The organism is Mammaliicoccus sciuri, assembly GCF_002901825.1.
Classification (GTDB): domain Bacteria; phylum Bacillota; class Bacilli; order Staphylococcales; family Staphylococcaceae; genus Mammaliicoccus; species Mammaliicoccus sciuri.
On sequence record NZ_PPQD01000017.1, the window covers coordinates 1 to 397,718 of the forward strand.

Annotated in this window: 403 protein-coding genes, 3 tRNA genes, 3 pseudogenes and 2 riboswitches; of the genes and pseudogenes, 310 read left to right on the forward strand and 99 right to left on the reverse strand. The window is 31.7% G+C overall.

Features of this window, described 5'->3' with window-relative positions; genetic code table 11:
• Positions 1-190 precede the first annotated feature (190 nt).
• Entirely contained in the window at positions 191-1,591 is a 1,401-nt protein-coding gene (locus tag CD035_RS02450; protein WP_048540231.1) for an MFS transporter, read from the forward strand.
• Positions 1,592-1,650: 59 nt separating this feature from the next.
• Here CD035_RS02450 and CD035_RS02455 read toward each other — a convergent pair whose 3' ends face one another.
• Positions 1,651-2,067, reverse strand: a complete 417-nt coding sequence (locus CD035_RS02455; RefSeq protein WP_025904358.1) for an organic hydroperoxide resistance protein — start codon at positions 2,065-2,067, stop codon at positions 1,651-1,653.
• Between the two features lie 139 nt (positions 2,068-2,206).
• Between CD035_RS02455 and CD035_RS02460 the strand changes: the two genes are divergently transcribed.
• On the forward strand, positions 2,207-3,169 hold the full coding sequence (locus CD035_RS02460) for a DMT family transporter (RefSeq protein ID WP_048540229.1): 963 nt from the start codon (positions 2,207-2,209) through the stop codon (positions 3,167-3,169).
• 86 nt (positions 3,170-3,255) lie between these two features.
• Positions 3,256-3,438: a CsbD family protein gene (locus tag CD035_RS02465; protein WP_048540227.1), complete on the forward strand. Its 183-nt coding sequence runs from the start codon at positions 3,256-3,258 to the stop codon at positions 3,436-3,438.
• Positions 3,439-3,495: 57 nt separating this feature from the next.
• Here the strand turns inward: CD035_RS02465 and CD035_RS02470 are convergent, their stop codons facing one another.
• Entirely contained in the window at positions 3,496-4,290 is a 795-nt protein-coding gene (locus tag CD035_RS02470; RefSeq protein ID WP_048540225.1) for a DUF4352 domain-containing protein, read from the reverse strand.
• Positions 4,291-4,561: 271 nt separating this feature from the next.
• On the opposite strand from CD035_RS02470, the gene CD035_RS02475 reads away from it, so the two are divergent.
• The 3 genes from CD035_RS02475 (at position 4,562) to CD035_RS02485 (ending at position 6,494) form a co-directional block, all read left to right on the forward strand.
• Positions 4,562-4,975, forward strand: a complete 414-nt coding sequence (locus CD035_RS02475) for a universal stress protein (protein ID WP_048540223.1) — start codon at positions 4,562-4,564, stop codon at positions 4,973-4,975.
• A 112-nt stretch (positions 4,976-5,087) separates the two neighbouring features.
• Positions 5,088-5,825 (forward strand): type I 3-dehydroquinate dehydratase, encoded by a 738-nt coding sequence (gene aroD, locus CD035_RS02480; protein WP_048540221.1) that lies wholly within the window; start codon positions 5,088-5,090, stop codon positions 5,823-5,825.
• Between the two features lie 129 nt (positions 5,826-5,954).
• Positions 5,955-6,494 carry a nitroreductase family protein gene (locus CD035_RS02485; RefSeq protein WP_048540219.1) on the forward strand — a complete coding sequence of 180 codons (540 nt, stop codon included), beginning with the start codon at positions 5,955-5,957 and terminating at the stop codon, positions 6,492-6,494.
• 51 nt (positions 6,495-6,545) lie between these two features.
• Here CD035_RS02485 and CD035_RS02490 read toward each other — a convergent pair whose 3' ends face one another.
• A complete protein-coding gene (locus CD035_RS02490) occupies positions 6,546-6,866 on the reverse strand; it encodes a thioredoxin family protein (protein WP_037588811.1) in 321 nt (106 codons plus the stop codon).
• A gap of 141 nt (positions 6,867-7,007) precedes the next feature.
• Here CD035_RS02490 and CD035_RS02495 point away from each other — a divergent pair, with 141 nt between their 5' ends.
• From CD035_RS02495 to CD035_RS02530, 8 genes are all read left to right on the forward strand, one after another.
• Entirely contained in the window at positions 7,008-7,361 is a 354-nt protein-coding gene (locus CD035_RS02495; protein ID WP_048540217.1) for an arsenate reductase family protein, read from the forward strand.
• 67 nt (positions 7,362-7,428) lie between these two features.
• Positions 7,429-7,809: a glycine cleavage system protein GcvH gene (gcvH, locus tag CD035_RS02500; protein WP_025904367.1), complete on the forward strand. Its 381-nt coding sequence runs from the start codon at positions 7,429-7,431 to the stop codon at positions 7,807-7,809.
• Positions 7,810-7,912: 103 nt separating this feature from the next.
• Positions 7,913-8,317: a toprim domain-containing protein gene (locus CD035_RS02505; protein WP_048540215.1), complete on the forward strand. Its 405-nt coding sequence runs from the start codon at positions 7,913-7,915 to the stop codon at positions 8,315-8,317.
• Positions 8,274-8,597 carry a thioredoxin family protein gene (locus tag CD035_RS02510; RefSeq protein ID WP_048540213.1) on the forward strand — a complete coding sequence of 108 codons (324 nt, stop codon included), beginning with the start codon at positions 8,274-8,276 and terminating at the stop codon, positions 8,595-8,597. Before CD035_RS02505 ends, CD035_RS02510 begins: the two co-directional genes overlap by 44 nt.
• Positions 8,598-8,626: 29 nt before the next feature.
• Positions 8,627-8,733: riboswitch (SAM riboswitch) on the forward strand.
• 76 nt (positions 8,734-8,809) lie between these two features.
• Positions 8,810-9,835, forward strand: coding sequence for a methionine ABC transporter ATP-binding protein (locus CD035_RS02515; protein ID WP_048540211.1), 1,026 nt, complete (start codon positions 8,810-8,812; stop codon positions 9,833-9,835).
• On the forward strand, positions 9,828-10,523 hold the full coding sequence (locus CD035_RS02520) for a methionine ABC transporter permease (protein ID WP_025904371.1): 696 nt from the start codon (positions 9,828-9,830) through the stop codon (positions 10,521-10,523). Before CD035_RS02515 ends, CD035_RS02520 begins: the two co-directional genes overlap by 8 nt.
• Before the next feature lie 12 nt (positions 10,524-10,535).
• Positions 10,536-11,357, forward strand: coding sequence for a MetQ/NlpA family ABC transporter substrate-binding protein (locus CD035_RS02525; RefSeq protein WP_048540210.1), 822 nt, complete (start codon positions 10,536-10,538; stop codon positions 11,355-11,357).
• Between the two features lie 130 nt (positions 11,358-11,487).
• Positions 11,488-12,093 carry a short chain dehydrogenase gene (locus CD035_RS02530; protein WP_048540207.1) on the forward strand — a complete coding sequence of 202 codons (606 nt, stop codon included), beginning with the start codon at positions 11,488-11,490 and terminating at the stop codon, positions 12,091-12,093.
• A 277-nt stretch (positions 12,094-12,370) separates the two neighbouring features.
• Here CD035_RS02530 and CD035_RS02535 read toward each other — a convergent pair whose 3' ends face one another.
• Complete coding sequence (locus CD035_RS02535; protein ID WP_048540205.1) at positions 12,371-12,604, reverse strand: hypothetical protein; 234 nt, start codon at positions 12,602-12,604, stop codon at positions 12,371-12,373.
• 339 nt (positions 12,605-12,943) lie between these two features.
• Here CD035_RS02535 and sufC point away from each other — a divergent pair, with 339 nt between their 5' ends.
• The 7 genes from sufC to CD035_RS02570 all read left to right on the forward strand — a co-directional run bounded on the left by sufC (position 12,944) and on the right by CD035_RS02570 (position 19,071).
• Positions 12,944-13,723, forward strand: a complete 780-nt coding sequence (sufC, locus tag CD035_RS02540; protein WP_048540204.1) for a Fe-S cluster assembly ATPase SufC — start codon at positions 12,944-12,946, stop codon at positions 13,721-13,723.
• Between the two features lie 35 nt (positions 13,724-13,758).
• The gene (gene sufD, locus CD035_RS02545; RefSeq protein ID WP_048540203.1) at positions 13,759-15,075 is read left to right on the forward strand and encodes a Fe-S cluster assembly protein SufD; all 1,317 of its coding nucleotides are present in this window, start codon (positions 13,759-13,761) and stop codon (positions 15,073-15,075) included.
• 25 nt (positions 15,076-15,100) lie between these two features.
• Positions 15,101-16,342, forward strand: coding sequence for a cysteine desulfurase (locus CD035_RS02550; RefSeq protein ID WP_048540201.1), 1,242 nt, complete (start codon positions 15,101-15,103; stop codon positions 16,340-16,342).
• Entirely contained in the window at positions 16,332-16,772 is a 441-nt protein-coding gene (gene sufU, locus CD035_RS02555; RefSeq protein ID WP_048540200.1) for a Fe-S cluster assembly sulfur transfer protein SufU, read from the forward strand. The genes CD035_RS02550 and sufU overlap by 11 nt, the downstream gene beginning before the upstream one ends.
• Before the next feature lie 46 nt (positions 16,773-16,818).
• The gene (gene sufB, locus CD035_RS02560; protein WP_025904379.1) at positions 16,819-18,216 is read left to right on the forward strand and encodes a Fe-S cluster assembly protein SufB; all 1,398 of its coding nucleotides are present in this window, start codon (positions 16,819-16,821) and stop codon (positions 18,214-18,216) included.
• A gap of 320 nt (positions 18,217-18,536) precedes the next feature.
• Entirely contained in the window at positions 18,537-18,758 is a 222-nt protein-coding gene (locus CD035_RS14015) for a DUF6007 family protein (protein ID WP_088592470.1), read from the forward strand.
• A gap of 13 nt (positions 18,759-18,771) precedes the next feature.
• On the forward strand, positions 18,772-19,071 hold the full coding sequence (locus CD035_RS02570) for a hypothetical protein (RefSeq protein WP_048540198.1): 300 nt from the start codon (positions 18,772-18,774) through the stop codon (positions 19,069-19,071).
• Positions 19,072-19,138: 67 nt separating this feature from the next.
• Here the strand turns inward: CD035_RS02570 and glcP are convergent, their stop codons facing one another.
• Positions 19,139-20,506 carry a glucose transporter GlcP gene (gene glcP, locus CD035_RS02575; protein WP_048540197.1) on the reverse strand — a complete coding sequence of 456 codons (1,368 nt, stop codon included), beginning with the start codon at positions 20,504-20,506 and terminating at the stop codon, positions 19,139-19,141.
• A 230-nt stretch (positions 20,507-20,736) separates the two neighbouring features.
• Here glcP and CD035_RS02580 point away from each other — a divergent pair, with 230 nt between their 5' ends.
• Genes CD035_RS02580 through dgoD form a run of 5 tightly spaced genes read left to right on the forward strand, consistent with a single transcriptional unit; the run spans position 20,737 to position 25,540 of the window.
• Entirely contained in the window at positions 20,737-21,957 is a 1,221-nt protein-coding gene (locus CD035_RS02580; protein WP_048540193.1) for an ROK family transcriptional regulator, read from the forward strand.
• 19 nt (positions 21,958-21,976) lie between these two features.
• Entirely contained in the window at positions 21,977-22,762 is a 786-nt protein-coding gene (locus CD035_RS02585; protein ID WP_048540191.1) for an SDR family NAD(P)-dependent oxidoreductase, read from the forward strand.
• 21 nt (positions 22,763-22,783) lie between these two features.
• Positions 22,784-23,737 carry a sugar kinase gene (locus CD035_RS02590; protein ID WP_048540189.1) on the forward strand — a complete coding sequence of 318 codons (954 nt, stop codon included), beginning with the start codon at positions 22,784-22,786 and terminating at the stop codon, positions 23,735-23,737.
• A 31-nt stretch (positions 23,738-23,768) separates the two neighbouring features.
• Entirely contained in the window at positions 23,769-24,377 is a 609-nt protein-coding gene (locus tag CD035_RS02595) for a bifunctional 4-hydroxy-2-oxoglutarate aldolase/2-dehydro-3-deoxy-phosphogluconate aldolase (protein WP_317044468.1), read from the forward strand.
• Between the two features lie 14 nt (positions 24,378-24,391).
• Positions 24,392-25,540, forward strand: coding sequence for a galactonate dehydratase (dgoD, locus tag CD035_RS02600; protein WP_048540185.1), 1,149 nt, complete (start codon positions 24,392-24,394; stop codon positions 25,538-25,540).
• A gap of 54 nt (positions 25,541-25,594) precedes the next feature.
• Here the strand turns inward: dgoD and CD035_RS02605 are convergent, their stop codons facing one another.
• Together CD035_RS02605 and CD035_RS02610 are read right to left on the reverse strand one after the other, a co-directional pair.
• Positions 25,595-26,059, reverse strand: a complete 465-nt coding sequence (locus CD035_RS02605; protein ID WP_048540184.1) for a toxin — start codon at positions 26,057-26,059, stop codon at positions 25,595-25,597.
• A gap of 31 nt (positions 26,060-26,090) precedes the next feature.
• Positions 26,091-26,420 (reverse strand): helix-turn-helix transcriptional regulator, encoded by a 330-nt coding sequence (locus CD035_RS02610; protein WP_025904388.1) that lies wholly within the window; start codon positions 26,418-26,420, stop codon positions 26,091-26,093.
• 142 nt (positions 26,421-26,562) lie between these two features.
• Between CD035_RS02610 and CD035_RS02615 the strand changes: the two genes are divergently transcribed.
• The 11 genes and pseudogenes from CD035_RS02615 to CD035_RS02665 all read left to right on the forward strand — a co-directional run.
• Positions 26,563-26,883: a phage holin gene (locus CD035_RS02615; protein ID WP_025904389.1), complete on the forward strand. Its 321-nt coding sequence runs from the start codon at positions 26,563-26,565 to the stop codon at positions 26,881-26,883.
• 20 nt (positions 26,884-26,903) lie between these two features.
• A complete protein-coding gene (locus CD035_RS02620; RefSeq protein WP_048540182.1) occupies positions 26,904-28,157 on the forward strand; it encodes an N-acetylmuramoyl-L-alanine amidase in 1,254 nt (417 codons plus the stop codon).
• Positions 28,158-28,411: 254 nt separating this feature from the next.
• Complete coding sequence (locus tag CD035_RS02625) at positions 28,412-28,705, forward strand: lactococcin 972 family bacteriocin (protein WP_048540181.1); 294 nt, start codon at positions 28,412-28,414, stop codon at positions 28,703-28,705.
• A 25-nt stretch (positions 28,706-28,730) separates the two neighbouring features.
• Positions 28,731-30,734, forward strand: a complete 2,004-nt coding sequence (locus CD035_RS02630) for a hypothetical protein (protein WP_048540179.1) — start codon at positions 28,731-28,733, stop codon at positions 30,732-30,734.
• A complete protein-coding gene (locus CD035_RS02635; protein WP_048540177.1) occupies positions 30,734-31,096 on the forward strand; it encodes a YxeA family protein in 363 nt (120 codons plus the stop codon). Before CD035_RS02630 ends, CD035_RS02635 begins: the two co-directional genes overlap by 1 nt.
• Positions 31,093-31,725 (forward strand): ATP-binding cassette domain-containing protein, encoded by a 633-nt coding sequence (locus CD035_RS02640; RefSeq protein ID WP_048540175.1) that lies wholly within the window; start codon positions 31,093-31,095, stop codon positions 31,723-31,725. Before CD035_RS02635 ends, CD035_RS02640 begins: the two co-directional genes overlap by 4 nt.
• Before the next feature lie 379 nt (positions 31,726-32,104).
• Entirely contained in the window at positions 32,105-32,953 is an 849-nt protein-coding gene (locus CD035_RS02645; RefSeq protein WP_048540173.1) for a DUF72 domain-containing protein, read from the forward strand.
• Between the two features lie 11 nt (positions 32,954-32,964).
• Positions 32,965-33,786 carry a sulfite exporter TauE/SafE family protein gene (locus tag CD035_RS02650; protein ID WP_048540171.1) on the forward strand — a complete coding sequence of 274 codons (822 nt, stop codon included), beginning with the start codon at positions 32,965-32,967 and terminating at the stop codon, positions 33,784-33,786.
• A 12-nt stretch (positions 33,787-33,798) separates the two neighbouring features.
• The gene (locus CD035_RS02655; protein WP_048540169.1) at positions 33,799-35,130 is read left to right on the forward strand and encodes a bifunctional metallophosphatase/5'-nucleotidase; all 1,332 of its coding nucleotides are present in this window, start codon (positions 33,799-33,801) and stop codon (positions 35,128-35,130) included.
• A 76-nt stretch (positions 35,131-35,206) separates the two neighbouring features.
• Complete coding sequence (lipA, locus tag CD035_RS02660) at positions 35,207-36,124, forward strand: lipoyl synthase (protein WP_048540168.1); 918 nt, start codon at positions 35,207-35,209, stop codon at positions 36,122-36,124.
• 12 nt (positions 36,125-36,136) lie between these two features.
• A pseudogene (locus CD035_RS02665) lies at positions 36,137-36,514 on the forward strand (YutD family protein); the annotation flags it as partial.
• Positions 36,515-36,983: 469 nt separating this feature from the next.
• Here CD035_RS02665 and CD035_RS02670 read toward each other — a convergent pair.
• Complete coding sequence (locus tag CD035_RS02670; RefSeq protein WP_048540166.1) at positions 36,984-37,253, reverse strand: DUF3055 domain-containing protein; 270 nt, start codon at positions 37,251-37,253, stop codon at positions 36,984-36,986.
• A 108-nt stretch (positions 37,254-37,361) separates the two neighbouring features.
• On the opposite strand from CD035_RS02670, the gene CD035_RS02675 reads away from it, so the two are divergent.
• From CD035_RS02675 to dltD, 8 genes are all read left to right on the forward strand, one after another.
• On the forward strand, positions 37,362-37,805 hold the full coding sequence (locus CD035_RS02675; RefSeq protein WP_048540164.1) for a DUF86 domain-containing protein: 444 nt from the start codon (positions 37,362-37,364) through the stop codon (positions 37,803-37,805).
• Positions 37,792-38,559 carry a TIGR01457 family HAD-type hydrolase gene (locus tag CD035_RS02680; protein ID WP_048540162.1) on the forward strand — a complete coding sequence of 256 codons (768 nt, stop codon included), beginning with the start codon at positions 37,792-37,794 and terminating at the stop codon, positions 38,557-38,559. Before CD035_RS02675 ends, CD035_RS02680 begins: the two co-directional genes overlap by 14 nt.
• A 22-nt stretch (positions 38,560-38,581) precedes the next feature.
• Positions 38,582-39,550 (forward strand): 2-hydroxyacid dehydrogenase, encoded by a 969-nt coding sequence (locus tag CD035_RS02685; RefSeq protein WP_048540161.1) that lies wholly within the window; start codon positions 38,582-38,584, stop codon positions 39,548-39,550.
• A gap of 171 nt (positions 39,551-39,721) precedes the next feature.
• Entirely contained in the window at positions 39,722-39,865 is a 144-nt protein-coding gene (locus CD035_RS02690; protein ID WP_075577785.1) for a teichoic acid D-Ala incorporation-associated protein DltX, read from the forward strand.
• A gap of 15 nt (positions 39,866-39,880) precedes the next feature.
• Positions 39,881-41,341 carry a D-alanine--poly(phosphoribitol) ligase subunit DltA gene (gene dltA / locus CD035_RS02695; protein ID WP_048540159.1) on the forward strand — a complete coding sequence of 487 codons (1,461 nt, stop codon included), beginning with the start codon at positions 39,881-39,883 and terminating at the stop codon, positions 41,339-41,341.
• Positions 41,338-42,558, forward strand: coding sequence for a D-alanyl-lipoteichoic acid biosynthesis protein DltB (gene dltB / locus CD035_RS02700; RefSeq protein ID WP_048540158.1), 1,221 nt, complete (start codon positions 41,338-41,340; stop codon positions 42,556-42,558). The genes dltA and dltB overlap by 4 nt, the downstream gene beginning before the upstream one ends.
• 16 nt (positions 42,559-42,574) lie before the next feature.
• The gene (dltC, locus tag CD035_RS02705) at positions 42,575-42,811 is read left to right on the forward strand and encodes a D-alanine--poly(phosphoribitol) ligase subunit 2 (protein ID WP_048540156.1); all 237 of its coding nucleotides are present in this window, start codon (positions 42,575-42,577) and stop codon (positions 42,809-42,811) included.
• Entirely contained in the window at positions 42,808-43,989 is a 1,182-nt protein-coding gene (gene dltD, locus CD035_RS02710; RefSeq protein WP_048540154.1) for a D-alanyl-lipoteichoic acid biosynthesis protein DltD, read from the forward strand. The genes dltC and dltD overlap by 4 nt, the downstream gene beginning before the upstream one ends.
• 68 nt (positions 43,990-44,057) lie before the next feature.
• Here the strand turns inward: dltD and CD035_RS02715 are convergent, their stop codons facing one another.
• Positions 44,058-44,300 (reverse strand): NifU family protein, encoded by a 243-nt coding sequence (locus CD035_RS02715; protein WP_025904405.1) that lies wholly within the window; start codon positions 44,298-44,300, stop codon positions 44,058-44,060.
• Between the two features lie 109 nt (positions 44,301-44,409).
• Here CD035_RS02715 and CD035_RS02720 point away from each other — a divergent pair, with 109 nt between their 5' ends.
• Positions 44,410-44,736, forward strand: coding sequence for a YuzD family protein (locus tag CD035_RS02720; RefSeq protein WP_048540152.1), 327 nt, complete (start codon positions 44,410-44,412; stop codon positions 44,734-44,736).
• 373 nt (positions 44,737-45,109) lie between these two features.
• Here the strand turns inward: CD035_RS02720 and CD035_RS02725 are convergent, their stop codons facing one another.
• Positions 45,110-46,174, reverse strand: a complete 1,065-nt coding sequence (locus CD035_RS02725) for an NAD(P)/FAD-dependent oxidoreductase (RefSeq protein WP_048540150.1) — start codon at positions 46,172-46,174, stop codon at positions 45,110-45,112.
• A gap of 153 nt (positions 46,175-46,327) precedes the next feature.
• On the opposite strand from CD035_RS02725, the gene CD035_RS02730 reads away from it, so the two are divergent.
• The 7 genes from CD035_RS02730 (at position 46,328) to CD035_RS02760 (ending at position 52,093) form a co-directional block, all read left to right on the forward strand.
• Positions 46,328-46,564: a YuzB family protein gene (locus CD035_RS02730; protein WP_025904683.1), complete on the forward strand. Its 237-nt coding sequence runs from the start codon at positions 46,328-46,330 to the stop codon at positions 46,562-46,564.
• Positions 46,565-46,575: 11 nt separating this feature from the next.
• The gene (locus CD035_RS02735; RefSeq protein ID WP_048540148.1) at positions 46,576-46,935 is read left to right on the forward strand and encodes a HesB/IscA family protein; all 360 of its coding nucleotides are present in this window, start codon (positions 46,576-46,578) and stop codon (positions 46,933-46,935) included.
• Between the two features lie 153 nt (positions 46,936-47,088).
• Positions 47,089-48,303 carry an NAD(P)/FAD-dependent oxidoreductase gene (locus CD035_RS02740; protein ID WP_048540146.1) on the forward strand — a complete coding sequence of 405 codons (1,215 nt, stop codon included), beginning with the start codon at positions 47,089-47,091 and terminating at the stop codon, positions 48,301-48,303.
• A 65-nt stretch (positions 48,304-48,368) separates the two neighbouring features.
• Entirely contained in the window at positions 48,369-48,689 is a 321-nt protein-coding gene (locus CD035_RS02745; RefSeq protein ID WP_048540144.1) for a YuiB family protein, read from the forward strand.
• Positions 48,690-48,706: 17 nt separating this feature from the next.
• The gene (locus CD035_RS02750; RefSeq protein ID WP_048540143.1) at positions 48,707-50,182 is read left to right on the forward strand and encodes a M17 family metallopeptidase; all 1,476 of its coding nucleotides are present in this window, start codon (positions 48,707-48,709) and stop codon (positions 50,180-50,182) included.
• Positions 50,183-50,366: 184 nt separating this feature from the next.
• Positions 50,367-51,701, forward strand: a complete 1,335-nt coding sequence (locus tag CD035_RS02755; RefSeq protein WP_048540141.1) for a Na+/H+ antiporter family protein — start codon at positions 50,367-50,369, stop codon at positions 51,699-51,701.
• A 23-nt stretch (positions 51,702-51,724) separates the two neighbouring features.
• Positions 51,725-52,093, forward strand: a complete 369-nt coding sequence (locus CD035_RS02760) for a PaaI family thioesterase (RefSeq protein WP_048540140.1) — start codon at positions 51,725-51,727, stop codon at positions 52,091-52,093.
• Positions 52,094-52,570: 477 nt separating this feature from the next.
• On the opposite strand, the gene mnhG is transcribed toward CD035_RS02760, so the two are convergent.
• The 8 genes from mnhG to kapB form a co-directional block, all read right to left on the reverse strand.
• Positions 52,571-52,912, reverse strand: coding sequence for a monovalent cation/H(+) antiporter subunit G (mnhG, locus tag CD035_RS02765; protein ID WP_025904690.1), 342 nt, complete (start codon positions 52,910-52,912; stop codon positions 52,571-52,573).
• On the reverse strand, positions 52,890-53,180 hold the full coding sequence (locus CD035_RS02770; protein WP_048540139.1) for a Na(+)/H(+) antiporter subunit F1: 291 nt from the start codon (positions 53,178-53,180) through the stop codon (positions 52,890-52,892). Before CD035_RS02770 ends, mnhG begins: the two co-directional genes overlap by 23 nt.
• Positions 53,177-53,659, reverse strand: coding sequence for a Na+/H+ antiporter subunit E (locus CD035_RS02775; protein ID WP_025904692.1), 483 nt, complete (start codon positions 53,657-53,659; stop codon positions 53,177-53,179). The genes CD035_RS02770 and CD035_RS02775 overlap by 4 nt, the downstream gene beginning before the upstream one ends.
• On the reverse strand, positions 53,659-55,149 hold the full coding sequence (locus CD035_RS02780; RefSeq protein ID WP_048540137.1) for a Na+/H+ antiporter subunit D: 1,491 nt from the start codon (positions 55,147-55,149) through the stop codon (positions 53,659-53,661). Before CD035_RS02780 ends, CD035_RS02775 begins: the two co-directional genes overlap by 1 nt.
• Positions 55,142-55,483 (reverse strand): Na(+)/H(+) antiporter subunit C, encoded by a 342-nt coding sequence (locus CD035_RS02785; RefSeq protein ID WP_025904694.1) that lies wholly within the window; start codon positions 55,481-55,483, stop codon positions 55,142-55,144. The genes CD035_RS02780 and CD035_RS02785 overlap by 8 nt, the downstream gene beginning before the upstream one ends.
• On the reverse strand, positions 55,483-55,911 hold the full coding sequence (locus CD035_RS02790) for a Na(+)/H(+) antiporter subunit B (protein WP_025904695.1): 429 nt from the start codon (positions 55,909-55,911) through the stop codon (positions 55,483-55,485). Before CD035_RS02790 ends, CD035_RS02785 begins: the two co-directional genes overlap by 1 nt.
• Positions 55,892-58,303 carry a Na+/H+ antiporter subunit A gene (locus tag CD035_RS02795; protein ID WP_048540135.1) on the reverse strand — a complete coding sequence of 804 codons (2,412 nt, stop codon included), beginning with the start codon at positions 58,301-58,303 and terminating at the stop codon, positions 55,892-55,894. Before CD035_RS02795 ends, CD035_RS02790 begins: the two co-directional genes overlap by 20 nt.
• 152 nt (positions 58,304-58,455) lie before the next feature.
• Complete coding sequence (gene kapB / locus CD035_RS02800) at positions 58,456-58,833, reverse strand: sporulation phosphorelay system protein KapB (protein ID WP_037588851.1); 378 nt, start codon at positions 58,831-58,833, stop codon at positions 58,456-58,458.
• A 76-nt stretch (positions 58,834-58,909) separates the two neighbouring features.
• Here kapB and CD035_RS02805 point away from each other — a divergent pair, with 76 nt between their 5' ends.
• The 6 genes from CD035_RS02805 to CD035_RS02830 all read left to right on the forward strand — a co-directional run bounded on the left by CD035_RS02805 (position 58,910) and on the right by CD035_RS02830 (position 64,941).
• The gene (locus CD035_RS02805; protein WP_048540134.1) at positions 58,910-59,503 is read left to right on the forward strand and encodes a peptidylprolyl isomerase; all 594 of its coding nucleotides are present in this window, start codon (positions 58,910-58,912) and stop codon (positions 59,501-59,503) included.
• A gap of 83 nt (positions 59,504-59,586) precedes the next feature.
• Entirely contained in the window at positions 59,587-59,790 is a 204-nt protein-coding gene (locus CD035_RS02810; RefSeq protein WP_025904699.1) for a hypothetical protein, read from the forward strand.
• Between the two features lie 367 nt (positions 59,791-60,157).
• Positions 60,158-60,538 (forward strand): S1 domain-containing post-transcriptional regulator Ygs, encoded by a 381-nt coding sequence (ygs, locus tag CD035_RS02815; RefSeq protein WP_048540132.1) that lies wholly within the window; start codon positions 60,158-60,160, stop codon positions 60,536-60,538.
• 244 nt (positions 60,539-60,782) lie between these two features.
• Positions 60,783-62,327 carry an L-glutamate gamma-semialdehyde dehydrogenase gene (pruA, locus tag CD035_RS02820; protein ID WP_048540130.1) on the forward strand — a complete coding sequence of 515 codons (1,545 nt, stop codon included), beginning with the start codon at positions 60,783-60,785 and terminating at the stop codon, positions 62,325-62,327.
• A gap of 70 nt (positions 62,328-62,397) precedes the next feature.
• Entirely contained in the window at positions 62,398-63,588 is a 1,191-nt protein-coding gene (locus CD035_RS02825; RefSeq protein WP_025904702.1) for an ornithine--oxo-acid transaminase, read from the forward strand.
• A gap of 108 nt (positions 63,589-63,696) precedes the next feature.
• The gene (locus CD035_RS02830; RefSeq protein WP_048540128.1) at positions 63,697-64,941 is read left to right on the forward strand and encodes a Glu/Leu/Phe/Val family dehydrogenase; all 1,245 of its coding nucleotides are present in this window, start codon (positions 63,697-63,699) and stop codon (positions 64,939-64,941) included.
• Positions 64,942-64,986: 45 nt separating this feature from the next.
• Here CD035_RS02830 and argH read toward each other — a convergent pair whose 3' ends face one another.
• Together argH and CD035_RS02840 are read right to left on the reverse strand one after the other, a co-directional pair.
• On the reverse strand, positions 64,987-66,360 hold the full coding sequence (gene argH / locus CD035_RS02835) for an argininosuccinate lyase (RefSeq protein WP_048540127.1): 1,374 nt from the start codon (positions 66,358-66,360) through the stop codon (positions 64,987-64,989).
• Complete coding sequence (locus CD035_RS02840; RefSeq protein ID WP_025904705.1) at positions 66,357-67,559, reverse strand: argininosuccinate synthase; 1,203 nt, start codon at positions 67,557-67,559, stop codon at positions 66,357-66,359. The genes argH and CD035_RS02840 overlap by 4 nt, the downstream gene beginning before the upstream one ends.
• Before the next feature lie 210 nt (positions 67,560-67,769).
• Here CD035_RS02840 and CD035_RS02845 point away from each other — a divergent pair, with 210 nt between their 5' ends.
• The 11 genes from CD035_RS02845 to CD035_RS02895 all read left to right on the forward strand — a co-directional run bounded on the left by CD035_RS02845 (position 67,770) and on the right by CD035_RS02895 (position 83,665).
• Positions 67,770-69,107, forward strand: a complete 1,338-nt coding sequence (locus CD035_RS02845; protein ID WP_037588854.1) for a glucose-6-phosphate isomerase — start codon at positions 67,770-67,772, stop codon at positions 69,105-69,107.
• A 94-nt stretch (positions 69,108-69,201) separates the two neighbouring features.
• Complete coding sequence (locus CD035_RS02850; protein WP_048540125.1) at positions 69,202-70,146, forward strand: nuclease-related domain-containing protein; 945 nt, start codon at positions 69,202-69,204, stop codon at positions 70,144-70,146.
• 354 nt (positions 70,147-70,500) lie between these two features.
• Complete coding sequence (locus tag CD035_RS02855) at positions 70,501-71,115, forward strand: TVP38/TMEM64 family protein (protein WP_048540123.1); 615 nt, start codon at positions 70,501-70,503, stop codon at positions 71,113-71,115.
• Positions 71,112-71,642, forward strand: coding sequence for a signal peptidase I (gene lepB / locus CD035_RS02860; RefSeq protein ID WP_048540121.1), 531 nt, complete (start codon positions 71,112-71,114; stop codon positions 71,640-71,642). The genes CD035_RS02855 and lepB (CD035_RS02860) overlap by 4 nt, the downstream gene beginning before the upstream one ends.
• Before the next feature lie 19 nt (positions 71,643-71,661).
• Positions 71,662-72,228 carry a signal peptidase I gene (gene lepB, locus CD035_RS02865; protein ID WP_048540120.1) on the forward strand — a complete coding sequence of 189 codons (567 nt, stop codon included), beginning with the start codon at positions 71,662-71,664 and terminating at the stop codon, positions 72,226-72,228.
• 96 nt (positions 72,229-72,324) lie between these two features.
• Positions 72,325-75,795 (forward strand): helicase-exonuclease AddAB subunit AddB, encoded by a 3,471-nt coding sequence (gene addB, locus CD035_RS02870; RefSeq protein WP_048540118.1) that lies wholly within the window; start codon positions 72,325-72,327, stop codon positions 75,793-75,795.
• Complete coding sequence (addA, locus tag CD035_RS02875) at positions 75,792-79,430, forward strand: helicase-exonuclease AddAB subunit AddA (protein WP_048540117.1); 3,639 nt, start codon at positions 75,792-75,794, stop codon at positions 79,428-79,430. The genes addB and addA overlap by 4 nt, the downstream gene beginning before the upstream one ends.
• Entirely contained in the window at positions 79,430-80,557 is a 1,128-nt protein-coding gene (locus tag CD035_RS02880) for a DUF418 domain-containing protein (RefSeq protein WP_048540115.1), read from the forward strand. The genes addA and CD035_RS02880 overlap by 1 nt, the downstream gene beginning before the upstream one ends.
• A gap of 76 nt (positions 80,558-80,633) precedes the next feature.
• Positions 80,634-81,539 (forward strand): fumarylacetoacetate hydrolase family protein, encoded by a 906-nt coding sequence (locus CD035_RS02885; RefSeq protein WP_037588862.1) that lies wholly within the window; start codon positions 80,634-80,636, stop codon positions 81,537-81,539.
• Positions 81,540-81,745: 206 nt separating this feature from the next.
• Complete coding sequence (locus CD035_RS02890; RefSeq protein WP_037588863.1) at positions 81,746-82,090, forward strand: YisL family protein; 345 nt, start codon at positions 81,746-81,748, stop codon at positions 82,088-82,090.
• Between the two features lie 153 nt (positions 82,091-82,243).
• Positions 82,244-83,665 (forward strand): alpha-amylase family protein, encoded by a 1,422-nt coding sequence (locus CD035_RS02895; protein WP_048540113.1) that lies wholly within the window; start codon positions 82,244-82,246, stop codon positions 83,663-83,665.
• A gap of 341 nt (positions 83,666-84,006) precedes the next feature.
• On the opposite strand, the gene CD035_RS02900 is transcribed toward CD035_RS02895, so the two are convergent.
• Genes CD035_RS02900 through CD035_RS02910 form a run of 3 tightly spaced genes read right to left on the reverse strand, consistent with a single transcriptional unit; the run spans position 84,007 to position 87,015 of the window.
• Entirely contained in the window at positions 84,007-85,338 is a 1,332-nt protein-coding gene (locus CD035_RS02900) for a CoA-disulfide reductase (RefSeq protein ID WP_048541974.1), read from the reverse strand.
• A gap of 6 nt (positions 85,339-85,344) precedes the next feature.
• Complete coding sequence (locus CD035_RS02905; RefSeq protein ID WP_048541976.1) at positions 85,345-86,190, reverse strand: DegV family protein; 846 nt, start codon at positions 86,188-86,190, stop codon at positions 85,345-85,347.
• Positions 86,191-86,202: 12 nt separating this feature from the next.
• Positions 86,203-87,015, reverse strand: a complete 813-nt coding sequence (locus tag CD035_RS02910; RefSeq protein ID WP_048541978.1) for a Cof-type HAD-IIB family hydrolase — start codon at positions 87,013-87,015, stop codon at positions 86,203-86,205.
• Between the two features lie 120 nt (positions 87,016-87,135).
• Between CD035_RS02910 and CD035_RS02915 the strand changes: the two genes are divergently transcribed.
• Positions 87,136-87,444: a metal-sulfur cluster assembly factor gene (locus tag CD035_RS02915; RefSeq protein ID WP_037588867.1), complete on the forward strand. Its 309-nt coding sequence runs from the start codon at positions 87,136-87,138 to the stop codon at positions 87,442-87,444.
• Between the two features lie 315 nt (positions 87,445-87,759).
• Here CD035_RS02915 and CD035_RS02925 read toward each other — a convergent pair whose 3' ends face one another.
• On the reverse strand, positions 87,760-88,452 hold the full coding sequence (locus CD035_RS02925; RefSeq protein ID WP_048541982.1) for a Crp/Fnr family transcriptional regulator: 693 nt from the start codon (positions 88,450-88,452) through the stop codon (positions 87,760-87,762).
• Positions 88,453-88,622: 170 nt separating this feature from the next.
• On the opposite strand from CD035_RS02925, the gene clpB reads away from it, so the two are divergent.
• The gene (clpB, locus tag CD035_RS02930) at positions 88,623-91,220 is read left to right on the forward strand and encodes an ATP-dependent chaperone ClpB (protein ID WP_048541987.1); all 2,598 of its coding nucleotides are present in this window, start codon (positions 88,623-88,625) and stop codon (positions 91,218-91,220) included.
• Positions 91,221-92,003: 783 nt separating this feature from the next.
• On the opposite strand, the gene CD035_RS02935 is transcribed toward clpB, so the two are convergent.
• Positions 92,004-92,207, reverse strand: coding sequence for a YjzD family protein (locus CD035_RS02935; RefSeq protein WP_048541988.1), 204 nt, complete (start codon positions 92,205-92,207; stop codon positions 92,004-92,006).
• A gap of 186 nt (positions 92,208-92,393) precedes the next feature.
• Between CD035_RS02935 and CD035_RS02940 the strand changes: the two genes are divergently transcribed.
• Positions 92,394-93,335, forward strand: a complete 942-nt coding sequence (locus CD035_RS02940) for a beta-ketoacyl-ACP synthase III (RefSeq protein ID WP_048541989.1) — start codon at positions 92,394-92,396, stop codon at positions 93,333-93,335.
• A gap of 14 nt (positions 93,336-93,349) precedes the next feature.
• A complete protein-coding gene (gene fabF / locus CD035_RS02945; protein ID WP_048541990.1) occupies positions 93,350-94,594 on the forward strand; it encodes a beta-ketoacyl-ACP synthase II in 1,245 nt (414 codons plus the stop codon).
• Between the two features lie 63 nt (positions 94,595-94,657).
• On the opposite strand, the gene CD035_RS02950 is transcribed toward fabF, so the two are convergent.
• Positions 94,658-95,029, reverse strand: a complete 372-nt coding sequence (locus CD035_RS02950) for a DUF3899 domain-containing protein (RefSeq protein WP_025905685.1) — start codon at positions 95,027-95,029, stop codon at positions 94,658-94,660.
• Positions 95,030-95,410: 381 nt separating this feature from the next.
• Between CD035_RS02950 and opp3b the strand changes: the two genes are divergently transcribed.
• The 8 genes from opp3b (at position 95,411) to CD035_RS02990 (ending at position 106,563) form a co-directional block, all read left to right on the forward strand.
• Positions 95,411-96,337 (forward strand): oligopeptide ABC transporter permease, encoded by a 927-nt coding sequence (gene opp3b, locus CD035_RS02955; RefSeq protein WP_025905684.1) that lies wholly within the window; start codon positions 95,411-95,413, stop codon positions 96,335-96,337.
• Positions 96,337-97,407, forward strand: coding sequence for an oligopeptide ABC transporter permease (gene opp3C, locus CD035_RS02960; RefSeq protein WP_048541991.1), 1,071 nt, complete (start codon positions 96,337-96,339; stop codon positions 97,405-97,407). The genes opp3b and opp3C overlap by 1 nt, the downstream gene beginning before the upstream one ends.
• A gap of 14 nt (positions 97,408-97,421) precedes the next feature.
• Positions 97,422-98,495: an ABC transporter ATP-binding protein gene (locus tag CD035_RS02965; protein ID WP_048541992.1), complete on the forward strand. Its 1,074-nt coding sequence runs from the start codon at positions 97,422-97,424 to the stop codon at positions 98,493-98,495.
• Entirely contained in the window at positions 98,495-99,460 is a 966-nt protein-coding gene (locus CD035_RS02970) for an ABC transporter ATP-binding protein (protein ID WP_048541993.1), read from the forward strand. The genes CD035_RS02965 and CD035_RS02970 overlap by 1 nt, the downstream gene beginning before the upstream one ends.
• Before the next feature lie 187 nt (positions 99,461-99,647).
• Complete coding sequence (locus tag CD035_RS02975; protein WP_048541996.1) at positions 99,648-101,318, forward strand: peptide ABC transporter substrate-binding protein; 1,671 nt, start codon at positions 99,648-99,650, stop codon at positions 101,316-101,318.
• An 89-nt stretch (positions 101,319-101,407) separates the two neighbouring features.
• Positions 101,408-103,063: a peptide ABC transporter substrate-binding protein gene (locus CD035_RS02980; protein ID WP_048541997.1), complete on the forward strand. Its 1,656-nt coding sequence runs from the start codon at positions 101,408-101,410 to the stop codon at positions 103,061-103,063.
• Positions 103,064-103,255: 192 nt separating this feature from the next.
• Positions 103,256-104,896 (forward strand): peptide ABC transporter substrate-binding protein, encoded by a 1,641-nt coding sequence (locus CD035_RS02985; protein ID WP_048541998.1) that lies wholly within the window; start codon positions 103,256-103,258, stop codon positions 104,894-104,896.
• Between the two features lie 44 nt (positions 104,897-104,940).
• Complete coding sequence (locus CD035_RS02990) at positions 104,941-106,563, forward strand: peptide ABC transporter substrate-binding protein (RefSeq protein WP_048542000.1); 1,623 nt, start codon at positions 104,941-104,943, stop codon at positions 106,561-106,563.
• Between the two features lie 223 nt (positions 106,564-106,786).
• On the opposite strand, the gene trpS is transcribed toward CD035_RS02990, so the two are convergent.
• Positions 106,787-107,782, reverse strand: a complete 996-nt coding sequence (trpS, locus tag CD035_RS02995) for a tryptophan--tRNA ligase (RefSeq protein WP_048542003.1) — start codon at positions 107,780-107,782, stop codon at positions 106,787-106,789.
• Between the two features lie 334 nt (positions 107,783-108,116).
• Between trpS and spxA the strand changes: the two genes are divergently transcribed.
• The 4 genes from spxA to pepF all read left to right on the forward strand — a co-directional run bounded on the left by spxA (position 108,117) and on the right by pepF (position 112,242).
• Positions 108,117-108,512 carry a transcriptional regulator SpxA gene (gene spxA / locus CD035_RS03000; protein ID WP_025905673.1) on the forward strand — a complete coding sequence of 132 codons (396 nt, stop codon included), beginning with the start codon at positions 108,117-108,119 and terminating at the stop codon, positions 108,510-108,512.
• Between the two features lie 151 nt (positions 108,513-108,663).
• Positions 108,664-109,353 carry an adaptor protein MecA gene (gene mecA, locus CD035_RS03005; protein WP_048542004.1) on the forward strand — a complete coding sequence of 230 codons (690 nt, stop codon included), beginning with the start codon at positions 108,664-108,666 and terminating at the stop codon, positions 109,351-109,353.
• 52 nt (positions 109,354-109,405) lie between these two features.
• Entirely contained in the window at positions 109,406-110,395 is a 990-nt protein-coding gene (locus CD035_RS03010; protein WP_048542005.1) for a competence protein CoiA, read from the forward strand.
• Positions 110,396-110,436: 41 nt separating this feature from the next.
• Positions 110,437-112,242 (forward strand): oligoendopeptidase F, encoded by a 1,806-nt coding sequence (pepF, locus tag CD035_RS03015; protein ID WP_048542008.1) that lies wholly within the window; start codon positions 110,437-110,439, stop codon positions 112,240-112,242.
• A 488-nt stretch (positions 112,243-112,730) separates the two neighbouring features.
• On the opposite strand, the gene CD035_RS03020 is transcribed toward pepF, so the two are convergent.
• From CD035_RS03020 to CD035_RS03030, 3 genes are all read right to left on the reverse strand, one after another.
• A complete protein-coding gene (locus tag CD035_RS03020) occupies positions 112,731-113,543 on the reverse strand; it encodes a DsbA family protein (protein WP_048542009.1) in 813 nt (270 codons plus the stop codon).
• A gap of 20 nt (positions 113,544-113,563) precedes the next feature.
• A complete protein-coding gene (locus tag CD035_RS03025) occupies positions 113,564-113,923 on the reverse strand; it encodes a globin domain-containing protein (protein ID WP_048542010.1) in 360 nt (119 codons plus the stop codon).
• A 95-nt stretch (positions 113,924-114,018) separates the two neighbouring features.
• Entirely contained in the window at positions 114,019-114,597 is a 579-nt protein-coding gene (locus CD035_RS03030; RefSeq protein ID WP_048542012.1) for a CYTH domain-containing protein, read from the reverse strand.
• Positions 114,598-114,732: 135 nt separating this feature from the next.
• Here CD035_RS03030 and CD035_RS03035 point away from each other — a divergent pair, with 135 nt between their 5' ends.
• The 7 genes from CD035_RS03035 to fabI all read left to right on the forward strand — a co-directional run bounded on the left by CD035_RS03035 (position 114,733) and on the right by fabI (position 121,600).
• Positions 114,733-115,089, forward strand: coding sequence for a UPF0738 family protein (locus tag CD035_RS03035; protein ID WP_025905666.1), 357 nt, complete (start codon positions 114,733-114,735; stop codon positions 115,087-115,089).
• Positions 115,090-115,094: 5 nt separating this feature from the next.
• On the forward strand, positions 115,095-115,730 hold the full coding sequence (locus tag CD035_RS03040) for a GTP pyrophosphokinase (RefSeq protein WP_048542741.1): 636 nt from the start codon (positions 115,095-115,097) through the stop codon (positions 115,728-115,730).
• 11 nt (positions 115,731-115,741) lie between these two features.
• Complete coding sequence (locus CD035_RS03045; RefSeq protein WP_048542013.1) at positions 115,742-116,545, forward strand: NAD kinase; 804 nt, start codon at positions 115,742-115,744, stop codon at positions 116,543-116,545.
• 2 nt (positions 116,546-116,547) lie between these two features.
• Complete coding sequence (locus tag CD035_RS03050) at positions 116,548-117,408, forward strand: RluA family pseudouridine synthase (RefSeq protein ID WP_048542015.1); 861 nt, start codon at positions 116,548-116,550, stop codon at positions 117,406-117,408.
• A 31-nt stretch (positions 117,409-117,439) separates the two neighbouring features.
• Complete coding sequence (gene mgtE, locus CD035_RS03055; RefSeq protein WP_025905662.1) at positions 117,440-118,822, forward strand: magnesium transporter; 1,383 nt, start codon at positions 117,440-117,442, stop codon at positions 118,820-118,822.
• A 10-nt stretch (positions 118,823-118,832) separates the two neighbouring features.
• Complete coding sequence (locus CD035_RS03060) at positions 118,833-120,674, forward strand: cation:proton antiporter family protein (protein WP_048542016.1); 1,842 nt, start codon at positions 118,833-118,835, stop codon at positions 120,672-120,674.
• A gap of 152 nt (positions 120,675-120,826) precedes the next feature.
• The gene (gene fabI, locus CD035_RS03065; RefSeq protein WP_048542017.1) at positions 120,827-121,600 is read left to right on the forward strand and encodes an enoyl-ACP reductase FabI; all 774 of its coding nucleotides are present in this window, start codon (positions 120,827-120,829) and stop codon (positions 121,598-121,600) included.
• A gap of 477 nt (positions 121,601-122,077) precedes the next feature.
• On the opposite strand, the gene CD035_RS03070 is transcribed toward fabI, so the two are convergent.
• Positions 122,078-123,190 (reverse strand): AI-2E family transporter, encoded by a 1,113-nt coding sequence (locus CD035_RS03070; protein ID WP_048542020.1) that lies wholly within the window; start codon positions 123,188-123,190, stop codon positions 122,078-122,080.
• Between the two features lie 367 nt (positions 123,191-123,557).
• Here CD035_RS03070 and CD035_RS03075 point away from each other — a divergent pair, with 367 nt between their 5' ends.
• The 3 genes from CD035_RS03075 to CD035_RS03085 all read left to right on the forward strand — a co-directional run bounded on the left by CD035_RS03075 (position 123,558) and on the right by CD035_RS03085 (position 126,494).
• The gene (locus CD035_RS03075) at positions 123,558-125,123 is read left to right on the forward strand and encodes an alanine/glycine:cation symporter family protein (protein ID WP_048542742.1); all 1,566 of its coding nucleotides are present in this window, start codon (positions 123,558-123,560) and stop codon (positions 125,121-125,123) included.
• 79 nt (positions 125,124-125,202) lie between these two features.
• Complete coding sequence (locus CD035_RS03080) at positions 125,203-125,952, forward strand: esterase family protein (RefSeq protein ID WP_048542022.1); 750 nt, start codon at positions 125,203-125,205, stop codon at positions 125,950-125,952.
• Positions 125,953-125,987: 35 nt separating this feature from the next.
• Positions 125,988-126,494, forward strand: a complete 507-nt coding sequence (locus CD035_RS03085) for a YjcG family protein (RefSeq protein WP_048542024.1) — start codon at positions 125,988-125,990, stop codon at positions 126,492-126,494.
• A gap of 69 nt (positions 126,495-126,563) precedes the next feature.
• Here the strand turns inward: CD035_RS03085 and ltaA are convergent, their stop codons facing one another.
• The 4 genes from ltaA to CD035_RS03105 form a co-directional block, all read right to left on the reverse strand.
• A complete protein-coding gene (gene ltaA, locus CD035_RS03090) occupies positions 126,564-127,760 on the reverse strand; it encodes a lipoteichoic acid biosynthesis MFS flippase LtaA (RefSeq protein ID WP_048542027.1) in 1,197 nt (398 codons plus the stop codon).
• Positions 127,738-128,913: a diglucosyl diacylglycerol synthase gene (locus CD035_RS03095; RefSeq protein ID WP_048542028.1), complete on the reverse strand. Its 1,176-nt coding sequence runs from the start codon at positions 128,911-128,913 to the stop codon at positions 127,738-127,740. Before CD035_RS03095 ends, ltaA begins: the two co-directional genes overlap by 23 nt.
• Positions 128,914-129,083: 170 nt before the next feature.
• Entirely contained in the window at positions 129,084-130,217 is a 1,134-nt protein-coding gene (locus CD035_RS03100; RefSeq protein ID WP_048542030.1) for an ABC transporter permease, read from the reverse strand.
• Entirely contained in the window at positions 130,210-130,932 is a 723-nt protein-coding gene (locus tag CD035_RS03105) for an ABC transporter ATP-binding protein (protein WP_048542031.1), read from the reverse strand. Before CD035_RS03105 ends, CD035_RS03100 begins: the two co-directional genes overlap by 8 nt.
• A gap of 127 nt (positions 130,933-131,059) precedes the next feature.
• Here CD035_RS03105 and CD035_RS03110 point away from each other — a divergent pair, with 127 nt between their 5' ends.
• The 6 genes from CD035_RS03110 to CD035_RS03135 all read left to right on the forward strand — a co-directional run bounded on the left by CD035_RS03110 (position 131,060) and on the right by CD035_RS03135 (position 138,658).
• On the forward strand, positions 131,060-132,544 hold the full coding sequence (locus CD035_RS03110; protein ID WP_048542033.1) for a UDP-N-acetylmuramoyl-L-alanyl-D-glutamate--L-lysine ligase: 1,485 nt from the start codon (positions 131,060-131,062) through the stop codon (positions 132,542-132,544).
• Entirely contained in the window at positions 132,534-132,773 is a 240-nt protein-coding gene (locus CD035_RS03115) for a YueH family protein (RefSeq protein ID WP_025905650.1), read from the forward strand. Before CD035_RS03110 ends, CD035_RS03115 begins: the two co-directional genes overlap by 11 nt.
• A 13-nt stretch (positions 132,774-132,786) precedes the next feature.
• Positions 132,787-134,349: a peptide chain release factor 3 gene (locus tag CD035_RS03120; protein WP_048542034.1), complete on the forward strand. Its 1,563-nt coding sequence runs from the start codon at positions 132,787-132,789 to the stop codon at positions 134,347-134,349.
• Positions 134,350-134,568: 219 nt separating this feature from the next.
• On the forward strand, positions 134,569-135,390 hold the full coding sequence (locus CD035_RS03125; RefSeq protein ID WP_048542036.1) for a TerC family protein: 822 nt from the start codon (positions 134,569-134,571) through the stop codon (positions 135,388-135,390).
• A 212-nt stretch (positions 135,391-135,602) separates the two neighbouring features.
• Complete coding sequence (locus CD035_RS03130; protein WP_048542038.1) at positions 135,603-137,288, forward strand: S1C family serine protease; 1,686 nt, start codon at positions 135,603-135,605, stop codon at positions 137,286-137,288.
• Positions 137,289-137,305: 17 nt separating this feature from the next.
• Positions 137,306-138,658 (forward strand): TrkH family potassium uptake protein, encoded by a 1,353-nt coding sequence (locus tag CD035_RS03135; RefSeq protein ID WP_048542040.1) that lies wholly within the window; start codon positions 137,306-137,308, stop codon positions 138,656-138,658.
• A gap of 36 nt (positions 138,659-138,694) precedes the next feature.
• On the opposite strand, the gene CD035_RS03140 is transcribed toward CD035_RS03135, so the two are convergent.
• Positions 138,695-140,167, reverse strand: a complete 1,473-nt coding sequence (locus CD035_RS03140; protein WP_048542043.1) for an ATP-binding protein — start codon at positions 140,165-140,167, stop codon at positions 138,695-138,697.
• Positions 140,168-140,318: 151 nt separating this feature from the next.
• Between CD035_RS03140 and CD035_RS03145 the strand changes: the two genes are divergently transcribed.
• Positions 140,319-141,830, forward strand: a complete 1,512-nt coding sequence (locus CD035_RS03145; RefSeq protein WP_048542044.1) for a bifunctional metallophosphatase/5'-nucleotidase — start codon at positions 140,319-140,321, stop codon at positions 141,828-141,830.
• A gap of 68 nt (positions 141,831-141,898) precedes the next feature.
• On the opposite strand, the gene CD035_RS03150 is transcribed toward CD035_RS03145, so the two are convergent.
• Together CD035_RS03150 and CD035_RS03155 are read right to left on the reverse strand one after the other, a co-directional pair.
• Positions 141,899-142,504: a CPBP family glutamic-type intramembrane protease gene (locus CD035_RS03150; RefSeq protein WP_025905643.1), complete on the reverse strand. Its 606-nt coding sequence runs from the start codon at positions 142,502-142,504 to the stop codon at positions 141,899-141,901.
• A gap of 2 nt (positions 142,505-142,506) precedes the next feature.
• Positions 142,507-142,692 carry a YkvS family protein gene (locus CD035_RS03155; protein WP_025905642.1) on the reverse strand — a complete coding sequence of 62 codons (186 nt, stop codon included), beginning with the start codon at positions 142,690-142,692 and terminating at the stop codon, positions 142,507-142,509.
• A gap of 169 nt (positions 142,693-142,861) precedes the next feature.
• Between CD035_RS03155 and CD035_RS03160 the strand changes: the two genes are divergently transcribed.
• The gene (locus CD035_RS03160) at positions 142,862-143,857 is read left to right on the forward strand and encodes a lipoate--protein ligase (protein ID WP_048542047.1); all 996 of its coding nucleotides are present in this window, start codon (positions 142,862-142,864) and stop codon (positions 143,855-143,857) included.
• A 73-nt stretch (positions 143,858-143,930) separates the two neighbouring features.
• On the opposite strand, the gene CD035_RS03165 is transcribed toward CD035_RS03160, so the two are convergent.
• Complete coding sequence (locus CD035_RS03165) at positions 143,931-144,146, reverse strand: IDEAL domain-containing protein (protein WP_016911637.1); 216 nt, start codon at positions 144,144-144,146, stop codon at positions 143,931-143,933.
• Positions 144,147-144,389: 243 nt separating this feature from the next.
• Here CD035_RS03165 and CD035_RS03170 point away from each other — a divergent pair, with 243 nt between their 5' ends.
• From CD035_RS03170 to CD035_RS03230, 16 genes are all read left to right on the forward strand, one after another.
• Positions 144,390-144,755, forward strand: coding sequence for a VOC family protein (locus CD035_RS03170; protein ID WP_048542048.1), 366 nt, complete (start codon positions 144,390-144,392; stop codon positions 144,753-144,755).
• A gap of 113 nt (positions 144,756-144,868) precedes the next feature.
• Positions 144,869-145,423, forward strand: coding sequence for a competence protein ComK (locus CD035_RS03175; protein WP_048542052.1), 555 nt, complete (start codon positions 144,869-144,871; stop codon positions 145,421-145,423).
• A 132-nt stretch (positions 145,424-145,555) separates the two neighbouring features.
• Positions 145,556-145,630: transfer RNA gene (locus CD035_RS03180), tRNA-Asn, on the forward strand.
• A gap of 1 nt (position 145,631) precedes the next feature.
• Positions 145,632-145,716: transfer RNA gene (locus CD035_RS03185), tRNA-Ser, on the forward strand.
• A 201-nt stretch (positions 145,717-145,917) separates the two neighbouring features.
• Positions 145,918-146,082, forward strand: coding sequence for a hypothetical protein (locus CD035_RS13875; RefSeq protein WP_155403651.1), 165 nt, complete (start codon positions 145,918-145,920; stop codon positions 146,080-146,082).
• A 97-nt stretch (positions 146,083-146,179) separates the two neighbouring features.
• The gene (locus CD035_RS03190) at positions 146,180-146,284 is read left to right on the forward strand and encodes a hypothetical protein (protein WP_088592438.1); all 105 of its coding nucleotides are present in this window, start codon (positions 146,180-146,182) and stop codon (positions 146,282-146,284) included.
• Positions 146,285-146,459: 175 nt separating this feature from the next.
• Positions 146,460-146,714: a DUF2951 family protein gene (locus CD035_RS03195; protein ID WP_048542053.1), complete on the forward strand. Its 255-nt coding sequence runs from the start codon at positions 146,460-146,462 to the stop codon at positions 146,712-146,714.
• Positions 146,715-146,733: 19 nt separating this feature from the next.
• On the forward strand, positions 146,734-148,440 hold the full coding sequence (locus CD035_RS03200; protein ID WP_407943080.1) for a glucosaminidase domain-containing protein: 1,707 nt from the start codon (positions 146,734-146,736) through the stop codon (positions 148,438-148,440).
• Entirely contained in the window at positions 148,437-148,580 is a 144-nt protein-coding gene (locus tag CD035_RS14255; RefSeq protein WP_407943079.1) for a hypothetical protein, read from the forward strand. Before CD035_RS03200 ends, CD035_RS14255 begins: the two co-directional genes overlap by 4 nt.
• A gap of 18 nt (positions 148,581-148,598) precedes the next feature.
• Positions 148,599-148,874 carry a phage holin gene (locus CD035_RS03205; protein WP_174435714.1) on the forward strand — a complete coding sequence of 92 codons (276 nt, stop codon included), beginning with the start codon at positions 148,599-148,601 and terminating at the stop codon, positions 148,872-148,874.
• A 57-nt stretch (positions 148,875-148,931) separates the two neighbouring features.
• Positions 148,932-149,786 carry an N-acetylmuramoyl-L-alanine amidase gene (locus CD035_RS14075; RefSeq protein WP_080964685.1) on the forward strand — a complete coding sequence of 285 codons (855 nt, stop codon included), beginning with the start codon at positions 148,932-148,934 and terminating at the stop codon, positions 149,784-149,786.
• A 339-nt stretch (positions 149,787-150,125) separates the two neighbouring features.
• Positions 150,126-150,545, forward strand: coding sequence for a FosB/FosD family fosfomycin resistance bacillithiol transferase (gene fosB, locus CD035_RS03215; RefSeq protein WP_048542057.1), 420 nt, complete (start codon positions 150,126-150,128; stop codon positions 150,543-150,545).
• An 11-nt stretch (positions 150,546-150,556) separates the two neighbouring features.
• The gene (locus CD035_RS03220) at positions 150,557-151,003 is read left to right on the forward strand and encodes a GNAT family N-acetyltransferase (RefSeq protein WP_048542059.1); all 447 of its coding nucleotides are present in this window, start codon (positions 150,557-150,559) and stop codon (positions 151,001-151,003) included.
• 291 nt (positions 151,004-151,294) lie between these two features.
• Entirely contained in the window at positions 151,295-151,420 is a 126-nt protein-coding gene (locus CD035_RS14205) for a hypothetical protein (RefSeq protein ID WP_255209538.1), read from the forward strand.
• Between the two features lie 158 nt (positions 151,421-151,578).
• Positions 151,579-151,776, forward strand: coding sequence for a hypothetical protein (locus CD035_RS03225; RefSeq protein ID WP_048542061.1), 198 nt, complete (start codon positions 151,579-151,581; stop codon positions 151,774-151,776).
• Positions 151,766-152,497 carry a phospholipase D-like domain-containing protein gene (locus CD035_RS03230; protein ID WP_048542063.1) on the forward strand — a complete coding sequence of 244 codons (732 nt, stop codon included), beginning with the start codon at positions 151,766-151,768 and terminating at the stop codon, positions 152,495-152,497. Before CD035_RS03225 ends, CD035_RS03230 begins: the two co-directional genes overlap by 11 nt.
• 137 nt (positions 152,498-152,634) lie before the next feature.
• Here the strand turns inward: CD035_RS03230 and CD035_RS03235 are convergent, their stop codons facing one another.
• From CD035_RS03235 to CD035_RS14230, 4 genes are all read right to left on the reverse strand, one after another.
• Entirely contained in the window at positions 152,635-153,420 is a 786-nt protein-coding gene (locus tag CD035_RS03235) for a hypothetical protein (protein WP_048542064.1), read from the reverse strand.
• 89 nt (positions 153,421-153,509) lie between these two features.
• Entirely contained in the window at positions 153,510-153,920 is a 411-nt protein-coding gene (locus tag CD035_RS03240; RefSeq protein ID WP_048542066.1) for a YolD-like family protein, read from the reverse strand.
• Positions 153,921-154,963: 1,043 nt separating this feature from the next.
• Entirely contained in the window at positions 154,964-155,164 is a 201-nt protein-coding gene (locus tag CD035_RS03245) for a hypothetical protein (protein WP_048542069.1), read from the reverse strand.
• A gap of 47 nt (positions 155,165-155,211) precedes the next feature.
• Positions 155,212-155,904: an excalibur calcium-binding domain-containing protein gene (locus CD035_RS14230; RefSeq protein ID WP_048542070.1), complete on the reverse strand. Its 693-nt coding sequence runs from the start codon at positions 155,902-155,904 to the stop codon at positions 155,212-155,214.
• A gap of 307 nt (positions 155,905-156,211) precedes the next feature.
• Here CD035_RS14230 and CD035_RS13805 point away from each other — a divergent pair, with 307 nt between their 5' ends.
• Positions 156,212-156,343 carry a putative holin-like toxin gene (locus CD035_RS13805; protein ID WP_080964686.1) on the forward strand — a complete coding sequence of 44 codons (132 nt, stop codon included), beginning with the start codon at positions 156,212-156,214 and terminating at the stop codon, positions 156,341-156,343.
• 160 nt (positions 156,344-156,503) lie between these two features.
• Here CD035_RS13805 and CD035_RS03255 read toward each other — a convergent pair whose 3' ends face one another.
• Positions 156,504-156,989, reverse strand: a complete 486-nt coding sequence (locus CD035_RS03255; protein WP_048542072.1) for a tetratricopeptide repeat protein — start codon at positions 156,987-156,989, stop codon at positions 156,504-156,506.
• Positions 156,990-157,145: 156 nt separating this feature from the next.
• On the opposite strand from CD035_RS03255, the gene CD035_RS14025 reads away from it, so the two are divergent.
• The 5 genes from CD035_RS14025 to CD035_RS03280 all read left to right on the forward strand — a co-directional run bounded on the left by CD035_RS14025 (position 157,146) and on the right by CD035_RS03280 (position 160,428).
• Positions 157,146-157,352: a hypothetical protein gene (locus CD035_RS14025; RefSeq protein WP_048542074.1), complete on the forward strand. Its 207-nt coding sequence runs from the start codon at positions 157,146-157,148 to the stop codon at positions 157,350-157,352.
• A gap of 375 nt (positions 157,353-157,727) precedes the next feature.
• Positions 157,728-158,195, forward strand: coding sequence for a GNAT family N-acetyltransferase (locus CD035_RS03265; protein WP_048542076.1), 468 nt, complete (start codon positions 157,728-157,730; stop codon positions 158,193-158,195).
• A gap of 34 nt (positions 158,196-158,229) precedes the next feature.
• Positions 158,230-158,958 carry an alpha/beta hydrolase gene (locus CD035_RS03270; protein WP_048542078.1) on the forward strand — a complete coding sequence of 243 codons (729 nt, stop codon included), beginning with the start codon at positions 158,230-158,232 and terminating at the stop codon, positions 158,956-158,958.
• A 108-nt stretch (positions 158,959-159,066) separates the two neighbouring features.
• The gene (locus CD035_RS03275; RefSeq protein WP_048542079.1) at positions 159,067-159,639 is read left to right on the forward strand and encodes a LysE family translocator; all 573 of its coding nucleotides are present in this window, start codon (positions 159,067-159,069) and stop codon (positions 159,637-159,639) included.
• A gap of 15 nt (positions 159,640-159,654) precedes the next feature.
• Entirely contained in the window at positions 159,655-160,428 is a 774-nt protein-coding gene (locus CD035_RS03280) for an AraC family transcriptional regulator (protein WP_048542081.1), read from the forward strand.
• A gap of 48 nt (positions 160,429-160,476) precedes the next feature.
• Here the strand turns inward: CD035_RS03280 and CD035_RS03285 are convergent, their stop codons facing one another.
• Positions 160,477-161,415, reverse strand: a complete 939-nt coding sequence (locus CD035_RS03285; protein ID WP_048542084.1) for a 1,4-dihydroxy-2-naphthoate polyprenyltransferase — start codon at positions 161,413-161,415, stop codon at positions 160,477-160,479.
• 205 nt (positions 161,416-161,620) lie between these two features.
• On the opposite strand from CD035_RS03285, the gene CD035_RS03290 reads away from it, so the two are divergent.
• The 4 genes from CD035_RS03290 to menB are packed head-to-tail and all read left to right on the forward strand — an operon-like array spanning position 161,621 to position 166,233.
• A complete protein-coding gene (locus CD035_RS03290) occupies positions 161,621-162,955 on the forward strand; it encodes an isochorismate synthase (protein WP_229412500.1) in 1,335 nt (444 codons plus the stop codon).
• A 2-nt stretch (positions 162,956-162,957) separates the two neighbouring features.
• Positions 162,958-164,637 carry a 2-succinyl-5-enolpyruvyl-6-hydroxy-3-cyclohexene-1-carboxylic-acid synthase gene (gene menD, locus CD035_RS03295; protein WP_048542089.1) on the forward strand — a complete coding sequence of 560 codons (1,680 nt, stop codon included), beginning with the start codon at positions 162,958-162,960 and terminating at the stop codon, positions 164,635-164,637.
• Positions 164,618-165,439 (forward strand): 2-succinyl-6-hydroxy-2,4-cyclohexadiene-1-carboxylate synthase, encoded by an 822-nt coding sequence (gene menH, locus CD035_RS03300; protein WP_048542090.1) that lies wholly within the window; start codon positions 164,618-164,620, stop codon positions 165,437-165,439. The genes menD and menH overlap by 20 nt, the downstream gene beginning before the upstream one ends.
• Complete coding sequence (menB, locus tag CD035_RS03305) at positions 165,412-166,233, forward strand: 1,4-dihydroxy-2-naphthoyl-CoA synthase (RefSeq protein ID WP_171992079.1); 822 nt, start codon at positions 165,412-165,414, stop codon at positions 166,231-166,233. Before menH ends, menB begins: the two co-directional genes overlap by 28 nt.
• 64 nt (positions 166,234-166,297) lie before the next feature.
• On the opposite strand, the gene CD035_RS03310 is transcribed toward menB, so the two are convergent.
• Both CD035_RS03310 and CD035_RS03315 read right to left on the reverse strand, forming a co-directional pair.
• Positions 166,298-167,896 carry a M20/M25/M40 family metallo-hydrolase gene (locus CD035_RS03310; RefSeq protein ID WP_048542094.1) on the reverse strand — a complete coding sequence of 533 codons (1,599 nt, stop codon included), beginning with the start codon at positions 167,894-167,896 and terminating at the stop codon, positions 166,298-166,300.
• A 15-nt stretch (positions 167,897-167,911) separates the two neighbouring features.
• On the reverse strand, positions 167,912-169,069 hold the full coding sequence (locus CD035_RS03315) for an aminotransferase class I/II-fold pyridoxal phosphate-dependent enzyme (protein WP_048542096.1): 1,158 nt from the start codon (positions 169,067-169,069) through the stop codon (positions 167,912-167,914).
• Between the two features lie 126 nt (positions 169,070-169,195).
• Between CD035_RS03315 and CD035_RS03320 the strand changes: the two genes are divergently transcribed.
• Complete coding sequence (locus tag CD035_RS03320; RefSeq protein ID WP_048542098.1) at positions 169,196-169,732, forward strand: hypothetical protein; 537 nt, start codon at positions 169,196-169,198, stop codon at positions 169,730-169,732.
• Positions 169,733-169,785: 53 nt separating this feature from the next.
• Here CD035_RS03320 and CD035_RS03325 read toward each other — a convergent pair whose 3' ends face one another.
• The 5 genes from CD035_RS03325 to CD035_RS03345 all read right to left on the reverse strand — a co-directional run bounded on the left by CD035_RS03325 (position 169,786) and on the right by CD035_RS03345 (position 177,390).
• On the reverse strand, positions 169,786-170,787 hold the full coding sequence (locus tag CD035_RS03325; protein WP_048542100.1) for an acyltransferase family protein: 1,002 nt from the start codon (positions 170,785-170,787) through the stop codon (positions 169,786-169,788).
• A 148-nt stretch (positions 170,788-170,935) separates the two neighbouring features.
• On the reverse strand, positions 170,936-174,637 hold the full coding sequence (locus tag CD035_RS03330) for a glucosaminidase domain-containing protein (RefSeq protein ID WP_103354175.1): 3,702 nt from the start codon (positions 174,635-174,637) through the stop codon (positions 170,936-170,938).
• 119 nt (positions 174,638-174,756) lie between these two features.
• Positions 174,757-175,179 (reverse strand): GNAT family N-acetyltransferase, encoded by a 423-nt coding sequence (locus tag CD035_RS03335; protein ID WP_048542103.1) that lies wholly within the window; start codon positions 175,177-175,179, stop codon positions 174,757-174,759.
• Between the two features lie 471 nt (positions 175,180-175,650).
• Entirely contained in the window at positions 175,651-176,130 is a 480-nt protein-coding gene (locus CD035_RS03340; protein WP_025905460.1) for a DUF2538 family protein, read from the reverse strand.
• An 18-nt stretch (positions 176,131-176,148) separates the two neighbouring features.
• Positions 176,149-177,390, reverse strand: a complete 1,242-nt coding sequence (locus CD035_RS03345; RefSeq protein ID WP_229412501.1) for an LCP family glycopolymer transferase — start codon at positions 177,388-177,390, stop codon at positions 176,149-176,151.
• A gap of 230 nt (positions 177,391-177,620) precedes the next feature.
• Between CD035_RS03345 and CD035_RS03350 the strand changes: the two genes are divergently transcribed.
• The 6 genes from CD035_RS03350 (at position 177,621) to CD035_RS03375 (ending at position 182,863) form a co-directional block, all read left to right on the forward strand.
• The gene (locus CD035_RS03350) at positions 177,621-178,469 is read left to right on the forward strand and encodes a WecB/TagA/CpsF family glycosyltransferase (RefSeq protein ID WP_229412502.1); all 849 of its coding nucleotides are present in this window, start codon (positions 177,621-177,623) and stop codon (positions 178,467-178,469) included.
• Between the two features lie 121 nt (positions 178,470-178,590).
• Complete coding sequence (locus CD035_RS03355; protein WP_048542108.1) at positions 178,591-179,964, forward strand: AMP-binding protein; 1,374 nt, start codon at positions 178,591-178,593, stop codon at positions 179,962-179,964.
• The gene (locus CD035_RS03360; protein ID WP_048542112.1) at positions 179,946-181,088 is read left to right on the forward strand and encodes a thiolase family protein; all 1,143 of its coding nucleotides are present in this window, start codon (positions 179,946-179,948) and stop codon (positions 181,086-181,088) included. Before CD035_RS03355 ends, CD035_RS03360 begins: the two co-directional genes overlap by 19 nt.
• Positions 181,051-181,413: a hypothetical protein gene (locus CD035_RS03365; protein WP_075577821.1), complete on the forward strand. Its 363-nt coding sequence runs from the start codon at positions 181,051-181,053 to the stop codon at positions 181,411-181,413. Before CD035_RS03360 ends, CD035_RS03365 begins: the two co-directional genes overlap by 38 nt.
• 8 nt (positions 181,414-181,421) lie before the next feature.
• Positions 181,422-181,673, forward strand: coding sequence for a hypothetical protein (locus CD035_RS03370; protein ID WP_048542113.1), 252 nt, complete (start codon positions 181,422-181,424; stop codon positions 181,671-181,673).
• A 122-nt stretch (positions 181,674-181,795) separates the two neighbouring features.
• Positions 181,796-182,863: an acyltransferase family protein gene (locus CD035_RS03375; protein WP_048542115.1), complete on the forward strand. Its 1,068-nt coding sequence runs from the start codon at positions 181,796-181,798 to the stop codon at positions 182,861-182,863.
• Positions 182,864-182,906: 43 nt separating this feature from the next.
• Here the strand turns inward: CD035_RS03375 and tagH are convergent, their stop codons facing one another.
• Entirely contained in the window at positions 182,907-183,701 is a 795-nt protein-coding gene (gene tagH, locus CD035_RS03380; protein ID WP_048542117.1) for a teichoic acids export ABC transporter ATP-binding subunit TagH, read from the reverse strand.
• Positions 183,702-183,908: 207 nt separating this feature from the next.
• On the opposite strand from tagH, the gene CD035_RS03385 reads away from it, so the two are divergent.
• The 4 genes from CD035_RS03385 to CD035_RS03400 all read left to right on the forward strand — a co-directional run bounded on the left by CD035_RS03385 (position 183,909) and on the right by CD035_RS03400 (position 189,120).
• Positions 183,909-184,712 carry an ABC transporter permease gene (locus CD035_RS03385; RefSeq protein ID WP_048542119.1) on the forward strand — a complete coding sequence of 268 codons (804 nt, stop codon included), beginning with the start codon at positions 183,909-183,911 and terminating at the stop codon, positions 184,710-184,712.
• A gap of 118 nt (positions 184,713-184,830) precedes the next feature.
• Positions 184,831-185,886: a CDP-glycerol glycerophosphotransferase family protein gene (locus tag CD035_RS03390; protein WP_048542122.1), complete on the forward strand. Its 1,056-nt coding sequence runs from the start codon at positions 184,831-184,833 to the stop codon at positions 185,884-185,886.
• Between the two features lie 4 nt (positions 185,887-185,890).
• Positions 185,891-186,943 carry a glycosyltransferase family 2 protein gene (locus CD035_RS03395; RefSeq protein ID WP_048542124.1) on the forward strand — a complete coding sequence of 351 codons (1,053 nt, stop codon included), beginning with the start codon at positions 185,891-185,893 and terminating at the stop codon, positions 186,941-186,943.
• A gap of 191 nt (positions 186,944-187,134) precedes the next feature.
• Positions 187,135-189,120, forward strand: a complete 1,986-nt coding sequence (locus CD035_RS03400) for an acyltransferase family protein (RefSeq protein ID WP_048542125.1) — start codon at positions 187,135-187,137, stop codon at positions 189,118-189,120.
• A gap of 27 nt (positions 189,121-189,147) precedes the next feature.
• Here the strand turns inward: CD035_RS03400 and CD035_RS03405 are convergent, their stop codons facing one another.
• The gene (locus CD035_RS03405; protein WP_048542126.1) at positions 189,148-190,281 is read right to left on the reverse strand and encodes a serine hydrolase domain-containing protein; all 1,134 of its coding nucleotides are present in this window, start codon (positions 190,279-190,281) and stop codon (positions 189,148-189,150) included.
• Positions 190,282-190,370: 89 nt separating this feature from the next.
• Complete coding sequence (tagD, locus tag CD035_RS03410; protein WP_048542127.1) at positions 190,371-190,763, reverse strand: glycerol-3-phosphate cytidylyltransferase; 393 nt, start codon at positions 190,761-190,763, stop codon at positions 190,371-190,373.
• A 476-nt stretch (positions 190,764-191,239) separates the two neighbouring features.
• Between tagD and CD035_RS03415 the strand changes: the two genes are divergently transcribed.
• Positions 191,240-192,478, forward strand: a complete 1,239-nt coding sequence (locus CD035_RS03415; RefSeq protein ID WP_158259773.1) for a CDP-glycerol glycerophosphotransferase family protein — start codon at positions 191,240-191,242, stop codon at positions 192,476-192,478.
• A complete protein-coding gene (locus tag CD035_RS03420; RefSeq protein WP_048542129.1) occupies positions 192,475-195,666 on the forward strand; it encodes a CDP-glycerol--glycerophosphate glycerophosphotransferase in 3,192 nt (1,063 codons plus the stop codon). The genes CD035_RS03415 and CD035_RS03420 overlap by 4 nt, the downstream gene beginning before the upstream one ends.
• Before the next feature lie 51 nt (positions 195,667-195,717).
• Here the strand turns inward: CD035_RS03420 and CD035_RS03425 are convergent, their stop codons facing one another.
• Positions 195,718-197,145 (reverse strand): glycosyltransferase family 2 protein, encoded by a 1,428-nt coding sequence (locus tag CD035_RS03425; protein WP_048542130.1) that lies wholly within the window; start codon positions 197,143-197,145, stop codon positions 195,718-195,720.
• A gap of 135 nt (positions 197,146-197,280) precedes the next feature.
• Here CD035_RS03425 and CD035_RS03430 point away from each other — a divergent pair, with 135 nt between their 5' ends.
• From CD035_RS03430 to CD035_RS03495, 14 genes are all read left to right on the forward strand, one after another.
• A complete protein-coding gene (locus tag CD035_RS03430; RefSeq protein ID WP_048542132.1) occupies positions 197,281-198,954 on the forward strand; it encodes a CDP-glycerol glycerophosphotransferase family protein in 1,674 nt (557 codons plus the stop codon).
• Between the two features lie 14 nt (positions 198,955-198,968).
• Positions 198,969-200,135 (forward strand): glycosyltransferase, encoded by a 1,167-nt coding sequence (locus CD035_RS03435; protein WP_048542133.1) that lies wholly within the window; start codon positions 198,969-198,971, stop codon positions 200,133-200,135.
• A 145-nt stretch (positions 200,136-200,280) separates the two neighbouring features.
• Complete coding sequence (locus tag CD035_RS03440; RefSeq protein ID WP_048542135.1) at positions 200,281-202,269, forward strand: acyltransferase family protein; 1,989 nt, start codon at positions 200,281-200,283, stop codon at positions 202,267-202,269.
• A gap of 209 nt (positions 202,270-202,478) precedes the next feature.
• Positions 202,479-203,762 (forward strand): nucleotide sugar dehydrogenase, encoded by a 1,284-nt coding sequence (locus CD035_RS03445; protein ID WP_048542137.1) that lies wholly within the window; start codon positions 202,479-202,481, stop codon positions 203,760-203,762.
• An 18-nt stretch (positions 203,763-203,780) separates the two neighbouring features.
• Positions 203,781-204,725 (forward strand): hypothetical protein, encoded by a 945-nt coding sequence (locus tag CD035_RS03450; RefSeq protein WP_048542139.1) that lies wholly within the window; start codon positions 203,781-203,783, stop codon positions 204,723-204,725.
• Complete coding sequence (locus tag CD035_RS03455; protein ID WP_080964689.1) at positions 204,725-207,358, forward strand: glycosyltransferase; 2,634 nt, start codon at positions 204,725-204,727, stop codon at positions 207,356-207,358. The genes CD035_RS03450 and CD035_RS03455 overlap by 1 nt, the downstream gene beginning before the upstream one ends.
• A 30-nt stretch (positions 207,359-207,388) precedes the next feature.
• On the forward strand, positions 207,389-209,215 hold the full coding sequence (locus CD035_RS03460) for a hypothetical protein (protein WP_048542141.1): 1,827 nt from the start codon (positions 207,389-207,391) through the stop codon (positions 209,213-209,215).
• 21 nt (positions 209,216-209,236) lie between these two features.
• Entirely contained in the window at positions 209,237-210,049 is an 813-nt protein-coding gene (locus tag CD035_RS03465; protein WP_048542142.1) for an ABC transporter permease, read from the forward strand.
• A 12-nt stretch (positions 210,050-210,061) separates the two neighbouring features.
• Positions 210,062-211,273, forward strand: coding sequence for a glycosyltransferase family 4 protein (locus CD035_RS03470; protein ID WP_048542143.1), 1,212 nt, complete (start codon positions 210,062-210,064; stop codon positions 211,271-211,273).
• Positions 211,274-211,331: 58 nt separating this feature from the next.
• Positions 211,332-212,174: an ABC transporter ATP-binding protein gene (locus CD035_RS03475; protein WP_407943162.1), complete on the forward strand. Its 843-nt coding sequence runs from the start codon at positions 211,332-211,334 to the stop codon at positions 212,172-212,174.
• A 23-nt stretch (positions 212,175-212,197) separates the two neighbouring features.
• The gene (locus tag CD035_RS03480; RefSeq protein ID WP_048542146.1) at positions 212,198-213,523 is read left to right on the forward strand and encodes a glycosyltransferase; all 1,326 of its coding nucleotides are present in this window, start codon (positions 212,198-212,200) and stop codon (positions 213,521-213,523) included.
• 145 nt (positions 213,524-213,668) lie between these two features.
• Complete coding sequence (locus CD035_RS03485; protein WP_048542148.1) at positions 213,669-213,950, forward strand: hypothetical protein; 282 nt, start codon at positions 213,669-213,671, stop codon at positions 213,948-213,950.
• A gap of 56 nt (positions 213,951-214,006) precedes the next feature.
• A complete protein-coding gene (locus tag CD035_RS03490; RefSeq protein ID WP_048542150.1) occupies positions 214,007-214,768 on the forward strand; it encodes an alpha/beta fold hydrolase in 762 nt (253 codons plus the stop codon).
• Between the two features lie 13 nt (positions 214,769-214,781).
• On the forward strand, positions 214,782-215,537 hold the full coding sequence (locus CD035_RS03495) for a nucleoside phosphorylase (protein WP_048542153.1): 756 nt from the start codon (positions 214,782-214,784) through the stop codon (positions 215,535-215,537).
• A 492-nt stretch (positions 215,538-216,029) separates the two neighbouring features.
• On the opposite strand, the gene qoxD is transcribed toward CD035_RS03495, so the two are convergent.
• The 7 genes and pseudogenes from qoxD to CD035_RS03525 all read right to left on the reverse strand — a co-directional run bounded on the left by qoxD (position 216,030) and on the right by CD035_RS03525 (position 221,847).
• Complete coding sequence (gene qoxD / locus CD035_RS03500; protein WP_025905215.1) at positions 216,030-216,323, reverse strand: cytochrome aa3 quinol oxidase subunit IV; 294 nt, start codon at positions 216,321-216,323, stop codon at positions 216,030-216,032.
• Positions 216,320-216,928 (reverse strand): cytochrome aa3 quinol oxidase subunit III, encoded by a 609-nt coding sequence (gene qoxC, locus CD035_RS03505; protein ID WP_048542156.1) that lies wholly within the window; start codon positions 216,926-216,928, stop codon positions 216,320-216,322. The genes qoxD and qoxC overlap by 4 nt, the downstream gene beginning before the upstream one ends.
• Entirely contained in the window at positions 216,921-218,915 is a 1,995-nt protein-coding gene (gene qoxB / locus CD035_RS03510; RefSeq protein ID WP_048542158.1) for a cytochrome aa3 quinol oxidase subunit I, read from the reverse strand. The genes qoxC and qoxB overlap by 8 nt, the downstream gene beginning before the upstream one ends.
• Positions 218,915-220,018: a cytochrome aa3 quinol oxidase subunit II gene (gene qoxA / locus CD035_RS03515; RefSeq protein ID WP_048542159.1), complete on the reverse strand. Its 1,104-nt coding sequence runs from the start codon at positions 220,016-220,018 to the stop codon at positions 218,915-218,917. Before qoxA ends, qoxB begins: the two co-directional genes overlap by 1 nt.
• Positions 220,019-220,390: 372 nt before the next feature.
• On the reverse strand, positions 220,391-220,861 hold the full coding sequence (locus CD035_RS14085) for an immunoglobulin-like domain-containing protein (RefSeq protein ID WP_255209539.1): 471 nt from the start codon (positions 220,859-220,861) through the stop codon (positions 220,391-220,393).
• Between the two features lie 114 nt (positions 220,862-220,975).
• Positions 220,976-221,287 (reverse strand): annotated as a pseudogene (locus CD035_RS14090) (immunoglobulin-like domain-containing protein); the annotation flags it as partial.
• Positions 221,288-221,418: 131 nt separating this feature from the next.
• A complete protein-coding gene (locus CD035_RS03525) occupies positions 221,419-221,847 on the reverse strand; it encodes an RrF2 family transcriptional regulator (protein ID WP_048542161.1) in 429 nt (142 codons plus the stop codon).
• A gap of 187 nt (positions 221,848-222,034) precedes the next feature.
• Between CD035_RS03525 and CD035_RS03530 the strand changes: the two genes are divergently transcribed.
• From CD035_RS03530 to CD035_RS03560, 7 genes are all read left to right on the forward strand, one after another.
• On the forward strand, positions 222,035-223,192 hold the full coding sequence (locus CD035_RS03530; protein WP_048542162.1) for a globin domain-containing protein: 1,158 nt from the start codon (positions 222,035-222,037) through the stop codon (positions 223,190-223,192).
• A gap of 112 nt (positions 223,193-223,304) precedes the next feature.
• On the forward strand, positions 223,305-224,429 hold the full coding sequence (locus tag CD035_RS03535; protein WP_048542164.1) for an amidohydrolase/deacetylase family metallohydrolase: 1,125 nt from the start codon (positions 223,305-223,307) through the stop codon (positions 224,427-224,429).
• Positions 224,407-225,513, forward strand: a complete 1,107-nt coding sequence (locus tag CD035_RS03540) for a DgaE family pyridoxal phosphate-dependent ammonia lyase (protein WP_048542166.1) — start codon at positions 224,407-224,409, stop codon at positions 225,511-225,513. The genes CD035_RS03535 and CD035_RS03540 overlap by 23 nt, the downstream gene beginning before the upstream one ends.
• A complete protein-coding gene (dagF, locus tag CD035_RS03545) occupies positions 225,510-226,262 on the forward strand; it encodes a 2-dehydro-3-deoxy-phosphogluconate aldolase (RefSeq protein ID WP_370622758.1) in 753 nt (250 codons plus the stop codon). The genes CD035_RS03540 and dagF overlap by 4 nt, the downstream gene beginning before the upstream one ends.
• Complete coding sequence (locus CD035_RS03550) at positions 226,255-227,271, forward strand: sugar kinase (protein ID WP_048542171.1); 1,017 nt, start codon at positions 226,255-226,257, stop codon at positions 227,269-227,271. The genes dagF and CD035_RS03550 overlap by 8 nt, the downstream gene beginning before the upstream one ends.
• A gap of 6 nt (positions 227,272-227,277) precedes the next feature.
• Positions 227,278-228,003 carry a GntR family transcriptional regulator gene (locus CD035_RS03555; RefSeq protein ID WP_048542172.1) on the forward strand — a complete coding sequence of 242 codons (726 nt, stop codon included), beginning with the start codon at positions 227,278-227,280 and terminating at the stop codon, positions 228,001-228,003.
• A 52-nt stretch (positions 228,004-228,055) separates the two neighbouring features.
• Positions 228,056-229,390: a GntT/GntP/DsdX family permease gene (locus CD035_RS03560; RefSeq protein ID WP_048542173.1), complete on the forward strand. Its 1,335-nt coding sequence runs from the start codon at positions 228,056-228,058 to the stop codon at positions 229,388-229,390.
• Positions 229,391-229,574: 184 nt separating this feature from the next.
• Here the strand turns inward: CD035_RS03560 and folD are convergent, their stop codons facing one another.
• Entirely contained in the window at positions 229,575-230,432 is an 858-nt protein-coding gene (gene folD, locus CD035_RS03565; protein ID WP_048542174.1) for a bifunctional methylenetetrahydrofolate dehydrogenase/methenyltetrahydrofolate cyclohydrolase FolD, read from the reverse strand.
• A gap of 206 nt (positions 230,433-230,638) precedes the next feature.
• On the opposite strand from folD, the gene purE reads away from it, so the two are divergent.
• The 11 genes from purE to purD are packed head-to-tail and all read left to right on the forward strand — an operon-like array spanning position 230,639 to position 241,866.
• Entirely contained in the window at positions 230,639-231,121 is a 483-nt protein-coding gene (gene purE / locus CD035_RS03570) for a 5-(carboxyamino)imidazole ribonucleotide mutase (RefSeq protein WP_025905207.1), read from the forward strand.
• Positions 231,108-232,235 (forward strand): 5-(carboxyamino)imidazole ribonucleotide synthase, encoded by a 1,128-nt coding sequence (purK, locus tag CD035_RS03575; RefSeq protein ID WP_048542176.1) that lies wholly within the window; start codon positions 231,108-231,110, stop codon positions 232,233-232,235. The genes purE and purK overlap by 14 nt, the downstream gene beginning before the upstream one ends.
• 1 nt (position 232,236) lies before the next feature.
• Positions 232,237-232,938: a phosphoribosylaminoimidazolesuccinocarboxamide synthase gene (purC, locus tag CD035_RS03580; protein ID WP_048542178.1), complete on the forward strand. Its 702-nt coding sequence runs from the start codon at positions 232,237-232,239 to the stop codon at positions 232,936-232,938.
• 1 nt (position 232,939) lies between these two features.
• Positions 232,940-233,200 (forward strand): phosphoribosylformylglycinamidine synthase subunit PurS, encoded by a 261-nt coding sequence (purS, locus tag CD035_RS03585; RefSeq protein ID WP_048542179.1) that lies wholly within the window; start codon positions 232,940-232,942, stop codon positions 233,198-233,200.
• On the forward strand, positions 233,200-233,871 hold the full coding sequence (purQ, locus tag CD035_RS03590) for a phosphoribosylformylglycinamidine synthase subunit PurQ (protein ID WP_048542181.1): 672 nt from the start codon (positions 233,200-233,202) through the stop codon (positions 233,869-233,871). Before purS ends, purQ begins: the two co-directional genes overlap by 1 nt.
• Positions 233,864-236,053: a phosphoribosylformylglycinamidine synthase subunit PurL gene (purL, locus tag CD035_RS03595; RefSeq protein WP_048542183.1), complete on the forward strand. Its 2,190-nt coding sequence runs from the start codon at positions 233,864-233,866 to the stop codon at positions 236,051-236,053. Before purQ ends, purL begins: the two co-directional genes overlap by 8 nt.
• The gene (gene purF, locus CD035_RS03600; protein WP_048542184.1) at positions 236,032-237,528 is read left to right on the forward strand and encodes an amidophosphoribosyltransferase; all 1,497 of its coding nucleotides are present in this window, start codon (positions 236,032-236,034) and stop codon (positions 237,526-237,528) included. The genes purL and purF overlap by 22 nt, the downstream gene beginning before the upstream one ends.
• Positions 237,512-238,546, forward strand: a complete 1,035-nt coding sequence (gene purM, locus CD035_RS03605; protein ID WP_048542188.1) for a phosphoribosylformylglycinamidine cyclo-ligase — start codon at positions 237,512-237,514, stop codon at positions 238,544-238,546. Before purF ends, purM begins: the two co-directional genes overlap by 17 nt.
• Positions 238,543-239,109 carry a phosphoribosylglycinamide formyltransferase gene (gene purN / locus CD035_RS03610; RefSeq protein WP_048542190.1) on the forward strand — a complete coding sequence of 189 codons (567 nt, stop codon included), beginning with the start codon at positions 238,543-238,545 and terminating at the stop codon, positions 239,107-239,109. Before purM ends, purN begins: the two co-directional genes overlap by 4 nt.
• A 15-nt stretch (positions 239,110-239,124) precedes the next feature.
• Positions 239,125-240,603, forward strand: coding sequence for a bifunctional phosphoribosylaminoimidazolecarboxamide formyltransferase/IMP cyclohydrolase (gene purH / locus CD035_RS03615; protein WP_048542192.1), 1,479 nt, complete (start codon positions 239,125-239,127; stop codon positions 240,601-240,603).
• Between the two features lie 9 nt (positions 240,604-240,612).
• Positions 240,613-241,866: a phosphoribosylamine--glycine ligase gene (gene purD, locus CD035_RS03620; protein WP_048542194.1), complete on the forward strand. Its 1,254-nt coding sequence runs from the start codon at positions 240,613-240,615 to the stop codon at positions 241,864-241,866.
• A 92-nt stretch (positions 241,867-241,958) separates the two neighbouring features.
• Here the strand turns inward: purD and CD035_RS03625 are convergent, their stop codons facing one another.
• From CD035_RS03625 to CD035_RS14210, 4 genes are all read right to left on the reverse strand, one after another.
• On the reverse strand, positions 241,959-242,750 hold the full coding sequence (locus CD035_RS03625) for an energy-coupling factor transporter transmembrane component T family protein (protein WP_048542195.1): 792 nt from the start codon (positions 242,748-242,750) through the stop codon (positions 241,959-241,961).
• Complete coding sequence (locus tag CD035_RS03630) at positions 242,740-244,143, reverse strand: ABC transporter ATP-binding protein (protein WP_048542196.1); 1,404 nt, start codon at positions 244,141-244,143, stop codon at positions 242,740-242,742. The genes CD035_RS03625 and CD035_RS03630 overlap by 11 nt, the downstream gene beginning before the upstream one ends.
• An 11-nt stretch (positions 244,144-244,154) precedes the next feature.
• Positions 244,155-244,730 (reverse strand): ECF transporter S component, encoded by a 576-nt coding sequence (locus CD035_RS03635; protein WP_048542198.1) that lies wholly within the window; start codon positions 244,728-244,730, stop codon positions 244,155-244,157.
• A gap of 91 nt (positions 244,731-244,821) precedes the next feature.
• A riboswitch (TPP riboswitch) is annotated at positions 244,822-244,926 on the reverse strand.
• A gap of 179 nt (positions 244,927-245,105) precedes the next feature.
• The gene (locus tag CD035_RS14210) at positions 245,106-245,231 is read right to left on the reverse strand and encodes a hypothetical protein (protein WP_255201038.1); all 126 of its coding nucleotides are present in this window, start codon (positions 245,229-245,231) and stop codon (positions 245,106-245,108) included.
• A 147-nt stretch (positions 245,232-245,378) separates the two neighbouring features.
• Here CD035_RS14210 and auxA point away from each other — a divergent pair, with 147 nt between their 5' ends.
• The 7 genes from auxA to ptsP all read left to right on the forward strand — a co-directional run bounded on the left by auxA (position 245,379) and on the right by ptsP (position 253,083).
• Positions 245,379-246,677 carry a lipoteichoic acid stability factor AuxA gene (auxA, locus tag CD035_RS03640; RefSeq protein WP_048542200.1) on the forward strand — a complete coding sequence of 433 codons (1,299 nt, stop codon included), beginning with the start codon at positions 245,379-245,381 and terminating at the stop codon, positions 246,675-246,677.
• 347 nt (positions 246,678-247,024) lie between these two features.
• On the forward strand, positions 247,025-248,197 hold the full coding sequence (locus CD035_RS03645; protein ID WP_048542203.1) for a class I SAM-dependent rRNA methyltransferase: 1,173 nt from the start codon (positions 247,025-247,027) through the stop codon (positions 248,195-248,197).
• A gap of 72 nt (positions 248,198-248,269) precedes the next feature.
• The gene (locus CD035_RS03650) at positions 248,270-248,806 is read left to right on the forward strand and encodes a hypothetical protein (RefSeq protein ID WP_048542205.1); all 537 of its coding nucleotides are present in this window, start codon (positions 248,270-248,272) and stop codon (positions 248,804-248,806) included.
• Between the two features lie 153 nt (positions 248,807-248,959).
• Positions 248,960-250,051 carry a carbohydrate kinase gene (locus tag CD035_RS03655; protein WP_048542207.1) on the forward strand — a complete coding sequence of 364 codons (1,092 nt, stop codon included), beginning with the start codon at positions 248,960-248,962 and terminating at the stop codon, positions 250,049-250,051.
• On the forward strand, positions 250,051-250,968 hold the full coding sequence (locus tag CD035_RS03660; RefSeq protein ID WP_048542209.1) for a pseudouridine-5'-phosphate glycosidase: 918 nt from the start codon (positions 250,051-250,053) through the stop codon (positions 250,966-250,968). Before CD035_RS03655 ends, CD035_RS03660 begins: the two co-directional genes overlap by 1 nt.
• Positions 250,969-251,104: 136 nt before the next feature.
• Positions 251,105-251,371, forward strand: a complete 267-nt coding sequence (locus CD035_RS03665; RefSeq protein ID WP_016912884.1) for a phosphocarrier protein HPr — start codon at positions 251,105-251,107, stop codon at positions 251,369-251,371.
• Positions 251,371-253,083: a phosphoenolpyruvate--protein phosphotransferase gene (ptsP, locus tag CD035_RS03670; RefSeq protein ID WP_048542211.1), complete on the forward strand. Its 1,713-nt coding sequence runs from the start codon at positions 251,371-251,373 to the stop codon at positions 253,081-253,083. The genes CD035_RS03665 and ptsP overlap by 1 nt, the downstream gene beginning before the upstream one ends.
• A gap of 79 nt (positions 253,084-253,162) precedes the next feature.
• Here the strand turns inward: ptsP and CD035_RS03675 are convergent, their stop codons facing one another.
• Together CD035_RS03675 and CD035_RS03680 are read right to left on the reverse strand one after the other, a co-directional pair.
• Positions 253,163-253,924 (reverse strand): metallophosphoesterase, encoded by a 762-nt coding sequence (locus tag CD035_RS03675; protein ID WP_048542214.1) that lies wholly within the window; start codon positions 253,922-253,924, stop codon positions 253,163-253,165.
• Positions 253,924-254,154, reverse strand: a complete 231-nt coding sequence (locus CD035_RS03680; protein ID WP_048542216.1) for a glutaredoxin family protein — start codon at positions 254,152-254,154, stop codon at positions 253,924-253,926. The genes CD035_RS03675 and CD035_RS03680 overlap by 1 nt, the downstream gene beginning before the upstream one ends.
• Before the next feature lie 185 nt (positions 254,155-254,339).
• Here CD035_RS03680 and CD035_RS03685 point away from each other — a divergent pair, with 185 nt between their 5' ends.
• Genes CD035_RS03685 through CD035_RS03695 form a run of 3 tightly spaced genes read left to right on the forward strand, consistent with a single transcriptional unit; the run spans position 254,340 to position 257,392 of the window.
• On the forward strand, positions 254,340-255,686 hold the full coding sequence (locus tag CD035_RS03685; protein ID WP_048542217.1) for a cytochrome ubiquinol oxidase subunit I: 1,347 nt from the start codon (positions 254,340-254,342) through the stop codon (positions 255,684-255,686).
• On the forward strand, positions 255,686-256,702 hold the full coding sequence (locus CD035_RS03690) for a cytochrome d ubiquinol oxidase subunit II (protein WP_048542219.1): 1,017 nt from the start codon (positions 255,686-255,688) through the stop codon (positions 256,700-256,702). Before CD035_RS03685 ends, CD035_RS03690 begins: the two co-directional genes overlap by 1 nt.
• Positions 256,703-256,729: 27 nt before the next feature.
• Positions 256,730-257,392 carry a potassium channel family protein gene (locus CD035_RS03695; RefSeq protein WP_025905183.1) on the forward strand — a complete coding sequence of 221 codons (663 nt, stop codon included), beginning with the start codon at positions 256,730-256,732 and terminating at the stop codon, positions 257,390-257,392.
• A 43-nt stretch (positions 257,393-257,435) separates the two neighbouring features.
• Here CD035_RS03695 and rnjA read toward each other — a convergent pair whose 3' ends face one another.
• Together rnjA and CD035_RS03705 are read right to left on the reverse strand one after the other, a co-directional pair.
• On the reverse strand, positions 257,436-259,109 hold the full coding sequence (gene rnjA / locus CD035_RS03700; RefSeq protein WP_025905182.1) for a ribonuclease J1: 1,674 nt from the start codon (positions 259,107-259,109) through the stop codon (positions 257,436-257,438).
• Complete coding sequence (locus CD035_RS03705) at positions 259,110-259,322, reverse strand: DNA-dependent RNA polymerase subunit epsilon (protein ID WP_048542221.1); 213 nt, start codon at positions 259,320-259,322, stop codon at positions 259,110-259,112.
• A 236-nt stretch (positions 259,323-259,558) separates the two neighbouring features.
• On the opposite strand from CD035_RS03705, the gene CD035_RS03710 reads away from it, so the two are divergent.
• Both CD035_RS03710 and CD035_RS03715 read left to right on the forward strand, forming a co-directional pair.
• Positions 259,559-260,338 (forward strand): Cof-type HAD-IIB family hydrolase, encoded by a 780-nt coding sequence (locus CD035_RS03710; RefSeq protein WP_048542223.1) that lies wholly within the window; start codon positions 259,559-259,561, stop codon positions 260,336-260,338.
• 12 nt (positions 260,339-260,350) lie between these two features.
• On the forward strand, positions 260,351-260,623 hold the full coding sequence (locus CD035_RS03715) for a hypothetical protein (protein WP_025905179.1): 273 nt from the start codon (positions 260,351-260,353) through the stop codon (positions 260,621-260,623).
• A gap of 333 nt (positions 260,624-260,956) precedes the next feature.
• Here the strand turns inward: CD035_RS03715 and def are convergent, their stop codons facing one another.
• Positions 260,957-261,511, reverse strand: a complete 555-nt coding sequence (gene def / locus CD035_RS03720) for a peptide deformylase (RefSeq protein WP_048542225.1) — start codon at positions 261,509-261,511, stop codon at positions 260,957-260,959.
• A 121-nt stretch (positions 261,512-261,632) separates the two neighbouring features.
• Between def and CD035_RS03725 the strand changes: the two genes are divergently transcribed.
• The 13 genes from CD035_RS03725 (at position 261,633) to CD035_RS03785 (ending at position 273,692) form a co-directional block, all read left to right on the forward strand.
• Complete coding sequence (locus CD035_RS03725; protein WP_048542228.1) at positions 261,633-262,265, forward strand: YkyA family protein; 633 nt, start codon at positions 261,633-261,635, stop codon at positions 262,263-262,265.
• 164 nt (positions 262,266-262,429) lie between these two features.
• Complete coding sequence (gene pdhA, locus CD035_RS03730) at positions 262,430-263,542, forward strand: pyruvate dehydrogenase (acetyl-transferring) E1 component subunit alpha (RefSeq protein ID WP_048542229.1); 1,113 nt, start codon at positions 262,430-262,432, stop codon at positions 263,540-263,542.
• Between the two features lie 3 nt (positions 263,543-263,545).
• Positions 263,546-264,523 (forward strand): alpha-ketoacid dehydrogenase subunit beta, encoded by a 978-nt coding sequence (locus CD035_RS03735; protein ID WP_048542233.1) that lies wholly within the window; start codon positions 263,546-263,548, stop codon positions 264,521-264,523.
• Between the two features lie 42 nt (positions 264,524-264,565).
• Positions 264,566-265,864: a dihydrolipoamide acetyltransferase family protein gene (locus CD035_RS03740; RefSeq protein WP_048542235.1), complete on the forward strand. Its 1,299-nt coding sequence runs from the start codon at positions 264,566-264,568 to the stop codon at positions 265,862-265,864.
• A gap of 2 nt (positions 265,865-265,866) precedes the next feature.
• On the forward strand, positions 265,867-267,273 hold the full coding sequence (lpdA, locus tag CD035_RS03745) for a dihydrolipoyl dehydrogenase (protein WP_048542237.1): 1,407 nt from the start codon (positions 265,867-265,869) through the stop codon (positions 267,271-267,273).
• A 64-nt stretch (positions 267,274-267,337) separates the two neighbouring features.
• Entirely contained in the window at positions 267,338-267,610 is a 273-nt protein-coding gene (locus tag CD035_RS03750; protein WP_048542241.1) for a UPF0223 family protein, read from the forward strand.
• Positions 267,611-267,724: 114 nt separating this feature from the next.
• Positions 267,725-268,267, forward strand: a complete 543-nt coding sequence (locus CD035_RS03755) for a helix-turn-helix domain-containing protein (protein WP_048542242.1) — start codon at positions 267,725-267,727, stop codon at positions 268,265-268,267.
• A 10-nt stretch (positions 268,268-268,277) separates the two neighbouring features.
• Positions 268,278-269,375, forward strand: coding sequence for an ABC transporter ATP-binding protein (locus CD035_RS03760; protein ID WP_048542244.1), 1,098 nt, complete (start codon positions 268,278-268,280; stop codon positions 269,373-269,375).
• The gene (locus tag CD035_RS03765; protein WP_088592420.1) at positions 269,368-270,171 is read left to right on the forward strand and encodes an ABC transporter permease; all 804 of its coding nucleotides are present in this window, start codon (positions 269,368-269,370) and stop codon (positions 270,169-270,171) included. The genes CD035_RS03760 and CD035_RS03765 overlap by 8 nt, the downstream gene beginning before the upstream one ends.
• A 1-nt stretch (position 270,172) precedes the next feature.
• The gene (locus tag CD035_RS03770) at positions 270,173-270,985 is read left to right on the forward strand and encodes an ABC transporter permease (RefSeq protein ID WP_048542248.1); all 813 of its coding nucleotides are present in this window, start codon (positions 270,173-270,175) and stop codon (positions 270,983-270,985) included.
• A complete protein-coding gene (locus CD035_RS03775) occupies positions 270,982-272,055 on the forward strand; it encodes an ABC transporter substrate-binding protein (protein WP_048542251.1) in 1,074 nt (357 codons plus the stop codon). The genes CD035_RS03770 and CD035_RS03775 overlap by 4 nt, the downstream gene beginning before the upstream one ends.
• A gap of 78 nt (positions 272,056-272,133) precedes the next feature.
• Positions 272,134-273,126 carry a DUF4064 domain-containing protein gene (locus tag CD035_RS03780; RefSeq protein ID WP_080964690.1) on the forward strand — a complete coding sequence of 331 codons (993 nt, stop codon included), beginning with the start codon at positions 272,134-272,136 and terminating at the stop codon, positions 273,124-273,126.
• 47 nt (positions 273,127-273,173) lie between these two features.
• Positions 273,174-273,692, forward strand: coding sequence for a DUF4064 domain-containing protein (locus CD035_RS03785; RefSeq protein WP_048542255.1), 519 nt, complete (start codon positions 273,174-273,176; stop codon positions 273,690-273,692).
• A 56-nt stretch (positions 273,693-273,748) separates the two neighbouring features.
• Here CD035_RS03785 and CD035_RS03790 read toward each other — a convergent pair whose 3' ends face one another.
• The gene (locus tag CD035_RS03790; protein WP_037587436.1) at positions 273,749-274,360 is read right to left on the reverse strand and encodes a YktB family protein; all 612 of its coding nucleotides are present in this window, start codon (positions 274,358-274,360) and stop codon (positions 273,749-273,751) included.
• Positions 274,361-274,464: 104 nt separating this feature from the next.
• On the opposite strand from CD035_RS03790, the gene CD035_RS03795 reads away from it, so the two are divergent.
• Positions 274,465-275,286, forward strand: coding sequence for an inositol monophosphatase family protein (locus tag CD035_RS03795; RefSeq protein ID WP_048542257.1), 822 nt, complete (start codon positions 274,465-274,467; stop codon positions 275,284-275,286).
• A 221-nt stretch (positions 275,287-275,507) separates the two neighbouring features.
• Here CD035_RS03795 and CD035_RS03800 read toward each other — a convergent pair whose 3' ends face one another.
• On the reverse strand, positions 275,508-275,693 hold the full coding sequence (locus CD035_RS03800) for a DUF5325 family protein (RefSeq protein WP_048542258.1): 186 nt from the start codon (positions 275,691-275,693) through the stop codon (positions 275,508-275,510).
• A 220-nt stretch (positions 275,694-275,913) separates the two neighbouring features.
• Here CD035_RS03800 and typA point away from each other — a divergent pair, with 220 nt between their 5' ends.
• A complete protein-coding gene (typA, locus tag CD035_RS03805) occupies positions 275,914-277,761 on the forward strand; it encodes a translational GTPase TypA (RefSeq protein WP_048542260.1) in 1,848 nt (615 codons plus the stop codon).
• Positions 277,762-277,766: 5 nt separating this feature from the next.
• A complete protein-coding gene (locus CD035_RS03810; protein ID WP_037587446.1) occupies positions 277,767-278,105 on the forward strand; it encodes a YlaH-like family protein in 339 nt (112 codons plus the stop codon).
• 33 nt (positions 278,106-278,138) lie between these two features.
• On the opposite strand, the gene CD035_RS03815 is transcribed toward CD035_RS03810, so the two are convergent.
• A complete protein-coding gene (locus CD035_RS03815) occupies positions 278,139-278,285 on the reverse strand; it encodes a DUF2197 domain-containing protein (protein WP_075578086.1) in 147 nt (48 codons plus the stop codon).
• 5 nt (positions 278,286-278,290) lie between these two features.
• Positions 278,291-278,773, reverse strand: a complete 483-nt coding sequence (locus CD035_RS03820) for a hypothetical protein (protein ID WP_048542262.1) — start codon at positions 278,771-278,773, stop codon at positions 278,291-278,293.
• A gap of 141 nt (positions 278,774-278,914) precedes the next feature.
• Between CD035_RS03820 and CD035_RS03825 the strand changes: the two genes are divergently transcribed.
• The 3 genes from CD035_RS03825 (at position 278,915) to CD035_RS03835 (ending at position 284,039) form a co-directional block, all read left to right on the forward strand.
• Positions 278,915-279,190: an Fpa/YlaN family protein gene (locus tag CD035_RS03825; protein ID WP_025904660.1), complete on the forward strand. Its 276-nt coding sequence runs from the start codon at positions 278,915-278,917 to the stop codon at positions 279,188-279,190.
• 66 nt (positions 279,191-279,256) lie between these two features.
• Entirely contained in the window at positions 279,257-280,456 is a 1,200-nt protein-coding gene (locus tag CD035_RS03830; RefSeq protein ID WP_048542264.1) for an FtsW/RodA/SpoVE family cell cycle protein, read from the forward strand.
• Positions 280,457-280,592: 136 nt separating this feature from the next.
• Positions 280,593-284,039, forward strand: a complete 3,447-nt coding sequence (locus tag CD035_RS03835; RefSeq protein WP_048542268.1) for a pyruvate carboxylase — start codon at positions 280,593-280,595, stop codon at positions 284,037-284,039.
• A 51-nt stretch (positions 284,040-284,090) separates the two neighbouring features.
• Here CD035_RS03835 and CD035_RS03840 read toward each other — a convergent pair whose 3' ends face one another.
• Entirely contained in the window at positions 284,091-285,002 is a 912-nt protein-coding gene (locus CD035_RS03840; protein ID WP_048542269.1) for a COX15/CtaA family protein, read from the reverse strand.
• A 336-nt stretch (positions 285,003-285,338) separates the two neighbouring features.
• Here CD035_RS03840 and cyoE point away from each other — a divergent pair, with 336 nt between their 5' ends.
• The 7 genes from cyoE to CD035_RS03875 all read left to right on the forward strand — a co-directional run bounded on the left by cyoE (position 285,339) and on the right by CD035_RS03875 (position 291,866).
• Complete coding sequence (gene cyoE / locus CD035_RS03845; protein WP_078104452.1) at positions 285,339-286,265, forward strand: heme o synthase; 927 nt, start codon at positions 285,339-285,341, stop codon at positions 286,263-286,265.
• A 38-nt stretch (positions 286,266-286,303) separates the two neighbouring features.
• Positions 286,304-287,371, forward strand: coding sequence for a cytochrome c oxidase subunit II (gene coxB / locus CD035_RS03850; protein ID WP_037587457.1), 1,068 nt, complete (start codon positions 286,304-286,306; stop codon positions 287,369-287,371).
• 23 nt (positions 287,372-287,394) lie between these two features.
• Complete coding sequence (ctaD, locus tag CD035_RS03855; protein WP_048542273.1) at positions 287,395-289,296, forward strand: cytochrome c oxidase subunit I; 1,902 nt, start codon at positions 287,395-287,397, stop codon at positions 289,294-289,296.
• On the forward strand, positions 289,296-289,925 hold the full coding sequence (locus tag CD035_RS03860; protein ID WP_048542275.1) for a cytochrome c oxidase subunit 3: 630 nt from the start codon (positions 289,296-289,298) through the stop codon (positions 289,923-289,925). Before ctaD ends, CD035_RS03860 begins: the two co-directional genes overlap by 1 nt.
• Before the next feature lies 1 nt (position 289,926).
• Positions 289,927-290,280 carry a cytochrome C oxidase subunit IV family protein gene (locus CD035_RS03865; protein ID WP_048542277.1) on the forward strand — a complete coding sequence of 118 codons (354 nt, stop codon included), beginning with the start codon at positions 289,927-289,929 and terminating at the stop codon, positions 290,278-290,280.
• Between the two features lie 159 nt (positions 290,281-290,439).
• Positions 290,440-291,393, forward strand: coding sequence for a cytochrome c oxidase assembly factor CtaG (gene ctaG / locus CD035_RS03870; protein ID WP_048542279.1), 954 nt, complete (start codon positions 290,440-290,442; stop codon positions 291,391-291,393).
• An 11-nt stretch (positions 291,394-291,404) separates the two neighbouring features.
• Positions 291,405-291,866: a DUF420 domain-containing protein gene (locus CD035_RS03875; protein WP_037587463.1), complete on the forward strand. Its 462-nt coding sequence runs from the start codon at positions 291,405-291,407 to the stop codon at positions 291,864-291,866.
• Between the two features lie 51 nt (positions 291,867-291,917).
• Here CD035_RS03875 and ytvI read toward each other — a convergent pair whose 3' ends face one another.
• Complete coding sequence (ytvI, locus tag CD035_RS03880; RefSeq protein ID WP_048542280.1) at positions 291,918-292,964, reverse strand: sporulation integral membrane protein YtvI; 1,047 nt, start codon at positions 292,962-292,964, stop codon at positions 291,918-291,920.
• Between the two features lie 80 nt (positions 292,965-293,044).
• Positions 293,045-293,416 carry a YugN family protein gene (locus CD035_RS03885; RefSeq protein WP_048542283.1) on the reverse strand — a complete coding sequence of 124 codons (372 nt, stop codon included), beginning with the start codon at positions 293,414-293,416 and terminating at the stop codon, positions 293,045-293,047.
• 168 nt (positions 293,417-293,584) lie between these two features.
• On the opposite strand from CD035_RS03885, the gene CD035_RS03890 reads away from it, so the two are divergent.
• Together CD035_RS03890 and CD035_RS03895 are read left to right on the forward strand one after the other, a co-directional pair.
• Positions 293,585-294,652, forward strand: coding sequence for a CAP-associated domain-containing protein (locus CD035_RS03890; protein WP_048542285.1), 1,068 nt, complete (start codon positions 293,585-293,587; stop codon positions 294,650-294,652).
• Between the two features lie 14 nt (positions 294,653-294,666).
• Positions 294,667-295,107 (forward strand): YlbF/YmcA family competence regulator, encoded by a 441-nt coding sequence (locus tag CD035_RS03895; protein WP_048542287.1) that lies wholly within the window; start codon positions 294,667-294,669, stop codon positions 295,105-295,107.
• 50 nt (positions 295,108-295,157) lie between these two features.
• On the opposite strand, the gene CD035_RS03900 is transcribed toward CD035_RS03895, so the two are convergent.
• Entirely contained in the window at positions 295,158-296,072 is a 915-nt protein-coding gene (locus tag CD035_RS03900; RefSeq protein WP_048542289.1) for a glycerophosphodiester phosphodiesterase, read from the reverse strand.
• 158 nt (positions 296,073-296,230) lie between these two features.
• Here CD035_RS03900 and CD035_RS03905 point away from each other — a divergent pair, with 158 nt between their 5' ends.
• The gene (locus tag CD035_RS03905; RefSeq protein WP_037587474.1) at positions 296,231-296,497 is read left to right on the forward strand and encodes a DUF2129 domain-containing protein; all 267 of its coding nucleotides are present in this window, start codon (positions 296,231-296,233) and stop codon (positions 296,495-296,497) included.
• On the opposite strand, the gene CD035_RS03910 is transcribed toward CD035_RS03905, so the two are convergent.
• Entirely contained in the window at positions 296,498-296,887 is a 390-nt protein-coding gene (locus tag CD035_RS03910; protein WP_025904643.1) for a DUF7147 family protein, read from the reverse strand.
• Between the two features lie 81 nt (positions 296,888-296,968).
• On the opposite strand from CD035_RS03910, the gene rsmD reads away from it, so the two are divergent.
• Both rsmD and coaD read left to right on the forward strand, forming a co-directional pair.
• Positions 296,969-297,523 carry a 16S rRNA (guanine(966)-N(2))-methyltransferase RsmD gene (gene rsmD / locus CD035_RS03915; protein WP_048542292.1) on the forward strand — a complete coding sequence of 185 codons (555 nt, stop codon included), beginning with the start codon at positions 296,969-296,971 and terminating at the stop codon, positions 297,521-297,523.
• Positions 297,516-298,010: a pantetheine-phosphate adenylyltransferase gene (gene coaD, locus CD035_RS03920; protein ID WP_037587476.1), complete on the forward strand. Its 495-nt coding sequence runs from the start codon at positions 297,516-297,518 to the stop codon at positions 298,008-298,010. Before rsmD ends, coaD begins: the two co-directional genes overlap by 8 nt.
• Positions 298,011-298,029: 19 nt before the next feature.
• Here the strand turns inward: coaD and CD035_RS03925 are convergent, their stop codons facing one another.
• Positions 298,030-299,175, reverse strand: coding sequence for a nucleotidyltransferase (locus CD035_RS03925; RefSeq protein ID WP_048542294.1), 1,146 nt, complete (start codon positions 299,173-299,175; stop codon positions 298,030-298,032).
• A gap of 125 nt (positions 299,176-299,300) precedes the next feature.
• Here CD035_RS03925 and CD035_RS03930 point away from each other — a divergent pair, with 125 nt between their 5' ends.
• The 5 genes from CD035_RS03930 to pheT all read left to right on the forward strand — a co-directional run bounded on the left by CD035_RS03930 (position 299,301) and on the right by pheT (position 304,680).
• Positions 299,301-299,843, forward strand: coding sequence for a YceD family protein (locus tag CD035_RS03930; protein WP_025904639.1), 543 nt, complete (start codon positions 299,301-299,303; stop codon positions 299,841-299,843).
• Between the two features lie 38 nt (positions 299,844-299,881).
• A complete protein-coding gene (gene rpmF, locus CD035_RS03935; protein ID WP_025904638.1) occupies positions 299,882-300,055 on the forward strand; it encodes a 50S ribosomal protein L32 in 174 nt (57 codons plus the stop codon).
• Between the two features lie 122 nt (positions 300,056-300,177).
• Positions 300,178-300,918, forward strand: coding sequence for a TrmH family RNA methyltransferase (locus CD035_RS03940; RefSeq protein ID WP_048542295.1), 741 nt, complete (start codon positions 300,178-300,180; stop codon positions 300,916-300,918).
• 298 nt (positions 300,919-301,216) lie between these two features.
• Positions 301,217-302,275, forward strand: coding sequence for a phenylalanine--tRNA ligase subunit alpha (gene pheS / locus CD035_RS03945; RefSeq protein ID WP_048542297.1), 1,059 nt, complete (start codon positions 301,217-301,219; stop codon positions 302,273-302,275).
• The gene (pheT, locus tag CD035_RS03950; protein ID WP_048542298.1) at positions 302,275-304,680 is read left to right on the forward strand and encodes a phenylalanine--tRNA ligase subunit beta; all 2,406 of its coding nucleotides are present in this window, start codon (positions 302,275-302,277) and stop codon (positions 304,678-304,680) included. Before pheS ends, pheT begins: the two co-directional genes overlap by 1 nt.
• 175 nt (positions 304,681-304,855) lie before the next feature.
• Here pheT and rnhC read toward each other — a convergent pair whose 3' ends face one another.
• Positions 304,856-305,782, reverse strand: coding sequence for a ribonuclease HIII (gene rnhC / locus CD035_RS03955; RefSeq protein ID WP_048542300.1), 927 nt, complete (start codon positions 305,780-305,782; stop codon positions 304,856-304,858).
• Positions 305,783-305,959: 177 nt separating this feature from the next.
• Between rnhC and zapA the strand changes: the two genes are divergently transcribed.
• From zapA to CD035_RS04035, 16 genes are all read left to right on the forward strand, one after another.
• Positions 305,960-306,232, forward strand: coding sequence for a cell division protein ZapA (gene zapA, locus CD035_RS03960; RefSeq protein ID WP_025904633.1), 273 nt, complete (start codon positions 305,960-305,962; stop codon positions 306,230-306,232).
• Complete coding sequence (locus CD035_RS03965; protein WP_048542302.1) at positions 306,229-306,756, forward strand: CvpA family protein; 528 nt, start codon at positions 306,229-306,231, stop codon at positions 306,754-306,756. Before zapA ends, CD035_RS03965 begins: the two co-directional genes overlap by 4 nt.
• Before the next feature lie 61 nt (positions 306,757-306,817).
• The gene (polX, locus tag CD035_RS03970; protein ID WP_048542304.1) at positions 306,818-308,521 is read left to right on the forward strand and encodes a DNA polymerase/3'-5' exonuclease PolX; all 1,704 of its coding nucleotides are present in this window, start codon (positions 306,818-306,820) and stop codon (positions 308,519-308,521) included.
• A 26-nt stretch (positions 308,522-308,547) separates the two neighbouring features.
• Positions 308,548-310,896, forward strand: a complete 2,349-nt coding sequence (locus CD035_RS03975; protein WP_048542305.1) for an endonuclease MutS2 — start codon at positions 308,548-308,550, stop codon at positions 310,894-310,896.
• A 120-nt stretch (positions 310,897-311,016) separates the two neighbouring features.
• A complete protein-coding gene (locus CD035_RS03980; protein WP_048542307.1) occupies positions 311,017-311,763 on the forward strand; it encodes an enoyl-CoA hydratase/isomerase family protein in 747 nt (248 codons plus the stop codon).
• Between the two features lie 111 nt (positions 311,764-311,874).
• Positions 311,875-312,189 carry a thioredoxin gene (trxA, locus tag CD035_RS03985; protein WP_025904628.1) on the forward strand — a complete coding sequence of 105 codons (315 nt, stop codon included), beginning with the start codon at positions 311,875-311,877 and terminating at the stop codon, positions 312,187-312,189.
• A gap of 150 nt (positions 312,190-312,339) precedes the next feature.
• Complete coding sequence (gene uvrC / locus CD035_RS03990; RefSeq protein WP_048542309.1) at positions 312,340-314,121, forward strand: excinuclease ABC subunit UvrC; 1,782 nt, start codon at positions 312,340-312,342, stop codon at positions 314,119-314,121.
• A gap of 195 nt (positions 314,122-314,316) precedes the next feature.
• Positions 314,317-314,928, forward strand: coding sequence for a succinate dehydrogenase cytochrome b558 subunit (locus CD035_RS03995; protein ID WP_048542311.1), 612 nt, complete (start codon positions 314,317-314,319; stop codon positions 314,926-314,928).
• 32 nt (positions 314,929-314,960) lie between these two features.
• Positions 314,961-316,724 carry a succinate dehydrogenase flavoprotein subunit gene (sdhA, locus tag CD035_RS04000; protein WP_048542313.1) on the forward strand — a complete coding sequence of 588 codons (1,764 nt, stop codon included), beginning with the start codon at positions 314,961-314,963 and terminating at the stop codon, positions 316,722-316,724.
• A gap of 2 nt (positions 316,725-316,726) precedes the next feature.
• The gene (sdhB, locus tag CD035_RS04005) at positions 316,727-317,536 is read left to right on the forward strand and encodes a succinate dehydrogenase iron-sulfur subunit (RefSeq protein WP_037587502.1); all 810 of its coding nucleotides are present in this window, start codon (positions 316,727-316,729) and stop codon (positions 317,534-317,536) included.
• 151 nt (positions 317,537-317,687) lie between these two features.
• Positions 317,688-318,122 (forward strand): MarR family winged helix-turn-helix transcriptional regulator, encoded by a 435-nt coding sequence (locus CD035_RS04010; RefSeq protein ID WP_048542315.1) that lies wholly within the window; start codon positions 317,688-317,690, stop codon positions 318,120-318,122.
• The gene (gene racE, locus CD035_RS04015) at positions 318,119-318,916 is read left to right on the forward strand and encodes a glutamate racemase (RefSeq protein ID WP_048542317.1); all 798 of its coding nucleotides are present in this window, start codon (positions 318,119-318,121) and stop codon (positions 318,914-318,916) included. Before CD035_RS04010 ends, racE begins: the two co-directional genes overlap by 4 nt.
• Positions 318,917-318,928: 12 nt before the next feature.
• Positions 318,929-319,513, forward strand: a complete 585-nt coding sequence (locus tag CD035_RS04020) for an XTP/dITP diphosphatase (protein WP_048542319.1) — start codon at positions 318,929-318,931, stop codon at positions 319,511-319,513.
• Positions 319,510-320,016: a metallophosphoesterase family protein gene (locus CD035_RS04025; RefSeq protein ID WP_048542321.1), complete on the forward strand. Its 507-nt coding sequence runs from the start codon at positions 319,510-319,512 to the stop codon at positions 320,014-320,016. Before CD035_RS04020 ends, CD035_RS04025 begins: the two co-directional genes overlap by 4 nt.
• A 182-nt stretch (positions 320,017-320,198) precedes the next feature.
• Entirely contained in the window at positions 320,199-320,414 is a 216-nt protein-coding gene (locus CD035_RS04030) for a hypothetical protein (RefSeq protein ID WP_037587508.1), read from the forward strand.
• Positions 320,415-320,536: 122 nt separating this feature from the next.
• Positions 320,537-320,610, forward strand: a tRNA-Arg gene (locus tag CD035_RS04035).
• 125 nt (positions 320,611-320,735) lie between these two features.
• Here CD035_RS04035 and CD035_RS04040 read toward each other — a convergent pair.
• On the reverse strand, positions 320,736-321,764 hold the full coding sequence (locus CD035_RS04040; protein WP_048542323.1) for a tyrosine-type recombinase/integrase: 1,029 nt from the start codon (positions 321,762-321,764) through the stop codon (positions 320,736-320,738).
• Between the two features lie 171 nt (positions 321,765-321,935).
• On the opposite strand from CD035_RS04040, the gene CD035_RS04045 reads away from it, so the two are divergent.
• A complete protein-coding gene (locus CD035_RS04045) occupies positions 321,936-322,124 on the forward strand; it encodes a hypothetical protein (protein ID WP_048542325.1) in 189 nt (62 codons plus the stop codon).
• On the opposite strand, the gene CD035_RS04050 is transcribed toward CD035_RS04045, so the two are convergent.
• A complete protein-coding gene (locus tag CD035_RS04050) occupies positions 322,098-323,069 on the reverse strand; it encodes a DUF6414 family protein (protein ID WP_048542327.1) in 972 nt (323 codons plus the stop codon). The genes CD035_RS04045 and CD035_RS04050 overlap by 27 nt on opposite strands.
• A gap of 58 nt (positions 323,070-323,127) precedes the next feature.
• Positions 323,128-323,748: a LexA family protein gene (locus tag CD035_RS04055; RefSeq protein WP_048542328.1), complete on the reverse strand. Its 621-nt coding sequence runs from the start codon at positions 323,746-323,748 to the stop codon at positions 323,128-323,130.
• Positions 323,749-323,892: 144 nt separating this feature from the next.
• On the opposite strand from CD035_RS04055, the gene CD035_RS04060 reads away from it, so the two are divergent.
• Together CD035_RS04060 and CD035_RS04065 are read left to right on the forward strand one after the other, a co-directional pair.
• Positions 323,893-324,132, forward strand: a complete 240-nt coding sequence (locus CD035_RS04060; protein WP_048542330.1) for a helix-turn-helix transcriptional regulator — start codon at positions 323,893-323,895, stop codon at positions 324,130-324,132.
• A gap of 33 nt (positions 324,133-324,165) precedes the next feature.
• On the forward strand, positions 324,166-324,948 hold the full coding sequence (locus CD035_RS04065; protein ID WP_048542332.1) for a phage antirepressor: 783 nt from the start codon (positions 324,166-324,168) through the stop codon (positions 324,946-324,948).
• Between the two features lie 111 nt (positions 324,949-325,059).
• Here the strand turns inward: CD035_RS04065 and CD035_RS04070 are convergent, their stop codons facing one another.
• Positions 325,060-325,269, reverse strand: a complete 210-nt coding sequence (locus CD035_RS04070; RefSeq protein ID WP_048542334.1) for a hypothetical protein — start codon at positions 325,267-325,269, stop codon at positions 325,060-325,062.
• 39 nt (positions 325,270-325,308) lie between these two features.
• Here CD035_RS04070 and CD035_RS04075 point away from each other — a divergent pair, with 39 nt between their 5' ends.
• The 6 genes from CD035_RS04075 (at position 325,309) to CD035_RS04100 (ending at position 328,712) form a co-directional block, all read left to right on the forward strand.
• Positions 325,309-325,530, forward strand: coding sequence for a BRO-N domain-containing protein (locus tag CD035_RS04075; RefSeq protein ID WP_229412503.1), 222 nt, complete (start codon positions 325,309-325,311; stop codon positions 325,528-325,530).
• Positions 325,531-325,630: 100 nt separating this feature from the next.
• The gene (locus CD035_RS04080) at positions 325,631-325,858 is read left to right on the forward strand and encodes a DUF771 domain-containing protein (RefSeq protein ID WP_048542338.1); all 228 of its coding nucleotides are present in this window, start codon (positions 325,631-325,633) and stop codon (positions 325,856-325,858) included.
• Entirely contained in the window at positions 325,855-326,034 is a 180-nt protein-coding gene (locus CD035_RS04085) for a hypothetical protein (RefSeq protein WP_048542340.1), read from the forward strand. The genes CD035_RS04080 and CD035_RS04085 overlap by 4 nt, the downstream gene beginning before the upstream one ends.
• Complete coding sequence (locus CD035_RS04090) at positions 326,035-326,340, forward strand: DUF1108 family protein (protein ID WP_048542342.1); 306 nt, start codon at positions 326,035-326,037, stop codon at positions 326,338-326,340.
• A gap of 87 nt (positions 326,341-326,427) precedes the next feature.
• Positions 326,428-328,380 (forward strand): AAA family ATPase, encoded by a 1,953-nt coding sequence (locus CD035_RS04095; protein ID WP_048542343.1) that lies wholly within the window; start codon positions 326,428-326,430, stop codon positions 328,378-328,380.
• On the forward strand, positions 328,377-328,712 hold the full coding sequence (locus CD035_RS04100) for a hypothetical protein (protein ID WP_048542345.1): 336 nt from the start codon (positions 328,377-328,379) through the stop codon (positions 328,710-328,712). The genes CD035_RS04095 and CD035_RS04100 overlap by 4 nt, the downstream gene beginning before the upstream one ends.
• A gap of 162 nt (positions 328,713-328,874) precedes the next feature.
• On the opposite strand, the gene CD035_RS04105 is transcribed toward CD035_RS04100, so the two are convergent.
• Positions 328,875-329,345 (reverse strand): DUF2321 domain-containing protein, encoded by a 471-nt coding sequence (locus tag CD035_RS04105; RefSeq protein ID WP_048542347.1) that lies wholly within the window; start codon positions 329,343-329,345, stop codon positions 328,875-328,877.
• Positions 329,346-329,408: 63 nt separating this feature from the next.
• Between CD035_RS04105 and CD035_RS04110 the strand changes: the two genes are divergently transcribed.
• From CD035_RS04110 to CD035_RS04280, 37 genes and pseudogenes are all read left to right on the forward strand, one after another.
• Positions 329,409-330,317 carry a recombinase RecT gene (locus tag CD035_RS04110; protein ID WP_048542348.1) on the forward strand — a complete coding sequence of 303 codons (909 nt, stop codon included), beginning with the start codon at positions 329,409-329,411 and terminating at the stop codon, positions 330,315-330,317.
• 80 nt (positions 330,318-330,397) lie between these two features.
• The gene (locus tag CD035_RS04115) at positions 330,398-331,015 is read left to right on the forward strand and encodes an MBL fold metallo-hydrolase (RefSeq protein WP_229412505.1); all 618 of its coding nucleotides are present in this window, start codon (positions 330,398-330,400) and stop codon (positions 331,013-331,015) included.
• Entirely contained in the window at positions 331,016-331,498 is a 483-nt protein-coding gene (ssb, locus tag CD035_RS04120) for a single-stranded DNA-binding protein (protein WP_048542350.1), read from the forward strand. It abuts the gene before it with no gap.
• Between the two features lie 32 nt (positions 331,499-331,530).
• A complete protein-coding gene (locus CD035_RS04125; RefSeq protein WP_048542352.1) occupies positions 331,531-332,460 on the forward strand; it encodes a DnaD domain-containing protein in 930 nt (309 codons plus the stop codon).
• Positions 332,444-333,151 (forward strand): hypothetical protein, encoded by a 708-nt coding sequence (locus CD035_RS04130; protein ID WP_048542353.1) that lies wholly within the window; start codon positions 332,444-332,446, stop codon positions 333,149-333,151. The genes CD035_RS04125 and CD035_RS04130 overlap by 17 nt, the downstream gene beginning before the upstream one ends.
• Positions 333,148-333,570, forward strand: a complete 423-nt coding sequence (locus CD035_RS04135; RefSeq protein WP_048542355.1) for a RusA family crossover junction endodeoxyribonuclease — start codon at positions 333,148-333,150, stop codon at positions 333,568-333,570. Before CD035_RS04130 ends, CD035_RS04135 begins: the two co-directional genes overlap by 4 nt.
• Positions 333,570-333,968, forward strand: a complete 399-nt coding sequence (locus tag CD035_RS04140; RefSeq protein ID WP_048542357.1) for a hypothetical protein — start codon at positions 333,570-333,572, stop codon at positions 333,966-333,968. The genes CD035_RS04135 and CD035_RS04140 overlap by 1 nt, the downstream gene beginning before the upstream one ends.
• 60 nt (positions 333,969-334,028) lie before the next feature.
• Positions 334,029-334,244: a YopX family protein gene (locus CD035_RS04145; protein WP_053076879.1), complete on the forward strand. Its 216-nt coding sequence runs from the start codon at positions 334,029-334,031 to the stop codon at positions 334,242-334,244.
• Positions 334,238-334,447 (forward strand): hypothetical protein, encoded by a 210-nt coding sequence (locus CD035_RS04150; protein WP_048542359.1) that lies wholly within the window; start codon positions 334,238-334,240, stop codon positions 334,445-334,447. The genes CD035_RS04145 and CD035_RS04150 overlap by 7 nt, the downstream gene beginning before the upstream one ends.
• The gene (locus tag CD035_RS04155; RefSeq protein WP_070373048.1) at positions 334,434-334,892 is read left to right on the forward strand and encodes a nucleoside triphosphate pyrophosphohydrolase family protein; all 459 of its coding nucleotides are present in this window, start codon (positions 334,434-334,436) and stop codon (positions 334,890-334,892) included. The genes CD035_RS04150 and CD035_RS04155 overlap by 14 nt, the downstream gene beginning before the upstream one ends.
• Before the next feature lie 225 nt (positions 334,893-335,117).
• The gene (locus tag CD035_RS14095) at positions 335,118-335,327 is read left to right on the forward strand and encodes a sigma factor-like helix-turn-helix DNA-binding protein (protein ID WP_229412506.1); all 210 of its coding nucleotides are present in this window, start codon (positions 335,118-335,120) and stop codon (positions 335,325-335,327) included.
• 132 nt (positions 335,328-335,459) lie between these two features.
• Complete coding sequence (locus tag CD035_RS04165; RefSeq protein WP_048542761.1) at positions 335,460-335,816, forward strand: HNH endonuclease; 357 nt, start codon at positions 335,460-335,462, stop codon at positions 335,814-335,816.
• A 169-nt stretch (positions 335,817-335,985) separates the two neighbouring features.
• Positions 335,986-336,468, forward strand: a complete 483-nt coding sequence (locus tag CD035_RS04170) for a phage terminase small subunit P27 family (protein ID WP_048542363.1) — start codon at positions 335,986-335,988, stop codon at positions 336,466-336,468.
• A complete protein-coding gene (locus CD035_RS04175; RefSeq protein WP_048542365.1) occupies positions 336,452-338,179 on the forward strand; it encodes a terminase large subunit in 1,728 nt (575 codons plus the stop codon). The genes CD035_RS04170 and CD035_RS04175 overlap by 17 nt, the downstream gene beginning before the upstream one ends.
• An 11-nt stretch (positions 338,180-338,190) precedes the next feature.
• On the forward strand, positions 338,191-338,391 hold the full coding sequence (locus CD035_RS04180) for a hypothetical protein (RefSeq protein ID WP_048542367.1): 201 nt from the start codon (positions 338,191-338,193) through the stop codon (positions 338,389-338,391).
• A 62-nt stretch (positions 338,392-338,453) separates the two neighbouring features.
• Positions 338,454-339,662 (forward strand): phage portal protein, encoded by a 1,209-nt coding sequence (locus CD035_RS04185; RefSeq protein WP_376751187.1) that lies wholly within the window; start codon positions 338,454-338,456, stop codon positions 339,660-339,662.
• A complete protein-coding gene (locus tag CD035_RS04190; RefSeq protein WP_048542371.1) occupies positions 339,643-340,251 on the forward strand; it encodes an HK97 family phage prohead protease in 609 nt (202 codons plus the stop codon). The genes CD035_RS04185 and CD035_RS04190 overlap by 20 nt, the downstream gene beginning before the upstream one ends.
• A 109-nt stretch (positions 340,252-340,360) precedes the next feature.
• Positions 340,361-341,587: a phage major capsid protein gene (locus tag CD035_RS04195; RefSeq protein WP_048542373.1), complete on the forward strand. Its 1,227-nt coding sequence runs from the start codon at positions 340,361-340,363 to the stop codon at positions 341,585-341,587.
• Between the two features lie 42 nt (positions 341,588-341,629).
• Positions 341,630-341,824: a hypothetical protein gene (locus CD035_RS04200; protein WP_048542375.1), complete on the forward strand. Its 195-nt coding sequence runs from the start codon at positions 341,630-341,632 to the stop codon at positions 341,822-341,824.
• Positions 341,825-341,835: 11 nt separating this feature from the next.
• Positions 341,836-342,168, forward strand: coding sequence for a head-tail connector protein (locus tag CD035_RS04205; RefSeq protein WP_048542377.1), 333 nt, complete (start codon positions 341,836-341,838; stop codon positions 342,166-342,168).
• The gene (locus tag CD035_RS04210; RefSeq protein WP_048542379.1) at positions 342,158-342,490 is read left to right on the forward strand and encodes a head-tail adaptor protein; all 333 of its coding nucleotides are present in this window, start codon (positions 342,158-342,160) and stop codon (positions 342,488-342,490) included. Before CD035_RS04205 ends, CD035_RS04210 begins: the two co-directional genes overlap by 11 nt.
• Positions 342,490-342,867 carry an HK97-gp10 family putative phage morphogenesis protein gene (locus tag CD035_RS04215; RefSeq protein WP_048542381.1) on the forward strand — a complete coding sequence of 126 codons (378 nt, stop codon included), beginning with the start codon at positions 342,490-342,492 and terminating at the stop codon, positions 342,865-342,867. Before CD035_RS04210 ends, CD035_RS04215 begins: the two co-directional genes overlap by 1 nt.
• Positions 342,864-343,244: a DUF806 family protein gene (locus CD035_RS04220; protein ID WP_229412507.1), complete on the forward strand. Its 381-nt coding sequence runs from the start codon at positions 342,864-342,866 to the stop codon at positions 343,242-343,244. Before CD035_RS04215 ends, CD035_RS04220 begins: the two co-directional genes overlap by 4 nt.
• A 12-nt stretch (positions 343,245-343,256) precedes the next feature.
• A pseudogene (locus CD035_RS04225) lies at positions 343,257-343,937 on the forward strand (major tail protein); the annotation flags it as partial.
• A gap of 111 nt (positions 343,938-344,048) precedes the next feature.
• Positions 344,049-344,498 carry a phage tail assembly chaperone G gene (gene gpG / locus CD035_RS04230; protein ID WP_048542385.1) on the forward strand — a complete coding sequence of 150 codons (450 nt, stop codon included), beginning with the start codon at positions 344,049-344,051 and terminating at the stop codon, positions 344,496-344,498.
• A gap of 250 nt (positions 344,499-344,748) precedes the next feature.
• Positions 344,749-349,746, forward strand: a complete 4,998-nt coding sequence (locus CD035_RS04235) for a phage tail tape measure protein (RefSeq protein WP_048542387.1) — start codon at positions 344,749-344,751, stop codon at positions 349,744-349,746.
• 14 nt (positions 349,747-349,760) lie between these two features.
• On the forward strand, positions 349,761-351,281 hold the full coding sequence (locus CD035_RS04240; protein WP_048542388.1) for a phage distal tail protein: 1,521 nt from the start codon (positions 349,761-349,763) through the stop codon (positions 351,279-351,281).
• A 15-nt stretch (positions 351,282-351,296) separates the two neighbouring features.
• On the forward strand, positions 351,297-355,100 hold the full coding sequence (locus tag CD035_RS04245; protein ID WP_053076880.1) for a phage tail spike protein: 3,804 nt from the start codon (positions 351,297-351,299) through the stop codon (positions 355,098-355,100).
• Positions 355,100-355,261 carry a hypothetical protein gene (locus CD035_RS13880; RefSeq protein ID WP_048542389.1) on the forward strand — a complete coding sequence of 54 codons (162 nt, stop codon included), beginning with the start codon at positions 355,100-355,102 and terminating at the stop codon, positions 355,259-355,261. Before CD035_RS04245 ends, CD035_RS13880 begins: the two co-directional genes overlap by 1 nt.
• Before the next feature lie 40 nt (positions 355,262-355,301).
• Positions 355,302-355,589, forward strand: coding sequence for a hypothetical protein (locus tag CD035_RS04250; RefSeq protein WP_048542390.1), 288 nt, complete (start codon positions 355,302-355,304; stop codon positions 355,587-355,589).
• A gap of 40 nt (positions 355,590-355,629) precedes the next feature.
• On the forward strand, positions 355,630-356,091 hold the full coding sequence (locus CD035_RS04255; RefSeq protein WP_229412508.1) for a hypothetical protein: 462 nt from the start codon (positions 355,630-355,632) through the stop codon (positions 356,089-356,091).
• Positions 356,091-356,477 (forward strand): hypothetical protein, encoded by a 387-nt coding sequence (locus tag CD035_RS04260; protein WP_048542392.1) that lies wholly within the window; start codon positions 356,091-356,093, stop codon positions 356,475-356,477. Before CD035_RS04255 ends, CD035_RS04260 begins: the two co-directional genes overlap by 1 nt.
• Positions 356,478-356,489: 12 nt before the next feature.
• On the forward strand, positions 356,490-356,750 hold the full coding sequence (locus tag CD035_RS04265; RefSeq protein ID WP_048542394.1) for a phage holin: 261 nt from the start codon (positions 356,490-356,492) through the stop codon (positions 356,748-356,750).
• A gap of 75 nt (positions 356,751-356,825) precedes the next feature.
• Positions 356,826-357,695 carry a peptidoglycan recognition protein family protein gene (locus tag CD035_RS14100; RefSeq protein ID WP_053076881.1) on the forward strand — a complete coding sequence of 290 codons (870 nt, stop codon included), beginning with the start codon at positions 356,826-356,828 and terminating at the stop codon, positions 357,693-357,695.
• 179 nt (positions 357,696-357,874) lie between these two features.
• Positions 357,875-358,051, forward strand: coding sequence for a hypothetical protein (locus tag CD035_RS13885; RefSeq protein ID WP_155403652.1), 177 nt, complete (start codon positions 357,875-357,877; stop codon positions 358,049-358,051).
• A gap of 690 nt (positions 358,052-358,741) precedes the next feature.
• The gene (locus CD035_RS04275; protein WP_048542396.1) at positions 358,742-359,692 is read left to right on the forward strand and encodes a Kiwa anti-phage protein KwaB-like domain-containing protein; all 951 of its coding nucleotides are present in this window, start codon (positions 358,742-358,744) and stop codon (positions 359,690-359,692) included.
• An 11-nt stretch (positions 359,693-359,703) separates the two neighbouring features.
• Positions 359,704-360,261, forward strand: a complete 558-nt coding sequence (locus CD035_RS04280) for a hypothetical protein (protein ID WP_048542398.1) — start codon at positions 359,704-359,706, stop codon at positions 360,259-360,261.
• Between the two features lie 58 nt (positions 360,262-360,319).
• Here CD035_RS04280 and CD035_RS04285 read toward each other — a convergent pair whose 3' ends face one another.
• The 5 genes from CD035_RS04285 to CD035_RS04305 all read right to left on the reverse strand — a co-directional run bounded on the left by CD035_RS04285 (position 360,320) and on the right by CD035_RS04305 (position 363,272).
• A complete protein-coding gene (locus CD035_RS04285) occupies positions 360,320-360,820 on the reverse strand; it encodes a P-loop nucleotide/nucleoside kinase family protein (RefSeq protein ID WP_048542400.1) in 501 nt (166 codons plus the stop codon).
• A 154-nt stretch (positions 360,821-360,974) separates the two neighbouring features.
• Positions 360,975-361,442, reverse strand: coding sequence for a hypothetical protein (locus tag CD035_RS04290; protein WP_142383034.1), 468 nt, complete (start codon positions 361,440-361,442; stop codon positions 360,975-360,977).
• 43 nt (positions 361,443-361,485) lie between these two features.
• A complete protein-coding gene (locus CD035_RS04295) occupies positions 361,486-361,905 on the reverse strand; it encodes a YolD-like family protein (protein ID WP_239772099.1) in 420 nt (139 codons plus the stop codon).
• Positions 361,906-362,234: 329 nt separating this feature from the next.
• Complete coding sequence (locus tag CD035_RS04300; RefSeq protein ID WP_048542406.1) at positions 362,235-362,672, reverse strand: GNAT family N-acetyltransferase; 438 nt, start codon at positions 362,670-362,672, stop codon at positions 362,235-362,237.
• Between the two features lie 27 nt (positions 362,673-362,699).
• Entirely contained in the window at positions 362,700-363,272 is a 573-nt protein-coding gene (locus CD035_RS04305) for a GrpB family protein (protein ID WP_048542407.1), read from the reverse strand.
• Between the two features lie 926 nt (positions 363,273-364,198).
• On the opposite strand from CD035_RS04305, the gene CD035_RS04310 reads away from it, so the two are divergent.
• Positions 364,199-365,365 carry an FtsW/RodA/SpoVE family cell cycle protein gene (locus CD035_RS04310; protein ID WP_048542409.1) on the forward strand — a complete coding sequence of 389 codons (1,167 nt, stop codon included), beginning with the start codon at positions 364,199-364,201 and terminating at the stop codon, positions 365,363-365,365.
• A gap of 262 nt (positions 365,366-365,627) precedes the next feature.
• On the opposite strand, the gene CD035_RS13890 is transcribed toward CD035_RS04310, so the two are convergent.
• The 3 genes from CD035_RS13890 to CD035_RS04320 form a co-directional block, all read right to left on the reverse strand.
• Positions 365,628-365,798 carry a hypothetical protein gene (locus CD035_RS13890; RefSeq protein ID WP_155403653.1) on the reverse strand — a complete coding sequence of 57 codons (171 nt, stop codon included), beginning with the start codon at positions 365,796-365,798 and terminating at the stop codon, positions 365,628-365,630.
• A 127-nt stretch (positions 365,799-365,925) separates the two neighbouring features.
• Entirely contained in the window at positions 365,926-366,255 is a 330-nt protein-coding gene (locus CD035_RS04315) for a helix-turn-helix domain-containing protein (RefSeq protein ID WP_053076882.1), read from the reverse strand.
• A gap of 131 nt (positions 366,256-366,386) precedes the next feature.
• Entirely contained in the window at positions 366,387-366,803 is a 417-nt protein-coding gene (locus CD035_RS04320; RefSeq protein WP_229412509.1) for a GNAT family N-acetyltransferase, read from the reverse strand.
• Positions 366,804-366,981: 178 nt separating this feature from the next.
• Between CD035_RS04320 and CD035_RS04325 the strand changes: the two genes are divergently transcribed.
• Both CD035_RS04325 and CD035_RS04330 read left to right on the forward strand, forming a co-directional pair.
• A complete protein-coding gene (locus CD035_RS04325) occupies positions 366,982-367,218 on the forward strand; it encodes a hypothetical protein (RefSeq protein ID WP_037559882.1) in 237 nt (78 codons plus the stop codon).
• Positions 367,219-367,387: 169 nt separating this feature from the next.
• Positions 367,388-370,735 (forward strand): endo-alpha-N-acetylgalactosaminidase family protein, encoded by a 3,348-nt coding sequence (locus tag CD035_RS04330; RefSeq protein WP_053076883.1) that lies wholly within the window; start codon positions 367,388-367,390, stop codon positions 370,733-370,735.
• A 335-nt stretch (positions 370,736-371,070) separates the two neighbouring features.
• Here CD035_RS04330 and CD035_RS04335 read toward each other — a convergent pair whose 3' ends face one another.
• Complete coding sequence (locus CD035_RS04335; RefSeq protein WP_048542411.1) at positions 371,071-372,129, reverse strand: aminotransferase class IV; 1,059 nt, start codon at positions 372,127-372,129, stop codon at positions 371,071-371,073.
• Between the two features lie 162 nt (positions 372,130-372,291).
• On the opposite strand from CD035_RS04335, the gene CD035_RS04340 reads away from it, so the two are divergent.
• Positions 372,292-373,287, forward strand: a complete 996-nt coding sequence (locus CD035_RS04340; RefSeq protein WP_229412510.1) for a YdcF family protein — start codon at positions 372,292-372,294, stop codon at positions 373,285-373,287.
• A gap of 48 nt (positions 373,288-373,335) precedes the next feature.
• Here the strand turns inward: CD035_RS04340 and CD035_RS04345 are convergent, their stop codons facing one another.
• Positions 373,336-373,782: an N-acetyltransferase gene (locus tag CD035_RS04345; RefSeq protein WP_048542415.1), complete on the reverse strand. Its 447-nt coding sequence runs from the start codon at positions 373,780-373,782 to the stop codon at positions 373,336-373,338.
• A 134-nt stretch (positions 373,783-373,916) separates the two neighbouring features.
• Between CD035_RS04345 and bshC the strand changes: the two genes are divergently transcribed.
• The 21 genes from bshC to CD035_RS04450 all read left to right on the forward strand — a co-directional run.
• Positions 373,917-375,533 (forward strand): bacillithiol biosynthesis cysteine-adding enzyme BshC, encoded by a 1,617-nt coding sequence (bshC, locus tag CD035_RS04350; protein ID WP_048542418.1) that lies wholly within the window; start codon positions 373,917-373,919, stop codon positions 375,531-375,533.
• Positions 375,534-375,678: 145 nt separating this feature from the next.
• Complete coding sequence (gene mraZ / locus CD035_RS04355) at positions 375,679-376,110, forward strand: division/cell wall cluster transcriptional repressor MraZ (RefSeq protein ID WP_048542420.1); 432 nt, start codon at positions 375,679-375,681, stop codon at positions 376,108-376,110.
• Positions 376,111-376,121: 11 nt separating this feature from the next.
• The gene (gene rsmH / locus CD035_RS04360) at positions 376,122-377,057 is read left to right on the forward strand and encodes a 16S rRNA (cytosine(1402)-N(4))-methyltransferase RsmH (RefSeq protein ID WP_048542422.1); all 936 of its coding nucleotides are present in this window, start codon (positions 376,122-376,124) and stop codon (positions 377,055-377,057) included.
• Positions 377,058-377,076: 19 nt separating this feature from the next.
• Positions 377,077-377,457: a cell division protein FtsL gene (gene ftsL / locus CD035_RS04365; protein WP_048542424.1), complete on the forward strand. Its 381-nt coding sequence runs from the start codon at positions 377,077-377,079 to the stop codon at positions 377,455-377,457.
• Positions 377,444-379,699, forward strand: a complete 2,256-nt coding sequence (locus CD035_RS04370) for a penicillin-binding protein (RefSeq protein ID WP_048542426.1) — start codon at positions 377,444-377,446, stop codon at positions 379,697-379,699. Before ftsL ends, CD035_RS04370 begins: the two co-directional genes overlap by 14 nt.
• A 44-nt stretch (positions 379,700-379,743) precedes the next feature.
• Positions 379,744-380,709, forward strand: a complete 966-nt coding sequence (gene mraY, locus CD035_RS04375; protein WP_048542428.1) for a phospho-N-acetylmuramoyl-pentapeptide-transferase — start codon at positions 379,744-379,746, stop codon at positions 380,707-380,709.
• A gap of 1 nt (position 380,710) precedes the next feature.
• Entirely contained in the window at positions 380,711-382,060 is a 1,350-nt protein-coding gene (gene murD, locus CD035_RS04380) for a UDP-N-acetylmuramoyl-L-alanine--D-glutamate ligase (protein WP_048542430.1), read from the forward strand.
• Positions 382,061-382,086: 26 nt separating this feature from the next.
• Positions 382,087-383,031 (forward strand): cell division protein FtsQ/DivIB, encoded by a 945-nt coding sequence (locus CD035_RS04385; RefSeq protein ID WP_075577847.1) that lies wholly within the window; start codon positions 382,087-382,089, stop codon positions 383,029-383,031.
• Between the two features lie 109 nt (positions 383,032-383,140).
• Positions 383,141-384,514: a cell division protein FtsA gene (gene ftsA / locus CD035_RS04390; protein WP_048542432.1), complete on the forward strand. Its 1,374-nt coding sequence runs from the start codon at positions 383,141-383,143 to the stop codon at positions 384,512-384,514.
• A 28-nt stretch (positions 384,515-384,542) separates the two neighbouring features.
• Entirely contained in the window at positions 384,543-385,700 is a 1,158-nt protein-coding gene (ftsZ, locus tag CD035_RS04395; protein WP_025904600.1) for a cell division protein FtsZ, read from the forward strand.
• Positions 385,701-385,759: 59 nt separating this feature from the next.
• Positions 385,760-386,551: a peptidoglycan editing factor PgeF gene (gene pgeF / locus CD035_RS04400; RefSeq protein ID WP_048542433.1), complete on the forward strand. Its 792-nt coding sequence runs from the start codon at positions 385,760-385,762 to the stop codon at positions 386,549-386,551.
• 8 nt (positions 386,552-386,559) lie between these two features.
• Positions 386,560-387,231, forward strand: a complete 672-nt coding sequence (locus tag CD035_RS04405; protein WP_048542436.1) for a YggS family pyridoxal phosphate-dependent enzyme — start codon at positions 386,560-386,562, stop codon at positions 387,229-387,231.
• A gap of 11 nt (positions 387,232-387,242) precedes the next feature.
• On the forward strand, positions 387,243-387,818 hold the full coding sequence (locus tag CD035_RS04410) for a cell division protein SepF (RefSeq protein WP_025904597.1): 576 nt from the start codon (positions 387,243-387,245) through the stop codon (positions 387,816-387,818).
• A gap of 13 nt (positions 387,819-387,831) precedes the next feature.
• The gene (locus CD035_RS04415) at positions 387,832-388,128 is read left to right on the forward strand and encodes a YggT family protein (protein ID WP_048542438.1); all 297 of its coding nucleotides are present in this window, start codon (positions 387,832-387,834) and stop codon (positions 388,126-388,128) included.
• Positions 388,129-388,199: 71 nt separating this feature from the next.
• Positions 388,200-388,973: a YlmH family RNA-binding protein gene (locus tag CD035_RS04420; protein WP_048542439.1), complete on the forward strand. Its 774-nt coding sequence runs from the start codon at positions 388,200-388,202 to the stop codon at positions 388,971-388,973.
• A gap of 18 nt (positions 388,974-388,991) precedes the next feature.
• On the forward strand, positions 388,992-389,576 hold the full coding sequence (locus CD035_RS04425; protein WP_025904594.1) for a DivIVA domain-containing protein: 585 nt from the start codon (positions 388,992-388,994) through the stop codon (positions 389,574-389,576).
• A gap of 201 nt (positions 389,577-389,777) precedes the next feature.
• The gene (ileS, locus tag CD035_RS04430; RefSeq protein ID WP_048542441.1) at positions 389,778-392,528 is read left to right on the forward strand and encodes an isoleucine--tRNA ligase; all 2,751 of its coding nucleotides are present in this window, start codon (positions 389,778-389,780) and stop codon (positions 392,526-392,528) included.
• A gap of 288 nt (positions 392,529-392,816) precedes the next feature.
• Positions 392,817-393,746, forward strand: coding sequence for an LPXTG cell wall anchor domain-containing protein (locus tag CD035_RS04435; RefSeq protein WP_103354183.1), 930 nt, complete (start codon positions 392,817-392,819; stop codon positions 393,744-393,746).
• 412 nt (positions 393,747-394,158) lie between these two features.
• Positions 394,159-396,213: a trypsin-like serine peptidase gene (locus tag CD035_RS04440; protein WP_048542444.1), complete on the forward strand. Its 2,055-nt coding sequence runs from the start codon at positions 394,159-394,161 to the stop codon at positions 396,211-396,213.
• Between the two features lie 24 nt (positions 396,214-396,237).
• Positions 396,238-397,158 carry an LPXTG cell wall anchor domain-containing protein gene (locus CD035_RS04445; RefSeq protein ID WP_048542446.1) on the forward strand — a complete coding sequence of 307 codons (921 nt, stop codon included), beginning with the start codon at positions 396,238-396,240 and terminating at the stop codon, positions 397,156-397,158.
• Between the two features lie 35 nt (positions 397,159-397,193).
• The coding region (locus tag CD035_RS04450; protein WP_219728644.1) for a hypothetical protein at positions 397,194-397,718 on the forward strand (525 nt) is incomplete at its 3' end.

The following is a 397,718-nucleotide window of genomic DNA, read 5'->3' on the forward strand; positions in this document are numbered from 1 at the left end:
AATAGAGGCTTATAGCCGCAGAACAAACCACCCGTTAAACGGGTGGTTTTGATTATGAAAAAATTAAAATTTTAAATTGCATAATGATAGGGCTCAACACTGTTCAACTAATAAAATATTGAATTTTCTGATTAAAACCATTTTATTAGGTTATATGATTATATAGACAAAATGGGGAGTGTTTATAATTATGAAGTTTAAAAGAAAGAACGTTAATGTTGTCGACGCCAGTAAAACGAAAAAAACGGTCGTTGCAACAGGTATTGGTAATGCGATAGAGTGGTTTGACTTCGGTCTATACGCTCAGCTAGCCGTCATTATCAGTATGAATTTCTTTGGTAATATGCCGAAAGAAATTCAACTTGCATCAACATTTGCGGTATTTGCTTTTGCATTTATAGTAAGACCGATTGGTGGTATATTCTTTAGTCATTTAGGAGATAAACATGGTCGTAAAGTCGTCCTTTCAACTACAATAATTATGATGGCTTTATCTACACTTGCTCTAGGATTATTACCGACACAACACCAAATTGGTATTTGGGCACCAATTTTATTATTAATTATTAGAATGATTCAATCGTTCTCTACTGGTGGTGAGTATGCCGGTGCGATGACATATATTGCAGAAATATCACCTGATAAGACGAGAGGTAGACTCGGTAGTGGACTTGAAATTGGTACTTTATCCGGTAGTATTTTAGCCGCTGCTTTAGTAGGAATTATGTATGCACTATTGAGTGATGATCAAATGGCAGCTTGGGGTTGGAGAATCCCATTCATTATAGCTGCACCACTTGGTATTATAGGTGTGTATTTAAGAAATAATTTAGATGAAAGTCCAGCTTATGAAACAACACTTGAGGAACAAGAAGAACTTGAGTACTCTTATAAAGATATTTTCAGAAAATATTGGAGAGATATCATCGTATGTTTCGCTGGTGTAGCTTTTTTAAACGTTGCTAATTACATGGTATTATCATATATGCCGTCATTCTTAAATGGCACTTTAGATTTAGGTGGTACGATGAGTAGTTTATTAAGTACGTTAACGATGGCAGCAATGATCCCAGCAGTATTCTTCTTTGGTTGGTACAGTGATAAAGTAGGGAATAAAAATACCATTTTATTTGGATTAATAGGATTTAGTTTATTCTCAGTATTAGCCTTCTGGTTAATGAGTATTCCTTCAATACCAATTGTTATTTTAGGACTGTTTATCATTGCACTGTTTATGTCTACATTTGAAGGCGTTATGCCATCTGTATTACCAAGTATTTTCTATACAAAAGTGAGACTAAGAACATTATCACTTGTTTACAATATTGGTGCAGCGATATTTGGCGGTTTAACACCATTTATTTTAACAACTTTAGTCGAAACAACTGGTCAAAAAATTGCACCATCCTATTATTTAACATTGATTAATGTCGTTGGACTTGTTATCTTCTTATTTATGTTTAAGACAACGTCTAATAAGTCATTAAGAGGATCTTATCCAAATGTTGATAATAAAGAAGACTTACAAGAAGTATATGAAAATCCGAAAGATGCACTTTGGTGGAATCACGAAGAAACAAATAAATCATAAAAAAGTAAGGACTGAGACAAAATTTTGTCTCAGTCTTTATTTATGTGACTTATATTCAATTAAACAGCTTCTACTTCTAAATTCACGTCAATATTTCCACGTGTTGCTTTAGAGTATGGGCAGAAATCGTGCGCTGCTTTTAAATATTTTTCTGCGTCTTCTTGAGATACGTTTTTTACTTTTGCGGCAATATCTACTTCTAATTTAGGACTTTCAGCATTTTCGTCATCTACTAAACGAACTGTTAACGTAACTTCTGGTTCAGCATCACGAACTTTGTTTTGTTTTAAAATTAAATCAAAAGCACCGTTGAAGCATGAAGCGTAGCCTGCTGCGAAAAGTTGTTCTGGATTAGTGGCATTACCATCTGCTTGTTGTGGGGGTAATACATCTACATCGATTGCTTTATCGTCAGTGTAAACATGACCTTTACGTCCACCTGTGTTTGTAGCTTTTGTTTCATAATGAGTTGCCATAAAAAAATACCTCCTTTAAAGTATATTATCTATTTACCCGTATATTATTTTTTAAATCATCTATAAATTATAAATTAGCATATATAAATTGTCGGAAATATGAAATAATATACAATATCAAAATAAGAGAGGTCACAACATGAAAGCAATCTTAATAGGTGTCTTGGCAGCTTTATTTTTTGCAGTTACATTTGTCGTTAATCATATGATGGCTAATGATGGCGGAAGTTGGTATTTTAGTTCCTCTTTACGTTTTATTTTTATGCTGCCATTTTTATATTTGTTTGTACTCATTAAGGGAAGAACAAAATTTGTTTTAAAGCATATTCAACAAGAGAAGAAGGCTTGGTTCATATGGAGTGCAGTAGGTTTTGTATTATTTTATGTACCTATAACCTTTTCAGCAGAGTATAGCCCGGGGTGGTTGATTTCAGGTACTTGGCAAATAACAATTATTTGTGGCATGATATTGGCGCCATTATTTGTAGAGACAGTTGTGATAAATGGTAAAGAAACAATCGTTAGACATAAAATCCCATGGCGATCATTATTGATTTCAAGCATTATGTTTATCGGTATTATCATTATCCAAATTCCTCAAGCAAGTCAGATTAAACTGAACTTATTTTTATTAGGTTTTTTACCGATATTAATTGCAGCATTTAGTTATCCTTTGGGAAATAGAAAAATGATGCAAGTTGTGAACGGTGAGCTCGGTACAATTGAACGTGTATTTGGTATGACTTTAGTCACATTGCCTATTTGGATTGTTATATTTGTTGTTGGCGTACTTAAAGAAGGATTACCTTCTTCTAGTCAAGTTGTACAAGCATTTATCGTCGCACTATTTTCAGGCATTATCGCAACAATTCTATTTTTCTATGCTACAAATATTGTAAAGGATAACCAAGAACAATTAGCAGCAGTTGAAGCAACGCAGTCATTAGAAGTTGTATTTGCCATTATTGGTGAAATGATACTACTAGGCTTACCGTTACCAAATGGTTTAAGTATGATAGGTGTAGCGCTCATTATAATAGGTATGTGTATATATAGTTTTATCGATCATATTTCTTTTGGGAAATTTTTCAAAAAAATATGACGTGAGGTGTTTAAAAGTCCTTTCACAGGGTAAAATATAAATGAATGGTCAATCATTCAATAAAGTTTAATGAAGGGTGATATAAAATGGCAGACGAAAACAAATTCGAACAAGCAAAAGGTAACATTAAAGAAACAGTTGGTAATGCAACAGATAACAAAGACTTAGAAACTGAAGGTAAAAAAGATAAAGCTTCAGGTAAAGCTAAAGAAGCAGTAGAAAATGTTAAAGATAAAGCAAACGAAGTTATCGATAAATTTAAGAAATAAAACATTTTTAACATAAGAAAAGCCATTAGACACGTTGACTGTCTAATGGCTTTTTATTTACTTTACATCGTCTTTATCGATTTCCCATTTCATTTTGTAACGTTTATCTGATGAACGTAATTGTAATTGTACGTCATATTGATCTGCTTCAGGAACATCGTAGTATACATACCCAGTGTCAGATTCTCCAGGTTTAAGACTGAATGAGAATCCGTCATTTTTGTCATTCATACCATAGTATTTTGAAACTCTGCTTCCATCAGCTGTAACACCGAAGTTAGCATCTCCAACGATTAAGCTAGAGTTATTAATATTTTCAAGTTTGTAGTTAACTTTTAATATTTTATCTTTTAATGGTTTAGTACCATCAGATGGTGGGTTAACATATTCGGCTCTTTCAACTGTAATCTTAGTACCGATTGCACTAATCCCGTTACCAACTGATGTTTGTCTATCGACGATAGATGAATCGTTATCATCTTCATCTGTATTTTCTTCTGTTGTAGATTCTTCAGTAGTAGACTCTTCAGTCGTTTCTTCCTCAGTAGACTCCTCAGTTGTTTCTTCTTCTGTTGAGTTCTCTTCAGTTGATTTTTCTTCTGTTTTGTTCGTAAACTCATCGATTTGGTCTTTGATTGGACCAGCAGCACATGCGCCTAAAATAACAGCTAAAATAATGAATATAACTAAACATCCACCACAGCCGAATAACCAAGGTTTCATACTAGAGCCATTACCGTCTCCCGATTGTTGTTGCTGATTATTACCATTTGTTTCGTTAAATGGATTATTTTGTTGTTCTGAGGTGTTTTGATTAAAAGGATTCTGATCTGATTGATTAGAATTAGCCATAATATTTCCCCCTTATTCATTACTTTATTTTAATAAAAAATTATTGTTTTCATATAATCGAAATTCTTGTGCGAAAGTTTTCAACTATTGATAAACAATTGTGTTAATTATTAATTGTTTTTAGTTTATAGTAAACTGGGAAATAAATCTAGACTTACTATTAAATTTATAAAAATTTAATAGTACTTTAATATTTAATGATTTTGTAGAATATGAATATTTGTAAATTTTATGCAAAAAGGGGTAATATAGTTATAAAGGAGTGATAAATATGTATAAAAATATTTTGTTTGGCATTGATACAGAAATGAAAAATCAAAAGGTTTTAGAACAAATTAATCACCTTGTCGGAGAAGGTTCTGAAGTTACATTACTTAATGTGGTCGCTGATAAAGACCTACAAGCTTCAGTTAGAATGGGTGTTCATTTAGATGAAATACAAGAAAAACGTCAAGAATCGATGAAGCATATCTTAGACTATTTTCATGAACACAACATTCAATATAAAATTGAATTTGCGAAAGGAAATCCTAAAACAGAATTAGTGCATAGAGCAAATAGTGGTGATTTTGATATTATTGTGTTAAGTAATAGAAAAGCAGAAGACACAGATAAAATGGTATTAGGTAGTGTCAGCCATAAAGTAGCTAAAAGAGCTAAAATTCCTGTATTAATTGTTAAATAGTAAGAGTATATTGATTTAAGTAATAGATTTCTTGAATCATCATGCATCGTTTCATAGAAAAAAGTCCTCGACTCATGTAAAATGAAAATAGAAGCATATTGGAGGAATGACTATGACTGATGGACAAAAGAAAGCGTTTCCGTATATCGTTGCAACGATTTCATTAGAAACTCAAGATGATATTGAAAAAACAGTGCAAGAACTCAATGCTCACAAAGATTCAATAGATATTGTTGAATTTAGAGCAGATACTTTAAAAAATACTTCAATTGAAAACATTAACGAAACATTAGAGCAATTTAAAAGTGCATATCATGATGCGCCAATTTTGTTCACTTATCGTTCAGTAGGACAAGGCGGTCATGGTGACTTTGATCATGAAACATATTACAAGATTATGCAAGATATTATATGTAACAAAAAAGCTGAATACGTCGATATTCAACTCGATACGTATGAAGATAATCTTATGAATTGTATTACAAAAGCTCAGCATAATGATGTTAAAATTATTATTTCACATCATGACTTTAAGTCGACGCCAGATGTTGAAGAAATGTTTGTCACATATGAGAAAATGGCAGAGTTAGGTGCGAATATTGGCAAGTTAGCCGTGATGCCACAAAATGAACGTCATTTATTATCGATGTTAAATGCTATGAACAGAGCTTATCATAAGTTGGATATTGATGTGATCGGTATCTCGATGGGTGAATTAGGTAAGATGACAAGAATTACTGGTGGTATGTTTGGATCTAAATTTACTTACGGATTTGTTGGTAAAGAAGCAGCACCAGGTCAAATTCATGTTAAAGATATTAAAGAGCAGTTAGCTTTATATCAAAATTAATCACTGCATTATGCATAATAATGATGAAGCGAGTGTAGAAATCTTTTGAGACAATTTTAGATTTCTATCTCGCTTCTTTATTTTATGATACAATTGATAATAATTATCAATGAATTAGGAGTGTAAATAATGGAATTAAAGAAAGCGATTAAAGAAAGAAGAAGCGTCAAAAATTATGATTATGAAATGTATATAGACGAAGAAAAAGTATTTTCTTTAGTTGATTTAGCAACATACGCGCCGAACCATGGTATGAGAGAACCTTGGAGACTTGTGTATATTAATAAAAAACAAATTCCTGAATTTGCTGAAGAAGTTGCACAAACGGCATTTGTTAATGATCAAGCTAAACAAGAAAAATATATCAATAAAGTGACTAAAGTTGGTGGCATGTTTGTCATCTTGTCAAAAAGAGATTCAAGACAAAAAGAAAATCTTGAAAATCAAATGGCAATCGGCGCATTTGTACAAAACTTAATGTTACTAATGCATGATGAGGGAATGGGCTCATGTTGGAAAACACCTGCATTTATCTTTAATCCATCATTTAGAAAAACAGTCGGCGCTCATGATGATGAAGATGTATGTGGATTTTTATATTTAACTGAAAAAGATTCAAGTGTGAAAGTGATGGAAAGAAAAAATAAATCATTAATTACTGAATGGTAAAAACAAAACCCGCAAATGAGTTCGTAAGCTCAGTTGTGGGTTTTAATATGATTATTTTAAGTTCTCAGCTAAGAATGCTTTAACATCTTCTGGTGTTTTTGCATTTGCTGAATGTAAGTGTGCAAGTTTTTCGTTGTTTTTAAATACTAATAAACTTGGAATACCCATTACATCATTTTCAGTTGCTGCTTCAGGAACTTGGTCACGATTAATTTGATACCAATTGTATTGATTGTATTCATCAATAATTGGATCGATCCATTGATTCATTCTAGTGCAATCTGGGCACCAATCTGCGAAGAATTTAACGACAACTGGTTCATCACTTTGTGTAATCTCTTCAAATTCAGCATATTGACTTATTGTTCTCATATTTATTCTGCTCCTTAGAAATAATGATTATAAGGTAAGTATATCTTATTTCTAATATTTAAAAAAATATTTAACTCATTACTACATGTTCTGTACTAATATTGTTATAATGAAATTAAATAGACATATGGAGGTAAAGACATGATAAAATTTTATCAATATCCTAATTGTACAACTTGTAAAAAAGCAGCAAAGTTCTTAGAAATGAACGGTGCCAGTTTTGAACCGATTGATATTACTCAATTAACACCAACAGCTAAAGAATTAAAAGATATCATTGATGGGACAGACATCAATGTAAATCAATTATTTAATACTCGAGGCGCTAAATATCGCGAATTGGGATTAAAAGATAAAATGGATGATTTATCAGACAACGAAAAGTTTGATTTATTAGCATCTGATGGCATGTTAATTAAAAGACCTTTAGCCGTTTTAGGAAATAAAGTGACACTTGGTTTTAATGAAGACGAATATCGTCAAACTTGGTTATAAAAATAGTTGCTTGAATAATGGCTTTATGTCATGATTATAATTGAATTACATATAGGAGGGGATTACTTTGACAGTGCCTAGTGAGTTAAAATATTCAAAAGAACATGAATGGGTAAAAGTAGATGGAGATATCGTAACAATCGGTATTACTGATTTTGCTCAATCAGAATTAGGGGACATTGTGTTTGTTGAGTTGCCAGAAGAAGGTGACGAATTAACTAGTGGAGATTCATTCGGTAGTGTAGAATCTGTTAAAACAGTTTCTGAACTATATGCACCATTATCTGGTAAAGTCGTTGAAGTAAACGAAGAACTAGAAGACAGCCCTGAGTTTGTTAATGAATCATCATATGATAAAGCTTGGATGGTCAAAGTTGAACTATCTGATAAAGCTCAATTAGATGAATTATTAGATGCAGACGCTTATAGTGAAATGATAGGTGAATAACATAACATTAAACTCCACGATACTGATGTGTCATGGAGTTTTTTTGAAATATTTATTATGAAACTGAACAGCAATACTATCTCATTTGTAGAAGGTGATATTCGTGGCGATGATTAAAAAGGTTATAATCGTAGAAGGTATTTCTGATAAAAAACGAGTGGAAGAAGTATTAAATGATCATGTTCATATCATTTGTACCCATGGAACGATGGGTGTCGAAAAAATGGATGAGCTACTTGAAGAGATATACGGTTCTCAAGTATATGTCTTAGTAGATCAAGATAAAGAAGGCAAGAAAATTAGAAAATGGTTTAAGAAATATGCAAGTGAAAGTCAGCATATTTATATAGATTCTACATTTTCTGAAGTAGCGCGCTGTCCAAGACAATATTTAGCGAATGTGTTAAACTATCATGGATTTATTGTTAAGAATGATTTTGTATTGAAAGGGAAGTATCGTTACCATGAAACACACAGAAATATTGAACGATATATACAAGCATTTTGATAAAGATATCCATTTATTATTTGGATATACGCCAACATGTGGAACGTGCAAAATATCAGAACGCATGTTAGATATTGCAAACCAAGTGACACAATTACCTATTAATAAGTGTGACTTGAATTTTTACCCAGAATTCTGTAAAGAATTTGAAATCATGTCAGTACCCGTACTTTTTATCATGCATAAAGATCAAGTTATCCGTCGCATTTATGCCTTTCAGTCTGTTCCGTATATTGTAGAGAATATTCAAAAAGTTATTGACGATAAAAACTTATCATGATAGTATGAATTTAATTAAATACGTAATAACTCTTATCAAGAGTGGTGGAGGGATGTGCCCTTTGAAGCCCGGCAACCGTCATATAAATATGAAATGGTGCCAATTCACAAAAAGTGTTAACTTTTGGAGATGAGAGAAAGACAATTTTTGACGCCTTTCTCTTATTTTAAAGAGTGAGGCGTTTTTAATTTAGAGATTAGGAGGCAGCAGATTTGATCGAATTAAATAAAGTTGTTAAAACTTTCAAAACAAAAAAAGGTGACATAACAGCTGTTGACCATGTTGACTTAAACATAGATAAAGGAAGTATATATGGTGTAATTGGTTTTTCTGGTGCAGGTAAAAGTACGCTTATACGTATGTTTAATGGCCTAGAAACACCAACTGAGGGAGAAGTAATTGTAGACGGTGCGAATATCGGTCAATTATCAAAGCAAGACCTCAGATTAAAAAGACAAAAAGTAAGCATGATTTTCCAACATTTCAACTTACTTTGGTCTAGAACAGTTAAAGATAACATCGCATTTCCATTAGAAATCGCTGGTGTATCTAAAAGTGAAATTAATGAGAGAACAAAAGAACTCATTAAAAGAGTTGGATTAGAAGGACGCGAGAATGCATATCCTTCACAATTATCAGGAGGGCAAAAACAAAGAGTTGGTATTGCCCGTGCACTAGCTAATGATCCACATGTCTTATTATGTGACGAAGCAACAAGTGCACTCGATCCGCAAACTACTGATGAAATATTAGATTTATTAGTAGATATTAATAAAGAACTGGATTTAACTATCATATTAATCACACATGAAATGCATGTCATTAGAAAAATTTGTGACCACGTAGCAGTCATGGAGAACGGTAAGTTTGTTGAAGAGGGAGAAGTTATTAACGTATTTAATAACCCTCAAACTTATGTTACACAACGATTCGTTAAAGATGATCTTAAAGCAGATGATTTACAAAGAACTTTACAAGACTTTAAGAAAGAACAATCAAATGGTGAAATTTGGAAATTAAACTTCGTTGGTGGAACAAGTTCTGATCCAGTGTTAGCGAAAATTATAAAAACTTATAATATCGATATTAACGTTATCGAAGGTGACGTTAAATTAACTCAAAATGGTACATTTGGACATATGATCGTTCATTTACCTCAAGGAGATTATTCTAAAGAAGCAATTAAGCAAGAATTGAATAATCTAGGCGTGAAAGTAGAGGTGAACGTAGGTGAATAAATCATTTGGAGATATCATAACAGAAATGGTCACGATGCCTAACGTACGATGGGATGCTGTATGGGAAGCATTGTATGAAACGTTATATATGACGATTATTTCTACAGTATTTACTTTAGTATTTGGATTAATCTTAGGAACTTTACTATTTTTAACATCAAGAGGAACATCTAAAAGTTCACGTGTATTCTATTCAATCGTTTCATTTGTTGTGAACCTATTTAGAGCTATTCCATTTATCATTTTAATATTATTATTACTACCTTTTACGGACATCTTACTAGGTACAATTAGTGGACCTAAAGGCGCTTTACCAGCATTGATTATTGGTGCATCACCATTTTATGCGCGACTTGTTGAAATCGGCATGAAAGAAATTGATAAAGGTGTTATTGAAGCGGCAGTTTCAATGGGTGCTACTACTTGGACAGTCGTTCGAAAAGTATTAATAAAAGAATCATTACCTGCTTTAGTATCGGGAATCACAGTTACAGCTATTGCTTTAGTAGGATCAACTGCTATAGCCGGTGTAATTGGTGCAGGGGGGTTAGGTAACTTAGCTTACCTAACTGGATTTACACGAAATCAAAATGACGTCATTTTAATTTCAACAATCTTTATTTTAATTATTGTTTTTGTCATCCAATTTATTGGAGATTTAATTGTAAAAAGAATTGATAAACGTTAAGGAGTGTTTTTAATGAAAAAAGTATTTGGGTTATTATTTATTTCAATTTTAACAGTCGTACTAGTAGCATGTGGTGGCGGTAGTGGCGACAAGAAAGAAAAGAACGAAACAATTAAAATTGGTGCATCACCAGCACCTCATGCTGAAATTTTAGAAGAAGCTAAACCACTTCTAAAAAAAGAAGGTTATGACTTAGAAATCAAGACAATCAATGATTACACAACACCTAACAAATTATTAGATAAAGGTGAACTTGATGCTAACTTCTTCCAACATACACCATACTTAAAAACTGAATCAAAAGAAAAAGGATATAAAATTGAATCAGCAGGTAACGTACATTTAGAGCCAATGGCAGTTTACTCTAAGAAATATAAAAAATTATCTGACTTACCAAAAAATGCAACAGTTTATGTTTCAAACAATCCAGCTGAAGAAGGTAGATTCTTATCATTCTTCGTTAAAGAAGGACTAATCAAAATTAAAGATGGCGTTAAACCAGTTGACGCAACATTTGATGATATTGTAGAAAACAAGAAAAATATTAAATTCAACAATAAACAATCAGCAGAATTTTTACCTAAATCTTATCAAGCAGACGAAGGTGACGCTACAATCATCAACTCTAACTTTGCAATCGAACAAGGATTAAATCCACTTAAAGATTCAATTGCAGTAGAAGGAAAAGATTCACCATATGCAAACTTAATTGCAGTTCAAAAAGGTCATAAAGACGACAAACAAATTAAAGCTTTAATGAAAGTCTTACAATCTAAAGAAATTAAAGACTTCATCAACAAGAAATACGACGGAGCTGTAATCGCAGCTAAGTAATAAGTTTGAAAAAACATCTAGCCATAAGGTTAGATGTTTTTTGTATAATTACTCATCTTTGAACATTATGTTTGTGTATGCTTTCATTTATAGATAAAATTTATTTAATTAAATGAAAAGGTGGTAAATTATGAAGATTATATTAGTTGGTGCTAATGGTACTATTGGTTCAGCAGTGGCAGAAGAACTTGCGTCAAATGGACATGAAGTTGTGAAAGTTGGACGTCATTCAGGTGACTATCAAATGGATATGTCGAATGTAGAAGATATTAAGTTAATGTTTGAACAAATTCAAAATGTAGATGCAGTTGTTTCTACTGCAGGTGCAGCGAATTTTGATGATTTATCTGACTTAACACCTGAATCAAATGAAGTTGCAGTTACAAGTAAATTACTTGGACAAATCAACTTAGTACTGATCGGACAACATTATATTAATGATGGTGGAAGTTTCACATTAACAACTGGTGTTATTATGGACGAACCAATCAAAGGTGGCGTTTCATCAGCAATGGCTGGTGGTGGTATTCAAGCATTTGTGAAATCAGCTGCATATGAATTAAAACGTGATTTAAGAATTAATAATGTAAGTCCAAATGTAATTGAAGAAGCACTCGAAGATTATGGTGATTTCTTTAAAGGTTATCAAGCAGTCCCAGCTAAAAAAGCCGCTAAAGCATACTTGAAAAGTGTAGAAGGTATTCATTCCGGTCAAACATACCGAGTTTATGAATAATATTTTATAAAAAGCAGTCGTTCTCCCTTGGTAAATGGAGAGTCGACCGCTTTTTGTTTTGATAAGGATGAAAATATGGGGGAAGCTGCACGAAGATTGGTAGATATCGTGCGCAAGGGTATAAAATTAGGACCAACTGCACGAAGACTGGTAGATATCGTGCGCAAGGGTACGAAAATAGGGCAAAACGCACGAAGACTGAGAGATATCGTGCGAAAGGGGTAAAAATAAAGCCGAACTGCACGAAGACTGGTAAATATCGTGAGATAATCAAAACTTAAATATATCCGTTAAAGAAATAAATAATCAGCATAAATACCGCAATGGCATATAATATGATACCGACAAATCTGTAATTCCTAACGTTGAATGTAGCGATTGTAATAATAGTAGCAGCAGTTAATAATGTGTTTAAGAGACTACTCAAATTAATAACATTGACTAAATTTAATAAAAGTATAAATGCGCATATTGCACTTATAACGAATGCAAATTGTTCATAGCGTTTCATGTAATTTTCCTTTCATAAACTGCATATTTATTTATCATCATTATAGTATATATTGGATAGAAAGGCATTCGGAAGACGTTGAAATAGAATATTTATAAATTGAGAATTAATTGAAATGATTATCATTTGAAAAACATTTCAGAAAAATACTTTATATGAACAGTTTCTTCTATATAAATAAAGCGAAAATGTTTATTTGCCCGTGTAACTACGTTATAATATTAAGGGTAAAGATTCACAGCAAACTTTGACGTTACATTAAAATTATTATAAACTAGAAAAGATAATGTAGGGTTATCTTTTTTAAATGTGAATAAATTCTCTGGAGGGAAAAATAATATGGCATCAATATTAGAAATCAAAGATTTACACGTAGAAATCGAAGGTAAGAAAATTCTTAAAGGTGTAGATTTAACTATCAAACAAGGTGAAATCCACGCAATCATGGGACCTAACGGTACTGGTAAATCAACTTTATCATCAGCAATCATGGGCCATCCTAGTTATGAAGTAACACAAGGTGAAGTTCTTCTTGATGGTGAAAATGTATTAGAAATGGAAGTTGACGAGCGTGCACAAGCTGGTTTATTCCTAGCTATGCAATACCCATCAGAAATTTCTGGTGTAACAAATGCTGATTTCTTACGTTCTGCAATTAACGCTAAACGTGAAGAAGGCGACGAAATTAACTTAATGCAATTCATTAAGCAATTAGATAAACAAATGGATCTATTAGAAATGGACCAAGATATGGCTCAAAGATACCTAAATGAAGGTTTCTCTGGCGGTGAGAAGAAACGTAACGAAATTCTTCAATTAATGATGTTAGAACCTAAATTTGCAATTTTAGATGAAATTGACTCAGGTTTAGATATTGACGCATTAAAAGTTGTATCAAAAGGTATTAACAAAATGCGTGGAGAAGACTTTGGTTGTTTAATTATTACTCACTATCAAAGATTATTAAACTATATTACGCCTGACTTTGTGCACGTTATGATGCAAGGTAGAGTTGTTAAATCAGGTGGCGAAGAATTAGCAAAACGTCTTGAAGAAGAAGGTTACGAGTGGATTAAAGAAGAACTTAATATTGAAGACGAAACAATTAACGCTGAATAATATATGATCATGATAGTCAAGTAGGAGGAGTATAAATGGCAACTGAAACAAAGTTAAATATTAACGTTGAAGACTTAGTTAATTATTCAGCATCTCAAAATGAACCACAATGGATGACTGATTTAAGAAAAGAAAGTTTTCAAAAATTAGATACATTAGAAATGCCTAAACCAGACAAAACAAAAATTGACAGATGGGATTTTGATTCATTCAAAACACATGCTGTTACAAGTGAAACATTTGATACTATCGACAATTTACCAGAATCAGTTCGTAAAATTATCGATACTGAAAATGCTACAAACTTAATTGTTCAACATAATAATACACCTGCTTTTACTAAAGTAGATGAAAAATTAGTCGAACAAGGCGTTGTTATTAAAGATTTAAAAACAGCTTTAATTGAAAATAGTGAATTAGTACAAAAATACTTCATGACTGACGCAGTTAAAGTTGATGAACATAGATTAACAGCTTTACACGCAGCATTAGTTAACGGTGGTGTATTTGTATACGTACCTAAAAATGTTGTTGTAGAAGATCCTGTTCAATACGTTGTATTACATGATGATAGTGATGCAAGTTTCTTCAACCATGCGATTATCGTAACTGAAGAAAGTGCAGAATTAACATACGTTGAAAACTATTTATCTACAGTATCTTCAAACGAAGGTCAATTAAACGTCGTTTCTGAAGTAATTGCTGGTGCAAACTCAAACATTACTTACGGTACAGTTGATTTCATGGATAAAGGCTTTACTGGTCACATTATCCGTCGTGGTACAGCAGCAGCTGATGCTACAATTGATTGGGCTTTAGGTTTAATGAATGACGGTAGTACAATTAACGACAACACGACTTATTTAATGGGTGACCGTTCAAACTGTAACTTAAAAACAGTCGTAGTTGGTCGTGGAGAACAAAAACAAAACTTTACAACACAAATTATTCAATATGGTAAAGAATCTAATGGCCATATATTGAAACATGGTGTTATGAAAGATAGTTCTTCTTCAATCTTTAATGGTATTGGTTATATCAAACACGGTGGTACGAAAGCAGATGCTCAACAAGAATCTCGTGTTCTTATGTTATCTGAAAAAGCACGTGGAGATGCAAACCCAATCTTATTAATTGATGAAGATGATGTAACAGCAGGACACGCAGCTTCAGTAGGTAGAGTAGATCCAACTCAACTTTATTACTTAATGAGTAGAGGTATTTCTCGTGAAGAAGCAGAACGTTTAGTTATTCACGGTTTCCTTGATCCAGTTGTATCTGCATTGCCAATCGAAGACGTTAAACGTCAATTACGTGAAGTTATTGAATTAAAAGTAACAACACAAATATAAAAAAGGCACAGAAAGGTCTGATAATGTGGCCGAATCAACATTTAATGTAGAAAAAATTATAAAAGATTTTCCGATATTAGAACAACAAGTTAACGGTAGTAGACTCGTGTATTTAGATTCATCAGCCACAAGTCAAACACCTACTCAAGTCACTGATAGCATTGTAGATTACTACAACCGTTATAATTCTAATGTTCACCGAGGTGTGCATACACTTGGTACACTTGCTACGGATGCTTATGAAAAAGCACGAGAAACTGTTAGAAGATTTATAAATGCACAATATTTTGAAGAAGTTGTGTTCACAAGAGGAACTACAACTGCAATCAACTTAGTGGCGCATAGTTACGGTGATGCAAATGTTTCTGAAGGTGATGAAATTGTCGTCACACAAATGGAACATCATGCGAATATCGTGCCATGGCAACAACTTGCTAAAAGAACAGGTGCTAAACTTAAATTTATTCCAATGTCAGAAAGTGGCGAACTTGAAAGAGACGCAATCGAAAGTACGATAAATGATCGAACTAAAATTGTCGCAGTCGCTCATGTGTCTAACGTATTAGGTACAATCAATGATGTTAAATATATTGCAGAAGTCGCACATCGTCATAATGCTGTTATTGCAGTAGATGGTGCGCAGTCAGCACCACATATGAAAGTGGATGTTCAAGATTTAGATGTAGACTTCTTTAGCTTTAGTGGTCATAAAATGTTAGGCCCTACTGGTATAGGTGTCTTATATGGTAAACGTGATTTATTAGATAAGATGGAACCAATCGAATTTGGTGGAGATATGATTGATTTTGTTGGTTTAGAAGATGCAACATGGACAGACTTACCAACGAAATTCGAAGCTGGTACACCGCTTATTGCAGAAGCAATTGCTTTAGCTGAAGCGATTAAATATATTGATGCTATCGGTTTAGATAACATTCATCAACATGAGTATGATCTTGTGAATTATGCTTACAATGAAATGTCTAAAATTGATGGACTTGAAATATATGGACCTACACCTGAAAAAAGAGCTGGATTAATTACATTTAATGTAGAAGGTGTTCACCCACATGATTTAGCAACAGCATTAGATTCTGAAGGCGTAGCTGTAAGAGCAGGTCACCATTGTGCACAACCATTAATGAAATGGTTAAACCAATCTTCAACAGCAAGAGCAAGTTTCTATATTTATAATACTACTGAAGATGTTGACCAACTCATTCAGGCACTAAATGGCGCGAAGGAGTTTTTCTCTTATGAATTTTAACAATTTAGATCAACTATACCGTTCTGTCATTATGGACCACTATAAGAATCCTCGTAATAAAGGCGTTCTTGAAGATGGCTCTCTAACAATAGATATGAACAATCCTACATGTGGAGATCGCATCCGCTTAACATTAGATGTAGAAGATAATGTTATTAAAGATGCTAAGTTTGAAGGTGAAGGTTGCTCTATTTCAATGTCTAGCGCATCTATGATGACTGAAGCGGTTAAAGGTCATACAATTGAAGAAGCATTAGAAATGAGTCAAGAATTCTCAAACATGATGCTTGGTGAATCCTACGAAATTACAGAAGAAATGGGAGATATAGAAGCACTATCAGGTGTATCTAAATTCCCAGCAAGAATCAAATGCGCTACTTTAGCATGGAAAGCATTTGAAAAAGGAACAAAAGAGCAAAATAACGCGTAACTTTTGAAAAATGGGCGAACGCTATTATAAAAGAGGAGTGAAGAAAATGGCTAAAAAATCACCAGAAGTTGGAGATTATAAATATGGCTTCCATGATGAAGACGTTTCTATTTTCCGTTCAGGTAGAGGTTTAACAGAAGAAATCGTTAAAAAAATATCTGAAATGAAAGACGAACCACAATGGATGCTTGATTTTCGTTTGAAATCATTAAAACAATTTTACAAAATGCCAATGCCAATGTGGGGTGGCGATTTAACAGAGTTAAACTTTGATGAAATCACATACTACGTTAAACCATCAGAACGTTCAGAGCGTTCATGGGATGAAGTACCAGAAGAAATCAAAAATACTTTCGATAAATTAGGTATTCCTGAAGCAGAACAAAAGTATCTTGCAGGTGTATCTGCGCAATATGAATCAGAAGTTGTTTACCATAACATGGAACAAGACTTAGAAGAACAAGGTATTATCTTCAAAGATACTGATTCAGCATTACGTGAAAACGAAGAATTATTCAAAGAATATTTCGCAAGTGTTATTCCAGCTGCAGATAATAAATTCTCAGCATTAAACTCAGCAGTTTGGTCTGGTGGATCATTCATTTACGTACCAAAAGGCGTAAAATTAGAAACACCACTTCAAGCTTACTTCAGAATTAACTCTGAAAACATGGGTCAATTTGAAAGAACATTAATTATTGCTGATGAAGGTTCTTCAGTACACTATGTAGAAGGTTGTACAGCACCTGTTTATACGACTAATTCATTACACTCAGCTGTAGTTGAAATTATCGTTAAGAAAGATGCATACTGCCGTTATACAACAATCCAAAACTGGGCTAACAATGTTTATAACTTAGTTACAAAACGTACTTTCGTATATGAGAATGGTACGATGGAATGGATTGATGGTAACTTAGGATCTAAATTAACAATGAAATACCCATCTTGTTTCTTACTTGAAGAAGGCGCTAGAGGTATGACTTTATCTATCGCACTTGCAGGTAAAGGACAAGTTCAAGATGCTGGTGCAAAAATGATTCATAAAGCACCAAATACGTCATCAACAATTGTTTCTAAATCAATTTCTAAAAATGGCGGTAAAGTTGTTTACCGTGGTCAAGTACACTTCGGACGTAAAGCAACTGGCGCACGTTCAAACATTGAATGTGACACATTAATTATGGATAACGAATCTACATCAGATACAATTCCTTACAATGAAATCATGAACGATAACATTTCATTAGAACACGAAGCGAAAGTTTCTAAAGTATCTGAAGAACAATTATTCTACCTAATGAGCCGTGGTATTTCAGAAGAAGAAGCAACTGAAATGATCGTAATGGGCTTCATCGAACCATTTACAAAAGAATTACCAATGGAATACGCAGTAGAAATGAACCGTCTAATCAAATTCGAAATGGAAGGTTCAATTGGATAATACCGATTAGACTGTGTAAGACAATATTTATAGATAAAATAACCCTGTATAAGTTCTTGGTCATAAGAACTTATACAGGTTTTTTCTATTTCTTAATCTATTTTAGATAATGTGTTTATAAAGTAATCTACGATTTTGTTCGTGCATGCTTGCCTAGGGTATGGTTCGAGCCTGTAGTCTCTCACGCATACTATTCCCTCAGGCGTCAGCACTTAACAAAATCGATGCGAGATATTTAGATATAGAAAATATATACCTATTTATGGTATTATTTTTACAAATTAAGGAAATATAAAATAAAGTCTAACTAGGTTATCATAATGAGGTGGTCAACGTTGAATAACTTAAAAGAAATTTTTAAAAATATAACAATGTTAGAAATTATATGCTTTATACCATTTATGTTTTTGTTTTCGTATTTACCTAATTCGAATATGATATGTATAATTGTTAATATAGTTATAGTCATTTTTTGTTGCTTAGGTGCTTCACATTTATTTTGTTTAATCAATGATTATAAAAAGAATAAAGCTAACAAGTAAATGGAGGTAGACAGTGTTTAATATTGTACTAGATATATGTATATTAGTAGTTTCTTTAACCATTTCTATATACGTTGCAATATCTAAAAATATAAATATTATTGCTTCTATAGAACATGATAAAGTAAATCCAGAAAATATAGCTAAAATCTCATACATATTTTCTACTTGTTTATTTTTGGGAACAGTATTGATTGTTGCTGGAGATTTAGTTTATGATTTTAATTTTATATTATCAATCTTTTTTATTATATTAGGTTTTTCAGTTCTCTTATTGTTTTATGTCTTATTTATGATGATAGAAAAGAAGTGAATTTTGGATTTATAATACTACCAGATAAAGAAAGCCCCGTAGAATTTCTACGGGGTTTTCCTATTCCTTAATCTATTTTAGATAATGTAACGGATGATGTTCTATTTCTTAAGTCTACTTCGATTTCTTCAAGGCTTCTGCCTCTTGTTTCTGGTAAGTATTTGATGACAAATATCATTGCGAGTATACCGATGACTGCAAAGATTAGAAATACTTGTTCGATTCCCATCACTGATGTGAGTAGTGGGAAGAATTGTGCGACTAATAAACTGCCTATTGATAAGGATAATGTCGCGATACCTGTTGCTGCGCCTCTTGCTCTCATTGGGAATAGTTCTGGTAACATGATCCATAAGATTGGTCCCCAAGTGAATGCGAAGAAGACAATGAATAATGTTAAACATGCGACAATAATCCATGCACCGACTGTTGAGTGTAATCCGATTGTCCATACGAGTGTTGCCATAATAAGTAATGAGCAAACCATGCCGATATTACCTGTAATAAGTAGTTTTTTACGGTCAATTTTATCCATTATATATATTGCAAATATCGTTACAATTACATTGACTGATCCGATGCCGACTGTTCCAAGAATAGCTGTTGCATCTCCTAAACCTGCTTTACTAAAGATTGTTGGTGCATAGTAAATGATGGCATTAATACCGATGATTTGTTGGAGTAGTGCAAATATACAGCCTATAACAAGTACGGGTCTTAGCCAAACAGATTTTAAGACTGTCCATGTACTTTCTGATATATGAATGATTTCTTTCATTTCGTCAATTTCTTTATCAATTTCTGATTGTTTTCTTGTAATTGCCATAACTTTTCTAGCGGCTTTTTCACTTTTATGTTCAAGTAACCATCTAGGGCTCTCTGGCATAAAGTAAACACCGATCATTAAGATGACAGAAGGTACAACTGCTAATCCAACCATCCATCTCCAAGCCTCCATATCTGCGAAAGCATAGTTAACTAAATATGAAGCGAGAATCCCGATAGTAATCATCAGTTGGTTTAATGAACTTAAAGAACCTCTTGTGTCAGTAGGTGCCATTTCTGATAAATAGACAGGCACGATTGCAGTAGAGCCTCCGACTGCTAATCCGATTATAAATCTACCTATGACTAGGATAACCATTGATTGTGCTAATGATAGAATTAATGCGCCCACGATAAAGACAATCGCAATAACAAATACGAGCTTTCTTCGTCCAAGTTTATCCGATAGTGGTCCACTGAATCCTGAACCAAATATTGCACCGACTAACATTGAACTCACGACTAAACCTTCAGTGAAACTTGTGAGTGGTATATCATTTTTTATAAAAAGCAACGCGCCAGATATAACACCCGTGTCATACCCGTAAAGCAATCCTCCTAGAGCACCTAGGAAGAAAATTAACTTCGTTCTATAATTGCTTGCTTCCATTTTATTACCCCCATGTAATTTGAATAATGCCATCAGAAACTTTAGTTAAAATAAAATTTTGAGGTTCGTTGATGATATTTAATTATTTAAGATAACTAAAAAGTTGTAATTACTCTTTGAATCTGATTTAATTATTAATGTAAGCCTTTTCAAATAGAAAATCAAGTAAAATACGAATAAAAATATTTATTTTAGTTATTATAAATTACTTAAAGTTAAGGAGGGTTGTCGTGAAGCAATCATCTCGGATCAATATTAATTTAATGAAAGATTATAATAAGCAACTTGTATTAAGGACGATTCAAAAGTATGGACCAATCTCTAGAGTAGAAATTGCGAATAGAATTGACTTATCAAGACCTTCAGTTTCAGAAATTGTTTCAATATTAATTGATGAACAATGGATAGAAGAGAAGGCAATGGAAAGAAAAGTTAGAGGCAGACAACCGATACCACTTGATATTAATAAAGAGAAAAAAGTGATGATTGGTTTAGAAATTGGTGCATATAGAACGAGTATAATTGTCAGCAATTTGAGAGCAGAAATCTTATTTGAGAAACAAATAGAAATGGATTTACAAAAAGGTCCGAATGACATGATTGTTTATTTAGGACAAGAAATTCGTTTAATTGCAGAAGAATATTCAGCACTACAAATTGAAGTACTTGGTATTGGAGTAGGTATGCACGGGTTGGTCGATACTCAAAATGGTACAAATATCTTTGCGCCAAACTTAGGATGGAGAAATATCGAAATTAAATCGATATTAGAATCTGAAACAGACTTGATGGTCGTAATTGATAATGATTGTAATAGTGCAGCACTTGCGGAAATGTGGTTTGGCCAAGGTAAAGAAGAAACAAACTTTATATCGGTCATCGTGGACTATGGTGTAGGTGCAAGTATTATCAATAATGGATCGATTTTAAAAGGCAATCACCACATTACAGGTCAAATTGGACATGTCACGATAGATCCAGATGGTCCATTATGTTCTTGCGGTAATTATGGCTGTTTAGAAACATTGTCTTCAGAAACAGCAATTTTAAAAATGATTAAGCGTCAATTAAAAATTGGTCGTAAAAGTCAAATATTAAATATGCAGTCTGAAATTGATGATTTAAGTATTGAAGATTTTTATGAGGCAGTGAATCAAGGTGATGAATTATGTGTCCAAATTGCTGGAGAAGTTGGTAGAAACCTTGGTTTAGGCTTTGCAATATTAATCAATTTATTTGGACCAAAATTTATTGTATTAGGTGGTAGTTTAACAAAAATTAGTCATCTCTTACTACCAGAAATTAAAGCAATCATTCGGTTAAAAGTAATGGGTGAAGATGCGAAAGAGACGCCAATCGTAACTTCTGCTTTAGGGGACGATTTATATACGATTGGCGCAGCATCTTTAATAGTAGAAGAAATATTCTCATTACCAAAACCAAATAAATGAATATAAGGAGGAATTATAAATGAGTGAATTAAATGAACAAGTCATTATTGTAACTGGCGCAGGAAAAGGTATCGGTAAAGGTATTGCAAAACAACTTGGCAGTAAAGGTGCAAAGATTGTTGTTGCTACAATTGATCCAGAGTTTGGTAAAGAAACAGTAGCAGAAATAATCGATAATGGTGGCGACGCATACTTTGTTGAAACAGATGTATCTATAGAAGAAAGTATTATTAATATGGTTAATGAAACAGTGAATCATTATGGGAAAATCAACACACTTGTTAATAATGCAGGTATCACAGTGTTTAAATCTATTGAAGAAGCAACAGTGGAAGATTGGGATTCTATTATCAATATTGATTTAAGAGGAACATTCTTATGTTCGAAACATGTCATCCCTGAAATGAAGAAACAAGGTGGCGGTTCAATTATCAATATTTCTTCAAACCATTCAATCGCGACTTTACCAGACACTGATATATATGCTGCTGCTAAAGGTGGCGTTAATGCGATGACACGAGGTATGGCATTAAGTTTAGGTAAATACAATATTCGTGTAAATGCGATATGTCCAGGATTTACAAACACATCACATTTAAAAAATTGGTTTGATTCAATGGAAAACGAAGATGAAGTGAGACAAGGCGTCTTAGATTTACACGCGACATCAAGAATTAATGAACCAGAAGATATTGGTAAATTAGCGCAATATTTAGCATCTGATGATTCTGAAATGATGACAGGTGAACACTTAGTCATTGATGGTGGTTTATCTGCACGTTTATACAACGCAGACGGCTATTAAGTTATAAGGAGGGTCATGAAGATGGATGTATTGTCTATTGGAGAAACGATGGTTGTGTTTGCACCTAAAGAAGTAGGACCAATGAGATATGCTCAAGACTTTTCAACGCATATAGCTGGGGCTGAAACAAATACGCTTATTGGGTTAGAAAAGCTTGGTGTTAAAACTGGCTGGATTAGTCAATTAGGTAATGATGAATTAGGGCAGAAGATTTTAAATTTTGTTCGTGGTGAAGGTATTAATGTAGATTCTGTAAAATTAATATCTGAAGCACCGACTGGCATTTTTCTTAAAGAGAAATTTCGACAAGATCAAACACGCGTCCATTATTATAGAAAAGGTTCAGCAGCCAGTCTAATGTCTGAAGCAAATATAGATGAAAGTTATGTCGCTCAATTTAAATATTTATATGTCACAGGTATTACACCTGCTTTAAGTGCATCTTGTAAACAAACAATATTTAAACTCATTTCGACAGCAAAATCATTAGGCTTACAAATTGTTTTCGATCCAAACTTAAGACTCAAATTATGGTCTGAAGATGAAGCGAAAGAAACATTAAAACAATTAATTGCTTTAAGCGATATTGTGTTACCAGGAACGAGTGAAGGGGCATTTTTATTCAATACACAATCTGAAGAAGAAATCGCTCAAGAAATTATTAATTTAGGTGCATCAACAGTAGTTGTTAAATTAGGAAGTAAAGGTGCTTACTATGTACATAAAGATATTTCAGGTTATGCAAAAGCTTCAAAAGAAATAGAAGTCGTTGATCCTGTTGGTGCTGGAGATGGCTTTGCGGCAGGTTTAATCGCAGGTATTATCGAAGGGTTATCCATTCATGAAGCAACAGAACAGGCTTGTAATGCAGGTGCACTCGTGACAACGGTTAAAGGTGATGTTGAAGGATTACCAACTAAAGAAGAAATTGAACAAATGAAACATACAGGTCATGTAGATGATGTGATTAGATAAGGAGGCGTCTAAAATAGATACATTACAAACAATCAAAGAAACTAAATTAATCGCAATTTTACGAAATGCAAATCCCAATGATATTTTACCAATCGTAGAAACATTATATAAAGCAGGTATTCGTGCGATAGAGGTTACGATGAATTCACCTAAAGCGTTAGAATCTATTGAACTGATCTCTAATGAAATGAAGGGAAAAGTTGTAGTTGGAGCAGGTACAGTCTTAGATGCAGAATCGGCAAGGTTAGCTATTTTAAGCGGTGCAACGTTTATACTGTCGCCAACGGTAGATAAAGATACGATTCGCATGAGTAAAAAATATGGTGCGGTAAGTATACCAGGTGCTTTAACACCAACAGAAATTCTAGAAGCTTATGAATACGGTGGAGATATTATTAAAGTCTTTCCAACAACAAGTTTAGGTCCTGAATATATTAAAGATTTACAAGGACCATTACCGCATATACCACTTTTACCAACAGGTGGTGTAAGTATAGACAATGTTACTGATTTTATAGAAGCGGGAGCAGTTGGTGTCGGTTTAGGAAGTGCATTAGTTAATACGAAAGTAGAAACGAATAAAGCGTATTTTGAGGAACTAGAACAAAAAGCACAAGCATTTTATAACAAAGTACATTAAAGAGGAGTGCTAACATGAAGATTGTAGACTATGAGTTGTTTCAAGTACCACCACGTTGGTTGTTTCTAAAAATTACGACGGACGAAGGAATCGTAGGGTGGGGTGAACCTGTAATTGAAGGTAAAGCTCAGACTGTCGGTGCAGCGGTTGATGAATTTATGCAACAGTTGATTGGTAAGAATCCTTTAAATATTGAAGATCACTGGAATATGATGTATAGAAGTAGCTTTTATAGAGGTGGTCCAATTTTAATGAGTGCCATTTCAGGTATAGACCAAGCATTGTGGGATATTAAAGGTAAATATTATAACGCGCCTGTTCATGAATTATTAGGTGGGGCATGTAGAGAATCTATGAAAGTATATTCATGGGTTGGTGGTGATAGACCTCAAGATACTGCAAACGCTGCTAAAAAAGCTTTTGAAAATGGTTTTGAAGCAATCAAAATGAATGCAACTGAAGAATTACAGTATATAGATAGTTATGACAAGATAGAAAGTGTTGTTCAACGTGTTGCTGGTATTAGAGAAGCAGTTGGCAATCAGTTAGGTATTGGAATTGATTTTCACGGGCGTGTTCATAAACCAATGGCTAAAGTATTAGCTAAAGAATTAGAGCCATACAATCCAATGTTTATAGAAGAACCTGTATTAAGTGAAAATATAGAAGCGGTTAGAGAAATTAGTCAAACGACAACTATACCAATAGCGCTTGGTGAAAGGCTATTTTCTAGATGGGATTTCAAACCTATTTTAGAAAGTGGATTTGTCGATATCATTCAACCTGATTTATCACATGCTGGTGGTATAACAGAATGTAAAAAAATTATTTCTATGGCAGAAGCTTATGATGTAGGTGCTGCACCTCATTGTCCACTTGGACCTATCGCTTTAGCGTCATGTCTACAAGTAGATGCAACTTGTCACAATGCTTTTATTCAAGAACAAAGCCTAGGCATTCATTACAATAAAGACAGTGATATTCTAGATTATATTACGAACAAAGAAGTATTTGAGTTTAAAGATGGATATGTAGATATTCCTAAAAAGCCTGGCCTTGGTGTAGAAATAGATGAAGCACATGTTAAAAAAATGGCGGAAGTCGGGCATGATTGGCATAACCCAGTTTGGAGACACAAAGATGGAAGCATTGCAGAATGGTAAATATAACGTATGTTCATAACATCATTAAAGGCTGAGACGTTATTGTCTCAGCCTTTAATTGATTTCTTTATATTCATAAACTTGAAGTGGGTTGAACTTTATTAAATAATGATCATACCATGTGCTTAATCCATATTTTTGTTTGTAATGTTCTAAAACTTCATCTATATACCCTTCAGATACGTCTAAATAATTACTCAGTTCAAATTTATTATGGACGCCTGATTGGTACGCTTGCACAATACTTTTTAGAGGTATAATTTTTTCAAATCCTAATCTTCTTGCTTTATGCTCAAATTTCCATTTCCATAATTCACTTGTATCGAGAATATCTCCATAAGATATATCATGATGGGCTAACTCTTCTCCTAGCACTTCTAACTTTTCTTTGTTAGATAAATCATCTTTCAATAAAATTAATCCATCTACATATAAACCTTTCAGTTGATTCGGAAGGTTACTTGTTTCTTTAATCACGATGTGTTCATTATTGATAAGTGTTTTTTCATATCTATTCAAATTATCCCCACCATATTTTCCGTTTAATAAATCATTTGTTTTGATGCTTTAGAAAATCAACATATTCTAATACTTTCTTCAATTCTTCTTCTGTTAATTCTCCATCTAAATGTGCGGCAATCGTTTCTGCAGTAGAGTTATAAGTTTGTTTAGCTTCCCCGTCTAAAATATAACTGACACTTACATCAAATAACTTTGCCATTTCTTCTATTTTCTTCATCTTTGGTGCTTTTCTTCCTGTTTCCCAATATGAAATGGATTGTTTTGAAACTTGTAACGCATCTGCTAATTTTTGTTGCGTCCATCCATTTTTCGTTCTTAATAAACTTATTTGTTCAGAGAGTTTATTTTGAGACACCATAAGTTTCCCGCTCCTTATATGATTGATACTATTATTATAACCTATAGTTATATTTTATCAATAATTTTGCATAAAAATATAACTAAAAGTTATTGACGTCAACCGAAAGTTATATTATAGTGTAACCAAGGAGGTGATACACATGGTTAAAATGAACTTCAAAACAGATAAAGTAAATTTGAATTATTCCGAAGAAGATAACAGAATCCCAATTGATCCAGACAAAGTTAAACAATTTATCGCAATGATAGGTGGGTTCTTAGGTGCACTATATTTAGCATTGAATGCATCTGGAATTTCGGTAGAATGGTTGAACCCTCAAAAGTTAAATGCATGGATGAACGTATTAAACACAGGGATACCTATTGTATTTGTGCTTTATGGTATTTGGAAAAACACATTCATTTTTACAAATCAATCACGTGAACAAGAAAAGTTCTTAAAACAATCTGGTAAAAAATAAAAATAAGAAAGGATGATTGAATGTTAACAGCTATAACATATTTAACTAAAAAAGGATGGGAAATTTCATCAGACCCAAGAACGTACGATCAATATCCAAAAAACTATGGATATAGAAATTACACAGAAGATGGCATAAATTATGATGCCTATTGTAGTGGTTATCATAGAGCATTTGATGTCTATAGTAATGAAACGAATCAAATTCCAGCAGTTACTAGTGGAACAGTTATATTAAGTGAACCATTTGGTAATTTCGGAGGCACAATTGAAATTAGAGATAATAATGGCAATGATTGGATTTACGGGCATATGCAAAGAGATACATTGCAATTTTCTAAAGGTGATAAAGTCATTCAAGGTGACATTATTGGATTACAAGGCAATAGTAATTATGACAATAATCCGATGAGTGAACATTTGCATATCCAATTACGTCAAAAAGGTGAAGACATTTCTAAAGAAGTAACAAGAGTGTGTAGTGGTATGCCAATTGAAAATTATGACATATCCAAACTCAATCAAAAATTAGATCAATCTAACAATAAAGGAGCCGTTAAAATGAGTAGAAAAATTATGATTGTAGCAGGGCACGGGTATAATGATCCAGGCGCAGTAGGAAATGGAACAAATGAAAGAGATTTTATTAGAACGAATATCGTAGACAGAGTAGCAAATTATTTAAAACAAGCTGGCCATACAGTTGCAGTATACGGCAAAGACCAAGATATGTATCAAGATACAGCATACGGTGATCAGGTCGGAAATAAAAAAGATTACGGATTATACTGGGTTAAATCACAAGGTTATGAAATTGTAGTAGAATTTCATTTAGATTCAGCAGCCGCATCAGCTACAGGAGGTCATGTTATTATTCCAAGTGGATTAGCAGCAGACAGTATTGATAAAGCATTACAAGCAGCCGTGAAAAAACATGTAGGTACTATTAGAGGCATTACAGAAATAAGTGACCTATTACATTGCAACGTAGCTAAAGCAGAATATATCAATTATCGATTAGTAGAGTTAGGATTTATTACCTCAACAAAAGATATGAATTACATTAAAAATAATTTAAATGCATATACAAAATCACTAGCAGAAGCCATCAATGGAGGAGCCATCAATACGAATCCAACAACCTATACAGTCGTAGCCGGAGATACACTATGGAGTATCAGTCAAAAAATTGGCGTTACCGTAGCAACATTAAAGAAATTGAACGGATTAACATCAGATGTCATACAAATCGGACAAGTATTGAAATTAAAATAGGAGACAAAACGATGAATAAAAAAGCAGAAAAAAATACCTTAACCATAAAATTTATACAATGACGGCCATCATTAAATAAAATTATGTAAGGTATCCTAATAAGTTAAATATACCACAAAACCCTCGCTATCAACAAACAAATAGCGAGGGTTTTAAATGTAAAAAATTGTATAAAAAGTAATTGACAGAATATTATGAATTAAATATATTATTCTTAAGACGTCTTGAATTTTGAAAAATGGGAGTGTTTATTAATGAAAAAATTTTTTATAACTTTATTATTAACAATTATAATTGCTTCTGGTGCAGGGATTGTTAAAGCATACCAAGTTAATGTTGATGGTGGTAGTTGGAACTATGGTGTATCTGATACGTATGTATGGTCTAATTATTATCATGGAAAGAAAGCGCATTATTCAACTGTTATTGGTGCTAATAAGTTTTCTTCAGGTTATACACCTAAAGGAAGATGGTCTAAGGCATCATCTGTAAGAAGACCAGGTTGGCAAATTTGGAAAGCAAATAAAGCATATTACGGCTTCTATTAATGAATTTTATCAATGAGGCTGATAAATGAAAAAAATTACAAAGACTACTATATTTCTTATATTCGGTATTATAACTTTTATATTCTTAAATTTTTATAATTATATAGATGATATTAAATTGCCAGGATACAACAAAGCATTAGTCATAGCAAAGTGGGACAAGAAACATAATAAAGAAGAAATAAATAGGTTATTAGTTAAACTTTCTACTGAACATAATATTTCGATGATTCGAGTAAATGGGAATTATGATGATAATGGTAAAACTAAATATTTATCTCAATATAATTTGAACGAGAAACTTAATTTTAATGAAAAAGCATTTAATCGTAACAAGAAATATCAAATTATAAAACCAGATAATAAAATTTTGGGTAAATTAAATTTGGTTGGAACAACTTTTTTTATAAAAGAGAATCCCAAAAGTGATTTTTATGAAACATTAGAAGAAAAAGGTTTAACAATTGAAGATTATGAATTTCCATTACATTTAATAATATTGGAATATATAAGTACCCATCAATTACCTTCTACTTTCATAATTTTATTAGTAATAATTTTCATAGCTATTTTATATGATCAACTTGCTTCAGTGAAAGAAATGTCTATTAAACGAATACATGGATTCACATCGTCAAAAAATATAGCTTTACAATTATTAAAAATTACAAAAATCTTTGTTTCACATTTCATAATAATAACTTTAATAGCAACTATTGGATTATATTTATATAATCAATTGGCACAAATCAGATATATCTTTTGGTCATATTTAATTTGTGTAGTAATTTTTTATATTATTTTGATTATGGTATCGCTAATGTCTTACTGGCTAGTATCTAAACAAACTTTTAATATTCAAAAATATATAAAATTTGAAGGTGTCGGCAATAGGTTCCAATACTTGCCAAATATAATTAAGTTAATAGTGACTTTAACTTTACTCAATGTTATATCGATTTCAATACATAACTACATAGAAGCGGTTGACATTGTTAACAGTGAAAAGCATTGGTTTAAGAATAAAGATTTATATATTGCTGAATTGACAACAAATGAAATAGAAACAAGTAAGAAACAGTTTAAATATTCAGATCAAGAAGTGATAAATTTATTAAACAAAATTCCTGAAAAGAATTGGATGCTTACATTTCATAGACATTATAATTGGAAAAAATCTGGGGAGAAATATGATTTAGATAATGCTATCTATGTAAATAAGACTTTTATTGATAGAAATAAAATTAGTATAGAAAACAAAGAATCAGTAGATTTTTCAAAAATTACAGCACTAATTCCTGATAAAGGATTTTCCAAAGAGAATATAAATAAAATAAAAAAAGATTTACAAGAAGAGATTGAATTTTATGATGAAATTGAGAAAGTTCCTAATAAACAAAGGTATCTAGATATCAAAGTTCATAAAATAAAAAATAATTATAATTTATTTAACTATAGTACAGGTGTATATAGTAAAGAGGTTATATCTTATAATCCAGTAATAATAATATTACCTAAAGGTTATTATCCAATTTCTTTCTATAGTTCTGCTACATCACAAGGGTTATTGCTCTTTAATGATTATGATCTAATTAAAAGTAAACTAGATAATAATAAGTTTGATACAGAAATTCAAGGTTTGACTAATGCTTATAGTAGTGTATTGACTGAATATAATAAAATAAAACGTAATCTATTTGTTTCTGTTACTACCTCTATACTAGGAATCATAATATTAATTTCAGTATATCTATTTATTATTAATATTTATTGTGATAGAGAGAAAAAAGTGATATTTGTAAGAACTATTCATGGAGATTCTTTTTTTAAAAAGCATATAAGTTTTGTGATAAATAGTTTAGTTTCTACATTTATAGCATTATTTATTGTGAATTTTTTTGATATTGTAGAAATTTCATTCAAATTAATGATTTCAATTATTCTATTCGAATTACTTACTGTCATGATTTTTATTAATCGATATGAATATCATTTGTTGAAAGATGCAAGAAGAGGTGAGACTCAATAATGAAAAAGTTAATTTATACATTAATAGCAAGCATTATGATAATTTGTGTAATTTTATTTACGATGAAAAATATTGATGAAAAATTAGATGTAGTAAATCCCTTTGTTAAAAGAGGTTGGAGTTATGCTAAGGTTCCATATAGTAGCGATGCTGAACATTTAAGTAAACAAGAAATTATAAATATCCAAGATTATAAAGATATTGAATCTTATGATGAAAATGGTCATAAAAACAACTATTTATTGGACTTTAAAGGTTATAGCCCTTCTGAACAATATGTCAAAATTGATCACAAAGGTAAATGGGTTTATTTTATAGAATATATCAGTAAATCTGAGTATGAGAAGATGATTAATCAATGATCCGTGTAAATAATTTAAGAAAACAATTTAATGGTGTTAATTTATTTAGTGATTTGAGTTTGAATATTAGCAAAGGTGAAATGGTCGCCATAACTGGGAGAAGTGGTTCGGGAAAATCCACTTTATTGGGTTGTATGTGTGGCTTAGAAAAAATTGATGGTGGTACTATTTATATTGATGGTGATGACATAACTAAGATGAAACGTAAACATAAGATGCTTTTATATCGAAATAAGTTAGGCTATTTGTTTCAAAACTACGCACTTATTACACATGAAACGATTGAATATAATTTGGACATCGTACTAACTTATAAAAAATTGAGTAAATCACAGAAAAAAGTATTGAAAAATGAGGTCATGAAAAAAGTAGGATTAAATAAACCACTTAATACTAAGATTTATACGTTAAGTGGAGGAGAACAACAGAGAGTCGCGATTGCTAGGTTACTATTAAAAGAACCTCTAATAATTTTTGCAGATGAGCCAACAGGTGCTTTAGACAATGATAATAAATATAAAATACTTGAACTTTTATCAGAATTTAAAGGTAAATCTACTATATTAATTGTTACGCATGACGAGGAAGTTATGAAATATTGTGATAGAAATATACAACTTGCTACATGAATGAGTTGATACACATATAAAACGGCTAGGACATTATTATTTGTCATAGCCGTTATTTTTTATGAGTTGAAAAGAATGGTGGATTTAGTAACAAAAGTCTGTGGAACTGTAACTAAGGGCGTCCATAGTAACAAAAGTCTGTGGAACTGTAACTAAGGGCGTCCATAGTAACAAAAGTCGTAGGAAGTGTAACTAAGGAGGTCCATAGTAACTAAAATCGTACGAAGTGTAACTAAGGAGGCCTATAATTACAAAACGTATTAGAAGTGTAACGAACGACATAAAATTCTTTACTGCTCATTCATAGTTTTACATAATTTTAATCAAACAAACTGAACTATAAATACTCTGTGTGGTATGATGAGTATGGTGATGAAATATGATAAAAATTGGCCTAACTGGATGGGGAGATCATGATTCTTTATATGAGGACCTGTCTAATAAAAAAGATAAGTTAAAAGCATATGCTGCTCATTTCCCTATTGTGGAATTAGATGCAACTTATTATGCGATTCAACCGCAACGAAATATTGAAAAATGGATTCGGGAAACGCCTAATAATTTTAAGTTTGTTGTTAAGATTCATCAGGCGTTAACAGGTCATGCTGAGGTTACTGATTTTGCTGAGGACAAAATGACATTATTTAATTTATTTAAAGATTCGATGGCACCGTTGAAAGCATCAGGAAAGTTAGCGATGATTCTCGTACAGTTCCCACCTTGGTTTGATTTACAACCTCAAAATATTAATTATTTACGTTATGTACGTGAGCAATTAAAAGATTTTGATGTTTGTATCGAATTCCGTAATCGTACTTGGTTTAAAGAAGATGTTAAAGAGTATACGTTGGAATTTTTAACCGAAATGAAATTTATTCATAGCGTTTGTGATGAACCGCAGAGTGGGGAAGGGTCTATACCACTAATAAATCGTATTACGCATGATGTTGCTTTCGTCCGTTACCATGGTAGAAATGTAAACGGATGGACGAAGAAAGATATGACAGATCAAGAGTGGCGTGATGTCAGATATTTATATGATTATAATGAAGCAGAACTTAAAGAGTTAGCTGATAAAGTTAAAATTTTAGAGCATAAAGCGAAAGATGTTTATGTAGTATTTAATAATAATTCTGGTGGACATGCTGCACAAAATGCCAAAACTTACCAAAAGTTATTAGATATAGAATACGAAGGTTTAGCGCCTAAGCAACTTAAATTATTTTAGAGGTGACAGGTATGGCATATTTAGTGTTAATTATTATAGGTGTATCGTCTGCAATATTAGGGGCGCTAGTTGGAATTGGTGGCGGAATTATTATTGTTCCTTCACTCGTATACTTTGGTATAGACCATCAATTATTGTCTGGTATGACACCACAAAGAGCGATTGGTACATCATCAGTTATTTTAATTACAACGGGTTTAACAGCAACATTAGGTTATTTGAAAACGAAGCAAGTTGATGTAAAAAATGGATTAATATTCTTGATTGGTATCATTCCAGGTGCTTTACTTGGTGCATATTTAAGTAAGTATTTTACTTTAGATTCATTTAATTTATACTTTGGTATTTTCTTAATCTTTATTTCTATCGTATTAATGATACGTAATCATATGAAACCAATAAAGTACTTCCAACGAGAAAAGTATTTAAAATCATTTACAGATAGATATGGTGAACATCATAAATACGGTGTACCACCGTTTGTCGCTATTGTTTCATCATTTATTGTTGGTATAACGACTGGTTTATTCGGTATCGGTGGTGGTGCATTGATGACACCATTGATGATTATTGTATTTAGATTCCCTCCACATGTTGCTGTTGGTACAAGTATGATGATGATATTTTTCTCAAGTTTATCAAGTTCTGTCAGCCACATTGTGCAAGGTAATGTACTTTGGGTACATGCGATTGTATTGATTATTTCAAGTTACTTTGGTGCAAAAATTGGTGTAAGAATAAATAGTAGAATGAAGTCAGACACTGTCGTTTTAATTTTAAGATTTACAATGTTAATCTTAGGTATATATTTGATTATAAAAAGTGTTTTATAAGGAGTTGGATTTGTGAAGCTCACGATATTTCATACAAATGATATACACAGTCATTTAAATACATATGCCAAAATATCTCAGTATATTAAAGATGAAAGAAGTCGTTATCAGCATGATACACTTTATATTGATATAGGTGATCATATAGATTTATTTCATCCTTTAACAGAAGCATCACAAGGTAGAGAAAATGTTAATATTTTAAATGACAGTCACGTAGATGTTGTAACAATAGGTAACAATGAAGGTATGACAATATCTCATGATGCCTTGAACCACTTATATGATGAAGCTCAGTTCGATGTAACTTGCTGTAATTTATTTGATTTAGAAGGTAATTTACCGAATCATATAACTTCTCATGTTGTTAAAGATATTAATGGTATTAAAGTATGCATGATTGGTTTGACAGCACCTTTTAATCATATTTATGAAAGACTTGATTGGAAAGTGACGTCACCATTACTTGCGCTAAAGAATGAAATTGAACAAGTGGAAGAATCATATGACGTACTGCTCGTATTAAGTCATGTTGGTATCTTCTTTGATGAGCAAATTTGCAAAGAATGTCCGGAAGTAGACATTATTTTCGGCGCACATACACATCATTATTTTGAAAATGGTGAAGAACAAAATGGTGTGTTGATGGCTGCAGCTGGTAAATATGGGCATTATGTTGGTAAAGTAGATTTAGTTATTGAAAATCAAAAAGTTATTCATAAAGAAGCGGAAATTATTAATTCTGACTTAATTGAAGAAGTACCAAATGATTATGAAGAAAAAGGTAAGGCATTATTAAATAAACCGATACTTAAAGGTAATTTTTCATTACCACGTCGTCTTAACAGTGCAAGTTATACAACGGACTTATTATGCGAAAGTGTATTAGAATTTACAGGAGCAGACTGTGCAATTATTAATGCAGGTCTTATTGTTAAAGGTAAGACGGGTAATGAGTTAACAGAATACGATATTCATCAAATGTTACCGCATCCTATAAACACTGTTTCAGTAGTTTTAAGAGGCGCGGAACTTAAACAAATTATATATAAACCGATGGAACAGTCCTATATGGATGAAGTAGCATTTGGATTTGGCTTTAGAGGAGATATTTTTGGAGGATATGTATTTAAAAATATCGGCTATATTGAGTCTACAGGTCAATGTTTTGTGAATGGAAAAGAAATAGAAGATCACGAACAATATAAGCTCGGTACAATTGATATGTACACATTCGGAAGATACTTCCCAATATTGAAAGATATGAATGTAAATTATATTATGCCAGAGTTTTTAAGAAATATTTTTGAACAAAAGTTATTACAACATAAAAAGAAAGTGTAATGAGCATTTAAATTTATATGTATATTCGTTATAATATATAAAGATGAAAATTAATAATAGAAGGGTGTTCACGTATATGGCTACTAAAAATGAAGAAATATTACGTAAACCAGACTGGTTAAAAATAAAATTAAACACGAATAAGAATTACACAGGCTTGAAGAAAATGATGCGTGAGAAGAATCTTCATACAGTTTGTGAAGAAGCTAAATGTCCAAATATTCACGAATGTTGGGGAGAAAGACGTACAGCTACATTTATGATTTTAGGTGCAGTTTGTACGAGAGCATGTCGTTTCTGTGCAGTTAAAACAGGTCTTCCAAATGAGTTAGATCTAGATGAACCACAACGTGTAGCAGAATCAGTTCAACTTATGAACTTAAAACACGTTGTTATTACAGCAGTAGCAAGAGATGACTTGAAAGATGCTGGTTCTAACGTTTATGCAGAAACAGTACGTAAAGTAAGAGAGTTAAATCCATATACAACGATTGAAATTTTACCATCAGATATGGGTGGTAGTTATGAAGCATTAGAAACATTAATGGCTTCTAAACCAGATATTTTAAACCACAATATCGAAACAGTTAGACGCTTAACACCAAGAGTTAGAGCACGTGCAAAATACGATCGTACATTAGAATTCTTAAGAAGATCTAAAGAAATGTACCCAGATATTCCTACAAAATCTAGCTTAATGGTTGGACTTGGTGAAACAGTTGAAGAAATTTATGAAACAATGGATGATTTACGTGCAAACGACGTAGATATTATGACAATCGGTCAATATTTACAACCATCACGTAAACATTTAAATGTGCAAAAATACTACACACCTTTAGAATTTGGTAAATTAAGAAAAGTAGCTATGGAAAAAGGCTTTAAACATTGCCAAGCTGGTCCAATGGTACGTAGTTCTTATCACGCAGATGAACAAGTTAATGAAGCTGCTAAACAAAAACATATTCTAGGTGAACAAGCACTTAATAACTAATAAGGTGATTGAATGTTAACTAAAATAGAAAATAACTATTTTGAAGTGATTAAAGATGATCAGAAATCTTTCAATGAAGAACAATTTACATCACGTTATTCTGAAATTCTAGATAAATATGATTTTATTGTTGGTGACTTTGGTTACGAGCAACTTCGTTTAAAAGGCTTTTATCATGATTCTAATAAAAAAAGTGATGCAAATAAGCGATTCTCTGCTATTCAAGATTATATATTAGAGTATTGTAATTTTGGATGTAAATATTTTGTGTTGAGACGATTATCTAAATCTGAGATATCTAAATTAACAGCAGAAGAAGCAACTTTCATAGATGAAGAACATAAATTAGAAGATGTTAAAATAGAGCCAACAATTCAGCAAAACACTAAACAAGAGCAACAAAACAAACAACAAGAAGCTGAAACAGTAGAAATAGAAGAAGACGTAATTGAAGAACAACCTACATCTAAAAATACTTTAAAAGATTATTTATAAACGAAAGAGCCCGGAATTTTTCCGGGCTCTTTTGTATTGAGCTATAGCGAGATTGTGAATATTTTTGTATGAAGTTGTTTATATGATATAGGTGCGTTAGTAACAAAAATCGGTCGAAGTGTAACTAAGGGTGTCTATAGTAACAAAAATCGGTCGAAGTGTAACTAAGGGTGTCTATAGTAACAAAAGTCAGTCGAAATGTTACTATGGAGTGTCTTATTTACAAAACTACTGAGAATTGTAATTACTGGACTTCTTATTTGCACTTTCGACCAGAACTGCAAATAACGGCATCAGTATTTGCACTTTCGACCAGAACTGCAAATAACGCTCACACTATATTAATTACAAACGCAATTCAATTTTATATATCTATAACATCATGTAAATATTCTGTTACTTCTTCGCCTTCTTCTTTTGTTAAACCGAGGATGTGACTTATATAGCCATCTTCTTCTAAGTCATCCTTACCGATAATACCAAATGTATTGTTTTGGGTATTAAGTACCATTGTTTTTCCATAATGTCTATCTGTATAAATCAGTGTCAAGTCATAGCGACTGTGTTCACCGACAAATCCTACAAATTGTATTTTCGCTTCATCTTGCTCGTCATATAAGAACATATCTATCATGTTTAGCGACTCCTTTTTAAAAATCTTTCTTTACTTGTATAGTATACAGAGCAATGCCCTACAATTCAAAATTATGATATGATGATATATGGATAGGAGGTCTTCTACATGTATTTCGTAGATAGCAAAACTTTAACTTTAAAACTAAATTATTTAGAAAAATTAACGGTAGATTTTGAAACCGAGAAAAATTCTCCATACGCTTTAGAAAGAATCGCACATATGATGATTGAATCTGTAGTTGATATTGGGAATTTGATTATTGATGCATTTATTTTAAGAGATCCTGGTAATTATAAAGATGTGATTGATATTATGGAACTTGAAAAAGTCTTCCAACCTTCATCTGCTGAAGCGATTAGAACATCTATTGATTACAGAAAAGAACTTATTAGAAATTATGAAAATCTTGATCATGATCAATTAAGAAAAGCTTTTGAAATAGCGACGCCATTTTATAAACAAGCAATTGAAGATACAAAACATTTTTTAGAAAATGAAAATGTTCCCGTAACAGCTTTTGGTGAAGGAGATAAAAATGAAAGATTATAAAGGTTATTTTATTGATATAGACGGTACAATGTATAAAGGTACGGAAGTTATTGAAGGTGCAATCGAATTTATAAATTATTTAAATGAAAATAATAAAGATTATTTATTCGTTACGAATAACTCTTCAAAAACACCTGCTGAAGTAGCAGAAAAATTAAATAATATGGGTTTTCATACTTCAAGTGAACATGTGATTACTTCTGCAATAGCAACTGCTGGATATATAAGTGAAGCTTCTCCTGGCGCATCAGTATATATGGTAGGCGGAAGTGGATTAGAAACTTCTTTAAAAGATGCTGGCTTAGTTGTGAAAGAAGATGAACATGTTGATTATGTCGTAATGGGCTTAGATGTGAATATTTCTTATGAAAAGCTTTCAGTAGCATGTTTAGCCGTTAGAAATGGTGCGAAATTCATATCTACAAATAAAGATGTTTCGATTCCAAATGAAAGAGGATTTTTACCTGGAAATGGTTCGTTGACAAGCGTTGTAAGTGTATCGACTGGACAGACGCCAGTATTCATCGGTAAACCAGAAACAATAATTATGGAACAAGCAATTGAAAAAATTGGTCATGCTAAAGAAGATTGTGTCATGATTGGTGACTTATATGACACTGATATTTTAGCTGGAATCAATAGTGGCATTGATACATTACATGTACAAACTGGTGTAACTTCTTTAGAAGAAATTAATAAAAAAGAAGTATTACCAACATATAGCGTTAAGAATTTATTTGAAGTTATTAAGTAAATTCACATAAGGAGCTGAGAACATGAATGAGAAAGTACTTGTTGCAAGACAATTACCAGAAAAGTTTATCAATCAGATTAAAGAATATGCAGAAGTAGATGTTTGGAACAGCGAATTAGAACCAATGCCTCGAGAAGCATTTTTAGAACGTTCTCAAGAAGCTACAATTGTCATTACGACATTAAGCGAGCAAATTGATGAGGAATTTTTTAACAATGCAACGCACATAAAGGGTGTCGTCAATTTAGCTGTTGGTTTTGATAATATTGATGTGAAACTTGCTGAAGAAAAAGGTGTTGTTGTTACAAATACACCAGAAGTTTTAACAGAAACGACTGCCGAATTAGGCTTTACGTTAATGTTAACAGCAGCAAGAAGAATTGTTGAAGCGGTTCAATATGTACATAATGGTGAATGGAAAAGTTGGGGTCCATATCTTTTAGCAGGAAAAGATGTCCACGGCTCAACAGTTGGTATTTATGGTATGGGCTCGATTGGAGAAGCTTTTGCTAGAAGATTGAAAGGCTTTAATTGTAAAGTACTTTATCATAATCGCTCTAGAAAAGAAGAAGCTGAACAGCAATTAAATGTTGAATATCGTACAATGGATGAATTGCTTAATGAGAGTGATTTCGTAGTTTGTACGGCGCCATTAACACCTGAAACAAAAGGTATATTCAATCGAGAAACTTTTAAAAAAATGAAAAACTCAGCAATTTTAATTAATATTGGACGTGGTGGTCACATCGTAGAATCTGATTTAATTGAAGCAATTGAACAACAAGAAATTTTAGGTGCAGCATTAGACGTTGTTGAAAGTGAACCCATTTCAGATGACCATACATTTTTAAAAATGGATCAAGTTATCGTTGTGCCACACATCGGCAGTAGTTCAATTGCAACACGAGATAAAATGGTGCAGCTATGCGTTGATAATGCTAAACAAATTATGTTTAACGAAGAACCAATTACACCGGTTAAGTTAAAATAATCAAACGAAATTAATAAATAAAAAGACAAACCAAAAGAATTAAATTTTTGGTTTGTCTTTTTATTGCCATATATTGCTAATTTTTTACATATAATTCTTGATATTCGATTATGTATAGAATATAATGATGAAATAGAATAATTACAAAATTAAAACACAAGGAGATTAACAATGGAAAAAATTAGGGATATTATAAACTCTGAAAACTTTAAATTGATTGGTTTGACGATTTTCTATTTACTAATCATGATTGTGTTATTTTGGATTTATGCTGGTGGAAGCGCAAGTAATGATTTTATATATAATGAATTTTAATAAAGGAGAAAGTTTATGAGGGACATCTTAGAAAAAGTAACATTTATGAATAAGTGGCATGCTGATAAGGTTGCTATAAACTATAGAGATGAAGTAATAACTTATGGTGAATTAGATCTTTATTCTAATAAATTAGCTACTTTAATTAAAGGTTCTGGAAAGCCTATAGTACTTTATGGTCATATGTCACCTTATATGATTGTGGGAATGATTGCGAGTATGAAAGCAGGCATTGGTTACGTTCCAATTGATACTTCTATTCCATTAGAAAGAATAGAGCATATCATTGATAAGGTTGAGCCTGTTTTTATTTTGAATACAACTGGAAATTTATTGAATAATTTACATGTAAAGCAAATAATGATAGAAGAAATACTTGCTGTTGAATCAGTGGATCAAGACTTCAAGAGAATAACTGATAAAGACATTGTTTATACAATATTTACATCTGGATCTACAGGATTTCCAAAAGGTGTACAAATAAGATATGAAAGTCTTGTTGATTTTACAGAATGGATGCTGGAATTAAATCAAATAGGCGAGCATAGAATGTGGTTAAATCAAGCGCCGTTTTCTTTTGACTTGTCTGTCATGGCCATTTATCCATGTTTAATGACTGGCGGTACACTTCAACTTGTCGATAAGAAGATGATTGAAAAGCCTAAACAATTATATGAATTGCTCGAACATAAAGCAGTAGAAAGCTGGGTATCTACACCTTCATTTTTAGAAATGTGTCTGTTATTGCCTAATTTTAATGAAACACATTATCCGAAATTAAAGCAGTTCTTCTTCTGTGGAGAGATATTGAGTCATAAAACAGCACAGAAATTACATGATTTGTTTACGACATCAACTATTTATAATACATATGGACCAACTGAAGCTACAGTTGCTGTAACGAGTATACAAATCACGCAAGAAATACTGGATCAATTTAAACCTTTACCAATAGGCAAAGTACGCCCAAATAGTGAATTGAAGTTAACAGATGAAGGTGAATTAATTATTATTGGTAAAAGTGTGAGCCAAGGTTACTTAAAAGATGAAGAAAAACATAATAAAGTGTTTAAAATCATTGATGGCCAATTAAATTATCATACAGGTGACAAAGCAACCTATCGAGATGGTTATTGGTTCATTAACGGAAGAATTGATTTTCAAATTAAGATCAATGGTTATCGTATGGAACTTGAAGAAATTGAAAGCGTACTTGAACACTTACCAGATGTTAAACAAGCTGTCATTTCACCAATCAAACAGGGTGAGAAAATCCAATATTTACATGCAACAATTGTGCCAATAGCTGATGTGCTAGCAAGTGAAAATGATATGACAATGCATTTGAAACATGAATTGAAATTACATTTACCTGAATACATGATTCCTAGAAAATTCAGCTATGCTAAACAGCTACCTTTAACGGCTAACGGTAAATTAGATCGCAACAAAGTATTAGAGAGGTTAAATTCATGACACCATATGGAGAATTTACTTATTTCTACATCTGTTTAATCTTAATGTTACCCGTTATTATTTTAGGATTAATCGGTAAGAAAAGTCTTATATACAATAGGCTAATAACCTTAATTATGCTTGTTTTAATATTTTCGGATGACAGTAAAAATTTATTCGATAATCAATATTTAAGTTATCAACTCATTTTCTTTGCACTGTATGTATGTTATCAAGTTGTTTTGATTAGAACTTATAACACGCTCGTAAAGAAAACAAACAACTTTAAGTTATATGTGAGTGCAATATTTTTATCTATATTACCGTTAATTATTGTCAAAGTATTACAAAGTAGTTGGCTTGGAACACATCAACTTACAATACATGGTAATAGAGTCATTGAATTTATTGGATTCTTAGGAATTTCTTATATTGCATTTAAGAGCATTCAACTCATTATGGAAATTCGTGATAGTCGAATTAAGTCTATTGATACGATGAAATTAATCGATTTTATTACATTCTTTCCAACAATCTCATCTGGTCCAATAGATCGATATAAACGCTTTATTAAAGATGAAGAGAAGACAATAGAACCTGAAAAGTACTATGACATGCTTATCAAAGCGATACATATGGTGTTTATGGGATTCTTGTATAAATATATCATTGCTTATTACATAAATGAGTATGTGATAAAAGTTGTACCAATAGACACGGATCCAACATTTTTAAATTACTTATATTATATGTATGGTTATAGTTTCTATTTATTCTTTGATTTTGCAGGATACAGTTTATTTGCAATTGCATTTAGTTATTTATTTGGTGTGCAAACACCTGTTAACTTTAACCAACCATTTAAAGCTAAAAATATTAAAGATTTCTGGAATAGATGGCATATGAGTTTATCATTTTGGTTTAGAGATTGCGTATATATGCGATTTGTATTTTGGGTATCTAAAGAAAAATTATTAAAAGATAAATTATTAATATCTAATTTAGGATTTTTCTTGAATTTCTTTATTATGGGTATTTGGCATGGTATTGAATTGCATTATATTTTGTATGGTTTATATCATGCATTGCTATTTATTGGGTATGGCTATTACGAACAATGGCGTAAAAAACATCCTATAAAGATGAATCCAAGCATTATGAACATAGTAGCAATTTTAATTACATTCCATTGTATAGCATTTGGATTTTTACTTTTCTCAGGCAAGTTAATACATTAAATAAGGGAGTTATATTATGAATTTTGAAGAGAGTGTTTTAAATATTTTAGCAGAAGTTGCAGAAAATGATATCGTTAAAGAAAATCCTGATATTGAAATATTTGAAGAAGGCATTATCGATTCATTTGCGACAGTAGGGTTATTATTAGAAATTCAAAATAATTTAGGCATTGATGTAACAATTACTGATTTTGATAGAGATGAGTGGGCAACACCAAATAAAATTATAGCAGTACTTAAGGAATTACAATGAAATTAAAGTTATTGTTACCATTATTAATAAGTGGTTTATTATTCGGTTTATTTTTACTCGTACCAGTAGAATGGATTAAATCATTTTCAAAGTATGACAGTATTAATAACGAAGCGATATCTTTAGATGATACAGTACTAAAAGGTGTGCACTCACAAGAAGAAATGTTATTAAGTAAAAATTTCTATCCAATCTTTGGGTCAAGTGAATTGGAAAAACAAGACATCTTCCATCCAGCGTATATCTTGAATGACAAAAAAGCGAAATTGCAACCATATCTAATAGGTACGGGTGGATCAACTGATTTAATTCATGCAATTAATATGGGAAGCCAAGCACATAATCTAAAAGGTAAAAAAATAGCGATTATTATTTCGCCACAATGGTTTACAGATCATGGACTGACAAATGATAACTTTAGTGCTCGCTTTTCACCATTGCAAGCTGATCACTTATTTAAAAATAAAGTGTTAAGTCCAGAAATTAAAGATCGTTTTGCTAAAAGATTAGCGCAATTTAAACAATTAAAATCAGACCCATACTTGAAATCAGTCATAGAAAAAGAAAATCATCATTATAATGAAGGTACATTTATGAATGATTTTGAAAAAAATATCTATGAAAAACACGACGCTTTGAAATCAATTTTTGGACAAGAAAAAGCAAAGTTACATAGAAAAGAACGCCATCATTTTAATCATATGAATTGGAATGACTTGAAGTTATACGCTTCAGAATATGGCGCACAACATTCAAGAACAAACAAATTTGGTATGAATGATAAATATTGGCATTTATTAAAACAGCAACGTAAAAGATATAATCGTAATTACGAGTTTAATATGCATTCGAAAGAATTTGATGATTTACAATTATTAATCGATACTTTAAAAGAAGCTAAAGCAGACCCATTGTTTATTGTGATTCCAGCAAATGGAAAATGGTATGATCATATTCATGTGGATAAAGAAAAACGTGAAGCGGTATATGAGAAAATCAATCACATGATTCAAAAGAATGATATGAAAGTATACGATTTAACCGATAAAGAATATGAACCGTATGTAATAACAGACGCCGTTCATATAGGATGGAAAGGCTGGGTATATATTAATGAACAAATGATACAACACATCAATGGAACATATGATGGAAAAGTGAGTAGACAGTATCATTAATATTACCTAGGAAATAAAAAACAGGACATCGTTTATAAACGATGTCCTGTTTTTTATTAATTATGAAGTTAGAATACTTGTTCTACTTCCACTACGCCAGGTACTTCTTCTAATAAAGCACGTTCTATGCCAGCTTTTAGCGTAATAGTAGAACTTGGGCAAGTACCACAAGCACCAAGTAGACGTAATTTAACAATCCCGTCATCAACATCTACTAATTCACAGTCGCCACCATCACGTAATAAGAATGGTCTTAACTTTTCGAGTACATCACTAACTTGATCAAACATTGTTTGTTGTTCGGTAGCCATATATATTAATACTCCTCTCATCAAGTGTTATTAGATACATTAATCTTATTTATCTATTATAATAGAAATAAGGTAAAAAATCTATTCATGAAACTAGGGGGATGCTAAAATGTCCAAGGCAAGTATAGTAATTTATGGGGCTGATGTTGTATGTGCAAGTTGTGTAAATGCACCATCATCAAAAGACACATTTGAATGGTTACAAGCAATTTTAGGAAGAAAATATCCAGAGTTAAACCTTGAATACACATATATTGATATTATGAAACAAACAGAAAATTTAACAGATCACGACCAACAATTTATCGAAAGAATAAACGAAGACGAACTTTTCTATCCACTTGTAACAATCAATGATGAATACGTAGCAGATGGTTATGTTCAATTAAAGCCAGTAACAAAATTTATAGATGAACACGTAGCAGTAGAACAATAAAAAAATGAATAAAGTTGGGGAGATTATTTGGGACAGCTGAGTTGGGTAGAGTATAGATGTGAGAAAAGTCAAGTCGTGGCTTAACTCCTGAATAAAGCCAAGAGATAGTCGAAGTCATGGCTTAACTCCTGAATAAAGCCAAGAGATAGTCGAAGTCATGGCTTAATGTCCGAGTAAAGCCAAGAGATAGTCGAAGTCGTGGCTTAACTCCTGAATAAAGCCAAGAGATAGTCGAAGTCGTGGCTTAATGAGTAAGTATAGCCAAGAGATAGCCAAAGATGTGAGTTAAAGAGGCAGTAAACTCACATCTTCACTTCCAACCACCCCCACATACAACAGAAAAAAAGTAGCAGAGTAATCTGCTACTTTTTTCTTATCCGTTATGATATTTATATAACCATAGAACACCTGATTTAATGACTCTTGCTAAACGACCTGTTACGGTTTGTTCCATTAAATAAGCGAAGCCTTGTTTTTCACCAAGTGAACCTACAAATCCTTGTGGTTTTAATTCTGGCATCTTTTCAGGTAATGGTTTGTTTGCCCATTGTAATTTCATGACTTCAGCGATTTGATCAGCTTGTATTTCTGCTAAATATGCGCTTGGTGCATGAGGTAATGCTGCACAATCACCTACAATATATACATTTGGATATGTTGGAATTTGATGATATTGATTTACGATAACCCTTCTACCGTCGTTTGTATCAACTGGAAGATTTCTAACGATTTCAACTGGTTGTATACCGGCAGTCCATACAACTAAATCAACGTTATGAATATCTTCATTGTTATACAGTTGTCCGGGTTCAACTTTAGTGATATTTGAATTTGGTACAACTTCTACACTATGTTTATCAAACCATTTTTTTACGTATTTACTTAATTTCTCTGGGAATGCAGGTAAAATTCGTGAACCTCTATCAAAAAGTTTAATTTTAATATCTTGTCTACTTTCACGTAATTCACTTGCAAGTTCTATACCACTTAATCCTGCACCGACGATACCAACAGTTGCATCACTTGGTAAGTCACATATTGCTTGGTATGTTTTGCGTGCGTTTTGTACAGTTTGAATACTATAGGTATATTCTTTTGCGCCAGGTACGTTGTGATATTTGTCTTCACAACCTAGACCTATTACAAGTTCATCATAATCAACTCGTGTATCTCCAACTGAAACAATTTGATTGTCTAAATCAATATCAGTAATTTCCCCGTATACTGTATTAATTTTTTTATCTTTTGGAAATTGAACACGAATATCTTTATCTGGTTTTGTGCCTGCTGCTAATGCGTAGAACTCTGTTTTTAAACCGTGAAATGGCATACGATCAATCAGCGTAATTGAATAATCGGAAGGTAATGTGCTAGGAAGTATTTCTTTCATTAAGCGCATATTACCGTATCCGCCCCCTAATAATACTAAGCTTTTCATCGTTATTCTCCTTTGTCCATAAATCAAATTTCTACAAATTTGTATGTATATATTTTATAATATATAAGTATACTTTTAGTATAATCGTTTTTGGCATAAACTACAATGAATGTTAAAATAGTTTAATGAATAAAAAGTGAGTAGGTGAACACATTGAACCCAATTGTCGAATTTTGTATTTCAAACTTGGCCAAAGGTGCTGATGTAGTGTTTAACAAGCTCGACAATGATCCAGAAGTAGATGTATTGGAATACGGTTGTCTACAAAATTGTGGACCATGTGCTAGAGGGTTATATGCATTAGTCAACGGAGATATGGTCAAGGGAGAAACACCAGAAGAATTACTTGAAAATATATATAGTCATATAGAAGAAAATTGGATTTTTTAGGAGGAATAAATATGTCAACTGTTATATTAACTGAAGCAGCAGCTTATGAAGTTAAAGATATGATGAAAAATAACGATATGCCAAATGGTTATTTGAAAGTATCTGTTAAAGGTGGCGGTTGTACAGGACTTTCTTACGGAATGTCAGCAGAAGAAGAACCGGCTGAGAATGATGAAGTTCTAGAGTTTTATGGTGTGAAAGTGTTAGTAGATAAAAACGATGCACCAATTTTAAATGGTACAACAATTGACTTTAAGACATCTTTAATGGGTGGCGGATTTGCGATTGAAAACCCTAATGCTATTGCAGCTTGTGGTTGCGGAAGTTCATTTAAGACAAGAGATGTTTCAGGTACGCCAGAACAATGCTAAGGAATTGATATGTCACACTTGAATTTATCTTTATAAAAATATACAATAAAACTTGTATGTAAATAGTATTATCTTTATTTGTGAGGAAAAACACAAAGTGACACAACTTTCCTATAAGTGTCAAACAAAATTTAGAAAGTATAGGTGAAAATAATGGGATTTGAACGTAAAAAAGTTCTAGTATTAGGGGCAGGTTACGCTGGCTTACAAACAGTAACTAAATTGCAAAAATTAGTTTCAAACCAAGACGTTGATGTTACATTAATCAACAAAAACGATTATCACTACGAAGCTACATGGTTACACGAAGCTTCTGCAGGTACTTTAAACTATGAGGATGCTTTATACCCAATTACAAATGTAATCGACAGAAATAAAGTAAACTTCGTTAAAGCAGAAGTAACAAAAATCAACAAAGATGCTAAAACAGTTGAAACATCTAACGGTGTATTCGAATATGATATTCTTGTTGTTGCATTAGGATTTGAAAGTGAAACATTCGGTATTGAAGGTATGAAAGAACATGCTTTACAAATCGAAAACATTAACACTTCTCGTCGTATTGCTAAACATATCGAAGATAAATTTGCTAATTATGCTGCATCTAAAGAAAAAGATGAAAATGATTTAGCAATCTTAGTAGGTGGCGCTGGATTCACTGGTGTTGAATTATTAGGTGAATTAACAGAACGTATTCCTGAATTATGTAAAAAATACGGTGTAGATCAATCTAAAGTTAAAATCACTTGTGTTGAAGCTGCTCCAAAAATGTTACCTATGTTCTCTGAAAACTTAGTGAACTACGTTGTTAAATATTTAGAAGAACGTGGCGTTGAATTCAAAATTTCTACTCCAATCGTTGCTTGTAATGAAAAAGGTTTCGTAGTTAAAGTTAATGACGAAGAACAAACTTTAGAAGCTAACACAGCTATTTGGGCTGCAGGTGTTAGAGGTAGTAAATTAATGGAAGAATCATTTGACGGCGTTAAACGTGGTCGTATCGTAGTTAAAGATGATTTATCAATCGACAACTATGATGATATCTTCGTAATTGGTGACTGTTCAGCTGTTATGGCTGGTGAAGGAGACAACAAGCGTCCACTTCCAACAACAGCACAAATCGCTATGCAACAAGGTGAACACCTTGCTAAAAACATTAAAAACATCTTCAATGGTGAGAAAACAGAGCCATTCGCATACGATGACAAAGGTACTGTATGTTCATTAGGTAGCCATGATGGTGTTGGTGTTGTTATGGGTCGTGAAATTACTGGTAAAAAAGCAGCATTCATGAAAAAAGTTATCGATACTCGTGCAATTTTCAAAATTGGTGGTATCGGATTAGCCTATAAAAAAGGTAAATTCTAATTGATTCATTATTAAGTGTAGAGACCTGCTATTAGGCGGGTCTCTTTTTTTAAAGGAGGTTAGCTATGATATCTTTACCGCAAGTTATTATATCAATGGCATTATTTTTTGTTCTGTTTTTTGGAATCGCTTTTATATTAAATATGCTATTAAAAGGTACTTGGTTAATGGTCGTACTTTATCCATTTGTTATTTTTGCAATTGTAGATAAAATTTCCACTGCTATGTACTTTACAGATCCAGCAACTGCATTTTCAAAACTTATTACAGGTTTAATACATATACATACTGCGGATATATTAATGCTTGGTTCAGGATGGATTGGCGCTATTGTCGCAGGATTTGTTATAAGGAATTTACGAAGAAGCGGTTATTCAATGTTTTAACAAAGGGGATAATAATGATGAATATAAAAATTAAAGAAACATATTCTTATAATGAACTTCCGATTGTAATCGGTTGTCCAAGTCACTTAAATCAAATGCACAATTTTGATGAAATTAATCAAATTTTAGACGGACAACTTGAAAATTTAAAAAAACAACAAATTATTAGTAGTGAGCTTGGTAAAATCACAAGTACAGCGATTATCGTAAATGGACAAGTCGTTAAATTAATTGCAGTAGGGTTAAGTAACTTAAAAGAAATTAAAGAAAATGACTATCAAGTTGTGTACGGAAATTTAAGCAGATATTTACAAAGTAATAAAATTGAAGAAGTATATCTATTAGATGATACGTTTGTATCACAAAATGTATCTAATCAAGAACGTGCTTATCGTTTTGGTTGGTTATTCACACAAGCTACATTTGTATTTGATACGTATAAATCAAACAAATCAGCAAATGTTAACACAGTTATTAACTATGTTACAATGACAACTGAAGATGTCACGACATTTATTAATCAAGGTGAAATTTTAGGAGAGAGTGTTAATTTAGCGAGAACATATTCACAAACACCACCGAATATTTTAACACCAGATTATTTCGCAAACGAAATTGAACAACACTTTAAAGATTCACAAGTAAATGTCACGATTAAAAATGAAGATGAAATTAGAGAAGAAGGTATTGGTTTATTAGATGCAGTTGGTAAAGGATCTATAAATCCACCTCGTTTAGTCGTGCTTGAATATAAAGGTTCAACACAAGATCCAATTGCGCTTGTAGGTAAAGGTGTAACATACGATTCAGGTGGTTACCAAATTAAATCTAAAACAGGTATGCCAACGATGAAATATGACATGAGTGGTGCAAGTAACGTAGTAGGTATGATGCATGCTATCAACAAATTACAATTACCAATTCATGTAGTAGCAGTATTACCATTAGCTGAAAATATGATTTCAAGCAATGCAATGAAACCAGATGATGTATATACTGCATTAAGTGGAGAAACAGTTGAAATAACAAATACGGATGCTGAAGGAAGATTAGTATTAGGTGATGCCGTTTCATTCGTTAAACAATATAAGCCAGAACTTATTATGAACTTTGCGACATTAACAGGAGCTGTCGTTGCAGCATTAGGTTTAGGAAAAACGGGGATATTCTCAAGCGATGCTGATCAATACATTGATGATGTGAAACAAGCTGCAAAATATTCAAATGAAGTAAGTTTTGAATTACCAATAACAGATGAAGAGAAACAAGATATTAAATCTTCAGAAGTTGCAGATTTAACTAACTGTATTTTAAATAAAAACGGTAAAGCTTTATTTGCAGCAGCATTTGTAACACATTTTAGTGATGAAATACCACACTTACACTTTGATATTGCCGGTTCAGGGGAAACAGAGACTGATTCATTCAAAGGTCCAAAGGGTGCGACAGGTGCTATGATACCAACAGTACTTCATTTCTTAAAAAATAAATAAAATCAGTTAATCATATATAAAGCGGGATAAAAAATCTATGGACTATGATAGGTTTGGATCCCGCTTTAATTATGACTAAATCTGATTCTGAATATTCGGACTAATTATTGAGATGTTGACATGCTATTTCTCAACTGATATGATAAATTCATTATTTCACTTTATCGTGGTAGAGAACTAAAGAATGGAGAGGGTCTTTTTGGAAATAAATGCAGTATTAGTAGCTGTTATTGTGATGATTATACTTTGTTTAATGCGTTTAAATGTTGTACTAAGTATATTCATAGGTGCATTAACAGGTGGTTTATTAAGTGGAATGTCTGTTGATAAAGTCATTTCCACATTTGGTAAAACAATCGTTGATGGTTCAGAAGTTGCATTGTCTTATGCATTATTAGGTGGATTTGCAGCACTGATTTCTTATAGTGGTATAACTGACTACATCGTAGGAAAAATCATTACATCAATGAAAAAAGAAAATTCACAGAAAAGTAGATTAAAAATAAAAATATTATTAGTAGCTGTATTACTTGTAATTTCAGTACTCAGTCAAAATATTATACCTGTCCATATCGCATTTATACCTATTCTTATACCACCATTACTAAGCTTATTTAATGAACTACAAATGGATAGAAGATTAATTGCTACAGTTATTGGTTTCGGACTATGTTTCCCTTATATTTTATTCCCTTATGGTTATGGTCATATATTCCAATCTATTATCTTTGATGCATTTGGAAAAGCAAATGTAGATATAGAATTCAATAGTATTTGGAAAGCGATGTTAATTCCTTCAATGGGCTATGTATTTGGATTAATCGTTGCGATTATTATGTATTGGAAACCTAGAACATATAAAACAATTAAAGTAGAAGAAGACGAAGAAACGAAGACATTAAAGCCATATCCATTAATTGTGACGGGCTTAGCAATTTTAGGAACATTCGTTGTTCAAACATTAACGGAATCTATGATTTTTGGTGCATTAGCAGGGATCTTAATATTCTTCTTCTCAGGATTATATAACTGGAGAGATTTAGATGCTAAATTAGTTGAAGGTATTCAAATCATGGCATACATTGGTGTTGTGATTTTAACAGCAAACGGATTTGCAGGTGTGATGAGCGCTACAAATGAAGTAGGTTCACTAGTTGAAAGTCTAGCATCAATTACAGGAGATAATAAAGCATTCAGTATTATAATGATGTACGTTATTGGTCTTGTTGTAACACTAGGCATAGGATCATCATTTGCGACAATCCCGATTATTGCTAGTTTATTTATTCCATTTGGACAAGAAATTGGACTTAGCACTATGGCATTAATCGCAGTTATCGGAACAGCAGGCGCGTTAGGTGATTCAGGAAGCCCTGCAAGTGATTCAACTTTAGGACCAACAGCTGGTTTAAATGTTGACGGTGAACACGATCATATTAGAGATACATGTATACCGAACTTCTTAATATATAATATCCCGCTAATTATTTTTGGATTTATTGCAGCAATGGTATTATAGTATGATTAAGGGGGATTAATCATATGGATTTAATAGAGAACTTTGGAATAAAAACAATCGAATCAAGACATGGTTATATCGAAATGACGATGCCAGTAACGGATAAAGTTAAACAACCATTCGGATTCTTACATGGCGGTGCAACAATAGCATTAGCAGAAACAGCTGCATCAATGGGAGCTCATTACGCTTCAAGTGAAGACGAAATTCCGTTAGGATTAGAAATCAACGCAAATCATATAAAGTCAACTCGATCAGGTACAGTTCGAGCAATAGGTCAAGCACTTCATATTGGCAGTACAACTCAAGTATGGGACGTCAAAGTAACGAACGAACAAGACGAACTCATATCCGTTATACGCGCAACAATTGCTATTAAAAAGAAAAGATAAACAAAAAAGAGCATGGGATTAACTGTCCCATGCTCTTTTTTTATCTATATTAAGCTCAAGTGTTAAAACTAAGGTGATGTTAATTACAAATTAGAGGATTTTTGTAATTAAGGGTGCTGTTAGTAACAAAACTCTGTACATTTGTAATTAAGGGTGCTGTTAGTAACAAAACTCCGTACATTTGTAATTAAGGGTGCTGTTAGTAATAAAACTTGGTACTTTTGTAATTAAGGATGCTGTTAGTAACAAAACTCCGTACATTTGTAATTAAGGGTGCTGTTAGTAACAAAACTCCGTATATTTGTAATTAAGGGTGCTGTTAGTAACAAAACTCCGTACATTTGTAATTAAGGGTACTGTTAGTAACAAAATTCAGCACTTTTGTAACTGAGGTGACAGTATAATCTCTCCTTACCAAAATTTTGTGAATTCAAACAAAAAAAGAGCATGGAATTAACTGTCCCATGCTCTTTTTATTTATTTTGCATCTTTTAAATCATCGCGAATTGTTCTTTCACTAGGTCTAACGCCCATATAGTAAGCACTTCTTGAAACTAAGTGACCTGCTAACGGACCTGTTATGAATATAAAGATAATACCTAGTAGTAGTTGAACATTGAAATGTCCTTCTTTAGCGATAAAGTATATCAATACACCTAACAAGATAAGCATAACGCCTAATGTAGAAGCTTTTCCTGAGGCGTGTGCACGAGAAAAGACATCTGGTAATCTTAGAATACCTAACGCTGCGAAAAAGCTAAAGCAAGCACCTATGACCATCATAAAAATTGAGATACTAATAAGAATCGTTTCTATCATTTTCAATGATCTCTCCTTTATCCATAAATTTCGCAAATGCTGCAGTACCTAAGAATGCTAATATACCTATTAATAAAAGTATAACGAATAAATATCTAGTATGAGTTAATACTGAGAATAAAGCTATTATGGCCATTAATGTAATACCTAATGCATCGAGCGCAATGACTCTATCAGCTAGAGTAGGACCAATAATGACACGAATCAGCATACCAATCATAGAGAGTGCAACGATGATAATCGCAATAATAACGAATATATTTGTCATCGTATGCTCACCTCCTTGATAGCTTTTTCAAATGAATCTTTAATCGCACTAACTTCAGAATCAATATCTGAAAAATCAATTGAATGAATATAAAGTGTTTTTTTGTCATCTGAAATTGCTACGACGATTGTTCCTGGTGTTAAAGTGATTAATTGTGATAATAAACTAATTTCCCAATCCTTATCTAAATCTGTAGGATAAGCGAAAAATGCCGGCTTATTATGGATTTCTTTTTGTATAACTATTCGAATAACATCTATATTCGCTAAAATTAATTCTTTCATAAATATAACTGCTAAAATAAGTGATTTCCAAACAGGACGTAAGTATAAATGTTTGCCTGGAAGAAGCGGTAAGGCTACTAAGACGAACAATATACCAAATAGATAACCAAATACAAATGCACCAAATGTATAAGTATCTGAAAGCATCATCCATAATGCAGCTAAAAGAACATTTATGAGTACTTGTATCGCCATTAATAATCGCCTCCTAACGCATTAACATAAGTTTCTGGGTTATAGAATGGTAATGCAGCTTTTTCCACTAATGGATATAAGTAGTCTGCTCCAAGTCCAAATAGAATGGCTACTATTGTAATGGCTACTGATGCAATCATTAATTTATTGATTGGTAGTTTAGGGTTATAAATATAACCTTTTTCTTCACCCCAAAATGCCATTAAGAAAATGCGCATTACAGAATAGAGTACACATAAACTTGATAAAAGAACGATAATACCACTTATGTAATAACCATTTTCAAATGTAGACATTACGATGATATATTTACCATAGAATCCACTTAATGGTGGTATACCAGCTAACGACAGGGCAGCTATAAAATAAATCCAACCAAGAACTGGATAGTGATTGATTAATCCACTGAACTTTCTTAAATCAGGCGTACCAGTTATTTTAATAATGACCCCAATTAATAAGAATAAAGCAGCTTTGATAATCATGTCATGTAGCAAGTAATAGATACTTCCCATCATGCCGTTTTTATCCATCATTGCAGCGCCAATTAGGATAACACCAATCGCGATCATAATATTATAAATGATAATCTTTTTAACATCGTAATAGGCAATAGCACCAATACAACCCATGATGATTGTTAGGATTGACAGAACAATTAACGTTTGCGTAATAAATTCACTATTCGTTGAATAGAATAAGCTAAACGTACGCATAATTGCATATACACCAACTTTAGTTAATAAAGCACCAAATAGTGCGATAATCGGAATTGGTGGTGCATAATATGCTCCAGGTAACCAGAAATACAGTGGGAACATACCTGCTTTAGTCGCAAATACGAATAGAAACATGATAAATGTAATAACAACGATATTTAAATTTGTTCCTGAAAGTTCTGCGAATTTAACATGTAGATCTCCCATATTTAATGTGCCAGTAATTGAGTAAAGCATACCGACACCTAATACAAAGAATGCAGATGTTAATACATTAACGAGTATATATTTAATACTTTCTTGTAGTTGGATTTTAGTACCACCAATAACAAGTAATAAATATGATGACATTAAAAACACTTCGAAAAATACGAATAAGTTAAATAAGTCACCAGTCATAAATGCGCCGTTAACACCTGTAACCATCATTGAAACACCAAAGTAATAAAAATATCTTTCACGATGGAGACCAATTGATTGGTGAGAGTAAATGAGTACGATAAGCGTAATCAGTAAACTCACAGTTACGAGTAGTGCACTTAACATATCCACATATATAACAATGCTGTATGGAACGGGCCAGCTACCTAAGTTTAAAGTTTGTGTTCCATTCATATATATGTGGTAGAGGTTGTATAAACTCACTAATAATGCTAACGAGAACCCTGTTAATACCACTTTACGTTTAACATAAGGTCTGTGACCGACAAAAATTAACGTAACGGCAGTTAAAAATGTAATGACAAGAGGTACAATAATCAAATTACTCATCTTTCGGTACCTCCTTCATCTCTTCTAAATTATCAGTTCCCAATTCCTTATAACTTCTAAAAGCTAATACTAAGAAGAATGCTGTAACAGCGAAAGCTATTACGATGGCAGTTAAGATCAATGCTTGTGGTAATGGGTCAACATAGTTCTTAATACCTTCTTCTTCAATAGGTAAGGCACCTTTTTTCAATCCGCCCATTGTCAGTAACATTAAATGTACGCCATGGGATAGTAATGTAGTACCAATAATAATCCTAATTAAACTTTTAGAGAGAACAAGGTACACTGATACGGATATAATAATACCTGCAACGAAAATCATTAATATTTCCATTATTCATTCTCTCCAATCGCTAATATGATAGTAATGGCAGTACCCACAACAGCTAGTAATACACCTAAATCAAATAGCATTGCTGTATGCCAATGAACTTCACCAAAGATAGGAAGATGAAATTCTCCAAATTTATGTGTGAAAAATGTTTTGTTATATGTCCAACTTAAGATTGGTGTTAGAACACAGAAGAACAAACCAGTTGCTGTTACTAATTTAAAGTCAAATGGGAACATTTTCTTTAAAGTTTTAGTATCAAAGGCTATACCGATAATAATGACTGCAGATGAAAGTAATAATCCACCTACGAAACCGCCGCCTGGTGTATAATGTCCCCCAAAGAAGATAGAAACAGCATACATCATAATAATTAGGAAAATGATAATGGCATTAAACTGAAAGAATACATCATTTGATTGTTTCTTCATGTTCTTCACCTCCATCTTTATCCTTGTCTCTTAATTTAACTAATGTGTAAATACCTAATCCGGCAATACCTAAAACAGCTGACTCGAATAATGTATCGAATCCACGGAAGTCAACAAGAATAACGTTTACCATGTTTTTCCCAGCGGCTAGATCGTATACATTATCTATATAATATTGAGAAATAGAATCAAAATGTCTATTTCCATATGAAATTAATCCGATTGTAATAACTCCAATTCCAACACAAATCGCAATGATAAAGTTACCGATTTTAAAGTTTCTATTTTCATCATGTCTACTCATTTTAGGTAAATGGTAGAAACATAGTAAGAATAGGGCAGTTGAAATTGTTTCAATTGATAACTGCGTCAGTGCTAAGTCTGGCGCACCAAAGAATACGAAGAATAAAGCAACTGAATAACCAACTGCAGCTAGCATTATGATGCTAAATAGTCTTGATTTAGCTAATACGATACAGAATGTACTCACTAAAATTAAGCCCATTAAAATGACTTCATATGGTCTAATTTCGCTTATATTATCGAATGCAACACTTACAGGATGTGTAAATAACGTGAGTGCAGTCATAATGATAAAGAATGCGAAAATATACATTAAATATGATCTGATAAATCCAGTCATATAGCTTTGCGTTATTTTGTTTGAAATATAAGAACTTAATTGAATACCTCTGTCGTAATAATAATTAAAAGTTAAGTATTCAGGTTGAATACTGTAAATATTGAACCATTTTTCTACTGATTTAAATAATATAAAACCAATAATAAATACGATTAACGTACCTATTAAAGCTGGTGTTATACCGTGCCAATGAGATATATGAACATCTGGCGCATCAGCGAATGGTGCAATTGCTCTTACTGCTGGTGCAATAATACTGTTGCTCAATATATTTGGGAATAAACCGAATAACACGACTAAGAATGTCAAAATACCTGTCGGCAATAACATAAGTAACGGTGCTTCGTGTGGTTTCTTAGGTAAAGCTTCAGGTTTATAGTCTCCAAAGAATATTTCATGTACATATTTAAATGAATATACAAACGTAAAGATACTACCAACAATCGCAACGATAGGTAGTAAGTAACCAAGTGTTGATAAACCAAATATATCAGCTTGATGACTATCAAACATTGCTGTTAAGAACATTTCCTTAGATAAGAAACCATTAAATGGTGGAACACCCGCCATGCTTAAAGCAGTAATAATTGTGAACGTACAAGAAATTGGCATGATGGTCATTAAACCGCCTAATTTTTTAATGTCTCTTGTACCAACTTCATGATCGATTGTTCCCGTAATCATGAATAATGCACCTTTAAATGTTGCGTGGTTAATTAAATGGAATACTGCAGCGATAATACTAGCTAAGAATAATTGACTTTCTTCACCAGAATAATGATAGCTGACAGCACCGATTCCAAGCATGGACATAATCATACCGAGCTGTGAAACTGTTGAGAATGCTAAAATACCTTTTAAATCTTGTTGTTTAACAGCGTTAAATGATGCCCAGAATAATGTGATTAATCCGACAGCAGTTACCGCCCAAACAAATCCAGCACTTGCTGCAAAAATTGGTGTTGTACGAGCAACTAAATATATACCAGCTTTAACCATTGTTGCTGAGTGCAAATAGGCACTGACTGGTGTAGGTGCTTCCATTGCATCTGGTAACCAAATGTGAAATGGAAATTGTGCAGATTTAGTCATAGCACCAATTAAAATTAATATCATCGCAAAAATAAATAAAGGTGAACTTTGAATTTCAGCGGCATTTTGTACTAAAGAGGTAATGCTCCATGAATTACCTGCAATTGCAATACAAATAAATCCACCTAGTAACATTAAGCCACCGAACACAGTTATTAATAATGATTTTTGCGCGCCATATATTGACGATTGTTTATGGCGCCAATAAGCGATTAGTAAGAAACTTGAAATAGATGTTAATTCCCAGAATAGGTAAAGCATTAATAGATTATCTGATAATACAACACCTAACATAGCCCCCATAAACATAAGTAAATAACAATAAAAATTACCGAGTGATTCATTTTTACTTAAATATGTAATGGAATATAATACAACGAGCGCACCAATTCCTGTAATTAATGATGCGAATAATAAACTTAGTCCGTCTAAATGAACGGAGAAGTTCATACCTAATCTAGGCATGAAATCCCATATTACAATGAATGGTTTATCCGAATCTGGAACATTTATGTATGACATAAAATAACTAAAAATAATAATCGGAATAGGTAGTACAAACCATCCTAGATGTATACCTTTATAAAATCTGTATAAAATTGGTATTATGATTGCAAAAATTAAAGGTAACAAAATCATAATATGTATCAAACTCATTTAATAACCTCCTTCCAAAAATCTTATAAATATTATTATACACAATAAAGTTAATGCTTGAAAATACTATCAAGTCAATCTTTCAGAATTTTTAGGCTATTTTTAAATATGAAGAAACACGTTATAAATTTTTATAATTTTTTTTAAGTTTGCTAAAAATTTGCCTTGTATTGACGTGAATAATCTATTTTTAATTGTTCAATACACTTCAAAGCTTGTTCACTATATGCATTATTTCTTTTAATCATTTTTTCTTCAAGTTCAGCTAATGATGTTTTTAATGAATCAATATAGTTCGGAACATCGTGCGGATAGTCTTTTAAAAACTGTGCAGTTGTATATCTTTTTTCGAATTGGCTTAAAGCTTTTCTTTCATGGAAAAAGACATTTTCAACTTCATTTGGACTATGTAAATCTCCTTGTCTAGGATGTTTGAGAACAGCTAATACTTTAACAAGAAACTGGTCTCCTTTTTCTTCAACTATTTCTACGACATATTGACCTGTTTTGTGTGGAAATTGATAATACATGTTGATATCCCCTTTCTAAAAAATTATGTTATGATATCACTATTGTAATTATTTTAACATGAATGGAGAATATTAAATGACAAACTATCCTCAATTAACAAATGAAATATTAGAAGGTGAAAGAGTTGTAGAAATTAAAACAACTAAAGGAAACATGACATTCAAGTTATTTCCTGAATTAGCACCTAAAACTGTTGAAAACTTCATCGGTTTAGCTGAGAAAAAATATTATGATGGCATCATTTTCCATAGAGTTATCAATGACTTCATGGTACAAGGTGGAGACCCAACTGGTACAGGTATGGGTGGCGAAAGTATTTATGGAAGTGCTTTTGAAGATGAATTCTCATTACAAGCATTTAACTTATACGGTGCGTTATCTATGGCTAATGCTGGACCAAACACAAACGGTTCACAATTTTTCATTGTACAAATGAAAGAAGTACCAGCAAATATGTTATCTCAACTTAAAGATGGTGGTTGGCCTGAAGAAATCGTTGATCGTTATGCAGAAAAAGGCGGTACACCTTGGTTAGACCAAAAACACTCTGTATTTGGTCAAATTGTTGAAGGTGAATCAGTTCTTGAAGAAATCGCAAACGTTAAAGTTGGCGCTAACGATAAACCAGTTGAAGACGTAGTAATTGAAACAATTGAAATTATAAAATAAACCGACATTCAATTGTCATAAAAAAATCAATGCATTCGACTCAATCTTTGGTATAATTTAGTTGCTAAGGGAGTGGTCGGCTTATGATGGAATTTCTTTATTTTCCAGATAATAAATTAGAATATATTCCTGCTGTTGCTACGTTGATATTATTTATGATTTTGGCGTATATCGTATTTATGATGTTCCGTAAAAAATCTAAAAAAGACGAAGAAAAAATGAAATCATTTGAAAAACAAGTAATGGATCATTTAGAGCAAGAGGAGAAAAAGAACAATAAGAAGTAAATAAAGCATTCCAAACGAATACTATATATAGGAAGAGACTGAGGCATATGTATGTCGAAGTCTCTTTTTTATATGTAATGTTGAGTTGAGGGGTGGGCGCTAACGATCAAGACTCAAAAACAATATCGTTAGCGCCCAACATATCTCACAAAATCCCCATACAAATCCTACAACAAATAAAGAATCTTTAATCTATTTTCGCCATAGAATACTTATTTCTTAATCTAATAATAAATTCATGAATTTATAGATGATTTATATTTATGCATAATATTTTCAGAATTATATATCAAATTAATGGTTTAATAAAAATAACTATGCTATGATGAAATAGTTAATAACTTCAAGTACAAGGGGTTTTCTAAAAGTGAGAAAACAATATAAAGTTGGTCAGTTTGTAAAGGTAAAAGTGACTGGCATTCAGCCATATGGCGCCTTTGTTGAAACCCCTGATCATGTGGAAGGTCTCATTCATATTTCTGAAGTGATGAATGATTACGTGCACAACCTTAATCAATTTGTTAGTGTTGGCCAGATAGTAAAAGCTAAAATAATTAAAGTTGAAGCGGATGGCAAGTTGAATTTATCACTTAAAGATAATGAATATTTCAAAAGACAAGAACGTAAGAAAGAAAAGCGCTCAGTTCTAGATGAAATTAGAGAGACAGAAAAATACGGGTTTCAACCTTTAGAAGAAAGGTTGCCTAAGTGGATTAAACAATCAAATAAACATTTTGAAGACGAATAAATGATCTATCGTCTTTATAAGCTGGATATCTTACATGATAATCCGGCTTTTTTTATACGAAAAATCACTTCATTGAATGAACATTTAAACGGCTTTTTGAATAATTATTTGAAGTAAATTTACAACTTATTTTTATTGTAAAAATTCAGAAAAAAATAGCTTGAAGTAATCTATAAAAGTGTGTCATTATAGGAATGTAAGGGGTTTCTTAATACCCCGTATAAACATAGGGAGGTTTACTTTAATGATTCCATACAAACACGAACCATTTACTGATTTTACGAAAGAGGAGAATAAGGCTGCTTATTTAGAAGGTCTTAAAACAGTTGAAGGATATTTAGGAAAAGAGTATCCAATTATTGTTGGAGGAGAACGTATATTTACAGAAGATAAAACACGTTCATATAATCCATCAAACATTGAAGAAACAGTAGGATTAGTTTCTAAAGCAAGCAAAGAACATGCTGAAAAAGCAATGGAAGCTGCTAAAGAAGCCTTTAAAACATGGAGAGATACTGATCCAAGTGTCCGTGCTGACGTTTTATTCAGAGCAGCAGCAATTACGAGACGTCGTAAACACGAATTCTCAGCTTTACTTTCTAAAGAAGGTGGTAAACCATGGAAAGAAGCAGATGCAGATACTGCTGAAGCAATCGACTTTATGGAATACTATGCGCGTCAAATGCTTGAATTAAAAGACGGTAAAAAAGTAGAAAGTCGTCCAGGAGAATATAATAAATATAATTATTTGCCAGTTGGTGTAAGTGTTGTTATTTCACCTTGGAACTTCGCATTTGCAATCATGGCTGGTACAACTGTAGCACCAGTCGTAACAGGAAACACTGTGTTATTAAAACCATCATCTAAAACGCCAGTTATCGCTTATAAATTTATGAAAGTTTTAGAAGAAGCAGGTTTACCAAAAGGGGTGGTAAACTACATTCCAGGTTCATCAAGTGAAATCGGTGATTATTTAATTGATCATAAAGATACAAGTCTTATTTCATTCACTGGTTCTCGTGATGTAGGTGTTTCTATTTATGAAAGAGCTGCAAAAGTTCAAAAAGGCCAAACACACCTTAAACGCGTTATTGCTGAAATGGGTGGTAAAGATACAATTATTGTTGATTCAGAAGGTGACTTAGATTTAGCAGCTGATTCAATTGTACAATCAGCATTTGGATTCTCAGGTCAAAAATGTTCAGCATGTTCACGTGTCATTGCAGTTGAAGATATTTATGATGAATTATTAGATAAAGTAGTTGAACGTACAGAAAAATTAACTGTCGGTGATTCAACTGATCAAGCTAATTATATGGGTCCAGTAATTGACGAAAACTCATTAAACAAAATTAAAAAATATATCGAAATCGGTAAAAAAGAAGGCCGTATAGTAGCAGGTGGTACAACTGACGAAGAAAAAGGACATTTCGTTAACCCAACTGTTATTGCTGATTTAAAACATGACGACAGAGTCATGCAAGAAGAAATCTTCGGACCAGTTGTTGGTTTCAGCAAAGCAAAAGATTTTGATCAAGCAATTGAATTTGCGAATGATACAGAATACGGTTTAACAGGTGGCGTTATTACAAATAACCGCTCTAAATTAGAACAAGCACGTAGAGACTTTATGGTAGGTAACTTATACTTCAATAGAGGATGTACAGGTGCTATTGTAGGTTACCAACCATTTGGTGGCTTTAAAATGTCAGGTACAGATTCTAAAGCAGGTGGACCAGACTACTTAGTACTTCACTTACAAGGACGTACGACATCAGAAATGTTATAATATTGTTGAAATAATAAAAATACAGTAGGGCGTTTACATGCTCTACTGTTTTAATGGGAGGAGATTTAATATGACAAAGTCACAAGAAATCATTGAACAAACAAATACATTTGGTGCGCCGAACTATTTGCCATTACCAATTGTAATTTCAGAAGCGGAAGGTATTTGGGTTAAAGATCCAGAGGGCAATCGCTATTTAGATATGTTATCTGCTTATTCTGCAGTTAACCAAGGTCATCGTCATCCGAAAATTATCCAAGCATTAAAAGATCAAGCAGATCGTGTAACACTTACTTCACGCGCATTCCATAGTGATCAATTAGGTCCTTGGTATGAAAAAATTTGTAAACTAGCAAACAAAGAAATGGTATTACCAATGAACACAGGTGCAGAAGCTGTTGAAACAGCGATTAAAGCTGCAAGACGTTGGGCTTATGATGTGAAAGGTGTAGAAGATAACAAAGCAGAAATCATTGCGATGAATGGTAACTTCCATGGTCGTACAATGGCTGCAGTTTCACTTTCTTCAGAAAAAGAATACCAAAGAGGTTATGGTCCATTATTAGGTGGATTCAAACTTGTTGATTTCGGTGATATTGAACAAATTAAATCTGCTATTACACCAAATACAGCAGCCGTATTAATTGAACCTATTCAAGGTGAAGCGGGTATTAATGTACCTGAAGACGGTTATTTAAAACAAATTAGAGAAGTTTGTGATGAAAACAATGTGTTATTCATTGCAGATGAAATTCAAGCTGGTCTTGGTAGAACAGGTAAATTATTCGCAACAGATTGGGATAATGTACAACCAGATATGTATATCTTAGGTAAAGCTTTAGGTGGAGGCGTATTCCCAATTTCATGTATTGTTGGTAATAAAGAAATTCTAGAAGTATTTAACCCAGGTTCACATGGTTCTACTTTTGGTGGTAACCCTCTAGCATGTGCGGTATCTGTTGCAGCATTAGACGTACTAATTGATGAAAAATTATCTGAGCGTTCTTTAGAATTAGGAACTTATTTCAAAGAAGAATTACAAAAAATTGATCATCCATCAATTAAAGAAGTAAGAGGTAAAGGTTTATTCATCGGTATCGAATTAACTGAAGATGCAAGACCATATTGTGAAAAATTAAAAGAATTAGGTCTGTTATGTAAAGAAACTCATGATACAGTTATTCGTTTTGCACCACCACTTATTATCGAAAAAGAAGATTTAGATTGGGCACTTGATCAAGTTAAGTCTGTTTTTAAATAAAAAATCTGATAACGTTTACAAAAAAACGTTTAAGACCTTTTAAAAATAATCAATTATGTTACAATTATTTAGAGATTAAAAGTATTTAAAAAAGAGGCGAAGAGGATCATGAGCGAAAATTTAAATTTAGTTTCATCGACACAAGAAATTATTGGTGAAGCCCTTAATAAATTAGGTTTTGACGAGGGAATGTACGATTTAATTAAAGAACCAATGAGATTATTAACAGTGCGTATACCTGTTAGAATGGATGACGGTTCTGTTAAGACATTTACTGGTTATCGTGCACAACATAATGATGCAGTTGGACCAACTAAAGGTGGGGTTCGTTTCCATCCAGATGTTGATGTCGAAGAAGTAACTGCATTATCTATGTGGATGACGTTAAAATGTGGAATTGTAGATTTACCTTATGGTGGTGGTAAAGGTGGTATTGTCTGTGACCCAAGACAAATGAGTATTCATGAAGTAGAAAGATTATCTCGTGGATATGTTCGTGCTATTTCTCAAATAGTAGGTCCTACAAAAGACATTCCAGCACCAGACGTATTTACAAACTCACAAATTATGGCTTGGATGATGGATGAATATAGTCAAATGGATGAATTTAATTCTCCAGGATTTATTACTGGTAAACCTATTGTTTTAGGTGGTTCTCAAGGTAGAGATCGTTCTACTGCATTAGGTGTTGTTATTGCAATTGAAGAAGCAGCTAAGAGACGTGGAAAAACAATCGAAGGTTCAAGAGTCGTTATTCAAGGATTTGGTAACGCAGGAAGCTTTTTAGCGAAATTCTTATATGATCAAGGCGCTAAAATAGTAGGTATTTCAGATGCTTATGGTGCACTTCATGATCCTGAAGGTTTAGATATCGATTATTTATTAGATCGTCGTGATAGCTTCGGAACAGTTACAAATTTATTTGATGATACAATTTCTAATAAAGAATTATTTGAAATTGATTGTGATATCCTTGTTCCAGCAGCGATTTCAAATCAAATTACAGAAGATAATGCTAATGATATTAAAGCTGAAATTGTAGTAGAAGCAGCTAATGGTCCAACTACAATGGCAGCAACTAAAATATTAAGTGAGCGTGGCGTTCTTCTTGTGCCAGACGTATTAGCAAGTGCTGGTGGCGTAACAGTATCATACTTCGAGTGGGTACAAAATAACCAAGGTTATTACTGGACTGAAGAAGAAGTTAACGAAAAACTACGTGAAAAATTAGTTAAAGCTTTTGATACAATTTATAACTTAGCAGAAAATAGAAAAATAGATATGAGATTAGCAGCTTATATTGTAGGTATTAAACGTACAGCTGAAGCGGCTAGATATAGAGGTTGGGCATAAGCCTTAACCAATAAAACACACCATTTTGCATGGTGTGTTTTTTGATTATATGAGTTTTTTAGCGACATTAATTTGATGTTGGACGGACTCTTGACCTGTTGAACCATAACTTTTTCTACGGTTTAAACAGTTTTCAGGTTTTAAGTAATCAAATACATTTTCTTGTATACGTTCGTTGTAAGATTGATATTGTTCTAATGGTACATCTAATAAATATTTTCCATTTTGAATGCACCATAATACAATTTTACCTACAATCTCATGTGCTTCTCTAAAAGGTATATTTTGTTCTACTAAATAATCAGCTAGCTCAGTAGCATTAGAAAAATCTTTATGCACTGTTTCATTTAAACGCTCTTTATTCACTTGCATAGTAGATATCATACCTTCGAAAATACGCAATGAGCCTTTAACAGTATGAATAGCATCAAACAGACCTTCTTTATCTTCTTGCATATCTTTATTATATGCTAATGGTAAGCCTTTTAAAGTAACGAGCATACTCATTAAATGACCTGTTGTTCTGCCAACTTTTCCTCTAATCAATTCTGCCATATCAGGGTTTTTCTTCTGCGGCATAATCGATGATCCAGTAGAAAAACTATCTGATAATGTAACAAATTTAGCTTCATCAGTAGACCAGAAAATAATTTCTTCAGCAAATCTTGATAGGTGAACCATCGTTAATGAAATATTATGCACTGTTTCAACGATATAATCACGGTCACTAACTGCATCAAGACTATTTTCATATAAACTGCTAAAGTTTAAAAGTTCTTGTGTACGATGTCTATCAATAGGATGGGTTGTACCACTTAAAGCTGCAGCACCTAGTGGACTGATGTCGATTCTTTTTAAACTATCATTAAATCTCGATTTATCACGCTCTAACATCCAGAAATAAGTCATGATATGATGCGCGAAAGATATAGGTTGCGCTCTTTGTAAGTGCGTGTAACCGGGCATGATGGTATGCACATGTTCATCAGCAATACGAAGAATTGATTTTTGAAGAGATTCTATAAGTGTGAGAATCTCTTGAACATGTTGTTTCGTATAAAGGTGCATATCCGTTGCAACTTGATCATTTCTACTTCTACCAGTATGCAATTTACCGCCTACTTGACCAATTTTCTGAATTAAAGCATGTTCAATATTTAAATGAATATCTTCTAGTGATTCAGAAAGCTCAAGATTACCGTTATAATAGTCGGTTTGGATATCTTTTAGACCTTGAATAATTTGATTTGATTCTTCAGTTTTGATAATATTTTGTTCCGCTAACATTGTTGCATGTGCAATACTACCTTGAATATCTTGATCAATTAAATTTTTATCAAAATGGATAGATGCATTAAATGCATCTACCCATGATTCAGGGTTAGACTCGAATCTTCCACCCCATGCTTTTTTTGTCATTTTAAAACACCCTCTGTTTCTAATAATGCTTTAACCTTAGTAGGTAAACCGAAGATTTCAATGAATCCTACAGCTGCTTCTTGGTTAAATGCGTCTTCTTTAGTGTACGTTGCAAGTGCTTCATTGTATAAACTAAATGGAGATTTACGTCCATTAACGATTACATTTCCTTTAAATAGTTTAACACGTACTGTACCTGTTACTTGAGTTTGTGTAGAATCGATAAATTGTTTTAAGCTATCTGTTAATGGAGAGAACCATAATCCATTATAGATTTGTTCAGCTAATTGTTTTTCGATTACAGGTTTAAAGTGTGCAACGTCTTTAGTTAAAGTAATCGTTTCTAATGCTTTATGTGCTTCCATTATAACCTTTGCACCTGGTGTTTCATAGACTTCACGTGATTTAATACCAACTAAACGGTTTTCTACGTGATCGATTCTGCCGATACCATGTAAACCAGCAATTTCATTAAGTTGTAAGATTAATTCATCTAACGGATATGATTTATTATTGATTGAAATAGGTAAACCTTTTTCAAATACAATTTCAAGTTCTTCTGGTGTATCAGGTGTTTCTTCAATTGGTTTCGTTAAATCATAAGCATCTTCTGGTGGTGTCGCAAATGGATCTTCAAGAATACCACACTCATTACTACGACCCCATAAATTTTGGTCAATTGAATATGGAGAATCTAAATTGATAGGAATTGGAATGTTATGTTTTTTAGCATAATCAATTTCTTCCTCACGACTCCAAGACCATTCACGTACTGGCGCTAATACTTCAATATGAGGCGCTAATGCTTTAATAGCTACTTCAAAACGTACTTGGTCATTCCCCTTACCAGTACATCCGTGTGCTATTGCAATCGCATCTTCTTCTTGAGCGATTTCAACTAATTTCTTAGATATAAGTGGTCTACTCAATGCAGAAACAAGTGGATAACTACCTTCATACATTGTATTACCTTTAATTGCATAACCAACAAAATCTTCACTGAATTCTTTTGTTGCGTCTATTACATATGATTTTTCTGCACCCATATCATAAGCTTTTTGTTTAACTAGTTCTAAATCTTTACCTTCACCAACATCTAAACAACATGCAATTACTGTATATCCTTTTTCAATTAGCCATTTTACTGCAACACTCGTATCCAATCCGCCTGAGTATGCCAATACAACTTTGTTAGTCATTAAAAAAACCTCGCTTTTGTATTAATATTTAATATTTTGTATATTTAATCGATAAACATACAATATCATATTAAAAATGAATGTTCAATAGTTATTTTAAATATTTATGCATGTAAAAGTATATCGCTGCATTTCAATTGAAAGCCTATGAAAACTAGAGTAAAATAAAGACGTTGTTGAAATTAAATATAGATTACATAGGAGGATATTATGTCACATATTCAATTTGATTATAAAAAAGCTTTAACATTTTTTGGTGAACATGAGTTAGAACAATCACGTGATCTAGTAAAAAATATACATCATGTTATACATGAAAAGACTGGAGCAGGTAGCGACTTTTTAGGATGGGTTGACCTTCCTGTAGATTATGACAAAGAAGAGTTCGATAGAATTCTAGCTGCTTCTAAACGTATCAAAGAACAATCTGAAGTATTACTTGTTATTGGTATTGGTGGTTCATATTTAGGTGCACGTGCAGCAGTTGAAATGTTAAATTCTACATTTGCTAATTATGAAAAAGGTGAGAATCCTCAAATTATATTTGTAGGGCATCATTTATCTTCATCTTATGTACATGATTTAATTGAGTATATAGATGGTAAAGATTTCTCTATTAACGTTATTTCTAAATCAGGTACAACGACTGAACCTGCAGTAGCATTTAGAATCTTTAAGAAAATTTTAGAAGAAAAATACGGTAAAGAAGAAGCTAAAAACCGTATCTTTGCTACAACTGATAAAGAAAAAGGCGCTTTAAAAGATTTAGCTACTGGTGAAGGTTATGAAACATTTGTCGTACCAGATGATGTTGGTGGTAGATATTCAGTATTAACAGCAGTTGGTTTATTACCAATCGCAGCAAGTGGTATTGATATTCAAGATATGATGAAAGGTGCTGCAGCTGCGCGTGAAGATTTATCATCTTCAGAACTTGATGACAATATTGCATATCAATATGCAGCAATTCGTAATATCTTATATGCAAAAGGGTATTCAACAGAAATGTTAATCAACTACGAACCAGCTTTACAATACTTCAGTGAATGGTGGAAACAATTATTCGGTGAATCTGAAGGTAAAGATTTCAAAGGTATTTATCCATCAAGTGCTAATTTCACTTCTGACTTACATTCACTTGGTCAATATGTACAAGAAGGCCGTCGTTTCTTATTTGAAACAGTTGTAAAAGTTGAAAATCCTAAACATGATATTACAATTGAAGAAGACAAAGATGATTTAGACGGTTTAAACTTCTTAGCAGGTGAAACAGTTGACTTCGTTAATACGAAAGCATTCCAAGGAACATTATTAGCACATACAGATGGTGGCGTACCAAACTTAGTTGTTAAAGTTCCTCAATTAGATGCATATACATTCGGTTATGTTGTATACTTCTTCGAATTAGCATGTGCTATGAGTGGTTATATGTTAGGCGTGAATCCATTTAACCAACCAGGTGTTGAAGCATACAAGCAAAATATGTTCGCATTACTTGGTAAACCAGGATTCGAAGACTTGAAAAAAGAATTAGAAGATAGACTATAATATGAAACGTATTTTAGAAAAAAGTCCCCAAATTTAATTTGGAGGACTTTTTTTATTTTGAATTTGAATTTTTTGAAGAAATGAGTGATATTTTATGAAAATACGTAAAAATTTATTTTTAGCTTATATTGATGCATTCCAAAATAGGGTGGATGAGTTACCTGAAAATATAGATGAACAATACCAAGTCACAAAGCAAGGGTACGAAGGCGAAAAAGCATTCGCTCAAATACTTGAAAGCTATGGGGCAGAATGGTGGCTATATGATTTACAGATTAAAAATTATAATCACATTCAATTTGATTTTGTAGTCATAACAGACGATGCCATCATCCAATTTGAAATTAAAAATTATACAGGTGACTATTATTTTGAAAATCACAAACTATATAGAAGTACAGGTTTTGTATCTAAAGATCTTATTAATCAATATGAAGTCGCTCAAGAAGGTTTAAAAAGAATCGTTGAGAAATATAAATTAAAACGCAAAGTAGAAAGCTATGTTGTTTTTATACATCCAACTTTCACGTTACATGGTGATTTACGATCACGAATGAATATTATTTTAAAAAGTGAGGTACATAAAATAAAAGATATGGTATCACAAAACTTTAAATATGAAGAGAATAAATGGATATACTGTAAACTAAAAAGCCTACACGAAGCATTTTTAAATACAAATCAAATACCAAATTTGAATATAGAATATAAAGATTTAAAAAGAGGCGTACGATGTACAAACTGTCGAAAGTTGATTCGAGTAGATGAATTATTTAATAAACGAAAATATTTAAAATGTCATCATTGTAAGAGAGAATTGAATAGAACGAATATTATTATTCAATCATTAGAAGAATTATATTTATTAAAAGGCGCACCATTTTCAGTAAAAGAAGCAGAAATGTGGACAGGGGTCTACAGAAGTTCCATAAAGAGAATCCTATATAAGTACTTTATAAGAAGCGGTAATAGAAAAAGTACTAGATATGGACCGATAAAAAAATATACCGGTCCAGAAACGAGAAATACGGACCGATAAAAAAATATACCGGTCCAGAAATGAGAAATAAGGACCGATAAAAAAATATACCGGTCCAGAAACGAGAAATAAGGACCGATAAAAAAATATACCGGTCCAGAAACGAGAAATACGGACCGATAAAAAAATATACCGGTCCAGAAATGAGAAATAAGGACCGATAAAAAAATTTACTAGCTCAAAACTAGTAGATTCCCATACCAACAAACCAACTTCCTTCAAATATTACCCCCTACAAACCAATGAATTCCTTCTCATTCCTAAAGATACGACTTTTGTATGATGTCAATTTACTTTTCTATTTACACATTTATCGGTATAATTAATCTAAATTTAAGAAGGAAGTTGCGTTACATGTTAATACAAGATTTAATGAATTGGTTCAGTGAAGAGAACATTACTGAATTAATTGAAACGTTTAGATCGTTCGGGATATTCATAGCATTTTTATTACCATTTATTGAGGCATTCTTACCGTTTTTGCCAATCATTCTATTTGTAATTGCTAATGTAAATGCTTATGGATTATTGTTAGGTTTTATCATTACATGGGCTGGTACTGTATCGGGAAGTTATATAGTCTTTATAATCTTTAGAGTAATTTCTAAAAAGCCTTTTATGAAAAGGGTTATTGAACAGCCTAGAGTTGTAAGGTTTATTCAGTGGATTGATGAACATGGATTCGGACCACTGTTTATTTTGTTGTGCTTTCCATTTACGCCAGGTGCTTTAGTTAATATGGTTAGTGCCTTTTCAAACATTAGTAAACAAGTCTATTTAATCGCGTTAATTTTATCAAAAGCCATTATGATATTTACATTAAGTTTCATTGGTGCCGATATAAATTCCTTTTTTGCAAGTCCTAAAAAGAGTATAATAGTAGTCGTGATTATATTTGTGCTCTGGCTAGTTGGAAAAGGCTTAGAAAAATATTTTGATAAACGCTTAAAAAATAGGAGTCAAAAATGAAAAAAATATTCGAATGGATAATTGCAATTATAATTGCGTTAGTATTATTATTTATTGTAAGAACATTTTTATTCATCGGTTATGTTGTAGACGGAGACTCAATGAAACCAACTTTTCATGATAATGATAGAGTAATTGTTAATAAGCTTGTTAAGAATTTTGGACAAATTAATAACGGTGATGTTATCGTTTTTCATGCGAATAAAAATGCTGATTATATTAAAAGAGTTATCGGGTTGCCAGGCGACACAGTTGAAATGAAAAACAACAAACTGTATATTAATGGTACCCATGTAAATGAGCGTTATTTAAATGATAATATAAAGACTGATGATTTTAGTACAAGAACCATTCAAGGCTCTAAAAGTGATGTTATTCCTAATGGTGAATATCTAGTATTAGGTGACAATCGTAGCAATAGCAGAGACTCAAGAGAAATTGGTTTTGTACATGAAGATGATATCGTTGGTACTGTGAATTTAAGATATTATCCATTTAATCAAATAGATGTGAATTTTGATAAATAATAATAATGAGGTGGCATTTTTGAAAAAAGAAATATTTGAATGGGTTGTGGCGATTGCAGTAGCAGTTGTATGTGTATTACTGATACAGAAATTTTTATTTGTAACATATACAGTTTCTGGAGATTCTATGTACCCAACTTTAAAAAATAGTGAAAAAGTAATCGTTAACAAAATTGGATATAAAGTGGGAGATATTGATAACGGAGATGTTATTGTATTCCACGCAAACAAGAATGATGATTATGTGAAACGTGTTATCGGTAAACCTGGTGATACAGTGAAATATGAAAATGATCAATTATATGTAAATGATAAAAAAGTACCTGAAGAATACTTAAAAGCAAACAAAGCGAATAAGTCACGTGATTTATTGACAGAGAATTTTGAAGTGAAAGATTTAGTGAATTCAAATGGTGCCAATAAAATTCCTAAAGATGAATATTTAGTCTTAGGAGATAATCGTGAAGTAAGTAAAGATGGTCGTTCATTTGGTTTGATTGATAAAGATGTCATTGTTGGTGAAGTTGCATTAAGATTCTGGCCAATTAACCAATTCCATTATAATTTTGATCCATCTACAAACTAATATAAAAGATCTTAAACACCTTGCTTTGAAATTAAGTGAGGTGTTCTTTTTATGTTAAAATAAATGAATAAGAGAACGTAAGGGAGGTAGAAATAAATGCAATTAAATGTATGGATTGGACGAAGTGGGACCGGGAAAACGAATCAAATGCTTAACCAAATGACTAAAGCGATGATTGATGATCCATTAGGAGACCCAATTATATTTTTGACACCAACTCAAAATACCTTCCAATATGAACAAGCATTTGTTAAAAATCCTAATTTAAAAGGAAGTATACGTACTTCAGTATTCGGATTTGAAAGATTAAGTTGGAGAGTTTTAAGTGATGAAGGTGGTCTTGTTGAACAACAAATTTCAGATGAAGCATTAGAAATGCTGACATATCACTTATTACATACACATAAAAAACAATTAAATTTATATCAGTCTACTATTCAACATTATGGATTTAGTCATAAAATGATGAACGAAATTAAAGACTTTAAAAAATATAATGTAAGTCCTGATGATTTAACACATTATATAGAACATAACGAAGCCATTCCTAAAAGAATGAAAGATAAACTTAGTGATATCGAAACAATATATAAAGCGTTAGAGGATCAATTAAACGGCCGCTATGTACAAGCTGAAGATGTCTTGTATAAATTAATTGAGAAAATACCAAATTCAGACTACATCAAACAAGCAGATATTTATATAGATGGTTTTCATAACTTTTCAACACTCGAATATCGCGTTATTGAAGCCTTAGTTAAATATAGTAAGTCGGTTACAATCGGTTTAACGACAGATGGAGACAAAGATCCATTTAGCTTATTTAGAAAAACATCCGAATCTCTCAATCACGTTGAAGACATTGCGGATGCATTACAAATTAAGATTAATTATATGCACTTTAAGACAACGGATCGATTCAATAATCAAAAAGTATTAAAGCATTTGGAAAGTCAATTTGATGCATTGCTACCGAATACCATTGATAGTGAAGATTTGAAAATTATTGAAACATCCAATATGAGAGACGAAGTGCAATACGTTGCGAGAGAGATATTAAGACGTTCGAGAGAAGAACATTTATCTTACAAAGACATAGCGATACTTTATCGTGATCCAGGTTATGAGCAGTTGATTGAAACGGTATTACCACATTTTAATATTGCTTATAATCATGACGCGAAAAAGAAAATGGCATATCATCCGTTCATTGAATGTTTAAGATCAATGTTAGAAGTTATTCAAACTGGATGGAGATTTGAACCTGTCATGCGCATGTTGAAGACAGGTATCTTAACAAGCCATATCCCAAATGCGTCATACTTAATTGATATATTAGAAAACTATGCATTTGAAAGAGGGATATCTGGTAAGAGATGGACGAATCCAGAATTTTTCACAGTTGAATCTTTTGAAAAACTCGGAAAAAAATCATTAAGAAAAGAAGAAGATACATTTATAGAAGAAGATAGAAAAACAATTCAGAGTGTTATCGACTTGAAAGATTATGTTGTGAATCGAATTGAAAAGTTGAACGAAGCTTTAGCTGATAGTCAAACAGTGGAAGATTTCACGAGTCGATTATATGGCGTTATCGAACAGTTTGATTTACCTACGCACTTAATGACGATGCGCGACGAATTAGAAATAAAGCATCAGTTTGAAGAAGCAGAGGAAATTGACCAAGTATGGGAAGGTACAATACGCATATTTGATGACATCGTAGAAGTGTTAGGTGATGTAACACTTTCTTTAAATGAATACATTGAAATATTGGATAGAGGACTAGATGAATTAGAATTCTCAATGATTCCGCAAACATTAGATGAAGTAACAGTCGGTAATATGGATTTAGCCAAAGTGGATAATAAAGAAATTGTATTCTTGCTTGGTATGAATGACGGTGTCTTACCGAAAGTATCTAATCAAATGTTGTTATTAACAGACGATGAGAAAAAAGAATTAGCAACTTCAAGCGGTTTAGAATTAAGCCCGACGAGTGATATTTTACAGATGGATGAAGCGTTTGTATGTTATATTGCGATGACACGAGCTAAGAAAGAAGTTGTATTCACATATAGTTTAATGTCCGATGGTGGAGAAATTAGAGAAAAGAGTCCATTTATCAATACGATTCAATCATTATTTACAAATCTTGAAGTTCAATCTCTAAAATCAAATATAGAGCACAATCCTATCCAACTATTAGAACATGAACATCAAAGTCAAATGCATATATTTGAACATTTAAATGATTGGATGAATGATGAGATTGTTAATGATATATGGCTAGATGCGTATCATGCTTCATTAGATATTCATCATTTAGACCATACTGTTCAATTTTTAACATCAGCTTTAACGTATAAAAATGATACAGTCCAATTAAATACAGATGTATCAGAATCTCTTTACGGTCAGAAAATAAATGCCAGTGTATCAAGGTTTGAAACGTATAATCAATGTCCGTTTAAACATTATGTTTCACATGGTTTAAAATTAAACGAACGTACGAAATATCAAATTCAAAGTGTCGATATCGGTAATATATTCCATCAAACATTGAAATATATTTCAGATGAAGTAAATGGTGACTTTAGTAAGTTATCAGCACAATCCATGGCCAAATTAATAAACGAAGCTATCGATGAAAGCTTGCCTAAAATTCAATTTGATGTACTACATCGTACTGCTCATTATAGATATTTAAAATTACGCATCCAAAATATTTTGAAATCTACATTAGAAGCAATGAAGTATCAAACAAGTCATTCAAAATTCAAAGCCTATCAATTTGAATTAAACTTTGGTGCAACATCTAAACATCAATTAAAAACGACGCCTTTATCAACGAAACGAAAAATTCCAATTAATATTAGAGGTCAAATTGATAGATTGGATGTATATAAAGGTAAAGATAAAGATTATGTGTCCATTATTGACTATAAGTCATCGGAGACAAGTTTAGATTTAACTAAAGTAATGTATGGTATGCAAATGCAAATGTTTACGTATTTAGATGTCGTACTCCAAAATAAAGCTTTGTTAAATCTACAAGATAACGTATCACCTGGTGCATTATTGTATTTCCATGTACATGAACCTGAAATTAAAGCGACAAGTTGGGGAGAAATTCCAGAAGTAGATGATATTTATCAACAAACTATTGAAAAATTCAAAATGGATGGATATGTGAATAGAAATCCTGAAGTAGTCGATGCGCTTGATGATAAATTGATAGACCAATTAAAATCTGACATGATCCCTGTTACGAAAAAGAAAAATGGTGAATTAAATAGTTATAGTAAAGCTTTAGATGAAGAACTATTTTTCAAATTAATGAATAAAAATAGAGAAAACTTTGTTGAAACAGCTACACAAATTATGGATGGGCATACAGAAGTTTCGCCTATGCGATATCAAAAGAGGTTACCATGCCAATTTTGTGAATTTAAATCAGTTTGTCACATCGATCCTATAACTGATACGGAGCAATATAGAGAAATCGAACATTCATTAACGAAAGATGAAATCATCGAAATGTTGAGAGAGGAGGCGGAAGAATGACATTGCCAGAAAAACCGATAGATGCACAGTGGACGGATGATCAATGGAAAGCGATATATAGCGAAGGGAAAGATATCCTTGTTGCAGCAGCAGCGGGAAGCGGTAAGACAGCTGTGCTCGTTGAACGTATAATTCAAAAAATTATGCGTAACAAACAAGACGTTAATAGGCTGCTTGTTGTAACCTTCACTAACGCAAGTGCGAGAGAAATGAAAGCAAGAGTCAATGCTGCGATTCAAAAAGAAAGTATTAAATATCCTGAAGATGAACATTTGAAGTCACAAAGAATTAAAATTCATCAAGCTCAAATTTCTACACTTCATAGCTTTTGTTTAACATTAATTAAATCACATTATGACACGATTGATATTGACCCAAACTTTAGAACTGCAAATGAAGTTGAGAGTATTGTCTTATTAGAACAGGCAATAGATGATGTGTTAGAAAGCTATTATGAAAAGAATGAACAGACATTTTTAGAAATCGTTGAGCATCTATCAAATGACCGTTCTGACGAGCCTTTAAGAGCATTATTGAACCGTCTGTATCGATTTAGTATTGCACATGCAGATCCTTTCGTGTGGTTAAATGAATTGGCTCAACCATATGATCAAATTGATGAAAATCACGCTTATTTTAAAATGTTTGACCAACTTATTTATCGTAAATTAGATAGTGCTAAAAATGCTTTGTATCAGTCAATAGATTGCTATCAACACTTGAATGAAGTCGATAAACATGTGACGTATCTTGAAGGTGAACGCATTTGGTTAGAGCGCGTATTTGAAGGTAGTAAGCTACTTGATCAAATACATTTAGATATGGCAGCAAAGAAATTACCGACAAATAGTGCGAAGATTAAGTCTGAAAATGAAGGATCAGAGCAATTACTGGAACTAGGTAAAGACTATCATAAATCCTATCTTGACCACTTAAAAGAACTGACTGAAGGTTATCTCAGCAGAAGTAGAGAAGATTTAATTCAAGATATGAAAGATATGGGACCAAGAGTGAAAGTGATTGCGGATATCACTAAAGATGTCATTAAATATTTCCAATCACTTAAACAACAAAAAAGGATTATTGATTTCTCTGATTATGAACATTTAGCTTTAGATATTTTGACAGATGATGATGGCAACCCTTCAGAAATTGCTTTGCAATATCGAGATTACTTTGATGAAATTTTAGTAGATGAATATCAAGATACCAATAGAGTACAAGAGGCTATTATCAGTTGTATTAAACGCGGAGAAGAGCATAATGGTAACTTATTTATGGTTGGTGATGTGAAGCAATCCATTTATAAATTTAGGCAAGCTGAGCCAGAATTATTTATAGAAAAATATAAACGATTTAATAATCAGGAAATATCATCAGGTGAAGTGATCGATTTATCTAAGAACTTTAGATCTAGAAAAGAAGTGCTCGATAATACGAATTATATTTTTTCTCATATGATGGATGAAGTTGTAGGTGAAATTGAATATAACGATGAAGCTAAATTGTATTACGGTGCAGATTATGATTCACAACATACGCCACTAGAAATGGATATTATCGTCCAAGATTCTTTTAAAGTAGAAGATAATAATCTGATTGAAGCAAAGGCTATTGTAGATAAAGTGCAATATATATTAGATAACAAACGCGTATATGATCGAAAAACGCAAAGTTATCGACCAGCAACATTCAAAGATATTGTAATTCTTGAGAGAAGTTATAGTAATGCGATGCACTTGCAACAACAATTTAAAGAAGTGAATATTCCGTTTTATGTAGAATCGAAAAAAGGCTACTTCGAACAAAATGAAATTAGATTGATGCTTTCATTTTTACGTGTGATAGATAATCCGTTGCAAGATAAATATTTAGTCGGTGTTATGCGGTCGATAGCTTTTCAGTTTAAAGAAGATGAGCTTGCTGAAATTAGAAATAAAGCGCCACAAGAAATTTATTATATTGATTCTATTTATAAATATATTTCAAATGCAGAAGCGGATGCAGCACTAGTAGAAAAGCTTAATCAATTTTTAACGCAATTGAAAAACTATCAAGCATACAGTAAATCTGTTCCGGTATGGCAACTGTTGGATAAATTATATAATGACTATTATTTAATTTCTTACTTTAGTGGCCTTACTGGTGGTGTTCAAAGAAGACAGAACTTATACGGCTTATTAAATAAAGCAATACAATTTGAAGCATCTAGTTTAAGAGGTATCTTCCAATTTATTAGATTTATCGATGAATTAATCGATCGTGGCCAAGATTTCGGACAAGAAAGTGTGATAGGTCCTAATGATGATGTTGTACGTATGATGACGATTCATAGTAGTAAAGGGCTAGAATTTCCATTTGTTATTTATTCAGGTATTACACGTGAATTTAACCGTACTGAGTTAAGAGAGCATGTTATCTTAAATAATCGATATGGATTAGCTTTATCATATTTCAATATTGAAAAAGAAGTCTCATTCCCAACACTAGCATCTATTATATTTAAAAATATCAATGAAACAGAAATGATTTCTGAAGAAATGAGATTGATTTATGTCGCATTAACAAGAGCCAAAGAAGGATTATATCTTATTGGTCGTGTTAAAAGTGATAAAGCACTTGAAAAAATAGGGCTTGTGAGTGCAGATCAAGATGAAATGATTGAATCTGAATATAGAGTGAAGGCGAAATCACCATTTGATCTTATCTCCTCAGTTCTTGCTAAATCGAAAGATAATGGTCTATCACACTCAATGCCATTTAAATCTGAACGAAGTGAATCTTTTAATATCAATATCATACGTGACGAAGAACAAGATGAAGAACAAGATATCTCATTCGAAAAGCCAACAATAGATACACTCATGAATTACAAACCTTCTGAGAAAAAGGATGAAATTTATAATCAGATGGTGTACAAATATCCTGATGAACAATTGTTAAATATTGCAGCAAAACAATCTGTTTCTGAAATTAAACGTCAACGCGAAACTGAAGAAGCAGGAACGGATTATCAAATTGTAAGACAATATCAGCTTGGTACTAAATCATATGACAGACCTAAGTTTATGACAAAACAAAAAAGACAAAGTGCCGAAATTGGTACTTTGATGCATGCAGTTATGCAACATCTTCCTTTAAAACAAGAAGGTTTAACTGTAGAAGATTTACAAAATCTTGTACACGAGTTGATGGATAAAGAAATACTACCTGATGACGCTATGCAAGATTTAGATTTATCATTAATAGAAGTGTTTACAAAGTCTGATTTATACAAAAGGTTAGTCAATGCGGATAAAGTTATGAGAGAGGTACCTTTTGTAGTTGGTCAAGATGATATCGATCAAGGTTTATCTTTCGATGTTTCTGAAAAAGATAATAAACCGATTATCCAAGGGATGATAGATTGTATTTTTATTGAAGGAGATAAAGTATCATTTATAGATTATAAAACAGATGCATTTATCGTTCGTAGAGGTAAAACAAAAGAAGAAGTAGCAGAAACGATGAAACAAAAATATGACGTTCAAATGCGTTATTATCAAAATACTTTAGAAACAATATTGAAGAAACCAGTTGAAGGTTATTTATACTTCTTTCAATATGGAACGAAACACATCAAGGAGAATCATTAATGGCAAAACAAAGAATATTTAGTATTGATGCATTAAGAGGGTTTAGTTTACTAGGTATATTACTTATGAATATTTTAACCTTTGCATATCCATATCAAATCATCAATCCGTTCGAATTTTTTCAACATCAAGATGGTGCATGGTTTAAAATCAGTTCATTATTTATAATCGCTTCATTTTATCCAATATTTGCATTTCTATTTGGTTACGGTTTATCCATCATGTATCAAAATAGTTTGGATAAGGGATTAAACTACTATCCAATGATTACAAGAAGATTATTATTTTTATTACTGCTAGGTATCATTCATGGCGTGTTCATTTTTTATGGTGATATTTTATCAACATATGCATTGTTAGGTTTAATTGCAATCATATTTGTGCGCTTAAAACCACAATATACATTAGTTGCACTATCAATAGGAATCGGCATATTTGTACTGTTATATTTACTGCCAATGATTTTATTAAAAGATGTCACGCAAATAGAAAGCTTCGTAGGATTACAAGAATTAGAAAGAGTTAATAATATATTATCAAGTGCTGATTATGTATCGATTATTGGCTTTAATTTGAAATATTTTGGTATGAATATTGCGAACGCCATTCTAGTAGGACCATTTTCTATTTTACCGATTATGCTATTCGGCATTTATGCACATCAAATTAATTGGTTTAACAAAATTAAACAACATAAAAATCTATATATGGTGATAGGGGTTGTTGTATTAATTTTAGGTTTAGCAATTAAAATGATTCAAATCGTGTTAGAAGGTTCTGTAACATCACAATTAATGAGTCAGATGATTGGTGGTCCAATTGTTGCATTGAGCTATATTATGTTCTTTGTCATCTTATGTGAAGATCAAACAGTTCGAAAAATTTTAACGCCATTACAATCTATCGGAAAACTAAGCTTAACGACTTATATTTCACAAAGCATAATATGTATTATCATATTCTATGGTGTTGGTTTAAATTACTACGGTAAGTTACCTGTCTTAACCATTTATATCATAGGTATTGTTATTTATTGCGTGCAACTTATCTTAAGCTATCTGTATTTATTGAAATTTAAACAGGGACCATTGGAAAAATTATGGAGAAAAGTAACATATTTAAAATAATCGATTGAAAAGCATGCGATTTATCTAAAAATTCGGTATAATCGAAATTAAGAATAAGAAGGAGTTGACAGAGTGAATGAAATTTTTAACTTTTAAACATAAAGATATCACTTCATACGGTGTGAAAGTAAAACGCGAAGAAGCGGTTTGGGATTTACGCAAAGTATTTGCAGACTTTGGAGAAGAAGGTTTTAATCCTAAGACATTATTAGAAGGTTTACAATTAAATATAAATGTTGATTTCCAAGAAGCAGTTCGTAAAGCAGTCGTTAAAGTAGAAGAATCTGCTGAGAAAGACGATTATAAATATAGCTTTGAGGATATCGAGTTTTTACCACCTGTAACACCTACAAATAATGTAATTGCTTTCGGACGTAATTACAAAAAACACGCTGAAGAATTAAATAATAAAGTTAATAGATTATATGTATTCACTAAAGCAGCATCATCTTTAACTGGTGATAACGCAGAAATTCCGAATCATAAAGATGTAACAGACAAGTTAGATTATGAAGGTGAATTAGGCGTTGTAATCGGTAAACATGGAGAAAAAATCCCACGTGGATTAGCTTTAGATTATGTATATGGTTATACAATCATCAATGACATTACAGATAGAAATGCTCAAAAGGAACATGATCAAGCATTCCTTTCTAAATCATTAACAGGTGGATGCCCAATGGGTCCATATATCGTAACTAAAGACGAGTTACCATTACCTGAAGACGTTAATATTGTCACTAAAGTAAACAATGAAATTCGTCAAGATGGTAATACAAATGAAATGATCTTAAAAATCGACGAATTAATTGCTGAAATTTCTAAATATGTAGCATTGCATCCTGGTGATATCATTGCTACAGGTACACCAGCTGGAGTTGGTGCTGGTATGAACCCACCACAATTTTTACAACCAGGTGATGAAATTAAAGTTACAATCGATGGTATCGGAACTTTAACAACATTCATTAGTGAAAAATAATTAAAGTGATATATAAGAGTACCTTCTAAACCGAGTGTTAGAAACTTGGAATAGGGGGTATTCTTTTTAGTAGGACGAACATTTGAATAAATTGTGAATTATGCGGTAACTTTAATATTTGCTTTTAAAAAAATGAGCTTATTCTAATAGTTCCTATGTTATAATGCTATTGGAAAAGAAATATGAATATTTGGGGGGAACTAAATATGATACATTTCCATATTTTTAGCTGGTTAGTTACGATTATCTTATTCTTCGTTGTATACATGAAAGTTACAAATAAACCAGTGCATATGGTCTTAAGATTATTCATGGTATTTACTTTAATTTCTGGTTTTGTTATTTTCATGCAAGCTATGGGAATTAACGGTATGCTTTATGGTATTAAATTTATTCTTGGACTTGCAGTTCTTGGTTTAATTGAAGTGACAATTGCTAAGAAGAAAAAGAATAAAAACAGCCAAGGATTATTCATTGCAACAATTGTTGTAATGGTATTAACGATTTTATTAGGTAGTTATTTACCAATGGGCGTATTACACTTTGGTTAATAGCCACTTTACAATCCATTCATGATTTTGTATATACAAGACATGAGTGGATTTTTTTATTGAATTTATTTATGACAATTTCATGTAGTTCTATCAGTTAAGTAAACGTTTTAGTATAATAGAATTAATTGGGTAATAAAGAGGGTTGAATAAATGAATAAATGGACAAAGATAATCATATCGATTATATTAATCGCACCACTTTTTAGTAGCTATGTTTTTGCGAAAGAGAAAGAATACGAGGATGTTAAATACCCTAGAATTTATAGTTTAGTGGTTGATCGTTTTATGAATGGAAATAACGACAACAATAAGATGATTAAAAATAATAATCAATCGAATGATTTACCACTTGGAGGGGATTTCCAAGGGATTGAATCAAAGCTAGACTATATTCATGATATGGGATTTAATACGATACATATTTCACCAGTCTTTTCACATGATCAGAAAGATTTTTTAGGATATAAAGTGAAAAACTATGATGATATCGACAAAGTTCTAGGTGGAGAAAAAGCATTTAAATCATTAGTTGATAAAGTACATAATAAAGATATGAAAATCATCGTTGATATGCCAGTTACATATACAGATGAATTTAAGCAATTTACAGATGGTGATTTAAATCAAATTCAAAAATCATATTTCAAGAATGATCAGTTCATAGATTTAAAGAATAGTGAGAATCAAAGTATTTACAAAGCGAAAGTTAAAAATTTTGTTGATAAATATCATATCGATGGTGTTTCGATGAATATCGTTCAAGATGGTATAGATGCTGAAGCGTTCCTACCAGAAGGATTGGATACATACGGCATCATAAATAAAGACGGTATAAACGTAAAGAACTTTAAACATTTATCGACAAATGCAACTCGTACCGCTATTCAAAATGCATTTAAAACTGAAAATACTGAAATTCCTACTTATAATCAGAAAGGTGAAGTACTCATTGCAGATACTTGGTTTACAGAACGTTTCACAAAACATGCTGCAGATGAGAACAAATTCCCTGGAACACGTATTAAACAATTAATGACATATATGTGGGGATATAAAGGTCCAGTTATGATGAACTATGGTACAGAAATAGCTGTAAACGGTTCGAAAATCGAAACAATCAATCAGCTACAGAACTTTAGAACGGATAAAGAAGTTATCAAATATTTAGAAAAAATTGCTGATACCTTTAAACAATATCAAGAATTGTATGAAGGTAAAGTGAAAGTATTGCCGCATGACAAAGGCACAAACTTGTTTTATTATGACACAAATACAATTGATTATATCTTGAATATTAACGATAGCAGTAAGTCTAAAAAAGTTACATTAGATGATAAGCTTATTGAAAAAAATAAAATGTTATCGGGTCTTATATTAGGAGATAATATTAAAGGTAAAGATAATCGATATGACTTAATTACGGATAGAGAAGAAAGTGAACTATATGCAATAATTAATGAAAGAGGACTGAATAATAGTTATTTAGTAGCAGCAGTACTTGTAATCCTATTATTTGGATTATTTATCTTCTTAGTATCAAGAAGAAGTAAAAGACATAAGAATAATCAATAATTTGTAAAGCTGGGACATCCGTGTCCCAGCTTTTTTCATTGTTAGAAGTAGTAAGGGGTGTGTTTCTGTACCGATAAAATAAATTACCGGTCCAGAAATCAGAAATATGGACCGATAAAAATAATTATCGACCCGAAAACGGGATTACCAGGCCGATAAAAATAATTATCGACCCGAAAACGGGATTACCAGGCCGATAATAAAATTTATCGACCCGAAAACGGGATTACCAGGCCGATAAAATAAATTAGCGACCCGAAAACAGGATTACCAGGCCGATAAAATAAATTAGCGACCTGAAAACATCATTTTCAGGTCGCTCTACTAATATTTACATGCTTTTATTTTGATTGTGCTTTATAACCAATCATATTTACAATATCTTTTGGACTAGAGAATGGTGGTGCATAAGCGATCTCGATATCACGTAGTTCGTCTACTGTTAGGTTTCCTATTATTGCTGTAGATATGATATCGATTCGTTTGTCAGCACCATCTTTACCGACTGCACATGCACGTAATATTTTGCGTGTTGCTTTATCAAAATAAACACGTAATGTAAGTGGTTCGGCACTTGGATAATAGCCAGCATGTTGTTTTTGAGTTTGTTCAACTACCTCATAATCATAATTTGAGAGTTCACTTTCTGAAACGCCAACACTGCCTAATGCATAATCAAACATTTTTACAATATTTGTACCAAGTAAACCTTTGAAAGTGGCTTTAGAACTTGATGATTTTGATGTAATGTTTTCGGCGATTAATGCTGCTGCTCTATGGGCACCCCAAGCTAAAGTAACACTAGTTGGTTTCTTTGTATGTCTATAGAATGTTTCGATTACATCACCTAATGCATATACATCTTCTAAATTCGTTTCGAAATATTCATTTACTGAGATATAGCCTTTTTCATTTAATTTAAGTGAAGATGATTTTAACCAATCACTATTCGGTTCAATTCCGACTCCAGTTATGACTAAATCATATGATTCTGTTTTCCCAGATTTAAAAGTTACTTCTCGTCCTGAAATATCTGCAATTTCTTCATTTAATCTATATGGAATATGTCTTTTTTCTAACTCATCAAATATGACTTTATTTAAATCTTTATCCATACTCTTATTAATGTGGTCGCTACGATGAATCAAAGTTGTCTGGATATTTCTATTATATAAATTCTCCAAAATTTCTAGACTCACATAACCAGCACCGACAATTAATGCTGATTGGACATTTTCTTTTTGAATAAAGTCTTCTATTTTGTCAGTATCTACTAAGTTTCTTAATGTAAATACACGGTCAGATTGAAAACCTAAATGTCTTGCACGACAACCCGGACTTAAAATAAGTTTGTCATATGCATCTTCAAAAATTTCGCCAGTTTCATGATTTTTAATCGCGATTGTTTTTTTAGTATCATTTAATTCAATGGCTTCGTGATACGTTTTGACTGTAATATGTTTTTTGTCTTTAAATTGTTCAGGTGTCGCTGATAACATCATATTTCTATCTTCTACAACTTCTCCTAAATAATAGGGAAGGCCACAGTTTGCAAAGCTCATATCTCTATCTTTTTCATAAACTGTAATGTCACTATCCGGATCAAGTCGTCGAATTTGCGATGCAACTGTTGCGCCTCCAGCAACTGCACCGATTACGATAATTTTAGCCACTTACCATCACTCCTTATAATAGAATATAGCGACTGTGCCACTACCAGTATGTGAACATATAACTGGGCCAATATTTGAAATGACAACATCTTGAGGTGAAAGTGATGATTGTATCAGTGCTTTAATTTTTTCAGCTTCTTCAATATCATCAGCATGTGTCATATAAATAATATCATCAGAGTAATCACTATTTTCGTTTTGCATTTTATCTATAATGGCATGCCATAATTTTTTAGAACCACGATATTTCTCAATCGGAACAAGTTTGCCTTCTTCAACATGAAGAAGTGGCTTGATATTTAATAAGTTACCTAAAAATGCTTGTCCTTTAGAAAGTCTGCCACCACTTGCTAAATAGTTTAAATCTTTAACTGTAAATAGGTGTCTAATTTTATCAATGCGTTCTTTAATATAAGCATCAAGCTCTTCAAAAGTGTATGACTGTTCAATTTTATCTTGTACATCGAGAATTAATTTACCGCATCCCATTGATGCACTTAGTGTGTCGTATATTGTTAAATCAAGGTCTGGGTATGTTTCTTTCACTTGTTCTTTAACTAAACAAGCCGTTTGATATGTCCCGCTTAAAGCACTACTAAAAGCTAAGTAAATGGCTTTTTCTTTCTTTTCAGCAACTTCAGTAAATACTTTTGTCATTTGTTCCATAGTAGCTTGATTCGTTTTTGGATGTTTATTGTTTTTGATTGCTGCTAATACTTCTTCGTTTGAGATTTCATATTGATCAACTTTATTTTGATCATCAATGACAATTCCGAAAGGTAAGAAGTAAAATCCTTTTTCTTCAATTTGAGATAACGTTATATCTGAACCACTATCTACTATCATTTTCATGTAAAAACCCCCTTACATATTTAAGTCAAAATGTTTGTTTAAGTATTTTCCGATACCATCATTATTATTAGTGTCTGTAACTTCTGTTGCAATTTCTTTAAGTTCTGGAATAGCATTTCCCATTGCGATACCATAATTGGCAAATTGAATCATTTCAAAATCATTATCTTCATCACCAAAAGCAATAATATTATCAAAATCTATATCTAAATATTCAGCGACATATTTTACCGCTTTACCTTTGTTAATACCCTTTTTAACAATTTCAATAACAGGAAATGGAGCACCCCAACGACGATGTTCTATAAATTCAGCATAGTGCTTATTTAAATGTCTTTTAATACGTGGAATCTCACTTTCTTCTGCTTGAATTAATAGACTCGTAGGAGATTCAGGAAGTAATTGATCAAGTTCTCCATATTTTATTTCAGAATTACCCATGCTAAATCCTTCAAATAGTGATTGATCATAGTTGTTGATATACACTTGGTCTTTAACTTCAGCAATAATATTTTTAATATCAAGTTGACTAATATCTTTATAAATTTTGTATGCGATACGAGTATCAAATTGCTCATGTTTCGTTGGGAACCTATTATCTGTTGGATGATGAATATAAGCACCATTAAAATTAATGATAGGGGTATTCATATTCATTGCATTGTAATAATCCACACTTGCTCGATATGGTCTACCAGTTGAAATCATAATTTCATGACCGGATTTTTTTAAATACTGTAATACTCTTTTAGTAAAAGGTGAGATGCGCTTTTCATCGTTTAACAATGTGCCATCTAAATCTAAACAAATTAAATGTTTTTCCATATCGATAACTCCTTACCATTTTTTCTTTATGATACATACAATAATATCATATCATTTTCTTTAACCCATGCTTTAAATTTGATATATTATATATAGTAACTTTTAGAATGAGGTGAAAATATGGAAGAAGCAATGAAAGATAGTATTATCGGTGCACTTGAAAATGTAATTGACCCTGAACTAGGAATTGACATAGTTAACTTAGGTCTTGTATATAACGTTGACTTAGACGACGAAGGATTATGCACAGTAGAAATGACTTTAACTTCTATGGGTTGTCCAATGGGGCCACAAATTATAGATCAGGTTAAAACTGCATTAGCAGAATTACCTGAAATTAAAGAAACAGAAGTTAACATTGTCTGGAATCCACCATGGGGCAAAGACAAAATGTCACGTTACGCTAAAATTGCATTAGGTGTAAGCTAAAAGTAATCAAAAAGCAGTAGAGCATCATGTTTAGAACATGCATCTCTACTGCTTTTGTTGTTTATAGTTACTTGAATGAAATTAATTATTAGTAGACTTTGTTTTCTTATACTTATCTGAAATCAAAGCATAAATGATATAAAATATAACGAATATCAATATGATAGTAGTAACAGGATTCAAAGGCTTGTTATTAAAAATGGCATTATAAAATAAATCTATAGAATAGGCTAAACAACATAAACCTAGAATAATCCAGATTAAGTTTTTCATTGATATCCTCCTTATTGAATAAAGGTTTTAAAATCTTAATACTTATTCTATCCTACATATAGATAAAGGACAATTTTCGCAATTGATGGCTCTCTTTAAATAATCTAAGTCGTGTATGGTGATTTTTTTATGATTGATGGAGACGATTTTCTCTTTCTTTAAATTACTCAACATACGGTTAACACTTTCTCTTGTTACATTACAAAAATTGGCTAATTCATGATTTGTTAAATCTACATTGATCAAAATGCTATTACCACCTTGTATGCCATAGGTATTTGCTAATTTAATCAATATCGAATAGAACGCACCCGTTTTCCCAAGTGTATAGACATCTCTAATTTGATATTCATTTTTTTCGTTTTCATTCTGTACCCATAGTAACCATTCATATTTAAGCACTTCATCGTTTAAAATGGCTTCTTCGAATTGTACTTTAGGAATACTAAATACGACAGCTGCTTCTTTTACTCTTGCTGAAAGGCTATGTGTCTTTCTTCCACAAAATAATGTTGTCGACCCGAAAATACTATGCCTGCCTAATAGTTTAGTATTAAATTCTTTCCCGTCTTCCATTACGCGATGTGTAATGACTTTTCCCTCTACAATTACATAAATATGATTACATAAGTCTCCAGTATGGTATATATAATGGTGGGCATCAAAATGGTGTCGTTGACCATGTTGAATTATATACTCAATAATTGAAGTTGCTTCTGTATATGTAGTTTGCAAAAGATCACTTCCCCTTATGATTTCACTTATAGTTTACCATAAAATGTCATAAAAAAGGTTTGTAATTTTGGTGCTTTATATTTGTCAAAGAAGGTCAAAAGGTATATAATCAAATTAAGGTCAAAGATAGTCAAACTATTGACCGTTGAAAATTTAAAGAGGTGATACATTTGGATATTAATCAGATGACATATTCCGTACAAAGTGCAATTGAACAAGCACAACAATTATCACAATCATATCAACTACAAAATATTGAAATAGAAGCTGTATTACTAGCAGCATTAAATGAAGATGAAAGTATTTATAAAAGAACGCTTGAAAGAGCAAATATTGATACAGAAATTTTAAAAGATAAATATGAACAAAAGCTAAAACAATATTCTGTAGTTAAAGGTGATAACGTCCAATATGGACAATATATTTCGCCAAAGCTTAATGAATTATTTAATAAAGCAGATAAAATTAAAGAAGAAATGCAAGACGACTATATGTCTATGGAGCATATTTTAAAAGCAGCCATCGAAGTTGACCAAACAACAATCGATATGGTAGGCAATAAAAAAGAAGTCGTTAATGAAATTATTAATAAAATAAGAGGAGGGAATCGTGTGACATCACAAAATCCTGAAGTACAATACGAAGCACTATCTAAATATGGTAGAGATTTAGTCGAAGAAGTTCGAAAAGGGAAAATGGATCCTGTAATCGGTAGAGATGAGGAAATTCGTAATACGATTCGTATATTAAGTAGAAAAACTAAAAATAACCCAGTATTAATAGGTGAGCCTGGTGTTGGTAAAACAGCCATTGTAGAAGGACTTGCTCAACGAATTGTTAAAAGAGATGTTCCTGAATCACTATTAGATAAAACAATTTTTGAATTAGATTTATCAGCACTAGTAGCTGGTGCCAAATTCCGTGGTGAATTTGAAGAAAGATTAAAAGCAGTCTTAAAAGAAGTTAAAGAATCTGAAGGAAGAATTTTATTATTCATTGATGAAATTCACATGTTAGTTGGCGCAGGTAAAACAGAAGGTGCAATGGATGCAGGTAACATGCTTAAACCAATGTTAGCAAGAGGTGAGTTACATTGTATCGGTGCAACAACTTTAAATGAATATCGTCAATACATTGAAAAAGACTCAGCATTAGAAAGACGTTTCCAAAAAGTAAGCGTTAAAGAACCTGACTTAGAAGATACTATATCAATTTTAAGAGGTTTGAAAGAAAGATATGAAGTACACCATGGTGTTCGTATTCAAGATAGAGCGTTAGTAGCAGCAACGGAATTATCAGATAGATATATTACAGATAGATTCTTACCAGACAAAGCGATAGATTTAGTAGACCAAGCTTGTGCAACAATACGTACAGAAATGGGTTCTAATCCAACTGAATTAGATGCTGTAAATAGACGTGTCATGCAGTTAGAAATTGAAGAAAATGCACTTAAATCAGAATCTGATCAAAGCAGTCAAATTCGTCTAGAAGAATTACAAAAAGAATTAGCCGATGAAAAAGAAAAACAACAACAATTACAAAGTAAAGTTGAACAAGAGAAAGAACAAATCAAATCATTACAAGATAAAAGAGCAGAATTAGATGAAAGTAAACAAGCGCTCGAAAATGCAGAAAATCAATATGATTTAGCTAAAGCAGCAGAACTTAAACACGGAAAAATTCCACAAATAGAAGCAGAATTAAAAGAATTAGAAGAAGCATTTGCTGAAGAAACAGGTTCAGACCATGACCGACTTATTAGAGAAGTTGTAACAGATGAAGAAATTGGTTATATCGTCAGTCAATGGACAGGTATTCCAGTATCAAGACTTGTTGAAACTGAAAGAGAAAAATTACTTAAACTTTCAGACATTCTACATGAAAGAGTTGTCGGTCAAGATGAAGCAGTAGATTTAGTGTCAGATGCTGTTGTAAGAGCAAGAGCAGGTATTAAAGATCCGAATAGACCAATTGGTAGTTTCTTATTCTTAGGTCCTACTGGTGTCGGTAAAACTGAATTAGCTAAGACATTAGCAGCAACATTATTCGATTCTGAAAAACATATGATCAGAATAGATATGAGTGAATATATGGAAAAACACTCTGTAGCACGTTTGATTGGTGCTCCTCCAGGTTATGTAGGTTATGAAGAAGGTGGCCAATTAACAGAAGCGGTTAGAAGACAACCATATTCAGTTATTTTATTAGATGAAATTGAAAAAGCACACAATGATGTGTTTAATGTACTACTTCAATTATTAGATGAAGGCAGATTGACAGATGCAAAAGGTCGCAGTGTTGATTTTAAAAATACAATTATCATTATGACGAGTAACATTGGATCACAATATTTATTAGATGGTGTTACTGAAAATGGTGAAATTGAAGAATCAGCTAAAAAACAAGTGAACGACAGCTTACATGCTTACTTTAAACCAGAAATATTAAACAGAATGGACGATATTGTATTATTCAAACCACTTTCTATTAAAGATATGAGTCATATCGTAGATCATATAATTACAAACTTAAACATTCGATTAGTAGACCAACACATCAAAGTGAGTGTAGATCAAGATGTGAAAGAGTGGATAGCTGAAGAAGCATATGAACCACAATTCGGTGCAAGACCATTGAAACGATTTGTACAAAGACAAATTGAAACTCCTTTAGCAAGATTAATGATCGGTCAAGAATTAAAAGAAGGTACAATAGTAAACGTACACTTAGTAGATGGTGAAGTTAAATTTGAAGTAAATGCATAATAATGAATCCCGTCATGTAATTGGCGGGATTTTTTTGGTGATGTGTATAAGATAGTTAAGAAGTAATTAGCAAGTTAGGAGAGAAGTGCAAATAATGAGTGTGTTATTAGCAAGTTTGGTTAGAAGTGCAAATACTGAGGACGTTATTAGCAAGTTTGGATAGAAGTGCAAATACTGAGGACGTTATTAGCAAGTTTGGTTAGAAGTGCAAATAACGAGTGTCTTAGTAACACTTCGGCTGAGTTTTGTAACTATGGATATCCTTAGTAACACTTCGACCGATTTTTGTAAATATAGCCGCTCTTAGTAACACTTCGGCCGAGTTTTGTAAATATAGCGGTCTGTAGTAACACTTCGGCTGAGTTTTGTAACTATGGGTATCCTTAGTAACACTTCGACCGAGTTTTGTAAATATAGCCGCTCTTAGTAACACTTCGGCCGAGTTTTGTAAATATAGCGGTCTGTAGTAACACTTCGACCGAGTTTTGTAAATATAGCCGCTCTTAGTAACACTTCGACCGAGTTCTGTAATTATAGCCGCCCATAGTAACACTTCGACCGAGTTTTGTAAATATAGCCGCCCTTAGTAACAGTTCAGCCAAGTTTTGTAAATAACTCCCTCGTTGTGAAGAAGTTTGGTAAGAAGTGTTCACAACGCCCCCGTTATGAACGAGTTTGGTAAGAAGTGTTCACAACGCCCACGTTCACACGTTGAATATCAGCTAAAAATTATATAGTTGATGACAAACAAAAAATCCCGTCATATAATTGACGGGAAATTTTTTATGAATGTTGTGTACTTTGTTTGTCCGAAGTAGATTTACCAACTAAAGCATCTAAAAGAATAATAACAACTGTAAAAATGATTGCATAAATAGTTGGACTAACAAAATTTAGCGCTTCATCTGAACCGCCTAAACTATGTAAAACAAAGTTTATCATTTGTGATAATAAGAATGCCCATATAAAAGTTAAGATGTATTGCATTTTTTATCCTCCGTAACTGTTAATGTCATATCATTTATTATAATTAACTTTTTATAAATTGTATACCTTATATGATGAAAACGATTTAAATATTTTTAAAAGTGAGTCTGTGCTTGTGTATAATGGTACAAGTATGTTAAATTAGTACCTGATAATAACAACAGATTATAAGAAGGTGTCAATATAATGGATATTGGTATAAAAGGTTTTGGTGCATATGCGCCTAAACAAGTGGTAAAAAATGGATATTTTGAAAGTTATTTAGATACTTCAGATGAATGGATTACAAAAATGACAGGAATAAAAGAAAGACGTTTTGCTGATGATACTGAAGATACTAGTGATTTGGCATATGAAGCTGCGGTTAGAGCGATTGAAGATTCAGGTATAGATAAAGAAGAAATCGAAATGATCATCGTAGCAACTTCAACAGGGGATAAACCATTTCCAACTGTAGCAACAACGTTACAGAAGAGATTAGGTTTAAATAAAGTACCTTCTATGGATCAACTTGCTGCATGTACTGGTTTTATTTATGGTATAGTAACTGCACAACAATTTGTACAATCTGGTCTTTATAAAAATGTATTAGTAGTTGGTGCTGATAAACTAACGAAAATTACAGATATGAATGACAGAAGTACAGCTATATTATTTGGTGATGGTGCTGGCGCAGCAATCATTGGCGAAGTATCAGAAGGTAAAGGTATACTAAGTGTCGAGCTTGGTTCAGATGGTAATGGTGGACCATACCTATATCAAGATATGGATGCTAATACAATCCAAATGAATGGACGAGAAGTCTTTAAGTTTGCAGTTAGAATTATGGGTGAAGCTTCAACTAAAGCAGTAGAAAAAGCAGGTCTACAATCAGATGACATCGATATGTTTGTGCCACATCAAGCTAATATCAGAATTATGGAATCTGCTCGTGAAAGATTAGGTATTGCTAAAGAGAAGATGAGTGTAACTGTAGATAGATACGGGAATACATCTGCAGCTTCAATACCCTTAAGTATTGCATATGAATTAGAACAAGGTAAAATAAAAGATAACGATACAATAGTCCTAGTTGGATTTGGTGGCGGCCTGACTTGGGGTGCCATAACGTTACGCTGGGGTAAATAGGAGGAAATTGGATAATGACAGAGAAAAAACGTGTTGTAATGACTGGTTTAGGTACATTAAATCCTTTAGGAAATGACGTGCCTACTACTTGGGAAAATGCAATTAACGGTAAAAACGGCATAGACGAAGTAACAAGGATTGATGTTTCTGAATTTCCAGCTAAATTAGCGGGTGAATTGAAAGATTTCAATATTGATGATCATATTCCGAAAAAAGATGCTCGTAAAATGGATAGATTTACGCAATATGCAATTGTTGCTGCGCGTGAAGCGCTAAAAGATTCTAAATATGAAATTACAGTTGAAAATAGTCATCGTGTAGGTGTTTGGATTGGTTCAGGTATTGGTGGTATGGAAACATTCGAATACTCACACAATATGCTTTTAAAACGTGGTCCAAAACGTGTAAGTCCTTTCTTCGTACCAATGATGATTCCAGATATGGCAACTGGTCAAGTATCTATAGATTTAGGTGCTAAAGGACCAAACGGTTGTACAGTTACAGCTTGTGCAACAGGTACAAACTCTATTGGTGATGCATTTAAAATCATCCAACGTGGTGATGCTGATGTTATGTTAGCTGGTGGTACAGAGGCACCTATAACAGAAATGGCTATGGCAGGTTTCAGTGCGAATAAAGCATTATCTACAAATCCTGATAAAAATACAGCGTGTCGTCCTTTCCAAGAAGGAAGAGATGGCTTCATCATGGGTGAAGGTGCTGGTGTAGTCGTATTAGAATCATTAGAATCAGCTGAAGCACGTGGTGCACATATTTATGCTGAGGTTGTAGGTTATGGATCAACTGGGGATGCATTCCATATAACAGCACCATCTCCAAATGGAGAAGGCGGTGCTCGTGCAATGCAAGAAGCCATTAAAGATGCTGGTATTAAACCAGAAGATATCCAATATTTAAATGCACACGGAACAAGTACGCCAATTGGTGATTTATATGAAGTATTAGCTATTAAATCAACTTTCGGTGATGCAGCTAAGAACTTAAAAGTAAGTTCAACTAAATCAATGATGGGTCATTTACTTGGTGCAACTGGTGCAGTTGAATCAATCTTAACGGCTTTATCAATTGAAAATAGTATTGTTGCTCCGACAATTAATGCAAATACACCAGATCCAGAAATCGATTTAGACTATACGCCTAATGAAGCGGCTAAGTTAGATATAGAGTACGCTATGAGTAACAGTCTAGGCTTTGGTGGACATAATGCAGTATTAGTATTCAAGAAATATCAAAAATAGACTATAAAAAAAGCAGAAATACCAATAAAAGTTGGTGTTTCTGCTTTTTATTTATGAAAATTATTAAACGATAAACCCTAGAAAGATTGAGATAATAAAAAATAATGTACTTAATACGACAAAAGGTAATACCCAGTTATGTATTGTTCTTTCTTTTAAATGTAGTTCTTTCATATTTGGATTCATGATTTCATCGTCTTTCAAATAATCTTGTGACGCTTTAGACTTCATATGAAAATTAAACTTCCGGACTGCTTGTCTAGAAACTTCTCCAACGCCATCTTGTTTCATCGCAACAATCCAACTCGCTGCAAAAGCAATTGTCATGATGTAAAAGTATATATTAGCTGCTTGATCTAGATCTTTTAAAAAGATAAGACAAAGGACAGCGAATAGGCCAATATAACCAATAGTAAAAATACCCCAAAATTTCATTATTACCTACCTCTTATTATTAGATTTAAGTGTATTATAACAGATTAGAAAAAAATATTTATGTTTTGTGGAACTTAATAAAAAAATAAGTGTAATTTTACTTATGTATAATTATTGTATGTTACTACATAGTAAATGACTGAAAATTAGAAAAAATAGGTAATAAGTAATAATATACTGTATATTTATTCCTTATAAGTGAATATTACTGTCGCGTTGTCGCTTTATCGTAATAAAATAATCTATTAATTTGAACACTTTCATATTCAAAATTCTGAATATTCGTGTTGATTTACATTGTATAAATTCTGTATAATGTATATAAATATTTCTGAATATTAAAAGAAATATGAATTCGATAAGGGGATTGGAGGCAAAACAATGGTTAGGTATACTTTGAAACGTATTATTTATATGTTCATATCATTGTTTTTAATTATGACGATAACATTTTTCTTAATGAAATTGTTACCGGGTTCACCGTACAACGATGAGAAATTATCAGAAGAGCAGAAGGTTATTATAAATGAAAAGTATGGTCTGAATGATCCTGTACCAGTACAATACGCGAACTATTTAAAAAATGTCGCGAAAGGTGATTTTGGTATTTCATTCCAATACGATAACAGAGAGGTTTGGAGTTTAATTAAACCTAGACTTGGACCATCTGTAGAAATGGGTACATATGCGATGATTTTAGGAACTATTACTGGTTTATTATTAGGTATAGTTGCTGCAATCAGGCAAAATACAATAGTAGACTATGGGGCCACCTTCCTATCGGTAATATTTATTTCAGTTCCATCATTCGTTCTAGCTGTATTACTACAATATGTATTTGCTGTTGAATGGCAAATATTCCCTGTAGCAGGTTGGAGTGGATTTATGACTGCTGTATTACCATCAATTGCATTAGCAGCAGGTGTAACAGCAACAATTGCACGTTATATTCGTTCTGAAATGATTGAGGTCCTAAGTTCTGATTACATAGAATTAGCAAGAGCTAAGGGGATGTCAAGTGCACGTGTTATCTTTGGACATGCAGTACGTAATGGATTAATTCCTATTATTACAATTATCGTGCCAATGCTAGCCGGTATCTTAACAGGTACTTTGACAATTGAAAATATATTCGGCGTTCCTGGTCTAGGTGACCAATTCGTTCGATCAATACAAACAAATGACTATCCAGTCATTATGGCTTTAACGCTACTATTCAGTTTCTTATTTATTATTTCAATCTTTTTAGTTGATGTACTTTACGGATTAGTAGATCCAAGAATCCGTGTTGAAGGAGGTAAAAAATAATGGCTAATAATGATGATAACAAGTTAAACAATAGCGGTTATGATAACGCCTCTGTTACACACTCAACACAAGGTATGCCAGCAGAAAGCTTCGTATTACATGGAAGAGATAAAGTAGTAGAAGAGAAATTTGAAAGAAAAAGTCGTACATTTTGGCAAGATGCTTGGAAACAACTTGTAGGGAACAGACTAGCGATTATTGGTTTAATATTCCTTATCTTACTGACAGTTATTTCTTTAGTAGGTCCTTTAATGAATGATCATAAGTTTAGTGATCAAAACGTTTCACATGCGAACTTACCACCGAAAATACCAGTATTAGATAAAGTACCGTTCTTACCATTTGATGGTACAGATAGAGATGGCTTTGACTTATATGAAAGTCAAAACGTTCAAGAAAATTACTGGTTCGGTACGGATGAACTTGGACGTGACTTATGGACACGTACTTGGAGAGGTACACAAGTATCCTTATTCATAGGTGTTGTAGCGGCAGCTTTAGATATCTTTATCGGTGTTATTTATGGTGCTGTATCAGGTTACTTCGGTGGAAGAATAGATGATATTTTACAACGTATTGTAGAAATACTTTCTTCTATTCCAAACTTAATTGTCGTAATTTTGTTCGTATTACTATTTGATCCATCTATTTGGACAATTATTTTAGCCATGTCTGTAACAGGTTGGCTCGGTATGAGTCGTATTGTACGTGGACAATTCTTGAAAATTAAAGAACAAGAATTCGTAATGGCATCTAGAACATTAGGGGTTTCTAACTTTAAATTAATCTTTAAACATATTTTACCGAATACACTTGGCCCAATTATTGTAACATCTATGTTTACTGTTCCAAGTGCCATTTTCTTCGAAGCATTCTTAAGCTTCATTGGATTAGGTATTCCTGCACCACAAGCATCACTAGGTTCATTAGTTGATACAGGTAGAAAAATGTTGCTGATTTACCCACATGAATTATTCGTACCAGCAACAGTATTAAGTTTATTAATCTTATTCTTCTACTTATTCAGTGATGGTTTAAGAGATGCGTTTGACCCTAAAATGCGTAAATAAGGAGGAAATTAATTATGGCTAAGAGAATATTAGAAGTAAATAACTTACATGTTTCCTTCGACATTGACGCGGGGGAAGTACAAGCAGTAAGAGGTGTAGACTTTTATTTAGATAAAGGGGAAACACTAGCAATAGTTGGAGAATCAGGTTCTGGTAAATCTGTTACGACTAAAGCATTAACACGCTTATTGCCGAAAAAAGTAGGTAGAATTAAAGACGGTTCCATTTTGTTTGACGGGAAAGATATTGCAAAATTAAGCGAAAAAGAAATGCAGAAGATACGTGGTAAAGAGATTGGTATGATATTCCAAGATCCTATGACTTCACTCAACCCAACAATGAAAATTGGTAAGCAAGTCATGGAACCACTTATTAAGCATCAAAAATTATCTAAACAAGATGCGAAAAAACGTGCATTAGATATTTTAAATTTAGTAGGTTTACCGAAAGCAAAAGAAAGATTTAATAACTATCCTCACCAATTTTCAGGTGGTCAAAGACAAAGGATTGTTATTGCAACAGCATTAGCTTGTGACCCTAAAATCTTAATTGCAGATGAACCTACAACAGCATTAGACGTAACCATTCAAGCACAAATTTTAGAATTGATGAAAGAATTACAACATAAAATAGATACTTCTATTATCTTTATTACACATGACTTAGGTGTAGTAGCAAACGTGGCAGATAGAGTAGCAGTTATGTATGGTGGACAAATTGTAGAAACAGGTTCAGTTGATGAAATTTTCTATAATCCTAAACATCCATACACATGGGGTTTACTATCATCAATGCCAAGTTTAGAAACATCTCATGATACAGAACTTTTGGCTATTCCTGGAACACCACCAGATTTAATCAAGCCACCTGTTGGAGATGCATTTGCTAGACGTAGTGAATATGCCTTAGATATTGACTTTAAGGAAGAGCCACCTTGGTTCCAAATTTCACCTACACACTTTGTGAAGTCATGGTTGTTAGATGAAAGAGCACCTGAAGTAGAATTACCAGAAGCTGTAAAATTAAAACAAAAAGCAACACCAGATCAATTTGACAAGCCAAAACGTGTAGAAAGGGTGACGTTCTAATGGCTGATAAAAAAGAAGTACTGATTGATGTTCAAAATTTAAAGCAATATTTCAACGTAGGGAAGAAAAATGAGGTAAAAGCAGTAGATGATATCTCATTTCAAATATTTAAAGGTGAAACATTAGGTTTAGTTGGTGAGTCTGGTTGTGGTAAATCCACAACGGGACGCACACTTATTAAACTATATGATGCAACTGACGGGAAAGTCATCTTTGATAACGTTGATATACAAAATATCAAAAAGCGTAAAGACTTATTAAGATTTAATCGTCGTATGCAAATGATTTTCCAAGATCCATATGCATCATTAAATCCACGTCTTAAAGTTATGGATATTATTGCTGAAGGATTAGATGTTCACAAACTAGTTTCAAGTAAAGAAGAAAGAAAAAAACGTGTTTACGAGTTGCTTGAAACAGTTGGTTTAAATAAAGAGCATGCTAATAGATATCCACATGAATTCTCTGGTGGACAAAGACAAAGGTTAGGAATTGCCCGTGCATTAGCTGTAGAACCGGAATTCATTATTGCAGATGAACCTATCTCTGCACTTGATGTTTCAATACAAGCACAAGTTGTTAATTTAATGCAAAAACTACAAGATGAAAAAGGTATTACGTTCTTATTCATCGCGCATGATTTATCAATGGTTAAATATATTTCAGATAGAATTGGCGTGATGTACTTTGGTAAGTTGGTTGAACTTGGCCCATCTGACCAAATATATAAGCATCCTCAACATGAATATACAAAATCATTATTATCAGCAATTCCATTACCAGATCCTGATTCTGAACGAACAAGAACAAGATCTTCATATAATCCAGATATACATAAATATGAAGACGACGACAAACTAGAATTAAGAGAAGTAGGTCCGGATCACTTTGTATATTGTTCTGAAAAAGAATTCGCTGAGAAGAAGGCCAACTATAATAAAGACTTCGATTTAACAGAAGCATAATTTTATATTAAAAATAATATTATATTCATTATTTGCAATTATAAAGTTTCTGAAGGTTTTATTTTGCATTATTTCAATTGTTTGAAAATTGTATGGATTACTATTGTTTTTCATACATTTTTAAAATATAATAAAATTACAAATCTTCTGATAATTCGGGAGAGAGAAAACAAGGGGGAAAAGCTATATGAGGAAGAAGATTTCGGTTTTATTGTCAATACTTGTTGCAGCTGTTTTAACGTTAGCAGCATGTAGTGGTGGCGGTTCTAAAAGTGACGAAGGTGGTAAAGGCGGCGTTAAGAGCGAAAAATCTGAAAACGTCTTAAACTTAGCTTCAACATCAGATATTCCAACTATGGATTCATCTTTAGCAACAGACCAAGTATCATTCTTTACGTTTAACCAAACTTTAGAAGGATTATATGTATTAGATAAAGATGATAATCCTGCACCAGGTGTTGCAGAAGCAGATCCTGAAAAATCTGCAGACGGCAAAACATGGACAATCAAATTAAGAGACAATGCAAAATGGTCAAATGGTGATCCAGTAACAGCACATGACTTCGTTTATGCTTGGCAAAGAACTGTAAATCCAGACACAGCTGCAGAATATGCATATATGTTTGAAAACATCGAAAATGCTAAAGACATTACTGCAGGTAAGAAAAAACCTGAAGAATTAGGTGTTAAAGCAATTGATGATCAAACTTTAGAAATTAAATTAATTAAAGACGTTCCTTGGATGCAAAGTCTATTTGCTTTCGGTTCATTCATGCCTCAAAATGAAAAATTCGTTGAGAAGCAAGGTAAGAAATTCGGGACTACAGCTGATGCTACATTATCAAACGGTCCGTTCATTATGAAAGAATGGAAAACTGAAGATAACTGGAAGCTTGTACCAAACAAAGAATATTGGGATAAAGACAAAGTTAAACTTAAAGAAGTTAACTATAAAGTTGTAAAAGAAGTACAAACAGCAGTTAATATGTACCAAACTGGTAAATTAGATACTGTGTCATTAGATTCATCTAATGTAAACAAATATAAAGATAGAGAAGACTTCTCTACTCAATTAAACTCATCTAATTTCTTCTTTAGAATTAACAAAACTAAAAACAAAGATTTAGAAAATCAAGATTTAAGAAAAGCATTCGCAAAATCTATTGATAAAGAACAATATGTTAAATCATTATTAAACAATGGTTCTGTTCCTTCAGATAAATTAATGGTTAAAGATTTCGTTAAAGATGAAGATGGTAAAGACTACATCGATGGCGTTAAATCTCCATTAGGTTACGACAAAGAAGAAGCTAAGAAATTATTAGAAAAAGCTAAAAAAGCAACTGGTAAAGATAAATTCAACATCGAATTATTAACTTATGATGCTGATGAATCTAAAAAAGCAGCTGAATTCGTTAAAGAGCAAGTTGAGAAAAACTTACCAGGTGTAACATTAAAAATTAAACAACAACCGTTCAAACAAAAATTAGCATTAGAATCTAAAGGCGATTATGACATTTCATTCGCTGGTTGGGGTCCTGACTACCCAGACTCAACTACGTTCTTAGATTTATTTAAGAAAAATAGTCCACATAACCAAACAGGATATGCAAATGCTGAGTACGATAAAGCATTAGAAGAAGCTAATTCTGATGAAATGTTAAAAGATGAAAATAGTGAAAAACGTACTAAATTATTACAAGATGCAGAAACTAAATTCTTAGACTCAGCTTCAATTGGACCACTTTACCAACAAGGTGTCGCACGTTTACGTCAACCTTACGTTAAAAACTGGCAACCACATAAATTCGGTGGAGACTACTCACTTAAAGAAGTAGAAATCGCTGGAGCTAAATAAAAGTGAATGAAAGCAATCAATGGAAACATTGGTTGCTTTTCTTTATATTTTCACGATGTTTGACACAATAATGAGGAGGCGCATTAAAAATGAAAAAGTATAAAGTCATATTTATGATAGTTGTCTCACTAATGCTTATTTTGTCAGCGTGTAGTAATGATAAAGATGAAAAAGGTAGCAATATTAAACAATCCAAATCTAAAAATGAGCTGAATTTATCATCAGGTGATGATATACCAACTATGGATCCATCATTAGCGGCTGACCAAGTATCATTTACAACTTTTGCTCAAACATTAGAAGGCTTATACGTATTAGATAAAAATGATAAACCTATACCAGGTGTTGCAAAAGATAAACCTAAAAAGTCTAGCGATGGGAAAACATGGACGATTCAATTAAGAGATAATGCTAAATGGTCTAACGGAGATCCAGTAACTGCACATGATTTTGTATATGCATGGCAAAGGTCAGTGGACCCAGATACAGCTGCAGAATTTGCATATATGTTTGAAAATATAGAGAATGCAAAAGAGATTACACAAGGTGATAAAAAGCCTGAAGAATTAGGTGTTAAAGCGATTGATGATCACACACTTCAAATTAAACTCATTAAAGATGTGCCTTGGATGGAAAGTTTATTAGCATTCGGTTCATATATGCCTCAAAATGAAAAATTTGTTGAAAAGCAAGGTGACAAATTTGGAACAACAGCTAAGACGACATTATCTAATGGACCATATAAATTAACAGAGTGGAAACCAGAAGATAAATGGAAGCTTGAAAAGAATGACGAATATTGGGATAAAGATAAAGTAAAAGTTAAAGACGTGAACGTTAAAGTTGTTAAAAATACGCAAACGGCCATTAATATGTATCAAACAGGTAAGTTAGACATGGTTGGGTTAGATGCACAAAACATTAAAAAATATAAAGACAGAGAAGATTTTTCTACTGAAGCAACATCAGGTAGTTACTTCTTCAGAATTAATAAAGAGAAAAATGAGAACTTAAAAAATGAAGATTTAAGAAAAGCAATCGCGAAATCAATAGATAAGAAATCTTATGTGAATTCGTTGTTGAATAATGGTTCTAAACCGTTAGATACATTAATGATTAAAGACTTCGTGAAAGATAGCGACGATAAAGATTATACAGAAGGTGTGAAGTCGTCTCTAAGCTATAACAAAAAAGATGCAAAAGACCATCTTGAAAAAGCGAAAAAAGACTTAGGTAAAGATAAATTTACAATTGAATTGCTAACGTATGATGAAGACGAATCTAAAAAAGCAGGAGAATTTGTAAAAGAACAAGTTGAGAAAAATTTACCTGGTGTAACGTTAAAAATTAAACAACAACCATTTAAACAAAAACTCGCACTTGAGTCTAAAAAAGACTTTGATATTTCATTTGCAGGTTGGTTCCCAGATTATCCAGATCCAACAACATTCTTAGATTTATTTACATCAGATTCACCGCATAACCAAACAGGGTATGCTAACAAAGCATATGATAAAGCGTTAGAAGAAGCCAATTCAGATGAAATGTTGAAACCAGAAAATAGCGATAAACGTATTAAAGCATTACAAGATGCAGAATCAGAATTTTTAGATTCAGCATCTATATCTCCATTATTCCAAACAGGTTCTGCAAGATTAAGACAGCCATATATTAAAAATTGGCAAAATCATAAATACGGTGGAGATTACACATTAAAAGGCGTTGAAATAGAAGGCGCAAAATAAACACTAGGAATAAACCTTACAAATACACAATATTTGTAAGGTTTATTTTATAATATTATTTCATAATCTTTATTAAATCCTAAAAATTGTATTTCTTGATAACTTATGTTGCGACACAAACAAATTAACATTATAATTGAAGAAAGTTCAGAAATGACTGAATTTTCAAAAAATGAATAAGGGGAAATGTTTATGAAAAACAAACATGCAAGGTGGGGCTTTTTAGTATTTCTGTCGATAATTTTACTTTTATCGGCATGTAGTGGTGGAAACGGAAAGGATAAAAGTGACAGTTCTGCAGGGGATGGCAAAAAGTTACGATTAATTTCTATTTCGGATATTCCATCAATGGATTCATCTTTAGCAACTGATGCTGTGTCTTTTGATGCATTAAATAATACGATGGAAGGGTTGTATAAGTTAGACAAAAATGACAAAGCGATTCCGGGTATTGCAAAGGGTGATCCTAAAAAGTCTAAAGACGGTTTGACATGGACGATTGAATTAAGAGATGCAAAGTGGTCGAATGGCGATAAAGTTACTGCAGATGATTTCGTATATGCTTGGCGTAAATTAGTTGATCCAAAGACTGCTTCTGAGTATGCATTTATTATGTTTGATATTGAAAATGCCGAAGATATTAACAAAGGTGATAAGAAGCCTGAAGAATTAGGTGTTAAAGCGATTGATGACAAAACATTAGAAATTAAACTTAATCGTGAATTACCTTATTACCAAGAATTATTGTCATTCGGTTCATTTTTACCGCAAAATGAAAAATTCGTAAAAGAAAAAGGCGATAAATACGGTACAACTGCTGAAGATACTCTATACAATGGACCGTTTACGTTATCTGACTGGAAGACAGAAGATAATTATACTTTAACTAAGAACAAAGAATATTGGGATAAAGGTAATGTGAAATTAGATAGTGTGAATTTTAAAGTTGTTAAAGAGCCTCAAACAGCTCTAAATATGTATAACGCAGGGGATGTAGATGAAGCACTTATCCCAGCAGAAAATGTTAAGAAATATAAAAACGATAAAGCTTATAATACAGAACTTGAATCAAGAGTTTACTTTATGAGAATGAATCAAAAAGATGTACCTGAATTCAAAAATCAAGATTTAAGAATGGCAATCGCACAATCAATTGATAGAGAACAATATGTTAAGAGTAATTTAAACAATGGTTCTAAAGCAGCAAACTCATTAGTACCTACAGAATTTGTAAAGGATACTAAAGGAGAAGACTATACAAAAGGTGTTAAAACAGATAATAAATTCAATAAAGCAGAAGCTAAGAAACATTTAGAAGCTGCTAAGAAAGAACTTGGTAAAGATGAATTTACTTTTGAATTATTAACATATGACCAAGATAACGCTAAAAAAGATGCTGAATACTTTAAAGAGCAAATTGAGCAAAACTTACCAGGTGTAACAATCAAAGTTAAACAACAGCCTTATAAGCAAAAATTAAAATTAGAAGCAAACATGGATTATCAAATTTCATTCGGTAGATGGGGGCCAGATTACCCAGATGCTATGACGTTCTTAGAATTATTTACAAGTGATAATGTGATGAATGAAACTGGTTGGAAGAATAAAGAATATGATAGCAAAATTAACGATGCGGGAGATAAATTGTTAGATAAAGAACAAGAACGTGTTGAAGCTATGCAAGATGCTGAATCATTATTGTTAGATGAAGCGGTTATTGTACCTATTTATCAACAAGGGAATGCAAGATTAACGCAAAGTTATGTGAAAGATATTGAAAGACATAAGTTTGGTGGAGATACAGATTTAAAACATGCCTATGTTCAAAAGTAACAAATCAGTAGTTTAACTAAATATAAACTTAGGGGATGAGTTACATGTCTAAAATATTAAAAGTTTTAACAATGATGTTAGTAGCGGTACTCATATTGAGTGCATGTTCGTCGGGTGGCGGTAGTAAGGGTAAGAGTGATGAAACGCTAGACTTACAAATTAATGGTGATGTACCCACGATGGATTCAGCTATGGCAACAGATGGTTTATCATTTGATATGTTCTTCCAAACAATGGAAGGTCTCTACACATTAGATAAAGATGACAAAGCAATACCAGCAGTAGCAAAAGGTGACCCGAAAATTACGAACGATGGTAAGAAGTGGACGATTAAATTAAGAGATGATGCAAAATGGTCAAATGGCGATCCAGTAACGGCACATGATTTTGTCTTTGCTTGGAGAAAAGTTGTAGATCCAGATACTGCATCTGAATATGCATATATCTTATACGATATTAAAAATGCAGAAGAAATTAATTCAGGAGATAAAAAGCCTGAAGAACTTGGTGTTAAAGCAGTAGATGATCATACATTAGAATTTGAACTAACGAAATCATTACCATACTATAAAGAATTATTGTCATTCGGTACATTTATGCCACAAAATGAAAAATTCGTTAAAAAACAAGGTGACAAGTATGGTACAACAGTCAAAACAACATTATATAATGGACCATTCAAAATGACTGACTGGAAAACAGATGATAAAGTTACGTTAGAAAAAAATGATGATTACTGGGATAAAGATAAAGTTAAATTAAATAAAGTTAACTACAAAGTCGTTAAAGAAGCTTCAACAGCTGTAAATTTATATGAAACTAATAAATTGGATATTGTAGATTTACCAGCAGAGCAAGTTAAGAAATATAAAGATGACAAAGCATTTAATACAGAATTAGATACCGTAACGTATTACTTCAAATTAAATGAAGATACAGTACCTGAATTCAAGAATGAAGACTTTAGACTAGCATTTGCTAAAGCAATTGATAAAGAAGCATACGTAAAAAATAACTTGAACAACGGTTCTATTCCAACAGATAACTTTGTACCAAAAGATTTTGTTAAAGATAGTAAAGGTGAGGAATATCAAGATGGCGTGAAAAATACGAACCAATATAATGTTAAAGAAGCAAAAGAACATTATGAAAAAGCTAAAAAAGCATTAGGTAAAGATAAATTTACAATTGAGCTTATGACTTATGATAAAGATACAGCTAAACGAGATGCTGAATACTTTAAAGAACAATTAGAGAAGAATTTAGATGGTGTTACGATTAAAATTAAACAACAACCATTTAAACAAAAACTTGATCTCGTGTCAAAAGGTGAATATGAAATGTCACTAGAAAACTGGATTCCAGATTATCCAGATCCAATGACATTCTTAGAACTTTATGTTACAGACGGTTCTCATAATAATACTGGCTGGTCTAATAAAGAATATGACAGTATTATTAAAGCAGCAGACTCATCATTAGCAAGCAATCCTGACAAACGACTTTCAGAATTACAAAGAGCTGAAGGTATGTTATTAAATGAAGCGGGTATTGTACCACTTTATCAAGTCGGAGTAGCACAACTTCAAAAACCTAACGTTAAAAATGTAGTGAATCACCAATTCGGAGGCGTTTCTACATTAAAAGAAGCTTATATTGAAAAATAGGACATTAAAAAAGCAGTAGAAATTCACTTAAATGTGAGTTTCTACTGCTTTTTATATTGGAGATGAATTTGGTAGTCGGGCACGCACGAAGACTGAGAGATATCGTGCGCTATAGGGTGAAAAAGGGGTGTAACGCACGAAGACTGAGAAATATCGTGCGTTATAATAATCAAATATAATCTAGCATAAAAAAAGAGATGGTCACGACCATCTCTTTTTTTAATTATTTTCTTTTTCTACCTAATCCTATAGCGTTTTCCATCTTTTTCAATGTTTTATTGGCTACGAAACTTGCTTTATCTCTACCTTTATCAAGTATTTCATCTAATACTTCTTTGTTTTCATAATAATAATTGAATTTTTCTTGGAATTCTACAAGGAATTTCTTAACTTCTTCAGCTAAGTCTCCTTTGAAATCGCCATATCCTTTATCAGCATATTGTGCTTCTAATTCTTCAATTGATTGACCTGATAGGCTAGAGTATATCACGAGTAAATTACTGATACCTGGTTTGTTTTCTTTATCATATTTAACGATGCCATCAGAATCTGTAACAGCACTTTTAATTTTCTTAGCTGCAACGTTTGGCTCATCTAATAATGAGATGAAGTTTTTTTGATTGTCATCACTTTTACTCATTTTCTTAGTTGGGTCCTGTAAGCTCATAATTCTAGCACCAAACTTAGGCATGTGAATTTCTGGCTTAATTAAAACATCATTATATTTCGTATTAAAGCGATCAACAACATTACGTGTTAATTCAATATGTTGTTTTTGGTCATCACCGACAGGTACGATATTCGTATTATATAGTACAATATCTGCTGCCATTAATGGTGGATAAGTTAATAGACCTGCTGGAATACCTTGAGATTGTTTTTGTGCTTTATCTTTATATTGCGTCATTCTTTCAAGTTCACCAATTGAACTGATTGTTGTTAAAATCCAACCTGCTTGAATGTGTGCTGGTACTTCTGATTGGATGAATAGCGTTACTTTTTCTGGGTCTAGTCCAGATGCTAAGTAAATCGCAGCTAATTTACGAGTGTTTTCTCTTAATTTAAGTCTATCTTGAGGTACTGTAATTGCATGCTGATCTACGATGCAAAAAAAGCAGTCATAGTCGTGTTGAATCTCATTAAATTGTTTTAATGCGCCAATGTAGTTGCCTAAAGTAGGGATACCACTTGGTTGGATACCTGAAAATAAAGTTTCCATTAAACTTGCCTCTTTTCTACAAAATTTCTTTATATCATTATAACAGTATTTTATTCATTTGTAAGTTGTGTTATTCTAGTAATTAGATAAATATGTCGTCATAAACATATTCATCTATAATTTATGTGCTTTTTAATGAATTATTAGCAGTTTCTCATTTAATTTTAATCTTTGAGTTATATAATATATTTATAGCAATTAGATAAAGATTAAACCAAGTGAGCAATATATGTTTAACCTAGTAATATATGGGGTATATATAATTAAGTGTATTTTATCTTATAAGTTCACTGACGTTTAACATAAATAATATTCAATTAGGAGAGTGAGATGTATGGTAACATTATTTACTTCACCAAGTTGCACATCTTGCCGTAAAGCGAAAGCATGGTTACAAGAACATGACATTCCGTATACGGAGCGTAATATTTTTTCAGAACACTTAACATTAGATGAAATTAAATCAATCTTAAAGATGACAGAAGATGGAACAGACGAAATTATTTCAACTCGTTCTAAAACATATCAAAAATTAAATGTAGATATCGATGCATTACCTCTACAAGAATTATATACAATTATACAAGACAACCCAGGTTTATTACGTCGACCTATTATTTTAGATGATAAACGTTTACAAGTTGGTTATAACGAAGATGAAATTCGTCGTTTCTTACCAAGAAAAGTGCGTACATTCCAATTAATGGAAGCACAACGTATGGTTGACTAATTTAGTCTAATATTAACATTATAGCTCCTGTTTACAGGGGCTATTTTTGTACAATAAATTAATTGTGAATAGTTCGAACAAATTACTGTTAAAATGTACTTGTTTATAATACAATGAATGTACTATTCCTAGAGTAAGGGAGTGTGACATTATGAGAATAGAACGAATTGATGAAACAACGGTAAAATTATTTATAACTTATCAAGATATCGAAGCAAGAGGTTTCAAACGTGAAGATTTATGGACAAATCGTAAACGTGGCGAAGAATTTTTCTGGTCTATGATGGATGAAATCAATGATGAGGAAGAATTTGTCGTTGAAGGACCTTTGTGGATCCAAGTGCATGCATTTGAAAAGGGTGTTGAAGTAACAGTTTCTAAATCTAAAGGTGACGAACTGTTAAATATGACTGACGAGGAATCTAATGATCAATTAGAGTATCAAGTCAATGATTTCTTATCTCAAGCACTCGATTCTGATCAGAATATTGGAGATCTCTTGAATGATGAGAAAGAAGCTGAAAAACAATTTGTCCCTAAAGACATAGGCTTACTTGTAAGATTCGAAGAGTTAGAAGATATTATTGAATATGCACATTATAATGAACATAAAGATATTGTATTTACAGACTTATTATACATGTTAGATAACAAATATTATTATTATGTACAATTTGATCAAATAGATAGTGAAGACATTATTAATGACTTCTACGGACAATTACTTGAATATGCAAATCCAACTCAAGTATCTAAATTATATCTAGATGATTATGCGAAAGTTGTCATGAGTTATAATGTTACGGGTCAAGTGAGAAGATATTTTGAACCTAAAAATTAAATAAGTAATTTTAGTACCTCTTTACGTTTTATATAGTAAAGAGGTGTTTTTTATGTTAATGGGACTTAATCAACATAATCAGTTAATATATGCACAACACGCTAAGACCAATGAAATTTATAGGTGCCCGGATTGTTTATCTGAACTCGTTATCAAGAAAGGAAAACATACTGTAGCGCACTTTGCTCATAAAGTAGATAGTTATTGTTTAAGAAATAGTTATAAGAAAGAATCTCTTGATCACATATCATCTAAACATCATATTTATGCATGCTTAAATGGGAAAGTTAACATAGATATGGAATATTATATATCTGAAATTGAACAAATTCCCGACATTATAATTAATAAAAATATTGTTGTCGAATTTCAATATTCTCCTATTAGCTTTGATTTATTAATGTATAGGAGTGAAGGATTTCGTTTAATGAATATAAAAGTGATTTGGATTGGTAAAAATATTAAATATCTGAATGGTATATTAACCCTCAGTTATTTTGAAGCAGCACTCATTAATCATAAAGAAAGAACACTTATAACTTATAATCCTGAAGAGCGTTTATTAATAAGATATGAATGTTTACAATCAATTGATAAACATAGATTTATCGGTTATAGACGGGAAATTCAATGGGACCATTTATTAGAAGATTACCCGTTAAAGAAAATACCAAATTTAGCATTAACGGATATGGCTTACCAAGAATATTTAACTAAATGTAGGAAACAGAAGAATGTATTAGAACCGACGCTATCGTTATTATATAATGCTCGCTTAATACATAAGAAGAGACGCCCGATTATTGGCATTATTGTACCTGAACAAATATATTTTTTAACACATTGTATTACATGGCAATCATACTTATTTTTAGAAATGAAAAATAAGACATTTACTTTTGAAAAATTTTATCAGTTCATAGAATTTAGATCATTTTATGATTGTCATTATTCTAAGAAAGAAATCCTATTGAGCGCCTTTTACTCATATATTTCAATTGTAAAACGAAAGGCTATTTCACGTGCAAAATGGACTAATTAATGAGAAAATTATAAATATGAAATATTAAGGAGGCTATTAAGATGGCGAAGTTAATTACAAGGGAAGAACAACAAGAACAATATACATGGGACTTAACAACTATCTTTTCTTCTGACGAAGCATATGAAGAAGCTTTTAAAGAGTTAGAAGGCTATTTAGGTAAAGAAGAACAATTCAAAGGTCACTTGAAAGATAGTGCAGAAACATTGTATAAAGCGTTATTACTTGATAGTGAAATAGATGAGAAACTAGGTAAGGTTTATGTTTATGCTCATTTGAAACATGATCAAGACACAGCAAATGATAAATACGCTGGATATGAAGCGAAGGCAGCAACACTTGCTAATAAATTTGCGAGTGCATGGAGCTTCATTTTGCCTGAATTAATGTCTATTGATGAAGCAACATTAAATGAATTTGTTGAATCAAACGATGATTTAAAAAGATATCAATTTGATATTGAGAAACTTAATAAGAAAAGACCTCACATTTTAAGCGATAAAGAAGAAAAGATTTTAGCTGAAGCAGGGGAAGCATTACAAACACCTAGTAATGTATTTGGTATGTTTAATAATGCTGACTTAACATTTAAACCAGCTGTCGATAAAGATGGTAATGAACATGAACTGACACAAGGCACATATACTAAATTGTTAGAATCTGAAGATCGCGTTTTAAGAAAATCTGCTTATGATAATGTTTATGAAGCATATGGAAGTCATAACAATACATTAACTGCAACGTTAAGTGGGAAAGTTAAGACTGCTATATTTAGTTCAAAAGTTCGCAAGTATAACTCAGCTCGTGAACAAGCGCTATCAAATAACTTTATTCCAGAAGAAGTATACGATAACTTAATTGCGACTGTACATAAGCATTTACCATTGTTACATCGTTATACTGATTTAAGAAAAGAGTTACTTGGTTTAGATGAAATGCATATGTATGATATGTATACACCACTAGTTAAAAACTCTTCATTTGAGATGCCATATGAAGAAGCTAAAGACTGGATGGTTAAAGCGTTACAACCTATGGGTCAAACGTACATAGATGTAGTTGAAGAAGGTTTAAATAATAGATGGGTAGATGTTTATGAGAATAAAGGTAAACGCTCTGGTGGCTATTCTTCAGGCGCTCACTTAACAAATCCATTTATTTTACTTAACTGGACAGATTCTATTTCTGATTTATTTACGTTAATTCATGAATTTGGACATTCTGCACACAGTTATTTCAGTAGAAAACATCAACAATCAAATGAAAGTGATTATTCAATCTTTGTGGCAGAAGTTGCTTCAACAACTAACGAAGCGTTGTTAAGTGAATATATGGATAAGAACTTAGAAGATCCTGAAAAGCGTAAATATTTACTAAACCAAGAGTTAGAAAGATTTAGAGCAACATTATTTAGACAAACAATGTTCGCTGAGTTTGAATATCTTATTCATAAAATTGTAGAAGATGGTGAACCATTAACTGCAGATCGTTTAAACTCTGAGTATGCAGAACTTAATAAAAAATATTTCGGCGATGCTGTTGTGACAGATGAGAATATTGCCAAAGAATGGTCACGTATTCCTCATTTCTATTATAATTTCTATGTTTATCAATATGCTACAGGTTATAGTGCAGCACAAGCATTAAGTAAACAAATATTAGAAGAAGGCGAACCAGCAGTTGAGAGATATATTAATGAATTCTTAAAAGCAGGTAGCTCAGATTATCCGATAGAAGTATTGAAAAAAGCTGGTGTCGATATGACATCTAAACAACCAATAGAAGAGGCAATGGAAGTCTTTGAACAGAAACTAAATGCCTTTGAAAAGCTTGTAAAAGAGAAATAAATGTATGTAGACGTTTCCAATATGACAACTGTGTGACAAATTAAAAAAACCGATGTTTTTTGTTGAATTTAGTGTACAGAGCATGTTATATTACATACATGAAATTAATCACATAACAAACATACCCCTTTGTTTGAAGTGAAAAATTTCTCCCATCCCCTTTGTTTAAGCACCGTGTAATCAGACACGGTGTTTTTTATTTATTTATTTGTTCATTCATAGTTAACATCCCAAAAGTTATCTATTAAATGGTGAGTATAAGTTATAAGGACGTATATTTAACCATAAAGTATGAAACTTAATTTTCATGCTAAAAATTGAGTAGGGCATAAAAGTCCAAAAAAACAGCAGTTATTCATCTTTAATGATGGATGACTGCTGTTTTTTTATTTTACGACTTTATTCTAAAACATAAAAATAGCATCTCATTTTTAACTGGATGAACCAGTGAAATGAGATGCTATTTAATTTAAGTAAGGATACAGATCCTAATACTTATCATTATTTACTTTTCTTTTCTTAAATTTCCAAAAATCTCCGTGTACAGAATCTTGTTGTTCTATATAATTTTGGAGTTGTAATTTTTTTAATTCGCGTTTGACAATTTTCTCTGGCCATTCATATATTGTCGCAATTTCTTGTTCAGAAATAATTGATTGCGATTGTATATAGTCGAGTAATTTTGGAGGAAGTTGCTTCTCAACTTCTGTTCCAATAAGTTCTTGAATGATATACGTATAAATATGATATGGGTATAAACCTTCTACTTTAAGTCCTTCAGAATGTACATCTTCATTAAAGAACACAAGTGATGGTGTCATATTGATATCCATCTCACGCGCAATATGCAAATCTGTTTGTAAACTATCAGTCAATGACTGCTCTTTCAAGTCTTTAATAAATACAGATAAATCAATTCCAGATTTGTACGCACACTTTCTAATCAGCTCAGTTGTAATGATTTTTTCATGAGGTATAATTTCATTCTGAATTAAGTTTAGAAATCTGCTCGCTCTATTATGTCCTTGTAATTCTGCTGCTTTAAATGCTAAAGCTACATTATCAAATTCACATGTGCTTTGAGCCTGACATTTAGTCAAAACTTTTAGAGAGGGATTCAAAATCTGACGAATTTTAACATATTTTTGATATTCAATTTTTAACTTTGCTAATGTAGCTGATAGATTAAAACAATCTTCGCAAAATGGATCAAAAAATGAATAAATTTCGATTTTGCTTACAGGTGTTAAATCTATATTATTTTGTTCATTAGCATGGATTAGTCTTAATTCTTCGGCCATATTATCCACCTTCAACTATATTAAGCGTTAACCATGTGGTTTGCAGTTAGCTTGAGTCTTTCATATAAATATTCTTGTATATCTTTATTTAATCGAGAATGGGTAATGGCTTCAAGCATATTCTCTAGCCAGGCATCTCTTTCTTTATTCGTAATTCTGAAAGGTAAATGACGTTGTCGTAACATCGGATGACCGTGTTCTTCTGTATATAATGCTGGACCACCCAAAAACTGCGTTAAAAACTGTTTCTGTTTACGACTCGTTTCTGCAAAGTCACCAGGGAAAAGATGATTAATACGATTATCGCGTTCTACGAGATAATAAAAGTGATCAATCATGTCGTACAAATCTTGGGGGTCGATTACTTCATATGGGGTCATAATTTCACCTTTTCTTGCTTATTTCATTATCGATAATATTAATATAACATGTTCTTAAATTTTTAAAAGTATTTCGACTTGTAACGAAAGTAAATTCATGTTCTTTTGCGATCTGCATTGAAAAAGCGTACCACTTTATTATTTGGAATATTTCTTTCTATATTCAAGTCATTCAAAATTTTATTAAAAGCTATTTCGCCTTTATCATAGTCCTTAACTTCGAATTCTAATTCATAATCTTCAATACCTAAATAAATACTATGATCCAATACTAAAAGTCCTGTGCCAATATCTTTTTCTAACCTATAAGTCGTTAAATCACCAAGTTGTCTCAGGTCATTTAGTGGAATATTAAACTTATTTAATATTTCAGTAATGTTTTCTGGAAGATATTGTTTGTTTAAACGTTCACCTTGTTTAGGAATATCCTCAACTATTTCGTTATATTCTAGAAGACCAACTTCTTGTGGGACTTTTAAAGTCATTTCATAATTATGATTCTTTTCACGTATTCGTAGTGCCATTTTTTGTGACATAATATCATGATTATTTGTATCTATATAGTAATTTGTTTGTTTAAAAGGCTCACTTTGTTTAAAATAATATTGTTTGATTAATTCATAATCTTCAAGCGTGAGCATATTCTTGAATTCAATTTCGAGTTCTTGTCCCATTTTGATATACACTTCCTTTTACACTATTATTATGGAAGATTTACGGATAAACAAGTAATTATACAAAATTGACTTGATGATATGAATGTTTAAATTAAAATGTGTTAAAATAGATTGGAATAAGGAGGAACAACAATGCGTATTTATGTAAATGAAATTAAAATAAATGACAATCAAATCAAATGTTATACAGACCAACCAACTGAGGGATTAGAACCAGCAGAGCATATGATTGTAGATAGCGATAATCATGCATTTGTATATATGCTTGATAGCGGTGAACAATACCATTATTTATTATTTGTAGAGGAAACATGGTCAATGATTCATGAACACTTCGACAAAGAGGTCATCGTCAACGATCATTTAGTATTAACTTCATTTAAAGAAGAAATGGAATTTTTATTAGATAACATCGCAGATAATCACAACTATGGTAAAGCGTTTGTAGCTTCGGTAGAGGAAGCATTTGAATTAAACAAAGCGGAGTGATGGTTATGAATCAATGGGAAGAATTTTTGGCACCATATAAACAAGCAATTGACGAATTAAAGATTAAATTGAAGGGGTTACGTAAACAATATGAATCTTCAGATAAACCTTCGCCAATTGAGTTTGTTACAGGTCGTGTTAAACCCATCTCAAGTATAATAGATAAAGCAAATCAACGTGATATTCCTTTTGATCGATTAAGAGAGGAAATGTATGATATTGCGGGTTTAAGAATGATGTGTCAGTTTGTTGATGATATAGATATCGTTGTAGAACTTTTAAGACAACGACAAGATTTTGAAGTTGTAGAAGAACGAAATTATATCGAATATACAAAAGAAAGTGGATATCGTTCGTATCATGTAATTATCAGTTATCCAATTGAAACGTTACATGGTCAAACGAATATTTTGGCAGAAATTCAAATTAGAACATTAGCGATGAATTTCTGGGCGACGATTGAACATACCTTAAGATATAAGTACGATGGTGATTATCCTCCTGAAATAAGAAATAGACTTGAGAGAGCAGCTGAGGCAGCATTTTTATTAGATGAAGAAATGTCTGAAATACGTGAAGAAATTCAAGAAGCACAGAAATATTATTCCAGACAGAAAAGTAATAAACACAAACACGATTAGGGGTGAATGCTTTGAAATATAATATATTATCAAAAGGTGATTCAAAATCGAATGCTTTAATGTATAAAATGAAAAATCATATGAATGACTTTAATATGGTTGAAGACAAAGAATCACCCGATATCGTAATTTCTGTTGGTGGAGATGGTACTTTATTACAAGCATTTCACCAATATAGTCATATGTTAGGAGATGTCAGTTTCGTAGGTGTACATACTGGACATTTAGGTTTCTATGCTGATTGGTTGCCACACGAAGTTGAAAAACTCATTATTGAAATTAACAATTCAACTTATCAAGTTATAGAATATCCATTATTAGAAGTTATAATTCGCTACAAAAAAGGCGGATATGAAACGAGATATTTAGCTTTAAATGAAGCAACTATTAAAACTGATAATGGCGCAACACTAGTTGTAGATTTAGTATTAAGAGGCGAGCAGTTTGAAAGGTTTAGAGGTGATGGTTTATGTGTTTCAACACCATCTGGTTCAACGGCTTATAATAAAGCTTTAGGTGGGGCACTTATACATCCATCACTAGAAGCTATGCAAATAGCTGAAATAGCTTCTATTAATAACCGTGTCTTTAGAACGGTTGGTTCTCCGCTTGTATTACCTAAACATCACGTTTGTCATATACATCCAGTAAATCACGATACATTACAAGTTACGATTGATCATGTAAATGTTAAACATAAAAATATTGAATCTATTCAATATAGAGTAGCAAATGAAAAAGTCCGCTTTGCGAGATTTAGACCATTTCCTTTCTGGAAAAGAGTACATGATTCATTTATTTCAAATGAGGATTAAACATGAAAGTATTACAATATCGAGCAGCTTCTTCAATGATTTTGAAGACATTCTTATATGATAAAGGCATTTCTAAAAAGAGTTTAAGCGCCATTAAGCAGAATGGCGCTTTATTAGTGAATAAAGAACACGCTACCGTTAGAAAAGAAATTCATGAAGGTGACGAAATTGAGATTCACTTACCAAATGAATCTCCTAGTCATAATTTAGAACCATTTACGTTTGATTTAAATATTTTGTTTGAAGATGAATGGTTTATCATCGTTTCTAAACCTGCCATGATGAATACAGCGCCTTCTAGAGAACATCCTCATAATAGTTTAGTTGAAGCGGTGTTAAGCTATATGCTAATGAATGGTGAACGAACAATTCCACATATAGTGACACGTTTAGATCGCGGTACAAGTGGTATAGTTATATTTGCGAAGCATCAATTATTACATCACATGGTTTCAAATACGACAATAAGTAAATACTATGTTGCACTTGTACATGGTGTTGTTGCACCGAAGAAAGGTGTTATTAAAGCACCAATTGCACGTGCTAAACATTCTATTATAGAAAGAGAAGTTTCTGAAGAAGGTAAGTTTGCACATACAGAATATGAATATTTAGATGGTGATTCTGAAAATAGCATGCTTAAATTACAACTTTTTACAGGTAGAACACATCAAATAAGAGTACATCTTGCACATATTGGTTATCCAATTATAGGTGATAGTTTATATGGATATGAAGATGGTCAATATGATCATCAATTACTGCAGTGCAATCATATAGAATTTATACATCCAATCACTTTGAAACAATTGCATATTGTTGATGAAATGCACTATAACCTAAGCGGTGTAGGTATGATATAATAAATTGTATTTTTATGAGGAGGTGGCAAAGTTGGTTAATGAAAATAATGAAAATTACATCGAAGACGAAGCTTTTGATAAAGAAAAGTTAGACGAACTATTAGCAAATGATGAAATAGACCAATTTAGAGAAGAATTTTTAAATATGCATACATATGACCAAGGTGAATACTTTGAAATATGTGATAATGAGCTCAAACAAAAAATATATCAATTCCTTTCACCGTTAGAAGTAGCTGACTTCTTTGAAACGACTGAGTTAGATGATGAAGAATACGAAGAAATTTTTCAAAATATGAATGCTAATTATGCAAGTCAAATGTTAAGTGACATGTCATACGATAACGCAGTTGATATTTTGAATGTATTATCTAAAAGTAAAATAGCCACTTTACTCACACTCATGAATCGTGAAGATGCTAGAGAAATTAAAGCATTACTTCATTATGAAGAAGATACTGCCGGTGGTATTATGACCACTGAGTTTATTTCAGTATATTCAACAATGTCTGTTAAAGAAGCGATGTTCTATGTTAAAGAACAAGCACCTGAAGCGGAAACAATATATGTTATTTTCGTTGTAGACGAAAATAAAAAATTAGCAGGCGTTATCTCATTAAGAGACTTAATTGTCGCTGAAAATGATGCATATATTGAAGAAATTATGAGTGAACGTGTTATCAGTTCTAATGTAGCTGATGACCAAGAAGACGTCGCACAAACAATGCGAGATTATGACTTGATTGCGTTACCTGTAATCGACTATCAAGATCATTTATTAGGTATCATTACAATTGATGATATCTTGGACGTTATGGATGAAGAAGCAAGTGAAGACTACTCTAAATTAGCGGGTGTATCTGACATCGACTCTACAAATGATTCAGTCTTCCAAACAGCTATGAAACGTTTACCTTGGTTATTAATATTAACGGTTTTAGGCATGATCACAGCATCCATACTAGGACAATTTGAAGATACACTTTCACAAGTTGCCCTTCTTGCAGCATTTATACCTATCATTAGTGGTATGAGTGGTAACTCAGGTACACAATCTCTTGCCGTATCTGTACGTAATATATCAACAGGTGAAATAAATGAACAAAGCAAATTTAAGCTCGCACTTCGTGAATCTGGTTCAGGACTACTAACTGGTTTCTTCTGTGCAATAAGTTTATTCATTATAATTGTCTTATTATATCGTGAACCTGTATTGGCGCTTATCGTTTCAGTTAGTTTAACAATAGCGATGACTGTAGGTACTTTAATGGGTGCAATTATACCGATGTTTATGAATAAAATGAATATTGACCCTGCAGTTGCAAGTGGACCATTCATTACGACAATAAACGACATTGTCAGTATGTTAATCTACTTTGGTTTAGCAACAGCATTTATGTCTTATCTAATATAAGGAGAATAATATGGAGCATTCTAGTTTTACATCTCTAGTTATTGTTGTTATTGCTGCATTTTTAACACCTATACTTGTAAATAGGTTGAAAATTTCTTTCTTACCTGTTGTCGTTGCTGAAATCATAATGGGGATAATCATAGGTGACTCTTTATTTGGATTAGTAAAAGAAGATGCATGGTTATCTATCTTATCGACGTTAGGTTTTATATTTTTAATGTTCTTAAGTGGTTTAGAAATTGATTTTAACGCGTTTAAGACGAAACAAACTTCTGATGAACAAGAAGGAAATAATATTCCAAGTAATTTATATTTAACGGCCGTCGTATTTTCTTTAATTATGGTTTTATCTATTTTATTAGCCTTTATATTCAAATGGACTGGTTTAATAGACGACGTATTATTGATGGTTATCATCATCTCGACAATTAGTTTGGGCGTAGTTGTACCAACATTAAAAGAAATGAATATTATGCATACAAGCATCGGACAGTTTATCTTGTTAGTTGCAGTTGTAGCAGATTTAGCAACAATGTTACTATTAACAGTTTACGGTACAATAAATGCTAAAGGTGATTCACCGTTATGGCTTATAGGTATTCTAATCGTCTTTAGTTTTATCTTTTATATTATGGGTGGTTTATTTAAAAAATCACCATTCTTAAAAAAATTAACTTCAGGTACAACTCAAATAGGTATTCGTGCAGTGTTTGCACTCATTATTCTACTCGTTGGTTTAGCTGAAGGAGTAGGCGCTGAAAATATATTAGGTGCCTTCCTAGCAGGTGTTATCGTATCGTTATTAGGACCTGACCAAGATATGGTAGAGAAATTAGACTCATTTGGATATGGTTTCTTTATTCCAATATTCTTCATTATGGTAGGTGTGAATTTAAACATTCCATCACTTGTGCAAGAGCCAGGTTTATTAATTATCATACCTTTACTGTTTATTGCCTTTTTAATTTCTAAGCTGATTCCAGTAGCATTTATAGGTAAATGGTATGACCGTAAAACGACAATTTCTTCGGCATTCCTATTAACTTCAACATTGTCACTTGTAATCGCAGCAGCAAAAATCGCTGAACAACTTGGAACAATTAGTTCAGAAATATCTGGCATACTTATTCTAAGTGCGGTTATCACATGTGTCTTTGTACCGATTGTATTTAAGAAGATGTTCCCAATGCCTGAAGAAACTAAGAAAATTGTTAAAGTGAGCTTTATTGGTAAAAACCAATTATCGATCCCAGTTGCTCAAAGTATACATTCTCACATTTATCAAACTTCAATGTTCTTTAGAAAAGATCTTTCAGATAATAGAAAGTTAGATGAAAGTATTAAAACATTTGAGTTAGATGATTATATTGAAGAGGAACTATTAGAATTAGGCTTATTTGATTCAGATATCATTGTATGTTCAGCAAATGATGATCAAATCAACAAACAAGTTGCTTTAATGGCGCATAATCATGGCGTTAAAAGAATTATTTGTAAACAAGAAAATGGTAGTGAAGATGAAGCATTTGAAGGTAAAAATATTGAATTCTTTAGTAGTTTCTTAAGTAATAAAATCTTACTTAAAGGATTAATTGAATCTCCAAATATGCTGAACTTATTAAGTAACGTAGAAACTTCTCTATATGAGATAGAGATGAAGAACCATAGTTATCATAATGTATTGTTAAGATCATTCCCATTTGCTGGGGACGTAATCTTTGTACGTATTATTAGAGGCAAAGATTCAATCGTACCTCATGGTGATACTGAATTACAATATGGAGATAAGTTAATTGTGACAGGATCAAAAGAATATGTTTCACAATTAAAACAAGATATGGAATTTATTTAATAAACTTTGTAAAAATGAGGTTGTACTATAGACCTCATTTTTACTTTTTATTCAATATAAAATAAAAGTATAATGCTTGTCAGGTGGTCTGACCAGTGTTATTATAACGAGTGAATGTTTAGTATAATATACATATTAAAGGAGTATAGTGAATGTTTAATTTAGAAGGTAAAACATATGTAATCATGGGTATTGCGAACAAAAGAAGTATTGGCTTTGGTGTAGCTAAAGTGTTAGACGAACTAGGTGCTAACTTAGTATTCACATACAGAAAAGAACGTAGTAAAGATCAACTTGTTAAATTATTTGAAGAATTAAAAAATCAAAAAGGACAACATATTTTTGAATGTGATGTTCAAAAAGACGATCACGTTGTAAATGCTTTTGAACAAATTGGAGAAAAATTTGGTCATATCGATGGTGTTTACCATTCAATCGCTTTTGCTAATATGGAAGACTTAAGAGGAAGATTTACTGATACATCTCGTGAAGGTTTCTTATTAGCACAAGATATTAGTTCTTATTCATTAACAATCGTTGCAAGAGAAGCTAAAAAATTAATGCCAGAAGGTGGCAGCATCGTTGCAACTACTTATTTAGGCGGAGAATATGCAGTACCTAACTACAATGTGATGGGTGTAGCTAAAGCAAGTTTAGAAGCAAACGTTAAATATTTAGCACGTGACTTAGGAGAAGATAACATTCGAGTAAATGCTATCTCTGCAGGTCCCATCCGTACATTAAGTGCAAAAGGTGTAGGTGGATTCAATGCGATCCTTAAAGAAATTGAAGAACGTTCACCATTAAAACGTAATGTAGATATTATAGAAGTAGGTAAAACAGCAGCTTATCTATTAAGTGACTACTCAAGCGGTGTAACAGGTGAGAATATTCATGTAGACTCAGGTTACCATGTTGTAAGATAATTTAGAGAACCAACAAAATCTATGATTTTGTTGGTTTTTTGTATATGTAGTGACAAAAAGGTGGGGAATTTTAACTAAGGACGTCTATATTAACAAAACTTGGCGGAATTGTAACTAAGGGCACCCATAGTAACAAAAGTCGGGCGAATTGTAATTAAGGATGCCCATAATAACAAAAGTCGGCAGAAGTGTAACTAAGAGCGGTCATAGTAACAAAACTTGGCCGAAGTGTAACTAAGAGCGGCCATAGTAACAAAACTGGGCGGAAGTGTAACTAAGGGCACCCATAGTAACATAAGTCGGCGGAAGTGTAACTAAGGGCACCCATAGTAACATAAGTCGGCGGAAGTGTAACTAAGGGCACCCATAGTAACAAAACTTGGCCGAAGTGTAACTAAGAGCGGCCATAATTACATACACCGCATATCTTCCACACCAAACAAAAAAACTGAAACCGCATTGGTTTCAGTTTTTTGTTTATTTTAAGTTGTTATCATGTATTGGATCGTCTTCAACTGTACGGTTCGCACTTGAACTAATAGATTGTCTATGTGTGTATACATTTCGAACGATTGTCTTAAGTACTGCGTATGTTGGTACGGCTATTAAGATAGCTACGAAACCGCCTAAATTACCTGCAGCTAATATAACAGTAATGATTGTAAGTGGGTGAATGTTTAATGATTTACCCATAATGTTTGGTGTAATCACGTTACCTTCAAGTTGCTGACAAATTAATGTGATAATACTTACCCAAACGAGCATCATAGGATCTTGTATGAGTGCGATTGTTGCTGCTGGTATAAATGCTAACCATGGTCCTAGGAATGGAATCATGTTTGTGATGAGTGCCAATAAAGCTAAAAGTAATGCATAATCCAAACCTACAAATGTATAACCTAAGTACAATAGTACACCTAATATAACACTAACTGTAACTTGACCTTGTATATATGATTGCAATGTTTGATTAATGTCTTTACTTAAATTAACGACAAACCATTTTGTACGACCTTTGAAAGGTCTAGCTATAAATGGAATAAATCTTTCGTGATCTTTTAACATATATATTAAGAAGAAAGGCACTAAGATTAATAAGAACATTGTTGAAACAAATGATGATATATAACTAAATAGGTTTGTTAACATATCTGTTACGATACCGCTTATACTTTCGATTGAATCATTAATTTTTTGTGATATATTTTCTGGTAATCGATCTCTTTGTTGTAATGCATAATCTACAACATGCTGAATTTCACGTTGTATATAGGGAATATTCTTGATTAAATTATTAATTTGATTTGTTAGAACTGGTGCAATGATTGAGATAAATAGTACAACAATCAGTATTAATGCAACGATGATGATCGAAATACTTCCCCATCTGGGTACTTTTCTTTTCTCTAACATTTTTTGAAAAGGTAAACAAATATAGAATAAGAATCCACCTAATAATAATGGTAGTAATATGGATTTTACGATAATGATGATTGGATAAAATATTTCATTTATTTCCATAAAGATTTTTATAATTAGAAACGTAAGGAGAATAGCTATTCCTGTACGAAACCATGCTTTATTTAACAATAGAAGTCCTCCTTATCAAACTTTCTCATACTTTTATATTATAAGCGAAATTACAGAATTAACAATGATAAATAAAATAGTTTCTAGAATTCGTGTAATGTTTAAAAGTTTATATTTTTATATATTATTTTAAGTTGTACGGATTAGAATAATTATAACGTATTTGTGAATATATGAATTTGTGTGCATTTATACTTACTATTTCTAAAAAGCTTTTTTAACAATATAGTAAGCGCTTACAATTTGTGTTAAGAGCATTTCAAAAAAATATTGATTGTGTATTTATACATGGTATAATCATAACAAGGTAATTTCAAAATTTTCTGAACATGAAGTTATCTTAAGGCTTACAACAAAGGGGAGATTAATTATGGAATCTATTGTTAGCTTTGCGAATGAGATTGTATGGAGTAAAGCGTTAGTATATGGTCTTTTACTGACTGGTGTTTTATTTTCATTTATGATGAGGTTCTTCCAAGTCAGGCACTTTAAAGAAATGATTCGTTTAATGTTTCAAGGGGAAAAGTCACCAACTGGTATTTCTTCTTTCCAAGCAATTGCAGTATCATTAGCAGGTCGTGTTGGTACAGGTAATATTGTTGGTGTTTCAACAGCAATCTTTATCGGTGGTCCTGGTGCAGTATTCTGGATGTGGGCTACAGCATTTCTAGGTGCGAGTTCGGCATTTATCGAATCAACACTTGGTCAAATTTATAAAAGAGAAATAAATGGTCAATATCGTGGTGGACCAGCATACTACATAGAATCAGGTATAAAAGGTAAAGCTGGTAAAATATATGCAATTATATTTGCACTTGTTACAGTACTATCTGTAGGTCTATTGCTTCCGGGTGTTCAATCAAATGCCATTGCCTCTTCAATGAAAAATGCATTTGGATTAAATCCTTGGGTTATTGCTATAGTATTAGCTGTATTATTAGCACTTATCATTTTCGGTGGTATCAAAGCAATTGCAAATGTTGCGACAGCCGTTGTACCTTTTATGGCTATTGTTTACATAGGTTTAGCAATTGTTATCATTATATTAAATATTCAAGAAGTTCCAGGTTTAATTGCATTAATTTTCAAATCTGCATTTGGTGTTGAAGCTGCTTTTGGTGGTATATTCGGTGCGATGATTGAAATTGGTGTTAAACGAGGACTTTATTCAAACGAAGCAGGTCAAGGTACTGGACCACATGCTGCTGCAGCTGCAGAAGTATCACATCCAGCTAAACAAGGACTTGTACAAGCATTCTCAGTTTATGTAGATACTTTATTAGTATGTACAGCTACAGCATTAATGATTTTAATGTCAGGTACATTTAATACAACAGACGGTGGAACAAATAAAGATGGTTCACCACATTTAATTCATGACAATGGAATTTATGTACAAGGCCCAGATGGTAGTAAAGACGTATCAGGTACAGCGATGTATGCTCAAGCAGGGATTGATAAAGCATTCTCTGGAGATAACTACACGTTTGATCCAGCGTACTCAGGTTTCGGTTCTTACTTTATTGCGTTAGCATTGTTCTTCTTCGCATTTACAACGATACTGGCATATTACTATATCGCAGAGACTAACGTAAGTTATATCATACCGTCCGATAAACAGAAGATATGGATTATATTAGTACGGTTAGTTCTCATAGGTGCTACAATATACGGATGTGTTAAAACAGCTGATGTTGCGTGGGCAATGGGTGACTTAGGTGTAGGTATGATGGCATGGTTAAATATCATTGCAATTTGGATACTCCATAAACCAGCCTTAAGAGCATTACGTGACTTTGAAATTCAGAAAAAACAAAAAGGGTCAGGTTATTATGCGATATATAGACCAGAACCAGATGAAGTGCCAACTGCAAAATTCTGGCATGAAGATTATCCTAAACGTTTAAAAGAATATAACTTAGATGATAAATAATTAAACAATATCAAACGCTTTCAAATATACGCTCTCTACTGTACAATAAAATTATATGTACAGTTGGGAGCGTTCTTTTATGGATAAAAAAATAGGTCTTGTTGACCAAATTAAACTCGAGAGTAAATTTTTAAAAAGGGAAGTGACAATCTCAATTTACTTACCTAAAGACTATACAGATCTATATAAACATCATGTGATTATTACATTTGACGGTAGGGACTTTTTCCAATTTGGTCAAATTCATCGCGCATATGAGAAATTAAGAACAAATGATGAGATAGAAAGGGCAATCATTGTAGGTGTTCACTATGAAGATGTAGATAAGAGAAGAACAGAATTTCATCCCGATGGAGAATACCGAAAAGAAACGTCACAATTTGTGGTGAAAGAGCTATGTCCTTATATTGATAAAACATTCTCAACTTTGAAAGTAGGTAATGCAAGAATGTTACTAGGCGATAGTCTAGCAGCAAGTATCGCTTTAATGACATGTTTAGAATACCCTCATCATTTTAGTCAAGCAGGGCTTTTCAGTCCAATGATCAATGATACAGTAATAGAAGTATTTAACAATTGTTCATCTAAACATCTATTAACAATCAAACATTATATAGGTAAAGAAGAAGATTCTTTCAAACTTATTAGTGGAGATATGGCAGACTTTTTAACACCGAATCGATCATTCAGTGAACGAGTTAAACAGGAAGATTTAACATATGAATACACTGAATTAGATGGTGGACATACATGGAAAACATGGAAGCCTGAATTACCAAATATGTTAAGTTACTTTTTAAGTCATCAAAATCAAAAAAATTTGATATAATAATAATGTAGAAAAACAAAGGAGGAAGTATCATTATGAAATTAGGCATCGTACTTATTCCGTCTAAACCATTCCAAGAAAAAGTGAATGCATATCGTAAGAGATATGACAAACACTATGCGTTAATTGCACCACATATTACAATTAAAGAGAAATTTGAAATTGAAGATAGTAAACTAAATGAAGTGAAATCACAATTAGAAACAACAGCTAAGGAATTTGAACCATTAAATATCCAAGTGTCTAAAGCCTCTAGCTTTGCACCTACTAAAAACGTTATTTATTTTAAAGTGACTAAAACGGATGAATTAGAATCTTTATTTAGTAAATTTAATAATGAAGCATTCTATGGTGAGAGTACACATCCATTCGTACCACACTTCACAATTGCACAAGGTCTTTCAAGCCAAGAATTTGAAGATATTTATGGCCAAGTAAGAATGGCTGGTATAGATCATTCAGAAACAATTGATACAATTAAACTTATGAAGCAAAATGAAGACGAAACATGGTCTGAAGAAGCTTCATATACACTAGGATAAATCAAAATTTATCTCATATAAAAAAGGAAGCAGAAGGTATTGATTAAATCTCTTCTGCTTCCTTTTATTTTATGCTGATTTTCTTTTTCTATAATTTATAATAAAGAATGTGCCATAGAATAATGCTAAGAATAAGAACATAATACTTGAAGCATAAATTGTATAATATACATCTTTAAATACTTCAGATATTAACCCACCTAATACGGGGCCAATCATTGTTCCAAATCCTTGAACACTATTGAAGACACCCCATGTTTCTTCTTGCACTTTATTATGAATTTGACCAGCCATAAATGTGTTCCATGCTGGTAAGAGTAGCCCATAAATCGTACCAATGAGTAAAGCAATCAATAGAACGATAAATAATTGTGTTAATACGGTTAATCCAAATATAAATGAGCTATATGCTAAAAATCCTACAAAAATAACAAGGTGTGTAAATGCTTTAGAATGTTTGTCCATCAATTTAGAAAAGAATAACATCGAAATGGTACATCCAATACCGCCAACAATGAGTAAAAGTGTATATTCTAGTGTTGTAACACCCATATGTTTTGTTGCGTATGTTGGCAATATAGGGACAAGCATGCCTATTGCAGATCCTTGTAAAAAGATACCTGGAAATAGCAATAAATGTCTTCTTGTCACTTGTACGATTTCACGTAGTTGTTTTTTAACAGATTTACTTTCGTAATTTGTGAGCTGTACTTTAACAAAATAGAATAATATCCATGCAACAAGTACACATAAAGCCATCATAAATGTAAATCTCGTAGGATGTAGTTTAAATAGTAAATTCATGAAAATCATACCTGATAATAATCCAACTAACCAACTGAAATAAACATATCCCATTTGTTTACCTCTAGATGCTTCGTCAACACTGGATAACATAATGACCCAAATTGGACTAACTGCGATACCTAATAATATGGCACTTAAAATAAATACGATAGGTGATGGTATGAAAATAATGAGTGCTAAACTCGTAAATGCTAATATAAATCCACACGTTAATATAACTGTTGGACCAAATCGTTTTAGAAGAAAACCTATTACGAAATTCGTTAATGCATCACTAATAAAGTGTAAAGAAATAGCTAAAGAAGTAATACCAACAGTCACTTTAGCAGTGGTTGTTGGTAGAATTGGTAAATAACTTAAAATGTACATTCCTCTCGCAAATTCCATCATAAATAATATGATGAGCATTAACCGAAAATCTTTTTTGTGAAATGTTTTATCTGATGAAGTATTTGGCATACATAGGAACCTTTCCATAAACTTCATTATAAGAAAGTGAATCACTTAATAATGAAAGTAAGTCTTTGCAAATATTTTCTGTTGATTTTTCAATATAATTTTCTTCTAGTAGTTTTGTCATTTCCTTTAGTCTAGATGGTTGATTCATGAGTGAAATAACGAGTTTAGTCGCTTCTTCTGGTGTGTGTGCTATTTTACCGTATCCTTTTTGTGTAAAATACTCAGCGTTTTCTAACTCTTGTCCAGGTGCTGGATTTAAGAATATAAGAGGTAAATGTCTAGAGAATGCCTCTGAAATAGTGATGCCACCTGGCTTAGTAATCATAAGTTGGCTAGATGCCATCCATTCATTCATATGTTTCGTATAGCCGAGTATCAGCACATTATCATTATCTTTAAAATGATGTCTAAGTTCATTTTTCAAGCTTTTACTATTACCACATATCATGACAACTTGAGTGTCTTTAGCATACATATCTATTTTACTAATCATAGTTGAGAAACCTGTTGATACACCGAAAGCACCAGCAGACATTAAAATAACTTTCTTGTCTGGATCTAGTTTGTGTTTCGTTAACCAATGATATCGATCGATTGGTTGCTCAAATTGTTTAGAAATAGGTATGCCTGTTACTTTAATTGCATCGCTTTCTACACCGATAGATTCAATTTCATTTTTCAAATCTTTCGTTGCTACATAGTATCTATTTGAGTGTGGTGTTACCCAGTTCTTGTGTAAACGGTAGTCCGTCATTACTGTAGCGATAGGTATATTCAAATTGAATTGTTCCGTTAAAACTGATACGACTGGTGTCGGAAAAGTTAACAAAATCAAATCAGGCTTTTCTTTTATAAGTAAATTCAATAATTTATTTAATCCATAGTATTTATAGAAACATTTATCAATTTGTTCAGGTCTACTATAGTAGAAGAACTTATACATATTTCTGAAATACTTAAAGCTGTTTATATACCATTGTTTCGCAATTGAAGTCATAATAGGGTGTGCTTCCAAAAATAAATCATGCTCAATAACAGTTAAATGATTTAAATTCATTTCACCAAATTGTTTCACAATACTATTCGTAACTTGTAGATGACCATTACCGAAAGAACCTGTAATAATCAATAATTTTTTGTTTTGAGAAACCATTAGCCACACTCCGTATTTGTATTTAATTTCTATGATAGTTTAACGCATTTTAGCTATTTTGTGAAAAGATATTGCATATAATTACAAAATTAATATAAAAACTTTATACTATATCAATGTTTTAGTTGGAGATATTTAACAAATTATACGTGATTATGCATGTGATTTGGTTAAACTTTTCTGTATCGATTCATACCAATCATATTTAATACTAACAGTAAGAAGAATATACCTAATAGTATTATCCAATTCATATAAATATCTGATAAGTGATAGCCTCTTAACATAACATTTTGAATGGTATCACCTGCATAATATAACGGCATGATATGTGCGATATATACGAGCACTTTATGCATGCTTTCCACTGGTATGATTCCTGCGAAAAAGACTTGAGGAATCACAACTAAAGGAATAAATTGAATCATTTGAAATTCTGATGATGCGAATGTCGATAACAATAAACCAAGTGTAAGTGCTATAAATGACACGAGTACATTCGTAATAAATACTAATAATATGTTGCCTTCAGTAACCATTTGTAATACATAAATAGCATATAAAACAATCAAAGTTGTTTGTATGATGGCAAATGTACCATAACCTATTATATAACCTAAAATAATTTCATGTTTTTTAATAGGTGATGATAATGTTCTTTCTAAAGTTCCAGATGTTCTTTCTTTGAGTAATGAAATACCTGAAATTAAGAATGTAAAGAAGAATACGAAAAATGCGATTAAAATAGGACTTATAGTATCAAAATAATTTGTATCTTTATCACCATGTAAATAATACTCTTTGGCATCTAACTTTGTTATATGATTTGGGTATTTAGCCGAAACTTGAGACTTTTCGGCTTTTGGTAATTGTTGAGTTATAGACTGAATGATTTTCCCTTGTTGATTAACGACAGATGACAATTGTTTTGTGCTTTGCATGATGATTAATTTATTGATGGTTAACTTTAATTGACTCGTTTTGCTTGGATCAGTATTTTCGTAAGTAATATTTAGTTTGTTATCGTCTAATGATAGAAAACCGTCTAAATGATCAGCTTTAAATTTATGTTTTAAATCTAGTTGATTTGAATAAGTCTGAATGTTAATATCTTGGTTTTTGAGGGTTGAAATGATTTGAGCGTTTACTTGATATGTACCCACTTTTAGATCAGTTGACTCATCTGAATAGTTAAATAAAAAATAAATCAACGTCATTATTAATAACGGTGCAACGAGTAAGAGCATAAGGGTACGTTTATCTCTTATGACTTGTTTGAAAATTCGCGTGGCAATATTAATCATGTGCACCATCTCCTAACGCTAGGAAGACATCTTCAATCGTATTTACGTTATATGATGATTTAATTTCATTTGGCGTACCATAAGAAATAATTTTGCCTTCTCTCATTAGTAATAAACGATCACATTTATCAGCCTCATCTAATACATGTGTTGTAATAAGAATTGTCTTGCCTTCATCTCTAAAATGAAACAAATCATTCCATATTGATTTTCTTAATCTAGGGTCGATGCCAACTGTTGGCTCATCTAAAATCAATATGTCTGGATTTTGAATCATACTAATTGCAAGAGATAATCTGCGTTTCATACCTCCAGAAAATGCTTTAACTTTTTTATGTTTTTCGTGTGTTAAGTTGACAATTTTCAGAGTGAGTTCGATTTGTTCGTTGATATCTAATTTAAGTGCTTTATGAATATATAATTTCGCAAAGAATTTCAAATTTTCAACAGCTGTTAAATCATCAAATAAAGCATCACTTTGAGACATGTAACCAATAGACCTTAAAATTTCTCTGTTAGGAATACGATTGCCATTGATCGTAATTGTACCAGAATCCATAGTTGTCATGCCTAAAATACATTTAATTAAAGTCGTCTTGCCTGCACCTGATGGGCCAATTAAACCTGTTATTAAACCAGGTTCAAATTGAGTTGTTACATCTTTTAAAATAACTGTTTTTCCATAAGATTTGGATACGGATTGAATATTAATCATAAAAGCACCCCTTTATTTAAAAGTAAACGCTCACTCATTTTATAATTGTTTATAGTTATAGTCTAAGCTATAAAATCAACATAAGAAAGTGTATAATAAACCTATTGAAAATAAAGGAGCAATAACGATGAATGTTAAAACGTTATTAAATAAAATAAAAATTAAACAAACTTACGGTCAAATTGACCAAGAAGTTCATGATATTACGACAGATTCAAGAAATGCTCAAGAAGGCTCTATATTTGTGGCATCAAAAGGTTATACAGTAGATAGTCATAAATTTATACCGAATGTAATAGAGCAAGGATGTAGCGTCATTGTGAGTGACCGTTATGTAGAATTAAATGATGAGGTATTATTAATTGTGGTTAAGGATACATTGAAAGTGGCAAGTATCTTTAGTCATGTCTTATTTGATTTTCCAAGTCAAAAATTAACGACAATTGGCGTGACTGGTACAAATGGTAAGACGACAATTGCGACAATGATTCATCATTTAACAAGAGGTTTAGGAAAAAATAGTGCTTATTTAGGAACAAACGGTTTTCAAATTAATGAAACAGTTACTAAAGGTGTTAATACGACTCCAGAAACCGTTACTTTAACGAAACATATCGTTGAAGCGGTTGATAAAGAATGTGCAAGTATGACATTTGAAGTCTCAAGTCACGGGTTAGTTATCGGAAGACTTCGAGGTTTAGAATTTGATATCGCTATTTTTTCAAATTTAACACAAGATCATTTAGATTTTCATGGTACGATGGAAGCTTACGGACATGCTAAGTCATTATTATTTAGTCAATTAGGTCAAGACTACAGAAAAGACAAATATGTCATATTGAATGCAGATGATCCATATACAAAAGAATTAATACCTGTATCACCATTTGAAATATTTACATATGGTATAGATAACGAAGCAGACTTTATGGCTAAAGATATAGAAGAATCTATAAGGGGTGTGCGCTTTACACTTGTAACACCATTTGGTTCTTACAAGGTACAGTCACCTTATTTAGGTAAATTTAATGTCCTTAATTTATTAGCGAGCATTATAGGTTTGTGGGCGCAAGGTTATGAATTAAACGATATTACTAAAGCAGTTGGAAATATGCCTGCAGTTGAAGGGCGTTTAGAAGTATTAGATAGAAACTTACCAATAGATTTAATTATTGATTATGCACATACACCGGACGGAATGGATAAATTAATAGATGCTGTGAAACCATTTGTAAAACAAAAATTAATATTCTTAGTTGGTATGGCAGGAGAAAGAGACTTAACAAAAACACCAGAAATGGGTAAAATAAGTTGTCGAGCAGATTATGTGATATTTACGCCAGATAATCCTGCAAATGATGATCCTAAAATGTTAACAGCAGAATTAGCTAAAGGAGCGACACATAATAATTATGTAGAATTTGAAGATAGAGCAGAAGGCATTAAACATGCAATAGAAATTTCTGAGCCAGGTGATACAGTTGTACTCGCATCTAAAGGGAGAGAACCATATCAAATCATGCCTGGACATATTAAAGTGCCTCATAGAGATGATTTAATCGGTTTAGAGGCAGCATATGAAAAATATGGAGGAAAGCCAAGTGAAGATTAGAGAAAGTCATTCGCAAAACTTAAATTGTAAAGTTTATATATATGAAAATAAAAAAGAAGAATATTTTGTGATTTCGATTCCGGATTTATTTTGGTCTATTGAAGTAGATTACGATTTATACGGAGAATCTTTAATTGAGCATTTGTACTTGCATTTGTTTAATGTACTTGATGAAGATGAAGCAAATGAATTAGCAAATAGAATTAGCCAATGGACATCCGAATTATAAGGAGAAATGAATTGTGACGATTAAACAAGAAGTAGAAAGTAGAAAGACATTTGCGATAATATCCCATCCAGATGCTGGTAAAACAACATTAACTGAAAAATTATTACTTTTTGGTGGTGCGATTAGACAAGCAGGTACCGTTAAAGGTAAAAAGACAGGTAAATTTGCGACAAGTGACTGGATGAAAGTAGAACAAGAACGTGGTATTTCTGTTACAAGTTCAGTTATGCAATTTGATTATGATCATTACAACATAAATATATTAGATACACCAGGACATGAAGACTTTTCTGAAGATACGTATAGAACATTAATGGCTGTAGATAGTGCTGTAATGGTTATTGACTGTGCGAAAGGTATCGAACCGCAAACGTTGAAATTGTTTAAAGTATGTAAAATGAGAGGTATTCCTATTTTTACATTTATTAACAAATTAGACAGAATGGGTAAAGAGCCTTTTGAACTTTTAGAAGAAATTGAGAAAACATTAGAAATTGAAACTTATCCTATGAACTGGCCAATTGGAATGGGACAGAATTTCTTTGGAATTATTGATAGATCTGATAAAACAATTGAGCCATTTAGAGATGAAGAGAATGTTTTACATTTAAATGACGACTATGAATTAGAAGAAGAGCATCCAATCAAAAATGATTCACAATTTGCACAAGCAATTGATGAGTTAATGCTTGTAGATGAAGTCGGTGAACAATTTGATGAAGAATTATTGTTAGCTGGAGAGTTAACACCGGTATTTTTCGGCTCAGCATTAGCGAATTTCGGTGTTCAAAATTTCCTTAATGCGTATGTTGATTATGCGCCAATGCCAAGTGGCCGCAAGACTGAAGAAGGAGATGTTGTTGATCCGTTCGATCCAGACTTCTCAGGATTTATCTTTAAGATACAAGCTAACATGGATCCAAGACATAGAGATAGAATCGCATTTATGAGAGTCGTGAGTGGTGCATTCGAAAGAGGCATGGATGTTACACTTCAACGTAATAAGAAAAAACAAAAAATCACACGTTCAACTTCATTTATGGCAGATGATACACAAACTGTAAACCATGCTGTTAGTGGTGATATTATAGGGTTATATGACACTGGAAATTATCAAATTGGTGACACGCTTGTAGGCGGAAATCAAAAATTCCATTTTGAATCATTACCACAATTTACGCCTGAAATATTTATGAAAGTTAGCGCTAAAAATGTTATGAAACAAAAGCATTTCCATAAAGGGATTGAACAATTAGTTCAAGAAGGTGCAATTCAACTTTATAAAACGTTGCACACGAATCAAATCATATTGGGTGCAGTTGGACAATTACAATTTGAAGTATTCGAGCATCGTATGAAAAATGAATATAATGTTGATGTTGTTATGGAACAAGTCGGTAAGAAAATAGCAAGATGGATTGAAAATGAAAAAGATATTACAGACAATATGAATTCAAGTCGATCTATTTTAGTTAAAGACCGCTATGATCAATATGTATTCTTATTTGAAAATGAATTTGCAACAAGATGGTTTGAAGATAAATTCCCAGAAATTAAATTATTTAGTTTGTTATAATGAACAAAACATTGTATAATAATTAAGTAAAACTAAATAGACCTACGACTTTGTCGAAGGGGAGTAACTTTAGAACTTAAAAATTCTAGCATATTATCGTCATTACGAAACATAAGTTTCCGGTAATATGGACATCATATAAATGTTAAGTGAGACCTTTGCCTTTTATTAGGCATGGTCTCTTTTGTTTTTTACAAAAAAAGAATGGAGTGTGAATAGATGGATCCGAGTTTGTTAATTAGTTATGGCTGGGTATTAGTTGTATTAATATTTCTTGAAGGATTATTAGCTGCAGATAATGCTGTTGTTATGGCCGTAATGGTCAAACATTTACCAGAAGATTTAAGGAAAAAAGCATTGTTCTATGGCTTATTAGGAGCGTTTGTGTTTAGATTTTTATCATTATTCTTAATTAGTTTCTTAGCTAACTTCTGGCCAATTCAAGCGGCAGGGGCATTATATTTAATTTATATGTCCATTAAGAATTTGATAGATTTTAAAAAGCATAAAGGTGAAGAGCTCAAGACGCCAGACGACGTAGAAGCTAAAGATGATTTCTCTGAATCAGAATTTCCTTCAGATGGACACGGTCATCATAAATTGAAAAAGAACTTCTGGATGACGGTATTAAAAGTAGAATTTGCAGATATCGCATTTGCGATTGATTCAATGTTAGCTGCATTTGCTATCGCAGTAACATTACCAGCATTGGGTATCCACTTTGGTGGTATGGATGCTGGTCAGTTTGGTGTTATGTTTGTTGGTGGTATTATTGGTGTTGTTATTATGAGATTTGCAGCAACATACTTTGTTGAATTATTAAATAAATATCCAAATTTAGAAGCGGCAGCATTTGCTATTGTAGGTTGGGTAGGTATTAAACTGTTTGTGATTGTATTGGCACATGATGAAATTGGTGTATTACCTCATGATTTCCCACATGGCATATTATGGCAATCAATATTCTGGTCAGTATTATTATTACTCGTTATTATTGGCTGGATCACTTCAGTACGTAATAATAAAAAGACAACAAATTAATATTTATTAGACAAAACACCAACAAAGTTTATAGTTGACTTTGTTGGTGTTTTTTATGTTTTTTTAAAATGAATAATTCATATTGAATGAATTTGCAAATATATGTAAAAATAGGTGTGTAATATTGAGAATTACAATGGTTTTATGTTAATAAATTTAGTATTATATGGCATAATAGATACATTAAGTGTTTAGATTGAGGAGGGCAATAAATGTCACGAAAAAAGCATGTCATTCCTAGAAATGAATATAAGAGACAGCGACGTGAATTTTTTCATAATGAAGAACGTGAAAAAAGAATCGAACAAGAGAAAAAAGAAAATGAAATAAAAAAAGCGAATGAACGAGAACTTCAAAAGAAAAATGAATTACGTGTTAAGGAAAATATGCAAAAAGCACGTATTGAAAAATTAACAAAAGAAGAAATCAAAAAACAAGAAGAAGAATCTAAATCGCATCCAACAATTGATTTAGATGATGACCGACTTGCTGAATCACATCAAGAATATAGTGAACAAGATGAAGTATTACATAAAGATGAAGTTCAAACAGATGATGAACACCACGGAATAGACTCTGAAGAAGAACCTGAAGAGATTAGATATGAAAAAGTAAGTGAACAAAAACAGGCAGAGACGGGTAAAACTTTTTCTAAAGATAATGACTTTGAAATAAATAAACAGCTCGGTGCTAAACATGATGAAAAAGTAGAACAAAAATCTCAAAATAAAAATAGTTTTCTCAATACATTTTTAACTAAAATAGAAAAACATTGGCCAATCATTGCGATCATTTTAGCAATCATATTAATTTTTATTTTAGTGTGGAGTATATTCCAAAATGTAAATCCTCCTAACGAAAGTAGAAAAACAATTGAAGAAAAGCAATCTCAAAAAGGATTCCAAAAACCAATTACGAATGTTATGGAAGCTGTAGAGAAATCTAAAAACTCAGTCGTGGGTGTATCTCATGAAGATTCAGATGTATCTAGTAAGAAAGAATCTTCAGCTAAGGAAAAAGAAGAAAATAGCGGCGTCGGTTCAGGCGTCGTTTATAAAGTTGAAAATAAAAAAGCATACATAGTAACAAACGCACATGTTGTATCAACTGATAAGAAACCAATTATTACAACAGCAAATGGTAAAAAGTATGACGGTAAAGTATTAGGTTCAGATCAATGGTCTGATATTGCAGTCTTAACGATTCCAATCGAAAAAACTGAAGATTTTAAACCAATTAAATTTGAGGACTCAGACAATTTAATTTTAGGTGAAACAGCTATTGTAATAGGTAGTCCGTTAGGTTCTGAATTCCAAAATAGTATCTCTACAGGCGTTGTTTCAGGTCTAGACAGAAAAGTTCCTGTTGATTTTAATGGTGATGACGAGTATGATTGGGAAATTAAAGCTATCCAAACAGATGCTGCAGTCAATCCTGGTAACTCAGGTGGACCTATATTAGACTCACAAGGTAATTTAATAGGTATCGTATCGTTGAAAATCGATATGCCTAATGTAGAAGGTATGGCTTTTGCAATTCCTTCTAATGACACTACTGACTACATTAATAAATTAGAGAAAAACGGTAAAATTGAACGTCCAGAATTAGGTATCATGGCTCAAAACTATTCTAAAATGAGTGATAGTGAAAAGTCACAAATATCTTTACCCGATAAATATAAATCAGGAATGGCCATTACTGGTGTTACAAAAGACGGTAATGCTGACAAAGCCGGCGTTAAATTTAATGATGTAATCGTTGGTATTAACGATACAAAAATTGAAAATAATCTTGAATTTAGAAAAGAATTATATAATAATCATAAAAAAGGCGACAGTGTTAACTTGAAGCTTATCCGAGATGGAAAAGAAATAACGAAAAAATTAACATTGAAATAAAATAGAGGTGACAATTTGTGTCCATTATAAAATACTTTTTTCAAAAAATGACTCCACAACAAGGTATTGTATTATATTATTTGGGCGCAATTATTGTCGCCTTTTTATTATTAAATTTACCGTATGTTGTTAAACCTGGTGTTAAAATAGCACCAGTCGATACATTATTTGTCGCTGTATCAGGTGTCAGTGTAACGGGGTTAACACCTGTTACAATTGAAGATACATTTACCATATTTGGACAAGCTATCATCTTGATTATACTTAATATCGGTGGCATAGGTGTAATGGCTATTGGTACATTACTTTGGGTTATTTTAGGTAAACATATCGGCTTACGTGAACGTCAATTAATCATGTTAGATAGTAATTCAAATGCTATGAATGGTGTTGTTAAGTTAATATTAGATATTGTGAGAACAATTTTAATGATTGAAGTCATTGGAGCGATATTGTTATCATTTTATTTCTATAAAGATATTGGATCGGTGAAAGAAGCGATACATCATGGTATCTTTGCATCTGTTTCTGCAACTACAAATGGTGGACTTGATATTACGGGTGAATCATTAGCGCCTTATGCGAATGATTATTTCGTTCAAACAATCATTATGTTACTTATTATGTTAGGTGCAATAGGTTTCCCAGTATTGATTGAAGTCAAAACATACATGAAAAATACAATTCCAAACTTTAGATTCTCGTTATTCACTAAAATAGCGAGTGCCACTTATTTGTTTTTATTTTTACTAGGCACAATCGTGATTTATTTATTTGAGTTTTCAAATGCATTTAAAGATGTTTCGTGGCATAAAGCTTTATTCTATGCAATGTTCCAATCTTCATCTACAAGAAGTGCTGGACTTTCAACTATAGATTTAAGTCATTTTACTGAAGCAACAAACTTCTTTTTAGGAGGGCTAATGTTTATAGGGTCTTCACCAAGTTCAGTAGGTGGCGGTATAAGAACGACAACATTTACGATACTGATATTATATTTAGTGAACTTTAGTAATGGTCGAACAACGATAAAAGCTTTCAATAGAGAAATACATCCAATTGATATACAAAGATCATTTGCAGTTATTTCACTTGCATTAGCGATAACGTTTGTTGGTGTACTATCCGTCGTTCGGTTTGAAGATGGTAAACATGATTTGTTATCTATATTCTTTGAAACGATGTCAGCATTTGGGACATGTGGTTTATCAATGGGCATTACAGATGGCTTACAATTAGGATCTAAAATCGTTATCATGATGTTGATGTTTATAGGTCGGGTAGGACTATTATGTTTCGTCGTCATGTTAGGTGGAAAATCAACACCTGATAAATTCCATTATCCTAAAGAACGTATACAAATAGGTTAAATATAAAAAGCAAGCGACTATGCCGCTTGCTTTTTATTATGGATTAATAGTAGGTATGGTGATTATAAACGTAGTACCTTTAGTCATATTCGTAAATACGCTAATTTCGCCTTCCCAATCTTCAATGAGTTTCTTACTTAAGTATAAACCGAGGCCACTACCAGATTCTTTCGTTGTAAAGAAAGGATCAAATATCTTTTGTTGTGTTTCTTTAGACATACCGGCACCGTTATCTTTAAATATGATAGTAGCTTGGTTTGCATGTGTACGTTGTAATTGAATTTCAATTTCTGGTTGTTTTATATCTAATAAGGCATCTTTAGCATTTTGAATAAGATTGATGAGAATTTGTTTTAATTGATCTTCTGAAATAAATGCAAATATTGGGGTATCTGGCAATGTTAAAGCAATATTAATGTTATGTTGTTCAAGCTCATACTTCAAAAATTGTGAAACTTCTTTGATAGATTGATTAATGTCGACATTTGAATAGGCAAGGTTAGTTGGCTTTCCTAAAAATAAAAACTGTGTAACGATATTGTTAATTCTATCTAGTTCTTCTGAAATAATATTAAAGTGATGGTCTTGTTTATCTTTATCGTATTTCATTCTAGTAAGTTCAATAAATCCATTAATGCTTGTAAGTGGATTTTTAATTTCATGTGCTGTGTTGGCAGCGAGTGTACCAATTAGTCTAAGCTTTTCATTATTTGCTTGTTCAATTATTTTTTCATGTTCTAATCGTTCGGATCTATTTTTAAATATAAGTGTAACAATAGATAATAATAAAAATACAACTAAAAATATAAAAATGCTCGGTAAAATAATGCGTGTCATAAAATTATATTGTCCGCTAATTGTTAATGAGATAGGTAATTGATCATATAAATAATTTATGGATTTAGAATGCTTATATTTTTTTCCAACTTGATAAATTTCAGTACCATCGATACCATTGACTTGAATATGATATCTTTTAGAGATTAAATTAATTTCATTTTTAAATGATGACATATTTATTTCTGAAGCAACAGTGTAGTCTTTGTTTTGTACTTTTAAATGATTGGTTAATAATAATGTATTGGCATTTTTTAATGAAATTTTTTCACTACTTAAACTTGAATTAGCTGTAAAAGGAAAATGAAATTTATATTTGTTAAAATCTTTAAGAGAGGTATGATCAGTTCCTTTAGAATCATAAACGATTTGTTTTTTATCATTCAAAATATAAATATGGTCAATCCAAGTATACCTTGTGTGATTATCCTCTAAAAACTGATTAATAAATTTTTCGTTTCGGCTGTTAGATAAAATGGTTGTTAAAGATTCAGAAATGCTATTTGATTCATTTATAAAGGTATTAATTTTTAAGTTTACAATTTCTTTTGTCGTTTCTAATCTTTGATTAACTCTATTTGTATAATTTTTACTTATAATAATACCAATCATTAATGAAATGACTAAAGCGATAGCAAAATTAATGATGATTAATTTATTAAATGATTTCATTATTGCCTCCAAGTTTATTGATTACTAATAGAGTATATTATGATTAACAATTATTGCCAACACATATTAAATAAATTTTCCATCCAAATGTTCTTATACTGCCCTAACAGTATTTAAAAATGGTAAAATAAATAAAAAGGTGGGGATAGCATTGAATACGAATGAAACCATAACAATTGATTTACTAGCTACTTCTGACTTACATGGACAAATAGGAAAAACTGGTATTAGTGGTAACATTCTAAAGATGGCCACTTACGTTAAACATAAACGCAAAACAAATCACCATGTCTTATTGTTAGATAATGGTGGCATGTTGTCGGGTTCAATGTTTGCTTTTTATTATGCCCAAATTGCCCCATATAAAAGAAATCCAATGATTAAAGTGATGAATGAAATGCAATTTGATGCAAGTGGTGTTAGCCCTGACGAATTCAACTTTGGCTTAGACTTCTTAAATAAGTCTATTGCATTAAGCAGATTTCCTTGGTTAGCAGCAAATATTGAACATAGTAAAACACGTGAACCATATTTTACAACACCTTATACGATTAAATATGTAGAGGGTATAAAAATAGGTATTATAGGATTTACATCAAGTGGCCTTATGGAAAATAAAAATGTTGAGTTTGAAGATGAAGTACTTGTTGGTGAGTCCATGACCACAGCTAAAAAATGGGTGAGATATTTACATGAAAAAGAAAGTCCTGACTTCTTAATTATGTTATACCATGGTGGTTTGCACACTTATACAGATAAAAATAATTATAGATCATATTATAGTAATAATGCAGAAAGTATGACGAAAAGTACGGAAGGCGTAAATGTTATTATTACAGGACATCAAGAACATATCGTCGATCTAAAAGTCGAAGAAACACAGTTTATACAACCAGGTAAAGATGCTACAAATATTGTAGACATGTCAATTCAATTCAAGAAAAGAGCCAATTCAGTAGAAATTATCGATACGTCTATTAAGCACGTAGAAATCTCAAGTTATCCTGAAGATAGAGATTTATTAGAGTTAACGTATTTCGACCAAAAAGCTGTCCAACATTGGTCTGAACAAAGCGTCGTTGACGTACCTGTTGTGCTAGATTATAAACATTTAACGGACTTATTTATTAAACCGCATAAGTTCATGGAATGTATTCAACAGAGTATGACGAGAGCATTTAAAGAATCTGATTTTGTTTGTGCACAAATTGGGAATCCGACAGGTAACGGTTTACGTGGCGAGTTACAAGTTAAAGATGTCTATCAATCATATGTACATACTGATAAACCGGTCAAAATTAATTTATCTGGTGCTGAAATAAAGCGCATTATAGAAAGAACAGCTACAGCACTGTATAAAGAAGGGGACACGGTTAAATATAATGGCCATATTTTAGAACCGACACTTATGACTGTATGGAAAGGCTTTGAATATACGATTGATTTGAGTAAACCTGTAGGCAGTAGAGTTAACATAGATAATATTGATTTAGAAGATTCATATTCAGTTATTATGACAGATTATTTATTTAGACACGTAAATAAAATTATTTCTGAATCCTCGTATGAGAGAGCGAAGAAGACAGTCATTGAATATATGATTGAAGAACTAACAGAATCAAAGGGTAAATATGATTTAGAACATCATTTTAAAGTTATCTAGTATAAAATAACCCCAAAAAATTTAGCATAATTGCTAAACTTTTTTGGGGTTATTTTTTAGTAAATGTATTAACTAAAAATTATAACGAGTATGATGATTGCTGCAATTTGAGCAACATAAGATGTTACGATTCTTTTCGTATAGAAATACAGTGTAGATAATATGAGTTGTGCTAAAAATATAAACATAAATATAGCTAAATTATCTAAATATAAAAATAGTGAACTAGATGCAAGGGCACTCACAACGATTGCAATAATAGGTTGTGAGAATTTCAGTTGCAACTGATTTTGTAATATTGTTCTAATATATAACTCATGACAAGGTATTGCAATTACAATTGTTACTAGCATTTGCCACTTATAAAATACGCCAGCATGCATTAATTCTTTTAATAAGGATGCATATGACAAGCCATTATAAATTTGTGATAATAATAGCTGAAGTAGAACTAATATAATGGCACCAATGAGACCATATCCAATTGATTGAAGTAATCGTTTAGATTTGATGTCACGTTGATAAAAGACATAGCTAATGCCCGCAATCAGCATAATACCAGTATATAAGTACCAGAATACTTCTTTTTCCCCTTGCATAATGAATAAAATAATGTGAAAAATAATGAAACTAGATATGAACCATATTAATTGAGGATTAATTTGTCTCTTCACTATTATCCCTCTTCAGAAATTATTGTATAACGCTTATGATTCACTACAGTTTTTTCAGGTAACTCTAAACTTTCAAAGTTATCCATAATTGTGATATCTACGATAACTGAGTTTTCATTAATTTTTTCAACTCTACCTCTTAATCCATCTTGAAACTCTATGATATTTCCAACTTCTGCGATTGTCATCTTATTCCTCCTAAATAATACTATGAAACATTATACTAAATAATGCTCAGTTTATAAAGTATTAACAAATATACTTTATATTAACATAAACATATCATACATATGATTAATCAAACATATGGTACTATATACTTGAGGCTATTTGGGGAGAAAAGAAGGAGGAAATATAATGAAATTTGTAAGTAATAATGGTATTAATGATCCTATGATTAATTTAGCTATGGAGGAATATGTCTTAACTTCTCTTCCTAAAGATGATAGTTATTTCCTATTCTATATTAATCAACCATCCATTATTGTAGGAAAAAATCAAAATACAATCGAAGAAGTTAACCAAGAGTATGTTGAGAAAAATAATATCAAAGTTGTAAGAAGAATTTCTGGTGGTGGAGCTGTATATCATGATTTAGGTAATTTAAACTTTAGCTTTGTTACAAAAGATGACGAAGACAGTTTCCATAACTTTGCAAAATTTACGCAACCAATTGTTGATGCTTTAAATGAAATGGGTGTTAAAGCAGAATTATCTGGTAGAAATGATATACAAGTCGGGGAAAGAAAAATATCAGGTAATGCAATGGTTAAACAAAAAGATCGTATGTTCTCACATGGAACATTGATGTTAAATAGTGAAATCGAAGAGGTTGTAAATGCACTTCGCGTTAGCGAAGCGAAAATAAAATCTAAAGGTATCAAATCTATAAGGTCACGTGTCGCAAACATACAAGAGTTCTTAGAAGAACCAATGGATATTGAAACATTTAAACAACGTATACTTACATCTATCTTTAAACAACAGGGTAGTGAAGATGTTGAAGAATATCACTTAACTGATGAAGATTGGGATAACATTAATGAATTAAGTAAAAATAAATACCAAAAATGGGAATGGAATTATGGTAAGAATCCTAAATACAATTTTGAAAGAAGTCATAAATTTGATAGAGGACTTGTCCAAATTAAATTAGACGTTAAAAAAGGTAAAATAGAACACGCAGCAATATTCGGTGATTTCTTTGGTGTCGGAGACGTAAAAGATATTGAAGAAGCATTAATAGGTGTTCAACATCAAAAATCATCAATTCAAGAAGCATTAAAAGATATTGATTTTTATCACTATTTTGGAGATATTGCTAAAGAAGAAATTATTAATTTAATGCTATAAACAAATAAAAGAGACTATTTTTGAATGTTTTCAAAAGTAGTCTCTTATTATGTGTTAAATTTTAAATGACAACTCACGATTGCAAATCCTCCAACTGAATTAATTCTTCACTGTATTGTTCAAATAAAGTATTATTACGATTCGCAAGTGCTTCATCAATTAAAACCATTAATTCTCTTTTACGATTTTCACGTAAAGCAGAGTCAATCACAAGCTCAACTGATAAATCATTTAAGTTATTAACAAAAGTTTCTAAACTCTGGTGCTTAACTTGAGAATATTGTTTCATTTTAAACAACCCCTTGACTTTATTTGTTAAAATTATAGCGTATTTATTTTCTAAATGCAATGAATATTCAGAAATTTTAAAAAGTAAATTTATAATTCGAAATCAGTGATAAACTTACTCTATAAATTCATTATATGTTACTATAATCTAATTTTAAATTATTTTGCTCACAATTCAGAATACGGTTGTGAAAGATTTGAGTAACCGAATCATATTTAATAAAAATACTAAAGGAGAATCATAATGTATCAATTAAAAATGTGGGACCATGTACAATTATCAGCACCTAAAGGGTCAGAAGATAAAGCACGATATTTTTACTGTAATCAATTGGGATTCAATGAAGTAGAAAAGCCTGAATCACTGAGAGGTAACGGAGGCGTTTGGTTTAATATTAATCAAATTGATTTACACATTGGTATTGAAGAAGAGTTCGAACCATTAAAAAAAGCACATCCTGCTATTAATGTTGAAAATCTAGAAGATTTAAAAGAACATTTAACGAATGAAAAAATAGAGTACAAAGCAGATAAACGTTTTCCTGGCGCAAATAGAATCCATTTATTAGATCCTTTTGGAAATCGATTAGAATTTATAGAAAAACAATAGAATTTATTTTGAAAAGTATTGACTTATATTTAAATAGGTATTATATTTTATGTAATTACAATAAATATAAATATATTCGTTGTAATTACATAAAAATTTGAAAGGAGCATGCTATGAGTAAGTATGTTATTAAACAAAACACTATGTATATTAGAGGAGTCAAAGTAGATGATCACACTATTCATACTGAGGTGTCTGAAGCGGGTAAAGAACCGTTCATCGTTAAGCAGAAACCTCAAGAAATTATGAATCAGTCATGTCGCTTTTATAGCGAACACTTCAATGAAAGAAAGCTTTTTACAAAAAGGCTAACCAGAATCACGAGCAAACCCCCGATTTTAGTATCCGCAGTAACTTCTACTTATTTTTTCTGCACAGGTTCCGAAAGGTCAATAGACAACACTTGGATAAATATACTCTACGTTAAAGATTTTAAAGAATATAATGGCAATAAGACCAAGATATTTTTAGAACAAGATCAAATCCTCGTTTTTCCAATCTCATACCACGTAATTAATCACCAATACTTAAATTGTTTATGTTTGTACTATAGAAATCACCGTAATAATATCTTTATTAAACAGCTAAATACACCAAATATAGATTTAACTCAAGATGGATATAGTGTACTTGATGTTATAAAGATGTATTTGAAAAATCAACATTAGCATACTAAATTAAATATTAGCGGAACAAGTGCAACTAAAGTGTAAATGTTCCGTTAATTTTTTTAGGTTTTCTCTTGAAAATATTAAGATGCTTGATATAATAGTATTTGTGCTTGATAAAAATTTAATTATTCCACAGTAGCTCAGTGGTAGAGCTATCGGCTGTTAACCGATCGGTCGTAGGTTCGAGTCCTACCTGTGGAGCCATAAAGATGTACTCAAGTTGGCTGAAGAGGCGCCCCTGCTAAGGGTGTAGGTCGTTCTGCGGCGCGAGGGTTCGAATCCCTCCATCTCCGCTCAACTTATAAATATCAATTGAGCGAAACCATTGATATTACTGGCTTTCTACCTATATGGTGGAAAGCTTTTTCTTTGCAAGTGTCAAAAAAGTGTCAAGAGAATAATTCTCTCACTTTTTGACCTTGCTCTTTTTTATGTTCATCTAAAAGATGCGAATAAATTTCTAAAGTAATTGCTATATTTGAATGACCTAATTGAAAGTGTCTGGAAATGGTTTTAAAAATGGTCATTTAAAAGAGATTGGCATTCTTATTAAAGACGAAACACATCTAGTTGTCTCTAAAACATTAATCGCAACAGGAGATGCCGATGCGGTCGATTCTGATGCTTATATTGCAGTAGGATATGGTATTTACTAATGGACAATAAGGTGTAATGTTTATAAAATAAGAAAGTGAGCAAGTTGGATAGATGGTGGCTAATCTCTTAATAAAGGGGTGATGCCTATGGTTATAGTTGTTACTCCTAGAAAGGAATAGCATGTCTGATTTTGAAATGTTAATGGTTGTATTGACAATCATCGGTTTACTATTAATCAGTAATCAAGACCATAAAAAATAACCTTCTCCAACTTTGACGAGTAATAGAAGGTTATTTTTATAATTTTTCTATGAAAGGCCACCGTCTTTTTAACGGGCTCGCTTGGGCGATACACATAAGTGTATCGCCCTTTTTCTATTTATAAATTAACACAACTTGTATAGATTGTCTAATTAAAATGATTGGAGGGATGTAAATGCCAGAAAATAACAGAGGCGTTAGTTATGAAATTTACAAGCGCCTTGGACGAATAGAAGGGAAGCTGGATAGTGTTAAAGACATCAATGACAAAACAAATAAGGCTTATGATGTTGCGCATGAAGCTAAAAGTATGGCCGAGAACAATAAGGATGATTTAAGAGATTATAAAACAAATATGAAGTGGGTTATTGGCTTATTAACATCTGTAGTCGTCCCACTTGTTATTTTTGTGTTAAATCAATTTTTCTAAAAAGAAATAAGGTGAAATTATGGGATTACCTTCATCAGGAAAGCCTACAGCCAATCAAGTTGCAGATTGGTCGATTTCTATAATTGGTAAACGTTTCGATGTACCTGGCTCTGGTTATGGTTCTCAATGTTGGGACTTACCAAACTACATTCTTGAGCGCTACTGGCATTTTAGAACGCCAGGTAACGCAAGAGACATGGCTTGGTATAAATATTATCCTGCTGGTTTTAAAGTGTTAAAAAACACGCGTGATTTTGTGCCTCAGAGAGGCGATTTTGCAGTCTGGACAGAAGGTAATTATAACTGGAGTAGATGGGGACATACTGCGATTGTAGTTGGTCCTTCTACTACCAGTTATTTTTATAGTGTTGACCAGAATTGGTATAACGCAAACAGTTATAATGGTAGTCCTGCAGCGAAAGTTAAACATAGTTATACAGGTGTAACACATTTTATTCGACCAGCTTATAAAGAAGAGCCGAAACCTGTTGAAAAACCTGAAAAGCCTGAAAAACCAAAACCTACAACACCAGTGATTGATCCAAATCCAAAAAAACAGGCAGAAGACACAAAACCAGTATCCAAAATCGTAACACGTATTAAATACACTGTCGTTCATAAAGATGATAAAGATAGTAAAGAGATATTTGGAAATGTTGTTTATGGTGAAAAAAGAACGAATACACCTCAAAAGATACTTATTAAAAATGCGGTAAATATGGATTCTGTTCATACCTTATATCAAGATAGAAACTCGATTTATAAAGAGGATGATTATCCACATTATTTTGTAGATCGGTATAATATTTGGTCGCCAAGACCTATTAATTATAAGGTACCTGGACATGATGACTATATTGTAGTTGTAATTTGTGAAGATTTAAATACATCTGATGATACCTTTAAAAGAAATGAATTAGCAGCAATGACACTTATCAAAAAGGTGTGTTCAAAATATAATATTACTTTTGAAAGTCGTAATATTTTAATAGATAAAAAGGCTTGGAGAACTTTATCGCTTCATCAAAATGTTTCTCAAGATTTAATAAAACTGTACGAGAATAAACATAAGATTTTGAATGAAGTGCCAAAAGATATTATCGAAAAAATCAGGATTAAAACTTTTGTGAAAGTTAATAAGCGTGAATTAAATAATTTGAATAAATCCAAACCAACAAGCTTAAACCAAACACCATCTTATATTACAAAAGAACGTAGTAACTATACGTTAGATGAAGCTGTTAATATTCAAATGAGACATGCGCCACAAATGAGTAATAGTGTTACTTGGTTTAATGCGAGTAAACAACAAGTTAAAAATGCGATGAATACAAGTAATATATTTAAAAGTTCTACACAAGTTTACCAGTTTTTGAAATTAGACAGATATCAAGGTTTGTCAGTTGATAAGTTAAATGAAATCTTAAAAGGTAAAGGCACGTTGAACGGTAAAGGACAAGCATTTCAAGATGCATGTAAAAAATATGAAATTAATGAAATTTATTTAATCGCTCATGCCATTTTAGAAAGTGGTGCCGGGACAAGCCATTTTGCGAGTGGTAATAGTGGCTATTATAACTATTTTGGAATAGGTGCATTTGATAGTAATCCTAATGATGCGATTACTTTTGCGCGTAATCATGGTTGGACGACGCCAGAAAAAGCGATTATTGGTGGTGCAGAATTTGTGAGGAAAGGTTATATCGGGCAAGGACAAACCGTATGAGGTGGAACCCTAAAAGACCAGGTACGCATCAATACGCAACCGATATAAGATGGGCAAGCCATCAAGCAACAACAATTTCAAACTACTATTCAAAAATTAATTTGAAAGGTAAGTATTTTATTTATGATCAGTATAAATAATTATGAGGAGATGAAAATATGAATATTAATTTTAAAGTGAGAAAAAACAATCCGTACTTTTGGATACAAATCGCATTATCAGTGTTAGTACCAATTGGTGCATATTTTGGTATTCAAGCGCAAGATATTACAACATGGTCAATGGTTGGGTATGTCATAGTCAAAACCGTATCTAATCCATATGTAATATTTACAGTACTAGTATCTGTATTTAATGCATTGATTGACCCGACAACAGACGGCTTTACGGATAGTAAAAAAGCCATGACCTATACAAACCCTAAGAAGGATTAACAAATACGTTAGTCCTTTTTATTTTGAGTTACTTTATTTAGAAAAGGAGAATTTAGGATGAAAGATATATATTCAAGACACATTGAAGGTAGTAAATTAACAGGTAAAAAAGCGAGTATAGCAGGTATTGTTATTCACAATGATTATGGTTCGATGACACCTTCTCAATATTTAGCGTGGTTATATTCAAGAGAAAGTAACGGCACATATGTGAATGGATGGGCGAGTGTTTATGTCAATAGGCATGAAGTGTTATGGTATCACCCGACAAATTATGTAGAGTGGCATTGTGGTCATGGATGGGCTAATAGTAATTTGATTGGTTTTGAAGTGTGTGAAAGTTATCAAGGTCATATTTCTGATCAAACATTTTTAGAAAATGAAGAAGCTACTTTGAAGGTAGCAGCGGCTGTAATGAAATCTTATGATCTACCTGTTAATCGTAGTACAGTTCGTTTACACAATGAATTCTTTAGTACATCGTGCCCTCATCGTTCATGGGAATTACATGTTGGTAAAGGAGCTCCTTATACGGCTGATAATCAAAATAAATTGAAAGATTATTTCATTTCTCGCATTAAACATTATTATAACGGTGGTAAAGTAGTAAAAACGACTTGGCAATGTTCTGGTATAGCAACAGCTAAAAAAGGTGTATCACCAATTGGTGCAAAGAGAAAGCCAGGACTAAATGAACCGGTATTAGCACCTTCAAATAATATTTTGGCAGGTCAATATATCGATGTCTTCTCTGTAACTAAAAAGGATGGTTATTGGTGGGCAGAATTTGAATATCCAACGAATCCAAAAGCAGGGCGTTTTTACTGTGCATTGGGTCCTATCACTGATAAGGAAGGAAAGTTACTTAAAGAAAAGAAATTGTGGTTTGACTTGAAAATCGCGATTAAATAAATATATAATCATGATTAGTGAAACGTAACTAACCAAGCCCTACAGAGTATTGTTTATTTACATAACTTTGTAGGGCTATTTTTTATTTTCTACTTTAAGCACTTTATTTTTTACTAAAACCGAAATTTGGAATATTACTTAAAGACATCGTGTTAGAATTAGAATAGTAAAAGGTAGTCTCAACAGCTATTTTTACTATTCCGATATATCATTATCCCATGACCCTATCTAGCGGAAACTAGGTAGGGTGTTTTTTGTGTTATAATATTTAATAAGATTCAAAGTAAATCGTGGATTTAAATCAACTATTTCAAAGTTCTAAAATACAGGAGGACTATAATGATAAAATCTATCAATCATATATGTTATTCCGTTAGTAATTTAAATGATTCCATATATTTTTATAAAGACATTTTATGCGGTGACTTATTGCTAAGTGGGGAAACAACTGCATATTTTGATATTGGAGGTTTATGGGTGGCTTTAAATGAAGAAAAAGACATTCCTCGAAATGAAATTCAGTATTCATACACACATACAGCGTTTACTATAGATGAAAGTGAATATAATAGTTGGTATCAATGGCTCAAGAAAAATAACGTGAATATATTAGAAGGACGTACTAGAGATGTAAGAGATAAGCAATCAATTTACTTTATTGATCCTGACGGACATAAGTTAGAGTTACACACTGGAACACTAGAAAATAGAATGAATTATTATAAAGATACGAAACCACATATGTTATTTTACAAATAAGTAGGTGCTTTATGACAATATATACAAGATTATTTGAAGAAAGAGATTTTAAACAAATCGATGATTTATTGCAATTATATAATGAGTTGGGGTATCCAACGACACGTAAAGAACTTATTCATCGATTAACTAAGATTAATAATCACAAAGATTATTATATAATATTACTGTTTGAAGATGAGAATATTATTGGTTTTAGTGGTTTGTGTAAGATGATGTTCTATGAAAATAGTGGAGAATACATGCGTATATTGGCTTTTGTTATCAATTCAAATTTTAGAAATAATGGGTTGGGTTCATTATTGTTAAAAGAATCCGAAAGATTGGCTGATAAGTTAAACTGTAAATCAATGACATTGAATAGTGGAATTAGATCAGATAGAGAAAATGCACATAAGTTTTATATATCTAATGGCTTTGAATGTAAGTCTTATGGATTTTCAAAAAATATTCTATAATCAATTCAGATTTGGTTATTTCTCCCGATTTAATCGAATTGTAAAGAAAGTTTCTATCACGCCTCACATTAGTCGGGTGTTTTTATTCGTTTTAATATCAATAGTGTAGTCTTACTATATACAAGCACTTTTTAGTGCTAGTGTTTCTTAATATAACTTCCAATGCTTGCCCTGTCACTTTGTGTGATGGGGTTATTTTTTATGAAAAAATTTAAAAATAATTTGATTATTCACTTGTAAAAAGGACAATTGTCCTTTATAATAAGAAGTGTAGTAAGGAGGTGGCAAAAAGTGAACCGTTTAGAACGGAAAGAAAAAGAAGCAACGATTGCAGAAACCAAAAGCAGAACCTTCCGAAATTACTGCTTAGGCGTAGCATCCATTGCTTCACTACTAAAATATTGGTTGGGGATTTAATCCCCTTCCACCTTATTATATATCGAGGTGATAAAAATGACAAATCTAACAAAAATAAGAATTAGAACATTTTTAAATTATGCAATTGGTTTAAGTGCTATAGCTATAGCTATATATTTATTGTTCAAATAAACTAATAAACGGTTCACTGCAAAATTATGATTATAGAATCAGTTAAAAAACTAATGGAATCAGAAATAAGTGCAACAGAAATAGAAAAGGCTACTGGTGTAGATGCTTCTTCTATTAGACGCATACGCAGAGGAGAAAGAAAGATAGAGAATTTAAGCTTTGAAAAAGGTGTTAAGTTATATGAATACGCTACTAAAAAAGGAGATAAGATAGTTGAATATTGAAGAAAGAATAATTGAAACAGCGAGAAAATATTGTGAGAAATCATTAGAATTTTCTGAGAAAGAAAAGGCGGAGATAGTTCAAGTTTTACGCTACTCCTCTTTGATTCTAAAGAATAGAAAAGGGAATTATAAAACAGAACAATATGATTTAACTTTTAAATATCCTATTTTCCTTTTAGAACTTTTTGAAATGCATGAGGAAGAAATAAAACAATTAATAAGACATGTGTGTAATGGAGAGTTTGATGGTAATTTAAATTTATATTGCGCTCCAAAACTTATCACAGAAAGATATTTTAGAGAAGAAAGTGTACACGATATATACTATGATAATATACAAAAGAACATAATTCAGGCTATTAGAGAAAGTAAGTATTGCATTTGGTGTATGGTTGCCTGGATTAATAATGATGAAATAAAAAAAGAAATTATTAGGAAATCAAAAGACGGAATAGATGTAAAAATATTAGTTAGCGATAAAAGTACCAATAATTTAAATGATTTGAAAGAACATTGTGATGTAAAAATTGTTAAAAATCATAAAGGGGAGTATGCAATGCTTCATAATAAAATTTCTATAATTGATTTTTCATTAATTGTAGGAGGATCTGCGAATTATACAAATAATGCTAATTTAAATGATGAAAATATAAGAGTTGACGTTGATAAAAAACTTGTATCTAAGTCAGCGAATGAGTTTTTAGAAATATGGTCAAGATAATTATATCACTTTCATGTTAAAGAATTAAAAAGCCACCCGTATTTTTGGGGTGGCAATTTTTATGTTATCTTCACAATAAATAGATTATATGAGTAGTAGTTAAACATTCAAAGTCATTCAGGCAATTGGAATAAACACTAATCTTCAAGATTATCCTTAGCCGTTTTCAATTCTGTTATTAATGATTTAATTTCTTCTTTTTGGGTTTTTATTACTTTGTTTAGCCATTCTTCATTTACTTTTTTCGTAGGTTCTTTTGGTTTTTGACCAAGAGTGCTTGCTTCTAATCTGGCGTTAGACACCATTGTTATTAATTTTACATCAAACATTTTAATACTTTTTATTAATTTATTTAAAGTCCTCAATTTTTTATTAATTTTTTCTAGTGAATTTAAGTCTAAATTTTGGTGTTGGCTACTTAAATTTTGTTTAATTTCTTTTATGTAATTTTCTATTGTTTCTTGAATAAATGGATCATTTAGATATTTATATGTTTCTATGATTGTAAAGACGTCTTCAAATTCTGTTTCTATTGTTTCAACACCAGGGAATGGAGGTTTTATATCTTTAAAAATTATTTGATATTTGAATTCTGTATTATCAAAATTGACTTGTATTTTCTCGCTGTATTCTATTTCATATATGTTGTTTATTATTTCTGATATATCCTCTCGATATTTTTCTGTTATGAGATCAATTAAATATAAAGTTTTCTTGTTTTTAATTATTTGATCATTTTTTTCTTTTACCGAGTTGTCTCTTATGCTTTTGAAAGTGTATAAGAATGCTCCTACTGTGGCAGCTGCAGCCATAAAGTCGATAAAAATTTTTATAATTTCGATAAAATTAGCAGTTATGAAGTTAAAAAATATGTTGCATAGATTATATTTAGATATAAAAAAATAGATAATTAATTTATTCATTTTATCTCCTTTTTTGTTAAACGAGCGAAACAAGTTTATTCTTGTTTTGATAGTATATTCCTCACCGTCAATAAGTGTTTATCATCATATTACTCTATCTCCACAATACAATCCATACTTAGTAACACTTTCTCACCATTCTCCAATACCTCTAACTTGTTACGTTCACTATCAAACTTATTAATCTCACATTCAATCGTTTTATAATAACCATTATCCCAATACTTAATAGTTGCTGGTGGATCATAAAATAATTTCTGCGCCAACACATCGTTCAAATCACGTAAGGCTAATTCATCTAAGATAGGCTTATCTACTTTGTTTTGATCTTCGATAAAACCATTAATAGTCTCATATTGTTGTGGCATAGTTGCAAATGGCGCCCACTTAATCATCTTACGTCCTTCTGGAATATAACTGTTTAAATATTTTTTAGGTATCTTGCGATAATCTGTTTCATACTTATAAGGCTCAGGAATACCAGGGTTAATGATTTTCAACTTAAACACCTCTCGTATAATTAGTAGTTTTACTATACGAACAAGTGTTCCTTTTTGTAAAGAGAAGATAAAATATGATGTGTCAAATGTGTGTCAAAATAATCCAGTTTATTATGTTTTTATCTGAAAGTATAAGCGCCAAAAACCTTATAATATTAGGCTTTCTGGTATCATCAGAAAGTATATTAAAGGACTCCATCTCCGCTCAGATTAATTAGTCACGTATAGTGAAAAGAAAAAACCTTGATAACTCAAGGTTTTTTCTTTTTTTATAGGCGAATTTAATATTTTGGTCACAATGTGACTATATATGAATATCCAAAAGCTCACCTAAATGAAATAGGTGGGCTTTTTTAGTTTGTGATCGTGATTGATGTTCATCGTAAAGTTTAACCTAATATTTGATATTTTTCTGCATTGTTGTATGTAAATCATTAGCGGAAGTTCAGTAGGTCAAAATCTGTTGGTACGATTGCTAGAGAAGTAATAGTAGGTAAGTGGTGAAACGGTCAAACACGTATTGATAAACTTAAAAAGACTAGTTACAATCCTAGTGCCGTTAAGAAAGAAGTAAATAGGTTATTAAGTTAAACTAAAAGTAATATAAATACTTTAACTATAACTTGGTTACCAAACCAACGTACATTATAAAATCCTATCTAGTATTTTTACTAGGTAGGAATATTTTTCATATCATTAGATAGTATCTAGTATTAGTAGTAAGTATTACTACATGCATATTTTTGTTTTTTTTATTGCTTGTTCAATTTTTTAAATTCATTTTCATAATTTTTAAAGGTATTTTTCATAGACTTATCTCCTTATGTCAGTTACTAAATGATGTAATAGCAAAAATATATTTTTCATTCATTCTAATTGAGCTTTATGTATATAAGTATGTTTATTTAATCTTTGTAATGTTCAAAAGTTAACAAAATGGATAAAATATAACCCCACATGCGTGGGGCTAAATAATGATTAAATTTTAATAATAGTTTTATCAAGTATTCGATGAAATTTAAGTGGAGAGTATTATTGATATTCTATTTAAAGAAACTCCAAAAACTCTTAGTAGATTTTTTATATATTTTATTATTTATAGCTTTCTTAGGAGACATAACATATCCAGAACCCTTAGTTCCATATGTGGGATTAATAGAACTTTTGACTTTTCTTTTAACTGATCCAGTAGTTTTTGATTTAAAAACTTTTTTAACACTTGGTTTTCGAACACCGAATTTCATTCTTATACCTCCCTGTATTTAGCATTTTAAATTAATACGTCAATAAGTTAATCTCTTTCGCATGCGAATCCATCATGATCTCTATCTAAATTACCATTATATGCTGGATGACCGGCAGGTACACCATTTGGATATACTTGTCTTAGGCTGCTACAATTTCCGAAATGCTGTGTTTGTGGAGCTGTATTATTACTTTGAACTTCTGGCTGTGACTCTGTTTGTTGAGGTGCTTCAATAGTATTAGATTGCTCACTAGAGACATTTTTTTCCTTTTCATTTGTACTATCTTTATTTTCTTCAGTAGATGCTCCTGCTACAATATTATCTTTATTTTGTTCATTTTTGTTTGAAGTTTTTGATGAATCTATTTCTTGAGATTTTTCATCATTTTTATTAGTTTTAGTTTCTTTTTTGTCTTTAGCAATTTTTTCATTTAGCTCATCGATTTTCTTCTTTAGTTTTTTATTTTCTGATTTAACATCTTTAAGTTGCTCTTTTAATTCTTTATCCACAGGATTAGTTTTATAAACTGTTTTAGGTTCATTATCTGATATTAAGTGAGTAAAAAAGAAAATCAAACAGAGTGAAGTAATAACGACTCTTACCCAAAAATTCCATTTTTTTAATCCCCACATTAAAGCTAATCCCAACGGATTAATTATAATTAATGTTAATACTATAAACCAACTTCGTTCATACCAAGTACCATTGTTATTAAGATTATTTAAAGTGTTTTTCAAATTACATATCTCCAATCTTTAGATGTAGTTTTCATAGGCGTTAGAATTAAATAAAGATAAATAAAAACTAATGATTTAAGTAATCTTCTTTAGAGAAAATTTTTAAAGAATGTGATAGAGCAATATTTAATTGTATGTATATATAATAGTACGACTTGGCATATTTTGTCTATAATGTATATAACAAATACTGGGAATTTGGTATAATATAACAGAGCAAGTTGGATAGATGGTGGCCAATCTTAGTATAAAGTGAGGTGATGCTTATGAAAGTATCAACAAAATCTTTAGAAAGGAGTTGGCCGTAGTGGTCCCGATTAGCGAAGCGCTAAACTTAATGTTTAGTTTCGGTAGTTTTATCGTACTATTATTAGATTTAGTAATCGCAATGGTTAAATTAAGCCAAAAAAATAAACCATCTCTTACAACTTTAGACTAGTTTGAGAAGGTTTATTTGCATTAAATTAGTCACCGTCTTTAAAACGGGCTCATAGGACAACGTGTTACAGCACGTTGTCCTTTTTTCAATTGGATTATAACATAATTTGGTAGAATTTGTCTATTTTGTAGTCGGATTATTACGTGTGACTTTCTCTATTTCAGTTGAATATTTTATCTAGATTTTCATTGTAAAATTTCAAAGCATTTTTATATTCGTGAATCTCAGTATTTTCAACATTTGTTAGCAATGTATCAATTAATAGAGAAACAGACTTCTGATTATTATTCATATTATATTGTGTAATAGCAAGGAATATTTTTAATACAGGGCTGTCATCAAATTTCGTTAATCCTTCATTTAAAATATGCTCAGCTTCTTTGTATTTGCCAATACTTCTATAAGTGCTTCCTAAACCTATATAAGCATCTTTTAGATATATTAGCTCTAAATTGTTATTAATAGATTTATGATAATAATGAATAGCCTCGTGTTCTAATCCTAAATTATCAAGACACCATGCCATTTGATAGTTGTAATATGCATTGTTAGGATCTTTACTTAATATATCTTCCATTTTTTCTTTTGCTTTTATATATTCTTTCTTTGATCTTAATTCGATAACTTCGTCTATCGTATTCTTCATCATAACCCCTCCAATAAGATAATAACACACTATATATTTAAGCTTAGCCATATACCTTATTATATCCAATTTATGTAAAATGTATTTACAAATTACAACTAAAAATTATAATGAATAAAAGAGCTAATTTTCGTTTTATAGAAAGGGGAAGAAAAGTTGAAAAGAAAAATAAATAAAACGGGAATTGTAGTATGTCTTATTTACTGTTTTGTTATGTATTTTATATTAAGTATGTATGATCAGCACATTGGCAACCATGACAATAATACACGCTATGTATTATTACCAATAGGTGTAGTAATAATAAAAATTATTTTTGAATATATCATTAAGAAAGATATTTTTGATAAAGAACAAAAGTAAAAAAATAAACCATCTCTTACAACTTTAGACTAAAGAGAGATGATTTATTAAATCATTAAAACTTGGTCACCGTCTTTAAAACGGGCTCATCGGACAACGTGCAGCAACACGTTGTCCTTTTTCAAAGAATTTATAACACAATTTGTCAATATTTGTCTATTGTGAAAAATTAATGATTAAGGGGGGTGTTTGATATGAAAGCAAGTATAAGTATTCGTAAGACTACGAAGAAGGAGAAGATTGAATCACTTGTTGCTGTGAGTATTTTAATTTTGGGGATTACGTTTATTAAGTGGTTAAACAAATAATTGCATTTTTGTTTCTAATTTTTAGAAGTGTATAATGAACCTAAATATAGAGATTGGTGGGGATTATATGACTGTTGAATTAAAATTAATGGAAATGCAGGACTTTAATGATTTTTATGAGGTTTCTTTGAAAGAATTTGCTGATGAACAAGTGAAAAGTGGTTCTTGGTCTGTTGAAGAAGCGGATGATAGAGGTAGAGCATATTTTAAGAAACTTCTACCTGATGGTTTACATACGGAAGGTCATAAAATTTTTAATATCTTTAATGAAGGGGATAAGGTTGGTATTTTATGGCTACATGTGTTCGAGAAAGATCATGTATTAAAAAGTTTTATTTATGATATTAAAATTAACGAATTTGATAGAGGTAAAGGTTTAGGTAAAATGACGATGCAAGCTTTAGATGAGTATTGCAAGGAACATGACATTAAAAGTATTCGACTCCATGTTTTCGGTCATAATCAAATTGCATATGAGTTATATAAAAAAATGGGATTTGAAACGACAAACTATTATATGGAAAAAGCGTTATAATAGTGATATCGAAATTGAAATCGGAGTGATTTGATTGTTGAAATTGAAAGAATCTCAAAATGTATTTTTTAAAGGTGGAGATGAAGCGGTTATATTATTGCATTCATTTACAGGTACAGTAAGAGATGTAAAAGCTTTAGCAGAGTTTCTAAACGAAGCGGGATACACTTGCTATATTCCAGCTTATAAAGGGCATGGATTAAGTTTAGAAGGTTTATTAGCCTATACAACAAATGATTGGTGGAAGCAAGTACAAGAGAGTTATCACTATTTAAAGGATAGTGGATATGAAAGCATTCATGTGCTCGGTGTTTCATTAGGTGCTCTTATGTCTTTAAAACTTGTCGAAACATTTGATGTGAAGAAATGTATAGCAATGTCTACACCTCATAATAGAACAAATAAAGATATTAAAAGAAGACTCTATCATTATGGAGAAAGAATTAATCAGATCCAAGGTTTAGATGAAGAAGAAAGCAAACGCCAACTTGCACTCATTGATGATTATGATGAAGGTGCACATATATTTACATCATTTATAGAGGATATTATGAATCATTTAGACGCAGTAAAAATACCTATCTCTATAAAGTATGGAGAATTAGATCAAACATTTTATCAAGATAGTGCGGAAAGAATATATCATGATATAGCATCAGAACATAAAGAATTAACAGCTTATAAAAATGCAACACATTTAATGACAAGAAGTGAAGATAAAGAACAAATTGAAAAAGATATACTTGAGTTCTTAAAAAAATAAGATCATGCCAACAAAATGTTGGCGTGGTCTTATTTTTATGTGAATGCAATTTTGTACTATATCAATTTTGACATTATTGAGAGAATACAAAGATACTGGAGGGATTCGATGAGTACATTATCATTTTTATTTTACTGTTTTATAATTACTTTCACACCTGGACCTACAAATATCGTAATATTAACAACAACTCAAAATTACGGTACTAAAAAAGCTTTGCAGTATACGTACGGTTCAACGGTAGCATTCTTTTTAATTTTGTTGTTATCTGCAATATTTAATACAGTACTCGTAAACATAATGCCGAATATTATATTTACGATGAAAATAATTGGAACGATTTATATGTTATATTTGTCATATCAGATTTTAAATGCTTCTAAATCACATAATGATACAAATTACGGTAACTTTACTTCTGGGTTTGTCATGCAATTTCTAAATCCTAAAGTTGTCTTATTCTGTTTAACGGTCTTACCAAGCTTTGTTTTAAAAGCAGACTCTACTTTTAACGATGTGTTTCTTAATGTAACTATAATAACGATTATTGGGTTTTTAGCATTTGCGTCTTGGCTTTTATTCGGCACAGTTCTGAAAAAATTTATAGATCAACATTTGAAAGTTTTTAATGTCATTATGTCAATGGCACTTGTTATGGCGACATTATTAATTTGGTTATAGATAAGGAGGGATTATATGGATAATTTTTTGTATAAAAAGCGTATAGGTGTTACAGCATTATTAGCTCAAATGAGCGAGTTTAAATATAAAAAACATGCGCATAAAGAATATGCACTTGGTGTTACGTTAGATGGTATACAACACTATACTTTAGATGGTGACCAATATTTATCATATCCTAATAATGTTATGTTCTTTAATCCAGAACAAATTCATGATGGTAGTTCTTTTGACAAGAAAGACCTTAAATACACAATGATTTATTTAGAGAGAGAACATATTCTTGGAAATGATAACATACCGCAAAATGTAATTTTCAATAAACCTATATCAAATGATCAAAATTTAAAAAACAAAATTATCCATCTCTCTAATGCCATTTTAACGAATCAAGAAGATGCTTATGTATTAGAACAATTGCTGCAAGTTAATGATGCTTTGTTGAATAATGATATAAATGTAGCGCCTAAAGATAACAGGCTCATAAACATGGCGAAGAATATTATAGAGAGCCACTTGTTTGATACATTAAATGTAGAAATGATCAGTCTAGAATTAAATATGACTCAATATCAATTTATTCGCTATTTTAAAAAGTATACTGGTTTTACACCTTATCAATATTATTTGAATAGAAAGGTAGAGCAAGCTAAATTAAATTTAGAAATAACTAAAGATATTTATGCTGCTGTAACAAATTGTGGATTTGTAGATTTATCGCATTTAAATAAAAATTTCAAGAAAATATATGGAATTACAGCTTTTGAATATTTAAACCAACTTATATAAATCAAAAAAGAGGCTGGACATTGTCCAAGCCTCTTTTTTGATGGTGTTTTATAATCCACCTAATAAACCACTAATATATACACCAAGTGCTAATAACAATCCGAAGATCGTGTTCGCTTTACCTGTAGCTGCCATTGCTGGCATCATAGTTTGTGGTGTGTCATTTTTATTGAATCGACGTACGGCTTTGATTGGGAATGGTGCAGATATTAAGACAAGCAACCATAATAGAGAGCCGTATGGTTTAAATAATGCTAAGTAAATAACAAAGACATATGCGAAAATATAAAGAATTGCCATAGTCATGATAGATAGTCTTTTACCGACTAAAATCGCGTAAGTCTTTCTACCACTTTGTTTGTCTTTTTCGCGGTCTCTAATGTTATTTGCCAAGTTGATAAGTCCGATTGTAATAGAAACAGGGATACTTAATAATGCTGGATAAAAACTTAAAGTACCTGTTTGTATATAGAATGAAATCATGACAATTACAAATCCCATGAAGAATCCAGCGAATATTTCACCGAATGGCGTCCATGAAATAGGGATTGGTCCACCTGTATAAAAATAACCGATTGCCATACAAACTAATCCTATTGGTATTAATAGCCATGTACTTTGTATGCATATGTAAATACCTAATATGACAGCTATAACATAGAATGCTATTGCTAAATTATAAACGGATTTAGGAGACATACCATTTCTTACAATTGCGCCTCCGATACCGACAGAAGTATGGTCATCTAATCCTCTCTTATAATCAAAGTATTCATTAAACATATTAGTTGCTGCTTGTATTAAAATACTTGCGAGTAACATTGCTAATACGACTGAAATTTTAATGGATGCTTCAGCGCCTGTTAAAAAAATCTTTGATGAAGCGGTACCCAATAGGACAGGAACAAATGATGCTGTAAGTGTATGTGGTCTCATCAAATGATAATATTTTTTCAAGCCTGAATGCTGTGATAAATTTTGTGACATGTATTTACCTCTTAAATTTATATTTTTGACAGTATTAGTATATGCTTTCGCTATCAATTGGTCAATCACTGTAATTGTGTAAAATTTTAATTTATATTCTGTATTTAAAGTACAATATTAACGCATGTTGACTTAAAAAATGATAAAATGAGTAGATAGATATTTTTCGGAAAGAAGTGGAAGTGAAATGGCCTTGAGGACGGATTTGAAGCAACAGATAATTTCTGAAATCGATGGAAATAAAAATTATATTTCAGTTGAAATTGAGCTTCAATATCAACCAGATTTAATCCATTTATTAAGGGAAGAAATCAATTATACAGGACAACATTTTTATTACAAATCTAAGGATTCTAAATTAGAAATGTGTGGAATTGGATATTTATTAGAAGCTAGGTATTCACATCTAGAACATGATGATATATATGAATACTGGCAAAATATTAAAGAACAATTAAATACAATTAAGTTACATGAAGAAAAGCACCATCTAAAGTTCTTTGGTGGCTTTCAATTTTCAGAGCATTCATTAACGAATGAATGGAAAGATTACGGGATGAGTCATTTTGTATTGCCTAAATATTTGGTGACAAAAGAAAATGGTCATTATTATCTTACTTATACGGATCATGGTAACAAATTCGATATCGATAATATTCACGAAGTTATAAGTATTTTAGAAACAGAAAATGAAAAAATCGAATCGAGTGAACCTGTAGTAGTGGATAATAAAGATATTCAAAGTGAAGAATGGAAAGCATTAGTTACTAAAGTTGTTTCACAAATGAATGAATCTGTAGCCCTACAAAAAGTCGTACTATCTCGAAGAAGACAAATCGAATTTGAAAATCATGTTAATGTTGAAGATGCATTACAAAGATCATTAGATTCTAATGAATCAAGCTATTTATTGCTATTTGAATCAGGTAATTCCCAATTTATTTCACAAACACCTGAACAACTTTGCCAAATAGAAGATGGTAAACTATATACAAATGCAATTGCTGGTACGATTTTAAGAACAGAAGATGAATCAAAGAATGATGAATTAAAAGATGAACTTCTAAATGATTCTAAAAATCAATTTGAACATCGTTATGTAGTGGATAGTATCATTCATGACATTCAATCATTTACGAAACACATTGAATACGATAAAAAGCCAACCATACTCACAAACAAACATTTATATCATTTATATACGAAAATACAAGCAGATTTACTATCTGAAAATGTATTAGAAATTGTTAATCAATTGCATCCGACGCCAGCATTAGGAGGATTTCCTAAAGTTGAAGCTATAAAATTTATAGAACATGAAGAGTTCGGAACAAGAGGGTTTTACGGTGCACCATTAGGTTATATAGATTTAGAAAATAATGGTGAATTTGTTGTATCTATTCGTTCTATGTTAGTGAATAATCATACTGCAACATTATATTCAGGTTGTGGTATTGTAAAAGATTCTGAAGCAATATCTGAGTTTGAAGAAACAGACTTAAAATTTAAACCAATGTTGAAAGCACTAGGAGTGATGTAGAATTGAGTACACATATTGAAAGTCTCACTAAACAAGTATTTACATTTGTTTCTAAATTATATGAATATGGTGTCGATGATGTTGTTATTAGTCCTGGATCAAGATCTACACCATTAGCGATAGCTTGTGAACGACATCCACATTTAAAAACATGGGTTCATCCAGATGAAAGAAGCGCAGCATTTTTTGCACTTGGCATAATCAAAGCAAGTCAAAAGCCTGTCGCAATTATCTGTACTTCAGGAACAGCAGCATCTAATTATATGCCAGCTGTATCTGAAGCATTTATTAGTCGATTACCACTTGTCGTTGTTACAAGTGATAGACCACATGAATTACGTAATGTTGGTGCACCTCAAGCAATCAATCAAGTGAATATGTTCCAAAACTTCACGAAGTTTCAATTTGATATGCCTATAGCTGATGACTCAGAAGGTACATTAAATGCAATTAATATGAATATGATTAAAGCTGAGAAACATTTTGTTGGTCCACAAAGAGGACCTGTACATTTTAATTTTCCATTTAGAGAACCATTAATCCCTAATGTGAAATTAAGAAGATATTTGTCCTCTAAAAGAAAATTAGAAACAAAATATCAAAAATCGATTGATTTTACGAGTATTCAAACATATATCGAAAAACCAAGAGGTGTCGTTATTGTAGGAGATACACAAGGTCAGGATTTATCTCAAATATTAACTTATTCAGCTATTCATAATATTCCTATATTAGCTGATCCATTAAGTAATTTGAGAAAATTAAATCATCCAAATGTGATTTCTACTTATGATGCACTTTTCAAAGGCGGATTAAGTATAGAACCGCAATTTATCATCAGAGTGGGGCAACCAGTCGTTTCTAAACATTTAAACAATTGGTTAAAAGAAGTTAAATGTCCACAAATTCTTGTGCAAAATAATGATACACCTGATGCCTATCCTAAAGTACCAACGATTTCAGTGGAACTAAGTCCAAATGATTTCTTCAGACAAGCTCAAGATGTAACACCCACACAAAACAAGAATTGGTTAGAAAAATGGATAACAATGGATAAAGAAGCGAGTGCATTGATTGAAAAATATATCGATGAAGAAACAGATGAAGGTGCTGCAGTAGGTAGTTTATTGAAAAAAATGACTTCTAAAGATACTGTATTTGTTGGTAATAGTATGCCGATAAGAGATGTCGATACATTTAATTTAAACTCAAAAGCTGAAATAGCAGCTAATAGAGGTGCGAATGGTATTGATGGTGTCGTGTCGACTGCACTTGGCATGTCTGTATATAAAAAAGTTACACTTATCATAGGTGATGTTTCATTCTTTCATGATATGAATGGCTTGATTATGAGTAAACTTCATGATTTAGATATTACAATTGTATGCTTAAACAATAATGGTGGTGGCATCTTCAATTACTTAGCACCTAAAGAAGAAGCACCTGAACATTTTGAGAAATTATTCGGTACACCACTTGATTTAGATTTTCAACATGTTGCGCATCTATATGAGTTAGGTTACGAAAAATTCGAAAGTGTTTCTGATTATAAAAAACAAACATTACCGCAATTCGGTTCTTATTTATACGAAATTCTAACGAATAGAGAAGAAAATACCGCAACACATAGACAACTCTTTGAACAAATGAAAGGTATTCAATATGTTAAATCACCACGTTAAGTCATATGATGAACAAAAACCGTCTATTATTTTGTTACATGGCTTCATCAGTGATCATACATCATTTCATATAGTTGAGAGTACCTTGAGAAACAAAGGCTTAAATGTAATAACCATTGATTTACCTGGACATGGACATGATAAATCAAGTTATGATGAAATATGGTCAATGGATTTTATTGTCTCAAAGATTAAAGAAGTCATTGATTATTTAGAACTTGATAAGATTTATTTGCATGGATATTCTATGGGTGGACGTGTTGCGTTAAGCTTTGCAGTGCAATACTCAGAGTTATTAAGCGGCTTGATCTTAGAAAGTGCTAGTCCTGGACTTAAAGATTCATCAGATAAACAGAATAGAATTGAAGTCGATTATAACAGAGCAACGCGCATTCAAGAAATTGGATTACAACAGTTTGTCGAGGAATGGTCTAAACTACCATTATTTAATAGTCAGTCTATACTTTCTACTGGAGAAAGAGAACGTATTAAACAGATGAGACTTTCTCAAAATCCTAATGGGTTAAGTAAAGCACTTAAAGATTATGGTACAGGTTCACAACCATCCAATTGGCATCATTTGAATACAATGAATGTACCAACTTGTATTATCGTCGGTCAAAAAGATGAAAAGTTTATTCAAATAGGTAAACAAATGAACGAAAGTATAAAAAATAGTAAATTTTATATTGTTAATGATGCTGGGCACACAATTCATGTGGAACAACCCTCAAAATTTGATACAATAATAATAGAATTTATTTTAGGAGGCAAATTATGTCAAGACAATGGGAAACTATAAAAGAATATAAAGAAATTAAATATGAATTTTTCGAAGGTATTGCTAAAATTACAATCAACCGTCCAGAAGTACGTAATGCATTCACACCTTTAACAGTTCAAGAAATGATCGATGCTTTCTCTAGAGCTAGAGATGATGAGAGAGTAGGTTCTATCATCTTAACTGGTGAAGGCGACTTAGCATTCTGTTCAGGTGGAGACCAATCTGTTCGTGGACATGGTGGTTACGTTGGCGATGACCAAATTCCAAGATTAAATGTACTAGATTTACAACGTCTTATCCGTGTTATTCCTAAACCCGTAGTAGCTATGGTTAGAGGATATGCTATTGGTGGTGGACACGTACTACATATCGTATGTGACTTAACAATTGCCGCTGAAAATGCAAGATTCGGTCAAACTGGACCTAAAGTAGGTTCATTCGATGCTGGTTATGGTTCAGGATATTTAGCAAGAATTGTTGGACATAAAAAAGCACGTGAAATTTGGTTCTTATGTCGCCAATACGATGCAAAAGAAGCTATTGATATGGGTCTTGTAAATACAGTTGTACCATTAGATAAAATAGAAGATGAAACTGTTCAATGGTGTAAAGAAATGATGCAACATTCACCAACTGCATTACGTTTCTTAAAAGCTGCTATGAACGCTGACACTGATGGATTAGCTGGTTTACAACAATTCGCTGGTGATGCAACATTATTATATTACACTTCAGACGAAGCAAAAGAAGGAAGAGACGCTTTCAAAGAAAAACGTCAACCAGACTTCGATCAATTTCCTAAGTTTCCTTAATATTGATACAAATAAAAACAAGAGGTTGAGACATTTCATAATGTCTCAACCTCTCTTTTTTTCGTTATAATAAATGCTTTCTTATGACTTGCTCAATAATTGCAGGTATTTCTTCAAACGCACTTTTCATATTGATGCGTTCTGTTACTTGATGAGCATCTTTACCGATAGGTCCAATATTAATAACTGGTGCACTTATTTCTTGTATATCTTTAAATGGTATAAAGTATGATTGATTAAACACAGGTGTTTGTTCAATATAACTTTCAAATCCTAAATCGTCTTGTCTATATTTTGCGTAACTCAGATCACTAATGCCATTAAAGAAATATTGTCTTTTTGAAACTCTATCAAACTGACTTAAAGATGTATCACTAACAGTTTGAACAATTTCATCAATAAATGCATCTTCAGAAGAGTGCGCAGCTGGATAATAAGGTGGCGCAAAAAATGTTACGACACTTGGTCCTAAACCTTTCAACATATGCATAAAACGATCTGTAATTTCTATAGATTGTGCTCTTTCATCATGAATTTCATGAACCGTTTGTTCAATAATTTGATTGATTTTACTTTTACCATATTCTTCTATTGCGCGTGCTTTTAATTCTTTGAAGGTTAAGAGGTTAATTGATAATGTTTTATGAAAACCCTCGGATTTTAATGTTTCTTGATATGCTTTTTCACAATTGTGAATGGCATCTTTAACTACATCGTTAAAAATTTTAAAAGCTTGTTCTGCATTTCTGTTAAATAAAAATACATTATATAATGAAACAGTTCTAAATGGTGTTTGAACGTCATAATGATCTTTAATATCTCTACTCATGAGAGAAACTGGAAGCGGCGTCGTTTCATCTTTGTATGTTTCCTTAAACAAAGTACAGTATTCCATTTTGCTATTAATAAAACTTTGTATGAAATTCGAACTAATACCATTCAATGGTTGTCCAACATGTGTTTCTTTACCATAGCATAATACTGAAGGCATAATTTTGCCTATTGTCCCTGAATATACATAATGATTTGGGTCATTTTCTGCTTGTGAAAAAGTAGGTTCACTGTTTAAATGTAAAGCTATATCTAAATGATCTTCCTTACGAATTTGATTGAGCTTTTGAACGGCTACATGCATACCTTTAGACTCAACTTCTTCATCAGGTACTGAAACAACGATTATGTTAATATCCCATGATTCTTGGATTGCTTTTTCTATCATAGACATATGTATCATAAGACCTGGTTTCATATCCATTGAACCACGTCCAAATAAATAATTGTGCGTTTGGATATCTTTTTTAGCATCAGGCGTTAAGTATTTCATATCTTGTCTAAATATTTCTGTGATTTTATCCATATCGAAAGCATCATCTTTATATTCGCTATAATCATCGATACCAACAGTATCAAAATGACTTATACAAACGAGCGTTTTTTTAGATTGTGGTGCTTTGTAATATGCAAGAACTGCATGGCGACCATCCCCGGTCGGTTGCAGCATAACTTGATGAGCATTACGCTTAAAATAATCTAACTTTAAGTATTGATCTCTTAAAAAGTAAGGAAAAGTCTTTTCTCCTTCTGAATGTGTTATAGATTGATGTCTGACTAAACTTTTAAGTAAATGACTTCTATCTTCAAACGTTTGCCATAATAAATCCATTGTGTTCCAGCCCCTTTAAAATAGTTCTTGAATCATTCTTTCTAATCTATTCAGTCCTTCTTCGAGTGCTTCTAAATTATAAGCATATGAAATTCTAATATAGCCCTTACCAATATGGGTGAAAGCTGAACCTGGTACAATCGCGACATGGTAATCTTCAAGTGCCTTCATACAGAATTCATAATCATCCATTCCGAAATGTGAAATTTGTGGAAAGATGTAAAATGCACCTTGAGGTTTTTCATTTAATTTAAAGCCTATGTCAATCAATCGCTTGTATACATAATCTCTACGTTCTATATATGCTTTATTCATTTCCATAGGCGAATCAATTGCATTTGTTAGTGCTTCAATTGCAGCGTATTGGCTCGGCACATTCGCACAAATACAATTATAAGCATGTACAAAGGTTAATTGTTTCATAACATATTGTGGTCCTAATAAGAATCCGATTCTTAGACCAGTCATTGAATGTGATTTACTCAAACCACCTAGTAAAATACATTGATCTTTGATTGCGTCATACGAAGCGAAAGATGTATGAGTCTGATTAAATGTATTCTCTGCATATATCTCATCGCTGACAACATAAATAGGGTAGTCTTTAAATGTATCAACAAGTGCTTCTACTTCATGTTGATTCAACGTAATTCCAGTAGGGTTATTAGGATAATTCAGCAAGATAGCTTTTGTTTTATCAGTTATATGAGATTTAACTAATTTAGGCGTTATTTTGAGGCCAGTTTGGGTAGTATCTATGTATATAGGTTTAGCACCTAACAATTCAATAAGTGGGACATACCCAGCATATACTGGTGAAGGAATTAATACTTCATCGCCATGTTCAAGAATACCTCTTAATGTTGTGTCTAACGCTTCGCTTGCACCATTTGTGATAAGGATTTCATCTGTTTCAAATGAAGCATTAAAGCGATTTTTATAATATTGTGCAACGATTTTTCTCAATTCTGGTAACCCAGCATTATGAGAATAAGATGTAAAGTTATGATCAATTGCTTGTTTCATTGCATCTTTAACACTTGTTGGTACAGGAAAATCGGGTTGACCAACTGTTAAGTTAATCACATCATCAATTTCAGGTATACGGTTAGATATCGCTCTAATTCCAGACACTTGAAGTTGAGATGCAAATTTATTTAATGGTAATTGCATTTTTTTCACCTCTTCAAAACGATAGTTTAATTATAACTTTAAAAAGCATACAAATAAATGAATATAGCAAAAATTTAGAAAACGTATTACAATAAGGGAAACATTACAATAATAGGGGATGTTTATATGGTGAATTTAGCTAATATGAATCAACGATTAAAGTTACTACTATCTTTAAATATTTTTGATTGGTTACCACATCCAACGTTTGTATTAATACAAAATAATGACGAACAGTGGATGGTTTCATTTGAAGAAGATTCAATACATATTTGTAGAGCAGAAGCTCAATTACCACATTTTCATCGATATTATTTCGGGCAAGATAATCGACTTATTAAGAATGCGCAATTTCATATCAAATTTAAAATGAAAGAAGAACTATCATTAGACGAAAGAAAATTTGTTTCAGACTTTATGCAACCAACATCTAAAAAAGAAAATCCAATATTATTTATTCAGTCAGATACACCTTATACGCAAGAGTGGGTAGATTATTTAACATATTTATTAAGCGCGAGTTATGAAGTATTAGAAAATCTTTATAATAATAATCATAAGCTAGCACCTATTACACATAAACATGTACAAATACCAGCATATTTATTAAATAGTGAAGATAAATTTATAGGTACGATATCGTATGAAACATTAATTAGATAAACAAAAAAAGCCAATCCTTAAGTTAAGTACTCAAAGGATTGGCTTTTAAATGCTTATTTTTTCTTTTTTGGTGGCTTTTTAATGTTAACAACAGGATTTGCATAATGTCTTACAATGTCGCTACTAAAGAAGTACACAATAGCAATTGTTATAAGAATAATAGCAATCCAAACATAGGGTTGGTCTAATAACATTTGATCCCATTCTTTTGAACGAAATAGACCTACGAAAAGACCATGTAGTAAATAAATAAACATTGTTCGAGAGCCAATATAAGTTAATGGTAACTTACGCTCTGGTATTAAATTTAAGAAACTAAATGTTGAAACGAAAATGACAACATATATGAATAATCTTTTAAATGCACTATAAACATCTACATCGCCTTCAAGTGCTGAATATGGTTTGCTACCAAATAACCATTCAAAGTTATAGTCAGTTAGTAAATAAGCGATAAAGATAACGATTAAACTAATGGAAGATAACCACATATGTTTTTTATTTCTTAAAATAAATGACTGTTCTTTATTAATGTAATAGCCTAATAAGAAAATTGGGAAGAATACAAATGTTCTTGATAGACTAAGTTTTGCATTAATAAAGTCAAAATAACCGACAACTAAACCTAATAATATTGCTACTGTGAATGTGATATATGGATTGAAGTTTCTCACAAAATGCAAAATAATATGCCATGAGAATAAACTTACTAAGAACCACATTGCCCATTGTGGATCGAAGGGACTAATATTTAATGTATCATCTCTATCAATATAGTAGTAATATAAACCATAAAATAATTGGAATATTAAATAAGGTAATAAGAGTTTGATTGTAATTTTTTTTATGTAACCTGGTTTTCCTACACCTTTAGCAAAGAATCCTGATATCAGTACAAATGCTGGCATATGGAAACTGTAAATAAACATATATAGTGCTTTGAAAATATGACTTTCATTAACATAAGATCTTGTTAAATGACCGAATACAACTAACACAATTAAGAAAAATCGCGCGTTATCAAAATAATGGTCTCTTTCTTTTTCGTTTGCCATGAAAAGTGCTCCCCTAAAACGATAATCTACAATTTGCTTGAAATGTAGATTATAAATTAAATTTTTCAAAAGTACAAATAATTTTATTTCGTTAATACTATAAAATCAAACGAATGCCTTATGAAAGGCATTCGTTTTAACTTTAGTATTATGCTTTATATTGATCAACATCGTAATATTGACCATCTGTTTGAATCTGTTGATAGAAGTCGCTAATTCGTTTTGCATTAGACTTAGCAAAGTCTATGCCTGTAGCATATTGATGAACGCCAGGATTTTGCGGATTAAATCTCATTTTATAGAGTGTGTTTTGTCCAGATTTAATGTAATTATTAGCTATAAATTGAGCACCACCTAAGATTGCTTTTTCAGGTGTGTTCCATCCTGCTTGTTGTGCATATTTAATACCACCATATAATGCATTTTTATCAATAGCGCCAACCCCAAACATATTATAATATTTTGTTTGAGCATTTAAATCAACATTACCATTTTGGTCGATTGATCCGCCATTAGCTAAATCACTTGTACCATTACCAGTTTCTAATAACGCATGTGAAATTAAATATATTTCATTAATGCCTACTGCTTTTGCTGCTTGGCTAAAGGCATTACCTTGATTTTCAAGAATCCCTTTACCACGTAACAATTCATTTAATTTAGTTGCTGAAATATTTTGAGACTTGTTTAGGTCTAAAAATTGATATTTTTGAACTGGGTCATTTACATATTTACTTGTATCCATAGCATCTTTAACTTCAGCTCTCGTAGCATTTCTAATACCACTTGCTAATACTTTTTTAGGTTCAGAACCATTTCTTAATGCCATTTGAATATCGACAGCTTGATCTAACGTATATGGGCTAGTTGAAACATTTGTTGATTCTGTAGCGAGTTGTAAATACTTAGCATTAATCCATACAGTTTTACCATTTAATAAACCTTTATACCATAATTCATTACCAACTTTTTGAGATGAAATAACTTTAAAGTATGAATATTGGTAGTTTTGTAATGAACCTAGTAATGTTTTTTTAGATACTGAAGGTTCACTATAGAAATATCCACTGTTATCAAAAATTAAGTAGTTTTGATAGTTTTCTTTTAAAGCAATAGGCTGATTGTTAACAGCACTTGATTTTATAGCATTTGTCTTTTTAGGTTGAGCGACAGTTGCTTTATTAACAACTTTTGGTTGTGTTGTTACTTTTTGTAATTGAATGTCTTTAGCATTCACCCATCCTAATGGAATGGCATTATTATCTTGAAGTAGATAATATGTTTGATTATTATAAGTAGATTGTTTACCAATCTTGAATGTTTTTCCTGCTTTGTTGATTGCAGGTACAGTTTTTTGGTCATATACAGAAGTATATACACCAGAGATATTTTTATTAACTTTACCTAAATAGTTAACACGAACCGTTTTAGCAACTGCATTTGTTTTTGTTGTGTTAGAAGCAACAGGTTTCGGCGTTACCTTAGGTTTCACAGTGTTAGAAGCAACAGGTTTCGGAGTTGCTTTAGGTTTCGCTGTGTTAGAAGCAACAGGTTTCGGAGTTGCCTTAGGTTTCACAGTGTTAGAAGCAGCAGGTTTCGGCGATGCTTTAGGTTTCGCTGTGTTAGAAGCAGCAGGTTTCGGCGTTGCTTTAGGTTTCGCTGTGTTAGAAGCAGCAGGTTTCGGCGTTACTTTAGTATTGTTTTGCAGTTGAATGTCACTAGATTTCACCCAACCTAAAGGAGTGCCGTTATTATCTTGTAATAAATAATATACTTGGTTGTTATAGTTAGATTGTTTACCAATATTAAATGTTTTACCAACTTTGTTAGCAGCTGATTTAGTTTTAGTATCATAAACTGAACTATAAACACCTGATGCGTTTGTATTAACTTTACCTTTATAGTTAACAACTACTGTTTTTGCAGGACTCGCTACAGGCGTAGTAGGTTTAGGCTTAGACACAACAGGTGTAGACGGTTTAGGTTTAGAAACTACTGGTGCAGTCGGTTTAGGTTTAGAGACTACAGGTGTAGTAGGTTTAGGTTTAGAGACTACAGGTGTAGTAGGTTTAGGTTTTGACACAACAGGTGTAGTCGGCTTAGGCTTAGAAACTACAGGTGTAGTGGGTTGAGTTACACTACCTGTTTTGTATAAATATTTCTCTCGCACTAAATCTATAAGTTCATTAAAAGTATAATTATTTTCAGCAAACCAACCATATGGGTCACTATGATCCGTACCACCTAAATATCTAGAAACAGCATCATGAGACCATAAAGTACCAGTACCATCATTTTCAGCACTATCAAATGGTAAGCCGTAATATGATAAATTAGTTGCGATATAATCTGCATAATTGTTAATAGAGCGAGCAAAACGATCTCCGCCATAAACACGAACTAATTCTACATGTATGAATCGTTCATTTGCGACGCCACCAGCACCCCAAGCTAAGTAATCAGTTGGCGCAACTTCAATAATATTATTATCATCTACAAAGGCATGTACAAATGCACTTTCATAGTTGTTTTTCATATATGCAATTTCGCCTTGAATTGTTGAATTAGGATTTGCAGTTTCATGTGCAATAATACCTTCAGGTTTACCAACACCATTACGATATGGAATTTTTGGAATATGACTTGAAAAATCTTCAACATATGTCGGAACTGCATAATTATTATTTCTAATTTGATTATTTATTGACGAACTTACTGTAGGACTATAAGAACTAGATGTAGTAGCGACAGCTTTTTTAACAACAGGCGCACTACTTACAGATCTAAATGCAAAAGTGCTGACTTGTGGTTGAACACTAGCAGTTTCTAATTGAACTTTGGCATTTTGCGTACTATTAGCCGCTTCAGTATCTTGAGCATCATTAGTAGAAGTAGGCTGAGCTAAGTCATCAGAAACCTGTTCATTGTTTATTTCTTCAGTATTGTCTTCTGTAGTAGTTACATCAGTATCTTGATCTACTTCATTAGAAGTAGATTGAGTAGTATCTTCAGAAACTTCTTGGTTGTTATTAACTTCCGTATTATCTTCAGAAGAAGCTACATCAGAGTTTTGGTTTTCTTCTTTAGAAGTAGGTTGAGTAGTATCTTCAGAAACCTCGTCGTTATTTGTAACTTCAGAGTTATCATCAGTAGAAGTTACATCTGTGTTTTGGTCTTCTTCGTTAGAAGTAGATTGAGTAGTATCTTCAGAAACCTCGTCGTTATTTGTAACTTCAGAGTTATCATCAGTAGAAGCTACATCAGAGTTTTGATTTTCTTCGTTAGAAGTAGTTTGAGTAGTATCTTCAGAAACCTCGTCGTTATTTGTAACTTCAGAATTATCATCAGTAGAAGCTACATCAGAGTTTTGATTTTCTTCGTTAGAAGTAGTTTGAGTAGTATCTTCAGAAACCTCGTCGTTATTCTTAACTTCAGAGTTATCATCAGTAGAAGTTACATCTGTGTTTTGGTCTTCTTCTTTAGAAGTAGGTTGAGTAGTATCTTCAGAAACCTCAGTATTATCCTCAGCAGAAGTTATATCTGTGTCTTGTTCTACTTCATTAGAAGTAGGCTGTACTGATTCATTAGTTGTATTTTCTACTTTTTGGTTAGGCTCATCAATTATAGATGGATCTTTATATTCTTTAGTACCTGAAACGTTTAAAGATTGGCTTTTTAATTCTTTTTGTTCATCTTGAATCTGACTAGCATTATCATGTTGTTCAATGATGTTTTTATTTTCTTTGTTTGTGGTTTGTTCTTCTGCATTTACTTGATGTGATACAAGCGTAGTACCTGCTAAAGTCATTGCTACAAGTGCGGGTGTTTTGTAATAGAATTTTTTATCCATAAACAATCTCCTTTTGTATAGGTATTTATTTATAATCAGTATAAGGCTTTTTAATATTAAAAGATGAACTTTTTAAGAAATGTAATGTAACTTTAATATTTGAGATATTAATAATTTATCTAAAAAGTTAATTTCATAAAATAGTGAGGAATCTTTTCTTCTAAGAATTCTTCACCTTCAGTTTTGTAACCTAATTTTTCATAGAAACCTTTAGCGTGTGATTGTCCATTAAGTACTGTACCTTTATATCCATCTTCACTAGCTTTTTGATTAATAAAATTCATCACATCTTTACCGTAACCAAATTTTCTATAAGGTTTTAAAACGGCAACTCTCTCTACTTTCGCATAACCATTTTTATAATTTCTAAAACGACCTACCGCAGCTGGTTTATCATTGTGATATAGAACAACATGCTTAGAAACATTTTCAAATTCATCTATCTCTGCGTCTATAGAAACACCTTGTTCTTCAACAAATACAATTTTTCTAATATTTAACCCATCTTGTATATCTTTTTGGCTTTCTGCAATTTTGATCATTATGATACCTCCATTGTTTTGATTCAATTTATTATACATTATGATTATTCTAATTGATGTAGTAAATTAAAAACTCAAGAAATAATAAATAGTTGGTAAATATAGGGGTGTATTTATCAAGACAGGGCAAACAAGATAAATAGAGGCGTTGTATTTATCAAGATAGACGAAACAAGATAAATAGGGACGCTTTATTTATCAAGACTGATCAAACAAGATAAATAAGGACGCTTTATTTATCAAGACAGACGAAACAAGATAAATAAGGACGCTGTATTTATCAAGACTAGTGAAACAAGATAAATAGACATTGCCAAAATTGCAAGACGATGCTGACTAGCAACATAGAAGCTCCGTATGTTGCAAGTCATCCCAATTTAGCAACATTCACGTTACATATTCTCAATGAGTTCCATATTATTTCTGTTCACACAAAAAAGCTGAACCATTTTATATGGATCAGCTTTTAATTTATATTGTTTGAACTGCTTGTCTTCTAACGATTGCGGTATATTGCCAGAATAATCTTAATTGGTGAATACTCCAATTTGTCATACCCATTGTATATCCGCTCGGTGTAAATATTTGAATTTGGCTTGTTTCTAGTGCTGCTGCTACTAGATATTGTAAATGAACACTTAATGATTTCATTTCTTCTGTTAAACCTGTTTCTGTATATACCCATGAAAAAGGTAAGGGGTTATCAAAGATATTGATAACATTAAATATTTCTGGGATGGCAATGATATAACAAGCGCCATCTACAATTGGATCGTTGTTTGCTTGATTATAGTATAGTAATAACGCTTCATAATTCTCATGATGTTCGTGATTAACATAGTACAAATTTTGTCTAAAGTGAGACAAATCTCCAGAATGAATTATTTGATTTTCAAGTGCATCAAACATTGTATTGATTTGTTCATATTTTTCATATGTTTTACGTTGAATCATAATTTGCCTCCTTTCCTAGTAAACTTCTGGACCAGGTTGTTGAGCGCTTTGATCCGGTGCTTGACCACTTTGATCTGGTGTTGTTTGTTGAGGTACTTCTTGTTGAGGTACTTCTTGTGATGGTGCTTGTTCTATAGGTTGTTCTACAGGCTGCTCAGACGGTTGTTCAGTTTGCTGCTGAGTTGATTCTTCAGTATCAGGCTCTATAGCAGGTTCGACTGTTTCAGCTGAATCGCTATTAATAGATGTGTTTCCACTCTTTAGACTTTTCTTAGATACTTCAATATAAGGTGTTAGATCTCCATATGCTTGAATCATCAAATAATTCATTAATTCTGTTTTCTTAGTCTTAGGCAAGTTTAAGTCTTTTCTAAGTTTATTAGACAGTTCTAATAAATTATCTAAGTCAGGATTGAAGAAGTAAACACCATTAAAATTAGCATCAGTTCCTGTAACTTGTTCGGTTTTAATTTTTACTTTACTTGATGAATAAGTCGTTGCTAAGTTTTGGATATCTTCAAATGAGAAATTGTGTTTCGCATTTTTACCAACGATTTTAACTAAGTCATCTAATTTATTAATTGAATTTGTTTCTTGAGCTTTTTTGATAATGGCTTTAATCATTTCCATTTGACGTTTACCACGTTCTAAATCTGAATCTTGTTTTCTTGAACGAACAACGGCAAGCGCTTCGTCACCAGATAAATTACGTTTACCTTTTTTGACTTTAATTCGACCTTTATCTTCAGTGTTTGGCTCATTTAAATCAAACGGTACGTTATATTCAATACCACCAAGTTCATCAACAACTTCAACAAAAGCTTCCATATTAATTCTTGCATAGTAATCTACTGGAACATTTAATGTACTTTCAACACTTTCCATTGAACCTTCTGGCCCATCTATTGCATGAGCATGCGTGATTTTATCATAATATTTTACGGCTGGTATATAACTTAATGTATCACGTGGAATACTAACCATACGTATTTGTTTTTTATCTCTATTAAAAGTTGTATAAATCATAGCATCAGTGCGAGATTGGTTAGCCTTTTGACCACCTTCACGTCTTGATGTACTATCATCGACACCTAAAAATAATACCGATACATGATCTAAACTAGGATCTACTGGTTTATCTCTTAAAGATGATTTGCTTTTTTTAGAATCAAGAAATGAATCATTAATTGCACCTTTAGTTTCAAGATAAAGCATGAGTCCAAATACTACGGGTAGAATCATGAGTACTATTGACATCAAAAGTAAACCTATTTTTGCGAATCTTTTCATATTATATATTTACCCTTCTATTCGTATTGTGTTTTGAAATATCTATTTTTGCATATTATACATCATATATGATTATACAAGTAAAATTCAACAATTTAAATGAATTATGTGTACTACTTATCAAATATAGAATGTAAATTTGTTGTAAAATTTATGGAAATGGTGTAAATTATAGTGAAGAATGAGAGGTGAGACAAATGGCAAAAGTACTAGAAAAAGATTTAAATAGTATTAGTGAACAAATAGAATTAAATAGAGAGAATTCGTATGATGTGATTAAGCCTCCAACCGTTAATGTTCTAGGTTTGCCATTTGCAAACCTGACGGCAAATGAAATGGTAGAACGTATTAAATATTTTGTAAATCAGGAAACGAATGATAATTTATTTATTGTAACAGCTAATCCTGAAATTGCACATTATGCTTATAGTAATAATCACTATCAACGACGTATTAAACATGCAGATTACATTGTACCAGATGGAATTGGTATAGTTAAAGCAGCTAAATATTTAAATACGCCATTAAAAGAACGTGTTCCGGGAATAGAGTTAATGGAAGAAATGTTGAATATTGCAAACGCAAGTAGCAAGAGAGTATTCTTATTAGGATCTTCTAAAGAAGGCGTTAAAGCGACTCGTAAAATTCTAGAAGAACAATACCCTAATATTACGTTTGATCATAAACATGGATATAAACATGTACTAGATTATAAAGTAACTAAGAAAATTAAGAAATTTAATCCAGACTTTATTTTTGCGGCAATGGGTTTTCCTAAACAAGAAGATTGGATTTATTATAACGGTCATCATTTTGAACACACGGTAATGATGGGTGTGGGTGGCTCGTTTGATGTTATAAGTGGAAATGTTAAGCGTGCACCAAAAATGTTTATTAAACTTAATTTAGAATGGTTATATAGAATTATAACTGATTTGAAACGTGTGAATAGAGCACTTAAAATCCCACTGTTTTTAAAAGAAGTTCAATTTCAAAAATCATGTACACCTAAAAAGAATAAATATGATTATATGAAGAATAGATAAATAGTAACACCTTAATGTTGAAATTTAACATTAAGGTGTTTTATTTTATGAGGATTTTTAGCTATTTAATTGTTAACTAAATGTTATGATGTAGGTAACAATAAAAGTAGGTGACTTTGTAATGCGAGTACTGGAACTCATAAATCAACAATTAATAACAAATGAAGATAAAATTGCCATGTATATTGATGAGATGCATATATCTTATAACGATTTAATGATAGAATCTGAAAAAATTGCCACAGCGTTAATACAATATCCAAAGAATATTATGATTGGTATTACGATGAAAAACCCCATTCAGTTTATAAAATGGTATATTGCAGCTTTAAAGTGTGAACTAATACCATGTGTCCTTGATCCTTATATATCTGAAGAGAAAACGAATGAATTGTTAACGCTATATCATATTCCATTATTAGTAGATGACAGTAGTAAAGTTACGTATCGAAAAATAGAAAATAATACATCATTACCGCGAGATATTTTACATATTGGATTTACTTCTGGGACGACAGGCATACCTAAAGCTTATATGAGAAATCATCAATCTTGGATTCAGTCATTTAAATATAATGAAGACTTACTTAAGGGTTATACAAACATTATTATAGCTCCTGGTCCACATGCACATTCTTTAACACTATACGCTATGATTTATACATTATATACAGGTAGAACGTTTATTGGGCAAAAGAAATTTAATACTCAAATACTTAATAAATTAATCAATAAATTTAGTGAAAATCAAACGATGTTTATAGTACCTACAATGCTATATAGTTTATTGAATCATAACGTTCATTTAATGAATGTTACAAGTATTTTTTCATCAGGTGCAAAATTATCTACTCAAATATTTGAAAAATTTAAGCATAAGTATCCTTATATTGATTTAATTGAATTCTTTGGTAGCTCTGAAGCGAGTTTTATAAGCTACAATATCAATGGACAAGCTGATTCAGAATCTGTAGGTAAACTATTTCCATCTGTTCAAGTTCAAATTAAAGACAAAGATGAAAATGATATAGGTAAATTATATGTCAAAAGTGACATGACATTTAGTGGTTATTTGAATGAAGAAGTTCATGATGAGTGGATTAAAATAGGTGATTGGGCATCAATTTCTGCAGACCAAGAACTACGATTATTTGGACGAGAAAGTGACCGTTTAATAATTGGTGGTAAAAACGTGTATCCAGAGATTATTGAGCAAAAACTATTAAATCTAGATATTATTGATGAAGCAATTATTATAAGTAAGAAACATAATAAATTCGGAGAAATAGCAATTTTATTATATAAAGGTAAGGATCATTTGCAATATTTAAGCATGAAAAAGTATTTATTAGCATGTGGATTAAGTCGTTATGAAATACCATCTCAGATGATACGGGTTAAAAAGATGAAATATACATTTAGTGGGAAGATAGCGAGATATAAGATGAAATCTATTTATGAATTAGGAGGAGAAGCATGGAACCAGTTATTGTAGCTGCAAAACGAACGCCATTTGGTAAATATGGTGGGGTATTTAAACACTTAGAACCTGAAATGCTCTTGAAACCTTTATATGAATATTTATTTGCTGATCATGCTGAAGCACTTGAACATTTAAGTGATGTTGTTTTAGGAAACATAGTAGGTAATGGAGGGAACATTGCTAGAAAGTCATTGCTAGAAGCTGGTGTATCAATTGATATTCCTGGTGTCACAATAGATAGGCAATGTGGTGCAGGACTAGAAGCGGTAACGTATGCTTGTAGAATGATCCAAGCAGGTGCTGGTGAAGTTTATATTGCTGGTGGTGTTGAAAGTACAAGTAGAGCACCTTGGAAAATCAAGAGACCACAATCAGTTTATGACGCACCTGAATTTTTTGAGCGCGCTTCATTTGCACCTGATGGAGAAGATCCTTCAATGATTGAAGCGGCTGAAAATGTTGCACAAGTCTATCAAATCTCTAGAGAAAGTCAGGACGAATTTGCATACAATAGCCATCAAAAGACAATAAAAGCTATGGAAAAAGGTTATTTATCAAATGAAATTTATCCGATTAAAGTAGGGAATGAATGGATCCAACATGACGAAGGCGTTAAACCTAAATTAACTTTAAGAACGTTATCACGTTTAAAACCACTTATTAAAGATGGAACTGTAACAGTAGGTAATAGTTGTATGAAAAATGACGGTGCGGTTTTACTTTTAATTATGAGTAAAGAAAAAGCGACTGCTTTAGGTTATCATGAAGGATTGGAATTTATCGATAGTTCTGTAAAAGGTGTTGATCCAAGATTACTAGGTATAGGACCAGTACCTGCTGTAGAAAGAGTATTGAAAAATTCACAATTAACAATGAAAGAAATTGATTGTGTTGAATTTAATGAAGCATTTAGTTCTCAAGTGCTTGCTTCAAAAGATATGTTAAATATTCCCGACGATAAATTTAATTTGTATGGTGGCGCATTAGCTATTGGACATCCATATGGAGCTAGTGGTGCAAGCCTCGTTACACGTTTATATCATATGAAAGATATTGAGACATCGATAGCAACAATGGGAATAGGAGGAGGCATGGGACATGCAACATTATTTAGAAGATGGCATCGAAATAATTGAGGTTATTTTCAACAAAGAAGAGGTTGAAGCATATATACAGACACTTACTATAAAAAAGAATGCATCTTCTGTACCAGTATTGTATTTAGCAAGTATATGGCCAAAATTTTCATTGTTTGAACGTTTTTTAGAAAAAGAGATTTACTTAAAAGAAACCTCAGTTGAACAGTTTAAAGCATTAGATGTTGATACAATTTATAAAGCAAAATTAAAAAATGAGAAAATAAAAAAAGTGAAGTCGTTTACGATTTACGAATTTAGTTTAACGATTAAAAGCGGAGATGACATATACACTAGGCTCAACCAAACATTCGTTGGAAAGTGAGGTATAGTATGAAATTTGATATTAGTCTTGTTAATCAATATTTATCTATTATTCATGATTCAAATCCGATTCATCAAGAAATTGTACCAGGGCAACTTGTATGTGAATGGTTGTTAGAAGATGTTGAGTGGCAACATTTTACTGTAAGATACAAAAATCCAATTTATATAGATGAAACATTAGAAAAATCTTTGCAGGATAATAAGATTAAATGTATCAATGCACAAGGGATGGTAAAGATTATGATTGAAAAGCAATAAAGTACGTACTTAATTTATCTCTAACAAAAGTATAATTATAAACAGATTATATAATTATTTTACAATTAATTTAAAATCATGTAATCTTCATAAGTGACAAAAAATTGTGAGTTGGAGTACTTATGAATAGAAAACATGAAATTACTTATGCAAGGGCAATATTTTGCTTAATTATAGTAGCAGTGCATATATTATCAAATTACTTGAGAGACGTAGAATTACAAGATCATAATCGCATGGTTGTATTAACATTTCAAATATTAATTTTGTTTGCGACGCCGTGCTTTATTATTTTGTCAGAATCGTTGATATCTATGGTTTATAAAGATAAATTACCGAAAAATTTTCTAGTCAAACGCTTTAAATATATTATGATTCCATATTTTTCAATTGGAACATTTTATGTGTATACAAAGTATAAAGTTGATGGAAATGAAGAAACATTTTGGCAGTTGTTTAAAGAAAATTTATTAATTGGGAATTGGTATGGTTGGTTTGTCGTTGTCATATTCCAATTTTATATTCTACATTTAATCTTCCATAAAGCATTAAGCAAAGCAAATCCAGTTGTTATGCTGGTCATCAGCTTTGCAATCAGTCTGGCGCACTCATATTTAATGTATGATAATGATGCGTATACGAATTGGTGGAATGAATTTTACCCGTTATTCCATAGAACGAATATTCTTTATTGGTTATTCTATTTTGTATTTGGTTATTACTTAGGTAGGTACTACAATGAAGTTCTAACGTTTGTGGAGAAGAAGTTTATGTGGTTAGTAGGAAGTTTAGCTGCCGTAACACTTTTAGTTATTTATTCAATTTATCAAAATGATGTAACAGTCGTTCAATCTAATCGCTATGACATTTTATTATATTCTTCATTAGCGTTTATATTTATATTAGTCATTTCTAAAAAGCTGTCTAAATTTAATATTAGCTTTTTATATTTTATTGGAGAAATATCATTCTTTATATACTTAACACATAAAATTATGGTCTATTACATGGCAAAATATACATTTCATTTTATAGATCAATTCTTTATGTATAATATTGCAACGTATATCTTTGCATTATCGTTAAGTGTCGGTTTAGCAGTTGTTCTTTCATTTTTACCACTTTCTAGATTTATAATTGGAAGAAATTCTATTAACTCAATGATTAGAGGAAACTATAGAGTAGAATAAAAAAAGCACGTCACCTTCATTATAGGAGGTGACGTGCTTTTGGTTATTTAAAATAAAAACGTGTAGCATCTAACTCGTCTTTAAAAGCTTTTTTATCGTTTGCTGACTTTTTGTTGAACTCTTTTAAGAATGCTTGGTATTTTGGAAGTACATCTTCAGTAGAACCAAAATCTTTTAGTATGCCGCCTTCAATCCAAGCTATTTTTGTACAAAAATCTTTAACTTGACCTATATTGTGACTGACAAAGAAAATAGTCTTGCCAGCTTCTTTAAATTGATTCATTTTATCTAAACTTTTCTTAGTGAATGTTTGGTCACCAACAGATAATGCTTCATCAATAACAAGAATATCAGGATCAACGGTTACATTGATTGCGAAACCTAATTTAGATTTCATACCGCTTGAATATTTCTTAACAGGTTGATATATAAATTCACCTAATTCAGAGAATTCTATAATTTGAGGTGTAAGTTCTTTAATTTGTTTTTTAGAGAAACCAAGTAATAACATTTTGTATTCGATATTATCTATACCGTTTAATTGAGTGTTTAAACCTGAGTTAATTGCAATAACGTTAACATCACCGTGGCGTTCGATTACACCGTCTGTTGGTTGTAGTGAACCACCAATAATATTGCTTAATGTTGATTTTCCTGATCCGTTAATACCTACTAAACCGATAATATCGCCTTCGTAAGCAGTGAATGATATATCATTCAGCGCTAAAAATCTTTGTGATTGATGCTTTGGTAAAAACACATCTTTTAATCTATCTTTATTACTACGGAAAATTTTATATTCTTTTGTTAGATTATTAATGATAACTGATTCTTTCATATGTACTTCATTCCTTATAATTATTAACAGTTCTATTATGCATTATTTTATGAGTTTAGTAAATTTATTGTAAATTCTGTTAGAATCATGTAAATTATATATGTTCTATAATTACGAGATTAACCTAAAGTTTAATATATCATCTATGCTCATTTGATGCTATATTAAAGATTAAGTTATAAATGTCTTAGCGAGAGAGTGATATTCATGCATGCTGTTTTTACAGTAATAAAAGAGCACGTCAAAAACTTTTATTTGATTCAAAGATTAGCACAATTCCAATTGAAAATTTCGAATCATGATAATTATTTAGGATTAGCTTGGGAGCTTATTAATCCTATACTACAAATATTTGTATATTGGTTTGCATTTGGTTTTGGTATACGTCAGAATGCTCCGATAAATGGTGTACCGTTTATCTTATATTTATTAGTCGGTATTAGTATGTGGTTCTTTGTAAACCAAGGTATACTTGAAGGGACTAAGTCAATAGGCACTAAGTTTAATCAAGTTGCAAAGATGAATTTTCCGTTGTCAGCAATACCTGCTTATGTTTTAACAAGTAGATTTTATGGTCATATTATTTTAGTTTTAGTTATTATTTTATTATGTATACCAACTGGTATTATACCTTCGATTTATATTTTACAATTATTTATATATTTACCTTTAGTGTATTTATTTGCATTTTCAGTTTCATTATTAACTTCAACTTTAGGTGTTATTATTCGAGATACACAAATGGCAATGCAAGCTATTTTGAGAATGCTATTTTACATGTCGCCAATTCTTTGGGTACCTGATAAAGGTTCAGTGATTGAAATGATAATGAAATTAAATCCAGTTTTCTTTTTTGCAGAAGGTTACAGAGCGGCAATATTATATGATAATTGGTACTTCATAGATCATTGGCAATTATTACTTTATAATATATGTGTGACAGTGTTATTCTTTGTAGTAGGTGCAATATTGCATGTTAGATTTAGACAAAGATTTGCTGACTTTATTTAAAATGATTAATAAATGATAAGGCTGAGACATCGATGATTGTCTCAGCCTTTATCTCAATTTAGAGCTTCTCATGGTCAATTTTTTAACTTTAGTAAATTTTACGTAAGGAAGTGTCAATGTGGTAAGAAACATAATTAAACAAGTCTATCTTTCAATTATTTTTGTATTTAATAAATTATTTACAAGTAATGTGAAACGTAAAAATGTTGTAATATTTATGACTTTTAAAGAAGATGTATTACCTATTATTGAAGCATTAAAGAAGGAACAATATCATATTACAGTTATTGCACATCCAAAGTGGATTAATTTTTTGAATGATTTAGAAGTAGATAAAGTAATCAATTTAAGTAATAAATATGTCTTGCAACAGTTAAAAGCAATTAAAAGTAGTAAAATAATCATTATCGATACATATTATTTATTATTAGGAAGTATCAGTAAAACACCAGAACAAAAAGTTATACAAACTTGGCATGCTGCCGGTGCCTTGAAGAAATTTGGATTAGAAGATAAAAGTATTAATCTTGAGCATAAACAACTGATAAAAAATTATTTATCAGTTTATCATTTTACTGATTATTATTTAGTAAGTTCAGATATTATGGAAGATGTCTTTATTAAAAGTTTAGATGCCAAGCCCAATCAAATATTACCTTTTGGATTACCAAGATTAGACCAATATAAACATAAACATGAGTATCCTAATAAAACTAAAAAAATAGCTTTATATGTTCCTACTTATCGAGACTATACAAATGAAATTCATACGATAGATAAACAGAAATTTGAAAAAATGTGCCCTGAATACGAACTTGTGACTAAATTACATCCAAGCATTACTTCACATGATTCAGATCCGAGAGATATACAAGATCTAGTTGAAATGGCAGAAATCATCATTACAGATTATAGTTCATTAAGTATTGAAGCCGCACTATTAAATAAGACGATTATTTTCTATAGTTATGATGAAGCAAAGTATGATGAAATGAGAGGACTCAATCAATACTATTATGAAATGACGAAAGAGAACAAAGCTTATGATTTAGCAACACTTTATAAACTTGTGAATCTGAATAAAATGAATAATAAAATTAAACCAATGTGGCATCAGTATACAAACTTTGATGCAACTCAAAAGTTAGTTGATTTTATAAACAAAGGAGCTTAACAATATGGAAGTAAGTGTTATCATCCCTATTTATAATGCAGAAAAAACAATAGAGCAAACCATTGAATCAATTAAAAGTCATTATGAGCATGAAATCATTTGTATCAATGATGGATCTAAAGATAATAGTGCAGATGTAATTAGCAAAATTAATAATCCTAATATTGTACTTGTAAATCGAGAAAATAAAGGTGCTGCGGCAACGAGAAATGAAGGCATTAGTATCGCAAAAGGTAAATATATTATGTTTTGTGATGCAGATGATAAATTAGGTGAAGGTATTATCGACAAGATGATTGATGCGATAAAAAGAAATGATACAGATATCGTTGTCGGTAAAGTTTCTCATTTAATTGGTGATCAGATTAGGCCGATTCAAACTTACAATGATTTAAAAGCTGTGGATCATACGACATTAAACTTAACACCAGAAGTTACGCAGTCTATAGGTCCTTATGGTAAATTGTATAAACGTGAGATATTAGAAAATATTAGATTTGATGAAGATATTACTTTTTGTGAAGAGCATACCTTTAATTTAAAAGCTTGGTCAAAGAGTCGTATTACAATATTAGATAATCCAGCTTACTTATATAACATAGGCATTGAAGATTCTATAGTAGCGACAAGTTACAAAAATATTGAAAAATATTTAAATGATGCCATTGAAGTTAGAAAAAGAACAATGGACATTTTAAATGGTTTAAAAGAAAAAGTGAGTAACTACTATAGTTATAGAATGGATTATCTCATCATATACTTTTTAATTCGAAATAATTTTATGAAAGTAGAGAACTTAAATCATGTTATTGATCCAGCGATAAAGTATTTAAAAGTCGTTCAACAACTTCAAACGAATAGTGTGATAGACTTGAAAGAGCTCGTATTAACAATTGCTGCGAATTACAATTATGAAAGATTTAAAGAAGTGGCAAGTAATTTAGATATGCAAATTGATAAAAAAGCTTATCGTTCTTATAAATTTAAGCTACTGAAACTAAAGACAAAAATGAACTTAAGAAATATCAGAAATAAAAGTAAAAAAATATCTCATTAAATATTATAAAATTTCAAAAACTACTAACAACTGTAAAATGTTGTTAGTAGTTTTTTGTATTATGTAGATGAATTTATAATTAAAATCAATATTTACACTAATTAAATATTTATTACACATACTTTACATCGGTTAATTGTTTGATATAATTTATAATTGCATATCAAACTAATATAAGATGGAGTTTAAAAATGAATAAAAATATGATTGATATAGAAAGAAAATTTAGACCTGAAATTGAAGGTTTAAGAATTATTGCGGCTTTATTAGTCGCTATTTACCACATTTGGTTTGGTAAAGTATCTGGTGGGGTAGATGTTTTCTTTGTTGTATCTGGCTTCTTGATTACAACATCTATTATATCTACAATCAATAAAACTGGAGAATTTAAGTTTTGGCCATACATATCTAAATTAATGAAGCGGTTATTTCCACTAGCATTTATCATTATATTAGTCATATTGGTATTAAGCATATTCTTCTTACCATCAACCATTTTTGATAAGACAATGAAAGAAGTCGTTTCATCTATGTTCTATTATCAAAACTGGCAATTGGCATTGAGTAATACTGATTATTTAGATGCACAGCAAATGAAAAGTCCACTTGAACATTATTGGGCAATGTCTATTCAAGGGCAGTTCTATATCATTTGGTTCTTATTATTTACAGGTGTATTGTTCCTAATAAAAAGATATGATTTATCAAATGGCAAAAAGTTAGTCAATTACTTACTTGGTTTTATATTTGTTGTGTCATTTGCATACTCAGTTTATTTAACTGCTGTAAATCAACCTTTAGCATATTTTATTACGTTTACAAGAGTGTGGGAATTTGCATTAGGTGGTTTACTTTGTATTAACTTAAGCAGAATTAAAATTAGTAATTTAACAGCTGAAATTATTGGATGGATTGGTCTTATAGGGTTAATTTTAACAGGAGCAATATTTGATGTATCAACGATGTTTCCTGGTTATATCGCTTTATGGCCAATGACTTGTGCATTACTGATTATTTTATCAGGTAATAAAGATACTAAATACGGTGTTAAGAACTTCTTATCTATGCCGATCATGATTAAACTTGGTGGGGTTTCATTCGGAATTTACTTATGGCACTGGGTATTACTATCATTCTACAAATACAATATTTCAGAAACACCAGGTATTATTTCAGGGGTGCTCATTATTGCATTATCTATTGCACTTTCATTCATTACAACAAAATATATTGAAACACCAATTAGAAGTGCAAAATTAAATAAAGTAGCATTCAAGAGAATTGGTATCATTGCACTAGCTAATATTATTTTAATCGCTGGTTTAGTTTCTCATAATGCCTATGTAAAAATGTCTGACGACAAAGCGCTAGCATCGAAAGATTATCCAGGAGCATTAGCTGCAACTTCAAAACAAAAAATTAAAGAAAATGATCCTAAGCCTGAATTCGCCAATGTGTTTGATGATTTGCCACAATCACACATAGACGATTCTAATCAAGGTTTAAAAAAATCAGATTTAAAAATTGGTACTTATGGTAAGAAAAAGGACTATAAAGCAACAATCGCTTTAGTAGGTAGTTCACATTCTGAACATTGGTTAGGAGCAGTTATTGAAGCGGCTAAAGAGCATGATTACAGAGTGATTAATATCACGAGATCAGGTACAAGATTCTCTACTGGTTATGATGATAATTCATTAAAAGGACAATGGGTTAAAAATGTGGAAAACTATTTAAAGAAATCTGATGATATTGATTTAGTGTTGTCACATGTTACAGCAGCTGACTCAAATAGCGATAAGATTCAACAACAAATGGTAGATGAATTATTAAAAGTTAAAAATGATTATAATATTGAAGTAATGGCAATAAGAGATATTCCAAGATATGAGTTTAATGTTTCAGAAGAACTAGAAAAATCTGGTGAAAAAGAAACAATTAAACTTATGAATAAAGGAAATAATCAACAAGACTCTTCATATTGGAAAAAACTATCAGAAACAAACAAAGATTTACCAAAATTCGATCCATCTGAATACTTTAAAATGAACGGTGAATATAGACCAATTATAGGTAATATTGTCGTGTATCGAGATATGGACCATATGACAAATACCTATTCAGAAACTTTTGGACCTATTTTAGGTAAAGAAATTAAATCTGTCGTTAAAAAATAGAGAGTGGAGAAAGTCCACTCTCTATTTTTACATTTTTTGTTTAAGTATATCTTTAAAAATATGCTTTAACATGTTCTCCGTATCACTTTGATAATGATCTTTTAATACATTACTTGCAATTGAAACGATATATTGATCGTTAGAGTATGTCACAAAATCATTTTGAAAGAATATACCCCTATATCTTTGATGATTAGGATATCTGTAAAATCCATATCTATAAGAACTTGGGTATATATGTGTATCAATTTGTGAAAGTAAAATATCAGTAGATGATTCATTTAATATTTGTTTCATTTTGAATTGATTAACAAGCTTTGCCATATCATTTGTAGATATGTATATATTTCCAGCACCATCGTATTTATCGAGAGTTGCTGGATAGAAATATTTGTACTGATTATTTTTTAATTTATAACCTTTTACCATGTACTGTTGGTGGTTATTAGAGTCATAACGAGCTGTATATTTTAAATGAACTTTCTTAATAATGAGTTCATTAAGGTTTTGCTTAAATGATTTATGCGTAGCATTTTCTATAACTTTAGCAATCGTGATATAGTTTGCATCGTTATAAAAATATTTATGATAATTTTGAGGTACAACACCATTAAACTTAATACGCTCTATAGCACCATTTAAACCTTTAACATTAGGTGGAAAGTTTGCTTTAGCTAAACCACTTCTATGTAACATTAAGTCTTTAATAGTGATAGGATATACATTCTGGAAATTAGGTATATATTTATTTACATTGTCATTTATATTAATAACGCCTTGTTCTTCTAACTCTCTCAACATTAAGCCTGTTACAAATTTGTTAGCTGATCCAAGAAGATACATTGATTTATCATCATTTTCCACACCATTTTCAATATCTCTAAAACCATATGCTTTACTCATAATGGGGCGGTTATTTTTATAAATGGTTATATTTCCATTGAATCCTTTAGATTTTAAGTATTTATCTATCTCATCGAATTCGTTAAAATCATTAGTTAATGTTTGTTTCTCATGATTTTCTTTATTCTGAATTTGCTTTTTATGGATATGAGTCTCTGTATGTTCTTTTTTATAGTGTCGTATTTGATATAAATCTTTAAATATGACTAAAAGTAAAGCAACGATTATGCATAATATAAGTTTATATATGTTCTTCATGATCTTCTCCTGATGTTTTTTACATTATATTACCATGAATGCAAAAAAATTACATTTAATGTCATAAAAATAGAACACATATTTGTGTCCTATTCATTACCGTAAAGCTCTTTTTTAATTTGAGTTGTTGAAATACCCTCAGTTCTCTTAAGATATATCACTTCACAATGATCTTTTAGGAAGTCAAATTCACCTTCCCAATCGTGACCCATTAAAAATGTGTCTACTTTAAAGTTCTTTACATCATCTGTTTTTTGTTCCCAATTATTCTCTGGAATAACTAAGTCAACATATCTAATAGATTCTAACATCATTTTTCTTTGTTCATAATTATAATATGACTTTTTGTTTTTTAACTTATTGAATTCATCTGTTGATAAAGCAACAATTAGATAATCTCCATATTGTTTAGCTCTTCTTAAAAGCTCAATATGACCATAATGCAGTAAATCATATGTTCCATAAGTAAGTACTCTACGCATTTCTTCACCTCATTATTTTATATGTTTAATCTTAATATATATAGGACCTATTGTAAATAGTTTGAAAAGTTTGTAAATTCAACTTAAAGGATGATGGTATAAAAATTAATTTTAAAAGCTATTTTACAACATGTTGTATAGTCATTAGTTTAAATTTATAAATCAGTAGTGTATTATAATAGAATATGTTAATTTAGTGTAAATTATGAATTAGAGGAGTATTTATGGAAGATAAATTATTTCTGATGACAGAAAACTCATTTAAAAGTACGATTACATATTTTAATAATAAGGAAGAAATTGATAATACAAATAAAGAGAAACTACTTTTTTATTTTAACAAAGTTTTCAATCCTCTATTTCCTTATAAATTTGACTTTATACTAAAAAATAGAAATGGTTTGTCAATTTTGTTAAGAAAAATTAATTATAATACATCTAAAAAAAGTGTATTTCAATATATGGAGATTAAAGCTATGAAGCGTGGGGAATATAAATATAGTTATATGATTTCCCAATTTCGTAAACATTTATCTACAATTCGTTCTAAACATTATACTTCAGATATATTCTCAAGCAAAATAGAAAAAACAATTGTATATGAATCGTTTAATGGTAAATCATTTACAGATTCTCCGAGAATGCTTTATTTATACTTAAGTGAAAATCTACCTAATTATGAGCATATTGTAGTAACTGACAATCAGCAATTAGACAAAGAACTAAGAGCTTTAAATATTGCTACTGTTGAGAAAAATTCAAAGCAATATTTCAAAATCTATCAAAAAGCTAAAGTGTGGATTGCCAATACGAGATTGTCATCACAGATAGAAAAGAAAGATAATCAACTATATATTCAAACATGGCATGGTACACCTTTAAAGAAATTAGCTAATGATCAAACGGTTATTTCAATACCAGATGTCACGCTAGAAGAGTATCTTTATGGCTTTAATAAAGAAACAAGTAGATGGGATTTCCTCATATCACCAAGTGAAACTGCAACTGAACGATTTAAATCTGCATTTAATTTAAAAGAAGAACAGATGTTGACTTTAGGTTATCCAAGAAATGATGATTTAGTTCAGTTAAATGATGAAAAATATATTAAGCAGCTCAAACAAAAATATGATATTCCCTCTAATAAAAAAGTAATACTGTATGCGCCAACATGGAGAGATAATGATCGTACAGATGTTGGTAAATACAATTTTAAACTGAAGCTTGATTTAGATGCTTTTAGTAAAGAGCTATCGAATGAATATGTATTACTCATTAGAGCGCATTATTTAGTATCAGAACATCTAAACCTAGAAGATTATAAAAATGTGTATGATTTATCAGATGCTAATGACATTAATGAATTATTCTTAATGAGTGATGTATTAATCACAGATTATTCGTCTGTTTATTTTGATTATGCGAATCTACGAAGACCAATCTTATTTTTTGCATATGATAAAGATGAATATGCAAATGATATTAGAGGATTCTATTTACCATATGAATCAGACTTACCAGGACCTGTCTTTGAAACAAGTGAAGCACTAATTGATTATATTAAATCAATGCAATATGAAGACATACCTCAATCAGATACTTATAAAACATTTAATCATAAATATAATCATCTTGATGATGGAGAAGCAACTAAAAGAGTAAGTGAAAAAATCATTCGTACTCTAGGTAAAGAAAAGGAGTTTCATGAACTATGAAAATATTAAATATTTATCAAGAAAGTGAATTATTAATCTTCGAGTTTGATCAAACATTAGATAATATTAAAAATGTTTATATAAAAAATGAATTTGATGAAATAATGGTTCCACAATCAAATATCAAAAATCAATTTAAAATTAATTTAAATGAAGTCTTGGAGAAATTTTCACAATATGATAGAGAAACAATCTTTATTCTACTTGAGCAATCTGATGGTATTACGCAATCCATTCAAAAAATAAATATAAAAAAATATGAATATTATATTCAAAACTTCGAAACAATCATTAATGATGAAACGACTATTACCCCGTATATTACTAAAAATGGCATTATTCAATTTACATTAAAGCCAGAATTGCCAGTTTCTACTTATTTTGCTAGAAGACATATAGATAAAATTGTCATAAATAATAAACAAGCCTTTTTAAAAGGAAAGTTCTCGATTCAAAATTCAACACTCGAATATGCTCATTTAAGAATCACTTCAAGGTTAAGTGAAAATGAAATTGAAATACCATTAGAACCTACTGTATTTAATGTATATAAGAAGCTAAACTCTACAAGTTATGATTTTGAAATTGATATTTTAAATGAACTTAAGCAGTATTTAGCAAATGACTTTGACTCAGAAGATATTATCGATATCTTCCTAAGTATAAAAGTAAAAGAATTTAAAAATGTAATTGATGTAAAATTAGGTAATCCTAGAATTATGGTAGAAAGATTTGCTAAAGGCGAAGTATCAATTGATCTTGGTCAAACAGTAAAAACAGCTATACCATATTTCACGATGAAAGGTAGAAACTTATCGTTTAGAATTAATGAATATGCAAAAGAAGACTATGCAGCGTATAAAAAATTAATGCATGACTATCCAACGTTAATCAAAAATAATTTGAATAAAAATAAAGTTTGGGTAATTGGTGAAAAATCATATAAAGCTCAAGATAACGGTTATCACTTCTTTAAATACATGAGAACTGAGCATCCTAACGAAGAAGTATATTATGTTATTGATAAAAATTCTGAAGAACGAAAAAATGTAGAACCATACGGAAATGTTATTGATTTTAAATCAAAAGAACATTTCGAAGTTATGATCAAAGCAGATGTGATTTGCAGTACACATCACACAGAATTATTATTCCCAAGTCATGAAGCAAGTTATGTAAAAAAAATTAGAGCTAAACGTGTCTTCTTACAACATGGCGTGTTAGGTGCTAAAAACCTAACGCAGATTAATGGTAAACAACTGAAAGATTTTAACGTTGATATGTTTATAACAAGTTCTAATCGAGAAAAACAAATCGTCAATAGAGATTTATTATTTGATTCATATCAAGCAAAAGTTACGGGTCTATCAAGATTTGATGAATTATTTAAGGAAAACGTAGAAGTTAAAAATCAAATCTTAATTATACCTACATGGCGTGACTGGATAACAAATATTAATAGTCTTCTAGAATCAGATTATCTACAAAATTATAATGACTTATTGAATAGACCAGAGTGGAAAACAATTTCTCAATCAAAAAATGTAGACATCATATTCTGTTTACATCCAAATATGCAAGCATTTGTTGAATATTTTGATATACCTGATTACATTAAAGTCATTAGACAAGGTGAAGTAGATGTTCAATTACTTATTAAAGAAAGTAAATTGATGATTACAGACTATTCAAGTGTTGCATTTGACTTTAGTTTCTTAGAAAAACCAGTTATTTACTATCAATTTGATAGAGATAGATTTATCGGTAAATTACCATCACATTTAGATCTTGATAAAGAACTGCCTGGTAGAATTGTTGATAATGTAGAAGCTGTAATAGAAGCTGCAAGCCATTATGTTGATAACGGCTTCAAGAACGAACAACAAATTATCAATAAAGCTAATAACTTTGTAGCATATAAAGATACAAACAATTCACAGCGTATATATGAAGAAGCTAAATCATTTAAACGCAGAAATATCATTAAAGATGCATTGAAATATGATATTCTTTCACAGCATGTATTTAAACGATTCAGAAGACATAAAAATTACTTTGATATTATGTCTTATATGAATAAATTCCTTGTAAGATTCGGAAAGATGGATGAAAAATTAATCGTGATAGAAAGTAATTTAGGTAAACAAGTTACAGATAGTCCTAAAATGATTTATGATCAAATTAAAGCGCTCGATAAAGGTTATAAAATTGTTTGGGTATCTAATAAAATTTACCCATTCGATGATGAAAATGTTATAACAGTGAAACGGTTAAGCCCTAGTTATTATAAATATTTATCAATCGCTAAATATTGGATTAATAATCAAAACTTCCCTCATTATATTGAGAAAAAGAAGAACACAACATATATTCAAACATGGCATGGTACGCCATTGAAAAAAATGTTAAATGATGTCGATGACTTTAAAGGTAGAGATGAAGGCTATATTGACAGAATTAATCGCTCAGTTTCACAATGGGACTATTTAGTTTCACCAAGTCCATACGCAACAAGTTGTTTTAAATCTGCATTTAATTTTAAAAAAGAAATGCTAGAAGTGGGCTATCCACGTAATGATATCTTCTATGAAAATGATATTGAAGAAAAACAACATATTATTAAACGTAAACTTTCAATTCCTAAAGATAAAAAAGTGATATTGTACGCGCCAACGTTCAGAGATGATGAAGTATCATCTGCGAAAAAACATTTAATTAATTTAAAATTAGATTTACATCAAATGAAAGAAAAACTTGGAGACGAGTATGTACTTCTCTTAAGACCTCATATCATTATTAGTAATAATATTATTATCGATAAATCATTAGAAGGTTTTATTTATAATGTTGCGAGCTATGAAGATATTAGTGACTTATATTTAATTAGTGATATTTGTATTACAGACTATTCATCTGTAATGTTTGATTATGCTAATACTCAAAAACCATTACTCTTCTTCACATATGATTTAGAGCATTATAAAGATAATTTAAGAGGATTCTATATGAACTTCGAAGACGAAGCACCAGGACCATTATTAAAAGACAATGAAAGTTTAATTGATGCTATTCAGAATATAGAAACGGTTAATGAATCATATAAAGATAAGTATGATAAATTCTATGAAAAATTCTGCTCATTTGAAAAAGGAACAGCAACGAAACAAATAGTCGATAAATTATTTTAAATAAACAAAAAGCAGAACTGACGCTGTAATTGTGTATCAGTTCTGCTTTTTTTATTTATTTGTTAACTTTAAAGAAAGGTTTCCATTTATAGTAGGGTAGAAAATACCATTTTTATCTGTTAAATTGATTTTTTTGTCATAACCAAATTTAATATTTAAATGCTTAAATCCATCATATACGATGATACAGTTGTAAATTGCTGCTGGTTTATTATTGATTTCAATTTTAGGTATTGAGATGGTTAAGAGGTTATCTTGTACATCTATATTCTCAATAACGATATCATCTTTGTAAACTTTTCGAGACATAAGAGACAAGTTACATATTTTGTCAGTATCAACACCGTCTATTTCAATTTGTATTTTAATGGATTTGTCTAATTCAGCTATATTTAATAACGTTGACTGTTGAAATGGTATTGTGAATCTTTCATTAGCATCAGTTAATAATGTCTGTTTTTGTTGCTTTTGAATGATTTTAGGTTGTTTTTTCAGCCAAGTAAAGAAATTCATAAATGACTCATAATCATTATTTTGAATAAACTTAATTGCGTCTGTATATTCTTGACTGATTGTTTGAATGATATCAGCTTTTATATATGATTGATTGAAAAGTTCGTTCAGTTGTTTAAAATAATTAACTTGTTGCTTTTTATCACTATTTAGGAATACATGACTATTACAACTTTTCAGTAGATCATATTCTAAAAAACGATTTAACAATCGAATGTTTTTAGAGTTTGATTCTTGTTCTAGTAAATGATGAATAATTTCTAAATCTGAAGCACGTTTTTCATAGAAATCTACACCTCTTGTAAGTGATTCATTAGATGTTGTTCTGTCAATGATTGAACAATTATCTGTCACTGTAGATACATTATTAATATAAGGACTTAAATATGTGAAAAACATTTTGTCTTCCCCAAAATGTAAGTTTTCTGGGAACTTTATATTGTGTCTTTTAATATGACTCAGTTTAATAAATTTTGATGGCGGACCAAAGTGATTATATATATATGGGATGTCATTGATGTTATAATTATAACGATTATTATTACTCATAAATCTGGCATGTACTGTTAAAGAATGGTCATTTTGGCGTAATGTTCTACCAACAATCATGTCTGATTTAAGTAGTTTATCGTCATTAGCAATTCTTGCTAATATATCTGTTGCTAAATAATCATCTGCATCTAGAAAATAAATATATTGACCTGTTGCTTCTTCAATACCGATATTACGAGGTTTTGAAGGGCCACCTGAATTTTCATCTAAAATGATAAATTTGATATTTTTAGCTTCATAGTTTTGAATTAAGTTTTGAGTATTATCTGTAGAATGATCGTCTACAATGATGATTTCGTAATATTTTTTATCTAGTGATTGATTTAATATTGAATCAATTGCACGTTCTATTTTATCTTCATTATTATATGATGTGACAATAATAGAAAAAAGCTTTTTACTTTTGAATAACATAAGTTAACTCCATTCGTTAAAAAATCAAATTGTATAAGCAATGTGGCATATTTGTCTCACATTGTTTATATAATGTAATATGAATAAATAGAGAAGTCAATTTATTGTATTAACTTAAAATATATGAGGTGTAAAATGATTAAAATTATAAATATTCATGACCAGCATAATTTGGAAAAATATATAATTGCAGAATGTCGTGAAGAAAATCATATTATTTTAATAGATAGATATACGCAAGTTAGGGAAGAAGTGTTGAACAATTTAGAGTTGGATAACCAATCTTATATGGTTGATTATACAAACAATGGTTATTATACAAACGATAGTAGATATATGGGGAAGGCATTTATTACTGTTGCTGATTGGTTTAATAATATTACGCTTCAACCAAATATTATTTTTAAGAAAGATGAGCTATTATGGCTAATTTCTAATTATAAGTGGGAAACAATATTTGATATTACATTGAACGCGATTTTCCACTTGGATGAAATTAAGATTGATTCTCACGTTATTTTTGATTATGTTCATCAAAGTAAACCAAGTGCAAACTGTTTAGCAGCATTTAAAAATGAAAGTCTCAGTTATGAAGAAAAATTCTATTTAAACAAATTTGCACTTTTAAATGGTATAACGCCATTATTTAAGGCGAAAGAGACAAGGCTTCCTTCTATCGCAAGAACAATTGATAAAGTCATGTTAAAATCACAATTTCAATTACCTAAAATTGCGTATCAAAAATTAAATCATACGGCACTACAAAAACAAATGAAGGCAATTAATATTTATGACAAAGATCAATCGAAAATAAAGCCACATATTGTATTTTTAGGTTTCGATTATGGTTACAGAGGTAATTCAAAATATTTATTTGAGTATTTAGTAAAACAACACCCTAAATATACTGTTTACTTTATTACGGACCAAGAAAAGGGTGATCACTTTGTGTCACCATCTCATTCTGATACGAAACAAATTATAGAAGAAGCTAATGTAGTGATACTTGAAAGCTACTTGCCAGATGATTTTAAGCCTAATGGTACGATCATTCAGTTATGGCACGGTACACCTTTAAAACGACTATTTTTAGATAGCAAAGAACCTAAACAAAATATTGATATTTATAATTATAGAGCACGTAAATATAATAAGTTAATTAAACAAGATTATTTTATAACAGATGTAGAATCTATAAATAATGTATTTAAATCTGCATTTCCATTGGAAGAAACAGAAATTGTTGCATGTGGTTATCCTAGAAATGAATATTTATTAGAGCAACACACAAATTCAAATGAAATAAATAAAATCAAACAACAGTTAAATTTAAATACTGAAAAGGAAACAATTCTGTATACGCCGACATGGAGAGATAATCAAGAAGAAGAATTTTTATTAGAATTTACAGATGAGATGAAAGCGAAATATAACATCATTTATAAATATCACGAAGAAGATCATGCTAATAAACAGCATAATTATATCGATACAAGACAGTTTGAAACACAACAATTACTACTTGTTTCTGACATTGTAATCAGTGATTATTCTTCAATAGTATTTGATGCATTAACTATTGATAAAAAAGTGTACTTATATACACCAGATTTTAATAATTATGATTATAACCGTGGTTTATATAAAGAAGTTTATGAAACTATCAATGATAATCAATATTTTGAACAGTCATTATTGTTTAATGCAATTATGAATGACGATTATCATACGATTAGTGATCAATTTATCAACAAAAATAATCAGTCATACGAAACTATCACGCAATTGATAGAACAAGCTATGGACTGAAAAGGGGTATTTATATGAAATCTTTTACATTTTTAGTGCACAATATTTATCATATGGGTGGGACGACGAAATCGATTTCTAATCTGGCAAATAAATTAAGTGAAAAAGGTCACTCTGTTAAAATATTGTCAGTATTTAAAGCGAGTGATGAACCTTATTTTAAGTTGCATGAAAATATTGAAATTCAACCCATTATTGAATATAACAAAACTATCAAAGGTTTAAAAAATATATTTGTAAATAGAATCAATAAGTATACACCTTTTTTGAGTCCTAAAATTATTCATCCGTCTGAACCTGGACTTCATCAATTTTCAAGTTATATTGAGCAACAAATTGTTAAAGCCATTCAGAATGTGAATGCAGATATTATTGTAGGTACACGTGCAAGTTACAATATACTTGTTAGTAAATATGCAAGTCAGTCGGTATTTAAAATTGGTATGGAACATATGTATTTACATGCACATGATGAGCATTATCAAAAAGATATACTTAAAAGTTATGAACAACTTGATTTAGTTACGACATTAACTAAAGAAGACCAACAAGATTATCAACAAGGTTTAACTCACACTAAAGTAATCATTGTTCCAAATATACTAAAAGAAACTCAATATAACGTAGATAAGCAAAATACAATTGTTGCTGCAGGTAGATTTGAGCATGAAAAAGGGTTTGATTTGTTACTGAATAGTATCAATTTAATTCAAGACACAATGCGAAAATACCAATTTCAATTAGAATTATATGGAGATGGACAAGAAAAAGAACAATACCACCAATTGATCAATCAATATAATATTCAAGATATTGTGAAACTTAAGCCTACTACAAACGCATTATCACAAGTATTAGCTGAAAGTAAGATTACGGCTGTTCCATCTAGAGTTGAAGGATTTGGACTTGTTATATTAGAGGCTATGTATCAACGAAATGTAGTTATCAGTTATAAAGGATGTTATGGTCCTGAATTTCTAATTGAAAATCAGAAAAACGGTTATTTAGTAGACTATCAAGATGCTAAACAATATGGAGAGCAACTTGCAAATGTCATTGAAAATTATCATCATCATGATGTTCAAAATGTCATTCAAAAAGGTATAGAAAGAAGTAACGATTTCGACGGTGATGTCATTTATGAGCAATTCATGAAAGATTTATACAAGCACTTTAAATAAGATGAAATCTCAATCCCTAACAAGCTAATTGTTAGGGATTTTTTAATAGGGTGTTAAGATATTGTAAATATTAATTAATTGCCTTTCTTATAAATATCCTTATATATATACTTACAACTGTATAATACTTAAAGGAGATTTTAATATGCAGACAAATCCTATTAATCTAGACAAAAAATTTAGACCTGAAATTGAAGGGCTAAGAGTTATTGCAGCATTATTAGTTGCAATATATCATATTTGGTTTGGGAAAGTGTCTGGAGGCATCGATGTATTTTTCGTTGTTTCAGGATTCTTAATTACCACTTCCATTATTTCAAAATACAATAAAACAGGATCATTTAAATTTATACCTTACATAACAGGATTAATTAAACGATTATTTCCTTCTGTTATAACAGTTTTACTTGTAACAGTTATCTTAAGCTTTTTCTTATTACCAGAGTCAATACTAGGCAAAACGATAAAAGAAATCATTGCTTCATTATTTTATTATCAAAATTGGCAACTCGCTTTATCGAGTACAGATTATTTAAATAAAGATCAAATGAAGACACCAGTTGAACATTTTTGGGCAATGTCGATTCAAGGTCAATTCTATATTATTTGGTTTGTCATCTTTAGTTTGATTTTTATGTTATATAAAAAATACACCAACTTAAAAATTATTAATGTAATTAACCTTTGTTTAGGTACATTATTTATCGTTTCGTTGTCGTATTCCATTTATTTAACGCACGTCAATCAACCTTGGGCATATTTCCATACATTTACAAGAGTTTGGGAATTCTCACTCGGCGGATTATTAGCAATCAATCTTAATAAAATTAAAATTAACCGTGTAGTAGCAAGTTTGATTGGATGGTTAGGTTTAATAGGCTTGATCTTAACAGGTATTATTTTTAATGTATCAACAATGTTTCCCGGGTTTATTGCATTATGGCCAATGTTATGTGCCGTATTTATACTTGTTTCCGGTAACTATGAAACTAAATATGGTGTTAAGGAATTCTTAGGCTCGTCTATCATGGTAAAGGTTGGAGGATTGTCATTTGGTTTATATTTATGGCATTGGGTGATTTTATCATTTTATCAATATCATAATAATGAACGACCTGGAATTGTATTAGGTATTTGTATGATTTTACTATCATGGTTATTATCATATTTAATGACACGTTATATTGAAAAACCAATCAGATCAGTATCTTCTAATAAAATTGCATTCAAAAAATTAGGCATTGGATTAGTGATACAGTTATTGGCAATCGCATCTTTATATTTCGTTATTTTTAATAATCCTTTTGAAAAAGAAAAGGTAGCATTGAGTGAAAATTATCCCGGTGCAATGGCAGTAGAAAAGCATGTGAAAGTTAAAGAAGATGTAGAAGCGATACCAGAGTTTTCAAAAATCAGAAATGAATCACCTGATTCTACAAGAGACAAAGTTCATCAAAAAATAGGTGAATCAAAAGTTCTAGTAGGAGAGTACGGTAAAAAAGAAAACTATGATAAGACAATTGCCTTAGTAGGGAGTTCTCATGCACAACATTGGTTAGGCGCACTACAAAAAGCAGCTGAAGAAGGAAATTATAGAGTATTAAGCATGACGAAAAGTGGCTGTGTATTAACAACGAAAGACAGTGACCAAGATTGTACCGATTGGAATAAAAATTTAATTAAAGAACTTGATAAGCAAGACGTTGATTTAGTTGTAACAACTGCAGATTCAAGTACAGATGTAAATGGACAAATCGATCCATTACAATTAAAACAATATCAAAACATTACAAATACAAAAACACCGATTATGGCAATAAGGGATAATCCAAGATATGAGTTTAATGTCCCAGAAACTTTAGATAAATTTGGAGAACAAGAAACGATTCAGAAGATGAATGCTAAACAACACTTACCAAAAGTATCTAAATGGGAACAACTTGATCAAAAGCCAGAAGATACTAAATATGTAGACTATACATCGTATTTCAAAGTAAATGGAAAGTTTGCGCCAGTTATAGGTAATGTTATTGTATATATGGATAAAGGACATATATCAAATAGTTACTCCAAAACGTTTGGTCCTAAAATAAAGAAAGATATCGAACAATACTTTAAAGAACTCAATCATTAATAAAAAAAGTACCTTAATCATATGATTTTATATGATTGAGGTACTTTTTTTACACGAAATATTGAGCAATTGTAAATAATGATAAAAGAGTGTAAACCCTTCCTTAAGTATCTGTTAAACGACTGTTTATTGTTTTCATAGAAGTTACAATATATTTAACATTACGAAAGTAATAGCTTAACAATTAATTATTAAAGGATGGATATAATATGAAATTAACTACTATTGGTTTAGGATACATTGGATTACCAACATCAATTATGTTTGCGAAACATGGTGTAGATGTTGTAGGTGTCGATATTAATAAAGAAGCAGTAGATAAATTAAATAATGGTCAAATTCATATTGAAGAACCTGGTTTACAAGAAGCTTATGAAGAAGTGTTAGCTAAAAATAAATTTAAAGCAAGTATGCAACCTGAAAAAGCCGATGCATTTATCATTGCAGTTCCAACACCAAATAATGATGATCAATACGAATCATGTGATATTTCATTAGTAATGGGTGCTGTTGAATCCATTGTACCATTTTTAGAAAAAGGTAATACTGTCATTGTAGAATCTACGATAGCACCAAGAACAACGGATGACCATGTTAAACCATATCTTGAAAGCCAAGGATTTGAAATTGGTAAAGATATATTCTTAGTACATTGTCCTGAAAGAGTGTTACCAGGAAAAATATTACATGAACTTATTCATAACAATCGAATTATTGGTGGTATAACGCCAGCATGTGTTGAAGCAGGTAAACGTGTATATGGAACATTCGTACAAGGTGAAATGATTGAAACAAATGCTAAGACAGCAGAAATGAGTAAGTTAATGGAAAATACTTACCGTGACTTGAATATTGCGCTAGCAAATGAACTTGCGATGGTATGTAATCATTTAGATATTAACGTATTAGATGTTATTAAGATGGCGAATAAACATCCACGTGTGAATATTCACTTACCAGGTCCAGGTGTTGGTGGTCACTGTTTAGCAGTTGATCCATACTTTATTATCGCTAAAGATCCAGAAACAACGAGTCTCATTCAAGAAGGTAGACGTATTAATCGTTCAATGCCTCAATATGTGATTAATGAGTCTAAGAAAATTTTAGAAACTTTAAATGGTCATAAGATTGTTGTATTTGGATTAACTTATAAAGGTGATGTAGACGATGTCAGAGAATCACCAGCATTTGATATTTATAATGATTTGAGAAAAGAAAATGATATTCAAGTAGAAGCATATGATCCACATGTTGAGCTAGGATTTGTCCAAAAAGATATTCAAAAAGCAGTTAAAGATGCGTCTCTTGTATTGATTTTAAGTGACCATTCAGAATTCAAAACTTTAGTAGATCAAGATTTTGAAGGTATGAAAGACAAAGTCATTTTCGATACGAAAAATGTTGTTCAATCACAATTTGAGCAAGTTAAATATTACAACTACGGTAATTTATATACTTTCGGAAAAGATATTGCACTTTCATTTAATAAGTAAAGATTGAGGGGTCTTCATATGATAGACGTTAAAAGTCCAATTATTCAAAGCGGATTGAGCTTTCAAATTATTTTAAGAGAACCAGAAAATCAAGAAATATTTGATGTAGATGATGATGAACTTACAGTCGGCTATGCGTCTGACTATTTAAATAAAGCATTAAAAGTTATTTCTGTAAAAGTGATAGAAAGTGAACTTTACGGATTAATTGTGAGAGGTACGAATATTATAGGATGGACAAGATTAAATCATTCTATCAAATTAATTTCGAAACCTATTGATACGATAAGAGTGGATTTACGTCATTTCTCTACACCACAAATTAATAGAGAACTAGGATTTAAAGTTGATTATAACTTGTTGTTTAAAGAAAAGAACTTTTCATCTAGAGCGTTGTATTTAATTGAAGGTGAAGTGTTAGAAGCTGTATTTAATAAAGGAACATTTACAGGGTTTGTGCCTACGAAAGATATAGATAGAGCAATTCCTATTAATAAAAAAGTATCAATAGAAGAATCTACAGTCTTTTATCAAGATAGTGCATTGCACAAATCAATCGATTTATCATTGGATGAAGAACAATTTGATTTCAATAACGTCTCGATTGATATGGTGTTCTTAAAGGCAGAATCGGTAAGGATCATTATTAAAAAGAAAAAATATTGGATTAGCTTAAATGATTTAGAAGATAAAAGTATTATTAAAGATTTAGAAGCTAAGCAATATGAAAATTATAACGAGTTAACACTAGAACAGCTGGATATGATTACAAACTTTCAAGAAGAAAGAAAAGAGTCAAAATCTGCAATTGTTCGTTTGATAAACGAAAATATCTCATTACAAAAAACAAATAAAAAAGAAGAAAAAGCGCAGTATGAAAGACTATATATGAATTTGAAAAATTCTAAATTAGGAAAGATTCAAACGAAATACTGGAGTTGGAGAAATAGGAGGAAATCATAATGTCTTCAAATATGCCAACAAATATCAATCAAAAAAGTAATATCGAATCCACTAAAGAGGCGTTAGTTAATTTTGATGATAAAACAAAAGTTGAACAATTAGAAGAAGTATTAGATATTGTTGAACAAGATTATATGTATGGACTATATAAATTAAAAAAGGTTAAAGATCATACAAATCATCATAATTACTATAAAAAAGTAGCAGAAGAATCCAAATTAGATTTCCTTGAAAATCACCAACAACATTTATCAAAACTTGTGAATTCTGATACGTCACGTGTATTTATTAAAAATAAATACAAAGTTGGTCTCATTGCTGATGAATTTTTATATAACTCATTTAAAGATATAGGGAATATCGTTTATTTAGATAGTGAATTTACGGATTTAAGTCGAGATATGGATGTTGTGATTGTTGCGACAGCATGGAGAGGTATAGACGGAAGTTGGACAGGTTTAGCTTCAGTAAATAGTGAGAAGCGAAGAATGCTTATTGAAGGCATTCAAAAGTCTAGAAAGTTCAATATACCAATCGTCTTTTATTCTAAAGAAGACCCTGTCAATTTCCATTTATACAAAGATATCGCGACAGAATGCGATATTATCCTGACATCTGCTGCTGAAGTGGTAGAAGATTATAAAGAATATTGTCAAAATGATAAAGTACATGTACTTCAATTTGGTATTAATCCTCATTACCATAATCCAGTAGGTACGAGAAGTCCATATAATAAATCATTTAAAAACGATGTTATTTTTGCAGGAAGTTGGACTGAGAAATATCCTGTTAGAAACCAAGAATCTGCAAGAATCTTTGATGAATTGATTAATAATGAAAATGACTTAACAATTGTCGATAGAAACTTACCGTTAAGAAGAAGACGTTATCAATTCCCAATGAAATATATCCCATACTTAACAATGCCAATTGATCATGAAGAACTAATGAAATTGCATAAAGTATATAGATGGGCTGTAAATGTCAATTCAGTAAAATATTCAGAAACGATGTTTGCGAATAGAATATTTGAATTGCAGGCTTTTGGGAATTTAATCTTATCTAACTATTCAGTAGGTGTTAATAATCAATTTCCAAATGTATTTATGATTAATCATAAAACAGATGTGGCACCAATCATGAACCAATATCAAGAATATGAAATAGAAGATATGCAGGCTAAAAGTATACGTAGTGTGATGAGAAATTGTACGACGTATCATCGTTTAGATGAAGTCCTATCATATATTGGCATTGAACCGACTCAAAAAGCATCACAAATTCTCGTAATTGTTGATGCATTAACGGATAAAATGAAAGACATTCTATATCGACAATTACATGTTCAGTTTGATGTTATAGAAGCTCAAGATACAGTAGAAGATGTATCACAATATGATTTTATAACTTACATGAAAGATTCAATTGAATATGAGGAGTACTATTTAGAAGATTTATTAACAGCATTTAAATATGTAGATGTTGATTTTGTTACAAAAGATAAACAGCATGAAGCACATCAATTTATTGAAAATGCACAAGATAAATATGTAACATTGTATCATAAAAATATATTCGATTATCAATTGAATATCACACAGTCTCAAAATGGCTATAATTTAGATCAATCAGAAATTTATGATGCATCTTTATATGGTCAAAATAACCGCAAGAAAAAATTAAGTGTTATTATCCCAATTCATAATAATGGTACTTATTTAGAAGATAAGTGTATGAGAAGTTTAAGAAGATCTTCAATATTTAAAGAAATGGAAATTATATTCGTAAATGATGGTAGTACGGATTCTGAAACGATATCTATTATTAATCGATTAAGAAGACGATACCCAGATATCGTTTACTATGCATATGAAGAAGGGTCAGGCAGTGCTTCAAGACCAAGAAATAAAGGTGCTGAACTTGCCTCTACAGATTATATTACTTATTTAGACCCTGATAACGAAGCTACTGGTGATGGATATGCAACTTTATTAGAAGAAATCGAATCGAATAAGGATGTCGATATGGTTGTCGGTAATATTATTAAAGAAGATAATAAGCGCAGAGCATTGTTTAATTATGCTGGTACAGTGATGAAGTATAACGACGGAAAATTATTAATTGAAGATCCTAAAAAATATATGAAAAAATGTGGTTTACGTGCTCAAAGTATTCAAGCTTTAATTATTAAATCACAAATTATTAAAGATAATCATATTCGAATGATTGAAGGTGCTGCTGGCCAAGATACTTTATTCTTCCAAGAATTAATGATTCATTCTAATAAAGTACAAGCTGTAACAGATGTTATTCATATGTATTATGCTGCTGTGTCTGGATCAGTTACAAATTCGATTTCTAAGAAGCTATTTGATAAATATTACACGTTAGAAATTGAAAGAATTCCATTTTACGAAAAACATGGATTACTAACATCCTACTTAGAACATAGATTTAATTTTTACGTTAAAGGCTGGTATTTACCAAGATTAGAAAAAGTAAAACCGGAAGAAAGAAAAGAAGCGGTAGAACGATTTTTAGAAATATATAGTTTGTATGATCAATATAAACGTCCAGAAGACCATGATTTAAATCAATATGTTGAACACCTAAAGCAAGAGGTTCAGCAATAATTACGTGATTGATATAAGGGGGTGTGTATGATGGATAATATATTCATAAATTTTAACAAAGCATATATGATCGTTCCTCGACAAATTTCAATTGAAGATAAAAACTATCGTCAATATGTTCAATTCACTGACTTTACGATTTATTTTTCAAATGATTTAAGTTCTTATGAGTATACAAAGAATGACATCAAAGTAGTCATATTAGGTCATTTTGTGCATACGAAACATGTCGACTTGAAATATCCTGAAATATGCGCCCAATTATTATCTCACGAAATAGATTCTTATGATTTTCTTGAAGAGATGAGTTTTTATAATGGCAGGTATGTTATGTTGATAGAGTATAATGGACGTTTGCTACTATATAATGATGCAACGTCATTTTTATCATTGTATTATCATGCGTCTCATGATTTATATGCTAGTCATTCTGAATTAGTGAATCAACTCGTAAAATTATGTTTTGATATGACTTGTGAAAGAATCGCACATAAGTCATATGGATTTTTAGACTATAGTAAATATAAAGATGTTTATAAATTCAATGCCAATACAAGATTTAATATAACAGACCATTCAATTAAAAGAATTTATCCAATCAACCCATGTGTTAAGAAATCAGCAGAAGAAGTATATAGAATCGTTAACCATGAAATTGAAGCAGCGGTTGATTATTTATTTCGATTTAATCAAAAAGTGATTTGTTCTATCACTGCTGGTCATGATTCTAAAGTATCATTATCTTATATTAAAGAACATATCAATGATGTGAATTTCTTTACTTATACAAAAAATATAGATGAATTAGAACATGAACAAGCTGCACATATTTATCGTATAGATGAATATATTTCTCAAAAAATGGCATATAATTTAAATTTAAAGCATACGCTATTTAATATGGATCAACTAGCAGTCAATTCAAATTTGATTGATAGATATCATTTATATGAAACAGATCATAGTATTCATTTAATCAATTATTATCATGAGAACAGGTCGTTTAATCATTGTATACATTTAAAATCTACTATCTTTGAACTTGCTAAAAGTATTATTCCGAAGCGGATACAAAGAGCAGACTCATTTTTACCGTATGAAAATGCAATCAAAAAATGGGCTAAAGATTTTCCAGTGGATCAATTATCTCACGATTATTTATTAGAATTTGTTAAAAGAAATGAGCTCTATAAGACCATTGAATTAGGTTATCATCCTTATGAAACGTTGTATTATGAATCTAGAATGAACGGTTGGCATAGCTGTATTGTTCAAGAAAGTGATGATTATTTAGATGTGTTTAGCTTAATCAACACGAGGCATATCTTATTTGAATTTATGAGTATTAATCAGGAAGATAAGCAAAATCAAATGTTACATAAGTTGATGATTAAACATCATTGGCCAATTTTAAATTATTTTCAAATCAATGAAATTAACACTTTAGAGGATCGATTAATTCAATTAGAAGAAGATACAAATAGGGATGTTGAGAGTTTGACTCATGTTATGATTCAAACTGAAGATTTCTATCAAATTATACAAAATGAAAAAAAGTTATTTCGTGCATTAACACCTAAATTTAGTAATGAAAATCAAAAGAAAATGATTTTGACGAATACTGAGGATTACAAGATTAAACTTGAATTGAGAACATTTTATCATAATAAAAATGGCAGAGATACAGTGTATTTTGATATAGAAAGTGAGTCAATCGACTTAGTAGATTTGAGTAAAAACAATTTAGAATTGACGATAGAACCACAAGCATCTATTACAATTTCTGTCTATGCAAGTAAAAAAATTGAGAAAACATCATGGATCAGCGCTTCACAATTTGAACTTATTGAAAAATAAAAATCAAGTAGGTCGTTATATATGAAGATAGTTACTGAAATCTTTAAAGAACAATTTAATAATTTACCTAAAATTTTTAAACTTGCAATTTATAATATGAAAAGTCAATATGCCAATCATTATCTTGGTGTATTTTGGAATATATTACAACCCATCTTACAAGTTGCTGTATATTATCTTGTGTTTGGTTTAGGGTTAAGAGGAGATGCGAGTGCACAAGTAGTAGGTGTACCATTTTTAGTACATCTTATTTCAGGTTTGTTTCCTTGGTTGTTCATATCACAAGGGATCAATACAGGTGCATCTGCTATTCAAGGCAATGTAGGACTCTTATCAAAAATGAAGTTTCCATCTTCAATATTTATATCTATAGCTTTAACTAATAATATGATTAATTTAATGATTACATCGGCCATTTTATTTGTCATATCTGTCATTAATGGATATGTACCTTGGTGGCATTACTTTTGGTTTATATACTTTTTAGTCGCATCTTATGCAATTATTTTTGGTATTTCATTAATTATGAGTACATTAATTATTGTTATTCGCGATACTAAAAATTTACTACAAAATGTTATAAGAATGCTATTCTTTATGACACCTATCTTTTGGGCGATGGAAGAAGCACACGGTATTTTACAAAGGTTAGCAAGCTTAAATCCATTTGCATATTTAGTAGGTGTTTATCGTACAGCGTTTGTGCATGGTAATGTTTCCGTGTACGGACAATGGCATGATCATTTATATTTTTGGCTTTTAACAATTATATTATTATTAATAGGTTCATTGGTTCATTCAAGGTTTAAACGGAAATTACTAGACTACTTATAGGGTGTTCATAATATGACAAAGAAATTATTAATGATTTCACAAAATTTTTATCCAGAACTTGGGTCTGCCGCAAATCGAATGAAAATGATGTTCAAAGCTTTTCGTTCAAGTGGTTCAGACCCGACAATGTTAACGACCGAGCCAACATATCCTAACCAAAGTCTATTTGAAGATCAATCTTATTTTACAGATCCATCTTTAAATAAATTAGAAAAGAAGAAAATTATTCGAATGAAAATGCATGGTAATAAGCAAAATAGTAATTTTATCATGAGGTTAGTATATTATATAGAACAATATGTCAGATTAAGAGTCTTCTTGAAAATGCACAATGACGATTATGATATTGTGTATGTTTCTAGTCCAAATATATTTCTAGCTTGGGCGACGTTATTTTTTAAAAGTGCGAAACATCCGACATATGTGTTAGAAATTAGAGATTTATGGCCAGATAGCGTAAATGGATTAAAGCATATTAACATAAGTTTATTTATGCCACTATTAAAATATTTAGAGAAGAAAATGTATAATTCTGCAGATAAAATTGTCATTAATAATGAAGCATTTAGGTCACATATTCAGAAGCGATTACAGCGAAAAGTACCCATATTTTATTTGCCAAATGGCATTTCAAGAAATGAACTGATAACTGAAGAAAAATATAATGATTTTAGTGTTATTTATACAGGAAATATTGGATATGCTCAAGATGTAGATAAACTTATTTCAATATGCTTAGCTTTAAATGATAAACAAATCAATGTTACAGCGATTGTTTATGGTGTGCAAGCTGACAAGTTTAGAAAAGCTGTAAGAGATTGTAAGTATATTCAAGTGAAAAAACCGATGGATCGAACAGCTTGTTTAACTGAAATATCTAAACATCATATTTCACTTTCAATTTTAGAATCTTCTGATGTGTTTATGAATGTGATGCCTGGAAAAATTGTAGATGCAATTGGAGTTGGAACACCTCCTATATCTAATATTAGTGGTCCAACTGAAGCTATTATTCAAAAATATAATCTAGGATTTGCAAGAAAACAAGCTTCAATAGATACAATCGTAAACGAAATTGAATCATTAAAATATGATGAACAAGCTTTATCCATTAAAGCAAGGAATGCACGTGAATATCGTGATGAACACCTTATATGGGAAGATAATATTGAAAAGCTTATGACATTTTTAAGAAAAGGTGATAGAGATGACAAATACTTATAAAATAAAATGTGAAAATGTCTCGAAAGTTTACGACTTAAATGTAAACAGAAAAGATAAGCTGCTATCTTTATTTACTTTTGGATTAAGTTATAAATCTAAACCTTACTATGCATTACATGACATATCATTTGAAGTAGAAGAAGGGACATCTGTTGGCATAATCGGACTGAATGGGTCAGGTAAATCAACTTTATCTAATATTCTAGGTGGAGTCGTTGAACCTTCTTCCGGAACAGTTTATACAAATGGTAAGCCGTCGCTGATTGCTATTGGCGCAGGGTTAAATCCTGAATTTACGGGTGAAGAAAATATTCATTATAAATGTTTAATGCACGGTATGTCACAACGAGAAATTAATGAAAAATTTGATGATATTGTTCAGTTTAGTGAACTTGATGAATTTATTTATCAACCTTTAAAATCATATTCTAGTGGTATGAAATCAAGATTAGGCTTTGCAATTGCAATTCATACAGATCCAGATATTCTTATTGTCGATGAAGCATTGTCAGTAGGTGATGAAACTTTTTCTAATAAATGTATAGATAAAATGCACGATTTACAAGAACAAGGTAAAACAATATTTTTTGTATCCCATTCAGCAGGACAAATTAAAAAAATGTGTAAAAAAGCGATTTGGATACATTACGGTGAGATGGTTGCGTATGGTGAAGTCAATGATATCGTGGCGAGGTACGTTAATCTCATTCAGAAAGTTAAGAAGAAATCGAAACAAGAACAATTAGAATATAAACGTATTAAAATCCAACAACAACGTAATAAAGAGGTAGATGATTCAGTCATACAAAAAGAAAAAAGACCAACAAGTTTATTAGCGATGATTGGAATAATGAGTGTGGCTTGGATATATATACTGTTATTCCAAGTAGGGATACTATAAATTGCATGGAATGAGGTTATCAAATGAAAAAGGTCACAATGTTTGTATGGAATCATTTTACGAATGATGCAAGAGTCAATAGAGAGTGTACAACTTTAGCGGATAATGGTTATGACGTAAATTTAATTGCGATAAATGACCCAAAAAATACTGCTATTTCAGCTTATGAAGAAATATCTAACACATTTAAAGTTCATAGAGTGAAGAGATATCCATGGTTATTGCAAGCTTATCAAGATCATGGCAAGAAATTCTTATTAGTAGTAGCTGGTGTCCAAATTGTTATTATACCAAGTCTTTTCTATATAAGTTTCACATTAATGGCAGCTTATCTGTTATCACTCGTGGTTGCTGCAGGTATGATAAAGTTTAAAAAAATAAGAAAATGGTTTATAAATGGTGCAATTATTACGAGAATGATTGTAAAAGGTTATATACAAAATGCTGATATATATCATGCAAATGATTTAAACACATTACCTCAAGCTATCGTATGTTCTAAATTACGCTTAAAACCAAAACCTTTAATTTATGATAGCCATGAAGTTCAATCAGACAGAACGGGTTACAATCCAAAGACAATTAAGCGTATTGAGTCGTTCATGTTAAAATTTGTAGATCAAATGATTGTAGAAAATCATACAAGAGCAAAATACAATGAAGATATATATGGATTCTATCCAAAAACATTGTATAACTACTCAGAGAAATACAATATTGAAGAAAAGCCACAAATCAATTTACATAAGAAAATAAGCATCAATGAAGATGAGAAAATTTTACTTTATCAAGGCGGACTCCAACAAGGAAGAGGTCTTGAATTACTTATTGAAGCAATGGATGAAATTGAAGAAGGACATTTACTATTTATCGGAGGAGGCAAGTTAACACAGACTTTAAAAGAACAAGCCGAAGCTTCCAAACAAGCTGATAGAATTCATTTCTTAGATAAAGTACCATTTCAAGAATTACCATCATATACTCGTGAAGCATACCTTGGATTCCAAGTGTTGCAGAACATTTGCTTCAATCACTATTCAGCAAGTTCAAATAAATTGTTTGAATATATGATGGCTCACGTACCTGTTATTAGTTGTGACTTTCCAGAAATTAAGAAAGTAGTAGAAGAAACCAATACCGGTTTAGTTGTGGATTCACATAAAGCTTCAGAAATAGCTAATGCTGTGAATCAACTTGTAAAAGATACAAGCTTAAGAAATCAATTAAGCGAAAACACTAAACAAGCAAAAGAAATCTATAATTGGAATAATGAAAAATCAAAATTACTCGAAGTTTATAATCAATTTGTTCCAATAGAGCATCCAATAACTCAAGTTCATACAAAATAAAGAACGGTCTACCATGCCACGGCATCGTAGACCTTTTTACGTTGTTTGAAGTAGTTACCATTTATATTTAGTAACTTGTGTTTTGTAAATATTGGGATTACAATAATATAATTAAGATAGTAACGGTAAAAGGAGTAATTCTAAGATGTACATTAAAAAGAGTATAGAGCGGGTAAGCAATTTTATTGAAGTAGGTAATGAACGAGAAGCAATGATGTTACTAAGAGATTTAGAAGCAAATGTCGTGAGATATGACTTTGAAATTATGGGAGACGGATTCAACAAATTTGCTGAATTATACGTATCACAAAAAAATAGGAAAAAAGCAATCGAAATGTACCAAAAAGCAATCCTATATTATAGAGAAGTCGGAAACCAAGAAAAAGTATCCCAAGTCAGTCGTAACTTTGAAAACCTGATCTTGTAGTGTTGGTTGAGGTAAGTAAGGAAAAAACTACATATATCTTTAATGAAGGAGCTTATATGGAAAAGCAAATATTATTTCTTTCTGGTTTAGGCAGTCATAGATTATTTTTGAAAGATTTAAATAACCAATTAGATAATATGAATTTAGTTCAAATTGATCTGCCAGGTCATGGTTTGAATCTAGATGTTATCGTTAATGATTTAAATGAATTAGTAGAGTGGTTTAAAACAGAGATAAAAATTTATGATAATGAAGAACTGACAATAGTTGGGCATTCATTAGGGGCGGATTTATTATCATATATAAGTATCAAGGTTCCACAAATTAAAAATCTTATATTATTAGACGGTGGATTATTTAATCTTGAAGACCTAGAATACAGTAGTGAGATTGAAATTAAAGATACTAAAAATCATTTAGAAAACTTTCAATTCAAGAACTTGGACGACTTTATAGAATCAGAAAAAGATGCATATAAAACATGGAATCAATATTTATTAGAAGCATCAACTACAAGGATGACTTTCAATTTAAATAAACAAGTTTATGAACTTAATATTAATGAACATTCAATCCTAAAATTATTGAAAATAAGAAGACAAATCAACTTACCGACCTTCAATCAATTACTAGACAGAAATATATTGGTTTTATTACCACAAGAACAGGAACAATTCATATTAGACATGAAAATTAAGAATATACCTTCACATATACACTGTAAAACAATCTCTGACAGTGGCCACGATATTTATATAGATAACCCTGTAAAAGTAGGAAAAGAAATAAAAAGTTGGCTAAGTACTATAAATGTATGAGGTAGGTAATTAAATGATAACCGATTCATTTGATATACAAGGGAAACCAATTGTAAATTTGAGTGACTTCTATGGTGAACAACAATTCAAAGTTGAAGTATGCTTAATTACATATTCTAAAGAAATATACGATGCTATTTTAAGAGAAAATAAATGTGAAAAAATCGGTGAAATCAATGCCTCTAATGGAGCATTTCCTATATATCAGTTCATTTATAAAGGTAAAGCAGTAGCATTTTATCTATCTGCAATTGGTTCAACGCTTGCTTCTCAATATTGCATGATATGTAATTGGGTAACTGGTGCTACAAAATTTGTAATGTTTGGATCAGCAGGTAGTCTTGATAACGAAAGAACTTTTAATAAATTTATCATACCTACACATAGCTATAGAGATGAAGGAATGTCATATCATTACGCCCCTCCATCAGACTATATTAAAGTGAAGAATGCTAATAAAGTAACTGAAGTATTTAATAAATTAGCATTACCATTTATTGAAGGTAAAGTTTGGACAACTGATGCTGTACTTAGAGAAACAAACATACAGTATAATAAAAGGAAAAAAGAAGGATGTATTGCAGTAGATATGGAGCTTGCTGGAGTACAAGCAGTTTGTGACTTTCATGGATTTGAACTATTTAGTTTTCTAGTAACTGGTGATGTACTCTCTGAAGGTACATATAATGTTGATGGGTTAAAAGAAGCAAATCATAATATAGATAAATTTAATATTGCTTTGAATATTATAGAAGAACTTAACTTATAATATATGGAATATTACTAGCGTAATTAGGTTAAATCCCCCCTTACTTAAATTTTTAAGTAAGGGGGGATTTTATTTATCAAGATAGGTGAAACAAGATAAATAGAAGGTCTGTATTTATCAAGACAGGTGAAACAAGATAAATAGAAGCGTTGTATTTATCAAGACTGGCAAAACAAGATAAATAGGAGGCTTGTATTTATCAAGACAGGTGAAACAAGATAAATAGGGGGCTTGTATTTATCAAGGCAAGTGAAACAAGATAAATAGGAGCTCTGTATTTATCAAGACAAGCGAAACAAGATAAATAGGAAGATCGAACATTGCAAGTGGAGCGTGACTAGCAACATAGCCCCTCAATAAAATCCCTAACCAACGAACCAGCCAACCAACTCTCAACTAATTCACACTCCATACCATTAATTCATTCTATCCAAAATAAAAAAGCTGTTAATAAAGTCTCTGACTTTATTAACAGCTTTAAATATATAGGTTTTACATATGGGCGCTGTGTCCGCCAACCATAACCCAATAAGTACCGATTATTACTAATAAAGTAATAATTACTGCGAAAAGTACTTTGAATGCAGTTGCGCGTCCATCTGGTCCTTCTGTTAAATGCATGAACATTAGTAATTGAACTAATGCTTGTAAGAAAGCAAATCCAATAATGATTGATGTTCTTACTTGCAGTGACATGCCAGTGTATAACATGACATAAACAGCTACTAATGTTAGTACAATTGAGAATATTAAACCGACTGTATGTGTAACGACTGTTTTATTCATGATCCACTCACCATCCCTACAAGATAAACTAATGTAAAGATAAAGATCCATACAACATCAAGGAAATGCCAGTATAAACTTCCGATAAATACTTTAGGTGCATTGTGTTCATTTAATCCACGTGTAAGGATTTGGATTAATACACCTGAAATCCAGAATATACCTACAGTAACATGGAGACCATGCGTACCTAATAGTATAAAGAATGAAGACCAGAATGATCCTAATTGAGGTGTAACACCTTCATGTACATAGTGAGTAAATTCGTAAACTTCAAATCCTACGAATCCTGCACCTAAGATAAGTGTGATAATCATCCATACCATCATCATTTTGACATTTTCTTTACGCATGTAGTAAACACCGATACCACAAGTGTAACTACTTACAAGTAATAGGAATGTCATAATCATAACTAACGGTAATTCAAATAATTCTGGTGTAGTGAAACCACCGTATGAACCACTTTTCTGTAATACTAAGAATGTTGCAAATAATGTACCGAATAACGCAACCTCAGCAGTAAGAAAGACCCAAAATCCGAGTTTATTTAATTGGCCTGTTTCATTAACAGTATCAATTGTATTGTGGTGTTCATTACTCATCTTTATTGTCCTCCTTTTCCTGTAATTCTTGTTCACGTAATTCGCGTAATTTTGCTTCATTTTCTTCTAATTCTTCAGCATGAATATGGTAGCCGTAGTCTTTTTCGAAACTTCTCCAAACCATACATGCTAATACGCCAACACCAAAGATAATTGCTGGTATATATGTTTCGAATACTAGGAAGAATCCACCGAATAAGAAACATACTGCCATCCAGAATCCGATATGTGTATTGTTAGGCATATGAATATCTTTATAATCTCTATCATCTAAATAGTGTTTACCATTTTGTTTCATTTCTACAAATGTTTCAGTATCATACCATTTTGGTGTAATAGCGAAGTTATAGTGTGGTGGCATAGCTGAAGCAGTAGCCCATTCTAATGTTCTACCTAATCCATTCCAGTTGTCACCGTTTGCTTCACGTTTCGCTTTACCAAAGCTGTATACAACGTTCCATACTAGAGCTAAGAAACCAATACCCATCAAGAATGCACCGATTGTAGAGATGAAGTTTAATGAGAACCATCCATCTGCTTGAGTGTATTTATATAAACGACGTGGCATTCCATCTAAACCTAATAGGAATTGTGGTAAGAAACATAAGTTGAATCCTAAAGTAAATGTCCAGAATAACCATTGATTAATTTTTTCATTTAATTTGTGACCAAACATTTTTGGATACCAGAATATTAAACCTGCGAAACATGCGAATACAACACCAGCGATGATAACGTAGTGGAAGTGTGCCACTAAGAAATAAGTATTGTGATATTGATAGTCCGCTGCTGCCATAGCAAGCATAACACCTGTAACCCCACCTAATGTGAAGTTTGGAATAAAGGCTAATGAGAATAACATTGGTGATTCAAATGAAATTCTACCTTTATATAAAGTTAATAGCCAGTTGAATATTTTAACACCTGTTGGTACGGCGATTAACATTGTAGATATTGAGAAGAATGAGTTAACTAATGCACCACTACCCATAGTGAAGAAATGGTGAACCCATACGATAAAGCTTAAGAATGCAATACCACAGATCGCCCAGACCATACTTTGATGTCCAAATAATCTTTTTCTAGCAAAAGTAGGGATAATTTCTGAGTAAATACCGAAAGCCGGTAATACTAGAATATAAACTTCAGGGTGACCCCATACCCAGAAGAAGTTAGCCCATAACATTGGCATACCACCATTAGCAACTTCAAAGAAGCTTGTTCCCATTAAACGATCGAACGTCATTAAAGCAAGTGCGACAGTTAAAATAGGGAAGGCTAAGATGATTAATAATGATGTAATTAATGTTGTCATTGAGAACATTGGGATTTGCATAAATTTCATTGATTTAGTACGTAATTTTAAGATCGTAACAAAGAAGTTAATACCTGTCATTAACGTACCAATACCAGCGATTTGAATTGCAATTAAGTAATAATTAATTCCTGTACCTGGACTGAAGTCAGTTGCAAGTGGCGCATAGTTTGTCCAACCAGCAGCTGGCGCACCACCAAGTACGAATGAAATATTAAATAATCCCATTCCTGCAGCAAATAACCAGAAACTTAAGTTATTTAACATAGGGAATGCAACATCTCGAGCACCTAATTGTAATGGTACAACAACGTTCATTAAACCGATTAAGAACGGCATTGCCATGAATATAATCATGATTACACCATGTGTTGTAAAGATTTCATTATAATGCTGAGATTTAAGTAATGTATTATCAGGTGTCATTAATTGTAAACGGATAAGAAGTGCATCTACACCGCCACGGAAGAACATAATGATTGCAGATATAATATACATTACACCGATTTTTTTATGGTCAACTGAAGTTAACCACTCTGTATAAAGCCATTTCCATTTTTTATAATATGTTAGACCACCAACAACGCATATACCTGTTAATACAAGCAATACTTGCGCCATTGTTATCATCCAGTCACTTTGAACGATAAATTCATTCCATGGAAAATTCATTACTTGTCACCTCCATGGTTCTTATCTGAAGATTTTTCATCATCAGTTTTTGCATCTTCTTGCATTTTTTCCATTTCATCCATATGATGTTTTTCTTCTTTTTTGAAGTCACTGTCATATTTTTCGTTATTTTTAAGAATCATAGGTTTCATTCCATGACGGTCATAGTTAGGGTTTGTAACAGTCACTTTGCGTGCAGGTAATACTGGTTTTTCTGTTACACCTTCACTTTCATCATAGAAGTTTGGATCTTTTGGTTCATAGCGGAAACGTTTATAAGCATGGAAAATATATTCAGGATCCGCAGCAGGATCTACGTATGCTAGATGTGTTCCACTAAAAGTAAGTTCCTCATTCTTAGTTGTAGGTAAAATTTGATGATCGAATGTGTCTTGATCAATAGTTTTACGTTTTTGAGATTTAGAGACCCATTTATCATAATCTTTATTGCTTACAGCGTTAACATTAAATGTTTGTCTAGAGAAACCTTCACCATTAAAGTTAGAGTTTCTACCTTTAAATGTACCTGTTTCATTAGCTTGCAATGTCCAGTCCATTGTCATGCTTGTCATAGCGTACTTCTGTCCACCTAATTGAGGTACCCAGAAACTTGTCATTGTATCCATAGATTGTAATTTAAATAGAACTGGTCGACCTTCTGGAATCGTTACATGATTGACAGTTTCGACTTTCTCATCTGGATAACTAAAGAACCACTTAAAGCCTGCACTTGTTGCATAAATAACAACTGGATCTTCTTCTGACTTAGGTGCTTCTTCATAAGAATAAAGAGATTTAATTGTTGGTATAGCTAGTATCACAAGTATGATTACTGGAATAATAAACCATACAGCTTCTAAGACGAAGTTGTGATGCATCGTACCTGATGTTTCATTTTTTGTTTTTCTATATTTAATAATAAATATTAAAAACAAAACGGAGACCACTACAACTATTAAGACCATCATAATAATTGAAAAGATAATTAAGAAATGTTGATCTTCTGCCATAGGGCCTTTGGGGTTTAATACTTCTAAATTTGAACAACCACTAAGTAAAATACCTAATGTTGACATGAGAAGTATTGACTTTAACTTTGCCACGTTTTTTACCTCCCAATTTTCTATATACCTATATATATGGCTAGACCTTAATTTTAAAGGATTTAAACATATTTACAAGGCTATAAAATAGGGTGTAAGCGTTATAATATAAAAATGTATTTAATTAACTTTGATATGACGGGTTTTTTCCTAATTGTTAAATTTTTGTGTACATTTTAAAAATATTTAAAAAAACGAAAAAACATCTTTAAATTGATAAAAACATTGAGTTTTCAGGTTATTAAGAATAGTTTAAAATATTTTTAATGTTCTTTAATGAGTGCTTAAATGAAATGAAAATTTAAAAATTACACTTTTGATAAATAAAAAACAAACCAAATGACATCATTCATTTGGTTTGCTAAATTATGATTATTTTACTGTAATTGTTCTTCCTTCAGCTGAGATATGACCGTCAGTATCTGATACGGCATAGCCAACTTTATATTTACCAGGTTTATTTGTATCTACTTCACCACTTGTAACAATATCAGAAGTTAAATCTTTACCTGATTTGTCTTTAGCTTTTACATCTTTTAATAAGTCAAATTCTTGACCTTTTTTAATTGTAATGTCTTTAATACCTGATAATTCAGGATTAGGTGCTAAATCGGCATCATTTACGTAAACGCCTCTTTTGTATGTGTAGTAGTAGCCATCAGAATCTTTAACGTGATAAGTGATATATTGTAAACCAGTTTTAGAAGTATCAATATCACCTTTAACAGTTACTTTATCAGTGATGTCTCCGTCTTTTTTGTCAGATGCTTTAACACCTTTCATCGGATTGAAGTGGTCACCTTGATAAACTAAATCTTTAGTTGGCACTGTAATAATTGGCATATTTTCATCTAAATCTTTAGTAGATGTCTTTTTGTTAGATGCTACTTCAGCTTTAGATTCATCTTTATCTTTCGTATCGTTGTCTTTAGAACCATTTAATGAACCTTCTTTGACAACATACACGTAATGCCATTTCGTTCTATACGCGCCATCTGAATCTGTAACTTTATATTGTACTTTGTATTTCCCTAATTTAGAAGTATCAACGTCACCAGTTACTTTAATCTTATCTGTTAAGTCTCCATCTTCTTTATCATATGCTTTTATACCTTTTAATGAATCGTAGTCAGCACCTTTTTCAACAACGTCACCTTCGACACCTTTAATTTGTGGAAGGCTGTTTCCTGTAGCACTCGCAGTTAATGAAGGTGTCACAAGTGAAGCAGAAACACCAAGTACTGTAAGAGATTGTAATATTTTATTCATCATTTTTTATGTACTCCTTTGTTGTAAGCTATAAGGAAAGAATAACATGTCTCGTTTTTCATTTCCTTACTAAATGATATATTATCGTAATATTTTCACATTTACATCGACCTTTAGACCGATTTCCTAGCTTAAAGTGTGTAAACAGTGTCTTTTAGGGTGTTTTTAGGGATGATATCACTTAAATAATATTGATCAAGGGTACGTAAGTATTCAGTTAAAGCATGATTGAGTGCACTTTTTAGTCCACAATTTAATGCTATTGGGCACGTGTTTGTTTCCATATTAAAGCATTCTACTAATTCAAAATGATCTTCAGTTTGTCTAACAAGTTTACCGATATTAATGTCGTTAGGGGACTGATTGAGGATTATGCCACCATTTCTTCCTCTTATAGATTTTAAATATCCTAACTTAACAAGTTGATGTACGACTTTCGTTAAATGATTTTTTGATATGCCATAAAAGTTTGAAATCTCTTCTATTTGAGATTGTTTATTTTGTTGGGCTAAATACATGAGGACACGTAAGGAATAATCTGTGTATTGGGTGAGCTTCATAAAGTTCAACCTCCTTATAATATATTAATTATACTTAATATGAGGGTTAAAAAACAATCAATCAATATATGTATTTTTGAAAGAGTGACAACTTTGTAAACTTTTTGGGAACTGTATTGAAAAACATTGTGAAATTTTTTACAATTAAACATGTATTTAAAATATATCTTTTAGAGGGGGACTTCTGATGTTATCAGAACAAACTAAAGAAATCGTAAAACAAACAGTACCAGTATTAGAACAATACGGAAATGAAATTACAAAAGTCTTTTATCAAAGAATGTTTGAAGCACATCCAGAATTATTGAACATATTTAATAAATCTAACCAAAAACAAGGTAAACAACAAACAGCTTTAGCACAAACAGTTTTAGCAGCAGCTAAACATATCGATCATTTAGAAGCAATCGTTCCTAACGTAAATCAAATTGCACATAAACACCGTGCATTACAAGTTAAAGAAGAACATTATCCAATTGTTGGTGAATTCCTATTAAAAGCAATTAAAGAAGTTCTAGGCGATGCAGCTACAGATGATATTATGAATGCTTGGGAAGAAGCATATGGTGAAATCGCAGGCGTATTTATTCAAATGGAAAAATCAATGTACGAAGCAGCAGCTTGGGATGACTTTATATCATTTAAAATTACAAATATTGAAGACCAAGGTACTTCAATGAAATCATTCGAAGTTGAACCAGTAGATAACATTAAAGTTCCTGAACTTGTTGCTGGTCAATATATCACTGTACGTATTAAACCAACTAACGATGATAATTTAGCATTAAGACATTACTCAATTTACTCTGTAAAAAATGACGGTAAAATAAGATTTGCTGTTAAACGTGAAGGAGAAGGCGAGAAAAAAGGTCTAGTCTCTCATGATTTACATGATAAATATTCAATTGGAGATACTATTGAACTTTCAGCTCCAGCAGGTGATTTCAAAGTAGAATCAGAAAAAGATAAAAAATTATTACTATTATCTTCCGGAGCAGGTGTTACACCAATGTTTGCTATGTTAGAAGATGAAGCATATAAAGGTAGAAATGTTCATTTCGTACATGTAAATCAAGCAGAAAAAGACGTACCATTTAAAGAAGAAGTAGATGCATTAAACGCAATGAACGAAAATGTAGAAGTTACTTATCATTTAAAAGAAAAAGATGGATATTTAACAAGTAATGAATTAAGCAATTGGATTAATGAAGACGTCGACATCTATTTATGTGGTGGTATCACATTTATGGATACAATATTTGATGAGCTAGAAAAATTAAATATTGGCCAAGCAGATGTTCACTTCGAACCATTTGGTCCAAAAATGAGTATTACAAACGTATAATTTAAGTATTTAAAACACCATTCCATTATGATCAGCATAATGGAATGGTGTTTTTTTATGTATAAAATTATAACATTATAATGTTTGCGTTATAAAACATTATAATGTTATAATGTTTTTCAAAGAGGTGATCATTTTGAAAAGTACAGGTGTTATACAAAATATCGAAATGGTTGATGGTAAGAAAGTAGATATTTTAATTGAACAAGGGATTATAAAGAAAATTGCTACACCAAATTCTATTGATGGCGAATTGTTGTTTAATGGTGAGCATTCATTTATTTCTTCAGGATGGATTGATTTGCATGTACATGGTTTTTCGGATTTTTCTCCTTATGGTGACAATATCGACGACATCGGTATTAAACAAGGTGTGACGACAATTGTTGATGCAGGAAGCTGTGGTGCAAATAGAATAGATGAACTATATTACAGAGCTCAATCGAGTAAGACGAATGTATTTTCATTTTTAAATATTTCAAGAATTGGTTTGGAAAGAATAGATGAGTTATCTAATTTAGATTGGATTAATGTTGAAGCATGTCATGATGCAGTTCATAAATACAAAGACATGATTATTGGATTGAAAGCTAGAATTAGCAGTAGTGTTGTAAAAGGTAATGGCATTACACCATTACAGAAAGCAGTTGAAATTGGTAATGATTTGAAATTGCCGATTATGACGCATATAGGATCTGCACCTCCTAAAATTGAAGATGTTATACCTTTACTTAGGAAAGGCGATATTATTACACACTTTTTGAATGGTAAAGAAAATAATCTTTTTGACAATAATGGCAATCCTTTAAATGTTTTAAAAGATGCAATTTCTAGAGGCGTGACTTTAGATGTCGGTCATGGTAATGCAAGTTTCTCATTTGAAGTTGCAAAATTAGCTCAAAAGCACGACATTCATTTTAATACGATAAGTTCTGATATTTATAAGAAGAACAGACTAGAAGGACCTGTATTTAGTTTATCTAATGTTTTATCAAAGTTTATTAATTTAGGTTATTCATTAGAAGAAGTTATAAATGCAGTAACTATTAATCCAGCACATATCATAAATAAACCATATTTATCAGACTTCACTGAGGGTCAAGTTGCTAATTTGACAATATTTGATGTGATGGATAAAAAAGTAGATTTAATCGATTCAGATAGAAAAATATTAAAAGGTACAAAACTCATTAAAGAAAGAGGCGTATTAGCAAATGGAGCGTTCATTAAATTATAAATACGGATTAAAACAAGTCATTAATGCTAGTGGAAGAATGAGCATATTAGGTGTTTCATCACCAACAGATACGGTCATGGATGCTATGAAATATGGTGGACAGAATTATGTTGAAATAGCTGATCTAGTAGACAAATCTGGACAGTACATTGCACAAAAAATAAAGGCAGAAGATGCTGTTGTCGTAAATTCAGCCTCCAGTGGAATAGCGTTATCTGTTGCTTCTGTTGTAACAAAAGGAGACAAAAGAAAAAGTCAACGCCTGCATAATCAAAGTATTGAGCAAAATGAAATCATCTTATTTAAAGGACATAATGTTCAATACGGAGCACCAATAGAAACGATGGTTTATTTAGGAGGTGGGGCTTTAGTAGAGGTTGGTTATGCAAACGAAGGAAAAGAAGAGCATATAGAGTCAGCCATTAATCAAAATACTGCAGCGATATTATTTGTTAAATCTCATCATGCAGTACAAAAAAATATGGCATCAGTTGAAGAAATATATGAAGTTGCACAAAGAAATAATATTCCATTAATTGTCGATGCAGCTGCAGAAGAAGATTTGGAAAAATACATTCAACATTCTGATTTAGCAATTTACAGTGGGTCAAAGGCGATACAAGGACCAACAACGGGAATCGTTGCAGGTAAAAAAGAATGGATTAATTTTGTAAAAGTACAGTTACATTTTATTGGCAGAAGTATGAAAGTTGGTAAAGAATCTGTATTTGGCTTGTTACAAGCGATAGATGAATACTATGAAAAAGTTGATCATTCAAAAGAAGAGAAAGAAACGTTAACAAAATTAGATGCTTTAAATCAATATGATGGTATTAACGTCAGTATTGTACAAGATGAAGCGGGTAGAGAAATTTATAGAAGTCGCATAAAAGTAGACGATTCAATGATTAATTTAACTGCTGAAGAAGTTGTGAATAAATTAAAAAATGCTGAAACTGCAATTTATACAAGAGATTATGGTGTAAAACAAGGTCATTTTGATATAGATCCAAGACCATTAAAAGAAAATGAAATAGATACGATTTACAATACAATGGTACAAATTTTGGAAGGGGAAATATAATGAAAATACTAGATAGATTTTATAAAAATCGCGTTTCTTTAAACGTCTTGGCTAAAGGAAAAGAGAATATAGAAGAAATATATAAAACGGCAGAAGGAAATGTTGTAATCGGTGTATTATCAAAAGACTTTGATAATGTAAATGATGCTGTTAATGTAATGAAAGACTTTGGAAGCAATGTAGAAGATGCTATTTCTATTGGATTGGGCGCAGGTGATAACAAACAAGCAAAAGTCGTTTCTGAAATTGCGAAACATTACCAAGGATCACATATCAATCAAGTATTTACAAGTGTTGGCCAAACATTTGCTAATTCTGGTAATACAACATGGGTGAATTCATTAGTATCTCCTTCTGGCAAACCTGGATATGTAAATATATCTACTGGTCCAATTAGTGGTGCAGGTGAAGAACAAGCTGTCATTTCAATTAAAGCAGCAATTAATTTAATAAAAGATATGGGAGGATCATCTATTAAATTTTTCCCTATGAATGGATTGCAAACAATTGAAGAGTATAAAGCTGTTGCAAAAGCGTGTGGTGAAGAACAATTTGGACTCGAGCCAACTGGTGGCATCACATTAGAAAACTTTGAAGAAATTTTAGATATCGCTTTAAAAAATAATGTACCTAAAATCATCCCACATGTTTATTCATCAATTATTGATAAAGAAACAGGTATGACCAAAATAGAAGATGTTGAATGGTTAAATCATAAAATTAAAGAAAAAGTTGATTCTTATGAATAAAAAAATTGCTGCGTATGGTGAAATCATGATGCGGTTAACAGTCCCGGACCATCTTCTATTAAGACAAGCTGATAGATTAAATTACAGTTTTACTGGAACAGGTGTAAATGTTACAGGTTTAATGGCGCAATTTGGATATGAAACGAACTTAATAAGTGCTGTTCCCGATAATTCAGTTGGGACAGCTGCGATTAGTGCGATTAGAAGACTTGGAATAGATAGTCAATTCATATTAAAAAGAAATCAAAATCTTGGAATGTACTTTTTAGAAGAAGGATTCGGTAATCGTTCAAGTAGTGTGACATATACAAATAGAACTGAAAGTAGTTTCAATACAGTATATATTTCAGACTATCCCTTAGAAGAAATTGTTAAAAATATAGATGTTCTTCATATTTGTGGCATCTCATTAGCAATGAACGAAATGATGCGACAGAACATTCTTGAGATCGTAAAAGTTGCTCGAGAACACAATATACAAATCGTTTTTGATTGTAATTTTAGACCATCTCTTTGGGGTGAAGGTGGAAATGAAAAAGCTAAACCATATTATGAGTCGATTTTACATGAAGCGGATATCGTTCTCATGAATGAAAAAGATGCAATTAATACATTAGGTATGACGACAGATAAAGAAATAAAAGCAGAACAACTAGAGGATATATTACCTAAAGTATCAGAGAAATATCATATACCTATTATTGCAGGTACAAACAGAATCGTTAATAGTAGCAATCATAATACCATCAAGGGATATTTATTTAAAAATAATCAAATGTTTTATTCAAAAAATTATGAAGTCACAATATTAGATAGAATTGGAACTGGTGATGCATATACAAGTGGGCTTATTCATGCCGAATTAACTAACATGAGCCCACAGGATGTAGTAGATTTTTCAGCAGCTTCTTGTGCTCTAGCACATACAATATCAGGGGATACCCCTTTATATAATGTAGATGATATAATAAAAGTCATGAAAAACGAAATTAACGATATTGAGAGGTAATCATTTATGACGGTACTATCATCAGAAAAAGGACCATTATATTTACAAATTAAGCAAATAATTGAAGATAGAATTATTCATGGTATTTATACTGTTGGAAATAATATCCCTACTGAAACAGATTTTGAAAAAGAATTTAATGTGAGCAAAGTTACGGTAAGGGCAGCAATCAAAGAATTAGTTGCATTAGGTTATTTAGAAAAGAAAAGCGGTAAAGGTACGCGCGTTATTAGTCATAAACCATTTAATAAAGTTACAAAAAATAAAAACTTTACAGAAAAATTGGTTGAAGAAGGTAACGAAATTAAAAAAGTTATTAAAGATATCGCTGTCGTATCCAATTTAAAAAATAGTGAATTATATAACATGTTTGGCGAAAATGCCTACAAAATTACAAGAGTTTACTTATTAAATAATAGACCATATATATTATTCAATCATTATTTACCATATCCACTTCATAGTTTGAATGAATATGAAAAGCAAAAACAAAATAATGATTTGTCTATATATAAAATAATAGAAGAAGCGAATATAGAAATTATCAATACTGAAGATTCATTTTCAGTGAAAAAAGATATTACGGCTTCGGAATATTTAGAACTTGATCCATCTGTATCACTACTTGTTAGAGAACGTCAATCTTTTAATAAAAACAGTGAAACAGTTGAATATAGTATTGGTTACTATAATAGTGATTTGAAAAAGTATAGCATCAGCTTAAACAATTGATGCTTTAACTTTTGTGATTTAATGGTAGCGCTAACATTATAGGGGGAAAATAATGGATTCAAATATATATTTATTAATCATTACGCTACTGTCAATTGTAATTGTTATTTTAGGAGTTGCTTTATGGAAATGGCATGCTTTTATTAGCTTAACTGTTGCTGGATTATTCTTAGCAATAATGGCAGGCTTGTCCCCAGAAAAAATTGTTACTGCTTATGAATCAGGAGTGGGTGATGTCCTTGGTCATTTAGTTGGTATTCTAGCATTAGGGACAATTTTAGGTAAATTAATGTCAGATTCAGGTGCAGGGATGCAAATTTCAGATTATCTTATAAAAGTATTGGGACCTAAGAAATTACCATGGGCGATGATGTTGTCTGGTTTTATTATTGGGATACCCGTATTTTTTGAAGTTGGAATTGTTATTTTATTACCGTTAGTCATATCTATTCACAAGACGACAAAAACAAATATATTATTGATTGCTATTCCTTTATTAGCCGGATTATCAATCGTTCATGGTATTGTACCACCACATCCAGGTGCCATGACAGCTATTGGAATTTATGATGCAGATTTAGGAAAAGTATTATTGTATGCACTCATTATTGCTTTACCAACTGCAATTATAGCTGGACCAATATTTGGTAAATTTATAAGCAAGAGATTAACTCCTGAAAATTCACCAAACATTTTAAAAGTCAATAATGAAACGACGAGTTTACCAAGTGTACCTGTATCATTCTTTATCATCGTACTACCAGTATTGCTAATGCTATTATCAATCATCACACCATATTTAGGTAGTTTACCAAGCTTATTAAGAAACACCTTATTATTTGTTGGTAGCCCTGTCATTGCATTGTTAATTTCATGCTTTGTAGCTTTCTATTTATTAGGATTTAAGCAAGGTATGAATAGAAATACAATCAAAAGATTAGTAGAAGACTGTATTTTACCAATAGGTTCAATCATTCTAATAATAGGAGCAGGCGGAGGATTTAAAGAAATTCTTATTGAAACTGGTGTAGGAGAAACGATTGCTCAAATGACAGAAAATCTATCACTTTCTCCATTACTATTAGCATTTTTAGTTGCAGGTTTAATTAGGGTTGCAACAGGTTCAGCAACCGTTGCATTAACGACAGCAGCTGGCATAGTTTCGCCAATTATTCAAAATTTATCAGGAGTAAATTTAGAGCTGTTAGTAATTGCAACAGGTGCAGGATCATTAATGTTATCGCATGTTAACGATGCAGGCTTTTGGATGGTAAAAGAATATTTAGGACTTAATGTGAAAGAAACTTTCAAGACATGGACCGTAATGGAAACGATGTTATCCGTAGTTGCCTTCTTAATAGCTTTCGCACTAAATAGTATCATATGAGTATTTTAATCGGAAAAAGTAGATGCTAAGATTGTGTTGTTAGGGATAAAATTCTGAGAAATGTCCCTTAATGAGTACCCTCTAATTACCACAATTCAGAATAATGGAAGTTAGCACATTCCATCTTCCACATAAAACAAAAGCGGAACCCGATGACGGTTCCGCTTTTTTCTATATTATCATTTTATTCAAGTCCGTTTTTCCATTTTTCAGCTAATAATGTATTATTCAATACCATAGTGATTGTTAATGGACCGACGCCGCCTGGTACTGGTGTGATTGCACTAGCTACTTCTTTAACGGCTTCGAAATCGACATCACCTTTTAATTTACCATTCTCATCTGGTGTGTTACCTACATCTATAATGACTGCTCCTGGTTTTACTAAGTCTTTTGTAACGAGGTGTACGCGTCCGACTGCACTTACGATTACATCTGATTGTTTTAAAACTTCTTCTGTATTTGTTGATTTTGAATGTAATAGAGTAACTGTTGCATCTTGATCAGTTAATAATTTACTGACTGGTTGACCAACAATATGGCTTCTACCGATTACAGCTACGTTTTTTCCTTTTAAGTCAATATCTGCATGTTTGAGAATTTCCATAATACCTAGTGGGGTACATGGGATAAATGTTCTTTCTCCAGTATATAATCTACCAATATTTATAGGATTAAATCCATCTACATCTTTGTCAGGATTGATTGCTTCTAATACTTTTGCTTCAGAAACTTGTTTTGGAAGTGGAACTTGGACTAATATACCACTTACTGAATCGTCATTATTTAATCTATCGAGTTCAGATAATACTTCTTCTTCAGTAGATGATTCATCCATATGTACAATTTCAGAAATCATACCAATCTTTTCAGCTGCCTTTTTCTTAGAATTAACATAACTCTGACTTGCGCCATCATTACCAACGAGTATAACGGTTAATTTAGGTATGATGTTATGTTCTTTTAACTTTTCTACTTCTGCCTGAAGACCCGCTCTATATGTCTTCGCTATTTCTCTACCGTCTAATATCTTAGCTACCATGAAAATTGCCTCCTATTAATAATCGAACTATTTTGATTGATACAATGAAAATTATGCCCTTAATACGAACATAAATCAAACTTTTTTGTAAAAAATATATAAAATGTTCGTTTTTTCATTGAAAATAGCATGATCAATTGTTATGCTATATCTGTAATATACACAGAAAAGATTAAATATTTCAACTATTTGAAAGGGTGACCTACATGAAAGTGGCAGTTATAATGGGTAGTTCTTCAGATTGGCCAATCATGAAAGAAGCATGTGATATGCTTGAATATTTTAATATCCAATATGAGAAAAAGGTCGTTTCTGCACATCGAACACCATTAGAAATGGTTGACTTTGCTAAAAATGCTACTGATCATAATATAGATATTATTATTGCTGGAGCAGGTGGGGCAGCACATTTGCCAGGAATGGTAGCTTCATTAACAACAGTTCCAGTGATTGGTGTACCTATTGAATCAAAAAGCTTAAAAGGTATGGATTCATTGTTGTCGATAGTACAAATGCCTGGTGGGATACCAGTTGCGACAACTGCAATAGGAAAAGCCGGATCTAAAAATGCTGGTATTTTAGCCGCAAGAATGATTGGTATGACAGATGAAAATGTAAGAAAACAACTCGTTAATTATGAAAAAAGTTTAGTCGATAAAGTGGAGGAAATGCAAAATGACTTATTATAACCTAGAATCAGGTGACATGATAGGTATTGTCGGTGGAGGTCAATTAGGTAAAATGATGGCTCAATCTGCTCAAAGAATGGGATTTCAAGTTGCCGTTTTAGACCCTGACGAAAATTGCCCTGCAAGATTTGTAGCACACCAATTTATAAACGCTGAATTTTCGGATATAGATGCACTCAATCAACTTGGTGACATCTCTAAAGTTGTAACTTATGAATTTGAAAATATAGATGCAGAGCAGTTAGAAAAACTTTCCAACCAATTTAATATTCCTCAAGGGAGCCAAACAGTTGCTTTGTTACAAGATCGCTTAACTGAAAAACAAACATTAGAAAGTGCAAATGTTCAAATTGTACCGTTTTTGGAAGTTAAGTCAACAGAAGACTTGAATGAAGCTATTGAAACAATTGGCTATCCATTTATTATAAAGACACGCTTTGGTGGTTATGACGGTAAAGGTCAGCTTGTCATTCAATCTAAAGAAGATTTAGATGAAGCTAAAAAATTAATTACTGATACACAATGCGTAGTTGAAAAATATCTCCCTCTATATAAAGAAGTATCCATAACAGCTACACGTGATCTATATGATCATACAGTTTATTTTCCATTACAAGAAAATGAACATAGAAACCAAATTTTATATAAGACAGTTGTTCCAGCTAGAGTAGATTTAGAAGCACAAGCAATTCAAGAAGTTCAAAAAATTATGACGAAGTTACACTTTGTAGGAACGTTTACAGTTGAATTTTTTGTAACGGAAGAACATAAACTGTATGTGAATGAAATTGCGCCAAGACCACATAATTCAGGACATTACTCTATCGAAGCATGTGATTACTCACAATTTGATACACATATACTTGCAGTTGCAGGATGGCATTTACCGAAAAAGATTACTTTATTACAACCAGCAATCATGATGAATTTGCTAGGACAAGATGTGTTGAATTTACAAGAATTATTTAGTGAGCATCCTGAATGGCACGTTCATATTTACGGTAAAAAGGTCAATAAAGTAAATCGTAAAATGGGACATATTACAAAATTATCAACAGATTTAAATAAAGATGAAAACCAATTTAATCAATTATTTGAAGGGCGGAACGATTAATATGTCATTACTTTATGAAGGCAAAGCTAAAAGAGTATTCAATACGGAACAAGAAGGTATTTTGAGAATCGAATATAAAGATGAAGTGACGGCTGGAAATGGTGCTAAAAAAGATAAAATGCTTGGAAAAGGTCGTTTAAACAATTTAATCACATCAAAAATATTTGGAATATTGCGACAAAAAGGCGTTGAGAGCCACTTTGTAGAACAAATTTCTGAAACAGAACAACTTGTTAAAGCTGTTGAAATTTTCCCGTTAGAAGTTGTCGTAAGAAATGTTGCAGCAGGCTCAATTTGTAAACGATTAGGTTTTGAAAAAGGACATGAATTTATAGAACCTTTATTAGAACTATTCTATAAGAAAGATGAGTTAAATGATCCACTTATCACTGATGATCACGTGTCATTATTGAATATTGCCTCATCAGAAGAATTAGCAACCATTAAAAAAGAAGCATTAAAAGTAAATAAAGTATTAAGTGAAATTATGGATGACATGAATTTAATACTAGTAGATTACAAAATCGAATTTGGCATAACATCAGGTGGTGAAATTTTATTAGCAGATGAAATTTCTCCAGATACATGCAGAATTTGGGACAAAGAAACAAAAGAAAACTTTGATAAAGATGTATATAGAGAAGATACAGGCTCATTAATCGATACTTATGAAACTTTCTACAAAAAATTGGAGGAACTATAAAATGAAAAAGATTGAATTGCATATTACGTTACAAGGTCAAGTATTAGATACACAAGGACAAGCTTTAAATAGAGCGGTACATGATTTAGGTTATGAACAAGTCAATGATATAAGAGTTGGTAAAGTTATTTACATGACTGTTGATGAAACAGATGATAATTCAATCAAGAATGTCGTTAATACTTTAAGTGAGAAGCTATTTGCCAATACGGTTATTGAAGAATATAGTTTTAAAATCTTAGAAGATAAGGAGAACGCATAATGAAATTAGCTGTATTAGTATTTCCAGGATCTAATTGCGATCGTGATATGTATAATGCTGCTAAACGTTCAGGTGTCGAAGCGGCATATGTAGACTATAGAGAAACTTCTCTTGAAGGTTTTGATGGTGTATTAATACCTGGAGGCTTCTCATTTGGTGATTATTTAAGATCAGGTGCAATGGCACGCGTAGCACCAATTATTAGTGAAGTGAAAAGACTTGCAAGTGAAGGTAAACCAGTACTTGGCGTATGTAATGGATTCCAAATCTTAACAGAGGTTGGTTTGTTACCAGGTGCACTGTTACATAACGACAGTCATTTATTTGTAAGTAGAAATGAATCGTTAACAATCGTGAATAATGAAACGAAATTCACACATCAGTATGAAAAAGATGAAACTGTCATTTATCCTGTTGCGCATGGTGAAGGTCACTATTATTGTACAGATGTATTATACGAAGAACTTGTTAATCATAATCAAATTATTTTAACTTACAATGATAATCCTAATGGTTCATACAAAGATATAGCTGGAATTACGAATAAAGAAGGAAATGTTTGTGGGATGATGCCTCATCCAGAACGTGCCATGGAAACATTACTTGGTTCAGATAGTGGCGTTAAATTATTTCAATCTATGATCGAAAGTTGGAGGGAACAACATGTCTAAGTTTTTAGAACCTAGTATAGAAGAAATTGAAAAAGAATATTTATATAGAGATATGGGTTTAACTGACGAAGAATATCAAAAGGTCGTAAGCATTTTAGGACGCAAACCGAACTTTACTGAAATAGGTATATTCTCGGTAATGTGGAGTGAACATTGCTCATATAAACATTCTAAACCATTTTTAAAACAATTCCCTACTTCTGGTGAACATGTCTTAATGGGTCCAGGTGAAGGTGCTGGTGTTGTAGATATCGGTGATAATCAAGCAGTCGTGTTTAAAGTAGAATCTCATAACCATCCTTCAGCAATTGAACCTTATCAAGGTGCTGCAACAGGTGTTGGCGGTATAATCCGCGATATCGTATCAATCGGAGCAAGACCTATTTCTTTATTAAATAGTTTAAGATTTGGCGAATTATCAAATAAGACAAACCGTAGATTGTTTAGTGGTGTTGTAAAAGGTATCGGTGGTTATGGAAACTGTATCGGTATACCAACAGTAGCAGGTGAGATTGAATTTGATGAAAGATATGATGGTAATCCACTTGTTAATGCAATGTGTGTTGGTATTATAGATCATGACAAAATTCAAAAAGGTACTGCTAAAGGTATTGGAAACCCAGTTATCTATGTTGGATTAAAAACGGGTAGAGACGGTATTCACGGTGCAACTTTTGCATCTGAAGAGCTAAGTGAAGCATCTGAAAGTAAAAGACCTTCTGTACAAATTGGGGATCCATTTGTAGGTAAAAAATTAATGGAAGCAACTTTAGAAGCAATTACTTATCCTGAATTAGTAGGTATTCAAGACATGGGAGCAGCAGGATTAACATCATCTTCTTCTGAAATGGCAGCTAAAGGTGAAAGTGGTATTCATCTGCATTTAGAGAAAGTACCAACAAGAGAAAAAGGCATCTCACCATATGAAATGATGCTTTCAGAAACACAAGAGCGTATGTTATTAGTAGTTGAAAAAGGTACAGAACAAAAATTCTTAGATTTGTTTGAACATCATGAATTAGATTCTGCCGTAATAGGTGAAGTAACGGATACAAATAGATTTGTCTTATCTTATGAAGATGAAATATACGCTGATATTCCTGTGGAACCGTTAGCTGATGAAGCACCCGTTTATATTCTTGAAGGTGAAGCAAAAGAATTTGATCAAAATGATAATCAATATGATGAAATCAATGTTGAAGAAGTTTTCCAGAAATTAATCAATCATCCAACAATTGCATCTAAGCATTATGCATATGACCAATATGACCAACAAGTTGGTGCCAATACAATTATCAAGCCAGGTATTAGTGCTGGAGTTGTGAGAGTGGAAGGTACAAATAAAGCTATTGCTTCTACTATAGATGGAGAAGCGAGATATGTTTATAACAATCCATATGAAGGTGGAAAAATGGTTGTTGCAGAAGCATATAGAAATTTAATTTCTGTAGGTGCTAAACCATTAGCAATGACGGATTGTTTAAACTATGGTTCTCCTGAGAAGAAAGATATTTATCAACAACTTGCAGATTCTACTAAAGGAATGGCAGAAGCTTGTGAGGCTTTAAATACACCTGTCGTATCAGGTAATGTTTCTTTATACAATGAAACAAAAGGGACATCAATTTTCCCTACACCTGTAGTCGGTATGGTTGGTTTAATTGAAGATGTCACGTATTTAAATGATTATCAACCACAAGTAAATGATCGTGTATTTGTAGTCGGAGAAACAAAAGATGACTTTGGTGGTAGTCAGATTGAAAAGTTAATATTTAAAGAAGTTAATCATGAACCAAGTTCAATTGATTTATCAGTAGAAGTAAAACGTGGAGAACAAATTAAAGATGCAATACGTTCAGGCAAAATTTCACACACGCAAGCTGTTGGTAAAGGTGGTCTTGCTATTGGACTTGCAAAAATAGCTACACACTTTAACTTAGGATTAGATGTGACTTTACCAGTAACAAATGCTCAATTATTTAGTGAAACTCAAGGTAGATATATTGTTGTCGTTAAAGAAGGACAATCTATAGATATTGATGATGCCGTTGAAATAGGTCGTGTTACTGATAATGTTCAATTTACGATTAAAAATGATGCTGCTCAAATTAAATACAATGTATCTGATTTGAATGAGCAATTGAAAGGGGCAATAGCTCAATGCATGAAATCAAGAGTTTAAATGAAGAATGCGGCGTATTTGGTATATGGAATCATCCAGAATCTGCACAACTCACATATATGGGTCTTCATAGTTTACAACATAGAGGTCAAGAAGGTGCAGGAATTGTAACTTCAAACGGTTTCAAGTTAAAAGGTGAAAGAGGATTAGGTTTATTATCTGATGCCATTACGGATACACAATTAGAAGATTTTAAAAGGAATCAACATGCAATAGGGCATGTAAGATATGCAACTTCAGGCAACAAAGGAATTGAAAATATTCAACCATTTTTATATCACTTTTATGATATGAGTGTTGGTGTTTGCCACAATGGTAATTTAGTCAATGCGCAAAGCTTAAGAAAAGAATTAGAACAAGAAGGTGCAATTTTCCATTCTTCTTCTGATACGGAAGTGATTATGCACCTTATAAGAAGAAGTAAAGCGCCTACTTTCGAAGAAGCATTGAAAGAAAGTTTGAATACAGTTAAAGGTGGTTTCACATTTGCATTATTAACAAAAGATGCATTATATGGCGCTGTTGACCCAAATGCAATAAGACCATTAGCTGTAGGTAGAATGAAGACGGGTGCTTATATTATTGCTAGTGAGACATGTGCAATTGATGTACTCGGTGCAGAGTTTGTAAGAGATATTCATGCAGGCGAATATATTGTCATAAATGATGATGGTATAAGAGTTGAATCGTACACAACGGAAACAACGACTGCGATTTCAGCGATGGAGTACATTTACTTTGCAAGACCGGACTCCACAATTGCTGGTAAGAACGTTCATGCAGTTCGCAAAGCATCAGGGAAAAAATTAGCTCAAGAAAGTCCGGCTTTAAATGCTGATATGGTAATCGGTGTACCAAACTCTTCACTTTCAGCAGCATCTGGTTTTGCAGAAGAAAGTCATTTACCTTATGAAATGGGTCTTGTAAAAAATCAATATGTCGCTCGAACATTTATCCAACCGACACAGGAATTAAGAGAACAAGGTGTACGCGTGAAATTATCAGCTGTAAAAGATATCGTACATGGTAAAAATATCGTGCTTGTTGATGATTCTATTGTGAGAGGAACTACGAGTAAACGTATCGTTAGAATGTTAAAAGACGCTGGAGCAAATGAAGTGCACGTACGTATCGCATCACCAGAATTCATGTTTCCAAGTTTCTATGGTATCGATGTGTCGACATCTGCTGAGCTAATTTCTGCACATAAATCACCTGAAGAAATTAGAGATTATATTGGTGCAGATTCACTTGCATATTTATCAGTTGATGGCTTAATACGATCAATAGGGTTAGATAAAGACGTACCTTATCGTGGACTATGTGTAGAAAGCTTTACTGGTGACTATCCAGCAGGTCTTTATGACTATGAAGAAAGATATTATCAAAACTTAAGTCCACGTCAAAAAGCTTATTTAGCTAGTAATAAACAATACTTTGATAAAGAGGGTAATCTTAATGTCGAAAGCATATAAAGCATCTGGTGTAGATATTGAAGCTGGTTATGAAGCGGTCAATAGAATGAAGTCACATGTTCAAAGCACGATGAGAAAGGAAGTACTAGGTGGTTTAGGCGGCTTTGGTGCTGCATTTGATCTGTCACAATTAAATATGAAGAAACCAGTTCTTGTTTCTGGAACAGATGGTGTTGGTACAAAGCTTAAACTTGCAATTGATTATAACAAACATGACACAATTGGTATCGATGCCGTTGCGATGTGTGTGAATGATATTTTAACGACTGGTGCAGAACCTTTGTATTTCCTTGATTATATTGCGACGAATAAAGTAAATCCTGAAACGATTGAAGCGATTGTTTCAGGTGTATCTGTCGGTTGTAAAGAAACGAACTGTGCATTAATTGGCGGAGAAACTGCAGAAATGGGCGAAATGTACCATCAAGGAGAATATGATATCGCAGGATTTTGTGTTGGCGCTGTTGAAAAAGATGACTATATAGATGGCAGTGAAGTTGATGAAGGTGACGTCATAATTGGTATTACATCAAGTGGTATACATTCAAACGGCTACAGTTTAGTTAGAAACTTAATTAAAGAAAGTCAAATTAACTTAAATGATGCATTTGATGATGAGAGAACGTATTTAGAAACTTTTCTTGAACCAACAAAGTTATATGTTAAACCTGTTCTTGCCGTATTAGATAAAGTAAAAGTTAAAGGTATGTCACACATTACTGGCGGAGGATTTATTGAAAATATTCCAAGAGCTATTCCAGAAAATAAAGATGCACATATCGATGTTCAATCATATGAAGTACCACAAATATTCCATTGGTTAAAAGAGCAAGGAAAGATTGAAGCACAGGAAATGTATAATGTGTTTAATATGGGCATTGGCTTTGTACTTATCGTCAATAAAGAAGATGCACAAGAAACTTTAGATATCTTGAAAGCAAAAAATGAAGAAGCATATGTAATAGGTGAAATTTCAAACGGAACAGGTCAGGTCAAATTGACGGGGGTTCAATCATGATTAAAATAGCAGTATTTGCATCAGGAAATGGATCGAACTTTGAGAAAATAATGGAAAATATCGAAGCAGGTTATTTAGACCATATAGAGGTAACAGCATTGTATACAGATAACCCTAATGCTTTTTGCATAGAAAGAGCAAGACGATTTAATTTACCAGTTTATATCATTGATCCAAGAACTTACGATAGTAAAAAAGAATATGAAGAAGCACTACTCACAAGATTAGCTCAAGATCGTGTAAGTTGGGTTATTTTAGCAGGATATATGAAAATCGTTGGTCCTACATTATTAAAACAATATGAAGGTAAAATGTTGAATATTCATCCATCAATATTACCAAGTTTTCCTGGTAAGGACGCTGTTGGGCAAGCATTAGATTACGGTGTACGTGTTACAGGAGCAACTGTTCATTACGTTGATAGTGGTATGGATACTGGCGAAATCATCGATCAATTAAGCTGTAAAGTATATCCAGATGATACGAGAGAGACATTACAATTAAGAATACAGAACTTAGAATACGAACTATATCCACGTGTTATGAAAGAAATTATTCAATAAAGGAGTCTTTACAAAATGAAGAATGCAATATTAAGTGTGTCAGATAAAACAAATATAGAAGATTTCGCAAGCAAATTAATAGAAAATGATTATAAAATCTTTTCAACTGGTGGTACTAAAAAGGCACTTGAAAATGCTGGGATTGAAGTATATTCAGTTTCAGAGTTAACAAACTTTCCAGAAATAATGGATGGAAGAGTCAAAACTTTACATCCAGGTGTACATGGAGGGATTCTTGCAAATCGTTCTATTCCTGAACATTTAACAGCATTAAAAGAACAAGACATCGACTTAATTGATTTAGTAGTCGTAAATTTATATCCATTTAAAGAAACTGTCAAGAAAGAAGATGTAACAGAAGATGAAGCAATTGAAAACATCGATATCGGTGGACCAACTATGTTACGTGCAGCAGCAAAGAACTTCAAATTTGTTACAACAGTCGTAGATCCTGCTGATTATAACGAAGTCATTGAACGTATTGCTTCTGACAAACTTGATGAAAATTATCGTAAATCATTAATGGTTAAAGTATTTAAACATACAAATGATTATGACAATGCGATTGTTGAATTTTTTGGAAATACGTCAGAAACATTAAGATATGGTGAAAACCCTCAACAAAATGCTACTTTTGTAAAGACTTCAAATGAACCAAATACATTAGCTAGCGCTAAACAATTACATGGTAAAGCTTTAAGCTTTAATAACATTAAAGATGCTGATGCAACTTTATCACTTATTAAAAAGTTTGAACAACCTGCAGCTGTTGCAGTGAAACATATGAACCCATGTGGTGTTGGTGTAGGCGCATCAATTGAAGAAGCGTACGATTATGCATATGAAGCAGATTCACAATCTATTTTTGGTGGTATTGTCGCTTTAAATAGACCCGTTACAAAGGAATTAGCTGAAAAATTACATTCTATTTTCTTGGAAGTCATTATTGCGCCAAGCTATGACAAAGAAGCTTTAGAAGTCTTAACAGCGAAGAAGAATATTAGATTACTAGAAATTGATATGACTGAAACGCAAGACGAGCAAGAATTCGTATCCGTATCAGGTGGATATTTAGTTCAAGATAAAGATAATGCAACATTAACGCGTGAAGAAATGAAAGTCGTTACAGATGTTGAACCAACTGAAGCACAATGGAAAGCGTTAGAACTTGGATGGAAAGTTGTCCGCTCAGTTAAAAGTAATGCTATTGTACTAGCAAACGATCACCAAACTGTTGGTGTAGGTGCTGGACAAATGAATAGAGTTGGCTCTGCAAAAATAGCAATTGATCGTGCAATTGAAATGAATGAAAATGTAGCATTAGCCTCAGATGGATTTTTCCCAATGGGTGACACTGTAGAAACAGCAGCAAAAGCAGGTATTAAAACAATTATCCAACCAGGTGGGTCAATTAAAGATCAAGATTCAATAGATATGGCAAATAAATATGGAATCAGTATGGTATTTACTGGTATGAGACACTTTAAACATTAGGAGGTCAATATGAAAGTACTTGTTATAGGATCAGGTGGAAGAGAACATGCGTTAGCTCAAAAATGTCAATCGTCTAAATTAGTAAATGAAGTCTTCGTCATTCCGGGTAATGATGCAATGGAAGAAGTTGCGACAATTGTATCGGATATTCAAGAAAATGATCATTTAGCTATAAAATCTTTTGTAGAACAAAACAATATTGAATGGGTAATAATTGGACCTGAACAACCTTTAATAGATGGTTTAACAGATGTATTAGAGGAAACAAATGCTAAAGTCTTCGGACCAAATAAAGAAGCAGCACAATTAGAAGGTTCTAAAGAATTTGCGAAAAAGATTATGGAAAAGTATCATATTCCAACTGCAGAATATAAGACAATCACAACAAAAGAAGAAGCAATCAATTATGTTGAGCAGTGCAAAATACCTATTGTACTTAAAAAAGATGGACTTGCAGCCGGTAAAGGTGTAATCGTTGCTTTAACACGTGAAGAAGCAAGGGAAGGCGTAGAAACTTTATATCAAACACCTCATGAAAAAGTAGTATTCGAAGAGTTTCTTGATGGAGAAGAATATTCAGTTATGACATTTGTGAATCAATCATATGCAGTTCCATTTGATTGTATCGCCCAAGATCATAAACGTGCATTCGATGGTGATAAAGGTCCAAATACAGGTGGTATGGGCGCATACTGTCCGGTACCACATATTACGGATGATGTATTGGAAGAAACGAATCAAAAAATCGCACAACCTATTGCGGATGCTTTAGTGAGTGAAGGCATTAACTATTTTGGTTTGATTTATATTGGCGCAATTTTAACAAAAGAAGGACCAAAAGTAATTGAATTTAATGCAAGATTCGGTGATCCAGAGGCACAAGTATTATTGACTAAATTAGATTCTGATTTTATTGAAATATTAAACAAGGTGTATCATAAAGAACCCATAACATTAGAATGGAAAGATGAAAGTGTTGTTGGTGTCGTATTAGCATCTAAAGGATATCCAGGTGATTATGATAAAGGATATTCAGTTGAAGGTTTAGAGCATGTAGATCAATATTTTGTGAGTGCTTTGAAGAAGAATTCAGCAGGCAAGTATGAAAATAACGGTGGACGTGTCATGATAGTTATCGGTACGGGTGATAATATTGAAACGGCTCAAAAACATGCATATGAACAAGTCAAACATATTAAAAGTGAACAATTATTCTATAGAAATGATATTGGGCATAAAGCATTAAAAGCATATAAATTATAATTAAAGGCTGAGACAACAAAGTTTGTCTCAGCCTTTTCATTGCGCTATATTTCATTCTTTTAGGGAAAGGTATGGTCAAATATAACGCAATGTTATCGAATATCTGAAATGTGTGTTATAGGTAAATAAATATTTAATAAATATGCAACAGCAACGAGTGCAATCGTCATTAAAATGAAATATAAATCATTTTTAGTGAAAGGTACCTTATAATAGAAAGTTCTTTTGCCGTTTGTGAATCCTTTTGCTTCCATTGCAACAGCTAACCTATGAGATTTTCTTATACTTTGACTTAACGTTGGAATGAGCAAATGGTGTATCCATTTTAAGGCTTTGCGGTTACTTTTATCTATAACTGCATAACGCATCTTTAAAGCTTGTCTTAACTGCATAAAAGAGCTAAACATAAGAGGTATCATGCGTATAGAAGCCATGAAAGCATATGCAATTTTAGGTTTGACTTTTAAATGTTGCATGAAACTATAAAACACATAAATGATTTGTGAAGTAAATGGTATAACCATGCCGTAAAACGAAATAACAAGTGTACGCATGGTTACGTGAATACCTCTTAAAAAGCTTTCTTCAGTAATATGAATAATGCCGAACTTGAAAATTGTTTCGCTTCCTTCACCATAGAAAATCATAAATAAGGAAGAAGTGAGTCCGAAAAATAAAGTGATTACAATGACGATTAATAGTGGTAACCATCTCACACCGCTCATGATGATTAAATAAAGGAACATAATAATCGTTAAATAGAGCATGAAATCAAATTGATGAATAAATATCGCATAGAAAAATAGAGCGATACCTAATATAAGTTTCGTTAGAATATTGACATCATCAATAAATGTAGAGTATTTCTTCCAATTAGTTAACATGAGATTCACCACCGCTTACATGTAATTGCTCGTCTTTGATCGTCAATCTTCTAGTAGCATAACGATTAATGATCTCATTTTCATGTGTAATCATTAAGATAGTTTGACCATTTTGTACACGCTCATGAAATAATTTGATGAGTTCAAAGGTGTTGTGACTGTCTAAACCGAATGTTGGTTCATCCAGTAAAATAATTTCAGAATTTGTACTTAATGCAGTTGCGACACTTAATCTTTTTTTCTGTCCTATTGATAATTCAAAAGGGTGTTGGTCTTTCACATGATTAAGTTTTAATAACGTCAACATGTCTTGAGTCTTGTCATGAGCTGTCTGTTTATCTTGATAAGCATAATTGATAAATATTTCATGATAAACAGATGTTTCGATGAATTGTAATTCTGGATTTTGATAAACGAAATACATATGTTTAGAAGCATCTTTTACTTTTTTGATGTGTTTATTCTTATAAAGTATTTGACCATTATATTTAATGAGCTGCATCATCGTTTCTAAAAATGTTGTCTTACCTGTTCCATTTGGTCCAGTTATTGTAAGCCATTCGCCACTTGAAATCGTTAATTCATCTATACTAAATAGTTTTTTGGAGCCACGTAGTACATCTAACTGCTCTATATTTAACAACGGATTGTGCTCAGTAGTCTGTTTAGTTAATTTTGGGGCATATCGCCATGAGTTAGGATGCCATACACCGTATTCATTTAATATGTCTGTATGATGATCTAATATATCTTGAGGTGTACTATCATGTGTGATTTCACCATTTTCATTCATCACGATGACTCTATCAACATAATTCCAAATATAATCAACTTTATGTTCCACGATTACAACGGTTTGATTTGTCCAATGCTCCATAATCAAATCCCATAGTTGAGTCGTTGATTGATGATCAAGCATTGCTGTCGGTTCATCAAGAAATAACGTATTTGTATCTTGTAATAATATAGAAGCAATCGCTAATTTTTGTTTCATACCACCACTTAAACGATTGATTTTTAGTGAAGGATCAGCATTTAAATTTACCTGTTTCATGGCATTTTTTATAAATCCGTCCATTTTATCAGGTTCGATGTTCATATTCTCAAGCACAAATGCTAATTCTTCTTTAATCTCAGGCATACAAAACTGCGTATCTGGATCTTGGAAAATAACACCCGGAAGTGAATCGATATTGATTGAATCTACTTTCATCGGTATGTCCATCGATCTCGGTATAATACCGCTTAATATATTTAATAATGTACTTTTACCAGATCCACTTGGACCTAGTAACAGAACTTTTTCTTTATCATTAATATTGATGTTTAAATTTTTAAATATAATGCGTTCATCATCAGGATACTTTAGTCTTAAATTTTTTAGTGATAACAATTGAATAACTCCTATAATAAGTCATAATCTTTTTTAGATGCTGGTCTGAACAATTTCGTAACACCAGTTTGGTCAAGTGCTTTTACAATTGCATAGCCTAATGCACCCGCAACGATTGCACCACTTAAAATTCTAATCGTAAACATTAAAATAACATTCCATAAAGCAACGTCACCTAAGTAATTATAGAACCAATCAATTGGTAACGTAATAATACCTGCAGCCATTCCAGCTATTACTGCAACTGATAATTTTCTTGATTGATATCGAACAGCTAGGAAGATGATTTCACAAGCTAAACCTTGTAATAATGCATATATAAATGTTGGAATATCGAATTGCCCCATTACAATTGTTTCTCCAGCGCCAGCAGCAAATTCAGCAAGAATGGCAACACCAGGCTTTTGAATAATTAAATAAGTGACAATTGCTGCAATAAACCATACACCATATACAGATTGTTCTAAGTGTAGACCAAGTGGTTTTAAAATTTCATAAGGTATCCATAAGAACTTATAAATGATTGCAAACAAAGCACCAATTAATACAGTTACTAAAATATCTGATAACGTTAATCTTTTTGACATGTTAAATTCTCCTTTTATATAAAAAAATGTGCACTCCTATATCTAAATAGAAGCGCACAAAAATATTGTTATCATTTAAAAATGAATATTATATGATTTACGAACACTTTCCTACGCTAGTATCATCTAGATCAGGTACAAAGGGTTCAGACCTTTTCATGTCTGTCTCAGTTTCAAAACACCCCTAGTGCATTTATTAATTTGTTATCCATAAGATAAGTCTTATTAATCTTTTTGTCAATAGTAAATCATAAAAATAAAATTAATTTCTTAAATAAATGATTTGTAAGTCATTAAAATAAATTCAAAATAAAATCGGGAGCGAAATCGCAAATTGTGATTTCGCTCCCGACTAGGCACGATAATGAAATTTATTTATTCGAATGTGTCTTGTATATTTTCTTTTGTTTCATCTTGACCTTTGTTGTTGTCTTGCTTATTTTCTTGTTCTTTTTTCTTAGCTTTTTCTGCTTCTTCTTTATGCTTATCATTATGAGTCATAATAACACTCCTTTAAAATTTATGATATTATTATATACCCAACTACATATAAGTTTTAAACTTCTTGCTAGTACTTGGGACTGATTTTCAATATAATTAAAGACAATTGAAAATGAAACAATTATAATGTTCAATGAGGTGAAGAACATGGCTATAAAGAAAAAAAGCTGGGAAGTTCATTTTAGTCGAATTATAGGTATATTTATTTTGATTACTGGATTACTTATACTTTTTAATGCACCACGTATTAAAGATTATAATATCAAGGATTCAAGTAATATCCATATCAATAATATTTGGGACTTTTTTGTAGCTTTTTTTGATGAATTAGTAAGAATATTACACCATTATATCGGTAACTTTCCAGTTATCGCAGCAATTATAGTATTGCTATTTGGTGTGTTTGTATTATTAGTAGGACGTACTTTAAGAAGAACGACGCATTACGATTATGATATTTCTATATTTTATATCGGACTCACAATTATTTTAATGATTGTTATTATGATGACCATGTTCCAAGTATATAGTTTTGCATCTTTCTTATTTATTATTCCATTTGCAATTCATGTGGGATATGTCGTTTATAAAAATGAACTGAATCCAATGCATCGGAAGAAACATTATTTATGGATTATTATTTCATATGGATTATGTTATTTCATTTCACAATTTGCAATGAACCATAATATCGATACTCAAAATGTAAAACCTATAGACGTTATGAGTGTAAACTTATTCTTCATACTGTTATGGTGTCTGAGTCAAATGTCAGTATGGATTAGTTTATATTTAAGAAGATCATTACCAGTAAGTGATGAAGACATTGAACAATTTCATGAAGAAAGATATTCAAGAGTTAAAAATAATCGCTTAACAAGAAAAATATATACTTTAGCAGAAGGTTTTTACCAAAAATTACAGAATTTCAAACAGGCTACTTTAGAAAAATTCAATTCTGAAGAGGCAATCGCTAAAAGAAAACGACGTAATGAAAAATGGAAAGAGATTATTAAAATCGAAGAAGACGATATTCCAAGATGGATGAGAAGACCGAAATGGTTAAAGAAAAGTTATATAGAATGGATAAGTACTGTAGTTTTATTCTTATTTACATTTATAGAGTTTAATAACCGTAATGGTTTATTCTTATCAGGTGAATGGAAATTATCTCAAATTCAATACGTTTTTGAATGGTTAACATTATTTATTTTGATGTTATTGATTATCTTATATGCATACTTCAATTACACGACAAATTATAAGAATAAAAATAATTTTGGTAAGTTGTTTGTCATTTCAGCATTATTCTTTGAAATTGCAACGACATTCTTTGTATCAGCAATTCAAACTTCACAATTTTCCGTGTTTATCACACCAATTTCATTTTTACTATTATTATTTGTGACACCTGCATTTATCATTCACTTGAAAAAATCATTTTAATATCATACACAAGATAGTTAGACACTTTATTGAGCAATATGCGCTTAATAAAGTGTCTTTTATTTTATAATTTACGCGAGCAATTGCTGTATTTAAAAGTTTAAATATGTAATAAGTAAACTATTTTAATGAATTTATTCAAAAAATGTATTGCGTGGAATAATCTTATCCTTTATACTAACTTTAGTAAGCGTTTACATATAAGGGGATCAAAACTTTCTGGGGGAAATTTTGATTAATAAAATTCGGTTAACAGAGTATTCTAAAGGGGAATACTCTGTTTTTTGGTGTTTTCAATAATATACGTTATAATATGTGAGACATTTCGAAAGGATGGCTAATATATAATGAAACAATTAATGCTCAAAAAAGGAAAAGAAGATAAATATTTAAGAGGATATCCTCTAGTTGAAAAAGACGACGTTTTTGATATGCCTAATATGGATGAAGGTGAATTAGTCGCACTTGTTGATGCGGGTAAAAGATTTATTGCAACTGCATATTATGGTGAACAAAATAAAGGTATAGGCTGGGTATTATCATTAGACTCAACTGAAAAGATTGATCATAACTTTTTTGTAAAGTTATTTGATGAAGCAAAAAATGATAGAGCATATTATGAAAATGTAGATGGTATCAATGCATATAGATTATTTAATGCTGAAGGTGATGGAATTGGTGGACTGACAATTGATCATTATGACGGTCATTTATTAGTTCAATGGTACTCAGTAGGCATATATCGATTGAAAGATAGAATATTACCTGCAATTAAAGAAGTCTTTGATTATAAATCAATTTTTGAAAAAAGAAGATTTAAAGGCATGGAAACAGCGTCAGACTTCGTAACGGGTGAAGCACCAGAATTTCCGTATGTCATTGAAGAAAACCATATGTTCTATAATATTAATCTTGATGATGGACCTATGACAGGTATTTTCTTAGATCAAAAAGATGTTAGAAAAAAGTTAAGAGATCACTATAGTCAAGATAAAGATATATTAAATCTATTTAGTTATACTGGTGCATTTTCAGTTGCAGCAAGTGAAAATGCTCGATCAACTACAAGTGTGGATTTAGCTAATAGAGCTAGACCATTAACTGAAGCAAACTTTGGTTTAAATACAATGGATCTTAATCAGAACCACATATTTATTATGGATGTATTTGATTATTTCAAATATGCTTTAAGACATGGTTTAAGTTATGACGTTGTCGTTATTGATCCACCAAGTTTCGCACGTAATAAGAAAAAGACTTTTAGTGTTCAGAAAAACTATCCTGAATTAATTGAAGGTGCATTAGAATTATTAAACGAGAATGGTAACTTAGTGTTAAGTACAAATTCAAGTGCTTTCCCACAAAAAGCATTCAAAAAAATGATAAATCAAACATTAGATCAATTAGGTGTTGATTATACAATCTCTGATGTAATGGGATTACCAAAAGACTTCAAGAGTCATCCTCACTATAAACCAAGTAAATACTTGAAAGTCGTATTCGTACAAATAAATGGTTAAAATTTCCTAGTTCGGGTATATATTATTATAATAATGATTGAATATAATCGAACTGTGAGGAGAATGGAAACAATGGGAATTTTCGATAAAATTACGACAAAAGCAGGCAATAAAGCATTTGGTATACAAGAAATAAAGAAGCGTTCTGAATTACCAACTTCACAAGAAGAATTGTTAGAACGTAGAAAAAAAGCTAAAGAAATTATTCATAAGAAGTCATTAATGTCTTCAGCTGCAAATGTAGTACCAATCCCAGGACTTGGTGTTGGTATGGATATTAAATTAATGGGCGATATCATTGAAGATATTAATAAAATTTATGGATTAAGTCATAAGCAAGTAAATAAAATGCAAGATGATCTAAAACAAAAAGTTTTAACATCAGCTGCAATGAGAGGTAGCCAGTTTATAGGTCAAAAAGTAACGAATGCAATGGTAAAAGTTATTTTTAGATCAGTCGTAAAAAGAGAAGCGGCAAAACAATCAAGATGGGTGCCATTAGTTGGACAAGCAGTTGCTGGCTCAATTAGTTATTATTTAATGAAAAAAATGGGCGAAGATCACATTAAAAAATGTGAAACAGTCATTCAAGACTTTATAGGTGAATAAAATTTTGATACGAAGCTAAGGCATTTTGTAATGTCTTAGCTTCTTTTTGTGTAATTTTTTTATGTTATATTTGCAATTATTCTGAAAACGCTTTATAATTAAAAATGTAAACTAAAGTTTGAAAAATAAACAAATGTTTGCGAGGTGAATTCAATGAATGAAAACGAAAAATTAATTCTTAACTTAATAAAAGAAAATCCTTTTATATCCCAACAAGAGTTATCAGATAAAGTTGGTTTGTCTAGACCTGCAGTTGCAAATATTATTTCAGGTTTAGTTAAGAAAGAATATGTTCAAGGGAAAGCATATGTATTAAATGAACAAAATCCAATTGTTTGTATTGGTGGGGCTAACATAGATAGGAAATTTCATATTACAGACGAATTAGTAAAAGGTACTTCAAATCCAGTTACCTCTGAAACTTCTATTGGTGGTGTTGCTAGAAATGTTGCTGAGAATTTAGGACGTATCGGTGAAGATGTTCTGTTATTAACAACTTCAGGTAATGATGCAGAGTGGCAACATATTTCAGATTTATCATCACCATTTATGAATGTGGATTATGTAGAGAAAATCTCTAGCGAATCAACGGGAAGTTATACAGCATTGTTAGATCAACATGGCAGTATGACGATGGGATTTGCAGATATGTCAGTATATGACAAAATTACGCCGGAGTTTATGATTAAGAACACATACTTACTTAATAAATCTAAATGTATTATTGCAGATTTAAACTGTCCTAAAGAGACGATAGAGTTTTTATGTTCATACGCTGAGAAGAAAAAGATTAAATTAGTCTTGATTGCAGTATCTGGACCTAAAATGAATCGTCTACCTCATAACTTACATGCGGTTGATTGGCTCATATTAAATAAAGATGAAGTTGAATCTTTCGTAGGTAAAGATGCACAAACAGAAGCGGAATTAATTCAATACATTGGTGAAATTAGATCACTTGGTGTGAAGAACTTAGTTGTGACATCAGGTAAAGATAAAATTATTTATGATGGTGATGAAGGACAACGTCAATTTGAAGTTAAAAAAGTAGATAATGTCGTTGATGTAACAGGTGCTGGTGATGCTTTTACGTCAGGTTTAATTTATGGATGGTTGAAATCATTTGAAATCGACAAAATTATTGATTTGGCAAAAGCAAATGCATCTAAAACAATTCAAACAGCTTATACAGTGAGACAAGATTTAGATAAAAAACAATTAATTAAGGACATGGAGGCTTTATAATGGAAAACTATATTCAATTTTCAGAAGAAGTAGAAAAAGCAAAAGAGGAAGGTAAAGCAATTGTTGCTTTAGAATCTACAATTATTTCACATGGTATGCCTTATCCTCAAAACGTAGAAATGGCACAAAAAGTAGAACAAATTGTAAGAGATAATGGTGGGGTACCAGCAACAATCGCAATTATTGATGGAAAGATTAAAATTGGATTGAGCGAAGATGAATTAGAATTATTAGCAAGTGCAGAAAATGTATCAAAAGTTTCTAGAAGAGATATCGCTGAAATATTAGCAACTAAGAAAATTGGTGCAACAACAGTGGCTTCAACAATGATTTGTGCGCAATTAGCAGACATTAAATTCTTTGTTACTGGTGGTATCGGTGGTGTTCATAAAGGTGCTGAGCATACAATGGATATTTCTGCAGACTTAGATGAACTTTCTAAAACGAAAGTAGCTGTCATTTGTGCTGGTGCTAAATCAATTCTAGACTTAGACAAAACATTAGAATATTTAGAAACAAAAGGAGTACCTGTAGTTGGATATCAAACTGATGAACTGCCAGCATTCTTTACAAGAGAAAGTGGTCTTAAATTAAATACAAGAATTGATGAAGTAAGTACAATTGCGAAACTAGCAGAAGTGCAATGGGATTTAGGTTTAGAAACAGGTATTGTTGTAGCTAACCCAGTTCCAGAAGAGGATCAACTAGAACCAAGTTTCATCAATGGTATTATTGACAAAGCAGTTGCTAAAGCTGAAGAAGAAGGTATTCATGGTAAAGATTCTACACCATTCCTATTAGGTGAAATCGTTAAGCAATCTGAAGGTAAATCATTAGAAACAAATATTAAACTTGTTGAGCATAACGCTAAAATTGGTACACAAATAGCAGTTGAATATACGAACCTTCAAAATTAAAGAATAATCAGCTCAAATAATTGCATACTTATGTAATATGATTGAATTGTAAGTGATTTTTTGATATTCTTTAATCGTATAGATAAAATTTGATTTTATACAAATTTAATATAGGTATCAGAAGGAGACAATAAAAATGGAACAAAATTCATACGTAATTATTGACGAAACGGGTATTCATGCTAGACCAGCAACAATGTTAGTTCAAACTGCATCTAAATTTGATTCAGATGTACAATTAGAATATAACGCTAAAAAAGTTAACTTAAAATCAATCATGGGTGTAATGAGCCTAGGTGTTGGTAAAGATGCTGAAATTACTATCTACGCTGAGGGTAGTGATGAGAAAGAAGCTATCGAAGCAATTACTGAAGTATTATCTAAAGAAGGATTAACTAAATAATGTCTGAAATATTAAAAGGTATAGCTGCATCTGATGGTGTGGCTATTAGTAAAGCATATTTATTAGTTGAACCTGACTTATCGTTTTCAAGCGAAAATATCAGCGATGTAGACGGCGAAGTTGAAAAGTTTAAAGCGGCTGTTAATCAATCAAAAGTTGAATTAACTCAAATTCGTAATAATGCTGAAAAACAACTTGGTGCAGATAAAGCTGCGATTTTTGATGCCCATTTATTAGTATTAGAAGATCCAGAATTATTAAATCCAATTGAAGAAAATATTCGCAATAACAAAGTAAATGCACCTACTGCATTAAATGAAGTATCAACAAACTTCATTACAATTTTTGAAAATATGGATAATGAATATATGAAAGAACGTGCAGCGGATATTCGCGATGTTTCTAAACGTATTTTGGCACATATTTTAGGTGTAGAATTACCAAACCCTAGTATGATCAATGAAAGCGTTATTATTGTAGGTGAAGATTTAACACCATCTGATACTGCGCAACTTAACAAAGAGTTTGTTAAAGGTTTTGCGACAAATATCGGTGGAAGAACTTCACACTCAGCAATAATGAGTCGTTCATTGGAAATTCCTGCTGTTGTAGGTACTAAAGATATTACAGATCGCGTAAACCATGGTGATAGTTTAATCATTGATGGTTTATCTGGTGATGTAATCATTAACCCAACAGATGACGAAGTTCAAGCATACGAACAAAAACAGAAAAACTTCTTAGCTGAAAAAGAAGAATTAGCTAAACTTGTTAATGATGAATCTGTTTCTAAAGATGGTGTTCATGTCGAATTAGCTGCGAATATTGGTACACCTAATGACTTAGAAGGTGTTAAAAATAACGGCGCAGAAGGTATCGGTTTATACCGTACTGAATTCTTATACATGGGTAGAGACAATATGCCTTCAGAAGAAGAACAATTTGAAGCATATAGCAAAGTTTTAAAAGAAATGGACGGCAAACGTGTTGTCGTTCGTACTTTAGACATAGGTGGAGATAAAGAATTATCTTATCTAAACTTACCTAAAGAAATGAACCCATTCTTAGGATATAGAGCGATTCGTTTATGTTTAGATCAAACTGAAATCTTTAGAACACAATTAAGAGCTTTATTACGCGCATCTGAATTTGGTAAGTTAAATATCATGTTCCCTATGATTGCAACTATTAAAGAATTTAGAGATGCTAAAGCAATCTTACTTGAGGAAAAAGAAAAATTAGTTTCTGAAGGTGTTAACGTTGCGGATGATATCGAAATCGGTATTATGGTAGAAATTCCATCTACTGCAGCACTTGCAGACATCTTTGCTAAAGAAGTTGATTTCTTCAGTATTGGTACGAATGATTTAATCCAATATACAATGGCTGCTGACCGTATGTCTGAGCGTGTTTCTTACTTATACCAACCATATAACCCTGCAATTCTTCGCTTAGTTAAGCAAGTAATTGAAGCTTCTCATAAAGAAGGTAAATGGACTGGTATGTGTGGAGAAATGGCTGGAGACAATACAGCAATTCCATTATTACTTGGATTAGGTTTAGATGAATTCTCTATGAGTGCGACAAGTATTCTAAAAGCTAGAAAACAAATCAAACAATTAGATCAAAAAGAAATGCAAGAATTAGCGAACAAAGCAATTAACTGTGCAACAGAAGAAGAAGTTGTAGAACTCGTTAATCAAATTCTTTAAAATTAAAAAACAGAGCGATTATCTCTTAACTTTAAGTGATAATCGCTCTGTTTTTATATGTTATGCTTTCTTTCAGACATTAATGAGATTTCAAGGTGAATATCGCAATTTCAGGTGAGCAAAAAATTCTAATAGGAAGTCTTGTCATGCCTATACCTTGATTAACGTAAAGAAATTGTCTAGTTCTAATTTGATACAAACCTTGTTTATATACTTTTCCATAAGTTGGTGTATAAATAGCGCCAATCTTAGGAAGTCGAACTTGACCACCATGAGTATGTCCAGAAAGTACTAAATGGATGTTTGGATCTAATAATTTAACTTTATCTGGTTCATGTACGAGTCCGATTCGAAAGTTTATATGACAATTTGGTACTTGGAATGAACTGCTAAAATTAGGCAGACCAAAACATAAATCGTCAATGCCATTAATCTGAATATTACCGTCAGGTGTGTTTACGACGTAAGAACTGTTTAACAAGACTTCAAAACCGGATTTATTCATGATATCTAATACTGTATGAATGCCGTTTGAACCGTAATCATGGTTGCCTGGAACAAAAAACTTTCCATATTTTGATTGAACTGTACGAAATAAAGGTATAACTAGATAAGGGTCAAAAGAAATTTGAGCAATATCATCAAAACAATCACCTGTGAAACAAACAATATCTGCTTCTTGCTCATTGATAAGACGTACAAGTTGATATAAATTTTCTAAATTAGAATAATAACCTAAATGCAAATCTGTTATATGAATAAGTTTCAGATTTGATTTTAGGTTTGTATCAATAGAATGTTTGGTGATTTTAATTTTAGAACTTGGAAATTGAATCTTCATTAATGAATGCCCAATGCTTTATTAAAAGATTCTATATCAACTTGATAAAAAACTTTTCCATTAATGAGAACAGTAGGTGTTGAAAAACTGTCTAGATCGATAAGTTCATTTTTAAACTGTTTGTTTTTTATATTTTTTTCTGTAAATGGAATTTCTTTTTCAGTAAAATATTGTTTTACAAATTGGCAAGGAGGACATTGGTCTTGTGTATAAATTGTAACTTCACTCATAGCTTTCACCTCAACTTTATATAGACATATTATAAATGATTTTTTAAAGCGTTCAACGATTAAGTCCTATTTTGCCATTAATTTGTCATTACTTTGTAAATGTTAAACATTTCACAAATGATTAAAGTGTTGTATAATAAGATTAAATTGTGATGTATATCACAAACGTTGAATGGAGGAATATTATGGATGCAGTAGTTATAAGTCGTTTACTAACTGCTATGACATTGGGGTTCCATATCATTTTTGCAACAATTGGTGTGGGTATCCCATTAATGTTTGCAATTGCTGAATTCATAGGTATTAAGAACAATAATCCTATGTATATTGCGATGGCAAAACGTTGGTCTAAAGGTTATACGATTACTGTAGCGGTCGGAGTAGTTACGGGAACAATTATTGGTCTACAATTATCATTATTGTGGCCATCATTTATGCAATTAGGTGGTCAAGTTATTGCACTACCATTATTTATGGAAACATTCGCCTTTTTCTTTGAGGCTATTTTCTTAAGTATTTATTTATATACGTGGGATAGATTCAAAGGTAAATGGACGCACTTTTTAATTACGTTACCAGTCATTATTGGTGGTACATTTTCAGCGTTCTTTATAACATCTGTGAATTCTTTCATGAATACGCCAAATGGATTCGATTTTATCAATGGAAAATTGATGAATATTGATCCAGTTGCAGCGATGTTTAATGCATCATTCGGTATTAGATCATTTCACGTTGTATCGACTGCGTTTATGACAGCTGCATTTATTTTAGCAAGTATAGCAGCATATCGTTTAATTAAGAATAAATTTATAGACGATAAAGAATATCATAAAAAAGCACTCAAACTTACGATGACAGTCGGTTTAATTGCGAGTTTACTTGCGATGTTAGCAGGAGATTTATCAGCTAAGTTCTTACATCAAGAACAACCTGAAAAATTAGCAGCTATGGAATGGCATTTTGAAAGTGAATCAAAAGCAGACCTTGTATTATTTGGGGTAGTAGATGAAGATAAACAAGAAGTAAAAGGTGCTATTAAAATACCTGGCGCTTTAAGTTTCTTATCTGATAGTAATTTTAATACTGAAGTTAAAGGATTAAACGAATTTAAGAGTGATGAAACACCACCACTTATCATTCACTATTTCTTTGATTTGATGGTATTCTTTGGTGTTTATTGTTTTGTCGTTTCAGCTTTATTTATTGTATTAAAATGGGTGAAAAAATGGTCACAATATAGTAAACCAATCTTATATTTAGCAGTATTAACCGGACCACTTGCAATGCTTGCAATTGAATTTGGTTGGTTCTTAGCCGAGATGGGTAGACAACCTTGGATATTAAGAGGTTACTTAAAAGTTGCACAAGCTGCAACAAATGCTGACGGACTAGCACTCGTATTCATTGCATTTGCAATACTTTATTTAGTTCTTGGTATTTCATCAAGTTATGTACTTATTAGAATGTTTAGTCACAGTAAAGCGACTGATGATGTAAACAAAATAATAGACAGAAAGGGTGAAGTATAATGGATTATCAACATATAGGTATTACAGTGCTTTGGCTCTTTCTGTTTGGTTACATTATTATTGGTGCGATTGACTTTGGTGCAGGATTCTTCGCATTTCACGCGAAATTAACGAAACAGGATCATATTATCAATAACTTAATTTCTAGATATTTAAACCCTGTTTGGGAAGTAACAAACGTATTCTTCGTATTCTTTTTTGTAGGAATAGTTGGATTCTTCCCAGATTCTGCTTATTATTTCGGGTCAACATTATTAATACCTGGAAGTATTGCATTAATTCTACTGACCATTCGTGGTAGTTTTTATGCATTTGAAAACTATGGACAAGATAGTAAGTTATCGTGGTTATTCTTATATGGTGGAACAGGTTTATTGATTCCAGCATCATTATCAACAATTTTAACAATTGCTGAAGGTGGCTATATAAAAGAAACAAGTGATGGTGTTCACCTACAATGGGTTGATTTATTATTAAGTCCATATGCATGGGCAGTCGTATTTTTAGCAATTATTTCTGTGTTATATATTTCATCAGGATTTTTAACATTTTATGCAAACAAAGCTAAAGATTCTGAAGCATATCATTTATTGAGACAGTGGTTCCTTATATGGGCAATTCCAATGATCATCATTTGTCAGTTCGTTTTCTTATCTTTAAGACAACATAATGAAACGCATTTTAATAATGCAGTCGGCAGTTATTGGTGGTTATTCGGTTTAAGTATTATATTCTTTCTCATTGCTGTTGGATTAATATACTTTAAAAAAGCACATGGTGTTGCTTTTATTATGATATTATTACAATTCGGTACAGCGTTCTTTGGATATGGTGTAAGTAAATTACCATATATATTAGATCCGTTTATTAATATTGATAAAGCAGTTGTGAACGATCAAATGGCATTAATGCTTGTAATCGTATTTATTTTAGGTTTACTTTTACTCGTGCCATCGCTTATATTATTATTAAGATTATTTATCTTTGATGCTGATTACGTTAAAGGTAAAAAATAAGATTATTAAAAAGTATGGAGGCATATCATGAGTAGGGAGTATGTAGTTATAGGTTTAGGCCGATTTGGCGGAAGTATTGTAAGAGAGCTCAATGCTTTAGATATGGATGTAATGGCCATTGATGCAGATGAAGCAAGAGTGAATGAGTTCAGTGATATCGCCACACATGCGGTGATTGCAGATACAACAGATGAAGCGGTCATGAAAAGTTTAGGTATACGTAATTTCGATCATGTAATTGTTGCAATAGGTGAGAATATACAAGCGAGTACATTAACAACCTTAATTCTTAAAGAATTAGGTGTTAAAAAAGTTACCGCTAAAGCTCAAAACGATTATCACGCTAAAATTCTCAATAAAATAGGTGCGGATACTGTTGTCCATCCAGAAAGAGATATGGGTCGTCGTATCGCACATAATGTTGCTAGCGCATCTGTACTAGACTACTTAGAACTCTCTGATGAGTATTCAATTGTAGAAATTAAAGCAGGGGAAAGACTTGCTGGTAGTTCTATATTAGAATTGGATGTACGTGCAAATTACGGTATAAATATCATTGCTGTTAAAAGAGGTAAAGATATCATCGTAGCACCAGATCCAAATGAAAATATTGAATTTCATGATATATTAATCGTGATAGGTCATGACAATGATTTAAATAGATTTGAGAAGAAACTTGTAAATGAGTAAAAAAACACCCGTAATTTTTAGAAATTACGGGTGTTTTTATGTTTTATTTAATTTTCATGATAATTGGTAAAATCATTGGTTTACGAGCTGTTTTTTCGTATAAATAAGGTTGTAAAGCTTCAGTAATTGTAGATTTAACGTGATGCCATTCTACTTTATCATTATTGTTTAGCTTTTCAATAACAGCTTTTTTGATTAATCGTTGTGCATCGTAAATTAAATGACCTGATTCTCTCATATATACAAATCCTCTAGAGATGATGTCTGGACCTGAGAGTAGTTGTTTCGTTTTGAAATCTATACTTACAACAACTATTACAAGACCTTCTTCTGAAAGGACTTTACGGTCTTTAATTACGACATTACCGATATCTCCAATTCCGCTACCATCAACAAATACATTTCCTGATGGAATACGGCCAGCATATCTTGCAGAATCTTTAGTAAGTGCGAGCACATCACCAATTTCATATACGAATATATTATCTGGATCTACACCACAGTTTACACCAGTTTCACTATGTTTCTTAAGCATTCTATATTCACCATGAATTGGCATAAAGTATTTAGGCTTAATTAAACGTAACATTAATTTTTGTTCATCTTGTGAACCGTGACCTGAAGTATGAATGTTTGATAATTTACCGTGAATAACATCAGCACCAGCTTTGTATAAAGCGTTGATTGTTCTATTTACACTCTTCGTGTTACCTGGAATAGGTGATGAACTGAATACAACTGTATCATCTGGAATAATGCTGATTTGTCTATGTGTACCATTAGCAATTCTTGATAATGCTGCCATTGGTTCACCTTGAGAACCTGTACATAAAATAAGAATTTCATGTTTTGGAACGGTATTAATTTTGTTTGGTTCAATAAATGTTTCAGGTGGTACTTTAATATAACCCAATTCTGTACCAATTTTAATATTGTTCTCCATTGAACGACCGAAGACAACAATTTTACGATTGTATTTAACGGCTGCTTCAACAGCTTGTTGAACTCTATAAATATTAGAAGCAAATGTTGCAAAAATAATTCTACCTGAACACTTACGGAAAATCTCATCTACGTTTTGTCCAACTTCCTTTTCACTTAATGTAAAGTTAGGAACTTCGGAATTTGTAGAGTCTGATAACAAACATAATACGCCTTCTTCACCAAGTTGAGCCATTTTGGCAATATTTGCAGGTTTACCAACAGGTGTGAAATCAAATTTAAAGTCACCTGTATGAACAATTTTACCTTCTGGTGTATCTGCAATAATCCCGTATGCTTCTGGAATACTATGAGTTGTTAAATAAAATGAAATCTTGAAATGTTTAAATTCAAATACTGAATCTTCATCAATTTCATTTAATTGAGCAGTCTTCAATAAATTATGTTCTTCCAATTTATTTCTAATAAGACCTAAAGCAAGTGGTCCACTATAAATCGGAACATTCATTTGTTTTAATAAAAATGGGACACCACCGATATGGTCTTCGTGTCCATGAGTGATAAATAAAGCTTTCACTTTATGTTTATTTTGAATTAAGTACGTATAATCTGGTATCACGTAATCGATACCAAGAAGATCGTCATCAGGGAATTTAATACCTGCATCAATGACAATGATTTCATCTTGATATTCGAGGGCGTACGTGTTTTTACCAATTTCACCGAGACCACCCAGTGCGTATACGCCTACTTCATTTTTTTGTAAAGGCTTCATTTAGATTGTCTCCACATTAAAGTGATCAGATTTCTTTTCATATTCTAAATGAGCGCCCTCTAATTTTTGGACAAATTCGATATTGTAATTACGGTCAGATAAATATCTTCTTACTTGTTCTTCAGTTTGTCCTTCGAAATATTTTGTTTGTGTACTTTCACGTACGATTACTTCACTTTTGTCTTCTTGAAAAAATACTTTAAATACTGCCATATATATAAATCCTCCTAGGTTAATTAACATAAATAAAGCCCTAGTTTTTAAGTCTAGGGTTTGTCAATTTCAAAATTTGATTCCCGTACATTTTTAAAAGTAATTATATGAAAATATATAAATACCTTTTTAATAAGTTCATTTTACATGAAAATTAGAGATAAATAAAGATATTTAACTAAATCTTTCATATATATTGATTATCAACTAGAATAGAGACAAGGAGGCGATGAAAGTTGAATAAGAAATTAATATTTTTTGATATAGATGGTACAATCTATGATGAAAACAAAGAAATTCCAGAATCAACTATTGATGCGATAAAAAAATTAAAAGAAGCTGGCCATATCGTCGCAATTGCAACAGGTAGAGCACCGTATATGTTTAAAGAAGTTATTAGAGAAACAGGTATTGATACTTTTGTTTCGCTAAACGGACAAATTGTTGTAAATAATGGAGAAATTATTAGTAAATATCCATTAAATAAAGAGGAACTTACCAGTATAGTAGACAAAGCACACGCGAATAATCATCCACTAGTATTCTTCGGCGAAACAGCAGTGTATGCAAATGTAGAAAGTGATAACGACATTTCTGAAAGTCTTGGAACATTAAAGATGGATTATCCAGAATATCACAATACATATTATCTTGATTACCCAGTTTATCAAGCACTTATTTTCCATGCTGACGATGAAGATGACAAGTACGATAATCAATTCAATGCGTTGAAATTCTATAGATGGCATCCACTAAGTAGAGATGTAGTGCCAAATGATCGTTCTAAAGCAGAAGGCATAAAAGAACTCAGTGATAAATTAGGATTCCCATTAAGCGAAGTAGTTGCATTCGGTGATGGACCAAATGATGTAGAAATGATTACTGAAGTAGGGTGTGGTGTAGCAATGGGTAATGCCGTTGACGCACTAAAAGAAGTTTGTGATTTTGAAACGAAACATGTAAGTGAAAATGGTATATACTATGCATGTATAGAATTAGGATTGATAGATGAATAGGATGTGAATTTTATGGATAAGGTTGAACGCATCATCAAAACAATCGATGCAGAAAAAAATAGATCTGACAAACAATTTAAAGGAATAGAATTTAATATTCGAAAAAATGAAGTTGTTATGATCTATAACTATGATGAAATGATTAATAACGTTAAACAAGATCCACATTACATTCGACATAACAAAGATCCAGAATGGTTAAGTTTGGATGAATTAACCGCTATTCAAAAAGCACTAAAAGAAAAAAACATTCATTTCATCGAACGAAGAGATGAATTTATGTAATGAATAAATTCATGAGACAGAAGAACAGTAATCTACAATTGGAAGATTGAGATTACTGTTTTTTATTGATAAAATAGAAATCATCGGGTGTGTAAGTTAGGGACATAATTCTGAGAAGTGTCCGTAAGAGGTGCAGTTAGGGACATAATTCCGAGAAGTGTCCGTAAGAGGTGCAGTTAGGGACATAATTCCGAGAAATGTCCGTAAGTGAGCAGTTTCTAATTACCACAATTCAGAATAATGACATTAAAAAGAGCGAATACCAACTGAATGGTATTCGCTCTTTTATCATCATACTTATTTAATTAATTTCTACTGCATCATCATACTTATTTAATTAATTTCTACTGCATCATCAAGTGGTTTGAATGGATCTTCTTCGTTAATATAGTCATAGAACATGATGCCATTTAAATGATCGATTTCATGTTGCAATACGATTGCTGGATATCCTTTGAATCTTTTCTTAAATGGATTTCCTTCTATATCATATGCTTGAATCGTTACTTTATAATTACGATGTACGAGTCCTGGTTTTGATTCATCTACACTTAAGCATCCTTCGCCACCATTTAAATATGCTTTTTGTACACTATGGCTTACGATTTTAGGATTGATAAGTTGAAGTTCGATTTGGTTTCCTTTTCCGTCATCTTGAATATATACTGCTAACATTTTTTTAGAAACATTGATTTGTGGAGCGGCAAGGCCTACGCCAGAACGTAATTTGTATTTTTTAGCAAGTTCTTCATTTTGAGAATTCTTTAGGAATTCCATCATTTCATTTAATGTTTCTTTATCTTCAGTCGATATTGGTAATTCTACTTCTTCGGCTCTCTTTCTAAGTGTTTCGTGGCCGTCACGAATAATATTTTCCATCGTTATCATTTACATGCACCTTCCTCATATAAAATATTATCAAAAACTGGTCATTTTTACATCTATTATTAATTGTATAAATAAAAAAAACAGAGTAACATATTGATAGGATTAAAAGGAGGAATTACGAATGATTGGCAAGAAATTTGTGACATTAACATTAGCGACTTCATTAATTTTAACAGCATGTGGTCAATCTAAAGAATCACTTGAATCTTTTTATAACAAAGTTGAAAAAGCAAATAAAGAAGAAAAAGTTATTGTTGATTTAAATGAGAAAATGACTAAGGCAGAAAAAGACAAAGTTAAAAAAATCGAAGCATTAAATAAAGCTAAAAATGATGACTTTAAAACAAAAGCGCAAGAATTAACTGACGGCATTAAAGATAGAGAAGAAATCGTAAAAGATGAAACGTCAGCAATGAAGAAGTCTAAAGATATTTATGAAACGTCTAAAAAGGACTATAAAAATATAGAAGATGAAGAACAATTAAAAGAAGCTAAAGAATTAAAGAATGCATTAGACGAAAAGTATAAGTTACATAACGAAGTGATGGATGCATATAAAGAGGTATTAAAAACGGAAAAAGATTTATTTAGTTATTTATCAAAAGACAATGCTACGCAAAAAGGTGCAAATGATCGTTCTTCTAAATTGACAGAAGTTAATAAAAAGACTGAAAAAGTTGTAACAGATTATCAAAATACTTTAAGAAAAGTCCAACAAGAAAAGAAAGATGTTTCAGCTATTTTAGATAAATAATTTGTATTAGTACAGCTAATATTATGTTTTAGTACAGTTATATAAAAACCTTTAATTAGTGGGGTTTTTAAGATGTTAGTATTTTTTATTTAACAGTAAAACAGTTTTGTGTTAGAATGATTAAGAAATGATTATTTAATATAGGGAAAGGTATGGTGAATTGAATGGCTCCGAGAAAAAAAGCCCAATTCGATGCAGTAGCGACTTTAAATGAAATAGAGTCTAAGTTTGAAATGGTTCAAGTTTTAGATGAAGAAGGAAATGTCGTAAATAGTGACTTGTTACCGGACTTATCTGACGAAGAACTTGTTGAATTAATGGAAAGAATGGTTTGGACTCGTGTTCTTGATCAACGTTCTATTTCATTAAATAGACAAGGACGTCTAGGTTTCTATGCACCAACAGCTGGACAAGAAGCTTCACAATTAGCTTCACATTATGCGTTAGAGAAAGAAGACTATGTATTACCTGGTTACCGTGATGTGCCACAATTAATTTGGCATGGTTTACCATTAACAAAAGCTTTCTTATTCTCACGTGGACACTTTATTGGAAATCAATTTCCAGAAGGTGTTAATGCTTTAAGTCCACAAATTATTATTGGTGCACAGTTTATCCAAACAGCTGGTGTAGCATTAGGTCTTAAAAAACGTGGTAAGAAAAATGTTGCAATTACTTACACTGGTGATGGCGGTTCTTCACAAGGTGACTTCTATGAAGGTATCAACTTTGCTTCTGCTTACAAAGCACCTGCAATTTTCGTTATCCAAAATAACAACTATGCGATTTCAACACCTCGTGACAAACAAACGGCTGCTAAAACTTTAGCTCAAAAATCAGTAGCAGTTGGTATTCCAGGTGTATTAGTAGATGGAATGGATGCATTAGCAGTATATGCAGTAACTAAACAAGCGCGTGAACGTGCAGTAAATGGTGAAGGTCCATCATTAATCGAAACATTAACTTACCGTTACGGTCCACATACAATGGCTGGTGATGATCCAACTCGTTATAGAACTTCTGATGAAGATTCTGATTGGGAAAAGAAAGATCCATTAGTACGTTTCAGAAAATATCTTGAAGCGAAAAACTTATGGTCTGAAGAAAAAGAAAACGAAGTAATGGAAAAAGCTAAAGAAGAAATTAAAACAGCTATCAAAGAGGCAGATAATACGCCTAAACAAAAAGTTACAGACTTAATGGAAAACATGTATGAAGAAATGCCTCACAATTTAGCTGAACAATATGAAATTTACAAAGAGAAGGAGTCGAAATAAGTCATGGCACAAATGACAATGATTCAAGCGATTAACAATGCGCTTCAAAACGAATTAAAAAGAGACGAAGATGTTCTATTATTCGGTGAAGACGTTGGTGTAAACGGCGGTGTATTCCGTGCAACAGAAGGTTTACAAAAAGAATTCGGTGAAGATCGTGTATTTGATACACCTCTAGCTGAATCAGGTATTGGTGGTCTAGCTTTAGGTTTAACGCTTGAAGGTTACCGTCCTGTCATGGAAATCCAATTCTTTGGTTTCGTATTTGAAGTTATGGACTCAATTGCTGGTCAAATAGCTCGTCACCGTTTCCGTTCAGGCAACTCAAAAGTGGCTCCAATCACAATCCGTGCGCCATTTGGTGGTGGTGTTCATACACCAGAATTACACGCAGACAACTTAGAAGGTTTAGTAGCACAATCTCCTGGTTTGAAAGTTGTTATTCCTTCAAACCCATACGATGCTAAAGGACTATTAATTTCTGCAATCCGCAGTAATGACCCAGTTGTTTATTTAGAACACATGAAGTTATACCGTTCATTCCGTGAAGAGGTACCTGAAGAAGAGTACGAAGTAGAAATCGGTAAAGCTAAAGTTAAACGTGAAGGTACAGATTTAACAATCATTACTTATGGTGCAATGGTTCAAGAATCATTAAAAGCTGCTGAAGATTTAGAAAAAGATGGTTATTCAGTTGAAGTTATTGACTTAATCACTGTTCAACCATTAGATGTTGAAACAATTGTTAAATCAGTAGAAAAAACAAACCGTGTAATCGTAGTTCAAGAAGCTCAAAAACAAGCAGGCGTTGGCGCAAGTGTTGTAGCTGAAATCTCTGAAAGAGCTGTTCTTTCATTAGAAGCTCCTATTGCACGTGTAGCAGCTGCTGACACTATTTATCCATTCACACAAGCAGAAGGTGTTTGGTTACCAAACAAAAAAGATATCGTAGCGCAAGCTAAAGAAACATTAGAGTTTTAATGCGCATTAAAATACGGATTTAATATTTAGGAGGAAAAAATCGTGTCATTCGAATTTAAATTACCAGATATCGGTGAAGGTATCCACGAAGGTGAAATTGTAAAATGGTTTGTTAAAGCAGGAGACGAAATTCAAGAAGACGATGTATTATGTGAAGTACAAAATGATAAATCTGTCGTTGAAATTCCATCACCTGTTGCAGGTAAAATTGAAGAAGTTATGGTTGAAGAAGGTACAGTATCTGTTGTTGGTGATACAATTGTTAAAATTGATGCACCAGACGCAGAAGGCTTACAATTCAAAGGTCATGACGACGATGAAGAAGAAACTAAAGAAGAAACTAAAGAAGAAGCACCAGCTGAAGAAGCTAAAGAAGAAGCAACTACTGAAACTCAATCAGAAAATGTTGATGAGTCTAAACGTGTAATTGCTATGCCTTCAGTTCGTAAATTTGCTCGTGATAACGATGTAAATATTAAAGCTGTTTCAGGTTCAGGTAAAAATGGCCGTATCTTAAAAGAAGACGTTGAAGCATACTTAAATGGTGGTGCTACTTCAGAGCAACCAGCAAAAGAAGAAGCTCAAACTACATCTGAAGATACACAAGCAGTACAATCTCCACAAGTACCAGAAGGAGAATTCCCTGAAACTCGTGAGAAAATACCAGCTATGCGTAAGGCAATTGCTAAAGCAATGGTTAACTCTAAGCATACTGCACCTCACGTAACATTAATGGATGAAATTGATGTTCAAGAATTATGGGATCACCGTAAAAAATTCAAAGAAGTTGCTGCTGAGCAAGGTACTAAATTAACATTCTTACCATATGTTGTTAAAGCATTAGTATCCGCACTTAAGAAATACCCAGCATTAAATACTGAATTTGATGAAGAAAATGGTGAAATTGTTCATAAACATTACTATAATATAGGTATAGCTGCGGATACTGATCGTGGTTTATTAGTACCAGTAGTCAAAAATGCAGATCACAAATCAATGTTCGAAATTTCTGATGAAATTAACGAATTAGCTGTTAAAGCACGTGATGGTAAACTACAAGCTAACGAAATGAAAGGCGCAACATGTACGATAAGTAATATCGGTTCAGCAGGTGGACAATGGTTTACACCAGTAATCAACCATCCTGAAGTTGCTATTTTAGGTATCGGTCGTATTGCTCAAAAACCTATCGTTAAAGATGGAGAAATTATTGCTGCACCTGTATTATCACTATCATTAAGTTTCGACCATAGACAAATTGATGGTGCTACTGGACAAAACGCAATGAACCATATTAAGAGATTATTAAATAATCCAGAATTATTATTAATGGAGGGGTAAAAATGGTAGTTGGAGATTTTCCTATTGAAACAGATACTATTGTAATTGGAGCAGGTCCTGGTGGATATGTTGCAGCAATTCGTGCAGCACAATTAGGACAAAAAGTAACAATCGTTGAAAAAGGCGAATTAGGTGGTGTATGTTTAAACGTTGGTTGTATCCCATCTAAAGCTTTATTATCAGCATCACACCGTTTCCACAATGCTCAACATTCAGAAGATATGGGTGTTGTAGCTGAGAAAGTAGCATTAAACTTCGAAAAAGTTCAAGAGTTCAAAAATGGCGTAGTTAAAAAATTAACAGGCGGCGTAGCTGGACTAATGAAAGGTAACAAAATCGATGTTGTTAAGGGAGAAGCATACTTTGTAGATGAAAATAACTTAAAAGTTATGACTGAAAAAGCATCTCAAACTTATACTTTCAAAAATGCAATTATCGCAACTGGTTCACGACCAATTGAAATTCCTAATTTCAAATTTGGTAAACGTGTCATTGATTCTACAGGTGCATTAGCACTTCAAGAAGTTCCTAAAAAATTAGTAGTAGTAGGTGGCGGATACATTGGTTCTGAGCTAGGTACTGCATATGCTAACTTTGGTTCTGAAGTAACAATTCTTGAAGGTGCTAAAGACATTTTAGGTGGATTTGAAAAGCAAATGACTCAAATCGTTAAAAAAGGTCTTAAAGCTAAAGGTGTAGAAATCGTTACAGAAGCGATGGCTAAATCAGCTGAAGAAACTGACAACGGCGTTAAAGTTACTTATGAAGCTGGCGGAGAAACAAAAGAAATCGATGCAGACTATGTATTAGTTACAGTAGGACGTCGACCAAATACTGATGAATTAGGTCTTGAAGAATTAGGTCTAAAAATGTCAGATCGTGGTTTAGTTGAAGTTGACGAACAAAGCCGTAGTTCAATCAGCAATATCTATGCAATCGGTGATATTGTTGCTGGACCTCCACTTGCTCATAAAGCAAGTTACGAAGCTAAAGTAGCTGCTGAAGCAATTTCTGGTGAAAAATCAGCTGTAGATTACTTAGGTATTCCGGCAGTATGTTTCACTGAACCAGAATTAGCAACAGTAGGTTACACTGAAGCTAGCGCTAAAGAAGAAGGTTTAGAAATTAAAGCTGCTAAGTTCCCATTTGCTGCAAATGGTCGTGCATTAGCATTAAATGAAACTGCTGGTTTCGTTAAACTTATCGCTTTAAAAGAAAATGGTCTTCTAATTGGTGCACAAGTTGCTGGTACAGGCGCTTCAGATATCATTGCTGAATTAGGTTTAGCAATTGAAACAGGTATGACTGCTGAAGACGTATCATTAACAATTCATGCTCACCCAACATTAGGTGAAATTTCTATGGAAGCTGCAGAAGTAGCATTAGGAACACCTATCCATACAATGTAATCATAAAAATATAAGGCTGAGACATATTTATGTCCCAGCCTTTTTTTGTAAAGGAGTAGAAAATATGGAGTATAGTTATCCAATAGATGTGGATTGGTCGCAAGAAGAAATTCTTGAAGTGATGGCATTTTATAATCTTATAGAAGATGCATATGAAAGTGAAGCAAATGTAGAAGAATTAGATAAAGCTTATAAAAACTTTAAGAAAATTATTCCTGGTAAATCTGATGAGAATAATTTTTATAAAGCTTTCAAAGATGAGAGTGGCTATGATGGCTATAAAGTTGTTAAAGCTTTAAAAGAGAATAAAGAAGCGACAACGATTTCAGTTAAATAATATTATAAAATCCCCCAAAAAAGTGTTGAACTATAAAATGATTTCTGTTATTTTATTAAAGGTACTAAACTTAATGTTTAGTAAAAGTAAACATTACACTTTCTTGGGGGATTTATGAATATAGGAGAAAAACTTAAAAATTTAAGGTATCAAAAGAACCTAACACAAGAAGAACTTGGAGAGCGTACAGATTTATCTAAAGGGTATATTTCGCAATTAGAAAGAAATTTATCTTCACCATCTATGGAAACATTTTTGAATATTTTAGATGTATTAGGGGTTGAGCCTAGTGAGTTTTTTAATGAGAAATTGTATCAAGCCCGTATACATTATCCTGAACAAGAACACACGATATATGATGAATATGATTTAGGTTACAAAATCAAATGGCTCGTTCCAGATTCAAATGAATTTGAAATGGAACCTGTTATTATCACTTTAAAAAGTGGATCTAAATATAAAGCATTTAGCCCATCAAATTCTGAAACATTTGCATATGTAAAAAAAGGATTCATAACTTTAAATATAGGGAATCAAACATATACTGCTAAAAGTGGAGAATGTTTTTATTTTAAAGCGCATGAAACGCATCAGTTTTTAAATCAATCTAACAAAGATGCTGAAGTATTAATCGTAGCTACAGAATCGTATTTATAGGAGGTAAGGTATGAAACAACCAATCATAAAGTTCGAAGGCATTTCAAAGAACTTTAACAACACGCAAGTATTAGATGATGTCAGTTTTGAAATTGAAGAAGGTAAATTTTATACATTATTAGGTCCATCAGGATGTGGTAAAACGACAATTTTAAAATTGATAGCAGGATTTGAAATACCAACAAAAGGTAATATTTTGTTTAATAATAAAATTATAAACAAAGTGCCAGCAAATAATAGGAAAGTTAATACAGTGTTCCAAGATTACGCGTTATTTCCTCATTTAAATGTATACGACAATGTAGCATTTGGACTAAAAATAAAAAAGTTAAATAAAAAAGATATTCAAACTAAAGTAAAAGAAGCATTAAAATTAGTGAAGCTTGAAGGATATGAACAACGTAAAATCACTGAAATGAGTGGTGGTCAAAAGCAACGTGTCGCAATTGCTAGAGCAATTGCGAATGAACCTGAAATTATCTTGCTTGATGAGCCATTATCAGCTTTAGACTTAAAGTTAAGAACAGAAATGCAATATGAATTACGTGAATTGCAACAACGATTAGGTATTACGTTTATATTTGTCACACATGACCAAGAAGAAGCATTAGCAATGAGTGATTACATATTTGTTATGAAAGACGGAAAAATTCAACAAAGTGGTACACCTGTAGACATATATGACGAACCGGTCAATAAATTCGTAGCAGATTTCATTGGAGAATCTAATATTGTTACAGGTGTCATGAAACGTGATTATGTTGTTGAAATGTACGGAATTCCTTATGAATGTGTAGATGCTGGATTTGAGAAAGATGCTAAAGTTGACGTAGTGATTCGTCCAGAAGATATCACGATTAAATCGGAGAATGAAGGTCGTATCTCTGCAGTTGTAGATTCTCAATTATTTAGAGGTGTTCATTATGAAATCTGTTGTTATGATGCACAAGGTAATGAATGGATAATCCAAACGACGAAAAAAGCAACAATCGGTGAAACAGTAGGACTTGATTTTGATTCAGAAGCGATTCATATTATGTTGCCAGGTGAAACAGAAGAAGAATTTGATCGTCGAATTGAAAGCTATGAGGATGAGGAACATGCATAAAATAAAATCATTATTACTCGTACCTTACATGATATGGATAGTATTATTTATTATCGTTCCAATTGCTATGATTTTTTATGCATCATTACTTGATATTCATGGGCACTTTTCATTCGAAAATTACCAGAACTTTTTTACAAGTAGTTATTTAGAAATGACTTTAAGTTCAGCTTGGTATGCATTAATTATTACTTTCTTTTGTTTGCTAATCAGTTATCCATTAGCGTTAACACTTAGAAATGCTAAACATAAAGATATATTATTATTACTCGTTATCTTACCTACATGGATTAACTTGTTACTTAAGACGTATGCCTTTATTGGTATCCTCAGTCATGATGGTTTATTAAATAAAATTTTAAGCATATTTCACGTACCATCAACAGAATTATTATTTACAAGTACAGCATTTATCATCGTTTCGGTTTATATTTATATTCCTTTTATGCTGTTACCAATCTTTAATTCAATGGATGAAATACCAGAGAATTTATTACAAGCTTCAAGAGACTTAGGTGCAAATAGTTTTACAACATTTAAAAATGTCATCGTGCCTTTAACATTAGAAGGCGTGAAAACGGGTATCCAAATTACATTTATACCGGCATTATCTTTATTTATGATTACGCGTTTAATCGCAGGTAATAAAGTTGTTAACTTAGGTACAGCTATACAAGAACAGTTTTTAGTTACACAAAATTATGGTATGGGTTCTACGATAGCAGTGTTCTTAATATTAGCTATGGCTCTGATACTCATTATTACGAAATCTAAATCAGAGAATAAGGAGGTATAGTATGAAATTAACAGGAAGACTTTATTTTACACTTATACTTATATTTCTATACTTGCCTATCTTTTTCTTGATATTTTATTCATTTAATGGTGCGGGTAACATGACGCATTTTAAAGGATTTACATTTGATCATTATACATCGGTGTTTCAAAATAAGCGCTTGTTAGTGATTATCGTGAACACCATTGCGATCGCATTGTTGGCAGCAAGTATCTCTACTTTAATCGGCATATGTGGTGCAATAGGTATCTACTACTTAAGAAATAAAAAATTAAAAGTGGGATTACTAACGTTGAATAATATCTTAATGGTAAGTTCTGATGTTGTTATTGGTTCGTCATTTTTACTGTTATTTACAGTTATTGGTCATTATACAGGTATGGGACTCGGTTTCTGGTCAGTATTAATTTCTCATATAGCATTTTGTGTACCAATAGTAGTGCTTTTAGTGCTTCCTAAACTTTATGATATGAATACATCAATGATCGATGCAGCTAAAGATTTAGGTGCAACTTCATGGCAAACACTTATTAAAGTTGTGATACCTCATATTCTACCGGGTGCAATTGGTGGATTCTTTATGGCACTTACGTACTCGTTAGATGACTTTACAGTGAGCTTCTTTGTGACAGGTAGTGGCTTTAGCGTATTATCTGTTGAAGTATATTCTATGGCTAGAAAAGGTATTACGATGGAAATCAATGCGATTTCTACATTGCTATTTGCTTTAGTCATGATACTGATTTTAGGATATTATTTCTTAAAAAGAGGCCAACAAAAAAGACTTGAAAAAAGAGGGGGCATTATAAGATGAAACAATTAATGCAGTTAGTCGGCATTTCAATTGTTGTAGGGGCATTGTTAATGTTATCTACTAAATTAATTGATCCGCCTCCTTCTAAAGGAAAAAAGAATGTCATTTATGTTTATAACTGGGGAGAATATATTGACCCAGATTTGACGAAAAAATTTGAAAAACAAACAGGTATTAAAGTCGTATACGAAACGTTTGATTCCAATGAAGCGATGATGGCTAAAATTAAAAACGGTGGTACAGCATATGATGTTGCTGTGCCGAGTGAGTATACTGTTGAAAAAATGAAAAAAGAAAAGTTATTAATACCGATTGATCATAAAAAAGTACCGAATTTAAAAAATATTGATAAAGATTTTATGAATTTACCATTTGATCCAGGTAATAAATACTCCGTACCTTATTTTTGGGGAACAGTGGGTATTTTGTATAATCCTGAAACAACAAAAGGTATCAATTTTAATACATGGAATAGTCTATGGGATAAACGTCTCAAAGATGATGTATTAATCGTTGATGGTTCAAGAGAAGGTATTGGATTTGCATTAAATAGCATGAATGAAAGTTTAAATGAAACGAATAAGCAAAAACTGAAAAAAGCACAAGATAAATTAATTAAGTTATCACCTAATGTTCGAGGTGTTGTAGGTGATGAAATTAATACAATGATGGTTCAGAACGAATCAGATGTAGCCGTTGTTTGGAGTGGTATGGCAGCTGATATTATGACTGAAAATGATAAATTGGATTTTGTCGTACCTAAAGAAGGTTCAAACTTATGGTTTGATAATATCGTTATACCTAAGACAGCTCAAAATGTTGATGGCGCACATAAATTTATTAACTTCTTATTAGAAGAGAAGAATGGAAAACAAAATGCAGAATGGGTTGGATATGCAACACCAAATAAAGCTTCTTATAATCTTTTAGATAAGAGTGTTAGAGAAGACGAGCGTTTCTACCCTGATTCTTCAGTAAGAAATAAACTTGAAGTTTATGAAGATTTAGGAAAAGAAAATATTGGAGCGTATAATGAAGCCTTTTTAAAATTTAAAATGTCGCTTAATTAGTCAATATAAAGGGTCTTTGTGAGAAACAAAGCCCTTTTTTTGTTATAATTAAAACCAATTCATTATTAGGAGGTAAACATGATGAATTCATATGTAGAACATGTGAGACAACCAGTTGGTAGAGGTGTAGAAAAATTTCTCGGCTGGTTTGCTTGGATTATATTATTGGGCATAACAGCCTTATCTTTATTTGTTGCACTTGTCGTATTAAATAATCCAGAAAATATAAATAGGCTAGAAACTTTAATTAATAGACTAAATATTAATATTACGACTAATGGACAATTAATGTCTGCTAGTGAAGTAGCGCTAAATATTCAAAATGGTATTTGGTTATTTATAATTTACTTGATTATTGTTTTAATATTTTCATTTATTGGTTTAGTTTTAATGAGATGGAGAATATTTTCGGCTTTTGTATTTTTACTATTAGCAATTATTACAATTCCATTATTTATTGTGCTTGTACCATTATTTTTCTTTATTGTATGTATTTTATTATTCGTAAGAAAAGATAAAATATTACCAGTTCAAGGTATGGCACCACAACAACCTTATTATGAAAATCAACGAGAAAATATTCAACCACAGCCAAGAGAACGTCAACGAGTTGAACCTAAAAAGCAATATCGAGAAGAACATGTAGAAGAGTCATCACATGAGAAAGAACGCTCAGCACAAGTTGATTCAGTAGAACAAACTGAAACTGCTCATAGTGAGGAAGTGCTTTCTCGTAGTAAAAAGCATCAAAATAAAAAACAACGAAATCAACAAGAAGAAACAAAGGTTGAAGACTTAGATGATGCAAATCAGTCAGATATTAATCTGCAAGAGGATATTGGTCAAAGACATGAAGATCCATACAATTATGAAACAACACAATCAGATGAGTATCAAGTTCAACCTGATAAACTGAAAAAAGAAAAGAAACCTAAAAAAGTAAAACCTAATGCAACGATTGAAAGAAGAAATAATTACGAAAAAAGAATGCAACAACAGAAAAAATATTTTGAAGAAAAAAATAAGGACGAACAAAATATAGAAAAAAACGATAATAAACTTGATAAATAAAATTTAGATTGAGATAATAATAATTGACAAATTTTAGGAGGGTTAAAATGAAAAGAACAACAGAATATATATTACTTGTTATAGGTGCAGTATTTTCATTAATTGGAATTGTATTGGCATTTATAACGAAATCTGTTTCAAACACTGCTCAATTTAAGATGGAATTTGAGCAACAAATACAAAATAATCCAGAGTTACAAAATGAAATATCTTCGGATCAATTGTCATCTGTTATGAGTAGCTTTACAAATTATGCACTTATCGTTCTAATCATTAGTATTGTATTAGCGATAGTGGCATTAGTATTTGTTAAAAAACAGAGAATGTTATCTGGTATATCAGCTATACTTGGTGGTATTGTTTCAATACTTATCTTTAACATCATTTCATTCCTTGTATTAATTATTGCGGGTATTATGTTATTAGTGAGAAAAGAAAAAAATCATCAATTTGAAGATGTGAATTTCCAAAATGATCATAATCATTTAGACGATAACAATCATCAACAAAATCAGTTTAATTCAGAAGATAAAAAGAAAAAAGATGACGATCCATATATTTATTAATCAATATATAAGTAACAGCCCTTCAGTTCAATACTGAAGGGCTGTTATTTTAAATATTAACTATAAAATTTGATTAATTCATCAAATGTTTCATCTAAAAATGCAGTAAATGATTTATCTGTTTTTAACACATCAGACTTAGGATCTAAAGTACGTGCTACAAAGAACTCAGCTTTTTTAATATCTTTAAGTCTTTTAATATGATGTTTCAAATCTTCTGTAGATAATGAATCAATAGGAGACTTATCAATATTATAATGATCGAAACATAATGAATAATCACTTGGTAAGTCTTCTAATAAGTTAAAGTTTTTATTTAAAAAGTCAGCCATTTGACCTTTGTTTTTATTTTCATGCATGACACCAAACATTATAAATAATTGTGATTCAAATAAGCCAATTTGAAAATGTGGTAACATTTTATATCCACGTTGATTAGTCGCAAAGGCAACCCATGTATCTTTAGGGGGATTAACAGTTCTTCTTGCATGTTTTGCAACATGGTAATGGAATGTATCTCCAGTTTGTTCAGTTAAATATTTTGTATATCTTTCACCTAAAGCATGTAATTGTGGTCTTACTTGTTCGTCTAGTGCTTGCATCCTATTTTCTAAACCTTCAACACTAAAAACTTTAAAATCTTTTTGTTTAAACGTATACTTAGTCATAGTTGTCCTCCTTATAACTGTGGTACTTAACAATATTTTATCATAAATTTTTTTGAATATATAAAGAACAATGCTAATATAAAAATAACATAGGAGGTTTTGTCATGGAAATATACAAATTTGCTTATCAAATAATACAAGAAGCGGGTCAAATTATTCGTGATTCAATAGATGACGATATTCAAATTGAAACAAAGTCAAACCCTAATGATTTAGTGACAAATATAGATAAAGAAACAGAAGAAAGATTATTTAATCAAATTAAATCTACATATCCAGAACATCGCATTTTAGGAGAAGAAGGTCACGGCACGGATATTGATAATACAGAGGGCGTCCTATGGATTGTTGACCCAATAGATGGCACGCTAAACTTTGTACATCAACAAGAAAATTTCGCCATTTCAATCGGTATTTTTATTGATGGTGAAAAATATGCAGGATTTGTATATGATGTGATGAACGATAAAATGTATCACGCCATAGCTGGTAAAGGTGCATGGTTAAATAATGAACAACTTAAACCTTTAGAAGACACTGATTTGAAGACCAGTTTAATTTCAACAAATCCATTATGGTTAACAAAAGAAAAATTAGCTAAAATCTACATGCCAATTGTTGATCAAGCAAGAAGTACAAGAGCATACGGATCAGCAGCATTAGACTTTGCTAACGTTGCAAAAGGCAATACAAGTGCATATTTAACAATGCGATTACATCCATGGGACTTTGCAGGAGGCTTAATAATTGCTGAAGAAGTAGGCGCAGTTGTAACAAACCAATTAGGAGAACACTTAAATATATTAGAAGCGAATTCAATACTAATAGGCAATAAAAAAATTCACCAAGAATTATTGAATGAATACTTCTTACCATACAAGATAATGTTAGAACAAATTCATACAGAAAGATTTAAAGGAAAGTAGAGTGCAAGGCTTAAACAATTATTGTTTAAGCCTTTTTTTATAAAGGCAGAATTCAGAGAAATGTCCGTAAGAGTGGTCTATCTAATTACCACAATTCGAAATAATGAAAGTTAGATCCTAATTAATATCATCAACTTTATACACCTAACCTTAATACAAAAAAGCATATCACGATAACGTTTCGTTAAGTGATATGCTTTTCATTTGATGTCGTATGATGTTTATAGCCAACCGTTTTCACGGTATTTCTTTTTAAGTGTAAAACCAAATCCCATAGTTGCAACGATTAACAATACTGCTAATAACATAAACAACATAGAACCTTCTGCTAATGCAAAGCTAAACACTAAAAGGAGACATGTTACAATTAAAGCAAGTAGTACGAATATTGCTTTAGATTTCTTCATTTATATCCATCCTTTAACCGTTTTCATTATTTTATTATGCTTCACATTTAAAGAAAAATCAACCTGTTGATTAAAACGCTATCAAATAAAAAATATGGAAATTTGAGTAAATCTGTTCAATAATAGTTATTTTTCAAACGATTTATGTTATAATTATCAAGTTATAAATTTAAGTCGAATAAATGTCGATTAATTTAAATCGGAGAGGAAAATTTTTTGCATGACTAATTTAAGAGAAAATGTACGTAACATTGCGATTATTGCCCACGTTGACCACGGAAAAACAACTTTAGTAGATGAATTATTAAAGCAATCTGGTATTTTTCGTGAAAATGAACATATAGCAGAACGTGCGATGGATTCAAACGACCTTGAAAAAGAACGCGGTATTACGATATTAGCTAAAAATACGGCAATTGACTATAAAGATCACCGTATCAATATACTAGATACACCTGGACATGCTGACTTCGGAGGAGAAGTTGAGCGTATTATGAAAATGGTTGATGGTGTTGTATTAGTAGTAGATGCTTATGAAGGAACGATGCCACAAACACGTTTCGTACTTAAAAAAGCATTAGAACAAAATTTAAAACCAGTAGTAGTTGTTAATAAAATAGATAAACCTTCTGCAAGACCAGAACAAGTTGTAGATGAAGTATTAGATTTATTTATTGAATTAGATGCAAATGATGAGCAACTTGAATTCCCAGTTGTATATGCATCTGCATTAAGTGGTACTGCTAGTTTAGAATCTGATAAACAAGACGAAAACATGCAATGTCTATATGAAACAATTTTAGAATATGTACCAGCACCTATTGATAATAGAGATGAGCCATTACAGTTCCAAGTTGCATTATTAGATTATAATGATTATGTTGGACGTATTGGTGTAGGGCGTGTATTCAGAGGGACAATTAAAGTTGGACAACAAGTATCATTAGTTAAGATTGATGGTACCGTTAAAAACTTTAGAGTTACAAAAATCTTTGGTTTCTTTGGTTTAAATCGTATAGAAATTGATGAAGCATACGCTGGTGACCTAATCGCTATTAGTGGTATGGAAGATATTAACGTAGGTGAAACAATTACACCTCAAGATCATGTTGAAGCTTTGCCAATTTTAAGAATTGATGAGCCAACATTAGAAATGACATTCTCAGTTAATAATTCTCCATTCGCTGGTAAAGAAGGTACTTACGTAACAGCTCGTAAGATTGAAGAAAGATTAGAAACACAATTAGAAACGGATGTTTCTTTACGTGTAACACCTACCGATTCACCTGATGCATGGGTTGTAGCAGGACGTGGGGAGTTACATTTATCTATCCTAATTGAAAATATGAGACGTGAAGGTTATGAATTACAAGTTTCTAAACCTCAAGTTATTATCAAAGAAATAGATGGCGTTAAATCAGAGCCTTATGAACGTGTTCAAATTGATGTTCCTGATGAATATACAGGTGCAATTATTGAATCTTTAGGATCACGTAAAGGTGAAATGGTTGATATGCAATCTAACGAAAATGGACAAACTAAATTAATCTTTATCGTTCCAGCTCGTGGATTAATTGGTTACACTACTGAATTCATGTCAATGACTCGCGGTTATGGTATCATTAACCATACATTCGATTCTTACCGTCCAAGAATTAAAGGACGTATTGGTGGAAGAAGAAATGGTGTTCTTGTATCAATCGATAAAGGTGTAGCAAGTACTTATGCTATCTTGAACTTAGAAGATAGAGGTGTAAACTTCATGGAACCAGGTACTGAAGTTTATGAAGGTATGATTGTTGGTGAAAACACTCGTGAAAACGATCTAACAGTTAACATTACAAAAGTTAAAGCAGCTAACAACATCCGTTCAGCTACTAAAGAACAAACAACAACAATGAAAAAACCTAGAATTTTAACTCTTGAAGAAGCGTTAGAATACTTAAATGATGACGAATTAGTTGAAGTAACACCTGAATCAATTCGTTTAAGAAAGAAAATTTTAGATAAAGCAGAAAGAGAAAGAGCTCAGAAGAGACAAAAAATGGCTGAACAAGAAGAGGAGTGATATAGATGCTCTTAGTTGCTAAAAATGTAAGTGTCAATCCAACAGAAAGGCTTTCATTTTTTGGTAAGTTATTTAGAGTAGATGAGAACCCAGAGCTTGGTATGTGGCTTTTATTATTAACGATTTTTGTATTAAGTGCGATTGTTTATAATTTAGGGTTTGCAAGAAAACTAAAGTTTTGGCAAAACATTATTATCTATATATTACTGTTTTTAGGTTGTTTATTATTAACATTTCTAGCGGTATTCTTGCCAGTAGGAGAAAGTTTAATAATTGCAGCAATTGTTTTAGGTCTATATCGTTACAGACTTCATAAAGAACGAAGTAGCGGTAAACAACAATAAAAAAGGCGGCTCATGAGAGCTGCCTTTTTTATTTTATTCTGATTTAGGTTTATCAAGTCTTGCTTTACAATCATCGCACATAAACGTACGGATTGGGTGATTTCTTAATCTTTTTGCTTCTTTAGATTTAGAATCTAAATTAACGACAGAATCACAAATAATGCATTTCACTTTCATAATCATGGTTAAACAACCTCTATGTCAGAAACATAACTGAATTTATTTTGGTAACCATTTTCTTGATCATAAGTAAAAGCGTCGATTTTACCATCTTTATATATCATTTTTCCTTCTTTAGAGAATTGGAAAAATAAATATGGCCATTGTTCAATTGGAATCTCAATTGAATCTTGATCATTTTTTAAGACTACTTTTGTAGCGCTTTCATTTGGTTCTGCATTTTTGATAAAAGGCATCGCATTTATGACATAAGTATCTTTTAAAAATGAACGTCTTTTATAAGTTGTTTCACTATTTAATGTTGGAGGATTTGTAGCCCCTTCAAGGATTGCACGGTTCCATGCAACATTATTTTCAAATTCAATTGGCTTTTCGCCATTAAAGATACCTTGCTCTAAATCTTCAATTTTTACTTTGCGATCATCAAAAATCCATGTTGTTGCATCTAACGTAATATTAAACTTCGTATTTCCTTTAATTTGTATCAATTTTTTCACTCCTATCAATCTCACAATTCAATTTTAACATATTTGTAATTAATAACCTTCTGTTTTCGCTTGCAATTTTCAGATTTGTAGGCTAAAATTTTATAAGTATAGAAACTTAAAAAGATTAAGGGGGAGTATGTCATGCATTACGATTCAGAAATTTGTCAAAGGGCATATGACCAATTATATAACGATTCTGAAAAAATCCTTCAGTTAATAAAGGTACAAATGGACAACTTAACAATGCCACAATGTCCTTTATATGAGGAAGTTTTAGATACGCAAATGTTTGGTCTTCAAAAGGAAGTAGATTTTGCAGTACAAATTGGACTTGTTGATAGAGAAAAGGGTCAGACACTTATGGCAAGTTTAGAAAAGGAACTATCTAAATTGCATGATGCTTTCACAAATGCTTAAATTATACAAAGTCTAGAGAGGAGAAATCTTTCTTTAGACTTATTTTTTTAGAATTGGAATGAGTCGATGGAATATATTAAGAGGTTTTTCCAGTACATTAAGAATTACTCAAAATACATAGATTTTACATTGTTAATTACTTATATCATTTTATCATTCATTGGCTTAGTGATGGTATACAGTGCAAGTATGGTTGCTGCTACAAAAGGTACTTTAACAGGTGGTATTCCAGTATCGGGAACTTACTTTTTTGTGAGGCAGCTACTATATTGTATAGTTGGATTTTTTATTGTATTTTTTATGTCGTATTTTATGCACATCAACATTTTAAAGAATAAAAGAGTACAACAAATTGTCATATTCACAATATTTGGTTTGCTCGTGTTAACGTTACTTGTTGGTACGACGATTAATGGTGCAAAAAGTTGGATTAACTTAGGATTTATGAACTTACAAGCATCGGAAATATTGAAAGTTGCAATGATTTTATACTTATCTTTCATTATTGATAAAAGGCGAAATCGACTTAAACAATTTAAACTTGCACTGATGATGCCTTTATTCTTAATCGGTACTTGTATTGGATTAGTCTTATTACAAAATGATACTGGTCAAGCGTTGATACTATGTATGATCGTATTATGTATATTTGCGTATTCAGGTATTGGTATTAAAGCCATTATAAAATGGTCTGGACCAATATTTGCAGGTGTTGTATTACTGATTATCTTTAGTATAGTGTTTAAAGGAGGCATTCTGTCACAACACCAAGCAGACCGATTTCATGTACTTGAAAATCCTTTCAACTACGAAAGTGGTATTGGATATCACTTAGCTAATTCATTATTAGCAATCGGTAATGGTGGACTCTTTGGTAAAGGGTTAGGTAATGGTATTATGAAATTAGGTTATTTACCTGAGCCGCATACAGACTTTATCTTTGCAGTTATTGCTGAAGAATTAGGCTTAGTTGGCGTGTTATTTATAATAGGATTACTTGGCTTCATTGTATATAAAGGTTTCTTATATGCAGCACTTACGGATTCATATTTCTTTAAATTAGTGTGTGTCGGTATTTCAAGCTATATTGGTATTCAAACTTTTGTCAATTTAGCTGGTATTTCAGGAACAATTCCTTTAACAGGTGTTCCATTGCCGTTTATGACATTTGGAGGATCTTCTATGTTAAGCTTAAGTATCGCGACAGGTATACTATTATTAACGGCTAAACAAATAAGAATTGAGAGTCGTCAAAGCACGAGGTAAATGCATATTTAATCAATCAAATTAATAAATTATATAAAAACTGCGGATTATAGTAGAATATAATCCGCAATTTTTATATAATGGACTAATATATTGTTTTTAGAAAATTCAAATACATTGAGGGGAGCCTCCAAATATGAGCAAAATAAACAAATTATTAGTAGCCAACCGAGGCGAAATTGCAATCAGAATTTTTAGAGCAGCTACAGAGTTAGATATTGAAACGGTAGCAATTTATTCTAATGAAGACTTAGGCGCATTGCATAGATATAAAGCAGATGAGTCTTATTTAGTAGATGAAAACCTTGGACCAACTGAAAGTTATTTAAATATAGAAGCAATTATAAAAGTTGCAAAAAAAGCAGGCGTCGATGCGATTCATCCGGGCTATGGCTTTTTAAGTGAAAATGAAACATTCGCTAAGAGATGTGCTGAAGAAGGCATTAAATTTATCGGACCAGAACTTAAACATTTAGACATGTTTGGGGATAAGGTAAAAGCAAGAGCGACAGCTATAGCTGCAGATGTTCCAGTTATTCCAGGAACTGATGGCGCGGTTGAATCATTTGAGGAAGTAGAAGCATTTACTAAAGAACACGGTTTCCCAGTTATCATCAAAGCTATTTCTGGTGGTGGTGGTAAAGGTATGCGTATTGTAAATAATGCGAGTGAATTAGAAGATGCATATCAAAGAGCTAAATCAGAAGCGGGAAAATCTTTTGGTAATAGTGAAGTTTATGTCGAAAAATACATAGATCAACCAAAACATATTGAAGTTCAAATCATAGGTGATGAGCATGGAAACTTAGTTCATTTATATGAAAGAGATTGCTCAGTACAACGTAGACATCAAAAAGTTGTAGAAGTTGCACCATCTGTTTCATTAGGTGATGAATTAAGACATCGTATTTGTAATGTTGCATTAGACTTAATGAAGAAAATTGGATATGTCAATGCAGGTACGGTTGAGTTCTTAGTATCTGGTGACGAATTCTACTTTATTGAAGTTAATCCACGTGTACAAGTTGAACATACAATTACTGAAATGGTAACAGGTATCGATATTGTTAAGACACAAATTTTAGTTGCAGAAGGTGAATCATTATTTGGTAACAAAATTGAAATGCCTCAACAAGAAGATATTACTACTTTAGGTTTTGCAATTCAAAGTCGTATCACAACTGAAGATCCTTTAAATGACTTCATGCCAGATACAGGTAAAATTATTGCTTACCGTTCAAGTGGTGGCTTTGGTGTAAGACTGGATGCTGGTGATGGATTCGAAGGTGCAGAAATTTCACCTTATTACGATTCATTATTAGTGAAAGTTTCAACACATGCTATGTCATTAAGACAAGCGACTGAAAAAATGCTACGTTCGCTTAAAGAAATGAGAATAAGAGGTATTAAAACTAATATTCCATTCTTGTATAATGTGGTAAATCACGAGAAGTTCGCAAAGGGTACATATACAACTAAATTTTTAGAGAACAACCCAGAGCTTTTTGATATTACACCGACTAGAGATAGAGGTACAAAGACGTTACAATATATCGGGAATATTTCGGTAAATGGATTCCCTGGTGTTGAAAAACGAGAAAAACCACACTTTGAAAAGTTCAAATTAGAAGAAGTATCTAATGAAGAAATTGCATCATTATCAGGTACGAAACAAATTCTAGAACAACATGGACCTGAAGGCGTAAGTAAATGGTTAAAAGAACAAGAAGAAGTACTATTGACGGATACGACGTTTAGAGATGCACATCAATCATTATTAGCTACTCGTATGAGAACATACGACATGTTACAAATCGCACCTGAAACAGCTAAATATTTAAATGACGCATTTTCTTTAGAAATGTGGGGTGGTGCAACATTTGATGTGGCATATAACTTCTTAAAAGAAAATCCATGGGAACGTTTAACACGCTTACGTAAAAAAATTCCAAATGTGTTATTCCAAATGTTATTAAGAGCATCAAATGCAGTTGGATATAAAAACTATCCTGATAATGTGATTGAAAAATTTGTTAAAGAAAGTGCTGAAGCTGGAATCGATGTGTTTAGAATATTCGATTCATTAAACTGGTTAGATCAAATGAAAGTCGCAAATGAAGCGGTACAAAAATCAGGTAAAATCTCTGAAGGTGCAATTTGCTATACAGGCGATATCTTAAATCCTGAAAGATCTAACGTATATACTTTAGAGTATTACATTAATCTAGCTAAAGAATTACAACGTGAAGGTGTACATATTCTTGGCATTAAAGATATGGCTGGTTTGTTAAAACCTAAAGCAGCTTATGAATTAATTAGTGAATTGAAGACACAAATTGATATTCCAATCCATTTACATACTCATGATACGAGTGGTAACGGATTACTTGTTTATCAAAGTGCGATTAGAGCAGGTGTCGATGTGATTGATACTGCAGTAGCAAGTATGAGTGGTACAACATCACAACCTTCAGCTAACTCTTTATACTATGCATTAAGTGGAAATGAAAGAGATGTTAGAACAAATATTGATGGTCTTGAAAGATTATCTCAATATTGGGATACAGTTAGAAACTATTATTCTGATTTTGAAAGTGATATTCGTTCTCCACATACTGAAATTTACCAACATGAGATGCCAGGTGGACAGTATTCTAACTTAGGCCAACAAGCTAAAAGTTTAGGATTAGGTGGAAGGTTTAATGAAGTTAAAGACATGTATAAACGTGTTAACTTATTATTTGGTGATATCGTAAAAGTTACACCTTCTTCTAAAGTAGTTGGGGATATGGCATTATACATGGTTCAAAATGATTTAGATGAAGAAAGTGTCATTAAACGTGGACGTTCACTAGATTTCCCTGAATCAGTTGTCTCATTCTTTAAAGGCGAAATTGGCCAACCAGTAAATGGCTTTAATAAAGAATTACAAAAAGTCATCTTAAAAGGGCAACAACCAATTGAAAAACGACCAGGAGAATTATTAGAGCCTGTTGATTTTGATGCATTGCGTGAAGAACTACAAGCTAAACAACAAGAGGAAGTAACGGAACAAGACTTAATCAGTTATGCCATTTATCCTAAAGTTTACGAACAATATATTAAGACATATGAAAGTTTCGGAAACTTATCATTGTTAGATACACCTACATTCTTATTCGGTATGAAGAAGAATGAAACGGTTGAAATAACAATTGATAAAGGTAAGATCTTAATCGTTAAATTACTTTCTATCGGTCATGTATACGAAGATGGTCATCGTTGGGTTTACTATGAGCTGAATGGTCAGCCTAGAAAAGTATACGTTAAAGATGAGCATGTTAAAGTATCTGAGGCAGTATTACAAAAAGCAGACTTAAGTAATGAATCTCATATTGGTGCTCAAATGCCTGGTACAATTTCAGAAGTGAAAGTGAAACAAGGTGATGAAGTGAAACAAGGTGATGCACTTATCATTACTGAAGCAATGAAAATGGAAACAACAATACAAGCACCATTTGATGGAACGGTAAGCAATATTTACGTTTCAGCTGGTGACAGTATTCAAACACAAGATTTAATTATTACAATCGATAAAGCATAATAAAATAAAAGCCGCTGAAATCATCAAATGATTCCAGCGGCTTTTTGAATGTTAACTTCGATGTTTAGAACGTGATATTAGCATGATGAAGTAACATAACAATCCAAATAACATTGTTATAAATAATGCATGGAAGAGTGCGATAAATAAGTTAACACGTGTAATAACTGATAAAGCACCTGTCGTTACTTGTAAACAAACAAGTATAAAAGCTAATGTCCAACCGTATTTAATTACACGGTATTGTGTATAATTTTTGAATGCATGAATGAAAATATATAATATCCAAATAAATATAATGAATGCTAAAGTTCTATGAGACATTTGAACCCATTCATAAAAGTTTTGAGGTAATCCGACTTCACCGTTTCTACATAATGGCCAACTTAAACATGCTAAACTTGCATCTGCATGTCTTACAAGTGCGCCTGAATAAATCACAAAATATATAAATAATGTAACAGCATAAGTGTGGAACTTTAAGTGTTTATCTATTATTAAGCTTGTAGCTTCGAATTTTTGATCAACTTCATAAATAATTAATGTTAATAATAAAACTGATGCGAAGCTAATGAGTGATATTCCGAAATGTAGAGATAAAATAAAACTATTTTGTTGCCAAATTACAGCTGCTGCACCAATTAAAGCTTGAGCAAAGATAAATGCAATGCTTGTAATACAAAGTGGTTTAACTTCTCTAATATGTCCAAGTTTGACCCAACTTATATAAGTAAGTAGGCAAACAAGAATAAGTGCTAATCCAGATACGCCTCTATGGGCTAATTCTATAATCGTTTCTACTGGCCAATCTGCAGGTATAACAGAGCCATGACATAATGGCCAAGAGTTTCCACAACCATCAGCAGACCCAGTCTTAGTAACTAAAGCGCCACCTAATTGGACAAAGAGCATCACAATTGTCGCTATAGTTGATAGCCATTTTAAAAATTTATCACTAAACAATTCGAACACCTCAAGTAAAATTAAAATTGATATTTATAGTACTATAAAATGAGTTTTATTCTAAAATAAACCTTATTTATATGTCAAAATATGATAGAATTTAAGAGAACAACGTATTAACAATTATTCTTACTTTAATACGATTCTAATTTAAACACTAATATCTATAGTATAACAATGAATGTGCATTGTAAATGTTACACAATAATGACTTTTTATGCGAACAAACGATAAGTAATAAAATGTCAAAATTTTGTTTCAAAAATGTATAGATTATGTGACAATTTTCATATATCATTGAGTTATATGTGAAAGATAATGGAAGGAGGGACAAAATTGCAACAAAATCAATATAGTGTGACTTCTGAGAAAGAAATTGAAACTGGACGTCTCACTTTGTATGAAATTAAAGCCATCATTAAAATGGGTCTTGTTCAAGGAAATCTGATCCCAACATTTGCGGGTGCGTGGCTTGCAATAGTATTTGGTGGATTTAACTTCTTCCACAGTTTACCGGTTGTTCTATTAATGATGGTAGGATCAACCCTTATTATGGGCGGAGCATGTGCTATAAACAATTATTACGACCAAGATATCGATTCTATCATGCCTTCTAAACAAAAGAGACCTACAGTAAATGGACGTATTAGTAATCGCCACTTAATTCAATTAAGTTTCGGATTAATGGTTGTGGGTGAAATTTTATTATTCATGATAAATATTCCAACTGGCATAATTGGATTACTTGGTATATTTGGATATGTTGTACTTTACTCAATATGGTCAAAAAGACATACTGTTTGGAATACAGTTGTAGGAAGTTTTCCAGGTGCAATACCGCCGTTAATTGGTTGGGCGAGTATTGATCCATCATTAAGCCCATTAGCATGGACACTATTCTTAGTGTTATTTGCATGGCAACCTGCTCATTTTTATGCTTTAGCTTATCGTCGTAAAGATGAATATACCTTAGCTAATATACCAATGTTACCGTCAGTCAAAAGCTTTAATAGAACGCGTTTAAGTATGTTGTTTTGGGTAGTTCTTTTATTACCGATACCGTTCTTAATGACACAACTTGGTACAGTGTTCGTTGTTATTGCAACACTGCTCAATTTAGCATGGATGTTATTAGCTTTATATGGATTTAAAAAAGAAATAAACAAATCAAAATGGGCTACGAGTATGTTTGTTTTTTCTTTAAATTATCTTGTTATTTTCTTTGTCATGACAGTTATCGTAACTGTTATACAATTAATATAATTAATTATGAATGAATGCATGAAAGAGGGGTTAAACGAATGAAGACACGTTTAAAAAACACGAAAATGTTCGGTTTGCTTGCTACTTTGCTGTTTGTATTAGCAGGTTGTGGACAAAAACATTTATCAGTTCTTCACCCAGCTGGTGAAGTTGCTGATAAACAATTCTTTTTACTAATGCTTTCAATAGGCATTATGTTGCTAGTTATTGTTGTAGTTGTTGTTATATTCTTATTTGCAATGATTAAATTCCGTCGTAAAAAGTTAGGTGAAGATTATGTACCTAAAGACGTTGAAGGAAATCATAAATTAGAATTGGTTTGGACAATCATCCCAATTATTTTACTTATTATTCTAGCAATTCCTACTGTTATGCTTACGTTCTCACTTGGAGATACTAAAGCAATCGATAAAGTAGATGAAAAAGGTAAAAGTAAAGAACTTGTTATTGATGTAACTGCTAACCTTTATTGGTGGGAGTTTAGTTATCCAAATGAAAAAATTGTTACCAGCCAAGAACTGGTTGTACCAACAGATAAAAAAGTTTACTTCAGATTACATTCAGCTGATGTTAAACACTCATTCTGGGTACCAGCAGTTGGAGGGAAATTGGATACAAACGTAGAAGGTATTAATAAATTCTACTTAAAATTCGATGATAAAAGAGCTAAAGAAGTCAAAAATCTATTCTATGGTAAGTGTGCTGAGTTATGTGGACCATCACATGCTTTAATGGACTTTAAAGTGAAAGCCCTACCACAAGATGATTTTGATAAATGGGTTAAAGATATGAAAGATGTTAAAAAACCTGTAGCCGCTACTTCTAGTCAAGCTAAAGAGGGCGAAAAGGTATTTAACAAATCATGTGCAGGATGTCACGCTGTTACACCAACTGGAGATGGAGCTAAAGGTCCTAACTTAACAAACTTTGGTGATCGTGATTTAATTGCAGGTTACTTAAAACATGATGAAGAAAATCTTAAAAAATGGATTAAAGACCCAGAAAGCGTTAAACCTGGTAATAAGATGACTGGTCAATATAAAGTTTCTGATGAAGACATTGACGCTTTATCTGCCTACTTAATGGAAAGAAAAGTTGATAAGTAAGAATTGAAAGGGAGGTTACTCTAGTGTCTACTCAAAGTAAAAAGGGGTTTGGATCGACTATTTGGGACTATTTAACAACAGTCGACCACAAAAAAATTGCTATTTTGTATTTAATTGCTGGGGGATTATTCTTTGCTATCGGTGGTATCGAAGCAATGTTAATTCGTATCCAGTTAGCAGTTCCAGAAAACGACTTTGTTACAGCTGGACTGTTTAATGAAATTATCACAATGCATGGTACAACGATGATATTCTTAGCCGCAATGCCTTTATTATTCGGTTATATGAACGCAGTTGTTCCATTACAAATTGGTGCACGAGATGTTGCATTTCCATTCTTAAATGCATTAGGTTTCTGGTTATTCTTCTTTGGTGGAATATTCTTAAACTTATCTTGGATTTTAGGTGGAGCGCCTAACGCAGGTTGGACATCTTATGCAAGTTTATCTTTAGAATCGGCAGGGCATGGTATTAACTTCTATGCTCTAGGGCTACAAATTTCTGGTGCTGGTACATTAATTGCTGGTATTAACTTTGTAGCTACAATCGTTAACATGAGAGCACCTGGTATGACGTATATGCGTATGCCACTAATGACTTGGACAACATTTGTTGCTTCTACATTAATCGTATTTGCATTCCCACCATTAACTATCGGTATTTTCTTATTAATATTCGATAGAATGTTTGGTACATCATTCTTTGTTGCTTCTCAAGGTGGTAACACAATTATTTGGGAACATTTATTCTGGATCTTTGGACACCCAGAAGTTTATATTTTAGTATTACCAGCGTTTGGTATATTCTCTGAAATTATACCTGTATTCGCTAGAAAACGTTTATTTGGTTATTCAGCGATGGTATTCGCTACAGTATTAATCGGTTTCTTAGGATTCATGGTTTGGGCTCACCACATGTTCACTGTAGGTTTAGGTCCAGTAGCTAACGCGATTTTCGCTGTTGCAACAATGGCAATTGCTGTTCCGACGGGTGTGAAAATATTCAACTGGTTACTGACTGTATGGGGCGGTAGCGTAGAATTCACAACACCAATGTTATATGCATTATTCTTTATTCCATCATTCGTAATGGGTGGTGTAACAGGTGTCATGCAAGCATCAGCACCAGCTGACTATCAATTACATGACTCATACTTTATCGTTGCTCACTTCCACTACGTAATTGTTGGTGGTGTAGTATTCGCTTTATTAGCTGGTTTACATTATTGGTTCCCGCTAATAGCTGGTAAAATGTTAAGTGAAAAATTAGGTAAAGTAACATTCTGGTTATTCTTTATCGGTTTCCATTTAACATTCTTAATTCAACATTTCTTAGGACTATGGGGTATGCCACGTCGAGTATTTACATACTTACCTGGTCAAGGATATGACATACCAAACTTAGTATCAACAATTGGTGCACTCTTCATGGCAGTAGCTGTTATTACTGAAGTTATCAATGTAATCATGACATTGGCTAAAGGTGAAAAAGTTGGAAAAGATGCTTGGGGAGACGGTCGTACTTTAGAATGGGCATTACCTGTACCAACACCTCATTATAACTTTGCACAAACACCATTAGTTCGTGGACTAGATGCATTATGGATTGAAAAAACACAAGGCGACGGAAAAATTCTTCCAGCTGAATCTTTAGATGAGATTCATATGCCAAACAATTCATTTATTCCATTCATGCAAGCGTTCGGTTTATTCGTAGCAGCATTTGGTGCTATGTATTTTGCAGATGGTAAAGAATGGGCTCTAGATGCAGTTAAAGATTTACATGAAAAACCATGGGCAGTTTATGTATTGATTCTTGGTTTAGGTATTACTGCAGGAAGTATGATTGTGAGATCACTTAAAGATGATCATGGTCACCATATTTCTAAAGAAGAGTTATTAGAGTATGAAAGGGGTGAGCGTTAATGTCACATGAAGAAGCAAAATTTACAGCTGACAATTGGCCAAACCATCCTGAAACAGCATCTATGGAAGGTAAGAATAAACTCGTAGGATTTTGGGTGTTCTTAGGTGGAGAGGTTGCATTATTCGCATCACTATTCGCTACTTACTTAGCATTAAAAGATGCTGTGCCAAGTGAAGATCATTTATTAGCTAAAGATTTATTCCATTTACCATTAGCGTTCGTAATGACAATGTTATTATTAACATCATCTCTAACAAGTGTATATGCTTTATACCATATGCGTAATTTCAATGCTAAAGGATTATTCCTTTGGATTGGTATTACAATACTGTTAGGATTAGGATTCTTAGGATTAGAAATTTATGAATTCGTAGAGTATGTACATCAAGGTCATACATTCCGTTCAAGTGCGTTTGGTAGTGCCTTCTACTTCTTGGTAGGAACACACGGATTCCACGTACTTATAGGACTAGTATGGTTAACATTACTCATCTTCCGTAATAGAGGTAGAGGATTAAGTATTTATAATGCACATAAATTTAATACTGCTGCTTTATATTGGCACTTCATTGACGTTGTATGGGTGTTTATCTTTACAGTAGTATACTTGATGGGAGCGTTAGGATAATATGAGTCAACAAATAAATCATGACGCACAAGCACTTAGAGAGTATAGAAAGCGTAAAAGTACAAAAGAAATGCGTATGCAAGTTACAAACTTTGCTATTATGATTTTTGTTACTTTTGTTGCTTTCGCATTAGTTGCTGCTGAACTTCCTAAAGAGTTCGTTATTCCAGTTATTTTAGGATTAGCAGTACTACAAGTTGTATTACAATTCTATTATTTCATGCATATGAAAGCTGAAAAACATGGCATATCAAAATTATTCATGATTACGGGTGTATTCTTTGGATTATCGTTCGTCGTAACGTTTATTTACATCGTATGGTTAGGCGATCCGTTATTCGTAAAAACGAAATAATTTATAAAAGACTCGAGAACTTTGTTATATAAGTTCTCGAGTCTTTTTATCTTTCATAATTGGTCATATCATTGTCATAACTATTTACATTGTTGGGTTGTTTAACGGTGGATTAAATTTTATAATGAAAGTAATGACTAAGTGGGGAAGTGTAAAGAGATGGGTAACTTAACCTCAATATCTATATTCGGTTTTTGGGCAAACTGGACGCCATTCTTCTTTGTAGGCGTATTATGTGTAATAATCTTATACTTTTTAATTTGTGGAAAATGGTATAAAGATATACCAGGTGGAAGACCTTTAAGAAAAGGTGAAGCAACACTTTTCGTTATCTTAATGTTAACGATATACTTTTTAGAAGGTGGACCTATTGATCTGCTTTCACACATCATTTTTAGTTTCCATATGTTGCAAATGGCTTTGTTATTTTTAATTGTAGTTCCGTTACTGTATTTTGCTATCCCAGAGTACATCATCAAATATGTAGAAGAGCTACCCGTAATTAATAAGATTGTTCAATTATTTACAAAGCCGATATTAGCAATTTTTCTTTTTAACGGTTTATTCTCTGTATATCATATACCACTTGTGTTAGATACTTTAAAACAAGATCTTGTTTTGCATGAGTTATATACGATTATTTTATTCATTAGTGCATGGTTTATGTGGCATCCAATATTTAATAAACATATTCCTGAAGAATTGCACATGAGTAATATTAAGAAAATCTTATATATCTTCTTTATCGGTGTACTGTTAACACCTTCATGTGGACTTATCATATTTAGTGGAACTGCAATGTATGAAACATACACATCAGGTAAAGCATGGCTTGGTGCGATGACTTTATGTGTACCTGCTGATACGTTAAATACAGTCGTACAAGGAACAGGGTTATCTGGTCCAGAATACTTTACGAATTTCACACCTTTAGAAGATCAGCAAACAGGTGGCGTCATCATGAAAGTTATGCAAGAAATCGTGTTTGGTATTTATTTATATATCATTTTCATGAGATGGTTTAGATATGAGAGGAAAAATGAAAAGCAAATCACTGAAGATAGCTTGAGAAAATTACAAGAGCAAAAAGCATTATATAATCAATTTAGATAGGATGTATGAAAATGAATTTACCAATTTTACCGACAATAAGTACAACTTTCATCGTATTAAGCGCAATTTTAGTTGCTATTGGATGGTACTTTATTGCACAACGAAAAATTGAAACACATAAAAAATTTATGATATCTGCTGCAGTTGCTGCAGTCGTATTCTTTACCATTTATGCTAGTAGAACAGTATTTATTGGAAATACTTCATTTGGTGGACCGGATAATATTAAAATTTATTATACAATTTTCTTGATTTTCCATATAACGCTAGCGACTGTCGGGGCAGTGATGGGGATCTATACGATTTATTTAGGTTGGACGAATAAACTTGATAGACACCGTAAATTTGGGCCAGTAACATCTATTATTTGGTTCTGTACAGCTATTACAGGTGTTGCCGTTTATTTATTATTATATGTGTTCTATCACGGTGGAGATACAACATCTATGATAAAAGCAATTTTAGGACATTAAATTAAAACCTCTCAATCTGCTTATAACGGATTGAGAGGTTTTTTGCTCATATTATATTTTAAAGTCTGTTTTGATAAGACCAGATTCTAGTATCGTTTTGATGACGATTAAGAATAATGGTCCGATAAAGAATCCAATAAAGCCGAGTAATTTTAAACCGATAAACATGGATATTAAAGTGGGTAATGGAGATAAACCGACACCCGTACCGAATATTTTAGGTTCTAATATTTTTCTTTGAACGAGTAAAATAACAGATAGAATAATCAGTTGGATACCGAGTGTCGAATCTCCAACTATATATGCGTAGATTGCCCACGGAATTGTAAAACCTGTCGCACCAATAATCGGTAAGATGTCTATAAACCATATAAATAAACTGATGACAAACGCTGAGTCAACGCCGATAATCAGTAGACCAACATAAGTAAATAACCAAGTTATAAAGCTTAATACAACAGTAGCAGATATCATCCCGATAATAGAATGACCTATTTTATTGTATATTTTATAAACTTCATGATAAGTCGACGGATAAAGATGTTGCTTTATAAATTTATGAATATTAGGTATTTCTAGCATAAATAAGAATAATGCTACAAGAAATACAACAAGGCTTATAATGAAACCTGGTAAAGAAGATACAACTTCTGTTATATTTTCAACACTTAAATAATTTGCGATTGAATCTCTCAATGAAGCAACAAAATTCTGTAGTTCTTTGTTGATTGTTACTGCCATTTCATCGGGTAATATAGCTTTCATTTTGTCGTTATATTGTTCAATTACAGTGATGAGAATATTAATTTTATTAGGTAAATCTTTAATAAATAGTACAATCTGGTCTATTAATTTTGTTAAAAATAAAAATATAATAAATCCTGTTATTGTGAGGAGTAACGTATAAATAATCGTAACGCTCCATTTTCGACTTTTAATTTTATGTGCTAATTTATTAACAAGTGGGTTGAGCGCTAATGCGATAACAAGTGCTGTTATTAAAGGAATTGATATCGGTAAAATGAAATAAATAAATAGAATAGATAAAACTATAATGATGAATATGCTTATGTTTCGTTTGTTTATCCATTTTTTCATAATGATAACCTCTTTGCTCATTTATATAAAAATAAAGAGACGTGAAATATCACGTCTCTACTCTGTTAGTATTATTTTAATTAATGCGTACCTAATGTATTTAATGCATTAATATCTGATGTGATACGTTCAATTAGTAAGTTACAATGTGCAACTAAATTATCTGGGTAAACTTCATCATCTCCATATTCTACACCTGTTGGATAATAGTGTTTACCGAGATATGGATCCATTAATTGAATTGTTGCGTTATTGGCACCGATGTCCCCTTTAAGTGCATAACCAGGAATTCTTAGGTAATAGACGCCTTCACTTATTTCATATTTAAAATCATAAGTGATACGTTCATAATCCCAATGTCCTCCAGCAATAAAACCATGTTTATTCATAACATCTTTTAATAGCTCTTGTTCTATGATAACCTTTTCAAGACCTGTATTATCAAATACCATGTATTTTTCCTCCCTCTAAGTACCTTTAAGTTTATTTTATGATAAAAGCGCCAATGTTGCAATGTACATTTATATTTAACAAATATGACAACATTTCGATTGATTTAGGTAAATGTTTTCCTGTAAAATGATATAATTGAATATAGGAATAAATGAGGAGGTAAATAGTTGAAAAATATTATCATAAAAGTTGTAGCAATAACTATTTTAATCATTGTACTCTTTTATTTATTCTATTCACCTAAATTAGAATTTGATGTTTTAAAGAATCCTAACTACTCTCATGATAAAGCAAATGAGAATTATTATGAGCAGCAAGCTGAAAAATCAACTGGTAATGCAAAGTTGAAAGAAGGCGTAGGTACATATGTCTATAAAAATATTAAAGAAGTCATAAATGATTTAGGACAACCAGATAGGGTATATAAGGCAGAGCACGGTCGAAAGAATTATGTCTTCAAAAATAAAGAGCATTATTATTTAATATCTACTAAAAATGATAAAGTCTCTTCAGTATTTGCTACAGGAAATAAAGTGAATGTTTCACCGATTAAAATGAAACAAGATGCAACAAAGATTTTCAATGGTACAAATATAGATATGGAACCAGTTATTGAAAGTACATATGGAAAATATCAATTAGAGTTATCTGAACGTGATATTAAGACACAATTACTGATTAAATATGGTAATGTTTATACACAGGTCTTAATTGATAGTGAAACAAATGAAGTTATGGGTGTACAGTTTATGGATTCAGATGTTGTTATTGAAAATGCACCTTTTTCAATGTCTAAAATAAATGGTGATAAAGATAACAAACTAAAGAGAACAGATAAACAAGACTTTCAAGCTCATATAAATAAAGATTTATCACTTCTTGAAATCGTTAATGAAATTAGAGAGATGAAAGATGTCAAACCATTACAGATTAATGATCAACTTACGTATATAACACAAATGGAAGCAGATTTAATTGAAGATGATATCAATGAGGAAGAAGCAGTTAAATCATTAGAAGATGGCATTACAAAACATATCAATAATCAAAAGATTGAATATGAATCCATTAACCAAAATTTAGCTTACAATTTCTATGATGTACCAACACTTATCAATAGCTGGTTAAACAACAACACCTATAGAGAAAAGTTATTAGGTAGTCAATATGATGAATTTGGTGCTGGTAATTCTCGCGAATACTATTCACTTGTTTTCAAAGAAAATAAAGAATAAGGGGGAATCATATTATGTTTACTGCAGAAACAGTTGATATACTTGATCAATCAGATGAATTAAGCGCATGTATTAAGGATTCATATATTTATCAAGAATATCTCGAAGCAAAACATCAACTTGAAACAAATTTTGAAGTTAAAATATTAAGGCAAAAATTTGATCAAATTAAATCACATTATGATGATTGTTTAAGATTTGGTAGATATCATCCTGATTACAATAGAGTAATGAAAGAAACAAGACAACAAAAGAGAGCATATGAAATGCATCCAGTTGTTTCTGAATTTAAGACTAAAGAAACTGCGTTACAAGATTTATTAGATGAAGTGATTAGCATTGTTTCTTATTCAGTTTCAAGCAATGTTAAAGTGGATACGGGTAATCCATTCTTTAGTAGCGAATCACACGGTGGCGGTTGTTCTACTGGTGGATCTTGTGGCTGTTCAACATAACATAAAAAAAGCTTTCCATTTGTCATTAGACAGATGGAAAGCTTTTTAAATTAGTAGTGTTTTTTAATTAAGAAGTGCGCAGTATCTGGGCGATCAGTTACAATCGTATGTGCACCTTTTTGGATTAAATCGTCCATTGTATCGATTTGATTTACAACCCAATAAGCAACAGATATATTAAGTGATGTTAAAAATTGAATGAAACCTTCAGAGTCTAACGGAAGACCTTTAGCTTGTGTTGGTATTTGGAATGTATCAGATTTAGGTTGATACGTATGACCATATCCTGATTGATAAGCTAAGAAAGCTTTTGCTACTTCGCTTTGTCCTGTCCCCAACGCAATAGAATCTTGAGCATATAAATTAAAGCGATCAATTTGTTCATCATAGAAACTCGTAATATTAACACGATCTTCAGCTTTAAGTTCTGTAATTAAACGGTATAAGTGAGAAGGTGCTAAACTACCGCTATATGACTCAGGATGATCTTTAATATCTATATTTACTAAGACATCTGGATATTCAGTTAATAGCTCTTTTAAAGTGACGATTTTAGCTTTTGCATCTCCTCTATAAGGATGCTCGTTATTAATATCTTTGAAGTGGTAACCGAAATCTAATTGGCGTAGTTCTTCTAATGTATGATCACCTATATACCCTGAACCGTTACTTGTACGATCAACAGTGTTGTCATGTGTTACGACAAGTACTTCATCTTTAGTAAGTCGAACGTCTACTTCAAATCCAGTTACTTCGTATTTTAGTGCATGATCAAAAGCTAAGCGTGTATGTTCTGGTCTTAACGCCATGCCCCCACGATGAGCGAATACATAAGGAGCTGGTTGTGTAAAGAATGGTTTAATCGTACGTGGTTTAACGTTTGATGTTGCTTTTGTCACAATCCAAGAACCTGCAACAATGCCTCCGATAAGACCTGTTGTTTTTAATAAATTAATTTTTGACATGTTATCCTATCCTTTCGAAATGCAAATAAAGACTTATATATATTCTATCAAATTGATTTAAGATAAGAAAGCAAGTCACTTACGCTTGAAGTTATCTTCTTTCATCATTTTATAGAAAGTGCTAATATAAAAATAAAAAGCGTTAGGAGGTTATTTTGATGGAATTAGTAGAACGAATAAGTATTGTCGTATATTTAAAAAATATGAAACACGAACGACAATTACGCAAGTTTGGTAATATATACTTTGCACATAGAAAAGAACAATACGTCATGTTATATACAAATGAAGATAAAATAGATGACACTGTTCAACATTTAATGAAACTAAAATATGTTAAAGATGTAAAAGTCTCACCATTTAAATATGTTAAAAGAGATTACTCTAATTCGAATACGGACAAAAAAGAGTATTTAAACTTTTAACTATTGAAGCGGTGGCAAGTATCTTTCAAGTCTTAATACACCTTTTAAATAGGCGAAGTAAAGTTCATCTTCAGCGAAATCAGCACGAGATTTAACATCTAGACCTTTAACTTGTATGTGATATGCATTTGCCCATTCATTGATTAAATCAAACTTCTTATTTGAATCAGGGTAAGGATATTTAATACCTTCCATTATCATGTAAATCGCTTGGAAATGTTGACCTTTAGTAGGCTTCATAATGATACAAGCTGAAGATAGTTTCTCCTTAGATAATGGTGTATGTAACATAATAATGTCGGAAATACGTTCATGGTTATATTCGATTAACGTTTGAAATTCAAATAAATCAGTTAGACCATGACCGATGACGATAAATGATTGTTTCATTTTTATAAACCTCGTTTTCGTTTAAATACTATATGGATAAGTATAAATAATAATTAATAATAAAGAAAGTGATGATTAACATTGAGAGTAATAGGTGGAAAATACAAGAGACTTCATATAAAAACAATAGATGGTCAATCAACGAGACCGACAACAGATAAAGTGAAAGAGAATATCTTTAATGGCCTTCAAGATTTAGAAGGTATTGGGTTAGATTTGTTTGCTGGCAGCGGTGGACTTGGTATCGAAGGATTATCTAGAGGTTTAGATAAAGTGATTTTTGTGGACGGTAATTTCAAAGCGACTAAAATGATAAAAGAAAATTTAAATACATTACATATATCTGAAACTCAATACGAAGTTTATAAAAATGATGCAATTAGAGCGTTAAAAGCTTTAAATAAGCGCGCCATTAAGTTTGATTATATATTTCTAGATCCACCTTATAGGAAATCGCTTATAGATCAATCATTAGAAAAAATTCAGGCGTTTGACTTATTAAATGTAAATGGTACAATAATTTGCGAATTTGATAAAAGTGAAGACATAGATACGGGTGCGTTTAAAGTTCTTAAAAAGTATGAATATGGACTGACGCATGTTATGTTGCTAACAAAAGGAGAAGACAATGACTAAGAGAATAGCAGTTGTTCCAGGTAGCTTTGATCCAATAACATTAGGACATATTGATATTATTAAGCGTAGTGCTAAAATTTTTGATGAGATTCATGTTTCTGTATTGAAAAATGGTTCTAAAAAAGGCTTATTTAGTACAGAAGAGCGTGTTGAATTGATTAAAGAAGCGGTACAAGATGTACCAAACATAGTGGTTCATTCATTTCATGGTTTACTTGTAGACTTTTGTAAAGAAATAAATGCTAACACGATTGTAAGAGGATTAAGAGCTGTTAGTGACTTTGAGTATGAAATGCAATTGACATCTATGAATAAAAAATTAGATGACGACATTGAAACATTATATATGATGACAAATAATCATTATTCATTTATAAGTTCGAGTGTTGTGAAAGAAGTTGCTCAATTTGACGGCGATATTTCGGAATTTGTTCCTGAAAATGTGAATAAAGCATTGAAAGAAAAAATTAAAAATAAAGAGTCATAATAAAAAACGCATGCATATGTCATGCGTTTTTTATTATGACTGGTTTATTAAAATCAGTATCAGAATCACCTGAAATATATTGATATAAATCTGTTGCTTTTATTTCATTTGTGAAGTGAATAGCAGTTTGTTTATTAACATTTGTGACGATAGGTAATGGACATTCATCTTTAATAGATTTTAAATAAGCTTGTCCTTTTTTAGACATTGCAAGTACACGTATCGCAGTTGGATTATAATCAGAAACTTGTTCATTCGTAACGTTTAACAAAATTGCGGTTAACAAGCGTTGTATTCTTGTCCACGTATATCTTTTAGATTTGAGTTTTTGTACAAACATTTCAAAGTTCATACTATCTTTAATTTCTTTTTTTACTTTGAATTCTAATCCTTCAGTCATCATATATATGTTTCTCAATTCTTCATGAGTAGCTCTTAATAATGTCCATTTTAAAAATGGGAAAAAGTGATCCCAGTTGACTGCATGAGCGTGCTTTAATATATTTGAACTTGTTGTCGGTAAACTTAATTGATATGTATCGTCATGTTTGAAATAGGCGTTACGTATAGAAGTCGCACTTGAAATGTGTGTCGTTTCGTTTAAGTGAGCATCTAAATACATATTGTCTTTTCTTTTAATTGTTGTCGGTTCTATTGCTAAGTTATGTTGCATAATATGTTTCACATATTCAATTGCGAGTAAATTATTTGAACCTTTAAGCATTTGATTATGAGGTATTAATTCTGAAATGATTCTAGGATGTGATTTACCTTCTTTAAGCATTTGCTTATATTTATCACTTTTAGATACTTGGTCTATTTCGTGTATGACCTTTTTAATATCATCAATATTTCCTGATTCACTACCGAAAGATAATGTGTTACATCCAAGTTGTTCTGCTATTTGAACGCTGCCTTTAGCAAATAAATCACCAGATGATATGGCATATACAAGAGGCAATTCAATGACTAAATCTACATATTGAATAGCCATTTCAGCCCGCTTGAACTTACTTAAAATTGCTGGTTCTCCACGCATTGTAAAAGAACCACTCATAATAGAAATAGCAACATCACTTTCTGTTAATTTTCTAGAAGATTCTGCGTGATATACATGCCCATTATGAAATGGATTATATTCTGTTATTAAAGCAACACTTTTCATTTGCATTTCCTCCCATTTCACTTCATCATAAGTATTGTATCAGATAATGAATGTTAAGAAAAAATCTTGACAAACATTGTCGTTAAGGTTACAATAATTTTTGTGTTTGTAAGAGGTGAACCCAGATGAAGTGGTCAATAACACAACTTAAAAAATACCAAAACGAACCATTTACTTTTGATAAAGAAATCGATATGAAATACCTTATTGATAGGGTAGATGAACTTATCGATATATCTCCAATAAAAGTAACAGGAGACGTTCAAGTGCGAATGCATGAGATAATTGTCAATCTTGACATTAATGGTGTATTGACGTTACCATGTGCCCGTACTTTAAAGCCAGTAGAGCTACCATTTGATACTACATCAGTAGAAATATTTGAGCTAGATGAATTTAGTGAAAGTAATAATGATGATGACGAATTGAGACATAAACTCGAAGGCGGCATGATTAATTTATTACCAATCATTGAAGAACTTGTTATTTTAGAGAAACCGTTACAAGTATTCTCTGAAGGTAGCGAAGATATTTCAATGGCAGGCGATGGTTGGGAAGTTATTGGCGAAGATCAAATTGAGTCAACCGAAGATTCAGAACAAGAAACTGAAAAGAAAGTTGATCCAAGACTTCAAAAATTACAACAATTCTTCGATGACGAAAAATAATCGGAAAAGTGTTTATAAAATTTAAGGAGGAATAAGACATGGCAGTTCCAGCTAGAAGAACTTCAAAAACAGCTAAAAGAAAACGTCGTACGCATTTCAAAATCTCAGTACCAGGTATGGTAGAATGTTCAAACTGTGGAGAAATGAAATTATCTCACCGTGTATGTAAAGCATGTGGATCATACAAGGGTAAAGAAGTCGTTTCTAAATAATAATTAATATTTAAACACCTAAACTAAGGTGCTTAAGACTGTCATCAATGTCTTTGACTTTGTTGGCAGTCTTTTTTCGTTTATAATAATTTTATATCATAATGAGAAGATGAGGCGTTACTATGGAAGAAATTACTTCAGTTCAAAATAATAAAATTAAACAAATGAATAAATTAAAAAAGAAAAAAGAACGTGTTAAACAAGGACAATTTCTTATTGAAGGCTTTCATTTAATCGAAGAAGCTTATCATAGTCAACTGACTATCGTTACGTTATTAGCAGTAGATTATGCAAGAGTTGATGAGAAAATTGTTGAATATGCAAAGGAAGCATACGTCATTAATTTTAAAGTAGCGGAATCATTATCAGACACAACGACACCTCAAGGTATATTTGCGGTTGTTGAGATGCCTACATATGAAACGAGTAATTTTAAGCAAGTCCTTGTATTAGATAGAGTTCAAGATCCAGGTAATATGGGCGCATTGATTCGTAACGCTGACGCTGCAGGTATGGACGCTGTTGTTTATTCAAAAGGTAGTGCAGATCCGTATCAAGATAAAGTATTACGTGCTTCACAAGGTAGTGTCTTTCATTTACCAGTTGTTGAGGAAGATATATTTGAATTTATGGAACAATTTGATGGCGAAACTTATGGAACAAGTCTTCAAAATGCAGTTGAATATCGAGAAGTAAAAAGTCATTCAAACTTTGCATTAATTATGGGTAATGAGGGGGCAGGCGTTGATTCAGCAATACTTGAACAAACGACCAAGAATCTTCATATACCGCTATATGGCAAAGCTGAAAGTTTAAATGTCGCTGTTTCTTGTGGTATCTTGCTTTATCATTTGAAAGGTTGACCAATTATATAATATTTAATATAATGATTTCATAATCAATATGAGCTAACAAAAGGACGTAAATTAATGTTTACACATGACAAGGGAATGGATTCGAGACTGAAAAATCCTATGTTGTAACTTAATTTTTTTCATCTTTTTAGCTACTTAAAGAAATTTAAGTCGGAATGTAGATCCGTTATCAACATATAAGTGTATGCATAACTATGTATAAATTTGGGTGGTACCACGGAAGACTTCGTCCCTCTATATTTGAGGAGGCGAAGTCTTTTTTTTCGACCAAAATAGGAGGATATATATGTCATTACGAGAAAAGTTATCTGAATTAAGACAAGATGCGCTTGTAAGAATTAATGAAGCAAAAGCAGAAAGATCATTACAAGACGTGAAAGTAAATTATTTAGGTAAAAAAGGCGTTATTACAGGCCTTATGAAAGAAATGAAAGAATTACCTAAAGAAGAAAGACCAGAATTCGGTCAACTTGTGAACGAAGTACGTAAAGCTGTTGAGAAAGAAATCGAATCTAAACAAGTACTTTTAGAAGAGGAAGCATTAAACCAACAATTAGAGAATGAAACAATCGATGTAACGTTACCTGGTAGAAAAGTAAGTTTAGGTGCGAAACATCCACTAACTAAAATCAATGAAGATTTAGAAGATTTATTTATTGGTTTAGGTTATGAAATCGTTGAAGGTTATGAAGTAGAATCTGACTATTATAACTTTGAAGCACTTAATTTACCAAAGTCTCATCCAGCGCGTGATATGCAAGATACTTTTTATATTTCAGAAGAAATCTTAATGCGTACACATACATCACCTGTACAAGCGAGAACTTTAGAAAAACGTAATGGTGTTGGACCAGTTAAAATTATCTGTCCAGGTAAAGTTTACCGTAGAGACTCTGATGATGCGACACACAGTCATCAATTCACACAAATTGAAGGTTTAGTCGTAGCTGAAAATATCAAAATGAGTGACTTAAAAGGAACATTAGAATTATTAGCACGTAAATTATTTGGTAAAGATCGTGAAATTAGGTTAAGACCAAGTTTCTTCCCATTCACTGAACCGTCAGTCGAAGTAGATGTGTCATGTTTCAAATGTAAAGGTAAAGGATGTAACGTTTGTAAACAAACAGGTTGGATAGAAGTTCTTGGTTCAGGAATGGTACATCCAAATGTATTAGAAATGGCAGGATTTGATTCAAATAAATATTCTGGATTTGCTTTTGGTTTAGGACCAGACAGAATGGCAATGTTGAAATATGGAATTGAAGATATTAGACATTTCTATACAAATGACGTGAGATTTTTAGAACAATTTAAGCCTGTAGAAGATGGTGGTGAAGCATAATGTTAGTAAGTAAAGAGTGGTTAAGTGAATATATAAATATAGATGCTAATACTGAAGATTTAGCTGAGAAAATTACAAGAAGTGGTATTGAAGTTGATAGTGTTACACATTATGGAGACGATATTAAAAAATTAGTCGTTGGATATGTGCTTTCTAAAGAAAAACATCCAGAAGCAGATAAACTGAATATTTGTAAAGTGGATGTAGGTGAAGAAGACCCCGTACAAATCGTTTGCGGTGCACCAAATGTAGATAAAGATCAATATGTCATCGTTGTAAGAGTAGGTGGCCGTTTACCTGGTGGCGTTAAAATTAAAAGAGCTAAATTACGTGGTGAAGTATCAGAAGGTATGATTTGTTCATTACAAGAAATAGGTATCGATGCAAATGTGATGCCTAAAAAATATGCAGATGGCATTTACGTCTTCTCAAACGAACCAACGCCTGGTAGTGATGCACTAGAAGCATTATTATTAAATGACGATGTATTAGACTTTGATTTGACACCAAATAGAGCAGACTGTTTAAGTATGCTTGGTGCTGCGCATGAAGTAAGTGCATTATATGGCAATGACATACAATACCCAAATACTTCTTTAGATGAATCTGAAGAACAAGCTAGTCAATCATTATCAGTGACTGTTCAAGATCAAGAAGGTGTTCCATTTTATGCAGCGAGAGTTGTTAAGAATGTAACAATTGCTGCATCACCATCATGGATGCAGTCTAGATTAATGAAAGCTGGCATCCGTCCAATTAACAACGTGGTAGATGTTTCGAATTACGTACTTTTAGAGTATGGTCAACCGTTACACATGTTTGATCAAGATCAAATTGGGTCAGATCAAATTGTTGCACGTTACGCACATGAAAATGAAAAAATCACGACATTAGATAATGTTGAGAGAGAACTACTAACTTCAGACCTCGTTATAACAAACGGTGAAGAACCAATTGCAATCGCTGGTGTAATGGGTGGCGATTTCTCAGAAGTTACAGAAAACACTCAAAATGTCGTAATCGAAAGCGCATTATTTAATGCTACAAATGTTAGACAAACATCAAGACGATTAGGCTTAAGAAGTGAAGCTTCAAGCAGATTCGAAAAAGGTATTGCGAGTGAAAGAGTACTTGATGCTTTAGATAGAGCAGCAAAATTATTACAAGATATTGCTGGTGGAACTGTGTTAAGCGAAGTAGTATCAGACGGTACTTTACCAGAATTGTCTCGTACGATAGACATTACGACACAAGATGTTAACCAATTAATCGGTTTCGATCTTTCTACAGATGAAATTAATACAATATTTAATCGTTTAGGATTTGAAACGATTGTATCTGAAGATGCCTTTAAAGTAGAAGTGCCATCAAGAAGAAATGATATTTCGATTAAAGCGGACTTAATCGAAGAGGTTGCGCGTATTTATGGATATGATCAATTACCTTCGACATTGCCAAACTTTGATAATGCAACTGCTGGCTATTTAACCGATAACCAATTGAAGACACGAAAAGTTAAAGAAATTCTTGAAGGTGCTGGATTAGACCAAGCGATTACGTATTCATTAGTTCGTAAAGATATCGCTCAAAACTATACTATAGAACAACAAGAAGTTGTAGAACTTATGATGCCTATGAGTGAAGATCAAGCTGTATTACGTCAAAGTTTATTACCTAGACTTGTTGACGCTACACGTTATAATGTAGCACGTAAAAATAAAAACGTTGCTTTATATGAACTTGGTAAAGTGTTCTATAGTAACGGAAAAGATCAATTACCAACAGAAATTGAATTTTTAAGTGGTATTTTAACAGGACAATATACAGGTAACAAATGGCAACAAAAAGATGAGCCAGTTGATTTCTTCTTAGTAAAAGGTATTGTAGAACGTATTGCAGAACAATTAAATTTAACGTTCACATATGAAGCGACGACATTAGACTTATTACATCCAGGTAGAACAGCATACGTTAAATTAAATGAAGAAGTTGTTGGTTTAATAGCAGAGCTACATCCTAAAGTTGAAAAAGAAAACGACTTAGACCGCACTTATGTGTTTGAATTAAACTTCACAAAAATCTTAAAACAACCTGTCGGCAAAATTGAATACGAAGCTATTCCAAAATTCCCAGGAGTTTCAAGAGATATTGCACTTGTTGTTAACACAGAAGTTACGGCAGCTACACTTATTCATACAATCAATGAAAATGGTGCAGATATATTAAATCACGTAGAAGTATTTGACGTTTATGAAGGTGAACATATGGAACCAGGCAAGAAATCGGTCGCAATTCGCTTAGATTATTTAGACGTTAATGAAACACTAACAGAAGATAAAGTTTCAGCAGTACATGAGCAAATCTTAACAGCATTAGAACAAAATGGTGCTACATTAAGATCATAAGAGATATAAATAAAAAACACAGCAATCTGAAGATTCATATCAGGTTGCTGTGTTTTTATATTATTTTTTTCTTTTGTTTGTTGAATTTGTAAGTTGTTTACCGATAAACCAAATTAAATAGCAAATAATGATTAGGGCAAGAATGACTTGCCAACTGAATGTGATAAGTAACATATTAATTTCTCCTTTTTCGATTAATAAGGTCTAATACTTTATCTCTATTTTTAAAATGTGTTTTCGTAATTTTATCTAACTGTTGCATGTCATATTTTTGGACGATTTTTGCTGCTTCTAGATCTACTTTATTACTTGCACCTTTAGGAATAATGACATTTAAAGATTTTGCTAATTGATCCATGTGTTTAACAAATGCATATCTTGCGATAATACTTGCTGCTGCAATTGCGATTGATTTTGATTCACCTTTTGTTTCAAAGTGTGTAATGTCTTTACGTGGCATTTGACCAATAATATATCGCTCATATGTGCTTGCTTGCACGAACTGATCAATCACAATTTGTTCTAATTCTTGTTCGTCTATTCGTGAGATGACATTTTTAATAGCTTGATTGTGAAGGACTGCTTTCATCTTAACTTGGCTCCAACCTTCTGATTGCTTTGTATTGTAGTTGGGATTATCAAGTACAATTAGAGAATGAGGGCATATTTGTATTATTTGTTCAGCTAGTTCTACAATTTTAGGGTCAGTTAAAGACTTGGAGTCCATCACACCAATTTCTTTTAAAATTTTAGCGTTTTGTTTAGATACGTATGCTGCACATACTGTGAGTGGTCCAAAATAATCGCCACTTCCTGCTTCATCACTACCAATTGTATTATGTATATCAAATTCATATTTTTTTGTAACAGTTGTTGCTTTAGATGGTGATGATGTAATGTTTTGTTTAAGTACTTCACTTGCTACTTGTTCTGCATCTTTACCTTGAAACATTATTTTTTTTGAACGGTATATTTGGACTTGTGTACTTTTTATTTTCTTGCGGGCTAAAGTGCCAGTTGGTAAGTTCTTTGTTTCCATATTATATTGTTTTATAAGTTGATTGATTGTATTGGAGTCAATTGTTTTTACGATGTTTGCCACTTTTAAGTCCTGCCTTTTTAATTTTTTCTATAAATAGAGTAGCATAAATTTATGATATAAACGAATTTTCTCAAATCAAGTTGGTGGATATTCATACACAAATGAACTTATGTCATGTATAATATAGTATGATTACATATATAGAAATCCATTTATAATTTGAACAGGGGTAGTATAATGAGTGAAAATAAAAATAGAGTGACAGTGGTTATAAATGATCAACATTATACAATTATTGGTGAAGACGATCCATCACATATTCGATATGTAGCTGGTAGAGTGGATGAAAAGTTGCAAGCGCTCGGGCAATTAAATGCAGGCTTGGATACAACGCGTAAATCTGTTCTTACAGCTGTTAATGTTATGCATGAATATGTTAAATTAGAAGAAGAAAATGAAAAGTTAAGAGAAGAAATCAAACAATTAAAAAATAAAGGACATTTAGAATGATAACATTACTTATATTTTTATGTTTAATTATAGGTGTCATCATTGGATATAGACGTAGTTTAGTATTACAATCATTACATTCTATCGGCACGATTAGTTCATTGGTGATTGCCAGCATTTGTTACGCACCATTTAGCAAGCAATTGCATTTAATATTACCTTACCCGAGTGCGTCTACAGAAGGTAAGAATGCAATATTTAATAATATTAACAATGAGAATGCATTTTATAATATTATGGCGATTCTCATTTTATTTGTTTTCACTAAAATAATTTTACAAATTGTAGCAACAGTATTTGATTTTTATCATCAAATGGAATTTGGCGGTAAATATGCAAGGTACTTTGGTATCGTACTTGGATTTATAGAAGCGTATTTAGTTGTGATTATCATATTAGCAGCATTTGCAGTTATTCCTGTAGCACCTTTTATAGATGCATTGCAACAGTCTTCTATTGGAAATGCAGTATTAACAAAGACACCATTCTTATCTGAACAATTAGTAAAATGGCTTTCAAATTAAATGAATTCATATTGAAAAAAGTCATGGGAGAACCTATGACTTTTTTTACGGAGGAATAGACATGTTAACAAAAAAAGATATCGTAAAAATGTTAGAAACAATTGCAATATACATGGAAATTAAAGGTGAGAATCCATTTAAAGTATCCGCATACAGAAAAGCGAGTCAATCATTAGAAACAGATGAAAGAACGTTAAATGAAATTGAAGATGTGACATCTTTAAAAGGAATTGGTAAAGGTGTAGGCGATGTCATAAATGAATATATAGATAATGGGACACAAAGTTATTTAGATGAGTTAAAACAAGAAATTCCAGAAGGACTCATTCCATTACTAAAAATACCTGGATTAGGTAGTAAAAAAATAGCGAAATTATATAAAGAATTAGATATAAAAAATAAAGAAGATTTAATCAAAGCGTGTGAAAATAATCAAGTGTCTGAATTACCAGGCTTTGCGAAAAAGACTGAACAAAAACTTCTTGAAGAAGCAAAAGTGTTAGGTCAACGACCTGAAAAATATTCAATCAATACTATGATTAAAGCACATGAAGTTATTAATCAATTTTTAGATAATATTGAAGACATTAATCAATATCAAGTTGCAGGTAGTTTCAGAAGAATGAAAGAAATGAGCAAAGACTTAGATTATATTATTTCGACTGAAGAACCTACAAACGTACAACAAGCTCTGCTCGAGTTTCCAGATATTAAAGAACAAATTGCTGTTGGACAAACGAAAGTTTCACTAGATTTACAAATTGAAGATGATGTTATTGGTGTTGATTTTAGACTGATTCAACCAGAAGCTTTCTATCATACATTGCAACATTTTACAGGTTCAAAAGATCATAATATTAAAATTAGACAACTTGCTAAACAAAAAAATGAAAAAGTAAGTGAGTACGGCATAGAAGAAGCAAATGGTAACATTATTACTTATCAAAGTGAAAAGGAAATTTATGATCATTTTAACGTGTCATATATACCACCAACAATGCGTGAGGATGGTACAGAATTTGATAAAGATATTCAAGATATCATTCAGTTAGAAGATATTAACGGTGATATTCATATGCATACAACTTATAGTGATGGTGCTTTTAAACTTGAAGAAATGATTGAAGCGGCAATTGAACGTCAATATCAATTTATTTGTATTACAGACCATTCTAGAAGTTTAGCAGTAGCAAATGGATTATCTATTGAACGTTTATTGGAACAAAACGAAAAAATTAAAAAACTGAATGAATCGTATAAAGAAATCGATATTTATAGTGGTACAGAAATGGATATTAAACCAGATGGTAGTTTAGATTATCCAGATGACGTATTGAAAGAATTAGATTATGTTATTGCAGCAATTCATCAAAGTTTCAATCAATCTGAAGAAGAAATTATGAATAGACTTAGAACTGCATGTGAAAATCAATATGTGAGACATATTGCACATCCGACAGGTAGAATTATTGGTAGAAGAGAAGGATACCGTCCTAATATTGATGAACTTATTAAAATGGCAAGAGAAACTAATACAGTATTAGAACTGAATGCTAATCCACAACGATTAGATTTAAACGCTGACGTATTAAAAAATAATCCTGACCTAATGATTACAATCAATACAGATGCCCATCATATTGATCATTTTGATTTCATGAAATATGGTGTTGGGACGGCTCAAAAAGGTTGGGTTAAAAAATCACAAGTGATTAATGCTAAATCACGTGAAGCATTTAAAAAATGGATCCAATTAACAAAATAAAGTATTAAAAGAAGAGGGAAGATAATATGAATGAGAAAACATTAAAAGTTCTTGAATATCCCTTAATTATTCAACAATTGTCTACTCATGCGACAAGTGATATTGCTGAACGTATTATTAACGAACTTAAACCAAGTGATGAACTTGAAACAGTTCAGCAAAGCATAAATGAAACAGACGAAATGACTCAAATTTATAATAAACATAGAGTACCTGGTTATTCAGGCCTAAAAGATATTAAGTCTTATGTGAGACGTGCAGAAATTGGCAGTTTGTTAAACGTTGAAGAATTAAACCAAATTAAACGTAATATTCAAGTTCAAAATAGATTCAAAACATTTTACGCAAGTATCGTTGATGAAGATGAAGCAATCCTTTATCCAAATATCGATGGTTATGTAGCGCAATTGCCAGTTTTAAGTGAATTGCTTAATCAAATAAATGAACAGTGTGACGAACACGATTTGTTTGATACGGCAAGTCCGAAATTAGCTGAATTGAGACATCAAATTAAAAAAACGAACGATCGTATTAAATCGAGATTAGAGCAAATGGTTAGATCTTCAGCTAATCAGAAGAAATTATCGGATTCAATTGTAACGGTTAGAAATGATAGACATGTACTTCCGGTTAAAGCAGAGTATCGTCAAGATTTTAATGGTATCGTACATGATCAATCAGCATCTGGACAAACATTATATATTGAACCAAGTGCAATTGTTGAAATGCATAATCAAATCGCTCAAGTTAAAGCTAAAGAAAAAGAAGAAAAAGATAGATTGTTATATATTCTGACAGAACAAGTTAGCGAAGTAGGCTATGAATTAATTTCAAGCACAGAAGTTATGGGGCATTTAGACTTTGTAACAGCAAAAGCTAAATTTGGTGCAACTATTAAAGCTACTAAACCAATCATATCTGAAGATAGAGCGATATATTTACCTAAAGCAAGACATCCTTTAATTAATCAATCAGAAGTGGTCAGCAATACGATTGAATTTAAAGAAGATATTAATGCTGTTATTATTACAGGTCCTAATACAGGTGGTAAAACAGTTACTTTAAAAACAGTTGGTCTAATCACGTTAATGGCACAATCTGGTTTGTTAATTCCTACATTAGATGGCGCAATTATAACGATATTTAAGAAAGTATTTTGTGACATTGGTGATGAACAATCTATTGAACAATCGTTATCGACGTTTTCATCACATATGAAAAATATCGTCAATATTATTGATCAAGCGGATAAAGACTCATTAATATTATTTGATGAATTAGGAGCAGGGACTGATCCTAGTGAAGGTGCAGCATTAGCAATGAGTATTTTAGATTATACGATTGAAAGAGATGCTTTAATCATGGCTACAACACATTACCCTGAACTTAAAGCATATAGCTATAATCGAGAGAAAGTGATGAATGCGAGTGTTGAATTTGACGTTGAAACTTTAAGACCAACTTATAAATTATTAATGGGCATACCAGGACGTTCAAACGCATTTGAAATTTCTAAAAAATTAGGGCTTAAAAATGAACTCATCAATCATGCAAAATCACTGATTGGTCAAGATGAAAAAGAAATCAATGTCATGATAGAATCACTTGAGAAAAATGCTAAATCTGTTGAAAATGATCGTATTGAAGTTGAAAAATTAAAACAAGAATCTATAGACTTGCATCAATCATTAACACAGGAATTACAACGATTTGAAAACTTCAAAACACAATTGATGGATGAAGCGAGAAATAAAGCCAATCAAGAAGTTAAACAGAAGACTGAAGAAGCGGAAACAATCCTTCAAGAACTTAGAGATATGCGAGATAATTCAGCTGCAAATGTAAAAGAGCATGAACTCATTGAGCGAAAGAAACGACTTGATAATCAATATACATCTCAATCTCTGAAACAAAATGTTAAGAAAGAACGTCACGATAAGATTGAAAAAGGTGATGACGTTAAAGTATTATCATACGGTCAAAAAGGTGAAGTTATCGATGTAATCAGCGATGAAGAAGTAGTAGTTCAGATGGGTATACTAAAAATGAAAATAGAAGTAAAAGATTTAGAAAAACTAGATAAAAAGAAACAACAACCAAGTAAGGTTGTTCCTAGAACGAATCGATCTACTATAAAAATGGATTTAGATTTACGTGGTTACCGATATGAAGATGCTATGTTAGAATTAGACCAATATATCGATCAAGCAGTACTTTCTAATTACGGTACAGTAAACATTATTCATGGTAAAGGTACAGGTGCATTACAAAAAGGTGTAGCTGACCACCTTAAAAAACATCGTTCTGTAGATTCATATCGTACAGGTATGCCTTCAGAAGGTGGATTTGGTGTTACAGTTGTAACATTGAAATAAGGAGGAGACATATTGGATAATTTTGATATGTATAAACTAGCTAAAGTATTACTCGTTATTTCTGCTTTAACATTTATAGCAGGTATTGCATACTTAATATTTTTATAAGGAGGAATTTTCTTGATAAATACAAATGTTGAAAACCACGTTCTTTATATACAATTAAATCATGGCCCGGTAAATGCTTTAAATGAGGCAGTATTAAATAGCATTATTGAAGCAATTGAAACAGAAGGATTCGATGAAGATGTGAAAGTCATCGTTATAAAGGGTAATGAAAAATGTTTCTCTGCAGGTGCAGATATTAAATCATTCCCAGAACTAACTAAACATGAAAGATTAGATTTAGCTTCTACAAGTGCTAAATTATTTAGATTGATTAAGACATGTCATAAGCCAGTTATTAGTTCAATTCATGGTGTTTGTTTAGGTGGTGGCTTTGAACTTGCTTTAGCATGTGATATGAGACTAATTACGAAAGATACGAAAGTAGGTTTACCTGAAATTAACTTAGGTATATTCCCAGGCTTTGGTGGTGTTAGACGATTATCAGCTATGGTAGGTCAACATAAAGCATTACAAGCTGCGTTAACAGGTGAGAATATCAATTTAGATGAAGTTAAACATTTATTTAATGAAATAGTAGAAGATAAAGAAGCACTAGAACAGGCTACTGAAAAATTAGCTAATACTATCGCTTCTAAATCTTTAGACTCTATTAAAGTCATCAAGCAAATGTCTAATTTAGATTTATCATTAGAAAGTGATCAAATTGAAGAAAGGCATTTCGTTGATATTATTGAAAGTGACAATGCAAAAGAAGGTATTGATGCATTTATGAACAAAAGAAAACCTGAATTTAAGTGATTGCTAATATAGTTCATATCAAGTACAATACACTTTGAGCAAACAACATGCATTGCAAAATAAAGCGTGCTATACTCTCATTATCATAAGTTAACAAGGAGGATTTTTCCAATGGCATTATTAAAAGCAACAGATGCAAATTTCGATGAACAAATCAAAGAAGGCGTTAGTTTAGTGGACTTCTGGGCACCATGGTGTGGACCTTGTAAAATGATCGCGCCAGTATTAGAAGATTTAGCTAAAGACGTTGAAGGTAAAGCTAACATCGTTAAATTAGACGTAGATGAAAACCAAGCAACAGCAGCTAAATACGAAGTTATGAGTATCCCAACTTTAATCGTATTTAAAGATGGCGAAGCTGTAGATAAAGTAGTAGGTTTCCAACCTAAAGAACAACTAGAACAAGTATTATCTAAACATTATTAATCGTTATAACCTATGATTAATCCAAACTGTCTACAAAGCATATGACTTTGTAGGCAGTTTTTGTGTGATGATAGATATTTATATAGAACGTATGTTTTGGTCAATGTAAATTTTATTGATATAATGAATTTAAAAAGGTAGGTGATAAAGGTGGAAGACTACCAAAAGAAAATTAAGCAAAAACTTGATGTATTACCAACGGAGCCTGGATGTTACATCATGAAAGATAGACAACAAACGGTTATATATGTTGGAAAAGCTAAACGATTAAGAAACAGAGTTCGCAGCTATTTCACAGGTGCACATGATGAAAAGACAACTCGGCTCGTAGGTGAGATTAGAGATTTTGAATTTATCGTGACTTCAAGTGAAATAGAATCTTTATTACTTGAACTTAACTTAATCAAAAAACATCAGCCACGCTACAATATATTATTAAAAGATGACAAAAGTTATCCATTTATAAAAATTACAAAAGAAAAACACCCTAGACTTATCGTGACGAGAACTGTAAAAAAAGATTCGGGTAAATACTTCGGACCATACCCAAATGCTTATGCTGCACATGAAACGAAAAAATTACTAGATAGAATTTATCCATTAAGAAAATGTGTCACAATGCCAAATAAAGTATGCCTGTATTATCATATTGGACAATGTTTAGGACCATGTGTATATCCAGTCGAACAAAGTCAGTATCAAACAATGATTAAAGAAATTACTGATTTTCTAAATGGCGATGACAAAACGATTGTCAATGATTTGAACGAGAAGATGAATCAAGCGAGTGAAGCATTGAAGTTTGAGGAAGCAAAAGAATACCGTGATTTAATACAACATATTGAAATGTTAAATTATAAACAAAATATGATGTCAGCGGACATGACGATGAGAGATATATTTGGCTATTCTGTAGATAAAGGGTGGATGTGTATTCAAGTATTCTTTATTAGACAAGGCAAACTAATTGAAAGACAAGCATCTATGATACCCATTATTCAAACAGCAGAAGAAGAATTCTATACATTTATCGGTCAATTCTATTCTTTAAACCAACATTTAACACCAAAAGAAATTCATATCCCGAAGAATTTAGACATAAAAACAGTTGAATCAGTTGTTGATTCAAGAGTGATTCAGCCTAAAAGAGGTCAGAAGAAAGAAATGGTGGATCTTGCTATAAAAAATGCGAGCATCTCACTTAAAAATAAATTCGAATTAATTGCGAAAGATGAATCTAGAACTGTCAAAGCTATCGAGAACTTAGGTGAGGCAATGGGTATTCAAACACCGATTAGAATTGAAGCATTTGATAATTCTAATATTCAAGGTGTGGATCCAGTCTCTGTTATGATTGCTTTTGTGGATGGTAAACCAAGTAAAAAAGACTATCGTAAATATAAAATTAAATCCGTTAAAGGGCCAGATGATTACAAGTCTATGCAAGAAGCAGTTCGAAGAAGATACACAAGAGTATTAAAAGAAGGTCTACCAATACCTGATTTGATTATTGTCGATGGTGGTAAAGGTCATATGTCTTCAGTTAGAGATGTATTAGAAAATGAACTAGGACTTGATATACCCATTGCAGGGCTAAGTAAAAATGATAAACACCAAACCTCAGAATTATTGTATGGATTACAAGCTGAAATTATACCACTAAAGAAAAATTCACAAGAATTCTATTTACTTCAACGAATTCAAGATGAAGTACACCGATTTGCAATTAGTTTCCATAGATCAACACGACAAAAAACAACACTTAAGTCAGCTTTAGATGAAATAGAAGGTATTGGACCAAAACGTAAACAAACCTTATTAAAACATTTCGGTTCAATTAAAAAAATGCGAGAAGCACATTTAGAGGATTTTGTGAAAATTGGTGTTCCTAAAAAGGTTGCTCAAAACCTAGTAGATAAGCTTAGTAAATAAATGGTAAAATTACAACAAAAAATCTATATATTTGGGTGTGAGAATAATTCTCATGCCCAAATTCATACTTAATGATGTTACAATATACATGTAAATGCTCATCGAATTTTTTTTGGGATGTATGTAATCGTTTTCAGATTATTATGTTCTTAATATAACGATAGGGCCATAGATTAAAGTTAGGGGGGACTTCTTTTGGCGTCAAGCGAAAAACAGTTTATTTTACGTCGTATTCATTCATTATTAGGTGTAATTCCTATAGGAATATTCTTAATTCAGCATTTGGTTATTAACCATTTTGCAACGATAAGTCCAGAGGCTTTTAATAAAGCATCAGATTTTATGTGGAACTTACCATTTAAAATTGTATTAGAAGTTGTAGTTATTTATATTCCTATACTATTCCACGCTATTTATGGATTATACATAGCGTTTACAGCTAAAGAAAACGTAGGAAGACATTCACTATTTAGAAACTGGATGTTCTTATTACAACGTATAACTGGTATCATATCATTTATTTTCATAGCTGTTCATGTATATCAAACACGTATTCAAGCTGCATTAGGACATCACGTTGACTTTGATATGGTTTCAGATATTTTATCTAATCCAATTTCTGTAACGCTTTATGTTATTGGTGTATTAAGTGTTATATTCCATTTCTCAAATGGTTTATGGTCATTCTTCATCACTTGGGGAATTACACAATCACCAAAATCACAACGTATTATGACTTATGTGACTTTATTTGTATTTATCGTAATTAGTATCATTGGCTTAAGAGCTATTTTTGCATTCGTATAGGATTTATACTTTTTAGGGGAGTGACAATTTTTATGGCAAACAACAAAATCATTGTTGTCGGTGGTGGTTTAGCTGGACTAATGGCAACTATTAAAGCTGCTGAACAAGGTGCACAAGTTGATTTATTCTCATTAGTTCCTGTTAAACGTTCACACTCTGTTTGTGCTCAAGGTGGTATTAATGGAGCTGTCAATACTAAAGGTGAAGGTGACTCTGTTGACATTCACTTCGATGACACAGTGTATGGTGGAGATTTCCTCGCTAACCAAACACCTGTAAAAAATATGACTGCAGCAGCACCTAGTATCATACATTTATTAGACAGAATGGGTGTTATGTTTAACCGTACACCAGAAGGTCTTTTAGATTTCCGTCGATTCGGTGGTACTTTGTATCATAGAACTGCATTCGCAGGTGCAACAACTGGACAACAATTATTGTATGCATTAGACGAACAAGTTAGAAGTTTCGAAGTAAAAGGTTTAGTTACGAAATATGAAGGTTGGGAATTTTTAGGGATAGTTAAAGATGAGGAAGATGCCGCACGCGGTATTGTCGCTCAAAACTTAACTGACTCTAAAATCGAATCATTTGGTTCAGATGCTGTTATTATGGCAACAGGTGGACCAGGTATCATATTTGGTAAATCTACAAACTCAATGATTAATACAGGTTCAGCAGCCTCAGTTGTTTATCAACAAGGTGCTAAATATGCAAATGGTGAGTTTATTCAAATTCATCCAACTGCAATTCCTGGTGATGATAAATTAAGATTAATGAGTGAATCAGCTCGTGGTGAAGGTGGACGTATTTGGACGTATAAAGACGGTAAACCTTGGTATTTCTTAGAAGAAAAATATCCTGATTATGGTAACTTAGTACCTCGTGATATTGCGACTCGTGAAATATTCGATGTTTGTGTGAACCAAAAACTTGGTATCAACGGTGAAAACATGGTTTACCTTGATTTATCACATAAAGATGCACATGAGTTAGATGTTAAGCTTGGTGGTATAATAGAAATATATGAAAAATTCACTGGTGACGACCCTCGTAAAGTCCCAATGAAAATTTTCCCAGCAGTTCATTATTCAATGGGCGGTATCTGGGTAGACTTTGATCAAATGACGAATATTAAAGGTTTATTCGCTGCTGGTGAATGTGACTATTCACAACACGGTGGTAATAGATTAGGTGCAAACTCATTATTATCAGCTATTTATGGTGGTATGGTTGCAGGACCAAATGCGGTTAAATATGTTAAAGATATCGAAAGATCATATACAGAAATAGATGAAGAAATTTTCCAAAAACGCATAAATGAAGAACAAGAAAAATTCGATCATTTATTACAACTTAAAGGTACAGAAAATGCATATAAGTTACACAAAGAATTAGGAGAAATTATGACTGCCAATGTTACAGTTGTTCGTCATAATGATAAACTTCTAGAAACAGATAAGAAAATTGTTGAGTTGATGGAAAGATATCAAAATATTGATATGGAAGATACATCTACTTGGAGTAACCAAGCTGTATTCTTTACGCGTCAATTATGGAATATGTTAGTACTAGCAAGAGTTATTACGATTGGTGCTTATAATCGTAACGAATCACGTGGTGCGCATTACAAACCAGAATTTCCAGACCGTAATGATGAAGAGTGGTTAAAAACAACGATTGCTCAATATAGAGGACCTAAAGAAGCACCAGATTTTTCATATGAAGAAGTGGATATTAGTCACATTAAACCTCGTAAACGTGATTACTCTAAGAAATCTAAAGGAGGTAAATAATTATGGCAGACACTCAAACAGTTGAAAACAATGCACAAGGTCAAAACCAAGAAAACAAAACGATTTCTATCATTATCAAACGTCAAGAAAATGATAAATCTCAACCTTATGAAGAAAAATTTGAAATTCCATATAGACCAAATATGAACGTTATTGCAGCTTTAATGGAAATCCAAAGAAATCCGATTAAGTCAAATGGTGAGAAGACGACACCAGTAACTTGGGATATGAACTGTCTTGAAGAAGTTTGTGGTGCATGTTCTATGGTTATTAACGGTAAAGCGCGTCAATCATGTTCAGCTATTATTGATCAATTGGAACAACCAATTAAACTTGAACCAATGAAGACCTTCCCAGTTATTCGTGATTTACAAGTTGACCGTTCTCGTATGTTCGATAACTTGAAAAAAGTTAAAGCATGGGTACCAATTGATGGTACTTATGACTTAGGACCAGGGCCACGTATGCCTGAGAAGAAACGTCAAACAGCATATGAACTTTCTAAATGTATGACATGTGGTGTGTGTTTAGAAGTTTGTCCGAACGTAAACGTGAATAATAATTTCATGGGTGCTCAAGCAATTTCTCAAGTTCGTTTATTCAACTTGCATCCAACTGGAAGCATGACTAAAGATGAACGTATTAAAGCACTGATGTCTGATGGTGGTATACAAGAATGTGGTAGTTCTCAAAACTGTGTAAATGCTTGTCCGAAAGGTATTCCTTTAACAACATCAATCGCAGCAATGAACAGAGAAGCTACTTTCCAAATGTTTAAATCATTCTTCGGTTCAGATCACGAAGTAAACTAATAAAGATATGAAAGAGGCTGGGACATAATTTTATGTCCTAGCCTCTTATTTGTTTATTTATAAAACTTAAAGGCCAATTCATTAACTGCATATAAGCGTATGTGTTATTATTATTAATATAAGTTTGATGAGAAAAGAGGTACAAACAACTATGGAAGAAATTACAAAACAGATTGAATATTCGTTAAGACATATAGTAGAAAGAACGAAATTAAAATCAAGAGGACAATTAAAGGTTTATGATATCACACCACCTCAATTTATAGCTTTACAATGGCTCAATGAGCATGATCAAATTACAATTGGTGAATTATCTAAACGTTTATTTTTAGCGTATTCTACTACTACAGATATCGTAGATAAACTCGAGAAAAAAGAACTCGTTCAACGAATTCAATCTGAAAAAGATAAAAGAGTATTCCACGTCAAGTTATTAGAAAAAGGCATGGCACTTATTGACGAAGTTGTTCAAGCGAGACAAATTTATACTGAAGATCTTCTTTCTATTATGGAAGATAAAGATAAAATAAAATTTAATGAAGCTTTAGAAATTATGTTAAAAAGAATGCGAAGTGAAGATGAATGAATAAACCAATTGGTGTAATTGACTCAGGGATTGGTGGTTTAACAGTTGCTAAAGAAATCATGCGACAATTGCCAAATGAGACGATATTTTATTTAGGTGATATTGGAAGGTGTCCATATGGCCCGAGAACAAGAGAAGAAGTTAAATCATTTACAATTCAATTAGCTAACTTTTTAGTTGAAAAAGATATTAAAATGTTAGTTATCGCATGTAACACAGCTACTGCGGTTGCTTTGAAACCTTTGCAAGAAATGTTATCAATACCCGTGATTGGTGTTATTGATCCAGGTTCAAGAACAGCAATTATGACAACTAAAAATAATCGAGTGCTTGTTCTTGGTACAGAGGGAACAATTAAATCTGAAGCATATAGACGAAGTATTAAATCTATTAATCCTCAAGTAGAAGTTAAAGGAGTCGCTTGTCCAGGATTCGTTCCTTTAGTTGAACAAATGAGATATAAAGATCCGACGATTACGAGTATTGTTATCCATCAAACTCTTAAACAGTGGCGATATGATGATTCTGATACAGTTATATTAGGATGTACACATTATCCATTATTATACGATGCGATTCATCAATATTTTGATGATGGCAAGACAATCATATCTTCAGGTTTAGAAACAGCAAGAGAAGTAAGTGCATTATTGACTTTTAGTAATGAGCATTCATATTATACACCAAATCCGAAACATCAATTTTTTGCAAATGGTGATGTTGAACATATCACGAGAACGATAAAAGAATGGCTACATATAGAAGATGCTCAAGTTGAACGAATAACATTGTAAGGAGAGATAAATATGAAAGATATTATTATTGCATCAAACAATCAAGGAAAGATAAATGACTTTAAAACAATTTTTCCAAAAGCAAATGTTATAGGTATTTCTGAAATTGCACCAGATTTTGATGTAGAAGAAACAGGTACAACATTCGAAGAGAATGCGATTTTGAAAGCAGAAGCGGCTTCAAAACAATTAAATAAAATCGTTATTGCAGATGATAGTGGACTATCTGTAAAAGCTTTAAATGGTGAGCCAGGTATTTATTCAGCAAGATATGCAGGTACACAAAAAAATGATCAAGATAATATAGAAAAATTATTAACAAACTTAAAGGGTATAGAAGATAGAGCAGCAGAATTTGTTTGTGCAATTGCTGTAAGTGAGCCTGGAAAAGAAACTGTTACATATGTAGGTAAAGCACCTGGTGAAATAATAGATGAACCACGAGGCGAAAACGGATTTGGCTATGACCCGATTTTCTTCGTACCTTCACAAGACAGAACGATGGCAGAATTAACTGCTGCAGAAAAAAGTGCAATTAGTCACCGTGGAAATGCAATTAAATTAATGAATGAAGATATAGGGGAGCGATTCCAATGAAATGGGTAATTGTTAGCGATAATCATGGCGAACAAGGTATACTTCATGAAATATACGAAAAAAATAAAGACTCAGATTTATTTTTACATTTAGGTGATTCTGAATTTGACTACGATGATACAGAACTAAGTTTGTATCAAAGAGTTAAAGGAAATTGTGATTTTGATCCACAATTTCCAATAGAAGAACAAGGTGAAATAGAAGGTATTGGTTATTTCTATACACATGGTCATAGATATGATATTAAAGGATCTAGAGAAGTATTAAGTGCTCATGCAAAAAATAATCATGCTAAATTTGCATTTTATGGACATAGTCATGTTGCATTATGTGAGACAATAGATGGCGTTTATTGTATCAACCCAGGAAGCATCTCTCAAACAAGAGGTCAATGGGAGGAAACATATGCAATCATTGAATTCGATGAAGCATTAAATAATGCAACTTTAACATATTTAAATAGAAATAATGAAGAAGTAGAAAAATTATCATTAGCAATTTAAATATATATTTTGCAAAACAAAAATGGCAAATAGATTTTATTTATTGAGATATTCTTACGAATATCTCAATTTTATTAAAAAATTAGAATAAACTTTCAATTAAACAAAAATTGTTTTATAATTATGAATGTCGTTAATTTTATGTAAAAACTAATAAGTTATCATACATAGGAGGGGTAGAAATGGGCAGAACACACGTTACATCAGTTATTAATGATGATGAGTTTTGTATAAATAAAAACGAATATAACGACTTACATAAGAACGAAAACATATATGTATTAACAGCAAACGGACTTGTACATGCGAGTGTTATAGAAATATTTGAAGATAAATCTTTGTGTAAAGCCGAAAAAGCCAATACAGTTAAAGTTAATGACATTGTTATCACAGAATAAAAGTAAAACAAAATAATTAAACGTGTAATAATACTTCGAAAGCGATTTAATAAACCTTTTTCTTTTTAAAAAGTATTGATAAATCAGTATCTATTCGATATAATTATTCTTGTGTTGAAAATGTCCTGGTAGCTCAGCTGGATAGAGCAACGGCCTTCTAAGCCGTCGGTCGGGGGTTCGAATCCCTCCCAGGACGTAAATTACCAATATCCCGTTGTATCTGGTGTTCAAAAACCTTGATATGACGGGGTTTCTTTATATATGGTTGTACCCTGTTATATGTGGTATTTGAACTTTTACGCCAACGTAACGCCAACGAGATTATAAAATTGATAAAGCTTTTATTGCTTTTTTATTCTCTTCTTCAAAACTTTCTTCAAGTAAATGTGAGTATACTTCTAATGTCACTTTTATATTTTTATGACCTAATCTTTTCGAAATATAATGTATCGAAACATTCTTTGATAATAGATATGAACAATGTGTATGTCTAATTGCATGAGTAGTTATTTGTTTGATACCTAATAGGTCACAGTATCCTTTTAAAGCTTTGTTTACTGCATTGGTACTAATACCATTACTAAATACATATCCGTCCATTGCAACTGGTCTTTGTTCTAATACTTTATAAATATGGTCCATGTCTTGTTTTGATACTTCAACAGTTCTAGGTGATGTTGTTGTTTTCTGTTCATTAATATAAATAGTTCTTTTAAATCTATCTAAGTATTCATACTTCAAATTAATAGCGCCAGATATTCTACAACCTGTAACGACCATAATGAATAATACTAATGATGAGTCAGTGTATTTTGTTTTCAACTCTTTCTTTAGATCAGAATATTGTTTCAATGTAATATATTTATCTTCCTCTTGCTGTGATTCATTTTTGCCGACATACTTAATTTTATAAGTGAAATTCTTTTTGAGTATACCTTCATATATAGCATCATCTATTGAACTTCTTATCTTTCCGTTTAATTTTCTAACTGATTCGTCTGTATGTGTTTTAGCAAATTCATTTATAAATTTTTGGTACATCAATTTAGTGATGTCTTTTAAAGGTGTATTACCTATAGAATGGTTTTTTAAGTGGTTCATAATTGTTGTGTAAGAAACATAAGTTCTTTCGCTAACATTTGGTTCTTTATAAGTTTCTGACCATTGTTTGAAATAATCGTATAAAGTTATATTGTTATCGAATTGAAAACCGTCTATTAAATCATTTTTTGCTTTAGTTTCTGCTTCGACTGCTTCGCGTTTTGTTGCAAAGCCCTGTTTTCTATATCGTTTTCCTTCATGACCGAAATAATATCCCCAATTACCACTACAGTATTTTTTTATAGACATATATATCACTCCTTATAAGAAAACCTCACGAGGTGTGAGGTGTGTTATTTATTCATCAATATCTAATAATATAGTTTTAATACCACACACCTATTGCTAAAAATAATCAGCGTGCTGGTAGGGTAAAATTAAAAAATATGTTATAATCATTAAAAAAATAGGGGTGATTTGATGTTTAATGTCGTTAAAAATAGAATTAAACAAATTAATAGACAACGTACTGATATGTCAAAATCACATCATGAAAGATACATTGAAACACAGAAAAAAATTAGAGAACATGAACAAGGATATACAAAAAAATCAGATGTTCAAAAACATGTAGAAAAAGAACTATCTAGGCACTTTCGAGAATTCTAATCCAATAGGTTGAATAATCTCGAAAGTGTCGTTTTCTTTTAGGTTTAATATTGAAGATAAAAAAATCATTAGCATACCTTGTGTTCCTTTCGAAAGAAATTCTTCTTTATCAAATTCTGAGTGTTGAAAATCAGTTACTGTATGAAGTGCTGCTGTTCTACTTATCTTTCTACCAAAACCTTTTAGTTGTACTTCATTAGCTAAGGATAATGTTTCTCCAGGTATACGAAGATTTTCACGTTCTCCAATCAATATACTGTTCCCTTTATTTAAAATAATTTTATCCCCTAAGACAGTTGCTAAGTGTTTACTCATTTCATTAAATGTTTTTAATAAAGACATATTGCTAAAGTGTTCATAAAATCGTTCTAATTCATGGATATTTTGAAAATGACGTGGTTTTTTATTTGATCCAGGATTTTCAAGGTATTTACTAGCACTTTTGAATTTATCTTCTAAAGATTTGATACTTGGTAATTCAAAGCGATTGTCAACATAAGGCATTTGTCTTAGTAGATCAGTATCAAAAATTTTAGATGATGTATATATATCTAATACGCTATAATTGTCATCAATTTCAACAAAATCAAATTGATTACTATCTTTTATTTGGTGTATGTCCCCTGTTTGTTTTAATTCATCATAAACTTTATTATAAAGAAAATCATCATAAGCTTTTTTTACACCTAATTTAAATGTTTCGTTATTCAAAAATTCAATAGATTTACCTTCGCGTGTGGTACTTTCATTTAATCCATTTACATTAGTACTACTGATACCTAGCTTTACAGAATTACTTTTTTTATCGTCGCTACCATAATTATCAGTGATATTATCACCGGTCTGTTTAGCTTTCTCATCTATAATTTCTAATATATTACCTTCAAATAATTGTGCTGAGATACTAGATATTGAATCAGTATCTAAATAAACAAAATCTTTCATTCTACATTGCTCCTTTGTTTAAAATTATATAAGTTAAGATTTGTTAGAATGGTTAACCCTACTTAAAAATCCTTTGACTAGCAACCACTTTACCAACAATTTTTACTTCATCTTGTGAATTATACACTTGTGGGTAATGATTGGGATTATTTGATTCGGGTATTAGCATGACTTGATCGCCGTTATATCTAATTCTTTTAACAGTTGCATTGTATCCATTCACCATTACGACTCCCAATTGTCCATTTTCTACAACGGAATCTTTTTCGACCACAACAATATCACCATCTTGAAAAATTTTATCCATACTATCACCAATTACTTTTAAAGCAAATTTTTCTTTATTAGAATTCGTTTTATCTGTAGCAAAATAAATGTAGTCGATTAAATTTTCTTCTGAATATAAAGGTAGTCCAGCAGATATTTTTGAAACGACAGGTATTTTCTTGACTGGCATAGTTTCTACGACAGGTTGTTCTTTTTGAAATAAATCTGTCGGAGTTACACCGAGAGCTTCGCAATAATTTAGTATATCTAATTCATCTAATCCCCGAGTTCCATTTTCATGTGATGAAATAGTATTTTGTTTATAACCAGTTAATTTACTTAAATCCGTTTGAGTTAATTTTTTTTGTTTTCTTAGTTCTTTTATCCTTTTTCCTATTACGTTTTTGCTCATTTAGTATCACTCCTTGAGATAAATATAGCACATATATAATAAGGAAACAATAATAAATATTACAAAATGTGATAATAAAGCATTGAAAAACATCACGATACGTGATATATTGTATTTGCAATCAACGAAGGAGGTGTTAAGCAAATGACAGCGACAGATAAAAAGAAAGTACTTAGAGAAAGGTACTTAAAGCCCAAAACTAAGTTACGTAAGCTTAGATTATCTGAAGAATTCACTACCGAATATGTAGCAAGCTTAATAGGTTTACAACGTAGACAATATGAGCAAAAAGAACAAGGTAAGTATCCTTTCAATGATTATGAAATGGAAATTTTAGCAAGTACCTTTGATGTAAGTGTTGAAGATATTTTTTTTAAATATTAATATCACATTTTGTGATAAAAGGAGGATTAACCAATGCAAGATTTACAAGTATTTCAAAATTCACAATTCGGGAATTTAGAAATTTTAACCGTCGAAGGTAAAGAATGGTTTCCTGCAATAAAAGTTGCTGAAATATTAGGATATACCAATCCAAGAAAAGCAATAAGAGACCACACAAAAGAAAAGGGGGTAACAATTCGTTCCGTCCTTTCAAATGGAGGTACTCAAAAGAAAAAATTTATCGACGAAGGTAACTTATACAGATTAATTACAAAATCTAAACTACCACAAGCAGAGCAATTTGAAGAATGGGTTTTTGAAGAAGTTTTACCAGCAATCAGAAAACATGGGATATATGCTACTGACAGTGTGATTGAACAAACGATACAAAACCCAGATTACATTATTACAGTATTAAAAGAATTTAAAAAAGAGAAAGAACAGAGAATGTTACTTCAACAACAAGTAGGCGAATTGAAACCTAAAGCTGACTACTATGACCAAATACTCAAAAGTAAAAAGCTTATCACTGTAAATGCTATAGCTAAAGATTATGGTATGTCAGCTCAAACTTTAAACAAAGTATTGCATGATTTAAAAGTTCAATTTAAACAATCTGGGCAGTGGTTATTGTATGCGAAGTATCACGATAAAGGTTATACGCATTCTGAACCACATAGATATGTAAAAAAAGATGGTACAGAAGATTTTAGTTTGCATACAAAATGGACGCAAAAAGGTCGTATTTTCTTATATAACTTACTGAAAGAAAATGGCATATTACCAACAATTGAAAAGCAAAACCAACCAACTTAAAGGAGGAACCTAAATGAACGAATTACAAAAAATAACCCTCCTCATCACAATGGCAGTTGTGACATGGAAGGTATGTAGGATTGAAAATCATTTAAGTACTAAAGAAGATGATTATCCATCGATTTCTTCTTCGTGTTTCGCAAAACTGTTAGCAAATTCAAGTGATTTTAGATACTGATGGAAATATGAATTTCGTCTATTATCCATATATTCAAAGAATTCATCTTCAGTATCAAAATCCTCAGGCGTTTTAGCATGAGGAAGGGTTTGTATATATGCTGCTGCAAATCCTTTTGGATCGTATGGCATTCCCTCAAACATAAGTATCACCTCCTAATAAGGAGTATAGCAGAAAGGAGCATGCACGATATGCAAGAATTACAAATTTTCAATTTTAATTCAAATGAAGTAAGGACGGTAGTTGTAAACGAAGAACCATATTTTGTAGGTAACGATGTCGCTCAGATTTTAGGATATGAAGATTATCGAGGAGCAATCAATAAGAAAGTAGATGAAGAAGATAAGCTGCGTAGCCAAATTGACTACGCAGGTCAGAAGAGAACTGTAACACTCATTAACTAATCAGGTTTAATCACAATAAACGTAAAGATGTAGATATGGCAATTCAACATATTAAAGATTTAAAAGCATCGCAAATTGAAATTTAAGGAGTTGATGAGGAATGTATACAAAAACATGGTGGAGCATGGAGGACTTAATGAATGAAACGGGACGCACTAGAAATTGGGTTAAAGACAACATTTTAAAAGTACCTAAATTTAAAAAAGAAATTGAGAAGTTTGCGCATTATCCAATCAACAGTAATGATCAATATCGTTTCATTGGTTCTGAAATGCGAAAGTTCTTAGAAGATAACTTCAAAGAGATATTTGAGGAGGCAGTGAAATGACTGTAGCATGGAACATCATCAAATACCCAGCATTAACACTAGCAATTGTAGTTGAGTTCTTTATTATATCGTCATTTAGTACAACACCTATTGAGCATTCGTTTCTATTTTGGCTATTGACGGTAGCTGGATTTGAAATGGCTGATCAAATATTTTTAGAACAGGAGGAAATGTAATTGTCATATTTTAAAACAGGTTCTCAAGTAACTAAAACAGAATACCATTACGGATTTAAATTTTTACATCGCTATGAAGTTATAGGGGATGACCTAATTTTAGTAAAGGTATTTAGTACTAATCATGATTTGGTATTTGCTGCAGAAGTACATGTTGAAGATACAGCTGAAGGTCTTTTTGAAGAAATGAATGAGACAATTTTAAGTTGGATTGACGACAACACAAGCGAAGTAGACGCACTAATGGTTGAAATACTAAAGGGCAGTAATAAACCGTATGATTTCAAAATTAAGGCACGATATTAAAAAATGCCTAATCCAACGGCAATTGGAGAAGGCGCAATGTGAATTAAAAATACACTTACAGAATATCACGAAGGAGGATATTTAGCAATGCAATTAAAATTAAACAAATTAGTAATGGAGAATTTTGCAGGCTTTAAAAATCAAACTTTTGAATTTAATGGCCAAGATGCAGATATTTTTGGCCAAAACGGTACAGGTAAAACAACAACAGCTACTGCGTTACAATGGTTGCTATTTGATAAAGGATTAGACGGGACAACTAAATCGTTTAATCCTGTACCTGAAGATGAAAATGGAGAAGAACTATATGAACTAATCCCTATAGTAATTGCTGAATTTGAGATTGATGGTGGATTACTAACACTTAAGAAAGAGTCACACCCAAAATATTCTACAAATCAAAAAACAAATCGTAAAGAATATACCAGAAGTAGAACAAAGTACCAATATGTGAATGATGAAAAGGTAAAAGTTACAGATTACAAAAATAGAGTGGCTGAGATTGTAGATGAAGAAGTTTTTAAACTTATTACAAATCCTACAGCTTTCAATAATCTTGATTGGAAAAAGCGTAGGGAACTATTATTTCAAATTGCAGATGACATTACAGATGATGATGTCATTGCAAGCGATTCAGAACTAGAGGGATTAAAAGAATTACTTACTGATTATGATATTGAAACAAAGAAGAAGATAGTTGTAGATAAGATAAAACAAATCAATCAACAAATTAAAGATATACCAACACGTATTAATGAAGCATCACATTCATTGGTTGAAGTAGATGGATTGAATGAATCTGATTACAAACAGCTTGAAGACAACATTCAAGCACTTGTTAATAAGAGATACGAGTTGCAGAACGGAAGTGCAGAAATTGAGTTGCGTAATCAAGTTAAAGATAAACAATCAGAATTAGAAAGAATCAAAAGAGATCACTCATCTAATACTGAATCAAGAATTCATTCACTTATGAATGAGTTTAACGCCGAAGAAAGTACTATTTTGAACTACAAATCAAAAATGAAGAATAATCTAGCTCAGATTCATTATGAAGAAGGTAGAAGAAAAGAACTTTTAGCAGAGCATAAAAGATTAAAGTCTGATTTAGAAATGGCCAAAAATCACAAGTTTGAATATGTAGATGAAAAAGTTTGTTCATGTTGTGGTCAAGAGTTACCAATAGAAAAATTGAATGAGGCAAGAGAAAATGCACTCAAAAAGTTTAACAAAGAAAAGTCACTTCAACTTGAGGTTATTACAGGGTCTATGGAAAGAGTATTGGCAGATGGTAAAAAGATTAAACCAATCATTGATGCACTAGACGAAGAAAATAATAAACATCAAAAATTAATAGATGAAGCTACAGAGAAGTCTAAAAGAATCAAAAGGAAAATCGATAGCCTGAAATCAAAAATCACAGATGTTACACAATCAAGCGAATATCAAGAAGTTCAAAGCGATATTGAGGAACTCAATAAAAAACGTATGAATATTCAAGAAGAAGTAGATGATCAACTCGATGAATTAGATTCACAGTTAAATGAGTTAAACGCTGAAAAAGAAAATCTAGATAGATTGAAGTCGATTGCTGCATCTAATAAAAATATAGAAAAGCGTATTCAAGAATTAAGAAATAAAGAAGATGAGTTATTAGACGACAAAGAAATTTATTCTGGCCAACTTTACAAACTGAATAAATTCACGATTACAAAAATCAATAAGTTAACAGATAACATCAATGAAAAGTTTAAATATGTGACATTTAAATTATTCTATACACAAGTTGACGGAGAAGTTAAAGAAACGTGTGAAACAACTGTGAATGGGATTGAGTATCACAGGGGATTAAATAGTGCTAAAAAGCTTAATGCAGGACTAGACATCATTAATACGTTGTGTGATCACTACAAAATTAATGCACCAATCTTTATCGATAATGCTGAATCAGTAATAGATATCTTACCAACAAAATCACAACAAATTAGATTAGTTGTTAGTAAACAAGACGACACATTAAGAATGGAGAAAAGCGAATGAAATATGAGTTAGGTGATTATGTACGAATAAATAAACGTTGGAAGAAGACGAATAGTTATCCTCTTATATCAGAAGTTAATGACGATAACGAACAATATGTTGTTGTTAGAAAGAAAGTTGATTGTGTTGATAAGGGATTTATTGCAGGTTATCGATATAAATTAAAACAATCAGCCACATATGAACTTAACGAGAATGACTATATTAAAGAAATGGTTGAAATAGAAACAAATTCAATTGATGTTTATCTGGTAGCAACAAGAATGAATTGTCTATATGAAGTGAGCAAAGAAGATATTCAATTAATTAAAGACGTGGAGGAATTAAGATGAAACTTAAAGTATTAAAATTAACACTCCTAATCATCATCTTGGCGGAGGAGATTAGAAGTGTTAGTAAATTAGTTGAGTTTTATCTAAATACTAAAGCATGTCCAATTTGTTCATCAAGAGTAATTGGTAGTGCTAACTATTGTACGAGATGCAGACACAAATTTAATTAAATAATGATTTCTTAACAGCTTCACTTACTAAATCAATTAGTAAATTTCTAGCTCCTTCTTGCACATATTCAGCAGCTTGAGACATATATTTTTTATATTTTGCTTGAGCTAAAGGTGTTGTAGGTGAATCAATAATTAAATCAGGAATTGCGTTTTTGATTATTGTTCTGTGTTCTTGAGATAACTCATCGTCTAACGAAACTAATTCGATAATATTATTTAATATTTTTTCTGTCCAAGGATAAGCTGTTCCACATTCATGACAATAGTTTGGTGGGTTATACGTAGTGAAATCTATAATGTCTCGAGTACGATAAGAACCTTCAATTGGGAATTCACATTTTAAGCAGTTTGAAATTGTAGATTCACCACATGTTTTACAAAATTTTATGTAATTTGAAACTTGACTCGATGCAACATGACCGTTTAAACAGATTGTAGCATTTTCATAATAACCGCGCATATTTTATCACCACGCTTTCATAATAAATTAATTTAATTATACACAATAAAGGAGATTATATATATGACAAATAAAAACGAAGTATTAGTAAAAAATCAAAAAATGGGAGACAACGTCCTAGCTAGAGTTAAGAGTTTAGAAACACAGGGTGATCTAAAGTTTCCTGAAAACTATTCACCTGAAAATGCAATGAAATCAGCAATGTTAACACTTCAGGATTTAAAAGGTTCTAAGAAAGATGGTTATAAGCCGGCGCTTGAGTTTGCTAATCCAAACAGTATTGCCAACGCGTTAATGGATATGGTCGTACAAGGACTAAATCCAGCTAAAAATCAAGGTTACTTTATTATGTACGGAGATAAAGTTCAGTTCCAACGTTCTTACTTAGGTACGATGGCAGTTACAAGACGAGTTACTGGTGCTAAAGAAATAAATGCTGAAGTTATCTTTGAAGGTGATGAAGTTAAATATAAAACAAAGAACGGTAAAATCGTCGATTTAGAACATTCTCAATCATTCGGAAACAGAGATAGTAAAAAAATCATTGGTGCATATGCAACTGTTGTGTTTGAGGATGAAAGTAAAAACTATACAGAGATTATGAGCTTCGAAGAAATTGAAGAAGCATGGAAACAATCTCAAATGGTATATGACGGCAAGTTCAAGGAAGATGGAACGCATAGAAGATTCCCCCAAGAAATGGCCAAAAAGACTGTAATTAATAGAGCATGTAAGAAACTATTAAATAGTTCTGATGACAGTAGTCTTTTATCAAGTGAAATTAAAAATAGAGACAATAGACAACGAAAAGAAATTTTAGATGCTGAAGAAGAAGCAAATGCGAATAAAGAACTATTAGAATTCGAAGAAGTACCACATAAAGAGACAACTGATGTTACTGATTTTGAAGAAGTAGAAGAGATTAAAGAAGAACCTGCACAACAAACAACAGAGGATGAAGAACCATTTTAATTGATATTATAGCAACTGGTTCAAGTGGTAACTGCTATCGTATTTCAGATGGCAGAACCACGCTTTTATTAGAAGCGGGTGTGAAGTATGAAAAGGTGCAAAAAGCCCTTCAATACAGAACAAGAGATATAGCAGGTTGTCTCATCACTCATGAACATGGTGATCATGCTAAATACACAGACCAGTATTTAAAGAACGGAATTAATTGTTACATGACCAGGGGAACAAGGAAAGTAAAAAATATTCAAAGTCACAGACTGTATTCAGTAAAAGCTAAACAGGAAACAAGAATCGGTACATGGTCAATTTTACCTTTTGAAATAGAACATGATGCAGCTGAACCAGTGGGATTTTTACTAAAAAGTACACAAGGATATAAAGTCTTATATCTTACAGATACAAAATTTTGTAAGTACAGTTTTAAAGGTTTAACGCATTTGATGTTAGAAGTAAATTATATCTACGAAAAAATGCAAGAGAATGTTCAAAAAGGCATTATTCACCAAGGATTGGCTAACAGGATAATGGATTCACATTTTAGCTTAGAATATGCAATAAAACTACTGAGTGTGAATGATCTATCTCAATTACAACAGATTCATCTAATACATCTTAGTAATACTAATTCTGATGCAGAACTAATCAAACGGAAGGTACAAGAAGCAAGTGGTGTGCCTGTCTATATTGGAGGTTTATAAATGGATAATAATGATTGTAAGTTTATTGGCCGAATTACAAAAGATTTAGAGATAAGAGTATCTGCAAATGGAACAACGATTTTACCATTTGATATTGCTGTTCAAAGAAAGTTTAAAAAAAATCAAGATGAATATGAGAGTGACTTTATAAGTTGTATTGCCTTCGATAAAACTGCTGAATTTTTAAATAACTATGCAAAGAAAGGTTATTTAATAGGTGTTGAAGGCGAGTTGCAAAATAATAACTTTGAACGTCAAGATGGAACAACTAATTACGGTATGCAATTGAAAGTAAATAAAGTAAATTCTCAAATTTTATTTTTGAATAAAGAAAAATCTAGTAACAATACTAATCAATCAGGTAATGCCCAAAGTGGCCAAAGAAGTAAAACAAATCAAGGTTCGTATCAACCAAGTGGTAGTAATCCATTTTCAAATGCCAATGGCCCAATCGATATTAGCGACGATGATTTGCCATTCTAATTTAACCAGTTTTGAAAGTGAGGTGTGGAGTTATGGCTGGTTGGATTAGCTTGCATAGATCAATTGAAAATCACTGGTTATATGAGGAAGATAGAAAATTTTCTAAATTTGAAGCATGGATTGATTTACTTCTAATGGTTAATCACAAAGATAATAAAACAATTATGGATGGTAAGTTAGTCACCGTAAAAAGAGGTCAACGAATCACTTCACTTAGAAAACTAGGCGATAGATGGAAGTGGTCACTAACTAAAGTAGATTCATTTTTACGACTGTTAGAACAAGACAAAATGATAGTTGTAAAAAAAGACACTAAAAAAACGCTTGTAACCATTGTTAATTATGACGTCTATCAAAATGTTGATTTAGAAAAAAGACACAGAAAAGACAGTGAAAAGACACAGAAAGAACAGAGAAAAGACAGAGAAAAGACACAGAAAAAAACAAACAATAATGATAATAAGGAGAATAATGAAAATAATGATAATAAGGAGAATAAGAAGACGTCGAACGTCTACGACTTTTATCAAGAATCAGGATTCGGAATTATTAATCAATACACTGCACAAGATATCACTTACTATCTAGAAAGCTTTGAGAATGATTCAGATGAAATAGTGATAGCAGCATTAAAGTTAGCACTAGATAGAAATAAAGTTAATTGGGGATATGCTAAAGCTATTTTAAAGGATTGGTTAAAGTCTAATCTTAAATCAATGGATGAGGTACGCGCATATGAAAAGCAAAAGATGACCAATTATAAAAATAAGAGCAATGAACCTTATATATTAAAGTCAATTGAAAAAACGCCGCAATGGGTTTCAGATAACAGCTATAAAAACAAGAGAAGTAGTGAAGAGGAAAGAATGTCAACGGAAGAACGTAAAGCTTTTGAAGAAACAAAAAAACAAATGGAAAAAGAAATAATGGAATGGAGTGAAGAATTTGGGCGTACTACTTAAAGGTAAAACTATAGGAGAAGTATTTGAATTACTACAAGAATTAAAATCAGTTAAAGCTGTTGCTGAAGAAATTGGTGTAACACCTGGAGCAGTTTATAGTTTTAGATCAGAAAATCATAAAGCATTTAAAAAATTAAAAGAAGAGTCGGAAGTTAAAGGAAATGAAAATAAAACAACTAATACTAAATTAACTACAAAAACTTTAGAACCAGAGAAGATAGTAAATGATGAACAAAATGATGAGTCAACAACAAAGGTTGCTATTGCTAGAAAAATGGTTTTAGAGAAAGAAAATAAGTCACTTAATAAAAAAATAAATCAGCTAACTTCTGAAAAGAATCAATTACATGGTCGTATTAATTTACTTGAAGACGAAATTAAAGTGATTAGTGAAGAAAAGACGGAACTGAGAAATGAGTATGAAAAGCTGTCACGTGATTATCAGAAGATTAACGAAGACAAAGTGTCATACAAAAAGCAGCTAGATGAATTAGTTAAGGAATCTAATAACATTTTAGCAGAAGCTAAGAAATACCGTGAGGCAAACAAAGAATATCAAAACAAATTAGCTCTGCTTAGTGAAAGACATACAGAACAATCAGAAATTGATATTGAAGGAATACAACATGAATTAGCATTTTATAAGGATCATGCGTTGCTATATTACCAGAAAGTAATTGAAGTATCATGACGGTTCATTCATTTACAATACTGTTCAAAAAAGACGTAAAACATCTAGATAAACCAATGGCATCCCCTAGACCGAGATTTAGGAATGTAGGTAAATTTATTCAAACTTACATGCCTACTACTTACATGAAACACAAACAATTTATAAAAGAACAAATGCCAGAATTAAACATCGATGATGCTATCAAGCTTACTTTATTATTTGAATTTCCAATGAATAAGTCATGGTCTAAATCATTAATAAAAAGAATGATACATGCATTCAAAAAGAATAAACCAGACATTGATAATTTGGTGAAAACATTTATGGATGCAGCAAATGAAAAGATATGGACTGATGATGCATTAGTCGTTGAATTACATTGTGCTAAAAGATACGCAGAAGTACCAAAAATAAAAGTTAAAGTGGAGGAATTATAATGAGAAACATTCAATTTGCAGATGAACTAATCAAAAAAACATTTGGTGAAAGTGAACAAGATGGAGTAGTAAGAAAACAATTTAATGCTACCGATAAACATGTAACATGGTCAATCGAGTTTTTCGCTTACGAAGCAACGATTACTTGTACTGTAAGTGAAGCAGGCTCAAAATATAAAATTTCTGGAGATAATGTTCCAACAGAATTCATGAATCTACAGTATGAAAGAGTTAATTATATTAGAGAAGAACTTTTTAAAGATAGTGGAGAGAATCCAGACCAACTAACAATTGAAGATGTTGATAATGAAGAAGAACATGAACAAACAGAAAACGAAACACTATTTGATGGCGGAGAAGAGAAAGTTGAAGAATTATCAAACGAAGAAATCCAATAAAACAAAGGGTGGCGAAAGTCACCCTGATATTTTAGATAAGGTAAAGGAAGTGTTGAGAAGATGATACCGAATTTTAAAGCATGGGATAAATTTGATAAAGAAATGTTAGATGTTCACGGAATTAACTATGATGCAGACGGTGTATGGACTAAAGAAGTATTTGATGAAGAAGATAATGGAGATTTCATATACTTTTCAGACATTGAACTACTACAATCCACAGGACTATTAGACAAGAACGGCAAGGAAATATTTGAGGGGGATTCTAAATGCTAAACAAAGACGTTAGAAATATGATGTTTGAGTTAACTTTAGAAGACTTTAAGAAACAAGTACAAACTGATGAGAATAGATTAGGTTTTCGCCAAATGAAAGTACTATTTGACGAATTAGTAAATGCAAAGTTTACAGAAGAACAAGCATTTAAATTTATTATCTTACAGATGAAAATGGAGAGTGATAATAATGGAACTAAATAAATATCAAGAGATAGCGTTAAGAACTCATAACGTTGAACAAAACATAAGCGAAGCATTAACTAATTATGCGTTAGGTTTAACAGGTGAATCAGGAGAAGTTGCAGACAACATTAAGAAACATATATTCCATGGCCATGAGTTAAACAAAGACGAAATTGTTAAAGAACTCGGTGATGTTCTTTGGTACTTATCTTCACTCGCTAGTATGTGTGACGTAACACTTGATGAAGTGGCAGGTCATAATTTAAATAAATTATCTAATAGATATCCAGGTGGATTTAATCAAAAGCATAGTATTAATCGAATAGAGAACATTTCACCAGGAGATAAAGTTTTATTTAGTAATAACCAATATATTGTGGATGATGTAATTGGAAATACATTATTGATTAGTAACGATAATGATGATCAGCAAGTTAATGTATATGATGTAAAGAAACTGTAATTAGTTTCTTCTTAATAAAGGTGGTGAGATGTATTGTTCGAGTGGCTAGAGTTATACCAGAACTTGGATATGCAACAGCAGGCATTAGAGATAAAAAAAGATATATGCATTGAAGAAATGGAGAGGTGGCACTCAATAAGTTATGCACGAGCAGACTTAGGAAAGAAGCATGACTTTCATTCTCGCTTACAACAGGTCAGCCGTATTGAGGAGGAGTTAGAGGAATTGAATGAGAGGATAAAGAAGTTAGAAGAACAGAAGGAAAGAGTATTAAGTTTGTTGGACCGCTTCCAAGGTATAGAACACAAGATACTTAGAAAGAAATATGTAGATGGTATGACATTACAAGAGATTGCATATGACTTAGGTTATAGTGAACAATACATTAGAAAGAAACATGCTGAGTGTATCAAGAGAATCAAGTTCATTAGTTAGTAGTCAACGTTGTCAACAAACAGTCTACACAAACTATTGATTAATCATGATATTGTTATAGCATAGAAAAATTATAACTAGGACTGACACATTGTGTTGGTCCTTTTATTATGTGATGAAGGAGTGATTGATATTAGTATCATGCGAAGATGTAATCATCCAACATGTAATACATTGATAAGTAGAGACGAAACATATTGTGATAAGCACAAAACATATACAAACAAAGCATACAACGATACTAGAAGAAGAAACGATCCAGAATATATCAACTTCTATAAATCAAATGCTTGGTTAACTATGAGAAAAAGAATACTTCTGAAACATGATTACTTATGTAGTAGTTGTGGAAGAATTGCTGAAGTAGTAGACCATATTATTCCAACAAAAGTAGATTGGTCAAAGAGATTGGATGAAGACAACCTTCAACCACTATGTAATGAATGTCATAACAAAAAAACACAAGAAGATTTAAAAAAGCGAAATTAATAAAAAGCAACAAAGTGAAAAACAAAAATTCAGAAAATGAAAAATTGAAAAATAAAAAGTCCCCCACCAATTTTGACGGCCAAGAAAAAATTTTTCCCCGGAACGGGGCGGGGCTTTCTTTGTGACTTTTTCCCTTTTTTAAGCCGAATTTATGAAGGAGGTGGTTTGTTTGGCAGGAAGAAGACGAGTTGCGACTGATGTTACTAAAAAGAACTTAACAAAAGATGAAATCAGACAACGAAAGCAAGAAGAAGAACTTTTGAATGTCTTTGAGGGTGTACCTGAACGGCCACCAACTTGGTTAAGTAAATTGGCCAAAAAAGAATATAAGCGTATTGTTCCCTTAATGAAAAATTTGCCAATAGCAAACCTAGATTTACAAATCGTTTGTCACTATTGTGAACAAGTTTCAAGTTATTTGGAACTCACTAAAGAACTACAAGAGAATGGTCATAATATACCAGTTCGAAATGACGACGGTGAAATTATTAACATCAAGATTAATCCTGCAGTATCAAAAAGGTTAGAAGTAGCAAGGGAAATGAGAGCTGCAGCAAGTATGATTGGTATTAGTTTAGATAGTCGTATAAAAATTGTCGCACCAAAGAAAAATGAAGTTGTAGAGGACCCAATGGATGAGTTCTTTAACTGATAATAAATTAATTGATCCAGTTACTTTTTATGCAAAAAAAGTGCTAAGAGGCGACATTTTAGCATCAAATATGGTTAAAAGAGCGTGTAAACGGCATTTAAAAGACTTAAAACGTGAGGATTTAGCATTTCAGTGGCAACCAAACAAGGCATTACATGTTATTAATTTCATTGAGAAGTTACCAGATATTAAAACAGGTGAATGTCATCCATTAGCATTATTTCAAAAGTTTATTGTAGGTAGTATTTATGGTTGGCAGAACGAACAAGGACATAGAAGATTTAAACGTGCATATATCAGTATGGCCAGAAAAAATGGTAAGTCTATCATAGTTGCTGGTATTAATCTTTATGAATTACTTTTTGGTGAAAATCCTAGATTAGGTAGACAAATATATTGTACAGCCAATGCGAAAGACCAAGCTAAAGTTGTTTGGGAAATGTGTATGAAACAATTGAATTCATTACGAGATAAATCGGCTAAAGTATACAACATTACTAAAATAACAGAATCAAAAAACCTTTTGGCAAATAAGCGAGATGGATCAATATTGAAGCCACTTTCAAAAGATACTAAAAAATTAGATGGATTTGACCCATATATAGGTATTCTAGATGAATATCACGAAGCTAAAGACGATTCAATGTTTGAAGTCCTGCGTTCAGGTATGATTCAACAAGTGAATAGATTAATAGCTATCATAAGTACAGCAGGCTTTAATTTGAATGGACCGATGTATAAAGAATATGTATATTGCAAAGGGCTAATGTATGGAAAGTTCGAAAATGATAATTACTTTGTTTATTGTGCTGAAATGGATAATGACGAAGAAATAGATAATGAGAAAAATTGGATTAAAGCTAACCCATTACTTGAAGTTGAATCGTTTTATGATGTTGCTTTACAAACAATCAAAGACGATATGCAAGAACAAATCGATAAAGGTGAAACACATAAAATTAAAACAAAGAACTTTAATATCTGGCAATCAAATAGTGAATCATCACTAGTCAATATAAAAGATTGGGAAAAAATAAGTGTTGAACATATACCTGATATTAAAAATAGAGATGTTTATATCGGTGTCGATTTATCAAGATTAAATGACTTAACTGGTATTGGTTTTATATATCCTATAGATAAAAAGTATTATATTGATTCACATGTATTTGTTGGAACTCGAGGTGGTATTGAAGCGAAAATAAAACGTGACAAAATAGATTATTTAGAAATGGTGAACCGAGGCAATGCAACTTTAACACGGTCTGAATATGGAGTTATAGATTTCGAACATGTAATTGAGTTTTTAATTAATTATGTAGATGAGTATAACTTAAATGTTATTGGACTATGTTATGATCCTTGGCATTCAGAAACATTTTTAACTTCGTTAGAGAAGCGGAAAAATATTAACTGGCGACTGATTGAAGTAGGTCAATCATTTAAAGTAATGTCACAACCAATTAAAGATTTTCAACTTGATGTCATTCAAGAAAAAATTATTCATGCAAGTAATCCAGCGTTAGACGTTGGTGTTAACAATGCAGTCCTTATATATGACAAAGAAGGGAACTGCAAAGTTGATAAGTCTATGTATAGAGAAAAGATAGACAGTATTGTTTCAGTTCTTATTGCATGGACTGAAGCAAGAATGCATGAGTTCCAAGAAAATTGGGATGAAATATACGAAAGTGAAGAATTTGGTTTCTAGGAGGTGTATTGATGAAATTGAGCAAAATTAAAGACTTCTTAATGTTATTGGTTGCTAATTTAACAGGCATCCTTTTTTTATTAGGTTTAACCTTGGTTAATATTGCTATGTATTTAAGATTTAATGAAATAGTCGGACTAGTAGCAACAGGACTTACATTAATTTTAATTGCATTGATTATTGACCATGAATCTAAACCAGAAAGGAGGTAAAGTGATTGGGAATCTTTTTAAACAACACTCGTGATCTACAATACAATGAAGATGATTTACAAATGATGGTTCAAACACTACCAGGCTTTCAAGGACAGTCAATTACAACATATTCTTCAGTAGAAGCTATTAAGAATAGTGATATTTTTACAGCTGTTACCATGATTGCCTCTGATTTGGCTAGAATGCCTATCAGATTGATTGAAAACAAACAAATAGACTATAACCACCCTTTGACAAAACTATTTAATATACGCCCTAATAACATGTATAACGGCTATATGTTTAAATTCATTGTTTTTGCTAATGCGTTATTAACGTCACATGGATATGTAGAAATATTTAGAGATAGAAAAGGAAATCCTAGCGGTTTGTGTTTTCGCAAAACATCAGAAGTGCAATTAAAAATCCGTCCAAATGGTGATTATTTTTATAAATTAACTTCTACATTATCTGATGGCAGTGGCTATGAGAAAGAAATTGAGTTTAACGACATGCTTGATATCAAATTTTATTCATTAGATGGTGTAAATGGATTGTCGCTTTTAGATACTTTAAGCAACACTATTGATACTGATAAAAACGGAAAATCATTTTTAAATAATTTTTTAAAAAATGGAACACATGCTGGTGGCATTTTGAAGATGAAAGGCGTATTGGATAATAAGGCAGCAAGAGATAGAGCGAGAGAGTCATTTCATAAACAATATAGTGGTACGAAACAAGCTGGTAAAGTCGTAGTAATGGATGAATCAATGTCATTTGAACAATTAGAAGTAGATACTGAAATTTTAAAACTTATACGTGACAATAAATCGTCTACACGTGAAATTGCTGGTGTCTTTGGTATACCACTTCATAAATTTGGTATTGAGCCAACAAATATGAGCATTGAAGATGCAAATTTAGACTATCTTTCAACACTTAAACCATACACAACTTGTATTTGTGCCGAATGTAATTTCAAGTTTAATAATGATTATGAAGATGGAATTCGAGAATTTAAATTCGATACAACAGAAATACGAGTTGTAGACGAAAAAACACAAGCAGAGATAGACAAAATCAATTTGGATTCAGGAAAAACAAATATTGATGAAGTTCGTCAAAGAGATGGACTACCACCAGTGCCAGGTGGATTTGGAAGTATTCATAGAGTTGATTTAAATCATGTGAACATTGAACTGGTGGATAGTTACCAAATGAATAAATCTAAAGGTACGAATAATAAATTGAAGGGAGGTGACGACAGTGAAGGGAAAGGAAATTAGGACTCTCGAATCAATAGAGGTTAGAAGCGATGATGAGAGTAACAAAATGTTTATTGAAGGCTATGCTTTAAAATACAACACATGGTCCGAAGATTTGGGCGGTTTCAAAGAAACGATTTCACCTGATGCTTTAAATGAAACAGATTTAACGGATGTTAGATGTTTAGTAGATCACATACCTTCTCAAATTATTGGAAGAACAACTGCAGGTACATTAAAACTTACTAAAGATGAAATTGGTTTAAAATATCGTTGTGAATTACCTAATACCAATTATGCTAAAGACTTATACGAAAATATGCGCCTAGGAAATATCAATCAGTGTTCTTTTGGTTTTATGTTGAGTGAAGACGGTGATGAAATGAGATTTGATAAAAATAACAACATTTATCAACGTACTTTAAAGAATATAAGTCAATTAACAGACGTTTCAGTTGTCACATATCCTGCTTATAAGGATACAGATGTAGCACCTGCGTTACGAAGTATTGAAATGATAGAAAAACAAAATGAAGATATCGCTAAAAAAGAGGAATTATCTCAAAGGTTACGTAAATTACAAATTGAAAATAATATGTCTAAGAGGTGATCCAATATCTCGGTGAAGATTAACACCGTTATCAAATGAATCCGACAAGCTTACCGAATAAGGTAGAGCTTATTTTTTATTAAAAATTTTAAACTAGGAGGTTCATTATATGAACAAGAAATCAAAATTAAAAGCAGTTATTGAAGATTTACAACGTAGTATTGATTTAAAAATCAAAGTAGCAACAAGAGCATTAAATGATGATGATTTAGAGAAAGCTGAAAAGTTAGAACAAGAAATTTCAGAACTTAGAAAGCAAATTGCTGATAAGGAAGAAGAACTTTCAAAACTAAAAGAGGAGAGTTCAAATGATGAGGATGATCCATCTAATCTTGAAGCAAATCGTAACAATAATCCTGAAAAGAGAAGTAAAAAGACTCCGAACGCAAATTTATTAGGTGCAAATCATACTAGTAATGATGTATCTCAAGAAGTTCGTGATTTTACTGAATACATTGAAGCAAGAGCGGATATCCCTGGCGGTAGCTTAAAAACTGATTCAGGATATGTGGTTATTCCAGAGGAGATAGTTACAGAAATTCTTAAATTAAAAGAAGTTGAATTTAATTTAGACAAATATGTAACGGTTAAACGTGTTAAGAATGGTTCAGGGAAATACCCAGTGGTTCGCGAATCACAAGTTGCTGCTTTACCAGAAGTTGAAGAATTAGCAGAAAACCCAGAGTTAGCAGTTAAACCATTCTTCCAATTGTCGTACGATATCAAGACACGTCGTGGTTATTTCAGAATTTCACGCGAAGCAATCGAGGATAGCCAAATCGATGTATTGAAAGAATTAAAATTGTGGTTAGCACGTACAATTGCAGCTACACGTAATAAAGCAATTATTGATGTAATTCAAAAAGGTGGACCAGGTGAATTAGGTGATAACACTAAATTACAAACAATTGCAGCAGAAGGAATTGACGGACTTAAAGATGCAGTTAATTTAAACATTAGACCGAATTATGAACACAATGTAGCGTTAGTTTCTCAAACAATGTTTGCTAAACTAGATAAGTTAAAAGATAAAAATGGTAATTACTTAATTCAACCTGATGTGAAAGAAGCGTCACAACAACGATTATTAGGAGCGAAAGTCGAAATTTTACCTGATGAAACATTTGGAACTGCAGGTAATGAATCCTTAGTATTTGGTAATCTAAAAGATGCTTTAGTATTATTCGACCGTTCTCAATATCAAGCGGGTTGGACAGATTACATGCATTTCGGTGAATGCTTAATGGTTGCTACGCGTCAAGATGTAAGAATACTTGATTATAAAGCAGCGATTGTTATTAATTACACAGATGCACCTGTAACACCAGAGGCTTAATTTTAAGCCTCTTTAATTTAACAAAATTAGGAGGAATATAAAATGACAGAATTTAAAGTGAAACATATTTATAAAGATATTGAAATTGGGAAAGTTTTTAGACCTGGTGATGTTGTAAAAATGACAGTTAAGCGTGCGAATGAAATTAATGAGAAATTAAAGAAGCATGGCGTTATTTTAGAACGTGCTGAAAAAGTTGAAGAAAAAGTAGATGTAAAATCCGAAGATAAAAAATAAGAGGTGATTAAATGACAATCACTGAAGAAGATTTTAAATTATTAAAAATGCACTGCAAGGTAGATCATCACTATGAAGATGATTTATTAAAAGCTTATTATGAGTGGGCAAAAGAAGATATTGCGAGTGCAGTAACTGATGAATATGAAAAACATAAAGATTGGTTTGATAATCAGACTTCATTTAGAACTGCTGTTTTTCCACTAACAGCGTACTATTATGAGAATAGAATAGCTTTTAACGAACGAACATTATCTTATGCTCCACATATGGTAATGAGTGTAGTACATCGTTTGAGAAGTAGGTTTATTGATTACATTGGAAGTGATGAAAATGAAATTTAACTCAAATAATCTGAATGAAAGAGTATCTTTTTGCGAAGATATTAGTAAATCTGTTAATGGTTTACCATCTAGACCTAAAACAGTTGAATTATATAATTGCTTTGCTTGTATTCAAGACTCTAAAGAGACAGATACTCAAACGGCACTTTCAAACGAAAGCAAGTTTATCAAAACAATTATAATTCGTGATCCAAGAGGCGACTACAAACCGAGCAATAAGCACTATGTCTTACATGAAGGTTATAAATATAATATTAAATATTATAAACCTGATTATATAGATAAATCATTTATACGTATTTATTGTGAGGTTACTTTTTAATGGGTGGAAAAATCGTTAAAAATACGGTTGCTGAAGGATTAAAGAGAGAATTATTACAAATGTCTACACTAGAAAAGAGAGTCTTGAAAGCTGGAGCATCTACTATCATTCCAATTCTTCGAAAAAACACGCCACTCGGCGAACAGCAAAGGCACGCTAGGAATTATATTGCAATTTCTAATGTAAAAACAGATAGAAGTACGTTAGAAAAGTATGTCGCTGTTGGTTATGAAAAAGGGTACTCGCATCGTATTCATACAACTGAATTCGGTACAATGTATCAAAGACCACAATTATTTATTACAAAATCAGAAAAAGAAAGCAGAAATATAGTATTTAATGCTATGAAGACTGCAATGAAAAGAGGGTTACGATGATTAAAAACATTACGAGTGAAATTTATAATGAGATAATCAAAAACAAAGATATAACACTGGCAGATAATGTTTTTAAATATATCGTGCCTGAAAATTTTCATAAAAAAACAGATAATCCAATAGTGAGAATAGTTCCTTTACCTTTTTCACCAGAAGATTACGCTGATGATCAGCAACTTTCAAGAGAATATGATTATCAAATTGATATTTGGTGGTCAGAAAACGAACCATTTGAGCAAGCAGAAATGCTTGTTTTTTTATTGGAAAAAATGAATTTCCAAGCATATTACCGTGAACCGTTATATGAAATAGAGACTCTTACATTTAGAGAAATCATTCGTGTAAAAGGTACGGTTTTTTCATTAAGAGAAAATTAGGAGGAGTTAAACATGTTAAAAAACTTAAAACAATCTGAAAGATTACTAAAATTAAACCTACAGCACTTTGCTTCAAGCACTGGAGTTACAGGGATTGCAATTGGCGTCTCAAACTTTTATTTCGCACCAATTAAAAAAGATAGCGAAGAAGGTATTGAATACGGTAATGGAACTCGAACAAGATTCTTAAAAGAAATTGAAGTAGAAAGACCACAAGAATCAGAAGAAGATTACGGTGATGATATCGTTGCTGCAACTGCTGTATCTAATGGTAAATTAGAAATTAAAACTACTTTTGTTACTGTACCTGCTGAACAAAAAGCATTCTTATCGGGTGCAACTAAAGGTACGGGTGGATTTAAATATAGTGCGAAAGATATTCCGCCAGACGTAGGTGCAGTATTTGAACGTCGTAACCATGATGGCTCTAGCGAGTGGGTTGGTCTATTTAAAGGTAAATTTACTAGACCGTCTATTAAAGGACAATCAAAACAAGATAAAGTAGAATTCCAAAATGACGAAGTTGAAGGTAGTTTTGTTGACCGTATTTTCGACGAAGCTTCCCATGTTACAGGTTATGATGCAAAAGGTGAAACTAAAGGTCGTGACTATGTGTTTATGGAAACATTCGGTAAAACATACGAAGAATTTATGTCTACTGTTGGAGAACAAGTTGTTCCTGCAGTTGAAAAACCAGTAGTTGCTGGTGGAGTCGTACCTGAAGCATAAGAGTGGAGGACATTTGTCCTCTACTTATTTTTATTTTGGCCAAATTAAAAATAATAATAGAAAGTTGGAAAACAAATGAAACGTACATCAATCGAATTAATTACAGGATTTACAAAGACAGGAAAAGTTCAGACGAAAAAATATTTAGCTAAACCAGTTATTACTTTATATGAAACTATTTATGGTTCAAAACTTTCAGCAAAAATGCAAAAAGTATTTAATGCTGTTGATTTGAATGAATTAACTGATGAAGAGTATAAAGAACTATCTGAAACAGAAAAGAAAGAGTATGATCAAAAACTTGAAGAAGCATCTGAGAAGGCAGAAGAACAGTTTGATGTTTTAGACGAGGTTTTTCAATTTATTGCTGAAGCTTTTGATAATCAATTTACGCCTGAAGAATTACAAAAAGGACTTGAAAGTGGAGATAAAGGTTTTGAAACTTTAGGTACTGTTCTTAGAAATATTACTAGTGGTGGAGAACCAAGTGATACAAAAAAGTTTGTGGAAGAGAAGGCGAAATAACACCTGAAGATTTAACGCCTGAAGGTGTATATAATAATTATATAAAAATTGCTAAAAAGTTAATTGATGAAGGAATGGATCCTGAAAAAATAGCTAATATGCCAATTAATTTTTTCTTGGAAATTGTAGAATCAAAAATCGAAAACAAAAAAGCAGCCAATAGCTTTAAAGACATATTTGGTTAAGTCACTCAAACATAAATGAGTGACTTTTTTTATTTATCTAATTTTAGAAGGAAAGGAGGAATTTTATGGCAAGTCCTATTGGAAATATGGTCATAAAAGTTGACTTAGACGGTTCAGGCTTTAATAAAGGTGTCACAGGTTTAAATCGACAAATGAGGATGGTCAGTAAAGAACTATCTGCCAATTTATCTAAATTCAGTCGTTACGATAACAGCTTGGAAAAATCAAAAGTAAAAGTTGACGGACTAACTAAAAGACAAAAAGTCCAAAAAGAGATTGTCAAAGAACTTAGACAAAATTATGACCGTTTAAGTGCCGAAACCGGAGAAAATAGTGCCAAAACTCAAGCAGCTGCATCTAAATATAATGAAGCAGCAGCTAAGTTAAATCAATACGATCATGAATTAGAAGAAGCTAAAAAACATATGAAATCTTTACAAGACCATCAAAGAGCCTTAAATACTACTCTTGGTAAATTAGGGAATAACTTTTCTAAATTTGGACCTCATTTAAAAACGATGGGAGATGGAATGAAAAACGTCGGTAGGTCAATGAGTATGTATGTTACAGCCCCTATTGTAGGTGGTTTTGGTGCTGCAGTTAAAGCTTCTATTGATTATGAAAGTGCTTTTGCCGGAGTTCGAAAAACTGTAAATGGTAGTGAAAAAGACTACAAAAAATTATCCGACGGAATTATCAAAATGTCTAAAAACCTACCTGTTGCAGCAACGGATATTGCTGAAGTAGGAGAAATGGCCGGTCAACTAGGTATCAAGAAAAGTAATATATTAGATTTTTCTAAAACAATAATTGACTTAGGTGAGTCAACGAACTTAACGAGAGAACAAGCGGCAACTGAGTTTGCTAGATTTGCTAATATCGTTGATATGCCACAAAAATCATTTAGTAGATTAGGTTCAAGTATCGTCGCTTTGGGTAACAATATGGCAACTACAGAATCAGAAATCATGAGTATGTCCATGAGAATAGCTGCACAAGGTAAGTTAGTAGGCATGACAGAATCAGATATAACAGGTCTTGCAGCGACAATGTCTTCTTTAGGTATTGAAGCAGAAGCAGGTGGTACTGCAATGACAACAGTACTTAAAAAAATTGATAAAGCAGTTGGTTATGGTGGAGATGCTTTGAAAGAGTTTGCAGAAGCAAGTGGCGTTTCATCTAAAGAATTTAAAAAGCAATGGGAAAGCGACCCTATAAAAGCTTTAGATACTTTTATCGGTGGTTTATCAGAATCTAAAAAAGAAGGAGCTAACCTTTCTGATATTTTAGCGAATCTAGGAATCAAAGGAATTAGAGAATCGGATACAATTTTAAGAATGGCTAATAATCACAAATTATTGGGGAAAGCTGTACAAATCTCTGGTAAGGGTTGGAAAGAAAATAAAGCTTTATCTAACGAAGCTAATCAAAGATATAAAACAATGGCGTCTCAACTAAAAATATTGAAAAACAATGTTGTAGCTTTTGGTATTTCATTAGGTGACGCTATCGCACCAATCGTTATAAAGCTAGCCAAGGGATTAACAGGTGTTTTAAAAAGTATGTCTAACATGTCTAATGGTATGAAGATAACAATAGCTGTTGTTGGTTCTTTAGTTGCAGCAATAGGACCGGTTGTATTTATATTTGGTTCGTTTATTAGTGTGATTGGTAGTGCAATGACAACACTAGGACCATTGTTAGTTGGTATTAGTAAAGCTGGAGGAGTTATGGCATTTCTATCTGGAAAAGTAGCTACATTAGTTAAGCTATTCCCTGCGCTTGGTCCTGCAATAAGTTTTGCAGGCGGTCCGTTATTATGGATTGTCGGTGGATTAACAGCCTTAGGCATCGCATTCACTGTCGCTTATAAGAAGTCGGAAACATTTAGAAATATTGTAAATAAAGCTGTTTCAGGTGTAATGAATGTTTTTAAAGCAGCAAAGATTGCACTTCAAGGTTTCTTCCAATTATTCAAAGGAAATGGACAAGACGGAATCATTACTCTATCTAAAATATTTCCACCGAATGTAGTAGTTGGAATAACATCCTTTGCAGATAAAATAAAAAATACATTCATTCAAGTTGTGAATGCAATAAAAGGTTTTGCTAGTCAAGTTGGTGGTCAATTAACTAGTTTTTGGAATCAAAACGGTGCTCAAATTACTGAAGCAGTCCAAAATATAGCGAATGTTATATCAACTGTTTTCAAATTTATTTGGGGTAACATAATACGTCCGATCATGACTTTGATTTGGAACCTCATGAAAATTATTTGGCCAGGTATTAAATGGTTAGTAGTCTCAGTCTGGGGTAATATTAAAGGCGTTATTTCAGGCGCATTAAATGTAATTATGGGCGTAATTAAAGTTTTTGCAGGATTATTTACTGGAGACTTCCGAAAAATGTGGGAGGGCATCAAACAAATTTTCAAAGGTGCACTTCAATTAATTTGGAACGGAATACAGTTAATGCTTGTTGGAAAAATTTTAGGAGCAGGAAAAGTCTTTATTCAATTGTTTAAATCTATACTTAGTGGTGGTTGGAAAGCAATTATAAGTATATTTAGAAATTCACTAGGATTTATTTATAAAGCAGTTTCAAGTGGGTTCTCAAAAACTTATAGTTTTACTAAAAACATATTTACACTCATGAGAAAGTCAGTAAATACAATTTTGGATCATATGAGAACTGGAATCAAAAATATAGTCCAATCTATTTATGCAATTATTAAAAATGCATTCACAAAATCTTTCAGTTCATCAAAAAATATTTTTAGTAAATTAAGAAATTTTTGTGTGAATCTATGGAAAGGATTAAGAGATTCAATCTCTAACTTGGCATTAAGAGTATATGTAAATGTTAGAAGTAGTTTTACGAGATTATATGATAATTCACTCAAATTATTCAGGAAATTGCGTAGTTTTATGAGTGATATATGGACATCAATCCGTAGAAATACAGTTGATAAAGTGGCATCTTTATATAAAGGTGTTAAGAATCATTTTGAAAAATTATTCTCTAGCAGTAAAAGTATCAATCAAAGATTGAGAGATTTCATGTCTAATATTTGGCGTGGAATAAAAGATAAAACGACGGGAATGGCAAGAAATATTAAAGATGCTGTGCTTGGAAGTTTTAGATCAATGAGGGATAAATTAAAAGGTATTGTAGGGAAAATTAAAGATCATATAGGTGGTATGGTCAAAGGTGTTAAAAAAGGTTTAAACAAATTAATTGATGGAGTCAATGCAGTAGCTACTAAAATTGGAATGGATAAATTTAAAAAGATTAAGTTGTCTACTGGTACAGTAAAACACAATCACTCTTTATCTGATAACCAAGGTCGGTTGAAACAACATACGAGAGCGATAGTTGGAGATAAAGGTCCTGGTAATGGTCCTGGTGGATTTAGACATGAAATGATTGAGTATCCGAATGGACGCCTAGCAATGACACCTAAAACAGATACAGAGGTTATTTTGCCAAAAGGCTCAAGAGTTCATAACGGAACAGCAACTTATAATTATTTGAATACTCCACAGTTTAGCACGGGTACATTACCGAGATTTAGTCTAGGTAGTTGGCTTGATGACAAGAAAAAAGATGCAGGTAAATATGCAGGTAAGAAAATGGCTCAAGCAAATAATGCAGGAAAGCAAATTATTAATGGTACCAAAGACACTGCTAAAGCTTTGAAAAAAGGATTTGATAAAGCTATAGGTGATGTCTGGGACTTTGCATCCAATCCAGGAAAACTAGTAGATAAGGTCATGTCTCATTTTGGTGTAGATTTCGGTAGTCTACCTGAATTACCTAGAAAAATGATGGCAGGAATGTATAAAAAATTAAAAGAAGGCGTAAAAGATTTATTTGGCGGATGGCTTGAAGATAGTGGTGGTGGAGATGGTAGTTCATTCACGAAGTACGCTATTACAACACCATATAGTCCTAATAAAGCGGTAGCTGGATATGGATTTAATGGTGGACGTCATTATGGAATTGATTATGCAACACCAGTCGGTACAACACTGACAGCGCCAACTAGCGGTACTATTTCAAAATTAAGTAACTACGGCGGCGGTACAGTTGCTAAATTATTAAGTGGTAAGTTCACACAGTTCTTTATGCACTTAAAAGATATATTCAAGACAGGTAAGGTTAAACAAGGCGAAAAATTCGCACACACAGGTAACAGTGGTCATTGGACTACTGGACCTCACTTACATTATCAAGTAGAGAAAGGTCATTCAGCAGATATTACTAACAGAAATACAGTGGATCCTGCTAAATTCTTATCTGGAAAAGGTGGAGGTAAACAAGCACCTTCACAATGGCGTTCTACTATTCAAAGAGCAGCAAGAAGAATGAAAGTAAATTTATCTAGCAAAGAGATGAATGGTATTATTGCACAAATTCAACGTGAAAGCGGTGGAGATGCAAGTGTAACGCAAGGTAATATTGGAGATATTAACAACTTAAGAGGTACACCTGCACAAGGCTTGTTACAATATGTACCTAGTACATTTAAAGCATATGCCATGAAAGGACACGGAAACATTAAATCTGGATATGACCAATTACTAGCATTCTTTAATAACTCTAATTGGAGAAAGAATTTGCCTTATGGTCGTTCGGGTTGGGGTCCAACTGGTAGTCGTAGATTTGCTACAGGTGGTAAGGTTTGGAATGGATTCTATCATCTGGGAGAAGAAGGATATCCAGAATGGATAATACCATCAGATCCAAAACGTAGTGAAGATTCATGGAAATTGCTAGCTTTAGCTGCTAATGATTTAGAGAAAAATTCGCCGAAAAGTAAGAGACCTAATAATTTACCAAATCCTTCAACTGGTTCAGGTAGTAGTAATTCAAATCTTGAAAAGAAATTTGATATGTTATTAAGTTTAGTTTCTAAACTTGTATCAAGTAATGAAGCAATTGCAAATAAAGATTATGAGCCAGTAATTGATAAGTATTCACTTGAAAATGAAGTGTTTAAATTAATCGAGAAATACGAACGAACTAAAAAGAGAAAAGGTAGATATAATCCAGCGACTTAATAGGAGGTGTATAAATGCTTGATACTATTTTAGTTAATAAAAAGAAAATTGATTGGCTTGTTGTAGCAAGAGGGTTTAATATACCCTCTTTTAATTTTGCTACAGAAAGAGAAAAAGTTAATGGCAGACCAGGTAGTGTGAAAAAATCAAGAAATATTGATGAAGTAGAATTTGAATTACCTTTAATTGTGAGAAATGATTATTTATCGCCTGGTGGAATAAAAAGTCATGATGAGATAGTAAATGAATTAGTGGGATTTTTTAATTACGACGGTGAAGTTGAATTAAGGTTTAAGTCGAAATCATGGTACTGGAAAGCAAGATTTGACGGCCCTATAGAAATCCCGAAAAATCCTAAAGAGTTTGTTAGGTTTTCTATAAAAGTTATTTTAACAGATCCATTTAAATACTCATCTAATGAATATGAAAATACAGCTATTTCCGATGAAGTTGCAATTCTTAATAAAGGTACTGCAGATACACCAGTCATAATTGAAGCAAGAGCATTGAAAGACAGTACATCTTATATGATTGCTAAAGGGCAAAATGGAGTAGCAGAAGATTATTTTATGATTGGTAAATCAGAAGATGCGAATAAAGTTAACAAAGATGAAGAACCGTTTTTGTTCAATGATGAATTTCATACAGGTATAGGTAATTGGGCTTATGTTGCAGCAAATACTTCATTTGGCAATAAGTTAGATGGCGGAGATGCGAACGGGGGAAGATTCGGGGTTTCAGAATTGAAAGAGAGTATATATCCTTCAAATTATGGGACCGCAAGTACAACTAATTGGCATGGTGCAGCAATTTATAAATCACTTGGTAAAAGTTTAGGAGATTTTAGAGTGAAGTTCAAAGTACTTGTGAGACATCATGCAGATACAGGTCCCGGTAAAGGTTTTACCTATATAGTTGATGAGAATAATAGAACGTTATTCAGTATCGGTTATGTCAATACATCAACTAGTCGTAACTTCGGTCAGATTATCGCATATGCATATAATGAACACGGTGAGGCACAACGTATTTATGCTAGAGAAACGCCGTTTAAATATTTAAAAATAGATAATATGCATGTCTTTATGACATTAGAACGTAAAGGCAATGAGATATACATTGAAACGTGTAAATATGATTATGGTAAAGATAAAGGTCGACGAAAACCACTCGATAAAGATTCTAAGACGTTTAAGGACAGCGGTAACTTTTATCAACGAAAAGCAAGAATAGCACAAATGTATGTTGGAAAGTCTGTTAAATATGAAAAAAGAATGTATGTAAATTTATTAGGTTTTTCAATTCAAGAGTTATTACCAAAACAGTCAGACGTAACACCTATTGTAATTAGGCAAGGAGATTTAATTGTAATAGATACTGGACAAAATCTCGTTACATTAAATGATGAGAGTGCTTTGAAAATGAAAGATTTTGGATCTAATTATTTTAATTTAGATAGTGGTTTGTCGGAATTAATAATTGAACCTGCTGGAAAGTTTGATACAAAAGTAATCTGGCGTGATAGATACCATTAAGAAGGAGGTGAGGATTTGATACATGTACTTAATTTCAATAGTGAGATTATTGATTTTATCAGTCAAGATGATTCTGCGATTATTCGAGCAGAACACACTAGAAGTAAAGAAGACAAAAGTGAACTGTTAAATATCACCTTACTTTCAGAAAGAGGAGAACATTTTAAAGAACGAAATAGAGTTATTATCCAAGAGCCTAATGGTGCATATAAAGAATTTATAATTAATAGACTTGAAGAAGAAGGTCAATATCTAGAAATAGAATGTGATGCTTCATATGTAGAAGACATTGGTAAAGCAAAACCTATACCAGCTGGTAAGTTTACGAAAATGACTGTAAATGAGGCACTTTCAGAAACGTTAAAAGATTCAGGTTGGGAAGTTGGTCTTTGTGAATATGGTGGAATCAAGTCAATGTCATGGACTTCTGTACGAACACCCCATGAAATAATTAGTCAATTAACAACCACTTATAAATTAGAGCCAGACTATGTCATTGAGATTAAAGGTAATGAAGTCGTGAGAAGAAAAGTTAATATGATTCAACCGAAACCTTTATTTGAAGGAAAGGAAATCATATATGGTAAAGATTTAATCTCTATGAAAAGAACGGTTGATATGTCAGAAGTTAAAACAGCCTTATTTGCTTTTGGTCCTGAAAAAGACGATGGAACACGTATCAGTACAGTTGTGGTAGATGATGAAGCACAACAACAGTTTAATTTACCTAAACGTTATTTATGGGGTATATATGAGCCTGAATCAGATGACCAAGATATGACACTTGAGAGACTGATCACTTTGACTAAGACCGAGTTGAACAAGCGTAAGTCTTCAGCATTAAGCTATGAAATAGATGCATTTGATTTAGAGAAAGAGTACCCTCATGAAATTATTAGATTTGGAGATATTGTTAGGATTAAAAATCCAGATTACACGCCAAGTTTATATGCAGAAAGTGAAGTTGTTGGTTTCGTACACGAATTAATTTCAGACGACTTAACATGGCAGTTTGGAAATGTAATCGAATATAAAGAAGATGATTTATTAAAATATTTCAGAAGTAGAATGGAAGAAATCGAAAAGAAATTAAATAATAACATCAACAATTCTAATACGATCATCACAGATAGAATTGAAGAAGAAATTGAAAGATTACAAAGAACTATTCACAGAGGCGAAACAGCACCACCAAGCCCAGAAGAAGGCGACTTTTGGTACGATACTAGCAATTTTAAAGTTGCAGTATTACGAGAATTTAAAAATGGTCGTTGGGAAAATGCGTCAGCACACGACGTTGAACAAATTGGTGGTATGACGAAAGAAGCTATTATATACAACGAAATTAACGGCACATTTCTTTCTATATCTGTACAACATGCAAAAGTAATTAACGAAGTATACGAGGTTTTAAATAGTGAATATTTAGTTGACGAGGGTATAAGAGATTGGCTTAACAATGAACTAAATATACTTCTTGACATTTATTCAAGCATTACTTCATCACTAGATAGCATGACAGTAGAAACAGCAACGATAGGTAAATTAATGGATACACAAGCCATGATAGTTCAATATCGCGGTCAAGCGTATGCACTAAATACGGCGTTGCTTAATGCTAGACAAGCCATTGATGAACGCTTTAAATTACTTCAATCGCAATACACAGATGAAAAATACAACGAGGCAATGCAAAAGGTAGCTGAAAAGTTTGGGTTTGAATATAAAGAAGATGGTTTTCTTGTTGGAGATGGTTCTTTAATAAGCGGTGCAATTCAAGCATTACGTGAGGACACTGAAGAACAATTCAAGCAAGTGGTAAAAGGTGTTGATTATGAAACGGATAAGAAAGGTATTATCGAACGTTTAAATGGTGCTGATAGTGCAAGAGAACAATTAGATAAATTGATAAAAGACCGTGTAACTTTAAATGAATACAACAACATGAAGGTAGGTACAGAAAACCTATTATTAAATAGTTTGTATCAAGACAAAGCGACTAGCAGTTCATTAACTCATGCTTTTTTCAGATACTACTTAACGACACCTTTAAAAGTTGGTAAGACGTATACATTTACTTGTAACTTTAATACAACGGACACTAATCAAAGTGGAAGAACATCTGTCAGAGGATATACACCAGATAATGGCCTGATAGATGTCGATATTGTAGAAGGTAAAATCAAAGTAACGTTTGTTGCTAAAGTTGAGAGTTCTACATTCCTAGTTTATAAAGATATTGCAGGTACTTCGCCACATACATTGAATGTGAATGTTACTAATGCAATGTTAGTAGAAGGCGATAAAATTGGCGACTATCAACAAGCACCTAAAGAAACCGCAGAACGTCTTAAAACAATGGAAACAGGCATTGAACAAAATGGTATAGATATATCATTAAGAGCCAAAGAAACAGACTTGAACAAGACAAAACAAACGCTATCTAAAATTGCAGCCGAAATTTTAGTGAACACGACAACAGGCGTGACATTAAAGTATGACGAGAATGGAACAGTAAGTGATGTTACAGTTGGTCCTAGTGGCGTTAAACTGAATACGAATGTGTTTGAGATAAATGACGGGGACGTTATCGTTATGAACGGTGTCACAACGATTAAAGACGCATACATTGACAAACTATTCTCAAAACAAGCGACAATCAATTACTTAAATAGTGTTGATATAACAGCGAAACGTATTGAGGCAAAAGACAATAAAGCATCTGTAAACATCGAAAATGGCACAATAACGATGACTAGAGCAGATGGTCATAAACTTGATATGGGTATTAATGGTATTGAAATGTTAAATCCCGATGGGTCTAAACGTTTTAGTATGGACAGATTATTAGTTACAAGTGCAGCATTAGGTACATCTAATTCAAATGTATATCTTGCGGCTCAACAAGGTTATGAGGTAAGAGCAGTTGATATTACGCAAATACCAAGTGACGGTGCATGGGATAGTTACAGATATGTACCTATCAGAGCGCATAGCTTTATAGGCGATAAATTGATGACTAACGCAGGAACTAACTTGTATTTAGGTTCAGACGCAGAAATACGAATGACCTCTCGTGGTGGTTATAATGGCACAGATACTATATATAGAAATGTAAGAGCATTAGGATATTTCGGTAACTTTTTAGATTCTAATTATGTTACAGCGGGGCAACATATCTATATTCGTCCGGACAGTGGTTCAGAGGTTAGATTCACTGTTAGAGGTACAACAGAAAATTATGTTGATATTCGAGGTGGTATAGGTTGGTTAGCTTCAATAGCGCATAGAGATACAAATGCAAGATTTTATATTGGTAGCGATAATGGCGTTAGAATTACAGGACGTTCTTTATATAATGGTGGGGATATTATTTGGCGCGACTTAGCGGCTAATGGACTATATGCCAACTTCTTAGATATCAACCCTAATACAAATGCCGTAAATCTTTATTTAAGGGCTGACGGAGAAGTGCGAATTACTAAAAGAAATACGACTGATAGTTATATACCTATCAGAGCAGCAAGTGCAACGTGGACATCTTCTGAACGTTATAAATATGATATTGAGAATTGGGATATAGATGTATTAGAACATTTGGTTGATCGAGTGCAGTTATATAGTTATAAGCTATATTCAGAAATCGAAGAAGACAGTCAAAGAGTTAGACACGGTGTTGTTTTAGAAAGAGAAACGCCAGACGAATGGAAAAATGGGGACGGTGTCGATTCTTATGAAATGACGGCATGGTGTCTTAAAGCTATACAAGAATTAACTAAAAAAGTCCGTACATTAGAAGCGGAATTGGAGGCAAAATAATGAATGAACAAAGCATACAAGCAAATCCACAAATTGTTATAAGCAATCTAGTACAGGAAAATTCAAGACTAACGCATGAGAATGCAGTGTTAAAAGCAATAATTCAAGAACAAAACGATCAATTACAAACTGATAATCAAGCGCCTGCTCAAAGCGAGTAAGGTGCTTTTTTATATATAAAAATTTAAAGGAGTGTTTTAAATGGAAATGAATATCAAACAGTATTTTTTAGTAGAGCGTGACGAAAAAGGACAAGAAACATGTCTAATCAAGAATTATGGGAACGGCTTTAATAAAGGCGGAACGCCTCAATCAGCTCATAAGTTTATGAATGAAGCAGACGCTAAAACAGCTTGTACAGTACAGAACACATTAGCAACAATTTTTGGTAATAACACATTCACTTATTACATTGAAGAAACAATTTCACGTACTAAAAAACAACAAGACGGACAGAATTACGTAGAAGGTACAGAAGAGACAGAGTAGATCATAAAGCACTTACTAATGTAGGTGCTTTTAGATTCTAATGAAAGTAGGTGCTTTAATGACGGGCAGAAAAGGATTGAACTTTTTTCATTTTTACGCAATTGCGTGGGATTTCGCTTTTGGAATTTGTTGTATTGTTCGAGGTAGTTATTGGATTCTTTTTGCTGAGAAAGCACAATACGAAAGTGAACTCTACACAGCTATGCATAAGGTGATGCCTTTAACGATTTGGGGCATTCCATTTGTACTTGCTGGAATATTAATTATTCTTGCAGGAATCAAACTACCATATCATCAAACAAGTATTAGTTTTTATAGATTGACTGCATGGGGATATGCAATAGCATGTCCTTTTTATTATATTTTCTCAACGGCTGGTTTTGACAGTGGCTTAAATTTAGTCACGCCAATTATGAATCTTTCCTTTTCTATATTTTGTGGAGCAACTGCACTATTAGCTTACAAAAACATTTCTGAAATGAAGCAAGAAAAGAGTAAGTAATGAATTATCTAACAACAGAGAAATATTATGAAGACGAACTACGCCGTGAGAAAGATAAAGGTAAATTACATGCAAGAATAAACGAAGTAGAAGATAAACACGATCAGAACTTTAATGCTTTGAATTTAACAATACGAACATTTATAGAAGGACAAAAACCAATAAATGAAAATATGAAAGGAATTCGTGATGATTTAAAAGAGGTCAATACCATATTAATAGATTACGTAAAGAAAACAGACAGTATTGAAACTGAATTAAAACGAGTCCAAGAAAGCCAACAAGCAGGTGTTGTAGATAGAAACAAGTTTCTCATAACAATAATTACAGCTGGACTTGGGGCAGGTGGATTTGTGCCAGTTTTAATACAAGTCTTATTTAAATAAGGAGGCAATAGCATGAAAATCAACTGGAAAGTACGAATCAAGCAAAAATCATTTTGGGTAGCCATTATATCGGCTATCCTTTTATTTGCTCAACAAGTAGCGGGTGCATTCGATTACGATATAACAGTGTATACAGACCAAATAACAAATATTGTGAATAGTGTATTGGGTGTGTTGGTGTTACTAGGTGTAGTGCAAGACCCAACAACGCGTGGTATCAAAGATAGTGAACAAGCACAACGATATACAAAACCTAGAAAGTCGGCTGAATGATCAGTCGGCTTTTTATTATGACTTGGTTATGACAGTGCAGTTATAGCCAAGAAAAAACTAAAGGAGAGATTTATAATGAAAGATATTTATTCAAATCACATTCAAGGAAGTAAGTTAACAGGTAAAAAAGCAAGTATTGCAGGTATTGTTATTCACAATGATTATGGTTCAATGACACCTAATCAGTATTTACCATGGTTATATACAAGAGAACAAAACGGAACGCATGTTAATGGGTGGGCTTCAGTTTATGTAAACAAAGATGAGACGCTTTGGTATCACCCAACAGATTATGTAGAATGGCATTGTGGTAATAACTGGGCTAACAGTAATCTGATCGGATTCGAAGTTTGTCAATCACACCCAGCAGCAGGTTTAACAGATGCCCAGTTCAAATTAAATGAAGAGGCAACATTTAAAGTAGCAGCAGCTGTCATGAAGTCTTATGGTTTGCCAGTCAATCGCACGACAGTTAATCTTCATAGACAGTATTTTGGCACATCTTGTCCTCATCGTTCTTGGGATATGCATGTAGGAAAAAACGCACCAGATACGTTAGCTAATCGTAATAAGTTAAAAGATTACTTTATTTCTCGTATTAAACATTATTACAACGGTGGCACAACAACTAAACCACCTAAAACAACTTGGAAATGGTCTGGTAAAGCGACAGCTAAGAAAGGTGTATCTCCAATCGCAGCTAAAAAGAAACCAGGTTTAAACGAACCGGCATTAGCACCACCAAATAACATCTTAGCTGGTCAATATATTAACTTCTTCTCGGTTACTAAAAAGGATAAATATTGGTGGGCAGAGTTTGAATATCCAACTAACCCTAAAGCTGGACGATTCTATTGTGCATTGGGGCCTATTACACACAAAGATGAGAAGTTAGAAAAAGAAACCAAATTATGGTTTGACTTGAAGATTACAAGTAAAAAGTAGTATTATATGTTTACCCTATTTAGTTTAACCGCTAGGTAGTTCATACACACAAACCCCACTTCTTATTTGTAGAGTGGGGTTATTTTTTTATTATTTAATTTGTTTTGCAAGATAATTAATCGGGTATTTGTATCTTGTATCTATTATTAATACAAGATTAATTGAAAGGAATAAGTTTTATGAAAGAAATTAACTATCAAGATTTAAGCGATGATTTATTGTATGTTTCTATATTGTTAAATGAAAAATTAAATGGAGACTTCAACAATGATGTAGAAATAGCGATATTAGAAGAATGTATTACTAAATTAAAAAGTACTACCATACAAAGTCCTGATTTTAAAACAGAAGTGTGATTAAGTATGTTAAGATAACTTTAGACATATTAAACACAATATTACGGCGAGCCTACTCATGTAATTGAGTAGGTTATTATTTTGAATTATGTAATATTAATGATATAATTTGTATAGTTTAAACCTATTATCTCCGTTTTAGTTTTAAACTCATATTTAGTAATACCTTTTTGCACCTCACTAATAAGTGGGGTGTTATTGTTTTTAAGACGAAATAATGATATAGTAGCTAGATGAAAGTGTTTAACCCTAAAACACTTACCCTCTACACAATGCCATGATGTAGGGGGTTTTTATTTGCTTTAATATCAATAGTGTAGTATTACTATAAATAAGCACTTTTTGAGTGCTAGTGTTTCTTAATATAACTTCCAATACTAGCCCTGTCACTTTATGTGATGGGGTTTTTATTATGTTACAATGATTATAGGTTTGTTTCTCTTCCAAATATAAACAAATCTAATTAAGTTATCCTATGCCCTGTCACTATAAGTGATGGGGTTGTTTTTTAAAATTTATTAATTAGTATCTACTAATAGTATTAGGTCTTAATATATGGTATAATATAAATGTGTATTAGCAACTAATGTCTTCCCCGATGTTAGTTGCGCTTTTTATAAATAAACTCTTTCTACTTTATTGTGTAAAATGTATAATATTGTTAAATACACACTGAAAGAGGTAAGGGGAATGAATTTAGATAGTATTTTTGATAAATTGAAGGAGATGGATGACGAAGTTATAACAAAATCTGTCTCGTTTGCACTGGTTAAAAAATCAGATAGTGACAATCAACAAAACTTGTTTTATGAATATAAGGTTGAAGCTGATGTTCAAAAGGATTTATATTCGTTGGTAAAGAATTACTTTAACGATAAAAGGATAAGAAACAGAGATAAAAGTAAATACGATGCTGTGATTCAGCGTAAAGATTATAAAGGTTTTTATTTAGTTGCAAAATCAGATTATAATCATGTCAAAAAATTTTTTAATGATTTGAAAAATTCTAATTCAATTGGTAGTTCTAAAAATGTAAATATTGAAAAATTTATAGCATATATAATTACAATTGAATATGAAACTGATAAGTACATATATTATATAGGAGAAATATCAGCATTAAGCTCCTTAAATAAAACTAAATTTATAGGAAATATTACAGATGATAAATTGAAGAAAATTAAACAGAACAATTTAGTTGGATTTAATGAAAAAATGGCTATGTTTATACATGATGAAGAAATGCTAATTAATCAAATTAGTATTTTTGAAAAATTATGTAATATGCATATAGAATTTGATGAACAGGCAACAAATTTACTGAATACTATATCTGAATATGATGTAATAACTAACTTTGAAAAATTTGATAAAAAAGTAAAAAAAGATAAAAGATTTTCCAGAAGATTGGCTAAATTAAACGAACATCCTGAAAGAGTTGTAGCTTTTTTTGAAAATATTGAAGGTGTAAATGAAGTTTTGAATTCTGAAGAATTTAATGAAAAATTTAAAGGGATTGTCTTGGAAAATGGTAAATTGGTATATAAAGAAGAATTAACTCAACAATTTATTAGTTTAATTAGTGACTCAGCTTATGAATCTATAGTAGGAAAGCAGAAAAGATTAGATGAAATGATTTAAAGGAGAATGTCATGGGAATATTATATAAAATAAGTTTGTTTATTTCTTCCTTTGCACCTTTATATGTAATGTTAATTATACAAGAAATTGATAGTGCCTTTAAATACAACAGTTTAAGCAAACTACCACTATCTATATACATATATTGGTTTATACTAATAACTTTGATTATAATTTCAGTGATTTCTATATACATTATTTTTAAAGATAAAGGAAATAAAACTATAGAAATTGATACAAACCTAGAAAAACAGGGAGATAATATTATTAGTTACATTATGACATACCTAGTTCCTTTGCTTTCTATTGATCCAAATGATTATGTTAACCTATTACAAAATGCGTTTCTTTTTACGATAATAGGAACAATTTATATACAGCAAAATCTGTTGTTTTTAAATCCTATATTTTCATTATTAAATTATAAATTTTACAAAGATTCAAACAATGAAATTTTGTTGAGTAAATACAGTATAGAAGAATTGAAGTCATTAAAATGTGAGGGCAAAAAAGTTTTCGCTCGTAAGATTGATGAAAAATTTTGGATTATAAAAAATGTGAGAAAATAATTATTTTATGTCTTTAATAGAAAATTATAACTAAACCCACCTTAATTGGTGGGCTTTTTTATTTATCTTTGCTATTTATTTCTAGAATATTTAATCCTTCCGATTCCTTTGGTTCCTCGAAGAATGAAGTGAGATAATTGAAAGTAGATTCAGTATCAAAATTATTCCTTTCTGGTTCCTCTAGTTGTCTTATTTTTAGGTGTTCTAAACATTTTTTGTTATCAACATTTATATATATAAGTTTATGATAAGCATTTATTTCATTAGCTATATTTAATAACCATCTTCTTTGATTTTTGGTGTTTCCTGGAAAGTCCATAACTACATCTGTCCCAACACACAATATATTCTGTACATGTTTTTTTATCAAAGGTTTTATTTGTTTTGACAAATTTTGATAATCTTCTATTGTCTTAATTTTATTTGGATACAGACTTTCAAGCCATTCGTCTTCTGATAATAAAACTGCATTTTTTTCGTTCGTTAATTGTTTTGACATTGTTGTTTTTCCAGCACCCATTTTACCTGTGAAAAAATATAAAGTTCCTAAATTGTTCATATTGAATCTACTCCTAAATGTTTTTGGATTATAATAGTTTATACTTTAATATAATATACACTTTATCATAAATGTACTGTAAATATGGTGTTTTCTATTCTATCTCAATAATACAATCCAGATTTTAAAAGTTAAACCCACCTTAATTGGTGGGTTATTTATATGGGTGATTTTTAATATATTCTTGAGCCTTTCCTTGGTTACCACTTGCAGCAGTTATTGCTTCATATTGTTCAACAATCTTGTAATCAAAGTCTTTACCCAGACCATTTGCAATGTTTGTACGTGCAGTTTGTATAGTGCCATCATATTCTTTTTGTTCTCTACTTCCCTCAGGTAATGCATCTCTATTTAGTGTCATAAGTCTGAATGCATAATTTTTATCAGATAAGTGAGGTAAGTATTCGGGATTTTCTTCTGACACTTCGTTGTTATCCTCTGCTATCTGTTCACTATTCATACTAGTATCGTTTTCAACAGTTTGATGTTGTTCATTAACACTGGTTGATACATCATCCTTTTTTGCTATTGTGTTCTCATACACCATAAACGCAGCAAAAGATAATCCTATCATCAAAATAGCTATAACTAATAAAGACATTATAACTTTTAAAATGTTCATTCTACCATTCCCTTCATTTTTTCGAACTTCCATTATTACAATATTACTCTATCTCCACAATGCAATCCATACTCAATTGCACTTTCTCACCATTCTCCAACACTTCTAACTTATTTCTTTCACTATCAAACTTATTAATCTCACACTCAATCGTTTTATAATATCCATCTTCCCAATACTTAATTGTTGCTGGTGGATCATAAAATAATTTTTGCGCTAAGACATCGTTCAAATCACGCAACGCTAATTCATCAAACACAGGCTTATCAACTTTGTTTTGGTCTTCGATAAAACCGTTAATCGTTTCATATTGTTGTGGCATTGTTGCAAATGGCGCCCACTTAATCATCTTGCGACCTTCTGGGATATTACTATTCAAATACTTTTTAGGTATTTTTCTATAGTCCGTTTCATACTTATATGGTTCAGGCATACCCGGGTTAATGATTTTCAATTTAAACACCTCACGTATAATTAGTAGTTTCATTATACGAACAAATGTTCTGTTTTGTAAAGAGTTTAAAAATTTATATCAAAATTAATCTACGCCAACGACACGCCAACAAACTATTGAGAACACTGATGTTATAGGCTTTAAGGAATCCCTCCCAGGACGTAAATTACCAATATCCCGTTGTATCTCGTTACTTGTAACGAAGATATGACGGGATTTTTTTGTATATGTAAATGGCTTGTTAAATAGCGTAACTACGCCAACTGTACGCCAACGTTATAAAAGTTGTATAAACTACTTAGGATATCTTAATGTTGTTGAATATTTTCTGTAATTTTCTATTTGATATCTTTCTCTAAAATGATCGCTAAGTCATTATTATCTGGATAACAATTTCTTATTTGAAAGTCATTTTTGATATTTAAAATGAGCATGCTTTTCCATTTATTAAAAGATTTAGTTTGAATTTTTTCGTACCTTTTACTTTTTAATATGCTTACTTGTTTATCCATAAGCTTCTGTGCAATTCCATGATTTCGATTATTTTTTTCAACGCCACCTAACCAACTGTAAAAAGTAGAACGATCCATTTCATATCCAATTTTATATCCAACAATTGCTTTTTCTTTATAAGCTACTAAAATTATAATTTTATTTTTACTTAAGAATTTGTCGTTTAAATTTTCGTTTGTATCGAAGATTTCATTGTGAATTTTAGATAGTTCTTTATTTTTCGACTCTGGTAATGTATTATAAAACTCTTTTATATGTATCATTGTTATCACCTATATTTTTGAAATGAATTATAGTCTGTATTCTTTTTTGTTTTGTAAACACCAATTTATAGCAAGCTTTTCATTCTTTTTTACAAATTCATTTTTTCCATTTACATATTGTTCTTTGTCTCCACAATACTTATTAATGAGCATCATTTTTAAATCCTCATATTCTTTAGCTACTTCTGGAAACTCAATTAAGAAGTCTCTAAAAGCGAGATGGCGAATAATGTTTTTATCATCTTTACAATCATAAATATGAACATGGTAAAGTTTTCTATTAGTTTCTTTATCAAATTTAGTAAAGTATCTTCTATTAACTATTCCATATTCGCCATGCACATCATAATCAAACTTTTCAAAATCATGATTATATTTATCCACATTGTCTATATTATTAACGATAGGCATAATATCTATAATTGGTTTTGCAGATATATGTGGAATTGATGTACTACCTATATGATGGATTGAATGTAATTCATCACCAAATATTCTTTTTATATTATTTGATTCTTCGGCAAAAATATTCACCCAATAAGAATTATATTTTTCGATATTAACCTTCTTTATCTTTATCAGTCCTTTTGAATATGTCATAAATCCATAATATGCCTCATCATTCTAGATAGTAGATTAAGTTTAACTTATTTGAGCTATTTAAAACAAATTATGTTTCTATAAGTTTTAAATTGAGAGTGTAACAATCGTGAAAGTTAATGAAGAAATCGAAACAATTTAAATCATAGGGGAGAACTCGATAGGTATATATCGTAAGCAATCACATTGTAAGTCGAGTATGCAAGAGCGTAGGATTGCTCTATTTACATTACATTTGTAAGTGTAGCATTAAGAATTGTATATAAATAATTATCTATTATATGTAATTAATTGGTGTAGAAATGACTATTTAACGTTTATAGAGCGTGTTTAAGATCCTTTAAATAGGTTTATGAATGCTTAAATGGTTAAACAATTCTTATAAGTATTAGAATGATTAAAAAGAATAGTCTAATGAATCAAAGCAACTGCGGGTATATATTAATGTAGAACAATCAACGAAAATAAAATTTTTTAAGGGTACTTTTCTTAACACTAGTCATGAAAACAGTTGGAATTAATCGACTCACTCTTAAATACGACCAAATTACTAAAACTAATCTTTTGAAGAATATAAGCTATTCAAAAATCTCTGTATGATACGATTGGTTCTTAATTATTTACCGATTAGAAACTTTAAAGATGCACCATCTAACTAATGTGGGATGTTATTTATTTGCTATAATTTAATTAGGCGGAAGTGGTTAGAAGGTTATATGAGATGGCTGTTACAGACAGTCACCTTTTTTTATTTAATCAAGTTAAACTGCTTTTATTTAATAGTTCATTATGAAAGAATCAATTTCATGAAATTCCTTAAATATTTTTTAATATTATTGTATTTATTTTTAGGTTTACCTAAAAATAGGTTGATAAAAATATAGAAAATAGTTAGAATGTTAATTATGAAATGAAAGGTGAGTATTATGTGGAGAGTGAGAAAAAATGGAGATAAGGGAATCTTGTATACGTATTTCATACTCTCGATAATAGGGATTATTATGATTTATAGTGCCAGTATGATTTCTGCATACAATGGGGCATTAACAAATGGTATAAGCATTAGTGATAAACACTTTGTAATAAGACAAAGTTTATATTTTATGATAGGTAGCTTTATTGTAGTATTGATGAGTAACTCTTTTAATATAGATATATTTAAAAAGAAAAATATACAGCAGTTAATCTTAATTGGTGTATTATTATTACTAATAGTCACATTGTTATTTGGAAGTGAAATAAATGGTTCTAAAAATTGGCTGAATTTAGGTATATTTAGTATTCAATCATCTGAATTATTAAAAATATCTTCTATTCTTTATTTGTCATATATATTAGATCGCAGGTTAAAAAATGAAAGTAGTTATAATTTGAAATCACTAATCCCACCTTTATTACTATTAGGTTTAGGTATACTTTTAATATTAGTTCAGGGTGATTTAGGGGGAGCGCTTTTAAACGCTGGAATAATAGCATTTATGTTGCTTTATTCTGATATAAAAAATAAGATTAAATTACAAATACTAACGATTACAGCTACACCCTTATTTATATACATATTGTACACATTAATTTTTGATACAAGTAATATTTATAGATTAAAAAGAATAAAAGTTTTAACAGCTCCTTTCAAATATGAAAATGGTGATGGGTATCAATTGTCGAATTCTCTATTAGCTATTGGAAATGGAGGAATATTTGGAAAAGGCTTAGGTAACGGTATTATGAAATTAGGATATTTACCGGAACCACATACAGATTTTATATTTGCGGTTATTGCTGAGGAACTAGGTTTGATAGGTGTCTTAATCATTATTTTAATGTATGGTTTTTTAACATTTAAAGCACTTATATATGCTAATAAAACAAATAATAATTTTTACAAAATGATATGCATAGGCATTTCGAGTTACATTATTCTTCAAGTCTTTATTAACTTAGCAGGTATATCTGGCCTAATTCCTTTAACTGGTGTTACATTGCCATTACTAAGTTATGGAGGATCATCGTTTTTGAGTATTAGTTTCGCTATAGGAATTTTACTTTCTTGTAGTAAAAATATAAAAAATGAAAAAAATAATAGTTATACATAATTGGCAAGTTTTTATTTATTACATATAATACATATAAAGCGCAGTATTACTCGTTCTATCACACCTCTCATTAGTGGGGGATTTATGTGCGTATTTTATGGTGGAAATTTCTAAAGATGCTAAAAGCACAAAGAGATGGTTAATTGGTACTTCATTAACATGTTGATCACTTTTTATAGGCTTAGTAGGTAGAATTTTTGGTCTATATTAATCAATAAACCCACTAATTAAAGTGGGTTATTTTTATCAATATTTAAAAGGATTATAAAATTTTATCACTTTCATTTATATTTGAAACACTAAAAGCTTCTTCTTTAGTGTTAAATCTTGCTAATTCTTTAACTTTTTTGTTTTCTACTATTAGTAGAGTATAGACGTTTTGTTGACCTTTAATCGTATTGTCTGGATTCATCCATGTACCATGTTGACCCATTATGATTTTGTCATCCTTTAAATATCTTTCGAAAGTCGCTAATTGTAAATTAGCTCTTTCAAGCCAATTTTTTATATCATCAAGTTTTAATATATTTTCCCCTTTAGGTCCTTGAACTTTTAATTCTTCAGAAGTTACTTTTTTTTAAAGCTTCTATATTTTTATCATTTGAAAATTGCACCCATTGTTCTGCTATTTCTACAGTTCCCCATTCTCTATTCATTGAAAGACTCTCCTCATTTTTTATTTGTTTGTTCTTAATTAAAAGATATTCAAGTGAAACATCAAAAATCTTAGATAATTGAGTCAAATTATCTATATCTGGGTAACCTTGATTTAATTCCCATTTTGAAATACTTTGTCTTGAGACATGGAGTGTTTCAGCTAATTGATCTTGGCTCCAGTTTTTACTTTTTCTTAAATTTTTTATTATTTGACCTGTATCGATGTTGACCACCTCCATACTTTTAATTTTAAAACGCTAAATATTAAAAATCACGCAGTTATTAGTTGCGTTTTTAAATGAGTAACAGTGATGATTATGGAATAGAGATTGGAAATAGTTGAGGAGGATTAATTTTATATTAATCAAAATTCAAGTTCCATCATATAACCTTCATTTGTTACTTTGAAATTATTTTTAGTATAAAAATTGGCTGCTAATTCTCCGCCCGTTATTAGGAACATATTATTTATGTTCTCATTTTTTAATTCATCTTTGACAAAGTTCATTAATTGTTTACCTATACCGGACCCTTGTAGGTTGGGAATGACATTAAATTCATCGATACAGAATTGATTAAAACCATTAAAATAATAGTCTATACGACCTAAACACATTGCTATAATTTTATTTTCATCTTCGATAACAAATCCTCTAGAATTAAATCCACTCATTGTAGCTTCAATTCTGAGTTTAGCTTCTTGTTCAGTCCATTTATTAAACCAAGGCGATCCAGCATAGGCTGCAACTAAATTGTTTGCGCATTGTTTTATAATCTTCAACTTGAATATGTCTTAAATTCATAATATGCCACCTCATTCTTGATAGTAGATTAAGTTTAACTTATTTGAGCAATTTATAACAAATTATGTTCTAATTATTTTTAATAATCCACTAAAAAAACAATTGATATTAATTGATATTTTTGGTATATTCTGTAAATGGAATGGAGGGTTGCTTATGACATATATAAATTTTTGGAAGCAAACATTCGATTACAAAAATAAATCAAGTTTTCGTGATCTGTTAGTATGCATGTTTGTAAATATTATCATTTTAGTGCTTATTATGGCGCTTGGTGTGATTGTGCCTATTACATGGGAGAATAGTATTGTTAATTTATATTATATTGTTCTTGTTTTAATGATTTTTCCTATGATTGCACTGATTGTTAGAGTAATTAAAAATTATAAATAAATAGTATGAAATGTGAACGAAATGATGAATCTCATCATTTCGTTCTTTTTGTTTATATGAACAAAATAGAAAGTGAAATCAAACAATATAGAACAAAAACGCTAGACTATCATAAGATAAAAGTCTACAATTAATGTAAGTTTTCAAATTTTAATAAGGGGTGTTTAATTTGAATTTAAGTAATAAAACATTTGTATGGAGGAAAAAACTGTTTGTCGTTTCAATTGTTTCAGTTATGTTGTTAAGTTTATTAACACTGATGAATCATCATGTAGAAGCAAAAGTCAAAGGGGACGTATTAAAGAGTAATAAGATGAAAGTGAAGGTTGATAAATCGTTTCCAAGGGCTATTGAATATACTTTGAAAAATGGTAAAAAGATGGATGGCCAAGTTAAAGAGATTAAGACGATTAAAGTGAATGGTAAATCGGTTCAACCGAAAGTTAAGTATAAAAAAATTAATGCGCATGCAGCTCAATATCAATTAATTGCTTCTAATAAGGATAAAAAAATAGATGCTGAATTTACAATTGAGATGAAAGTTAAAGATAACCAATTGCATTTTGATATGAAGGATTACCAAAATAAGTTGGATGGTAAAAGTGATGATACTGTTATAAAAGATTTTGAGATACCTAATCATTCATTAGTTTCTGTGAATTCTAAACAGAAAAATGCTAACTTACAAACAACACGTATGTCTACAAATACGATGAAAAGTGGCGACAAAAACTTTAAAGTCAATAAAGATATTGAAGATGATTTTAATTATCCAATGATGTATGGTTTTGTTTCAAACGATAAGACGAGTGCAGGTGTTTGGAGTAATTCACAACATTCTGAAGGAACAGGAGAGCTTGATTATACGAGAATAAATGCGACTTCTAAACAAGTAGATAAAGATAAATATGTCGGTTTATCTAGTTCTAAATGGATATTGCAGCCGGGTCAAAGTTATGAAAATGCTAAAGAACAACATTTAATGCCAAAAACAAAAGTTGTTATAACGGATGATGAAAATGGTGATGGAAAAACAGACTGGCAAGATGGTGCTATTGCATATAGAGCTATCATGAATCATCCGACAGGTTCAGAATCTGTACCAGATTTAGTTGCACACCGTATCGCAATGAATTTCGGTTCACAAGCACAAAATCCATTCTTAAAATCGCTTGATGGTGTTAAAAAAGTTAATTTAAATACAGATGGATTAGGTCAGTCAATTATATTAAAAGGATATGGTAATGAGGGTCACGATTCTGGTCATCTTGATTATGATAATATTGGTCAACGTATCGGTGGCGCTGAAGATATGAAGAAATTACTTAAGAACGGTAAGAAATATGGTGCAAAGTTTGGTGTACATATTAATGCGAGTGAAACATATCCAGAGTCTAAAGCATTTAATCCTGACCGTTTAAGAAAAAATGAAGACGGTACGTATAATTATGGTTGGAATTGGTTAGATCAAGGTATTAACATTGATGCAAAATATGATATGTTGCATGGTAGAAAAGATCGATTAAAGGCTTTTAAAGATAAAGTAGGTAAAGATTTAAACTTTATTTATGTAGATGTATGGGGCAATGGTCAATCAGGTGATAACCAAGCTTGGATGTCCCATCAATTAGCAAAAGAAATTCAAGATTTAGGTTGGAGAGTGGCTGTTGAATGGGGGCACGGTATGGAATATGATTCAACATTCCAACATTGGGCTGCAGATTTAACTTATGGTGGTTATGAAAACAAAGGTATTAATTCAAAAGTCGCAAGATTTATTCGAAACCACGAGAAAGACTCTTGGGTAGGTAATTACCAAACTTATTCAGGTGCAGCTGATTATCCATTACTCGGTGGATATGATATGAAAGACTTTGAAGGTTGGCAAGGTAGAAACAACTTTGATGAATACATTAATAATATTTTTAAAACAAATTTATCTACGAAATACCTACAGCACTTTGAAGTTACGAAGTGGGTAGATGGCAAGCCAGTCAAAATGACAGCAAATGACCAAACTGTTGATTGGACACCTGAAATGGAAATCCAATTAAAAAATGGTAAAGACAAAGTAGTTATTAAGCGTAAATCTAATGATTATGAAAATGATAAAGAAAATTATAGATCTAGAACGATCACATTAAATGGTCAAAAAATATTGGATGGCAATAAATATTTAATTCCGTGGAACTGGGATGAAAATGGTAAGCAATTAAGCAGTAAGAAACAAAAACTTTATCATTATAATGAAGATGGTGGAGAATCAACTTGGGAATTACCAAAAGGTTGGAACAGTAAGCATTTAAAATTATACCAATTAACTGAGCATGGTCGCCAATATGTTGATAATGTTCGTGTTAAAGATGGTAAAGTTACCTTAAGCAATGTCAAAGCGAATACACCATATGTATTGTATAAATCAAAACAACATAAAGAGAAAGTGAAATACGGAGAAGATATGCACATTAAAGATCCAGGATTTAATGCAGAAAATCTTAAAGATTGGAAAATTAAAGGATCTAAAAAAGATGTTTCTATTACGAAATCAAACAGTAGCGACAATATGTTAACGATTAACAATCCGAAGAAAAATGTTGAATTGAAACAAAAATTAACAGATTTGAAACCAGGTAAACAATATGCAGTATATGTAGGTGTGGATAATCGAAGTGATCATAAAGCACGTATTAGAGTAGATGCAGATGGTACAACACATCAAAATTATACTACTAAATCCATTGCTAAAAATTATGTTAAAGCTAACGCTCATAATACAACTAAAGAATCAGCAACTAAAGGTAACGATAGTTACTTCCAAAATATGTATGTGCACTTTAAAGCACCTAAAAATGGTAAAGCAATTTTAACAATTTCTAGAGATAAAGGCGAAGGTCTCACTTATTTTGATGACATTCGAATTTTCGTAAATGATCAACAATTATATTCACAAGATAAAGTGTTTAAACAAAATTTCGAAAAAGTACCTCAAGGCATATTCCCATTTGTTGTGTCTGATATTGAAGGCGTAGAAGATAATAGAACACACTTATCTGAAAAACATGCCCCATATACACAACGCGGATGGAATAATAAACGTATAAGTGATGTTATCGACGGTACATGGTCATTAAAAATTAATGGTCAAGTAGAAAAGAATAAACTTGCTTATCAAACGATACCGCAAAACTTTAGATTTGAACCAAATAAGACATATGAAGTTTCGTTTGATTATGAAGCAGGATCTGATGACACATATGCTTTTGCTACAGGTAGCGACAGTATTGATAATCAAAAATACAAAGAAACACCATTGAAAGGTACTGTAGAAAGTAAGAAACATCGTCAATTTAAAACAAAAATTAAAGGTCATAAAAATGGTCAAACATGGATTGGCATAGCATCAACAGATAAAAAGGCAGACAATAAAGGTGTTAAAAATGAAGGTCAAGTGAACTTTGAAGGGACAAAAGATTTCGTATTAGATAATTTAGTCATTAAAGAAGTGAAAGAGAAATAATTTAAAAATGGGTCTGGGACAGAAATGTTCTAGACTCTTTTCCATATTTTCAGAAATAGGGGTCTGAATATTGCAAGTGAGGCGTGACAAGCAATATTGAGGACCTTGTATTTATCAAGACTGGTGAAACAAGATAAATAGGCGCCTCGAATTTATCAAGACAGAGCAAACAAGATAAATAGACATTACCAATATTGTAAGACGAGGCTGACTAGCAACATAGAAGCACCGAATATTGCAAGACACCACAAACAAGCAATATAGAACCTCACGTTCACCTTGATTTTTCCATATAAAAAAGACTGGTACATTTTTGTGCCAGTCTTTTACAGCTATTACATTTCAATTGGTTCTCGTTCTATTGTATAGTTCCATTGATGTATATCAGGAAGCTTACCTTGCTGAATAAATGTATAAGTTGTAAATAAATGTTGTGTAATAGGTCCGATTTTATTGTTATGAATTGTTAAAATATTGTCTTTATATTTGATTTCACAAACAGGAGTGATGGCATTCAAAGTACTCGTACTAAATACTTCTGTTAATAATCCATCTTTATATGATTGAAGAATTTCTTCAATGCTAATTTGTCTTTCTTCTATTTGATAGCCTAATTCTTTTGCTAAATCAATAACTGATTGTCGAGTTACACCTGGTACTGTAATACCATCTAAAGCTGGCGTAATCAGTGTATGATTGATAACAAAGAAAATGTTCATATTATTTAATTCTTCTATATAAGATCTCCCTGTTCCATCTAGCCATAGTACATGGTCGTATCCAAATTGAGCTGCTTTAGATTTTGCAGCGTAAGAAGCGGCGTAGTTACCACCAAATTGTGTAAAACCAGCACCACCTGTAACAGATTTAACATATTCATCTTCTACGTGTGCTTTTATAAGTTCTGGTGTTTGGCAATTCAGCTTTTTAGGTAGTGGAGATAAGAACGTAATGAGTTCATATGTATCAGATTTACTAACACCTAATTTATTCTCTGATGCAAACATAACTGTTCTAATGTTAACAGGGTGATGTTCATGTAAATCGAATAGTTGACGTTCTTGATTAATAAGGTGTTGGATACCGAAAAGTAATGCGTTTTTATTTATAGCTGGCATTTCGATTCGGTTCAATGATTGATTGAACTTTTCAAAGTGTTCGAAAGGTTTAAAGGTATGAATATTGTCATTGATTTGATAGGCAATCATATCTTCAAAAACTGTTTGACCATAATGAAGACATTGTGCACTTGGAGAAATAGTGATAGGTGCATAATCTTTAATGATAGGAGAAGACCATCCTTTTGATGCTTGATACGACATTGTTAACATTTTGTTACCAAAAGTGGATCCACATTCGTCCATTGTTTGACTACTTGATGATTGATATTCCATATAAATTGCCTCCTATATTTAAGTAAGTAATGTGAAATAGTATATCAGCTATATTGACCTAATTCAATATTTATTTTGAAAATTCTGAAAATAATTTTATGTGTATCTTGTCGGTTATGATGATATACTTTGATTGTGAAAATAATAGGCTAGGAGGTGACGATGATGTTTGTTACGTTAGCATTTTTAATTTTATTTATAATTAGTTATATAGTGGATTTTAGACAATATAAAAATGTCTTCTTATTAGGACTATTCATTATCAGTTTAATGAGTACGATATTGATTGAAATCATTGTGCCAGCATTGGGTTTAAATCTAAATATTAATTATATAATCATAGCTAATATTATTTACTGTTTAATTGTTATTGTGGTAATGCTCTTAGCCTTATTAAATACTAGAAAACGAATAGCAAATGAAGGAAAAATTGTAACAAACATGATTGTCATTGGTTACGGTTCTTTCATCTTAATTAATTTTTTAATCATTATTTTTAAACCATATCTATTAGTAGAATTATGGAACGGATTAATATTAATTGCCATTTCAACTTTGTTTTACTATTTAAATTTAATATTTATATTGCATAACTTATATGCTTGGATTGTAAGTGGTATTTCAAAAAGAAAGAAACAAGATTTTATTATCGTATTAGGTGCAGGGATTATAGGCGAAAGAGTAACACCACTTTTGAAAGCGAGATTAGATAAAGCGATTAAATTAAAACGAAAAAGTTTAGATACTAAAATGATTGTAAGTGGTGGTCAAGGTTCGGATGAAGCAATCAGTGAAGCTGAAGCGATGAGACGATATTTAGTGGAACAAGGTATACGTAATGAAGAAATTATAATGGAAGACAAATCTACTAACACAGAAGAAAATTTAGTGTTCTCTATGAAGAAAATGGACACTTATAAAAAACATGCACTTGCAACAATTGTTTCTAATCATTTTCATATTTTAAGAGCAGCATTTTTATCCAAGAAAGTTAAAATGAACGCAAGCGTTACGGGTGGATCATCGAAATCTTATTTCTATCCAAATGCATACATTAGAGAATATTTAGCAATCATTTATATGTTTAAAAAGACGCATGCACTAATCATAATTATATTATTATTGGCAGTTACTTCCTACACATTGTGGGGAATATAAAATACTAAAAGTCCCGTAGAGCACAGACTCTACGGGACTTTTAGTATTTTATTTATCTGGTGTCCATATAACAATGTCTTCACCGGATTGATTTTGTTGCTCGATATCTTGGAAACCGTGATTTAAGAAGAAATCTTTGGATTGATTACGGGCAATACATTTGATTGGTAAATCGAAGCTTTTAGCATAATCTAATAATTGTTTGCCGTATCCTCTATCTTGATAATCTCTTAATACTTCTAATTTCCATAAAATGTGGTAATCATAAAATGCTGGGAAGTATGTTTTTTCTACTTCATCTTGTTTAAATAAACACATTCTTGCAACTAATTTGTCGCCAACATAAATACCGTAAAATGGTGAATCTGAACTAGCATCGATCATTTTTCCTTTTAATTCTTCAACCATATATAAACCTTCGTTTCCGAAGTTACGAAATTGTTCGAATGCTTCTTCAGTTTTGTAATTAATTTGTAAATGTTCTACTTTAGCCATGATAATCCCCCTTGTTCTTTCCTTAATTATACTTCATTTGAATAAAATTTTAAATTATAAGCCGTTAGATTGTTTTATTTATCTACAATCTTTATACTATTGATAGTAATTAATTTCGAAGGAGAAAGACTCGTATGGACTGTAAGAAGACTGTAATTGATCAACAAAATAGTTTTATAGAGAGATATACAAATCATAATACTGAAATTATAAACTTTTATGGATATAAACCAGGAGACCAATCTGAATTCGAAAAACGTTCGAATTTATCAGCTAATGGCAGAGAAGAAGCACTTTCAAAAGTCATATTTAATTATATGTCTCAATTAAATTTAACAGATAAACAACTTGAAAATATTGAAAATTTAAAACATGGTCACAAAGTCATTATAGGTGGTCAACAAGCCGGACTCTTTACTGGTCCTTTATATACATTCCATAAAATCATTTCGATTATCGTTTTAGCAAACGAACAAAGTGAAAAATTAAATACGCCAGTCATTCCTGTTTTTTGGATAGCAGGCGAAGATCATGATTTTGATGAAGTGAATCATACATATGCGTATGATCGTATTTCAAGACAGTTAAATAAAGTAAAATATAGTACGTTAGAACCACCAGAAAAGAGTGTTTCTCATTATCATTTTGATAAAGCATTGATCAAAGATGCTTTAAACGACATGTTCAGTTCTATCGGGGAGACTGTTCACTCTAAAGATATTCAATTATTGATTCATAAAGCAATCGAGTCTTCTGAATCATGGAGTGAAATTTTTAAGGTTATGACACATGAAGTATTTAAAGAATATGGTTTGTTATTAATTGATGCAAATGATCCAGAACTAAGAACATTAGAAGTACCATTCTTCAAGGAAATTATTGAAAATCATGAAGCGGTAGATTCAGCATTTAGAACTACACAAGACCAATTTGCTGAAGTTATTAAGAAGCGCATGATTTTAACCGATGGCAATGTTCACTTATTCTATGAGTATGACGATAAAAGACAGCTCATTATGTGTGAAAATGAAAAGTTCTATTTAAATAAAGATACAGACGTAACTTTTACAAAAGATGAATTGCTTAGTCTTGTAGAAGAACATCCTGAACGATTTTCTAATAATGTCGTAACAAGACCTCTAATGGAGGAATATTTATTTAATACATTAAGTTTCATTGGTGGGCCAAGCGAAATTGTTTATTGGGGTGAACTGAAAGGTGTATTCAATTTATTTAATATTGAAATGCCTATAGTTACACCTCGTATGCGAATTAGTTATTTAACGCAAGAAGCAAAAAAATGTATCGATAACTATAACTTAGATTTAGATACTGTTTTAGTAGATGGTATTCAAAACGATAAAGAAAAATTTATTAGAGCAAAAGCTTCTGATGAAGTATTAAGAGAAATCGAAGAAATGAAAGAAAGCCAATCTCAATTTCATCAAAAACTGATTAAAGAAATTGGCGATGATTATCAAAACAGAAAATTAGTCGAAAAAAATAATCAAATACATCAGCACCAATATCAATATTTAATAGATAGATATTTATTAAATATCGAAAGAGAAAATGAAATTAGTATGAGACATTTTGAAATAGTGGAGCATACATTACATCCTCACCACGGATTACAAGAAAGAGTGTGGAGTCCTATTCAAGTAATGAATCAATTTGGGATTACTATGTTCAGTCCCTCCACTTATCCACCACTTCGTTACACTTTTAAACATATAACGCTTGAACTATAGTCATAACAAGGATTAACACCCAATTTACAAAATCGTAAATTGGGTGTTTTTTTTACTATTTACACAAATTTTAAGAAATCTTGTATAAATAGTGGAGGATTGTGGGGGAATGTGGTAAATTATAAATAAGGTGAGGTGAGATAAAATGTTCATGGGTGAATATCAACATCAATTGGATACAAAAGGGCGTATGATTGTGCCTTCTAAATTCAGATATGATTTGAACGAACGTTTTATTATCACTAGGGGCCTAGATAAATGTTTGTTTGGCTACACACTTGAAGAGTGGGCGCGCATCGAAGAAAAACTCAAAACCTTACCTATAACAAAAAAAGATGCCCGTAAATTCATGAGAATGTTCTTCTCAGGTGCGATTGAAGTAGAACTAGACAAACAAGGACGTATTAACATCCCTCAAAATTTAAGAAGTTACGCTAATTTAAGTAAAGAATGTACTGTTATTGGTGTTTCTAACCGAATTGAAATATGGGATCGTTCTACGTGGAATGAATTTTATGATGAATCTGAAGACAATTTTGAGGACATTGCGGAAGATCTCATTGACTTTGATTTTTAGGAGTGAATTAAATGTTTCATCACGTATCCGTACTATTGAAAGAAACAGTAGATAAATTAGACATAAAACCAGATGGTACTTACGTTGATTGTACATTAGGTGGAGCTGGTCATAGTTTGTACCTAGTTGAACAATTGAATGACCAAGGCCGACTTATAGCAATCGATCAAGATGAAACTGCGATTGAACATGCTAAAGGTATCTTAAAGGACCATATGCATAAAGTAATTTTTGTACAAAACAACTTTAGAAATTTAGAACATATATTAGAAGAACTACATATTAGTAAAGTAGATGGTGTACTTTATGACCTTGGTGTATCCAGTCCACAACTTGACACACCAGAACGAGGATTTAGTTACCATTATGATGCTAAGTTAGACATGAGAATGGATCAATCACAATCTTTATCAGCATATGAAGTGGTAAATGAATGGTCATATGAACAACTTGTCAAAATCTTTTTTAGATATGGTGAAGAGAAATTTTCAAAACAAATAGCTAGAAAGATTGAAACAAGAAGAGAACAAGCACCTATAGAAACGACTTTCGAACTAGTGGATTTAATTAAAGAAGGTATTCCAGCAGCTAAACGTAGAAAGGGTGGACACCCTGCTAAACGTGTCTTCCAAGCGATTAGAATAGCAGTTAATGATGAATTAGGTGCATTTGAAACATCTATTGAAGCAGCAATACAACACGTTAAAGTTGGCGGAAGAATTTCAGTTATTACATTCCATTCTTTAGAAGATCGTTTGTGTAAACAAGTCTTTCAAGAATATGAAAAAGGCCCAGATGTACCAAGGGGATTGCCGGTTATACCGGAAGCGTACAAGCCGAAACTAAAAAGAGTAAACAAAAAACCAATTATTTCTGATGAACAAGAACTTGAGCATAACAATAGAGCGAGAAGTGCAAAGTTAAGAGTTGCGGAAATTTTGAAGTAAACAGAGGAGTGGCAATTGAATGGCAGTAGAAAGAGTATATCCGAATTATAGACCTGATGAGTGGCAAGAGCCACAATTCGAACCACAAAAGAAAAAAGTAAAAAAGACCAAGGTAGTAGGAATATCGAGGATCGAAAAAGTCGTATACATATCATTAATAACTATGATTGCGTTGATAAGTATTTATATGCTATCTTTAAAAATGGATGCGTATAATAACAAGACACAAATCGCAGAATTAGACAGTAAAATTGAGCAACAACAAACAACAAACAGTGATTTGAAGACGGAATCAATGAAACAATCGTCATACGAACGCATCTACGAAAAAGCTGAAGACTACGGTCTAAAGTTGAATAATGACAATGTAAAGGTAGTGCGTAGTGATGCCCAAAATTAAAATAAAGAAAAATAAAATAGGAGCAGTCCTCTTAGTAAGTTTTTTCGGACTGCTCTTTTTTATATTGGCCGTAAGATATTCGTATTTAATGATCAGTGGTCACTCAGCTGGTGAAGATTTAGCGTACAGGGCAAGTGAAAAATATTTAAGACAAACAGTTGCAGAACCTGAACGTGGGAAAATTTATGATCGTAATGGTAAAGTGCTTGCCGAAGATACAGATAGTTATAAATTAGTGGCAATATTAGATAAAAAAATGAGCGAAGGTAGCGATAAGCCTCGACACGTAAAAGACAAGAAAAAAACAGCTAAAGCATTAGCTAAAATTCTTGATATGGATGAAGATGATATTTTAAGTAAACTTAAAACTAAAAATGCCTTTCAAGTTGAGTTTGGTCAAAAAGGTAAAGATTTAACTTATAAACAAAAAACACAAATTGAAAAGCTTAAATTACCTGGACTGACTTTTGAAACGGAGAAAAAAAGATTTTATCCTAATGGTAACTTCGCATCTCATCTTATCGGTTTAGCAGATAAAGATCCAGATACCAACAAATTAAAAGGTGTATCAGGTGCTGAAAAAGTATTTGATAGCTATTTAAAAGGAAAAACGGGTAAAAACTCTTATAAGCAAGATATATGGGGTATGCTCGTTCCGAACAGCGAAGATAGTATTAAAGCTCAAAATGGTGATGATGTACATCTTACACTAGACTCTAATATTCAAGTCTTTGTTGAAAATGCACTTGACGAAATGGTAGACCGCTATGAACCTAAAGATTTATTTGCGGTTGTAATGGATGCAAAAACTGGTGAAATTTTAGGTTACAGTCAGCGACCTACGTTTAATCCTGATACGAAAAAAGACTTCGGGAAAAAATGGGCAAATGATTTATATCAAAATACTTATGAACCAGGTTCTACATTCAAAACATATGGTTTAGCTGCAGCAATTGAAGAAGGTAAATTCGAACCAAACAAGAAATTTAAATCTGGTCATAGAGAAATAGATGGATTTAAAATTTATGATTGGAACGATGATGGTTGGGGAAATATTCCTATGACAACTGGTTTTACATATTCTGCGAATACGCTAATGATGAAACTTCAAGATTTAGTTGGCGCTGATAAAGCTAAGGCATATTATGAAAAATTTGGTTTTGGTAAGAAAACAGGTGGTTTATTTGATAGTGAAGCACCAGGGAATATTGCATTTGATAATGAACTTCAAAGAAAGACATCTTCATTTGGTCAGTCTACTACTGTTACACCAGTCCAAATGCTTCAAGCTGAAACAGCAATTTTAAATCAAGGTAATATGCTCGAACCTTATTATGTAAAATCGATTCAAAACAAAGAAAGTAACGAAACGATTAAAAAAGGCGAGAAAAAAGTAGTCGGTAATCCAATATCTAAAGATACAGCCAAGAAGACGATGACAGAATTAGATAAAGTAGTAAATAGTAAAGAAAGTCACGCTACAAACTATAAAATAGATGGATACCGAGTTGCAGGTAAAACTGGTACAGCTCAAGTGCCAGATACTAAAAACGGTGGTTATGTAGATGGTGCAAATCCGTATTTCGTAAGCTTTATGGGCTATGCGCCTGCTAAAGATCCTGAAGTAGTTGTTTATGCTGGTATGTCACTTGCACAAAAACGTGACCTAGAGGCTTATGAATATGGTGTGTCAAGAGGTTTCAATCCGATTATGGAAAATACATTAAAATATTTAGATGTAGAAGAAACTGAAGGCAAAGCTAAAACGAATGCTTCAGATGTACCAGATGTTGTTAATATGAGTACACAAAAAGCAACTGATGCAATAAAAGGTAAAAAACTTGAGCCAATTGTAGTTGGTAAAGGTGATAAAATTAAGAAACAAATACCGCTTAAAGGTAAAAATGTCCAAGATAAAGAAAGAATTTTACTTGTTACTGACGGTGAAATGACAATGCCTGATACTGAAAATTGGACAAAACGAGACTTATTAAAATTACAAGAAGCGACAGGTATTGAAGTAGAATCAGAAGGTTCTGGTTATGTTTCTGAGCAATCTGTCAGTCAGAACCAAACAATTAAATCTGGTACTAAAGTTAAGTTTACACTTTCTAACAATCATCCGAATGGTGATGATTCAATAGGACAAGTTCCAGATGATGAAGAAACATCTAAAGATGAAAGCAAAAGTAAAGATGATAAAAAAGATGAAAAAGAAGAAAAAACATCTAGTGAATCATAAATCACAGGATGATAGATAATATACAAAAGAAAAGGTGAACAATTATGAATTTTACGCTACCTGTCATTGCGTTTTTATTGACTTTGATACTTGTACCCGTTTTAATTCCAACACTTAAAAAATTGAAATTTGGGCAAAGTATTCGAGAAGAAGGACCTAAGAGTCATATGAAGAAAACAGGAACTCCAACTATGGGTGGATTAACGTTCTTATTAGCAACAATCGTTGTAACAATCATCGCGTTATTTTATGTTGAGCAAGTAGGTCCGCTCATTCTGTTATTATTTGTAACACTTGGATTTGGACTTATTGGTTTTATAGACGATTATATTATTGTCGTTAAGAAAAATAACCAAGGTTTAACAAGTAAACAAAAATTCTTAGCTCAAATTGCGATAGCCGTTGTATTCTATATCGTAAGTGTTATATTACCAAACTATGAATTTGAAACAGCGATTAACATACCGTTTACAGATTGGTCATTGCCATTGTCTGTTTTCTATATTATATTCATAGTATTTTGGCAAGTTGGATTCAGTAATGCTGTCAACTTAACAGATGGATTAGATGGTCTTTCAACTGGATTATCAATCATTGCATTTGGTTTTTACGCGGCACTATCATTTATTCTTGATAAACCAGAAATTGGCTTATTCTGTTTAGTGATGCTTGCAAGTTTATTTGGATTTTTAATTTACAACAAGTACCCAGCAAAAGTGTTCATGGGAGATACTGGAAGCTTAGCGCTTGGTGGTATTTTCGCAACGATTTCAATCATGCTTAACCAAGAAATAACATTATTATTAATCGGTTTAGTATTTGTAATTGAAACATTATCAGTGATGTTACAAGTAACATCGTTCAAGCTTACAGGAAAAAGAATATTTAAAATGAGCCCATTGCATCACCATTTCGAATTAGTTGGTTGGAGTGAATGGAAAATAGTATTAGTATTCTGGGGTACAGGTATCGTTACTGGTGCAATTGGTTTATGGATAGGGGTAATGTAATATGAAAGCATATGATGCATTAAAAGAGAAACCTGTTCTTATTTTAGGTTTAGCAAAAAGTGGATATGAAAGTGCAAAGTTATGCCATAAATTAGGTGCTAATGTAACTGTCAATGATGGTAAAGATTTATCATCTGATCCCCACGCACTTGAATTAGTGCAGCAAGGAATACGTGTGATCAGTGGTGAACACCCATTGTCATTACTTGATAATAAACCGTTAATCGTAAAAAATCCTGGTATACCTTACAATATTCCACTATTGCAAGAAGCGATGAATCAAGGGTTGGATATCATTACAGAAGTTGAATTAAGTTATTACATTTCAGAAGCACCTATTATCGGTATTACAGGTACAAATGGTAAAACAACAGTGACTTCTTTAATAGGTGATATGTTTGGTAATAGTAAAGTAAATGGTCAAGTTTCCGGTAATATTGGTGTAGTTGCATCAAAAGTTGCGCAAGAGGTTACGAAAGACGATTATCTTATTACTGAATTATCTTCATTCCAACTTTTAGGAACAATACATTATCGTCCGCATATCGCGATTGTTACAAATATTTATTCAGCACATTTAGATTATCATGGTAGTTTAGAAGAATACCAGAATGCTAAGAAAAATATTTTTAAGAATCAAACCGAAGACGATTATTTAATTTTCAACTATGAACAAAGACATTTAATTAATACAGATGATATTAAATCTAAAATGTTATATTTCTCAACTAATCAAAAAGTGAATGGCATTTATATTGAAGATGATTATGTCGTATATAACGGCATAAGAATTATCAATACGCACGATATTGTATTACCTGGTAAACATAATTTAGAAAATGTACTTGTAGCTGTATTAGCTGCATTATTATCAGGTGTTGACGTGAAGTCAGTTGTACATACTTTAACAACGTTCTCAGGTATTAAACATAGACTTCAATATGTTGGGAACAATAGAGGCAACAAGTATTATAATGATTCTAAAGCGACCAATACTTTAGCAACACGATTTGCCTTAAGTTCATTTAATTCTCCAATCATTTGGTTATGTGGTGGATTAGATAGAGGGAATGACTTTGATGATTTAATACCTTATATGGATAATGTCCGTTTGATGGTTACATTTGGTGAAACAAAAGATAAATTAAAAGCGTTAGGTGCGAGTCAAGGTAAAGAAGTCTTGCAGGCAAATGACGTTAAAGATGCCGTTAATTTGATTCAAGATTATATACAATCTAACGATGTTGTCTTACTATCACCAGCGTGTGCGAGCTGGGATCAATATGATACATTTGAAGCTCGTGGCGACGAATTTATTGAAAGTTTCCAAAAACATTTACCAACATTTTAGAAATTGTGAAAAAAGGAGTGACAACCGTGAATAAAAGTTCTGATAACAATGATGATATATTGCAATTTGAAACGACTACGGAAGATGAACGATTAGAAATTTTAAAGAAGAAAAGAAAACGTAGACGTCAAATTCAATTAGGTGTATTCATAGGTGTTATACTCCTTGTTATCTTGATTTTACTGTATATGTTTACAGACATCAGTAAAGTTGATCAAGTGGATATTAAAGGTGAAGAAATCGTATCTAAAAACGATATTGAAAAAGCTTTAGATATCAAAAAAGATTCTAGAATATACAATATCCCTGTAAGTGATATGAAATCGAAAATCGAAGAAATTGAAGGCGTTAAAAGTGTTGAAATTAAACGTCATTTTCCAAATGACTTAACGGTTAATGTAAATGAGTATGAAACAATTGGATTAGTTAAAGAGAAAAAACATTACGTACCGTTATTAGAAAATGGGAAAACAATTAAAAATTTATCAACAGATTTACCAATTGATGTTCCGATTTTGAATGACTTTAGTTCAAAAAAGTTAAATAAAATGATTCCTGAATTGAAAAAGGTTAAACCTAAAGTTAAATCAATGATATCGGAAATAAATTATAAACCTGGCGAGAACAATCAGAATAGAATCCAACTATTTATGACAGATAATGTGGAAGTTGTAGGAGATATTCAAACTTTTGCGAATAAAATCAACTATTATCCGAGTATTTCTGATAAATTAGAGAGAGACAATTCTGGTGCGCTCAAAACACCTGGATTTTTAGATTTACAAGTTGGTGTGACATTCTTACCATATGAAACGGAAGAACAGCAAAAAGAGCGTTCAGAAAAAGAAACAAAACAAGATGAAAGCACTAAAACAGAACAGAAAAAATTAGACCAAGCATTACAAGATTTATCTAAAGAATTGGATAAATCTGGAGAAGAACCAGAATCAACTGAGAAATCAGAAGAATAAGTAAAAAAATCAATAAATAAACCTATAATTAGTTCACATTAAATCAAGTATCATGTAAACTAATAATAGTTTAAATTTGATTATCATGTGTTAGAGGAGGTGCCTATCGATGGAGGAACATTACTATATTAGTTTAGATATAGGTTCATCGAGTGTAAAAGTAATAGTAGGAGAAAAATTTCATAATGGCATTAACGTGATAGGTACAGGGCAAACTTATACGAATGGTATAAGAAATGGTTGTATAGATGATTTTGATATCGCTAAACAAGCAATTAAAGATACAATCAAAAAAGCAGCAATTGCATCTGGAATAGATATTAAAGAAGTATTTTTAAAAATGCCTATCGTGAATACAGAGATTTACGACGAAAAATTTGAAATACCTTTTGATGGTACAGAAACTGAAATAAATGGCAGTCATATAGAATCAGTATTAGAGGGCATTAGGGAATTAAATGATGTTCCGGAAACTGAAGTCATTGGTGTATTCCCAATGAAATTTATTGTAGATGACTTACATGAAGTTTCTGATCCTAAAGAAATGGTTGCAACACAATCATTAAAAGTAGAAGCAGGTGTTATCGCAACATCAAAATCATTATTAATCAACATCATTAAATGTGTTGAATCTTGTGGAGTAGATGTTTTAGAAGTATTTTCTGATGCTTATAACTATCAATCTATATTATCTCCAACAGAAGTTGAACTTGGTGCTTGCGTCATTGATATTGGTGAAGATTTAACGCAAGTAGGTTTTTATGAGAGAGGCAATTTAGTTGATGCCGATACGATTGAAATGGCAGGTAGAAGCATAACAACTGATATTGCGAAATCATTAAATACTACATATGACAATGCCGAGAAGATTAAACAACAATATGGACATGCATTCTACGACTCTGCATCTGATCAAGACGTCTTTAGTGTTGAACAAATTAACGAAGATGGTCATGCACAATTCACTCAAAAAGAATTAAGTGAAATTATTGAATCAAGAGTAGAAGAAATTTTCTTTGAAATATTTGATTTATTACAAGATATGGGTATTACAAATGTTAACGGTGGATTCATCGTAACAGGTGGTACTTCAAACTTACTTGGTATTAAAGAATTATTACAAGATATGGTTAATGAAAAAGTACGTGTACATACACCATCTCAAATGGGTATACGTAAACCTGAGTTTACTTCTAGTATATCTACTATATCTAGTGGAATTAACTTTGATGAGCTACTAGATTATGTTACAATGAATAATTATGACGTTGATAATGTCGAAGAAGAAACATATGAAGAAGAAACTCAAGAAACTAAAGCTAAACCATATGAACAATGGTTTAAAAAGAAATCAAACAAAAACAATGACGCAAAAGCTTCAAATTCTGAGCATGACAGAGTCTCCGAAGCAGAATATGATTCGGAAAGTCAAGAAGAGAAGCCAAGTGTATTAAAAAAATTAATGAAATCGTTATTTGATTGATGGGTCATAAAGATTAGGAGGATAATAAATGTTAGAATTTGAGCAAGGGTTTAATCATTTAGCTACTTTAAAAGTAATTGGTGTTGGTGGTGGCGGTAATAACGCTGTTAACCGTATGATAGATCATGGAATGAACAATGTAGAATTTATTTCTATTAATACAGATGGTCAAGCTTTAAACTTATCTAAAGCTTCATCTAAAATTCAAATTGGTGAAAAATTAACACGTGGTTTAGGTGCAGGTGCAAACCCAGAAATCGGTAAAAAAGCTGCTGAAGAATCACGTGAACAAATAGAAGATGCTATTCAAGGCGCTGACATGGTATTTGTTACTGCTGGTATGGGTGGCGGAACTGGTACAGGTGCTGCACCAGTTGTTGCTAAAATCGCAAAAGAGATGGGTGCATTAACAGTTGGTGTTGTTACACGTCCATTTAGCTTTGAAGGACGTAAACGTCAAACTCAAGCTGCTGCCGGTGTAGAATCTATGAAAGCTGCAGTAGATACATTAATCGTTATTCCTAATGATCGTCTTTTAGATATCGTTGATAAGTCAACACCTATGATGGAAGCATTCAAAGAAGCAGATAATGTATTACGTCAAGGTGTACAAGGTATCTCAGACTTAATCGCTGTTTCTGGTGAAGTTAACTTAGACTTTGCTGACGTTAAGACTATTATGTCTAACCAAGGTTCAGCATTAATGGGTATCGGTGTATCTTCTGGTGAAAATAGAGCAATCGAAGCTGCTAAAAAAGCTATTTCTTCACCATTATTAGAAACTTCAATCGTTGGCGCACAAGGTGTCTTAATGAACATTACAGGTGGAGAGTCACTTTCACTATTTGAAGCTCAAGAAGCAGCAGATATTGTTCAAGATGCAGCAGACGAAGATGTTAACATGATATTTGGTACAGTTATTAACCCAGAATTACAAGACGAATTAGTTGTTACAGTAATTGCTACTGGATTTAATGACAAACCTTCTAATGCTCGTAAACCACAAGGTGGCGGTGCATTTGGTGGAACTACAGAAGAACCTGCTTCTAAAAGAGAAGAAGGAGAATCACTAGGAAGAAAAGCTTCATTTGAAAATAAATCAACAAATGAATCAACTGATGATAGTGATATTCCAAGTTTCATTCGAAATAGAGAAGATAGACGTTCTAGACGCTCTAGACGATAAATGAACTTAAAAAGTCATCAGGCTAAGTCCTGATGACTTTTTTTGTTAGGAGAGATGAAATGAAAGAGATTTTTAATCAACATAATCATTATTTATCATATGAAGCCGATGACAGAAATGATTTAACGATAGGTATTACAACTCGTCAAGGTGGTTATAGTTCATATCCAGAGAATGCTTTTAATATGGCAAGATATATCAATGACGATCCAGATAATATTTCAAAGCATCAGCAAATTTTAGCCAATGAAATCAACTTCAGTTGTGCCAATTGGGTATTTCCAATTCAAACACATGAGAATAAAGTTCGAGAAGTATCTTCAAAGGATAAAGGTACAAATATCAATGCACTAACTGAAGAACTACATGGAATAGATGGACTTTATACTTATGAATCTGATCTATTATTAACGATGTGCTTTGCAGATTGTGTACCAATCTATTTATATGATACTCAAAATGGTTATATTGGTCTTTGTCATGCTGGATGGAGAGGCACATATTCCCAAATTATTAAAGAGATGATTGAACAATATAAAGGTGACGTTTCTAATTTAAGAGTCGTTATAGGTCCATCCACATCTGACAGTTATGAAATTAACGAAGACATTTATCAAAAGTTCAAAACATTACCGATAGACTCTGAAGCATACATTGTGCAAAGAGGACAAGATCGATACGGCATAGATTTAAAACAGGCAAATGCATTACTTGCTATACATTATGGTGTTAATCCTGAACATATCGTAAAGACGAATCATTGTACGGCCAGTGAAACAGATTTATTCTTCTCATATAGGGTAGAAAAAGGACAAACTGGTAGAATGCTTGCATTTATAGGTAGAAAGTAGGTATAGATTTGAAATCAGTAAAAGAAAATTTATTAGAAATCAATTCACAAATTTGTAACAGTAGCGAAGAATCAGAATTTAATACGGCGCCTCAAGTGATTGTTGTGACAAAATATGTTACAATAGACCGAGCTAAAGAAGCTTATGAAGCTGGCTTGAAAAACTTTGGAGAAAATCGTATTGAAGGATTTTTGGAAAAGAAAAAGCATCTTCCAGATGATGCTATCATGCATTTTATTGGATCATTACAAACAAGAAAAGTAAAAGACATCATTAATGAAATTGATTATTTACATGCATTAGATAGATTAAAATTAGCTAAAGAAATTGAAAAACGTGCAGAACATGTTGTAAAATGCTTTGTTCAAGTGAATGTTTCGGGAGAAGAATCAAAACATGGTATGTCGCCTGATGATGTTATCCCATTTATTCAAGAGCTTAAGGATTTTAAACATATTGAAATAGTTGGTTTAATGACTATGGCACCATTAACTGAAGACAAAATAAAATTAAGACAATATTTTAACCAACTAAGATTATTGAAAGAGAAAGTACAATCCTTAAACTTATCATATGCACCTTGCACTGAATTATCTATGGGCATGAGCAATGATTTTAATGAAGCAATATTAGAAGGTGCTTCTTATATAAGAATTGGTACAAAATTAGTTGGCGAATAGGAGTGTAAATTATGGCAATTAAAGATGTATTTAAAGGCTTTTTCGTAGTTGATGAAGAAGAAGAAGTATACGAAGAGCCACAAAGAGAACAAACGAAAGCACCACAACAAGAATCATCAATACAAGAACAAAAACCAAAACAACAATCTTTAAAAAGTGTACCAACACAAAAATCAAATACTACTAGATACCAATCACAACGTTCTCGTGATTTCAAAAAACCTGAAAGGAAAGAGGCTATGACTGAGAAACGTACAAATTCATCTCAAACGAATGTCGTTAGTATGAGCGGGAATATGGATTTTGCGCAAAGTTCAAAAATGTGCTTATTTGAACCAAGAGTATTTTCAGATACACAGGATATCGCTGATGAACTTAAAAATAGACGTACAACATTAGTGAACTTACAACGCATTGACAAAGTATCAGCTAAAAGAATTATAGACTTCTTGAGCGGTACTGTTTATGCAATTGGTGGAGATATAAGACGCGTGGGAACAGACATCTTCTTATGTACACCTGATAATGTTGAAGTAGCAGGATCAATTACTGAGCAATTAGAACAAGTTGAACCTTACCAAGAATAGAGGAAATTAAGATATGGATAGTGGACTATTAAGTACGATATTAGGCTTTGTATTATTCGTCGTTAAAATTTATCAATATGGTATGATCGTTTATTTCCTTACATCATGGTTACCAGGCGTTAGGGAAGGCGCATTTGGACAATTTTTAGGGAAAATATATGAACCGTTTTTAGAACCATTTAGAAGAATTATCCCACCATTAGGTATGTTAGACATATCATCAATCGTGGCATTTATAACGTTAAGTTTATTCTATGTTGGTTTAGTCAATATATTTAATATGATTGTACCTGTAATGCCAATATTATAATTAAACGATAAATGACAGTAGGGTGAGACGTAATGTCACATCCTATTTTTTATTGAATTAGAGGTGTCAAAATGGATATATATCAACACTTTAGAAAAGAAGAAAAAGAGATTATTGATTTATTTTTAAATAGATGTGAAGTTGCTGAACGAAATTACCAACCAGTGCTTACAGAATTTCTAGACCCTAGAGAACAATTTATTTTACAAACAATCGTGGGTGGCTTCGATGATTTGAATGTACATTACTTTGGTGGGAATGAAGAATCAGAAAGAAAACGTGCAATAGTTGCACCTGATTATTTTGTGCCTACTGAAGAGGATTATGAGATGGTGCTTATTGAACTTACTTATCCTTCAAAATTTGTTAAATTGACGCATCGTAATGTATTAGGTACGATCATGTCGCTTGGGATTGATAGAAATCAACTAGGGGATATTATTGTTAATGACCGTATACAGTTTGTTTTGACAAAGAGATTTGAATCGTATATTATGATGGAATTAACAAAGATTAAAGGTGCAGGAATCAAATTGAGTTCTATTCCATTCCAAAATATGATACAATCAAGTGAGAATTGGCAGACACATGACGCAACTGTAAGTGCATTAAGATTGGATGTAATCATTAAACACCTTACAAATACGAGTAGAACAATTAGTAAGAAATTGATTGAAAGTAAACGCGTTAAAGTCAATCATAGAGAAATCGAACAAGTAGACTTTATAGTCGAAGAAAATGATTTGATTTCTATTAAAGGATATGGACGTGCGATGATCATTCAAAATAATGGAACTTCAAAAAAAGGCAAGATAAGAATAGCTTATCGAACATTGTTTAAATAGTGCTGAGGAGGAAAACTTATGGCATTTACCCCAGAGGAAATCAAACAAAAAGAATTTAGTAGAGTTCATAAAGGATTAGATGAAACTGAAGTACGTGGATATCTACAAACTTTAAGTGATGAAATTGAAAAATTAAAATCAGATAAAGCGCATTTGCAAAGTATTATAGATGATAAAGAAGAGAATATTAGTCGATTCAAAGCAGTCGAAAATACAATCTCTGACGTATTATTACAAGCGCAAAAAACAAGTGAAGAAACGAAACATACTGCTGTTTTAAAAGCAGATGCTATTATTAAAGAAGCAGAAGGACGTTCTGATCAAATCGTTAATGATGCACTTCAAAAAGCGCGTCATATCAGTTTCCAAACTGAAGATATGAAACGTCAATCAAAAGTCTTTCGTTCACGTTTCCGCATGTTAGTTGAAGCGCAATTAGATTTATTGAAAAATGAAGATTGGGATTATTTACTGAACTATGATGTCGATCAACAAAAAGTTACTGAAGAAAATATTGACATTTTGAACAAAGAAGAAGAAAATAATCAAGAACAGATAAATAATCAAGCAGTTAAAAGTGAAGAGGACAAGTCTGAAGAATAAACGAATTGAAAAGCGAGTTAGGGATAGTGAGAGCCTAATAAATTCATTTCTTTAGGTATCACCTGTTTGCGAATAAGATATATGTTTAATGAGTGAACTCTAAGTTGAGTTAATAAGGGTGGTACCGCGATGTATGTCGTCCCTATTATTTCAGCTTAGAGTTTTTTTATATTATTTTTATTAAGAAGGAGATTAAGACTTATGGATTACAAAGATACGTTACTTATGCCTAAAACAAGTTTTCCAATGAGAGGTGGTTTACCAAATAAAGAACCACAAATTCAAGAAGAGTGGAAAGAGAAAGATTTATACAATAAAATTTTAGAAAAAAATAAAGGTAATACACCATTTATACTTCATGATGGTCCTCCATATGCTAATGGTAATTTACACATGGGTCACGCTTTAAATAAAATTTTAAAAGATATCATCGTTAGACAAAAAGCAATGTCTGGATATTATGCACCATACGTGCCAGGTTGGGATACACATGGTTTACCAATCGAGCAAGCTTTAACAAACAAAGGTGTTAAAAGAAAAGAAATGTCAGTTGCTGAATTCAGAGAAAAATGTAAAGAATTTGCATTAGAACAAATTGAATTACAAAAAGCTGATTTTAGACGTTTAGGTGTAAACGGTGATTGGGATAATCCATATATTACGTTAAAACCTGAGTTTGAAGCGGCGCAAATTAGAGTATTCGGTGAAATGGCTGCTAAAGGTTTAATCTATAAAGGTAAAAAACCAGTTTACTGGTCTCCTTCAAGTGAATCTTCATTAGCTGAAGCTGAAATTGAATACCAAGATAAAAAATCACCTTCAATCTATGTAGCATTTAATGTAGTAGATGGTAAAGGTGTTGTAGATGAAGATGCAGCATTTATTATTTGGACAACAACTCCATGGACAATTCCATCAAACTTAGCAATTGCTGTTAATCCTAAATTGAACTACGTACAAGTAAATATAGAAGGCAAAAAATACGTTGTTGCCCAAGCACTTCTTGATTCGGTATGTGAAGCGTTAGACTGGGATAAAGAAACAATTACAATTGATAAAGAATTCAGTGGAGCTGAATTAGAATATGCAACAGCGCAACATCCATTTATCGATCGTACTTCATTATTAATTTTAGGTGACCACGTTACAACTGATGCAGGTACAGGTTGTGTTCATACAGCACCAGGTCATGGTGAAGATGACTATATCGTAGGTCAAAAATATGGTCTTGGTGTGCTAAGTCCAATTAATGATAAAGGTGTTTTCACTGAAGAAGCAGGAGAATTTGAAGGTCTATTCTATGATAAAGCTAATAAAAATATCACAGAAAAATTAGACGAAGTTGGCGCATTATTAAAACTTACATTCTTCAAACACTCATATCCACATGACTGGAGAACTAAAAAACCAGTTATTTTCAGAGCTACTGAACAATGGTTCGCTTCAATCAGTAAAGTAAGACAAGATATTTTAGATGCAATTGATGATACGAAGTTTAAAATCGATTGGGGTAAAACACGTCTTTACAATATGATCAGAGATAGAGGAGAATGGGTAATCTCTCGTCAAAGAGTATGGGGTGTACCTCTACCAGTCTTCTACGCTGAAAATGGCGATATTATCATGACTGAAGAAACAATTAATCATGTTGCAAATCTATTCGAGCAACACGGTTCAAATATTTGGTTTGAAAGAGAAGCGAAAGACTTATTACCAGAAGGCTTCACACATGAAGGTAGCCCAAATGGTGAATTCACTAAAGAAACAGATATTATGGACGTATGGTTCGATTCAGGTTCAACACATAGAGGTGTGTTAGAAACACGTCCAGAATTATCATACCCAGCTGATATTTATTTAGAAGGTAGTGACCAATACAGAGGTTGGTTTAACTCTTCAATCACAACATCTGTAGCAACTAAAGGTATCTCACCATACAAAATGTTACTTTCTCACGGTTTTGTAATGGACGGAGAAGGTAAGAAAATGAGTAAATCATTAGGTAACGTAATCGTTCCTGATAAAATTGTTAAACAAATGGGTGCTGATATCGCAAGATTATGGGTAAGTAGTGTAGACTACTTAGCTGACGTACGTATCTCAAACGACATCTTAAAACAAACTTCTGATGTATATCGTAAAATTAGAAATACATTCCGTTTCTTATTAGGTAATGTGAATGATTTTAATCCAGCAACAGATAGTGTGAAATATGAAGATATGCTTGAAATCGATCAATATATGCACAATAGATTAAATCAATTTATTGGCCGTACATTATCTCACTATGAAGCATTCGACTATCTAGATATTTATCAAGATATTCAAAACTTCATTAATGTAGAATTAAGTAACTTCTACTTAGACTACGGTAAAGATATCCTTTATATCGAACAAGTAGATTCATTAAAACGTCGCAGTATGCAAACAGTGCTTTATGAAACATTAGTTAAATTAACTAAAATCTTAGCACCAATTATTCCACATACAGCTGATGAAATTTGGGGACATATTCCACATGTTGAAGAAGAAAGTGTTCATTTAACAAATATGCCAAACCCACATGAAGTTGATACAGAATTAGTGGAAAAATGGTCTAAACTGATGAAATTAAGAGACGATGTTAACAGAGCATTAGAAGTTGCACGTAATGAAAAAGTAATCGGTAAATCATTAGAAGCACACATCATATTATCAAATTCAGAAGACTTTGATACAGTTGAATTCTTAAGTCAATTCCAAGACTTACAACAACTCTTCATTGTATCTAAAGTAGATGTCGTTGATGAATTAACAGACGGTGAAGAATATGAATATGTGAAAGTTAAAGTGAAACACGCTGACGGAGAAAAATGTCAACGCTGTTGGAACTATTCAGACGAACTAGGTTCAGTAGGCGAATTAGATAACCTATGCCCACGCTGTCAAACAGTTGTTAAAACTTTAGTATAAAATAATCAATCATAAAACGAACTCACGAGATAAAAATCTCGTGAGTTTTTTTGTAGAAAAAAGTATATCTAACGCATTTTATATCTGGCATAATTTAATACAATAAATGTAAAAAATATATTGAATGGTAAAAATTTACATTGTATAATATCCTTAATTAATCTGAGGTATAAATTTCTTCAATAAAGATAAAGTATAGGTGATAAAAAAATAAACCAAAATATAAGAAAGTTATATGAAGGTTAAAAATTTAAAATACTATATTTGTATTCAAAAGGGGAGAAGTTTATGTTAAAGAAAATACTTTTATCAACATTGTTATGTACAACAGTAACAACACCTTTAATAGGTAAAGTTAATGCAGAAGAAATGAAACAAGACAAACCTGTGAAGTATGTGTTTAAATCTGGTGGGAAAGCTAGTCCTATTTATATTAATTCTGATGGATCTATGACTATACCAGAAGAAACTGAATTAGAGGTCGTCGCACCAAAACCTAATGATTATTATTTATATAAAGATGGAGTTGAAACAAAGGAAGTTAATCCTAAATATAATCATATAACAAATCAACGAGAATATATGAATTTTTATATATCAAAAGGTCGAACTGCTGATTTATTCGTTGGAGAGCACCCTAGACCATTAGATGGTGTAACGTTTATTCCTAAGTCTGATAAAACTTCTGATGATAACAATGTAAATAATCCAAAAGATGAACCTAAATCTAATCAAACTGAGCCTAATCAAAACAATACTGATAATAAATCTAAGTCAGACCAACCAAAACAAGATGTTCCTGCTAAAGTAGAACAACCGGCTAAAGTTGATAAAAAATCAAATAGTCAGGGTAATGTAATTGATAAGAAGGATGCTACTGATCAAAATAAATCTGATACAAATAAAGATAATAAAGCTGTAGCTAATAATAAATCTAATGATCAAAATAAAGTAGCAGTGAATAATCAAAAGTCTGAACCTCAATCTTCTGATGTTTCTAAAAAAGTTGATGTGAAAAAAGAAGATAATAATAAAGATGTAAAGACTAAGAGTACTGATAGTAAAGCTAAAGCTGCAGATAATAAATCAGATAAACAACAAAAAGAATTACCTAAAACGGGTGAAAGTGAAAATACATTATTCCGTACTTTGTTATTTACTTGTGTAGTTATATTATTATTAGGTATTCATAGATTAAAGCGAAAAGCTAACATTTAATATATAAGCGACTCACGAGATAGAAATCTCGTGAGTTTTTTTGTGGAAAAAAGTATGTCTAACGCATTTTATATCAGGCATTATTTAATATGAAATATGTAAAAAAATGTGTTGATAGGTAAAAATTTACATTGTATAATATCCTTAATTAATCTGAGGTATAAATTTCTTCAATATAGATAAAATATAGGCGATAAAAAAATAAACCGAAATATAAGAAAGTTATATGAAGGTTAAAAATTGAAGAGGAGTGATAATTTAATTTTAAGTTACAAGAGAATCATAATGATGGTTTAACTCATCATTTTACGTTTATTTTATTAAATTAGCTTTGCTCTATTATGTTTACCCTAATATTAGATTGAAATTTTTTTGATTTTATTTTCTGAATATTATGGAAAAGAGGTGTATGATGAAGAAGTTTATTTTATTAATCACATTTTTGTTTTTAATCAACATCTCAATAATTAGTAATCAAGCCTTTGCAGAAGAAAATAAACAATCAGATAAACCAGTTTCTGAAAGTAATTTAAATGAAAGTAATATCTCAAATATTGATATTGCTAAATATGAAAACGAAGACTTACTTACTAATTTAGTAACAGATAATAGTTCAAATGAGGATGTTGAAGATATTAATAGTGAAGAATCAAATTCTAATTCAGATGCCATATTAGAGGAATCTGAAAAAATTAATGTTAATGATACAGTTAACAATGAAAATAATAAGGATAATTCAGAAAAACAAAATACTCAATCAGAAAATAATACAAATGAAAAAGCTAATTTAGAATCTGAAAAAGATGTAGAGTCAACAGATAAAAATGTAATAAGAGAAGGAGATATTAATGATGAAAGTAGTACTTTACCAGTTGAAAAACTAGATGGTAATCAAGGTGAATCTATAATTGGTCCTGATGATAGAAAATTAGTGAAAGATATTAGTATAGCACCAAATAAATCCATAGTTCATATAAAAACATTTATTAAGGACAATATACTTTATAAGCATGGAACTGGATTTTTAATAGACGACTACGCTGTTTTAACTGCAGCACATGTAATTACAAGTGATATTAAAGATGCTCCAATTAATAAAATAATAGTAGAGGCAGGATATAAAGACAAAATAGCAACACTTGGTATTACTAGAGTTATAAAAACATATATAACACCGGAATGGCTGAAATTGAAGAATTCAAATTATGATATGGCTTTATTAATTCTAGAACGGCCGTTAGGTAAAGAGTTAGGTAAGCTAAATTTAAATAACAAAGTTTCTTTAGGAGAATTTATATATACGTCTGGTTATCCAGGAGTTAAAAATAAAAGTATTAAGATAGGTAATCAATATTATAGCTCTGGTAAAATTACTAAGATTACTAATTTTAAAGTGTATTATGATACTGATACTGAGGGTGGACAAAGTGGTAGTCCGGTGTTTAATAGTGATAATCGCGTGATTGCTATTCACACTAGAGGATTTGATAAGAATGACACTTATAAATATAATTCTGGTGTGATGCTTTCTACTAGTAAAATAGCAACACTTATGGTATGGAGTAGGGAATTAAAAATTAAAAATTACGATAAAGTTATATTTGTAAATAAAAATGATGCGAAAATATGGAAAGACCTTAACTTAAATGAGCTAGCTTTTGAAAATCAAGATGTAAAAGGAAAAATCTATAGAGCTCAAACTGTATATACTGATTCAACAGGTGGAAAGTATATATTGATTAAGGATAAAGATCACCAATTTGTAGGCTTTATAAATATCGATGATACTACTGAAATAAAACCAATTTACACAGATAAAGTAGTTCAGTTAAAAAAGGAAAATATAAAGCTTTATAGAAATTTATTTGGGGATTTACAGACTGATAAGAAGTTATCTTTTAGTAGATATTATAAGATAAAAGAAATATATAATTTACCAAATAATCTAACTTTATATACATTATGTGATGGGAATGGTAAGTGGATAGGAAGTGTAAATAAGAATGATGTAAGAGAAACTATTTTTGAGCCTTATGATGAACGTGTTGAGATTATAAAAAATAATTATACAGTATGGGGTAACTTCTTTGGTAAAGAAAATTTAAATACTAAATCGATGTATCATAAAGTTTATAATGCAAAAGGTATATACAAAGACAATAATAACAATACTTATATTAAAATTTATGACAGTAATGACAAATATTTAGGAATATTGAATATAAATGCTACTAAGAAAGTTATACCTCAAAGTTTCAATAAAGATGTAAAAATTATAAGTACTAAATATAATTTTTATCATTTCTTATTCGATAGAGTAAGAAACCAATCACAGAATTATATAAACAAAAAACTACACTCTAAATGTTTATATAAATTAAGTAACGGAAGAATTTACTACTCATTATATGATAATAAAGACAAATGGATAGGTTATATTGAGAAGGAAGCAGTAAAAGTACTATAAATATTTAAGTGAGGAGTGAAAATTATGTTAAAGAAAATATTACTATCAACATTAATATGTACAACACTTTCTACACCAGTTATTGGTAAAGTAAATGCAGAAGAAGTGAAACAAGACAAACCAGTTAAATATGTGTTTAAATCTGGTGGAAAAGAGAGTCCGATTTATGTGAATTCTGATGCTTCAATGACTATACCTGAAGATGTAATACTAGAAGTTTACGTTGAAATGCCAAGTGATTTTTATGTTGTAAAAAATGGTGTACAAACTAATGAAGTTAATCCAAAGTATAAACATATATGGGATCAATGGGCGTACTATGATTTTTATGCATCGAAAGGTCGAACAGCTGACCTATTTGTAGGTGAACATCCTAGACCATTAGATGGTGTAACATTTGTTCCTAAGTCTGATAAAACTTCTGATGATAAAAAAGCAGATGCCCCAAAAGATGAACCTAAATCTGATCAACAGAATAATCAAACAGAACCTAATAAAAACACTACTGACAATAAATCTAAGACAGATCAACCAAAACAAGATGTTCCTGCTAAAGTAGAACAACCGGCTAAAGATAATGTGAAAGTTGATAAAAAGTCTGATAGTCAAAGTAATGTAGCTGTTAAAGATAAAGATAATAAACCTGTAGCTAATAATAAATCTGATGATCAAAATATAGTGGCAGTGAATAATCAAAAGTCTGAACCTCAATCTTCTGATGTTTCTAAAAAAGTTGATGTGAAAAAAGAAGATAATAATAAAGATGTAAAGGCTAAGAGTACTGATAGTAAAGCTAAAGCTGCAGATAATAAATCAGATAAACAACAAAAAGAATTACCTAAGACGGGTGAAAGTGAAAATCCATGGATACAAGTAGGATTATTATCATTAGTTGGCTTATCATTAATTGGCCTTTATACAATAAATCGTAAATCAAAAGCATAATTTTCTTAGTTATGAATAATTAAGGGGAGAAGTTTATGTTAAAGAAAATCTTATTATCAACATTAATATGTACAACACTAACTACACCAGTTATTGGTAAAGTTAATGCAGAAGAAGTGAAACAAGATAAACCAGTTAAATATGTGTTTAAATCTGGTGGAGATGCTAGTCCTATTTATATTGATTCTGATGGATCAATGACTATACCTGAAAAAGAAATATTAGAAGTTTTCATTGAGAGACCTAGTGATTATTATGTTGTTAAAAATGGGGTTAAAACATATGAAGTTACTCCAAAGTATAAACATATAAAGGATCAATGGGCATACTATGATTTTTATGTATCAAAAGGTCGAACAGCTGACCTATTTGTAGGTGAACATCCAAGACCATTAGATGGTGTAACATTTGTTCCTAAGTCTGATAATACATCTGATAATCAAAAAGCAGATGACCAAAAAGATGAACCTAAATCTGATCAACCAAAAGATCAACCAGAACCTAATAAAAACACTACTGACAATCAGTCTACATCAGACCAACCAAAACAAGATGTTCCT

What these genes read in the sequence shown, in the direction of transcription:
- CD035_RS02985 (WP_048541998.1), top strand. Translation starts at nt 103,256, where the DNA reads ATGAAAAACAAACATGCAAGGTGGGGCTTTTTAGTATTTCTGTCGATA.
- CD035_RS03715 (WP_025905179.1), top strand. Translation starts at nt 260,351, where the DNA reads ATGGATAAGGTTGAACGCATCATCAAAACAATCGATGCAGAAAAAAAT.
- CD035_RS02470 (WP_048540225.1), bottom strand. Translation starts at nt 4,290, where the DNA reads ATGGCTAATTCTAATCAATCAGATCAGAATCCTTTTAATCAAAACACC.
- CD035_RS03365 (WP_075577821.1), top strand. Translation starts at nt 181,051, where the DNA reads ATGCAACATTATTTAGAAGATGGCATCGAAATAATTGAGGTTATTTTC.
- CD035_RS04020 (WP_048542319.1), top strand. Translation starts at nt 318,929, where the DNA reads ATGAAAGATATTATTATTGCATCAAACAATCAAGGAAAGATAAATGAC.
- opp3b (WP_025905684.1), top strand. Translation starts at nt 95,411, where the DNA reads ATGGTTAGGTATACTTTGAAACGTATTATTTATATGTTCATATCATTG.
- ftsL (WP_048542424.1), top strand. Translation starts at nt 377,077, where the DNA reads ATGGCAGTAGAAAGAGTATATCCGAATTATAGACCTGATGAGTGGCAA.
- CD035_RS04045 (WP_048542325.1), top strand. Translation starts at nt 321,936, where the DNA reads ATGTTTAATGTCGTTAAAAATAGAATTAAACAAATTAATAGACAACGT.
- CD035_RS04010 (WP_048542315.1), top strand. Translation starts at nt 317,688, where the DNA reads ATGGAAGAAATTACAAAACAGATTGAATATTCGTTAAGACATATAGTA.
- sufC (WP_048540204.1), top strand. Translation starts at nt 12,944, where the DNA reads ATGGCATCAATATTAGAAATCAAAGATTTACACGTAGAAATCGAAGGT.
- purK (WP_048542176.1), top strand. Translation starts at nt 231,108, where the DNA reads ATGACTTATTATAACCTAGAATCAGGTGACATGATAGGTATTGTCGGT.
- addA (WP_048540117.1), top strand. Translation starts at nt 75,792, where the DNA reads ATGACATTGCCAGAAAAACCGATAGATGCACAGTGGACGGATGATCAA.
- CD035_RS03775 (WP_048542251.1), top strand. Translation starts at nt 270,982, where the DNA reads ATGAAACAATTAATGCAGTTAGTCGGCATTTCAATTGTTGTAGGGGCA.
- CD035_RS03235 (WP_048542064.1), bottom strand. Translation starts at nt 153,420, where the DNA reads ATGAATAAATTAATTATCTATTTTTTTATATCTAAATATAATCTATGC.
- CD035_RS03490 (WP_048542150.1), top strand. Translation starts at nt 214,007, where the DNA reads ATGGAAAAGCAAATATTATTTCTTTCTGGTTTAGGCAGTCATAGATTA.
- CD035_RS03225 (WP_048542061.1), top strand. Translation starts at nt 151,579, where the DNA reads ATGATTATAGAATCAGTTAAAAAACTAATGGAATCAGAAATAAGTGCA.
- CD035_RS02465 (WP_048540227.1), top strand. Translation starts at nt 3,256, where the DNA reads ATGGCAGACGAAAACAAATTCGAACAAGCAAAAGGTAACATTAAAGAA.
- fabF (WP_048541990.1), top strand. Translation starts at nt 93,350, where the DNA reads ATGACAGAGAAAAAACGTGTTGTAATGACTGGTTTAGGTACATTAAAT.
- CD035_RS03200 (WP_407943080.1), top strand. Translation starts at nt 146,734, where the DNA reads ATGGGATTACCTTCATCAGGAAAGCCTACAGCCAATCAAGTTGCAGAT.
- CD035_RS02790 (WP_025904695.1), bottom strand. Translation starts at nt 55,911, where the DNA reads ATGAAGAAACAATCAAATGATGTATTCTTTCAGTTTAATGCCATTATC.
- CD035_RS03445 (WP_048542137.1), top strand. Translation starts at nt 202,479, where the DNA reads ATGAAATTAACTACTATTGGTTTAGGATACATTGGATTACCAACATCA.
- CD035_RS03560 (WP_048542173.1), top strand. Translation starts at nt 228,056, where the DNA reads ATGGATTCAAATATATATTTATTAATCATTACGCTACTGTCAATTGTA.
- CD035_RS03275 (WP_048542079.1), top strand. Translation starts at nt 159,067, where the DNA reads ATGAGTACATTATCATTTTTATTTTACTGTTTTATAATTACTTTCACA.
- CD035_RS03285 (WP_048542084.1), bottom strand. Translation starts at nt 161,415, where the DNA reads ATGTCACAAAATTTATCACAGCATTCAGGCTTGAAAAAATATTATCAT.
- CD035_RS03370 (WP_048542113.1), top strand. Translation starts at nt 181,422, where the DNA reads ATGAAATTTGATATTAGTCTTGTTAATCAATATTTATCTATTATTCAT.
- CD035_RS03910 (WP_025904643.1), bottom strand. Translation starts at nt 296,887, where the DNA reads ATGAAACAATCATTTATCGTCATCGGTCATGGTCTAACTGATTTATTT.
- CD035_RS02905 (WP_048541976.1), bottom strand. Translation starts at nt 86,190, where the DNA reads ATGAAAATGATAGTAGATAGTGGTTCAGATATAACGTTATCTCAAATT.
- purN (WP_048542190.1), top strand. Translation starts at nt 238,543, where the DNA reads ATGATTAAAATAGCAGTATTTGCATCAGGAAATGGATCGAACTTTGAG.
- tagD (WP_048542127.1), bottom strand. Translation starts at nt 190,763, where the DNA reads ATGCGTAGAGTACTTACTTATGGAACATATGATTTACTGCATTATGGT.
- CD035_RS02530 (WP_048540207.1), top strand. Translation starts at nt 11,488, where the DNA reads ATGAAGATTATATTAGTTGGTGCTAATGGTACTATTGGTTCAGCAGTG.
- CD035_RS02640 (WP_048540175.1), top strand. Translation starts at nt 31,093, where the DNA reads ATGATCCGTGTAAATAATTTAAGAAAACAATTTAATGGTGTTAATTTA.
- CD035_RS04040 (WP_048542323.1), bottom strand. Translation starts at nt 321,764, where the DNA reads ATGTCTATAAAAAAATACTGTAGTGGTAATTGGGGATATTATTTCGGT.
- CD035_RS04085 (WP_048542340.1), top strand. Translation starts at nt 325,855, where the DNA reads ATGACTGTAGCATGGAACATCATCAAATACCCAGCATTAACACTAGCA.
- pgeF (WP_048542433.1), top strand. Translation starts at nt 385,760, where the DNA reads ATGAAAGAGATTTTTAATCAACATAATCATTATTTATCATATGAAGCC.
- kapB (WP_037588851.1), bottom strand. Translation starts at nt 58,833, where the DNA reads ATGTATTATCAATTTCCACACAAAACAGGTCAATATGTCGTAGAAATA.
- CD035_RS04175 (WP_048542365.1), top strand. Translation starts at nt 336,452, where the DNA reads ATGAGTTCTTTAACTGATAATAAATTAATTGATCCAGTTACTTTTTAT.
- CD035_RS04420 (WP_048542439.1), top strand. Translation starts at nt 388,200, where the DNA reads ATGGATATATATCAACACTTTAGAAAAGAAGAAAAAGAGATTATTGAT.
- aroD (WP_048540221.1), top strand. Translation starts at nt 5,088, where the DNA reads ATGACTGATGGACAAAAGAAAGCGTTTCCGTATATCGTTGCAACGATT.
- fosB (WP_048542057.1), top strand. Translation starts at nt 150,126, where the DNA reads ATGATAAAATCTATCAATCATATATGTTATTCCGTTAGTAATTTAAAT.
- trpS (WP_048542003.1), bottom strand. Translation starts at nt 107,782, where the DNA reads ATGGAAACTTTATTTTCAGGTATCCAACCAAGTGGTATCCCTACTTTA.
- CD035_RS04180 (WP_048542367.1), top strand. Translation starts at nt 338,191, where the DNA reads ATGAAATTGAGCAAAATTAAAGACTTCTTAATGTTATTGGTTGCTAAT.
- polX (WP_048542304.1), top strand. Translation starts at nt 306,818, where the DNA reads ATGTTAACAAAAAAAGATATCGTAAAAATGTTAGAAACAATTGCAATA.
- gpG (WP_048542385.1), top strand. Translation starts at nt 344,049, where the DNA reads ATGAAACGTACATCAATCGAATTAATTACAGGATTTACAAAGACAGGA.
- CD035_RS03765 (WP_088592420.1), top strand. Translation starts at nt 269,368, where the DNA reads ATGCATAAAATAAAATCATTATTACTCGTACCTTACATGATATGGATA.
- CD035_RS03965 (WP_048542302.1), top strand. Translation starts at nt 306,229, where the DNA reads ATGATAACATTACTTATATTTTTATGTTTAATTATAGGTGTCATCATT.
- CD035_RS03625 (WP_048542195.1), bottom strand. Translation starts at nt 242,750, where the DNA reads ATGTTAACTAATTGGAAGAAATACTCTACATTTATTGATGATGTCAAT.
- CD035_RS03635 (WP_048542198.1), bottom strand. Translation starts at nt 244,730, where the DNA reads ATGTCAAAAAGATTAACGTTATCAGATATTTTAGTAACTGTATTAATT.
- CD035_RS02590 (WP_048540189.1), top strand. Translation starts at nt 22,784, where the DNA reads ATGGATGTATTGTCTATTGGAGAAACGATGGTTGTGTTTGCACCTAAA.
- CD035_RS02935 (WP_048541988.1), bottom strand. Translation starts at nt 92,207, where the DNA reads ATGCAATACATCTTAACTTTTATATGGGCATTCTTATTATCACAAATG.
- CD035_RS03155 (WP_025905642.1), bottom strand. Translation starts at nt 142,692, where the DNA reads ATGACAATCGCAGAAGTTGGAAATATCATAGAGTTTCAAGATGGATTA.
- ltaA (WP_048542027.1), bottom strand. Translation starts at nt 127,760, where the DNA reads ATGCCAAATACTTCATCAGATAAAACATTTCACAAAAAAGATTTTCGG.
- CD035_RS03760 (WP_048542244.1), top strand. Translation starts at nt 268,278, where the DNA reads ATGAAACAACCAATCATAAAGTTCGAAGGCATTTCAAAGAACTTTAAC.
- CD035_RS03455 (WP_080964689.1), top strand. Translation starts at nt 204,725, where the DNA reads ATGTCTTCAAATATGCCAACAAATATCAATCAAAAAAGTAATATCGAA.
- CD035_RS02460 (WP_048540229.1), top strand. Translation starts at nt 2,207, where the DNA reads ATGAAAGCAATCTTAATAGGTGTCTTGGCAGCTTTATTTTTTGCAGTT.
- CD035_RS04220 (WP_229412507.1), top strand. Translation starts at nt 342,864, where the DNA reads ATGATTAAAAACATTACGAGTGAAATTTATAATGAGATAATCAAAAAC.
- CD035_RS04125 (WP_048542352.1), top strand. Translation starts at nt 331,531, where the DNA reads ATGGCTGGTTGGATTAGCTTGCATAGATCAATTGAAAATCACTGGTTA.
- CD035_RS03900 (WP_048542289.1), bottom strand. Translation starts at nt 296,072, where the DNA reads ATGTCAAAAATTAATTTATTAAAAACAACAGGTCTTATCGGAGGCATT.
- coaD (WP_037587476.1), top strand. Translation starts at nt 297,516, where the DNA reads ATGACTAAGAGAATAGCAGTTGTTCCAGGTAGCTTTGATCCAATAACA.
- CD035_RS03830 (WP_048542264.1), top strand. Translation starts at nt 279,257, where the DNA reads ATGGAATATATTAAGAGGTTTTTCCAGTACATTAAGAATTACTCAAAA.
- CD035_RS02450 (WP_048540231.1), top strand. Translation starts at nt 191, where the DNA reads ATGAAGTTTAAAAGAAAGAACGTTAATGTTGTCGACGCCAGTAAAACG.
- CD035_RS03680 (WP_048542216.1), bottom strand. Translation starts at nt 254,154, where the DNA reads ATGAGTGAAGTTACAATTTATACACAAGACCAATGTCCTCCTTGCCAA.
- CD035_RS02965 (WP_048541992.1), top strand. Translation starts at nt 97,422, where the DNA reads ATGGCTAAGAGAATATTAGAAGTAAATAACTTACATGTTTCCTTCGAC.
- CD035_RS02825 (WP_025904702.1), top strand. Translation starts at nt 62,398, where the DNA reads ATGACAAAGTCACAAGAAATCATTGAACAAACAAATACATTTGGTGCG.
- CD035_RS04240 (WP_048542388.1), top strand. Translation starts at nt 349,761, where the DNA reads ATGCTTGATACTATTTTAGTTAATAAAAAGAAAATTGATTGGCTTGTT.
- murD (WP_048542430.1), top strand. Translation starts at nt 380,711, where the DNA reads ATGAAAGCATATGATGCATTAAAAGAGAAACCTGTTCTTATTTTAGGT.
- CD035_RS03895 (WP_048542287.1), top strand. Translation starts at nt 294,667, where the DNA reads ATGTTTACTGCAGAAACAGTTGATATACTTGATCAATCAGATGAATTA.
- CD035_RS03375 (WP_048542115.1), top strand. Translation starts at nt 181,796, where the DNA reads ATGAATAGAAAACATGAAATTACTTATGCAAGGGCAATATTTTGCTTA.
- CD035_RS02855 (WP_048540123.1), top strand. Translation starts at nt 70,501, where the DNA reads ATGTTAATACAAGATTTAATGAATTGGTTCAGTGAAGAGAACATTACT.
- dltB (WP_048540158.1), top strand. Translation starts at nt 41,338, where the DNA reads ATGACACCATATGGAGAATTTACTTATTTCTACATCTGTTTAATCTTA.
- CD035_RS04060 (WP_048542330.1), top strand. Translation starts at nt 323,893, where the DNA reads ATGACAGCGACAGATAAAAAGAAAGTACTTAGAGAAAGGTACTTAAAG.
- pdhA (WP_048542229.1), top strand. Translation starts at nt 262,430, where the DNA reads ATGGCTCCGAGAAAAAAAGCCCAATTCGATGCAGTAGCGACTTTAAAT.
- CD035_RS03385 (WP_048542119.1), top strand. Translation starts at nt 183,909, where the DNA reads ATGCATGCTGTTTTTACAGTAATAAAAGAGCACGTCAAAAACTTTTAT.
- CD035_RS03125 (WP_048542036.1), top strand. Translation starts at nt 134,569, where the DNA reads ATGGATCCGAGTTTGTTAATTAGTTATGGCTGGGTATTAGTTGTATTA.
- CD035_RS02740 (WP_048540146.1), top strand. Translation starts at nt 47,089, where the DNA reads ATGGGATTTGAACGTAAAAAAGTTCTAGTATTAGGGGCAGGTTACGCT.
- sdhA (WP_048542313.1), top strand. Translation starts at nt 314,961, where the DNA reads ATGGCAAACAACAAAATCATTGTTGTCGGTGGTGGTTTAGCTGGACTA.
- CD035_RS02810 (WP_025904699.1), top strand. Translation starts at nt 59,587, where the DNA reads ATGATGGAATTTCTTTATTTTCCAGATAATAAATTAGAATATATTCCT.
- CD035_RS03405 (WP_048542126.1), bottom strand. Translation starts at nt 190,281, where the DNA reads ATGAAGAACATATATAAACTTATATTATGCATAATCGTTGCTTTACTT.
- CD035_RS03480 (WP_048542146.1), top strand. Translation starts at nt 212,198, where the DNA reads ATGAAAAAGGTCACAATGTTTGTATGGAATCATTTTACGAATGATGCA.
- CD035_RS02585 (WP_048540191.1), top strand. Translation starts at nt 21,977, where the DNA reads ATGAGTGAATTAAATGAACAAGTCATTATTGTAACTGGCGCAGGAAAA.
- CD035_RS03675 (WP_048542214.1), bottom strand. Translation starts at nt 253,924, where the DNA reads ATGAAGATTCAATTTCCAAGTTCTAAAATTAAAATCACCAAACATTCT.
- CD035_RS03695 (WP_025905183.1), top strand. Translation starts at nt 256,730, where the DNA reads ATGAGTAGGGAGTATGTAGTTATAGGTTTAGGCCGATTTGGCGGAAGT.
- purD (WP_048542194.1), top strand. Translation starts at nt 240,613, where the DNA reads ATGAAAGTACTTGTTATAGGATCAGGTGGAAGAGAACATGCGTTAGCT.
- CD035_RS04280 (WP_048542398.1), top strand. Translation starts at nt 359,704, where the DNA reads ATGGGAATATTATATAAAATAAGTTTGTTTATTTCTTCCTTTGCACCT.
- bshC (WP_048542418.1), top strand. Translation starts at nt 373,917, where the DNA reads ATGGACTGTAAGAAGACTGTAATTGATCAACAAAATAGTTTTATAGAG.
- CD035_RS03535 (WP_048542164.1), top strand. Translation starts at nt 223,305, where the DNA reads ATGTTTTTCAAAGAGGTGATCATTTTGAAAAGTACAGGTGTTATACAA.
- argH (WP_048540127.1), bottom strand. Translation starts at nt 66,360, where the DNA reads ATGACAAAAAAAGCATGGGGTGGAAGATTCGAGTCTAACCCTGAATCA.
- CD035_RS04415 (WP_048542438.1), top strand. Translation starts at nt 387,832, where the DNA reads ATGGATAGTGGACTATTAAGTACGATATTAGGCTTTGTATTATTCGTC.
- CD035_RS04310 (WP_048542409.1), top strand. Translation starts at nt 364,199, where the DNA reads ATGTGGAGAGTGAGAAAAAATGGAGATAAGGGAATCTTGTATACGTAT.
- CD035_RS04185 (WP_376751187.1), top strand. Translation starts at nt 338,454, where the DNA reads ATGATGGTTCAAACACTACCAGGCTTTCAAGGACAGTCAATTACAACA.
- CD035_RS02845 (WP_037588854.1), top strand. Translation starts at nt 67,770, where the DNA reads ATGTCACATATTCAATTTGATTATAAAAAAGCTTTAACATTTTTTGGT.
- CD035_RS02680 (WP_048540162.1), top strand. Translation starts at nt 37,792, where the DNA reads ATGAAAGATTATAAAGGTTATTTTATTGATATAGACGGTACAATGTAT.
- CD035_RS03755 (WP_048542242.1), top strand. Translation starts at nt 267,725, where the DNA reads ATGAATATAGGAGAAAAACTTAAAAATTTAAGGTATCAAAAGAACCTA.
- CD035_RS03130 (WP_048542038.1), top strand. Translation starts at nt 135,603, where the DNA reads ATGTCACGAAAAAAGCATGTCATTCCTAGAAATGAATATAAGAGACAG.
- CD035_RS03430 (WP_048542132.1), top strand. Translation starts at nt 197,281, where the DNA reads ATGATTAAAATTATAAATATTCATGACCAGCATAATTTGGAAAAATAT.
- CD035_RS13890 (WP_155403653.1), bottom strand. Translation starts at nt 365,798, where the DNA reads ATGGGTCAACATGGTACATGGATGAATCCAGACAATACGATTAAAGGT.
- CD035_RS03735 (WP_048542233.1), top strand. Translation starts at nt 263,546, where the DNA reads ATGGCACAAATGACAATGATTCAAGCGATTAACAATGCGCTTCAAAAC.
- ytvI (WP_048542280.1), bottom strand. Translation starts at nt 292,964, where the DNA reads ATGAAAAAATGGATAAACAAACGAAACATAAGCATATTCATCATTATA.
- CD035_RS14210 (WP_255201038.1), bottom strand. Translation starts at nt 245,231, where the DNA reads ATGACTCATAATGATAAGCATAAAGAAGAAGCAGAAAAAGCTAAGAAA.
- rsmH (WP_048542422.1), top strand. Translation starts at nt 376,122, where the DNA reads ATGTTTCATCACGTATCCGTACTATTGAAAGAAACAGTAGATAAATTA.
- CD035_RS14085 (WP_255209539.1), bottom strand. Translation starts at nt 220,861, where the DNA reads ATGCCAATTATTACAGTGCCAACTAAAGATTTAGTTTATCAAGGTGAC.
- CD035_RS03255 (WP_048542072.1), bottom strand. Translation starts at nt 156,989, where the DNA reads ATGAAGAATACGATAGACGAAGTTATCGAATTAAGATCAAAGAAAGAA.
- CD035_RS03550 (WP_048542171.1), top strand. Translation starts at nt 226,255, where the DNA reads ATGAATAAAAAAATTGCTGCGTATGGTGAAATCATGATGCGGTTAACA.
- CD035_RS03020 (WP_048542009.1), bottom strand. Translation starts at nt 113,543, where the DNA reads ATGGCCGAAGAATTAAGACTAATCCATGCTAATGAACAAAATAATATA.
- CD035_RS04275 (WP_048542396.1), top strand. Translation starts at nt 358,742, where the DNA reads ATGAATTTAGATAGTATTTTTGATAAATTGAAGGAGATGGATGACGAA.
- CD035_RS04070 (WP_048542334.1), bottom strand. Translation starts at nt 325,269, where the DNA reads ATGTTTGAGGGAATGCCATACGATCCAAAAGGATTTGCAGCAGCATAT.
- CD035_RS03780 (WP_080964690.1), top strand. Translation starts at nt 272,134, where the DNA reads ATGATGAATTCATATGTAGAACATGTGAGACAACCAGTTGGTAGAGGT.
- CD035_RS03975 (WP_048542305.1), top strand. Translation starts at nt 308,548, where the DNA reads ATGAATGAGAAAACATTAAAAGTTCTTGAATATCCCTTAATTATTCAA.
- CD035_RS03025 (WP_048542010.1), bottom strand. Translation starts at nt 113,923, where the DNA reads ATGACCCCATATGAAGTAATCGACCCCCAAGATTTGTACGACATGATT.
- CD035_RS02840 (WP_025904705.1), bottom strand. Translation starts at nt 67,559, where the DNA reads ATGACTAACAAAGTTGTATTGGCATACTCAGGCGGATTGGATACGAGT.
- CD035_RS02850 (WP_048540125.1), top strand. Translation starts at nt 69,202, where the DNA reads ATGAAAATACGTAAAAATTTATTTTTAGCTTATATTGATGCATTCCAA.
- typA (WP_048542260.1), top strand. Translation starts at nt 275,914, where the DNA reads ATGACTAATTTAAGAGAAAATGTACGTAACATTGCGATTATTGCCCAC.
- CD035_RS02990 (WP_048542000.1), top strand. Translation starts at nt 104,941, where the DNA reads ATGTCTAAAATATTAAAAGTTTTAACAATGATGTTAGTAGCGGTACTC.
- opp3C (WP_048541991.1), top strand. Translation starts at nt 96,337, where the DNA reads ATGGCTAATAATGATGATAACAAGTTAAACAATAGCGGTTATGATAAC.
- CD035_RS03905 (WP_037587474.1), top strand. Translation starts at nt 296,231, where the DNA reads ATGGAATTAGTAGAACGAATAAGTATTGTCGTATATTTAAAAAATATG.
- CD035_RS03860 (WP_048542275.1), top strand. Translation starts at nt 289,296, where the DNA reads ATGTCACATGAAGAAGCAAAATTTACAGCTGACAATTGGCCAAACCAT.
- CD035_RS03010 (WP_048542005.1), top strand. Translation starts at nt 109,406, where the DNA reads ATGTTAATGGGACTTAATCAACATAATCAGTTAATATATGCACAACAC.
- lepB (WP_048540121.1), top strand. Translation starts at nt 71,112, where the DNA reads ATGAAAAAAATATTCGAATGGATAATTGCAATTATAATTGCGTTAGTA.
- CD035_RS03750 (WP_048542241.1), top strand. Translation starts at nt 267,338, where the DNA reads ATGGAGTATAGTTATCCAATAGATGTGGATTGGTCGCAAGAAGAAATT.
- CD035_RS14100 (WP_053076881.1), top strand. Translation starts at nt 356,826, where the DNA reads ATGAAAGATATTTATTCAAATCACATTCAAGGAAGTAAGTTAACAGGT.
- purC (WP_048542178.1), top strand. Translation starts at nt 232,237, where the DNA reads ATGTCATTACTTTATGAAGGCAAAGCTAAAAGAGTATTCAATACGGAA.
- dltC (WP_048540156.1), top strand. Translation starts at nt 42,575, where the DNA reads ATGAATTTTGAAGAGAGTGTTTTAAATATTTTAGCAGAAGTTGCAGAA.
- CD035_RS04260 (WP_048542392.1), top strand. Translation starts at nt 356,091, where the DNA reads ATGAATTATCTAACAACAGAGAAATATTATGAAGACGAACTACGCCGT.
- sufB (WP_025904379.1), top strand. Translation starts at nt 16,819, where the DNA reads ATGGCTAAAAAATCACCAGAAGTTGGAGATTATAAATATGGCTTCCAT.
- CD035_RS03825 (WP_025904660.1), top strand. Translation starts at nt 278,915, where the DNA reads ATGCATTACGATTCAGAAATTTGTCAAAGGGCATATGACCAATTATAT.
- CD035_RS03460 (WP_048542141.1), top strand. Translation starts at nt 207,389, where the DNA reads ATGGATAATATATTCATAAATTTTAACAAAGCATATATGATCGTTCCT.
- CD035_RS04235 (WP_048542387.1), top strand. Translation starts at nt 344,749, where the DNA reads ATGGCAAGTCCTATTGGAAATATGGTCATAAAAGTTGACTTAGACGGT.
- CD035_RS03790 (WP_037587436.1), bottom strand. Translation starts at nt 274,360, where the DNA reads ATGACTAAGTATACGTTTAAACAAAAAGATTTTAAAGTTTTTAGTGTT.
- CD035_RS04100 (WP_048542345.1), top strand. Translation starts at nt 328,377, where the DNA reads ATGAAATATGAGTTAGGTGATTATGTACGAATAAATAAACGTTGGAAG.
- CD035_RS02750 (WP_048540143.1), top strand. Translation starts at nt 48,707, where the DNA reads ATGAATATAAAAATTAAAGAAACATATTCTTATAATGAACTTCCGATT.
- ftsZ (WP_025904600.1), top strand. Translation starts at nt 384,543, where the DNA reads ATGTTAGAATTTGAGCAAGGGTTTAATCATTTAGCTACTTTAAAAGTA.
- CD035_RS03835 (WP_048542268.1), top strand. Translation starts at nt 280,593, where the DNA reads ATGAGCAAAATAAACAAATTATTAGTAGCCAACCGAGGCGAAATTGCA.
- CD035_RS04140 (WP_048542357.1), top strand. Translation starts at nt 333,570, where the DNA reads ATGAGAAACATTCAATTTGCAGATGAACTAATCAAAAAAACATTTGGT.
- CD035_RS03050 (WP_048542015.1), top strand. Translation starts at nt 116,548, where the DNA reads ATGAAAGTATTACAATATCGAGCAGCTTCTTCAATGATTTTGAAGACA.
- CD035_RS03325 (WP_048542100.1), bottom strand. Translation starts at nt 170,787, where the DNA reads ATGGCAAACGAAAAAGAAAGAGACCATTATTTTGATAACGCGCGATTT.
- CD035_RS02780 (WP_048540137.1), bottom strand. Translation starts at nt 55,149, where the DNA reads ATGAGTAATTTGATTATTGTACCTCTTGTCATTACATTTTTAACTGCC.
- CD035_RS02485 (WP_048540219.1), top strand. Translation starts at nt 5,955, where the DNA reads ATGGAATTAAAGAAAGCGATTAAAGAAAGAAGAAGCGTCAAAAATTAT.
- CD035_RS03930 (WP_025904639.1), top strand. Translation starts at nt 299,301, where the DNA reads ATGAAGTGGTCAATAACACAACTTAAAAAATACCAAAACGAACCATTT.
- CD035_RS03030 (WP_048542012.1), bottom strand. Translation starts at nt 114,597, where the DNA reads ATGGGACAAGAACTCGAAATTGAATTCAAGAATATGCTCACGCTTGAA.
- CD035_RS02735 (WP_048540148.1), top strand. Translation starts at nt 46,576, where the DNA reads ATGTCAACTGTTATATTAACTGAAGCAGCAGCTTATGAAGTTAAAGAT.
- auxA (WP_048542200.1), top strand. Translation starts at nt 245,379, where the DNA reads ATGGCTATAAAGAAAAAAAGCTGGGAAGTTCATTTTAGTCGAATTATA.
- CD035_RS02675 (WP_048540164.1), top strand. Translation starts at nt 37,362, where the DNA reads ATGTATTTCGTAGATAGCAAAACTTTAACTTTAAAACTAAATTATTTA.
- CD035_RS03530 (WP_048542162.1), top strand. Translation starts at nt 222,035, where the DNA reads ATGTTATCAGAACAAACTAAAGAAATCGTAAAACAAACAGTACCAGTA.
- CD035_RS03525 (WP_048542161.1), bottom strand. Translation starts at nt 221,847, where the DNA reads ATGAAGCTCACCCAATACACAGATTATTCCTTACGTGTCCTCATGTAT.
- CD035_RS02725 (WP_048540150.1), bottom strand. Translation starts at nt 46,174, where the DNA reads ATGAAAAGCTTAGTATTATTAGGGGGCGGATACGGTAATATGCGCTTA.
- CD035_RS03245 (WP_048542069.1), bottom strand. Translation starts at nt 155,164, where the DNA reads ATGAAATTCGGTGTTCGAAAACCAAGTGTTAAAAAAGTTTTTAAATCA.
- CD035_RS02620 (WP_048540182.1), top strand. Translation starts at nt 26,904, where the DNA reads ATGTTAACAGCTATAACATATTTAACTAAAAAAGGATGGGAAATTTCA.
- CD035_RS03330 (WP_103354175.1), bottom strand. Translation starts at nt 174,637, where the DNA reads ATGGATAAAAAATTCTATTACAAAACACCCGCACTTGTAGCAATGACT.
- rpmF (WP_025904638.1), top strand. Translation starts at nt 299,882, where the DNA reads ATGGCAGTTCCAGCTAGAAGAACTTCAAAAACAGCTAAAAGAAAACGT.
- purH (WP_048542192.1), top strand. Translation starts at nt 239,125, where the DNA reads ATGAAGAATGCAATATTAAGTGTGTCAGATAAAACAAATATAGAAGAT.
- CD035_RS02630 (WP_048540179.1), top strand. Translation starts at nt 28,731, where the DNA reads ATGAAAAAAATTACAAAGACTACTATATTTCTTATATTCGGTATTATA.
- qoxB (WP_048542158.1), bottom strand. Translation starts at nt 218,915, where the DNA reads ATGAATTTTCCATGGAATGAATTTATCGTTCAAAGTGACTGGATGATA.
- CD035_RS14015 (WP_088592470.1), top strand. Translation starts at nt 18,537, where the DNA reads ATGAGGTGGTCAACGTTGAATAACTTAAAAGAAATTTTTAAAAATATA.
- CD035_RS04345 (WP_048542415.1), bottom strand. Translation starts at nt 373,782, where the DNA reads ATGGCTAAAGTAGAACATTTACAAATTAATTACAAAACTGAAGAAGCA.
- CD035_RS03420 (WP_048542129.1), top strand. Translation starts at nt 192,475, where the DNA reads ATGAAAATATTAAATATTTATCAAGAAAGTGAATTATTAATCTTCGAG.
- CD035_RS03785 (WP_048542255.1), top strand. Translation starts at nt 273,174, where the DNA reads ATGAAAAGAACAACAGAATATATATTACTTGTTATAGGTGCAGTATTT.
- CD035_RS03795 (WP_048542257.1), top strand. Translation starts at nt 274,465, where the DNA reads ATGGAAATATACAAATTTGCTTATCAAATAATACAAGAAGCGGGTCAA.
- CD035_RS03060 (WP_048542016.1), top strand. Translation starts at nt 118,833, where the DNA reads ATGGAGCATTCTAGTTTTACATCTCTAGTTATTGTTGTTATTGCTGCA.
- CD035_RS04425 (WP_025904594.1), top strand. Translation starts at nt 388,992, where the DNA reads ATGGCATTTACCCCAGAGGAAATCAAACAAAAAGAATTTAGTAGAGTT.
- racE (WP_048542317.1), top strand. Translation starts at nt 318,119, where the DNA reads ATGAATAAACCAATTGGTGTAATTGACTCAGGGATTGGTGGTTTAACA.
- qoxC (WP_048542156.1), bottom strand. Translation starts at nt 216,928, where the DNA reads ATGAGTAATGAACACCACAATACAATTGATACTGTTAATGAAACAGGC.
- CD035_RS02795 (WP_048540135.1), bottom strand. Translation starts at nt 58,303, where the DNA reads ATGAGTTTGATACATATTATGATTTTGTTACCTTTAATTTTTGCAATC.
- CD035_RS03485 (WP_048542148.1), top strand. Translation starts at nt 213,669, where the DNA reads ATGTACATTAAAAAGAGTATAGAGCGGGTAAGCAATTTTATTGAAGTA.
- CD035_RS04080 (WP_048542338.1), top strand. Translation starts at nt 325,631, where the DNA reads ATGTATACAAAAACATGGTGGAGCATGGAGGACTTAATGAATGAAACG.
- CD035_RS02880 (WP_048540115.1), top strand. Translation starts at nt 79,430, where the DNA reads ATGGCAAAACAAAGAATATTTAGTATTGATGCATTAAGAGGGTTTAGT.
- CD035_RS03555 (WP_048542172.1), top strand. Translation starts at nt 227,278, where the DNA reads ATGACGGTACTATCATCAGAAAAAGGACCATTATATTTACAAATTAAG.
- CD035_RS03690 (WP_048542219.1), top strand. Translation starts at nt 255,686, where the DNA reads ATGGATTATCAACATATAGGTATTACAGTGCTTTGGCTCTTTCTGTTT.
- CD035_RS04210 (WP_048542379.1), top strand. Translation starts at nt 342,158, where the DNA reads ATGAAATTTAACTCAAATAATCTGAATGAAAGAGTATCTTTTTGCGAA.
- CD035_RS03645 (WP_048542203.1), top strand. Translation starts at nt 247,025, where the DNA reads ATGAAACAATTAATGCTCAAAAAAGGAAAAGAAGATAAATATTTAAGA.
- CD035_RS04290 (WP_142383034.1), bottom strand. Translation starts at nt 361,442, where the DNA reads ATGAACATTTTAAAAGTTATAATGTCTTTATTAGTTATAGCTATTTTG.
- CD035_RS02535 (WP_048540205.1), bottom strand. Translation starts at nt 12,604, where the DNA reads ATGAAACGCTATGAACAATTTGCATTCGTTATAAGTGCAATATGCGCA.
- CD035_RS03395 (WP_048542124.1), top strand. Translation starts at nt 185,891, where the DNA reads ATGGAAGTAAGTGTTATCATCCCTATTTATAATGCAGAAAAAACAATA.
- purQ (WP_048542181.1), top strand. Translation starts at nt 233,200, where the DNA reads ATGAAATTAGCTGTATTAGTATTTCCAGGATCTAATTGCGATCGTGAT.
- pheT (WP_048542298.1), top strand. Translation starts at nt 302,275, where the DNA reads ATGTTAGTAAGTAAAGAGTGGTTAAGTGAATATATAAATATAGATGCT.
- CD035_RS03440 (WP_048542135.1), top strand. Translation starts at nt 200,281, where the DNA reads ATGCAGACAAATCCTATTAATCTAGACAAAAAATTTAGACCTGAAATT.
- lipA (WP_048540168.1), top strand. Translation starts at nt 35,207, where the DNA reads ATGGCTACTAAAAATGAAGAAATATTACGTAAACCAGACTGGTTAAAA.
- CD035_RS04155 (WP_070373048.1), top strand. Translation starts at nt 334,434, where the DNA reads ATGGAACTAAATAAATATCAAGAGATAGCGTTAAGAACTCATAACGTT.
- CD035_RS03725 (WP_048542228.1), top strand. Translation starts at nt 261,633, where the DNA reads ATGATTGGCAAGAAATTTGTGACATTAACATTAGCGACTTCATTAATT.
- mecA (WP_048542004.1), top strand. Translation starts at nt 108,664, where the DNA reads ATGAGAATAGAACGAATTGATGAAACAACGGTAAAATTATTTATAACT.
- CD035_RS03770 (WP_048542248.1), top strand. Translation starts at nt 270,173, where the DNA reads ATGAAATTAACAGGAAGACTTTATTTTACACTTATACTTATATTTCTA.
- CD035_RS04435 (WP_103354183.1), top strand. Translation starts at nt 392,817, where the DNA reads ATGTTAAAGAAAATACTTTTATCAACATTGTTATGTACAACAGTAACA.
- CD035_RS04135 (WP_048542355.1), top strand. Translation starts at nt 333,148, where the DNA reads ATGACGGTTCATTCATTTACAATACTGTTCAAAAAAGACGTAAAACAT.
- CD035_RS03110 (WP_048542033.1), top strand. Translation starts at nt 131,060, where the DNA reads ATGAATGTTAAAACGTTATTAAATAAAATAAAAATTAAACAAACTTAC.
- pheS (WP_048542297.1), top strand. Translation starts at nt 301,217, where the DNA reads ATGTCATTACGAGAAAAGTTATCTGAATTAAGACAAGATGCGCTTGTA.
- ftsA (WP_048542432.1), top strand. Translation starts at nt 383,141, where the DNA reads ATGGAGGAACATTACTATATTAGTTTAGATATAGGTTCATCGAGTGTA.
- CD035_RS03205 (WP_174435714.1), top strand. Translation starts at nt 148,599, where the DNA reads ATGAATATTAATTTTAAAGTGAGAAAAAACAATCCGTACTTTTGGATA.
- sufU (WP_048540200.1), top strand. Translation starts at nt 16,332, where the DNA reads ATGAATTTTAACAATTTAGATCAACTATACCGTTCTGTCATTATGGAC.
- CD035_RS03685 (WP_048542217.1), top strand. Translation starts at nt 254,340, where the DNA reads ATGGATGCAGTAGTTATAAGTCGTTTACTAACTGCTATGACATTGGGG.
- CD035_RS03345 (WP_229412501.1), bottom strand. Translation starts at nt 177,390, where the DNA reads ATGTCAATAGTACTCATGATTCTACCCGTAGTATTTGGACTCATGCTT.
- CD035_RS02775 (WP_025904692.1), bottom strand. Translation starts at nt 53,659, where the DNA reads ATGGCGATACAAGTACTCATAAATGTTCTTTTAGCTGCATTATGGATG.
- CD035_RS03810 (WP_037587446.1), top strand. Translation starts at nt 277,767, where the DNA reads ATGCTCTTAGTTGCTAAAAATGTAAGTGTCAATCCAACAGAAAGGCTT.
- CD035_RS03175 (WP_048542052.1), top strand. Translation starts at nt 144,869, where the DNA reads ATGAGTAAGTATGTTATTAAACAAAACACTATGTATATTAGAGGAGTC.
- CD035_RS02475 (WP_048540223.1), top strand. Translation starts at nt 4,562, where the DNA reads ATGTATAAAAATATTTTGTTTGGCATTGATACAGAAATGAAAAATCAA.
- CD035_RS02510 (WP_048540213.1), top strand. Translation starts at nt 8,274, where the DNA reads ATGAAACACACAGAAATATTGAACGATATATACAAGCATTTTGATAAA.
- CD035_RS04025 (WP_048542321.1), top strand. Translation starts at nt 319,510, where the DNA reads ATGAAATGGGTAATTGTTAGCGATAATCATGGCGAACAAGGTATACTT.
- CD035_RS03350 (WP_229412502.1), top strand. Translation starts at nt 177,621, where the DNA reads ATGGCAAAAGTACTAGAAAAAGATTTAAATAGTATTAGTGAACAAATA.
- CD035_RS03195 (WP_048542053.1), top strand. Translation starts at nt 146,460, where the DNA reads ATGCCAGAAAATAACAGAGGCGTTAGTTATGAAATTTACAAGCGCCTT.
- CD035_RS02610 (WP_025904388.1), bottom strand. Translation starts at nt 26,420, where the DNA reads ATGGTGTCTCAAAATAAACTCTCTGAACAAATAAGTTTATTAAGAACG.
- CD035_RS03220 (WP_048542059.1), top strand. Translation starts at nt 150,557, where the DNA reads ATGACAATATATACAAGATTATTTGAAGAAAGAGATTTTAAACAAATC.
- CD035_RS04050 (WP_048542327.1), bottom strand. Translation starts at nt 323,069, where the DNA reads ATGAAAGATTTTGTTTATTTAGATACTGATTCAATATCTAGTATCTCA.
- def (WP_048542225.1), bottom strand. Translation starts at nt 261,511, where the DNA reads ATGATAACGATGGAAAATATTATTCGTGACGGCCACGAAACACTTAGA.
- dltA (WP_048540159.1), top strand. Translation starts at nt 39,881, where the DNA reads ATGAGGGACATCTTAGAAAAAGTAACATTTATGAATAAGTGGCATGCT.
- CD035_RS02490 (WP_037588811.1), bottom strand. Translation starts at nt 6,866, where the DNA reads ATGAGAACAATAAGTCAATATGCTGAATTTGAAGAGATTACACAAAGT.
- CD035_RS03875 (WP_037587463.1), top strand. Translation starts at nt 291,405, where the DNA reads ATGAATTTACCAATTTTACCGACAATAAGTACAACTTTCATCGTATTA.
- purS (WP_048542179.1), top strand. Translation starts at nt 232,940, where the DNA reads ATGAAAAAGATTGAATTGCATATTACGTTACAAGGTCAAGTATTAGAT.
- CD035_RS04255 (WP_229412508.1), top strand. Translation starts at nt 355,630, where the DNA reads ATGAAAGTAGGTGCTTTAATGACGGGCAGAAAAGGATTGAACTTTTTT.
- CD035_RS02785 (WP_025904694.1), bottom strand. Translation starts at nt 55,483, where the DNA reads ATGGAAATATTAATGATTTTCGTTGCAGGTATTATTATATCCGTATCA.
- CD035_RS14075 (WP_080964685.1), top strand. Translation starts at nt 148,932, where the DNA reads ATGAAAGATATATATTCAAGACACATTGAAGGTAGTAAATTAACAGGT.
- CD035_RS02615 (WP_025904389.1), top strand. Translation starts at nt 26,563, where the DNA reads ATGGTTAAAATGAACTTCAAAACAGATAAAGTAAATTTGAATTATTCC.
- CD035_RS03085 (WP_048542024.1), top strand. Translation starts at nt 125,988, where the DNA reads ATGAAATTAGGCATCGTACTTATTCCGTCTAAACCATTCCAAGAAAAA.
- CD035_RS03165 (WP_016911637.1), bottom strand. Translation starts at nt 144,146, where the DNA reads ATGAAACAATATTCTCAAGTTAAGCACCAGAGTTTAGAAACTTTTGTT.
- sdhB (WP_037587502.1), top strand. Translation starts at nt 316,727, where the DNA reads ATGGCAGACACTCAAACAGTTGAAAACAATGCACAAGGTCAAAACCAA.
- purF (WP_048542184.1), top strand. Translation starts at nt 236,032, where the DNA reads ATGCATGAAATCAAGAGTTTAAATGAAGAATGCGGCGTATTTGGTATA.
- CD035_RS02895 (WP_048540113.1), top strand. Translation starts at nt 82,244, where the DNA reads ATGAATAAATGGACAAAGATAATCATATCGATTATATTAATCGCACCA.
- CD035_RS04335 (WP_048542411.1), bottom strand. Translation starts at nt 372,129, where the DNA reads ATGGAATATCAATCATCAAGTAGTCAAACAATGGACGAATGTGGATCC.
- CD035_RS04200 (WP_048542375.1), top strand. Translation starts at nt 341,630, where the DNA reads ATGACAGAATTTAAAGTGAAACATATTTATAAAGATATTGAAATTGGG.
- CD035_RS03885 (WP_048542283.1), bottom strand. Translation starts at nt 293,416, where the DNA reads ATGGTATTTGATAATACAGGTCTTGAAAAGGTTATCATAGAACAAGAG.
- CD035_RS02950 (WP_025905685.1), bottom strand. Translation starts at nt 95,029, where the DNA reads ATGAAATTTTGGGGTATTTTTACTATTGGTTATATTGGCCTATTCGCT.
- CD035_RS02455 (WP_025904358.1), bottom strand. Translation starts at nt 2,067, where the DNA reads ATGGCAACTCATTATGAAACAAAAGCTACAAACACAGGTGGACGTAAA.
- spxA (WP_025905673.1), top strand. Translation starts at nt 108,117, where the DNA reads ATGGTAACATTATTTACTTCACCAAGTTGCACATCTTGCCGTAAAGCG.
- CD035_RS02770 (WP_048540139.1), bottom strand. Translation starts at nt 53,180, where the DNA reads ATGACAAATATATTCGTTATTATTGCGATTATCATCGTTGCACTCTCT.
- CD035_RS03310 (WP_048542094.1), bottom strand. Translation starts at nt 167,896, where the DNA reads ATGGATTTATTATGGCAAACGTTTGAAGATAGAAGTCATTTACTTAAA.
- CD035_RS03465 (WP_048542142.1), top strand. Translation starts at nt 209,237, where the DNA reads ATGAAGATAGTTACTGAAATCTTTAAAGAACAATTTAATAATTTACCT.
- CD035_RS03415 (WP_158259773.1), top strand. Translation starts at nt 191,240, where the DNA reads ATGAAGCGTGGGGAATATAAATATAGTTATATGATTTCCCAATTTCGT.
- CD035_RS04150 (WP_048542359.1), top strand. Translation starts at nt 334,238, where the DNA reads ATGCTAAACAAAGACGTTAGAAATATGATGTTTGAGTTAACTTTAGAA.
- CD035_RS02915 (WP_037588867.1), top strand. Translation starts at nt 87,136, where the DNA reads ATGGAAGAAGCAATGAAAGATAGTATTATCGGTGCACTTGAAAATGTA.
- CD035_RS02495 (WP_048540217.1), top strand. Translation starts at nt 7,008, where the DNA reads ATGATAAAATTTTATCAATATCCTAATTGTACAACTTGTAAAAAAGCA.
- CD035_RS02885 (WP_037588862.1), top strand. Translation starts at nt 80,634, where the DNA reads ATGAAATTTTTAACTTTTAAACATAAAGATATCACTTCATACGGTGTG.
- CD035_RS14255 (WP_407943079.1), top strand. Translation starts at nt 148,437, where the DNA reads ATGAGGTGGAACCCTAAAAGACCAGGTACGCATCAATACGCAACCGAT.
- CD035_RS04300 (WP_048542406.1), bottom strand. Translation starts at nt 362,672, where the DNA reads ATGATACATATAAAAGAGTTTTATAATACATTACCAGAGTCGAAAAAT.
- CD035_RS02525 (WP_048540210.1), top strand. Translation starts at nt 10,536, where the DNA reads ATGAAAAAAGTATTTGGGTTATTATTTATTTCAATTTTAACAGTCGTA.
- CD035_RS04440 (WP_048542444.1), top strand. Translation starts at nt 394,159, where the DNA reads ATGAAGAAGTTTATTTTATTAATCACATTTTTGTTTTTAATCAACATC.
- rnjA (WP_025905182.1), bottom strand. Translation starts at nt 259,109, where the DNA reads ATGAAGCCTTTACAAAAAAATGAAGTAGGCGTATACGCACTGGGTGGT.
- CD035_RS02625 (WP_048540181.1), top strand. Translation starts at nt 28,412, where the DNA reads ATGAAAAAATTTTTTATAACTTTATTATTAACAATTATAATTGCTTCT.
- CD035_RS03320 (WP_048542098.1), top strand. Translation starts at nt 169,196, where the DNA reads ATGGTGAATTTAGCTAATATGAATCAACGATTAAAGTTACTACTATCT.
- CD035_RS04285 (WP_048542400.1), bottom strand. Translation starts at nt 360,820, where the DNA reads ATGAACAATTTAGGAACTTTATATTTTTTCACAGGTAAAATGGGTGCT.
- CD035_RS02690 (WP_075577785.1), top strand. Translation starts at nt 39,722, where the DNA reads ATGGAAAAAATTAGGGATATTATAAACTCTGAAAACTTTAAATTGATT.
- purL (WP_048542183.1), top strand. Translation starts at nt 233,864, where the DNA reads ATGTCTAAGTTTTTAGAACCTAGTATAGAAGAAATTGAAAAAGAATAT.
- CD035_RS03105 (WP_048542031.1), bottom strand. Translation starts at nt 130,932, where the DNA reads ATGATTAATATTCAATCCGTATCCAAATCTTATGGAAAAACAGTTATT.
- CD035_RS04075 (WP_229412503.1), top strand. Translation starts at nt 325,309, where the DNA reads ATGCACGATATGCAAGAATTACAAATTTTCAATTTTAATTCAAATGAA.
- CD035_RS04215 (WP_048542381.1), top strand. Translation starts at nt 342,490, where the DNA reads ATGGGTGGAAAAATCGTTAAAAATACGGTTGCTGAAGGATTAAAGAGA.
- CD035_RS03080 (WP_048542022.1), top strand. Translation starts at nt 125,203, where the DNA reads ATGGATAAAAAAATAGGTCTTGTTGACCAAATTAAACTCGAGAGTAAA.
- CD035_RS02890 (WP_037588863.1), top strand. Translation starts at nt 81,746, where the DNA reads ATGATACATTTCCATATTTTTAGCTGGTTAGTTACGATTATCTTATTC.
- CD035_RS02670 (WP_048540166.1), bottom strand. Translation starts at nt 37,253, where the DNA reads ATGATAGATATGTTCTTATATGACGAGCAAGATGAAGCGAAAATACAA.
- CD035_RS03265 (WP_048542076.1), top strand. Translation starts at nt 157,728, where the DNA reads ATGACTGTTGAATTAAAATTAATGGAAATGCAGGACTTTAATGATTTT.
- CD035_RS02760 (WP_048540140.1), top strand. Translation starts at nt 51,725, where the DNA reads ATGGATTTAATAGAGAACTTTGGAATAAAAACAATCGAATCAAGACAT.
- CD035_RS02650 (WP_048540171.1), top strand. Translation starts at nt 32,965, where the DNA reads ATGGCATATTTAGTGTTAATTATTATAGGTGTATCGTCTGCAATATTA.
- CD035_RS04030 (WP_037587508.1), top strand. Translation starts at nt 320,199, where the DNA reads ATGGGCAGAACACACGTTACATCAGTTATTAATGATGATGAGTTTTGT.
- CD035_RS04145 (WP_053076879.1), top strand. Translation starts at nt 334,029, where the DNA reads ATGATACCGAATTTTAAAGCATGGGATAAATTTGATAAAGAAATGTTA.
- CD035_RS04095 (WP_048542343.1), top strand. Translation starts at nt 326,428, where the DNA reads ATGCAATTAAAATTAAACAAATTAGTAATGGAGAATTTTGCAGGCTTT.
- CD035_RS03800 (WP_048542258.1), bottom strand. Translation starts at nt 275,693, where the DNA reads ATGAAGAAATCTAAAGCAATATTCGTACTACTTGCTTTAATTGTAACA.
- pruA (WP_048540130.1), top strand. Translation starts at nt 60,783, where the DNA reads ATGATTCCATACAAACACGAACCATTTACTGATTTTACGAAAGAGGAG.
- CD035_RS13880 (WP_048542389.1), top strand. Translation starts at nt 355,100, where the DNA reads ATGAATGAACAAAGCATACAAGCAAATCCACAAATTGTTATAAGCAAT.
- CD035_RS03140 (WP_048542043.1), bottom strand. Translation starts at nt 140,167, where the DNA reads ATGAAATCATTTAATAAATTAATCATCATTAATTTTGCTATCGCTTTA.
- CD035_RS04110 (WP_048542348.1), top strand. Translation starts at nt 329,409, where the DNA reads ATGACAAATAAAAACGAAGTATTAGTAAAAAATCAAAAAATGGGAGAC.
- CD035_RS03315 (WP_048542096.1), bottom strand. Translation starts at nt 169,069, where the DNA reads ATGCAATTACCATTAAATAAATTTGCATCTCAACTTCAAGTGTCTGGA.
- CD035_RS03540 (WP_048542166.1), top strand. Translation starts at nt 224,407, where the DNA reads ATGGAGCGTTCATTAAATTATAAATACGGATTAAAACAAGTCATTAAT.
- CD035_RS02685 (WP_048540161.1), top strand. Translation starts at nt 38,582, where the DNA reads ATGAATGAGAAAGTACTTGTTGCAAGACAATTACCAGAAAAGTTTATC.
- dltD (WP_048540154.1), top strand. Translation starts at nt 42,808, where the DNA reads ATGAAATTAAAGTTATTGTTACCATTATTAATAAGTGGTTTATTATTC.
- sufD (WP_048540203.1), top strand. Translation starts at nt 13,759, where the DNA reads ATGGCAACTGAAACAAAGTTAAATATTAACGTTGAAGACTTAGTTAAT.
- CD035_RS02830 (WP_048540128.1), top strand. Translation starts at nt 63,697, where the DNA reads ATGAGCGAAAATTTAAATTTAGTTTCATCGACACAAGAAATTATTGGT.
- CD035_RS03435 (WP_048542133.1), top strand. Translation starts at nt 198,969, where the DNA reads ATGAAATCTTTTACATTTTTAGTGCACAATATTTATCATATGGGTGGG.
- CD035_RS04265 (WP_048542394.1), top strand. Translation starts at nt 356,490, where the DNA reads ATGAAAATCAACTGGAAAGTACGAATCAAGCAAAAATCATTTTGGGTA.
- fabI (WP_048542017.1), top strand. Translation starts at nt 120,827, where the DNA reads ATGTTTAATTTAGAAGGTAAAACATATGTAATCATGGGTATTGCGAAC.
- CD035_RS03160 (WP_048542047.1), top strand. Translation starts at nt 142,862, where the DNA reads ATGAAATTTGTAAGTAATAATGGTATTAATGATCCTATGATTAATTTA.
- CD035_RS03705 (WP_048542221.1), bottom strand. Translation starts at nt 259,322, where the DNA reads ATGGCAGTATTTAAAGTATTTTTTCAAGAAGACAAAAGTGAAGTAATC.
- CD035_RS02645 (WP_048540173.1), top strand. Translation starts at nt 32,105, where the DNA reads ATGATAAAAATTGGCCTAACTGGATGGGGAGATCATGATTCTTTATAT.
- mnhG (WP_025904690.1), bottom strand. Translation starts at nt 52,912, where the DNA reads ATGATAGAAACGATTCTTATTAGTATCTCAATTTTTATGATGGTCATA.
- dgoD (WP_048540185.1), top strand. Translation starts at nt 24,392, where the DNA reads ATGAAGATTGTAGACTATGAGTTGTTTCAAGTACCACCACGTTGGTTG.
- CD035_RS04195 (WP_048542373.1), top strand. Translation starts at nt 340,361, where the DNA reads ATGAACAAGAAATCAAAATTAAAAGCAGTTATTGAAGATTTACAACGT.
- mraZ (WP_048542420.1), top strand. Translation starts at nt 375,679, where the DNA reads ATGTTCATGGGTGAATATCAACATCAATTGGATACAAAAGGGCGTATG.
- mraY (WP_048542428.1), top strand. Translation starts at nt 379,744, where the DNA reads ATGAATTTTACGCTACCTGTCATTGCGTTTTTATTGACTTTGATACTT.
- CD035_RS04340 (WP_229412510.1), top strand. Translation starts at nt 372,292, where the DNA reads ATGATGTTTGTTACGTTAGCATTTTTAATTTTATTTATAATTAGTTAT.
- CD035_RS02635 (WP_048540177.1), top strand. Translation starts at nt 30,734, where the DNA reads ATGAAAAAGTTAATTTATACATTAATAGCAAGCATTATGATAATTTGT.
- CD035_RS03495 (WP_048542153.1), top strand. Translation starts at nt 214,782, where the DNA reads ATGATAACCGATTCATTTGATATACAAGGGAAACCAATTGTAAATTTG.
- CD035_RS03665 (WP_016912884.1), top strand. Translation starts at nt 251,105, where the DNA reads ATGGAACAAAATTCATACGTAATTATTGACGAAACGGGTATTCATGCT.
- CD035_RS04370 (WP_048542426.1), top strand. Translation starts at nt 377,444, where the DNA reads ATGCCCAAAATTAAAATAAAGAAAAATAAAATAGGAGCAGTCCTCTTA.
- CD035_RS04105 (WP_048542347.1), bottom strand. Translation starts at nt 329,345, where the DNA reads ATGCGCGGTTATTATGAAAATGCTACAATCTGTTTAAACGGTCATGTT.
- glcP (WP_048540197.1), bottom strand. Translation starts at nt 20,506, where the DNA reads ATGGAAGCAAGCAATTATAGAACGAAGTTAATTTTCTTCCTAGGTGCT.
- CD035_RS03425 (WP_048542130.1), bottom strand. Translation starts at nt 197,145, where the DNA reads ATGTTATTCAAAAGTAAAAAGCTTTTTTCTATTATTGTCACATCATAT.
- CD035_RS03470 (WP_048542143.1), top strand. Translation starts at nt 210,062, where the DNA reads ATGACAAAGAAATTATTAATGATTTCACAAAATTTTTATCCAGAACTT.
- purM (WP_048542188.1), top strand. Translation starts at nt 237,512, where the DNA reads ATGTCGAAAGCATATAAAGCATCTGGTGTAGATATTGAAGCTGGTTAT.
- zapA (WP_025904633.1), top strand. Translation starts at nt 305,960, where the DNA reads ATGAGTGAAAATAAAAATAGAGTGACAGTGGTTATAAATGATCAACAT.
- menH (WP_048542090.1), top strand. Translation starts at nt 164,618, where the DNA reads ATGTTAAATCACCACGTTAAGTCATATGATGAACAAAAACCGTCTATT.
- CD035_RS03035 (WP_025905666.1), top strand. Translation starts at nt 114,733, where the DNA reads ATGCGTATTTATGTAAATGAAATTAAAATAAATGACAATCAAATCAAA.
- tagH (WP_048542117.1), bottom strand. Translation starts at nt 183,701, where the DNA reads ATGAAAGAATCAGTTATCATTAATAATCTAACAAAAGAATATAAAATT.
- CD035_RS03040 (WP_048542741.1), top strand. Translation starts at nt 115,095, where the DNA reads ATGAATCAATGGGAAGAATTTTTGGCACCATATAAACAAGCAATTGAC.
- CD035_RS03450 (WP_048542139.1), top strand. Translation starts at nt 203,781, where the DNA reads ATGATAGACGTTAAAAGTCCAATTATTCAAAGCGGATTGAGCTTTCAA.
- CD035_RS03660 (WP_048542209.1), top strand. Translation starts at nt 250,051, where the DNA reads ATGGAAAACTATATTCAATTTTCAGAAGAAGTAGAAAAAGCAAAAGAG.
- lpdA (WP_048542237.1), top strand. Translation starts at nt 265,867, where the DNA reads ATGGTAGTTGGAGATTTTCCTATTGAAACAGATACTATTGTAATTGGA.
- CD035_RS02940 (WP_048541989.1), top strand. Translation starts at nt 92,394, where the DNA reads ATGGATATTGGTATAAAAGGTTTTGGTGCATATGCGCCTAAACAAGTG.
- CD035_RS04410 (WP_025904597.1), top strand. Translation starts at nt 387,243, where the DNA reads ATGGCAATTAAAGATGTATTTAAAGGCTTTTTCGTAGTTGATGAAGAA.
- CD035_RS03335 (WP_048542103.1), bottom strand. Translation starts at nt 175,179, where the DNA reads ATGATCAAAATTGCAGAAAGCCAAAAAGATATACAAGATGGGTTAAAT.
- CD035_RS02970 (WP_048541993.1), top strand. Translation starts at nt 98,495, where the DNA reads ATGGCTGATAAAAAAGAAGTACTGATTGATGTTCAAAATTTAAAGCAA.
- ctaG (WP_048542279.1), top strand. Translation starts at nt 290,440, where the DNA reads ATGGGTAACTTAACCTCAATATCTATATTCGGTTTTTGGGCAAACTGG.
- CD035_RS04325 (WP_037559882.1), top strand. Translation starts at nt 366,982, where the DNA reads ATGACATATATAAATTTTTGGAAGCAAACATTCGATTACAAAAATAAA.
- CD035_RS03650 (WP_048542205.1), top strand. Translation starts at nt 248,270, where the DNA reads ATGGGAATTTTCGATAAAATTACGACAAAAGCAGGCAATAAAGCATTT.
- CD035_RS02910 (WP_048541978.1), bottom strand. Translation starts at nt 87,015, where the DNA reads ATGGAAAAACATTTAATTTGTTTAGATTTAGATGGCACATTGTTAAAC.
- qoxD (WP_025905215.1), bottom strand. Translation starts at nt 216,323, where the DNA reads ATGAATAAAACAGTCGTTACACATACAGTCGGTTTAATATTCTCAATT.
- CD035_RS02720 (WP_048540152.1), top strand. Translation starts at nt 44,410, where the DNA reads ATGTCCAAGGCAAGTATAGTAATTTATGGGGCTGATGTTGTATGTGCA.
- folD (WP_048542174.1), bottom strand. Translation starts at nt 230,432, where the DNA reads ATGGTAGCTAAGATATTAGACGGTAGAGAAATAGCGAAGACATATAGA.
- CD035_RS03355 (WP_048542108.1), top strand. Translation starts at nt 178,591, where the DNA reads ATGCGAGTACTGGAACTCATAAATCAACAATTAATAACAAATGAAGAT.
- CD035_RS04205 (WP_048542377.1), top strand. Translation starts at nt 341,836, where the DNA reads ATGACAATCACTGAAGAAGATTTTAAATTATTAAAAATGCACTGCAAG.
- CD035_RS02805 (WP_048540134.1), top strand. Translation starts at nt 58,910, where the DNA reads ATGACAAACTATCCTCAATTAACAAATGAAATATTAGAAGGTGAAAGA.
- CD035_RS03940 (WP_048542295.1), top strand. Translation starts at nt 300,178, where the DNA reads ATGGAAGAAATTACTTCAGTTCAAAATAATAAAATTAAACAAATGAAT.
- CD035_RS02975 (WP_048541996.1), top strand. Translation starts at nt 99,648, where the DNA reads ATGAGGAAGAAGATTTCGGTTTTATTGTCAATACTTGTTGCAGCTGTT.
- ileS (WP_048542441.1), top strand. Translation starts at nt 389,778, where the DNA reads ATGGATTACAAAGATACGTTACTTATGCCTAAAACAAGTTTTCCAATG.
- CD035_RS04065 (WP_048542332.1), top strand. Translation starts at nt 324,166, where the DNA reads ATGCAAGATTTACAAGTATTTCAAAATTCACAATTCGGGAATTTAGAA.
- CD035_RS03865 (WP_048542277.1), top strand. Translation starts at nt 289,927, where the DNA reads ATGAGTCAACAAATAAATCATGACGCACAAGCACTTAGAGAGTATAGA.
- CD035_RS04250 (WP_048542390.1), top strand. Translation starts at nt 355,302, where the DNA reads ATGGAAATGAATATCAAACAGTATTTTTTAGTAGAGCGTGACGAAAAA.
- CD035_RS03095 (WP_048542028.1), bottom strand. Translation starts at nt 128,913, where the DNA reads ATGGTTTCTCAAAACAAAAAATTATTGATTATTACAGGTTCTTTCGGT.
- CD035_RS02755 (WP_048540141.1), top strand. Translation starts at nt 50,367, where the DNA reads ATGGAGAGGGTCTTTTTGGAAATAAATGCAGTATTAGTAGCTGTTATT.
- CD035_RS02715 (WP_025904405.1), bottom strand. Translation starts at nt 44,300, where the DNA reads ATGGCTACCGAACAACAAACAATGTTTGATCAAGTTAGTGATGTACTC.
- CD035_RS03360 (WP_048542112.1), top strand. Translation starts at nt 179,946, where the DNA reads ATGGAACCAGTTATTGTAGCTGCAAAACGAACGCCATTTGGTAAATAT.
- pepF (WP_048542008.1), top strand. Translation starts at nt 110,437, where the DNA reads ATGGCGAAGTTAATTACAAGGGAAGAACAACAAGAACAATATACATGG.
- CD035_RS04305 (WP_048542407.1), bottom strand. Translation starts at nt 363,272, where the DNA reads ATGACATATTCAAAAGGACTGATAAAGATAAAGAAGGTTAATATCGAA.
- CD035_RS03925 (WP_048542294.1), bottom strand. Translation starts at nt 299,175, where the DNA reads ATGAAAAGTGTTGCTTTAATAACAGAATATAATCCATTTCATAATGGG.
- CD035_RS13885 (WP_155403652.1), top strand. Translation starts at nt 357,875, where the DNA reads ATGAAAGAAATTAACTATCAAGATTTAAGCGATGATTTATTGTATGTT.
- CD035_RS03280 (WP_048542081.1), top strand. Translation starts at nt 159,655, where the DNA reads ATGGATAATTTTTTGTATAAAAAGCGTATAGGTGTTACAGCATTATTA.
- ptsP (WP_048542211.1), top strand. Translation starts at nt 251,371, where the DNA reads ATGTCTGAAATATTAAAAGGTATAGCTGCATCTGATGGTGTGGCTATT.
- CD035_RS03170 (WP_048542048.1), top strand. Translation starts at nt 144,390, where the DNA reads ATGTATCAATTAAAAATGTGGGACCATGTACAATTATCAGCACCTAAA.
- CD035_RS04445 (WP_048542446.1), top strand. Translation starts at nt 396,238, where the DNA reads ATGTTAAAGAAAATATTACTATCAACATTAATATGTACAACACTTTCT.
- CD035_RS04055 (WP_048542328.1), bottom strand. Translation starts at nt 323,748, where the DNA reads ATGAGCAAAAACGTAATAGGAAAAAGGATAAAAGAACTAAGAAAACAA.
- CD035_RS03655 (WP_048542207.1), top strand. Translation starts at nt 248,960, where the DNA reads ATGAATGAAAACGAAAAATTAATTCTTAACTTAATAAAAGAAAATCCT.
- trxA (WP_025904628.1), top strand. Translation starts at nt 311,875, where the DNA reads ATGGCATTATTAAAAGCAACAGATGCAAATTTCGATGAACAAATCAAA.
- CD035_RS02745 (WP_048540144.1), top strand. Translation starts at nt 48,369, where the DNA reads ATGATATCTTTACCGCAAGTTATTATATCAATGGCATTATTTTTTGTT.
- purE (WP_025905207.1), top strand. Translation starts at nt 230,639, where the DNA reads ATGAAAGTGGCAGTTATAATGGGTAGTTCTTCAGATTGGCCAATCATG.
- addB (WP_048540118.1), top strand. Translation starts at nt 72,325, where the DNA reads ATGCAATTAAATGTATGGATTGGACGAAGTGGGACCGGGAAAACGAAT.
- coxB (WP_037587457.1), top strand. Translation starts at nt 286,304, where the DNA reads ATGAAGACACGTTTAAAAAACACGAAAATGTTCGGTTTGCTTGCTACT.
- CD035_RS03400 (WP_048542125.1), top strand. Translation starts at nt 187,135, where the DNA reads ATGAATAAAAATATGATTGATATAGAAAGAAAATTTAGACCTGAAATT.
- CD035_RS03100 (WP_048542030.1), bottom strand. Translation starts at nt 130,217, where the DNA reads ATGATTAATATTGCCACGCGAATTTTCAAACAAGTCATAAGAGATAAA.
- CD035_RS02980 (WP_048541997.1), top strand. Translation starts at nt 101,408, where the DNA reads ATGAAAAAGTATAAAGTCATATTTATGATAGTTGTCTCACTAATGCTT.
- ssb (WP_048542350.1), top strand. Translation starts at nt 331,016, where the DNA reads ATGGATAATAATGATTGTAAGTTTATTGGCCGAATTACAAAAGATTTA.